General features: G+C 73.1%; 303 protein-coding genes, 2 pseudogenes and 1 riboswitch (1 of these 306 cut by a window edge). Of the genes and pseudogenes, 177 read left to right on the forward strand and 128 right to left on the reverse strand.

All coding sequences use genetic code 11. The annotated features are described in order from the left end of the window. From ACFXMG_RS18615 to ACFXMG_RS18625, 3 genes are all read left to right on the forward strand, one after another. Positions 1 to 1,325: the 3' portion of a type IIA DNA topoisomerase subunit B gene (locus ACFXMG_RS18615; RefSeq protein ID WP_383820229.1), read on the forward strand. The gene continues 793 nt to the left of window position 1, outside the view; 1,325 of the gene's 2,118 nt are visible here — the last part of the coding sequence; its start codon lies beyond the left edge, outside the window; its stop codon occupies positions 1,323 to 1,325. Positions 1,326 to 1,609: 284 nt separating this feature from the next. Continuing rightward, on the forward strand, positions 1,610 to 2,041 hold the full coding sequence (locus tag ACFXMG_RS18620; RefSeq protein ID WP_383820227.1) for a DUF485 domain-containing protein: 432 nt from the start codon (positions 1,610 to 1,612) through the stop codon (positions 2,039 to 2,041). After that, complete coding sequence (locus tag ACFXMG_RS18625; protein WP_383820226.1) at positions 2,038 to 3,630, forward strand: cation acetate symporter; 1,593 nt, start codon at positions 2,038 to 2,040, stop codon at positions 3,628 to 3,630. Before ACFXMG_RS18620 ends, ACFXMG_RS18625 begins: the two co-directional genes overlap by 4 nt. 30 nt (positions 3,631 to 3,660) lie before the next feature. On the opposite strand, the gene ACFXMG_RS18630 is transcribed toward ACFXMG_RS18625, so the two are convergent. Then, entirely contained in the window at positions 3,661 to 4,374 is a 714-nt protein-coding gene (locus tag ACFXMG_RS18630; protein ID WP_383820323.1) for a response regulator, read from the reverse strand. Positions 4,375 to 4,409: 35 nt separating this feature from the next. Then, the gene (locus ACFXMG_RS18635) at positions 4,410 to 6,095 is read right to left on the reverse strand and encodes an ATP-binding protein (protein WP_383820223.1); all 1,686 of its coding nucleotides are present in this window, start codon (positions 6,093 to 6,095) and stop codon (positions 4,410 to 4,412) included. Positions 6,096 to 6,324: 229 nt separating this feature from the next. Between ACFXMG_RS18635 and ACFXMG_RS18640 the strand changes: the two genes are divergently transcribed. Further along, positions 6,325 to 7,395: a CobW family GTP-binding protein gene (locus ACFXMG_RS18640; RefSeq protein WP_383820221.1), complete on the forward strand. Its 1,071-nt coding sequence runs from the start codon at positions 6,325 to 6,327 to the stop codon at positions 7,393 to 7,395. 9 nt (positions 7,396 to 7,404) lie between these two features. Here the strand turns inward: ACFXMG_RS18640 and ACFXMG_RS18645 are convergent, their stop codons facing one another. Beyond that, on the reverse strand, positions 7,405 to 7,668 hold the full coding sequence (locus ACFXMG_RS18645) for a hypothetical protein (protein WP_383820218.1): 264 nt from the start codon (positions 7,666 to 7,668) through the stop codon (positions 7,405 to 7,407). Between the two features lie 85 nt (positions 7,669 to 7,753). Next, positions 7,754 to 10,213: a DNA topoisomerase (ATP-hydrolyzing) subunit A gene (locus tag ACFXMG_RS18650; RefSeq protein ID WP_383820215.1), complete on the reverse strand. Its 2,460-nt coding sequence runs from the start codon at positions 10,211 to 10,213 to the stop codon at positions 7,754 to 7,756. A 182-nt stretch (positions 10,214 to 10,395) separates the two neighbouring features. Here ACFXMG_RS18650 and ACFXMG_RS18655 point away from each other — a divergent pair, with 182 nt between their 5' ends. The 4 genes from ACFXMG_RS18655 (at position 10,396) to ACFXMG_RS18670 (ending at position 15,150) form a co-directional block, all read left to right on the forward strand. After that, on the forward strand, positions 10,396 to 11,742 hold the full coding sequence (locus tag ACFXMG_RS18655; protein WP_383820212.1) for a M16 family metallopeptidase: 1,347 nt from the start codon (positions 10,396 to 10,398) through the stop codon (positions 11,740 to 11,742). Positions 11,743 to 11,768: 26 nt separating this feature from the next. Further along, complete coding sequence (locus ACFXMG_RS18660) at positions 11,769 to 13,133, forward strand: M16 family metallopeptidase (RefSeq protein WP_383820319.1); 1,365 nt, start codon at positions 11,769 to 11,771, stop codon at positions 13,131 to 13,133. 199 nt (positions 13,134 to 13,332) lie between these two features. Then, a riboswitch (cyclic di-AMP (ydaO/yuaA leader) is annotated at positions 13,333 to 13,494 on the forward strand. Positions 13,495 to 13,501: 7 nt separating this feature from the next. After that, a complete protein-coding gene (locus tag ACFXMG_RS18665) occupies positions 13,502 to 14,272 on the forward strand; it encodes a M23 family metallopeptidase (RefSeq protein ID WP_383820210.1) in 771 nt (256 codons plus the stop codon). 194 nt (positions 14,273 to 14,466) lie between these two features. Next, a complete protein-coding gene (locus ACFXMG_RS18670) occupies positions 14,467 to 15,150 on the forward strand; it encodes a GntR family transcriptional regulator (RefSeq protein ID WP_383820208.1) in 684 nt (227 codons plus the stop codon). 177 nt (positions 15,151 to 15,327) lie between these two features. Here the strand turns inward: ACFXMG_RS18670 and ACFXMG_RS18675 are convergent, their stop codons facing one another. After that, positions 15,328 to 15,609 carry an HPr family phosphocarrier protein gene (locus ACFXMG_RS18675; protein ID WP_362185796.1) on the reverse strand — a complete coding sequence of 94 codons (282 nt, stop codon included), beginning with the start codon at positions 15,607 to 15,609 and terminating at the stop codon, positions 15,328 to 15,330. 205 nt (positions 15,610 to 15,814) lie between these two features. Here ACFXMG_RS18675 and ACFXMG_RS18680 point away from each other — a divergent pair, with 205 nt between their 5' ends. The 7 genes from ACFXMG_RS18680 (at position 15,815) to ACFXMG_RS18710 (ending at position 26,588) form a co-directional block, all read left to right on the forward strand. Then, the gene (locus tag ACFXMG_RS18680; protein ID WP_383820205.1) at positions 15,815 to 18,772 is read left to right on the forward strand and encodes a GNAT family N-acetyltransferase; all 2,958 of its coding nucleotides are present in this window, start codon (positions 15,815 to 15,817) and stop codon (positions 18,770 to 18,772) included. A 39-nt stretch (positions 18,773 to 18,811) separates the two neighbouring features. After that, entirely contained in the window at positions 18,812 to 19,411 is a 600-nt protein-coding gene (locus ACFXMG_RS18685) for a DUF5998 family protein (RefSeq protein ID WP_043227249.1), read from the forward strand. Next, entirely contained in the window at positions 19,411 to 20,616 is a 1,206-nt protein-coding gene (locus ACFXMG_RS18690) for an alkaline phosphatase family protein (protein WP_383820202.1), read from the forward strand. Before ACFXMG_RS18685 ends, ACFXMG_RS18690 begins: the two co-directional genes overlap by 1 nt. Positions 20,617 to 20,671: 55 nt before the next feature. Then, positions 20,672 to 21,322, forward strand: a complete 651-nt coding sequence (locus tag ACFXMG_RS18695; protein WP_189851994.1) for a thymidine kinase — start codon at positions 20,672 to 20,674, stop codon at positions 21,320 to 21,322. A gap of 223 nt (positions 21,323 to 21,545) precedes the next feature. Next, complete coding sequence (locus ACFXMG_RS18700) at positions 21,546 to 24,176, forward strand: YfhO family protein (protein ID WP_383820199.1); 2,631 nt, start codon at positions 21,546 to 21,548, stop codon at positions 24,174 to 24,176. 64 nt (positions 24,177 to 24,240) lie between these two features. Next, complete coding sequence (locus ACFXMG_RS18705) at positions 24,241 to 25,206, forward strand: glycosyltransferase family 2 protein (protein ID WP_383820197.1); 966 nt, start codon at positions 24,241 to 24,243, stop codon at positions 25,204 to 25,206. A 2-nt stretch (positions 25,207 to 25,208) separates the two neighbouring features. Then, positions 25,209 to 26,588, forward strand: a complete 1,380-nt coding sequence (locus ACFXMG_RS18710) for a polysialyltransferase family glycosyltransferase (RefSeq protein WP_383820194.1) — start codon at positions 25,209 to 25,211, stop codon at positions 26,586 to 26,588. 16 nt (positions 26,589 to 26,604) lie between these two features. Here the strand turns inward: ACFXMG_RS18710 and ACFXMG_RS18715 are convergent, their stop codons facing one another. Beyond that, positions 26,605 to 27,378 (reverse strand): VOC family protein, encoded by a 774-nt coding sequence (locus ACFXMG_RS18715; RefSeq protein ID WP_383820192.1) that lies wholly within the window; start codon positions 27,376 to 27,378, stop codon positions 26,605 to 26,607. 159 nt (positions 27,379 to 27,537) lie between these two features. Here ACFXMG_RS18715 and ACFXMG_RS18720 point away from each other — a divergent pair, with 159 nt between their 5' ends. Next, positions 27,538 to 28,365 (forward strand): sulfurtransferase, encoded by an 828-nt coding sequence (locus ACFXMG_RS18720; protein ID WP_383820189.1) that lies wholly within the window; start codon positions 27,538 to 27,540, stop codon positions 28,363 to 28,365. Between the two features lie 82 nt (positions 28,366 to 28,447). Here the strand turns inward: ACFXMG_RS18720 and sepH are convergent, their stop codons facing one another. Continuing rightward, positions 28,448 to 29,515 (reverse strand): septation protein SepH, encoded by a 1,068-nt coding sequence (gene sepH / locus ACFXMG_RS18725; protein ID WP_383830789.1) that lies wholly within the window; start codon positions 29,513 to 29,515, stop codon positions 28,448 to 28,450. A 411-nt stretch (positions 29,516 to 29,926) separates the two neighbouring features. On the opposite strand from sepH, the gene ACFXMG_RS18730 reads away from it, so the two are divergent. Beyond that, the gene (locus ACFXMG_RS18730) at positions 29,927 to 30,913 is read left to right on the forward strand and encodes a hypothetical protein (RefSeq protein WP_383830792.1); all 987 of its coding nucleotides are present in this window, start codon (positions 29,927 to 29,929) and stop codon (positions 30,911 to 30,913) included. Positions 30,914 to 30,920: 7 nt separating this feature from the next. Here the strand turns inward: ACFXMG_RS18730 and ACFXMG_RS18735 are convergent, their stop codons facing one another. Beyond that, positions 30,921 to 32,273 (reverse strand): D-arabinono-1,4-lactone oxidase, encoded by a 1,353-nt coding sequence (locus tag ACFXMG_RS18735; protein ID WP_383830795.1) that lies wholly within the window; start codon positions 32,271 to 32,273, stop codon positions 30,921 to 30,923. Then, positions 32,209 to 33,474, reverse strand: a complete 1,266-nt coding sequence (locus ACFXMG_RS18740) for an MFS transporter (RefSeq protein WP_383830798.1) — start codon at positions 33,472 to 33,474, stop codon at positions 32,209 to 32,211. The genes ACFXMG_RS18735 and ACFXMG_RS18740 overlap by 65 nt, the downstream gene beginning before the upstream one ends. 159 nt (positions 33,475 to 33,633) lie before the next feature. Here ACFXMG_RS18740 and ACFXMG_RS18745 point away from each other — a divergent pair, with 159 nt between their 5' ends. Both ACFXMG_RS18745 and ACFXMG_RS18750 read left to right on the forward strand, forming a co-directional pair. Further along, complete coding sequence (locus ACFXMG_RS18745) at positions 33,634 to 34,761, forward strand: ferrochelatase (RefSeq protein WP_383830801.1); 1,128 nt, start codon at positions 33,634 to 33,636, stop codon at positions 34,759 to 34,761. A gap of 11 nt (positions 34,762 to 34,772) precedes the next feature. After that, on the forward strand, positions 34,773 to 35,588 hold the full coding sequence (locus ACFXMG_RS18750; RefSeq protein WP_383830803.1) for an inositol monophosphatase family protein: 816 nt from the start codon (positions 34,773 to 34,775) through the stop codon (positions 35,586 to 35,588). An 82-nt stretch (positions 35,589 to 35,670) separates the two neighbouring features. Here ACFXMG_RS18750 and ACFXMG_RS18755 read toward each other — a convergent pair whose 3' ends face one another. Continuing rightward, on the reverse strand, positions 35,671 to 35,856 hold the full coding sequence (locus ACFXMG_RS18755; RefSeq protein WP_383830823.1) for a hypothetical protein: 186 nt from the start codon (positions 35,854 to 35,856) through the stop codon (positions 35,671 to 35,673). 394 nt (positions 35,857 to 36,250) lie between these two features. Between ACFXMG_RS18755 and ACFXMG_RS18760 the strand changes: the two genes are divergently transcribed. The 4 genes from ACFXMG_RS18760 (at position 36,251) to ACFXMG_RS18775 (ending at position 39,916) form a co-directional block, all read left to right on the forward strand. Continuing rightward, complete coding sequence (locus ACFXMG_RS18760) at positions 36,251 to 36,904, forward strand: response regulator transcription factor (RefSeq protein WP_030753578.1); 654 nt, start codon at positions 36,251 to 36,253, stop codon at positions 36,902 to 36,904. A gap of 4 nt (positions 36,905 to 36,908) precedes the next feature. Further along, positions 36,909 to 38,147: a sensor histidine kinase gene (locus ACFXMG_RS18765; RefSeq protein WP_383830820.1), complete on the forward strand. Its 1,239-nt coding sequence runs from the start codon at positions 36,909 to 36,911 to the stop codon at positions 38,145 to 38,147. Positions 38,148 to 38,544: 397 nt separating this feature from the next. After that, complete coding sequence (locus ACFXMG_RS18770) at positions 38,545 to 38,841, forward strand: DUF4193 domain-containing protein (RefSeq protein WP_003955561.1); 297 nt, start codon at positions 38,545 to 38,547, stop codon at positions 38,839 to 38,841. Between the two features lie 13 nt (positions 38,842 to 38,854). Continuing rightward, positions 38,855 to 39,916 (forward strand): hypothetical protein, encoded by a 1,062-nt coding sequence (locus tag ACFXMG_RS18775; RefSeq protein ID WP_383830816.1) that lies wholly within the window; start codon positions 38,855 to 38,857, stop codon positions 39,914 to 39,916. A 58-nt stretch (positions 39,917 to 39,974) separates the two neighbouring features. On the opposite strand, the gene ACFXMG_RS18780 is transcribed toward ACFXMG_RS18775, so the two are convergent. Next, positions 39,975 to 40,490: a DUF3093 domain-containing protein gene (locus ACFXMG_RS18780; protein WP_383830813.1), complete on the reverse strand. Its 516-nt coding sequence runs from the start codon at positions 40,488 to 40,490 to the stop codon at positions 39,975 to 39,977. Between the two features lie 58 nt (positions 40,491 to 40,548). Between ACFXMG_RS18780 and ACFXMG_RS18785 the strand changes: the two genes are divergently transcribed. The 4 genes from ACFXMG_RS18785 to ACFXMG_RS18800 all read left to right on the forward strand — a co-directional run bounded on the left by ACFXMG_RS18785 (position 40,549) and on the right by ACFXMG_RS18800 (position 43,403). After that, entirely contained in the window at positions 40,549 to 41,133 is a 585-nt protein-coding gene (locus tag ACFXMG_RS18785; protein WP_383830811.1) for a PaaI family thioesterase, read from the forward strand. Further along, the gene (dut, locus tag ACFXMG_RS18790) at positions 41,133 to 41,645 is read left to right on the forward strand and encodes a dUTP diphosphatase (RefSeq protein WP_383830808.1); all 513 of its coding nucleotides are present in this window, start codon (positions 41,133 to 41,135) and stop codon (positions 41,643 to 41,645) included. The genes ACFXMG_RS18785 and dut overlap by 1 nt, the downstream gene beginning before the upstream one ends. Position 41,646: 1 nt before the next feature. Further along, positions 41,647 to 42,414, forward strand: a complete 768-nt coding sequence (locus tag ACFXMG_RS18795; RefSeq protein ID WP_383830805.1) for a DUF3710 domain-containing protein — start codon at positions 41,647 to 41,649, stop codon at positions 42,412 to 42,414. 284 nt (positions 42,415 to 42,698) lie between these two features. Then, positions 42,699 to 43,403 carry an ABC transporter ATP-binding protein gene (locus ACFXMG_RS18800; protein ID WP_383819329.1) on the forward strand — a complete coding sequence of 235 codons (705 nt, stop codon included), beginning with the start codon at positions 42,699 to 42,701 and terminating at the stop codon, positions 43,401 to 43,403. 13 nt (positions 43,404 to 43,416) lie between these two features. Here ACFXMG_RS18800 and ACFXMG_RS18805 read toward each other — a convergent pair whose 3' ends face one another. Further along, positions 43,417 to 43,818, reverse strand: a complete 402-nt coding sequence (locus ACFXMG_RS18805) for a YciI family protein (protein WP_383819243.1) — start codon at positions 43,816 to 43,818, stop codon at positions 43,417 to 43,419. 211 nt (positions 43,819 to 44,029) lie between these two features. Between ACFXMG_RS18805 and ACFXMG_RS18810 the strand changes: the two genes are divergently transcribed. The 4 genes from ACFXMG_RS18810 to ACFXMG_RS18825 all read left to right on the forward strand — a co-directional run bounded on the left by ACFXMG_RS18810 (position 44,030) and on the right by ACFXMG_RS18825 (position 48,618). Beyond that, positions 44,030 to 46,573, forward strand: coding sequence for an ATP-binding protein (locus ACFXMG_RS18810; protein WP_383819244.1), 2,544 nt, complete (start codon positions 44,030 to 44,032; stop codon positions 46,571 to 46,573). A 157-nt stretch (positions 46,574 to 46,730) separates the two neighbouring features. Then, complete coding sequence (locus tag ACFXMG_RS18815) at positions 46,731 to 47,417, forward strand: response regulator (RefSeq protein WP_383819246.1); 687 nt, start codon at positions 46,731 to 46,733, stop codon at positions 47,415 to 47,417. Positions 47,418 to 47,463: 46 nt separating this feature from the next. Then, complete coding sequence (locus ACFXMG_RS18820; RefSeq protein WP_078868359.1) at positions 47,464 to 47,862, forward strand: OB-fold nucleic acid binding domain-containing protein; 399 nt, start codon at positions 47,464 to 47,466, stop codon at positions 47,860 to 47,862. Positions 47,863 to 47,865: 3 nt separating this feature from the next. Beyond that, a complete protein-coding gene (locus tag ACFXMG_RS18825; protein ID WP_383819248.1) occupies positions 47,866 to 48,618 on the forward strand; it encodes a DUF3159 domain-containing protein in 753 nt (250 codons plus the stop codon). Between the two features lie 65 nt (positions 48,619 to 48,683). Here the strand turns inward: ACFXMG_RS18825 and ACFXMG_RS18830 are convergent, their stop codons facing one another. Then, positions 48,684 to 49,358: a TrkA family potassium uptake protein gene (locus ACFXMG_RS18830; protein WP_169094115.1), complete on the reverse strand. Its 675-nt coding sequence runs from the start codon at positions 49,356 to 49,358 to the stop codon at positions 48,684 to 48,686. Further along, positions 49,358 to 50,026 (reverse strand): TrkA family potassium uptake protein, encoded by a 669-nt coding sequence (locus tag ACFXMG_RS18835; RefSeq protein WP_189852669.1) that lies wholly within the window; start codon positions 50,024 to 50,026, stop codon positions 49,358 to 49,360. The genes ACFXMG_RS18830 and ACFXMG_RS18835 overlap by 1 nt, the downstream gene beginning before the upstream one ends. Before the next feature lie 234 nt (positions 50,027 to 50,260). Between ACFXMG_RS18835 and ACFXMG_RS18840 the strand changes: the two genes are divergently transcribed. The 3 genes from ACFXMG_RS18840 (at position 50,261) to ACFXMG_RS18850 (ending at position 56,002) form a co-directional block, all read left to right on the forward strand. Next, positions 50,261 to 52,312, forward strand: coding sequence for an APC family permease (locus ACFXMG_RS18840; protein WP_383819250.1), 2,052 nt, complete (start codon positions 50,261 to 50,263; stop codon positions 52,310 to 52,312). A gap of 67 nt (positions 52,313 to 52,379) precedes the next feature. Next, entirely contained in the window at positions 52,380 to 53,699 is a 1,320-nt protein-coding gene (locus ACFXMG_RS18845; protein WP_383819252.1) for a class I SAM-dependent RNA methyltransferase, read from the forward strand. 245 nt (positions 53,700 to 53,944) lie between these two features. Further along, the gene (locus ACFXMG_RS18850; RefSeq protein ID WP_383819253.1) at positions 53,945 to 56,002 is read left to right on the forward strand and encodes an N-6 DNA methylase; all 2,058 of its coding nucleotides are present in this window, start codon (positions 53,945 to 53,947) and stop codon (positions 56,000 to 56,002) included. Positions 56,003 to 56,083: 81 nt separating this feature from the next. Here ACFXMG_RS18850 and ACFXMG_RS18855 read toward each other — a convergent pair whose 3' ends face one another. Continuing rightward, on the reverse strand, positions 56,084 to 57,595 hold the full coding sequence (locus ACFXMG_RS18855; protein ID WP_383819254.1) for a serine/threonine-protein kinase: 1,512 nt from the start codon (positions 57,593 to 57,595) through the stop codon (positions 56,084 to 56,086). Between the two features lie 177 nt (positions 57,596 to 57,772). Between ACFXMG_RS18855 and ACFXMG_RS18860 the strand changes: the two genes are divergently transcribed. From ACFXMG_RS18860 to ACFXMG_RS18875, 4 genes are read left to right on the forward strand one after another with little or no spacing between them, the layout of a single operon-like run. Further along, on the forward strand, positions 57,773 to 59,542 hold the full coding sequence (locus ACFXMG_RS18860) for a PD-(D/E)XK nuclease family protein (protein WP_383819256.1): 1,770 nt from the start codon (positions 57,773 to 57,775) through the stop codon (positions 59,540 to 59,542). Next, on the forward strand, positions 59,539 to 60,729 hold the full coding sequence (locus ACFXMG_RS18865; protein WP_383819257.1) for a hypothetical protein: 1,191 nt from the start codon (positions 59,539 to 59,541) through the stop codon (positions 60,727 to 60,729). Before ACFXMG_RS18860 ends, ACFXMG_RS18865 begins: the two co-directional genes overlap by 4 nt. Further along, positions 60,722 to 64,423 (forward strand): hypothetical protein, encoded by a 3,702-nt coding sequence (locus ACFXMG_RS18870; RefSeq protein WP_383819259.1) that lies wholly within the window; start codon positions 60,722 to 60,724, stop codon positions 64,421 to 64,423. The genes ACFXMG_RS18865 and ACFXMG_RS18870 overlap by 8 nt, the downstream gene beginning before the upstream one ends. Before the next feature lie 53 nt (positions 64,424 to 64,476). Then, a complete protein-coding gene (locus ACFXMG_RS18875) occupies positions 64,477 to 67,530 on the forward strand; it encodes a pPIWI_RE module domain-containing protein (RefSeq protein WP_383819260.1) in 3,054 nt (1,017 codons plus the stop codon). Between the two features lie 190 nt (positions 67,531 to 67,720). Here ACFXMG_RS18875 and ACFXMG_RS18880 read toward each other — a convergent pair whose 3' ends face one another. Continuing rightward, positions 67,721 to 67,921, reverse strand: a complete 201-nt coding sequence (locus ACFXMG_RS18880) for a hypothetical protein (protein ID WP_383819262.1) — start codon at positions 67,919 to 67,921, stop codon at positions 67,721 to 67,723. Positions 67,922 to 68,322: 401 nt separating this feature from the next. Here ACFXMG_RS18880 and ACFXMG_RS18885 point away from each other — a divergent pair, with 401 nt between their 5' ends. Further along, complete coding sequence (locus ACFXMG_RS18885) at positions 68,323 to 70,902, forward strand: ATP-binding protein (RefSeq protein ID WP_383819330.1); 2,580 nt, start codon at positions 68,323 to 68,325, stop codon at positions 70,900 to 70,902. 712 nt (positions 70,903 to 71,614) lie between these two features. Then, entirely contained in the window at positions 71,615 to 72,184 is a 570-nt protein-coding gene (locus tag ACFXMG_RS18890; protein WP_383819264.1) for a hypothetical protein, read from the forward strand. A gap of 99 nt (positions 72,185 to 72,283) precedes the next feature. On the opposite strand, the gene ACFXMG_RS18895 is transcribed toward ACFXMG_RS18890, so the two are convergent. Then, positions 72,284 to 72,700 (reverse strand): arsenate reductase ArsC, encoded by a 417-nt coding sequence (locus ACFXMG_RS18895; protein WP_383819266.1) that lies wholly within the window; start codon positions 72,698 to 72,700, stop codon positions 72,284 to 72,286. Between the two features lie 74 nt (positions 72,701 to 72,774). Between ACFXMG_RS18895 and ACFXMG_RS18900 the strand changes: the two genes are divergently transcribed. Genes ACFXMG_RS18900 through ACFXMG_RS18910 form a run of 3 tightly spaced genes read left to right on the forward strand, consistent with a single transcriptional unit; the run spans position 72,775 to position 75,265 of the window. Next, positions 72,775 to 73,083 carry an ArsR/SmtB family transcription factor gene (locus ACFXMG_RS18900; protein WP_383819268.1) on the forward strand — a complete coding sequence of 103 codons (309 nt, stop codon included), beginning with the start codon at positions 72,775 to 72,777 and terminating at the stop codon, positions 73,081 to 73,083. Further along, positions 73,080 to 74,162 (forward strand): ACR3 family arsenite efflux transporter, encoded by a 1,083-nt coding sequence (arsB, locus tag ACFXMG_RS18905; protein WP_383819269.1) that lies wholly within the window; start codon positions 73,080 to 73,082, stop codon positions 74,160 to 74,162. The genes ACFXMG_RS18900 and arsB overlap by 4 nt, the downstream gene beginning before the upstream one ends. Continuing rightward, positions 74,159 to 75,265 carry an ArsO family NAD(P)H-dependent flavin-containing monooxygenase gene (locus ACFXMG_RS18910; protein WP_383819271.1) on the forward strand — a complete coding sequence of 369 codons (1,107 nt, stop codon included), beginning with the start codon at positions 74,159 to 74,161 and terminating at the stop codon, positions 75,263 to 75,265. Before arsB ends, ACFXMG_RS18910 begins: the two co-directional genes overlap by 4 nt. Before the next feature lie 33 nt (positions 75,266 to 75,298). Here the strand turns inward: ACFXMG_RS18910 and ACFXMG_RS18915 are convergent, their stop codons facing one another. After that, positions 75,299 to 75,661, reverse strand: coding sequence for an ArsR/SmtB family transcription factor (locus tag ACFXMG_RS18915; protein WP_383819272.1), 363 nt, complete (start codon positions 75,659 to 75,661; stop codon positions 75,299 to 75,301). 130 nt (positions 75,662 to 75,791) lie between these two features. Between ACFXMG_RS18915 and ACFXMG_RS18920 the strand changes: the two genes are divergently transcribed. Then, a complete protein-coding gene (locus tag ACFXMG_RS18920; protein WP_383819273.1) occupies positions 75,792 to 77,246 on the forward strand; it encodes an FAD-dependent oxidoreductase in 1,455 nt (484 codons plus the stop codon). After that, the gene (locus tag ACFXMG_RS18925) at positions 77,243 to 78,559 is read left to right on the forward strand and encodes an MFS transporter (protein WP_383819275.1); all 1,317 of its coding nucleotides are present in this window, start codon (positions 77,243 to 77,245) and stop codon (positions 78,557 to 78,559) included. The genes ACFXMG_RS18920 and ACFXMG_RS18925 overlap by 4 nt, the downstream gene beginning before the upstream one ends. Here ACFXMG_RS18925 and ACFXMG_RS18930 read toward each other — a convergent pair. Then, entirely contained in the window at positions 78,462 to 79,442 is a 981-nt protein-coding gene (locus ACFXMG_RS18930; protein ID WP_383819277.1) for a LysR family transcriptional regulator, read from the reverse strand. The two genes, ACFXMG_RS18925 and ACFXMG_RS18930, sit on opposite strands and share 98 nt — an antisense overlap. 109 nt (positions 79,443 to 79,551) lie before the next feature. Between ACFXMG_RS18930 and ACFXMG_RS18935 the strand changes: the two genes are divergently transcribed. Then, the gene (locus ACFXMG_RS18935) at positions 79,552 to 80,802 is read left to right on the forward strand and encodes a nuclear transport factor 2 family protein (RefSeq protein WP_383819279.1); all 1,251 of its coding nucleotides are present in this window, start codon (positions 79,552 to 79,554) and stop codon (positions 80,800 to 80,802) included. Between the two features lie 32 nt (positions 80,803 to 80,834). Here ACFXMG_RS18935 and ACFXMG_RS18940 read toward each other — a convergent pair whose 3' ends face one another. After that, a complete protein-coding gene (locus tag ACFXMG_RS18940) occupies positions 80,835 to 81,653 on the reverse strand; it encodes a MerR family DNA-binding transcriptional regulator (RefSeq protein ID WP_383819281.1) in 819 nt (272 codons plus the stop codon). A gap of 177 nt (positions 81,654 to 81,830) precedes the next feature. Between ACFXMG_RS18940 and ACFXMG_RS18945 the strand changes: the two genes are divergently transcribed. The 7 genes and pseudogenes from ACFXMG_RS18945 to ACFXMG_RS18975 all read left to right on the forward strand — a co-directional run. Further along, positions 81,831 to 83,099, forward strand: a complete 1,269-nt coding sequence (locus tag ACFXMG_RS18945) for an erythromycin esterase family protein (RefSeq protein ID WP_383819283.1) — start codon at positions 81,831 to 81,833, stop codon at positions 83,097 to 83,099. A 154-nt stretch (positions 83,100 to 83,253) separates the two neighbouring features. After that, positions 83,254 to 84,291: a GHMP kinase gene (locus ACFXMG_RS18950; protein WP_383819285.1), complete on the forward strand. Its 1,038-nt coding sequence runs from the start codon at positions 83,254 to 83,256 to the stop codon at positions 84,289 to 84,291. A gap of 5 nt (positions 84,292 to 84,296) precedes the next feature. Next, the gene (locus ACFXMG_RS18955; RefSeq protein WP_383819286.1) at positions 84,297 to 85,631 is read left to right on the forward strand and encodes a PLP-dependent aminotransferase family protein; all 1,335 of its coding nucleotides are present in this window, start codon (positions 84,297 to 84,299) and stop codon (positions 85,629 to 85,631) included. Positions 85,632 to 85,731: 100 nt separating this feature from the next. Continuing rightward, a complete protein-coding gene (sepF, locus tag ACFXMG_RS18960; RefSeq protein WP_383819287.1) occupies positions 85,732 to 86,175 on the forward strand; it encodes a cell division protein SepF in 444 nt (147 codons plus the stop codon). 502 nt (positions 86,176 to 86,677) lie between these two features. Then, complete coding sequence (locus ACFXMG_RS18965; RefSeq protein WP_383819331.1) at positions 86,678 to 87,826, forward strand: ATP-binding protein; 1,149 nt, start codon at positions 86,678 to 86,680, stop codon at positions 87,824 to 87,826. After that, positions 87,823 to 88,209 carry a nucleotide pyrophosphohydrolase gene (locus tag ACFXMG_RS18970; protein WP_383819288.1) on the forward strand — a complete coding sequence of 129 codons (387 nt, stop codon included), beginning with the start codon at positions 87,823 to 87,825 and terminating at the stop codon, positions 88,207 to 88,209. Before ACFXMG_RS18965 ends, ACFXMG_RS18970 begins: the two co-directional genes overlap by 4 nt. A gap of 126 nt (positions 88,210 to 88,335) precedes the next feature. Next, positions 88,336 to 88,803, forward strand: a pseudogene (locus ACFXMG_RS18975) (DUF6099 family protein); the annotation flags it as partial. A 251-nt stretch (positions 88,804 to 89,054) separates the two neighbouring features. Here ACFXMG_RS18975 and ACFXMG_RS18980 read toward each other — a convergent pair. Further along, positions 89,055 to 89,363, reverse strand: coding sequence for a hypothetical protein (locus ACFXMG_RS18980; RefSeq protein WP_383819290.1), 309 nt, complete (start codon positions 89,361 to 89,363; stop codon positions 89,055 to 89,057). A gap of 251 nt (positions 89,364 to 89,614) precedes the next feature. Between ACFXMG_RS18980 and ACFXMG_RS18985 the strand changes: the two genes are divergently transcribed. The 7 genes from ACFXMG_RS18985 to ACFXMG_RS19015 all read left to right on the forward strand — a co-directional run bounded on the left by ACFXMG_RS18985 (position 89,615) and on the right by ACFXMG_RS19015 (position 100,421). Next, positions 89,615 to 90,538, forward strand: a complete 924-nt coding sequence (locus ACFXMG_RS18985) for an LLM class F420-dependent oxidoreductase (RefSeq protein WP_383819291.1) — start codon at positions 89,615 to 89,617, stop codon at positions 90,536 to 90,538. A 4-nt stretch (positions 90,539 to 90,542) separates the two neighbouring features. Next, positions 90,543 to 91,529: a homocysteine S-methyltransferase gene (mmuM, locus tag ACFXMG_RS18990; protein ID WP_383819293.1), complete on the forward strand. Its 987-nt coding sequence runs from the start codon at positions 90,543 to 90,545 to the stop codon at positions 91,527 to 91,529. A gap of 585 nt (positions 91,530 to 92,114) precedes the next feature. Then, positions 92,115 to 93,602: a 3' terminal RNA ribose 2'-O-methyltransferase Hen1 gene (locus ACFXMG_RS18995; protein WP_383819295.1), complete on the forward strand. Its 1,488-nt coding sequence runs from the start codon at positions 92,115 to 92,117 to the stop codon at positions 93,600 to 93,602. A 26-nt stretch (positions 93,603 to 93,628) separates the two neighbouring features. Beyond that, positions 93,629 to 96,196, forward strand: coding sequence for a polynucleotide kinase-phosphatase (locus ACFXMG_RS19000; RefSeq protein WP_383819333.1), 2,568 nt, complete (start codon positions 93,629 to 93,631; stop codon positions 96,194 to 96,196). Between the two features lie 139 nt (positions 96,197 to 96,335). Beyond that, positions 96,336 to 97,568, forward strand: coding sequence for an arginine deiminase (locus ACFXMG_RS19005; protein WP_383819296.1), 1,233 nt, complete (start codon positions 96,336 to 96,338; stop codon positions 97,566 to 97,568). Between the two features lie 220 nt (positions 97,569 to 97,788). Continuing rightward, entirely contained in the window at positions 97,789 to 98,796 is a 1,008-nt protein-coding gene (gene argF / locus ACFXMG_RS19010; RefSeq protein ID WP_383819298.1) for an ornithine carbamoyltransferase, read from the forward strand. A gap of 191 nt (positions 98,797 to 98,987) precedes the next feature. Continuing rightward, positions 98,988 to 100,421 carry an amino acid permease gene (locus tag ACFXMG_RS19015; protein WP_383819300.1) on the forward strand — a complete coding sequence of 478 codons (1,434 nt, stop codon included), beginning with the start codon at positions 98,988 to 98,990 and terminating at the stop codon, positions 100,419 to 100,421. On the opposite strand, the gene ACFXMG_RS19020 is transcribed toward ACFXMG_RS19015, so the two are convergent. The 3 genes from ACFXMG_RS19020 to ACFXMG_RS19030 form a co-directional block, all read right to left on the reverse strand. Next, the gene (locus ACFXMG_RS19020) at positions 100,375 to 100,896 is read right to left on the reverse strand and encodes an ATP-binding protein (RefSeq protein ID WP_383819302.1); all 522 of its coding nucleotides are present in this window, start codon (positions 100,894 to 100,896) and stop codon (positions 100,375 to 100,377) included. The genes ACFXMG_RS19015 and ACFXMG_RS19020 overlap by 47 nt on opposite strands. 239 nt (positions 100,897 to 101,135) lie before the next feature. Next, positions 101,136 to 101,957, reverse strand: a complete 822-nt coding sequence (locus tag ACFXMG_RS19025) for a PaaX family transcriptional regulator C-terminal domain-containing protein (RefSeq protein WP_383819304.1) — start codon at positions 101,955 to 101,957, stop codon at positions 101,136 to 101,138. Positions 101,958 to 101,966: 9 nt separating this feature from the next. After that, a complete protein-coding gene (locus ACFXMG_RS19030) occupies positions 101,967 to 103,628 on the reverse strand; it encodes an AMP-binding protein (RefSeq protein WP_383819305.1) in 1,662 nt (553 codons plus the stop codon). Positions 103,629 to 104,061: 433 nt separating this feature from the next. Between ACFXMG_RS19030 and ACFXMG_RS19035 the strand changes: the two genes are divergently transcribed. Continuing rightward, positions 104,062 to 105,615, forward strand: coding sequence for an MFS transporter (locus tag ACFXMG_RS19035; protein WP_383819307.1), 1,554 nt, complete (start codon positions 104,062 to 104,064; stop codon positions 105,613 to 105,615). 74 nt (positions 105,616 to 105,689) lie between these two features. Here ACFXMG_RS19035 and ACFXMG_RS19040 read toward each other — a convergent pair whose 3' ends face one another. Together ACFXMG_RS19040 and ACFXMG_RS19045 are read right to left on the reverse strand one after the other, a co-directional pair. Then, positions 105,690 to 107,219 carry a helix-turn-helix domain-containing protein gene (locus ACFXMG_RS19040; protein ID WP_383819309.1) on the reverse strand — a complete coding sequence of 510 codons (1,530 nt, stop codon included), beginning with the start codon at positions 107,217 to 107,219 and terminating at the stop codon, positions 105,690 to 105,692. A gap of 96 nt (positions 107,220 to 107,315) precedes the next feature. Beyond that, positions 107,316 to 107,672 (reverse strand): VOC family protein, encoded by a 357-nt coding sequence (locus tag ACFXMG_RS19045; protein WP_383819311.1) that lies wholly within the window; start codon positions 107,670 to 107,672, stop codon positions 107,316 to 107,318. Between the two features lie 352 nt (positions 107,673 to 108,024). Between ACFXMG_RS19045 and acnA the strand changes: the two genes are divergently transcribed. Next, positions 108,025 to 110,739, forward strand: coding sequence for an aconitate hydratase AcnA (gene acnA, locus ACFXMG_RS19050; RefSeq protein WP_383819313.1), 2,715 nt, complete (start codon positions 108,025 to 108,027; stop codon positions 110,737 to 110,739). Positions 110,740 to 110,820: 81 nt separating this feature from the next. On the opposite strand, the gene ACFXMG_RS19055 is transcribed toward acnA, so the two are convergent. Next, positions 110,821 to 111,768: an FG-GAP repeat domain-containing protein gene (locus ACFXMG_RS19055; RefSeq protein WP_383819315.1), complete on the reverse strand. Its 948-nt coding sequence runs from the start codon at positions 111,766 to 111,768 to the stop codon at positions 110,821 to 110,823. Positions 111,769 to 112,293: 525 nt separating this feature from the next. On the opposite strand from ACFXMG_RS19055, the gene ngcE reads away from it, so the two are divergent. The 10 genes from ngcE to ACFXMG_RS19105 all read left to right on the forward strand — a co-directional run bounded on the left by ngcE (position 112,294) and on the right by ACFXMG_RS19105 (position 125,618). Next, on the forward strand, positions 112,294 to 113,742 hold the full coding sequence (ngcE, locus tag ACFXMG_RS19060; RefSeq protein WP_383819317.1) for an N-acetylglucosamine/diacetylchitobiose ABC transporter substrate-binding protein: 1,449 nt from the start codon (positions 112,294 to 112,296) through the stop codon (positions 113,740 to 113,742). Positions 113,743 to 113,844: 102 nt separating this feature from the next. Continuing rightward, entirely contained in the window at positions 113,845 to 114,774 is a 930-nt protein-coding gene (locus ACFXMG_RS19065) for a carbohydrate ABC transporter permease (RefSeq protein WP_383819318.1), read from the forward strand. Then, on the forward strand, positions 114,774 to 115,709 hold the full coding sequence (locus ACFXMG_RS19070; protein WP_383819319.1) for a carbohydrate ABC transporter permease: 936 nt from the start codon (positions 114,774 to 114,776) through the stop codon (positions 115,707 to 115,709). The genes ACFXMG_RS19065 and ACFXMG_RS19070 overlap by 1 nt, the downstream gene beginning before the upstream one ends. A 148-nt stretch (positions 115,710 to 115,857) precedes the next feature. Further along, the gene (locus tag ACFXMG_RS19075) at positions 115,858 to 117,069 is read left to right on the forward strand and encodes an ROK family protein (RefSeq protein WP_384338862.1); all 1,212 of its coding nucleotides are present in this window, start codon (positions 115,858 to 115,860) and stop codon (positions 117,067 to 117,069) included. A 122-nt stretch (positions 117,070 to 117,191) separates the two neighbouring features. Next, entirely contained in the window at positions 117,192 to 118,256 is a 1,065-nt protein-coding gene (locus ACFXMG_RS19080; RefSeq protein WP_383819321.1) for a sugar ABC transporter substrate-binding protein, read from the forward strand. 238 nt (positions 118,257 to 118,494) lie between these two features. Continuing rightward, complete coding sequence (locus tag ACFXMG_RS19085) at positions 118,495 to 119,274, forward strand: ATP-binding cassette domain-containing protein (protein ID WP_383819323.1); 780 nt, start codon at positions 118,495 to 118,497, stop codon at positions 119,272 to 119,274. Beyond that, on the forward strand, positions 119,271 to 120,581 hold the full coding sequence (locus ACFXMG_RS19090; protein ID WP_383819324.1) for a sugar ABC transporter permease: 1,311 nt from the start codon (positions 119,271 to 119,273) through the stop codon (positions 120,579 to 120,581). The genes ACFXMG_RS19085 and ACFXMG_RS19090 overlap by 4 nt, the downstream gene beginning before the upstream one ends. Positions 120,582 to 120,827: 246 nt before the next feature. After that, positions 120,828 to 122,747 carry a 1-deoxy-D-xylulose-5-phosphate synthase gene (gene dxs / locus ACFXMG_RS19095; protein ID WP_383819325.1) on the forward strand — a complete coding sequence of 640 codons (1,920 nt, stop codon included), beginning with the start codon at positions 120,828 to 120,830 and terminating at the stop codon, positions 122,745 to 122,747. A gap of 177 nt (positions 122,748 to 122,924) precedes the next feature. Then, complete coding sequence (locus ACFXMG_RS19100) at positions 122,925 to 124,439, forward strand: amino acid permease (RefSeq protein ID WP_383819327.1); 1,515 nt, start codon at positions 122,925 to 122,927, stop codon at positions 124,437 to 124,439. Positions 124,440 to 124,532: 93 nt separating this feature from the next. Further along, a complete protein-coding gene (locus tag ACFXMG_RS19105) occupies positions 124,533 to 125,618 on the forward strand; it encodes a hypothetical protein (RefSeq protein ID WP_383819328.1) in 1,086 nt (361 codons plus the stop codon). Positions 125,619 to 125,707: 89 nt separating this feature from the next. Here ACFXMG_RS19105 and ACFXMG_RS19110 read toward each other — a convergent pair whose 3' ends face one another. Continuing rightward, positions 125,708 to 126,790, reverse strand: coding sequence for an LCP family protein (locus tag ACFXMG_RS19110; RefSeq protein ID WP_383830039.1), 1,083 nt, complete (start codon positions 126,788 to 126,790; stop codon positions 125,708 to 125,710). A gap of 452 nt (positions 126,791 to 127,242) precedes the next feature. On the opposite strand from ACFXMG_RS19110, the gene ACFXMG_RS19115 reads away from it, so the two are divergent. Genes ACFXMG_RS19115 through ACFXMG_RS19130 form a run of 4 tightly spaced genes read left to right on the forward strand, consistent with a single transcriptional unit; the run spans position 127,243 to position 134,290 of the window. Continuing rightward, entirely contained in the window at positions 127,243 to 129,051 is a 1,809-nt protein-coding gene (locus ACFXMG_RS19115) for a stealth family protein (protein ID WP_383830036.1), read from the forward strand. Next, a complete protein-coding gene (locus ACFXMG_RS19120) occupies positions 129,051 to 129,998 on the forward strand; it encodes a hypothetical protein (protein WP_383830033.1) in 948 nt (315 codons plus the stop codon). Before ACFXMG_RS19115 ends, ACFXMG_RS19120 begins: the two co-directional genes overlap by 1 nt. 13 nt (positions 129,999 to 130,011) lie before the next feature. Beyond that, complete coding sequence (locus tag ACFXMG_RS19125; RefSeq protein ID WP_384901582.1) at positions 130,012 to 132,885, forward strand: stealth conserved region 3 domain-containing protein; 2,874 nt, start codon at positions 130,012 to 130,014, stop codon at positions 132,883 to 132,885. 13 nt (positions 132,886 to 132,898) lie between these two features. Next, entirely contained in the window at positions 132,899 to 134,290 is a 1,392-nt protein-coding gene (locus ACFXMG_RS19130) for a GDSL-type esterase/lipase family protein (RefSeq protein ID WP_383830027.1), read from the forward strand. Between the two features lie 81 nt (positions 134,291 to 134,371). Here ACFXMG_RS19130 and ACFXMG_RS19135 read toward each other — a convergent pair whose 3' ends face one another. From ACFXMG_RS19135 to ACFXMG_RS19155, 5 genes are all read right to left on the reverse strand, one after another. Beyond that, on the reverse strand, positions 134,372 to 136,510 hold the full coding sequence (locus ACFXMG_RS19135; RefSeq protein WP_383830024.1) for a 3-hydroxyacyl-CoA dehydrogenase NAD-binding domain-containing protein: 2,139 nt from the start codon (positions 136,508 to 136,510) through the stop codon (positions 134,372 to 134,374). Then, entirely contained in the window at positions 136,507 to 137,721 is a 1,215-nt protein-coding gene (locus tag ACFXMG_RS19140) for a thiolase family protein (protein ID WP_383830021.1), read from the reverse strand. Before ACFXMG_RS19140 ends, ACFXMG_RS19135 begins: the two co-directional genes overlap by 4 nt. Before the next feature lie 200 nt (positions 137,722 to 137,921). Then, positions 137,922 to 139,205, reverse strand: coding sequence for an HRDC domain-containing protein (locus ACFXMG_RS19145; RefSeq protein WP_383830018.1), 1,284 nt, complete (start codon positions 139,203 to 139,205; stop codon positions 137,922 to 137,924). Positions 139,206 to 139,286: 81 nt separating this feature from the next. Beyond that, positions 139,287 to 139,952, reverse strand: a complete 666-nt coding sequence (locus ACFXMG_RS19150) for a response regulator transcription factor (protein ID WP_015037008.1) — start codon at positions 139,950 to 139,952, stop codon at positions 139,287 to 139,289. 299 nt (positions 139,953 to 140,251) lie between these two features. Next, positions 140,252 to 140,977: a DUF3000 domain-containing protein gene (locus tag ACFXMG_RS19155; protein ID WP_383830015.1), complete on the reverse strand. Its 726-nt coding sequence runs from the start codon at positions 140,975 to 140,977 to the stop codon at positions 140,252 to 140,254. Positions 140,978 to 141,067: 90 nt separating this feature from the next. Between ACFXMG_RS19155 and hemE the strand changes: the two genes are divergently transcribed. Continuing rightward, complete coding sequence (gene hemE / locus ACFXMG_RS19160) at positions 141,068 to 142,144, forward strand: uroporphyrinogen decarboxylase (protein ID WP_383830012.1); 1,077 nt, start codon at positions 141,068 to 141,070, stop codon at positions 142,142 to 142,144. Between the two features lie 30 nt (positions 142,145 to 142,174). Here hemE and ACFXMG_RS19165 read toward each other — a convergent pair whose 3' ends face one another. Continuing rightward, a complete protein-coding gene (locus ACFXMG_RS19165; RefSeq protein WP_383830917.1) occupies positions 142,175 to 143,548 on the reverse strand; it encodes an FAD-dependent oxidoreductase in 1,374 nt (457 codons plus the stop codon). 9 nt (positions 143,549 to 143,557) lie between these two features. Beyond that, complete coding sequence (locus ACFXMG_RS19170; RefSeq protein ID WP_383830920.1) at positions 143,558 to 144,655, reverse strand: DUF4349 domain-containing protein; 1,098 nt, start codon at positions 144,653 to 144,655, stop codon at positions 143,558 to 143,560. A 141-nt stretch (positions 144,656 to 144,796) separates the two neighbouring features. Here ACFXMG_RS19170 and hemG point away from each other — a divergent pair, with 141 nt between their 5' ends. Then, positions 144,797 to 146,317, forward strand: coding sequence for a protoporphyrinogen oxidase (gene hemG, locus ACFXMG_RS19175; RefSeq protein WP_383830923.1), 1,521 nt, complete (start codon positions 144,797 to 144,799; stop codon positions 146,315 to 146,317). Between the two features lie 17 nt (positions 146,318 to 146,334). Further along, a complete protein-coding gene (gene hemQ, locus ACFXMG_RS19180; protein WP_383830926.1) occupies positions 146,335 to 147,048 on the forward strand; it encodes a hydrogen peroxide-dependent heme synthase in 714 nt (237 codons plus the stop codon). Between the two features lie 162 nt (positions 147,049 to 147,210). Here the strand turns inward: hemQ and ACFXMG_RS19185 are convergent, their stop codons facing one another. From ACFXMG_RS19185 to ACFXMG_RS19200, 4 genes are all read right to left on the reverse strand, one after another. Next, positions 147,211 to 147,966, reverse strand: coding sequence for a TIGR04222 domain-containing membrane protein (locus ACFXMG_RS19185; protein ID WP_384119702.1), 756 nt, complete (start codon positions 147,964 to 147,966; stop codon positions 147,211 to 147,213). A gap of 45 nt (positions 147,967 to 148,011) precedes the next feature. Then, a complete protein-coding gene (locus ACFXMG_RS19190) occupies positions 148,012 to 149,031 on the reverse strand; it encodes a TIGR04222 domain-containing membrane protein (RefSeq protein ID WP_383828804.1) in 1,020 nt (339 codons plus the stop codon). A 5-nt stretch (positions 149,032 to 149,036) separates the two neighbouring features. Further along, a complete protein-coding gene (locus ACFXMG_RS19195) occupies positions 149,037 to 150,521 on the reverse strand; it encodes a DUF692 domain-containing protein (RefSeq protein WP_383828806.1) in 1,485 nt (494 codons plus the stop codon). Positions 150,522 to 150,603: 82 nt separating this feature from the next. Beyond that, on the reverse strand, positions 150,604 to 151,398 hold the full coding sequence (locus ACFXMG_RS19200) for an aminoacyl-tRNA hydrolase (protein ID WP_383828808.1): 795 nt from the start codon (positions 151,396 to 151,398) through the stop codon (positions 150,604 to 150,606). A gap of 63 nt (positions 151,399 to 151,461) precedes the next feature. On the opposite strand from ACFXMG_RS19200, the gene ACFXMG_RS19205 reads away from it, so the two are divergent. The 3 genes from ACFXMG_RS19205 to ACFXMG_RS19215 are packed head-to-tail and all read left to right on the forward strand — an operon-like array spanning position 151,462 to position 153,189. After that, the gene (locus ACFXMG_RS19205; RefSeq protein ID WP_383828810.1) at positions 151,462 to 152,325 is read left to right on the forward strand and encodes an ATP-binding cassette domain-containing protein; all 864 of its coding nucleotides are present in this window, start codon (positions 151,462 to 151,464) and stop codon (positions 152,323 to 152,325) included. Continuing rightward, positions 152,322 to 152,966, forward strand: coding sequence for an ABC transporter (locus ACFXMG_RS19210; protein ID WP_383828812.1), 645 nt, complete (start codon positions 152,322 to 152,324; stop codon positions 152,964 to 152,966). The genes ACFXMG_RS19205 and ACFXMG_RS19210 overlap by 4 nt, the downstream gene beginning before the upstream one ends. Before the next feature lie 37 nt (positions 152,967 to 153,003). Continuing rightward, on the forward strand, positions 153,004 to 153,189 hold the full coding sequence (locus tag ACFXMG_RS19215; RefSeq protein WP_383828814.1) for a hypothetical protein: 186 nt from the start codon (positions 153,004 to 153,006) through the stop codon (positions 153,187 to 153,189). Positions 153,190 to 153,192: 3 nt separating this feature from the next. Here the strand turns inward: ACFXMG_RS19215 and ACFXMG_RS19220 are convergent, their stop codons facing one another. The 5 genes and pseudogenes from ACFXMG_RS19220 to zapE form a co-directional block, all read right to left on the reverse strand. Then, positions 153,193 to 154,071 (reverse strand): polysaccharide deacetylase family protein, encoded by an 879-nt coding sequence (locus ACFXMG_RS19220; protein WP_383828816.1) that lies wholly within the window; start codon positions 154,069 to 154,071, stop codon positions 153,193 to 153,195. Between the two features lie 78 nt (positions 154,072 to 154,149). Beyond that, positions 154,150 to 154,446: pseudogene (locus ACFXMG_RS19225) on the reverse strand (polyphosphate kinase 2 family protein); the annotation flags it as partial. 345 nt (positions 154,447 to 154,791) lie between these two features. Further along, positions 154,792 to 156,165 (reverse strand): alkaline phosphatase PhoX, encoded by a 1,374-nt coding sequence (locus tag ACFXMG_RS19230; RefSeq protein WP_383828818.1) that lies wholly within the window; start codon positions 156,163 to 156,165, stop codon positions 154,792 to 154,794. A 156-nt stretch (positions 156,166 to 156,321) separates the two neighbouring features. Then, positions 156,322 to 156,747: an OsmC family protein gene (locus ACFXMG_RS19235; RefSeq protein ID WP_383828820.1), complete on the reverse strand. Its 426-nt coding sequence runs from the start codon at positions 156,745 to 156,747 to the stop codon at positions 156,322 to 156,324. A gap of 34 nt (positions 156,748 to 156,781) precedes the next feature. Continuing rightward, positions 156,782 to 157,867, reverse strand: a complete 1,086-nt coding sequence (zapE, locus tag ACFXMG_RS19240) for a cell division protein ZapE (RefSeq protein WP_383828822.1) — start codon at positions 157,865 to 157,867, stop codon at positions 156,782 to 156,784. Positions 157,868 to 157,903: 36 nt separating this feature from the next. Between zapE and ACFXMG_RS19245 the strand changes: the two genes are divergently transcribed. The 4 genes from ACFXMG_RS19245 (at position 157,904) to msrB (ending at position 161,256) form a co-directional block, all read left to right on the forward strand. Further along, complete coding sequence (locus tag ACFXMG_RS19245) at positions 157,904 to 158,704, forward strand: pyrimidine reductase family protein (RefSeq protein WP_383828824.1); 801 nt, start codon at positions 157,904 to 157,906, stop codon at positions 158,702 to 158,704. Positions 158,705 to 158,810: 106 nt separating this feature from the next. Next, positions 158,811 to 159,281 carry an indole-3-glycerol phosphate synthase gene (locus tag ACFXMG_RS19250; protein ID WP_383828826.1) on the forward strand — a complete coding sequence of 157 codons (471 nt, stop codon included), beginning with the start codon at positions 158,811 to 158,813 and terminating at the stop codon, positions 159,279 to 159,281. Between the two features lie 154 nt (positions 159,282 to 159,435). Continuing rightward, positions 159,436 to 160,833, forward strand: coding sequence for a UDP-N-acetylmuramate--L-alanine ligase (murC, locus tag ACFXMG_RS19255; RefSeq protein WP_383828828.1), 1,398 nt, complete (start codon positions 159,436 to 159,438; stop codon positions 160,831 to 160,833). A 15-nt stretch (positions 160,834 to 160,848) separates the two neighbouring features. Next, on the forward strand, positions 160,849 to 161,256 hold the full coding sequence (gene msrB / locus ACFXMG_RS19260) for a peptide-methionine (R)-S-oxide reductase MsrB (protein ID WP_383828830.1): 408 nt from the start codon (positions 160,849 to 160,851) through the stop codon (positions 161,254 to 161,256). 46 nt (positions 161,257 to 161,302) lie between these two features. On the opposite strand, the gene ACFXMG_RS19265 is transcribed toward msrB, so the two are convergent. Then, a complete protein-coding gene (locus ACFXMG_RS19265; RefSeq protein ID WP_383828832.1) occupies positions 161,303 to 162,091 on the reverse strand; it encodes an SDR family NAD(P)-dependent oxidoreductase in 789 nt (262 codons plus the stop codon). Between the two features lie 172 nt (positions 162,092 to 162,263). Then, positions 162,264 to 164,261 carry an elongation factor G gene (fusA, locus tag ACFXMG_RS19270; protein ID WP_383828834.1) on the reverse strand — a complete coding sequence of 666 codons (1,998 nt, stop codon included), beginning with the start codon at positions 164,259 to 164,261 and terminating at the stop codon, positions 162,264 to 162,266. 399 nt (positions 164,262 to 164,660) lie between these two features. Between fusA and ACFXMG_RS19275 the strand changes: the two genes are divergently transcribed. Beyond that, positions 164,661 to 165,284, forward strand: a complete 624-nt coding sequence (locus ACFXMG_RS19275; RefSeq protein WP_383828836.1) for a DUF6232 family protein — start codon at positions 164,661 to 164,663, stop codon at positions 165,282 to 165,284. On the opposite strand, the gene ACFXMG_RS19280 is transcribed toward ACFXMG_RS19275, so the two are convergent. Beyond that, positions 165,271 to 165,693, reverse strand: coding sequence for a VOC family protein (locus ACFXMG_RS19280; RefSeq protein ID WP_383828838.1), 423 nt, complete (start codon positions 165,691 to 165,693; stop codon positions 165,271 to 165,273). The genes ACFXMG_RS19275 and ACFXMG_RS19280 overlap by 14 nt on opposite strands. 179 nt (positions 165,694 to 165,872) lie before the next feature. Between ACFXMG_RS19280 and ACFXMG_RS19285 the strand changes: the two genes are divergently transcribed. From ACFXMG_RS19285 to ACFXMG_RS19305, 5 genes are all read left to right on the forward strand, one after another. Then, on the forward strand, positions 165,873 to 166,508 hold the full coding sequence (locus ACFXMG_RS19285) for a nucleoside/nucleotide kinase family protein (RefSeq protein WP_383828840.1): 636 nt from the start codon (positions 165,873 to 165,875) through the stop codon (positions 166,506 to 166,508). Between the two features lie 83 nt (positions 166,509 to 166,591). Continuing rightward, entirely contained in the window at positions 166,592 to 167,674 is a 1,083-nt protein-coding gene (locus ACFXMG_RS19290) for a hypothetical protein (RefSeq protein WP_383828842.1), read from the forward strand. A gap of 97 nt (positions 167,675 to 167,771) precedes the next feature. Further along, positions 167,772 to 168,308, forward strand: a complete 537-nt coding sequence (locus ACFXMG_RS19295; protein ID WP_383828844.1) for a tetratricopeptide repeat protein — start codon at positions 167,772 to 167,774, stop codon at positions 168,306 to 168,308. Between the two features lie 74 nt (positions 168,309 to 168,382). After that, complete coding sequence (locus ACFXMG_RS19300) at positions 168,383 to 169,342, forward strand: hypothetical protein (protein ID WP_383828846.1); 960 nt, start codon at positions 168,383 to 168,385, stop codon at positions 169,340 to 169,342. A gap of 86 nt (positions 169,343 to 169,428) precedes the next feature. Next, positions 169,429 to 170,580 carry an aminopeptidase P family protein gene (locus ACFXMG_RS19305; protein WP_383828848.1) on the forward strand — a complete coding sequence of 384 codons (1,152 nt, stop codon included), beginning with the start codon at positions 169,429 to 169,431 and terminating at the stop codon, positions 170,578 to 170,580. A gap of 19 nt (positions 170,581 to 170,599) precedes the next feature. Here ACFXMG_RS19305 and treZ read toward each other — a convergent pair whose 3' ends face one another. Together treZ and ACFXMG_RS19315 are read right to left on the reverse strand one after the other, a co-directional pair. Beyond that, on the reverse strand, positions 170,600 to 172,351 hold the full coding sequence (gene treZ / locus ACFXMG_RS19310; protein WP_383828850.1) for a malto-oligosyltrehalose trehalohydrolase: 1,752 nt from the start codon (positions 172,349 to 172,351) through the stop codon (positions 170,600 to 170,602). A 71-nt stretch (positions 172,352 to 172,422) separates the two neighbouring features. Then, complete coding sequence (locus tag ACFXMG_RS19315) at positions 172,423 to 173,391, reverse strand: GNAT family N-acetyltransferase (protein ID WP_383828852.1); 969 nt, start codon at positions 173,389 to 173,391, stop codon at positions 172,423 to 172,425. 217 nt (positions 173,392 to 173,608) lie between these two features. Here ACFXMG_RS19315 and ACFXMG_RS19320 point away from each other — a divergent pair, with 217 nt between their 5' ends. The 3 genes from ACFXMG_RS19320 to ACFXMG_RS19330 all read left to right on the forward strand — a co-directional run bounded on the left by ACFXMG_RS19320 (position 173,609) and on the right by ACFXMG_RS19330 (position 176,023). Further along, positions 173,609 to 174,163, forward strand: a complete 555-nt coding sequence (locus ACFXMG_RS19320; RefSeq protein ID WP_383828854.1) for an FHA domain-containing protein — start codon at positions 173,609 to 173,611, stop codon at positions 174,161 to 174,163. Positions 174,164 to 174,356: 193 nt separating this feature from the next. Continuing rightward, positions 174,357 to 175,439, forward strand: coding sequence for a cytochrome P450 (locus ACFXMG_RS19325; protein ID WP_383828856.1), 1,083 nt, complete (start codon positions 174,357 to 174,359; stop codon positions 175,437 to 175,439). A gap of 89 nt (positions 175,440 to 175,528) precedes the next feature. Next, a complete protein-coding gene (locus ACFXMG_RS19330) occupies positions 175,529 to 176,023 on the forward strand; it encodes a hypothetical protein (protein ID WP_383828858.1) in 495 nt (164 codons plus the stop codon). Positions 176,024 to 176,093: 70 nt separating this feature from the next. On the opposite strand, the gene ACFXMG_RS19335 is transcribed toward ACFXMG_RS19330, so the two are convergent. Next, a complete protein-coding gene (locus ACFXMG_RS19335; RefSeq protein ID WP_383821210.1) occupies positions 176,094 to 176,312 on the reverse strand; it encodes a hypothetical protein in 219 nt (72 codons plus the stop codon). 66 nt (positions 176,313 to 176,378) lie between these two features. Further along, complete coding sequence (treY, locus tag ACFXMG_RS19340; RefSeq protein WP_383821213.1) at positions 176,379 to 178,778, reverse strand: malto-oligosyltrehalose synthase; 2,400 nt, start codon at positions 178,776 to 178,778, stop codon at positions 176,379 to 176,381. A 90-nt stretch (positions 178,779 to 178,868) separates the two neighbouring features. Here treY and ACFXMG_RS19345 point away from each other — a divergent pair, with 90 nt between their 5' ends. Continuing rightward, complete coding sequence (locus ACFXMG_RS19345; RefSeq protein ID WP_383821364.1) at positions 178,869 to 180,131, forward strand: MFS transporter; 1,263 nt, start codon at positions 178,869 to 178,871, stop codon at positions 180,129 to 180,131. Here ACFXMG_RS19345 and glgX read toward each other — a convergent pair. Then, entirely contained in the window at positions 180,085 to 182,205 is a 2,121-nt protein-coding gene (glgX, locus tag ACFXMG_RS19350) for a glycogen debranching protein GlgX (RefSeq protein ID WP_383821216.1), read from the reverse strand. The two genes, ACFXMG_RS19345 and glgX, sit on opposite strands and share 47 nt — an antisense overlap. Positions 182,206 to 182,392: 187 nt before the next feature. On the opposite strand from glgX, the gene ACFXMG_RS19355 reads away from it, so the two are divergent. From ACFXMG_RS19355 to ACFXMG_RS19370, 4 genes are all read left to right on the forward strand, one after another. Continuing rightward, complete coding sequence (locus ACFXMG_RS19355; protein ID WP_383821218.1) at positions 182,393 to 183,223, forward strand: Tat pathway signal sequence domain protein; 831 nt, start codon at positions 182,393 to 182,395, stop codon at positions 183,221 to 183,223. 70 nt (positions 183,224 to 183,293) lie between these two features. Beyond that, positions 183,294 to 184,622, forward strand: coding sequence for a copper amine oxidase (locus ACFXMG_RS19360; protein WP_383821221.1), 1,329 nt, complete (start codon positions 183,294 to 183,296; stop codon positions 184,620 to 184,622). A gap of 108 nt (positions 184,623 to 184,730) precedes the next feature. Beyond that, complete coding sequence (locus ACFXMG_RS19365; protein WP_383821224.1) at positions 184,731 to 186,017, forward strand: SAV2148 family HEPN domain-containing protein; 1,287 nt, start codon at positions 184,731 to 184,733, stop codon at positions 186,015 to 186,017. A gap of 87 nt (positions 186,018 to 186,104) precedes the next feature. After that, positions 186,105 to 186,830 (forward strand): 3'-5' exonuclease, encoded by a 726-nt coding sequence (locus tag ACFXMG_RS19370; protein WP_383821227.1) that lies wholly within the window; start codon positions 186,105 to 186,107, stop codon positions 186,828 to 186,830. 12 nt (positions 186,831 to 186,842) lie between these two features. Here ACFXMG_RS19370 and ACFXMG_RS19375 read toward each other — a convergent pair whose 3' ends face one another. Then, the gene (locus tag ACFXMG_RS19375) at positions 186,843 to 187,673 is read right to left on the reverse strand and encodes an alpha/beta fold hydrolase (protein ID WP_383821230.1); all 831 of its coding nucleotides are present in this window, start codon (positions 187,671 to 187,673) and stop codon (positions 186,843 to 186,845) included. Between the two features lie 54 nt (positions 187,674 to 187,727). Beyond that, the gene (locus ACFXMG_RS19380; RefSeq protein WP_383821232.1) at positions 187,728 to 188,585 is read right to left on the reverse strand and encodes a phosphotransferase; all 858 of its coding nucleotides are present in this window, start codon (positions 188,583 to 188,585) and stop codon (positions 187,728 to 187,730) included. Between the two features lie 197 nt (positions 188,586 to 188,782). On the opposite strand from ACFXMG_RS19380, the gene ACFXMG_RS19385 reads away from it, so the two are divergent. After that, complete coding sequence (locus tag ACFXMG_RS19385; protein ID WP_383821235.1) at positions 188,783 to 189,337, forward strand: DUF1697 domain-containing protein; 555 nt, start codon at positions 188,783 to 188,785, stop codon at positions 189,335 to 189,337. Here ACFXMG_RS19385 and ACFXMG_RS19390 read toward each other — a convergent pair. From ACFXMG_RS19390 to ACFXMG_RS19455, 14 genes are all read right to left on the reverse strand, one after another. Continuing rightward, complete coding sequence (locus ACFXMG_RS19390) at positions 189,334 to 190,080, reverse strand: sirohydrochlorin chelatase (RefSeq protein ID WP_383821238.1); 747 nt, start codon at positions 190,078 to 190,080, stop codon at positions 189,334 to 189,336. The two genes, ACFXMG_RS19385 and ACFXMG_RS19390, sit on opposite strands and share 4 nt — an antisense overlap. 10 nt (positions 190,081 to 190,090) lie before the next feature. Then, on the reverse strand, positions 190,091 to 190,978 hold the full coding sequence (locus tag ACFXMG_RS19395) for an ABC transporter permease (RefSeq protein WP_383821240.1): 888 nt from the start codon (positions 190,976 to 190,978) through the stop codon (positions 190,091 to 190,093). After that, positions 190,965 to 191,759, reverse strand: coding sequence for an ABC transporter ATP-binding protein (locus tag ACFXMG_RS19400; RefSeq protein ID WP_383821243.1), 795 nt, complete (start codon positions 191,757 to 191,759; stop codon positions 190,965 to 190,967). Before ACFXMG_RS19400 ends, ACFXMG_RS19395 begins: the two co-directional genes overlap by 14 nt. Before the next feature lie 24 nt (positions 191,760 to 191,783). Continuing rightward, positions 191,784 to 192,905 carry an aliphatic sulfonate ABC transporter substrate-binding protein gene (locus ACFXMG_RS19405; RefSeq protein WP_383821246.1) on the reverse strand — a complete coding sequence of 374 codons (1,122 nt, stop codon included), beginning with the start codon at positions 192,903 to 192,905 and terminating at the stop codon, positions 191,784 to 191,786. Positions 192,906 to 193,111: 206 nt separating this feature from the next. Next, positions 193,112 to 194,455, reverse strand: a complete 1,344-nt coding sequence (locus ACFXMG_RS19410; protein WP_383821248.1) for a sulfate adenylyltransferase subunit 1 — start codon at positions 194,453 to 194,455, stop codon at positions 193,112 to 193,114. A gap of 2 nt (positions 194,456 to 194,457) precedes the next feature. Continuing rightward, positions 194,458 to 195,393 (reverse strand): sulfate adenylyltransferase subunit CysD, encoded by a 936-nt coding sequence (gene cysD / locus ACFXMG_RS19415; RefSeq protein WP_383821250.1) that lies wholly within the window; start codon positions 195,391 to 195,393, stop codon positions 194,458 to 194,460. Beyond that, positions 195,390 to 195,977, reverse strand: a complete 588-nt coding sequence (cysC, locus tag ACFXMG_RS19420) for an adenylyl-sulfate kinase (RefSeq protein WP_383821253.1) — start codon at positions 195,975 to 195,977, stop codon at positions 195,390 to 195,392. Before cysC ends, cysD begins: the two co-directional genes overlap by 4 nt. Further along, complete coding sequence (locus tag ACFXMG_RS19425) at positions 195,959 to 196,675, reverse strand: phosphoadenylyl-sulfate reductase (RefSeq protein ID WP_383821256.1); 717 nt, start codon at positions 196,673 to 196,675, stop codon at positions 195,959 to 195,961. Before ACFXMG_RS19425 ends, cysC begins: the two co-directional genes overlap by 19 nt. Beyond that, positions 196,672 to 196,851: a hypothetical protein gene (locus ACFXMG_RS19430; RefSeq protein ID WP_383821258.1), complete on the reverse strand. Its 180-nt coding sequence runs from the start codon at positions 196,849 to 196,851 to the stop codon at positions 196,672 to 196,674. Before ACFXMG_RS19430 ends, ACFXMG_RS19425 begins: the two co-directional genes overlap by 4 nt. Further along, entirely contained in the window at positions 196,848 to 198,545 is a 1,698-nt protein-coding gene (locus ACFXMG_RS19435) for a nitrite/sulfite reductase (RefSeq protein WP_383821261.1), read from the reverse strand. The genes ACFXMG_RS19430 and ACFXMG_RS19435 overlap by 4 nt, the downstream gene beginning before the upstream one ends. Positions 198,546 to 198,671: 126 nt before the next feature. Beyond that, the gene (locus tag ACFXMG_RS19440) at positions 198,672 to 198,755 is read right to left on the reverse strand and encodes a putative leader peptide (RefSeq protein ID WP_311136957.1); all 84 of its coding nucleotides are present in this window, start codon (positions 198,753 to 198,755) and stop codon (positions 198,672 to 198,674) included. 145 nt (positions 198,756 to 198,900) lie between these two features. Continuing rightward, a complete protein-coding gene (locus ACFXMG_RS19445; protein ID WP_383821264.1) occupies positions 198,901 to 199,470 on the reverse strand; it encodes a GNAT family N-acetyltransferase in 570 nt (189 codons plus the stop codon). A gap of 137 nt (positions 199,471 to 199,607) precedes the next feature. After that, positions 199,608 to 200,900 (reverse strand): GAF domain-containing protein, encoded by a 1,293-nt coding sequence (locus ACFXMG_RS19450; protein ID WP_383821267.1) that lies wholly within the window; start codon positions 200,898 to 200,900, stop codon positions 199,608 to 199,610. A 387-nt stretch (positions 200,901 to 201,287) separates the two neighbouring features. Then, a complete protein-coding gene (locus tag ACFXMG_RS19455) occupies positions 201,288 to 202,925 on the reverse strand; it encodes an acyl-CoA dehydrogenase family protein (protein ID WP_383821269.1) in 1,638 nt (545 codons plus the stop codon). 17 nt (positions 202,926 to 202,942) lie between these two features. On the opposite strand from ACFXMG_RS19455, the gene ACFXMG_RS19460 reads away from it, so the two are divergent. Both ACFXMG_RS19460 and ACFXMG_RS19465 read left to right on the forward strand, forming a co-directional pair. Then, positions 202,943 to 204,067, forward strand: a complete 1,125-nt coding sequence (locus tag ACFXMG_RS19460) for a YihY/virulence factor BrkB family protein (protein WP_383821272.1) — start codon at positions 202,943 to 202,945, stop codon at positions 204,065 to 204,067. Positions 204,068 to 204,103: 36 nt separating this feature from the next. After that, positions 204,104 to 204,826, forward strand: a complete 723-nt coding sequence (locus ACFXMG_RS19465; protein WP_383821274.1) for a helix-turn-helix domain-containing protein — start codon at positions 204,104 to 204,106, stop codon at positions 204,824 to 204,826. Here ACFXMG_RS19465 and ACFXMG_RS19470 read toward each other — a convergent pair. The 16 genes from ACFXMG_RS19470 to ACFXMG_RS19545 form a co-directional block, all read right to left on the reverse strand. Further along, a complete protein-coding gene (locus ACFXMG_RS19470) occupies positions 204,781 to 205,185 on the reverse strand; it encodes a VOC family protein (protein ID WP_383821277.1) in 405 nt (134 codons plus the stop codon). The two genes, ACFXMG_RS19465 and ACFXMG_RS19470, sit on opposite strands and share 46 nt — an antisense overlap. 84 nt (positions 205,186 to 205,269) lie before the next feature. After that, positions 205,270 to 206,553, reverse strand: a complete 1,284-nt coding sequence (locus ACFXMG_RS19475; RefSeq protein ID WP_383821279.1) for an MFS transporter — start codon at positions 206,551 to 206,553, stop codon at positions 205,270 to 205,272. Further along, on the reverse strand, positions 206,550 to 207,860 hold the full coding sequence (locus tag ACFXMG_RS19480; protein ID WP_383821282.1) for a condensation domain-containing protein: 1,311 nt from the start codon (positions 207,858 to 207,860) through the stop codon (positions 206,550 to 206,552). Before ACFXMG_RS19480 ends, ACFXMG_RS19475 begins: the two co-directional genes overlap by 4 nt. Further along, positions 207,850 to 209,652, reverse strand: coding sequence for an amino acid adenylation domain-containing protein (locus ACFXMG_RS19485; RefSeq protein WP_383821285.1), 1,803 nt, complete (start codon positions 209,650 to 209,652; stop codon positions 207,850 to 207,852). The genes ACFXMG_RS19480 and ACFXMG_RS19485 overlap by 11 nt, the downstream gene beginning before the upstream one ends. Further along, positions 209,649 to 210,503 (reverse strand): hypothetical protein, encoded by an 855-nt coding sequence (locus tag ACFXMG_RS19490; protein ID WP_383821288.1) that lies wholly within the window; start codon positions 210,501 to 210,503, stop codon positions 209,649 to 209,651. Before ACFXMG_RS19490 ends, ACFXMG_RS19485 begins: the two co-directional genes overlap by 4 nt. Next, the gene (locus ACFXMG_RS19495; protein ID WP_383821291.1) at positions 210,496 to 211,632 is read right to left on the reverse strand and encodes a MupA/Atu3671 family FMN-dependent luciferase-like monooxygenase; all 1,137 of its coding nucleotides are present in this window, start codon (positions 211,630 to 211,632) and stop codon (positions 210,496 to 210,498) included. Before ACFXMG_RS19495 ends, ACFXMG_RS19490 begins: the two co-directional genes overlap by 8 nt. Beyond that, entirely contained in the window at positions 211,616 to 213,103 is a 1,488-nt protein-coding gene (locus tag ACFXMG_RS19500; RefSeq protein ID WP_383821293.1) for an AMP-binding protein, read from the reverse strand. The genes ACFXMG_RS19495 and ACFXMG_RS19500 overlap by 17 nt, the downstream gene beginning before the upstream one ends. A 77-nt stretch (positions 213,104 to 213,180) precedes the next feature. Beyond that, the gene (locus ACFXMG_RS19505) at positions 213,181 to 213,420 is read right to left on the reverse strand and encodes an acyl carrier protein (RefSeq protein ID WP_383821296.1); all 240 of its coding nucleotides are present in this window, start codon (positions 213,418 to 213,420) and stop codon (positions 213,181 to 213,183) included. After that, a complete protein-coding gene (locus ACFXMG_RS19510; protein ID WP_383821298.1) occupies positions 213,417 to 214,856 on the reverse strand; it encodes a condensation domain-containing protein in 1,440 nt (479 codons plus the stop codon). The genes ACFXMG_RS19505 and ACFXMG_RS19510 overlap by 4 nt, the downstream gene beginning before the upstream one ends. Further along, positions 214,853 to 216,280, reverse strand: a complete 1,428-nt coding sequence (locus ACFXMG_RS19515) for an acyltransferase domain-containing protein (RefSeq protein ID WP_383821301.1) — start codon at positions 216,278 to 216,280, stop codon at positions 214,853 to 214,855. Before ACFXMG_RS19515 ends, ACFXMG_RS19510 begins: the two co-directional genes overlap by 4 nt. Then, the gene (locus ACFXMG_RS19520; RefSeq protein WP_383821303.1) at positions 216,277 to 217,488 is read right to left on the reverse strand and encodes a hypothetical protein; all 1,212 of its coding nucleotides are present in this window, start codon (positions 217,486 to 217,488) and stop codon (positions 216,277 to 216,279) included. Before ACFXMG_RS19520 ends, ACFXMG_RS19515 begins: the two co-directional genes overlap by 4 nt. Then, on the reverse strand, positions 217,485 to 218,693 hold the full coding sequence (locus ACFXMG_RS19525) for an acyl-CoA dehydrogenase family protein (protein ID WP_383821304.1): 1,209 nt from the start codon (positions 218,691 to 218,693) through the stop codon (positions 217,485 to 217,487). Before ACFXMG_RS19525 ends, ACFXMG_RS19520 begins: the two co-directional genes overlap by 4 nt. Beyond that, on the reverse strand, positions 218,690 to 218,959 hold the full coding sequence (locus ACFXMG_RS19530) for a phosphopantetheine-binding protein (RefSeq protein ID WP_383821307.1): 270 nt from the start codon (positions 218,957 to 218,959) through the stop codon (positions 218,690 to 218,692). Before ACFXMG_RS19530 ends, ACFXMG_RS19525 begins: the two co-directional genes overlap by 4 nt. Positions 218,960 to 218,998: 39 nt before the next feature. After that, positions 218,999 to 219,868, reverse strand: coding sequence for a 3-hydroxyacyl-CoA dehydrogenase family protein (locus ACFXMG_RS19535; protein WP_383821309.1), 870 nt, complete (start codon positions 219,866 to 219,868; stop codon positions 218,999 to 219,001). Beyond that, a complete protein-coding gene (locus ACFXMG_RS19540) occupies positions 219,856 to 220,626 on the reverse strand; it encodes a thioesterase II family protein (RefSeq protein WP_383821312.1) in 771 nt (256 codons plus the stop codon). Before ACFXMG_RS19540 ends, ACFXMG_RS19535 begins: the two co-directional genes overlap by 13 nt. Next, on the reverse strand, positions 220,623 to 222,695 hold the full coding sequence (locus tag ACFXMG_RS19545; protein ID WP_383821315.1) for a beta-ketoacyl synthase N-terminal-like domain-containing protein: 2,073 nt from the start codon (positions 222,693 to 222,695) through the stop codon (positions 220,623 to 220,625). The genes ACFXMG_RS19540 and ACFXMG_RS19545 overlap by 4 nt, the downstream gene beginning before the upstream one ends. Before the next feature lie 352 nt (positions 222,696 to 223,047). On the opposite strand from ACFXMG_RS19545, the gene rsgA reads away from it, so the two are divergent. Beyond that, the gene (gene rsgA / locus ACFXMG_RS19550) at positions 223,048 to 224,166 is read left to right on the forward strand and encodes a ribosome small subunit-dependent GTPase A (RefSeq protein ID WP_383821317.1); all 1,119 of its coding nucleotides are present in this window, start codon (positions 223,048 to 223,050) and stop codon (positions 224,164 to 224,166) included. A gap of 79 nt (positions 224,167 to 224,245) precedes the next feature. Then, entirely contained in the window at positions 224,246 to 225,616 is a 1,371-nt protein-coding gene (locus ACFXMG_RS19555; protein WP_383821320.1) for a DNA-3-methyladenine glycosylase 2 family protein, read from the forward strand. Here the strand turns inward: ACFXMG_RS19555 and ACFXMG_RS19560 are convergent. Next, positions 225,603 to 226,085 carry a DUF456 domain-containing protein gene (locus ACFXMG_RS19560; protein ID WP_383821322.1) on the reverse strand — a complete coding sequence of 161 codons (483 nt, stop codon included), beginning with the start codon at positions 226,083 to 226,085 and terminating at the stop codon, positions 225,603 to 225,605. The genes ACFXMG_RS19555 and ACFXMG_RS19560 overlap by 14 nt on opposite strands. 104 nt (positions 226,086 to 226,189) lie before the next feature. Next, positions 226,190 to 227,170 (reverse strand): helix-turn-helix domain-containing protein, encoded by a 981-nt coding sequence (locus tag ACFXMG_RS19565; RefSeq protein WP_383821325.1) that lies wholly within the window; start codon positions 227,168 to 227,170, stop codon positions 226,190 to 226,192. A gap of 232 nt (positions 227,171 to 227,402) precedes the next feature. On the opposite strand from ACFXMG_RS19565, the gene ACFXMG_RS19570 reads away from it, so the two are divergent. The 4 genes from ACFXMG_RS19570 to ACFXMG_RS19585 all read left to right on the forward strand — a co-directional run bounded on the left by ACFXMG_RS19570 (position 227,403) and on the right by ACFXMG_RS19585 (position 235,011). Next, positions 227,403 to 231,170 (forward strand): S8 family serine peptidase, encoded by a 3,768-nt coding sequence (locus ACFXMG_RS19570; protein WP_383821327.1) that lies wholly within the window; start codon positions 227,403 to 227,405, stop codon positions 231,168 to 231,170. Between the two features lie 123 nt (positions 231,171 to 231,293). After that, positions 231,294 to 232,748, forward strand: a complete 1,455-nt coding sequence (locus ACFXMG_RS19575; protein WP_383821330.1) for a protein phosphatase 2C domain-containing protein — start codon at positions 231,294 to 231,296, stop codon at positions 232,746 to 232,748. Positions 232,749 to 232,775: 27 nt separating this feature from the next. Next, positions 232,776 to 234,518: a pyruvate dehydrogenase gene (locus ACFXMG_RS19580; protein WP_383821332.1), complete on the forward strand. Its 1,743-nt coding sequence runs from the start codon at positions 232,776 to 232,778 to the stop codon at positions 234,516 to 234,518. A 154-nt stretch (positions 234,519 to 234,672) separates the two neighbouring features. Further along, a complete protein-coding gene (locus ACFXMG_RS19585; RefSeq protein ID WP_383821335.1) occupies positions 234,673 to 235,011 on the forward strand; it encodes an ATP-binding protein in 339 nt (112 codons plus the stop codon). 36 nt (positions 235,012 to 235,047) lie between these two features. On the opposite strand, the gene ACFXMG_RS19590 is transcribed toward ACFXMG_RS19585, so the two are convergent. Next, a complete protein-coding gene (locus ACFXMG_RS19590) occupies positions 235,048 to 236,139 on the reverse strand; it encodes a DUF2637 domain-containing protein (protein WP_383821337.1) in 1,092 nt (363 codons plus the stop codon). Between the two features lie 215 nt (positions 236,140 to 236,354). Continuing rightward, a complete protein-coding gene (locus tag ACFXMG_RS19595; RefSeq protein ID WP_383821339.1) occupies positions 236,355 to 237,224 on the reverse strand; it encodes a (2Fe-2S)-binding protein in 870 nt (289 codons plus the stop codon). Positions 237,225 to 237,418: 194 nt separating this feature from the next. Here ACFXMG_RS19595 and ACFXMG_RS19600 point away from each other — a divergent pair, with 194 nt between their 5' ends. Together ACFXMG_RS19600 and ACFXMG_RS19605 are read left to right on the forward strand one after the other, a co-directional pair. Further along, positions 237,419 to 238,297, forward strand: coding sequence for a GntR family transcriptional regulator (locus tag ACFXMG_RS19600; RefSeq protein ID WP_383821341.1), 879 nt, complete (start codon positions 237,419 to 237,421; stop codon positions 238,295 to 238,297). A gap of 120 nt (positions 238,298 to 238,417) precedes the next feature. Next, complete coding sequence (locus ACFXMG_RS19605) at positions 238,418 to 240,043, forward strand: WD40 repeat domain-containing protein (RefSeq protein WP_383821343.1); 1,626 nt, start codon at positions 238,418 to 238,420, stop codon at positions 240,041 to 240,043. A gap of 61 nt (positions 240,044 to 240,104) precedes the next feature. Here the strand turns inward: ACFXMG_RS19605 and ACFXMG_RS19610 are convergent, their stop codons facing one another. Both ACFXMG_RS19610 and ACFXMG_RS19615 read right to left on the reverse strand, forming a co-directional pair. Next, positions 240,105 to 240,908 carry a hypothetical protein gene (locus ACFXMG_RS19610; protein ID WP_383821345.1) on the reverse strand — a complete coding sequence of 268 codons (804 nt, stop codon included), beginning with the start codon at positions 240,906 to 240,908 and terminating at the stop codon, positions 240,105 to 240,107. Positions 240,909 to 241,190: 282 nt separating this feature from the next. After that, positions 241,191 to 242,885, reverse strand: coding sequence for a PucR family transcriptional regulator (locus ACFXMG_RS19615; RefSeq protein WP_383821348.1), 1,695 nt, complete (start codon positions 242,883 to 242,885; stop codon positions 241,191 to 241,193). Between the two features lie 317 nt (positions 242,886 to 243,202). Here ACFXMG_RS19615 and ACFXMG_RS19620 point away from each other — a divergent pair, with 317 nt between their 5' ends. The 5 genes from ACFXMG_RS19620 (at position 243,203) to ACFXMG_RS19640 (ending at position 249,999) form a co-directional block, all read left to right on the forward strand. Beyond that, positions 243,203 to 244,093: an FAD binding domain-containing protein gene (locus ACFXMG_RS19620; protein WP_383821351.1), complete on the forward strand. Its 891-nt coding sequence runs from the start codon at positions 243,203 to 243,205 to the stop codon at positions 244,091 to 244,093. A gap of 2 nt (positions 244,094 to 244,095) precedes the next feature. Continuing rightward, entirely contained in the window at positions 244,096 to 244,683 is a 588-nt protein-coding gene (locus ACFXMG_RS19625) for a (2Fe-2S)-binding protein (protein WP_383821353.1), read from the forward strand. Between the two features lie 2 nt (positions 244,684 to 244,685). Further along, on the forward strand, positions 244,686 to 247,073 hold the full coding sequence (gene pucD, locus ACFXMG_RS19630; protein ID WP_383821356.1) for a xanthine dehydrogenase subunit D: 2,388 nt from the start codon (positions 244,686 to 244,688) through the stop codon (positions 247,071 to 247,073). Between the two features lie 275 nt (positions 247,074 to 247,348). After that, entirely contained in the window at positions 247,349 to 248,821 is a 1,473-nt protein-coding gene (locus ACFXMG_RS19635) for an NCS2 family permease (protein WP_383821358.1), read from the forward strand. Positions 248,822 to 248,859: 38 nt separating this feature from the next. Then, positions 248,860 to 249,999, forward strand: a complete 1,140-nt coding sequence (locus tag ACFXMG_RS19640; RefSeq protein WP_383821361.1) for an XdhC family protein — start codon at positions 248,860 to 248,862, stop codon at positions 249,997 to 249,999. Positions 250,000 to 250,825: 826 nt separating this feature from the next. Here ACFXMG_RS19640 and ACFXMG_RS19645 read toward each other — a convergent pair. Beyond that, the gene (locus ACFXMG_RS19645) at positions 250,826 to 252,130 is read right to left on the reverse strand and encodes an ROK family protein (RefSeq protein ID WP_383829113.1); all 1,305 of its coding nucleotides are present in this window, start codon (positions 252,128 to 252,130) and stop codon (positions 250,826 to 250,828) included. A 56-nt stretch (positions 252,131 to 252,186) separates the two neighbouring features. Further along, positions 252,187 to 252,792, reverse strand: coding sequence for a TetR/AcrR family transcriptional regulator (locus tag ACFXMG_RS19650; protein WP_383829115.1), 606 nt, complete (start codon positions 252,790 to 252,792; stop codon positions 252,187 to 252,189). 116 nt (positions 252,793 to 252,908) lie between these two features. On the opposite strand from ACFXMG_RS19650, the gene ACFXMG_RS19655 reads away from it, so the two are divergent. After that, positions 252,909 to 254,063 (forward strand): acyl-CoA dehydrogenase family protein, encoded by a 1,155-nt coding sequence (locus ACFXMG_RS19655; protein ID WP_383829117.1) that lies wholly within the window; start codon positions 252,909 to 252,911, stop codon positions 254,061 to 254,063. 11 nt (positions 254,064 to 254,074) lie between these two features. Here ACFXMG_RS19655 and ACFXMG_RS19660 read toward each other — a convergent pair whose 3' ends face one another. Next, positions 254,075 to 255,556, reverse strand: coding sequence for a serine/threonine-protein kinase (locus ACFXMG_RS19660; RefSeq protein ID WP_383829119.1), 1,482 nt, complete (start codon positions 255,554 to 255,556; stop codon positions 254,075 to 254,077). A 210-nt stretch (positions 255,557 to 255,766) separates the two neighbouring features. Beyond that, positions 255,767 to 256,330, reverse strand: a complete 564-nt coding sequence (locus tag ACFXMG_RS19665; RefSeq protein WP_384119919.1) for a heme-binding protein — start codon at positions 256,328 to 256,330, stop codon at positions 255,767 to 255,769. A 317-nt stretch (positions 256,331 to 256,647) separates the two neighbouring features. On the opposite strand from ACFXMG_RS19665, the gene ACFXMG_RS19670 reads away from it, so the two are divergent. From ACFXMG_RS19670 to ACFXMG_RS19680, 3 genes are all read left to right on the forward strand, one after another. Further along, the gene (locus ACFXMG_RS19670; RefSeq protein ID WP_383829123.1) at positions 256,648 to 257,409 is read left to right on the forward strand and encodes an SDR family NAD(P)-dependent oxidoreductase; all 762 of its coding nucleotides are present in this window, start codon (positions 256,648 to 256,650) and stop codon (positions 257,407 to 257,409) included. Positions 257,410 to 257,509: 100 nt separating this feature from the next. Further along, entirely contained in the window at positions 257,510 to 258,244 is a 735-nt protein-coding gene (locus tag ACFXMG_RS19675; RefSeq protein ID WP_383829125.1) for a TetR/AcrR family transcriptional regulator, read from the forward strand. A gap of 116 nt (positions 258,245 to 258,360) precedes the next feature. Continuing rightward, positions 258,361 to 258,744 (forward strand): Zn-ribbon domain-containing OB-fold protein, encoded by a 384-nt coding sequence (locus ACFXMG_RS19680; RefSeq protein ID WP_383829128.1) that lies wholly within the window; start codon positions 258,361 to 258,363, stop codon positions 258,742 to 258,744. Between the two features lie 84 nt (positions 258,745 to 258,828). On the opposite strand, the gene ACFXMG_RS19685 is transcribed toward ACFXMG_RS19680, so the two are convergent. The 4 genes from ACFXMG_RS19685 to ACFXMG_RS19700 all read right to left on the reverse strand — a co-directional run bounded on the left by ACFXMG_RS19685 (position 258,829) and on the right by ACFXMG_RS19700 (position 262,661). Then, positions 258,829 to 259,785 carry an electron transfer flavoprotein subunit alpha/FixB family protein gene (locus ACFXMG_RS19685; RefSeq protein ID WP_383829131.1) on the reverse strand — a complete coding sequence of 319 codons (957 nt, stop codon included), beginning with the start codon at positions 259,783 to 259,785 and terminating at the stop codon, positions 258,829 to 258,831. A gap of 33 nt (positions 259,786 to 259,818) precedes the next feature. Next, positions 259,819 to 260,607, reverse strand: a complete 789-nt coding sequence (locus ACFXMG_RS19690; protein ID WP_383829133.1) for an electron transfer flavoprotein subunit beta/FixA family protein — start codon at positions 260,605 to 260,607, stop codon at positions 259,819 to 259,821. 28 nt (positions 260,608 to 260,635) lie between these two features. Then, complete coding sequence (locus ACFXMG_RS19695) at positions 260,636 to 261,787, reverse strand: acyl-CoA dehydrogenase family protein (RefSeq protein WP_383829136.1); 1,152 nt, start codon at positions 261,785 to 261,787, stop codon at positions 260,636 to 260,638. A gap of 187 nt (positions 261,788 to 261,974) precedes the next feature. After that, the gene (locus ACFXMG_RS19700; RefSeq protein ID WP_383829139.1) at positions 261,975 to 262,661 is read right to left on the reverse strand and encodes a ScbR family autoregulator-binding transcription factor; all 687 of its coding nucleotides are present in this window, start codon (positions 262,659 to 262,661) and stop codon (positions 261,975 to 261,977) included. A gap of 127 nt (positions 262,662 to 262,788) precedes the next feature. On the opposite strand from ACFXMG_RS19700, the gene ACFXMG_RS19705 reads away from it, so the two are divergent. The 3 genes from ACFXMG_RS19705 (at position 262,789) to ACFXMG_RS19715 (ending at position 265,626) form a co-directional block, all read left to right on the forward strand. Then, positions 262,789 to 263,739 (forward strand): ScbA/BarX family gamma-butyrolactone biosynthesis protein, encoded by a 951-nt coding sequence (locus ACFXMG_RS19705; RefSeq protein WP_383829142.1) that lies wholly within the window; start codon positions 262,789 to 262,791, stop codon positions 263,737 to 263,739. 66 nt (positions 263,740 to 263,805) lie between these two features. Then, positions 263,806 to 264,795: an NAD-dependent epimerase/dehydratase family protein gene (locus ACFXMG_RS19710; RefSeq protein ID WP_383829145.1), complete on the forward strand. Its 990-nt coding sequence runs from the start codon at positions 263,806 to 263,808 to the stop codon at positions 264,793 to 264,795. Positions 264,796 to 264,861: 66 nt separating this feature from the next. Next, complete coding sequence (locus tag ACFXMG_RS19715; protein ID WP_383829148.1) at positions 264,862 to 265,626, forward strand: SDR family NAD(P)-dependent oxidoreductase; 765 nt, start codon at positions 264,862 to 264,864, stop codon at positions 265,624 to 265,626. Between the two features lie 26 nt (positions 265,627 to 265,652). Here the strand turns inward: ACFXMG_RS19715 and ACFXMG_RS19720 are convergent, their stop codons facing one another. The 4 genes from ACFXMG_RS19720 to ACFXMG_RS19735 all read right to left on the reverse strand — a co-directional run bounded on the left by ACFXMG_RS19720 (position 265,653) and on the right by ACFXMG_RS19735 (position 271,574). After that, positions 265,653 to 266,873, reverse strand: a complete 1,221-nt coding sequence (locus ACFXMG_RS19720; protein ID WP_383829151.1) for a sensor histidine kinase — start codon at positions 266,871 to 266,873, stop codon at positions 265,653 to 265,655. An 88-nt stretch (positions 266,874 to 266,961) separates the two neighbouring features. After that, positions 266,962 to 268,917 (reverse strand): amino acid transporter, encoded by a 1,956-nt coding sequence (locus tag ACFXMG_RS19725; RefSeq protein WP_383829154.1) that lies wholly within the window; start codon positions 268,915 to 268,917, stop codon positions 266,962 to 266,964. 177 nt (positions 268,918 to 269,094) lie between these two features. Further along, entirely contained in the window at positions 269,095 to 270,186 is a 1,092-nt protein-coding gene (gene corA, locus ACFXMG_RS19730; RefSeq protein ID WP_383829157.1) for a magnesium/cobalt transporter CorA, read from the reverse strand. A gap of 56 nt (positions 270,187 to 270,242) precedes the next feature. Then, positions 270,243 to 271,574 (reverse strand): D-arabinono-1,4-lactone oxidase, encoded by a 1,332-nt coding sequence (locus ACFXMG_RS19735; protein WP_383829160.1) that lies wholly within the window; start codon positions 271,572 to 271,574, stop codon positions 270,243 to 270,245. A 280-nt stretch (positions 271,575 to 271,854) separates the two neighbouring features. On the opposite strand from ACFXMG_RS19735, the gene ACFXMG_RS19740 reads away from it, so the two are divergent. The 3 genes from ACFXMG_RS19740 (at position 271,855) to ACFXMG_RS19750 (ending at position 275,191) form a co-directional block, all read left to right on the forward strand. Beyond that, positions 271,855 to 273,096, forward strand: a complete 1,242-nt coding sequence (locus tag ACFXMG_RS19740; RefSeq protein WP_383829163.1) for an amino acid deaminase/aldolase — start codon at positions 271,855 to 271,857, stop codon at positions 273,094 to 273,096. A gap of 79 nt (positions 273,097 to 273,175) precedes the next feature. Next, positions 273,176 to 273,793, forward strand: coding sequence for a TetR/AcrR family transcriptional regulator (locus ACFXMG_RS19745; RefSeq protein WP_383829166.1), 618 nt, complete (start codon positions 273,176 to 273,178; stop codon positions 273,791 to 273,793). 96 nt (positions 273,794 to 273,889) lie between these two features. Then, the gene (locus ACFXMG_RS19750) at positions 273,890 to 275,191 is read left to right on the forward strand and encodes a DUF1254 domain-containing protein (protein ID WP_383829169.1); all 1,302 of its coding nucleotides are present in this window, start codon (positions 273,890 to 273,892) and stop codon (positions 275,189 to 275,191) included. Positions 275,192 to 275,214: 23 nt separating this feature from the next. Here the strand turns inward: ACFXMG_RS19750 and ACFXMG_RS19755 are convergent, their stop codons facing one another. Continuing rightward, positions 275,215 to 275,424, reverse strand: coding sequence for a twin-arginine translocase TatA/TatE family subunit (locus tag ACFXMG_RS19755; protein WP_383829172.1), 210 nt, complete (start codon positions 275,422 to 275,424; stop codon positions 275,215 to 275,217). A gap of 149 nt (positions 275,425 to 275,573) precedes the next feature. On the opposite strand from ACFXMG_RS19755, the gene ACFXMG_RS19760 reads away from it, so the two are divergent. From ACFXMG_RS19760 to ACFXMG_RS19785, 6 genes are all read left to right on the forward strand, one after another. Continuing rightward, positions 275,574 to 276,053 carry a BlaI/MecI/CopY family transcriptional regulator gene (locus ACFXMG_RS19760; protein WP_383829174.1) on the forward strand — a complete coding sequence of 160 codons (480 nt, stop codon included), beginning with the start codon at positions 275,574 to 275,576 and terminating at the stop codon, positions 276,051 to 276,053. A gap of 4 nt (positions 276,054 to 276,057) precedes the next feature. After that, a complete protein-coding gene (locus ACFXMG_RS19765; RefSeq protein ID WP_384119922.1) occupies positions 276,058 to 277,005 on the forward strand; it encodes a M48 family metalloprotease in 948 nt (315 codons plus the stop codon). 274 nt (positions 277,006 to 277,279) lie between these two features. Beyond that, positions 277,280 to 278,152 carry an alpha/beta hydrolase gene (locus ACFXMG_RS19770; RefSeq protein ID WP_383821997.1) on the forward strand — a complete coding sequence of 291 codons (873 nt, stop codon included), beginning with the start codon at positions 277,280 to 277,282 and terminating at the stop codon, positions 278,150 to 278,152. A gap of 149 nt (positions 278,153 to 278,301) precedes the next feature. Beyond that, complete coding sequence (locus ACFXMG_RS19775; RefSeq protein WP_383821999.1) at positions 278,302 to 279,093, forward strand: DUF4239 domain-containing protein; 792 nt, start codon at positions 278,302 to 278,304, stop codon at positions 279,091 to 279,093. A gap of 120 nt (positions 279,094 to 279,213) precedes the next feature. Further along, positions 279,214 to 280,080, forward strand: a complete 867-nt coding sequence (locus tag ACFXMG_RS19780; protein WP_383822002.1) for a YhjD/YihY/BrkB family envelope integrity protein — start codon at positions 279,214 to 279,216, stop codon at positions 280,078 to 280,080. Positions 280,081 to 280,169: 89 nt separating this feature from the next. Next, positions 280,170 to 282,362: a choice-of-anchor A family protein gene (locus tag ACFXMG_RS19785; protein WP_383822005.1), complete on the forward strand. Its 2,193-nt coding sequence runs from the start codon at positions 280,170 to 280,172 to the stop codon at positions 282,360 to 282,362. A gap of 59 nt (positions 282,363 to 282,421) precedes the next feature. On the opposite strand, the gene ACFXMG_RS19790 is transcribed toward ACFXMG_RS19785, so the two are convergent. Further along, positions 282,422 to 283,435, reverse strand: coding sequence for a LacI family DNA-binding transcriptional regulator (locus ACFXMG_RS19790; protein ID WP_383822009.1), 1,014 nt, complete (start codon positions 283,433 to 283,435; stop codon positions 282,422 to 282,424). A gap of 231 nt (positions 283,436 to 283,666) precedes the next feature. Here ACFXMG_RS19790 and ACFXMG_RS19795 point away from each other — a divergent pair, with 231 nt between their 5' ends. Further along, on the forward strand, positions 283,667 to 285,919 hold the full coding sequence (locus ACFXMG_RS19795; protein ID WP_383822012.1) for an RICIN domain-containing protein: 2,253 nt from the start codon (positions 283,667 to 283,669) through the stop codon (positions 285,917 to 285,919). A 25-nt stretch (positions 285,920 to 285,944) separates the two neighbouring features. Here ACFXMG_RS19795 and ACFXMG_RS19800 read toward each other — a convergent pair whose 3' ends face one another. The 4 genes from ACFXMG_RS19800 to ACFXMG_RS19815 form a co-directional block, all read right to left on the reverse strand. Next, entirely contained in the window at positions 285,945 to 287,882 is a 1,938-nt protein-coding gene (locus ACFXMG_RS19800) for an ABC transporter permease (RefSeq protein WP_383822015.1), read from the reverse strand. Between the two features lie 68 nt (positions 287,883 to 287,950). Beyond that, the gene (locus ACFXMG_RS19805; protein ID WP_383822017.1) at positions 287,951 to 288,343 is read right to left on the reverse strand and encodes a molybdopterin-binding protein; all 393 of its coding nucleotides are present in this window, start codon (positions 288,341 to 288,343) and stop codon (positions 287,951 to 287,953) included. A 109-nt stretch (positions 288,344 to 288,452) separates the two neighbouring features. Further along, on the reverse strand, positions 288,453 to 288,962 hold the full coding sequence (locus ACFXMG_RS19810; RefSeq protein ID WP_383822019.1) for a molybdopterin-dependent oxidoreductase: 510 nt from the start codon (positions 288,960 to 288,962) through the stop codon (positions 288,453 to 288,455). 184 nt (positions 288,963 to 289,146) lie between these two features. After that, positions 289,147 to 289,545 (reverse strand): molybdopterin-binding protein, encoded by a 399-nt coding sequence (locus tag ACFXMG_RS19815; protein WP_383822022.1) that lies wholly within the window; start codon positions 289,543 to 289,545, stop codon positions 289,147 to 289,149. 214 nt (positions 289,546 to 289,759) lie between these two features. Here ACFXMG_RS19815 and ACFXMG_RS19820 point away from each other — a divergent pair, with 214 nt between their 5' ends. From ACFXMG_RS19820 to ACFXMG_RS19835, 4 genes are read left to right on the forward strand one after another with little or no spacing between them, the layout of a single operon-like run. Further along, positions 289,760 to 291,148 (forward strand): nitrate/nitrite transporter, encoded by a 1,389-nt coding sequence (locus ACFXMG_RS19820; protein WP_383822025.1) that lies wholly within the window; start codon positions 289,760 to 289,762, stop codon positions 291,146 to 291,148. 7 nt (positions 291,149 to 291,155) lie between these two features. Further along, on the forward strand, positions 291,156 to 293,240 hold the full coding sequence (locus tag ACFXMG_RS19825) for a molybdopterin oxidoreductase family protein (protein ID WP_383822028.1): 2,085 nt from the start codon (positions 291,156 to 291,158) through the stop codon (positions 293,238 to 293,240). 2 nt (positions 293,241 to 293,242) lie between these two features. After that, a complete protein-coding gene (locus tag ACFXMG_RS19830) occupies positions 293,243 to 294,799 on the forward strand; it encodes an FAD-dependent oxidoreductase (RefSeq protein WP_383822030.1) in 1,557 nt (518 codons plus the stop codon). Next, positions 294,796 to 296,004, forward strand: a complete 1,209-nt coding sequence (locus ACFXMG_RS19835) for an NAD(P)/FAD-dependent oxidoreductase (protein WP_383822033.1) — start codon at positions 294,796 to 294,798, stop codon at positions 296,002 to 296,004. Before ACFXMG_RS19830 ends, ACFXMG_RS19835 begins: the two co-directional genes overlap by 4 nt. 49 nt (positions 296,005 to 296,053) lie before the next feature. Here the strand turns inward: ACFXMG_RS19835 and ACFXMG_RS19840 are convergent, their stop codons facing one another. Genes ACFXMG_RS19840 through ACFXMG_RS19850 form a run of 3 tightly spaced genes read right to left on the reverse strand, consistent with a single transcriptional unit; the run spans position 296,054 to position 299,748 of the window. Then, complete coding sequence (locus ACFXMG_RS19840) at positions 296,054 to 297,319, reverse strand: ATP-grasp domain-containing protein (RefSeq protein WP_383822036.1); 1,266 nt, start codon at positions 297,317 to 297,319, stop codon at positions 296,054 to 296,056. Between the two features lie 55 nt (positions 297,320 to 297,374). Then, positions 297,375 to 298,706, reverse strand: a complete 1,332-nt coding sequence (locus ACFXMG_RS19845; protein ID WP_383822038.1) for a hypothetical protein — start codon at positions 298,704 to 298,706, stop codon at positions 297,375 to 297,377. A 4-nt stretch (positions 298,707 to 298,710) separates the two neighbouring features. Continuing rightward, positions 298,711 to 299,748: an alpha/beta hydrolase gene (locus ACFXMG_RS19850; protein WP_383822041.1), complete on the reverse strand. Its 1,038-nt coding sequence runs from the start codon at positions 299,746 to 299,748 to the stop codon at positions 298,711 to 298,713. Between the two features lie 338 nt (positions 299,749 to 300,086). Here ACFXMG_RS19850 and ACFXMG_RS19855 point away from each other — a divergent pair, with 338 nt between their 5' ends. The 13 genes from ACFXMG_RS19855 (at position 300,087) to ACFXMG_RS19915 (ending at position 313,934) form a co-directional block, all read left to right on the forward strand. Next, the gene (locus tag ACFXMG_RS19855; protein WP_383822043.1) at positions 300,087 to 301,229 is read left to right on the forward strand and encodes a hypothetical protein; all 1,143 of its coding nucleotides are present in this window, start codon (positions 300,087 to 300,089) and stop codon (positions 301,227 to 301,229) included. 33 nt (positions 301,230 to 301,262) lie between these two features. Beyond that, positions 301,263 to 302,615: a hypothetical protein gene (locus ACFXMG_RS19860; RefSeq protein ID WP_383822045.1), complete on the forward strand. Its 1,353-nt coding sequence runs from the start codon at positions 301,263 to 301,265 to the stop codon at positions 302,613 to 302,615. A 6-nt stretch (positions 302,616 to 302,621) separates the two neighbouring features. Next, on the forward strand, positions 302,622 to 303,365 hold the full coding sequence (locus tag ACFXMG_RS19865; RefSeq protein WP_383822047.1) for an SDR family NAD(P)-dependent oxidoreductase: 744 nt from the start codon (positions 302,622 to 302,624) through the stop codon (positions 303,363 to 303,365). Positions 303,366 to 303,464: 99 nt separating this feature from the next. Then, complete coding sequence (locus tag ACFXMG_RS19870) at positions 303,465 to 304,238, forward strand: hypothetical protein (RefSeq protein WP_383822049.1); 774 nt, start codon at positions 303,465 to 303,467, stop codon at positions 304,236 to 304,238. 79 nt (positions 304,239 to 304,317) lie between these two features. After that, positions 304,318 to 305,142, forward strand: coding sequence for a nitrilase-related carbon-nitrogen hydrolase (locus tag ACFXMG_RS19875; protein ID WP_383822052.1), 825 nt, complete (start codon positions 304,318 to 304,320; stop codon positions 305,140 to 305,142). Between the two features lie 32 nt (positions 305,143 to 305,174). Beyond that, positions 305,175 to 306,149 (forward strand): alpha/beta hydrolase, encoded by a 975-nt coding sequence (locus tag ACFXMG_RS19880; RefSeq protein WP_383822056.1) that lies wholly within the window; start codon positions 305,175 to 305,177, stop codon positions 306,147 to 306,149. Further along, positions 306,146 to 307,273 carry a nitric oxide synthase oxygenase gene (locus tag ACFXMG_RS19885; protein ID WP_383822059.1) on the forward strand — a complete coding sequence of 376 codons (1,128 nt, stop codon included), beginning with the start codon at positions 306,146 to 306,148 and terminating at the stop codon, positions 307,271 to 307,273. Before ACFXMG_RS19880 ends, ACFXMG_RS19885 begins: the two co-directional genes overlap by 4 nt. 33 nt (positions 307,274 to 307,306) lie before the next feature. Further along, on the forward strand, positions 307,307 to 308,602 hold the full coding sequence (locus ACFXMG_RS19890) for an APC family permease (protein WP_383822061.1): 1,296 nt from the start codon (positions 307,307 to 307,309) through the stop codon (positions 308,600 to 308,602). 76 nt (positions 308,603 to 308,678) lie between these two features. Continuing rightward, positions 308,679 to 309,902, forward strand: coding sequence for an ATP-grasp domain-containing protein (locus tag ACFXMG_RS19895; protein ID WP_383822064.1), 1,224 nt, complete (start codon positions 308,679 to 308,681; stop codon positions 309,900 to 309,902). Further along, the gene (locus ACFXMG_RS19900) at positions 309,899 to 311,107 is read left to right on the forward strand and encodes an MFS transporter (RefSeq protein WP_383822067.1); all 1,209 of its coding nucleotides are present in this window, start codon (positions 309,899 to 309,901) and stop codon (positions 311,105 to 311,107) included. Before ACFXMG_RS19895 ends, ACFXMG_RS19900 begins: the two co-directional genes overlap by 4 nt. A gap of 61 nt (positions 311,108 to 311,168) precedes the next feature. Further along, positions 311,169 to 312,818 (forward strand): AMP-binding protein, encoded by a 1,650-nt coding sequence (locus ACFXMG_RS19905; protein ID WP_383822070.1) that lies wholly within the window; start codon positions 311,169 to 311,171, stop codon positions 312,816 to 312,818. Positions 312,819 to 312,850: 32 nt separating this feature from the next. After that, on the forward strand, positions 312,851 to 313,108 hold the full coding sequence (locus tag ACFXMG_RS19910) for a phosphopantetheine-binding protein (protein WP_383822072.1): 258 nt from the start codon (positions 312,851 to 312,853) through the stop codon (positions 313,106 to 313,108). A gap of 58 nt (positions 313,109 to 313,166) precedes the next feature. Then, a complete protein-coding gene (locus ACFXMG_RS19915; RefSeq protein WP_383822074.1) occupies positions 313,167 to 313,934 on the forward strand; it encodes a B3/4 domain-containing protein in 768 nt (255 codons plus the stop codon). A 52-nt stretch (positions 313,935 to 313,986) separates the two neighbouring features. Here ACFXMG_RS19915 and ACFXMG_RS19920 read toward each other — a convergent pair whose 3' ends face one another. Beyond that, positions 313,987 to 315,078 carry an ATP-grasp domain-containing protein gene (locus ACFXMG_RS19920; RefSeq protein WP_383822077.1) on the reverse strand — a complete coding sequence of 364 codons (1,092 nt, stop codon included), beginning with the start codon at positions 315,076 to 315,078 and terminating at the stop codon, positions 313,987 to 313,989. A 434-nt stretch (positions 315,079 to 315,512) separates the two neighbouring features. Between ACFXMG_RS19920 and ACFXMG_RS19925 the strand changes: the two genes are divergently transcribed. The 7 genes from ACFXMG_RS19925 to ACFXMG_RS19955 all read left to right on the forward strand — a co-directional run bounded on the left by ACFXMG_RS19925 (position 315,513) and on the right by ACFXMG_RS19955 (position 322,759). Further along, positions 315,513 to 316,742 carry an MFS transporter gene (locus ACFXMG_RS19925; protein WP_383822080.1) on the forward strand — a complete coding sequence of 410 codons (1,230 nt, stop codon included), beginning with the start codon at positions 315,513 to 315,515 and terminating at the stop codon, positions 316,740 to 316,742. 6 nt (positions 316,743 to 316,748) lie between these two features. Then, positions 316,749 to 317,747, forward strand: coding sequence for a thiamine pyrophosphate-dependent dehydrogenase E1 component subunit alpha (locus tag ACFXMG_RS19930; protein ID WP_383822083.1), 999 nt, complete (start codon positions 316,749 to 316,751; stop codon positions 317,745 to 317,747). Beyond that, positions 317,744 to 318,766: an alpha-ketoacid dehydrogenase subunit beta gene (locus tag ACFXMG_RS19935; protein ID WP_383822086.1), complete on the forward strand. Its 1,023-nt coding sequence runs from the start codon at positions 317,744 to 317,746 to the stop codon at positions 318,764 to 318,766. The genes ACFXMG_RS19930 and ACFXMG_RS19935 overlap by 4 nt, the downstream gene beginning before the upstream one ends. A gap of 2 nt (positions 318,767 to 318,768) precedes the next feature. Next, a complete protein-coding gene (locus tag ACFXMG_RS19940; RefSeq protein ID WP_383822089.1) occupies positions 318,769 to 319,536 on the forward strand; it encodes an SDR family NAD(P)-dependent oxidoreductase in 768 nt (255 codons plus the stop codon). Next, positions 319,533 to 320,960: a PLP-dependent aminotransferase family protein gene (locus tag ACFXMG_RS19945; RefSeq protein ID WP_383822092.1), complete on the forward strand. Its 1,428-nt coding sequence runs from the start codon at positions 319,533 to 319,535 to the stop codon at positions 320,958 to 320,960. Before ACFXMG_RS19940 ends, ACFXMG_RS19945 begins: the two co-directional genes overlap by 4 nt. Positions 320,961 to 321,057: 97 nt before the next feature. Beyond that, a complete protein-coding gene (locus ACFXMG_RS19950) occupies positions 321,058 to 322,167 on the forward strand; it encodes a winged helix DNA-binding domain-containing protein (protein WP_383822093.1) in 1,110 nt (369 codons plus the stop codon). A 13-nt stretch (positions 322,168 to 322,180) separates the two neighbouring features. After that, entirely contained in the window at positions 322,181 to 322,759 is a 579-nt protein-coding gene (locus tag ACFXMG_RS19955; RefSeq protein ID WP_383822095.1) for an SUKH-3 domain-containing protein, read from the forward strand. On the opposite strand, the gene ACFXMG_RS19960 is transcribed toward ACFXMG_RS19955, so the two are convergent. Continuing rightward, positions 322,665 to 323,501, reverse strand: a complete 837-nt coding sequence (locus ACFXMG_RS19960; RefSeq protein WP_383822097.1) for a response regulator transcription factor — start codon at positions 323,499 to 323,501, stop codon at positions 322,665 to 322,667. The two genes, ACFXMG_RS19955 and ACFXMG_RS19960, sit on opposite strands and share 95 nt — an antisense overlap. A 96-nt stretch (positions 323,502 to 323,597) precedes the next feature. On the opposite strand from ACFXMG_RS19960, the gene ACFXMG_RS19965 reads away from it, so the two are divergent. Both ACFXMG_RS19965 and ACFXMG_RS19970 read left to right on the forward strand, forming a co-directional pair. Beyond that, positions 323,598 to 325,280, forward strand: a complete 1,683-nt coding sequence (locus tag ACFXMG_RS19965; RefSeq protein WP_383822098.1) for an AMP-binding protein — start codon at positions 323,598 to 323,600, stop codon at positions 325,278 to 325,280. After that, positions 325,277 to 326,890: an AMP-binding protein gene (locus tag ACFXMG_RS19970; RefSeq protein ID WP_383822100.1), complete on the forward strand. Its 1,614-nt coding sequence runs from the start codon at positions 325,277 to 325,279 to the stop codon at positions 326,888 to 326,890. Before ACFXMG_RS19965 ends, ACFXMG_RS19970 begins: the two co-directional genes overlap by 4 nt. On the opposite strand, the gene ACFXMG_RS19975 is transcribed toward ACFXMG_RS19970, so the two are convergent. From ACFXMG_RS19975 to ACFXMG_RS19985, 3 genes are all read right to left on the reverse strand, one after another. Beyond that, the gene (locus ACFXMG_RS19975; protein ID WP_383822102.1) at positions 326,887 to 327,414 is read right to left on the reverse strand and encodes a GNAT family N-acetyltransferase; all 528 of its coding nucleotides are present in this window, start codon (positions 327,412 to 327,414) and stop codon (positions 326,887 to 326,889) included. The two genes, ACFXMG_RS19970 and ACFXMG_RS19975, sit on opposite strands and share 4 nt — an antisense overlap. 19 nt (positions 327,415 to 327,433) lie before the next feature. After that, positions 327,434 to 328,213, reverse strand: coding sequence for a TIGR04222 domain-containing membrane protein (locus ACFXMG_RS19980; RefSeq protein WP_383822105.1), 780 nt, complete (start codon positions 328,211 to 328,213; stop codon positions 327,434 to 327,436). Between the two features lie 91 nt (positions 328,214 to 328,304). Then, a complete protein-coding gene (locus ACFXMG_RS19985; protein ID WP_383822142.1) occupies positions 328,305 to 328,919 on the reverse strand; it encodes a hypothetical protein in 615 nt (204 codons plus the stop codon). 1,248 nt (positions 328,920 to 330,167) lie between these two features. On the opposite strand from ACFXMG_RS19985, the gene gcl reads away from it, so the two are divergent. Next, complete coding sequence (gene gcl, locus ACFXMG_RS19990) at positions 330,168 to 331,955, forward strand: glyoxylate carboligase (protein ID WP_383822108.1); 1,788 nt, start codon at positions 330,168 to 330,170, stop codon at positions 331,953 to 331,955. 115 nt (positions 331,956 to 332,070) lie between these two features. Beyond that, the gene (locus tag ACFXMG_RS19995; RefSeq protein ID WP_383822111.1) at positions 332,071 to 332,481 is read left to right on the forward strand and encodes a hypothetical protein; all 411 of its coding nucleotides are present in this window, start codon (positions 332,071 to 332,073) and stop codon (positions 332,479 to 332,481) included. 181 nt (positions 332,482 to 332,662) lie between these two features. On the opposite strand, the gene ACFXMG_RS20000 is transcribed toward ACFXMG_RS19995, so the two are convergent. Next, a complete protein-coding gene (locus tag ACFXMG_RS20000; protein WP_383822114.1) occupies positions 332,663 to 333,652 on the reverse strand; it encodes an ArsR family transcriptional regulator in 990 nt (329 codons plus the stop codon). 349 nt (positions 333,653 to 334,001) lie between these two features. On the opposite strand from ACFXMG_RS20000, the gene ACFXMG_RS20005 reads away from it, so the two are divergent. Continuing rightward, positions 334,002 to 335,234, forward strand: coding sequence for an MFS transporter (locus tag ACFXMG_RS20005; protein WP_383822116.1), 1,233 nt, complete (start codon positions 334,002 to 334,004; stop codon positions 335,232 to 335,234). On the opposite strand, the gene ACFXMG_RS20010 is transcribed toward ACFXMG_RS20005, so the two are convergent. The 4 genes from ACFXMG_RS20010 to ACFXMG_RS20025 form a co-directional block, all read right to left on the reverse strand. Further along, the gene (locus ACFXMG_RS20010) at positions 335,173 to 335,835 is read right to left on the reverse strand and encodes an HNH endonuclease (RefSeq protein ID WP_383822119.1); all 663 of its coding nucleotides are present in this window, start codon (positions 335,833 to 335,835) and stop codon (positions 335,173 to 335,175) included. The genes ACFXMG_RS20005 and ACFXMG_RS20010 overlap by 62 nt on opposite strands. 570 nt (positions 335,836 to 336,405) lie before the next feature. Then, positions 336,406 to 337,863, reverse strand: a complete 1,458-nt coding sequence (locus ACFXMG_RS20015; protein WP_383822122.1) for a catalase — start codon at positions 337,861 to 337,863, stop codon at positions 336,406 to 336,408. A gap of 195 nt (positions 337,864 to 338,058) precedes the next feature. Next, positions 338,059 to 338,949, reverse strand: coding sequence for a 2-hydroxy-3-oxopropionate reductase (locus tag ACFXMG_RS20020; RefSeq protein ID WP_383822125.1), 891 nt, complete (start codon positions 338,947 to 338,949; stop codon positions 338,059 to 338,061). A gap of 44 nt (positions 338,950 to 338,993) precedes the next feature. Further along, a complete protein-coding gene (locus ACFXMG_RS20025; RefSeq protein ID WP_383822128.1) occupies positions 338,994 to 339,827 on the reverse strand; it encodes a TIM barrel protein in 834 nt (277 codons plus the stop codon). Between the two features lie 141 nt (positions 339,828 to 339,968). On the opposite strand from ACFXMG_RS20025, the gene ACFXMG_RS20030 reads away from it, so the two are divergent. The 8 genes from ACFXMG_RS20030 (at position 339,969) to ACFXMG_RS20065 (ending at position 347,292) form a co-directional block, all read left to right on the forward strand. After that, positions 339,969 to 340,229: a hypothetical protein gene (locus tag ACFXMG_RS20030; protein WP_383822145.1), complete on the forward strand. Its 261-nt coding sequence runs from the start codon at positions 339,969 to 339,971 to the stop codon at positions 340,227 to 340,229. Between the two features lie 44 nt (positions 340,230 to 340,273). Continuing rightward, positions 340,274 to 340,594 carry a helix-turn-helix domain-containing protein gene (locus tag ACFXMG_RS20035; RefSeq protein ID WP_383822147.1) on the forward strand — a complete coding sequence of 107 codons (321 nt, stop codon included), beginning with the start codon at positions 340,274 to 340,276 and terminating at the stop codon, positions 340,592 to 340,594. 155 nt (positions 340,595 to 340,749) lie between these two features. Further along, positions 340,750 to 341,265, forward strand: coding sequence for a 2-oxo-4-hydroxy-4-carboxy-5-ureidoimidazoline decarboxylase (uraD, locus tag ACFXMG_RS20040; RefSeq protein WP_383822130.1), 516 nt, complete (start codon positions 340,750 to 340,752; stop codon positions 341,263 to 341,265). Next, complete coding sequence (gene uraH / locus ACFXMG_RS20045; RefSeq protein ID WP_383822133.1) at positions 341,262 to 341,669, forward strand: hydroxyisourate hydrolase; 408 nt, start codon at positions 341,262 to 341,264, stop codon at positions 341,667 to 341,669. Before uraD ends, uraH begins: the two co-directional genes overlap by 4 nt. Positions 341,670 to 341,674: 5 nt before the next feature. Continuing rightward, positions 341,675 to 342,598, forward strand: coding sequence for a factor-independent urate hydroxylase (gene pucL, locus ACFXMG_RS20050; RefSeq protein ID WP_383822135.1), 924 nt, complete (start codon positions 341,675 to 341,677; stop codon positions 342,596 to 342,598). 92 nt (positions 342,599 to 342,690) lie between these two features. After that, entirely contained in the window at positions 342,691 to 344,109 is a 1,419-nt protein-coding gene (locus ACFXMG_RS20055; protein WP_383822138.1) for a nucleobase:cation symporter-2 family protein, read from the forward strand. A 48-nt stretch (positions 344,110 to 344,157) separates the two neighbouring features. Continuing rightward, positions 344,158 to 345,546, forward strand: a complete 1,389-nt coding sequence (locus ACFXMG_RS20060) for an 8-oxoguanine deaminase (protein ID WP_383822140.1) — start codon at positions 344,158 to 344,160, stop codon at positions 345,544 to 345,546. A 396-nt stretch (positions 345,547 to 345,942) separates the two neighbouring features. Further along, positions 345,943 to 347,292, forward strand: coding sequence for a nucleobase:cation symporter-2 family protein (locus ACFXMG_RS20065; RefSeq protein ID WP_383831042.1), 1,350 nt, complete (start codon positions 345,943 to 345,945; stop codon positions 347,290 to 347,292). An 89-nt stretch (positions 347,293 to 347,381) separates the two neighbouring features. Here the strand turns inward: ACFXMG_RS20065 and ACFXMG_RS20070 are convergent, their stop codons facing one another. Beyond that, complete coding sequence (locus ACFXMG_RS20070) at positions 347,382 to 348,005, reverse strand: hypothetical protein (RefSeq protein WP_384901678.1); 624 nt, start codon at positions 348,003 to 348,005, stop codon at positions 347,382 to 347,384. Positions 348,006 to 348,137: 132 nt separating this feature from the next. On the opposite strand from ACFXMG_RS20070, the gene ACFXMG_RS20075 reads away from it, so the two are divergent. After that, a complete protein-coding gene (locus tag ACFXMG_RS20075; protein ID WP_383830081.1) occupies positions 348,138 to 349,085 on the forward strand; it encodes a fibronectin type III domain-containing protein in 948 nt (315 codons plus the stop codon). A gap of 79 nt (positions 349,086 to 349,164) precedes the next feature. Next, positions 349,165 to 350,961: a hypothetical protein gene (locus tag ACFXMG_RS20080; protein WP_383830084.1), complete on the forward strand. Its 1,797-nt coding sequence runs from the start codon at positions 349,165 to 349,167 to the stop codon at positions 350,959 to 350,961. Here the strand turns inward: ACFXMG_RS20080 and ACFXMG_RS20085 are convergent. The 3 genes from ACFXMG_RS20085 to ACFXMG_RS20095 all read right to left on the reverse strand — a co-directional run bounded on the left by ACFXMG_RS20085 (position 350,948) and on the right by ACFXMG_RS20095 (position 354,810). Then, complete coding sequence (locus tag ACFXMG_RS20085; RefSeq protein ID WP_383830087.1) at positions 350,948 to 352,102, reverse strand: GDSL-type esterase/lipase family protein; 1,155 nt, start codon at positions 352,100 to 352,102, stop codon at positions 350,948 to 350,950. The two genes, ACFXMG_RS20080 and ACFXMG_RS20085, sit on opposite strands and share 14 nt — an antisense overlap. 200 nt (positions 352,103 to 352,302) lie before the next feature. After that, positions 352,303 to 353,925 (reverse strand): malate synthase A, encoded by a 1,623-nt coding sequence (aceB, locus tag ACFXMG_RS20090; protein ID WP_383830090.1) that lies wholly within the window; start codon positions 353,923 to 353,925, stop codon positions 352,303 to 352,305. Between the two features lie 255 nt (positions 353,926 to 354,180). Further along, positions 354,181 to 354,810: an NTP transferase domain-containing protein gene (locus ACFXMG_RS20095; RefSeq protein WP_383830093.1), complete on the reverse strand. Its 630-nt coding sequence runs from the start codon at positions 354,808 to 354,810 to the stop codon at positions 354,181 to 354,183. Positions 354,811 to 354,967: 157 nt separating this feature from the next. On the opposite strand from ACFXMG_RS20095, the gene ACFXMG_RS20100 reads away from it, so the two are divergent. After that, positions 354,968 to 355,294: a DUF5955 family protein gene (locus ACFXMG_RS20100; protein WP_383830096.1), complete on the forward strand. Its 327-nt coding sequence runs from the start codon at positions 354,968 to 354,970 to the stop codon at positions 355,292 to 355,294. A 39-nt stretch (positions 355,295 to 355,333) separates the two neighbouring features. Here the strand turns inward: ACFXMG_RS20100 and ACFXMG_RS20105 are convergent, their stop codons facing one another. Further along, a complete protein-coding gene (locus ACFXMG_RS20105) occupies positions 355,334 to 355,972 on the reverse strand; it encodes a response regulator (protein ID WP_383830098.1) in 639 nt (212 codons plus the stop codon). Then, positions 355,969 to 357,156, reverse strand: a complete 1,188-nt coding sequence (locus tag ACFXMG_RS20110) for a histidine kinase (protein WP_383830100.1) — start codon at positions 357,154 to 357,156, stop codon at positions 355,969 to 355,971. Before ACFXMG_RS20110 ends, ACFXMG_RS20105 begins: the two co-directional genes overlap by 4 nt. Before the next feature lie 112 nt (positions 357,157 to 357,268). On the opposite strand from ACFXMG_RS20110, the gene ACFXMG_RS20115 reads away from it, so the two are divergent. Together ACFXMG_RS20115 and ACFXMG_RS20120 are read left to right on the forward strand one after the other, a co-directional pair. Next, positions 357,269 to 358,348 carry an ABC transporter permease gene (locus ACFXMG_RS20115; protein WP_383830102.1) on the forward strand — a complete coding sequence of 360 codons (1,080 nt, stop codon included), beginning with the start codon at positions 357,269 to 357,271 and terminating at the stop codon, positions 358,346 to 358,348. Further along, positions 358,345 to 359,016 (forward strand): ABC transporter ATP-binding protein, encoded by a 672-nt coding sequence (locus tag ACFXMG_RS20120; RefSeq protein WP_383830105.1) that lies wholly within the window; start codon positions 358,345 to 358,347, stop codon positions 359,014 to 359,016. The genes ACFXMG_RS20115 and ACFXMG_RS20120 overlap by 4 nt, the downstream gene beginning before the upstream one ends. Positions 359,017 to 359,476: 460 nt before the next feature. On the opposite strand, the gene ACFXMG_RS20125 is transcribed toward ACFXMG_RS20120, so the two are convergent. Continuing rightward, positions 359,477 to 360,283, reverse strand: a complete 807-nt coding sequence (locus ACFXMG_RS20125; protein WP_383830108.1) for an IclR family transcriptional regulator — start codon at positions 360,281 to 360,283, stop codon at positions 359,477 to 359,479. Between the two features lie 327 nt (positions 360,284 to 360,610). Here ACFXMG_RS20125 and allB point away from each other — a divergent pair, with 327 nt between their 5' ends. Together allB and alc are read left to right on the forward strand one after the other, a co-directional pair. Then, positions 360,611 to 361,948 carry an allantoinase AllB gene (allB, locus tag ACFXMG_RS20130; protein ID WP_383830111.1) on the forward strand — a complete coding sequence of 446 codons (1,338 nt, stop codon included), beginning with the start codon at positions 360,611 to 360,613 and terminating at the stop codon, positions 361,946 to 361,948. A gap of 3 nt (positions 361,949 to 361,951) precedes the next feature. Next, positions 361,952 to 363,070, forward strand: coding sequence for an allantoicase (gene alc, locus ACFXMG_RS20135; RefSeq protein ID WP_383830114.1), 1,119 nt, complete (start codon positions 361,952 to 361,954; stop codon positions 363,068 to 363,070). Positions 363,071 to 363,340 lie beyond the last annotated feature (270 nt).

Consider the following 363,340-nt stretch of genomic DNA (forward strand, 5'->3'; position numbering starts at 1 on the left):
ACCTCGCGCAGGACAAGGCCGTCTGCGACGTGCTGCGCCTCACCGGCACCGGCACCTTCAAGGAGACCGTCCCCGTCCTGGACGAGCGCGGCCACATGACCCCCACCGAGGTCACCCGCGAGCTCGGCGTGGACGTCGCCCTGCGCTGGGGCACGGGGTACGACACCACCCTCCGGTCCTTCGTGAACATCATCGCCACCCCCAAGGGCGGCACCCACGTCTCCGGCTTCGAGCAGGCCATCACGAAGACCGTGAACGAGGTGCTCCGCTCGGCCAAGATGCTGCGTGTCGCCGAGGACGACATCGTCAAGGACGACGCCCTGGAGGGCATGACCGCCGTCGTCACCGTCCGGCTCGCCGAGCCGCAGTTCGAGGGCCAGACCAAGGAGGTCCTCGGCACCTCGGCCGCCCGCCGCATCGTGGCCACCGTGGTCGCCCGCGAGCTCAAGGCGTTCCTGACCTCCACCAAGCGGGACGCCAAGGCCCAGGCCAGGGCCGTCCTGGACAAGGCCGTCGCCGCGGCCCGTACCCGGATCGCCGCCCGCCAGCACAAGGACGCGCAGCGCCGGAAGACCGCCCTGGAGTCCTCCTCCCTGCCGGCCAAGCTGGCCGACTGCCGCAGCGACGACGTCGAGCGCAGCGAGCTCTTCATCGTCGAGGGAGACTCCGCGCTCGGCACCGCCAAGCTCGCCCGCAACAGCGAGTTCCAGGCCCTGCTGCCGATCCGCGGCAAGATCCTCAACGTCCAGAAGTCGTCCGTCTCGGACATGCTCAAGAACGCCGAGTGCGGCGCGATCATCCAGGTCATAGGAGCGGGCTCCGGCCGCACCTTCGACATCGACGCGGCCCGCTACGGCAAGGTCATCATGATGACCGACGCCGATGTCGACGGCTCCCACATCCGGACGCTGCTGCTGACCCTCTTCCAGCGCTACATGCGCCCGATGGTCGAGGCCGGCCGGGTCTTCGCCGCCGTGCCGCCGCTGCACCGGGTCGAGCTGATCCAGCCCAAGAAGGGCCAGGACAAGTACGTGTACACGTACTCCGACACCGAGCTGCGGCAGACGCTCCTGGAGTTCCAGCGCAAGGGGGTCCGCTACAAGGACTCCATCCAGCGCTACAAGGGTCTCGGCGAGATGGACGCCGACCAGCTCGCGGAGACCACGATGGACCCGCGCCACCGCACCCTGCGCCGGATCAACATCGGCGACCTGGACGCGGCCGAGCAGGTCTTCGACCTGCTGATGGGCAACGACGTGGCGCCCCGCAAGGAGTTCATCACCAGCTCGGCGGCGACGCTCGACCGCTCGCGCATCGACGCCTGAGCCGCATCGACGCCTGAGCCGCATCGACCTCCGGGCCGCATCGGCATCTGAGCCGTACCGCCGCCTCAGGCGCGCACCGCACAGCACCGCACCGGCCCGGCCCCCGCATCACGGGGGCCGGGCCGTTCGGCATCCGTACGCATATCGGTGCGGTCCGGTCAGTCACCGGGGCGAAAGGTCACCTGATGGGGTGAAGACCGGAGGGAGAAGAGTCCGGGATCTGCCCACTCTGTCCATCCTTGGGCACGCGGCCGAAACGGTTCGCTGACAAGGAGAGTTGACCGGTGGAGCAGCAGGACGAGCAGGAGCGCGCGGGGGCGCGGGACGACGGGGCGGCGGAAGGGGTGCCCCGGCAGCGGTACGACGCCGCCGCGCACCGGGCGCCCGGCGCGGCCGAGATCTACCTGGAGGTCCAGCGCAGCCCCGCCTTCCAGGAGGTACGGCGCCGCTACCGCCGGTTCGCCTTCCCCGCGACCTGCGCCTTCCTCCTCTGGTACCTCGCCTACGTCGTCGCCGCCACCGCCGCCCCCGGCCTGATGGCCCGGCCGGTCGCCGGGGCGGTCAACGTGGCGATGATCGCCGGCCTCGGCCAGTTCCTGACCACCTTCCTCCTCACCTGGGCCTACGCGCGCCACGCGCGGCTGCGCCGGGACCGGGCCGCGCTCGAACTGCGCTGGGACACCCAGGAGATGACGAGAGGGGCCGGACAGTGGTGAACGGAGACCACCAGACACTCGCCCTGCTGCTCTTCAGCGCCTTCGTCGCCGTCACCCTCGGCATCACCACCTGGGTGAGCCGCAACCGGCACGGATCGGCCGAGGAGTTCTACGCCGGCGGCCGGCTCTTCTCGCCGATGGAGAACGGATTCGCCATCGCCGGCGACTACATGTCCGCGGCCTCCTTCCTCGGCATCTCCGGCCTCATCGCGCTCTACGGCTACGACGGCATGCTCTACTCCATCGGCTTCCTGGTCGCCTGGCTGGTCGTGCTGCTCCTCGTCGCCGAACTCGTCCGCAACTGCGGCCGGTTCACCCTCGCCGACGTCGTCGCCGCGCGGATGGCCGAGCGGCCCGTACGGATCGCGGCCGGCACCTCTTCCGTCGCCGTCTCGGTGCTCTACCTGGTGGCCCAGATGGTCGGCGCCGGCAGCCTGGTGGCCCTCCTCCTCGGCGGCACCGGCGAGGCGGCGCGCACCTGGACGGTCATCGGCGTCGGCGCGCTGATGGTGATCTACGTGTCGCTCGGCGGGATGCGCGCCACCACCTGGATCCAGATCGTCAAGGCGGTGCTGCTGATGGCGGGCACTGTCGCGCTCACCGTGCTCGTCCTGGTCCGCTTCCACGGCGACGTGAACAGCCTGCTCAGCACCGCCGCCGAACGCAGCGGCCACGGCAGCGCCTTCCTCGGCCCCGGGCTGCGCTACGGCGGTGACTGGACCGCCCGGCTCGACTTCATCAGCCTCGGCCTCGCGCTCGTCCTCGGCACGGCCGGACTGCCCCACATCCTGTCCCGCTTCTACACCGTGCCCACGGCGCGGGCCGCCCGCCGCTCCGTCGTCTGGGCCATCGGCCTCATCGGCGGCTTCTACCTGATGACGATCGTCCTCGGCTTCGGCGCCGCCGCCCTCATCGGCTCCGCGGAGGTCCGCGCCTCCAACGCCTCGGGGAACACCGCCGTCCCGCTGCTCGCGCTCGACCTCGGCGGGGGAGCGGGTTCCACCGGCGGCGCGGTGCTCTTCGCGGTCGTCGCGGCCGTCGCCTTCGCGACCATCCTCGCCGTCGTCGCCGGGATCACCCTGGCCTCCTCGGCGTCCGTCGCCCACGACCTCTACGCCTCGCTGCGCCGGCCCGGCCGGAAGCAGTACAGCGAGGTCGCGGTGGCGCGGGTGGCCGCCGCCGTCATCGGGGCTGCCGCGATCGGGCTCGGGCTGCTCGCCAGCGACCTCAACGTGGCGTTCCTCGTCGGCCTCGCCTTCGCGGTCGCCGCCTCGGCCAACCTGCCCGTGCTGCTGTACTCGCTCTTCTGGCGCCGGTTCACCACCCGGGGCGCGGTCTGGTCGGTGTACGGCGGGCTCGTCCCGGCGGTGCTCCTGGTGCTGTTCTCGCCGGTCGTCTCCGGCAGCCCGGAGGCGCTCTTCCCCGGCGTCGACTTCCAGGTCTTCCCGTTGCAGAACCCGGGCCTGGTCTCCATCCCGCTCGGCTTCCTCGCCGGCTGGCTCGGCACGGTCACCTCGCCCGAGCCGCCCGACGAGGCGCGGCACGCCGAGACCGAGGTGAGGGCGCTCACCGGTGCCGGGGCGGCCTGACCGGGGCCTTCTCGCCTCGGATACGGGGCGTCAGGGCGAGGAGACCCAGGTGTAGCGGTGCTCGGGGCGGCCGGTCTCGCCGTACCGCAGGGAGAGCCGGACCCGGCCGTTCCGTTCCAGGAGCTTGAGGTAGCGCTGGGCGGTCTGGCGGCTGACGCCGGCCCGTTCGGCCAGCTCCTGGGTGGCGAGCGGGCCGTCGGCGGCCAGCAGGACCTGGCGGACCAGCTCGGCCGTGGTCGGGGAGTGCCCCTTGGGCAGGTCGGGGGCGACGGCGCCCGCCGCGAGGGTGCCGAAGATCCGGTCGACCTCGGCCTGTTCCGCCTCGCCGCCGCCCTCCAGGGTGCGGCGGAGCGTCGCGTACGCCTCCAGCTTGGAGCGCAGCCCGGCGAAGTTGAACGGCTTCACCAGGTACTGGAGGGCGCCGTGCCGCATCGCGGCCTGGACGGTCGCCACGTCCCGGGCCGCGGTCACCATGATCACGTCGCACTCGTGGCCGCGGGCCCGCAGCTCGCGGATGGCGGCGAGGCCGTTCTCGTCGGGGAGGTAGTGGTCGAGGAGGACGAGGTCCACCGGCCGGCCGTCCAGGACGGCCAGCGCCTCCGCCGTCGAGTGGGCGGTGGCCGCGACCCGGAAGCCGGGCAGCTTGGTCACGTACGCGGCGTTCACCCGGGCCACGCGGGCGTCGTCGTCGACGACGAGCACATGGATCGCGTCGGACGCGTCTGTCGCGTTCGTCCCGCCCATCCCGTGCGTCACGTCGGTCGCGTCGGTCACGTCGCTCATCGGGATCGCTCCTCGGCCGTGGGTGTGCCCGCCGATGCGCGCGGGGTGGGTTCTGTCAGGGCGTCCGGAAGGATCACGGTGAACTCCGCGCCGCCGGTCGGGCGGGCCGCCACGCGCGCGGTGCCGCCGCGACGCTCGGCGAGGCGCCGCACCAGCGCGAGGCCGAGGCCGCGCTTGCCGTGGGCGGGCGGTTCCTTGGTCGTCCAGCCCTCGGTGAAGATCAGCTCACGGCGGTCCTCGGGGACACCGGGGCCGCTGTCGGCGACCCGCAGGACCACCGTCCGGCCGTCGGCGCGCAGGGCGACCTCGACCCGGGCGTCCGGGGTGCCGGAGGCGGCGTCCAGGGCGTTGTCGACGAGGTTGCCGACGACGGTGACCAGTTCGCGCGGGTCGACCAGCCGGTCGGGGAGCAGGGAGTCCGGGGCGATCCGGAGCGAGACGCCGCGCTCGGCGGCGACCGTCGCCTTGCCCACCAGCAGGGCCGCGAGCAGCGGGTCGTGGACCTTCTCGGTGACCTGCTCGGCGGTCGCCCGGTGCACCCCGACGACCTCGGTGACGAAGTCGGCCGCCTCGTCGTACAGCTCAAGCTCCAGCAGGCCGAGGAGGGTGTGAAGCCGGTTGGCGTGCTCGTGGTCCTGGGCGCGCAGGGCGTCGATCAGGCCGCGCGTGGAGTCCAGCTCCCGGCCCAGCCGCTCCAGCTCGGTGCGGTCGCGCAGGGTCGCCACGGCGCCGCCGTCGTCCGTCGGCATCCGGTTGGCGATCAGCACCCGGTGGCCCTGGACGGTCACCAGATCGGCGCCGGTCACCCGGCCGGTCAGCACGTCGGCGGTACGGCCGGGGCCGAGGAGCGCGTCGAGCGGCCGCCCGGCGGCCTCGGGGCCGAGGCCGAGCAGGCGCTGGGCCTCGTCGTTGAGGAGCCGGACGGAACCCTTCCGGTCCAGGGCCACCACGCCCTCGCGGATGCCGTGCAGCATCGCCTCGCGCTCGGCGAGCAGCGCCGAGATGTCGGAGAAGGCCAGGTCACGGGTCTGCCGCTGGATCCGCCGGGAGATCAGGTACGCGGCGAGCGCGCCGGCCGCGAGCGCGCCGCCCGCGTAGGCCAGGAGGCCGGGGATCGCGGAGAGGAGCCGGTCGCGGACGCTGTCGTACTCGATGCCGACGGAGACCGCGCCGACGATCCCGCCGTCCGCGTCCAGCAGCGGCGCCTTGCCGCGCGCCGAGCGGCCGAGGGTGCCGCTGTCGATCTCCATGACCTCGCGGCCGGCCAGGACCTCGCTGGGGTCGGTGGAGACGGTCCGGCCGATCTGGCCGGGGTCGGTGTGGGACCAGCGCACGCCGCGGGTGTCCATGACGACCACGTACTCGGCGCCGGTCGCCGCCCGGATCCGTTCCGCCTCGCGCTGCACCGGGCCCGTCGCCGACGGCGGCCCGCCGGCCAGGTCCCCGGCGGTACGGGTGGAGGCCATGGTCTCCGCGATGGCGAGGGCCCGCCGCATGGCCTGGTCGTCGAGCTGGGCGCTCAGCGGGGCCAGGAAGAGCCCGGTGGCCAGCACGGTGACGCCGGTGGCGACCGCCAGCTGCATCAGCAGCACCTGCGAGAACACCCGCCGCGGCCACCCCAGCCGTCGCCGCCGGCGCACGGCGGGCCGGGCGGAGGGGAGGGGGGAAGCGGCGCTGGTCATGCCGAAACGGTACGGGGGCGGCGCGCGCGACCGGAAATGTGGCTGTGGCGGGGGTGGGGCCCGGGTCGGGGGTTCGAGGCCCTGGCGGTGGGCACGCGCGCGTGCGGCACGGGTTCCGCCGCGGCGGGCTGCCTATCCTGGGCCCTGGCCGTTTCTCGTACCCGTCCAGCCCCGTCGTCCGGTCCCCTCCGTGTCCGGACTCGTCCTCGTCCAGCGAAAGGCATGCTTCTTGAGCGCGCAGCAGATCCCCGTCGTCGTCCTCGCCGGGTTTCTCGGGGCCGGGAAGACCACGCTCCTGAACCAGCTGCTGCGCGGTGCCCGGGGGACCCGGATCGGGGTCATGGTCAACGACTTCGGTGACATCGACATCGACGCGATGACCGTCGCCGGGCAGGTGGGGTCCACGGTCTCGCTCGGCAACGGGTGTCTGTGCTGCGCGGTGGACGCGAGCGAGCTGGACGAGTACCTGGAGGTGCTGACCCGGCCCGAACTGCGCCTCGACGTGATCGTGATCGAGGCCAGCGGTCTCGCCGAGCCGCAGGAGCTGGTCCGGATGGTGCTCGCCAGCGAGAACCGGCGGATCGTCTACGGCGGGCTGGTCGAGGTCGTCGACGCCGCCGAGCTCGACGCCACCCGGCAGCGGCATCCCGAGACCGACCGGCACCTCGCCCTCGCCGACCTGGTCGTCGTCAACAAGGCCGACCGGGTGCCCGAGGAGGAGCTGAGGGCCGTCCGGGAGACCGTGGCCGGGCTCGCGGAGCGGGCCGCGGTGATCGAGGCGGCGCACGGCCGGATCGATCCCGAGCTGCTCTTCGACCGGGTCGTCCCCGAGGGCGAGATCGCCGGCCAGATGTCGATCGAGGACATCCTCTACGGCGACGAGGGCGGCCACGCCCACGCGCACGCCGCCTACGACACCGTCTCCCTGGCCACGGCGGTGCCGCTGCACCCGCGGCGGCTGATGGCCTTCCTCGACTCCCGCCCCGAGGGGCTGTACCGCCTCAAGGGCTTCGTGGACTTCGGCGCCGCCGATCCCGACCACCGCTATCTGGTGCACGCGGTCGGCCGCTTCCTGCGCTTCTACCCGGAGCCCTGGCCGGCCGGCGAGGAGCGCCTCTCGCAGCTCGTCCTGATCGGCTCCGGCGTCGACGCGACCGCTCTGCGCAAGGAGCTCGCCGCCTGCGCGCTGGACGGACCCGAGGACGCCCCGGACGAGCACAGCATGTGGGGCGTCCTCCGGTACGTACCGCAGGGCGACGAGCCTCCCGAGGCGGAGTCGGGGACGGAGTCGGAGGCGTAAGGCTGTCTCTCAGGCCGTTACCACCGCCGGCGTGAGGCCGACCGCCGCCAGGTAGGCGTCGAGGCTCGCGTCGGCGTGCTCGCCGGCCCAGCCCACGTACCCGTCCGGGCGGATCAGGAAGACGCCGGTGCCGTACGGCGCGTAGGCGGCGAGCCGGGCCGTGCGCACGGACTCGGGCAGGGCCGCGGGCGGCTCGGCGGTCCCGACCGCGAGCAGGGTGAAGTGCGGGTCCCTGAAGAGGTCCGCCCTGCCCGTCCTGCCGCGTGCGGCCATGACGAAGCCCCCCGCTCCATCCGGAGCGGGGGGCTTCGACGCGTACGCGTGTGCGTGCGCGTACCGGGCCGGGAGGGGCCGGTGGCTAGCTCGTCGGGCCTGCCACCACGTCCACTGTGCCGGGGAGGGGGGTGCCGGAGCCGTCGCGGCGGGGGTCCGGGGCCGGGAGTGCGGCCGGGGTGCCGTTCTTCTGCGCGGCGCGGGCCGGCAGGGCGCCCGCCCAGGCCAGGATCAGGGTGTCCTCGCCCTTCAGGAAGCGCTGGCAGCGCACGCCGCCGGTCGCCCGGCCCTTGCGCGGGTACTGGTCGAACGGGGTCAGCTTCGCCGAGGTCGCCGCGGAGCCGTCCAGGGTGCCGGTCGAGCCCGCCACCGTGAACACGGCCGCGTCCGCCGCCGGATCCACCGCGCCGAAGGACAGCACCTCGGCGCCGGCCGTCAGCTTGATGCCCGCCATGCCGCCCGCCGGGCGGCCCTGGGGCCGCACCTGGGACGCCTGGTAGCGCAGCAGCTGCGCGTCGGAGGTGATGAAGACCAGGTCCTCGTCGCCCGTCCGCAGCTCGGTCGCGCCGACGATCCGGTCGCCGTCCTTGAGGGTGATGACCTCCAGCTCGTCCTTGTTCGCCGGATAGTCCGGCACCACCCGCTTGACCACGCCCTGGAGGGTGCCCAGCGCCAGACCGGGGGAGGACTCGTCCAGGGTGGTCAGGCAGATCACCGTCTCGTCCCCGTCGAGCGACAGGAACTCGCTCAGCGGCGCGCCGCCCGCCAGGTTCGGCGCGGCGGCCGTGTCGGGCAGCTGCGGCAGGTCGATCACGGCGACCCGCAGCAGACGGCCCGTCGAGGTCACCGCGCCCACGTCGCCGCGCTGGGTGGCCGCCACCGCCGAGACGATCACGTCGTGCTTGGTCCGCTTGGCGTCCGGATCGGCCGGCGGCAGCTCCGCCGAGACCGTGCGGGCCAGCAGGCCGGTCGAGGAGAGCAGCACCCGGCACGGGTCGTCGGCGACCTCCAGCGGGACGGCCGTGACCGGCGCGCCCGCCGACTCCAGGAGGACCGTGCGCCGGTCGGTGGCGAACTTCTTCGCGACCGCTGCCAGCTCGGCCGAGACCATCTTGCGCAGCTCGGAGTCGGACTCCAGGATGCCGGTCAGCTCGTCGATCTCGCCGGTCAGCCGGTCGCGCTCGGTCTCCAGCTCCAGGCGGTCGAACTTGGTGAGCCGGCGCAGCGGGGTGTCCAGGATGTACTGGGTCTGGATCTCGCTCAGCGAGAAGCGCTCCATCAGGCGCTCCTTCGCCTGCGCCGAGTTCTCGCTCTCCCGGATGAGCCGGATGACCTCGTCGATGTCGAGGAGGGCGACGAGCAGGCCCTCGACCAGGTGGAGCCGGTCGCGCTTCCTGCCGCGGCGGTACTCGGAGCGGCGGCGGACGACCTCGAAGCGGTGGTCGAGGTAGACCTCCAGGAGCTCCTTGAGGCCGAGGGTGAGCGGCTGGCCGTCCACCAGGGCCACGTTGTTGATGCCGAAGGACTCCTCCATCGGCGTCAGCTTGTAGAGCTGCTCCAGGACGGCCTCGGGCACGAAGCCGTTCTTGATCTCGATGACCAGGCGGAGTCCGTGGGCCCGGTCGGTGAGGTCCTTGACGTCGGCGATGCCCTGGAGCCGCTTCGAGCCGACCAGGTCCTTGATCTTGGAGATGACCTTCTCGGGGCCGACCGTGAAGGGCAGTTCGGTGACGACGATGCCCTTGCGGCGGGCCGTCACGGTCTCCACCGTCGTGGTCGCCCGGATCTTGAAGGTGCCGCGGCCCGACTCGTAGGCGTCCCGGATGCCGGAGAGGCCGACGATCCGGCCGCCGGTCGGCAGGTCGGGGCCGGGGACGAAGCGCATCAGCGCGTCCAGGTCCGCGTTCGGGTAGCGGATCAGGTGGCGCGCGGCCGCGATCACCTCGCCGAGGTTGTGCGGGGGCATGTTGGTCGCCATGCCGACCGCGATGCCCGAGGCGCCGTTCACCAGCAGGTTCGGGTACGCGGCGGGGAGCGCGACCGGCTCCCGCTCCTGCCCGTCGTAGTTGGGCGCGAAGTCGACCGTGTCCTCGTCGATGGACTCGGTCATCAGCAGGGCGGCCGGGGCCATCCGCGACTCGGTGTACCGCATGGCGGCGGGCGGGTCGTCATTGCCCAGCGAACCGAAGTTGCCGTGGCCGTCGACCAGCGGCACGCGCATGGAGAACGGCTGCGCCATGCGCACCATGGCGTCGTAGATCGAGGCGTCGCCGTGCGGGTGCAGCTTGCCCATCACCTCGCCGACCACGCGGGCGCACTTGACGAACCCGCGGTCGGGGCGCAGGCCCATCTCGTTCATCTGGTAGACGATGCGCCGCTGGACCGGCTTCATGCCGTCGCGGGCGTCGGGCAGCGCGCGCGAGTAGATGACCGAGTAGGCGTACTCGAGGAAGGAGCCCTGCATCTCGTCGACGACGTCGATGTCGAGGATCCTCTCCTCGTACGCGTCGTCCGGCGGCGGTGTCTTCGTGCTGCGGCGGGCCATCGCGGCTGCGGCTCCTTATCCGACAAAGCTTGATCTGACGCGGACCATTGTGGACCGTGCCACCGACAACGTGGACCGCGACCCGGACGAGGGACATCCGAGGGGGCCGGGAACTTCGCCAGGTGTCGGCGCGCTTGCATACAGTGGCAGGACTTTTCCAGATCGCGATCGAAGGGACGTACATGCCCATGGGTCACACGGCCACGGCCGAGGCCGGCTCCGGCGGCCTGACAGCGACCGAGCACCGGCTGGCGAACGGCCTGCGGGTGGTCCTCTCCGAGGACCACCTGACCCCGGTCGCCGCGGTATGCCTCTGGTACGACGTCGGCTCGCGCCACGAGGTCGAGGGCCGCACGGGCCTCGCCCACCTCTTCGAGCACCTGATGTTCCAGGGTTCCCAGCAGGTGCACGGCAACGGGCACTTCGAGCTCGTCCAGGGCGCCGGCGGTTCGCTCAACGGCACGACCAGCTTCGAGCGCACCAACTACTTCGAGACCATGCCCACCCACCAGCTGGAGCTCGCGCTCTGGCTGGAGGCCGACCGCATGGGCTCGCTGCTCGCCGCGCTCGACGACGAGTCGATGGAGAACCAGCGCGACGTCGTGAAGAACGAGCGCCGCCAGCGGTACGACAACGTGCCGTACGGCACCGCCTTCGAGAAGCTCACCGCGCTCGCGTACCCCGAGGGCCACCCGTACCACCACACCCCCATCGGCTCGATGGCGGACCTGGACGCGGCCACCCTGGAGGACGCGCGGAGCTTCTTCCGCACCTACTACGCGCCCAACAACGCGGTCCTGTCGGTCGTCGGCGACATCGACCCGGAGCAGACGCTCGCCTGGGTCGAGAAGTACTTCGGCTCCATCCCCGGCCACGACGGCAAGCCCGCCCCGCGCGACGGCGCCCTTCCGGAGGTCATCGGCGGGCAGCTGCGCGAGGTCCTCGTCGAGGACGTCCCGGCCCGCGCCCTGATGGCCGCCTACCGGCTCCCGGAGGACGGCACGCGCGCGTGCGACGCCGCCGACCTCGCCCTCACCGTGCTCGGCGGCGGCGAGTCCTCCCGCCTGCACAACCGGCTGGTCCGCCGCGACCGCACCGCCGTCGCCGCCGGCTTCGGCCTGCTCCGGCTCGCCGGCGCCCCCTCCCTCGGCTGGCTGGACGTCAAGACCTCCGGCGGCGTCGAGGTCCCCGCCATCGAGACGGCCGTCGACGAGGAGCTCGCCCGCTTCGCCGCCGAGGGCCCGACCGCCGAGGAGATGGAGCGCGCCCAGGCCCAGCTGGAGCGCGAATGGCTCGACCGGCTCGGCACGGTGGCCGGCCGCGCCGACGAACTGTGCCGCTTCGCCGTGCTGTTCGGCGACCCCCAGCTGGCGCTGACCGCGGTCGACCGCGTCCTCGCCGTCACCGCCGAGGAGGTGCGCGAGGTGGCCGCGGCCCGACTGCGCCCCGACAACCGCGCGGTGCTGGTCTACGAGCCGGTGGAGACCGAGGACAGCGACAGCGACGAGGAAGAGGGAGCGGACAAGTGACCGATGCCGCCGTGTCTCTGACCAGTATGGATTTCCACCCGCAGCCGCAGGCGGGGGTGGCCAGGCCGTGGGCCTTCCCGGCCCCCGAGCGCGGTGCGCTCGACAACGGGCTGACGGTGCTGCGCTGCCACCGCCCCGGCCAGCAGGTCGTCGCCGTCGAGATCTTCGTGGACGCGCCGCTGGACGCCGAGCCCGAGGGGCTCGACGGCGTCGCCACCATCATGGCGCGCGCCCTCTCCGAGGGGACCACCGAGCGCGGCGCCGAGGAGTTCGCGGCCGAGCTGGAGCGCTGCGGCGCCACGCTCGACGCGCACGCGGACCACCCCGGCGTCCGGGTCTCCCTGGAGGTGCCGGTCTCCCGGCTCCACAAGGCGCTCGGGCTCGTCGCCGAGGCCCTGATCTCCCCGGCCTTCGACCCGGACGAGGTCAAGCGCCTGGTGGACAACCGGCTCGACGAGATCCCGCACGAGGCCGCCAACCCCAGCCGGCGCGCGGCCAAGCAGCTCTACAAGGAGCTGTTCCCGGCCACCGCCCGCATGTCCCGGCCGCGCCAGGGCACCAAGGAGACGGTGGAGGTCATCGACGCCGCCGCCGTCCGCGCCTTCTACGACGGGTACGTGCGGCCCGCCGCCGCCACCGCGGTCGTCGTCGGCGACCTCACCGGCGTCGACCTCGACAAGGTCCTCGCCGAGACCCTCGGCGGCTGGGCGGGCAAGCCGGCCGCGCCGCGCCCGATGCCGCCGATCACCGCCGACGACACCGGACGGGTCGTCATCGTCGACCGCCCCGGGGCCGTCCAGACCCAGCTGCTCATCGGCCGGATCGGTCCGGACCGCCACGACGCCGTCTGGGCCGCGCAGGTCCTCGGCGTCTACTGCCTCGGCGGCACCCTGACGTCTCGTCTGGACGCCGTCCTGCGCGAGGAGAAGGGGTACACGTACGGCGTGCGCTCCTTCGGGCAGGTGCTCCGCTCGGACGGCGAGGGGCACGGCGCCTCGATGCTCGCCATCAGCGGCTCGGTCGACACCCCCAACACCGGTCCGGCCCTCGACGACCTGTGGAAGGTGCTCCGCACCCTCGCCGAGGGCGGTCTCACCGACGCCGAGCGGGACATCGCCGTGCAGAACCTGGTGGGCGTGGCCCCGCTCAAGTACGAGACGGCCGCGTCGGTCGCCGCGACCCTGTCCGACCAGGTCGAGCAGCACCTCCCGGACGACTACCAGGCGCGGTTGTACGCCCGGCTCGCCGAGACCGGCACGGTCGAGGCCACGGCCGCCGTCGTCAGCGCCTTCCCGGTGGACCGGCTCGTCACCGTCCTGGTGGGCGACGCCGCGCAGATCGAGGAGCCCGTCCGGGCCCTCGGCATCGGCGAGGTGACCGTGGTGAGCTGACCCGCCGTCGGCTCCCGGCGGAGGTCTCCGATGCGAAGTTGCGTCGGAGACCTCCGCTTTATCCGTTATGAGACAAGGGTGATCGTATGCCCTGTGGCATGTCTTACAAATGGGCGTGTCTGTTTGGCGATCGACATCCGTCCGGCCTAGCGTCGACCCGGCTGTCCGACCCGACGCACGCGCCGCACCCGCGGCACCCGGACAGCCATCGCCGAGTCCCCGTCAGGCGCGAGCCTGGGGAGCCGGGGACCCACTCAGTCCCTGGGGTGAATCGGACGCCTTCGCCGCGCGGAGGGGTCCGTAGGAGACCTTCCTGCTCCGAACCCGTCAGCTAACCCGGTAGGCGAGAAGGAAGGAAAGGAACCGTCTTGGCGTTCACCCGTGCCACCGGGAAGCACCGTGGTGCGAGCCGACTGGCTCGCCGCAGCGCCGGCTTCGCCGGCGTGGCCGCCCTCGCGACCACCGGCGTCGTCGGCACCCTCGCCTCCCCGGCGCTCGCCGCCGACACGGACAACCGTTCCGCCGAGGACACCGGCCTCACTCAGGTGATCGCCGACGAGTCCATCGCCGACCAGATCAGCGCCCAGGCCGCCGCCCAGGAGCAGGAGGCCGCCGAGGCCGAGGCCCGGGCCAAGGCGCGCGCCGAGGCGAAGCGCAAGGCCGAGGCCCGCGCGCAGGAGATCCGCGAGGAGAAGGAGCGCGCCGCCCGCGAGGCCGAGCGCCGCCGCCTCGCCTCCTTCAACCTCCCGGTCTCCGGCTCGTACGTCTCCACCGGCTACAAGACCGGCGGTTCCCTCTGGTCCTCCGGCAGCCACTCCGGCGTCGACTTCCACGCCGCCTACGGCAGCTCGGTCGTCTCGGTCGGCTCCGGCACCGTCGTCGAGGCCGGCTGGGGCGGCGCGTACGGCAACAACATCGTGATCCGGATGAACGACGGCACGTACACCCAGTACGGCCACCTGTCGTCCATCGGCGTCTACGTCGGGCAGTCCGTCGAGCCCGGCGAGCAGATAGGCATCTCCGGCTCGACCGGCAACTCGACCGGCCCGCACCTCCACTTCGAGGCCCGGACCAGCGCCGACTACGGCTCCGACATCAGCCCCGTCGCGTACCTCCGCGCCCGCGGCGTCAGCCTCTGACCCGTCACCCCACCCCGAAACGGCCCCGGCTCCCACGAGCCGGGGCCTTTTCGTCACCCCCGGGGCAGGTGCTGTCGCTGCCGCGAACCGGACGAATTCCGAGGGGGCATCGGAATTTCCGGCGCACTGCAATAGAGTCGCGGAAACAGCGCCGCTCGAATTCGGTGCGCGCGGAGTGAAAGCGGAGGTCGGACATGCGGGTTCCCGCGCAATCGGTATGCACGGCGATCCGGGACGACATCGTCTCGGGGATCTTCGAGCGTGGCAGCCGGCTGACGGAGGACCAGCTCGCCCGCCGCTACGGCGTCTCCCGCGTCCCGGTCCGCGAGGCGCTGCGCACCCTGGAGTCCGAGGGCTTCGTCGTCAGCCGCCGGCACGCGGGCGCGCAGGTCGCCGAACCCACCGACCAGGAGGCCGCCGACCTCCTCGACGTACGCGCGCTGCTCGAACCGCTCGGCGCCGCCCGGGCCGCCCAGCGGCGCACCGACGCCCACCTCAAGGTGCTGCGCGGCCTGGTCAGGCTGGGGCAGGAGCGGGCCCGCCGGGGGCAGGGCGAGGATCTGCGGGCGCTCGGCGGCTGGTTCCACGAGACGCTCGCGCAGGCGTCGGGGAGCCCGGCGCTCGCCGCCCTCCTCACCCAACTGCGCCACAAGATCGCCTGGATGTACGCGGTCGACCAGCCGGACCGGCCCGTCGACGCCTGGGCGGAGCACGGGGCGATCGTCGACGCCATCGCGCGCGGGGACGCCGAGCGGGCCCGCGCGCTGACCGCCCTGCACGCCGAGCACACGCTTCCGCTGCACCGGCTGAAAAGGCCGGAGCGGGGCCGTGTGAGGGTTTCGCAACATGCCGTCAACACGGCGAGCGTCCGGAATTAACACGGGCGCCGTATACAAAGAATAGCAATTCCGGGGCGTCTTTCGTGCTGCCAGGAAATGGAATTGCCTGGCTCTGGAAATGCCTGGATCCGGAAATGCCGGACGGCCGTGTCCGCCGGGAGTTCCGGGGACACGGCCGTCCGGGAAGAGCGTGGATCGACCCGCTGGGTCAGACCGTCAGACCGTCTCGGGGAGCTCGTCGAGACCCTCGGCGACGAGCTTGGCGAGGCGCTCCAGCGCGGCCTCGGCACCCTCGGCCTCCGAGGCGAGCACGATCTCCTCGCCGCCCTGCGCGCCCAGACCGAGCACCGCGAGCATCGACGCGGCGTTCACCGGGTTGCCGTCGGCCTTGGCGATGGTCACCGGGACACCGGAGGCCGTGGCGGCACGGACGAAGATGGAGGCGGGGCGGGCGTGCAGGCCCTCGGCCCAGCCGACGTTGACGCGGCGCTCAGCCATGGTGTTGCCCTTCAGGTCTTCAGCGGTTGTCTAGACCAGTCTCTCACGGCGTGCGGCGTGCTCCTGCCGACCTTCGTCCCGCATCCGTGCGACGTTCGGCCCCCCTCACCATGCCCGCGGAAGGCGGGCCGCGCGAGCCGTGTACCGCCGACGAGGGGGCGCGCGAACGGTGCCGGTGTCGGACCCCCGCCGTAGGCTTTGCCCCATGCGGAGCGCGTCGGAGCAGGCGGACGAACCGGGCGGACCGGACGGGACGAGCGGTGCGAGCGGGACGGCCGGGACAGGCGGACCGGGCGGGACGGGAGCGGGGGAGCGACCGGCCCCGGAGGAGCACGCCTACCCCGACCACTGGGAGGCCGACGTCGTCCTGCGCGACGGCGGCACCGCGCGCGTCCGGCCCATCACCGCCGACGACGCCGACCGGCTCGTCAGCTTCTACGAGCAGGTCTCGGACGAGTCGAAGTACTACCGCTTCTTCGCCCCCTACCCCCGGCTCTCCGCCAAGGACGTCCACCGCTTCACCCACCACGACTTCGTCGACCGGGTCGGCCTCGCCGCCACCGTCGGCGGCGAGTTCATCGCCACCGTCCGCTACGACCGGATCGACGCCCGCGGCCTGCCCGCGTCCGTCCCCGCCGACGAGGCCGAGGTCGCCTTCCTCGTCCAGGACGCCCACCAGGGCCGAGGCGTCGCCTCCGCTCTCCTCGAACACATCGCGGCCGTCGCCCGCGAGCGCGGCATCCGCCGCTTCGCCGCCGAGGTGCTCCCCGCCAACACCAAGATGATCAAGGTGTTCACGGACGCCGGCTACACCCAGAAGCGCAGCTTCGAGGACGGCTCCGTCCGCCTCCACCTCGACCTGGAACCGACCGACCGCTCCCTCGCCGTCCAGCGGGCCCGCGAACAGCGCGCCGAGGCCCGCTCCGTCCAGCGGCTCCTCGCCCCCGGCTCGGTCGCCGTCGTCGGTGCCGGACGCACCCCCGGAGGCGTCGGCCGCACCGTCCTGCGGAACCTGCTGGAGGCCGACTTCACCGGACAGGTGTACGCGGTCAACCCCGCGCTCGACGCCCCCGGGGCCGAACTCGACGGCGTGCCCGCCTTCCCCTCCGTCGCCGCCATCGGCACCCCCGTCGACCTCGCGATCGTCGCCGTCCCCGCCGAGCGGGTCCCCGAGGTCGTCGCCGACTGCGGCGAACACGGCGTGCGCGGCCTCGTCGTCCTCTCCGCCGGGTACGCCGAGAGCGGCACCGAGGGCGGCCGTGAGCGGCAGCGGGCCCTGGTCCGCCAGGCCCGCTCGTACGGCATGCGGATCATCGGCCCCAACGCCTTCGGCATCATCGACACCGCCGCCGACGTCCGGCTCAACGCCTCGCTCGCCCCCGAGATGCCCGCCGCCGGCCGCATCGGCCTCTTCACCCAGTCCGGCGCCATCGGCGTCGCCCTCCTCGCCGGACTGCACCGGCGCGGCGCCGGCCTCTCCTCCTTCATCTCCGCGGGCAACCGCGCGGACGTCTCCGGCAACGACGTCCTCCAGCACTGGTACGACGACCCCGCGACCGACGTCGTCCTCCTCTACCTGGAGTCGATCGGCAACCCGCGCAAGTTCGCCCGGCTCGCCCGCCGCACCGCCGCCGTCAAACCGGTCGTCGTCGTCAAGGGCGCCCGCCACAGCGGCAGCGCCCCGCCCGGCCACCGCGTCCCCGTCACCCGCATCCCGCACGCCACCGTCTCCGCGCTGCTCCGCCAGGCCGGCGTCATCCGCGTCGACACCGTCACCGAACTCGTCGACGCCGGTGTGCTGCTTGCCGGGCAGCCGCTGCCCGCCGGACCGCGCGTCGCGATCCTCGGCAACTCCGAGTCCCTCGGCCTCCTCACGTACGACGCCTGCCTCACCGAGGGGCTGCGCCCGCAGCGGCCGCTCGACCTGACGACCGCCGCCACCCCCGCCGACTTCCGGGACGCGCTCGCCGCGGCCCTCGCCGACGACGCGTGCGACGCGGTCGTCGTCACCGCGATCCCCTGGGTCGGCATCGAGGGCACCACCGAGGTGCTGGCCGCCTCCCTCCGCGAGGCCGTCGCCGGGAGCGGCGCCGCGGGGGCCGCCAAGCCGGTCGTCGTCGTGCACGTCGAGATGGGCGGCCTCGCCGAGGCCCTGTCCGCCGCCACCAGCACCCGCCCCACGTCCCCGCGCACCCGCCGCCCGATGGCCACCACCGCGGCCGCGCCCGCACCCGCCCCCGTACAGCAAGAGGACCAGGACGCACAGGAGACACCCGCCCCCACCCGGAACATCCCCGCCTACCCCGCCGCCGAGCGGGCCGTGCGGGCGCTCGCCGAGGCCGTGCGGTACGGGCAGTGGCGGCGGCAGGCGGCGGAGCCGGGACGGGTGCCGGAGTACGACGCCATCGACGAGGCCGGAGCCGCCGCGCTCATCGACCGGGTGCTCGGCGAGCGGGGCGCGGGGCAGGAGTCCCGCGGGGTCAGCCTCACCGCCGACGAGGCCGGCGAACTGCTCGGCCGTTACGGCATCGCCGTCCGCCCCACGCTCCCCGCGCCGGGGCCCGGCGAGGCCGTCGCGGCCGCCGCCCGGCTCGGCTACCCGGTCGCGCTCAAGACCACCGCCCCGCACCTGCGCCACCGCCCCGACCTCGGCGGTGTCCGGCTCGACCTGGCGACCGAGGAGCAGTTGCGTACCGCCTACGCCGAGCTGACCGAGGCCCTCGGCAAGCCCGAGGAGCTCCAGCCCGTCGTCCAGGCGATGGCGCCGCGCGGCGTGGACACCGTCGTGCGCGCCGCGATCGACCCCGCCGTCGGCGCCGTGCTCTCCTTCGGCCTCTCCGGCGCCGCCTCCGAACTGCTCGGCGACACCGCCCACCGGCTGGTCCCGGCCACCGACCGGGACGCCGCCGAGCTGGTCCGCTCCATCCGCACCGCCCCGCTGCTCTTCGGCTGGCGCGGCTCGGCCCCCGTCGACACCCCCGCCCTGGAGGAACTGCTGCTCCGGGTCTCCCGGCTGGTCGACGACCATCCGGAGATCGTCTCCGTCGCGCTCGAACCGGCCGTGGTCGCCCCGGGCGGCGTCTCCGTCCTCGGCGCCGCCGTCCGGCTCGCCCCGCCCCCGCCCACCACCGACCTCGGCCCGCGCCGCCTGCCCAGCTACTGAAGGGCCGGAGGGGGCCCCGGGCCCCGTAGGATGGAGTCCATGGTGAAGAGCGGTACGACGACCCAGGGGCTGCGCGCGGCGATCGAGCGCAGCGGCTACTACCCGGCCCTCGTGGCCGAGGCGGTGGAGGCCGCCGTCGGCGGCGAGGACGTCGCGTCGTACGTGGTCCACCAGGAGACCACCTTCGACGCCAACGAGGTCCGGCGCCACGTCACCGTCCTCGTGCTGACCCCGAGCCGCTTCATCGTCAGCCACACCGACGAGCAGGCGGCCGACAACAGCTCCCCGAGCCCGTACGCCACCACGTCCACCGAGTCCGTGAAGCTGGACCGGATCTCGTCGGTCGTGGTCAGCCGCGTCGTCGCCAACCCGGAGTCGTACACCCCGGGCACCGTGCCCCGCGAGGTCGTCCTCACCATCGGCTGGGGCGCGGTCTCCCGGATCGACCTGGAGCCCGCCGCCTGCGGCGACCCGAACTGCGACGCCGACCACGGCTACACCGGCAACGCCACCGCGGACGACCTCAGCCTGCGCGTCAGCGAGGCCGGCGACGGCCCGGACACCGTCCGGCAGACCCTCACCTTCGCCCAGGCGCTCTCCGAGGCCACCGCCGACACCGCCCCCACGGCCGGCCGCTGATGGCCCAGCCGACCTCCGTCGCCCACGGCTGGCCGGACGACCCGGTCCCGCTCGCGCCCGAGTCCGCCCCGGTCCCCGAGTACGGCTCCGGCTCCCTCGGCGACCTGCTGCCCACCCTCGTCGCGGGCCAGGGCGTGCCCGGTTTCGACGCGCGGATCGCCGAGCTGACCCCGGCCGACCGCGTCTGCGTCTTCCTCGTCGACGGACTCGGCTGGGAGCAGATCAAGGCCCACCCGGACGAGGCCCCCTACCTGACCTCGCTGCTCGGCTCCTCGCGCGGCGGCACCGGCCGGCCGATCACCGCCGGCTTCCCCGCCACCACCGCGACCTCGCTGGCCTCCGTCGGCACCGGCCGCGCGCCCGGCGCCCACGGCCTCGGCGGCTACATGGTCCGCAACCCGGAGACCGGCGAGCTGATGAACCAGCTCAAGTGGCGGCCCTGGACCCCGCCGAAGGTCTGGCAGCCGTACCCGACCGTCTTCCAGCAGGCCCACGAGGCCGGGATCCACACCGCGCAGGTGTCCTCCCCGATCTTCGCGCAGACCCCGCTGACCCAGATCGCGCTCAGTGGAGGAACGTTCCACGGGCGCCTCTCCGGCGAGGAGCGGATGGACCTGGCGGCCGAGCAGCTGGCCGGCGGCGACCGCTCGCTGGTCTACACGTACTACAGCGAGCTCGACGGCGCGGGCCACCGCTTCGGCCTCGACTCCGACGCCTGGCGCGGCCAGCTCATGCTCGTCGACCGGCTGGTGCGGCGGCTCGCCGAGCAGCTGCCCGCCCGCTCGGCGCTGTACGTCACCGCCGACCACGGCATGGTCGACGTCCCCTTCGACGAGGAGCACCGGATCGACGTCGACGAGGACTGGGAGCTGCGCGCCGGCGTCGCCCTCCTCGGCGGCGAGGGCCGGGCCCGGCACGTCTACGCCGTCCCCGGAGCCGCGGCCGACGTCCTCACCTGCTGGCGCGAGGTCCTCGGCGAGCAGTTCTGGGTGGCGGGCCGCGACGAGGCCATCGCCCTCGGCTGGTTCGGCGAGACGGTCGACGAGCGGGTGTACGGCCGGATCGGCGACGTCGTCGCCGCCGCCCACGAGGACGTCGCCCTCGTCGCCTCCGTCGGGGAGCCGCTGGAGACCCAGATGGCCGGCATGCACGGGTCGATGACGCCCGCAGAGCAGCTGGTGCCGCTCCTCGAAGTCCGTTCCTGACCTCCCTCGCCCCCTCACCGTCCCGTACCCCGACCCGAAAGGTCCCCGACCCGTCATGCCCGAGCTGGTGTTCTTCTCCGGAACGATGGACTGCGGAAAGAGCACGCTGGCTCTCCAGATCGCGCACAACCGCGACGCGCGCGGACTCCAGGGCGTGATCTTCACCCGGGACGACCGGGCGGGCACCGGGAAGCTGTCCTCGCGGCTCGGCCTGGTGACCGAGGCCGTCGAGGCGCCCGAGGGCATGGACGTGTACGCGTACCTGGTCGACCAGCTCTCCCAGGGCGGCAAGGCCGACTACGTGATCGTCGACGAGGCGCAGTTCCTCGCCCCGGCCCAGATCGACCAGCTCGCGAGGATCGTCGACGACCTCGGGCTCGACGTGTACGCCTTCGGGATCACGACCGATTTCCGCACCAAGCTCTTCCCCGGCTCGCAGCGCCTGATCGAGCTCGCCGACCGGATCGAGCAGCTCCAGGTGGAGGCGCTCTGCTGGTGCGGCGCCCGCGCCACCCACAACGCCCGGACCGTCGGCGGTCACATGGTCGTCGAGGGCGAGCAGGTCGTCGTCGGGGACGTGAACACGGCGGCGGAGGTCGTCGGGTACGAGGTGCTGTGCCGCCGCCACCACCGCCGCCGGATGACGAGCGCGAGCAGCCGCGCGGCGTCGCTGTCGCCGGACGTGCTGCCGGTCACCCCGGCCTGAGACGGTCCCTCAAGGGGCGGCAGGGGCGGTCCCTCCCGGGCGGCCTCCGGCACAGCCCACCGGAACGGCCCCTCCGGACAGTGGCACCGGGTGTTCACCTCCAGGCTGCCGGGACATCGCCGGGTGATCCACTTCGGGTCGCCCGAACCAGGAGTAATGGGTTCGTCCCGCCGTGCGATCGCCGCGGGTGAACGACGAGAGCCCCGTGCTCCCTGGAGGACCCGTGCCACCCGCCGCCACACCCGTGCCCGCACCCGACCGGGACGGGGCACGGGGCGGCCCCCGCCCGACGCGGAACCCGCTGCTGCTCGCCCCCGCCGGCGCAGGACTCCTCACGGCGGCCGTGTTCCTCCTGGCCACCGCGCTCGCCCGCAGCCACCCCCTCGGCCCGTACACCCGGAACGTCGTCGACCTGGGCCAGCAGTACCTGCCGTACCACGCCTACTGGCGCGCCTTCCTGCTCGGCGACACCCACGGCGACGCCTTCCTCAACTGGAACTCCGGCTTCGGCGCGGGCTTCCTCGGCGACATCGGCACCTACCTGAGCAGCCCCTTCTCGCTGCTCGTCGTCCTCTTCCCGGCCGACCGGCCGGAACTCGCGCTGTACGCCATCACCGCGCTCAAGATCGCCGCCGCGGGCGCGGCGATGGCCGCGCTGCTGATCCGGCTGCGCCCGGCGGGGCGGTCGCGCGGTCCCTGGCCGCTCGCCGCCCTCCTCGGCGCCGCGTACGCGCTCTCCGGCTGGACCTTCAACCACGGCGCCTCCGTGCCCATGTGGCTGGACGGGCTGATCGCCTTCCCGCTGCTCTGCCTGGTGGCGGAGTGGGCCCGGACCGGCCGACGGCCGGTGCTCGGCCCGCTCGTCGTCGCCGTCGCCTGGATCGCCAACTTCTACACCGCCTACATGGCGACCCTCGGCGCCGCGCTCTTCCTCGCCGTCCGGCTCCTCACCGCCGACCCGGACGGGCCCCCGCGCCGGTGGCCCGCCGCCCTGCTCCGCGCCGCGTGGACCGTGGGTCTCGGCATCGGGCTCGCCGCCCCGCTCGTCCTCGTCGTCTTCAGCGGGACGAAGTACGCCGACCCGACCCCCGAGACGGTCTTCGCGCCCGCCTCCTGGGCCGAACTGTTCGGCCGCTTCCTGCCCGCCACCGCCAACGTCGACACGCCGGCCCTCTTCATCGGCACGCCCGCCCTCCTCCTCGCCCTCACCCTGCCCTTCAACCGGGCCGTCGCCCCCCGTGTCCGGCTCGGCTGGTCGGTGCTGATCGTCCTGGTGACGCTCTCCCTCCAGTGGGGGCCGACCCACCTGATCTGGCACGCGGGCGCCTCGCCCAACGGCAACCCCTACCGTCAGACCTTCGTTCTGTGCGGCCTGCTCCTCATCGCCGCCTGGCTCTCCGCCGTCCCCGGACCGCCCCGCCCCGCCGCGCTCCTCGGCGCCGCCGCCCTCGTCGGGGCCTTCGCCCTCGCCGCCCGCGGCAGCTCCGACATCGACGCCTGGACCTACCCCGCCACCGGCGCCGCCGTCCTGCTCGCCCTCGCCGCCGCGCTCCTCGCCCTCCGGGCCGCCCGCCCGCCGGCCTCCCGCGTGCTGCCCCTCGCCGCCGCCCTCGTGCTGCTCGCCGCCCAGGCGGGCGAGGCGGCCGTGAGCGGGATGCGCGTCGAGCGGCAGCAGCGCGCCGACGTCGCCTGGGCGCCCCGGATCGGCCCCTGGCAGCGGGCGGTGGGCGCCGAGGTGGCCCGCGCCGACGCCTGGCCCGCGTACCGCACCGACCCCGGCCCGCTGCCCGGCGGCAACGAACCGCTCCTCCTCGGTGGCGAGGGCGCCGACGCGTACTCCAGCCTCACCACCGAGAACACCTCCCGGACCCTGGACTCCCTCGGCTTCGGCCACTACGCCAAGGGCCGCCACCCCGAGACCCTCGACAACCCCGTCACCGACGCGATCTTCTCCATCGGCACCCGGATCCGCTCCGAGGCCACCGAGCCGGTACGCCAGGACGCCGCGCCCCGAGGCAAAGCGACCGCCACCACCACCCCCGTACCGCCGCTCGTCACCGTCCACCCCGCCGGGAACGCCACCGTGGACCCCGCCGACTCCGCCTTCCGCAACCAGGAACTCCTCCTCGGCGCCTCCGTCTACGCGCTGCCCGCCGTCCGCCGCACCGGCACCACGCTCACCGCCCGCTGCCCGGCCGGCACCGAACTCTGGTTCTGGGCGCCCGAGTACAAGGGCACCGCCGCCCTCGCCGGCGCCGCCCCCGCCGACTACGACGGGCGCCCGCCCGCCGTCCGCGCCCCGATGCGCGCCCTCGGCACCGTCCCGGCAAGCGGCGACGTCCGCGTCGACCTCGTCCCCGAACGGGCCCTGACCCTGCCCGAGCAGTCCCTCGGCTGCCTCGACCGCGCCCGGCTCACCGCCGCCGTCACCCGGCTCACCGCCACCGGCGCCACCCGCGTCACCACCACCGGCCACGGCCTCACCGCCGAGCTGCCGCCCGGCAGCACCGGCGTCGCCGTCGTCGCCGTCCCCCGCGCCACCGGCTGGCGTTGCGCGGCCGGCGACGCCGAACCCGTCTCCGCCCGCTCCCACCGGGGCCTGCTCGCCGTCCCCCTCGACGGCCGCGCGACCCGCGTGAGCTGCTCCTTCAGGCCCCCCGGCGTCCTGCTCGGCGCCGCCGCCGGAGCCGCCGCGCTCCTCGCCCTGCTCGCCACCGCGCTCCACGCCCGGCGCCGTACACGGCGGGCGGAGGGCGGTTCGCACCCGGGACGACAAGAGTTCACCGGCCGTCCACACGAGGCTCGTTCGAGCGGTCAGGACGCCGATTACGCTGCCCGCCGTACCGGCGCCTGACAGCCCGAAGACACCCCCGATTCCATCCGTGTCCGCCTCCCGATCCAGTGTGGGGATTCTCCGCGTGCCCAAACTCTCCGTCGTCGTCCCCTTCCACAACGTCGGGCCGTACGCCCCCGACACCGTGCGCAGCCTCGCCCGCAACGCGGACCCGGACTTCGAGTTCCTGCTGATCGACGACTGCTCCACCGACGAGACCCCGGACGTCCTCGACCGCTGGAAGGACCGCATCCCGAACGCCCGGGTCATCCGCCACGAGACCAACCTCGGCGTCGCCCAGGCCCGCAACACCGGCATCGACGCCGCCACCGGCGACTACCTCACCTTCCTCGACGGCGACGACTGGTACGCCCCCGGCCACCTCCGCGCCGCCGTCGACGGCATGGACCGGCTCGGCTGCGACTTCGCCCGCACCGACCACGTCCTCGCCGAGGGCCGCAAGCGGCACGTGAAGTACGCCCCCGCCAAGGTCCGCGACGCCGTCATGGACCCCCGCGACGGCATCGCCCCGGCCAGCATGATCACGATGGTCGACTACCCCTTCGTCCCCTTCGGCGTCTACAGCGGCCGGCTCTTCGAGAACGGCGAGTCCCGCTTCGAGACCAAGCTGCGCACCGCCGAGGACCGGCTCTGGATCTGGCGCCTCCACCTCAAGGCCCGCACCTTCGCCGCCCTCTCCCTGCACGGCGTCTTCTACCGGCGCGGCGTCACCACCTCGCTGACCCAGATCAGCGACAACCGCCAGCTCGACTTCATCCCCTCCTACGACCTCCTCCTGGAGGAGGTCGCCCGGGACCGCGACGCCGACCGCTTCCTGCCCAAGGTCGTCCGCACCTACTGCGCCATGATCGCCTTCCACGTGAACAAGGCCGGGAAGTACGAGCCCGAGGTCGCCCAGCGGCTGCGCGCCGACGTCGCCGACGCCCTGGACCGCATGCCGCAGGATGTCCTCGAAGAGACCCTCGCCACCATGGACACGCCGCGCGCCACCCTCCTGCGGAGCCTGCGCGAGACCGGAAGGACCCTCTGAGCATGACCACCGACACGGCCACCGGCACGCCCGCCGCCCCAGCCACCGACCCGCGGACGGTCCAGATCTTCCAGGTCTCCACCCTCTACGGAGCCGCGACCGTCGCCGCGGCGATCGACGCCGGTCTCTACGGCGCCCCCGGCGACGCCCGCCGCCTCCTGCTGCTCTCGCACAACGCCGAGATCCCGGAGACCGCGCTCCGCCTGGAGACCATGACCGGCTACGCCCGGATCGCCGCCCGCTTCGACGGCGTCCTCGACTGGAACCGGACGATCCACCCGTACCACCCGGCCGCCTGGGCCCCCCGCCCCGAGGAGACCCCCCTCTGGCAGCGCGTGCTGCGCACCGCCTGGGACCTCGGCACCGCCCGCGTCGAGCTGATCGTCGAGTCCATCCAGGTCAACCCGGCCAAGGCGCTCGGCGCCTGCTTCCCGGAGAGCTCCGTCGAGGTGTACGCCGACGGGCTGATGAGCTACGGCCCCACCCGCACGGACGTCGCCCAGTCCCTCGCCTGCCGCATCCGCCGGCTCCTCCACCTCGACCTGGTGCCGGGCCTGACCCCGATGCTCCTCACCGAGTACGGCACCCCGTCCGAGCTGGTCCCCGACGCCGCCTTCCGCGCGGTCCTCGCCGAGATCGCCGCCGACGCCGGGGACGACCCCGCGGTCGCCGAGGCCGTCGCCGCCCGGCCCACCGCGCTCCTCCTCGGCCAGTACCTCGCCGCGCTCGGCCTCCTCACCGTCGAGGAGGAGGAGGAACTGCACGTACGGATGCTCCGCGGCGCCGCCGCCCTCGGCCACACCTCGATCGTCTTCAAGCCGCACCCCACCGCACCCGCCGGCTACTCGACCGCCCTCCAGGAGGCGGCCGAGGAGGCCGGGGTCCGGCTCACCGTCCTCGACGTGCCGCTGCTCGCCGAGACCTTCTACGAGCGCTGCGGGCTGCGGCTCGTCGTCGGCTGCTTCTCCACGGCGATGCTCACCGCCGCCGTCTACTACGGGGTCCCCGTCGCCCGGGTCGGCACCGAGGAACTCCTCGAACGGCTGACCCCCTTCGAGAACAGCAACCGGATCCCGCTCACCGTGGTCGACCACCTCGTCCCCGCCCTGGAGGACGGCGGGACCCCGGCCGTGCCCGGCCCGGCCCCCGCGTCGCTCGCGCCGCTGGTCCGCGCGGTGAGCTACTGCATGCGCCACAAGGCCCACCCGGGCCTGCGGGCCGAGACCGAGCTGTACCTGGCGGGGCACCACGACGACCCGGCGGTCGCCCACCACTTCGGCACCGTCCGGCTCACCCAGCTCGGCCTCCCGGGCGGGGTGCCCGCCGCCGCCCCGGCGGCCCCGGCCCGGCCGCGCAGGGGCCTCGTCCGCTCCCGCCGCTGACGCCGGGGCGGCGCAGTCAACGGTCGCGGGACCTCACGAGGGTGAACACCGCGCCCTCCGGATCCGCGACCAGGGCGAGCCGCCCGGCCGTCCCGTCCCGGGGCGGCCGCAGCACGTGGCCGCCCAGCTCCGCCACCAGCCGGGCCGCCGCGTCCGTGTCGTCGACCTCGAAGTACGTCATCCAGTGCGGGCCCCGGTCCCGCGGCAGCGCGTCGCCCACCCCGTGCAGCGAGGCGACCGGGCGCCCGTCCACGTGCAGCGTGGCGTAGTCGAAGTCGGCCGAGACCACCGGCTCGACCTCGTACCCGAAGACCGTCCGGTAGAACTTGCCGACCGTGGCCGTCTCGTACGTCAGCAGCTCGTTCCACACCGGCGTCCCGGCCGGTCCGGCGAGCGCCGTGCCGTGGTGGGCCTCCGCCTCCCAGACGCCGAAGACGGCCCCCGTGGGGTCGGCGCAGATGACCAGCCGTCCGGCCTCGCCCGCGTCCAGCGGGCCCACCGCGACCGTCCCGCCGCAGCAGCGGATGGACTCGGCGGTCTCGTAGGCGTCGTGGGTGGCCAGGTAGGTGGTCCAGGCCGTGCTCAGGTGCCGGTCGGGGGGCAGCTGCCCGATGCCGGCCACCTCGCGCCCGCCCAGCAGGGCCCGTACGTACGGGCCGAGCTGCTGGGGGCCGGGGACGAACTCCCAGCCGAAGAGTGCCTGGTAGAACTCCTGCGTCGCGTCGATCCCGTGCACCATGAGACTCACCCAGCAGGGGGTCCCCGGGCTGCGCCGAGCCACCTCGGTCATCGTCACTCTCTCCTCGGACCACTTCGTGGCCGTGCCCTGCCGCCGGTGGCTTCGCCGGGCCGCGCACGGCGCGCCCCGGTCGCACCCTTCCTGGTGCGATCCGTCCGGAGGACGCCGGGTCCTTCCCCGTCGCGGGCATGGCTGCGCGAGGATGGCCCCATGAAGCCCATCATCTCCGCAAGCGAACTCGTGAGCGAGTCGGCGGGAGCCCGGCCGCCGGTCCTCCTGGACGTGCGCTGGACCCTCGGGGGCCCGCCCGGACGCCCCGCGTACGAGGCCGGGCACCTGCCCGGCGCCGTCTACGTGGACCTCGACGCCGAACTGGCCGGACCGCCCGGGGAGGGCGGCCGGCATCCGCTGCCCGACCCGGAGGTCTTCGGCGAGGCCATGCGCCGGGCCGGGGTCGGCGCCGACCGCCCGGTGGTCGTGTACGACGGCGGGCTCGGCTGGGGCGCCGCCCGCGCCTGGTGGCTGCTGCGCTGGACGGGCCACCCGGACGTGCGGGTGCTCGACGGGGGCCTGGCGGTCTGGCCGGGGGAGCTGTCGACGGAGGCGCCGGAGCCGGAGGCGGGCGACTTCACGCCGAAGCCGGGCGGGCTGCGGCTGCTCGACGCGGACGAGGCGGCGGCGCTGGCCCGTTCGGGGCTGCTCCTGGACGCCCGGGCCGCCGAGCGGTACCGCGGCGACGTGGAGCCCATCGACCGGGTCGGCGGCCACATCCCCGGCGCCCACTCGGCCCCGACGACCGAGAACGTGGCCGGGGACGGGCTCTTCCTCGCCGCCGACGCGCTCCGTGACCGGTTCGCGGCGCTGGGCGCGACGCAGGCGCCGGAGGTCGGCGTCTACTGCGGTTCGGGCGTCTCCGGCGCCCACGAGGTGCTGGCCCTGGAGCTCGCCGGCATCCCGGCGGCCCTCTACGCCGGCTCCTGGTCGGAGTGGTCCTCGGACCCGTCCCGCCCGGTCGCCACGGGCCCGAACCCGGAGTAGGACGCGCGGAAGCCCGGATGAGGGCACGCGGAAGGGCCCGCACCGATCGGATCGGTGCGGGCCCTTCACCGCGTGGGCGCGGTCAGTCCTGCTGCTTCTTCCTGCGCGTCCCGAAGACGATCTCGTCCCAGCTGGGGACCGCCGCGCGGCGGCCGGGGCGGACGCCGTCGGCCTCCGCCTGCCGGTCGGTGGCGCCGTGCAGCCGGTCGCGGTGGCCGGAGACGGAGCGGGGCATGAGGACGTCGGCGTAGGCCGCGCCCGCCCCCGCGGAGGCGGCGGGAGCGGGCGGCTCCTCCGCCTCGACCTCGTCGGAGGGCTCGGTGTCGGGCTGCTCGGGGACCACCAGGTCGCCGCGGAAGCTCGGTACGGCCTCCAGGAGGCTGGTGAGCGAGTCCCGCTCCTCCTCCGGCTCGGACGCGGACGCCGTCAGCGGGGTCCGGTCGAGCTGCCGGTCGAGGGCGCGGTCCATCGGCCGCTCCATCGGGCGGTCCAGGGTCCGGTCCAGCGGCCGGTCCCGGGGCAGCCGGGCGATGCGCGGTACGAAGGGGAAGCTCGGCTCCGGCGCGGCGGCGAGGGTGTCGTCGGTCTCGCCGATCAGCGCCCGCGCCTCGTCGTCCACGGCCTGGACGAGCCGGCGCGGCGGGTCGTAGGTCCAGCTGGCGGTGTGCACCTCGCCGGCGACCCGGTAGACGAGCAGCACCTCCCAGGTGCCGTCGTCGCGCCGCCAGGAGTCCCACTGCACGGTGTCCTTGTCGGCGCCGCGCAGCAGCAGCCGCTCCTGCACCGCCTCGCCGAGCTGGGGTCCGCTGTTCTCGCCGGGCCTGCGCACCGGGGTCTTGCGGGCGCGCTCGGCCATGAAGGCGCGCTCGGCGAGCACGGGGCCCTCGAAGCGGCGGACGCGGTCGACGGGGATGCCGGCGAGCTGGGCGACCTCCTCCGCGGAGGCACCGGCTCGTATCCGCGCCTGGATGTCACGGGGGCGGAGGTGGCTCTCGACCTCGATCTCGATCTGGCCGAGGCGCGCGCGGTCGTTGCGCACGGCGGCCCGCAGCCGCTCGTCGATCGGAAGCGTGTACTCCGTGCTGTCGGCAGCCTTGAGCACCAGTCGTGTGCCGTCGTTGGAGACGGCCACGACACGCAGTTCGGGCATGGGGACCTCCCGGGTGGTGCCTGCCGACGTCACGTGCGTCGCTGCTTCCGCTAGTCGAGTGTGGCCTGCCCGGGTGCAGCCTGCCACTACCTTGCCGAGTTGCCCGGCGTGTCGGGCGTGGACCCTGGGCCGCCGTTATGGCACGGTTACCTGTTCACTACCCGGAGTGACTGGGCGTCACACTGTGTAGCGGTTCCGTTCCCGGGCGCTCCGGAAGGCGTCCGGACCCAGGGTTCGTCAATGTACTCCATTCGGGCCACTCGGGTGGACCGGCGCGCCGCCCAACTTCTCGGGGTGCGCGGGAGTTGGACCCCCGCCCTCAATCCTCCCGCGTGGCACTCTTCACAGAACCCCCTGAACCGGAACTATTCGCTTCGCTCATGTGTCCCTTCTGGGTGCACGGTGGAACAGATGACCAGGCAGAGGGTGGAGATGCGTCACAGGCAGCCGACCGACACGGACGAGCCGGAGATACGGACGCCGGACCCCGGGAGCGAACCCCCGGAGCCCGGGTCGGAGGCGAAGCGGAAGATCGACCTGAGCGTGCCCCAGGTCGCCGGCAGCGCCCTCGCCGCCGTGATCGCCGCCAAACTCGCCTCCACCCTCGGCGTCTACGGGACGATCCTGGGCGCCGGCGTGATCAGCGTCATCGCCACCTGCGGCGGCCCGCTCTTCCAGCAGCTCTTCAAGCGCACCGGCGAGCAGGTGCGGGACGTGACCGTCGCCGCCAAGCCGAAGGCGCGTCAGGTCCCCGTCACGCCCCCCGCGGGCGACCGCCACACGCTGATGCTGGGCCCCGTTCCCGAGGCCGCGGCCCCGTTCCCGTACGACGAGGAGTTCGGGAGCGCCACCACCCACGGCACCCGCCTGCGCGGCTGGAAGCGCCCGGTGCTGGCCGCCGCGCTCGTCTTCGGCGTCACCATGGGCGGCATCACCACCTACGAGCTGGTCTCCGGCGAGGACTTCAGCGGCACCAAGGGCACCACCACCTTCGGCTCCGTGGTCCGCGGCGGCGACAGCGGCAAGCAGAACACCCCCGAACAGCAGCAGGAGCGGCAGGAGGGGGAGCGCGAGCCGCAGGCCCCCGCGCCGAGCGGCTCCGCAGGACAGGGCGACCAGCGGGACTCCGGGCAGGAGACCGGCCAGGAGCCCGGCACGGACGCGGGCACCCCGTCGACCGGCGCCACCCCCGAGACCGGCGGCGGGACGCCGAGCGGCGACGCCACGACGGCGCCCACCCCGGACCCGACCGGCTCCGCCGACGGCGGCACGGACCCGACCCAGGAGCCCACGGCCCCGACGGCGCCCGAGACGCCGTCCGCGCCCGCCGGGACGCCCGGCACCGGCCCGGCCGCCGGGGAGGCCCCCGCGGCACCCCCCGCCGACCCGGCCGGCTGAGCCCCCGTCAGTCGCCCAGCACCCGGCGCAGGTAGTCGTTGCCGAAGAGCCGGTCCGGGTCGAGCCGGTCGCGCAGCGCCGTGAACTCGGCGAAGCGCGGGTACGCCTCCGCCAGATAGGCGGCGTCCCGGGTGTGGACCTTGCCCCAGTGCGGCCGGCCCCCGTGAGCGGTCATGACGCGCTCCACCGCGGTGAAGTACCCGCGGTGGGGCGTTCCCTTGTAGAGGTGCACGGCGATGTAGGCCGTCTCCCGGCCGGAGGCCGTGGAGAGCGCGATGTCGTCGGCGGGCGCGGTCCGCACCTCCACCGGGAAGCTCACCTTCAGCGGGGAGCCCTCCACCATCGCCTTCAGCTCGCGCAGCGCCGCCGTCGCGGCCTCCCGCGGCAGCGCGTACTCCATCTCCAGGAAGCGGACCCGGCGCGGGGAGGTGAAGACCTTGTACGGGATGTCGGTGTACGTACGGGCGGACAGCGCGCGGCTGGAGATCCGGGCGATCGCCGGGATCGCGGGCGGTACCGCCCGGCCGAGCGAGCAGGCCGCCTGGAAGACGCCGTTGGAGAGGAACTCGTCCTCGAACCAGCCGCCGAGGCGCGGCAGCGGGGCGGCGGGGCCCGCGCTGCGGTTGTTGCGCTTGGTGTTGCAGTTGTCCGTGTGGGGGAACCAGTAGAACTCGAAGTGCTCGTTCTCCGCGTGGAGCTCGTCGAACTCGGCGATCACCCGGTCGAAGCGCATCGGCTCCTCGCGCGCGGTGAGCAGGAAGACCGGCTCCACGGCGAAGGTGATCGCGGTGATCACGCCGAGCGCGCCCAGGCCGATCCGGGCCGCCGCGAAGACCGCGCGCTCCTCGGCGGTCCCCTTCTCGGAACAGGTCATCAGCGTGCCGTCGGCGGTGACCAGCTCCAGGGCGCGGATCTGGGCGGCGAGGGAGGCGGAGTCGCGGCCGGTGCCGTGGGTGCCGGTCGAGGTGGCCCCCGCGACCGTCTGCTCCATGATGTCGCCCATGTTCGTGAGCGACAGGCCCTCCCTGGCCAGCGCCAGGTTGAGCCGCTTGAGCGGGGTGCCCGACTCCACCGTCACGGTCATCGCCTCGCGGTCGATCCGCCGGATCCCGGTGAGCAGACCGGGCCGGATCAGCAGGCCGTCGGTGGCCGCGATCGAGGTGAAGGAGTGGCCGGTGCCGACCGTCTTCACCCGCAGCCCGTCCTCGGCGGCCCGGCGGATCTCGGCGGCCAGCTCCTCGGCCGAGGCCGGGCTCGCCTCCCGCGCGGGGCGGGAGGACACGTTCCCCGCCCAGTTACGCCACGGGCTGCCCGCCCCGGCGCTCGCCCGCCCCGTCGGTCCCGCTGTCCTCGTGCTCATCTCGCCCCTCCCGGTCCGGCGCCGGCGTGCGCAGCCGGCGATGGCCAAGGACGGCCACCACGACCGCGAGCGCACCCGAGACGACGGGCACCACGTACGCGGCCTCCGCCCCCGAGGCGTCGACCACCCAGCCGGCGGCCGAGGAGCCCAGCGCCACACCGATCGCGAGGCCGGTGCCCGTCCAGGTCATGCCCTCGGTCAGCTGCGTGTGCGGTACGTGCTTCTCGACGAGGGCCATCGTGGTCACCATCGTCGGCGCGATGGAGAGGCCCGCGACAAAGAGCGCCACGGCCAGCAACGGCAGGTTCCCGGCCAGTAGGAGGGGGATCATACTCACGGCCATCGCACAGACGCCCAGCAGCCACCGGCGGGACGGCTCGCCCTTGAGGTGCAGCAGTCCGAAGACCGCTCCGGCCAGGCAGGAGCCCAGCGCGTAGACGGCGAGGACCAGGCTGGCGGCGGCCTTCTGGCCGCGCTCCTCCGCGAAGGCGACGGTCACCACGTCCACCGAACCGAAGATCGCGCCGGTCGCCACGAAGGCCATCGCGAGGACCTGGAGACCGGGGGAGCGGAGCGCCGACGGGGCCTTCACCGAGGACTGCGGGTGCGGCTTCGGTTCGGTGTCCCGCTGGGCGGTCAGCCAGAAGACGCCGATCGCGAGGAAGACGCCGGCCAGCAGCGGGCCCGCCTCCGGGAACCAGGTGGTCGACAGGCCGATCGAGATGATCGGGCCGAAGATGAAGCACACCTCGTCGACGATCGACTCCCACGAGTACGCGGTGTGCAGCGAGCGCGCGTCGCCCCGGTAGATGCCCGCCCAGCGGGCCCGGGTCATGGCGCCGACGCTCGGCACGACGCCGATCACGGCGGTGAAGGCGAAGAGCGTCCAGTCCGGCGCCTCCTGCTGCACGCAGAGCAGCAGTCCGGCGGCGGCGACGAGGGAGATCAGCGTGACCGGGCGGAGCACCCGGCGCTGCCCGTACCGGTCGACCATGCGGGAGACCTGCGGGCCGAGCACGGCGGCGGACATCGCCAGCGTCGCCGAGAGGGCGCCGGCGAGGCCGTACCGCCCGGTGACCTGGGAGATCATCGTGACGATGCCGATGCCCATCATGGACAGCGGCATGCGGCCGAGGAAACCGGCGACGGAGAACGAGGTGGTACCGGGCGCCGAGAAGATCGCGCGGTAGGGACTGGGCAAGGGGTTCTCCGGCTCTGCGACGCGGCGTGCCGCCCGCCCGACGCGGTCAACACGTGTAATTAATAGCTAAAGCCTAAGGGTTCGAAGCAGCGGGGTCACCCCCGAATTCCGGACGGGCCGCGCCCCGGGCCGTCGGTGCCGGGTGGCAGGATCGGTGCCATGTCCGATCAGCACGATCCCGCCCCGTACGACGCCCTGCTGCTGCTCTCCTTCGGAGGCCCCGAGGGCCCGGACGACGTCGTCCCGTTCCTGGAGAACGTGACGCGCGGCCGCGGCATCCCCAAGGAGCGGCTCAAGGAAGTGGGGCAGCACTACTTCCTCTTCGGCGGCGTCAGCCCGATCAACGGCCAGAACCGCGCGCTGCTCGACGCGCTGCGGGCCGACCTCGACGGGGCCGGCCTCCGCCTGCCGGTCTACTGGGGGAACCGGAACTGGGCCCCGTACCTCACCGACACCCTCCGCGAGATGGTCCACGACGGGCGCCGCCACATCGCCGTCCTCACCACCAGCGCGTACGCCTCCTACTCGGGCTGCCGCCAGTACCGCGAGAACCTCGCCGACGCGCTCGCCGCCCTGGAGGCCGAGGGCCTGCCGGTGCCCCGCGTCGACAAGCTCCGCCACTACTTCAACCACCCCGGCTTCGTGGAGCCCATGGTGGAGGGGGTCCTCGCCTCCCTCGCCGAGCTCGACGAGTCCGTCCGGCCCGGCGCCCACCTCGCCTTCACCACCCACTCCATCCCGGACTCCGCCGCCGACTCCTCGGGCACCGTCGCCGACCACGGCCCCGGCGGCGCCTACGTGAAGCAGCACCTCGACGTGGCCCGGGTCGTCGTCGACGCGGTCCGCGAGAGGACCGGCGTCGACCACCCCTGGAAGCTCGTCTACCAGTCCCGCAGCGGCGCCCCGCACATCCCGTGGCTGGAACCGGACATCTGCGACCACCTGGAGGAGCTGCACAAGGCGGGCGCCCCCGCCGCCGTCATGGTGCCGATCGGCTTCGTCTCGGACCACATGGAGGTCCTGTACGACCTCGACACCGAGGCCACCGCCAAGGCCGCCGAGCTGGGCCTCCCGGTCCGCCGCTCCGCCACCGTCGGCGCCGACCCCCGCTTCGCCGCCGCCGTCCGCGAGCTGGTCCTGGAGCGCGCCGCCGCCGAGCGCGGCACGCGCGCGGAGCGGTGCGCACTCGGCGCCCTCGGCCCCTCCCACGACCTGTGCCCGATCGGCTGCTGCCCGGCCCGCGCCGAGCGCCCCGCCGCCGCCGGTGCCGACAGCCCCTACGCCTGAGGAGCCACGCCGTGACCCCCGCACCCGCCCCCGCACCGCTCCTCGCCGAGCTGCTCGAACTGGCCCTGGAGGCCGCCCGGCGGGCCGGCGCCCTGCTGCGCGACGGCCGGCCCGAGGACCTGACCGTCGCCGCCACCAAGACCAGCGCCATCGACGTCGTCACCGAGATGGACATCGCCGCCGAGAAGCTGATCACCGGCTTCCTCGGCGAGCACCGCCCGCACGACGGCCTGCTCGGGGAGGAGGGCGCCGCCAGCCCGGGCAGCAGCGGCGTCCGCTGGGTCATCGACCCCCTCGACGGCACCGTGAACTACCTCTACGGCCTGCCGTCCTGGGCGGTCTCCATCGCCGCCGAGCTCGACGGCGAGACCGTCGTCGGCGTCGTCGAGGCCCCGCTGCGCGGCGAGACCTACCGCGCCGTCCTCGGCGGCGGCGCGTACCTGGGCGAGCGCCGGCTCGCGGTCCGCACCGCGCCCCCGTTCGACCAGGCCCTGCTCGGCACCGGCTTCGGCTACGTGCAGGCGCGCCGCGCCCACCAGGCCGAGGTGGTCCGGGAGGTCCTGCCGCTGGTCCGGGACATCCGGCGCGGCGGCTCGGCCGCCATCGACCTCTGCGACGTGGCGGCCGGCAGGCTCGACGCGTACTACGAGCGCGGGCTCAACCCCTGGGACCACGCCGCAGGGGCCCTGATCGCCCGCGAGGCGGGCGCGCGCACCGGCGGGCGTCCGGGACAGCCCGAGTCCGGTGAACTGGCCGTGGCGGCCCCCGAGGGCCTTTTCGAGCCCCTCCAGGAGCTGCTCGACCGGCTGGGCGCCTGGCACGACTGAGAACGGCCCCGGACACGGCGGTGCCCCGGAACCCAGAGGGTTCCGGGGCACCGCCGCGGCACTCCCGGGGGAGCGCCGTCGCTCAGGCGCTCTGCGCGCAGACGGGCACGACGACCTGCACGCCGTGCTCCGCGGCCAGTCGGTGCAGGTCGTCCAGCTCGGCCTGCTCGACGTCCGCGAGGTAGTCGTCGCCGGTCTCGCGGGCACGCGTGAGGTCCGACTGCGTGGTCCTGATGCGGTGCAGCAGCCCTGCGGTGAACGCGTCCATGCGCCCCTCCTCGTGGGTCCGGCGGCACGGGGGTGTGCCGAGGATGGATGGATCACGCTCCGTATCGCTCCCGGGGGACGGAAGAGCCGTGGGCGTGCCACAGACAGGGCGTGATCGCGGGGTGTGCAGACCTCCTCCCCACCCCTCCGCACACGGAAACCTCAACTCACGCCCGAGTCAGGTGAATTCTTCGCGCCGCCCGCCGCGGTCCCTTCCGTGATCCCGTTCGCGCTCCCCTCGGCGCTCCCTTCCGCGCTCCCCGCGCGCGGGGAGGCGGGTACCGCCGTCTTACAGCCGGTTTACGCGCGTACGGGGCAGGATGGACACGCACAGTCAGTGTTCAGAACCGCCCTCCCGTCCCCCGGACCGGAGCGCCGAAGGAAGGAAGAACGACGTGCGCGTACTCGTCGTCGAGGACGAGCAGCTGCTCGCCGATGCGGTGGCCACCGGACTGCGCCGGGAGGCCATGGCCGTCGACGTCGTGTACGACGGCGCCGCCGCCCTGGAGCGCGTCGGCGTCAACGACTACGACGTCGTCGTCCTCGACCGCGACCTGCCCCTGGTCCACGGCGACGACGTCTGCCGCAAGATCGTCGAGCTGGGGATGCCCACCCGCGTCCTGATGCTCACGGCCTCCGGCGACGTCAGCGACCGGGTCGAGGGCCTGGAGCTGGGCGCCGACGACTACCTCCCCAAGCCCTTCGCCTTCACCGAGCTCACCGCGCGCGTACGGGCCCTCGGTCGCCGCACCTCCGTGCCGCTGCCGCCGGTCCTGGAGCGCGCCGGCATCAAGCTCGACCCCAACCGCCGCGAGGTCTTCCGGGACGGCCGGGAGGTCCAGCTCGCGCCAAAGGAGTTCGCCGTCCTGGAGGTGCTGATGCGCTCCGAGGGCGCCGTCGTCTCGGCGGAGCAGCTCCTGGAGAAGGCGTGGGACGAGAACACCGACCCGTTCACCAACGTGGTCCGGGTCACCGTCATGACCCTCCGCCGCAAGCTGGGCGAGCCGCCCGTCATCGTCACCGTCCCCGGCTCCGGATACCGGATCTGACCCGATGGCCGCCACCCCGGCGCCGCACCCGCAGGCGCCACCGAAACCCACCTGGGACCCGCGGGACCCGGTCAGGCCGCTGCTCCGGCCGACCATCCGGATACGGCTCACGCTGCTCTACGGCGGCATGTTCCTGATCGCCGGCATCCTGCTGCTGTCGATCATCTACCTCTTCACCGCGCAGACCCTGAGCGCCAGCGCGGCCGACCTGCCGTTCAAGATCGTCGAGGGCCAGGTCCAGCCCACCACCTCCTGGTGCGTGCTGCCCGACAAGGGCACCGGCGAGCAGTTCAACCACGCCGTCTCCATCTGCCTGAGCCAGCAGTCCGACCGGGCCCTGGAAGACCTCCTGCGCCGCTCGCTCTTCGCCCTCCTCGGGCTGAGCATCATCGCCTTCGCCTTCGGTTACGCCATGGCCGGCCGGGTCCTCTCGCCGCTCGGCCGGATCACCCGGACCGCCCGCCAGGTGGCCGGCTCCGACCTGGCCCGCCGGATCGAGCTGGACGGCCCGGACGACGAGCTGAAGGAGCTCGCGGACACCTTCGACGAGATGCTGGAGCGCCTGGAGCGGGCCTTCACCGCCCAGCAGCGCTTCGTCGCCAACGCCTCGCACGAGCTGCGCACCCCGCTGGCGATCAACCGCACGCTCCTGGAGGTCCACCTCTCCGACCCCGGGGCGCCGGTCGAGCTCCAGCAGCTCGGCAAGACCCTGCTGGCCACCAACGAGCGCAGCGAGCAGCTGGTCGAGGGCCTGCTGCTGCTGGCCCGCAGTGACAACCAGATCGTGGAACGCAAGGCCGTGGACCTTGCCGAGGTCGCCGAGCGGGCCGTGGACCAGGTGCACGAGGAGGCCCAGGCGAGGGGCGTGGAGATGCGCGGCGAGCGCTCCCCGGTCGTCGTCCAGGGCAACGGCGTCCTGCTGGAGCGGATCGCCCTGAACCTGCTCCAGAACGCCGTGCGGTACAACGTTCCGGACGGGGGATGGGTCGAGGTCACCACCGAGGCCCAGCACGGTCAGGCGGTGCTCGTGGTGTCCAACACGGGCCCCGTGGTCCCCGCGTACGAGATCGACAACCTCTTCGAGCCGTTCCGCAGGCTCCGCCAGGAGCGGACGGGCAGCGACAAGGGCGTCGGTCTCGGGCTGTCGATCGCGCGCTCGGTGGCCCGGGCGCATGGTGGACGCATCAGCGCGCAGCCCCGCGAGGGCGGCGGCCTGGTGATGCGTGTCACTCTGCCGATCTGACAGACTGCAAGGGCGAAGCCCGATCTGTTCGCTTTGAGCGGAATTCCGGGACCCCCGTCCTGAGACGGCCGTGTGTGATCGATCACAAGCGCGAGTGCCCGGGGCATCGCGCTCCGTGACCGTGAAATCCGGGGGAAAACCCGGAAAAGTCCGGGTTTCCCGGACGCTGAGCGGCGGAAAGTACACGGGGTGGCGCTCCACGCGAACGCCCCCAGGACCGTGTACGGTCCGCATCGCCACTCGTACCCGCTCACTCGTGAAGTGTCCGGGACGGGTGTCGATTGAGTAACAGACCTTGATGTGAGGCAAAATCTGCGCCTCAGGTCGGGCACAAGTCCGACCTCTCACGCGTTACGTGCGCTGAGACACCCGCAACCACCCAGAGGGGGAGAGCGACATGGCAACGGATTACGACACCCCACGCAAGACCGACGACGACGTCGACTCGGACAGCCTCGAGGAGCTCAAGGCTCGTCGGAACGACAAGTCGACCTCGACCGTCGACGTCGACGAGTTCGAGGCCGCCGAGGGCCTGGAACTCCCGGGCGCCGATCTTTCGAACGAAGAGCTGGCCGTCCGGGTCCTGCCGAAGCAGGCCGACGAGTTCACCTGCATGAGCTGCTTCCTCGTGCACCACCGCAGCCAGCTGGCGCGCGAGAAGAACGGCCAGCCGATCTGCCGCGACTGCGACTGAGTCAGGCGCGGCCGTGACAGGCGACACACCGTCCCGGAAGCGGCGTCTGAGGCTTCCCTCGAAGCCCCGGACGCACAAGGGCGGCACAGGCCCGACGGAGGGCGCCCAGGAGGCTCCCGACGCCGAGCAGGCCGCCCCTCAGCCCTCCCTCGGCGTGGCGGACGACGAGCGGGGCCCCACGGCCTCGCTCGAAGCTGCCGGCACCCGACCGGGCGAGGCACCGCTCCCCGCGGAGCGGGACCCCGAAGGCTCCTCGGACCCCGAGGCGCCCGAGGACCGTGACGACAGCCGTCACGGAAGGCTGGACGCCGTCAGGCGGCTGGCCAACCCGGCGCGCGCCCAGCTCGACCGCATCAGGATCGACGCCGCGCGCATCGACGCCGTCCGCCGGAGCGTGGAGGGCGTCAAGCAGGGCGTGAAGCGGAGCGGCGACGGAGCCAAGGCGGGCATCGGCTATCTGGCCGACCGCCTGATCGACCTGGCCCCGCGCGTCCCCGTCCGCGACCTCGCGACCCTCCGCAAACAGTTTCCCGGGCTCGGCCCCGAGGAACTGGCCGACAAACTCGTCTTCGGCGCGGCCAACGCGAGCTCCACCGTCGGCGCGGGCATCGGCGCCGCCGCCATGCTCCCCGTACCGCCGGCCATGCCGGCCGAGCTGGCAGCGGAGATCACCGGCGTCGCCGCGATCGAGCTCAAGCTCATCGCCGAGCTCCACGAGGTCTACGGACTGAGGCCGCCCGGCACCCTGCCCCAGCGCTCGGCCGCCTACCTGACCTCCTGGGCCGAGGAGCGGGGCATCGACCCCACCAAGCCCACGACGATCAACGCGGCCCTCGGCGGGCAGCTCAAGCGCGAACTGCGCCAGCAGATCATGAAGCGCATGGTCCGCAACCTGCCGAACCTCACCCCGTTCATGGTGGGCGCAGCCGTCGGCGCGGTCATGAACCGACGCGACACCAAGAAGCTCGCCGGGCACATCCGCAAGGACCTCAGAGCCCGCCAGGTCCCCTGGGACCGCCTGCGGGAGCTTCCCCCGCTGGAGCAGCCCGAGAACCCCAAGGAGCTGGGCTTCTAGACCGCCCCGGGCCGCCTGCCGCGGCCCCGGGACGGACCTCCACGGAAATGGGGAGGGCTCAGCCCTCCTCCCGTACCGCCTCCACCGCCGCCGCCAGACCCTCCGGGTCACGGCTCGACAGGTACAGGTACGGCGTCGGGTCGGCCGGGTCCGTGACCTCGATCCGCACCGCCCGCGGCACATAGCTGCGCATCAGCATGAAGGCGCGCGGATCGGCCTTGTACGTGCGCCAGGCGCGCGCCTCCTCCTCGTCCAGCACCTCGACCGCCCCCAGCGCCGACACCGGCACCCGGGCCTCGCCCGCCACCAGCGAACCGGCCACCACGCGGATCCGGGCCGAGCCGTACGAGGACGCCGCCACACCGGCCGCCACGCCCGCCGCGATCACGCCGCCCAGCGTCGGCACCGTCCCCAGCGGGAACATGACCAGACCGCCGGAGAGCCCCAGCAGAACGACGATCACCCACCAGGAACCGGGCACGGTCAGCCGCTCGTCGAAACGCGGCGCCGCCGTGGACGCGGAGGACCCGGGGGAGGAGGCCCCGGACGATGAGGACGGTGCGGAAGGCTGCATGCGTCCAAGCTTGGCACGGCGCGACCGGCGCCCGGCCGCGCGGGTAAGGTCTGCGCCTGTGACTGCAACATCTGCCGCCCTCACCCCGCCGGCCGACGCCGTGGCGCCGACCCGCCACCCGGACGCGCCCGCCCCGGGCGAGCCGCTCGGCTCGCACTACGGCCACTGCTTCGGGTGCGGCGACGGACAGCCCCACGGACTCCACCTGGAGGCCCGCGCGGGCGACGGCGTGACCGTCACCGCCGAGTTCACCGTCACCGCCGACCACCAGGGCGCCCCCGGGCTCGCCCACGGCGGCGTGCTCGCGACCGCGCTCGACGAGACCCTCGGCTCCCTGAACTGGCTGCTGCGCGTCATCGCCGTGACCGGCCGCCTGGAGACCGACTTCCGCCGGCCCGTGCCGGTCGGCACCGTCCTCCACCTCCAGGCCGAGGTCACCGCCGTCCACGGCCGCAAGATCTACTCGACCGCCACCGGCCGGATCGGCGGCCCCGACGGCCTCGTCGCCGTCCGCGCCGACGCCATGTTCGTCGAGGTCAAGGTCGACCACTTCATCGACAACGGCCGCCCGGAGGAGATCCAGGCCGCCATGTCCGACCCCGACCAGGTCCGGCGCGCCCGCGCCTTCGAGGTGAACCCCTGATGCGTACCCCCGTCGACGTCCTGATCCGCCGGATCGACCCGGACGTGCCGATCCCGGCCTACGGCCACCCCGGCGACGCCGGCGCCGACCTCGTCACCACCGAGGCCGCCGTCCTGGCCCCCGGCGAGCGCGCCGTGCTGCCCACCGGCGTCTCGATCGCCCTCCCGGACGGCTACGCCGCCTTCGTCCACCCCCGCTCCGGGCTCGCCGCCCGCTGCGGAGTCGCGCTCGTGAATGCCCCGGGGACGGTGGATGCCGGGTACCGTGGAGAGATCAAGGTGATCGTGGTCAATCTCGACCCGCGCGAGAGCGTCCGGTTCGAGCGCTTCGACCGGATTGCCCAACTGGTCGTCCAGCAGGTCGAGAAGGTGCGCTTCCACGAGGTGGCGGAGCTTCCCGGCTCGGCGCGGGCCGAGGGGGGCTTCGGGTCCACCGGCGGTCATGCCGCCGTGGACGGCACGACGGGTGGGAATCGATACGCTTCGGTCGTATCCGACCGGGAAGGACAGTGACGTGTTCGGACGTCGCAAGAAGAGCGGTGCCGCCGACGAGGCGGGCGAGGTCGAGCAGGTCGTCGACGCCGTGGAGGGTGAGGACGCCGTGGACGCGGCCGACCAGCCGCGCAAGGTGAACCTTCCGCCGGCGCCCCGGCCCGACGGTCCCTGGGACATCTCCGAGGTCGCCAAGCCCGAAGAGGGCCGCGTCGACCTCGGCGGTCTCTACGTGCCCGGTGTCGAGGGCATGGAACTCCGCGTGGAGGTGGCCGGTGACGCGATCGTCGCCGCGACCATCGTGCTGCGCGACAGCGCCGTGCAGCTCCAGGCGTTCGCGGCGCCCAAGAAGGAAGGCATCTGGGGCGAGGTCCGCGAGGAGATCGCCACCGGCATCGTCCAGCAGGGCGGTGCCATCGACGAGGTCGAGGGCCCGCTCGGCTGGGAGCTGCGCGCGCAGGTCCCCGTCCAGCTGCCCGACGGCAACCGCGGCGTGCAGATCGTGCGCTTCGTCGGCGTCGACGGCCCGCGCTGGTTCCTGCGCGGTGTCATCTCCGGCCAGGGCGCGGTCCAGCCCGAGGCGGCCGGTCTGCTGGAGCAGATCGTCCGGGACACCGTGGTCACCCGCGGCGAGGGCCCGATGGCCCCGCGCGACCCGATCGTCCTCAAGCTGCCGAACGACGCGCAGATGGTGCCGGACGGCGTCCAGCAGGAGGAGCAGGCCGGTTCCCGCTTCTCCGGCGGCATGGGCCAGCTCCAGCGCGGACCGGAGATCTCCGAGATCCGCTGACGCGCCCCGGGACACCCCGGCCCACCGGCCTTTTCCGGGGGCGCGCGGTGACCGGCGGCCGAAGGCCCGTACACGCCCCTCAGAGCGCCCCCTACGGGTCCGCGCGTCCGGAGAGCGGGTCCGGCCGTCCGAAGATCGGGGTCGGCTCCGGGTTCCGGACTCTGGTCCGGGCGGCGGCCGCCGCCCATACTGGAGCGCAGGTGTTCGAGGAGGGGGAGCGCAGGGTGAGCGAGAACAGCACGCGGTCCGCGACGGGCGTCGTCGAGGACCCCGCCGGGGGCCCGATGATCCGGGTGGAGGACCTGCGCCGGTCCTTCGGCGAGGGCGAGGCCGCCGTCCACGCCCTCAAGGGCGTCTCCTTCGACATCCCGCGCGGCGAGCTGGTCGCCCTCAAGGGCCGCTCCGGCTCCGGCAAGACCACCCTGCTCAACCTCGTCGGCGGCCTCGACAGCGCCGACGGCGGCCGGATCGTCATCGACGGCACCGACCTCTCCACCCTCGGCGAGGAGGGCCTCCTGGAGCTGCGCCGGGACCGGATCGGCTTCATCTTCCAGTCCTTCGGCCTGCTGCCCATCCTCTCCGCCGCCGAGAACGTCGGCGTCCCCCTGCGGCTGCGCAAGGCGGACCCCGCCGAGCGCGAGGAGCGGGTCGCCCTGCTCCTCGCCCTCGTCGGTCTCGCCGACCACGCCTCCCAGCGCCCCGGCGAGCTCTCCGGCGGCCAGCAGCAGCGGGTCGCCATCGCCCGCGCCCTCGCCAACAAGCCCGCGCTGCTCATAGCCGACGAGCCGACCGGCCAGCTCGACGCGGAGACCGGCCTCGCGGTGATGGAGCTGCTCCGGGCCGTGGTCCGCAGCGAGGGCTGCACCGCCCTCGTCGCCACCCACGACCACCAGCTCCTCGGCCTCGCCGACCGGGTCCTCGAACTGCGCGACGGCGAGATCGTCGAAGCGGGCGTCGAAGCGGCCGCCGAGGCCGTCGCCGGAGTCTGAGTCGGCAGGCCCCTCAGACCTCCGGCGGGCCCGCCGGGATCTCGCGGACCTCGATCGGCATGTTCATCGGCACCCCGCGGGGGCCGGGCGCCGCCGACACCGTGGCGGCGATCTCCAGGGCCCGCTCCTCGGAGCCGACCTCCACGATCCACCAGCCGGCCAGGAACTCCTTGGTCTCCGCGAAGGGGCCGTCGGTCACCACCGGCGGCGCGCCGTCCCCGCCCGCCCGGACGATCCGCGCCGTCTCCGGCATCGCCAGCCCCTCGGCCTGGAGGAGCTCGCCCCCCGCCGTCAGCTTCCCGTTCGTGCTGATCATGAAGTCGATGTGGGCCCGGACGTCCTCCGGCGCCCACTCGGTGATCGAGGGGACGTCGAGGGTCCGCGAGCTGAACTGCATCAGCAGCATGTACTTCATGGGGTGCTCCTCGTGCGTGTCGTGTGCGTGACTCGTTGCTGGTGCGGCGGGCCCCGTGGCCCGCCGTCACCGGGTGGTCGGAGCAGGATCCGCGTTCTCGACACGGCGACCGCCTTCCGGTCCCAGCTTTCGCATCAGAATCATGTCAATACCGCACCGGGGTGTTCCTTCGTGTGCAGAATGTCCGATCAGCCCGACGTATGGTCGGTCCATGGGACGTGGCAAGCTTCGGATCTACCTCGGCGCGGCACCCGGCGTCGGCAAGACCTACGCGATGCTCGCCGAGGCCCACCGCAGGGTCGAGCGCGGTACCGACTGCGTCGTCGGCTTCGTCGAGCACCACGGCCGGCCGCGCACCGAGGTCATGCTGCACGGCCTGGAGCAGCTGCCCCGCCGCGAGATCGAGTACCGCGGCGGCGTCTTCACCGAGATGGACGTCGACGCCGTCCTCGCCCGCCGCCCCGCCGTCGCCCTCGTCGACGAACTCGCCCACACCAACGTCCCCGGCTCCCGCAACCGCAAGCGCTGGCAGGACGTGGCCGAACTCCTCGCGGCCGGCATCGACGTCGTCTCGACCGTCAACATCCAGCACCTGGAGTCGCTCGGCGACGTCGTCGAGGCCATCACCGGCGTCCGCCAGCGCGAGACCGTCCCCGACGAGGTCGTCCGCCGGGCCGACCAGATCGAGCTGGTCGACATGTCGCCGCAGGCGCTGCGCCGCCGCATGGCCCACGGCAACATCTACAAGCCCGACAAGGTCGACGCGGCCCTCTCCAACTACTTCCGCCCCGGCAACCTCACCGCCCTGCGCGAGCTGGCCCTGCTGTGGACCGCCGACCGCGTCGACGAGTACCTGCGGCAGTACCGCGGCGAGCACAACATCCGCACCACCTGGCAGGCCCGCGAGCGGATCGTCGTCGGCCTCACCGGCGGACCCGAGGGCCGCACCCTCATACGCCGCGCCACCCGGCTCGCCGAGAAGGGCGCGGGCGGCGAGGTCCTCGCCGTCTACATCTCCCGCAGCGACGGCCTCACCTCGGCCTCCCCGAAGGAGCTGGCGGTCCAGCGGACCCTCGTCGAGGACCTCGGCGGAACCTTCCACCACGTCGTCGGCGACGACATACCCAACGCCCTCCTGGAGTTCGCGCGCGGGGTGAACGCCACCCAGATCGTCCTCGGCTCCAGCCGCCGCCGCTCCTGGCAGTACGTCCTCGGCCCCGGCGTCGGCCAGACCGTCGCCCGCGAGTCCGGCCCCGACCTCGACGTCCACATCGTCACCCACGGCGAGGTCGCCAAGGGCCGTGGCCTCCCGGTCGCCCGCGGAGCCCGCCTCGGCCGCTCCCGGATCATCGGCGGCTGGCTCGTCGGCGTCGCCGCCCCGATCGCGCTCGCCCTGGTCCTCACCCACACCGACGCGGACCTCGGCCTCGCCAACGACATGCTGCTGTTCCTGGCGCTCACCGTCGCGTCGGCCCTGCTCGGCGGCTTCCTGCCGGCGCTCGCCTCGGCCGCCGTCGGCTCGCTGCTGCTCAACTGGTTCTTCACCCCGCCGATCCACCGGATCACCATCGCCGACCCGATGAACATCGTCGCCATCGCGGTCTTCTTCGGCGTCGCCATGGCCGTCGCCTCCGTCGTCGACCTCGCCGCCCGCCGCACCCACCAGGCCGCCCGGCTGCGCGCCGAGTCCGAGGTGCTCTCCTACCTCGCCGGCAGCGTGCTGCGCGGCGAGACCAGCCTCGACGCCCTCCTCGAACGGGTCCGGGAGACCTTCTCCATGGAGTCCGTCGCCCTGCTGGAGCGGACCGACGGCGCCGAGCCCTGGACCCACGCCGCCACCGTCGGCCCCCACCCGGCCCTGCGGCCCGAGGACGCCGACGTGGACATGCCGGTCGGCGACCACCTCGCCCTCGCGCTGAGCGGGCGCGTGCTGCCCGCCGAGGACCGCCGGGTGCTCGGCGCCTTCGCCGCCCAGGCCGCCGTCGTCCTCGACCGCCAGCGGCTCGTCGGCGAGGCCGAGGAGGCCCGCAAGCTCGCCGAGGGCAACAAGATCCGCACCTCCCTCCTCGCGGCCGTCAGCCACGACCTGAGGACCCCGCTCGCCGGCATCAAGGCGTCCGTCTCCTCGCTCCGCTCCGACGACGTCGAGTGGTCCGAGGAGGACCGGGCCGAACTCCTGGAGGGCATCGAGGCCGGCGCCGACCGCCTCGACCACCTCGTCGGCAACCTCCTCGACATGTCCCGCCTCCAGACCGGCACCGTCACCCCGCTCATCCGCGCCGTCGACCTCGACGAGGTCGTGCCCATGGCCCTCGGCGGAGTCCCCGACGGCAGCGCCGAGGCCGACGTCCCCGAGACCCTGCCCATGGTCGAGGTCGACAAGGGCCTCCTCGAACGGGCCGTCGCCAACATCGTCGAGAACGCCGTCAAGTACAGCCCCGACGGGGTGCCCGTCGCCGTCGCCGCCAGCGCCCTCGGCGACCGCGTCGAGCTCCGGGTGGTCGACCGCGGCCCCGGCGTCCCCGACGAGTCCAAGGACGGCATCTTCGAGCCCTTCCAGCGCTTCGGCGACGCCCCGCGCGGCTCCGGCGTCGGCCTCGGCCTCGCCGTCGCCCGCGGCTTCGTGGAGGCCATGGGCGGCACGATCAGCGCCGAGGACACCCCGGGCGGCGGGCTGACGATGGTCCTCACGCTGCGGGCCGCCGCCGGAGCGCCGCCGCCCCCGGCCGACCTCTCGGCCCACGCGGTGACCTGACCCCGCGCCCCGCACGCCCCCGCGGCCTCGCCCCGCCTCGCAGCCCCGCCCGCTCCCGTACCCTCGCCCCACCTCCGTACTCCACCTCCGTACCCCACTCCCGTACCCCGCTCCGCTCCCGTACCCGTCCCCGTACAGCAGAAGGAAGGCCCCCGACATGACCCGGGTCCTCGTGGTCGACGACGAGCCACAGATCGTCCGCGCCCTGGTGATCAACCTCAAGGCGCGCAAGTACGAGGTCGACTCCGCGCCCGACGGCGCCACCGCCCTCAGGCTCGCCGCCGAGCGCCACCCCGACGTCGTCGTCCTCGACCTCGGACTGCCCGACCTCGACGGCGTCGAGGTCATCAAGGGGCTGCGCGGCTGGACCCGGGTCCCGATCATCGTCCTCTCCGCCCGGCACACCTCCGACGAGAAGGTCGAGGCGCTGGACGCCGGCGCCGACGACTACGTCACCAAGCCCTTCGGCATGGACGAGCTCCTCGCCCGGCTGCGCGCCGCCGTCCGCCGCGCCGAACCCGTCGGCGGCGCCGAGGACGGGGTCGTCGTGGTCGAGACCGAGGGCTTCACCGTCGACCTCGCCGCCAAGAAGGTGCACCGCGAGGGGCGGGACGTCCGCCTCACCCCCACCGAGTGGCACCTCCTGGAGGTCCTGGTCCGCAACGGCGGCCGACTGGTCAGCCAGAAGCAGCTCCTCCAGGAGGTCTGGGGACCCTCGTACGGCACCGAGACCAACTACCTCCGGGTCTACATGGCCCAGCTGCGCCGCAAGCTGGAGACCGATCCCTCGCACCCGCGCCACTTCGTCACCGAGCCGGGCATGGGTTACCGCTTCGAACGTTGATGCGGGGCATCTTCCCGTGTCGGCGGCGGCCGGTACGCTTTTGTGTATGAGTGCTGCACCCCGTACCGACAAGCCGGCAGGCCGGTTCCGCCGGATGCTCGACCGGCTCTCCTCCTCGCCGGAGGACCTGGAGTCGGAGGAGCTCCAGGAGGACACGGCGGCCTCGGGCTGCACGCGGATCTCCGACTGTTCGGACCGACAGATCGTCAAGGTGACTGGTACCTTGCGCACGGTCACGCTCCGCCCCCGGGCCGGCGTCCCGGCCCTGGAGGCCGAACTCTTCGACGGCACCGCGCCGCTCGACGTGGTCTGGCTGGGCCGGCGCTCCATCGTGGGCATCGAGCCGGGCCGCAAGCTGATCGCCTCCGGCCGGATCTCCATGAGCCACGGCCGGCGGGTCCTCTTCAACCCCAAATACGAGCTCCGACCGCTCGGACAGGAGTAGCCGGTGACGTCCGTCGACAAGCCGACCACCGCACCGCCGACCCCGGACCAGGACGCCCGGACCGACAAGGCGGTGACCGAGGCCGCGCTCTTCGAGGCGTTCGGCGGTGTCCGGGGCATGGTCGAGACGGTCCTGCCCGGACTGCTCTTCGTCACGATCTACACGATCAACAAGGACCTCAAGAGCTCGGCCATCGCCGCGCTCGCGGTCTCCCTGCTCCTCGTCGCCGTCCGGCTCATCCGCCGCGACACCGTCAAGCACGCCTTCAGCGGCGTCTTCGGCGTCGGCTTCGGCGTCGTCTTCGCGATGATGACCGGGAACGCCAAGGACTTCTACCTCCCCGGCATGGTGTACACGCTGGGCCTCGGCCTCGCCTACATCATCACCACGCTCGCCGGCGTCCCGCTGATCGGCCTCATCCTCGGCCCGGTCTTCAAGGAGAACCTCTCCTGGCGGACCCGGAACCCGGGACGGAAGAAGGCGTACGCGAAGGCCAGCTGGGCCTGGGGCCTGATCCTGCTTGCCAAGTGCGCGATCCTCTTCCCGCTCTACTGGTGGGCCGACACCACCCAGCTCGGCTGGGTCCTCGTCGCGCTCAAGATCCCGCCCTTCCTGCTCGCGGTCTACCTGACCTGGGTCTTCCTCGCCAAGGCGCCGCCGCCGATCGACGTCTTCGCCGAGATGGAGGCTGAGGAGAAGGCCGAGAAGGAGCGCGAGGCCGCCGCCCGCGCCGCGCGGTCGGGACCGGAGGCGTAACACCTCGTACGGGGAAGGGCCCGGGACCATCACGCGTCCCGGGCCCTTCTCCGTACGTACAGCCTCTACTCCGCCGGCTCCCGGCGGACCTGGAGCAGCTCCTCCAGCTGCTCCTCGCGGGCCTGCGCCGCCACGAACAGCAGCTCGTCACCGGCCTCCAGGGTCTCCTCGGGGCTCGGCGTCAGCACCCGCGAACCGCGGATGATCGTCACCAGCGAGGTGTCCTGCGGCCAGGCGACCTCGCCGACCTGCGTCCCCGCCACCGCCGACTCCGGCGGCAGCGTCAGCTCCACCAGGTTGGCGTCGCCGTGGCTGAAGCGGAGCAGCCGGACCAGGTCGCCGACGCTCACCGCCTCCTCCACCAGGGCCGACATCAGACGCGGGGTGGAGACGGCCACGTCCACGCCCCACGCCTCGTTGAACAGCCACTCGTTCTTCGGGTTGTTCACCCGGGCGACCACCCGCGGCACGCCGTACTCGGTCTTCGCGAGCAGCGAGACGACCAGGTTCACCTTGTCGTCGCCGGTGGCCGCGATGACCACGTTGCAGCGCTGGAGCGCCGCCTCGTCCAGCGAGGTGATCTCACAGGCGTCGGCCAGCAGCCACTCCGCCTGCGGCACCCGCTCCACCGAGATGGCGGTCGGCGCCTTGTCGATGAGCAGGACCTCGTGGCCATTCTCCAGGAGTTCGCCGGCGATGGAACGGCCCACCGCACCCGCGCCCGCAATCGCGACACGCATCAGTGACCGCCCTCCTCGGGACCCTCGGCGAAGGCCGCCTCGACCTTCGCGATCTCGTCCGTCCGCATCATCACGTGCACCAGATCGCCTTCCTGGAGCACCGTCTGCGAGCTGGGGATGACCGCCTCGCCCAGCCGGGTGAGGAAGGCGACCCGCACCCCGGTCTCGTCCTGGAGCCGGCTGATCTTGTGGCCGATCCACGCCGGGGAGGTGTGCACCTCGGCGAGCTGCACGCCACCGCTCGGATCGCTCCACAGCGGCTCCGCGCCCGAGGGCAGCAGCCGGCGCAGCATCTGGTCGGCGGTCCAGCGGACCGTCGCCACCGTCGGGATGCCCAGGCGCTGGTAGACCTCGGCGCGCCGGGGGTCGTAGATCCGCGCCGCCACGTTCTCGATGCCGAACATCTCGCGCGCCACCCGGGCCGCGATGATGTTGGAGTTGTCGCCGCTGCTCACCGCGGCGAAGGCACCGGCCTCCTCGATCCCCGCCTCGCGCAGCGTGTCCTGGTCGAAGCCCACGCCGGTGACGCGCCGACCGCCGAAGCCGGAGCCCAGGCGGCGGAAAGCCGTCGGGTCCTGGTCCACGACGGCGACCGTGTGCCCCTGCTGCTCCAGGGTCTGCGCGAGAGCGGCTCCCACTCGCCCGCAGCCCATGATGACGATGTGCACGTCCCCTTACCCCGCACTCCTGATCGCCCTGCTGACCTGCGAAAACACCCTGCTCACAACTTTCCTCACCCGATCGGCCCGGGCCGTGGCGGACAACACCCTGCCGGGTTGCCCGGTCCGAGCTTAAGCGGCAACGCTGGCCGGGACCGCATCCGAGGTGATACTCAGGGAGATTCGGTGCCGATCGGGGGTGCCGGTGCGCGTGGCTCTTTTCGAACGCTTACGATCCTCTGCGTGTCCAAACTGACCGACGTGCCCAAACGGATCCTGATCGGGCGGGCCCTGCGCAGCGACAAGCTCGGAGAGACCCTTCTCTCCAAGCGGATCGCCCTCCCCGTCTTCGCCTCCGACCCGCTCTCGTCGGTGGCGTACGCACCGGGCGAGGTCCTCCTCGTCCTCTCCGTCGCCGGTCTGTCGGCCTACCACTTCAGCCCGTGGATCGCGCTGGCCGTCGTGGTCCTGATGTTCACGGTCGTCGCCTCCTACCGGCAGAACGTGCACGCGTACCCGAGCGGCGGCGGCGACTACGAGGTCGCCACCACCAACCTCGGGCCGAAGGCCGGACTCACCGTCGCGAGCGCCCTGCTCGTCGACTACGTCCTCACCGTCGCCGTCTCGATCTCCTCCGGCATCGAGAACCTCGGCTCCGCGATCCCCTTCGTCGTCGAGCACAAGGTCGCCTGCGCCGTCGGCGTGATCGTCCTCCTCACCGTGATGAACCTCCGGGGCGTGAAGGAGTCCGGCAGCCTCTTCGCCATCCCGACGTACGTCTTCGTCTTCGGCGTCTTCTGCATGATCGCCTGGGGTGCCTGGCGAGGACTCGTCCTCGACGACACCATGAAGGCGCCCACCGCCGACTTCGAGATCAAGCCCGAGCACCAGGGACTCGCCGGCTTCGCGCTGGTCTTCCTGCTGCTGCGCGCCTTCTCCTCCGGCTGCGCCGCCCTCACCGGCGTCGAGGCCATCTCCAACGGCGTCCCCGCCTTCCGCAAGCCGAAGTCGAAGAACGCCGCCACCACCCTGGCGCTCATGGGCGGCCTCGCCGTCACCATGTTCTGCGGCATCATCTTCCTGGCCATGGCCACCGACGTCCGGATGGCCGAGAAGCCCGCGCAGGACCTGCTCCACAACGGCGTGCCGGTCGGCGAGGGCTACGTCCAGGACCCGGTGATCTCCCAGGTCGCGGCCGCCGTCTTCGGCGACGGAACGTTCTTCTTCGTCCTCCTCGCCGCCGCCACCGCGCTCGTCCTCTTCCTGGCCGCCAACACGGCGTACAACGGCTTCCCGCTCCTCGGCTCGATCCTCGCCCAGGACCGCTACCTGCCGCGCCAGCTGCACACCCGCGGCGACCGGCTCGCCTTCTCCAACGGCATCGTGCTCCTCGCCGGCGCCGCCGCCCTGCTCGTCTGGCTGTACGGCGCGGACTCCACCCGCCTCATCCAGCTGTACATCGTCGGCGTCTTCGTCTCCTTCACGCTCAGCCAGATCGGCATGGTCCGGCACTGGAATCGGCACCTGAGCACCGAGCGCGACCCGGCCAAGCGCCGCCACATGATCCGCTCCCGCGCGATCAACACCTTCGGCGCCTTCTTCACCGGCCTCGTCCTCGTCGTCGTCCTCGCCACCAAGTTCACCCACGGCGCCTGGGTCGCCCTCCTGGGCATGGTGATCTTCTACGTGACGATGACCGCGATCCGCCGCCACTACGACTCGGTCGCCGCCGAGATCGCCGCGGCCGAGGAGCGCCCCGACGAGTACGTACGCCCCTCCCGGGTCCGCTCGATCGTCCTCGTCTCCAAGCTCCACAAGCCGACGCTCCGGGCCCTCGCCTACGCCAAGCTCATGCACGCCGGCGAGCTGGAGGCGCTCACCGTCGACGTCGACCCGGCCGAGACGAAGGCGCTGAGGGAGGAGTGGGAGCGGCGCGGCATCAACGTCCCGCTCAAGATCCTGAACTCGCCCTACCGCGAGATCACCCGCCCGGTCATCGAGTACGTCAAGAACCTGCGGCAGGAGAGCCCGCGCGACGCCGTCTCGGTCTACATCCCCGAGTACGTCGTCGGCCACTGGTACGAGCACCTGCTCCACAACCAGTCCGCGCTCCGCCTCAAGGGCCGGCTCCTCTTCACCCCCGGCGTCATGGTCACCTCCGTCCCGTACCAGCTCCGGTCCTCCGAGGCCGCGAAGAAGCGGGCGAGGAAGCGCCAGGACTGGAACGCGCCGGGCTCGGTCCGACGCGGCCCGGTCGAGAAGGTCCGGAAGGAACCGACGGCCAAGAGCAACTAGACTGGTGGGCTGCTGTGCGAACAGCGGCCCCCTTCTCTTTCCCCCTCTGTCTCTGGAGCCCCCGATCATGCAGAACACCCCTGTGAAGTCCCTGATCGGGGAGGAGTACGAGGTCGAGGTCGGCCCGGTGGCACACGGCGGCCACTGCATCGCGCGTACGGAGGAGGGCCGGGTCCTCTTCGTCCGCCACGCCCTGCCGGGCGAGCGCGTCCGCACCCGCGTCACGGAGGGCGACGAGACCAGCCGCTTCCTGCGCGCCGACGCGGTCGAGATCCTGGAGGCGTCCAAGGACCGCATCGAGGCGCCGTGCCCCTTCGCCGGCCCCGGCAAGTGCGGCGGCTGCGACTGGCAGCACGCCAAGCCGGGCGCCCAGCGCCGCCTCAAGGGCGAGGTGATCGTCGAGCAGCTGAAGCGGCTCGCGGGCCTCACCCCGGAGGAGGCAGGCTGGGACGGCACGGTCGTCCCCGCGGAGGGCGACAAGCTCCCGGCGGGCGAGGTCCCGCAGTGGCGCACCCGCGTCCAGTACGCGATCGACGCCGAGGGCCACGCGGGGCTGCGCAGGCACCGCTCGCACGAGGTCGAGGTCATCGACCACTGCATGATCGCGGCGAAGGGCGTCTCGGAGCTCGGCATCGAGGCCCGCACCTGGGAGGGCATGGCCTCGGTCGAGGCGATCGCCGCCTCCGGCTCGAACGACCGCCAGGTCATCCTGACCCCGCGCCCCGGCGCCCGCCTCCCGCTCGTCGAGCTCGACAAGCCGGTCTCCGTGCTGCGGGTCGACGAGAAGGACGGCGGCGTCCACCGAGTCCACGGCCGCGGCTTCGTCCGCGAGCGCGCCGACGAGCGCACCCACCGCGTCGGCAGCGGCGGCTTCTGGCAGGTCCACCCGAAGGCCGCCGACACCCTCATGAAGGCCGTCATGCAGGGCCTCCTCCCGCGCAAGGGCGACACCGCCCTCGACCTCTACTGCGGCGTCGGCCTCTTCGCCGGCGCCCTCGCGGACCGCGTCGGCGAGGCAGGCGCCGTCCTCGGCATCGAGTCCGGCAAGCGCGCCGTCGAGGACGCCCGCCACAACCTGGCCGACTTCCCGCGCGTCCGCGTAGAACAGGGCAAGGTCGAGTCCGTCCTCCCCCGCACCGGCATCACCGAGGTCGACCTCATCGTCCTCGACCCGCCCCGAGCCGGCGCCGGCAAGCAGACGGTCCACCACCTGGCCGGCCTGGGCGCCCGCCGCATCGCTTATGTGGCTTGCGACCCGGCGGCTTTGGCGAGGGATGTGAGCTACTTTGCGGAACGGGGTTACAGGGTTCGGACGCTGAGGGCGTTCGACCTGTTTCCTATGACGCATCATGTGGAGTGCGTGGCGATTTTGGAGCCGGTGAAGTAGGGGCTCTGAACTGCGATTTCGCCGGTGGGCAAGATGTGCCTCGCGGACGGTGCACCGCCGCTCATCTGCGCCCTGGCGGAGTCACTGAGGTCGGCGCACACACACCCTCATACGCGGTGTAAGCCTGTGAACAAAGTCAATGCGTTAGCCTGGCTCGGGAGTAGGAAGACGCGAGGGGCTGTCTGCTTGAGTGCTCGCGCAAGCCGGCACCCCGGTTCCGCTCGGCCGACGCCTCTGGAGAAGTGATGACCTCGCCCCCCGTCGTACCGGTGACCCTGGCCGAGATCGCCCGGCTCGCGGGAGTGGGGCGCGCCGCCGTGAGTAACTGGCGCCGTCGGCACGACACTTTTCCGCCGCAGATCGGCGGCACTGCCACGAGCCCGCACTTCTCCCTGACGGACATCGAAAAATGGCTCACGGACAAGGGGAAACTGGGCAAGACCACGCGCCGCGAATGGCTCTGGCCGCGGTTCGAGGCATTGGGTGACCGTGACGAGACAGGGCTCGCCATCGCCACCGTGGGACGGCTGCTCGCCCGCGGGGAGAGTGACGGCGGCGGGTCAGAGGGTGCCGGTGCGGGCCCAGTGCGGGCCGCCGTGGAGCTGGGGCGACGCGAGGGTTCGTACGGCATCCTCTTGTTTCTCTTGCGCCGCTGGCTGGATACCCATGTACGCCAGATCACCACCACTCCCGAGCCGCTGGCCGATCTCATGGCCGACCTGGCCCTGCGGACGCGGGGGCCTTTCGTCGGCGAGCACCCTGAGGATCCCATCAGGGTGCTCGACCCCGCGTGCGGAGCGGGCCATCTGCTGGCGGCCGCCGCGAAGGCCGTCTCCACCACACTGAACCGCCCTGCCGCGCTTCTCGGTTGTGACCGAGACCCGGTGCTCACCGCTCTGACCGACGTGCGGCTCGCGCTGCTGCCGAGCCCCGAGACGTCGGGGCCCGCGCCTGTGCCCGTGATCGCGCCGGGGGACTCCCTCCGTGCGGATCCCCTCATCGGCGCACAGGCGGACATGGTGCTCTGCAACCCGCCGGCCAACGAGCGGGACTGGGGGTATGAGGACCTTGCCGCGGATACCCGGTGGGTGTACGGCACCCCGCCTCGTACCGAGCCCGAACTCGCCTGGGTGCAGCACTGCCTGGCTCGGCTCCGCCCAGACGGCAGCGCGGTCCTGCTGTTGCCGCCGACCGTGGCCGCGCGCAAGGCCGGACGGAGAATCCGCAGATCGCTGCTGCGTACCGGGGCCCTGCGGGCCGTGGTGGCTCTTCCGCCCGGATCCGCCGCGCCGCACAGTCTGTCTCTGCATCTGTGGGTGCTGCGGCGGCCTGCTCCGGGGGAGAGTCCGCAGGGTCCGGGGGAGCTCTTGTTCGTCGACGCCGCCGCGCGGTTTCCCCGGTCCACCTCTCGGGGCAGCGGTCCTGAACGGGGCGAACTCGGGGCCTTCATCCGGTCCGTCGTCGGCACGGCCGGCAGGGGAGCCGTGGCCGGGGCATTGTGTGAACAGGCGACCGAGGACTCCGGCGCGACCGCCTGGGCTGCGGCCGTCCCTGTCATCGACCTCCTCGACGATGACGTGGATCTCACTCCTGGCCGCCATGTCACGCCGGCTTCGGGACACGTCGGACCCCGGCTTGCGGACTCCTGGAGCGAGGTCGGCGAGCTGCTCGACGGTCTCCGGGCCGAAAGTGCCTGTCTGGCCGCCCTCGAACTCACCCGCAGTACGGAGGATCAGCCGAGCGCGACCGTCGGCGAACTCGCTCGGGCGGAGGCGCTCACCTTGCGCTCAGGCCGCCTTCCGGCCGAAGCGGCCGTACCGGAGCCCAGGCAGGCGCGAGTCCCGCTGCTCACCATCTCCGATCTGCTGCTGGACGAATCCCCCAGTGGGTGGGTGTATCCGGACGACGCCGTCGTGGTGGAACCCCGGGACGTGGTGGTCGTCGGTGTGTCCAGGGAGTTCTCGGCCTGGGTCCACGAAGGCCCGCCGATGGCAGTGGGCCCGCAGATCCATGCTCTCCGGGTCGACCCGGATGTACTCGACCCCTGGTTCCTGGCGGGTTCACTCAAGTCGCCGGCCAACGCCCGCCACGCTGGCACCCATGCGTCCAGTTCTTCCCGGATCGATGTGCGTCGGCTCCAGGTGCGCCGGATCGATCTGTCGGAGCAGCGGCGGTACAGCGACGCGTTCCGGCACCTGGCCGCCTTCGAGGGACTGGCCGAACGCTTGCGGATCGTCGCCAAGAGGATGGGACGGGATCTCGGAGAAGAACTCGCGGCGGGCCGCCTGGCGCACGGGGAGTAGACCGGGCCCTGGGCGAGCGGAGGTCTGTTGGGGGATGCCGGGCCAGGTCGGGTGGTCCGGATCCGGCCCGGCCCAGTGATGTCATTCCCGCTCGGGCGCCGCGCTGGAGTCTGACCCGCCCTCCCGCTCGGCGAGCAATTCGGAGATGCGGTCCGCCACCTCGCGGCGTTCCGTCTCCAACTGACTGGCGTACGGTTCGGGCAGCGACGCCGCCAGGTAACCGGCCTCGGTGACCACGTCAACGGCCGCTGTGATGTTTCCGTCGGACTCCAGCCGGCACCGGGCGGCGCGCAGACCGAACACCATCCGGTCGGCCCGCTCCTGAGGGCCCTTTCCGGGTAGCAGCTCGTCCGCGATGCTCTGGTACCGCTGCGCGGCGGAATCGAAGTCTCCCACGAGCCAGAGCCCCCCAGCGGTCAGTTCCCAGACCTTCCGGACCAACGGGCGGCGTCCCCACTCCTCGCGCACGCGGTAGGTGAGCCCGGCGAGTTCACCTACCGCGCCCCCGGGCCCTCCCTCCGTCAACTCCCTCTCGGCCGCCGTGCAGAGCAGCGCGATCGCGTCCGGGTCCAGCCATCCCGCCCCTTTGTCTTCCTCGGTGCTCCAGGTGGGATCCTGCTGGGATGACTCGTCCGGGTCCACGGCCGTCGCGGGGCACCGGAAGGGGCGTGTGGGGTCGTGCAGGATCTGTGGCAGGGGCTCGGGGTCGCCGGGCCTGGGGGTGAACTCGACCAGGACGTCAAGGATTTCCCTCATGTTCGGGCGCTGTTCCGGCACTTTGGAGAGCCCTCGGAGTACCAGCTTGTCCAAGGTGTCGGGGATTCCCGCCGTCAGATCGCCCGGGCGCAACGGCATGTTGCGCAGATGCTGGCGCTCCACCGACCCGTCCCGTTCATTGGCTACGAACGGGGGCCTTCCGGTGAGGAGTTCGTAGAAGACACAACAGAACGAGTAGACGTCCCACGCCGCGGTGGCTTCTTCGCCCTGGATCTGCTCCGGCGCCTGATAGCCCCGTGTGCCGAGGGTGGAACCCGGCTGGGTGAGGGTCGACTCGATTCCCAGCTCTTTGCCGATGCCGAAATCGATCAAGACCCCCACGCCCCGATCGGAGATCATCGCGTTGTCCGGCTTCAGATCCCGGTGGAGCACACGGAGCTCATGGGCGTGGACGAATGCGGCGGCGATCTGCGCGGCGGCGGAGGTGGCGACCAGGGGTGCGAGCGGTGAGTACTGGTTCAGGAAGGCGCGCAGATTGATCCCCACCACGTAGGACATGACCAGGTAGGGGACACCGTGGTGTGTTCCGAAGGCGTACTGCTCGGGGATGTTGGGGTGTCGTAGGCGGGCGAGGAGTTGTGCCTCGCGATAGAACCTGAGGCGCCGAAAGTGGAGTTCCTCCTCCCGGTCCCGGGCGTCGAGCTGAAGGAGATCCTCGGAATCCAGCCGCAGAAACTTCACGGCGACCTGTCGGCCGGTCGTCCGGTCGCGGGCCCGCCAGATTTGGGCCATTGCGCCCTTGCCGGCCGGATCGACCAGCTCGTAGCACTCGCCGATCAACTCCCCCGCCCGTACGTCCTCCCAGTCCGCTTCCACTCTCTGCGCCCCTCTGTATACCGAATGCCCTGTCTTAAGGCGCAGCGTACCGTGTATCAGATGTGGTGGATTACATTCGACGACATAGTTCACAAGCTGTGTCACACTATTCGAGCGCTTCGGTGGCCCGTGTTCCTCGGTGTCACCCCGTCCGTGCCGCCCTGAGCAGGGGGAACCATGGAGAATCCGCCCGGAACCACCGGTGAGAGCTGGCTGGTCAAGGTCAGCACCACCCACGCCCGGACCGACCCCCATGCCTGTCCGTCTCAACTGCGCATCGCGGTCCGGCCCCTGCTCGGCGCGGAGGCCCCGGATGCCGCCGGAGCGCCGCTTACACCCCACATGGGGGAAGGGCCCAAGCTTCTGGAGGACTTCGGCGCCGGTCCCCTGTTCGCCGCGCTGGACCTATGGGAGCACGAGCGCTGGCAACCCAGGCGGGTAGTCGACGAATTGCGCCAGACATCTGGCGCGTTCCGTGGGCGCAGGGCACCCGCGCACCCCTCCCTCATCGCATGGACCATCCAGGCATTCGAACGGTATGTCGCCGCCCGTATGCGGGAGCAACACGCCGCGCATGCCGCGGGGTTGCCCCGCACCGTCCCGGTACGGCTGGACTGGACCGTGCGCACCGCGCTTCGGGAGTACCCTGACGGCCGTGGTGCCAGGCAGTACGAGCACAAGACCTGGGGCCGCCAGTACGCTTCTGCGGACGGCACAGTGAGGGATCTGTGGATCCCCTCCTTCGGCCGTGCGAAGCCCGACCGTCCGGCGGCGGAGAAGGCCGCGATCGCCTATGTCGTCGCACAGGGCCTGCCCGCCCGGAGGCGTGCCCGTCAGGCCCGCCCGCCGGAGACCTCTCTGGTGAACCCCACGCCACCGGAGCGGGTGCGGGTCTTCGACTTCGGGTGTGCGGACGGCAGCGTCACCCCCCTGCTCGACTGGGGGCCGGATACCGTGCGCGAGCGGTTCGGGCGGGACGCCGCACCCGCCTTCGTCGCCGCCGCCACCGGCACCGGAGTACGCCCAGGCGCCAGTTGTGTCGACTGCAAGGTCATCGGGCACTGTGCTGAGTTGCCGCGCACTCCGCACCTTTGGGGGCCGTTTCGGGGCGCCGCGCCGTTCCGTGCCAGACGCCGCTCCATCTCCGCCTGGGACCTGCGACTTCATGGAGACTGTCCCGCCCAGTACCACCTCGTGCGCCGGCTGTATCTCAACGACCTGACTCCCGAGAACCCTGGGGCGCGCCGGGGGCGGGTGGTGGACGCCGTACTGAACGCGCAGCATGCGCGGCATCTCCCCGGCGGCTGCCGGGAACTTCCCCAGGCACACGAGGGCATGCTGCCCCCGGGGCACTCGCTGGAGGAACCGCTGGCCCTGAGCACCCTGCGGATGCTGGATGAACACCGGGCGCTTTGTCCGCTGGACGGGCTGACTCAGGACGAGAAGGTGCTGCCGCAGCACCGGGTCACGGCGTACATCCCCGAGCTGGACGTTGTCGTCCTCGCCGTGCCGGACCTGCTCCACACCCGGCGGGGGCGGTGGATCTGGCGGGAGACCAAGACCGCCGCCGCACCCCTGTGGGAAGGTCGCCCGCTGCTGCGGGCGTTCCCTCAACTTGCCTTGGCTGTACTGCTGTTCGACAAGGGTGCCGTGGGCGGAGGGGCGCGCCGCGGCCGTGTCGAGCTGGAGCATTTGCGGGAGGGCGCGGGGGAGAGTCGCCTCGAAGCCATCGATCCCAGCCGCCCCGCGACGGTGGCGGAGGCCCATGAGGTGATCGCGGATCTTGCCGAGCCTCTGCTCAGGGACACCTCGTACGAGCCTCGCACCGGTCGCCACTGTCGCACCTGCCAAGTGCGTACCTGGTGTGCCCCCGGCACCGCGTACGTCTCCGCCTCCCCGCCAGCCTCCGTCCTCGACGCCGCGCCGGGATCGGTCGAGCCTGCGTGAGTGATGATGCCGGGACGATTCCGGACTGGCTGGAGAACCCCGACGTGGTCCTGCTCCGCGACGTCGCCACGGCCGTCGCGCGGCTGTACGAGGTCGGCCGGCTGGACTCCTTCGCCCTTCCGTACCCTCCTGACGCTCAGCGCGCCTTGGACCGACTGGTCCTCACCTGCCTGCGCAGCGGGGCGCAGCCGCCGACGGGGGTGCCGGAGATGATCGGCTGGTGCCGGACCCGCCCCTTGCGGAGCTGGCCCCTCGAGGCGCTGCCTCTGGATCTTTTCAGGGGGGACAACCGGCTCATCGACCCGCACTCCGGGAGGCCGACACAGCTCTGCGGCGAGCTCGAGGTCAAAGGCTTCGGGAACAGTACCGGCCGCCAGTACGCCCAGCTGGTGATCGGCGAAGCCATGAACGCCTGCCGCGCGGCGAACGTGCCCGAGTCGTACACCGCGTTCCGGCGGCTGCTGGTCACCCGGCCCGTGCTGACCGAGGCGGAGTGGCCCGACGTCAGTACGGACCTCTACCTCGAACCGGTCCAGTTCCTTGTCGACGAGGTCTACGCGCCTGTGCCGGCGGGCCATGGCAGGGACGGCGTCGGCCTCGCTTGCGACCGCTGCCTCACGCTGCTCGTCCCCTTGGTCGACGGCGGCTGGTGGTGCGAACGCGAACACTGCCGGCGCCTCGGCCATCCTCCCCCCGGCCGGCGACTGCCCGCCGATGAAGTGGGGGGACTGTGGCAGCTCCGGCGCCCGCTCCGGCAGTTCGTCACCGGGCCAGGACACGCAGAGGTGGAGCTGGAGAGGAAGCTGCGCCGTCTCGGCCTCGCCGTCGAGATGTGGCCCGGCTACGACGCGTACGACCTGAGGATCACCTTTCCCGACGGCAACATCTGGGCAATCGATGTGAAGGACTGGACCCACCCGGGGTTTCTGGGCCGTGCCGCCGGCACCGTACGGCCCGAGCCGCCGTACGACGAGGCGTGCTGGGCCGTGCCGCAATTCCGGGTCCGCGAGCGCGGCGACTACCTGGAGACCTTCGCCCGGGAGCGCCCCGCGCACGCGGCCGGACTGCGCCTGCTCACCGACAACCAAGTAGTCGAGGCCGCCCGGAAGCGCTTGCGCGGCGAACGAGGCCCGGACGCGCGCATTGGAGCGGAGCCGCACAGGAGGAAGGGGACGGATCGTGCGTGACCGCAGCGACTGGTACCGGGGGCTGGCCAAGGACCTGAGGCCCTGGCCCACGGAGTACCGCGGCATCAAACCCGCTCTGCTCTGCCAGGTCGAACTGGGCCTGCGACTGCTGGAGACGCTGGAGCCTGGCCGGGCGGCGGACGGAGTCTGGGTCCTCCTCGGCGGCTACCCCTTCGCCTCCGCCGCCGGACTGGCGAGAACCGCCGAAGCCCAGCTCGCCCTGACGGCGGCCCGCCACCTCCTGTGGCCCATGAGACGACGGCGCTTGTGGCAACAGAGCCTGGAAAGCTACCAGCAGCTTCCCGAGCAGCTGCGCGGTTACCGGGTTCCGGCCGGTGGCGGACCTGCACGCCGGGTGGCGCACCCGGTGGCCGCTCACCGCTTCGATGTCTACGACAACGCGCTCGGACGGGTCCCGGGCTTCGTGACGAACCCGCTTCCGTACGCAGGGGAGGGGGCCCATTGTTTCAAGGAGCAGCGCCGTTATTCCTCCGTCACCATCCCCCCGGAGTTCGTGTTCGATCCCCCGCTGGGGCACGACCTCGTCGCTCACCACCCCGGTCCCGGCGGCCCTATGGAGGTTCCCCTTGCCGAACTTGAGGACACGGCGAGGTGGATGGAGGCGCGGGAGCTCCAGCTCGGGAGGCCGTCCGGCCAATGGTGTGAGCGGCTGGCCAGCCTCGAACTGGACGTCCGTACGGCGGACGGAACGGACTTCGAGAAGGCAGAGGCGCTCACCCTGGACGGGCTGACGCACCTGGTGGGCATGGTCGGCGCCGGGAAGTCGACCCTCATGATCCTGCTCGCGGTCTGGGCGCACCAGCGGAATCTGCGCACCACCCTGGTGGTCGGCGATGTCGCCGAGCAGCTCAGTCAGACCCAGGTTCTCCAGGGGCTCGGTCTGCGGGCGGCGCTCGTCCAGGGCGCCACCACCCGGCCCAAGCACACCCAGCGCATGCACCGGCGGCTCGCCGCACGCGGCAAGTTCTCGCTCCTGGACCACATCGACCCGGCCTTCGCCCACTTGAGCACGGCCTGTCCGCTCGACGCGCTGCGTGCCCTGGAGGCCGACGCGCCACTGCGCTTCGCCGACGCGCCCTGCGGCTCCTTGTATCCGGTGGGCCGTCGTGCGGACGAACCCGACCAGGAGGAGGACGCGCGGTCGCACGCCGCCCGTGTCACCCGGGAACTCCGATACGCCCGGGGCGTGCGCCCGGGCGGCGCCGCCGGCGTCGGCCCCGAGCCCGGCGATGCCGAGGAAATGGAGGACCCGGGGAAGCCGCACGCCTGCTCGCTGTGGAGCGTCTGCCCCCGTCATTCCTCCGCGCGCGACCTCGTGGACGCGCTCATCTGGGTCGCCAACCCAGCGAGCTTGGTCCAGACTTCCGTGCCGCGGCAGCTCAACGCCGAGCGCCTGCGGTATCTGGAACTCGCCTGCCTGCGCAGCGACATCATCGTCGTGGACGAAGCCGACCGCGTTCAGATGCAACTCGATCAGATGTTCGCCCCCACGGCCACGCTGGTCACCACAGGCCCTGAATCGTGGCTCGACCGGCTCCAGACCCATGAGATCGCTGAACTCTCCCGGCAGGGCCGGCTGCAACTCTCCGATCAGGATGTCGAACGTTGGTCGGCCGCCCTAGATGTCGTCGGCTCCGCAGCCGATCGGCTCTACGCCATGCTCATCGACACCCCGGCCCTGCGGAAGTGGGCCCAGATCGACTACTTCAGCCCATGGACCCTTCAGGAACGCCTGCTCAACGCCTGGTATCCGCCGCCCCAACGGGCCGTCGACGATGACGACATGGTGGACGAGGCCGCACTCTACGACGACGAGGAGGCCCTGCACCGTCCGTCTGAGGCCACACCCGTTGTGGAGGACACCCCCTGGGCCGCCCACCGGGACCGGCTCACCAAGGTCTTCGACGTCTTCCGTGATGACCCCCTCGGTGATCGTGGGCCGTACGGCACCTTCGCCGACGACCTGGCGAGGCTGGCCCACGACGTCCTGCACACGCTTCAGGAGAAGCGGACGCGCGGGCGCGTGCGAGCCCTGCTCGACGCCCTGCTCGACGGTGCGCCCAGGCCCTTCGAGCGACCGCCGCTTCCCGGCGAGGTGCCACGGAACGAATCCGAATTCACCGAGGAGTGGCTCGAACTTCAAGCGGAGAGAATGGAGTTCACTTTGGTGCTCGCGGCCCTGCACCAGCGGCTCGACCGGGTGACCTTCCTTTGGCCCCAGGTCGAGGCAGCCCTGCGGCTCGACCCCGGAGAACATGAGCTGACCAGGCGTCCGCCCCTGGACTACGCACCCCTGTTGCCCGAGTCTCCCATGGGCAATGTGCTCGGCTTCCAGTTTCTGCTCGACGAGCGCGACAGTCGGGACGAACGGCGCACGGGTACCCTTCGCTTCTTCCGGTGCGCCGGGGTGGGCCGCGAGCTCCTTCTCTCCCTGCCCCGGCTGGGCACGGACGCCGACCGGGGCACGACGGGCCCGAACGTCCTGCTCATGTCCGGGACCAGCTGGGCGGGAACCTCCACCCGGGCCCACGTGGTTGCACCCGTCCAGGCGGTGCTCAAACCACAGCCGGAGGCACTGCGTTCGATCGGCGAGTCCCTGTTCCGCACCGAGTTCATGTACGACGACGCCGGGCAGCCCATCCGTATCTCCGGGCAGAACCCGGAGACGCGAGAGGAAGTCCTGCGCCTGCTCGTGGAGAAGCTGGCACGCTCCCCTCGGGACCGCACCCGTAGTCCTCTCCAACGCGAACTGGCACAGATTCCCGATCCGCGTCGTCGGCGAGCCCTTCTGCTCGTGGGCAGCTATCGGGAAGCCGCGCTGGTGGCCGCGACGCTCTCGGAGATGTCCGCCTGGCGGGAACGCGTCCGGGTGCTCGCCGCGGACGACGCCGAGCTGGAGGCATCCCTCGCCGCGGAGGCGCGCGCCGCGGGAGCGGCGACGGCGCCCGTCGTGCGTCGGGGCGATCTGGCTGAGTTCGCGGCTGACAAGAGGGCCCAGATCCTGGTCGCGCCCCTGCTCGCGGTCGAACGCGGACACAACATCCTCACCCCTTTCCAGAGCCCCGGAGAGGAGCGGGTGGCCGCGTTCGGCACCGTGTTCTTCCTCGTTCGCCCTCACCCCCGCCCGGATGACCTCTTCCTCTCCGTCTTCGCCGTCAATGACTGGGCGGCGCGGTTCGTTCGCAACCAACCCGGTCTGGCCGAGGGCACCTTCGCCGGACTGGTGGGCGACGGGACGGATCTGGACGGAGCGGGCAGTGCCTTCCGTACGGCCGCGCGCGGGGTGTGGCGCCGCCTGCTCTCCCGCTCCTACATGTACTCCAGGCTGTCCGCCCCCGAGAAGGAGTCGTTCGCCTGGGATCAGATGGTCACCCTCTGGCAGGTGATCGGCCGCCTGGTCCGCGGCGGGGTTCCCGCCAGGGTCGTCTTCGTCGATGCCGCGTTCGCCCCCCAGCTCGCGGCGGCCGGTGGCCGCGCGACCGACCAGCGCCGACCGCGCTGGCAGAACGATCCCGGCCTGCTGGTCCGCCTGCGCGACGTGCTGGCTCCCTACTTCAGCGAGGACCCCGGAGCTTGCGCCGACCCCGCCGATCCATCCCTGGTCAGGCTGCTCTACCGGCCGTTGTACAACGCGCTGTGCGGGATCGACACCTCGCCGCCCAGAGACCGCTGACCCACGCCGGACAGACACCGGCCTCATCACACAGCCCCCGAGGGAGTATCGCCGTGTACCGAGAGATCCGCCGATCCGCCTACCACCTCGCCGACCCCGCCGCACCTTGGACCCAGGACTACCGAGCTCTACGCTTCCCCGAACACTGGCAGAGCCCACTTCTGGCGCTCCACAACCACGGTCGCCCCGAGGCCGAGTGGCAGCGGACCCTGCCCACCAAGAGCCTGGACACCGCGCTGCAGTCACTTGCTCCCGAAGTGATCGTGCGGCCGCGGGCCCGGCCTCCCGTGGGTGAGGGACCTCTGCCACCCGAGGACTTCTGGATGTACGTGCCTGCGGACGCGCCCGACCCTCTCCCCGGCCGGGCGGGCGGTCAGGTATTCAACGCCTGGCTACGCACGCTGCTGCCCCGGCGAACCGAGACCACCCCGGAGCTGCGTGCCCTCCTCCGGCGATGCGGCGACGAGCTGGCGGGCACCCCGTTGAACTGGGAGAGCGTGCCGGGGATGGACCTTCTCGGCGCGCACCTCACCGACGGAGGGACGGCCGCACCGGAGCCCCGGCAGTTCCAACTCGCCGCCGACGCGCTCGCCCGCCGCGTCCGGGCCCTCGACCCCTATCCCTTCGACGGGGGTGAACTGCGCTTCCAGGCGCTGCCCCGAGGCCCCCGGGACCAAGGCGCGGAGCTCATGTCGCAACCTCTGTGCCGCACCATCAAACGCAAGGAGTGGTGGTTCTCGATCACACTCAACATCTCGCTGCACACCACCCCCTTCGACCCGCGGCCGCGGCTGCATCTGCACTGGGGGGTACGCCGCTGGGCCACCCACAAGAGGTCCGACACCGGACGGTTGCCGCTGCCGTACGGACAGTCCACCACGGTGTATCTGCGGCCCAAGATCCCCTGGCTGCCGGGGGTACCCGTGACCAAACGCGGCGCGCTGGCCCGGCTGCGGCGCGATCGTGCCTCCAACGGATTCACCTGGGTCGAGAATGACCCGGCCGGCATCCTGCACCAGCTCAGCGTTGTCGGACAGTTCCCCGCCCCCGACCACCTGCTCGCAAGCCCGGAAGACTGGATCGGCGAAGGCCCTGGCGTCCGGGCCGCCGTCGTCCACAGCAACCACATGGGCGCGCATGAGGTCGGCCCGGGACTCATGCCCCATCAGAGGTCCCAGCTCACGGCTTGGGCGGAGGCGGCGCTGCCGCCGGGCGTGGTCCGGCTGCCCGATCTGGTGCGCGGACGCGGAAAGGGCATCGGAGCCCCGGCCAATCGGCGTGCCAAGCCGTTGGGCGAGCCAGCGAAGAAGGCCGAGGAATCGCGCGCGGCGCTTGCCCGGCGCCGCGCCATCGCGGTGCTCGGGGACCGTGCCGGGCTCACGTCCGATCCGGAAGCCGCGCAGACGTATGTGACGGCCCGGCTGCTCTGGCGGACCGCGGAACTACGCTGCCACGCGGTCCGGGAGTTCGCCAGGACGCTGGGTTTCGACGGCGACGGAGGAGCGCACGACCTGTCGGAACAGGCCTTCGACGACGCCCGTCCAGGTCGGCCCGTGATACTCGAATGGCGGAGCCCGGAACTCGTGGTGCGGTTGCGCTGCCTGCCGCTCACCGACGGGCTCGCGGACGGGCTCGTTTTCGACCCGGCCATCGGGCGCCGGGGAGAGCGAGCGGCCCGTGCTCTGACCGTTCGCCGCCGGGAGCTGAGCGGCTGGCTGCGCGCGGACGGCGCCGACCCGAGCCGTCCCGGCCTCGCCCTGGTCGAGATCGGCCACCGGACGACCTTCCGCGAGGCGGACACCGACCCCAAGTTCGCCCAGCGCCTCGGGTGCGCCGATGCGGGTGTGTTGACCCAGTTCGTCGTCACGCCCTCTGGAGAACGGCGGATCGCCAACGCGGACACAGTCGAACACCGGGCTCACCAAGCCTGGCTGGACGGCTTCCGCCAGCTCGGCGTACGTGTCCTGCCGGAACACACCCTGGGCGGCGACCTGCCGGACGGTGTTCAGTACGCCGCCCTCTGGATGGTCAAGCGGCGTAAGGACGGACCTACCCGGCTGGCCAGGCATCTGCCGGTCGCCGTGCTCGTCACTCCGCTCGCCGAGGGCGGTGGACTCTGCGTCGTCCGTGGATGGGACGACGACACCCGCTCCTGGGTCCCCTATCCGCACTTCCTGCTCGGGCTGGTGAAGAAGGTCGAGATCGACCCGTTCGCTCCGGACAAGCCCGGCGTCGACGGCGCGCCGCGTATCACCGCGAAGGCACGGCGGACCAATCTGTCAGAGCAGCGCAAGGAGACCGCGCGCTTCCTTCAGCGCATGCTGCACTCGCTCCGCCATCACCCGACCGTTCTCATCACTCATGCGCAGAACAGCAGGTCGCACTGGCCCTGGCTGCAGGACGGGCAGATCGAACCCGACGCGATCAGGGTCGGCCACGCTCCACCGGGAGGCATCGACGACGAACTCCGCCTGGTCAGGGTGCGCGGGCGAGTCGGGCATGAGACGGCTCAGTGGTGGGGCCTGGCGGAGCCGGGCAAGGCCCATGGCCAGCCGGCGGGGTTCTGGGCACTACCTCCAAGGGGCGGGGCATGTGGTGACATCGCTGCGCGGGTGTTCTATAGCAGCACGGAACGTCCCGGATCCTTCGCGGTGTCACCGGCACTCGACAGGCTTGCCGCCCGGGTCAACGCCGTGGGAAAGCTCACCTCCCAGGCGGGCACCGGAGCCTGGAACCCGACGCTGGTCGAGATCGCCGTGCTCGGCTGCCATACGGAGCGGGACGTGGAGATGCCGTCATCTTCCGCGCCCGACGAACCCGAGGCCATTGCTCTCGCGACGCACCAACTGCGTATGGCTCCCGATTATCCGGTCGCGCTCTCTCTTCCGCTTCCTCTGCACCTTGCCGGACTGGCTCAGGCGTACGTCCTTCCCACCGTGGCGGCGGAAGAACCGGGAGCGGACGCGACAGACGGGGAGATCGCGCCTGAGCGTTCCGACGAAGGGATCGAGAGCCTTCCCGACGACCGAAACCTGGCCCCGGATGCCGCCGCCGTGCCGATTCCGGCTCCGCGTCGCGAGGCGCCGGACCGGTCGGCTCTCCTCTGATGTGGGGGATTCGGATGGATTCGAGGGAAGGGCTCCAGGAGGACCGCCGCCCGGGTGAGCGGCGGCACCCCGTTGCATCGACCGGAGGCGGGCCGAGGTTCCCTCCCCAGGGCCCGCCTCCAGCGGTGTCGCTCAAGCCCGCCTCCGGCCCGGCTCCGGCGTCACTGCCCCGAGCCTTGGCAGGCCTGTTCTACTCGAATTCGGAGAACAGCGCCGATTCGCAGGCGAGTTCAGCCGCCGGACGGACGGGCTTCCATACGCGGCCGTGCCATGTGGCGGAGGCCGCACCGGAGGTCAGACGGGCGTCGTGCCGCCGGGTGGAGTTCGTCCCGTTGACGCAGCGCCTCGGGTCGGGCCGGTTGGTACGGCGTTCGATGTGGTTTCGGGGCATGAGCTTCTCCTAGCCTTGAGTTCCTTGTTCGACTACTGGGCGGATTCTCCAACAATCGAATATCTATTCGGAATTGTCGAATGGATGACCCAGTGACTCTCGTCCCAACGGACTAGCCGGATCGGGATGCTCGAAGATTGGCAGGCCGATCGCGTCGCGCCAAGTGGCAAGCGTTAGGCGAACGTTAAATGCCGCTCGACGGGATGTGCCATGCTTCTCCTCCGATGCGCGCGGATCAACCGAGAACGGGAAGAAGGTGAGATGTCATGGAGCTCCGGTTACTGGGTCCGGTGACAGTCCTCAGGGCAGGCCGGGTCGTCGAGGTGAGGTCGCGAAAGGCCCTGGAGTTGCTGGTCGTTCTCCTTGTCTCGCCCGGCCTTCGTGCGTCCCACGACGAGATCATGCGTTACCTATGGCCCCAGGAGCCGTTGAGTCCGAATCGAATTCGGCAGACTTTCCACCAGCTTCGGAAGTCTGTGCCAGAAATTTGCCCCGAGAGCAATGAGAGGGGGTTTTGTGGAGTTTATGTCGAGTCGAAAGAGGTTGATTACCTGCGTTTCCGTGGATTACTGCGGACGGCGGACTCCACACGCGAATCCTCGGTGCGTCTCGAATCACTTCGCGACGCCATAGGGGAGTGGCGCGGGATGCTCTTCGATGGGATGCAAGGGGTTGCTTTCGATCGGAGACGGCATGAACTGATGGGGGAGCTCCGGGAGGCCACGACCGCCTGTGTCCAGACGGAACTGGAGTGCGTTCAGCTGCGGGCCGCCCTCGACCGGGTCGACTCTGCCTTGGTGCACTGGCCGACGAGTGACGCATTGCTTGAACTCAAGGTGTGCGCACTGCGTACGCTCGGCAGGGAGGTCGAGATTCCACCGCTTTTGGCAGAGTGGGAGCGGGAATGCGGCCGCTCCACCGCGCACCTCCTGCTCGCGGGCACGACAGGTGAATACGACCAGGGGACTGCCGTCTCCCTCCGCGCCATGACCCCGCCGAGGCCCCGTCAGCTTCCGCTCGTGTCGGTCTCGCTGGTGGGGCGCCGCCGGCAGCGCGACCGGATGACCGAGGTTCTTCTGGGGCGATCCCCGGAGCGGTCCCGGTTGGTCGCCCTGTCGGGACTGCCCGGCGTCGGGAAGTCCGCGCTCGCCGTTGAGGTCGCGGTGGCGCTCGACCAGTACTTCGCCGACGGCATCCTGCACGTTGATCTTGGAGGGGTCGCTCCTGAGGGCCTTCTGAGCCACGAGCACATCATCGCCCGGCTTTTGAACGATCTTGGCGTGCGCCCGGCCACGCCGACGCCGGACGGCATGCTGTCCGCGTACCGCACTGCGCTTGCGGACCGTTCGGTTCTCTTGATCCTGGACAACGCGCGGGACGAGGCGCACGTCCGCCGTCTGCTCCCCCCAGCCGGCGCCAGCGCGACGATCGTCACCGGCCGCCGCCACCTCGACGGGCTGGAGATCCGGGAGCACGCTGAACTCATCCCTCTCGAGCCACTGAATCGTACAGACGCTGCCGCACTCCTTGGCAAGCGGCTCGGCGAGGACCGCATGCGCACAGCCGCTCCCTTCGTGCCCGACATCGTGGAACATTGTTCCGGGCTTCCGCTGGCGCTCGGAATCATGGCCGCGCGCATCAAACGGCGCCCATGGGCATTGCCGGACATTGTGCGCGAACTGCGAGTGGAAAGCACTCGGCTGCGCTCACTCGACCTGGGCTCCGAGGATCTGAGCGTACGTCTGTCGCTCGACGCTTCCCGCCGGCAGCTCTCCGCGCCGGCGGCAAGACTGCTCGAACGGCTGGCGATCCATCCGGGGCCGACGATCAGTTGGGCGGCACTGCGGGCGATCGAGCCCGAGGACAGTCCTCACGTCAGTAATGCGGTCGACGAGCTTCTAGGGATGAGCCTGGCGCTCGAACCCTCGATTGAGCGGTACGCCCTGCATGATCTGGTCCGGGTCTACGCCGAGGCGCTGACCCGCGAGTGGGCCGAAGCCGAGCGTATTCGCGTAGTGAAGCGAGTGCTGCATTACCTGTTGCACCAGGCATGGGCCTGCGACCGGCGGCTGGAGCCCGGGCGGCGGTTGCCGATCGGCCAGCCCGGCACACTCGTAGTCATGGACCCGGCTGACGCGACGGCGGCGATGAGGTGGTTCGAGGCGGAGTACTCGACGCTGACCGCAGCCGTCGGGCTGGCCCAGCGGCACGGACTCGACCGCTTCACATGGTTGTTGTCGATGACCCTGGTCACCTTCCAGTGGCGGTCCGATCGTCATCTGGACGCGCTCGCCGGTCTCCATCGCGCTCTCCCCGCGGCGACACGGGAGTCCGGTCCGGCCGACGTGGCCATGGTGCGCCGGATGCTCGCCGGGACCCATCGAGCCCTGGGCAACGTCGAGGCTGCCGTGCGGGAGCTGAACGGCGCAGTGCGGATCAGTGGCGACGACGGAGACACGCTGGGAGCCGCCCTGGGGCGCCATACCCTTGGGGTTCTGCTCCAGGAGAGTGGTGCTCCCGATGAGGCGCTGGATCACTTCGGTGCGGCCCTGCCCGCCTTCGAAGAACTCCAGGACGTCCTTGGGCAGGCGGCCGTACTGAGCGGCATCGGGAGCGCGCGGTACGACCTCGGGCAGTACGAGGAGGCGGCCGAGTGCTGCTTGCGGGCCCTGTCCCTGCTGACAGACACCGGCGATATCAACGGTCAGGCGCACGCGCACTTCAGTCTGGGCCGCATCCGGATGGCACGGGAAGATCCCGAAGCCGCTGTCGTCGAGTTGGTGCGTGCCCGCGTGTTGTACCGGTCGCTGACCTATGGCAGCAGGGAGGCCCGGACGCTGGTGTGGCTCGCGAAGGCGCTCAACGCTGCGGGAAGGACGGCCGAGTCGGCTGAGGCGATAGGGCAGGCCGCGGCTGTACTGAGGAGGGCGGGGGAGAGGGACCTCGACACGGCCCTCGACCGGCTTGCCCGCCTTCCGTGACAGGTTTGATTGGCATCCGGCATCCGGCATCCGGCAAACGGGCGGAGCCTGAGCCGAGGTAAGAGGGGCCGGCTCGCGCACTCCGGTCACTTGCGCGGTGCGATCGAACCGCACACCGCCTTCATTCGCTCGGCCTCACTCCGGTTGACCCACTCTGCGGTACGGCGCTGCACCACGGGGCCGGAACGCAATATTTCCGGCCCGGACCAGTGCCGGTCCGCCACCTGGCGCCAGTGCCGCCAGCTCATCAAACTGGGTGTTCGCCCCCATTCGCGGCTGGAGGTCGCAGGGCAACCGCTCACGAATCACCCATGTACTCGGTCAAAGTTATCGCGGACGGCGAGAGTGCAGCCCGAGGTCGGTGAGAGGGAAAGCCAGCTTACACTCATCGCTCACATTATTGCCTTGTGCGGCTTCGCTGTGTTGATGCTGGCCCTCTGGTTCGGGGGCGGTACGGCAGACGCCGGTGACGCTTAGTTGACGCTCCAGGCCCATGACGACACGGGTGCAGCGTGCGCGCACCCGTCTGACCTGCGTTTTCTTTGATGGCTTGGAGTCGCACGTGTTTCCGATGACGCATCATGTAGAGTGCGTCCCGATTTTGGAGCCGGTGAAGTAGGGGCGGGGCGCTGAGCGGCTGATTTCCTTTCCGTGGCGCTTGGCGGGGCATCAGGGGGGCGTCCAGGTGTCTGGTGGAGGATGGATTTCGCCGATGAATGAGTTTCCCCTCTCGAAAGACACCTTGGGGAGCTTGACGCTGGGGAGAGTGGTTCCCCATGACCGCTGGGCCCTGTATGCGGCAACCGAGGGTGTTTTCGCCAAAGGCTCCACTCCGCAAGGCGATGTCTTGCTCACTCGCGGGCCTGGAGTCGGTAGGAATATCGAGGAAATCGCGAACGGTGCGGAGCGTTGGTCCATTTCTTTGCGCGGGGAACCGAGGCTTGTCATCAACAAGCTGGGTACCCCGGGGTATTTCGCGCAGAGAAGCCTCTCCCAAGGTGTGGAGGGGCATCTGGACGGCATCCCGTTCCATGCTGCCGCCAGGTCCGCGATGCGCCCATCGCGCCGTTACGTCGCGTTGGAGGGCGACTCGATCGGCGTACGCTTCATCGCTCGCCGGATCAGGCCGAGGCTCATCGAGCGTGGCGAGGAGGCGGGCGTCGTGACGGGGCGGTACTGGGATCTGAGGAGCCCTTCGGAGCAGGCGGTTCTCGCCGCCTGCCTCTTCGAGTGGGCTGGATGGGACCACTTCCTGAGGACGCCGGTGGTCCGGCAGATGTAGATCGGAACGCGTGGCTCACGCCGGTTGCTCTGGGCCGTCCTCCTGTCCCGAACTCCCCGAAGGGTCTCGGGGGCTCGAGAGTCTGATGCTCATTGTCGGTCAGGGCCCGTGCTGGGTGTCGATCTCGGTGATCAGGGTTTCGATGAGGGCCTTGATCTCGTCGCGGATCGGGCGGACCGCTTCTACGCCCTGGCCGGCCGGGTCCTCCAGGGGCCAGTCGAGGTACTTCTTGCCGGGGAAGACGGGGCAGGTGTCGCCGCAGCCCATGGTGATGACGTAGTCCGAGGTCTGGACGGCTTCGGTGGTCAGGGGCTTGGGGTGGTGGGTGGAGATGTCGATGCCGGCTTCGGCCATGGCTTCTACGGCGGCCGGGTTGAGGTGGTCGGCCGGGAGTGAGCCGGCGGAGCGGACCTCGATGCGGTCGCCGGCCAGGTGGTGGAGGAATCCGGCGGCCATCTGGGAGCGGCCCGCGTTGTGGACGCAGACGAAGAGGACGGAGGCGAGCGGGGTGGTCATCGGTTCTTCCTCAGGGGGAGGGGAGGGTCGACTCCGGGTGGTATCAGTGGTGAGTGATGTGACAGTATCAGCGCATGATGACGTCAGTCGACGCTGACCTGATTCGGGTGCTGGCCGACCCCCTCAGGCTTCGGATCGTGACCCTGCTCGCCCGCGAGACGCTCTGCACCACCCACCTCGTGGAGGAGACGGGTGCCAAGCAGACGAATCTCTCGAACCATCTGAGGGTGCTGCGGGAGGCCGGGGTCGTGGAGACCGAGCCTTGTGGGCGGTTCACCTACTACCGGCTCAGGCCGGAGGTCATCGAAGGGCTGGCCGGTCAGTTCGTCGCGCTGGCCGCGACCGCCCGCGCTTCCGCCGACTCCAAGCGGGCCTGCCCGTGACCTCCACCGCCCCCAACGCCCCTGCGGCCGTTGTCGAGGACTCTTCGGTTGTCGCGAGGCTGTCGACGCTCGACCGTTTCCTCGCCGTCTGGATCCTCCTGGCCATGGCACTCGGCCTGGGTCTCGGGCGGCTGATCCCCGGGATGGGGGACGCCCTTGCCCGGGTCGAGATCGGTGGGATCTCCCTGCCGATCGGCGTCGGCCTGCTGATCATGATGTACCCGGTCCTCGCCAAGGTTCGGTACGACCAGCTCGACGCCATCACCGGCGACAAGAAGCTCATGGTGTCGTCGCTCGTCGTGAACTGGGTGCTCGGGCCTGCGGTGATGTTCGCGCTGGCCTGGGTCTTCCTGCCTGACCTGCCCGAGTACCGCACCGGCCTGATCATCGTCGGCCTGGCCCGCTGCATCGCCATGGTCATCATCTGGAACGACCTCGCCTGCGGCGACCGCGAAGCGGCAGCCGTCCTCGTCGCGCTGAACAGCGTCTTCCAGGTCGTCGCCTTCGGCCTGCTCGGCTGGTTCTACCTCGACATCCTCCCCGGCTGGCTCGGACTCGGAGACGGCGAGAGCCTCGACATCTCCATGGGGAAGATCGCGCTCAATGTCGTTATCTTCCTCGGCATCCCGTTGCTCGCCGGCTTCCTGACCCGCCGCGTCGGCGAGAGGAAGCTCGGCCGCGAGACGTACGAGACGAAGTTCCTGCCGAAGATCGGGCCGTGGGCGCTGTACGGCCTGCTCTTCACGATCGTCATCCTCTTCGCCCTCCAGGGGAAGACGATCACCTCGCAGCCCCTGGACGTCGTGCGGATCGCGCTGCCTCTGCTCGTGTACTTCGCGGTGATGTGGTTCGGGACCTTCCTGCTCGGCAAGGCGATCGGCCTGCACTACGACCGCACCGCCACCCTCGCCTTCACCGCCGCCGGCAACAACTTCGAGCTCGCCATCGCGGTTGCCATCGCCACCTTCGGCGTCACCAGCGGGCAGGCGCTCTCGGGTGTCGTCGGGCCTCTCATCGAGGTGCCTGTTTTGGTCGGGCTGGTGTACGTGTCGCTGGCCTGGCGCAAGAAGTTCGCATGACGGGGGCGCTCGATGTCGTCGTCATCGGTGGCGGTCAAGCCGGGCTCAGTGCTGGGTACCACCTGCGCCGCCTCGGCCTCGACTTCGTCGTCCTCGACGCCCAGGCCACCCCGGGCGGTGCCTGGCAGCACGTCTGGGACTCCCTCCGCCTCTTCTCGCCGGCCGCGTACTCCTCCCTGCCCGGCCGGCTCATGCCGCCGCAGCCGGGCGAGACGTACCCGGACGCCGCGCATGTCGTCTCGTACCTCTCAGATTACGAGCAGCGGTACGAGCTTCCCGTCGTCCGGCCCGTGCGCGTCGTGGCCGTTCGTCGGGATGACGAGTTTCTCCGGGTGGAGGCGGATGGGGGTGCCTGGCGGGCGCGGGCGGTGATCAGCGCGACCGGTACCTGGTGGCGGCCGTTCGTTCCCTCGGTTCCCGGGCGTACGGAGTTCCAGGGCGCCCAGCTCCACACGGTGGAGTACCGCGGGCCGGCGGACTTCGCCGGGCGGCGCGTGATCGTCGTCGGCGGCGGCAACTCCGGCGCCCAGATCGCTGCCGACCTCGCGTGCGACACCGAACTGACGCAACTGACGCAGCTGACGGAACTGGCGTGGGTGACCCTGCGGGAACCTCGCTACCTCGCCGACGACATCGACGGCCGGGCCCTCTTCGACCTCGCCACCGCCCGCCGCCGCGCCCTCGACGAGGGCCGTACGGACACGGGAGGCGTCGCGTCGCTCGGTGACATCGTCGCCGTCCCGCCCGTACGCGCCGCCCGCGACGCCGGACTCCTCAAGGCCCAGCCGATGTTCACGCGCCTGACCGCGACCGGGGTGGAGTGGGCCGACGGCACCCGCGCGGCGGCGGACGCGATCGTCTGGTGCACCGGCTTCCGCCCGGCCCTGTCCCATCTCGCGCCGCTCGGGCTGCGCGGTCCGCGCGGCCGTATCGCCATGGCGGCGGGCAGCATCCAAGCCCTCGCCGAACCCCGCCTGCACCTTCTCGGATACGGCGACTGGACCGGCCCCGCGTCCGCCACCCTCATCGGCGTCGGCCGCCCCGCCCGCGACGCCGCCCGCGCGATCGCGGAGCGGTTGAGGCGGCCTGCCGCCGGTTCGTGAGGCGTCGGTCCTTGAGGCGTCGATTTGTGACGGTCAGTCTGTGGCGGCCTTGGTGAGGAGTGCGCCCATGGCGGCTATGACGGCGGGCTCGACCCGGTAGTAGACCCAGGTGCCGCGCCGCTCGGAGGAGAGGAGTCCGGCCTCCTTCAGCTTCTTCAGGTGGTGGGAGACCGTGGGCTGGGAGACGCCGACGTCGGAGATGTCGCACACGCACGCCTCGCCGCCCTCGTGCGAGGCGACCGCCGAGAACAGGCGCAGCCGGACCGGATCGCCCAGCGCCTTGAACATGACGGAGGTCCGTTCGGCCTCCTCGGCCGTCAGCGGGCGCTCCGCGAGGGGCGGGCAGCACGCCTCGACAGGGGGTTCCACGAGCGGCAGCACCTTCGCATTCGACATATGTCTATGTTGACACACGTCGAACTAGGCAGTCTTGGTTAGATGAATGTCTATGTTGACGTTTGTCGATGCAGGGTGTCATGCTGGGGGTGGAGAGATCGACGGATGTCGAAATATGAGGGGAACCGTCATGAATGCCGCCGCCGCCACCGCCACCGGCCCCGATACCGCCACCGCCACTGATGCCGCCTCCGTCGAGCGGCTGCCCGTCGTGGTCATCGGGGCGGGGTCCGTCGGTCTGGCCGCCGCCGCCCACCTCGTCGGCCGAGGGCTGGAGCCGCTGGTCCTGGAGGCCGGGGCGCGGGCGGCCGCGGCGGTACGGGAGTGGGCGCACGTGCGGCTCTTCTCCCCGTGGGGCGAGGTCACCGACCCGGCCGCCGAGAAGCTCCTGGCCCCGAGCGGCTGGGTGCGGCCGGACTCGGGTACGTACCCGACGGGTGGTGAGTGGGTGGACGGCTACCTCCAGCCGCTCGCCGACGTTCTCGGCGACAAGGTGCGCGTGGGTGCCCGGGTCACCGGCGTCTCCCGCGCGGGCCGCGACCGGATCGTCGACGCCGACCGTGAGGGTCGGCCGTTCACTGTCCATGTCACGTACGCCGGTGGCCGCGAGGAGCGGATCCTCGCCCGCGCCGTCATCGACGCCTCCGGTACGTGGTCGAGCCCCGGCCCCGCCGGCGGCGACGGCCTGGCCGCACTCGGCGAGCGCGCGGCGGCCGACCGGATCTCCTACCGCGTCCCCGACCTCAAGGACCCCTCCGTACGGGCCCGTTACGCCGGGAAGCGTACGGCCGTCATCGGCTCCGGTGCCTCCGCCTTCACGGCGCTCGCGGCCCTCGCCGACCTCGCGAGGTCCGAAGCAGGTGAAGACAGCACAAGGGCTGACACGCGCGCCACCTGGATCCTCCGGCGTGGCATCTCCGGCTCCACGTTCGGCGGTGGCGCCGCCGACCAGCTCCCCGCGCGCGGCGCCCTCGGTCTCGCCGCCAAGGCCGCGGTCGACGAGGGGCACGCGGACGCCGTCACCGGCTTCCGTACGGACGCGATCGAGCGCGATGCCGAGGGGTGCCTGGTCCTGATCGCGGAGGACGGCCGCCGCCTCGAACCGGTCGACGAGGTCATCGTCCTGACGGGCTTCCGCCCCGACCTGTCCTTCCTCGACGAGCTCCGCCTCGGCCTGGACGAGCGCCTCCAGGCGCCGGTCGCGCTGGCCCCGCTCATCGACCCCAACCAGCACTCCTGCGGCACCGTCTACCCGCACGGTGTGAAGGAGCTGTCGCACCCGGAGGAGGGTGTCTACCTTGTCGGCATGAAGTCCTACGGCCGCGCGCCGACGTTCCTCGCCCTCACCGGCTACGAGCAGGTTCGCTCCGTCGTCGCCGCGCTCGCCGGGGACCACGAGTCCGCCGAGCGCGTCGAACTCGTCCTCCCGGAGACCGGCGTCTGCGGCGGCGCCGGACTCTTCGACCAGACGGCCACCGCTACCGACGCCAACACCACGGTGGACGGTGGCGGTTGCTGTACAACCGCCACCGCGCTCATCCCGATAGGCACCTCGGCACCGGCCTCCTCCTCCTGCGGCTCGTGACCGACCTCGACACGCGCCTGGGCGGGGCCGCGACCGGAGCGGGGGAGCGGTCGCGGCCCCGGGCCGTCCTGCCCGCGCTGTGCGCGACGCAGATCACGAGCTGGGGCATCGTCTACTACGCCTTCCCCGTCCTGAACCCGCAGATCACCGCCGACACCGGCTGGTCCGCCGGTGTCACGATGGCGGCGTTCTCGCTCGCCCTGGTGGTCTCCGGCATCGTCGGGATCCGCGTCGGCAGGATCATCGACCACCGCGGTCCCCGTGCGGTCATGACCGCCGGCTCGGCCGTCGGCACGGCGAGCCTGGTGATCGTGGCGATGGCCCCGAACCTGCCGGTGTTCTTCGCCGGGTGGCTGCTGGCGGGGTTCGCCATGGCCGCCACCTTCTACCAGCCCGCCTTCGCAGCCCTCACCCGATGGTTCGCCCCCGACCACGTCCGCGCCCTCACCATCGTCACGCTCGCCGGTGGCCTCGCCTCCACGGTCTTCGCCCCGCTCACCGCCGCCCTCGCCGACCACCTGACCTGGCGCGCCACCTACCTCGTGCTCGCCGGGATCCTCGCCGCCGTCACGATCCCCGCCCACGCCCTCGCGCTGCGGGCCCCCTGGCCCCCGGCTCCGCCCACGCCCGCCGACACGGACGCGACGCCCCACGAGGTCGTCCGCAGCAGGCCGTTCGTGCTTCTCGCGGTCGCGTTCACGCTCTCGGCGTTCGCGATGTACGCCGTCGTCGTCACCCTCGTCCCGCTCCTCGTCGAACGCGGCTACAGCACGTCCCAGGCGGCCTGGGCCCTCGGCCTCGGCGGCGCCGGCCAGACCCTCGGCCGTACTCTCTACGCCCCGCTCGCCCGGCACACCGGCACCACCACCCGCACGGTGGTCCTCGTCGCGCTCGGCGGGCTGACCACGGCCGCCCTCGCCCTCACCCCCGGCCCGTACGGTCTGCTGATCGCCGTCTCGGTCGTGGCCGGCATGGTGCGGGGCAACCTCACCCTCCTCCAGGCCACCGCCATCACCGACCGCTGGGGCTCCCGGCACTACGGCAAGCTCTCGGGGATCCTCAGCGCTCCCGCCATGACCGCATCCGCCCTCGCACCCTTCGCCGCCGCCCTCCTCGCCCCGCCGCTGGGCGGCTACCCAGGGCTCTTCGCCGTACTGGCAGCCCTCGGCGGAGCCGCGGCGCTCGTCGCCCTCGGCTCGTCCGTCAGTCGGTCAGTCAGTCAGACAGTCGGTTCGGATGGAGCGCGGCGCAGGCCGTGGCGAGGTGGTCGAGCAGGGGAGCGGTGGAGGGGTGGGGGTCGCGGCGAGGCGTGATCGCGTAGATGCCCCGGGTCGGGGGATCCACGAGGCCCACCGTGGTCACATCGGGCCGCAGGGCGCGGACCAGGACCCCGGGGATCAGCGCGATGGCGTGACCGGTCGCGACCAGGGCCAGCTTGCCGGGTAGATCGGCCGCGGTGAGGTCGATACGCGCGGTGAGCCCGGCCCGGGCGGCGTGCCGGCGCAGGAGGGCCGCCGAGCCGTCGTCGTCCTCGGCCCAGGACTGGTCGGCCAGGGCCCGCATGGGCACGGGGCCGTGCCCGGCCTGCGGATGGCCGACGGGCAGGGCGACGACCATCTCGTCGAGCCCGAGGAAGCGGCGTTCGACGCGTGGCTCCTGGGGCAGGCCGGGCGGCGCGTCGGTGACGACCGCGATGTCGAGATCGCCGGAGGCCACCCGGTGATGCAGGGGCGCGCTCAGACCGGGAAGCAGGCTCCATCGGAGGGATCCTGGCTGGGGCTGGGGCTGGGGCTGGGGCTGGGGCTGGGGCTGGGGGTGGGGGTGTGTCGGGGGTTGAGCCTGTAGCTGTGTCAGGAGAGCGCGGATCGCTTCGGGGACGATTCCTGCGGCCAGGGAGGGTGTGGCGCCGACGGCCAGCGGTCGGTCGAACGCCCCGTCGCGGACTGCCTGTACGGCGCGGATCGCGCGGTCGGCCTCGTCGAGGGTGGCCAGGGCGTGGCGCCGGAACACCTCGCCGGCGGGCGTGGGACGGACGCCGCGCGCGTGGCGCTCCATCAGTGGCACGCCGAGCTGCCGCTCCAGTCCGGCGATCTGTCGGGAGACGGCCGACTGCGTGTGATGGAGCTCGGCGGCCGCCGCCGACAGCGAACCGAGCCGGCACACGGTCACGAAGGTCCGCCACACCGTCAGTTCCATCGCGCCAGTATGCCTAGCGGGAGGGAGGCATGAGGTATGCGGTGTGCGCAGAGCTGCCCTGCGAGATCTGCGCTTGTCGCAGGTTTCGTGGTGCACCACCGTTGTGCGTATGACCGCAACCACAACCACAACCACAACCCGCAGGATCGCCGTCCTCGGCCTGGGACGTATGGGCGACGCGATAGCGGCACGCCTCGCCGCGCAGAATCCGGGCCAGGGCCAGAGCCAGGGGCAGGGTGGGAAGGAGGGTTGGGATGTCGTCGGTTGGACACGCTCCGGGCGTGCGTCTCGCGCCGTCAAGACGGTCGGCGACCCGAAGGAGGCGGTGGCGGGGGCCGATGTCGTGGTGCTGGCGTTGTTCGACGGTCCGGCCTGCCGGCAGGTGCTGGACGCCGTCCGTGACGCGCTGCGGCCGGACGCGGTGGTGCTGAACACCGGCACGATCGCCCCCGCCGAGGCGTCCGAGCTGGCCCGGCGCCTGGGCTCGTCCTACGTCCACGCGCCCGTACTGGGCTCCGTGGCCGCCGTCGCCGCAGGTGCCCTGAAGATTCTGGCTGCCGCCGCCGAACCGGACACGCTCGACCGGGTCCGGCCGGTGCTGGACGCGCTGGGCACCGTACGCCCGGTGTCCGATGCCTCCACCGCCGCCGCACTCAAACTCCTCGCCAACAACAGCCTCGCCGGCGCCGTCCTCGCCCTGCGCGACGCCCTGCAACAGGGCGACGCCCTCGGCCTGCCCCGTAACCAGGTCCTGGCCATCCTCGAACTCGGCCAGCTCGGCGCGCTCGTGTCCCGTAAACGGCCCTTCCTTGCCCACGACCGGCGGCGACCGAACGCCGACCCCGCCACAGCCACTCCCGCCGCCGAGTTCACGATCGGCGCGCTGGCCAAGGACATGGCGCTGCTCGCCGACGCCTCGGACATCCCCGTACGCAACGCCGTCGGTCTGATCAGTACTCCCGCCGGCCCGGAGGCGGACATCGCCGTCGCCGCAACCGTCCCCGCCGTGGACGACGCCGTCCTCGCACCGCTCCGGGCGTACGTCCGTGGGCATGCCACCGGCGACCCCGTCCACTTCCGCGACGCCTTCCTCCCGACCGCCCACATCGAAGGGGTGCGGGACTCCGCCTTCGTGTCCTGGCCCCTGGACGAGTACTGCGCCCTCTTCCCCGGCCGACCGGCCCCCGACGAACCGGCCCGGTCCCGTCGCATCGACTCCGTGGACGTCCACGGCACCGTGGCGACCGCCACCATGACGCTCGTCCACGGCCCGGACACCTTCACCGACGTCTTCCTGCTCGTCCGAGGCACCGACGACACCTGGCGCATCGCGAACAAGGCGTACCACCGCCATTCTTGAGGGAGGGGGAGGGGTTTTTCCGTCCGCTCCTCTCAGGGGCTGGGGCTGGGGCTGGGGCTGGGGTTGGGGCCTTGTCTTTCGTCGAGCGCCAGGTAGTCGGCGAGCAGGGCGGCTGCCTTGAGCATGGCCAGGCCCCGAGTGGAGACTCGGCCGCGCCAGTCGGCGAGGGCCGCTTCCAGGGCGCGGGTGTCGCCCGCCGCCCGGACCTGCTGGACGACGGTGGCGATGAGGTCGAGGGGGTAGCGGCCCCGGCGGAGGAAGTGGGCCAGTTCGGCGTCGCGGACGGTGTCGGCGTCGTAGGTGCGGTGGTTGGTGTCGGGGTCGCGGTCCGGGAGGAGGACGCCCGCCTTCTCCCAGGCGCGGATGGTTGCCACGCTGACGCCCAGGCGGTGGGCGAGTTCGCCGATGGTGAAGGGCTGGGTGGTTCTCGGAGCGGCGCGCCAGGAAGCGCCGGTGGAGGTGCCGGTGGAAGTGTCGGTGGAAGTGTCGGTGGAGGTGCCGGTGGGAATGCCGGTCGAGTCCTTGGTGAGGTGGGCCAGGGCCTCGCCCACCGCGTCCAGGGTGCCCCGGTCGCGGAGGAGTTCGGCGTGGCTGCGGTCGACGGCGGCCAGGGCGTCCTCCAGACGCCCGTCTACGACCGACCGCATGATCGTGCCGCCCTCCGTGTAGCCATGCGCCAGGACGAGGGCGCGGTAGGCCCGGAGGGCCGCGGCGTGGCGTTCGGTGTAGCGGCGGTGACCGGAGTCGGTGCGGTCGGCGGGAGGGAGGAAGCCGTCGCGTTCGTAGTTGCGGACGGTCTGCGGAGAGATGCCGTGTTCCTGGGCGAGATCGGCGGGTCGGAAATAAGCCACGTTTGAAACTGTACGGCGCAAGAGCTTGCTTCTAGCGGGACAAAGTTCAACTGGATGTTCAGGTGTAGCTTCCAGCCTCAGGTGCTGCGGGGGCTCCCTTCGGGGCGACCGCGCGCCTGCCTTCCTTCATCTGATCCCGGAAGAGGAAGAGGAAGAGGAAGAGATGAGGTTGAGATCATGACTCCTGCCGACAACGCCGCCATCAAGGACGTCCTTGGGGACGCCGCTCACGTCGTCGACGCGGCGAACCTCCTGGGGATGCTCGGAAGACGGCCACGCCTGCTCGCGCTGGGGGAGCCGACCCATGGCGAGGACGTCCTCCTCCATGTACGGAACGACCTCTTCCGGCAGTTGGTCGAGGAGGAGGGGCGCCGGGTCATCGCGATCGAGAGCGACTGCATGGCGGGTCTGATCGTCGACGAGTACGTCACCGGCTCCGTGGCCGGTACCGACTCCGCCTCCGACGACCTCGACGACGTCATGGAGCGCGGATTCAGCCACGGCTTCGGCGGCTCCCCGGCCAACCGCGAACTCGTCCGCTGGATGCGCGCGTACAACGACGGCCGGCCCGCAGAAGAACAGGTGCGGTTCGCCGGGTTCGACGGCCCGCTGGAGACGAGCGGCGGGGCGAGCCCCCGGCAGGCGCTCACCGCCCTCCACGCCCACCTCGCCGCCCGGTACGACGCCACGATGCTGCCCTGCGCCGCCGAGACCCTCGACGGGCTCCTCGGCGACGACCGCCGCTGGACCGAACCGGCGGCGATGCGGGACCCCTCCCGGTCCGTGGGGCGGACGCCCGAGGCCGAACGGCTGCGGCTGATCGCCGACGACCTGACGGCCCTGCTCGACGCGCTGACCCCGGACCTGGGCGAGCCGGCGGAACGCGAGCGCTGGGAGCGGGCCCGGCTCTGCGCCCGCACCGCCACCGGACTCCTGCGCTACCACTCCGCCATGGCCGACACCTCGCCCGCCCGCCTCGGCCGCCTGCTGACCCTCCGCGACGCCCTCATGGCCGCCAACCTGCTTGCTCTCGCCGAGCGCGGCCCCGTCTTCGCCCACGGCCACAACGCGCACCTCCAGCGCGACCGCAGCAGCATGCGGATGGGGGAGTGGCGCCCGGAGTGGTGGAGTGCCGGCGCGATCGCCGCCTCCCGGCTCGGCGAGGAGTACGCCTTCGTCGCCACCGCCCTCGGCACCATCCGCCACCGTGGCGTGCAGGACCCGCCCCCGGACACCGTCGAGGGCCTCCTGTACGCACTCCCCGAGGACCGGATCCTCCTCGACCCGCACCGGCTGTCCGCCGCGCTCGGGGACGCAACGCCCACCCCTCGCGAGTCGCCCTGGCACGGCTACGCACCCCTCGACCCGACCCAGCTGACGACCAAGGACGCCCTCGTCTTCGTGAAGGAAGCCCCCGAGGGCCCCCAGTGGTGGCCGACGGGCTGAGCCGCGCAGCCCCGACTCCCGCCCGGGCCGGGGTACGGCTGCGGGGTGGACGCCCTGCCCCCCACCTTCACCACCGAGCGCGCCGCCTGCACCGGCATCCTCAGCCCCCACCCCGCCGCCCCCACCCCCCAACCCCGCAGGTCACACTCTCCAGGTGACCACCAGCACCTCCGCCGCCGCCCCAGCCCCCGCCCCCGTCCAACCCACCCCCACCCCCGGCACCGGTCACGCCCCCTCCCACCACGGCGAGCTCCTCCAAGGCGTCTTCCTCGACGCCGACGGCCGCCCGCGCGCCGGCCTGGTCACGCTCCCCATGGCCGCCCCCGGCACCCGCGCCGACTTCACCCCGCGCCCCGGCACCCCGCCCGACGCCGTGACCGTCGTCCCCGGAGGACGTACCAAAGCGGCCCGTGCCGCCCGGCTCGCCGTCACCGTCTGCGCGGCCCGCACCGGACGACCCGCCCACGGCGGCACGCTGCGGCTCACCGGCAGCGTCCCGCTCGGGCTCGGCATGGGCAGTTCCACCAGTGACGTCCTCGCGACCGTGCGGGCCGTCGCCGACGCGTACGGGATCCGTCTCGACGCCGGTACGACCGCCCGCCTCGCCGTCCGGGCCGAACGCGCCAGCGATCCCCTCATGCTCGACGCCCGGCCGGTTCTCTTCGCCCAGCGGGAGGGCCGCGTCCTCGAAGTCCTGGGGCCCGCGCTGCCGCCGCTCCTCGTCGTCGGCTGCCTCCTCGGCGGCGGCGCGCCCGTCGACACCCTGGCCCTGCCCGCCCCGGCCGCCACGCCGACCCCTGCCGAGCTCCGCGCGTACGCCCGGCTCCGCGACCGGCTCCGCCGCGCCCTCGCCGAGGGTGACACCGCGCTGCTCGGGCGGGTCGCGACCGCAAGCGCCCGACGCGCCCAACGGGTGCTGCGACAGCCGGAGTTCGACGCGCTCGTCGCCCTGGCCCGGCGTACCGGAGCGGTCGGCGTGCAGATCGCGCACAGCGGTTGCGTCGCCGGGGTCCTCCACGACCCGACCGTCCCTGGCGCCGAGGCCCGCGCCGACGCCACCCGTCGCGCGCTGGACGCCCACCGCATCACGTACACCCGGACGTTCACCGTCGGCGGCGCCAACTCCCTCCCGACTCCGCCCAGTCGGGAAAGCGCCGACTCCTGGACACCCAAACGCTGCTCTATACACTGAGCCGCATGCCTTCTGCCGCCCTGGTGCCCCAGCCCGGCGCCGCCTCGCCCGCCGCCGCCGTCTCGCCGGATGCCGCCACGCCGGTCGCCGCCTCGCCGGTCACTGACTCACCGGCTGCCGCCCCGACGGCCGGCGTCTCACCGGCAGCCGTCCCGCAGGCCGCCGCCCCCACGCCCCCGGTCACCTCCCGGCTGGGGAACGTCGCCTCCTCTCCCGTACGGGAGATCCTGGCGCTCACGGCACGCCCCGACGTCATCTCGTTCGCCGGCGGCCTGCCCGCCCCCGAACTCTTCGACACCGCGGGCATCAAGGCCGCCTACCAGGCCGTCCTCACGGACATCCCGCACTCGGCCCTCCAGTACTCCACCACCGAGGGCGACCCGGGCCTCCGCGAGGGCGTCGCCGCCCGCCTCACCGCCCGAGGGCTGCCCACCGGCGCCGACGACCTGCTCGTCACCACCGGCTCCCAGCAGGCGCTCACGCTGCTGACCATCGCGCTGCTCGAACCCGGCAGCGTCGTCCTCGTCGAGGACCCCTGCTACCTCGCCGCCCTCCAGAGCTTCGGCTTCGCCGGCGCCCGCGTCGTCCCCGTCCCGACCGACGAGGACGGCATCATCCCCGAGGCCCTCGACGAGATCGCCGCCCGCGAGAAGCCCACCCTGCTCTACATCATTCCGACCTTCCAGAACCCCACCGGCCGCACCCTGCCCCTCGCGCGCCGCACCGCCGTCGCCGAGGCCGCCGCCCGTCACGGCTTCTGGATCGCCGAGGACGACCCGTACGGCGAACTCCGCTTCGAGGGCGAGCACGTGCCCCACATCGCCGGCCTCCCCGCCGCCGCCGACCGCGCGGTCCTCCTCGGCTCCTTCTCCAAGGTCATGGCCCCCGGCCTGCGCCTCGGATACCTGCGCGCCCCCGCCGCGCTCCGGCGCGCCTGCGTCATCGCCAAGCAGGCCGCCGACCTGCACACTTCCACCGTCGACCAGGCCGCCGCCGCCCGCTACCTCCGCGACAGCGACCTCGACGCCCACGTCGCCGGCATGCGCGCCGCCTACCGGGCCCGCCGCGACGCCATGCTCGACGGCCTGGCCGCCGCCCTCCCCGAGGGCAGCCGCTGGAACCGGCCCGAGGGCGGCATGTTCGTCTGGGCCACCCTCCCCGAGGGCCGCGATGCCACCGCCCTCCTCCCGGCCGCCGTCGGCCACAACGTCGCCTACGTCCCCGGCGCCCCCTTCTTCTCCGGCACCCCCGACCCGGCCTCCCTCCGGCTCTCCTTCACCACCCACTCGCCCGACGAGATCGCCGAGGGCCTGCGCCGCCTGGCCAAGACCTTCGCCTGACCTCGGCCGGGCTTCCTCCTGACCTCCGACCGACCCGCCCTTCACCCCTTCACCCGTGTCGTTGTTGGGCCGAACGGGTGAGGAGCGGGAGGATGGGGCCATGAGTAGGTACGAGAGGTACGACGTCACCGACGAGCAGTGGGAGGGCCTGGCCCAGGTCCTGCCGCTGCGCGGCCGTGACGGATGGCCGTCCAGGGTCGACCACCGCACGATCCCCGAGCAGTACGAGTCCGTCGAACAGCGCCGCATGGTCGTGCTGCGGGTCCAGGTCTTCGCCGACGCCCGCGAGGTCGCCGAGTACCTCATCGCCCAGATCCCGGTCCTGCTCGACCTCACCAGCGCCGACCCCGAAGTCGCCAAGCGCGTCCTCGACTTCAGCAGCGGCGTCGTCTTCGGCATCGGCAGCGGCATGCACCGCGTCGACCGCAACGTCTTCCTGCTGGCCCCTCCCGGGACCCAGGTCGAGAGCACCGGCGACGGCCCGGCCGGCGACGAGGACGACGAGCCCGTCGGCGCCCCGCGCGCGAGCGTCCCCCGATCGTAGGAAGGTCATCCCGGCGTAACGGTTCGTCAGCGGCGCCCCTGCGTACGGTCCGATCATGGACCTCACCGCCGGCCCCGCCCTCGCCCGCACCCCGGGCCCCCGCACCCCCGCCACCCGCACACCTGACACTCGTACCCCCGAAACCGGCAGCCCTGAAACCCGTTCCGCCGACCCCCGATCCTCCGACCCCCGTTCCTCCGGCGCCCGTACCTCCGACTCGCGCAACCCGCGCCCGGACACCGTCCCGAACCCCCGCTCCACCCCACCGCCCGTGGCCCCGGCCCCGGCCCCGGGGCGAGGTGGGGGCGGGGGTGGAGGTGGCCGTACGGGATCGCGTACGGGATCGAGTACGGGTACGGGATCGGGTACGGGCACGAGCGCCGGTCAGGGATCCCGCAAGGGCGGTGGTACGGGAGCAGGCACCGGCACCGGCACGCCACCCCGCACCCGTTCACGTACCGACAGCGGTGCACGTCCCGGCACCGAAGCCGGCGCGCGGGGGATCCCGGCGGACCGGGGCGAGCCGTCGGCCGTCGCGAGGCCCGTCGTGACCGAGTTGCGGCTCTCCGCCTTCGCGGGGCGGCGGCGGGCCACGTACGCCCTCGGGCCGGTCACGCTCTTCAGTGGTCCCAGCGGCAGCGGGAAGTCCACCGTCCTCGGCGCGTACGAGGCGCTGGCCCGGCTCGGCGCGGGGGATCCGCTCACGGAGGTGTTCCCGGATCCCGCCGCCCGCGTCCCGGAGAGCGCGCGGCCGGACTCGCAGGGCCGCCGCGGCTTCCGGATCGGCTGCACGGTTGACGGCCCCGTCGGGCCGGTGCGGCTCGACCTGGCCGTCCAGGCGGACCCCGACCTCCGCATCGTCGGCGAACGCCTCACCCGCCACGGCCGCACCCTCCTCACCACCGCCCTCAGGGACCCCGGCCGCACCACCGTGCAGGCCGCCTGGCTCACCGCGGGCGCCACCCCCGTCACCCGCGCCCCGCTCCCCGACGACCTGCTCGGGACCGCCCTCCTGCCGCTGCGGGTCGCGGGCGCGACCGAAGGGCAGCGCGAAGTGCTGGCCGCGGCCGAACAGACCGTGGTCGGCCTCCGCTCGCTGTTCCCCTGCGCGCCCGAGCCGGCCAGGATGCGCGCCCCCGTCCTCCCCGGCGAGGGCAGGCTCCTGCGCGACTGCGCCAACCTCGCAGAGGTCCTGCACCGCACCCACAACGCCTGCCCCCGCCGTCACCAGCGGCTCGCCGCCGTCGCGGGCGCGGGCTGCGCCGGGCCCGTCACCGGCATCGGCGTGCAGGAACTCCGCGACGGCACCGTCGGCGCCCTCCTCGCCCGGGGCGCCCGTCCCGCCACCCCGCTCGGCCGGCTCGGCGACGGCGAACTCCGCTACCTCGCCCTCGCGCTGACCCTCCTCACCGGCCCCGGCGTGCTCGCCATGGACCGGATCGCCGAGGTCCCGGACGCCATGCAGTGCCTCACACTCCTGACCGACGACCTCGACCGGGGCCTTGACGCCCGCCAGGCGGCCGCCCTCCTCGACCTGGCCGCCGCCATCGCCGCCGACGGCCACATCCGGCTCGCGGGCTCGGTCGGCGAGGGCACCGCGGCGGAAGCCCGGCGAACCCCCGGGGTGACGGTGGTAGACCTGACCCCGTGACGGACACCGAACACGACGTGGCGGGGCTCCAGCGCCGCCTCGCCGCCTTCGCGGCGGCGCGCGACTGGCAGCCCTACCACACGCCCAAGAACCTGGCGGCGGCGCTCAGCGTCGAGGCGGCCGAACTCCTGGAGATCTTCCAGTGGTTGACGCCCGAGCAGGCGGACAAGGTGATGGAGGACCCGGACTCCGCCCACCGGGTCGCCGACGAGGTGGCCGACGTCCTCGCCTACCTCCTCCAGTTCTGCCAGGTGCTGGGGGTCGACCCCCTCGCCGCCCTCGCCGCCAAGATCGACCGGAACGAACTCCGCTTCCCACCCCGCAGACGGGACGGAACGGACGAGTCGGACGCCGCTGTGGATGATCGTCACTCTTCGGAGTGATCGCTTCTTCCCTGTCGAGATGCCTGTCCACAGATTTCCGAATTCCTCTGGTGCCGGGGCTCAGGCGGCCTCACTCTGGGTAGTGGATTGAGGGAACGGCAAGTCGTACGAACGGGGGCGGAGTTGATGGAAGCGGAGCGGCTCGTCCAGGCCGGCCTGCGCGCGCTGGCGGAGAGTGGGACGGCACACGACATCGTGGCGGAAGCCTGGCAGGCCCGGGCCCTCGCCCAGGCCATAGGGAGTCACCTCGCGCTCTGCGGACCGCTGGAGCTGCGCGGTGAGGCACGGGGGCTCAGCGAGGCGGGGGAGTACCCGACGTGGGGAGCGGCCGGACCGCGCGCCGCACGGCTCTCCGAGGTAGGCGACCCGCGCTCGGCGCTCACCGCCCTCGGTGAGCTCCTCGGGGAGGTCGGCATCGCCCTCGTCGGCGTGGCCTCGGTCACCGACGACGAGGGCCTGTACTGGCAGTGCATGGAGGCCATCGACGCCGCCGACGAGGCCGGCGACCGCGTCCGGGGCATGCTGCGCCGCCTCGACGTCCGCGAACAGGGCCGGGCCCGCCCTCCCGACCCGCCCCGGGGCCGAGCGGGCCCCCTGCCCACCACCCCGCACCCCAGGCCCCCCACCCCCCGCCCGGCCCCCGAGCCCGGCCGGGAAACGGGCAGGGAAACGGGCAGGGAAACGGGCAGGGAAACGGGCAGGGAGGAAGAACGCAACGGGGTGCGCGAAGGGGAGAACAACGGAGCGCGCGACGGGGAACGGGGGCGGGAGCGCGACCGGGCCCGGGACCGGTGACGGTCCCAGGCCCGGACGGGGACGGGGGAGGAAGGCGCTCGGTCGGCGCGTCAGCGCACTCCGGGACCGCCGTCGTGCCGGCCGTCGTGAAGACCGGCGTGGGGGTCGACGTGGGGGCCTGCGTCGGGGCCGTCGTGGAGACCGGCGTGCCCGTCCTCGTCGGCGGCCTCCGGCTCCAGGCGCTCCGCCGTGGACTGGAGGTCGGCGTCCAGCTGGGAGAGGTCGGCGGAGAGCGCCGCCATCAGCTCCTCCATCTGCTGGAGCAGACCCTTCGGGGCTCCCGGAGCCTGCTGCTCGGGCACGGACTGCGGCACGTGCTGCTCGGGCAGCGCCTGTTCCGACGCGGCTTCCTGGGACATCGCGGCCTCCTCGCCCCGGACCCCGGCCGGTTCGGACGGGACCACGGGAGAAGAACGACGCACCGGCTGCGGCCGCCGGCACGCGGGCCGGGCGGTCCGGCTCCGCCCGAGCCAACGACGGCGCCCGGTCACGGTCACTGTCCAGCGGTGACGCGTCCCGCCAGAGGGGACGGATATTCACCCGACCGGGCCGGACGGCGCCGCGCGCTGACGCACGGCTTGACACGCACCCGACGGTGCAGGATGGAGGCATGGATCTTCGCATCTTCACGGAACCCCAGCAGGGCGCCGACTACGACACCCTCCTCAAGGTGGCCCGCGCCACCGAGGACCTCGGCTTCGACGCCTTCTTCCGCTCCGACCACTATCTGCGCATGGGCTCGGCCGACGGACTGCCCGGACCCACCGACGCCTGGATCACCCTCGCGGGCCTCGCCCGGGAGACCCGGCGGATCCGTCTCGGCACCCTGATGACCGCCGCGACCTTCCGGCTGCCGGGCGTCCTCGCCATCCAAGTGGCGCAGGTCGACCAGATGTCCGGCGGCCGGGTCGAACTCGGCCTCGGCGCGGGCTGGTTCGCGGAGGAGCACACCGCGTACGGCATCCCGTTCCCGAAGGAGAAGTTCGGCCGGCTGGAGGAGCAGCTGGCGATCGTCACGGGCCTGTGGGAGACCGAGGTCGGCAAGACGTTCTCGTACGAAGGGGAGCACTACCGTCTCACCGACTCGCCCGCACTGCCCAAGCCCGCCCAGCGGAAGATCCCGGTCCTGATCGGCGGCCACGGGGCGAGCCGTACGCCCCGGCTGGCGGCGAGGTACGCGGACGAGTTCAACATCCCGTTCGCGTCCCTGGAGGACACCGAGCGGCAGTTCGGCCGCGTCCGTGCCGCGGCCGAGGCGGCCGGACGTCCCGCCGGCGACCTCGTGTACTCCAACGCGCTGGTCGTCTGCGTCGGCAAGGACGACGCGGAGGTGGCGCGCCGGGCGGCGGCCATCGGCCGGGACGTGGACGAACTGAAGGCCAACGGTCTCGCGGGCTCGCCCGCCGAGGTCGCCGACAAGCTCGGCCGCTACGCGGCGATCGGCTCCTCCCGGGTCTACCTCCAGGTCCTTGACCTGGACGACCTGGACCACCTGGAGCTGATCTCCGCGCAGGTCGCGCCGCAGCTGGGCTGAGCCGATGGCACCGGACCGGACGTTCGCCCAGGCCCTCGCCGACGGCGTGCTCGTCCTCGACGGCGGGCTCTCCAACCAACTGGAGGCCCAGGGCTGCGACCTGCCGGACGCGCTCTGGTCGGCGCGACTGCTCGCCGACGCGCCCGAGCAGATCGAGGCGGCCCACACGGCCTACGTCCGGGCCGGTGCCCAGGTGCTGATCACCGCCAGCTACCAGGCCACGTACGAGGGCTTCGCCCGGCACGGGCTGGACCGCAGGGCGACCGCGGGCCTCCTGGCCCGCAGCGTCGCCCTGGCCCGGGCGGCGGCGGAACCGGGGGAGGGGGGAGTGGGGGAGGGAGGGGTGGGGGTGGGGGAGGGGCCCCCGGAGAGGGCGGCACGGCGGAAGGTGTGGGTGGCGGCCTCCGTAGGGCCCTACGGAGCGATGCTCGCCGACGGGAGCGAGTACCAGGGGCGGTACGGGCTGTCGGTGCGGGAGTTGGTGGCGTTCCACCGGCCGCGGGTGGAGGCGCTCGCGGCGGCCGCGCCGGACGTGCTGGTGCTGGAGACGGTGCCGGACGCCGTGGAGGCGGAGGCGCTGCTGCGGGCGGTCGAGGGGTGCGGGGTGCCGGTCTGGCTGTCGTACACGGTCACGGGCGGCCGGACCCGGGCCGGGCAGGGACTGGCGGAGGCGTTCGCGGTCGCGGCGGGGAACGAGCAGGTCGTGGCCGTCGGGGTGAACTGCTGCGACCCGGCCGAGGCCGCCGACGCGGTCGCCGCGGCCGTCGCCACGACCGGCAGACCGGCCGTCGTCTACCCGAACAGCGGCGAACGGTGGGACGCCGACGCCCGAGGCTGGCGCGGTCCGTCCGCGTACGGCCCCGCCGCCGCCCCGGACCTCGCCGCCACCTGGGCCGCCGCCGGCGCCCGCCTGATCGGTGGCTGCTGCCGGGTGGGCCCGAAGACCGTCGCAGCCCTCGCCGGACGCGAGCGGCGGCGGCCCACGCTCTAGGTGGTGGCGGGGTGGGCCCGGTGGATCGGGGGCGGGCTGGCGGGCGGCCGTCCCACCCTCCTCCCCTCCCGCCGGTGCCGCGGCAAGCGCCGCGGCCGGTGCTCCGATCGGCGCCCCAGCTGGTGTGGCTTGCGCCCCTGCCGGTGCTCGGACCGGTGTTGCAGCCCGCGCCTCGGCCGGCACCGCGAGCGGCGCCTCCGCCCGCGCCCCGGCCAGGCCAGGCCGGCAACCCGGGCCAGCGCGCCCGCGACCCCCCGACCACCGCCCCTCCGGCGCGCCCGCCTCGCCAACGACCAGCGCCCCGCCCGCTGTCCCCGGCCGACACCCGGGCCACCGCGCCCACTCCCGCCCCGCGCCCCCATCACCGCGCCCACCCCCGTCCCGCGCCCCCACCGGCGCGTCCGCCATGCCGCCACCCGCGCCCGGCCGCCACCCGCATCCGGCCGCCACCCGCGCCCGGCCGCCACCCGCATCCGGCCGCCACCCGCGCCCGGCCGCCACCCCGTCACCAGCTCCCCCACCCACCTCGCCGCGCGCGCCGAAATTGCCTGGTAGAGGTCTGGGTGGGGCGCTCATACTCGGGTTGTGTTCTTGACGATCAGTACTACCGGCAGCCCGGAGATTCCTGCTACCGATCTTGGTTTTCTGCTGCATAAGCATCCTGGGCGGGCGCAGGCGTTCTCGACCTCTTGTGGGGTTGCGCATGTGCTTTATCCGGAGGCTTCGGCGGAGCGTTGTACTGCGGCGCTTCTGCTGGAGGTGGATCCTGTGGCGTTGGTGCGCCGGGGGAAGGGGAAGGGGCGGGGTGGGGCGCCGGATGCCGCGCTTGCGCAGTATGTGAACGACCGGCCCTATGCCGCTTCGTCGTTGCTCGCCGTCGCGATGGCGCAGGTGTTCAAGACGGCGTTGCACGGGGTGTGCCGGGCGTTGCCCGGGCGGGCGGCGGAGCCGTTGCCGTTGCGGATCGAGGTGCCGGTGCTGCCGGCGCGGGGCGGGGCGGAGCTCGTACGGGAATTGTTCGGGCCGTTGGGGTGGGCGGCGGTGGAGGTCGAGCCGATCGCGCTGGACGCGGAGTTCCCCGAGTGGGGGGACTCGCGGTATGTGCGGCTGGTGCTGGAGGGTGACGGGCTGCGGCTGGCGGATGCGCTGAACCAGCTTTATGTGCTGCTGCCTGTGCTTGACGACGCCAAGCATTACTGGGTGTCGCCCGACGAGGTGGAGAAGTTGCTGCGGGCCGGTGAGGGCTGGCTGGCGGCGCATCCTCGGCGTGAGCTGATCACCACGCGCTATCTGTCGCGTCGGCGGAGCCTCGCCCGGGAGGCGTCGGAGCGGCTGGAGTTGGTCCGGCTGGCCGAGGCCGAGGGGCTCGACGTCGAGGACGTCGACAACGCCGTGGACGAGGCGAGCGACACGGAGGAGCGGCCGGTGCCGCTCGCCGAGCACCGGAGGGCGGCGATCCTGGCCGCCCTGCGGGCCGCCGGTGCCTCCCGGGTCCTCGATCTGGGCTGCGGTCAGGGTCAGTTGGTGCAGGAGTTGCTGAAGGACGTCCGGTTCACGGAGATCGTGGGCGTGGACGTGTCGGTACGGGCGCTGACCGTCGCCGCGCGCCGGCTGCGGCTGGACCGGATGGGTGAGCGGCAGGCCGCCCGGGTGAAGCTGGTGCAGGGCTCGCTCGCGTACACCGACCGGCGGCTCGCGGGCTATGACGCGGCCGTGCTGAGCGAGGTGATCGAGCACCTGGACCTGCCGAGGCTGCCGGCCCTGGAGTACGCGGTGTTCGGCGCGGCCAGGCCCCGTACGGTCGTCGTGACCACGCCGAACGTCGAGTACAACGTGCGCTGGGAGTCGCTGCCCGCCGGGCACGTCCGGCACGGCGACCATCGCTTCGAGTGGACCCGGGCGGAGTTCCGGGAGTGGGCCGCGGGTGTGGCCGGACGGTACGGGTACGGCGTGGCGTTCGCGCCCGTCGGGGCGGACGACCCCGAGGTGGGCGCGCCGACGCAGATGGCCGTGTTCACGCGCACGGCGACGGATGACGATGGGACGAAGAGGGAGAAGGGGGACCGGGCATGAGCGCCGATACAACCGATACGACCGATATGAACGACACCATCGATACGGCGGCCGACCCCGACGGGAAGCGGCGGGTGCTGCCCGTCACCGATCTGTCCCTCGTCGTGCTCGTGGGGGCGACCGGGTCCGGGAAGTCGTCCTTCGCGCGGCGGCACTTCAAGCCGACCGAGGTGGTGTCCTCGGACTTCTGCCGGGGGCTCGTCGCGGACGACGAGAACGACCAGTCGGCGTCCCGGGACGCCTTCGACGTGCTGCACTACATCGTCGGCAAGCGGCTCGCCGCCGGCCGGCTGACCGTCGTCGACGCGACGAACGTGCAGCGTGAGGCGCGTCGGCAGCTCGTGCAGCTGGCGCGGGAGCACGACGTGCTGCCGATCGCGATCGTGCTCGACCTGCCGGAGTCGGTGTGCCGGGAGCGGAACGCGCTGCGGGCCGACCGGGCCGGCATGCCGGATCATGTGATTCCCCGTCACCGGCGCGAACTGCACCGGGGGTTGAAGGGTCTGGAGCGGGAGGGCTTCCGCAAGGTCCACGTCCTGAAGTCGGCCGCCGAGGTGGACGCGGCGGAGGTGCGGCTGGAGCGGCGGTTCAACGATCTGCGCCACCTGACCGGCCCGTTCGACATCATCGGTGACATCCACGGGTGCCGGAGCGAGCTGGAGACGCTGCTCGGGCGGCTCGGCTATGTGGACGGCAAGCACCCGGAGGGGCGTACGGCGGTCTTCGTCGGCGACCTCGTCGACCGGGGGCCGGACTCGCCGGGCGTGCTGCGCCGGGTGATGGGCATGGTGGCGGCCGGGAACGCGCTCTGCGTGCCGGGCAACCACGAGAACAAGCTGGGGCGCTGGCTGAAGGGCCGGAAGGTCCAGCAGACGCACGGGCTCGCCGAGACGGTCGAGCAGCTGGAGCGCGAGCCGGCCGAGTTCCGCGAGGAGGTCGGGCGGTTCATCGACGGGCTGGTCAGCCACTACGTCCTGGACGACGGGAAGCTGGTGGTGTGCCACGCCGGTCTGCCGGAGAAGTACCACGGCCGTACGTCGGGCCGGGTGCGGTCGCACGCGCTGTACGGGGACACCACCGGCGAGACCGACGAGTTCGGGCTGCCGGTGCGCTACCCGTGGGCGGAGGACTACCGGGGCCGGGCGACGGTCGTGTACGGGCACACGCCGGTGCCGACGACGTCCTGGATCAACAACACCATCTGTCTCGACACCGGCGCGGTGTTCGGCGGGCGGATGACCGCGCTGCGCTGGCCGGAGCGCGAGCTCGTCGACGTACCGGCCGAACGGGTCTGGTACGAGCCGGTCCGGCCGCTGGCGTCCGAGGCGCCCGGCGGGCACGAGGGCCGGCCGCTGGACCTCGCCGACGTGCACGGGCGGCGGACGGTGGAGACCCAGCACCTGGGCAACGTGGCGGTGCGGGAGGAGAACGCGGCGGCGGCCCTGGAGGTCATGAGCCGGTTCGCGGTCGACCCCCGGCTGCTCGCGTACCTGCCGCCGACGATGGCGCCGACGCCGACCGCGCGGGCCGAGGGCTATCTGGAGCACCCGGCGGAGGCGTTCGCGCAGTACCGGGCGGACGGGGTCGGGCGGGTCGTGTGCGAGGAGAAGCACATGGGCTCGCGGGCGGTGGCGCTGGTCTGCCGGGACGCGGACGCGGCCCGGGAGCGGTTCGGCGTGGACGGGCCGACGGGCGCGCTGCACACCCGGACCGGCCGGCCGTTCTTCGACGACGACACCGCCACCGAGCAGGTCCTGGCGCGGCTGCGGACGGCGATCGGGGCGGCCGGGCTCTGGGACGAGCTCGACACGGACTGGCTGCTGCTCGACGGCGAGCTGATGCCGTGGTCGCTGAAGTCGGGCGGGCTGCTGCGCCACCAGTACGCGGCGGTCGGCGCGGCGTCGGCCGCCGTGCTCCCGGAGGCCGTACGGGCGCTGGAGTCGGCGGTCGCGCGCGGGGTCGAGGGGCTCGACGGGCTGCTCGCGGCGCAGCGGGAGCGGGCGGCGGACGCGGGCGCGTTCACGGAGGCGTACCGGCGGTACTGCTGGCCGACGGAGGGGCTCGAAGGGGTACGGTTCGCGCCGTTCCAGCTGCTCGCGGTGCGCGGGCGGTCGCTCGCGGACGTCCCGCACGACACGCAGTTGGGGTGGCTGGACCGGCTCGTCGAGCACGATCCGACGGGGCTGCTCCAGGTGACGCGGCGGATCGTCGTCGACACCGGCGACGAGGAGTCCGTCCGCGCGGGCACCGACTGGTGGCTGGACATGACCGGCGCGGGCGGCGAGGGCATGGTCGTGAAGCCGCTCGCCGCGCTGGTCAGGGACGGCTCCGGCCGGCCGGTGCAGCCGGGCGTGAAGGTGAGGGGCCGGGAGTACCTGCGGATCGTGTACGGCCCCGAGTACACCCGTCCGGAGAACCTGGAGCGGCTGCGGCAGCGCCACCTCGGGCACAAGCGTTCGCTCGCCCTGCGCGAGTACGCCCTCGGCCTGGAGGCGCTGGAACGGCTGGCGGCGGGCGAGCCGCTGTGGCGCGTGCACGAGGCGGTCTTCGCGGTGCTGGCGCTGGAGTCGGAGCCGGTGGATCCGAGGCTGTAGGAGCCGGTGGATCCGAGGTTGTAGGTGCGGGGGAGGGGGGACCGGCGGCGGGCGAGCCGCTCCTCCGCCCTTGCTGCGGCGCGGAATTCGGCCGTGCGCTTCCGACGCGCGCGGCCGTTCGCTCCGTCAGGATGGGCGCATGGGATTCCATGTCGACTCAGAGACCGGCCGGCTCCGCCGCGTGATCCTCCATCGCCCCGATCTGGAGCTGAAGCGGCTGACCCCGACCAACAAGGACGCTCTGCTCTTCGACGACGTGCTGTGGGTGCGGCGGGCCCGTCAGGAGCACGACGGTTTCGCGGACGTGCTGCGGGACCGGGGCGTCGAGGTGCATCTCTTCGGCGATCTCCTGGGGGAGGCGCTGGAGGTGCCGGCGGCGCGGGCGCTGGTCCTGGACCGGGTCTTCGACGAGAAGGAGTACGGGCCGCTCGCCGCCGACCATCTGCGGGCCGCGTTCGATTCGCTGGACACGGGCGCGCTGGTGGAGGCGCTGGTGGGCGGGATGACGAAGCGGGAGTTCCTGGCGGCGCACCGGGAGCCGACGTCGGTCCGCTTCCACGCTCTTGAGCTGGACGACTTCGTGCTGGGTCCGCTGCCGAACCACCTCTTTACCCGCGACACCTCGGCGTGGATCTACGACGGGGTGTCGATCAACGCGATGAAGTGGCCGGCGCGGCAGCGCGAGACGGTGCACTTCGAGGCGATCTACAAGCACCATCCGCTCTTCACGGGCCCGGAGGCGGGCCCGTTCCACCACTGGTCGGAGGGGCAGGCGGACTATCCGTCGACGATCGAGGGCGGCGACGTGCTCGTCATCGGCAACGGCGCCGTACTGATCGGGATGAGCGAGCGGACGACCCCGCAGGCGGTGGAGATGCTGGCCCGGGGGCTGTTCGCGGCGGGTTCGGCGCGGACGATCGTGGCGCTGGACATGCCGAAGCGGCGGGCGTTCATGCACCTGGACACGGTGATGACGATGGTGGACGGGGACACCTTCACCCAGTACGCGGGCCTCGGGATGCTGCGCTCGTACACGATCGAGCCGGGCGACGAGGGGCAGGCGCTGCGGGTGACGGACCATCCGCCGGAGCAGATGCACAGCGCGATCGCGGCGGCGCTGGGGCTCCAGGACGTGCGGGTGCTGACGGCCACGCAGGACGTGCACGCGGCGGAGCGGGAGCAGTGGGACGACGGCTGCAACGTGCTGGCGGTGGAGCCGGGCGTGGTGGTGGCGTACGAGCGGAACGTGACGACCAACACGCATCTGCGGAAGCGGGGCATCGAGGTGATCGAGATCCCGGGGAGCGAGCTGGGGCGGGGGCGGGGCGGCCCGCGCTGCATGAGCTGCCCCGTGGTGCGGGACGCGGTGTGAGCGGGCGGGGTACGAGGGGCCGTGTGGGCCGGGGGCGTACGGCCGGGGCCGTACAGCCGGGGCCGTACGAGACATCATGGCCAGGGGCCGGGGCCGGGGCCGTACGGGCAGGGCTGTTTGGACAGGTCCTGGGGGCTGTATAAGCATGCTGGGCTATGTATAGACTTCCAGTGTCCCGTCGTACCCGTCCCGACCCCACGTACCCCCAGGAGCGCCCGCCATGGCCCTTGACCTCTCCGGCCGCCACTTCCTCAAGGAGCTGGACTTCACCGCCGAGGAGTTCCGCGGTCTGGTCGACCTCGCCGCCGAGCTGAAGGCGGCCAAGAAGGCGGGCAGCGAGGTGCAGCGGCTGCGCGGCCGGAACATCGCCCTGATCTTCGAGAAGACCTCCACCCGCACCCGCTGCGCCTTCGAGGTCGCCGCCGCCGACCAGGGCGCCTCCACCACCTACCTCGACCCCTCCGGCTCGCAGATGGGGCACAAGGAGTCGGTGAAGGACACCGCCCGCGTCCTCGGCCGGATGTTCGACGGCATCGAGTACCGGGGCGACAGTCAGGCCACCGTGGACGAGCTCGCCGCCTTCGCGGGCGTCCCCGTCTTCAACGGTCTGACCGACGACTGGCACCCCACCCAGATGCTCGCCGACGTGCTCACCATGACCGAGCACAGCGACAAGCCGCTGGAGGGCATCACCTTCGCGTACCTCGGCGACGCCCGCTTCAACATGGGTAACTCCTACCTCGTGACCGGCGCGCTGCTCGGCATGGACGTGCGGATCGTCGCGCCCGAGGCGTACTGGCCGTCGAACGAGGTCGTCGCCGCCGCCCGCGAACTGGCCGAGGCGAGCGGCGCCACCCTCACCCTCACCGAGTCGGTCGCCGACGGGGTCCGGGGCGCCGACTTCGTCGTCACCGACGTGTGGGTCTCGATGGGCGAGCCCAAGGAGGTGTGGGACGAGCGGATCGCCGCGCTCTCCCCGTACGCCGTCACCATGGACGTCCTGCGCGCCACCGGGAACCCGGGCGTGAAGTTCCTGCACTGCCTGCCCGCCTACCACGACCTGGGCACGGCGGTCGCGCGCGAGGTCCACAACCGGCACGGTCTGACCGAGCTGGAGGTCTCCGACGAGGTCTTCGAGTCGGAGCACTCGGTCGTCTTCGACGAGGCCGAGAACCGGCTCCACACCATCAAGGCGGTCCTCGTCGCCACGCTGGCCGACCGGGGATAGATCTCGTCTCAGGCTCAGGCTCAGGCTCAGGCTCAGTCTCGGCATAGCTTTGCGCCCGATTGGGTGAATATGCGGGGCGCGGTCTAAAGTCGGGGATCGCATCGTTCAGGGGGGTTCGGGCATACATGCCCGAACCCCCCTGACGCATGCTGCACGACCGGACATGCAAGACCAGAGATGAGAAGCGCCGCATGTTTTCGCGGATCAAGTCCCCCCAGCAGCTGATCGCCGAATCCGGCGCCGACCTTGAGGGCCACAGCCTCAAACGCACCATGGGCCTCTTCCAGCTCGTGTGTTTCGGCGTCGGGGCGATCGTCGGCACCGGCATCTTCGTCGGCCTCGCCGACAGCGTCGCCGAGGCGGGTCCCGCGGTCGTCGTCTCCTTCGTCCTCGCCGCCATCACCTGCGTCTTCACCGCCTTCTCCTTCGCGGAGCTCGGCGGCGCGATCCCGGTCTCCGGGTCGTCGTACTCCTTCGCGTACGCGAGCCTCGGCGAACGGGCCGCCTTCCTCGTCGGCTGGTGCCTGCTCCTGGAGTACGGCGTCTCCGTCTCCGCGGTCGCCGTCGGGTGGAGCCAGTACCTCGACGAACTCCTCCACAGCGTCACCGGCCTGCGGCTGCCCGAGGCGCTCGCCGCGGGCCCGGCCGAGGGCGGCGTGATCAACCTCCCCGCCGTGATCGTCATCCTGATGGCCGCGACGCTGCTGGTCCGCGGCGTCCGCGAGAGCGCCCGCGCCACCGCCGCCATGTCGATCCTGAAGATCGGCATCCTGATCGTCTTCTGCGCGATCGGCTTCTCCGCCTTCGAGGCCGGGCACCTCTCGCCGTTCGCCACGGAGGGCATGGGCGGCATCACGGCCGGCGCCTCGGTCGCCTTCTTCTCGTACATCGGCTTCGACGCGATCACCACCGCCGGCGAGGAGGTGAGGAACCCGCGCCGGAACATCCCGCTCGCGATCCTCATCTGCATCGGCATCGTCACCGTGCTCTACTGCGCGGTCGCCCTCGCCGCGATCGGCGCCCTCGGCGCCGACGAGGTCGCCGGCAAGCCCGCCGCGCTCTCCCTCATCGTCGACCAGGTCACCGGCTCCAGCGTCGGCGGCGGCGTCATCGCCTTCGGCGCGGTCGTCGCCATCGCCTCCGTCGTCCTCGCGGTGATGTACGGCCAGACCCGCATCCTGATGGCGATGTCCCGCGACGGCCTCATGCCCCGGGTCCTCGAACGGGTCTCGCCGAAGACCGCCACGCCGGTCGCCAACACCTGGATCGTCGCCGCCGTCTTCGCCGTCCCGGCCGCCTTCGCCCCGCTCGACGTCGTCGTCGGACTCACCACCATCGGCACCCTGGCGATCATGGTCGTGGTCAACCTCGCGGTCCTGGTGCTGCGCCGCCGCGAACCCGGCCTCGCGCGCTCCTTCAAGGTGCCCCTCTACCCGCTGAGCCCGCTCCTCGGCATCGGCTTCTGCCTCTACCTCATCTGGGGCACCGGCTGGCGGACCTGGCTGGTTTTCGCCTGCTTCCTCGTCGCCGGGTCCGTGCTGTACGCGGTCTACGGGCGCCGCAACTCCCGCCTCGCGCTCACGCCCGCCGCGGACCCCGCTGGGAGGGAACCCGGGGGAGCGTGAACCAGACCGCCTTGCCGTGCGCGGTCGGGCGGTGGCCGCAGTCGCTGCTGAGCGCCCGGATCAACAGCAGCCCGCGGCCGTGCTCCTGCCAGGGGTCGACCGCGGCGTCCGGGTCCGGACAGACCAGCTCGCCCGGGCCGGCCGGATCGGGGTCGTGCACCTCGATCTGACAGCCGCCCGGCGCCGCCAGCAGCTCCACGACCAGCTCGATCGCCCCCTCGCCCGAGGTGTGCTCGACCGCGTTGGCCACCAGCTCGGCGGTGAGCAGCTCCGCCGTGTCGCGGTCGGGCCGGCCGGGCGTGAAGGGCGCGGAGGACGACTCGAACAGTTCGGGTTCGGGCGCGGCGGGGGCGATCTCGCCGAGTGCGGTACGGACCAGGGCGCGGGCGATGGGGACGGCGGCGGTCGTACGGGGCAGCTGGATGCGCCAGCAGGCCCCGGGCGCGGCGGGTGCTGGACCGGTGACGTCGGGCATGGGGGCGGGCTCCCTTAGCCGGGGGTGATGGGGCGGGCGCGGGGGACGGGGGACGACCCGAGACATCCTGTTTTCAACCATATAGGGGGGCGATTCTCGGCCACAGAGCCCCCCTCCCCGTCCCGGCGGGACCCAGGTCCCCACCCGGGCGGGACCTTGGACGAGCCGCCGCGCTGCGCCGCCGAGCCTCCGCGCCGACGACCCGACAAGTCGACAGGCCGACGACCCGCCGAGTCGCCCTACAGGTCCTTCTCCACCGTCCGTACGTACTCCGCTCCCCGCTCCCACAACAATGCGTGCAGCGCGGCGAAGACCTCCGCCGAGCGCTGTCCCGGCCAGTCCGCCGGGAGGAGCTCGGGCGGCAGGACCGGGTCCGCGTACGGCAGCCGGCGCCAGGCATCGAGGGTGAGGAGGTAGTCGCGGTAGGCGTCCTCCACCGTGCCGGGGGCCGCGCGCCAGGCCGCGAGGACCGGCTCGTGGCCGGCCAGGAACTCCTCGTGCAGCCGCGCGATGGCCGGCAGGTCCCACCAGCGGGACACCGCTTCCGCCGTCGCCGTGTAGCCGAGGTGGTCGCCGCGGAAGAAGTCCACGTACGAGGAGAGGTCGAGCCGCTCCAGGGCGTTGCGGGTCTCCTCGTACAGCCGGGCCGGGGCGATCCACACGCCCGGCGCCGCCGTCCCGAAGCCCAGCCGGCCGAGGCGGGAGCGCAGCAGGTGCCGCTTGTGCCGCTCCTGCTCGGGGACGGAGAAGACGGCGAGGACCCAGCCGTCCGCCAGGGACGGCTCCGTACGGGCGTAGATCCGCCGGTCGCCGTCCTCCAGGAGCCGCCGGGCGTCGTCGGAGAGCGCGTATCCGGCCGAGCCGTCGGGGGTCCGGCGCGACAGCAGCAGGCCGCGCCGCTTGAGCCGGGAGACGGAGGAGCGCACCGAGGGGGCGTCCACGCCGACCGCCGCGAGCAGCCGGATGAGCGCGGCCACCGGCATCGGCGTCTCCTCCGACGGTCGGCCGTAGGCGCCGTAGAGCGAGACGATCAGGGAACGGGGGGTGTGCTGCTCGGCCACGTGATCATTTTAGGCCGTGCCGCGCGGGCCCGGCGGGTCCGCCCCCGGCCGGGGGGTGCGCAGCCGGTGGCGCTGGAGCTTGCCCGTGGCGGTGCGGGGGAGCACGTCGAGGAAGACGACCGCGCGGGGCGACTTGTACGGGGCGAGGCGGGCGCGGACGAAGGAGCGCAGCGCCGCCGCGGTGGCCGCGTCGCGCGGCACCCCGTCCCGTACCACCGCGTAGGCGACGACGATCTGGCCGCGCAGGGGGTCGGGGTGGCCCACGACCGCCGTCTCGACGACATCCGGATGGCCGAGGAGCACCTCCTCCACCTGGGGGCCGGCGATCGTGTACCCGGCCGAGATGATCATGTCGTCGGCGCGGGAGACGTAGCGGAAGCGGCCGTCGGGCTCGCGGACGTACCGGTCGCCGGTGAGGTTCCAGCCGTCGCGTACGTACTCCGTCTGGCGGGGGTCAGCCAGATAGCGGCAGCCGACCGGGCCGCGGACGGCGAGCAGCCCCTCCCGGCCGTCGGGCACGGGCAGGCCGTCCGGGCCGAGGACGGCGGCGCGCCAGCCCGGCACCGGGCGGCCGGTGGTGCCGGGGCGGCTGTCGGCGTCGGCGGCGGCGACGAAGATGTGGAGGAGTTCGGTGGTGCCGATGCCGTTGATGAGCCGGAGTCCGGTCCGGGCGTACCAGGCGGTCCAGACGGCGTCGGGCAGGTTCTCGCCGGCCGAGACGCAGCGGCGCAGCGAGGACAGGTCGGCGGCGGAGCCGGCGCCGAGGAGGCCCAGCATCGCCCGGTAGGCGGTGGGCGCGGTGAAGAGCACCGAGACCCGGTGCCGGCCGATCGCCGCGAGCAGTTGCTGGGGCCCGGCCCGGTCCAGGAGTACGGCGCTGGCGCCGGCGCGCAGCGGGAAGACCAGCAGCCCGCCGAGGCCGAAGGTGAAGGCGAGCTGCGGGGAGCCGGCGAAGACGTCGTCCGGGTGGGGCCGCAGGACGCGCGCGGAGAAGGTGTCGGCGGCGGCCAGGACGTCGCGGTGGAAGTGGACGCAGCCCTTGGGGCGGCCGGTGGTGCCGGAGGTGAAGGCGATCAGCGCCACGTCGTCGGCGGCCGTGGCCGCCGCCGGGTAGGGGCGGGCGGGCAGGCGCCCGGCGCGGGCGAGGAGGTCGTCGGGCCCGTCGCCGCCGTACGGGACGACCGCCAGGCCCGGGACGCGGGCGGCCACCAGCTCGTCGAGCGCGCCCGCGTCGCACAGCGCGAGGGAGCAGGCGGCGGTCTCGGCGACGAAGGCGAGCTCGGCGGCCCGCTGCTGCGCCGGTACGGCGACGGCGATCCCGCCGGCCTTCACGACGGCGAGCCAGCAGGCGGCGAGCCAGGGCGTGGTGGGCCCGCGCAGCAGCACCCGGTTGCCGGGCCGCAGCCCCAGCCCGCCGGTGAGCGCGTGGGCGATCCGGTCCACGTGCCCGCGCAGCTCCCCGTAGCTCCAGGTGCCGCCGTCCCCGTCGTGGAAGGCGGGCCGTCCGGCGCCGAACCGTTCCGCCGTGGTGTCGAGGAGTTCGGCGGCGCAGTTGAGCCGTTCGGGGTAGGCGAGCTCCGGCAGCTCGAAGACGAGCCGCGGCCACTGCGCGGCGGGCGGCAGCCGGTCGCGCGCGAAGCCGTCGACGTGGCCGGAGGGGGTCAGTTCCACGCTGCGGCTCCCTTGCGGGGGCGTATCGTGTGAGTGACGGACGTCACGGATCCGGGACAGGTCGACGGCATCGCACTGCCTGGTCCGGACGGGCGACGGCGGCGGTGACGGTGACCGGGACGCCCGAGGGCGTCGGAGAGGGCCCACATGTCCGCATTCTCACCCGATTCGACGCGGGCGACCTGGCGTGAGGCGGGGGTAGGCGAGGCGGGGGGTAAGCGTGGGGTCAGGCTCAGACGAACTGAGCCGGATCGGGAGCGGGATCGGGCGCGGGATCGGGAGGCGCGCGGCGAACTCGGCGCCGGTGCCGTGCCGGAGGGATGGGCCGCCGCTTGATCGACTGGTCGCGTCCGGGGGCCGGGCTTAGGGTCGAAAGGTGGACCGACCGGCCCACGGCTCCTGTGGTGAAGGCGCGACGCGCCATGAACGAATCATGAGCAATACACCTAAGCCGACGACTCCGGCGGTGGACCCGACTTCCACCCGCAAAGGCGACGGCAAGGGCATCGCCCTCTTCGTCATCGCCTCGTGCCAGCTGATGGTCGTCCTCGACATCACGATCGTCAACATCGCGCTTCCGGACATCCAGCGCTCGTTGGACTTCTCGACCACGAGTCTGGCCTGGGTGGTCAACGCCTACACGCTGACCTTCGGCGGTCTCCTGCTGCTGGGCGGCCGTGCCGGCGACATCCTCGGCAGGCGCAGGGTCTTCATCTTCGGCGTCCTGCTCTTCGGACTCGCCTCCCTGCTCTGCGGTCTGGCACAGAGCGAGTGGCAACTCCTCGCCGCCCGGGCCCTCCAGGGCGTCGGAGGCGCCATCTCCTCGCCGACCTCCCTGGCCCTCATCACCTCGAACTTCGACGAAGGCCCCGAGCGCAACCGCGCGTTCGGGGTCTTCGCGGGCGTCTCGGCGGGCGGCGGCGCGATCGGACTGGTTGCCGGCGGCATGCTGGTGGAGTGGCTCGACTGGCGCTGGATCTTCTTCGTCAACGTGCCCATTGCCCTGGTCATCGCGCTGCTGACGCCTCGTCATGTCAAGGAGTCCGAGCGCCATCCCGGGCACTTCGACCTCTCCGGCGCGCTGACGGCCACCCTCGGCATGGTCGCCCTCGTGTACGGCTTCATCCGCGCCGCCCAGGAGGGCTGGCGCGATGTGCTCACGATCGGCTCGTTCGTCGCGGCGGTGGTGCTGCTCACGGCGTTCATCCTGATCGAGCGCCGCTCGCAACAGCCCATCACACCCCTGCACATGTTCGCCGACCGCAACCGCTCGGGCACCTACGCGATCATGCTCTGCCTCGCGGCGGCGATCTTCGGGATGTTCTTCTTCCTGACCCTGTTCGTCCAACAGGTGCTGGACTTCAGTCCGTTGCGCACGGGCCTCGCCTTCCTGCCGGTCAGCGCGATCATCGCGGTGGGTGCCGGCCTGACCTCCAGCCTGCTGCCCCGCTACGGGCCGAAACCCTTCATGGTGACGGGTTCACTGCTCGCGGCGGCGGGACTCTCCTGGCTGACCCTCACCGATGTGCACTCGACCTACGGCGGCAGCATCCTCGGACCGATCCTGGTCTTCGGCCTCGGCATGGGCCTGATGTTCGTCTCGCTGACCATCATGGCGCTGTCCAACGTCGAGCAGCGCGAGGCCGGCGCCGCCTCCGGCCTCCTCAACGCGACCCAGCAGGTCGGAGGTTCGCTCGGACTGTCGATCCTGGTCACCGTCTTCGGCACGTACAGCCGCAACGAGGCCGACAAACAGGTCCCCGCCTTCCTCTCCCAGGCGGGCCCCCTGGAGAAGGCCGAGTTCGCCCGCACCGGCGAACTCCCACCGCCCTACGCCGACCAGATCCTCACCTCCGGCGTCTCGGCAGGCTTCGTCACAGCCGCGATCTTCGCCGTACTCGCCGCCCTGATAGCCCTCTTCGTCATCGAAACCCGAGCCTCCGACCTCGAACGGTTGAAGGGCGGGGGAGTGATGCCGGGCGGGTGACGAGTCCCCCTGCGCGCGCGAAGGCCCCGCCGGGACGGCGGGGCCTTCTGCGTGAACCATCGGTGGAGGTGGGCTCAGATGTCCCGGAAGATCTCGATCTGGGCGCCCACCGAGTTGAGGCGTTCCGCCAGGTCTTCGTAGCCGCGGTTGATGACGTAGACGTTGCGGAGGACGGAGGTGCCTTCGGCGGCCATCATGGCCAGGAGGACTACTACCGCGGGGCGGAGGGCCGGGGGGCACATCATTTCGGCGGCTCGCCAGCGGGTGGGGCCTTCCACCAGGACGCGGTGGGGGTCGAGGAGCTGGAGGCGGCCGCCCAGGCGGTTGAGGTCCGTCAGGTAGATGGCGCGGTTGTCGTAGACCCAGTCGTGGATGAGGGTCTGGCCCTGGGCGGTGGCCGCGATGGCCGCGAAGAAGGGGACGTTGTCGATGTTGAGGCCCGGGAAGGGCATCGGGTGGATCTTGTCGATCGGCGCCTCCAGCTTGGAGGGGCGGACCGTCAGGTCGACGAGGCGGGTGCGGCCGTTGTCGGCGGCGTACTCGGCGGAGCGGTCGTGGTCGAGGCCCATCTCCTCCAGGACCGCCAGCTCGATCTCCAGGAACTCGATCGGGACGCGGCGGATCGTGAGCTCGGACTCGGTGACGACGGCCGCGGCGAGGAGGCTCATCGCCTCGACCGGGTCCTCGGAGGGGGAGTAGTCGACGTCGACGTCGATCTCCGGGACGCCGTGCACGGTCAGCGTGGTGGTGCCGACGCCGTCGACCCGTACGCCGAGCGCCTCCAGGAAGAAGCACAGGTCCTGGACCATGTAGTTGGAGGAGGCGTTGCGGATGACCGTCACGCCGTCGTGGCGGGCGGCCGCGAGCAGCGCGTTCTCGGTCACCGTGTCGCCGCGCTCGGTCAGGACGATCGGGCGGTCCGGGGCCACGGCCTTCTCCACCTGTGCGTGGTAGAGGCCCTCGGTGGCGGTGATGTCCAGGCCGAAGCGGCGCAGCGCGATCATGTGCGGCTCGATCGTGCGCGTACCGAGGTCGCAGCCGCCGGCGTACGGCAGCTTGAAGCGGTCCAGGCGGTGCAGCAGCGGGCCGAGGAACATGATGATGGAGCGGGTGCGGATGGCGGCCTCGGCGTCGATGGACTCCATGTCCAGCTCGGCCGGCGGCACGATCTCCAGGTCCACGCCGTCGTTGATCCAGCGGGTGCGGACGCCGATGGAGTTCAGCACCTCCAGGAGGCGGAAGACCTCCTCGATCCTCGCGACCCGGCGCAGCACCGTGCGGCCCTTGTTGAGGAGGGTGGCGCAGAGCAGCGCGACGCAGGCGTTCTTGCTGGTCTTGACGTCGATCGAGCCGGAGAGCCGGCGGCGGCCGACGACGCGGAGGTGCATCGGGCCGGCGTAGCCCAGGGACACGATCTCGCTGTCGAGGGCCTCGCCGATGCGGGCGATCATCTCAAGGCTGATGTTCTGGTTGCCGCGCTCGATCCGGTTGACCGCGCTCTGGCTGGTGGCCAGGGCCTCGGCGAGCTGCGTCTGGGTCCAGCCCCGGTGCTGCCGTGCGTCACGGATGAGCTTGCCGATGCGTACGAGGTAGTCGTCTGCCATGCCGTCACGTTATCTCAGATATGAGATGCGACGATCATTGGGGTGAGGCATCCGAGTGACGTGTCGTTACGGATGAGGTTATATGACCGGTTTGGGCTACGTGAGGAGGTCGAGCGCCGTGGGGTGTCGCGGCTCGTACAGCGGCAGCTCCGTACCGCTCGGCAGCCGTACCGCCGCGAGCAGTCCCCACCCCTGGTCGGTGATGGCCCGTGAGATCTCCGCGCCCTTGTCCTCCAGGGCGGTGAGGGTACGCGTGAGGTCCTCGCACATCAGATAGACCTCGTGCTTCGGCTCGCCCTCCGTCGGATGGACCGCGACCTCGGCGGGCGGCAGCCGGAAGACCAGCCACCCCTGCCCCGCGTCCACGTACGGGAAGCCGACGATGTCCCGGAGGAAGGCCCGGTCGGCCTCCGCGTCCCGGGTATAGAGGATGACGTGCGCGCCGCTGAACATGCCTCGATCGTCAGCCCGCCCCCACCGCCCGGCAACGCGTGCGCGGCCGGACGGGTGGGGAGTGGGGCGGTCGGGGTTCGGTGCGGGCCGCGGTCGCCCGCGCCGCCCACCCCCCGATCGCGCGGTGATCGCCATCGTCCCCGGCAACGCCACGTGAGATCGGAGGGTGGCCGGGCATGACCGACGGCCGGGGATGCACTAGAGTTATCTCGACATCGAGATAACTGCTGACGGCGCACTGCGGCCGCCTCCCCGGTAAGGGTTACCTAACTTAGCCTTGCCTTAGCGGATCGGCGAGAAGCCGTGGCGGCAGCATGACGGTAGTACGCGCACATTGATGAAGGAGACTGTCGTGTCGGCGAACAGCTTCGACGCCCGCAGCACGCTGCGCGTGGGCGACGAGTCGTACGAGATCTTCAAGCTGGACAAGGTCGAGGGCTCCGCGCGCCTCCCTTACAGCCTGAAGGTCCTCCTGGAGAACCTGCTCCGCACCGAGGACGGCGCGAACATCACCGCCGACCACATCCGGGCGCTCGGCGACTGGGACTCCCAGGCCCAGCCGAGCCAGGAGATCCAGTTCACGCCGGCGCGCGTGATCATGCAGGACTTCACCGGTGTCCCCTGCGTCGTCGACCTCGCCACCATGCGCGAGGCCGTCGCCGCGCTCGGCGGCGACCCGGCGAAGATCAACCCGCTCTCCCCGGCCGAGATGGTCATCGACCACTCCGTCATCGCCGACAAGTTCGGCACCAACGACGCCTTCGCGCAGAACGTCGAGCTGGAGTACGGCCGCAACAAGGAGCGCTACCAGTTCCTGCGCTGGGGCCAGACCGCCTTCGACGACTTCAAGGTCGTCCCCCCGGGCACCGGCATCGTCCACCAGGTGAACATCGAGCACCTGGCCCGCACCGTCATGGTCCGCAACGGCCAGGCGTACCCCGACACCCTCGTCGGCACCGACTCCCACACCACCATGGTCAACGGCCTCGGTGTGCTCGGCTGGGGCGTCGGCGGCATCGAGGCCGAGGCCGCCATGCTCGGCCAGCCGGTCTCCATGCTGATCCCGCGCGTCGTCGGCTTCAAGCTCACCGGCGAGCTGCCCACCGGCACCACCGCCACCGACCTGGTGCTCACCATCACCGAGATGCTGCGCAAGCACGGCGTCGTCGGCAAGTTCGTCGAGTTCTACGGTGAGGGCGTCGCCGCCACCTCGCTCGCGAACCGCGCCACCATCGGCAACATGTCGCCGGAGTTCGGTTCCACCGCCGCGGTCTTCCCGATCGACGGCGAGACCCTGAACTACCTCAAGCTCACCGGCCGCTCCGCGCAGCAGGTCGCGCTCGTCGAGGCGTACGCCAAGGAGCAGGGCCTCTGGCTGGACCCGAAGGCCGAGCCCGACTTCTCCGAGAAGCTGGAGCTCGACCTCTCCACGGTCGTCCCGTCGATCGCCGGCCCGAAGCGCCCGCAGGACCGCATCATCCTCGCGAACGCCGCCGTGCAGTTCGCCCAGGACGTGCGCAACTACGTCTCCACCGCCGACGAGGCGGGCCAGGAGTCCTTCCCGGCCTCCGACTCCCCGGCCGTCTCCAACGGCGTCCCGTCGAACCCGGTCGAGGTCACCGCCCCCGACGGCTCGACCTACACCCTCGACCACGGTGCGGTGACGGTCGCGGCCATCACCTCCTGCACCAACACGTCGAACCCGTACGTCATGGTCGCCGCCGCGCTCGTCGCGAAGAAGGCCGTGGAGAAGGGCCTGACCCGCAAGCCGTGGGTCAAGACCACCCTCGCCCCGGGCTCGAAGGTCGTCACCGACTACTTCGACAAGGCGGGTCTCACCCCGTACCTCGACAAGGTCGGCTTCAACCTCGTCGGCTACGGCTGCACCACCTGCATCGGCAACTCCGGCCCGCTGCCGGAGGAGGTCTCCAAGGCGGTCAACGACCACGACCTGGCCGTGACCTCGGTGCTCTCGGGCAACCGTAACTTCGAGGGCCGCATCAACCCCGACGTCAAGATGAACTACCTGGCCTCCCCGCCGCTGGTCGTCGCGTACGCCATCGCGGGCTCCATGAAGGTGGACATCACCAAGGACGCGCTGGGTGTCGACACCGAGGGCAACCCGGTCTTCCTCAAGGACATCTGGCCCTCCGAGGCCGAGGTGAACGACGTCGTCGCCAACGCGATCGGCGAGGACATGTTCGCCAAGTCCTACCAGGACGTCTTCGCCGGCGACGCCCAGTGGCAGGCGCTGTCGATCCCGACCGGCAACACCTTCGAGTGGGACGCCGAGTCGACCTACGTCCGCAAGCCCCCGTACTTCGAGGGCATGACGATGGAGACCACCCCGGTCACCGACATCACGGGCGCCCGCGTGCTCGCGAAGCTCGGCGACTCGGTCACCACCGACCACATCTCCCCGGCCGGCGCGATCAAGGCCGACACCCCGGCGGGCAAGTACCTCACCGAGCACGGTGTGGAGCGTCGTGACTTCAACTCCTACGGCTCGCGCCGAGGCAACCACGAGGTCATGATCCGCGGCACCTTCGCCAACATCCGCCTGCGCAACCAGATCGCGCCGGGCACCGAGGGCGGCTTCACCCGCGACTTCACCCAGGCGGACGGTCCGGTGTCGTTCATCTACGACGCCTCGCAGAACTACCAGGCCGCCGGTACGCCGCTGGTCATCCTGGGCGGCAAGGAGTACGGCTCCGGCTCGTCCCGCGACTGGGCGGCCAAGGGCACGGCGCTCCTGGGCGTCAAGGCCGTCATCACCGAGTCGTACGAGCGCATCCACCGCTCGAACCTCATCGGCATGGGCGTCCTCCCGCTCCAGTTCCCGGCCGGCCAGTCGGCCGACTCGCTGGGCCTGACCGGCGAGGAGACCTTCTCCATCGCCGGCATCACCGAGCTGAACGAGGGCACCACCCCGAGCACGGTGAAGGTCACCACCGACACGGGCGTCGAGTTCGACGCGGTCGTCCGCATCGACACCCCCGGCGAGGCGGACTACTACCGCAACGGCGGCATCATGCAGTACGTGCTCCGCAACCTGATCCGCGGCTGACGCCCCTGATCCGGTAGCAAGCGGGAAGGGCCCCGCTCCTCTTCACGAGGAGCGGGGCCCTTCCGTCTGTGCGGGGGTGGATCAGAACATCGCGCGGAAGCCGTTCCAGCCCGACGTGCCGATCTTCATGGGGGCGGTGTACGGCGAGGACGCGCTGCCCTTGCCCTTGTACAGGAACAGCGCGCCGGCGCCGTTGCGGGCGACGAGGTCCGCGCGGCCGTCACCGGTCAGGTCACCGGGGGAGAACAGGTAGTTGTACGTGTTCCAGCCGCCGCCGACGCGGACGCGGGGGGCGAAGGGCGCGCGGTAGTTGCCCGTGCCCTTGTGCAGCCACAGGACCCCGCTGCCGTCACGGCCCACGACGTCGGCGCGGCCGTCGCCGGTCACGTCGCCCTTGCCCGCGATCTGGTTGTAGGCGTTCCAGCCGGGGCCGACGCGGTAGCGCTGGGTCAGGCCGGCGTTGCCGGTGCCCAGGTAGTGCCAGAGCACACCGGCGCCGTCACGGGCCAGGACGTCGTCCGGGGCGCCGCCGCCGGTGTTGCCGGCCGAGACGACCTTGTTGTACATGTTCCAGCCGCCGCCGAGGTCACGGACCGGGCCGCCGCCGGCGAAGTGGAGCCGGCCCGCGCTGTTGACCGCGTACCAGCCGTCGGCGTGGTACCAGCCCTCGCTCGAGATCCGGGCGTCGGTGTCCGCCTGGGTGAAGTTCTTGTAGCCCACCCAGCCCCAGCCCTGGCGGCCGGCCATCTTCTGGATGGTGCCGCCGCCGACGGGGGTGTAGCCGATGACGTCGCCGTTGGTGTGCCAGCCGTAGAGGTTGTTGAGCGCGGCCCCGGAGGCGGCGGCGGTCGCGGAGGCCGCGGAGGCGGACGCGCGGTCCGACTGCGCTGCCGCCGGAGGGGTGGACGCCGAGCCGCCCGGCTCCGCCGCCACCGCGGCCGTCGTGGTGCCCACCAGGGCGGCGGTCAGCGCGGCGACGGTGACACGGGCGAGTACGCCCGTGCGGTTCAGGCCAGAAGTCTTGGCCACGTGATCTCCAGATCAGATTCGATGACAGGAAGGGACGGAACACCACCGAACTCGGCCCGGTTCGGCGGGTTTTCCCCCGTTTCCGCCCGCCCGGCAGTGACTCCGTACATGACAGGAAGACGGTCCCTACGCCCGCGCGGTTCCGGCCATGCGCCAACTTCCTTGAGGGGCCGCCCGTTTCGCCGGTTTGCGAATGGACCATTCATCTAGTGAAGGCATGGCGGAGGGATGTGTTCCGAGAGTGCCGGGCAGGCTTCCGGCGGAGGTGCCGGGGAAATCCCCGAGGTCTCAACTCGGGAAAGATGCCTGAGGAATGCTGCTTTCGATCTTGCTCCCGCCGAGGGAAGTGGACTATACCTGTCGGCGTCCAGCCCGTCGGATCCTTCCGGCGTCGGCCCGACGCCTGCACGACCCAGCTGCACCTGCTGCAAATGACCGCGGTGGCGGGGCCCTTCGCCGGTGGCGAGACGAAGTACGGGCGACCGGTACACCGCCTGAGTCCTGAATGAAGGCGAGGACTTGAGCATGGGATCCACCTCCGCCCACTCGAACGAGGGCGGCCTCGGCCGTCGTGATCTGATCAAGCGTTCCGCCGCTGTCGGTCTGATCTCCGTCCCGGCCATGGGCTTTCTCTCCGCCTGCGCCAGCGGTGGCGGCAAGACCAACGACAAGGTCGAGAAGGGCGTCAAGTCCGACAAGAACCCCCTCGGGGTCAATGAGTCGGCCGAGCTCGATTTCTACCTCTTCGACGGCGGTTTCGGGCAGCAGTACGCCAAGGACGCGATCAAGCTCTACGAGCAGGCCCACCCGAAGGCCAAGGTCAAGTTCACCCCGACGCAGAAGATCACCACCGAGCTCCAGCCGCGGTTCAACGGCGGCAACCCGCCGGACCTCATCGACAACTCCGGTGCCGAGCAGATGGACATGGGCGTCCTCGTCGGCCAGAAGCAGCTGACCGACCTGACCCCCCTCCTGGACGCGCCCTCCGTCGACGACCCGAGCAAGAAGGTCCGCGACACCCTGCGCCCCGGCATCATCGAGATGGGCCAGTTCGACGGCGAGCCCTGCTGGATGCTCAACTACGCCTACACCGTCTACGGCGTGTGGTACTCGCAGAAGGCGCTCGACTCGCTCGACGCCGAGTACCCCGAGACCTGGGACCAGATGCTGGCCGTCTGCGAGAAGGCCAAGAAGAAGAACATCGCGCCCTGGACGTACGCGGGCAAGCACCCGTACTACCTCCCCTTCTCGCTCTACCCGATGATCGGCAAGGTCGGCGGCCGCGAGGTCCTCGACGCCATCGACAACCTGGAGCCGAAGGCCTGGGAGCACCCCGCGGTCAAGGCGTGTTTCGAGGCGTACTACGAGCTCTTCAAGAAGGGCTACATCCTCCAGGGCACCCCCGGCCTCGACCACATCCAGTCGCAGACCGCCTGGACCGAGGGCAAGGCCCTCTTCCTCCCCAACGGCTCCTGGGTCGAGAACGAGGCCGCGAAGACCATGCCGGCCGACTTCGGCCTCGCCGTCTCCGCCCCGACCGGCCTCGACTCCTCCGACAAGATGCCGTTCGGCACCATCTGGGCGGCCGGCGGCGAGCCCTTCATCGTCCCGGCGAAGGCGAAGAACCCCGAGGGCGCCATGGAGCAGCTGCGCATCATGCTCAGCGAGGCGTCCTCCAAGAGCTTCACCCAGTCCGTGAAGTCGCTCAGCGCGCTCAACGGCGGCACCGACGGCATCGAGCTCTCCCCGGGCCTCAAGTCCGGCGTCGCGGCCCTGGAGAAGGCCGGCACCAACGTGGTCAACCCCCGCCTCCAGGACTGGTACGTGGCGCTCCAGAAGGAGAAGATCGGCGTCGCCTGCATCGGCGAGATGATGGCCGGCCGCGCCACCCCGGCCGAGACGATCAAGAAGATCCAGAAGTTCGCCGACGAGGCGGCCGCGGACCCGAACATCAAGCACTACAAGCACCAGTGAGCAGTGCCGGGGCCCCTTCCCGCCGACCGGGAGCGGGCCCCGGCCCCTCGGCGCGCGGCGCCGCGGCGCGCGTCCTTCGCCGGAGATCGGGGTCGGTTCGGAATGCAGCACGGCAAGTACCGTTTCATCGTGGGGTTCCTGGCCGCACCCCTGGCGCTGTACGCGCTCTTCGTCATCTGGCCGTTCATCCAGTCCATCTACTACTCGCTCACGGACTGGACGGGACTGAGTCCCGAATTCGGGTTCGTCGGGCTCGCCAACTACACCAGGCTGTTCGAGGACGAGATCTTCTGGAAGTCGCTCCAGCACAGCCTGACCTTCGCCGTCGTGCTTCCGCTGGTGACGGTCGGATTCGCCCTCTTCCTGGCGTTCATGCTGAATGTGGGCGGTAAACGGCGGAAGGGAGCGGCGATCGCGGGCGTCCGCGGCTCCTCGTTCTACAAGATCGTTTATTTCTTCCCGCAGGTGCTGTCGATCGTGATCGTGGCGCTGCTCTTCCAGTTCGCGTACAACCCGAACAGCGGGGCGATCAATTCGTTCCTCAAGGTGATCGGACTGGGCAGCATCCAGCCGGACTGGCTCGGTGATCCGAAGCTCGCCCTCATCTGCGTGATGGTGGTTCTCGTCTGGTCCACGGTCGGGTTCTTCGTGGTGCTGTTCTCGGCGGGCATGGCGTCCATTCCGCGCGATTTCTACGAGGCCGCGCTGCTCGACGGCGCCAACCGTTTCACCACGTTCTTCAAGATCACCCTGCCGCTGCTCTGGGACACCGTGCAGTCCGGGTGGATCTACATGGGCATCCTCGCGCTCGGCGCGGAGTCCTTCGCGGTGGTGCAGATCATGACCGTCGGCCCCAGCGGCGGCGGGCCGGACTACTCGACCATCGTCATGCCGCTGTACGTGTACCAGAAGGCGTTCCGGGACGGTCAGGCCGCCTACGCCACGACCATCGGTGTCGCGCTCCTCCTCGTCACGCTCGCGTTCGCCGCGGTCGTGATGAAGCTGGGCCGGCGCGAGCGGCTGGAGTTCTGATGAAGACCACCGACACCCCGCCGACCGGCGGCGCGCAGATCCCCGCCCCCCGTGCCGGCCAGGCCCTGGAGGTCCGGAAGGCCGCGGCCCCCGTGAAGGAGAAGCGCGGCGAGGGCGGCGTCCTCAACGTCTTCTCGCACGGCGTCCTGATCGTCTGGGCGATCATGGTGGTGATGCCGCTGCTCTGGGCGGTGATGACCTCCTTCAAGACCGACCGGGCGATCTTCACCTCCCCGTGGTCGCTGCCGGACGCGCTCCACTTCGAGAACTGGTCGCGCGCCTGGACCCAGGCGCACATGAGCGAGTACTTCCTGAACACGATCGTGGTGGTCGGCGGCTCGCTCGTCGGCACCCTGCTGTTCGGCTCGATGGCGGCGTACGTGCTGGCCCGCTTCGAGTTCCCCGGGAACCGCTTCCTCTACTTCCTCTTCATCGGAGGGATGAGCTTCCCGATCATCCTGGCGCTGGTGCCGCTCTTCTACGTCATGCAGAACATGGCCCTGCTGAACACCCTGCACGGCCTGATCCTGGTCTACATCGCGTACTCGCTGCCCTTCACCGTCTTCTTCCTGACCGCCTTCTTCCGGACGCTGCCGACCTCGGTGGCGGAGGCGGCGTTCATCGACGGGGCCTCGCACACCCGTACGTTCTTCCAGGTGATGCTGCCGATGGCCCGGCCCGGCCTGATCAGCGTCGGCATCTTCAACTTCCTGGGGCAGTGGAACCAGTACCTGCTGCCGACCGTGCTCAACAGCGATCCCGACGACAAGGTCCTCTCGCAGGGCCTGGTGCAGCTCGCGGTCAGCCAGGGCTACAAGGGCGACTGGTCCGGGCTCTTCGCCGGACTGGTGATGGCGATGCTGCCGGTGCTCGCCGCGTACATCCTCTTCCAGCGGCAGGTGGTGGCCGGTCTCACCGCCGGCGCCGTGAAGTAGCGCGCCCCCGCTTCCGTACCGCTCCGAAGGCCCCCGCACGCTCCCGCGTGCGGGGGCCTTCGCGTGTTCCGGGTCTTGACGGGAGTGAAGGCGAAAGCGTCCCCTTAGAGTTCACATGTTGGAGAAAACGGTGGGAGTGAGAGAGTCGATGGAGACTCCGGGGTCGCAGACGTCTCTGCACAGGGCCAATCTCGAGCGGGTCGTCCGGGCGGTCCGGATGGCCGGTTCGCTGACCCAGGCGGAGATCGCGCGGGCGACGGGACTGTCCGCCGCGACGGTCTCCAACATCGTGCGGGAGCTCAAGGACGGCGGCACGGTCGAGGTGACCCCCACCTCGGCGGGCGGCCGGCGGGCCCGCAGCGTCTCGCTCTCCGGCGACGCCGGCATCGTCATCGGCGTCGACTTCGGCCACACCCACCTGCGGGTCGCGGTCGGCAACCTCGCCCACCAGGTGCTCGCGGAGGAGGCCGAGCCGCTCGACGTGGACGCCTCCGCCGCGGAGGGCTTCGACCGGGCGGAACAGCTGGTCAACCGCCTGATCGAGGCCACCGGCATCGGCCGGGACAAGGTGATCGGCGTCGGCCTCGGCGTCCCCGGCCCCATCGACGTCTCCTCCGGGACGCTCGGCTCGACCTCGATCCTGCCGGGCTGGAGCGGGATCAACCCCGCCGAGGAGCTGTCCGGCCGGCTCGGCGTCCCCGTCCACGTCGACAACGACGCCAATCTCGGCGCCCTCGGCGAGCTGGTGTGGGGGAGCGGCCGGGGCGTCAAGGACCTGGCGTACATCAAGGTGGCGAGCGGTGTCGGCGCCGGTCTGGTGATCGACGGGCGGGTCTACCGGGGTCCGGGCGGCACGGCCGGCGAGATCGGCCACATCACGCTCGACGAGTCGGGCCCGGTCTGCCGCTGCGGCAACCGCGGCTGCCTGGAGACCTTCACCGCCGCCCGGTACGTGCTGCCGCTGCTCCAGCCGAGCCATGGGCCCGACCTCACGATGGAGCGGGTGGTGCAGCTGGCCCGCGAGGGCGACCCGGGCTGCCGGCGGGTCATCGCGGACGTGGGCCGCCACATCGGCAGCGGTATCGCCAACCTTTGCAATCTCTTGAACCCGAGCCGGGTCGTGCTCGGCGGCGATCTCGCGGAGGCGGGGGAGCTGGTGCTCGCCCCGATCCGGGATTCGGTCGGCCGGTACGCCATCCCGAGCGCCGCTCGCCAGCTCTCCCTTGTGCAGGGGGCGCTTGGGGGCCGGGCCGAGGTGCTGGGCGCGCTGGCCCTGGTGCTGAGCGAGATGGGCGATTCGACCCTGTTGGAGAGTTCGCTGCCGACGGCCGCTCCGGCCTCCGTGCCCGCCTTCACTTAGAAAACAATAACCACCGTTGTCATCTCGTTAAGTTTTCACTTCTTGACGACGGTGTTGCGGCCGAGTTGACTTCGTGGCACCTCGGCCGCAGCGCTGCGGCCTCGTCAGGGAGGCAACCCCACATGAACGCAATGACCCGTCGCGTCGTCATAGGCACGGCCGCGGTCTCCATGGCCCTCGCCCTCTCCGCGTGCGGCCAGGCCGGCGGCGGCGACAGCGAGGACAAGGGCAGCTCGACGAAGATCGGTCTGCTCCTGCCGGAGAACAAGACCGCCCGGTACGAGGCGCTGGACAAGCCGCAGTTCGAGAAGGCCGTCAAGGACGCCTGCGGCGACTGCGAGGTCGTCTACAACAACGCCGTCTCCGACGTCGTGAAGCAGAAGCAGCAGTTCGACCAGCTGATCGCCGACGGCGTGAAGGTCATCGCGCTCGGCTCGGTCGACGCCGCCAAGGCCGCCGGCTGGGTCAAGGAGGCGCAGGGCAAGGGCGTCAAGGTCGTCGCGTACGACCGCGCGATCGAGGGCGCGGACGCCTACGTCAGCCACGACAACAACAAGGTCGGCGAGCTCCAGGGCCAGGCCCTGCTCGCCGACCTCGGCGCCAAGGCCGCCACCGCCCAGATCGTCATGATCAACGGCGACGAGAAGGACCCGAACGCCGGTCTGTTCAAGAAGGGCGCCCACACCGCCCTCGACGGCAAGGTCGGCAAGATCGCCTACGAGGCGTCCGGCGAGTGGGACCCGAAGATCGCGGGCGAGAAGATGGCCGCCGCCATCTCCTCCGTCGGCAAGGACAAGATCGGCGCCGTCTACTCCGCCAACGACGGCATGGCGGGCGGCATCGTCACCTCCCTGGAGAACGCCGGCATCAAGGGCATCCCGGTCGGCGGCCAGGACGCCGAGGTCGCGGGCATCCAGCGGATCGTCGCCGGCACCCAGACCTTCACCATCTACAAGTCGCCGCTCCAGCTGGCCCCCGAGGCCGCCAAGTTCGCGGTCAACCTGCTCAAGGGCAAGGAGCTCGGCGCTCAGGGCGAGACCGACGGCGTGAAGTCCACCCTCTTCGCCCCGGTGGTCGTCGACAAGACCAACATCCAGTCCACGGTCGTCAAGGACGGCATCTACGCCGCCGCCGACATCTGCTCCGCGGACCTCGCCGCCCAGTGCGCCGAGCTGGGCATCAAGTAAGCCCCAGGGGCCGGTTCCACCGGCCCCGCCCCCTCCCGCCGGAGCGTCAGATCCGGCCGGACGCGGAACGCGCCCACCCCCGTGACGCGGCTCCGCCCCCTCTACGCCGTCCGGCCCCGGCCGACCCAGACCCCGCTGTCGGTCCGGGGCCGGACGAGCACAGCCCCCCTCGAACTCGGCGCCGTACGGCGCGACATGCCGCCGCTCCCGTCCACGGGCGGCGAAGGAGTTGGTTCACGTGTCCCAGACGCCTGTCCTGGCGTTGCGCGGGATCTTCAAGCGATTCGGAGCGGTCCAGGTCCTCTCCGGTGTCGACCTCGAAGTCCACGCGGGCGAAGTCGTCGCCCTGGTCGGCGACAACGGCGCCGGAAAGTCCACCCTGGTCAAGACGATCGCCGGTGTTCACCCGATCGACGAGGGCGCCATCGAGTGGGAGGGCCGCCCGGTCGAGATCTCCCGCCCGCAGGACTCCCAGAGCCTCGGCGTGGCCACCGTCTACCAGGACCTCGCCCTCTGCGACAACCTCGACGTCGTCGCCAACCTCTTCCTCGGCCGCGAGCTCAAGAAGGGCGGCGTCCTCGACGAGGTCGCCATGGAGAAGCGCGCCAAGGACCTCCTCTCGACGCTGTCCATCCGCATCCCCAGCGTCCGCATCCCCGTCGCCGCCCTCTCCGGCGGCCAGCGGCAGGTCGTCGCGATCGCCCGCGCCCTGGTCGGCGACCCCAAGATCGTGATCCTGGACGAGCCCACCGCCGCCCTCGGCGTCGAGCAGACCGCCCAGGTCCTCGACCTCGTCGAGCGGCTGCGCGAGCAGGGCCTCGGCGTCATCCTCATCAGCCACAACATGGCCGACGTGAAGGCCGTCGCCGACACCGTCGCCGTCCTCCGGCTCGGCCGCAACAACGGCACCTTCCCGGTCGCCACCACCACGCACGAAGAGATCATCGCCGCGATCACCGGCGCCACGGACAACGCCGTGACCCGCCGGCAGGCCCGCACCGCGGAGGTAGCCCAGTGAGCACGACCCCGAAGGCGACCGACGAGGCGCCCGTGCCCGAGCCCCGTACCTCCGAGGACGCCGCCGCCGAGACCCCGGCCGCCGCCGCCGTCCCCGCCGTCGACCCCCGCCTCCTCGTCCGCGAGCAGGGCTTCAAGGGCTACGCCGACGAGTTCCGGCGCAAGATCCGCTCCGGCGAGATCGGCTCCCTCCCGGTCGTCGTCGGCCTCATCGTCATCGGCATCGTCTTCCAGGCGCTGACCGGCAACTTCATCACCTCGTACAACCTCGACCAGATCACCCTGTACGCGGCCGGCCCCGGCATCATGGCCGTCGGCATCGTCTTCGTGCTGCTGCTCGGCGAGATCGACCTCGCCGTCGGCTCCGTCGCCGGCCTCGCGGGCTCCGTCTGGGGCGTCCTCGCCACCGACATGCCGGACTCCCTCGCGATCCTCCTCGGCATCCTCTCCGGCACCCTCCTCGGCGCCTTCCACGGCCTGGTCTTCGCCAAGATCGGCGTCCCCGCCTTCGTCGTCACCCTCGCCGGCTTCCTCGGCTGGGCCGGCCTCCAGACCTGGGTGATGGGCGAGCGCTCCACCATCCCCACCCCGATCGGCAGCTTCGTCGGCGACCTCACCAAGTTCTACTTCGCCGACGTCGCCGCCGCCTACGGCCTCGCCGCGGTCGTGATCGCCGCCTTCTACCTCGCCCAGCTGCGCGACTCCCGCCGCCGCAAGGCCGCCGAGCTGCCCAGCCGCCCGCACAGCGAGATCCTGCTGCGCACCGGCGTCCTCGCGGTCCTCGTCCTCGTCGCGGCGTACGGCTTCAACCAGGAGAAGGGCCTGCCCCTCTCCCTGGTGATCTTCCTGGTGATCCTGCTGGTCACCGACTTCGTGCTGCGCCGCACCACCTACGGCCGGCAGGTCTTCGCGGTCGGCGGCGGCATCGAGGCGGCCCGCCGGGCCGGCATCAACGTCGCCTGGATCCGCACCTCCGTCTTCATGATCTCCGGCACCCTGGGCGCCGTCGGCGGCCTCTTCCTGGCCTCCGCCACCGGCGGCGCCGACCGCTCCCTCGGCGGCGGCAACCAGCTCATGATGTGCATCGCCGCCGCGGTCATCGGCGGCACGTCCCTCTTCGGTGGGCGCGGCAAGGTCTGGTCGGCGCTTCTGGGCATCCTGGTGCTCCAGTCGATCGTCCAGGGCCTCAACCAGCTCAACCTGGAGTCCAACGCCATCCAGTACATGATCACCGGCTCGGTGCTCCTCATCGCCGTGATCATCGACTCCGTCTCCCGCAAGACCCAGAAGTCCGCGGGACGGGCGTGACGCGGGTGACGCGTGTGACACGCCGTGGGCAGCGCCGCGGCTGAGGCCGCGGGCAGCGGCCGCGAGTAAGACGCGCCACATGGCCCGGCACCGGTGAACCGGTGCCGGGCACCGTCGCGTCCGGAGCAGTACGTCCCCCATGAGGGTGATGCCGCTCCGGCTGGCCCGATGCCCACGATCCAAGACGGAACATTAGACTCGGCAAAATCGGCAAGCTCGACCAGCTCAGAACGCAAGGAGGCACGGGTGGCCCTGCTGACCCGTATCAGGACACCGCGCGACCTGGACCGGCTCTCCCCGGAACAGCTGGACCAGCTGGCCGCGGAGGTCAGGACCTTCCTCGTCGACGCCGTCTCCAAGACCGGCGGACACCTCGGCCCCAACCTCGGCGTCGTCGAACTGACCATCGCCCTGCACCGCGTCTTCGACTCCCCGAAGGACAAGGTCCTCTGGGACACCGGCCACCAGAGCTACGTGCACAAGCTCCTCACCGGCCGCCAGGACTTCTCCAAGCTCAAGATGAAGGGCGGCCTCTCCGGCTACCCCTCGCAGGCGGAGTCCGAGCACGACGTGATCGAGAACTCGCACGCCTCGACCGTCCTCGGCTGGGCCGACGGCCTCGCCAAGGCCAACCAGATCCTGAGGAAGGACGACCACGTCGTCGCCGTCATCGGCGACGGGGCCCTCACCGGCGGCATGGCCTGGGAGGCGCTCAACAACATCGCCGCCGCCAAGGACCGCCCGCTCGTCATCGTCGTCAACGACAACGAGCGCTCGTACGCGCCCACCATCGGCGGCCTCGCGGACCACCTGGCCACCCTGCGCACCACGGACGGCTACGAGCGCTTCCTCGCCCGCGGCAAGGACATCCTGGAGCGCACCCCGGTCGTCGGGAAGCCGCTCTACGAGACCCTGCACGGCGCCAAGAAGGGCCTCAAGGACTTCATCGCCCCCCAGGGCATGTTCGAGGACCTGGGCCTCAAGTACGTCGGCCCCATCGACGGGCACGACATCGAGGCCCTGGAGTCCGCCCTCACCCGCGCCAAGCGCTTCGGCGGCCCGGTGATCGTCCACTGCCTCACCGAGAAGGGCCGCGGCTACCAGCCCGCCCTCCAGGACGAGGCCGACCGCTTCCACGCCGTCGGCAAGATCCACCCCGACACCGGTCTCCCGATCGCCACCTCCGGCGCCGACTGGACCAGCGTCTTCGGCGAGGAGATGGTCGCGCTCGGCAAGGAGCGCGAGGACCTCGTGGCGATCACCGCCGCGATGCTCCAGCCCGTCGGCCTCGACCGCTTCGCCAAGGAGTTCCCGGAGCGCGTCTTCGACGTCGGCATCGCCGAGCAGCACGCCGCCGTCTCCGCGGCCGGCCTCGCCACCGGTGGCCTCCACCCGGTCTTCGCGGTCTACGCGACCTTCCTCAACCGCGCCTTCGACCAGGTCCTGATGGACGTGGCCCTGCACAAGTGCGGCGTCACCTTCGTCTTGGACCGGGCCGGCGTCACCGGCACCGACGGCGCCTCCCACAACGGCATGTGGGACATGTCGATCCTCCAGGTCGTGCCCGGTCTGCGGCTCGCCGCCCCGCGCGACGCCGACCAGGTCCGCGCGCAGCTCCGCGAGGCCGTCGAGGTCACCGACGCCCCCACCGTGGTCCGCTTCTCCAAGGGCGCGGTCGGCCCCGCCGTCCCCGCCGTGGGCCGGGTCGGCGGCATGGACGTGCTCCGCGAGGCCGGCAGCGACCGGCCCGACGTCCTCCTGGTCTCGGTCGGCGCGCTCGCCCCGATGTGCCTGGACATCGCCGACCTCCTCGACAAGCAGGGCATCTCCACCACCGTGGTCGACCCCCGCTGGGTCAAGCCGGTCGACGAGGCCCTCGCCCCGCTCGCCGCCGACCACCGGGTCGTCGTCACCGTCGAGGACAACAGCCGCGTCGGCGGCGTCGGCTCGGCCGTCGCCCAGGCGCTGCGCGACGCCGGCGTCGACGTACCGCTGCGCGACTTCGGCATCCCGCCGGTCTTCCTCGACCACGCCTCCCGCGGCGAGGTCATGGCCGAGATCGGGCTCACCGCCCCCGACATCGCGCGCCAGGTCACCGGCCTGGTCTCGCGTCTCGACGGACGGTACGAGACCGCGCGGCAGGCCGTGGAGCCCGCCCGCGACTGATCCGCCCCACTCTCACGAGGCGATCACTCAGCGTCACCATTGGGCCGGTCGGTTCACCCTCCCGGGTGCCGACCGGCCCTTTCGCGTGCATTCTGGCCTCACTGCGGGCAGCGTCCTCTCGACCCCCGTCCACGGGGTCCCGGGACCCGACGTCACGGACGACGCGGAGGTACGACGGTGAGCACGGACCAGCGCCCCCCACGGGCTTCCGGAGTCTTCCGGACCAAGTCGGTCGAGCAGTCGATCAGGGACACCGAGGAACCGGAGCACGCGCTCCGCAAATCCCTCTCCGCCTGGGACCTCACGGTCTTCGGCGTCGGTGTCATCATCGGCACCGGCATCTTCGTCCTGACCGGCAAGGTCGCGAAGGAGAACGCGGGCCCGGCCACGGCCCTCGCCTTCGTCGCGGCCGGCATCGTCTGCGCCCTGGCCGCCCTCTGCTACGCCGAGTTCGCCTCGACGGTGCCGGTGGCGGGATCGGCGTACACCTTCGCCTACGCCTCCATCGGCGAGCTGCCGGCCTGGATCATCGGCTGGGACCTGGTCCTGGAGTTCGCGCTGGGCACGGCGGTGGTGGCGGTCGGCTGGTCCGGGTACGTGCGCTCGCTGATGGACAACATCGGCTGGCACCTACCCGCGTCCCTCGAAGGACCTGACGCGCCGGGCGGCACCTTCGACATCCTGGCCTTCCTACTGGTCCTGGTGCTGACCGTGATCCTCGTCCTCGGCATGAAGCTCTCCGCCCGGATCACCGCCCTGGTGGTGGCGATCAAGGTCACCGTCGTCATGATCGTGATCGTCGCGGGCCTGTTCTTCATCGTCGGCGACAACTACGACCCGTTCATCCCGCCCGCCGTCACCCCCGAGGGCGGCGGCGACAACTGGACGGCGCCGCTCGTCCAGCTCCTCTTCGGGTACGAGCCCACCAACTTCGGCGTCATGGGCATCTTCACCGCCGCCTCCATCGTCTTCTTCGCCTTCATCGGCTTCGACGTGGTCGCCACCGCCGCCGAGGAGACCAAGCTGCCGCAGCGGGACATGCCCCGCGGCATCCTCGGCTCGCTGCTCATCTGCACGGTGCTGTACGTGGCGGTCGCCCTGGTCGTCACCGGCATGCAGCACTACACCGAGCTGTCCGTGAGCGCCCCGCTCGCCGACGCGTTCAAAGCCGCCGGCCATCCCTTCTACGCGGGCGTGATCAGCTTCGGCGCGGCCGTCGGCCTCACCACGGTCTGTCTGATCCTGCTGCTCGGTCAGACCCGCGTCTTCTTCGCGATGAGCCGCGACGGACTGCTGCCCCGCTTCTTCTCGAAGACGCACCCCAAGTTCAGGACGCCGTACCGGCCGACCATCCTGCTCGGCGTGGTCATCGCCGTCGTGGCCGGTTTCACCAGCATCAACGAGCTGGCGACGCTGGTGAACATCGGCACCCTCTTCGCCTTCGTGATGGTGGCCGCCGGGGTCATCGTGCTCCGCCGCACCCGCCCCGACCTGCACCGCGCCTTCCGGACCCCGTGGGTGCCGGCGCTGCCGATCATCTCGATCGCCGCCTCGCTGTGGCTGATGCTCAACCTGCCGGGCGAGACCTGGTTCCGCTTCGCGGTCTGGATGGCGATCGGCGTCGTCGTGTACTTCGCGTACGGGCGCGGACACAGCCGGTTGGGCCGGGAGGGCGAGAGCCTGCGCTCCTGACCGGAACCCATGGGCGCGGGGTGGGCGGCCGGGTCGGGCGGATACAGTCGGTGCGAACCGACCCCCACTCGACCCGGAGCGCTGGATCCCCCCATGGTGAACCCATCCCAGGCCCCCGCAGACCCCACCCACGCCTCCCCGAGCGCCCCCGGCATGCACGGCGGCTGGCTGGCCCGGGGCGCCGAGGGACGCTTCAGCGTGTACGTCCCCCGGGACGGCGAGGTGTTCCGCTGGACCGAGGGTCCCGACCGGCGGTTCACCGGTCCCGACAAGCTCGGCGGCGGCGGTCTGCTGCCCTTCCTGGCGGCCGCGCAGGGCCCCGACCGCTATGTGCACCTGGTGGGCTTCCGGGCCACCGACACGGGCGCGGAGGCGGGGGAGCGCCATGTCGAGCTGGTGCACAGCGTCCAGTTCCAGACAGGCCGGCCCAACGTCGAGTGGAAGACCATCGGCAACGCCAACGGGCGGGCGGAGTGGCACGGCAACCCGGCCCTCGCCGTCGACGGCAAGGGCCGCGCCCACGTCTTCGTCCGCAACCGCGGCGGCGGCGTCAGCGCCCGGGTCCAGAAGGACGCCGGCGGCTGGCACCCCTGGTGGGACCTGAAGGGCGGCCGCACGGACCGGAACCCGGTGGCGGCGGTGAACGGCGACGGCCTGGTCGAGCTGTACACGGCCAACGACCGGGGGCTGCTGCGGTACACGCAGAAGGAGCCGGGCGCCCGCCCGGTCGTCGAGCCGGTGGTGGACGCCACCGTCGTCCCGGGCACGCTCACCGCGGTGACCGGCCCCTCCGGGCACGTCACGGCGTACTACGCGGACGGCTCCGGGCAGCTCTGCGCCTGGTCCCCGGCCCGCGGTCTGGACCCCACGCCGTTCGCCTCCGCCGTGGGCGGCGGGCCCCTCACCGCCGCGCTCTGCCGGATCGACGGCTACGACTGCACCCTGCTCGCCCAGTGCGACGACCAGGGCGGCGCCGCCCTGGCGGCCTACCTCACCGAGCGCGAGGACACCGGCCTCCACTGGACCCCCTCCGGCCCCCCCGTCCTCGGCCCCCCGACCCTCACCGCCGACACCGACGGCGCCGCGGCGGTGGCCGCCCTCGCCGCCGACGGCGGAGTGGTCGTCACCCGCCAGAAGGAGGAGCCGGGCCTGGCCCTGGCCCCCTGGACGCGTCTGTGATCCGGCCGCCCGCCGGTCCCTGACGGTACGAAAGTGCCCCGGCCCCCCTCATGGGGGCCGGGGCACTTTCGTACCGTGGGCGGTGGCGGTCAGCCGCCGGTCGCGGGGGACTTCTTCGCGGACTCCGGGATCTCGGCGTCCTCGCGGATCGCCTTCCACAGCCGGGAGGCGTTCGGTTCGGCGGCGACCACCCGGTTCGGGTCCTGCTTGTCGTACGCGACCGGCAGCATGATCGTCTCCATGTTCTGCGGGTCGACGCCGTTGAGGCTGCGGCCGAACTCGCTGAGCGCGGTGAGCGAGGCCAGCGCGGAGTCCGTGGTGAGCGCCTTGGTCGCCGAGTCGGCGATCTTGTAGCTCTTGGCGGGGCTGCTCAGCAGGTCCTGGTTCTTGACCTCGGTGAGCAGCGCGGTGAGGAACTGCTGCTGGAGGGAGATGCGGCCCAGGTCGGAGCCGTCGCCGACGCCGTGGCGGGTCCGGACGAAGGCGAGCGACTGGGTGCCGTCGAGCTTCTGCGGGCCGGCGGCGAGGTGGAGTCCGCTGTGGGAGTCCTCGATCGGCTCCTTCACGTCGACGGTGACGCCGCCGATGGTGTCGACCAGGTCCTTGAAGCCGGCGAAGTCGATCTCCACGAAGTGGTCGAGGCGGACGCCGGACATCGACTCCACGGTCTTGACCACGCAGGCGGGGCCGTACTGCGCGTACACGGAGTTGAACATCACGCGGCGCTCGGAACCGGCGGTGGAGCCGTCGCGGCGGGCGCACTCGGGCCGGGTGACCAGGGTGTCGCGGGGGATGCTGACGGCGACGGCCTGGGTGCGGCCCTCGGGGATGTGGACGACGAGCGTGGTGTCCGCGCGCCCGCCGCCGACGGCGCCGCCGACCAGGTCGCCGTTGTCGCCGGAGCGCGAGTCGGAGCCGAGGATGAGCAGGTTCTGGCCGCTGGTGGGCAGCTTCTCGGGCCGGTCGTCACCCAGCGCCTTCTCGATGTCGACGCCCTTGATGTTGCCGTCGAGGCTGCTGTACGCCCAGTACAGCGCGCCACCCGCGGCGAGGAGCAGGACGAGCAGCGTCACCAGGACGATCCGGCCGGTCCTGAGGCGCTTGCGGGGCGGCCGGGAGCCGGCGTCGCGGGGTCCGCCGACGGCCTCGGGCGTGCGTATGTCCTGGCTCATCGTGCGCGACGTCCTCGCAATTCTGGTGACCCGCCCGGGGTGCTCGGTGGCATCCGCGTCTCCGGGCGCGGGCACGGCGGCCCGCTGATTGAGCGTGGAGTATAGGCAGAAGGTCGGACGGGTGTACGACTCGGGGTGACCGCCTCAGGCGCCGCGCGGGACCTTCGGTGACCAACCGGACATAGGGGCACCGTTCACATCTCAGCTGCGTAACAGCAGGTCGAATAAGCCCGCCATAAGTTGTACGACACCTGTCTCCGATGTGAAGATCCGGTGCGAACGGCCTCCGTGTGGCGACACCACGGGGCCGTCGCCTTCCGGACCCCAGTCGGTCCGGACACTTCGGGGGGCCGGAGTTCAACGACGAGTCCGGGTATTCGGAACCGGGCACATACGTGCTCACGGGCGCGTGTGCCGCACGCGTGTGGTGTGGAAATGGTGGGTTGAACACGGTGGCGACCTCCCGCAACCCCGAATCCAGCGCGCTCGTCTCCGCGTACCGGAACCTCGTCCCGGTACGCGCCCGGCGCCGCATCGTGGCCGGCATCCCGCAGCCCTTCCGCCAGTCGGTGGCGCGCACCCTGGCCGGCGTCGACTCCGCCCGCTCCGCGATGATCACCCGGGCCCTCGGTGGCCGCAGGGGCGGAACCGACGGCGAGCGCGGCGTCGTCAGGGTCGTCCAGGACGGCGGCCGGCACCTGCGCGCCCTGGAGATCCCCGGCATCACCGAGTGGGCGGCCCGGGCCCGCAACCTGCACCTCCTCGTCGGCCTCCTGGAGGACGCCGGCATCGACTACTTCTGCGTCCGCGGCACCCCCAAGGGCCTGCCCGCCGTCGCCGTCCCCGCCCGGCTCCGCGCCGAGGTCGAGGACCTCCTCGCGCACGCCTGCGGCCAGGAGCCCTGCTACGCGGGGACCCCCGCCGCCGGCGCCGTCCTGCGCCCGGGCGCCCACCCGGCCACCTGGCGCCGGCTGCGCTCCGCGCCGGTCGTGCGGATCACCTGGGTCGTGTGCGACCCGACCGGCCGGCTGGTCTTCGGCGCCGGAGCCGGCTGCGACCTGGAGTTCTGGGACGAGACGGACGGCGAGCTGATCGCCCCCCGCCCCAACCGCGTGGTGACCGAGGCGCCCGCGGAGCCGCGCACGGTCGAGGCGCCGCAGACCCTCTTCAGCCGGGTCCCGCCGCAGTACACCACCGGCCGGGCCCGCACCCTGCCCGAGTTCACCGCCCAGCTGCCCGAGGACCACGGCTTCCCGGTGGACGTCGTCTACACCTGGGTCGACTCCGACGACCCCGTGTGGCGCGGCACCAAGGAGTCCACCCGCCGCCTCCTCGGCCTCGAAACGGCCGGCGGCCCCGCCCTGCACGAGCAGGCCGCCAACGACGCCCGCTTCACCAGTCGCGACGAGCTGCGCTACTCACTGCGCTCGATCCACCAGTACGCGCCCTGGGTGCGGAACGTCTTCCTGGTCACGGCCGGCCAGGTGCCCGGCTGGCTCGACCAGGACCACCCCGGCCTCCGGGTCGTCGACCACCGCGAGATCTTCTCCGACCCGGCCGCGCTGCCGACCTTCAACTCGCACGCGATCGAGAGCCAGCTGCACCACATCCCCGACCTGTCGGAGCACTTCCTCTACCTCAACGACGACGTGTTCTTCGGCCGCCCGACCACGCTCGGCAGCTTCTTCCACGCCAACGGACTCAGCAAGTTCTTCATGTCCAAGGCGCTCATCCCGACCGGCCGCGCCCTCCCCGACGACCTCCCGGTCAACGCCGCCGGCAAGAACAGCCGCGGCCTGATCGCCCAGCAGTTCGGCACCTTCGTCTCGCAGAAGATGAAGCACACCCCGCACGCCCTGCGCCGCAGCGTCCTCGCCGAGATCGAGCACACCTACGCCCGCGCCCACCACACCACCCAGCACGCCCGCTTCCGCTCGCCGCAGGACGTGCCGATCGCCTCCTCGCTGCACCACTACTTCGCCTACCACTCGGCCCGCGCCACCGTCGGCGACCTCCGGTACGTGTACGTCGACATCGGCGACCGGGCGGCCCAGCAGCGCCTCGACCGGCTCGGCGCCCGCCGCGACTTCGACACCTTCTGCATCAACGACACCGTCGTGCCCGAGGACCGCGACGCGCAGGAGCGGATGGTGCGGCGCTTCCTCGACGACTACTTCCCGGTGCCGAGCCCGTACGAGCGCACGGACGCCGTGGGGCTCCCGACCCGCCGACTGACCGACGACCTGGGATGTGCCGACTGATGGGCTCCATACGAAGGCGCCTCGGCCGGGCGCGCCGCGCCGCCGTGCGCCGGATCGCCGCGCCGCTGCGCACCCGGCTGATGCGCGGTGTCTTCCTGCCGCTGCGCGGCCGCCGCTCCGCCCGGGTGCTGTACGCCGCCGTGCTCGACGGCCAGACCATGAACCTGCACGTGGAACTGCCCCCGGCGGCCCGCGCGGCGGACAGCGCCGAACTGCTCCTCGGCTCCGGCCGGTCGCCGCACCGCGCGCCCGCCCGGGTCCACACCGACCGCGCCGGCCGGGTCCTCGTCGACGCGGCCGTCCTGCTCGGCACCGAGACCGGCGGGGTGCCGGTGCCGACCGGGGCCACCCGGCTGCGGCTCGGCGTCCGCACCGGCCGCAGGTCGCGCTCCTACCCGCTGCTGATGGTCGAGGCCCCGCACACGTACCGGGGCACCACCCGGCCCATGGGGGCGTCTCCGATCAGCGGCGACCGCTACCGGGTGGGCCGCACGCTCACCGGCAGCGCCCGGCTGCGGCGGGCCCCGGCCCGCCCCGGCGCCGAGGTGGTGGACGTCCACATCGAGCACGCCCGGATCGACGTGCGGCTGCGGTTGGTCGGGCTGCCCGCCGAGGACCCGTGGTGCGAGTTCGTCGCCTCCGGGCGCCGGATCCGCTGCGCGCTCACCGAGACGGAGCCGGGCCTGTGGCAGGCCGAGGCGCCGCTGGCCGGCATGTACCCGCGGTCCGGCCGGCGCGAGCACTGGGACGTCCTGGTGCACTCGGGGGAGCGGAGCCCGTACCGGGTCGCCCGGCTGCTGCACGACCTCAGCGACCCCCAGCGGGTGCTCGCCATGCGCGCGGTCGTGGTGGCCGCGCGGAAGGACTCCCTGATGGCGGTCGAGCCCCGCTACACCCCCGCCGGGAACCTCCGGTTCACCTGCCGTCGCGTCGAAGAGACGGCCTGAGGAAGCGCACATCGTGAAAGTAACGTTCCTGCTCCATGCCGCCGACGTCCTCGGGGACGCCGAGCGCGCGGTGTTCCACCAGGCGTCCGAACTCGCCGCCCGGCACGAGGTCGCCGTCCTCAGCCTCTTCAAGGCCCGCCGCCGCCGGTTCACCCCGGACGACCCTCGGGTCCCCGTCACCTTCCTCGTCGAGGCCGCCGGACCCCGGCAGCGGGCCGTCCGCCCGGACGGCCCCGACGAGACCCTCGCCGCCGCGCTCGCCGCCCGCCCCAGCGACCTCGTCGAACGCCGCTGGGACGAGACCCACAACCGGCTCACCGACATCGAGGCCGAGTACGCGCTCCGCACCCTCGCCGCCGACGTCCTCGTCACCACCACCCCCGGCCTCATGGCGCTCGCCGCCCGCTGCGCCCCCGCCGACACCCTCCTCGTCCACCTCGAACAGCGCGTCTCCCGGGTCGCCGAGGCCACCGCCAACGAACCGCTGCTGCGCCACACCGCGGCCTTCGACGCCGTCGTCCTGGCCGGCCCCCGCTCCCACGAGTGGTACGCGGAGACCTTCGGCGCCGCCGCCCCGCGCCTGCACCACGTCCCGGCCTCCCTGCCGGAGGGCTTCCGCCCCCGCTCCACCCTCCAGACCCGCATCGTCACCCTCGCCGCCCGCCTGGAGGAGAACTCCGGCGTCGAAGCCGCCCTCGCCGCCTGGGCCCGGGTCTCCCCGCTCCACCCCACCTGGACCCTGCGCGTCCTCGGCGACGGACCCCTCGGCGGCGCCCTGCGCCGCCGCCGCGACCAGCTCGGACTCCACGGCACCGTCCAGCTCGTCGGCGAGGCCACCCACCCCGCCGAGGAATGGGCCAAGGCATCCCTCGCCCTCAGCACCAGCCGCTCCGACGCGGTCGGCTTCTCGCTCATGGAGGCCCAGGCCGCCGGCGTCCCGGTCGTCGGCTTCGACAGCCCCGGCATCACCCGCGAACTCGTCGCCGACGGGCGCACGGGCCTCCTCGTCCCCGCCGACGACACCGGACTCCTCGCCGAGCGGCTCCTCCGGCTCATCGAGGACGCGCCGTTCCGCACCGACCTCGGCACCGCCGCCGCCGAGCGCGCCGTCGGCTTCGGCCCCGCCCACGCCACCGCCCGCTGGGAGGAACTGCTCACCGCCCTCGCCGCCGAACGGGCCGCCGGCGGGCGCGCCCGCGCCAGGGCCGCCCGCACCGCCGCCCAGGCCCTCCTCGGCGGCGACGGCGCGGCCCGCGCCGCCAGCGCCGTCCCCCAGGGCACCGCCCGCGACCGCGCCTTCAAGGAGGCCGAGGAGCGGCTGCTGAAGCGCGACCGCGCCCTCGTCCGGGACGGCGGCCAGGTCTGCCGCGTCATCGACGCCGAGACGCCCTTCGACATCGCCCAGGCCAACCTGGCGCTCACCGCCGACGCCCTGGAGGCCGCCGGCGTCCCCTACTTCCTCGTCCGGGACACCAAGATCCGGCACAGCGTGGCCGTGCACGCCGACTACCGGGGCGCCGTCCTCAAGGCCCTCGCCGACCGCTTCCCCGACGGCCCCGTCTACCTGGGCCTCCTCAACGACGCCGACACCACGATGGTCACCACCCTGGCCCAGCAGGCCGCCGACCACGTGAACACCGAGTGCTCCGGCGTCCGGGTCTACACCCCGGTCGTCTCCGCCACCGGCACCCTCCGCCTCGGCGCCACCTACGGCTGCCTCGTCTCCTTCTGGTACCACGACGAGGAGGAACCGCACTTCTTCCTCTCGCCCCGCCGCACCCTCGTCGGACAGCGGGTGCCCCGCGCCTCCATGCGCCGGATGCCGGCCGTCCTCGGCGGACGCGCGTACCCCACCGTCGAGCCGTACACCCACACCCTCCACCACGACGTGCCCTTCCCGATCGACGCCGTCTACACCTGGGTCGACGGCTCCGACGTGGAGTGGCTGGAGCGCAAGAACGCGGTCCTCGCCTCCATGGGCATCGTCACCGAGGACGCCGCCACCAGCGCCGCCCGCTTCCGCAACCGCGACGAACTGCGCTACTCGCTGCGCTCCCTCGACCTGTACGCCCCCTGGATCCGGAACGTCTACCTGGTCACCGACCGGCAGGTGCCGCCGTGGCTGGACACCTCGCACCCCCGCGTCCGGGTCGTCGACCACACCGAGATCTTCGGCGACGAGGGCGCCCTCCCGACGTACAACTCGCACGCCATCGAGAGCCGGCTGCACCACATCGACGGCCTCGCCGAGCACTTCCTCTACTTCAACGACGACGTGTTCGCCGCCCGCCCGATCCAGCCCTCGCTCTTCTTCCTCGGCAACGGCGCCGCCAAGCACTTCATGTCGTCGAACGCCATCCCCATGGGACCCGCCCTGGACGGCGACGAGTTCAGCCGGATCGCCGCCAAGAACAACCGCGACCTCATCGCCGGCATGTTCGGCCAGACCCTGGTGAACTCCTTCATCCACGCCCCGCACCCGCTGCGCCGCAGCGTGATGACGGACCTGGAGACCCACTTCCCCGACGCCCTCGGCCGCACCGCCCGCAACCGGCTGCGCGACCCCTCGGACGTCTCCGTGGCCTCCTCGCTCCACCACTACTTCGCGTACCACACGGGCCGGAGCGTGCCCGGCCGGATCTCCTCCGGCTTCGTCAACGTCGGCCTGAGCGAGCAGGTCAAGAAGCTCAACGGCCTTCTCGCCTCCCGCCCCCACGACGTCTTCTGCCTCAACGACTTCCACGACGGGGACGTCTCGGAGGACGAGCAGGACGCCACCCTCGCCGCCTTCCTGCCCAGCTACTTCCCCATCGCCAGCCAGTTCGAGACCGGTTCGCCGCGCAACGAACGCTTCCACGCCGGGCGCCTCGCCGCCTGGCCCCTGTGAACCGGAGGCCCCCATGCCCAAGCTCTGCATCCTCGGCGCGTCCGTCGCCAAATCCCGCAAGACCGCCGAAGGCCCGATCGCCGGCTGGGGCCAGTACATGTCCGAATTCCTCGCCCCCGGCTGGGAGGTGCGGAACTTCGCCCGCGACGCGATGACCGCCCGCACCTACTACACGGACCGCTTCGCCACCCTGCTCAACCTCCTCGAACCCGGCGACATCGTCGCCCTCGACTTCGGCGGCGTCGAGCAGCGCATCAACGTCCCCCTCCGCTACCACGGCAAGCGGGAGTTCAAGGAGTTCCTCAAGCTGTACGTGGAGGGCATCCGCGCCCAGGGGGCGGTCCCCGTGCTCCTCACCCCGTGCGCCCGCTGCGCCTTCGACACGCAGGGCCAGGTCTCCGACACCCGCGACGGCTACCCCGAGGTCACCCGGGAGGCCGCCGCCGAGACCGGCGCCGTCTTCGTCGACATGAACGCCCACACCGGCCGGCTGCTCCAGGAACTGGGCCCCGCCCGCGCCAAGCAGTACTACCGCTGGACCGACGCCGGCGAGCACCCGCTCCACCCCGACGGCATGATCGACTCCACCCACTTCAACCACGCGGGCGCCCGCGAGGTGGCCCGGATCCTCGCCTCCGCCCTGGAGCGCAGCCCCGAGATCCCGGCCGGCACCGTCGACCCCGCGACCCTCGCCCCCGGCGAGTACCCGCCGCCCGCGCCCGAGTTCACCGTGGTCAGCCCGGAGAGCGCGCTGTACGCCACCGAACGGGTCGGCACCGCACCGGACTTCACCTCCCCGGCCCCCGACCGCGCCGTCAGCGGGCTCCAGAAGTTCGCCGGCACCGCCGGCCCCGACACCGGCTACCTGCTCTTCTTCGCCCAGGGCACGTACCTCGGCGGCACCGCCGTCAACGAGCAGGGCCGCTTCCTGTGGCGCCGCACCATGGTCTGGCCGGCCGGCGAGCACACCGTGCAGGCCGTCGGCATCGCCCGGACGGGCGGGGTCACCCCGATCGCCTCGCTCCGCTTCGAGGTCCGCGACCACGTCGCCCCGCCGGCCGTCACCGCCCCGAAGAGCGGCGCCTGGGTCAACCCGCGCCCCCGCTTCACCGGCACCGCGGCCCCCGGCGTCACCAAGGTGATGGCCCTGGAGGGCGAGCGGCTGATCGGCGAGGCCACCGTGGCCGAGGACGGCACCTGGAGCTTGCGCCACCCGCACAGCTGGAGGCCCGGCACCTACCGCGTCGAGTTCGTGTCGATCTTCAGCGCCCTGCACTCCACCGCCACCCCGGTCGACATCAAGGTGCTCGGCGTCCCGGAGGACAGCTTCCTGCGCACCTCCGCCGACGCCCGCGAGCGCTGTGCCGAGACCTGCGACCACTACCCCTTCGACGGGCGCTGGTAGTCCGCTTCGCGCCCGGCGACCGGGAAAGGCGGAGGGGCCGGTGGCTGACAGCCGCCGGCCCCTCCTCATGTGTGCGGTCCGTTACGCCGGGACGCTCGCGAGGCCCTGGGCCAGGAAACGCTTGCCGTTGACGCGCTCGGAGACGCCTTCGCGGTCCAGGTACGGGGTGATGCCGCCCAGGTGGAAGGGCCAGCCGGCGCCGGTGATCAGGCAGAGGTCGATGTCCTGCGCCTCGGCGACGACACCCTCCTCCAGCATGAGGCCGATCTCCTGCGCCACCGCGTCGAGGACGCGGTCGCGGACCTGCTGCTCGGTGAGGACGGTGTCGCCCTGCTTGAGCAGCGCGGCGACCTCGGGGTCGAGCTCCGGCTTGAAGCCGTTCTCGGGCTTGTAGACGTAGAAGCCGCGCTTGCCGGCCTCGACGACGGCCTTCAGGTTGGGGGAGACGGTGAAGCGCTCCGGGAATGCGCGGTTCAGGGTCTCGGAGACGTGCAGGCCGATGGCCGGGCCCACGAGCTCCAGGAGGACCAGCGGGGACATCGGCAGGCCCAGCGGCTCGACGGCCTTCTCCGCCGTCTCCACCGAGGTGCCCTCGTCGATGACGTTCTGGATCTCGCCCATGAAGCGGGTCAGGATGCGGTTCACGACGAACGCCGGGGCGTCCTTCGTCAGGACCGCGGTCTTCTTCAGCTTCTTCGCCACGCCGAAGGCGGTGGCGAGGGAGGCGTCGTCGGTCTGCTCGCCCTTGACGATCTCCAGGAGCGGCAGGACGGCGACCGGGTTGAAGAAGTGGAAGCCGACCACGCGCTCCGGGTGCTGGAGCTTGGACGCCATCTCGGAGACCGACAGCGAGGAGGTGTTCGTGGCGAGGATCGCGTGCGCCGGGGCGACCGCCTCGACCTCCGCGAACACCTTCTGCTTGACGGACATCTCCTCGAACACGGCCTCGATGATGAAGTCCGCGTCCGCGAAGCCCTCGGCCTTGTCGAGGACACCGGAGACCAGGCCCTTGAGACGGTTGGCCTTGTCCTGGTTGATGCGGCCCTTGCCGAGCAGCTTCTCGATCTCGCCGTGGACGTAGCCGACGCCCTTGTCCACGCGCTCCTGGTCGATGTCGGTCAGGACGACCGGCACCTCCAGGCGGCGCAGGAAGAGCAGCGCGAGCTGGGAGGCCATCAGGCCGGCGCCGACGACGCCGACCTTGGTGACCGGGCGCGCGAGGGACTTGTCCGGGGCGCCGGCGGGGCGCTTGCCGCGCTTCTGCACCAGGTTGAAGGCGTAGATGCCGGAGCGGAGCTCGCCGCCCATGATCAGGTCCGCGAGGGCCTGGTCCTCGGCGTCGAAGCCCTTCTGGAGGTCGCCGTCCTTGGCGGCCTCGATGATCGCGAGGGCGCGGTAGGCGGCCGGGGCGGCGCCGTGCACCTTGGAGTCGGCGATGGCGCGGCCCTTGGCGACGGCCGCGTCCCAGCCCTCGCCGCGGTCGATCTCCGGGCGCTCGACGGCGACGGAGCCGTTCAGCACGCCGGCGGTCCAGATGAGCGACTGCTCCAGGAAGTCGGCGCCCTCGAAGAGCGCGTCGGCGATGCCGAGCTCGAAGACCTGCTTGCCCTTGAGCTGACGGTTCTGGTTCAGCGAGTTCTCGATGATGACCTGGACGGCCTTCTCGGCGCCGATCAGGTTCGGGAGGATCGCGCAGCCGCCCCAGCCGGGCACCAGGCCGAGGAAGACCTCGGGGAGCGAGAAGGCCGGGAGGGCCTTCGACACGGTGCGGTAGGTGCAGTGCAGACCGACCTCGACGCCGCCGCCCATGGCCGCGCCGTTGTAGTACGCGAAGGTCGGCACGGCGAGCGCGGACAGACGCTTGAAGACGTCGTGGCCACCCTTGCCGATGGCGAGCGCCTCGTCGTGCTTCTTCAGCAGCTCGACGCCCTTGAGGTCGGCGCCGACGGCGAAGATGAACGGCTTGCCGGTGATGCCGGCGGCGACGATCTCACCGTTGGCGGCCTCGGCCTCGACCTGGTCGATCGCCGTGTTCAGGTTGGCGAGGGACTGCGGGCCGAAGGTGGTCGGCTTGGTGTGGTCGAAGCCGTTGTCCAGCGTGATCAGCGCGAACCGGCCCGCACCCGCGGGCAGTTCGAAGTGACGGACGTGGGCCGAGGTCACGACCTCGTCCGGGAAGAGCTCGGCGGCGCCCTTCAGAAGCTCGGCGGTGGTGCTCACTTGCCCTCCCAGTGGGGGTTTTCCCAGATGACCGTCGCGCCCATGCCGAAGCCGACGCACATCGTGTTGAGGCCGTAGCGGACCTCAGGGTGCTCCTCGAACTGGCGGGCCAGCTGCGTCATCAGACGGACGCCGGAGGAGGCGAGCGGGTGACCGTAGGCGATCGCGCCGCCGTACTGGTTCACGCGGGCGTCGTCGTCGGCGATGCCGTAGTGCTCCAGGAAGGCGAGCACCTGGACCGCGAACGCCTCGTTGATCTCGAAGAGGCCGATGTCCTCGATGGACAGGCCGGCCTGGGCGAGGGCCTTCTCGGTCGCCGGGATCGGGCCGTAGCCCATGACCTCCGGCTCGACGCCGGCGAAGGCGTACGAGACGAGGCGCATCTTGACCGGGAGGTTGTTCTCCCGGGCGAAGTCCTCGGAGGCGATGATCGAGGCGGTGGCGCCGTCGTTGAGACCGGCCGCGTTGCCCGCGGTGACGTTGCCGTGGACGCGGAACGGCGTCTTCAGGCCGGCCAACGACTCCAGGGTGGTGCCCGGGCGCATCGGCTCGTCGGCGGTGACCAGGCCCCAGCCGGTCTCCCCGCCCGCCGGGTCGGTGCGGCGCACCGAGATCGGCACCAGGTCCTGCTGGATCTTGCCGTCGGCGTACGCCTTGGCGGCCTTCTCCTGCGAGCGCACGGCGTACTCGTCGGCGCGCAGCTTGGTGATGCTCGGGTAGCGGTCGTGCAGGTTCTCGGCGGTCATGCCCATGAAGAGGGCGGACTCGTCGACCAGCTTCTCGCTGACGAAGCGCGGGTTGGGGTCCACGCCCTCGCCCATGGGGTGGCGGCCCATGTGCTCGACACCGCCGGCGATGACGGCGTCGTAGGCGCCGAAGGCGATGGAGCCGGCGACGCTCGTCACGGCCGTGAGCGCACCGGCGCACATGCGGTCGATGGAGTAGCCGGGCACGGACTGCGGCAGACCGGCCAGGATGCCGGCGGTACGGCCGAGGGTGAGGCCCTGGTCGCCGATCTGGGTCGTCGCGGCGATCGCGACCTCGTCGATCTTCGCCGGGTCGAGGGCCGGGTTGCGGCGCAGCAGCTCCCGGATGGCCTTCACGACGAGGTCGTCGGCGCGGGTCTCGTGGTAGATGCCCTTCGGGCCCGCCTTGCCGAACGGGGTGCGGACGCCGTCGACGAAGACGACGTCCCTGACGGTACGAGGCACGATGGCTCTCCTCCAGGTGCGGGACGGCACTGCTGCGGCGCACACCACTAAGCGTGCGCTTGCTTCCTCCATGCTACTTGTGGGTAACCAGGCTGCCCACCCCTTGGGGGCCAAGCGGTGAAGGTCACATCCGCGCGCAGCCCGAAGCCCCCGACACCGATGGGGTGCCGAGGGCTTCTCGTACGCGGCGGGACACGGGCTCAGCCCTGCGCGCCCATCGCCTCCACCAGCAGCGGAGTCACCAGCCCGACCTGCCAGCGGCGGGCGCCGTGGGCGGTGAGGGCGGCGGCGACGGCGTCCGGGCTCGCGGGGCCGGGCGGCTCCCAGCAGATCCGGCGGACCGTGTCCGGGGTGATCAGGTTCTCCTGCGGCAGGTTCAGCTCCTCGGCGAGCGCCGAGACGCCGGTGCGGGCCGCGGCGAGGCGCGCGGCGGCCGCCGGGTCCTTGTCCGCCCAGGCGCGCGGCGGGGGAGGGCCGGCCGGCTGCTGGCCCGGCTGCGGCAGCTCGTTCTCGGGCAGCGCCCGGGCCCGGTCGATCGCCGCCTGCCACTGCTCCAGCTGGCGCCGGCCCATCCGGTGCCCGAAGCCGGGCAGGGCGGTGAGCGCGGCGAGGTTCACGGGCACGGCGAGCGACGCCTCGACGATCGCCGCGTCGCTCAGCACCTTGCCGGGGGAGACGTCACGCCGCTGGGCGACCCGGTCGCGGGCCGTCCACAGCTCCCGTACGACCGCCATCTGACGGCGGCGGCGCACCTTGTGCATGCCGGAGGTGCGGCGCCAGGGGTCCTTGCGCGGCGGGGCGGGCGGGGCGGTGGCGATGGCCTCGAACTCCTCGTGGGCCCACTCCAGCTTCCCCTGCCGCTCCAGCTCCTTCTCCAGCGCGTCGCGCAGGTCGACGAGGAGCTCGACGTCGAGGGCGGCGTAGCGCAGCCAGGGCTCGGGGAGCGGGCGGGTCGACCAGTCGACGGCCGAGTGGCCCTTCTCCAGGGCGTAGCCGAGGACGGACTCGACCATCGCGCCGAGGCCGACCCGGGGGAAGCCGGCGAGCCGGCCGGCGAGCTCGGTGTCGAAGAGGGAGGAGGGGCGCATGCCTATGTCGCGCAGGCACGGGAGGTCCTGGGTCGCGGCGTGCAGGATCCACTCGGTGCCGTCGAGGGCCTCGCCGAGTCCGGAGAGGTCGGGGCAGCCGACGGGGTCGATCAGGGCGCTGCCCGCGCCTTCGCGGCGGAGCTGGACGAGATAGGCGCGCTGGCCGTAGCGGTAGCCGGACGCGCGCTCGGCGTCGACGGCGACGGGCCCGCGCCCGGCGGCGAAGGCGGCGATCACCTCGGCGAGGGCCGCGTCGTCCTCGACGACCGGCGGGATGCCCTCCCGGGGCTCCAGCAACGGGGTGGGAAGCCCATTCGCAGGGACGTCGTCGTCCGGGGGGCCGCCCCCGGTGGTGCGCAGTGTGGTGTCTGCTGCGGTCTCTTGGGCGTCGGTCACCTGTCAAGGGTATCCGCCGACGGCAAGCGCCTGCCGACGGAACGTTCCGTCGACAGGCGCCGCGTTTCCGTCAGTCCGGTGTCAGTGGATGATCCCGGTCCGCAGGGCGACGGCGACCATGCCGGCCCGGTCGCCGGTGCCCAGCTTGCGGGCGATCCGGGCGAGGTGGCTCTTCACGGTGAGCGCCGAGAGCCCCATGGAGACGCCGATGGCCTTGTTGGACTGGCCCTCGGCGACCAGGCGGAGCACCTCGACCTCACGGCCGGAGAGCTCGCGGTAGCCGCCCGGGTGGCTCGGGGCACCCGGGGGGCGGCGGTGGCCGAGCCGGGCGGCCGCGGCGCCGATGGGCGCGGCGCCGGGGCGCGTCGGGTGGCCGATATTGGTCCTCGTGCCGGTGACGACGTAGCCCTTCACGCCGCCGGCGAGGGCGTTGCGCACCGCGCCGATGTCGTCGGCGGCGGAGAGGGCGAGGCCGTTGGGCCAGCCCGCGGCGCGGGTCTCGGACAGCAGGGTGAGGCCGCTGCCGTCGGGAAGGTGGACGTCGGCCACGCAGATGTCGCGCGGGTTGCCGACGCGGGGACGGGCCTCCGCGATGGACGACGCCTCGATCACGTCCCGTACGCCGAGCGCCCACAGGTGGCGGGTGACGGTGGAGCGGACGCGCGGGTCGGCCACGACGACCATGGCCGTCGGCTTGTTCGGGCGGTAGGCGACCAGGCTAGCGGGCTGCTCGAGCAGAACGGACACTCGGCCTCCTGGGGGGAAGGTGCGGGACGGAGCCGGCTCGGGGAGTAAGCCGGGGGCGAACCCGTGCTCTGAAGGGGTCATTGACTCCTTCGGCAGCAGGGCCGCCCGCCTTTAGGGAAAGATCACGATTTAGTGAGTAACAATTGGGGCAATTCGGACGGGCGATCGATCATCCTACGAGCGGCCCCCGCTCCCTCACCCCCACGGGGGACCCCTGTACGAACGCGAGAAGGGGCCCCGGAGGGCCCCTCACGCACACCGGTCCGGGCCACCCGCCGACGCGGTGCCCGGCGCGTCGCTCAGGCCCCCTGCGGGCCCCGGCGCTGGGGCAGCGAGACGATCCCCGCGCCCGACACCGTCCCCGTCGGACCGGGCGGCCCCGTGGGGCCCGTCGGGCCCGGGGGGTCGGCCGGAGCCGGCGGGAGGCCCGCGATCTGGCACAGCAGATCCGACCACGCCGCCAGGTGCGCCGCCGTGTCCGGCACCCCGCCGAGGCCCTCCCGGGGCGTCCAGGACGCCCGGATCTCGATCTGGGTGGCCGGCCGGCGCTCCGCCAGCCCCCCGAAGTAGTGCGAGCCCGCCATCGTCACCGTCCCGCTGGCCTCCCCGTACGCGAGCCCCCGCGCGTCGAGCGCGCCGGTCAGCCACGACCAGCACACCTCCGGCAGCAGCGGGTCCGCCGCCATCTCCGGCTCCAGCTCCGCCCGCACCAGCGTCACCAGCCGGAAGGTGCCCTTCCACGCCTCGTGCCCCGCCGGGTCGTGCAGCAGCACGAGCCGCCCGTCCGCGAGGGCGTCCTCGCCGTCGACGACCGCCGCCTCCACCGCGTACGCGAACGGCGCGAGCCGCTGCGGCGGCCGGGTCGGCTCGACCTCCATCTCGGACCGCAGCCGTGCCGTCCGCAGGGCGTCCACCGCCCGCCGGAACGCCGTCGGCACCGGGGTCCCCGCCGTACTGTCCGCCTTGTCGCCCGTCCCTCGAATGCCGTCGGAATGATCGGAAAAATGTCCCTGAGCCGCAGCCATGCGGGGAAGAGTAGGCGGAACGGGGCCGCCATGCGGGGAGGGACACCCGCCCGGCACGAGCCGCTTCCGGCCACATGCGAAGATTTGGGCGTGAGTGCCATGGACAGCCCGACGGGCCAGCAGACGAAGCAGCAGTCGCGGACGTACGACTCCGCGTTCCTCAAGGCGTGCCGGCGCGAGCCCGTGCCCCACACCCCGGTCTGGTTCATGCGGCAGGCGGGGCGCTCCCTCCCCGAGTATCTGAAGGTCCGCGAGGGCATCCCCATGCTGGAGTCCTGCATGCGGCCCGAGCTGGTCAAGGAGATCACCCTCCAGCCCGTCCGCCGCCACAAGGTCGACGCCGCGATCTACTTCAGCGACATCGTCGTCCCGCTCAAGGCCATCGGCCTCGACCTCGACATCAAGCCCGGCGTGGGCCCCGTCGTCGCCGACCCGATCCGCACCCGCGCCGACCTCGACCGGCTGCGCGACCTCACCCCGGACGACGTCCACTACGTCACCGAGGCCATCGGCATGCTCACCGAGGAGCTCGGCGACACCCCGCTCATCGGCTTCGCCGGCGCGCCCTTCACCCTCGCCAGCTACCTCGTCGAGGGCGGCCCCTCGCGCAGCCACGAGCGCACCAAGGCGATGATGTACGGCGACCCGCAGCTCTGGGCCGACCTGCTCGACCGCCTCGCCGAGATCACCTCCGCCTTCCTCAAGGTGCAGATCGAGGCCGGCGCCTCCGCGATCCAGCTCTTCGACTCCTGGGTCGGCGCCCTCGCCCCCGCCGACTACCGCCGCTCGGTCCTGCCCGCCTCCGCCAAGGTCTTCGACGCGGTCGCCGGCTACGGCGTCCCGCGCATCCACTTCGGCGTCGGCACCGGCGAGCTCCTCGGCCTCATGGGCGAGGCGGGCGCCGACGTCGTCGGCGTCGACTGGCGCGTCCCGCTCGACGAGGCCGCCCGCCGCGTCGGCCCCGGCAAGGCCCTCCAGGGCAACCTCGACCCCGCCGTCCTCTTCGCCTCGACCGAGGTCGTCCAGGCCAAGACCGACGAGGTCCTGGCCGCCGCGAAGGACCTGGAGGGACACGTCTTCAACCTGGGCCACGGCGTCATGCCGTCCATGGACCCCGACGCCCTCACCCGCCTCGTCGCCCACGTCCACGAGCGCACGGCCGTCTGACGCCACGGGGCCGGCGGTACGGCGGCGGGGTCAGCCCGCCGCCCGTACCGCCGCCACCGCCTTCCGCGCCGCGACCAGCACCGGATCCCACACGGGCGAGAACGGCGGCGCGTACCCCAGGTCCAGCGCCGTCATCTGCTCCACCGTCATCCGGGCCGTCAGCGCCACCGCCGCGACGTCCACCCGCTTCGCCGCGCCCTCCCGGCCGACGATCTGCACCCCCAGCAGCCGGCCGGTCCGCCGCTCGGCCAGCATCTTCACCGTCATCGGCGCCGCCCCCGGGTAGTAGCCCGCCCGGCTCGTCGACTCCACGGTCACGGTCACGAACCGCAGCCCGACCGCCCGGGCGTCCTTCTCCCGCAGCCCGGTCCTGGCGATCTCCAGGTCGCAGACCTTCGACACCGCCGTCCCCACCACCCCGGGGAAGGTCGCGTAGTCGCCGCCCACGTTCGAGCCGATGACCTGACCCTGCTTGTTGGCGTGCGTCCCCAGCGGCACGTGCCGCTCCCGGCCCGACACCAGGTCCAGGACCTCCACGCAGTCCCCGCCCGCCCACACGTTCTCCTGCCCCCGCACCCGCATCGCCAGGTCCGTCAGCAGCCCGCCGTGCGTCCCGAGCGGCAGCCCCGCCGCCTCCGCCAGCGAGGTCTCCGGCACCACACCCGTCCCGAGCACCACGACATCCGCCGGATACTCGTCCGCGTCCGTCGCCACCGCCCGGACCCGGCCGTCGTCGCCCGTGAGGATCTTCGTCACCGGCGCCGAGCCGACCGTACGGATCCCCAGCCCGTCCATCGCCACGTGCACCAGGCGGCCCATGTCCGGGTCGAGCGTGGACATCGGCTGCTCGCCCCGGTTGAGGACCGTCACCTCGTAGCCCCGGTTCAGCAGCGCCTCGGCCATCTCCACGCCGATGTACCCGGCGCCGACGACCACCGCCCGCCGCCCCGCCGTCCCGGCCAGCGAGTCGAGCAGCGCCTGCCCGTCCTCAAGGGTCTGCACCCCGTGCACCCCGGCCGCGTCGATCCCCGGCAGCGGCGGACGGGCCGGGCGCGCCCCGGTCGCGATCACCAGCTTGTCGAACCCCGTCCACGTCTCCGTACCGGCCGCCAGGTCCCTCGCGAGAACCCTCTGCCCGGCCAGATCGATCTCCGTCACCTCGGTCCGGGTCCGCAGGCCGATCCCGCGCGCCCGGTGCTCCTCGGGGGAGCGGGCGATCAGCTCGTCCCGCCCGCCCACGTCGCCGCCGACCCAGTACGGGATGCCGCAGGCCGAGTACGAGGAGAACCGGCCCCGCTCGAAGGCCGTGATCTCCAGCTCCCCGGGCCCCTTGAGCCTGCGCGCCTGCGACGCGGCGGACATGCCCGCCGCGTCGCCGCCGATGACCACCAGTCGTTCGCTCATGCGGCCACGCTACGGGGCCGGGGCCTCCTCGTCCGGCTCCTCGTCGGGCAGCGGCGGCCCGGCCGCGTTCGCGCGGGCCCGCTGCCCCGGTACGCCGGCGGGGACGGGCGCGGGCCGGGGCGCCGGGACGGGCGCGCGGAGCCGGCGGCGCGGGCGCACGACCCACCGCCACACCGCGTACGCCGCCAGCGCCACCACCAGCCACGGCGCGAGCGCCGCGAGGACCACCAGGGTCCAGGCGACCACCGCGACCAGCGCGTTCCAGCCGCCCGAGAGGGCGTCGCCGACCGCCGGACGGCTGTCGTCGGTCACCTCGTCCTCGACGGTGACCCGCTCCTTCTCCTTGAGGTTGAGCGTGATCGTCGCCAGCGAGGTCCGGTCCTTCAGGGACGACTGCTGGGCCAGCAGAGCCTCCAGGTCCGCCTGCCGCCGGCTCAGCTCGCCCTCCAGCGTGACCACGTCGGCCAGTTGCTCCGCCCGGTCCATCAGCGCCCGGACCCGGGCCACGCTCGCCCGCTGGGTGGCGATCCGGCTCTCCACGTCCACGACCTGGTCGGTGACGTCCTCGGCCTGCGCCTCGCGGGCCAGCACCTTCCCGGTGCCGGCCAGCGCGGAGAGGACCTGGTCGTAGCGGTCCTGCGGCACCCGCAGGACTATGTTCGCGTTGTCGTACCGGTCGTCCACGCGCTGGGTCGTCTCCGACTCCACCCGGCCGCCCGCGGCCGCCACCGCCGCCCGCACCCGGTCGGCGGCCGGCGCCACGTGGTCGACCTCCATCGTCAGCGAGGCCGTACGGATCACGTGCTGGACGGCCGGCGCCCTCGACGAGCCCGGCTTCGCGGACGCCGCCGCCGCGTCCCCCTTCGCACCGGCGGAGCCGCCCGAGCCGCCGGTGCCGCCGGTGCCGCCGGTGCTGCCCTCCTGGCGTGCCGCGTCCGGCGCGGCCTCGTCCGCCGCCACCTTGGTCTTGCCGCCGGCCGAGTCCGAGCCCCCGCCCGCGCAGCCCGCCGTCAGCGCCAGCGAGGCGGCGAGCAGCAGCGCCGCCCCCGCTCTCCGCCCGCCCGCCGTGCCGACCGTTCTGGCTGTTCTGACCGTTCTGTTCGACATGCGTACCGAACCCCCCAGGGTCGCCGGAAGTGATGTCCTTATGACGTACGGGACCGGCCCCGGGTTTGCGTCGCGGGGTAGCGATGCGGTCACGTTCCGGCCTCGGAACGGACGGCGGGGGCGATTTGAGAGAGTGGTCCCATGAACGCGGACACCACGGGACCCCACGCCGACCCTCACGCCGTATCTCATGCCGGACCCCACGCCGTATCCCCTGCCGGACCCCACGCCGTCGTCGTCGGCGGTGGCATCACCGGCCTCGCCGCCGCCCTCCGGCTGCTCGCCGCCGGTGCGCGCGTGACCCTCCTGGAGGCCGGCGGCCGGCTCGGCGGCAAGCTGTTCGCCGGGGAGATCGCCGGCGCACCCGTGGACCTCGGCGCCGAGTCCCTGCTCGCCCGCCGCCCCGAGGCCGTCGCCCTCGCCGAGGCCGTCGGCCTCGGCGACCGGCTCCAGCCCCCCGGCACCACCACCGCCTCCGTCTGGTCCCGGGGCCGCCTCGTCCCCATGCCCAAGGGCCACGTCATGGGCGTCCCCGGCGACGCCGGGGCCGTCGCCGGACTCCTCTCCGAGGAGGGCCTGCGCCGGATCGGCCAGGACCTGGAGCTCCCGCCGACCGACATCGGCGACGACACGGCCATCGGCGCGTACGTCGCCGCCCGCATGGGCCGCGAGGTCGTCGACCGGCTCGTCGAACCCCTCCTCGGCGGCGTCTACGCGGGCGACGCGTACAGCATCTCGATGAAGGCGGCCGTCCCCGCGCTCCTGGAGGCCGCCCGCCGCCACCCCACGCTCACCGCCGCCGTCCGCGCCGTGCAGGCGTCCGGCAGCGCCGTGCCCATGGACGTCGCGGGAGCCGCCACCGGCCTCGGCGGAGCCGCCTTCGCGGGCCTCGACGGCGGGATCGGCACCCTCCCCGGCGCCGTCGCCGACGCCGTCCGCGCCGCCGGGGGCACGATCCTCACCGGCACCCCGGCGACCGCCCTGCTCCGCGCCGGGACCGGCTGGCGGGTGGTCACCCCGGAGCGGACCCTCGACGCGGACGCCGTCGTCCTCGCCGCCCCCGCCCCCGTCGCCGCCGGACTCCTCCGCGGCCACGCCCCCGAGGCCGCCGCGCTCCTCGGCGGGATCGACTACGCCTCCATGGCCCTGGTCACGCTCGCCTTCCGCCGCGCGGACCTGCCGGAACTGCCCGGCTCCGGCTTCCTCGTGCCGCCCGTCGACGGACACACCATCAAGGCGTCCACCTTCTCCAGCCAGAAGTGGCGCTGGGTCGGCGAGGCCGCCCCCGAGCTCTTCGTGCTCCGCACCTCCGTCGGCAGGCACGGCGAGGAGACCTGGCTCCACCGCGACGACGAGGACCTCGTCGCCGCCTCCCTCAAGGACCTCGGCGCCGCCGCCGGCCTCGCCGCCAAGCCGGTCGCCACCACCGTCACCCGGTGGAACGGCGGCCTGCCGCAGTACCCCGTCGGGCACCTGGAGCGGGTCGCCCGGGTCCGGGCCGCCCTCGCCGGACTGCCCGGACTGCGCCTCGCCGGGGCCGCGTACGACGGCGTCGGCGTCCCCGCCTGCGTCGCCTCGGCCCACCGCGCGGCGGACGCCGTCGCCGACGAGATCATCGCCACGTCGGAAACGGGGCACCCCGGTGCGGGGCACTCCTCGTGACGGGCGAGAATAGGCGTATGAGTGCGCCCGAAAAGATCCCGAACGCCGGTAAGAAGGCGAAGGACCTCAACGAGGTCATCCGCTACACCCTGTGGTCCGTGTTCAAGCTGCGCGACGTCCTGCCCGCCGACCGAGCCGGTTACGCCGACGAGGTCCAGGAGCTCTTCGACAAGCTGGCGGCGGAGGACGTCACCGTCCGCGGCACGTACGACCTCTCCGGTCTGCGCGCCGACGCCGACGTCATGATCTGGTGGCACGCCGAGACGAGCGACGAGCTCCAGGCGGCGTACAACCTCTTCCGCCGTACGAAGCTGGGCCGCGCCCTGGAGCCGGTCTGGTCGAACATGGCGCTGCACCGCCCCGCCGAGTTCAACAAGTCGCACATCCCGGCGTTCCTCGCCGACGAGACCCCCCGCGACTACGTCTCGGTCTACCCCTTCGTCCGCTCCTACGACTGGTACCTGCTGCCGGACGAGGACCGCCGCCGGATGCTCGCCGACCACGGCAAGATGGCCCGCGGCTACCCGGACGTCCGCGCCAACACCGTCGCCTCCTTCTCGCTCGGCGACTACGAGTGGCTCCTCGCCTTCGAGGCGGACGAGCTGCACCGCATCGTCGACCTCATGCGGCACCTGCGCGCCTCCGAGGCCCGCATGCACGTCCGCGAGGAGGTCCCCTTCTACACCGGCCGCCGCAAGAGCGTCGCGGACCTGGTGGCGGGCCTGGCCTGACGGCCCGTCCCACGACCTGGTGGCGCCCCGGCATCCCGCCGGGGCGTCCGCCCCTCGACCCGGAAGATCAGACGGCGGCCACGCCATGGCCCGCCGCTCCAGCGACACCGGGTCCGGCACCGGGTGCGGCGCGCGCGAGCGCGCCGCACCGGCGTCCCTCCCTCAGCCCGTCCCCTCAGTTCGCTCCGGGGGCCGGCCCAGCGCGGCCCGCAGCTCCGGCTCCAGGACCACCGGTCCCCGGGTGGCCAGCGCGGTGAGCGGGTCCTCCGCCGACAGCCCCGCGAGGAGCCGCTGACCGGCGTGCGAGGCCCACGGGCTGCGCGGATACGAATCCGCCGCCCGCCCGAGCAGCAGACAGAGCCCCGAGGCCGTCAGCGGCAGCACGAACCCGGCGACGACCCGCGCCCGCTCCGCGTCCGGCGCCAGCGGCACCGAGACCGCCCCCAGCGCCAGCGCCAGCAGGAACGCCCCCCGTACCGCCCGCGTCCCGGCCGCGACCTCCCGCCGGCCCGGCGCCGGCACCGCGAGCCCCCGCTCCACCAGACCCTCCTCGATCCGGCGTACGCACGCGGCGGCGGCGACCATCGGACGCAGCCGCGGCACCGGAGCCTGGCCGCCGGGCCCGATCGCGCCGAGCACCGCGCGCTCCAGCTCGTCCCCGTGGCCGGAGCCGTCCACGACCGTGGCCCAGCCGGTGTGCGCGAGCAGCAGCCGCCGGGCCCGGTGCATCGAGACCAGCGTCAGCTCGGTCACCCGCCCCGGCCCGCCGGCGAGGAACGCGGCCTCGTCCAGGGTGAGTTCGGCGTCCCCGGCCGCCCCGCCGCCGTGCCCGCCGGCGGTGATCGCGGCCCGGCAGAGCCGGGCGCAGGCGACGGCGGTCACGGCGCACGCGACGAGGAGGAGGGGGATCCAGACCATGATCGAGTTGTACGACAGGACCGGCCGCCCCGCCACTCGAACGGCTCAGCCGCTGGACCCGCAGGACGAGGACGACGACGAACCGCACGAGGAGGAGGACGAGGAGCCGCACGAGGAGGACGGGGACGAGGAGGAGCAGGACGATCCGCCCGAGCCGCAGCCGGCCCCCGATCCGCAGCTCGATCCCGAGCCCGACCCGGAACCGGAGTCCGAACCCCAGCCGTCCCCGCCGCCCGTCGCCGCGCCCGCGCACCACAGCACGACGGCCGCGGCGGCGGTCGTGTCGGAGGGGTGCGGGGAGGTACGGCCCCGGCCCGTCGGCGCGTACGGCTGGGGCGGCCGCGCCGCGTCCCGCAGCCGCTCCCACAGCTCGCGGTCGGACAGCGCCCGGATCCCGCCGAGGGCCACGGTGTTGACGCCCCCGTAGCCGTACGCCCTCCGGTACGCGGCCAGCGCCTCGACCCCCGCCGGGCTCACCCGGCGGGTGGAGGTGGTGCCGCAGATCAGCGCCGTCACGAAGCAGACGAGGAACAGCGGCAGCACCTTCACGAAGAACGGCACCCCGAAGTCGTAGGGCGACGACGAGAACTCGAAGGCGGTGAGCACCGCCGACACCGGCATCAGCAGGAACGCCGACACGGCGACGCCGACGCACCAGCGGCGCAGGACGCGGCGCGGGCCCGGCACGGTCACGAGGCCGCGCGCGGCGAGACCGTCGCCGATCTCCTGCACCGCCGGGTGCGTCATCACACCGAAGCGCAGGTGGTGCAGGGCGCCGCTCGGGGCGGCCGCGTGGGTGTCGAGCACCGCCCGCTCCACCGGGTCGTGGGCGACCCGGTGGACGACGGCGACGACGCCGGGCCCGCCGATGCGCAGCCGGCCGTCCAGGTGCATCGCGGCGAGCGCCGTGTCGGCGACCCTGCCGGGTCCGCCGCCGAGGAACGCGGCCTCGTAGACGTCCTGGAGCGGGCCGCCGGACCCGCCGCGGCCGCGGCGGGCCAGCACGATGAGCCAGGTGACGGCGGCGGCGCCGGCGAGGTAGAAGACCACAAGGAGGAGGTCCATGCCGTTCACCGCCCCCCGAAGACGAGCCGGGCGGCGCGCGCGACACGCTCCGCGAGACCGGGCGGACGGCTCTCCGACCGCTCCCGCCACCAGCGGGTCAGCTCCCGCCGCTCGGGCCGCTGCCCGTCCAGCAGCAGCCCCTCGACGAAGTCGAGCGCGTCCCGCCGGTAGCTCCCCGGCATGGGCCGGGTCCGGGCGTACGCCAGGAACGCGGGCCGGAACTCCGCGCCCAGGATCTCCGGCAGCTCCGGCGCGATCCGCGCCACCACGGACGCCCGCTTCGCCGCGAGCGCCCGGCTCTGCACCCGGACCCGCCGCACGTCGAACCCCTCAGGCACCGGAGTCCCCGCCACCAACGCCGACAACAACGCCACCTGCCCCACCCCCACCCTCTGCCGCACCTCGTCCCGGGCGACCCCGGGTTCACTGTTCTTCGACGGAGCGGGTGCGGGAGCCGGGTCGGCTCCCGAAGGCCCCCCGGCCGCGACACCGGCACGCGCCGTGGCACCCGCCGTCGCGCCCGCCGGCATCAATCCGCCGGAGACGCGGGCGCCCGCTCCGATGAGGAGGGGGGTGGTGCCGGTGAGGGTGCGGCCGGCTCGGAGAGCGGCGGCGGTGGTGCCGTGGCGGGAGCCGGGGCGGTCGGTGGGGGGCTTCGCGCGGTGGCGGGCTGCCTTCAGCGTCGCGCGGATCGCCGTCAGTTCGGCGGCCAGCTCCGGTGCGGGCGGGAAGTTGTCGTCGCGCTCCAGGAGGACGCCCGGCGGGGCGACCCGGCCCGCGAGGTCCGCGAGGATGTCGAGGACCTGCGGCGGGACCGGGTGCGCGTGGGTGTCGTGCCAGACGCCGTCCCGTTCGAGACCGCCCGCCACGTGCACGTACGCGATGGCCTCCACCGGCAGTTCGGCGAGCGCCCGCGCCGGGTCCTCGCCGCGGTTGCGGTGGTTGGTGTGCAGGTTGGCGACGTCGATGAGGAGCCGTACCCCCGTACGCTCCACCAGCTCCGCCAGGAACCGGCCCTCCGTCATCTCCTCGCCCGGCCAGGAGAAGAGCGCCGCGATGTTCTCCAGTGCCAGCGGCACTGGCAGCGACTCCTGCGCGATCCGTACGTTCTCGCAGAGCACGTCCAGCGCGTCCCGGGTGCGGGGGACCGGCAGCAGGTGCCCGGCCTCCAGGCGCGGGGACGCGGTCAGCGGCCCCCCGGCCCGGACGAACGCGATGTGCTCCGTGACGAGCGGCGCCCCCAGCGCCTCCGCCTTCGCCGCGAGCGCGGCCAGCCGCTCTGGGTCCGGCCGGTCCGCCCCGCCGAGCCCCAGCGACACCCCGTGCGGCACGACCGTGACGCCCCGCGCGCGCAGCCGGGCCAGCGACTCGGGCAGGTGGCCGGCGCACACGTTCTCCGCGACGACCTCCACCCAGTCGACCCCGGACAGCCCCTCCACCGCGTCCGCGATCTCGGGACGCCAGCCGATGCCGATGCCGAGTTCCGTCATGTCCCCCTCCTTCGGTCCTCAGTCATCCACGTGATGACCCCGGCGATGCCGGTCGAACCCCAGGGGGAAGAGGTTCAGAGCTTCATTTGAGGTTCCCGGCCACGGGCTCCACCGGGTCCACCGGCTCCACGGGCTCCACCGGCGCCCCCTGAGCCTCCGGCGCCTCCAGGACCCCCGGGAACGCCGACACCACCGTCGCGCTGCCCGGCGCGATCTCCGTGAAGCCCGCGTCCCGGACGACCGGCAGGCCGCTCGCCGCGAGGGCGGGCCAGTCCGCCTCCGGCGCCGTGCGGACGGCGAGCGGGAACCCGGCCTCCCGCCAGGCCGCGCGGGCGGGCGCGTCCAGGGCCCACCACAGCAGCTGCGCGCCGTGCCCGGCCTGGGCCATCGCCTTGCCCGCGGACATGGCGAGACCGGGGTTCATCCAGAGCACCGCCGCGCCCTCCGGGACGGGTCCGGGCTCCGCCGGGTCGTCGAGGTCGGTGCCCGAGACCTGGAGCTTGGCCAGGTCCTTGGGCCAGCCGTCCAGCGGCACCGGCGGGAAGACCCGTACCTCCGCCTCCCCGCCGGTCACGGTGATGCCGGGCAGACCGCCCGCGCGCCGCCACTCCGCACCGCGCGCCCGCCGGACGACCTTGCGGATCCGGGCGTCCTCCCAGTCGGCCACGGCCCGCGCCCACGCGCCCTCGCCGTGCGCGCGCTCGTCGGTCAGGAGCCGGAGCACGGCCCGGGCCGCCGTCTCCAGGGCGTCGGTACGGGCCGGCGGCGCGTCCCGCTCGATGCGCACCACCAGCGGCAGGACGAACTGCGGCTTCCCGTCGCGCGGATCGGCGTCGCGCTGAGGCTGTGGCTGGGGATCGGTGTCGTTGCTGCTCACCCGGCAAGTCTGCCACCGCCCCGGATCTTGTGGCCGGGGCGGCGGCCGGGCGAGGATCCCGTCATGAGCACGTTGGTCGGAGAGCGGGAGCCGGTACGGCTAGCGGGCGTCGGGCGCCGGTACGGGCCGCGCGGCCCGTGGATCCTGCGCGGCGTCGACCTGGACCTGCGCCCGGGCCGCCTGGTCCGGGCCGTCGGCGCGAACGGCGCGGGCAAGTCGACGCTGCTGCGGCTGGTCGCGGGCGTCGACGCCCCCGCCGAGGGCCGGATCACCGGCCGCCCGCCCCGCACCGCGTACGTCCCCGAACGCTTCCCACCCGCCCTGCCCTTCACCTCCCTCGCCTACCTCGTCCACCTGGGCCGCCTCCAGGGCCTCCGCACCGGCCCGGCCCGCGCCCGCGCGGAGGAGTGGCTCGACCGCTTCGGAGCGACGGCGTACGCGGCCACGCCCCTGGCCGCCCTCTCCAAGGGCACCGCCCAGAAGGTGGCCGTGGCCCAGGCCCTGCTGGCCGCCCCCGACCTCCTCGTCCTGGACGAGGCGTGGACGGGCCTGGACACCGCGGCCCGCGCCACCCTCGACGAGGCGGTACGCGCCCGCGTGGCGGCCGGCGCCACGGTCCTCTTCGTGGACCACGCCCCCCAGCGCCTGGCGGCCGAACCCCACACCACCCTCCACGTGCACTCCGGCGGCATCCACCCCGACCCACCCGCGAGCGCCTCCGCCCTGGTCCGCGTCGTCGCCTCCGGTACGCGGCCCCTGCCCGATCCCCTCCCCGGTGCCGCCACTTCGGCGCCTGCCGGCGGGAGCGGCGGGGAAACGGTCTTCCGTGTCGACGCCGACGCCTCCGACGCGCTGCTGCGGGTGCTGCTGGACGCCTCCTGGCATGTGCGGCGGGTGGAGCCCGTGCGGGCGGGGGAGTTCGCGTGACGGCGCTTCTGCGGTACCACTCCGCCTTGCTCTTCCGCTCCCAGCGGTGGCTCGCGCCGCTCGTCGTGTACGTGGCGCTGGTCGTCGTCGGTGTCCGGCCGGGGGATCCGGTGGCCGGGTCGCTCGGGATCGCGGCGGCGGGGCTCGTACCGGTCTCGGCGTGGGTGGTGCGTGTCTGTCTGACACAGGAGGCGGGGGCCGCTCGGGCCGTGGTCGCCGCGGCGGGCGGGCGGACACGGGCGCATCTGGCGGCCCTGCTCGTCGGCGCCGGGTGGCCCGCCCTCATGGGCGCCGTCGCGGCGGTCGGGGTGACCGCCACCGGCGACCTCGCCGGGACGGGCGGACCGGGCGCCCTCCTCGCCGGGCTTCCGGCCACCACCGCCTGCGCCCTCACCGGCGCGGCCGTCGGCGCGCTGGCCTCCCGCCCGTTCGTCCAGGCGCCGGGCTGGTCGCTGGTCCTGCTGCTCCTGGGCTCGCTCTTCGCCCTGGTGACCACCGGCTCGCCCGCGAAGTACGCGGTCACCGCCCTGGTGGCCGCCGAGGGCGCCGCGCACCCGCCCTGGGGCGCCTGCGCCGCCGCCGTCCTGCTCGCCGCCGCCGCGGCCGCCGTCGCCTCCCGGGCCACCGGCCGCCTGGAATGACGCCCGGCCCGGAGTCCACGGGAGTAGCCTCGCTGACATGCCCACGGAACCGGAGTCCTGTGCCCCCGCACCCGCCCCCCGCCCCCCGAAGGCGGCCGAAGGGCCGTACGCGCGCTGCGTCCTGTGCCTGGAGCCCACCGAGTACGCGGAGACGGCGAAGGGCGTCGTCCTGTGCCCCGTCTGCGAATGGCAGGAGGCCCAGCGCCACGCCTGCTCCGGCTGAGCCTCAGCTCTTCGCGCGCATCAGCTCGCTGACCTTCACGAAGCGGTAGCCGCGGGCCCGGAGTTCGGGGACGACGCGGCGGATGGCCCGCTCGGTGGCCGGGGCGGCGCTGCGGGTGCAGTGGAGGACGACGAGGGAGCCGGGGCGGACCCCGGAGAGGACCTGTTCCGCCACCGCGTCGGGGTCCTCGGCGAACGCGTCGCCGCCGACCACGTCCCATTGGACCGCCGTCACGCGCGCGGGGGCGAGGGCGTGCAGGGCGGCGTCGTCGTAGCAGCCGCCGGGGAAGCGGAAGTACGGGACCACGTTGACGGCGCCCGCGTCGCGGAAGGACTCGAAGGCGCGGCGCACGTCGGCCGCCATGTCCGGTGCGGCGACCGTCGGCAGGCCGTAGCAGGGCTTGGCGAAGGCGTAGTGGCTGTACGAGTGGTTGGCGATCTCGAAGCGGGGGTCGGTGCCGATCGCACGCGCCTGGTCGGGGTACTCCTCCGCCCAGCGGCCCGTCATGAAGATCGTCGCGTCCACCTTCAGCCGCCGCAGCGTGGCGATGAGCTCCGGGTTGTCGAAGCGCTCGCCGCGCGCCGCCCGGGGGCCCTGGTCCGCGGTCATGTCGGCGTCGAAGGTGAGGGCGACGACCTTCTCCGTACTCGATCCCGTCCGTCGTTCGTAGACGGGGGTACGGCCCTGGGGCCCGGCCGCCATCGTGGGCGGCGCGGCGGGCGCGGCGGGCTGGCGCTCAGCGCCCGGGGCGGCGGTCGGCTTCACCGCGCTCTTCGGGAGCGTGGGCGCCGGGGTCATAGGGGTGTCGGCGCCCCCGCCGCAGCCGACCAGAACGGCGCCCAGAAGACCGAGGGTCGCCACTTTACGTACAGAAATGGTCACGAACGGAAGTTATCCGATGGGACTCGAAGCCCCGCCGCCGCACCCGGAGGCGCGGCGGGCCGCGTCACCCGTCAGGGCTCAGGTCGCGAGCAGCCTGCGCCGGCACTCCGCCACGTCGAAGCCGGCGGGCGGGTAGCGCGGGTCCAGCGCCTCCAGGTGCTCCAGGAGGAGTCGGCTGACGGCCCAGTTCCGGTACCACTTGCGGTCCGCCGGGACCAGGTACCAGGGCGTCTCGGGCGTCGAGCAGCGCTCCAGGGCCACCTCGTACGCCCTCCGGTAGTCGGGCCGGCGGGTCCGCTCCTCGATGTCGCCGGGGTCGAACTTCCCGTGCTTGTCCGGGTTGTCCGGGTTGTCCAGGCGCTCCAGGAGGCGGCGCGCGGCGAGGCGCGGCCCGAGGAGCGCGGCGGCGGCGACCCCGGCCGCCTTGTCACCCGGACCGTCCGGACCGCCGGGCATGTCCCGGGGGTCGTACGCGGAGAGGTCGACGCCCGCGCCGGGCGTCAGCCGCAACGCCTCCCGGAGCGACGCGCCCCGCCCGCCGTCGACGTCCCGCCTGCCGTGACCGTCCCGCCCGCCGCCACCGTGCTCCCCGTCGAGCCGCTTCCACTTCGCCACCGCGCGCGCCCCTTCCGCCCGTCCGCCCTGCCGCTCGCCTTCCGACGATCCTGCGCCGGATCGGGGCGGGCCGCGAGCGCAGCGCATTCACGACGGGGCCGGGCGTCAGCGCCAGGGGCCGCTGACCGCGAACGTCGTGCCGGGGGTGTAGCAGTTCACGTACATCGTGCCGCCGTCGGGGGAGAAGGTGACGCCCGCGAACTCGCCCCACTCGGGGTCCTCGGGGGTGCCGACGTCCTGGGCGTTCCGGGCGACCGGGTAGACCTCGCCGTGGCGGGTCACGCCGTAGACGTGCTGGGCGCCGGCGCCGTCCTCGCAGACCATGAGGCCGCCGGTGGGGGCGAGGCAGATGTTGTCGGGGGACTCGCCGGGGAGCCGGATGTCGCTGTCGGGGCCGAAGACGACGGCGAGGGTGAGGCGCCGGCCGCGCGGTTCGTACTTCCACACCTGCCCGTAGTGGGTGGCGCCGGAGCCGTCGGAGGCGCGGGCGAAGGAGGAGACGAAGTAGACGCCGCCACCGCCCCAGTAGCAGCCCTCCAGCTTCTGCGCGTGGGTGATCCCGCCGGGCCCGAAGTCCTGGTGGCGGATGGGCGTTTCGCGCGCCTGCGGGTCCGGCACCAGCACCCACTCGACGCGCTCGAAGACCGTCCCGGGCTCCTGCACCACCGACAGGTCGGGGACGCCGGGCACCCGCAGCGCCTGGAGGATGCCGCCCGCGCGCAGCGTGCCGGTGCCGCCCATGGGCCGCTGGGGCAGGAAGCGGTAGAAGAGGCCGAAGGGGTGCTCGAAGGCGTCCTCCGTCTCGTAGACGATCCCGCTGTACGGGTCGAGGGCGACGGCCTCGTGCGCGAAGCGGCCGAGCGCGGTGAGCGGGACGGCCCCGGTGCGCCGGGGATCGGCCGGGTCGACCTCGAAGACGAAGCCGTGGTCCTTCTCGTATCCCTTCGTCCCCGCCGTGTCCTCGGTCTCCTCGCAGGTCAGCCACGTGCCCCAGGGGGTGGGCCCGCCCGCGCAGTTGACGGCGGTGCCCGCGATGCCGACGCGCTCCCCGTCGGCGCCGTCGAGGACCTCGCCGCCGGGGCCGATGCCGAGGACGGTGCAGCCGCCCTTGCCGCCCCGGTCGTAGACCAGGCCGGGCACGTGCGGGACGGCGCGGCGGGCGTCGGTGCGGTTCTCGTGGTTGCGGACGAGGCGGACGCCGCCGTACGGGCCGGCGAAGGCGCTCATGCCGTCGCAGCGGCCGGGGACGGGCCCCTCGCCGGAGCGGAGCGGTTCGCCCTCGCGGGAGAGGACCCGGTAGGAGAAGCCGGCGGGGAGGTCGAGCAGGCCGGCCGGGTCGGGGAGGAGGGGGCCGTAGCCCCCGCGCGGCTCGGCGACGGCCGGGGAGCCGGCGAAGAGATCACCGAGCGCGCCGGTGAAGGCGATCCCGGCGACGGTCGCGCCGCCGCGGGCCAGGATCTGACGTCGTGTCACGGACATGGGACGGCCTTCCCGCCGGAGACAGGTGTGGACCCGCTGTGTGTACCACGCACGGGTGTGCGTGATGCCCCTGCGCGGGTCCACGACGCCTCGAACGGCGTAATCCGGCCCTGTCCTGACGAGGCGTCGGGAGACGTCCCGTCACATGACGGAACGTCAGACCAGCTCGGCCGTCAGCGTGATCGTCGTGCCGGTGAGCGCCTGGCTGACCGGGCAGTTCTTCTTGGCGCCCTCGGCGGCCTCCTGGAACTGGCCGGCGTCGAGACCGGGGACCTCGCCGCGCACGGTGAGGTGGATGCCGGTGATGCCCTCGCCCGGCTGGAAAGTGACGTCCGCCTTGGTCTCCAGGCGGGTGGGCGGGTTGCCCGCGCCGGCCAGGGCGTGCGAGAGGGCCATCGAGAAGCAGGAGGAGTGCGCGGCGGCGATGAGCTCCTCGGGGCTGGTCTTGCCGTTGGGCTCCTCGGAGCGGGCCGGCCAGGAGACGTCGTAGGAGCCGAGACCGGAGGAGTCGAGGGAGACGACGCCGGAGCCCTTGAGGAGGTCGCCCTGCCAGACGGTGTGGGCGTGACGGGTGGTGGCCATGGTGGATCCCTTTCGATCGGGTATGGCCCCCAACCTACTGCGCCACGAGCCCCTTTGCGTCCCGCGCCAGGGCGGTGAGCCGGGAGATGGCCCGGAAGTACTTCTTGCGGTAGCCGCCGTTCAGCATCTCGTCGCTGAACAGTCTGTCGAACGGGAGTCCGGAGGCGAGCACCGGTATCTCGCGGTCGTAGAGGCGGTCGGCGAGGACGACGAGCCGCAGCGCGGTCGACTGGTCCGGGACCGGGCCCACGTCGGTGAGGCAGACGGCCGTCAGGTCGTCGGTGAGGGCGCCGTACCGGCTCGGGTGAACCTTGGCCAGGTGTTCGAGCAGGTGCGGGAAGTCGTCCAGGGAGGCGCCGGGGACGCGGTACGCGGTCTCCGTGACGACCTGGTCGGAGTGGGGCGCGGGGGCCTCGGGCAGACCCCGGTGGCGGTAGTCCTCGCCGTCGATCCGCAGCGGGCGGAAGTGCGCGGAGAGGCCCTGGATCTCGCGGAGGAAGTCGGCGGCGGCGAAGCGGCCCTCGCCGAGCTTGCCCGGCAGCGTGTTGGAGGTGGCGGCGAGCGCCACGCCCGCCTCGACCAGCTTGCCGAGCAGGCTGGAGACGAGGACGGTGTCGCCCGGGTCGTCCAGCTCGAACTCGTCGATGCACAGCAGGCGGTGCTCGCTCAGCGTCCGCACGGTCTGCTGGAAGCCGAGCGCGCCGACCAGGTTGGTCAGCTCCACGAAGGTGCCGAACGCCTTCAGGGCGGGTTCGGCGGGCGTGGCGTGCCAGAGCGAGGCCAGGAGGTGGGTCTTGCCGACGCCGTAGCCGCCGTCGAGGTAGACGCCGCGCGGGCCGGCCGGGGCGGCGGGCTTGCGGGCGAACCAGCGGCGCTTGCCCACGCCGGTCGCGTGCGCCCCGCCCAGGGTCTCGGCGAAGCCGGAGAGCGCCTTGACGGCCTCGCACTGGCTGGGCTGGTTCGGGTCGGGGAGGTACGTGTCGAAGCGCACCGAGTCGAAGCGCGGCGGCGGGACCATCTCCGCGACCAGCCGGTCGGCGGGGACGTGGGGCTCGCGCGAGCACAGCGAGAGCGGGGCCGCCGCTGCGGAGGCGGCTTCATTCAGGGCACGGGTCGACACAGTTCCCCACTGTAAGCGCCGTGTCAGACTGCGAGGATGCGACAGCTCTTCCCTGTGACGGACATGACAGCTCCGAAGGCCCAGGCCGACGACGCCCAGGCCGGAGGCACCGGCACCGACCGGGAGTGGTCCCTCGACGAGCTGGCCGACGCCTACGCGTACCCGGAGGGGGAGGAGCGCTGGCTGCGGGCGAACATGGTCTCGTCGCTGGACGGCGCCGGGCAGCACGAGGGCCGCTCGCAGCCGCTCTCCTCCGACACCGACATGCGGATCTTCGGCACCCTGCGGGGGCTCGCGGACGTCGTGGTCGTCGGTGCGGAAACGGTACGCCTGGAGGGGTACCGGCCCGCCCGGGCCCGGGACGCCTTCGCGGAGCGCCGGGCCGCCGCCGGCCAGGGCCCCGCCCCCGCCATCGCGATCGTCACCGCCTCCCTCGACCTGGACCTCGCCCTCCCGCTCTTCACCTCCCCGCTGGTCCCGACCCTCATCGTGACCGGCGCCGGAGCCCCCGCCGAGCGGCTCGCCGCCGCGCGGGACGCCGGTGTCGAGGTGCTCCTCGCAGGGGAGGGGGCCGCCGTCGACCCGGCCCGCGCGGTCGCCCTGCTCGCCGAGCGCGGGCTGCGCCGGCAGCTCACCGAGGGCGGGCCCCGGCTGCTCGGCCACTTCACCGCCGCGGGCGTCCTGGACGAGCTGTGCCTGACGGTCTCCCCGACGATGACAGCGGGTGATGCCCAGCGGATCGCCCACGGACCTTCGCTCACGCTTCCGACACGCTTTGGGCTGGCTTCTCTGCTGGAGCAGGACGGCTTCCTCTTCAGCCGCTACCGTCGGATCTGACAATCGGCGGAATTTGTCGTTCCGCTTAGCGTCGGCTGGGCACAATCACAGTCGCAGTCCCCGTGCGGGCACGGGGAAGGATGGTTTCCGCAGAAGGGCTCCTGAGGTGTTCACAAGCGTTCTGATGATCGAGAAGCCCCTGACGTCCGTGGACGTGGAATTCGTCACCACCCTGCACGGCGACGAGGGCGTGTCCTTCATCGTGCTGATGCAGCCGCGCGGTGATCAGGCCGATGTACTGCTGCGCGCCATCGACGACGTCGCCCTGGGCGAACTCAAGGAAGCGGCGCGCGAGGGCGACGAACCGGAGGGCAAGGCGGCGCGCGAGCCGGCCGAGCTCGCCCTGGAGCACTCGCTCCGGGCCCTGAGAGAGGCGGGCTGCGAAGCGGTCGGACAGGTGGTCGAGGACCACCCCCTCGACAAGATGAAGGCGGTCGTCGACGAGGCGGAGGCGGACGAGGTGATCGTCCTCACGGCCCCGCACTACGTGGAGGAGTTCTTCCACCGCGACTGGGCCTCCCGCGCCCGCCACAAGGTGGGCGTACCCGTCCTGAAGCTCTTCGCCCACAGCGAGTAGCGGCGGGCCGACCCCGCGCGGCCGGGGGCACGGGGGAACCCGGGCCCCCGGACCCGGGCCCCGGACCGTGTCCCCGGCCGCCTTCCCGGGCCGCCCGGCCGCAGCCACTACGCTGGGGAGGTCAGTGAACACGCACACCCGGGGAGAGAACCGCATGGCACCCGCCATCCCTGCCGCCATGGAACGGCCGCACTTCATCGGCATCGGCGGTGCCGGAATGTCGGGCATCGCGAAGATCCTCGCCCAGCGGGGCGCCAAGGTCGCCGGCAGCGACGCCAAGGACTCCCCGACCGCCGAGGCGCTGCGCGCCCACGGCGTCACCGTGCACCTCGGCCACGCGACCGAGCACCTCGCCGACGACGCCTCCGCCGTCGTCGTCTCCAGCGCCATCCGCGCCGACAACCCCGAGCTGGCCCGCGCCGCCGAGCTCGGCATCCCCGTCGTGCACCGCTCCGACGCGCTCGCCTCCCTCATGGACGGGCTGAACGCGATCGCCGTCGCCGGCACCCACGGCAAGACGACCACCACCTCCATGCTGGCCGTCGCCCTCACGGAGCTGGGCGCCGACCCCTCGTACGCCATCGGCGGCGACCTCGCGGGCCCCGGCACCAACGCCCGGCACGGCGCCGGCGAGGTGTTCGTCGCCGAGGCCGACGAGAGCGACCGCAGCTTCCAGAAGTACGACCCCCAGGTCGCGATCGTCCTCAACGTCGAGCTGGACCACCACGCGAACTACGCCTCGATGGACGAGATCTACGAGTCCTTCGAGAAGTTCGCCGCGAAGCTCCGCCCCGGCGGCACCCTCGTCGTCGGCGAGCACTCCGGCGCCCGCGAGCTGGCCCGCCGCGTCGCCGCCACCGGCCGCGAGGACCTGGAGATCGTCACGGTCGGCGAGGGCGAGGGCTCCGACGCCCACATCCTCAAGATCGTCCCGAACGGGATGAAGAGCGAGGTCACCGTCGCCCTCGACGGCACCGAGCACACCTTCACCGTCTCCGTCCCCGGCCGCCACTACGCGCACAACGCCGCCGCGGCCCTCGCCGCCGGCGCCCGCGCCGGTCTCGACCCCGCCGCCCTCGCGCAGGCGCTCACCGCCTACACCGGCGTCGGCCGCCGCCTCCAGCTCAAGGGCGAGGCCGCGGGCGTCCAGGTCATCGACTCGTACGCGCACCACCCGACCGAGATGACCGCCGACCTGGAGGCCATGCGCGGCGCCGCCGGGGGCTCCCGCCTCCTCGTCGTCTTCCAGCCGCACCTCTTCTCCCGCACCCAGGAACTGGGCAAGGAGATGGGCGACGCCCTCGCCCTCGCGGACGCCTCCGCCGTCCTCGACATCTACCCGGCCCGCGAGGACCCGATCCCCGGCATCACCAGCGAGCTGATCCTCGACGCGGCCCGCGCCGCCGGAGCCGACGTCACCGCCGTCCACGACAAGGCGACCGTTCCCGACGTCGTCGCGGGAATGGCCCGCCCCGGCGACTTCGTTCTGACCATGGGCGCGGGCGACGTCACGGACCTCGGTCCGCTGATCCTGGCCCGCCTGGCGAACTGAGGGAGTGGACGCACGATGGCGTACGAGGTCGAGAAGCCGGACGAGGAGTGGCAGGCGCAGCTGACCCCGTCGGAGTACCAGGTGCTCCGGCTGGCCGGCACGGAGCCCGCCTTCCGCGGCGAGTACACGGACACCAAGACCAAGGGTGTCTACTCCTGCCGCGCCTGCGGCGGGGAGCTCTTCACGTCGAACGAGAAGTTCGAGTCGCACTGCGGCTGGCCGTCCTTCTACGACCCGAAGGACAGCGAGGCCGTCGAACTGGTCGCGGACACCTCCCACGGCATGATCCGCACCGAGGTCCGCTGCGCCCGCTGCGGCTCCCACCTGGGCCACGTCTTCGAGGGCGAGGGCTACCCCACCCCCACGGACCAGCGCTACTGCATCAACTCGATCTCCCTCCGCCTGGAGCCGGACGAGAACTGACGCGGACCGGCGGATCCACTAGCCCCCGCGCCTTCGGGCGCCGGGCCTAGTGGACCGAGAAGCCGCCGTCCACGAAGAGGGAGTGGCCCGTCACGTACGCGGAGGCGGGGCTCGCCAGGAAGACGGCGGCGGCGGTGAAGTCCTCGGGCAGGCCGTTGCGGCCGGTCAGCGTGCGGGCGGCGAGCGCCTCGACCTTCGCCGGGTCGGAGGAGAGGCGCTGGTTCAGGGGAGTCATCACGAAGCCCGGGACCAGGGTGTTCGCGGTGACGCCGTACGGGGACCACGCCTCCGCCTGCGAGCGGGCCAGCGACTCAAGGGCGCCCTTGGAGACCCCGTACGCCCCGCTCTGCACGAACGCGCGGTGCGCCTGCTGGGACGTGACGTGGATGATCCGGCCGAAGCCGCGCTCCGCCATCCCCGGGCCGAACCGCTGCCCCAGCAGGAACGGCGCCTCCAGGTTCACCGTCATCGTCGTGTCCCAGACCTCCTCGCCCAGCTCCCCGAAGGGCGGACGGAGATTGATCCCGGCGGAGTTCACCAGGATGTCCGGCTCCCCGAACACCCCGGCCGCCGCCTCCGCGCCCGCCTTGATGCCGTCGCGCGTGCTCAGGTCCGCGCTCACCCACTCCGCCCGGCAGCCGTCGGCCGTCAGCTCGTCCACCGTCGCGACGAGCTCCGCCTCCTTGCGCGCCAGCACGACCACGCGCGCCCCGGCGCGGGCCAGCGCCCCCGCGATGGCCCTGCCGATGCCCGAGCTGCCGCCCGTCACGAGGGCGGTCCGCCCTTCCAGGGAGAACAGGCCGGAGAGGTAGTCGGCGGGGGTACTGCTGCTCATGCGTTCGCTCCTCAGGACGTGCGGGTACCGGCCCGCCCACGTGCGGTAGGGGGCCGATACACGCATCCTGGCACAGCCGCCTCTCAGGCGAGCCGGGCGAGGAACTCCGTCCCTGCGGCTTCGGGCCGAGCCGGACCTCAGGGCGTGAGGTCAGGCTCGGCCCGGGGTGGGCTCAGCCCTTCAGGGGCTCGTACCCGGACGGGCGGGTGGTGAAGGTGCCGCGGCCCTGGGTGCGGCCGCGGAGGCGGGTCGCGTAGCCGAAGAGCTCGGCCAGCGGCACCGTCGCCGTCACCACCGACGTACCGCCCCTGACCTGCGAGTCCGTGACCCGGCCGCGGCGGGCCGCGAGGTCGCCGAGGACGGAGCCGACCGACTCGGCGGGGACGGTGACCGTCACCTCCGCGACCGGTTCGAGCAGCGTCATGGCGCTCGCCCGGAGCGCTTCGCGCAGGGCGAAGCGGCCGGCCGTGCGGAACGCCATCTCCGAGGAGTCCTTCGGGTGGGTCGCCCCGTCCGTGAGCGTGACGCGGACGCCCGTCACCGGGTGCCCGCCGAGCGGCCCCTCGGCGAGCGCGTCCCGGCAGCCGGCCTCGACCGCGCGGACGTACTCCTGCGGCACCCGGCCGCCGGTGACCGTGGACGTGAACACGAACTCCTCCTCCGCCGGTCCGATGTCGAGGACGACATGGGCGAACTGGCCCGCGCCGCCGTCCTGTTTGACGTGCCGGTACAGCACGCCGGTGACGCCCTTCACCACCGTCTCGCGGTACGCGACCTGCGGGCGCCCGACCGTGACCTCCAGGTCCCGGTCGCGCCGCAGCCTCTCCACCGCGACCTCCAGGTGCAGCTCGCCCATCCCCGACAGCACGGTCTGGCCCGTCTCCGGGTCGGTCCGCACCACCAGCGACGGGTCCTCCTCGGCGAGCCGGGCGAGCCCGGTCGCCAGCCGGCCGGTGTCCGTGCTCCGGCGCGCCTCCACGGCCACCGAGACGACCGGGGCGGCGGCCACCGCGGGTTCGAGGACGACCGGCACCGCCGGAGCGCACAGGGTGGCTCCGGCGCGGACGGCCTTCGGCCCGACGACGGCGACGATCTGCCCGGCGAGACCGGCGGGCAGATCGGCCGTCCGGTCGGCCTGCACCGACAGGACGCGGGCGACGCGCTCCGTCCGCCCGGTGGCGGTGTCGAGCACGGTGTCCCCCTTCCCGAGCGTGCCCGCGTAGACGCGGACGTACGTCATGCGGCCGGTCGGCGTCGCGCTCACCTTGAAGGCGAGTGCGACGAGCGGCGCGTACGGGTCGGCCGCCCGCTCGCCGCCGCCGACCGGAGGCCGGTCGAGCGGGGAGGGCAGATAGGCGACGATCGCGTCCAGGAGCGGTTCCACCCCCCGGTCGCGGTACGCCGAACCGCACAGCACGACGACGGCCGAGCCGGCGAGGGTGAGCTCCCGCAGGGCCTGCGCGAGCGTCGCGTCGGAGAGCGCGTCCGCCGCGCAGAACTCCTCCAGGGCGCCCGGGTGCAGCTCGGCCACCGCCTCCTCCAGGGCGCGTCGGCGGCGTACCGCCTCCTCGCGGAGCCGGGCGGGCACGTCGGTCTCGGTGCGGCCGTCGTCGTCCCACACGTACGCCCGCGTCGTGACCAGGTCCACGACGCCCCGGAAGCCGTCCTCCCGCCCGATGGGCAGCTGGACGGGGAGCGGGACCGCGCCCAGGCGGGCGCGGATCGACGCGACGGCGGCGTCGAGGTCGGCGCCCGCCCGGTCCATCTTGTTGACGAAGGCGATCCGGGGCACGCCGTGCCGGTCCGCCTGCCGCCACACCGTCTCGCTCTGCGGCTCGACGCCCGCGACCGCGTCGAAGACGGCCACGGCCCCGTCGAGGACGCGGAGCGAGCGCTCGACCTCGTCGGAGAAGTCGACGTGGCCGGGCGTGTCGATGAGGGTGATCCGGTGGTCCGCCCACGCGCAGGTGACGGCGGCGGCGGAGATGGTGATCCCCCGCTCCCGCTCCTGCGGGTCGAAGTCGGTGACGGTGGTGCCGTCGTGGACCTCGCCCTGCTTGTGGACGGCACCGGTGAGGAAGAGGATCCGCTCGGTGACAGTGGTCTTGCCCGCGTCGACGTGGGCGAGGATGCCGAGGTTGCGGACACGGGGGTTCTGGGAGACGCGCACGGTGTCGTGCCTTTCGCTGCTGTGTGGAGACGAGCGTGGAGAAGAGCTCGGAAACGCTCAGGGCAGCGCGATTCCCGGACGCGGGAGGGCGTCAGCGGGCCTGCGATGACGGGCGCGCAGCCGTCACCGGCAGGCGGGAGAGGCGAGGATCACGTCGTACCGGCGGGCGCGGGGGAAGACGGCGACGGCGGCGTACTGGTGACGCATGGTCGGCTCCCCTCGATCTCGTGCGGACGGTCCTTCGGACGGACTGGTTGGAGTGTAGGGAGTGGCCGCCCGCACGCGACAGCGCTTTTTTCAGGGGGTGTTGGGCGGGGAGTGGCTGTATCTGGTCTGTGCCGGAGGGGGTGAGGGGTGCTTAATGGGGCTGCTACGGCGACACGAGGACACGGGGGAGACATGGACTCGACGAACGGCCCTGGCATACCGCCCAACGACCCGCCGCCCGTTCCGCCTACTGCTCCGCCGCCTGTTGATCCGCCGACGCGGCGGCCTCTGCTCGAACCGGGCCGGGCTCCGGCGGTGCGCGGTTCGCGCGCGATCGACCTGCGGGTGAAGAACCGGGTCCTGTGGATCGGCTCGGCGGCGCTTCCGCTGCCGAACGTCACCTCGGTGGAGGTGGTGCGCGTCAAGCCCGACTCGGTGCTGAGGGTGTTTCTCTGCCTCGTGCTGGTTATCGCCGGGCTCGCGTTCACGCGCGGTGGCGGCGCGCTGTTCGCGGGCGACTTTCCCGTGATCGTCGCCTTCGTGGTCGGCGTCGGATTCTTCGTCCTGAAGGACGCGTTCGCACCGGCCAGGCCCGTACTGGTCGTCCAGACGGCCGCGGGTTCCACGGCCGTCGTGACCCTGCCGGACCCCGAGCAGCTGCGGCACATCGCCGGCCTGATCGTGTGGGCGATCGACGACCCGTCGGTGGAGATCGCCGTGGAGGTCAAGCTTTTTGGAGCCCGCTCGCGCGCGAGTGACCACGGCCCCGTCGTCCACATGCGGGGCAGGGCCAACCTGGGGATCAGCTACCGGTAGGGGCGTTCGCCGGCTGGAGGAGGTCCCAGCGGTTGCCGTACAGGTCCTCGAAGACGGCGACGGAGCCGTACGGCTCGTGACGGGGCTCCTCCAGGAACTTCACGCCCGCGGCGGTCATCCGCGCGTGGTCGCGGGCGAAGTCGTCGGTGTGCAGGAAGAAGGCGACGCGGCCGCCGGTCTGGTTGCCGACGGCGGCCTCCTCCTCGTCGTTCTTGGGGCGGGCGAGGAGCAGCCCGGCGTTCCCGATCCCGCCGACGCCGCCGGAGCCGTGCGGCCGGACGACGACCCAGCGGGTGCCGTTGCCCCGGTCGGTGTCCTCGACGAGGTCGAAGCCGAGGGCGCCGGTGTAGAAGGTGATGGCCTCGTCGTAATCACGGACGACGAGAGTGACGAGTGCGATGGACGGCATTACCCCAACGTAATACGCGCAAAGTGCAGGAACCCACCCGCGCGGACCCGCGTCGGACCCCACCCGACCCTAGACCCGGCGAGGGTCGGTACGAGGGTCGGGGGAGGGGTGCCGTGAGGGGCGGGACGGGAGCGGGCGGGGGTTTCGGGGGCGGTTTTCGTGGTGGGGGCGGTGGGAGGATGCCCACCATGGACGCGGAGGGGTTCGAGGAGTTGGTCGGGCGGGCGCGGGGGCTTGCGCGGGGCGCGGGACGGCGGGTTCTGGGCATCGCCGGGCCGCCGGGGGCCGGGAAGTCCACGCTTGCGTCGCGTCTCGTCGAGCGGCTCGACGGCCTGGCCGTGCTCGTGCCGATGGACGGGTTCCATCTGGCCGGTGCCGAGCTGGCCCGGCTCGGGCGCGCGGCGCGCAAGGGCGCGCCCGACACCTTCGACGCCGCCGGGTACGCCGCGCTGCTCGCCCGGCTCCGTACCCCGCAGCCTGGCACCGTCGTCTACGCCCCCGCCTTCGACCGGGCCCTGGAGGAACCGGTCGCCGGCTCGATCCCCGTACCGCCGGAGACGCCGCTCGTCGTCACCGAGGGCAACTACCTCCTCCATGACGTCGGCGCCTGGGCGGCGGTCCGCCCCCTCCTCGACGAGGTCTGGTACCTCGATCTCCCCGACCCCGTACGCGTCCCCCGCCTCGTCGCCCGGCACGTCCGCTTCGGCAAGGAGCGGGCGGAGGCGGAGGCGTGGGTGGCGCGGTCGGACGAGGCCAACGCGCGTCTCGTCGCGGCGGGCCGCAGCCGCGCCGACCTCGTGGTGACGATGAGCTGAGCCGACCGGGGCCGGGGTAGGGGGCCCTACCGCGGGCCCGCACCCGTCCGTCACCATGTCACTGACTACCGACAGGGGGAAGAGTGACGGAGATCCTTTACGGCGAGCGGTCGAGGAACCCGCTGGCCAGGACGGTCGAGCTGACCGAGAACGGCCTACGGAAGGGCGTCCGGTTCACGCCGCTGGGCGAGCTGAACCTGGCCGCGATGGCGGAGGCGTACCAGCGAGGGCGGTGGGTCGGCGGCGGCGGGTTCGAGCGCCCGCTGGCGGGGCTGGAGGAAGGGCCGGGCATCGTGCCGGTCGTCCGCGCCTCCGGTACGAGCGTGCCGCTCAAGGTGCGCCGGGCGGCGGAGTTCGCGCGGGAGCTGGGGCGGCTGGCGGTGCGGCTCAGCGGCGGGCCGGAGTGGGTCGCGGAGCTGGGCCGGCGGGCCGCGGCCGAGGGCGTGCCGCTGTGGCTGGCCCGGCGGACCGCGCCCGGACCGGCCGGGGACGTCACCGTCGCCGTGGACCGGCGGCTGGTGCGGGTGGACGTGTGGGGCCCGCACGCGCCCGTCGTACGCCTCCGGGCGCCGTACGGGTTCCACGCCGACGAGCCGCACCCGTCCCGCGGCCTCACCCTCACGGTCGGCGACACACCCGCGGTGCTGAGCCTGACGCACCGGAAGCTGCGCCGGTCCAAGAGCGCGGTGGAGGCGGAACTCGGCGGGCAGCGCTGGGAGCTGAAGCGCCAGACGGCGACCAGCTCATGGCTGCTCCGCGACGACCGCCGGATCGCCCTGCTCGCGAAGCCCTCGCGCCGCCGCCCGACCGCGCGTCCCGACGAGCTCCTGCTCCCGCTCGGACCGGTGGGCCTGGAGACCTTCGACCCCCTGGACGCGGTCATGGCGCACGCCTTCGCCACCGCCTTCGGCCTCGGCGACACCACCGGCCTGGCCCGCTTCCCCTCCCAGTGGCGGCCCAGTGAAGGCTACGAACCCGCCGCCACGGAAACCGACTGGTCCCGCCCCTGGTACACCAACCTGGGCACCCGACGCGACGACAACGAACCCGGCAGCGGCGACGGCTGGGGCTCCGACGGCGGCGACGCGGGTGACTCCGGCGGCGACGGAGGCGGCAGCGACGGCGGAGGCGGCGACGGCGGTGGCGGCGGTGGCGGCGGCGACTGAGCCCGCCGCCCACCCGGGCGCGCTCGTCCGCGCGCCCGGCCCGCACCGCCGTCCCGCGTCCCCCGGCGCCTCACCGGGGCCCGAGTAGGCTGGCGGTATGAGTGACGAGCGGGTCGGAAGTGAGGCGTGGGAGGAGCGGGTCGCCGCTCTCTGGGCGGAGATCGACGCGGTAGAGGGCGGGGAGTTCCGGGCTCGGATGGAGGAGCTCGTCGCCGAGCGCGGGGACGGGGACGCCGTCGCCGTCTTCGAGCTCGGGGCCGCTTGCGACTCGACCGGGGTGCCCGCCGAGGCCGTGCGGCATTACCGGCGGGCGCTTGAGCTCGGGTTGAGTGGGGTGCGGCGCCGGCGGGCCGTGATTCAGCTGGCCAGCAGTCTGCGGAATCTGGGGCGCCCCGACCGGAGCGTGGAGCTGCTTCTCGTCGAGCGGGACCTGCCCGACACGCGGCTCGACGCGGACGAGCGGGCGCTCGCGCCGGCCGTCGACGCGTTCCTCGCGCTCGCGCTCGCCGACACCGGGCGCGACCGGGAGGCCGCCTCGCTCGCCCTCGGCGCCCTCGCGCCCCTGCTGCCCCGCTACAACCGTTCCCTCGCGCACTACGCCCGCGCTCTCCTCACCGCCCCCGACGGGTCCTGACTTCGCCGGGCGGCCGGTGCTCGCACCACCCCACTCGCTAGGCTGAACGCAACGGCGACGGAAGGCGGGCTCACGTGGGGTGGCTGCGCAGAAGACCCAAGCGGGACGGCGAGGAAGCGCCGCGCGATCCGGAGTTCGCGTACTTCTCCGTGCGCGAGGCGGCCCTCTTCCGGGCCACCGTCCGCGAGGCGTTCGCCGAACTCGGCCTGGAGGTCACCGTCTACGCGACCTCCGTCCAGGACGACAGACAGCGCCGCTTCGGCCTCGGCAACCTCGCCGCCGTCTGCCACCGGGACCGGCGCGGACCCCGCGTCTGGCCCGACCTGATCCGCCGTCACGTCACCCTCGTGGTACGCACCTTGGACGGACCCTCCGCCCTCGACACGCTGCCGCCGGAGCAGATCCGCGCCCAGCTCTACCCGCGCGTCGTCAACGGCGAGGGCATCGACCCCGGCGCCTTCGGCTACGCCCGGACGCTCGCCCCGGGACTGTACGAGGTCCTCGCGCTCGACCTGCCGGAGAGCGTCATGATGCTCACCGACGACGCCCTCGACCGCCTCGGCGACCCCGCGCAGTTGCGCGCCCGCGCGCTGAAGAACCTGCGCGGGCTCCCCGTCGAGGACCACGAGACCGTCCGGGACGCCGACGGCATGTCCTTCGAGGTCGTCGCCGGGGACTCCTTCTACACGGCCAGCCGCGTCCTCGACCTCGACGCCCTCGCCCAGCGGGTCACCGGGCTGCCGCTCGGCGAGCACGGCGCCCTGGTCGCGCTGCCCTTCCGGCACCAGATCGCCTTCCACCCCATCCGGGACACCTCGATCATCCCGGCGCTCGGCGCGATGGCCTCCTTCGCCGCCTCCGAGTACGAGGACACTCCGGGTGCCATCAGCCCGTACGTCTTCTGGTGGCGCGCCGGCACCCTCACCCAGCTCAGCGACCACGACGAGGAGGGCGGCGAGCTGCGCATCGTCGTCGGCGACGACTTCCAGGACCTGCTCGAACGGCTCATCGCCCAGGGGCCCGGCCCGCGCTGACCCGGCGCCGCGCGGTCGCGGCGGCCGGGCCCGGCGGGGAGGATGCTGGAGGACGACCGCCCGCGCCACCGCGAAGGAGAGCCCCCATGCCGACCGCCCCCGCCGATGCCGCCGGTGACGCGCCCACGCCCTTCACCGCCGACGACTACCGGGCCCGGATGGACCGGGCGGCGGCCTCCGCCGCCGAGGCCGGGCTCGCCGGAGTGCTCGTCGCCCCGGGCCCCGACCTCGTCCATCTCACCGGCTACCAGCCGACCGCGATCACCGAGCGGCTGACCGTTCTCGTCATCGCCCCCGGCCAGGACCCGGTCCTCGTCGTCCCCACCCTGGAGGCCCCCGACGCGCAGAAGGCCGTCGGCGCGCCCGCGCTCACCCTCCGCGACTGGACCGACGGCAAGGACCCGTACGCCGTCACCGCACCGCTGCTCGATGTCGACGGGAGGTTCGGCGTCAGCGACAACGCCTGGGCGATGCACCTCCTCGGGCTCCAGCAGGCCCTCCCCTCCACCTCGTACGTCTCCCTCACCGAGGCCCTGCCGATGCTGCGGGCCGTGAAGGACGCCCACGAGCTGGACCGGATCGCGGCCGCCGGGGCCGCCGCCGACCGGGCGTACGGGGAGATCCTGAAGGTGCGGTTCGCCGGGCGCCGCGAGACCGAGGTCGCCGCCGACCTCGCCGCCCTCCTGATCCGCTTCGGGCACTCGCAGGTCGACTTCACCGTCGTCGGCTCGGGACCCAACGGCGCCAACCCGCACCACGAGGCGGGCGAGCGGGTCATCGAGCGCGGCGACATGGTCGTCCTCGACTTCGGCGGGCTCAAGCACGGCTACGGCTCCGACACCACCCGTACCGTGCACGTCGGCGAACCGACCGACGAGGAGCGCCGGGTCCACGACCTCGTCCGCGAGGCCCAGCAGGCCGGCTTCGAGGCGGTGAAGGCGGGCATCGCCTGCCAGGACGTCGACCGCGCGGCCCGCAAGGTCATCACCGACGCGGGCTACGGCGAGTACTTCATCCACCGCACCGGCCACGGCATCGGCGTCACCACCCACGAACCGCCCTACATGATCGAGGGCGAGGAGAAGCCCGTCGTCCCCGGCATGTGCTTCTCCATCGAACCGGGCGTGTACCTCCCCGGCCGCTTCGGCGTCCGCATCGAGGACATCGTGACGATGACGGAGGACGGCACCGGCCGCCGCTTCAACGCCACCCCGCACGAGATGGCGATCGTCGAGTAGTCCTTCAGGGAGCCGGCCGTCAGCCGTCCGAGAGGATCACCGCCGACTCGGGGGCCAGGCGCAGGAGGCCGTCTCTGGCGGGGGCCTCGGCCGGCTCCCACGCGGCGAGGACCCGGTCGCGGCCGTTGGAGCCCAGGGGGATCGCCGCCGGGGTCGCGGCCAGGTTGACCGCCACGCGGACGTCGCCGCGGCGGAAGACCAGCCAGCGGGCCTCCTCGTCGAAGGCCACCTTCACGCCGCCCAGGTCCGGGTCGGTCAGGTCCGGCAGGGTGCGGCGCAGGGCGATCAGTTCGCGGTGCCAGGCGAGGAGGCGGCGGTGCGGGTCGCGCTCGCGCTCCGTACGGTCGAGGACCGAGCGGTCGCGGGTCGCCGGGTCCTGGGGGTCGGGCACCTCGTCCTCGGCCCAGCCGTGCGCCGCGAACTCCCGCCGCCTGCCCCGCCGTACGGCCTCCGCGAGCTCGGGGTCGGTGTGGTCGGTGAAGTACTGCCAGGGGGTGCGGGCACCCCACTCCTCGCCCATGAAGAGCATCGGCACCGACGGGCCGGTGAGGACGAGCGCCGCCGCGCAGGCCAGCAGGCCGGGGGAGAGGGAGGCCGAAAGGCGGTCCCCCAGCGCCCTGTTGCCGATCTGGTCATGGGTCTGGGCGTAGCCCAGGAAGCGGTGGGCGGGGGTGCGCTCCCGGTCGACCGGGCGGCCGTGGTGCCGGCCCCGGAAGGACGACCAGGTGCCGTCGTGGAAGAAGACCCGGGTGAGGGTCTTGGCGAGCGCCGCCATCGGGGCGCGCGCGAAGTCCTCGTAGTAGCCCTGGGATTCACCGGTGAGCGCGGTGTGCAGGGCGTGGTGGAAGTCGTCGTTCCACTGCGCGTGCAGCCCGAGGCCGCCGAGCGCGCGCGGTGTGGTCGAGCGCGGGTCGGCCAGGTCGGACTCGGCGATCAGGAAGTGCTGCCGGCCCTGCTCCTTCGCCAACTCGTCTACGGCCGCCGACAGTTCCTCCAGGAAGGTCAGCGCCCGGTCGTCCGCGAGCGCGTGCACCGCGTCGAGCCGCAGCCCGTCGATCCGGTAGTCCCGCAGCCAGGAGAGCGCGCTGCCGAGGAAGTACGCCCGCACCTCGTCCGAACCGGACGCGTCCAGGTTCACCGCCGCGCCCCACGGCGTGTGGTGGGTGTCGGTGAAGTACGGCCCGTAGGGCGGGAGATGGTTGCCGGAGGGGCCCAGGTGGTTGTGGACCACGTCGAGCACCACGCCCATGCCGAGACCGTGTGCGGCGTCCGTGAAGCGCTTGAGCGCCTCCGGCCCGCCGTACGGTTCGTGCACCGCCCACGGCGCCACCCCGTCGTACCCCCAGCCGCGCACCCCGGGGAACGGACAGAGCGGCATCAGCTCCACATGGGTGATGCCGAGCCCGGCGAGCTCCCCGAGCCGGGCGGCGGCCGCGTCGAGGGTGCCCTCCGGGGTGAAGGTGCCGACGTGGAGCTCGTAGAGCACCGCGCCGCGCAGCCGCAGCCGGGGCGGCTCGTGGCGCCACGCGTAGGCCGCGTGGTCGACGACGGCGCTGAGCCCGTCCGGCCCGTCCGGCAGCCTGCGGCCGCGCGGATCGGGCAGGACGGGTCCGTCGCCGAGGCGGAAGCCGTACCGGTCGCCGTCGACGGCCGGGACGGTGCCGGTCCACCAGCCGTCCCTCAGGGGGTCCCGGTCGAGAGGGTGCCCGGTGCCGTTCAGCTCCAGGGTCACCCGGTCGCGGGCGTGCGGCGCCCAGACCTCGAAGAGCACGGCGGTTCTCCTCGCAGACGTCGGTACGGTCGGCTACGTCGTTCCCATCCTGATCGTTCCCATCCTGGCAGTCAGGGCCGCGACGCGCCCGGCGCGTCCCACACGTAGTCGACCTGCCGCTGGAAGTTCACGTACCCGGCGCGGGCGAAGGCGGCGGCCATCGGCACGTTCCCCAGGTCGGTCGCGGCCCGGACGCGCGGCATGCCCGCGTCGGCCAGGATCCGGGTGCCCTCGGCGAGGATGTCGTCGATGTACCCGTGGCCCCGGTGGGCGGGGAGCACACCGATGTAGGCGATGATCGGGTTGTAGTTGTTGCGGGCGGGGACCACGAAGCCGACGGCCTCGCCGGTGCCCGGGAGTTCCGCCACCCGCCACCACGCGCGCGGCGAGCTGTAGTGCGGGAACTCCTCGTCGTAGTGCCGCTCGGCGGCCTCCCGCAGGGACAGCCCCTCCGCGAGGTCGGCCTGCCCGTGCGCGTCGAGCGTGCCCTCCATCACCGGCGTCATCAGGGTCAGCAGGTCCTCGCGGTCCCGCACCGGGCGGAACGACAGCCGGCCGGTGGGCGCCGCCACCGGAGTCCCCGGCAGCCACTCCAGGCGCAGCCGCTCGACCAGCGGCCGGGCGCCCGTCTCCGCGAGCAGGGAGAGCACCAGCTCCACCCGGTCGCGGGTCTCCGGGACCTCGCGCCAGTCGGCGGGCAGGTAGCGGTTGTACTCCGGCGGCACGGTGCCCGCCGGCAGGACGACGGCGATGGCGGTGCGAAGGAGACGCCGGCCCACCTCCGCCGCCTCCGCGGCCGGAAGGTCAGGGGCGAGGTCGAAGAAGTCGAGGGCGAGCGGCTCGCCCCCGTCCTTGTTGGTCCACCAGGCGAGCCGGCCGAGCAGCCGGCCGCCGCGGAGGGCCACCCACAGCCACTCGGGGCGGCGGCGGCCGGTGCCGAGGTCGTCGGCGAGTTCGTGGTCGAGCGTGTAACTGAGGCCGAGGAACAGGTCAAGCTCCTCGGGCCCGGCGAGCGGGCGGACGACGAGGTCGTCGGTCATACGGTGGTTCCCCCAGGGGTACGGTGGAGCGAGCTCGCAGACCGTAGCAGTGATCTTGACGGGCGGGTACGGGAATTCGTGCCGGAGCCGGTACGGCCCTGGTGCGTGCCCGGCACGTGCCCGCTACGGACCCGGTACGGACCCGGTACGTCTCCGGTACGTCCCCGGGACGGGAGGCTTCTGGACAGCCCGGCCCGGGCACCCGGACAATCACGGTGTGACGACCCCGACCCCGTACGAGCCCCCGGCGCACTCCCCCCGGCTGACCGACGCCGAGCGGGACCGTGCGCTTGGCCTGCTCCGGGAGGGCGCGGCCCAGGGCCGTCTCTCGCACGACACCTTCCTCTTCCGGATGGAGCGGGTCTTCCAGGCCCGCCGCCCCGACGAACTCGCCGTGCTCACCGCGGACCTGCGCAGCGAGGGCACCTGGACCCGGCGGGTGGTCGGCGCCGTCGAGCAGATGTCGGCCTTCACCGCCCGCATACGCCGGGCCTGGCACTCCGAGCGGCTCCCGAAGCTGCTGCTGCCGCGGCCGGGGCCGCACCCGCTGCGGATCGGCCGCGACCCGGTGAACGGGCTGCGGCTCAGCCACGAGACGGCCTCCCGGCTGCACGCCGAACTCTCCCTCCAGGGCGGCCTCTGGGTGCTCCGCGACCTCGGCTCCACCAACGGCACGACCGTCAACGGGCGGCGGGTCGTCGGCGCCGTCGTGGTCCGGGCCGGTGACGTCGTCGGCTTCGGCGAGATGAGCTTCCGCCTCTCCCTGGACTGACGGCCGCCGCCCGGGGGCTTCGTCGCGGCCGGGGTTCTTCGAGGTCAGGGCCGTGCCTCCTCACCCGTTCGGCGGTACGCGGCGGGCGGGGCCGGGCCGTGGATGGTGGGCTGGGGGGACGCGCGCCACGATCCCGGCCGCGGCAACCACCGCCGGTGAGCGAGGCGGACCCGGCCGAACGACAGGGGGCGCGATGCGCGACGAGCCGAACCGCGAGACGGGACCCGACGAGGGCCCGGGCGCGGACGACCCCTGGCGGCGACTGCCCGCCATGGCCCCCGCGGGGCGCGCCGCCGCCGCCGCGCCCGGACAGGTGCGGACCCTCGCCGACCCGGCCGCGGGGCCGCCCGCGCCGCAAGGCGGGCGGACCGTCGCCCCCAGCCCCCTGGACCCGGGCGCCGCCGCCGACCCGCACCCCGTGCACCGCCGGCTGCGCGAGGAGTTCCCGCTCACGTACGACCCGCTGCTGCGCGCCTGGGTGCTCAGCCGGTACGCGGACGTGGCCACCGCCCTCACCGACCCCCGCTTCACCCACGGCCACCGGCCCGGCGACCCGGCGTGCGCCCGCGCCCACGCCGACGTGGACCACGCGGAGCTGCGGTCCGTCGCGGAGCGCACCGCCTACGTCCTGGCCCGCCGGATCGCCGCCCGCCAACAGGCCGACCTGGTCGCCGACTTCTGCCACTGGCTGCCCGCCGGGACGGTCGCCGCCGCCTTCGGCGTGCCCTACCGGGACATGATGCGGCTGGTCCGGGGCCGGGCGGCGGCGGCCCTCGCCGGGGAGTGCGGCGGCCAGATCGCCGTACGCGAGAAGGCGCTGGCCTCCTTCCTCGGCAACGTCCTCTCGAACCCCGACCAGGTCGCCGCCCTGCGCGACGCCCCGGCGGGTCTGGTGGCCCGCGCGTGGACGGAGTCGCTGCGCCGCGACCCGCCGGTGCAGATCGCCGTCCGGCGGACCCGGGCCGACGTGCGGGTGAGCGGCGGGATCCTGCCGGGCGGCTCGTCGGTCGCCCTGCTCGTCGGCGCGGCGGGGCGGGACCCGGAGCGGTTCCGCGAGCCGGACCGCTTCGACCCGCTCCGTGACGACGCGGACCAGCTCACGTACGGCTCCGGCTCCTGCCCCGCGGTGGTCCTGGCCGGTCTGGAGGCGGAGTACGCGCTCCGCGCGCTCTTCGAGGCGATGCCCCGGCTGCGGCTGGCCGACGGCTTCCGCCCGGTGTCGACCGGGCTGATCACCAGGGCCCCGCGCACCCTGATCGTCCGGCCGAACGGCTGATTCCCGGCGCCGCCACCGTCGCTGTTAGGGTGACGTGTGCTCGTCAAGCGAGCCGTTCTGATGGTCAATCTTCAACGGGGAATGAACAAGTGAAGCTTCGTCATGTCCGCGCGGTCGCCGTCTTCGGCATCGCCGTCTTCGCCCTCACCGGCGCCCGTGGCTCCGGCGGCGGTGGCTGCGACAACAGCAGCGGCTCCGGATCCAGCTCCTCCAGCTCCGGCGGCAGCGGCAGCCACAGCGACGACGACGACAACGGCTCCAGCGGTTCCGTGTCCGGCGGGGGCGGCAGCGCCGACAAGGCCGCCCGCGACGTCACCATCGACACCTGCGCCTACGACCCGGCGACGAAGAAGCTCGCCGCCCGGATCACGGTCAAGAACGACGGCGTGCTCGACTACGACTACAGCGTCACCATGAAGTTCACCGGCGCCGGGAGCGGCGTGGTCGCCGCGACCGCGGCGAAGACCGGCATCGCGGTCGCCGCCGGCGCCTCCGCGAAGGCCGAACTGACCGCGCCGTACCCGGGCTCCGGCGACGGCTCCGAGTACACCCGGTGCGAGGTCACGCGCGTCAGCCGCCTCTGACCGACCGGTGGGGGGAGCGGGCGGCGGGTCCTCACGGGGCCGCGCCGCCCGCTCCCCACCGCCGTCGTCGTCAGCGGCGCCTCTGGTAGGTGTCGCTCTGGTTCGCCGGTGCGTTGTGCATCGACCAGGAGTTGTACGAGACCCGGTCCTGGGCCGCCTGGACGCGCGCCTGCTCCTCGATGCGCAGGCCCTCCGCGTGCTCGGTGCCGGACCGGCCCCGGCGCAGCAGCACCACCGACAGCAGGACGACGAGGCCCCCCAGGACCCCGAAGAACACCCACAGCGTCATGACATCCCCCTCTTCCCCGCCTTCCGCCGGGCGCGGGACGCCGGGCGTGTACCGCCCAGTATGCGGTCAGTCCGTGATCCTGGCGAGGAGCGCGATCGGCCGGTCCGCCAGCAGCTCCGCCAGCTTGACCTCGCTCGCTGCGCCGCCCGGGAACTCCCGTACCCCGTCCAGGACATCCGCCCACCGCCCCTCCGGCAGCACCAGTTCGGTGTCCCGCCAGCCGCCCGCCTCCGCGAGCCGCAGCGACAGCCGGGTCACCACGGTGACCACCTCGCCCGAGCGCGCGAAGGCGAGGCAGTGCGCGGCGGCCGGACCCTCGGCGGCCAGCGGCACATGGGTGCCCCCGGGGCCGAAGACCGCCGGGCGCTCGCGGCGCAGCCGCAGCGCGGCCCGGACCAGCGCGGTCCGCCCGTCGTCCTGTCCGGGCGCGAACGGCGCCCGGTTGTCGGGGTCGACCAGCGCCCGGTACTCCCGCTCGGTGTTCTGGTACAGCTCCGGCACGCCCGGCATGGTCAGCTGGATCAGCGCCGCGCCGTCCGCGTGGGCCCGGACGTGCGGCTCCAGGGCGAACGCCGCCTCGGACGCCGTCCGCAGCGGTACCCGGCCGGGCCCGGCGGCGACGAACTCCGCCACCGCCCGCTCGTACGCCGGGTCCTGCTCGGTCCAGGAGGTCCGCAGCCCCTCCTCCCGTACGGCCTTGAGCACGGCGGGACCGATCCGCTCCGGGTCCGGCGCGCCGAAGCCGAAGGCGGTCTGCCAGGCCGTCCAGGCGAGGTGCGGGTCCGGCGCCGGCACCGTGGACACCTCGGACAGCAGCCCGGCCCACACGCCGGGGCACTGGGCGAGGACCGCGATCGCCGCCCGCACGTCCGCGCTGCGCTTGGTGTCATGGGTGGTGAGGACCGTGCCGGTGGCCGGCCGGTCGCGGGCGAGCCGGGCGCAGGCGGCGTGGAACTCCGCGACGCCGACGGCGGGCCTGCCCGGGTCGCCGCCCACCTCGTTGGCCGAGAGCAGGGGCGCGTACCGGTAGAAGGCGGTGTCCTCGGTGGACTTGGCCCGCAGCGCCGAGGAGGTCTGCGCGAACCGGGCCCGGAAGGCGCGGTGCGCGGAGGAGTCGCCGAGGGTGCCGAGGACGAGGCCCCGTACGGCGTCCACGGCGGCGGCCTCCTCCGGGACGGCGAAGGCGGCGCGCGCGCCCCGGGCGAGCTCGGGGGTGAGGATCTGTTCGGCGCCGGTCCGGTAGGGCCGGTAGACCGGCATGCGGACGAGCAGTTCCTCGATCGCGGTCCGCAGCGCCCAGGGCGCGTGGTCCTGGTGGGCGGGGTGGGCGGCGCAGAGGCGCGCCGCCTCCCGGGTCAGGCGGCCGGTCTCGGCCGCGAGGTCGTGCCGCACCACCTCGTACGCGGCGCGCCGGGCGGTCGCCTCCCACGCGCCGCCCCGGTCCCCGGCACGGCCGGTGAACTCCCGGTAGAGAGTGGTGAGTTCGGCGGCTCCCTCGGGGTCGGTGAGGACGCCGTCGATCAGGCGGAGGGAGTCGTAGCCGGTGGTGCCGGCCACCGGCCAGTCGGCCGGCAGGGTCTCGCCGTCGGCGAGGATCTTCTCGACCACCGTCCAGCACCGTCCCCGGGTCTCCCGCTCCAGGAGGGCCAGATAGCCCTGGGGGTCGGCGAGTCCGTCGGGGTGGTCGATGCGGAGGCCCTCGATCACGCCGTCGTGGACGAGCTCCAGGATCTTCGCGTGGGTCTCCGCGAACACCTCGGGGTCCTCCAGGCGTACCCCGATGAGGTCGGAGACGGTGAAGAAGCGGCGGTAGTTGAGCTCGGTGCGGGCCAGCCGCCACCAGCCGAGCCGGTACCACTGCCGGTCGAGGAGCCGCTCGACCGGCAGTTCCTCGGTGCCGGGACGGAGCGGGAACTCCTGCTGGTCCAGGCGGAGTACGCCGTCCTCGACGCGCAGCCGGTCCCGCACCTCGGAGAGCCGGGCGGGCAGCACCGGCAGCAGGATCCTGCCCCGCCCCGCCGTCCAGTCGACGTCGAACCAGCGGGCGTACGGGGAGTCGGGGCCGTGCCGCAGCACCTCCCGCAGCGCGTGGTTGTGCCGGGGCGAGGCCGCCATGTGGTTGGGCACCAGGTCCACCACCAGGCCGAGGCCGTGCGCGCGGGCGGTCGCGGCGAGCCGCCGCAGCCCCGCCTCGCCGCCGAGCTCCGCCCGGACCGCGCGGTGGTCGGTGACGTCGTACCCGTGGGTGGAACCGGGCACCGCCTCCAGGACGGGGGAGAGGTGCAGGTGCGAGACGCCGAGCCCGGCGAGGTGCGGCACGGCCCGCTCGGCGGCGGCGAAGGGGAACGCGGGCTGGAGCTGGAGCCGGTAGGTGGCGGTGGGCACGACGGCGGGGGCGTGGGCGGCGGGAGGGGCGGGGGCGGAGGAGGCCGGGGCGGGGGAGGGGGTGGCCGGGTTGGGCGTCATGCGAACGTACGTACCCCGTACGGAAGCTTCCGTGTCATCGCCCGATGCACCCGTTAGGGTGTATCGCGTTATTTTCGGCCGATGCTCCGGATGTACCGCGACACCCTCACGCTGCTCGGCCCCGCCCTGCCGGTCCTCTCCTTCCTCGGCCGGCTGCCCACCGCGATGTGCCAGCTCGGCAGCGTGCTGCTGGTCGCGGAGACCAGCGGCTCCCTCGCCACGGCGGGGCTCGCCGGAGGCGCGCTGGCCGCCGGGCAGACCGTCGCGGGCCCGCTCCTCGGGCGGCTCGCGGACCGGCGCGGCCAGCGCGGTCCCGTCCTCGCCGCCTCCCTCGCCAACGCGGTGGCCGTCGCGGTCCTGGTCCTCGCCGCCGTCGCCCGCGCCCCCCTCGGCGTGCTGGTCCCGCTGGCACTCCTCGCCGGGGCGACCGTCCCGCAGATCGGGCCGCTCGCCCGGACCCGCTCGGTGGCGCTCGCCCGCCGGGCCGGCGCCGACGACCGGACGGTCGGCGCCGTCCTCTCCTTCGAGGGCACCCTCGACGAGGTGTCCTTCGTCCTCGGCCCGGCGCTCGTCGGCCTCGCCGCCGCCCTCGCCCACCCGGGCGCCGCCCTGCTCGGCGCGTCCCTGCTGCTCGCCGTCTGCGGCGCGGGCTTCGCGCTCCACCCGACCGCCCGCGCCGCCGCCACCGGCCCCGCCGCCGCCACCGGACCCGGCGCGGGCACCACCCGCAAGGGCGCCGCCGAACGGACGCGGCTGCCCGGTTCCGCGTACGCCCTCCGGGTGACGATGGTCCTCCAGGGCGCCATGTTCGGCGCCTCCCAGGCGGGGATCACCGCCCTCACCGACCGCCTCGGCGAGCCCGCCCAGGCGGGGCTCGTCTACGCGGCGATGGGCGTCATGAGCGCCGCCGTCGGCCTCTCGATGGCCGCGCTGCCCGCCCGGATCGGCCTCACCCTCCGCTGGCGGACCGCGACCGCCGGGCTCGTCCTGCTCTCCCTGCCGCTGCTCGCGGTCGACTCCCTCGTCGGCCTGTACGTGGTGGTGACCGTCCTCGGCGCGGCCTACGCCCCGCACCTCATCACCGTCTTCGGGCTGACCGAGCGGGCCGTCCCGGCGAGCCGGCTCGCCGAGTCCATGGCCTTCCTCACCAGCGGCATCGTCGGCGGCCAGGCCCTCGCCCTGGCGCTCTCCGGCCGGCTCGCCGAACAGCACGGCGCCCCCGCCGCCTTCGCGGTGGCGGTGGGGGCGGCCGTGGCCTGCGCGGCGCTGTCCTGGACCGTACGGACCGGGGCGCCGCGCGGACTGCTCACGCCGGACGGCGCAGCACCGTCAGGCTCAGCGGCGCGAGGGTGACGCGCTCGCCCGCCACGATCTCCGGCCCCGACAGCGGCGGCATGCCCTCCGGCTCCGAGGTGTCCACCACCGTCCGCCAGCACCGTCCGTGGCTGTCCGGCACGGCGAACTCCAGCTCCTGCGAAGAGGCGTTGAACATGAGCAGGAAGGAGTCGTCGGCGATCCGCTCGCCCTGCGTGCCCGGTTCTGAGATCGCGTTGCCGTTGAGGAAGACGGTCAGCGCCCGGGCGTGCGCCGCCTGCCAGTCGCGGGCCGTCATCTCCTCGCCCTCCGGGGTGAACCAGGCGATGTCGGTGAGCTCGTCGTGGGTGCCCTCGACCGGCCGGCCGTGGAAGAAGCGGCGCCGCCGGAAGACCGGGTGCTCGCGGCGCAGCCGCACCATCGCCCGGGTGAAGCGCAGCAGGGTCGCCTCGGCCTCGCTGTTCTCCTTCGGCCACCGCACCCACGACACCTCGCCGTCCTGGCAGTAGGCGTTGTTGTTGCCGCCCTGGGTCCGCCCGAACTCGTCGCCGTGGCTGAGCATCGGCACGCCCTGCGACAGCATCAGCGTGGCGAGGAAGTTGCGCGTCTGGCGGGCGCGCAGCTCGTTGATCCCGACGTCGTCGGTCTCGCCCTCCTGCCCGCAGTTCCACGACCGGTTGTGGCTCTCGCCGTCCCGATTGCCCTCCCCGTTGGCCTCGTTGTGCTTCTCGTTGTACGAGACGAGGTCGCGCAGCGTGAAACCGTCGTGGCAGGTCACGAAGTTGACCGAGGCGAGCGGGCGCCGCCCGTCGTCCTGGTACAGGTCGGAGGAGCCGGTGAGCCGGGAGGCGAACTCGGCCAGCGTGCGCGGCTCGCCGCGCCACAGGTCCCGTACGCAGTCCCGGTACTTGCCGTTCCACTCGGTCCACAACGGCGGGAAGTTGCCCACCTGGTAGCCGCCCTCGCCGACGTCCCACGGCTCCGCGATCAGCTTCACCTGGCTCACCACCGGGTCCTGCTGCACCAGGTCGAAGAAGGACGAGAGCCGGTCCACCTCGTGGAACTGGCGGGCCAGGGTGGCCGCCAGGTCGAAGCGGAAGCCGTCCACGTGCATCTCGGTCACCCAGTACCGCAGGCTGTCCATGATCAGCTGGAGCACGTGCGGGGACCGCATGAGCAGCGAGTTCCCGGTGCCGGTGGTGTCCGTGTAGTAGCGCGGGTCGTCGCCCAGCCGGTAGTACGAGGGGTTGTCCAGGCCCCGGAAGGAGAGCGTGGGGCCCAGGTGGTTGCCCTCCGCCGTGTGGTTGTAGACGACGTCGAGGATGACCTCGATGCCCGCCTGGTGCAGCGCTCGTACCGCCGACTTGAACTCCAGGACCTGCTGGCCCCGGTCGCCCCACGAGGCGTAGGCGTTGTGCGGGGCGAAGAAGCCGATCGTGTTGTAGCCCCAGTAGTTCGAGAGCCCCGCGTCCACCAGCCGGTGGTCGTTCACGAACTGGTGCACCGGCATCAGTTCCAGCGCGGTGACGCCCAGTTCCTTCAGGTGCCCGATCACCGACGGGTGCGCGAGACCCGCGTAGGTGCCGCGCAGCTCCTCCGGGAGGTCCGGGTGGAGCATCGTCAGGCCCTTCACATGGGCCTCGTAGATGACCGTGTGGTGGTACTCGGTGCGGGGCCTGCGGTCGTCGCCCCAGTCGAAGTACGGGTTCACCACCACCGAGGTCATCGTGTGCGGGGCCGAGTCGGCGTCGTTGCGCGCGTCCGGCCGCCCGAAGGGATAGCCGTACACCGCCTCGCCCCAGGCGATCGACCCCGACATCGCCCGCGCGTACGGGTCGAGGAGGAGTTTCGCCGGATTGCAGCGCAGACCGCGCTCCGGCGCGTACGGCCCGTGCACACGGAAGCCGTACCGCTGCCCGGGCATCACGCCCGGCAGGTACGCGTGGCGGACGAAGGCGTCCGTCTCGCGCAGTTCGACGGACGTCTCCGTGCCGTCGTCGTCGATGAGACACAGTTCGATGCGGTGCGCCGCCTCCGAGAAGACCGCGAAGTTGGTGCCCGCTCCGTCATAGGTGGCGCCCAAGGGGTACGCCTGTCCCGGCCAGACCTGCATGGATGGAATCTTCCTCTTCTGTCCGGGTTCGGGGGTGCTCTTCGGCCAGATCCTGCCCGAAAGAGGCGCAACCACCCAGGAACGCGCCCCGTCCTACTGGGTGACCGCAGACCAAGCGGGGGATAGAGGGGGAAATGTGTACGAAATAGTGCGCCGCCACCTGGGGAAGGTGGTGGCAGGAGCGGCGATGGCGGTCACGGGAACCGCCGCCGCGGTCGCGATCAGCCTGCCGGGCACGGCCGGAGCGGAGGACACCCCCGCCGGCCGCGCCGCCGCGACCGGCGAGACCCCCGGCGCGTCCCGTACCGCCGTCGCACCGGACGGCACCCGGGGAACGGACGCCACGCAGGGGGCAGGCGGCGCGGAGGGAACGGGCGGCCGGGGGGCCGCCGCGCTCGCTCCCGCCACCGTCGCCCCGGCCGCCGCCGAGGGCCCCAAGGGCACCGGCACCGACCCGCTCACCGACGCCGAACTGGACCGGGCCCGAGCCCTCGCGCTCGCCCCGGCCGACACCGCCGCCCGCCAGGACGTCGACGGCGACCGCGGCCGGCCGCAGCACCTCGGCACCGAACTCGCCGACCCGGTCCCCGGACAGGACGGCGTCCGCCGCGCGCAGGTCCGCCTCTACGACTACGCCCGCGACGAACTCGTCACCCGGACCGTCGACCTGACCACCGGAAAGGTCGAGACGACCGCGACCCGGCGCGGGGTGCAGCCCTCCGCCCACCCCGAGGAACTGCGCGCCGCCCTGGACCTCATCCTCGCGAGCCCCCTCGGCAAGGGCGTGAAGGAGGACTACCGGGACGCCACCGGCACCGAACTGAAGAGCGCCGACCAGCTCTGGTTCAACGGCGACGTCTACCGCACCTACCGGGAGCGGAACGTCCCCGAGGCGCTCTCCCGCTGCGGCGAGCACCGCTGTGTCCGGCTCGTCACCAAGGTCCGCAACGGCGCCTGGATCGACACCCGGAACCTGATCGTCGACCTCTCCGCGAAGCGCGTCGTCCGCGTCGGCTGACCACCGGCGCCCGCCGTCCGCTCCGTCACCCGCCCCCGCCCGCGGGGCCCGCACGAAGGAGTACGTCCGCATGACCATCCGGCACCACCGGCGTGCCAGGGGGATCCTCGCCGCGACCGCGGCCACCACCCTGCTCGGCGCCGCCACCGCGGCCGCCGCCCCGGCCACCGGCGCACCCGCCTTCCCGAACCCGCCCGGCCCCGCCGCCACCGCCGCGCCCCGCCCGCCCGTCACACCCGCCTGCTCGGCCGCGTACCGCGTCACCAGGAAGCTCGACGGCGGCGCCTCCTGGGACATGTGCTGGCGCTACAGCACCGACGCCGGCCTGATCCTCGACGGCGTCACCTACCAGCCGCCCGGCGGCGCCCCCGTCCGCGTCCTCACCAGCGCCCGCCTCGCCCAGATCCACGTGCCCTACGACGACGGCGGCGCCGAGTACGACGACCTCACCGGCGCCGGCTTCGGCTGGGGCCTCCAGGACCTCAAGCCCGCCGAGTGCCCCGGCGGCACCCTTGCCACCGTCAAGGTCCCCGAGGTCGGCACCGTCAAGGGCGTGTGCACCACCACCCGGGCCCGCGGCCACGCCTACCGCATGGCCAGCGACAGCGGCTCCGGCGTCTACCAGGCCCAGGCCAAGGACCTGCTTGTCTACACCGTCAACAAGGTCGGCTGGTACGAGTACATCTCCGAATGGCGCTTCTCCTCCGACGGCACCATCGGTGCCAACGTCGGCGCCACCGGCAGCCTCTCGCCCGTCGACTACAACGCCACCGACGGACGCGGCTGGCCCATCGGCAAGGGCGCCCGCGGCTACGCCACCAGCCACGCCCACAACGTCTTCTGGAAGCTCGACTTCGGCCTCGACGGCGGCAAGGACCGCATCGAGCAGTACGACTCCACCGTCACCCCGCCCGCCGGCGACGGCAGCCCCACCGTGAAGACCCGGCGCACCGCCGTCACCAAGGAGCTCGCCGGCGACGCGAAGAACATGCGCTGGTGGCGGGTGGTCAGCGGCACCGGCAAGAACGCCGACGGGCACGCCCGCAGCTACGAGATCGTCCCCGGCCACACCGACACCCACGCCGGCCGCGGCTTCACCCGGCACGACGTCTACTTCACCCAGGCCCGCGCCTGCGAGCAGTACGCCAGCAACAACATCGGCAACTGCCCCGCCAATGCCGGTGACAGCGTGGACAAATGGGTCAACGGGGAGACTCTGGCCAAACCGACCGTCTGGGTCAACATCGGGTTCCACCACATCGCCCGGGACGAGGACCAGCAGCCCATGCCCGTCCACTGGCAGGGCTTCCAGCTCGCCCCCAGGGACGTAACCGCTATGAATCCCCTCACTCCGTCCGATCTCGCCTCGCAGAACGGGCAGCCGGACACCCGGAGTTGAGCAAGCGGCCGACCGATCCTGCTGCACCGCCTCCCGCTCGCGGAGTACCCTTCCTTGATCTTGTCGGAAGAATCGGGACGGGCGTCCAGAGCAGAAGGCGGTGCGCGGGTGAGCTCGGGAGGTCTTGAGCTGCCCCCAGGTGACGCGGGTCACGAGGGGGGACCGGCCGACCCCGGGGAGGCGCCGCCCACGGTGATCCTCCCCCCGGGCACGGCCACACCCCCCGGCACCGTCTCCGTGGTCCGCCCCGTGGAGATCGGCGCCGAGCTCGACTGGGGCGCCGAGGCGTGGAGCGAGGTCCGCACCCGCGCCCAGCGCGCCGGCCGCGCCTACATTTGGCTCAATCTCGTCGAACAGCGGATGCGGGCGGTCGTCGCCGCCGTCCTCAGACCGGTCTACGAACCCGTCCACGGCGACGAGTGGGTCGTCGCCGCCGCCGGCCCGGCGGGCCAGGAATGGGTCCGCCGGGCCGTCGCCGTCCGCGAGGTCTCCCGCCGCAAGGGCTACCTCCTCGACCCCGCCGACGACAACGTCCTCTCCTTCCTCACCCTGCCCCAGCTCCGCGAGCTGATGGTGCAGCACTGGCCCTGCTTCGAGCCCTACTTCGACGACCGGCGCGAGGTCGAGCTCGCCCTCGACGAGCTGGAGGTGACCCGCAACGTCGTCTCCCGCAACCGGGCCCTCTCGCCCACCGTCCTCGCCCAGGCGGAACGGGCCTCCGCCCGCATCCTGGAGATCCTCGGCAGCGGCGCCGGCGCCCCCTCCGCCGACCGGCTCCCCGTCGACGCCGTCGAGGACCTCGTCGGCGACCGGTACGCCGACGTCGTCTCCGTCCACCCCGACCGCGTCCGGCTCCAGCGCCAGCTCCCCGCCGAGGACCTCTTCGGCGGCGCCCGGCGCCTCGACGCCACCGGCATAGGTCTGAACCTCCTCGTGCAGAACTTCTCCGGCCGCCGCATGGTCCGCCTCGCCGAGTCCGGCTGCCGGATACGGCTCCTCTTCCTCAACCCCGCCAGCAGCGCCGTCAAGCGCCGCGAGCGGGAGCTCGGCATCAGGAAGGGCGAGCTCAGCCGCTCCGTCGAGATGAACATCCTCCACATGCGCCGGGTCCGCTCCAAGCTCCGCGACCCCGACGCCTTCCAGATCCACGTCTTCGACGAGACCCCCCGCTTCACCGCCTACCTCGTCGACGGCGACGGACCCGACGGCGTCGGCGTCGTCCAGTCCTACCTCCGCAGGGCCCGCGGCATGGAGGCACCCGTCCTCGTGCTCCGCGGCGGCGGCCGGACCGTCGTCCGCCACGACGCCCCCGGACGTGACGCGGACCACGGACTCTTCGAGACCTACCGGGAGGAGTTCGAGTCCGTCTGGCTCGACTCCCGCCCCGTTTCCTGAGCCCGCCCCCGCACCCCCCGGCCGCGTTGTCAGTGGCGCGTGCGAGGGTGTCAGCACCAACGGGGGAGATCACGTAAGGAGGACCCGATGGCCTGGCATGGGGAACCACTGGTCGGCTTCGACCTGGAGACGACGGGGACGGACCCGCTCGAATCCCGCATCGTCACCGCGTCGATCGTCGGCGTCCACCGCGGCGCGGTGGTCCGGCAGCGGGACTGGCTCGCCGATCCCGGAGTCCGCATCCCCGAACAGGCGTCGGCCATCCACGGCATCAGCAGCGAGCGCGCCGCCGCCGAGGGCCGCCCGGTCCGCGAGGTCGCCGACGAGGTCGCCGAGACCCTCACCGGCTACTGGACCCAGGGCGTCCCCGTCGTCGCCTACAACGCCTCCTTCGACCTCACCCTGCTCTCCGCCGAGCTGCGCCGGCATGGGCTGCCCTCGCTCGCCGAGCGGATGGGCGGCACCGGCATCGGGCCCGTCCTCGACCCGTACACCATCGACCGGGCCGTCGACCGCTACCGGCGCGGCAAGCGCACCCTGGAAGCGGTCTGCGGCGAGTACGGCGTCGAGCTCACCCGCGCCCACCAGGCGTCCGCCGACGCCCTCGCCGCCGTCCGGGTCGCCCTCGCGATAGCCGAGCGCCACCCGCAGGTGGCCGCCCTCGACCCCGCCGAACTGCACGAGCGGCAGATCGGCTGGTACCGCGCCTGGGCCGAGAACTTCCAGGACTTCCTGCGCCGCAAGGGCGACGAGGAGGCCGTCGTCGACCCGGTGTGGCCGCTGCGCGGCGAGCCGGCGGCCGTCACCCCCTGACGGGGAGCCCGGTCAGACCCGCTCCTTGAGGAAGGACAGCAGCAGGTCGTTCACGGCCTCCGGCCGGTCCAGCTGGAGCCAGTGCCCCGCCCCCTCGACCCGCTCGTACCGCCAGGGGCCGAGGGCCCGCTCGCCCGTCCGCTCCATCGAGCGCTCGGTGAGGAAGCGGTCGCCGGTGGACCAGACGCCCATCACCGGGACCCCGGCCGGCAGCGGCGGCACCGGAAGGTCAGGACCGAACTGGACCTCCGCCGGGAGCCCCGAGCGGTAGATGTTCAGTGCCGCCGTCAGCGCCCCCGGCGCGCGCAGCGGCTCGATCACGGCCTCCGCGTCCGGGTGCTCGCCCAGCATCTCGCGCAGCCGCGCGAAGTCGTCCCGCGCCAGCCACTCCTCCGCGAGCCCGGCGAGCTGGAAGAGCAGCATGTACCAGGAGCGCTGCTTCTGCTCCCAGCCCGCGTCCAGGATCGCCCCGATGTGCCCCACCGAGAGCAGGCTCAGGCTCCGCACCCGCTCCGGCGCCACCGACGCCAGCCCCTGGGCGACGCCCGAGCCCCAGTCGTGCCCGACCAGGTGGAAACGGTCCACCTCCAGCCCGGCGAGCAGTTCCAGCAGGTCACCGACGTGCTTGCCCGGGTGGTACGCCTCCGGGCCGCCCTCCGGACGGTCCGAGCCGCCGAAGCCGCGCAGGGTCGGGGCGACCGTCCGGAAACCGGCCGCGTTCAGCGCCGGGACCTGATGGCGCCAGAGCGTGTGGCTGTCGGGGAAGCCATGCAGCAGCAGGACCACCGGCCCCTCGCCGCTCACCTCGACGTCCAGGCTCAGCTCGGACAGCCGTACGCGCATCACAACACCCCGTTCCCGCGGGCCGGTTCGACGGGCCTTATGATGGCAGTCCGGTCAGAACGGATACCAGCGGACCTCGGGGTCGCCGTCCCGCAGCGAGGCCACCCGCCGCTCGAACTCGGCCAGCGCCTTCGGGTTGTGCGGCGCGTGCTGCGCCACCCAGGCGCAGCTCGCGGTCTCCCGCGCCCCGCGCAGCACCGCGCACCCCTCCCACTCCCGCACGTCCCAGCCGTACGCCTCCGTGAAGGCGTCGTAGGCCGCCGGGTCCAGGCCGTACCGGTCGCGGGAGAGCGCCAGGACCACCAGGTCGTGCTCGCGCAGGTCGGAGGAGAAGGTCTCCAGGTCCATCAGGACCGGCCCGTCCGGACCCACCTGCACATTGCGCAACAGGGCGTCGCCGTGGATCGGGCCCGGGGCCAGGCGCGGGGTGAGCGCGGCCGCCGACGGGGCGAAGGCGTCCCGCCGCTCCCGCAGGAAGGCCGCGTCCGCCGGGTCGATCGCGTCCCCGGCCAGCCGCAGCCAGCGCTCCACCCCGCCCAGCAGCTCACGCCGGGGCAGGACGAGGCCCGCCGGCTCGGGCAGCGCGTGCACCTTCCGCAGCAGCGGCGCCAGGTCGCGCGGCTCGGCCGGGCGGACGGCCTCCGGCAGCGGATGCCAGAAGGTGAGCGGATGCCCCTCGACCAGCCGCGGCTCCTTCTCCGCCGCCCGCACCGTCGGCACGCCCGCCTCCGCGAGCCAGCCGGCCAGCGCCACCTCCCGCCCGGCCCGCTCGAACAGCTCGGCGGACCGGCCCACCTTGACGACCACGCCGTCCACGGCGAAGACCGCGTTCTCGCCCATCGCGAGGAGCCGCGCCCCGCCGGCCGCGAGCCCCGCCGCGGCCAGGATCTCCCGCGCCCTCGCCTCGTCCATCACTCTCTCCCTACCCGGTGGTACGTGTGCGCGAGCAGTCTCCCATCCCTGGCAGCACCCCCCGGCATTAAGAAACCTTGTTCAATAAGTCACAGATGGGTGAAGGGTCTTCCGTTCGCCACCGTCCATCGGAGAGGGTTCCAACCAGCCACCGCGCCACCCCCCACGAGGCGCGGTGGCCTCTTAGGCTGGGCCGCATGACGACGACGTACGCGCTCCTCCTCCGCGGCATCAACGTGAGCGGCCACCGCACACTCCCCATGGCCGAGCTGCGCGCGCTCCTCGAAGGACTCGGCCACGGCGACGTGCGCACCTACCTCCAGAGCGGCAACGCCGTCTTCACCACCACCGGCTCCGCCTCCGCCGCCACCCTCGCCGCGGGCATCGAGGACGCGATCGAGGAGCGGTTCGGCTTCCGCTGCGACTGCCTCGTCCGCGACGGCGCCTACCTGGCCGCCGTCGCCGAGGCGTGTCCCTTCCCCGCCGCGGAACTGGAGGGGAAGCAGCTGCACGCCGTGTACTACTCCGAGCCGGTCACCGCCGAGCGCTTCGCCGCGGTCGACGCCGAGGCCCACCGCCCCGAGTCCTTCGCGCTCGGCGACCGCGTCATGTACCTGTACACGCCGGACGGCCTCGGCCGCTCCAAGCTCGCCGAGGCCGTGATGCGTCCGTCCCTCACCAAGGGCCTGGTGGCCACCGCCCGCAACTGGAACACGGTGCGCAAGCTGGTCGAGATGACCGCCGCGTCCTAGCCGGCGGCGACCGCCAGGCGCTCCGGGGCGCGGACCGCCTCCGCGTACCGCTCCACGAGGAGGCGGGCCAGTTCGGGGGAGGCGCCGAGGACGCCGGCCAGGACGTCCGCCCCGGCCGCGCCGGCCGCGATCCGGTCCGGCAGGCGGCCCGGGGCGATCACGTACGGGGCGACCGCCACCCGCCGGACGCCGGGCTCGGCGCGCAGCGCCCGTACCGCCTCGTCCGTGCGGGGAAGAGATGCGGAGGCGAACGCGGGTCGCACGGAGCACCAACCGGTGCGCCGCAGCTCCCGCGCCGTTTCTGCGATCGCCGCGATCGCCTCCGGGTCGGTGGAGCCCGCCGAGGCCAGGACGACCCCGGTGGTGCTCTTGTCGCCGGGCGTGAGCCCGGCCTCGTACAGCCGGCTCTCCACCGTCGCGAGGAGCAGCGGGGAGGGGCCGAGGACCTCCGCCTGGCGGATCCGCAGGGAGGCGGGGGCCTGGCGCAGCACGGCGGGGATGTCGGCCTTCGCGTGGAAGGCCCGGGTCAGCAGCAGCGGCAGCGCCACCACGTCCCGTACCCCCTCGGCGGCGAGCCGGTCCAGGACGCCCGCCACCGAGGGCAGGTTGAAGTCCAGGAACGCGGTCTCGACGCGCAGCCCCGGCCGCAGCGCGCCGGCCCGGCGCACCAGCGCCTGGACGGTCGCCGCGTGCCGCGGATCGCGGCTGCCGTGGGCGATGACGAGGAGGACGGGGCGGTTCATGGTCGGTCGCTCACTTCACCAGCAGGCCGCGGCTGCGGAGGACCCAGCGCTCCAGCGGGCTGAAGATCAGCAGGTCGATGGCGATGCCGACGACCAGGATCAGCAGGATCGCGAGGAAGACGCCGGGCAGGTCGATGTTGTTGCGGCCGTTCTCCAGGAGCTGGCCGAGGCCGAGGCCCAGGTCGGGGGAGGAGGCGATGATCTCGGCCGCCATCAGCGAGCGCCAGGAGAAGGCCCAGCCCTGCTTCAGGCCGGCCAGGTAGCCCGGCAGCGCGGCGGGGAGCACCACGTGCCAGGTGCCCTTGAGGCCGGTGGCGCCCATGGTGCGGCCGGCCCGCAGGAAGAGCGGCGGCACCTGGTCCACGCCGGAGACCAGGCCGTTGGCGATGGAGGGGACGGCGCCGAGCAGGATGACGGTGTACATCATCGCGTCGTTCAGGCCGAACCAGAGCACGGCCGGCGGCACCCACGCCACCGAGGGCAGCGACTGGAGGCCGGACAGGATCGGGCCGATCGCGGCGCGCACGAACTTCACCCGGGCCACGAGGAGACCGAGCGGGGTGCCGATGGCGAGGGCCAGCAGGAAGCCGGCCAGGCCACGGGAGACGCTGGTCCAGATGACCTCCAGGAGGGTGCCCTGGAGCCACATGTCGGCCAGGCCGTCCCACACCGCGGACGGCGCGGGGAGCTTGGTCTCCTCGGTGATCTTCGCGGAGACCAGGACCTGCCAGACGATCAGGACGAGGGCGACGGCGAGGGTGGGCGGGAGGACCTTCTTGAGGAGGACCTCGCGGACCGGCGTGCGGCGGACCTCGACCGCGTCCAGCGCGTCGAGCCCGGCCTCCAGGCCGGCGAGGTCGTCGGGCTTGACCTTCGCTGCGGTGTCAGTGCTGGCCATGGCGGCGGATCTCCCCACGCAGGTGTTCAGTGATCTCGACGGACAGCTCCGCCACGTCCGCGTCCTCGATGCGGCGCGGCTGCGGGATGCCCACGGTCCACTCCTTGGCCACCCGGCCGGGCCGGGAGGAGAGCAGGACCACGCGCTGGGCGAGGCGGACGGCCTCGCGCACGTTGTGCGTGACGAAGAGGACGGAGAGGTTCGTCTCCTCCCAGATGCGGGTCAGCTCGCCGTGCAGCACATCGCGGGTGATGGCGTCGAGCGCCGCGAACGGCTCGTCCATCAGCAGCAGCTGGCTGTCCTGGGCGAGCGCCCGGGCGAGCGCCACGCGCTGCCGCATGCCGCCGGACAGCTCGTGGACCCGCTTGCCGTACGCGCCGCCCAGCCGGACCAGTTCGAGCAGCCGCTCGGCCTCCGGCTTGCGCGCGGCCCGGGGCAACCCGCGCAGCCGCAGGGCGAGTTCGATGTTCTTGCCCGCGGTCAGCCACGGGAAGAGGGCGTGCTCCTGGAACATCAGGGCCGGCCGGCCGCCCGGGGTCGCGATGGACCCCTGGGTCGGCCGGTCCAGTCCCGCGACCAGGTTGAGCAGGGTGGACTTGCCGCACCCCGAGGCCCCCAGGATGGTGACGAACTCTCCGGGCGCGACGTCGAGACTGACGTCGTCCAGGACGAGCTGGGTACCGGCCGGGCCGGAGAAGGACTTCGAGACGTGCTCGATCCGGGCGGCGTGCGTCTGCTCCGCTACGGTGCCCTCGGCAGCCTTGGCGAACGTCGTGGCCATGGTCGTCACCTCCTGTGGGTTCCGTTACTTGACGCCGAGACCGGCGTCGGAGACCTCGGGCTGTCCGGCGGCCTTCAGCACCTTGTTGAGGAGCTTCAGGTCGTAGATGCCGGCCAGGTCGGGCTGGTCGATGAGCTTGGCCTTGACCGCCCACTCGGACTGCGTCTTCAGCGTCGCCGCCAGCGGGTCGTTGGTGATCGCGATGCTCGGCCACGCCGGGCCGATGATCTTGGCGTCCAGGGCCTTGCCGCTGAGCGACTCCAACGCGGCGTTGGCGGACTCCTTCGCCTTCTCCGGGTTGGCGTTGATCCACGCGTTGGTCTCGACCGTGCCCTTGAGGACCGCCTCGACCACGTCCGGGTGCTCCGAGAGGAACGTCTGCGACACGATGATGTTCGTGATCACGAACTTCTTGTCGGGCCACAGGGAGGTCTCGTCGAGGAGCACCGAACCACCCTGGGAGACCAGCTTGGAGGCGGTCGGCTCGGGCACCCAGGCGCCGTCGATGGAGCCGGACTTGAACGCGTCCGGGGTCACCTTGTTGTCCGTGCGGACGACGGAGACGTCACCCTTGCCGGACTCCGCGTCGACCGTCCAGCCCTTCTCCGCGATCCAGTTGAGGAGCGCGACGTCCTGCGTGTTGCCCTTCTGCGGGGTGGCGATCTTCTTGCCCTTGAGGTCGTCCAGGGTCTTGATCTTGTCCGGGTTCACGACCAGCTTCACGCCGCCGGAGGCGGAGCCGGAGATGATCCGCAGGTTCTTGCCCTTGGACTTGACGTAGGCGTTGATCGACGGCGAGGGGCCGATGAAGCCGATGTCGAGAGAGCCGCCGTTGAGCGCCTCGATCTCGGACGGGCCGGCGTTGAAGGTCTGGGGCTTGAGCTCCGTACCGCCCAGCGCCTTCTGGATCAGGCCGTTCTTGACGCCGATCAGCGCGGTGGCGTGCGTCAGGTTCGGGAAGTAGCCGATCCGGACCTCGGGGGCGGAGAGCTTCTTCGCGTCGGCCGCGATCGGGGCCTTCTCCGCGGAGTCGTCCTTCTTGGCGGTGGAGCCGTAGCCGCACGAGGCGAGCGCGCCGATCAGCAGAGGCAGGGTGGCGGCGGTGACCAGGCCGCGGCGCAGGGTGGTGCGGGTGGTGGCAGGCACGGGAGGTTTTCCCCTCGATTCAGCGTCTTCGAAGTCTGTGTTTGTGACGTGCGGGGTGGAGCGGGTGGAGCCGTGTCGCACCGCTCGCGCGGTGCTTCGAGGTCAGCACGCACATCGCGCGACACCTCCTCTGCCCGCGCCGAGGGCGCCGGAGCCGACCCGGCCGCCTTCCTTCGCGAAGGTCCCGTAGAAGTCCTGACTCGCCATCAGAAGTCCCAGCCTTCCTCGTCGTCGGTGCTGACGACGGCCTTGGTCGTGGCGAAGGACTCGCCCGCCATGCCCGCCGCGAGCGTAGTGCCGTCGGCCGGGTCGATCAGCAGGAACGAACCGGTACGGCGGGAATCCGCGTACGCGTCGAGCGCCAGCGGCTCCGCGGTGCGGACCTTCACCCGGCCGATGTCGTTGGCGACCAGCCGCCCGGGCTCCGGGTGCTGGGAGAGGTCGTCCAGCGTGAGCCGGGACGGGATCTCCTTGACGATCGCCTTGACCGTGCGGGTGGTGTGCTTGAGCAGCACGCGCTGGCCGACGGTGAGCGGCTGGTCCGCCACGTGGCAGACCGTCGCCTCGACGTCCTGGCTGGTCGCCGGGGCGTCGGCGCTCGGCGCGAGCAGGTCGCCGCGCGAGATGTCGATGTCGTCCGCGAGCCGGATGGTGACCGACTGCGGCGCCCAGGCGATGTCCACCGGCTCGCCCAGCGCGTCGATCGCGGTGATCGTGGAGGTCTTCCCGGAGGGGAGCACGGTGATCTGCTCGCCGACCCGGAAGGCGCCGGCCGCGATCTGGCCCGCGTAACCCCGGTAGTCGGGGTGCTCGGCGGTCTGCGGGCGGATCACGTACTGCACCGGGAAGCGGGCGTGGCAGGCCGTCAGGTCGTGGCTGACCGGCACGGTCTCCAGGTGCTCCAGGACGGTCGGGCCGCCGTACCAGTCCATGTGCGCGGAGGGCTCCACCACGTTGTCACCGGCGAGCGCCGAGATCGGGATCGCGGTGATCTCCGGGACGCCGAGCTCGGAGGCGTACGTGGTGAACTCCTCGGCGATCGCGGCGAAGACGGGCTCGGCGTAGTCGACGAGGTCCATCTTGTTCACGGCCAGGACCACGTGCGGGACGCGGAGCAGGGCGGCGACGGCGGCGTGCCGGCGGGTCTGCTCGACGACGCCGTTGCGGGCGTCGACGAGGACCACGGCCAGCTCGGCCGTCGAGGCGCCCGTCACCATGTTCCGGGTGTACTGCACGTGCCCCGGGGTGTCGGCGAGGATGAAGCGCCGGCGCGGGGTCGCGAAGTAGCGGTACGCGACGTCGATCGTGATGCCCTGCTCCCGCTCGGCCCGCAGGCCGTCGGTGAGCAGCGCCAGGTCGGGGGCCTCCTGGCCGCGCTTGATGGACGCGGCCTCGACGGCCTCCAGCTGGTCGGCGAGGACCGACTTGGAGTCGTGCAGGAGCCGGCCGACCAGGGTGGACTTGCCGTCGTCGACGGAGCCGGCGGTCGCGAAGCGCAGCAGGGTGGTGGCGGCCAGCTCGGCGGCCGGCTGCTCGGTGGACGTGCTCATGGTTAGAAGTACCCTTCGCGCTTGCGGTCTTCCATCGCGGCCTCGGACAGCTTGTCGTCGGCCCGGGTGGCGCCCCGCTCGGTGAGCCGGGAGGCGGCGATCTCGGCGATGACGGCGTCCAGCGTGGTGGCGTCGGAGTCGACGGCGCCGGTGCAGGACATGTCGCCGACCGTGCGGTAGCGGATCAGCCGCGTCTCGACCTGCTCGGTCTCCTTCGGGCCGCCCCACTCGCCGGCCGTCAGCCACATGCCGCTGCGGGCGAAGACCTCGCGCTCGTGGGCGAAGTAGATCTCCGGGAGCTCGATCTTCTCGCGCTGGATGTACTGCCAGACGTCCAGCTCGGTCCAGTTGGAGAGCGGGAAGACCCGGACGTGCTCGCCGGGGGCGTGCCGGCCGTTGTAGAGCTGCCAGAGCTCGGGGCGCTGGCGGCGCGGGTCCCACTGGGAGAACTCGTCGCGGAGGCTGAACACCCGCTCCTTGGCGCGGGCCTTCTCCTCGTCGCGCCGGCCGCCGCCGAAGACGGCGTCGAAGCGGTGCTGCTGGATCGCCTCGGTCAGCGGCACCGTCTGGAGCGGGTTGCGGGTGCCGTCCGGGCGCTCCTTGAGGGCGCCGCGGTCGATGTAGTCCTGCACGGAGGCGACGTGGAGCCGCAGCCCGTGCTCGGCGACCACGCGGTCGCGGTACTCGATGACCTCGGGGAAGTTGTGGCCCGTGTCGACGTGCAGCAGCGTGAAGGGCACCGGCGCGGGCGCGAACGCCTTCAGCGCCAGGTGCAGCATGACGATGGAGTCCTTGCCGCCGGAGAAGAGGATCACCGGCCGCTCGAACTCGCCCGCCACCTCACGGAAGATGTGGACGCCCTCGGACTCCAGCGAGTCGAGGTGCGACAGCGCGAACGGACTGTCCGTCGTGTCGTGCGTATGGGCAACGGTGGTCACAGCAGACCCCTCTCGGTGAGCAGCGCGTGGAGCCGCGCCGCGGACTCCTGCACGGTCTGGTCCTGGGACTCGATCCGGAGATCGGGGGTCTCGGGGGCCTCGTACGGGTCGTCGACGCCGGTCAGGCCGGAGATCTGGCCGGCGGCCTGCTTGGCGTACAGGCCCTTGACGTCGCGGACCGAGCAGACCTCGACCGGGGTGGCCACGTGGACCTCGACGAAGGCCGTGCCCTCGGCCTGGTGCCGCTTGCGGACGGCCTCGCGGCTGTCGGCGTACGGGGCGATGACCGGGACGAGGACGGTCACGCCGTGCGAGGCGAGCAGCTCGGCGACGAAGCCGATCCGCTGCACGTTGGTGAACCGGTCCTCGCGGGAGAAGCCGAGGCCCGCGGAGAGGAACTCGCGGATCTCGTCGCCGTCGAGGATCTCGACGCGGTGGCCCTCCTCGCGCAGCCGGCCGGCCAGCTCGTAGGCGATCGTGGTCTTGCCGGCGCTCGGCAGGCCGGTGAGCCAGACGGTGGCACCGGTCACGTGGGTCTCCAGGGGGGTGGTGTCGGGGGTGGTCATCAGCCGTGCAGCCCGCATTCGGTCTTGGCGCGGCCGGCCCAGCGGCCGGCCCGGGCGTCCTCGCCGGCCTCGACCCGGCGGGTGCAGGGGGCGCAGCCGACGGAGGCGTAACCGTCCATGAGGAGCGGGTTGGTGAGGACCCCGTGCTCCGTCACGTAGGCGTCGACGTCGTCCTGGGTCCAGCGGGCGATGGGGGAGACCTTGACCTTCCGCCGCTTCTCGTCCCAGCCGACGACCGGGGTGTTCGCCCGGGTCGGGGACTCGTCGCGGCGCAGGCCGGTCGCCCACGCGGAGTAGGCGGTGAGCCCGTCCTGGAGCGGCTGGAGCTTGCGGAGCGCGCAGCACAGGTCGGGGTCGCGGTCGTGCAGTCGCGGTCCGTGCTCGGCGTCCTGCTCGGCCACCGTCTGACGCGGGGTCAGGGTGATGACGTTGACGTCCATGACGGCCTCGACGGCGTCACGGGTGCCGATCGTCTCCTCGAAGTGGTAGCCGGTGTCGAGGAAGACGACGTCCACGCCGGGCATGGCGCGGGAGGCGAGGTGGGCGACGACCGCGTCCTCCATGGAGGAGGTGACGCAGAACCGCGGGCCGAAGGTGGCGGCGGCCCACTGGAGGATCTCCAGCGCGGAGGCGTCCTCCAGGTCGCGGCCGGCCTGCTCGGCGAGCGCCTTGAGCTCGGCGTCGGTGGTCGGCCCGTTGAGCTGATTGACCGTCATATCCCGTCCCCTCCAGATGAGTTGTTCGAAGTCGCCGGGGCCAGGAGCCCCAGGAACTTCAGCTGGAAGGCTCGGCTGCACGCGGCGCATTCCCAGGCCCCGTGGCCCTGCTCGTTCGGGCGCAGGTCCTCGTCCCCGCAGTAGGGGCAGAAGAAGGGCGCGGCGCGCTCGCTCATGACAGGGCCTCCTCGGAGGCGCGGGCGGCCCAGGTCGCGAAGCGCTCGCCGTCGGCGCGCTCCGCCTGGTAGCGGGTGAGGACGCGCTCCACGTAGTCGGGGAGCTCGGCCGAGGTGACCTTGAGGCCGCGGACCTTGCGGCCGAAGCCGGCCTCCAGGCCGAGGGCACCGCCCAGGTGGACCTGGTAGCCCTCGACGCGGTTGCCCTCGTCGTCCAGGACCAGCTGGCCCTTGAGACCGATGTCCGCGACCTGGATGCGGGCGCAGGCGTTGGGGCAGCCGTTGATGTTGATCGTCAGCGGCTCGTCGAACTCCGGCAGGCGGCGCTCCAGCTCGTCGATGAGCGCGGAGCCGCGGCCCTTGGTCTCGACGATGGCGAGCTTGCAGAACTCGATGCCGGTGCAGGCCATCGTGCCGCGCCGGAAGGGCGAGGGCGTGACCCGCAGGTCCAGCGCCTCCAGGGCGGCGACGAGCGAGTCGACCTGCGCCTCCTCGACGTCGAGGACGAGCATCTTCTGCTCGGCGGTGGTGCGGACCCGGCCGGAGCCGTGCGCCTCGGCGACGGCGGCGATCTTGGTCAGGGTGGGGCCGTCGACGCGGCCGACGCGCGGGGCGAAGCCGACGTAGAAGTTGCCGTCCTTCTGGCGGTGCACGCCGACGTGGTCGCGCCAGCGGCCGGCGGGCTGCGCGGGCGCCGGGCCGTCGGTCAGCTTCCGCTTCAGGTACTCGTCCTCCAGGACCTGGCGGAACTTCTCCGGGCCCCAGTCGGCGACGAGGAACTTCAGGCGGGCGCGGTTGCGGAGCCGGCGGTAGCCGTAGTCGCGGAAGATCGAGATGACGCCCTCGTAGACGTCGGGGACCTCGTCCAGGGAGACCCAGGTGCCCAGGCGGACGCCGAGCTTGGGGTTGGTGGAGAGACCGCCGCCGACCCAGACGTCGAAGCCGGGGCCGTGCTCGGGGTGGACGACGCCGACGAAGGAGATGTCGTTGATCTCGTGCGCCACGTCGAGCAGCGGCGAGCCCGAGACGGCGGACTTGAACTTGCGGGGCAGGTTGGAGAACTCCGGGTTGCCGATGATCCGCCGCTGGATCTCGTCGATGGCGGAGGTGCCGTCGATGATCTCCTCGGCGGCGATGCCGGCCACCGGCGAGCCCAGGATGACGCGGGGGGTGTCGCCGCACGCCTCGGTGGTGGAGAGGCCGACCGCCTCCAGGCGGTTCCAGATCTCCGGGACGTCCTCGATGCGGATCCAGTGGTACTGGACGTTCTGCCGGTCCGTGATGTCGGCGGTGCCGCGGGCGAACTCCTCCGAGATCTCGCCGATCACCCGGAGCTGCTGAGTGGTCAGCCGGCCGCCGTCGATGCGGACGCGGAGCATGAAGTACTCGTCGTCCAGCTCCTCCGGCTCCAGGACGCCGGTCTTGGTGCCGTCCAGGCCCTGCTTGCGCTGGGTGTACAGGCCCCACCAGCGCATGCGGCCGCGCAGGTCGTTGGGGTCGATCGAGTCGAATCCACGCTTCGAGTAGATCGTCTCAATACGTGTCCGCACATTGAGACCGTCGTCGTCCTTCTTGAACTGCTCATTGCCGTTCAGCGGGGTGAAGTGCCCCACGGCCCACTGACCCTCGCCACGGTGGCGCCCGGTCTTGCGGCGGGCGGCGGCGGGAGTGGGGTTTTCCGGGGTGGCGGCCATGGCGTCTTGTCCTTCGGGACTGCGGGAGGGCGGCTCTGACCTGCACACTCGCGCGCAGAACAGAGAGTGGCGCGGCGGTGCGCAGCAGGGTCGGGCAAAAAGGGGGATGCGGCGGTGCTGGCTTGCTCAGCGCGCCGGACAGATGGCGCTGGACATGCGGCCGAGGTCGACGTGCCGCCGACTCACCAAGGCAGTTCCAGTTCCAGGCATGGCGGAAGCCTGTCACGGGACTTTGGACCCAGTCCAGCATCGTCCGATATGTGGACGCCAGAGTCTCGATGAGTGAGACGGTGTGGTCTGGGTCACGCGAAAGGGGCCCTGATCAGGGCCCCTTTCGCGGCGAACCGGCGGTGGCTCAGGCGTGCGCGCCGGGCCACGGGCCGGGCGTCTCGCTCTCCTCGGCGGTCTCGGTCCGCGTGTCGAAGAGGCGGAAACCGCGGCGCTCGTAGTTGGCCATCGCGTGCGGTCCGTCCAGCGAGCAGGTGTGCAGCCACACGCGCTTCGTCGGCTCGCGGTCCGGCCAGCGCTCGGCCAGGTCCCAGGCGCGCCGGATGCCCTCGGAGAGCAGGTGGCCGCCGATGCCGCGGCCCCGGAAGGCGGCGATCAGGCCGAAGTAGATGATCTCGACGACCCCGTCGTCCTGCGGGTCGAACTCCACGTATCCGGCCGGCGTCCCCCGGTCGTACGCCACCCAGACCTCGGCGCCCGGCTTCTCCGCGATCTCCTTCCACTGCGCGTACGTCAGCGGCAGCCGGTCGGCCCAGTGGATGTCGCCGCCGACCGCGGTATAGAGGAAGCGGCTGAACTCGGGGGAGGGGACCTCGGCCCGGCGGACGGTGATCTCGTCGCCCTCGGGCACCCGCGACGGACGCAGGTCGTCCGGCGAGGTCTGTTCCAGGGACCACGTGGTGAGAGTGATGCTCATACCCCCTATCGCATCATGCGGAGCGCCGGATTCCCAGGTCGGCGGGGGGTGGGCCCCGTCTCCTCGAAGGGGGGTCGGGCGCGGCGGACGGGGCGTCCGGCATGTGGACACCCCGGGCTGTGGGGTGGGCCGGCGCCTCAGACGTGGCTGCCCGCGCGGATCGTCGGGGACGTCGCGTGGGGGAGGAGGTCGGAGGGGGACTGGGGGCGGTGGATCTCGACCTCGATCTCCTCGCGGAAGCGGTACGGGCGGTGGGCCAGGACTCCGGCGAGGGTGCGGCGGACGCGGGACATCTCAGCGCGGATCGTCACCGTCCTCGTGCGGTCCCCGAACACGTCCTCCGCCAGGTCGGCCGCCGTCCGGCCGTCGGGGTGCAGGGCGAGGAGGTACAGCAGCTCCGCGTGGCGCGGGCTCAGCTCCTGCTGCCAGCTGCCCGCCGCCCCGGAGACCGCCACCGTCCAGCGGCGCGGCCGGCTCAGGTCCAGTACGACCCGGGTCGCCGCCCCCGACTCCGTACCGGCGGGCGCGGTGTCCTCCTCCACGCGCAGCAGCCAGCCGCCGGGCAGCGGCTCCACCGCGCACAGGCCCAGCGAGGGCAGCCAGACCCGGCCGGCGCCCAGCGTCTTCGGCAGCGCGACCCGGTCCACCGGGGCGAGCCCGGTCACCGCGGCCGTCCAGCCGTGGGTGTCCACCGCGACGGCCCGCCCGCCCACCCGGCACAGGATCGGCGCGGCCACCGCCCGCAGCCGCTCGACCGTGCCGCGGTGCCGCTCGCGCATCTCGGCCTCGGCGAGCCGGGCGACGGAGCCGACCAGGGCCAGCATCGAGGGGTGGAAGGTGGAAGCGGGTCCGCTGACGTCGAGGACGCCGAGCAGCCGCTGGTCGCGCGGGTCGTGGACGGGCGCGGCGGCGCAGGTCCAGTTGTGCAGCGCGTGCACGTAGTGCTCCGCCGAGTGGACCTGCACCGCGCGCCGGGTGGCGAGCGCGGTGCCGACCGCGTTGGTGCCCGTGGAGCGCTCCGTCCAGGCCGCCCCCTCCTCCAGGCAGATGCCGTTCGCCTGCCGGATCACCGAGCGGTGGCCCTCGCGCCACAGCACCCGGCCCTGCTCGTCGGTGACCACCATGATCTGGAGGGAGGCGTCGGCGATCCCGGCCAGCCCGGAGCTCAGCGTCTGCATCACCTCGGCGAGCAGCGTGCTCCGCCGCCGGTGCTCCAGCTCGTCGCGCTGGAGCAGGACGCTGCTGGTGCCCTGGTCGGGGTCGAGGCCGAGGCGGGCCATCCGCTGCCAGGAGGCGTCGATCTCCGCGCGCGGAGCGATCGGCGGCGTCCGTCCGGCCAGGGTCTCCTCGCGGACGCGGTGCAGCAGCCGGGCCGCCTGGGCGGCGTCCATGGTCGCCAGCCGCTTCATGTCGAGCCGCGTGTTGTTCATCGGTCCCTCCCCGCCACCCGGTGTGCTGTATCGGTTCTGCAAGTGTCCGGGCGGATGACCGGAGCGTCGTGAGCGCCCTGCGGCCCCGTCCGAACGGTCGTCCCGGGCCGTGACTCGCAGTGTCGCGGGTCCATCGTGCCGTCCGGAAGCCCTCCAGGGAGCCCGGTTCGGGTAATCCTGCAACCCTTTGCAACTCTGGCCCCGCCCCGCCCCCGTGCGTGAGGGTGGTGACGGCGGGTGGTGGTGCCGTGTCGGCGCAGCACCACCCCCGCCTTCCGCGCGTGCCGACCCCGCGCCCTGTCCCACAGGCCGCCGGGTCCACCCCTGGTACGCGCGGCCAGACCTCCCGCACGCGCGGCCGGAGCCCGTACGTCCGTACACTTCCCGTCACTCCACCGGCCGGGCCCGCTCCACCACCGCGCGCAGGTCCAGCGTGTGGGGGAGCGTGCCGAAGGCCGAGCCCGCGTCGCCGCCCAGCCGGCCCGCGCAGAAGGCGTCCGCCACCTCCGGCGGGGCCCAGCGCACGAGCAGCGCGCCCTGGAGCACCAGCGCCATCCGCTCCGCCAGCCGCCGGGCCCGCGCCTCGACGCCCTCCAGGTCGGCCAGTTCGGTGAGCAGCCCGCGGATCGCCCGGTCGAGCCGCGGGTCCGCGCCCCGCGCCTCCCCGACCTCCCGCAGATACGCGTCCAGCGCCGCCGGCTCCGTCCGCAGCGCCCGCAGCACGTCCAGCGCCTGGATGTTCCCCGCGCCCTCCCACACCGAGTTCAGCGGCGACTCCCGCAGCAGCCGCGGCAGCCCGGACTCCTCCACGTACCCGTTCCCGCCCAGGCACTCCAGCGCCTCGGCCACCACCGGCACGCACCGCTTCGTCACCCAGTACTTCGCCGCCGGCACCGCGATCCGCAGCAGCGCCTGGTCCCGCTCCGTACCGGAGTCGTACGCCGCCGCCAGCCGCATCCCGAGGACGGTCGCCGCCTCCGACTCCACCGCCAGGTCCGCCAGCACGTTCCGCATCAGCGGCTTGTCGACGAGCAGACCGCCGAAGGCCGAGCGGTACGAGGCGTGGTGGACGGCCTGCGCCACCGCCTGCCGCATCAGCGCCGCCGACCCCAGCACGCAGTCCAGCCGGGTCGCCGCCACCATCCCCATCACGGTCCGAAGGCCGCGCCCCTCCTCGCCGACCCGCCGCGCCCACGTCGTCCCGTCGAACTCGACCTCCGCCGAGGCGTTCGACCGGTTGCCCAGCTTGTCCTTGAGCCGCTGGAGCGCGAACGCGTTCCGCGAACCGTCCTCCAGCACCCGCGGCACCAGGAAGCAGGTCAGCCCGCCGGGCGCCCGCGCGAGGACCAGGAACGCGTCCGACATCGGCGCCGAACAGAACCACTTGTGCCCCGTCAGGACGTACTCCCCGTCGGCGGCCAGCGGCAGCGCCGACGTCGTGTTCGCCCGTACGTCGCTGCCGCCCTGCTTCTCCGTCAGCCCCATCCCCAGCAGCGCCCCCGCCTTCGACGCGACCGGCGCGAGCTCCCGCTCGTACACCCGCGAGGCGGCCAGGGGCTCCCAGACCGCCGCCAGCTCCGGCTCGGCCCGCAGCGCGGGCACCGCCGCGTGCGTCATCGACAGCGGACAGCCGTGCCCCGCCTCCGCCTGCGTCGCCACCAGGAACCCGGCGGCCCGCCGCACATGCCCGCCCGGCCGCCCCCACGCGTCCGTCAGCCCCGCCGCCACCGCCTTGCCGAGCAGCCGGTGCCAGGCCGGATGGAACTCCACCTCGTCGATCCGGTGCCCGTACCGGTCGTGCGTCCGCAGCCTCGGCGGGAACGCGTTCGCCAGCTCGCCCCACTCCCTGACCTGCTCCGAACCGGAGGCCCGGCCCAGCGCGCGCAGCTCCTCCCGGGCCCCGTCCAGGAGCTCCGCGGGCAGGTGCCGGCCGACCGCCTCCGACAGCGCCCGGTCGCACGTGTAGACGTCGTACCCCACCAGGGGCGGAGCCTGGTTGGTCACTGTGTGGGAGCGTGCTTCCATGCCGATACGGTAAGCAGGTGCAGGCAGCAAGCGAAACACCCGAACGGCCGGAGCGGCGACCCTGGAGCAGACTCCACCGGGCCCGTGTCCTCTACCGCAACGTCTCCAAGCGGAAGATGGTCTGGCTGCTCCTCAAGGACACGGTCAACTCGTGCATCGAGTACCGGATCCTCGGCCTCGCCGCCGAGGCCGCGTTCTTCACCCTGCTGTCCCTGCCACCCCTGCTGCTCGGCCTCATCGCCCTGCTCGGCTACGCCGACGACTGGACCAACACCGACACCGTCGCCAGCATCGAGGAGAACATCCTCCGCGCCGCCGGCACCGTCCTCTCCGACCGCGGCGTCCACGAGATCGCGCAGCCCATCCTCGACGACATCACCCAGGCGAAACGTCCCGAGCTGGTCTCCATCGGCTTCGCCATCGCCCTGTGGTCCGGCTCCCGCGCGGTGAACGTCTTCATCGACACCATCACCGTCATGTACGGCCTCGACGGGCACCGGGGCATCGTGAAGACCCGGCTGCTCGCCTTCCTGCTCTACATCGTGGCGCTGCTCATCGGGGCGGTGGTGCTGCCCCTCGCGGTCGTCGGCCCCGACCGGGTCGTCGAACTCGTCACCTGGGGCACGAACGTCGTCGCCGTCCTCTACTGGCCGGCCGTCATCCTGCTCTCCATCGCCTTCCTCACCACGCTCTACCACGTCTCCGTCCCCGTCAGATCGCCGTGGATCGAGGACATCCCGGGCGCGCTCGTCGCCCTCGCGATGTGGGCCTTCGGCAGCTTCCTGCTCCGGATCTACCTGACGAGCCAGGTCGAGGGCCCCACCATCTACGGCTCCCTCGCCGCCCCCATCGCCATCCTCCTCTGGATCGGCGTCTCCGCCTTCGCGGTCCTCGTCGGCGCCGCCGTGAACGCGGCCATCGACCGCGTCTGGCCGTCCGTCGCCACCGCCGCCGCCCGCGAGGCCAACGAACGCGCCCGCGCCGTCCAGGCCGCCGAGCTCGTCGCCCGCATCCGCGCCGAGGCGGAGGACGTCGACGAGGACGACCCCGACATGCCCTCCGAGTTCCCCGAACGCTGGTCCCGGTTCCTCCCCCCGGACGACGTGAAGTCCCGCCTCCACACCGGCTGGGAGAAGGACTGACCGACCGGCGGGACGGGAAGCGGCGAGACTGGGAGCATGGTGTACGAGGAGCGCCCCGCCCGCCTCGACGGAGCCGTCCTGTGGACCCGGGCCGCCCCGGCCCCGGTCGTCTCCACGGCCCTCGTCGTCCCCGACGGCTGCATGGACCTGATCCGGGCCGACGGCCGGCTGCTCGTCGCGGGCCCCGACACGCGCGCGTACCGCTCGACGGAGGCCGTCGCCCACTACACCGGGCTGCGCTTCGCGCCCGGTGACGCCCCGCGGATCCTCGGCGTCCCGGCCGGCGAGCTGCGCGACCGCCGGGTGGACCTGGCCGACCTGTGGGGCGCCGCCCCGGCCCGCCGCCTCGCCGAGCGGATCGCCGCCGCCCCCGACCCGGCGGCCGCCCTGGAGGCGTACGCGCTCCGCCTGGCCGCCCGCGCCGGACCGGCCGACCCGCTCACCCGGGCGGTCGCCGCCCGGCTCGGCGCGGGCCGCCCCGTCGGCGAGACCGCCGACGCCCTCGGCCTCGGCGCCCGACGCCTCCACCGGCTCTCCCTGGACGCCTTCGGCTACGGCCCCAAGACACTCGCCCGGATCCTGCGGCTCCAGCGCGCGCTGGAGCTCGTACGGACCGGCCTCCCGCTCGCCGAGGTCGCCGCCCGCGCCGGGTACACGGACCAGGCCCACCTGACCCGCGACACCCGCGCCCTCGCGGGGACGACGCCGGGCGCCTACGCGCGCGCGGCGGGAGCGTCGGCGAACAGCGAGATCCCGTAGCCGTCCGGGTCGAGCACGACCGCGTACCGCTGCCCCCAGAAGGCGTCCCACGGCTTCAGGTGACCCTCGTACCCGGCCTCCGTCAGCTCCGCGTACGCCGCGTCCACCTCCTCCGCCGCGTCGCACCGGAACGCCAGCTCGCCCCGGCTCCCCTCGGTGGGCCGGAACGACGGATCGAAGGACCGGACGGACTCCTCCGTGTCCCACGCGAGCCGCAGCCCGCCGGGCAGCACCACCTCCACATGGGGCGCCTCCTCCGCGCCCTCCGGGAAGTCGAACCCCAGACGCCGGTAGAAGGCGAGCGAGGCGGCCATGTCGGCGACCACCAGTCCGATGAGATCGAGTCGAGGTGTCTTCATGCCCCCGACGCTAGGCGCACCCGGCCCCGGCGTCTTGTACGGATCGGACACGGGGGGCGGGCACGGTGGTGGGGACGGTGGCGGTCAGGCGGGTTCGGGCGCGGCCGGGGCGGGCTCCACGTCGCGCAGGTGCCGCAGCGGGGAGAAGTACACCCAGAGGCCGCCGAGGCTCGCCCCGACGAGGCCGATCCACAGGGTGGGCCGCAGCCCGAACCAGGTCGCGAACGCGCCGCCCAGGAGCGCGCCCAGCGGGATCGTGCCCCAGACGATCCAGCGCACCGCCGCGTTCATGCGGCCGAACAGCTCCGGCGGGCAGATCTGCTGCCGGTAGGTGACCTGCGCGGTGTTGTAGACGACGGCGCCGAAGGTGAACGTGAACCAGCCGATGCCGTACAGCACCACCCGCCAGCCCGGGTACGCGAGCGGGGCGAGGTACGAGGGCAGGCCGAGGGCGAGCGGGGCGAGCCAGATGATCCGCGCGGAGCCGACCGCGCGGGCGATCCGGCTCGCCAGCAGCCCGCCCAGGACGCCGCCGACGGGCCCGAGGGCGAGCAGCAGACCGGCCCGGCCGGGGGAGAGGCCCAGCTCCCGGACGAGGAACGGCATCTCCATCGCCAGCGCCATGTGCGCGAACAGGTTCACCGTCCCCGTGCAGGCGACGATCCGGCGCAGCACCGGATGGCGGACGACGAAGCCGAGACCCTCGCCCATCTCCTTCCGGAAGGCCGGGCGCGGCCCGTCCGGGCGGACCGGCTTCGGCTCCGGGGTCCGGATCAGGAACAGCGACAGGGCGCTGGCGAGGAACGACACCGCGTCGGCGACCAGGGCCCGGGCGCCGCCGATCGTCGCGACCAGCAGGCCCGCCGCCGTCGGGCCGAGCGTCGCCGCGGCCGAACTGGTCGTGCCCAGCTTGCCGTTGGCGTCGATCAGCCTGTCCTTGTCGACGAGGACGGGCAGATAGCTCTGGTACGCCACGTCGAAGAACACCGTCAGCGAGCCCGTGACGAGCGCCACCACGCACAGGTGGGTCAGCGTCAGCGTGTCCAGGTACCAGGCCACCGGCACCGTCGCCACCACCGCCGCGCGCAGCACGTCGCACCACATCATCAGCCGGTGCCGGGCCACCCGGTCCACCACCACACCGGCCGGCAGCGCGACGAGCAGGAAGGCCAGCGAACCGAGCGCGGTGAGCAGACCCACCTGGAAGTTCGAGGCGTCCAGGGCGGTCACGGCGAGGAACGGCAGGGCGAACGGGGTGATCATCGAGCCGACTTCGCTGATCGTCTGGCCGCTCCACAGCAGCATGAAGTCGCGGTGGCGCAGCAGGGACGGGCGTCCGGCGTCGGCGGCGGATCGGGTCTCGGTCACGGTATCGGTCCGATGGGTCGCAGGGGCAGGGCGGTGGCGCTGGCGAGCAGGGCCGCGTACCGCGCGGCGAGCCGCCGCGCGGTGGTGTCCTCGAAGAGGTCCTCGCTGTACTCCAGGCGTCCGGCGCAGCCCGCGCCGTCCCGGGTGAGCGAGAGGGACAGGTCGACCTTCGCGGTCCGGGTGTCCCCGAAGCCCCCGGCCACACGGCAGCCTCCGAGCCGCAGACCGGACGCCTGCGCGGGCCGGTGGCTGAACATCAGCTGGAACAGCGGGTTGGCGCCCGGGTCCCGCGCCGGGTTCAGCTCCTCCACCACGAGCTCGAACGGCAGCTCCTGATGGGCCAGGGCGTCCCGGCTCGCGTCGCGCGCCCGCAGCACCAGGTCGCGGAAGCTCGTCCCGTCCGGCACGTCGAGCCGCTGCACGACCGTGTTGCCGAACATGCCGATCATCGCGAAGTGACTCTCGCGCTCCCGCAGGGCCACGGGCGTGCCGATCACGACGTCCGGGCCGCCGCCCTCCTCGCGGACCAGCGCGGCGAACGCCGCCAGCGTCACGGCGTACGGGGTGGTGCCGCAGGCGCGGGCGAGGAGGTCGACCCGCGCGACGACCTCCGGTGCGAGGGTGAACGGCACATGGGAACCGGCGAAGCTCCACACCGCCGGGCGCGGGCGGTCGGCGGGGATGCCGGTCAACGCCGGTACGCCCGACAGGCGTTCGCGCCAGTGGTCGCGGGAGCGGTCCAGGGCGGTGCCCGCGACGCGCTCGGTCTGCGAGCGGGCGAAGTCGGCGTACTGCTCGGTGAGCGGGGGGAGTCCGGGCGGGCGACCGGCGGCGAACGCCTCGTACAGGGTGGAGAGTTCGTGCTCCAGGACGGCGAGCGACCAGCCGTCGCACACGATGTGATGAAGGGTCAGGCAGAGCGTGTGACGGTCGGGCGCCGTCGTGAGGAGCAGGGGGCGCAGGACCGTGCCGCCGGTCAGGTCGAACGGCCGCCGTGCCTCGGCGGCGGCGAGCCGGTCCGCCTCGGCCTCCGGGTCCTCGTGCCCGGAGAGGTCCACGCGCGGCACCCGCACCGGCTCCGCGGGCCGGACGACCTGGCGCAGGACGCCCTTGGCCGTCCGGTAGCCGGTCCGCAGCACCTCGTGCCGCAGGACCAGCTCGGTCAGCGCACGCTCCAGGGCCCCGACGTGCGGCTCGCCGTCGATGCGGTAGACGAGCGGGACGGCGTACGCGGGGCAGTCCGGGTGGAGCCGGTCGAGGATCCACAGCCGCTTCTGCGCGCAGGAGACCGGATGGTCACCGGTCACGGGACACCCCGTCCGGCGCCAGGGCGGAGACCTCGTGGGCGGACAGACCGGCAGCCACCTCCGTCGCCAGGCGCTCGACCGTCGGGTCGTAGAGGAAGTCGCCGAGGTTCACCCGCACCCCGAACGTGCCGGCGACCCGGGACAGCAGCCGCATCGCGAGCAGCGAGTGGCCGCCGAGCGCGAAGAAGTCGTCGGTGACGCCGACCGGGGCCAGGCCGAGCAACTCGCCCGCGAGCGCCGCAACCTCCCGCTCCAGGTCGTTGCGGGGCGCCACCGCGGCCGTGTCCCCGTCGCCCGCCGGGACCGGCGGCAGCGCCGCCCGGTCCAGCTTGCCGCTCGTCGTCAGCGGCAGCGCCGGCAGCACCACGAACGCCGAGGGGACCATCCACTCCGGCAGCAGCCCGGTCAGGAACTCCCGGAGCCCGGTGGGCGCCTCGCCGGGGACGGCCGGGGCCAGGTGCGCCACGAGCCGCCGCTCGCCCGACGGGCCGTCGGCGCCCACCGCCACGTCGCGGACCCCCGGGTGCAGGCGCAGCGCCGCCTCCACCTCGCCCGGCTCGACCCGGTGGCCGCGGATCTTCACCTGGTCGTCGGCCCGCCCGAGGAAGTCGAGCCGCCCGTCCTCCAGCACCCTGACCAGGTCCCCGGTCCGGTACATCCGGGCCCCGGGCTCGGCCGCGTACCGATCCGGGAGGAAGCGCTCGCCGGTCGCCTCCGGCTGTCCCGCGTACCCCCGCGCCACGCCCGGCCCGCCGATGAACAGCTCGCCGGGCTGCCCGTCCGCGACCGGCTCCAGGTCCTCGCCGAGCACGTAGCAGTCGGTGTTCGCGATGGGCCGGCCGATCGGCACCGAGCGGGCGTCGGCCGCGAGCGCGGTCACCTCGCCGCAGACGGCGAAGGTGGTGGCCTCGGTCGGGCCGTAGCCGTTCACCAGACGGGCCGGGCGGGCGGACGGATCCAGATCGAGCAGGCGTCGTACGGCCGCGACGTTCAGCACGTCGCCGCCGACCAGCAGGGTCCGCAGCCCGGCGAAGGTGTCGGGCCGGTCGGCCATCACCGTCGTGAAGAGCGCGGAGGTCAGGAACAGGGTGGTGATCCGGTGCTCCGCGAGCGCCGTGGCCAGCGCGCCCGGGGTGAGGACGGTCGCGGTCGGGAGCACGACGACCGTGCCGCCGTTCAGGAGCGCGCCCCAGACCTCGAAGGTGAACGCGTCGAAGGAGGAGTCGGCCACCTGCGCGATGCGCAGGCCCCGGCCGAGGTCCACGTAGTCGGCGCCGCGGACGAGCCGCAGCACCGAGCGGTGCTCGACGACGACACCCTTGGGACGGCCGGTGGAGCCCGACGTGAACAGGACGTACGCGGGGATGCGCGAGCCCGTCGGGAGGCGCGGCGGCCCGGCGGTCTCCGGCGCCTTCTCGGCCAGGCGCAGCTCTTCGGGGGTGACCGTCACGGCCGCCTCGGCGACGGCCAGCATGTGCTCACGGCGCTCCCTCGGGTACGCCGGATCGATCGGTACGTACGCGCCTCCGGCCTTGAGGATCGCGAGGAGCGCCGTGATCTGGTGGTGGCCGCGCTCCAGGAGCACGCCGACCCGGGCGCCGTCGGTCACGCCCCGGTCGCGCAGCAGGCGGGCGAGGCGGTCGGAGCGGGCGTCGAGCTCGGCGTACGTGAGGGTGTGCCCGCCGTCGACGACGGCGGGCGCGTCCGGCCGGGCCCGCACCTGGGCGGCGAAGACCTCGGGGAGGGAGGCGTCGGCCGGGTAGGGGGTCACGGCCCCGCGCAGGATGCTCACCTGTCGTTCTCCTGTTCGCTGTCGAGGGTCCCGGCGTGGGCCGTGGCGTGTGCGCGCAGCTCGCCGTCGTACCGGATCCGGCCGCCCGGACCGGCGAGCCGGGGTGGGGCGACGGCGGTCCGGCGGATCAGGGTGACGCTGTTCTGGCGGAGCTTGTGCGGCTCCAGGAGGTTCAGGACCTCCAGCTCGCCCGGCCTCGCCCGCTGGAGTCCGGCCAGATAGCGGAGGATCGCCTCGCCCTCCGGGTACGTCATCAGGTAGTGGAGGACGACGACGCCGCCGGCCGGGTCGATCCGGTCGAGGAAGTGGTCCAGGAAGTACAGGCAGTCCCACGCGTCGACCCAGGCGAAGTCGATCGGCTCGAAGCCGTCCGGCAGCAGGCCCGCGGCCTCGCGCAGCGGCGCGTCCACGACGGTGACCTGCCCGCCCAGCCCCAGCTCGGCGAGCACGTCCTCGACGCGCCCGGCCGAGGACTCGGGGATCGACCGGTCGTCGACGGCCACGAACCGGGGCCGGTACGGCTCCAGGTACGAGGCGGGGGCGGCGAGCGCCGGTGCGGCGCGCAGCCAGTCGTCGTCCAGCGGGGCCCCGGAGCCCAGGTACGGACGGGTCTTGGCGGCGAGCAGTCGGGACTCCTCGTCGGCCTGCTCCCGGACCTCGGCCAGGGCGGCCGCCAGGAACGGGGTGGTGTACCCCATGCCGACCTCCAGGACCCGGCGGGGCCTGGTCATCCGGATCAGCCCGGCCAGGAGCGGGGCGACCGCCTCGGTGCCCATGCCGGGCACCCGCAGCCGGGCGACCGCCCGCGCGAACGCCGGGCCGCCCGTGGTCGGTCCCGAGCGGTCAACCATGAATGCGCTCCCGGGCGTTGAGGTCGGCGATCCGTTCCAGGCCCCGCAGGACGGTCTCGTCCGGCAGCCCGAAGTCGATCAGGCAGGCGATCTCGTCCACGCCGATCCCGCGCAGCCGCTCCACCGCGCGCGCCGCCGTCGCCGGGGAGCCGAGCAGCCCGCAGTCGTCGACGTACCGGTCGAAGGAGCGGCGTACGAGGAACTCCAGGTCGTCCGGGTGCAGTTTCGCCGGGTCGATCCGACGCCTGCTATCGAGGCCCGATCCGAGCAGCAGCCCGAGCGAGCCGCGCAGGTAGCGCAGCAGCGGTTCCCGCACCAGCGCGCGGACCCGGTCCTCGTCGTCGTCGAGATAGGTGTGCGCCATGAGGACCACGTGCCGGCCGCCCGCCGCGCGGTACTCGCCTATCTTGTACGCGAGTTCGTCCAGGCTCTGGCCGAGCAGATGGGTGAGGACGCCCGCCCCCATGGCACCGGCGGCCCGGAAGGTCTCCACGCCGCCCGCGCTGGTGATCCAGGTCGGAAGCTCCGGCTGCACCGGCCGGGGGTGGACGGTCACCTTCCGCTCGGTGCCGGTTCCGTCCGGGAAGGCGAGCGCCTCGCCCCGCCACAGGTCCCGCACCTGCCGCACCTGGTCCGTCATCAGCCGGCGCCGGTCGGCGTACGCCTCCGGGCGCAGCGCGAAGTCGGCCGCGTGCCAGCCGGACGCGAAGGAGACGCCGACGCGCCCGCCGGAGAGGTTGTCCACGACGGACCACTCCTCGGCGATGCGCAGCGGGTGGTGCAGGGGCGCCACGACGCTGCCCGCCCGGATCGCCACCCGCTCGGTGACGGCGGCGACCGCGGCGCCGGTGACGGCCGGGTTCGGGTACAGCCCGCCGAAGGGGTGGAAGTGCCGTTCCGGCGTCCACACGGCGGCCAGGCCGTGGGCGTCGGCGAACCGGGCCCCTTCGAGGAGGAGGCGGTAGCGGGAGCTGGTGAGGTTCTTGTTGTTGTCGCTCTTGTTTATGTCGCTGTTGTGGTCGCTCCTGCTGTCGCTGTCGCTGTCGCTGTCGCTCGCGAAGTAGAAGAGGCTGAAGTCCATGGCGCGGTGGGGTGCGGCCGTGGCCGGGGGTTCAGACGAGGGCGGCATCGTCCACCTCGCTGATCGTCCGGCGGAGCGCGCTCCGGTCCACCTTGCCGTTGGCGTTGCGGGGGAGGGCGGCGAGGTGCTCGAAGCGGCGGGGGACCAGGTGGATCGGCAGCGTTCCGCGCAGCGCGCGGATCAGCTCCGTCCGGCCGGTCGCGCGCCCGGTGTAGCAGGCCACCAGATCGGTGACCCCGTCCCGGGCGACGCCGAGGACCACCGCCTCCGTGACCGCGTCCAGGCCGCGCAGCGCCGCCTCCACCTCGCTCGGCTCGACCCGGTGGCCGCGGATCTTCACTTGGTCGTCGAGCCGGCCCCGGTGGACGAGCTGCCCGTCCTCGACCCGGACCCGGTCCCCGGTGCGGAAGTACCCGTCCTCCGTGAACCGGCCCTCGTCGTCGCGCGGGTCCAGATAGCCGTCGAAGCGCTGCGGTCCGCGCACCCACAGCTCGCCCGTCCCCTCGTCCACCCGGTGCTCCAGACCCTCGTAGACCCGCCCGATCGGGACGGTGCCGTTGGAGGTCACCGGCCACTGGGCGGGATCCTCCGGGAGCCGGAACTCGGCGCAGGCGATGGTCAGTTCGGTGGGGCCGTAGAGGTTGTCGAGCGTCGCCGCCGGGGCCACGGCGTGCCACGCGCGCGCCTGGTCCAGGGTGAACTGCTCGCCGCAGAAGACGCTGTGGCGCAGGGCCGACGGGCGGCCGGTGGGGAGCTGTCCGAAGCCGCCGCTCACCGAGACGGCCGAGGGCACCGAGAACCAGTGGGTCAGCCCCCGGCCGGCCAGGTAGTCGACCGGGGAGAACAGCTCGGTCCTGGACGGCACGACCAGGGTCGCCCCGCCGCCCCAGGTGACGAACAGGTCGTACACCGACAGGTCGAAGGTCAGCTCGAAGGTGTGCGACATGCGACAGCCCGGGCCGACCCCGAAGCGCGCGATGTTGTGCGCCAGGAACGGCAGCACGTGGCGGTGCCGGATCGGGATGCCCTTCGGGCGTCCGGTCGTGCCCGAGGTGAAGAGCAGATAGGCCGGCCGGTCCGGATCCGCCGCGTACGGCGCGAGCCGTCCTGTCGGCGCCGCTGCCCGGACCTCCTCGGCGTCGAGCCGCAGCACGGGACGGCCGCCGCCGCCGGGCGACTCGGTTTCGCGGTGCGTGCCAGGGGCCGTCCCGGAGGTCGTATCGGCCACGATGACGCCGACGTCGGCCGTCTCGCAGACGTCGCGGATCCGTGCCGCCGGATGGTCGGGGCTCAGGGGCACGACCGCGGCGCCGAGCCGCAGGGCCGCGAGATAGCCCGTGTACGCGACGAGGCCGCGGGTGGCGAGCAGGCCGACCCGCTCGACCCGGCCGTGCTCGGCCGCGATCCGCTCCGCGACCGCCTCCGCGCCCCGTCGCAGCGCGCGGTAGGTCACCGCGCCGCCGTCCGGGAACTCGACGGCGGGGGCGTCCGGGTACAGCTCCGCCGAGGCCGCGAACACCTCGTACAGGCTCCGGCTCGGACTCGGACTCGGACTCGGACTCGGGCTCGTGCTCGTGCTCCGGCTCATGCTCCGGCTCATGCGTCGCTCCCCAGGAACGCCGCCTGCCCCCGTACGGTCGGATGCTGGAACAGATCGGTGGCGCGCAGCTCGCGCGGCGTCAGCTCGTTCAACTGCTCCCAAAGGAGGAGGAGCAGCAGCGAGTTGCCGCCGGCGTCGAAGAAGCCGACGTCCAGGGGTATCTCGGCCTCGTCGTGGCCCAGGGTGTCGGCCCAGGCCGCCCGCACCGGGCCGATCAGCCCGTCCGCGTCGCTCACGTCTCGTCCTCCTGTCGCCGGTCTTGCAGACGATGCGCACCCTGACGGCCGTCGCCGATCAGTGCGGAGATCCTGGTCTCCGGAGCCGCGGTCACCGCGGCGAGCAGCCTCTCGTACCGCCGGGCGGCCCGTGCGACGGTCGCGCCGTCGAAGAGGTCGCGGTCGTACTCCCAGATGAACTCGACCGCCTGCGTCACCGCCCCGCCCCGCTGCCCGATCGTCTGCTCGGCCCGGGGGATCGCGATGACGTTGAGGTCGAACTTGGCGCTGCCGTTGCTGACGCCGGGCGTGACCTCGACCTCCAGGCCGGGGATCCGCACGGCGCGCGACGGCGAGTCGTGGAACGCGAACAGCACCTCGCACAGCGGCTGTCGGCCCCGCACCCGGGGCGGCCGCAGCGCCGCCACCACCCGGTCGAAGGGCAGCTCCTGGTGCTCCAGGGCGCCGAAGGACGTCCTCCGCACCCGGCCGAGCAGCTCGCGGAACGACGGGTCGCCGCGCAGATCGGCCCGCAGGGCGACGGTGTTGACGAGCATGCCGAACATGCCGTCGACCTCGGGCCGGGTGCGGGCCGCCATCCCCGTGGCGACGCAGAAGTCGTCCTGCCCCGACCAACCGGCGAGCAGCACCTCGAACGCGGCGAGCATCACCGAGAACAGCGGCACGCGCTCGCGTGCGGCGAGCGCCCGCACCGCGTCCGCCAGTTCGGCGGGCACCGTGAAGCGCGGCGCGTCACCGGTGAAGCGGCGCGCGGGTGTTCTGGGACGGTCGGTGGCCAGATCGAGGAAGTACGGTACGCCGTCGAGCTGGTCGCGCCAGTACGTGAGTTGGGCGTCGGCGTCCGGGCCGTCCAGCCAGGAGCGCTGCCAGACCGCGAAGTCGGCGAACTGGACGGCCGGTTCGGGAAGCGGAGACGGCTCGCCCACCGCGTACGCCCGGTACAGCTCGCACAGTTCGTCGACGAAGAGGTTGAATGCCCAGCCGTCGTGGACGAGATGGTGTTCCAGATGCAGCAGGACGTGCCGGTCGTCGGCGGTCCGCAGTAGACGCCAGTGCACCAGCGGCAGCCGGTCCACCGGGATCTCCGCGGCCACCGCCCGCCGGACGACCTCCGCCTCCGTGGGCGCTCCGGCCCCGCGCAGGTCCTCCACCGGCAGCTCGACCCGGTACGGCGGGTGCACCACCTGGACCGGGCCGTCCGGCCCGTCGGCGAAGGTCGTGCGGTAGACCTCGTGCCGCCGCACGACCTCGGTGAGGGCGGCGGCCAGCGGCCCGGCGTCGAGCGCGCCGGTGAACTCGATCTTCGCCTGGAACTGGTAGGCGAGCATGCCCGGGTGCAACTGCTGCATGAACCAGAGCCGTTCCTGCGCGCTCGACAGCGGCAGGGGCACGCTTCCGTCGCGCGGCACCGGACGGATCGCCGCGGCGTCGTTCATCCTCGCTCCTCGGTGGGGGCGGACGGTTCGTGGGTCAGAGCCGTCCAGTCGACGTCCGCGCCCGCCGCCCACAGGCGTCCGGTCGCGGTGAGCAGCAGTTCCCACTCGGTACGGGTCTCCAGGCGGCCCGGCAGGGTCGGGACGACCGACGCGAGCGCGTCGGCGGGGCGGTCCGGGTGGCCGAGGGCGAGGCGGCCGAGCGCCTGACCGGGGCCGAGCTCGACGAGCAGCGGGCGGGGGAGCCGCCAGATCTCGGCCAGCTCGTCCGAGAAGCGGAGCGTGCGGGACAGCTGGCGGGCCCAGTGGGCCGGGCTCGTCGCCTCCTCGTCGCGCAGCCAGGTCCCGGTCACGTTCGACAGCAGCGGGATCGCGGGCGGGGCGAGCGGCACACCGGCGAGCAGCTCCTCCAGCGGGCCGGTCAGCGGCTCCGTCATGGTCGAGTGGTACGCGTGCGCCGTCGCGAGCCCCCGGCAGGCCAGCCCCGCCCCGGTCAGCCGCCGCTCGGCCTCCTCGACCGCCTCGACCGGGCCCGAAAGCACCGTCTGCTCGGGGCCGTTGAGCGCGGCCAGCGACAGTGGGCCGGGAAGCAGCCCGTCCAGCGGGCCGTCCATCGGGCCCTCCATCAGCCCGTCCAGCGGGCCGTGCAGCGCCTCCGGTCCGGCCGCGACCGCGAGCATCGCGCCGGGCGGCAGCCCGTCCACGAGCCGCGCCCGGCCGGTGACGAGCCGCAGGGCGTCCTCGACCGGGAACACCCCGGCGACGCACGCGGCCGTGTACTCGCCGACGCTGTACCCCGCGAGCGCGGCCGGGGCGGCGCCGAGCGCCGTCAGGGCGCGGGCCAGGGAGTACTGGAGCGCGAACAGCAGCGGCTGCGCCACCACCGTGCGGTGGATCTCCTCGGGCGCCATGGGCCGGTCGAAGACCTCCTCCCGGCGGCCGGTGCCCTCGGGGCCGCCGGGCGGGAAGAGGACGCCGCGCAGGTCCACGCCGTGCTCCTCCGCCAGCAGCCGGAAGCAGCGGTCGAGCTCCTCCCGGAATGCCGGCAGACACCGGTACAGACCGGCGCCGAGCCCCGGGTACTGGTCGCCGACCCCGGAGAACAGGAACACCCGGGAGGCGCTGTCGCTGGAGCCGCCGGTGAATACCCGTCGGGCATCCCGTCTCCTCAGCCAACGCGCCGCCCTCTCCGCCGAGTGCGCCACGACGGCCCGTCTCGCCGCCCCTGGCTCCGCCGGGGAGACGGGCGGGGCGGGCAGCGCCGGCAACCGCGCGAAGCCCTCCTCGCCGAGCGCTTCGAGGTGGCGGACGAGGTCGTCCGTGGCCCGTTCGAGCAGTTCCACGGTCGGCGCCGACAGGGTCAGGAGGCGCGGAGGCGCGGCCTCGGATTTCGGTACGAGGACGGGTGCGGGCTCGCGTACGGTCACGGCGCCACCGCCGCCCGTACGCTGTCCGGCCAGTTCCGCGGGTCCAGGCCGTGCCGGCACAGGAACGCGTAGGCGAAGCGTTCGAGACCGAACCCGGCGCACCCGGTGAAGACCGGCTCGCCGCCCTCGCCGTCGATCCCGAAGGACCGGCCGAAGAACTGCTCGTGATAGTTGAACGAGCCGACGGCGACGTCGCGTTCGGCGTCCAGCGGCAGCCGGAGCTCGTACTTCAGCTCAAGGAGCCGCTGCGACCAGGCGCGCGCCGCGGTCGTGTCGTTGAGGAAGAACGGATCGCCCGCCACCTCGCACCGCCCGCCCAGACCGAGCGCCTCCACCAGCTCGTACGCCCGCTCCATGAGCCGTCGCCGCGCGCCGAGCACGAAGTCCGGGGTCCCGAGGAAGACGGTCTCGCGGATCGTGAAGTCCCACAGGCGCTCCAGGGACCGCCGGTAGCGGGACTCGTTGCGGAAGGACTTGCCCCGCGCGGTCACCACCAGCGAGGTCTCCGGCAGCGGGGCGTCGGCGAACTGGTGGTAGGTGTGGAAGCACATGGTGGGCGGCAGGCAGTGGTCGAAGCCGCCGCTGTGCGCGGTGAGCGCCGTCCGCAGGTCGCCGCCGCCCGCGAGGTCGTCGAGGAAGCCGCGGTAGCTGTCGACGTCGCCGTGCAGCCGCGAGACGGACATCACCATCTGCGGGAAGGACTCGAAGTAGCCGGTACGGCGCAGCGCGTCGGCGGTGATCAGCGTCGGATAGCGGAACTCGCGGGCGTCGAACTCCTCGACCACCAGCGCCCGCAGGAGCGAGTCCAGGTGGTCCATCAGCGACAGCACGGGCTCACCGACGCCGATCTGCCCCTCCCCGGCCTCCACGGCGGCACCCCGGGCGACCAGCTCGTCGTACACGTCCGCCACCGGCCCGGTCCCGGCGGCGCGCCACACCGCCCTGGGCTCCACGACCCGCTGGTCGAGCAGGTCGTTCGCCGCCATGAGGTTGAGCTTGCGGGAGAGCGCAGCCGCCATGTCCTCGTCGGTATCGACATCGACGTTCACGTCGACGTCCACGCCCGTGATCTTGTCGTCCGTGAGGACGAGCGAGAAGCACGTGATCGCGTCCGAGACGAAGTACACCCGCTGGGCCAGCTCCTGGGCGAGTTCGGCGGGCAGCGCCGGTTCCAGCGGAAGCCTCAGCCTCGTGCTCCGTGAGGTCACCGCGTCTCACCTCCCGGCGTCGGCGTGCTCGACAACGCCCCGTGCACGCCGGTGAGTTCGGCGAGGATGCCGCGCTGCACCGAGTTCGCTCCGGCGTAGATCAGGCCGCCGAGCGCGTCGCGCAGCTCGCGCTCGATCCCGTACTCCTCCAAGTAGCCGCGGGCGCCGTGCAGTTCGATGGCGGCCCTGGCCGTGTCGACGAGTCCCTCGCTGATGAAGATCTTCGCCATGGTGGCCTCCTGGAGGGCGAGCCGCCCCTCCCGCTTCAGCCAGCCCACGCGGTAGAGCAGCATCTTCGCCAGTTCGAGCCGGATCTTCATGTCGGCGATCGGCTGCGACACCGCCTGGAGGGAGCCGAGCGTCCGGCCGAACTGGCGGCGGGTGTTGGCGTGCCGGACGGACGCCTCCAGGAGCCGTTCCATGGCGCCCACCTTGGAGGCGAACATGAAGGACCGCTCCCACTCGATGGTGGAGGTGAAGAGCGGGTAGCCGGCGCCCTCGCGGCCGAGGAGGTTCGCCGCGGGCACCGGCGTACCGTCGAACTCGACGACGCCCATCGGGGTCGTCCGCAGCCCCATCTTCGGCAGCTCGCGCTTCTTGATCACACCAGGCATGTCGGCGGTCACCAGGAACGCCGACAACTGCCCCTGTCTGCCTGCCGCGTCCGCCCCCGCACCCGTCCGGGCGAGCGTGACGAAGACGTCCGCCACCGGCCCGTTGCTGATGAAGCACTTCGTACCGCTCAGCCGATACCCGTCACCGTCACCGTCACGTACCGCCGTGGTGGTCATGCCGAGGATGTCGGAGCCCGCCTCCGGCTCCGACAGCGCGTGCGCGCCGACCAGAGAGCCGTCACACAGGCCGGGCAGGAAGCGCCGCTTCTGCTCCTCCGTGCCGTGCAGCAGCAGGTAGATCACGCAGCCCCAGAGGTGGTTGTCGACCGCGAACACCAGGCCGTTGTCGGGGCAGGCGTACCCCAGCGCCTCCAGGGCCATGACGGTGGTCAGCGGGTCGAGACCGCGTCCGCCGTACTCCTCCGGCACCGGCCACCCCAGCACGCCGAACTCGGCGCAGCGCCGCCAGTCCTCGCGCGGGAAGCGGGCGCCGCGGTCGGCCTCGGCGGCGTCACGGCCGAGCTCCGCCCGGGCGAACGCGATGACCTCCCGGCGCAGCGCGAGCTGCTCGGGGGTGGGTTCGACGATCACGCACCGCCTCCGACGGGGGCCGTCTTGCGCTCCACGAACGCGGCGATGGCGTCGATCGACCGGAAGTTGGTGAAGGCGAGGTCCTCGCCCGCGACCTGGAGGCCGTAGGTCCGCTCGACCCACATCACCACCTGCACGGCGAAGAGCGAGTTCACCAGCCCGGCGGCGAACACGTCCTCGTCGTCCTCCACCTCCACGCCGTGCAGGTGCCCGCCGAGGAACTCCCGGATCAGCACCTTGTTCTCGTCGGCCACAGCGTCAGCCACCGCGTCACTCTCCCGGTTCGTCAGGACTGGTAGGACTGGTCAGGACTCGTAGGACTGGTAGGACTCGTACGCATGGAAGCCCCGTCCCGTCTTGCGCCCGTGCAGACCGGCGTCGACCAGCCGGGTCAGGAGGGGGCAGGGGCGGTACTTGGGGTCGCCGAACTCGGCGTACAGCACCTTCAGGGACAGCAGGACGGTGTCCAGGCCGATGAGGTCCGCGGTCTCCAGCGGTCCCATCGGGTGCCCGAAGCACTCCTTGAAGAGGCGGTCGACGTCCGCCGCGGTGGAGACGCCCTCGTGGAGCAGGAAGACCGCCTCGTTGAGGGTGAGCATCGCGACGCGGTTGGTCACGAAGCCCGAGGAGTCCTCCACCAGGACGTGCCCCTTGCCGACGCCGTCGAGCAGGGCGCGGGTGCGGGCGATGGTCTCGTCCGAGGTGTGGTGGCCGCGGATCAGCTCGACGGTCGGTTTGAGGTGCGCCGGGTTCATGAAGTGCGTGCCGATGACGCGCGCCGGCCGGCCGGTGAGGGACGCGACCCGGGTGATCGGGATCGCGGACGTGTTCACGCCGAAGGGGACCTCGGGGCGGCAGACGGCGTCCAGCTCGGCGTACAGCGGCCGCTTGACCTCCCAGTCCTCGGTGACGTTCTCGACGAGGAAGTCCACCCGGTGCAGCCGCTTGGGGTCCAGGGTGAACTCGATCCGCCCGGTCACCTCCTCCGGATCCCGGACGGGCGCCCCCGGGCGGACCAGCGGGGCGAGGCGTACGTTCCCGGCGATCTCGTTCCGCGCGGACGCCAGGGCGCGCTCCTCCACGTCCACCAGCACGACCTCGTGCCCGTGCTCCGCGAACAGTTGCGCCACCCCGCGCCCCATGGTTCCGGCACCCACCACGCCTATGCGGTCCACCCGCGGTCTCCCTTCTTCTTCGTCGTCGTCGGTACGGATTCCCGCAGGGTGTCCAGGAGTGCGTCCCGCCCCTCGCGTGAGCGGAAGGGGAAGTGGCCCCCGGGCAGGAGCCGCAGGTCCGTCCCCGCGCGCGTGTGCGCCGCCCAGCCGTCCCGCCACGGCGCCCACGGTTCCTCGCTCCCGGCGAGGACGGTGACCGGGCAGTCCAGCGGCTCGGCCTCCCGGGGGCGGTAGCGGTCGAGCAGGGCGTAGTCGGCCCGGAAGGCCACGAGCGCGTGCTCCCGCAGGTCGGCGTCCTCCCGCAGATGGGCCAGGGGCTCGCCGGTGCCCCGCTCGATCGCGTCGAGCAGCTCGCCGTCCGACAGCCCGTGCACCGGCCGCGCGGCGGCGGGCAGGGGCGGCGCCGGGCAGGAGGACACGAACAGCCGCCCCGGCGTCTCCCGTCCCCTGGCGCGCAGCTCCCTCGCCGCCTCGAAGGCCACCAGGGCGCCGAGGCTGTGCCCGAAGAACGCGAACGGCCGGTCCCGCCCGAAGTCGACGGCGGACACCAGGGCGTCCACCAGCTCCTCCATCCGCGTGTACGGGGGCTCCGCCCGGCGCGTGGTCCGGCCGGGCAGGTGCACGCCCCAGACCTGGATCCCGGGCAGGCCGTCGGACCAGCGGACGTACTCGCCGGGCAGCCCGCCCGCGTGCGGGAAGCAGTAGAGGGACGCGACGGCGTCCGGCCGGCGGTGCCGCCGGACCGTCCACCCCGTCATGGCGTACGGCCCTGAGCCAGCCGCGCGTCGATCAGCGCGGCGAACTCCTGGGCGGTCGGCGCCGCGAGCAGCTCCTTGGGAGCGAGCTCCACCGGCCACGTCTCGCGCACCCTGGCCACGAGCCGGGTCGCGATGAGGGAGTCCCCGCCGAGGTCGAAGAAGCTCTCGTCCGGCTCGACCTCGGGCAGATCGAGGATCTCGGCGAAGAGCTTCGCGATCAGGTCGTAGGTGGGAGTGCCGAGGGGGGTGGCGACGGGCGTCGGGGCCGGGGAAGGGGAAGGGGTGGTCGTAGGGGTGGGCGGCGCCACGGTGAAGAGCCGCCGCTCGAAGGGGTACGTGGGCAGCGCCACGCGCCGAGGCCGCCGCCCCGCCCCCCGGTGCAGCGCCTCCCAGTCGACGGCGGCGCCGTCCAGCCAGAGCCGGCCCGCCTCGGCGGGATCGTCCTGCGGCGCCGGCCCGGGGGCCCGGAGGGACGGCTGCACCGCACCGGGCGCGGTGAGCAGCCGGTCCGGCTCCTCCCCGTTCAGGACCCGTACGGCGTCCGCGGCGTCCGTCACGAGCGCGACCCGCCGGTACGGATGCTCCCGCCGCCCGGTCTGGAGCGTCCAGGCCACATCGGCGAGCGGCGCCCCCGGCTCCCGCCCCAGCCGCTCCGCGAGCCGCGCGGTGACGGCCTCCAGGGCGTCCGGAGTCCTGGCCGACAGCGGCAGCACGTACGACCCGCCGACGAAGCTCGGCGGGGACCCCGGCTCGCCCTCCTCCTTCTCCTCCTCCGGCGGCTGTTCGAGCACGACGTGCGCGTTGGTCCCGCCGACGCTGAAGGAACTCACCCCGGCGCGACGCGGCATGCCGTCCGGCCGCCACTCCTCCGCGCGCGTGACCACCCGGAACGGGCCCGCCTCGAAGTCGATCTCCGGATTGGGCCGCGTGAAGTGCAGGCTGGGCGGGATGACGCCGTGCTTCAGCGCCAGGACGGTCTTGATCAGACCGGCCACACCGGCCGCCGCGTCCGTGTGCCCGATGTTGGTCTTCACCGAGCCGATCCCGCACCGGTGACCGGGGTCGGGGTCGGGGTCGGGGTCGAGGTCGGGGCCGGGGTCGGGGTCGTACGGGTCCCGGCGGAACGCCTCGCCGAGCGCGGCGATCTCGACCGGGTCGCCGAGGCGGGTGCCGGTGCCGTGGGTCTCCACGTACGTGCAGGTCCGCGCCGCCACGCCCGCCACGCGCTGCGCCCGCTCGATGACGGCGGCCTGGCCCGCGATGCCCGGGGCGGTGAAGCCCATGCGCTGGGAGCCGTCGTTGTTGACGGCGGACCCGAGGATCACGGCGTCGATGCGGTCGCCGTCCGCGACCGCCTCCGCGAAACGTTTCAGCACCACGATGCCGACGCCGTCGCCGCCGACCAGGCCGCGGGCCTCGGCGTCGAAGGCCCGCAGCACGCCGTCGGGTGCCTGGATCCCCACCTCGTCGGGTCCGCCCGGCCCGGTGGGGAACCGCACGGTGACGCCGCCGGCCAGGGCGAGGTCACAGTCGCCGGTCAGCAGCCCCTGGACCGCGAGGTGCACGGCGAGGAGCGAGGTGGCGCAGGCGGCCTGGACCGTCACCGTCGGCCCGCGCAGGCCGAGCCGGTGGGCGACCCGGGCGCACAGGAAGTCGGCGCCGTTCGCGACCCGCACCTCCCAGTCGGACACCGAGGGCAGCGACGCGCGGTTCGCCCGGAGGGCCTGGGCGTACGCGTTCTCTCCGCTGCCCGCGTACACGCCGACGGCTCCGGTCTGCCGCTGCGGGTCAAGGCCGGCGTCCTCGAACGCGGCCACGGCGCACTCCAGGAACACCCGGTGCTGGGGGTTGATCAGTACGGCCTCGCGCGGCGAGATCCCGAAGTACCCCGCGTCGAACTCCTCGGGCGCGTCCAGCAGCCCCCGCGCGGCGACCCCGTCGGGACCGGTGACGCGGGTGATCGAGTCCGTCCCGTCGAGCAGGTTCCGCCAGAACGCGTCGGGGCCGTCCGCACCGGGAAATCGGCAGCTCAATCCCACGACGGCGACACGCCTGTCCACCGCTGCCACGACGCCCCCCGTTTCCGTTCCGTGATCAACGGGCGGTCACGCTACTCCCACCCGCAGGAGGAAGAGAAGAGAGCGTGTTTTCCCCACCACGGCCGGATCTTTTCCCCTCGTTTAATCGGTGGTGCCGGGGGTCGGGGAGGGCTATGGTTCTGGTCGTCCGCTCTTCAGGGAGCGGTGTGCGTCGGTACGTCGAGAAGAAGCAGGAGGTGAGGACATTGATGACTGTCACGGTGACGGGCTCTGCCCGCATTCAGGAGTTCATCGTTCCCACCCCTGTGGTCTCCGGCTGACACACACTCGACTTCCGCGCGCTCGGAGCGCGCCGCCGGGGCCACCCTTCGAAGGGTCCCCCTTGTCTTTCCCGCGTTCTTCCTTCTCTTCCTCCATCTCCACCTCCCTCGACGCCCACGGCTGGGACTCCGGCTGGGCCGAGAGCTTCGCTCCGTACGCCGCTCAGGGGCTCGTCCCTGGGCGGGTGATCCGTGTCGACCGCGGGCAGTGTGACGTCGCCACCGCTGACGGGGTCGTACGGGCCGACACCGCGTTCGTGACCCCCCACGACCCGCTGCGGGTCGTCTGCACCGGTGACTGGGCCGCCGTCGACCCGGAGGGCGCCGCCGATCCCCGGTACGTACGGGCCTGCCTGCCGCGGCGGACCGCGTTCGCACGGTCGACCTCGTCCAAGCGGTCCGAGGGGCAGATCCTCGCGGCCAACGTCGACCACGCCGTCATCACCGTCTCGCTCGCCGTCGAGCTGGACCTCGGGCGCATCGAGCGCTTCCTCGCCCTCGCGTGGGAGTCCGGCGCGCAGCCGACCGTCGTCCTGTCCAAAGCCGACCTGGTCGGCGACCCGGTCGTCCTCTCGCACCTCGTCGAGGACGTGCGGGGCGTGGCGCCCGGCGTCGAGGTGCTGCCGCTCAGCTCGGCGACGCGGGAGGGGATCGACGTCCTCGCCGCGCTCGTCTCCGGCGGCACCACCGTCCTGCTCGGCGTCTCCGGCGCCGGCAAGTCCACCCTCGCCAACGCCCTCGTCGGCGAGGACGTCATGAGCGTGCAGGCGGCCCGTGACGTCGACGGCAAGGGCCGGCACACCACGACCACCCGCAACCTCTTCGTGCTGCCCGGCGGCGGAGTCCTCATCGACACCCCCGGCCTGCGCGGCGTCGGACTGTGGGACGCGGAGGCCGGCGTCGGCCAGACCTTCGCGGAGATCGAGGAACTGGCCGCAGACTGCCGCTTCCAGGACTGCTCCCACGAGTCCGAGCCCGGCTGCGCGGTGGCGGCCGCCCTCGACGAGGGCACCCTCTCGGTCCGCCGCCTGGAGAGCTACCGCAAGCTCCTCCGCGAGAACCAGCGCCTCGTAGCCAAGACCGACGCCCGCCTCCGCAACGAGATCCGCAAAGACTGGAAGCGCAAAGGCGCCGAAGGCCGCGCCGCGATGACCTTCAAACGCGAGGGCCGGCTGAGGTAGCGACAACCCGGCAGTGCCCGGCCACCGCCCTGTCCGAATCCCGCGAGTGTGCGGCGGCACACCGTCGCACACTGGAGGCATGACGGACGACGAGGGGGACACCCTCTATCAGGCGGTGAGCAGTAGGGACGCGCGGTTTGACGGGGAGTTCTTCTTTGCCGTGCGGACGACCGGGATCTACTGCCGGCCCAGCTGCCCCGCCGTCACGCCCAAGCGGCGCAACGTGGCCTTCTTTCCGACGGCCGCCGCCGCTCAGGGGCACGGGTTCCGGGCCTGTCGGCGGTGCCGGCCGGACGCGGTGCCGGGGTCTGCCGAGTGGAACGTTCGGGCGGATGTCGTCGGGCGGGCCGTGCGGATGATCGGCGATGGTGTCGTGGACCGCGAGGGTGTCCCCGGGCTCGCCGTGCGCCTCGGTTACAGCACGCGCCAGGTCCAGCGCCAGCTCACCGCCGAGCTGGGCGCGGGGCCGGTGGCGCTCGCCCGCGCCCAGCGGGCCCACACCGCTCGCGTGCTGCTCCAGACCACCGCGCTGCCGGTCACGGAGATCGCCTTCGCGGCCGGTTTCAGCAGTGTCCGCCAGTTCAACGACACCATCCGGGCCGTCTACGCCCGCACCCCGACCGAGCTGCGTGCCGAGACCACCGGCGCGCCCGCCCCCACCCCCGCCCCCGGCGTGCCGCTGCGGCTCGCGTACCGGGGGCCGTACGCCGCCGCCGAGGTGTTCGACCTGCTGGCCGCCGAGGCGCTGCCGGGGGTCGAGGAGGTCACCGGGCCGCCCGGTACCCGCACCTACCGGCGCGCGCTGCGGCTGCCGTACGGACCCGGGGTCGTCGCCGTCGACGAACGGGCGCCCGGACGGTGGCTGGAGGCCCGGCTGCACCTCGCCGAGCTGCGCGACCTCACCACCGCCGTGCACCGGCTGCGCCGGCTCCTGGACCTCGACGCCGACCCGTACGCGGTCGCCGAGCGCCTCGGCGCCGATCCCCGGCTCGCCGCCTCCGTCGCCGCCCGGCCGGGCCTGCGCTCGCCGGGCGCCGCCGACCCGGAGGAGTACGCCCTTCGGACCGTCCTCGGGCCCGGGGAGTCCGCCCGCGTCCTCGCCGAGCTCGGCACGCCCCTGGACATCCCGGACGGCACCCTCCGCGCGCTCTTCCCCACCGCCGGGCAGCTCACCGGGCACCCCGTCGCCGGGCCGCTCGCCCGCGCCCTCGCCGACGGCGCCCTCCGCCTCGACCCGGGCGCCGACCGCGAGGAGGCGGCCCGCGCCCTCGGAGCCGTACCCGGGATCGGCGCGCCGGCCGCCGCCCTGATCCGGATCCGCTCCCTCGCCGACCCGGACGTGCCGTCCCCGGACGGCCCGGACGTGCCGGAGTGGGCGCCCTGGAGGTCGTACGCCCAGCGCCACCAGGAGAGGGCCGAAAGCGCCGCGGGCGGCCTCATCCCAGGATGACCGCGCCCGCCCACGCCCCCACGATCAGCAGACAGGCGAAGAGCTCGACCAGCACGCTCGTCCCGGCCGCCCGCATGATCGCGCGGGTGGCGGCGCGCGCCTGCCCGTGGCCGCCGAGGCGGCGCCGCTCGGAGAGGTAGATTCCGCCGACGAAACCGGGGACCGCGCCCAGCACCGGGACGAGGACGAAGCCGAGGAGGGCGCCGGCGCCCGCCCAGCCGATCGTCCGGCGGGTCAGACCCACGCCACGGAACCGGCGCGGCGGCAGCTGCCACACCACCACCTGGGTGAGCAGCAGCAGGGCGGTCGAGGAGACCAGCAGGATCCACGCGAGGCCGCTCTGCTCGTGCAGCGACCACCAGAGCACGGCGGCCCACACCAGCCAACTGCCCGGTACGCCGGGTGCCAGGACCCCGAACAGCCCGAGCAGCATGACCGCCGCCACCATCAGGAGCTGCCACACACCCACCCGCCCAGCGTCCCCCAGGCGCGGCGTTCCCGCAGGTCGCGGAAGCCGTTCGAGCGGACGCCCAGCCCCCCGGCCCAGCCCCCCGGCCCAGCCCCCCGACCCCCCTACCGGGCCACCCACCCCTTCTCGTACGCGTGCCACCCCAGCTGGAGTCTCGTCGTCACCGCCGCCAGCTCCATCAGGCCCTTCACCCGGCGCTGGACGGTGCGCAGCCCCAGGTCGAGCTGCTTGGCGACGCTCGCGTCGGTCATGCCGGCGAGGAGGAGGGAGAGGATCTCCAGGTCGGTGGTGTCGGGGCCGGGGGCCTCCTCCTCGCTGATCTGGGCGCCCGCGCCGAGCCGCAGCGGCAGCGCCTCCCGCCACACCGCCTCGAAGAGGCCCATCAGGGACTCCAGGAGGCCGCTCGCGTGGACGACGAGCGCGGCGGGCTCGGCGCCCCGGCCGGTGAGCGGGACCATCGCGAGGCTGCGGTCGGCGATCACCAGCTTGGTCGGCACCCGGTCGACGACCCGGATCTGCTCCTCGCGGCCCAGCGCCGCCGACAGTTCGAGCAGCCCGGAGGGGAGGGTGAGGACCTCGCGCTCGACGACCACGCGGTAGCCGACGCCCCGCCCGGCGGCCAGCTCCTCCGCGTCGTTCTCCAGGCCGGAGACGGCGATCGGCTTGCCGGTGACCAGCGCGCAGACCTCCTCGGCCGCGCCGAGCTGGAGCTGGAGGAAGCGGTGGGTGACGGCACTCGCGCCGGTGACGACCTCGACCAGGTCGTGGACGGCCGGCTCGGTGGCCTCCGCCCGGTACTCCTCCGCGAGCAGCGCCGCCGCCAGCTCCGCCTGCTCCAGCTCGTGCCGCTGCTGGGTGAGCAGCGCGCCGAGCGCGACCGCGGGCGGCGCCGCCACCCAGCGGCCGGTGCGCGCCGAGGACTGGGCGGCGAGGCCCTGCGCCTCCAGGCGGCGCAGCGCCCGTTCGGTGTCCCGCTCGGGCAGCGTGAGCCGGTGCGCCAGGTCGGTGACCTCCGCCGCGCCGAGCGCGATCAGCGCCCGGTACGCGGACTCCTGCCGCTCGTCCAGTCCTATCGCACCCAGCATCGGTTCCCGCCCCTCGCCCTGTCCCCGGCGGACCGCGCGGGATGTTCCGCGCATGTTCTCCGGAGGCATTCGTTCCGTTGGTGACCTGGCGGGAATCGGCCACGGCGTATTCCCGCCGCGCCCATCATCCCTGTGCCGCCCTCACCTCTGCCAATGTGGCGCCACCGCAGCACCAACCGCCTCCGGATACAGGTGACTTGCGCCTGTTGTCCGGAATCTGATGGGGAGAGCGATGCGCCCGATTTCGCGTACGGCCCTGGGGGCGGCGACCGCCGCCGTCCTGGCCGTCACCGCGGCCCTGCCGTCCGTCGCGGCCCAGCCGCCGGCCGGCGGCTCCGCCGAACGCCCGCCGGTCGGCAGCGAGGCCCAGGCCCGCGCCGGGGAGCAGCCCGCCACGGTGACCCTGGTCACCGGCGATCGCGTTCTGGTCAGCAGGGACGAGCGGGGCAACCCCGCCGCGACCGTGCTGCCGCGCGAGGACGGCACCGTACCGCTGGTCCAGACCCGCCGCTCCGGCCAGGACCTGTACGTGTACCCCGAGGGCGCCACCGCCGCGCTCGCCGCCGACCTGGTCGACGAGGAGCTGTTCAACGTCACAGGGCTGGTCCGCCAGGGCTACGACGACGCCTCCACCAGCACCCTGCCGCTGATCGCCGTCTACGGCTCCGAGCTCGGCCGCTCGGCCTCCGCCGCCCCGCGCGGCGCCCGCCGCGGCCAGGTCCTCAAGACCATCGGCGGCGTCGCCCTCGCGGCCGACAAGAAGCAGGCCGCCACCTTCTGGGCCGAGGTCTCCGCCCCCACCGCCCGCGCCTTCTCCGCCGGGCTCGACAAGCTGTGGCTGGACCGCAAGGTCGAGGCCACCCTGGAGCGGTCGACCCGGCAGGTGCGCGCCCCCGAGGCGTGGGCCGCCGGCTACGACGGCACCGGCACCAAGGTCGCCGTCCTCGACACCGGCGCCGACGCCGAACACCCCGACCTCAAGGGCCGGATCGTCGCCTCGGAGAACTTCACCGACTCCGACAGCGCCGGCGACCGCCAGGGACACGGCACCCACGTCCTCTCCACCGTCGGCGGCTCCGGCGCCGCGGACGCCGGCAAGAAGAAGGGCGTCGCCCCCGGCGCCCAGCTGCTCAACGGCAAGGTCCTCAACGACTCCGGCTCCGGCGCCACTTCGTGGATCATCGCGGGCATGGAGTGGGCCGTCGCCCAGGGCGCCGACGTCGTCTCCATGAGCCTCGGCAACCCCGCCGAGACCGACTGCGACGACCCGATGAGCGCCGCCGCCGAGCAACTCGCCCAGAACGAGGGCACGCTGTTCGTCGTCGCCGCGGGCAACGCCGGGCCGACGCTCAACTCCGTCTCCTCGCCCGGCTGCGCGCCCAGCGTCCTCACCGTCGGCGCCACCGACCGCGACGACTCCACCGCGTGGTTCTCCAGCCGCAGCCCCGTCGCCAACGAGGCGCACACCCTCAAGCCGGAGATCGCGGCCCCCGGCGTCGGCATCTCCGCGGCCGCCGCGGGCGGCCGGGGCGTCTACGCCTACCGGGCGATGTCCGGTACGTCGATGGCCACCCCGCACGTCGCGGGCGCCGCCGCGATCCTGAAGCAGCGTCATCCCGACTGGACCGCCCAGCAGTTGAAGGCGGCCCTCGTCTCCTCCGCCGAGACCGACATCCCCGGCGACGTCCGGGAGACCGGCGGCGGCCGGCTCGACGTCAAGGCCGCCATCGACCAGACGGTCCTCTCGGCCCCGGCCGTCCAGGGCGGCACCTTCCACTGGCCGCAGGACAAGAGCGACCGCACCACGGTCACCGTCCCGTACACCAACACCTCCGGCACCCCGGTCACCCTCGACCTCGCCGTCGAGAAGGTCACCGGCAACGACGGCTCCAAGGTCCGCTCCTCCGTCGCCCGCCTCGGCCAACGCAAGGTCACCGTCCCCGCCGGCGCGACCGTCGAGGTCCCGCTCGGCATCGACCCCACCGCCCGCCTGGAGCGCGCGCAGTACGGCGACGTCACGGGCAGGGTCGTCGCCACCACGCGCGGCGGCGTCCACGTCTCCACCCCCTTCTCGCTCTACGTCGAGCCCGAGACGGTCACCCTCCGCGTCAAGCTGATCGACCGCCAGGGCGCCCCGGCCGGCGGCCCGTCCTCGCTCGACGTCATCGGCACCGACACCTCCACCGGCGAGCGCCGCTTCAACGAGGGCGCCACCGACCAGGTCTTCCGGGTGCGCCCCGGCAGCTACTTCCTCACCTCCTTCATCACCACCCCCGACGCCGGTGAGGGCGCCACGCTGAACGACTCGCTCAGCTACCTGGCCCGCCCGCAGCTGGAGGTCCGCAAGGACACCACCGTCGTCCTCGACGCCCGCCGGGCCCACAAGCTGTCGGTCCGCACCGACCAGCCCTCCGAGGTCCGCGGCGCCACCCTCGCCTTCTCCCGCTCCTGGGACGAGGTCTGGACCCACGGCGGCACCGCGACCGGCCCCCGCACCCTGCGCGGCTACTACGCCTCCGTCGACGGCGGCGCCCGGGACGGCGACTTCGAATTCGGCTCCTACTGGCGCGCCGCCGCCCCGCAGATCACCTCGCTGCGGACGACCGACGGCCTGACCCTGCACCCGGTCACCGGATCCACGGCCTCCGACAACCTCGACGGCACCGGCTCCGCCCGCCTCGTCGACGCCGGAACCGGCACCCCGGCGGAGCTGACGGCGGCGGGCGTCCAGGGCCGCCTCGCCCTGGTCCGCCTCCCCGACACCTCGGCCAACGTGGCCACCCTGACCCGCAACGCCAAGGCCGCCGGCGCCCTCGGCGTCGTCACGTACCGCAACGCCCCGGGCCGCTGGTACCCGACCGGCGCCTTCACCGGATTCGGCCTGCCGGCCCTCGGCATCCCGACGGACGAGGCCACCGCGCTCCTCGGCAGGCTCGCCGCCGGCGAGGTGACCCTCTCCTGGAAGGCCACCGCCCGGTCCCCGTACGTCTACAACCTCGGCTTCCCCGAGTCCGGCGAGGTCGACGACGACCGGACCTACCGGGTCCGCGACGCCCGCCTCGCCCGCACCGAGTCGCGCTACGGCTCCGCCGGCATCGCCGCCGACTTCATCGACTTCTCGGTGGCCCACCGCCCGGACGGCAGCACGATCTCCTTCAGCGGCCTGGAGACCGTCCCGGCCCCCGGCACCCGCACCGAGTTCCACACCCCCGGCGACACCGCCTGGCAGCAGTACGTCGGCAGCGGCTTCCCCTTCGGCGAGCTGATGATCGGCGACCGGCACACCCCGACCGCCGGCGAGAAGCGCACCGAGAACTGGTACGAGGGCGTGCTCGCCCCGACCGCCCCGCGCGACGCCACCGGAGCGCCGGGCCTCGTCGCCGAGCGCCAGGGCAACCTGATCGGCTTCGCCGCCGCCATGTGGGGCGACGGCCGCCACCACGCCGAGCCCGGCTCCTTCGGTGACATCGGCAGCCTGAGCCTGAGCCGCGACGGCGAGCTCCTCGCCCGCACCGGCTGGCCCTACGGAGTCTTCGAGGTGCCCGCCGAGGCAGGCACGTACGAGCTCGAACAGAACACCCGGAAGATCGGCAGCAAGGTGTGGGCGCGCTCCACCGCCGTCACCTCGGTGTGGAAATTCACCTCCCGGCTCGACGAGACGGTCTATTCTCAGGGCATCCCGATTCTCTTCCCCCGGTACGACCTGCCGGCGGACGGACTCAAGACCCTCGCCGCCACCGACGGCCAGCGGATCCGCCTCGGGGTGACCGGGCACGCGGGCTATCAGGCCGGCGCTCTCACCTCGGCCAAGCTCTCGTACTCCTACGACGGGGGCACCACCTGGACCCCGGCGCAGGTCGCCGAGGCGGGCGGCGAGTGGGTCGCGACCGTGAACCACGCGGGCGCGACGGGTAAGCCGGTCACCCTGAAGACCGAACTGACGGACGCCCACGGCGCCTCCGTCACCCAGACCGTGGTCCGCGCTTACGACGTGCGCTGACCACGCCGGTCCGCCGGACGTCCTTCCCGTGGGGGGTGGGGCCGTCCGGCGGACCACCCATTCGCAGCAACGGTTTTTCTCGTGTCCCGTTTTCCCGGGCCGCCCGCGGTGGACAATAAGGGCATGACTCAGCAGGGGGACAACTGGTGGGACGCGCTCTACGACGAAGCGGCGGAGGACATCGCCCCGACGTCCTCGGGTGACACCCTCGACGCCCGCTTCGACTCCGCCACCCGCGCCACCGCACCCGGGACGCCGGCACCCGGGACCACCGCACCCGGGACCATCGCCCCGCCGCCGGAACCCCCGGCGCGCCCCGTGGCCCCGCCCCCTCCGGCCCGCCCCGCCGCCCCGCCCGTCCCGTCCGCGCCTCCCGCCCCTCCCGCGCCCGCGGTACTGGGCCCCGCCCCGTGGGAAGCGCCCGTCAGCGGCCCCCGCACCTTCCCGGCACCGCCTCCGCCCGTCGCGCCGCCCGAGCCGGAACCCGTACCGGAACCGGAACCCGAACCCGCACCGGAGCCGAGGCCCATGCCCGGGGGGCACGAGCCGACGCTCCAGGTGCCGATGCCCACGCCCGTGCCCCGGCCCCGCACCGGCTTCCTCGGCAGCCGGCCGCCGACGTACGAGGCCGAGCCCACCGCCCTGCCCACCGCCCGGCCCGGCGAACTCGGCGACCTGGTCGCCGACACCGTCCTCGACGGCGCCCGCTACGGCACCGCCACCCTGCGCGCCGCCTCCGTGCGCGGCGACTCCGCCCGCTACCGGGGCGAACCCCGCAGGGACGCCCTCCTCACCGCCCGCTTCGGGCACGACGAGACCGCCCTCGTCCTGGTCGCCGTCGCGGCCGGCTCCCGCGCCGCCGACGACGCCCACCTCGCCGCCTCCGACGTCTGCCGCTGGATCGGCGAGGCCGTCGGCCGCAGCCACGCCCGGCTCTCCGAGGACATCCGCTCCGGCCGCCGAGGCGACCTCAAGTCGGGTCTCCAGCGGCTCACCGACCGCACCTACGGGCGGCTCAGGGCCCGCGCCACCGAGCGGGGCGCCGCGCCCGACGCGTACACCGCGACCCTGCGCTGCCTGCTCATCCCCGCCGACCCCGACTGCCGCACCCGGGTCTTCTTCGGCATCGGCGGCGGCGGGCTCTTCCGGCTCCGCGACGGCGCCTGGCAGGACATCGAGCCGCTGCTGCCCGACCCCGCGTCGGTCACCGGCGCGCCCGTCGTCGGCTTCGGCTCGACACCGCCGGGCGGGATTCCGGAGGTCACCGAGGAGGGCGACCGGTTCACCATGGACCTCGGCATCACCACCGCCCCCGGTCCGCTCATCGAGGAGCCCGTCCCGCCGCCCGCCGAACCCTTCCGCTTCCGCGCCTCGGTGGCCCGGCCCGGCGACACCCTCCTCCTCGCCTCGCCCGGCCTCGCCGAGCCGATGCGCGGCGAGCCCGCCCTCGCCCGCGAACTGGCCGCCCGCTGGGGCGGCGCCGAACCGCCCGGCCTCGCCGCCTTCCTCGCCGACACCCAGCTGAGGGTGACCGGGTACGCCGATGACCGTACGGGCGCGGCCGTCTGGGAGGCGTGAGCGGCCGGGCCGTGTGTTGATGGACCCATGGCCAAACAGAACGTAGCCGAACAGTTCGTCGACATCCTCGTCCGCGCCGGCGTGCGGCGCCTGTACGGCGTGGTCGGCGACAGCCTGAACCCGGTCGTCGACGCCATCCGGCGCAACCCCGCCATCGACTGGATCCAGGTGCGCCACGAGGAGACCGCCGCCTTCGCCGCGGGCGCCGAGGCCCAGATCACCGGCAGCCTCGCCGCCTGCGCCGGCTCCTGCGGGCCCGGCAACCTCCACCTCATCAACGGCCTGTACGACGCCCACCGCTCGATGGCCCCCGTCCTCGCCCTCGCCTCCCACATCCCGTCCAGCGAGATCGGGCTCGGCTACTTCCAGGAGACCCACCCCGACCAGCTGTTCCGCGAGTGCAGCCACTACAGCGAGATGATCTCCAACCCGAAGCAGATGCCCCGGCTGCTGCACACCGCCGTCCAGCACGCCGTCGGCCGCCGCGGCGTCTCGGTGGTCGCGCTCCCCGGCGACATCGCCGACCAGCCCGCCCCCGAGAAGGCCGCCGGCAGCGCGCTCGTCACCGAGCGCCCCACCGTCCGCCCCGGCGACACCGAGATCGACGCCCTGGTCCGGATGATCGACGCCGCCGAACGGGTGACGCTCTTCTGCGGCAGCGGCACCGCGGGCGCCCACCCCGAGGTGATGCAGTTCGCCGAGCGCCTCAAGGCCCCCGTCGGACACGCCCTGCGGGGCAAGGAGTGGATCCAGTACGACAACCCCTTCGACGTCGGCATGAGCGGACTGCTCGGCTACGGCGCCGCCTACGAGGCCACCCACGAGTGCGATCTGCTGATCCTGCTCGGCACCGACTTCCCGTACAACGCCTTCCTCCCCGACGACGTCCGGATCGTGCAGGTCGACGTCCGCCCCGAACACCTCGGCCGCCGCTCCCGGCTCGACCTCGCCGTCTGGGGCGACGTCCGCGAGACCCTGCGCTGCGTCACGCCCCGGATCCGGGCCCGCACCGACCGCCGCTTCCTCGACAAGATGCTGAAGAAGCACGCCGACGCCCTGGAGGGCGTGGTCAAGGCGTACACCCGCAAGGTCGAGAAGCACACTCCGATCCACCCCGAGTACGTCGCCTCCGTCCTCGACGAACTCGCCGACGACGACGCCGTGTTCACCGTCGACACCGGCATGTGCAACGTCTGGGCGGCCCGCTACCTCACCCCCAACGGGCGCCGCAGGATCATCGGCTCCTTCAGCCACGGCTCCATGGCCAACGCCCTGCCGCAGGCCATCGGCGCCCAGTTCACCGACCGCGGCCGGCAGGTCGTCTCGCTCTCCGGCGACGGCGGCTTCACCATGCTCATGGGCGACTTCCTCACCCTCGTCCAGTACGAACTCCCGGTGAAGATCGTGCTGTTCAACAACTCCTCGCTCGGCATGGTCGAACTGGAGATGCTGGTCGCCGGGCTTCCCTCGTACGGCACGGCCAACCGGAACCCCGACTTCGCGGCCGTCGCCCGTGCCGCCGGCGCCTACGGGGTCCGCGTCGAGAAGCCCAAACACCTGGCCGGCGCCCTCAAGGACGCCTTCCGGCACAAGGGCCCCGCCCTCGTCGACATCGTCACCGACCCCAACGCCCTCTCCATCCCCCCGAAGATCAGCGCCGAGATGGTCACCGGCTTCGCGCTCTCCGCGAGCAAGATCGTCCTGGACGGGGGAGTGGGCCGGATGCTCCAGATGGCCCGATCCAACCTGCGCAACGTCCCGCGCCCCTGAGGACCCCGGGGGCGGCGCATGCGGACCGGCTCGCGGGGCAGGCTTTCCCGTGAGCCTGTTCGATGCGACGACCGTGTGGGTGGGGGCTATGGCCGGGAAGGCACGACAGCCGACTCAACTGCTCAGAAAGGTGGGGGGAGAGGACCTGACCGCGGTGCCCGAGGTGCGCCACGCGTTACGCGAACTCCTCGGCGCCTGGGGCGAACCGGGCGCCGGTGACGTCGCCGAACTGCTCACCAGCGAACTGGTCACCAACGCGCTGGTCCACACCGGGCACGGCGCGGTCGTCACCGCCACCGTCGACCCCGCGCAACTCCGGGTCGAGGTCCGCGACTTCGAATCCGGCCTCACCGGTCCGCTCGTACCGCCCGCCGACGACGGTACGAGCGGCCGGGGGCTCTTCCTGGTGAGGGAACTCGCGGACTCCTGGGGCGTCGAGGAGCGCGCCACGGGCAAGGTCGTCTGGTTCGAACTGAACGGCGGGGCCGCCTGAGGGGCGGCCCCGCCGTGGGGTGGTGACGCGGTCCCGCTAGCCGAGCATCCGCTCCATCTCGGAGAGCTTCGCCTCCAGGGAGTCGAGCCGGGGCAGTGCCTGGGTGTCGTCCTCGGCGATGAGGTCCACCGTCCGCGACTCACTGCCCCTGACGGCTTGCAGGGAGGGCCGGGGCCTGAGCGGCAGTTGTCCCGGGTCCGCTATGGCGGGTTCCGCGACGGCGGCGGAGACCGCCGGTGTCGCGGAACCCGGCCCGGACCCGGGGGCCTGGCCCCCGCCGGTCCCGGGGGCGGCGGTCAGCGCCGCCACCTCCACCTGACGCCCGCCGCCCCGGCCGAAGGCCCGGTGCTGACGGTTGAGCGCCTTGATCTGAGCCCGGTCGAGCTTGGCCTGCTCGCGCCGGCGGATCCGGTTCTGCTCCTTCTCGCGCCGGTCCTCCCGCACCTCGTCCACGGCCTCGTCCAGGGTCCGTACGCCTTCCAGGAGCATCAGCGACCAGGCGGCGAAGGTCTCCCGCGGAGCCCGTATCCAGCGCACGATCCGGATCTGCGGCAGCGGCCGGGGGACGAGCCCCTGCTCCCGCAGCGCGGCCCGGCGGGTCTGCTTCAGCGCCCGGTCGAAGAGGACCGCCGCCGACAGGGACATCCCCGCGAAGAACTGCGGGGCCCCGTCGTGGCCCAGGCCGCGCGGCGCGTGCACCCAGTTGAACCAGGCCGCCGCACCCGCGAAGAGCCAGACCAGGAGGCGGGAGCCGAGGGCCGCGTCGCCGTGGCTGGCCTCGCGGACGGCGAGCACCGAGCAGAACATGGCGGCGCCGTCGAGGCCGAACGGGACCAGGTACTCCCAGCCGCCGGTCAGATTGAGGTTCTGCCGGCCGAAGCCGACGAGCCCGTGGAAGGAGAGCGCCGCCGCGACAGCGGCGCAGCAGAACAGCAGTCCGTACGAGGCGAATCCGTAGATGGCCTCCTTGCGTCTGCGACGCTCCTCGCTGCGTTCCCAGGAGTCCTCGGCCGCGGCCTGGTCACCGGCGCGCTTCCCGCGCGCGAGCACCGCCACCGCCGTCACGACCCCGGCCACCATCACGCCGCCCGGAAGCAGCCAGTCCAGCGATATGTCGGTCAGTCTCATGCGGTGTCCCTCGCATCGCAGTAGGGCGTTTGGCCGCCCATACTGTCCGACCGACCGGCGGGCACAGGGGGGTTTCGGGGCAAGAGCACGCCAACGGGGGCTCAGGGCATACGAATAGGTACCTTCTGCTCGAACGACCGGCCGTGGAGCCGGAGTTGCGTTCGATTCACGTCACTCGTGAGGGGGGTGTGAGTCGCCTGGGACGCCGGGGGGGCTCAGGCGGTCGCGGCGAGCCGCCGGACCCGCTCGGCGTCACAGGTGCGCGGGCAGGTGATGCAGGTGTCCTCGGGGCGCAGGGTGTAGAAGAAGCAGCAGGTGGCCCGGTCCCGGGTGGCGGTCGGGGTGCCGTCCGCCGCCTCGGCCCCGGGCAGCGGGCGGAAGCCGGCCCCGCCCGCGTACGGCTTCTCCGGCCTGCCGGTGCTCCCCGGCAGCAGCGACTCCAGCTCGGCCATGGCCCGCGGCTCCTCGCCGAGCAGGGCGCCGATGTACCAGAGGCTCTCGACGATCTCGTCCGTCACCATGCCCCACAGGGCCCGCCGGCCCCGCCGCATCCGCGGGCCGAAGCCCTCCAGGAGGGCCTCGAAGTGCTCGGCGAGCGAGGCGCGGACCTCCGCGCGCAGGGCGTCCTCGTCGGCGACCACCCGGGCGCCGGGCAGCGAGGCGGCGGGGTCGTCCGGCAGGCAGGCGAACTCCTCGACGCTGACCGCCATGCGGCCCAGGGCCCGCTGGAAGGAGACGGCCCCGACGGGGAGGCGGGGGACCCGGCGGTGCAGGAACCAGGGGACGGTGACCAGGAGGCAGGCGGGCCAGCCGTAGCGGTGCAGCCCGAAGCTGGCGACGACGTCGGGGCGGGCCTGCTGCCCGTAGTCGCGGAGCACCTGCGCGTTGTCCCAGGCGAGGAAGGCGTCCAGGGCGGCGCCGCCGGCCGCGAGCTCCTCGGCGCGGACCCAGCCGGCGTCGCGGGGCAGCCGTTCGTCCCCGGCCGTCTCCTCTATCCGCAGGCCGGAGAAGACCTCGGCGAGCCGGGCGTACGAGGCCGCGACGGGCGAGGCGAGGGGGGAGGGCAGCACAGCGTGGACGGTCATGCGGACCACCGAATCGCGATCGTTAGCAGGTTAGCCTTACCTTACCCGAAACGGCATCGCGTCTCACCACCGACCGGCCCGCTCCCGCCCGCGCCTCGTGGGCGCGGTCCCGCGGAACGGTCCGTTCGCCTATCGTGCACAGGGGACCCCGGTATCGCGAGCCGGGCCCGGCACGAGGCCGCAGGAGGACCCGGGTGGAGCAGGGCGCAGCGCGCGAGCGGGCGACGGAGGGACCGTCCGTGCGATTCGGCGACCCCGGCGGAGCGCGTACGGACACCGCGTACGGAGCCGTACCGGACGCGGACGGAACCGCGGCCGGCGCGTGCGAGGCCACCGTCGGCGCGTACGGGTCCCTTCCCGGCGAGGCCGTGCGCGTGCCCGAGCAGGCGCGGGGTGAGCACACCCACGGCGAGGCGCCTCTCCCCTCCTTTCCCGGCGACGGGCCGCGCGCCGTGCGGCGCCACTCCGTCCGGGGGCAGATCCTCGACGCGCTGCGCACCGCCCTCGTCGCCGGGGAGCTGCGGCCCGGCGAGGTGTACTCCGCCCCCGTCCTCGGCGAGCGCTTCGGCGTCTCCGCGACCCCGGTCCGCGAGGCCATGCAGCGCCTCGCCGTCGAGGGCGCCGTCGAGGTCGTCCCCAACCGGGGCTTCCGCGTCGTCGTCCGCACCGCCCGGGAGCTGGCCGAGCTGGCCGAGGTACGCGCCCTGATCGAGGTCCCGGTCATGCTGCGGCTCGCCCGCACCGTCCCGGCCGCCCGCTGGGCCGAGCTCCGCCCGCTCGCCGAGGCCAGCGGCGCCGCCGCCGCCCGGGGCGACCGCGCGCACTACTGGGAGACCGACCGCGCCTTCCACCGCGCGGTCCTCGCCCTCGCGGGCAACGAGCAGCTCCTCGTCATCGCCGACGACCTCCACCGCCGCTCCCAGTGGCCCCTCCTCAGCGCCCCGGTCCCGCGCCACGCGGACCTCGTCGCCGACGCCGCCGAGCACAGCGCCCTCCTCGACGCCCTGACCGCCCACGACCTCCCGGTCGTCGAGTCCCTGGTCCGCGAGCACTTCACCGGCGCCGACGGCTGAGCCGGCCCCGGCCCCGCCGGTCCCGGAAGCCGGCCCTCCCGAGGGGGCGGTCAGCGCGGCCTTCGCCTACTAAGGTCGGGGGCGACAGCCGTTCGTACCGCGTCGCCCGTGAGGTGCCCCATGCCGTCCGCGACCCCGTCCCCGGCGGACGGACGCCGACCATCCTCCAAGCCCTCGGCCTCGTACGAGCGAGGGGGCACCCCCGCCGGTACCGACCCCGGGGCCGCCGCGCTCCTCGGGTGGCTCACCGACCCCGACGCGCCCCGGCTTTGCCTGGTCACCGGCGCCCCCGGCAGCGGCAAGACCGCCCTCCTCGGCTGGCTCGCGGCCCACGCCACCCGGGCCAGGCGCGGCCGCGCCAGGACCGACCGGATCCTCGTCCCGCTCGCCGGGCAGAGCGCGCTCGGCGTGGCCTGGACGCTCGCGAACCGCCTCGGCGTGGTGGCCCGCACCCCCGCCGACCTCGGCCAGGCGCTCGCCACCAGCGAGGCCCGCCGCACCGGGCGGACCGTGCTCCTCCTCACCGACCTGCACGCCGCCGCCGAACCGGACGCCGTCGCCGACCTGCTCGCCGGGCTCGCCGAGATCGGACGGATCCGCCTCGTCGTGGAGGCCCGCACCGGCACCCGGACCCCCCGGGCCGCCCGCACCACCGTGGTCGACCTCGAAGGGGACGAGGGCCCCGGGCACCCGCCGCCCGCCCCGGCCCTCCCCGACCTCTCCGACCCGGTCGCCGTCTGCGCCGCCGACCCGCTCCTCGTCACCACCGGCTACACCACCCACTCCGCCGACGACCACGGCGGGCTCCGCGACGCGTGGCTGCGGGCCGGGCAGGCGCTGTGCGCGGCGGACGGACCCGCCGGCCGGGCGCTGGTGCTGCTCACCGCGCTCGGCGACGGCGCCGACCCCCGGCTGCGGCCCGCGCTCGCCGCGCAGGCGGCCCCGGCGCCGTGGCGGGTGCGCTGGGCCCGGCACCGGGGGGACGTCTCCCCGCCGTGGCCCGGCCCGGTCGCGGTGCTCGGCGCGACCGCCGGCGGGCCCTCGGCCGATCTCGTCCTGGTCGGCGACCGCACGGGCACCGTCCGGCTGCTGCGGGAGACCGACGCCTCCGGCGAGGGGCGGCTCGCCCACCGGGTCCAGGGCCGGATCACCGCCCTCGCGCCCACCGCCGACGGCACGGTCCTGCTGCTCGACGAGCGCGGCCGGCTGCACACCGTACGGGGCACGGCGCCCCGTCCCCCTTATCTGGAGCGGCTCACCGAGGCCGTCTCCACCACCCTGTCCCGCCACCCGGGCACGGCGCTCGCCGCCATCGCGGGCTCGGTGGTGGTGGGGGACCGGCTCGGCTCGGTCCACGCCTTCGGGGTCAACGGCCTCCACCAGGCCGCCTCGCACAGCGGCCGGGTCACCGCCGTGACCGCCGTCGAGTCCGCGACCCCCTTCGTCTGCTCGGGCGGCGCCGACGGCACCGTACGGCTCTGGACCCCCGGCCGCGCCCCGGTGCCCGAACCGCTCGCGGAGCGCCGGGCGCCGGTCGTCGCCCTGCACGCGGCGCCCGCTCCCGGCGGCCCGCTCGTCGCGGTCGCCTGGGCCGACGGCCGGGTCGAGCTGATCGCGCCGGAGGGCGGCGGACGCCGGGCCTTCCGCCCGGGGCCCGCCGTCCGCGCCGTCGCCGTCACCGCCACCGGAGCGCTCCTCGTCGGTACCGACGAGAGCCTCATCTGCCTGGAACCGCAGGGGGGATGACGGACCGTCCTGGAGGAAAACCCGGCGATTTCAGGTCACCGGAACCCGCCTACGGACGCCGTCACATGGCCGTCCGGGGCGTCAACTGCCCCGCCAGCCACGTCGGTACGCCCCCGAGGAGGCGGAACAGGCGGCGGGCCTCGGCGCGCAGCCGGCCCGCCTCCGGCTCCGTCTCCGTGTCCGCCAGCGCGGTGAGCGCCGGAGCCGTACCGACCAGATAGCCCAACTCCTCCCGGATGCGCAGCGATTCGGCGAAGCCGTGCCGGGCCTCCGCCAGTTCGCCCTCGCGCAGCGCGAGACCGGCGAGATGGCGCCAGGTGGAGGAGAGCAGCAGCGAGTCGCCCTGCGCGGTGGCTCCGGCGTGCGCGCGGCGGTACGCGGCGCGGGCGGCCTGCGGGGAGTCGCCCAGGTTCTGGGCGATCAGCCCGCGCCGGTAGTCGAGCAGCGGGCGGCCCGCCTCGGAGGGGGCGATCAGGGCGGCGGCCCGCCCCAGTGCCATCCGGGCCTCGTCGGCGCGGTCCCGGACGCCGAGGAGGGTGGAGGCGTAGGCGAGGTAGCCGCGTTCGCAGGCCGCCGCCCCGCGTTCCTCGTCGCTGCTCGCGACCGCCTCGGCGGCGCGCAGCGCCTCCTCGGCCTCGGCCCAGCCCTGTTCGGTGTAGAGGCAGCGCTCGATCAGCAGCGCGGCCCGTTCGAGCGCGGCGGCCGGTTCGTGGGCGCGGGGGGCGAGCAGCGCCGCCGCGTCGGACCAGCAGCCGCGGGAGCGGAGCCGCCATATGGCGGTCTCCACCGGAGTCTCCTTGCCGTAGGCGGGGGACGGACTTCCACCGCCCCCTGATTCGGAACCAGACATGGCGGTGTCCGCCACATTGCCCTCCCCGAGCGCGCCATCGAGCTGTTGAGTAGGACGGCATCTCAGCACGAACGGCCGCACGCGGCCAAGGGGTCGGGTGAAAAATTTCACAAAGCCGCGTGACGCGTGTGACGCCCCGCCGGGACCGGGTCCGACGGGGCGTCAGGGGGCGTTGGGGCCCGTGATCACGGCGGTGATCAGGGAGGGCGGTGGTGCGGCGGGCCGCGCCGGAGGGGCCGCGCGAGGCCCGGTCCTCACTCCTCCGGACTCAACCGAAGGAGTGAATTCCGGAACCGGTCAGCTCATCCGCAGGGCCAGGAAGAAGTCGAGCTTGTCCTCCAGGCGGGACAGGTCCCGGCCGGTGAGCTGCTCGATGCGGCCGACCCGGTAGCGCAGCGTGTTCACGTGCAGGTGCAGCCGGGTCGCGCAGCGCGTCCAGGAGCCGTCGCAGTCCAGGAACGCCTCCAGGGTCGGGATCAGCTCGGCGCGGTGGCGCCGGTCGTAGTCCCGCAGCGGGTCCAGGAGACGGGCCGTGAAGGCGCGCCGCACGTCGTCCGGGACGAAGGGCAGCAGCAGGACGTGCGAGGCCAGCTCGTGGTGGCCGGCGGCGCAGACCCGGCCGGGGCGGGCGGCGGCCACCCGGCGGGCGTGCCGGGCCTCCTCCAGGGCGCCGCGCAGGCCCTCCGCCGAGTGCACGGCGGCGCTGACGCCCAGGGTGAGCCGCCCGTCGTCGGCGAGGCCGGACGAGAGCGGAGCCCGTACCGCCGCCAGCAGGGCGTCGGCGTGCAGGCCCAGGGAGGGCGCCGGGCCGTCGTCCTCGCTCTCCGGCAGGGGTCCGGCGGCCAGCGGCACCAGCGCGATGGCCTCGTCGCCGGTGTGGGCGACCGCTATCCGGTCGGCGGACTCGGCGCCGACGGTCGCCGGGTCGACCAGGATCTCCTCCAGGAGCGCCTGGGTGACCGGGCCGGCCTCCACCGGGGCCTGCCCGCCCTCCTGGTCCCACTCGACGCGGGCCACGACGACCTGCCAGTGCGGGGCCGCGCCGAGGCCGGGCAGCAGCACCGGGGCGGCGACCCGCAGCCGGGCCGCGATCTCGGCGGGCGCGGCGCCCGTCTGCACCAGTTCGAGGACCTCCTGGGCGAGCCGGCGGCGCACCGTGCGGGCCGCGTCGCGCCGGTCGCGCTCGACGGAGATCAGCTGGGTGACGCCCTGGAGCAGGTCGAGCCGGGCGGCCGGCCAGTCCCCGGCGTCCGCCTCGACGGCCAGCAGCCAGTCGGACAGGACGGTCTCGCGGACGTCGCGGGAGGCGGGCGCGGCGGCCCGGCCGGTGTTCCGGATCGGGAAGAGCGAGTACGCGGTGCCGTGCACGTGCAGCCGGTGCGGGCCGCGCCGGCCGGTCCGGGTGGCGGCCAGGTGCTCGCCCGCCAGACCGGCCGCGAGGGCCGGGTCCAGGGGCTCCCCGGCGCCCGCGATCTGCCGTCCGGTGGGGGAGAGGACCCAGGCCCGCAGGTCCAGGTCGGAGCCGAGGAGGTCGAGTACGGCCTCCGGGCCGCCACCGGCCGGGCCGGAGGTCATCAGCCGCCGGTGCCGGTCCACGACGGCCGCCAGGTCGCCCGCCCGCTCACCGGAGACCTGTCGAACGACATGCTCGGTGATCGTCGCGAACGCAACGGATTCGTTGACCGCGAAGAGCGGCAGGCGGTGGCGCGAACACGCCTCCACGAGATCGTCGGGGATGGCGCCCAGCTCGGCCTCGCCGGCCGCGAGCGCGGCGACCCCCGCCGAGGCGAGGATCCGGGCGAAGGGCTCGGCGTCGGCCGGCTCCCGCAGCCAGGCCAGGCCGGTGAGGACCAGCTCGCCGCCGGAGAGGTACCGGCTGGGATCCTTGAGGTCCGTGGTCATCACGCCGCGGACCGAGCGGTCCAGCTCGTCCTCGCCGCCCAGCAGGCGCAGCCCGAGCGCGTCGTTCTCCAGCAGTGCGCGCAGCCGCATCGTGTGTCGCCGCCGTTCCTTCGAGTGGGTGGTGAGGTTGTCGGGTATTCGACGGTAGGGGTCGGTCAGGTGGTGCAGCCGTTTCCAGGGGGAAACGGCGAGGTGACCGTTCCCCGTCTTTCGTTCGAATCTACAAGACGTGCCGGGGCACCGGCCAACTCCTTCATGTTTTCGGTTACTGCACACGGGCCCGGCTGGCTTGTGTACTAGGCCACACACCGCGTGAACAGGACATGAACACCGAAGTCGAGGGCCGAACGTCCCCCAGGGCCCAGTCGTCCGACCCCGATCACCAGAATCACTAGAAGAGAGCCACCATGGACTTCCTTCGCCCCGCCAGCTGGGAGGAGGCGCTCGCCGCCAAGGCCGAGCACCCCACGGCCGTGCCCATCGCCGGCGGTACCGACGTCATGGTCGAGATCAACTTCGACCACCGGCGCCCCGAGTACCTGCTGGACCTGAACCGCATCGAGCTGCTGCGCGAGTGGGAGGTCGGCGAGGAGAACGTCCGACTCGGCGCTTCCGTTCCGTACACGCAGATCATGGAGAACCTGCGGACCGAGCTGCCCGGCCTGGCGCTCGCGTCCCACACGGTCGCCTCCCCCCAGATCCGCAACCGCGGCGGAGTCGGCGGCAACCTCGGCACCGCCTCGCCGGCCGGTGACGCCCACCCCGCCCTCCTCGCCGCCGGCGCCGAGGTCGAGGTCGAGTCGGTACGAGGCAGCCGCTTCATCCCGATCGACGAGTTCTACACCGGCGTGAAGCGCAACGCGCTCCAGCCCGACGAGCTCATCAAGACCGTCCACGTCAAGAAGGCGGACGGCCCCCAGCAGTACTCCAAGGTCGGCACCCGCAACGCGATGGTCATCGCCGTCTGCGCCTTCGGCCTGGCACTGCACCCGGAGACCCGGACCGTCCGCACCGGCATCGGTTCGGCCGCGCCGACCCCGATCCGCGCCAAGGAGGCCGAGAACTTCCTGAACGCGGCTCTGGAGGAGGGCGGCTTCTGGGACAACGGCAAGATCATCACCCCGTCGATCGCGAAGCAGTTCGCCGACCTCTGCTCGGGCGCCGCCAACCCGATCGACGACGTCCGTGGCACCGCCAAGTACCGCCGCCACGCCGTCGGAATCATGGCCCGCCGCCAGCTCGGCTGGACCTGGGAGCAGTACCGCGGCGCCGGCCGCACGCTTGAGGGAGCTGCATAACCATGCGCGTCAATTTCACGGTCAACGGTCGTCCGCAGGAAGCCGACGACGTCTGGGAGGGCGAGTCCCTTCTCTACGTGCTCCGCGAGCGTCTGGGCCTGCCCGGCTCCAAGAACGCGTGCGAGCAGGGTGAGTGCGGCTCCTGCACGGTCCGCCTCGACGGCGTGCCGGTCTGTTCCTGTCTGGTCGCCGCCGGCCAGGCCGAGGGCCGCGAGGTCGTCACGGTCGAGGGCCTCGCCGACTTCGCCAAGGAGCGCGCGGAGCACGCCGGCTGCGGAACCGGCGCCTGCGGCACCTCCATCGACGCCGCCAAGCGCTGGGAGGCCAAGCCCGGTCAGGACTCCCAGACCGGCGAGGGCATCGAACTCTCCCCGATCCAGCAGGCGTTCATCGACGCCGGCGCCGTGCAGTGCGGCTTCTGCACCCCCGGTCTGCTGGTCGCCGCCGACGAGATGCTGGAGCGCAACCCGTCCCCGACGGACGCGGACATCCGCGAGGCGCTCTCCGGCAACCTCTGCCGCTGCACCGGTTACGAGAAGATCCTCGACGCGGTCCGCCTGGCGGCCGCCCGTCAGGGAGAGGCGGTCTGATCATGGCTGGTACCACCACGGGCATCCCCCGCGACGTCACCCAGAACCACGTCAAGGGCGGCATCGGCGAGTCCACGCTGCGCCCCGACGGCACCCTCAAGGTCACCGGTGAGTTCGCCTACTCCTCGGACATGTGGCACGAGGACATGCTGTGGGGCCAGATCCTGCGCTCCACCGTCGCGCACGCCGAGATCGTGTCCATCGACACCTCCGAGGCCCTCGTGATGGACGGCGTCTACGCCGTCCTGACCCACGAGGACCTGCCGGCCGCGAAGAACTACGGCATGGAGTTCCAGGACACCCCGGTCCTCGCCTACGGCAAGGTCCGTCACCACGGTGAGCCGGTCGCCCTCGTGGCCGCCGACCACCCGGAGACCGCCCGCCGCGCCGCTGCCAAGATCAAGATCGAGTACCGGGAGCTCCCGGTCATCACGGACGAGGCGTCCGCCCTCGCCCCGGACGCGATCCTGGTCCACGAGAACCGCGACGACCACCACTCCGGTCACGTCCCGCACCCCAACATCGTGCACCGCCAGCCGATCATCCGCGGCAACGCCGACGAGGCCGCCCAGCGCGCCGACGTCATCGTCAAGGGCGAGTACACCTTCGGCATGCAGGACCAGGCGTTCCTCGGCCCCGAGTCCGGCCTCGCCGTACCGGCCGAGGACGGCGGCGTCGACCTGTACGTCGCCACCCAGTGGCTGCACTCGGACCTCAAGCAGATCGCCCCCTGCCTCGGCCTGCCCGAGGAGAAGGTCCGCATGACCATGGCGGGCGTCGGCGGCGCGTTCGGCGGCCGCGAGGACATCTCCATGCAGATCCTCGCGTCCATCCTCGCCCTGCGCACCGGCAAGCCGGTCAAGATGGTCTACAACCGGTACGAGTCCTTCTTCGGGCACGTCCACCGGCACCCGGCGAAGCTCTACTACGAGCACGGCGCCACCAAGGACGGCAAGCTCACGCACATGAAGTGCAAGATCGTCCTCGACGGCGGCGCCTACGCGTCGTCCACGGCGTCGGTCGTCGGCAACGCCTCCTCCCTCTCGGTCGGCCCGTACGTCATCGACGACGTCGAGATCGAGGCGATCGGCCTCTACACCAACAACCCGCCCTGCGGCGCCATGCGCGGCTTCGGCGCGGTCCAGGCGTGCTTCGCCTACGAGGCGCAGATGGACAAGCTCGCGGCCAAGCTGGGCATGGACCCGGTGGAGCTGCGCCAGCTCAACGCCATGGAGCAGGGCACGATCATGCCGACCGGCCAGGTCGTCGACTCGCCGGCCCCGGTCGCCGAGCTGCTGCGCATGGTCAAGGCCCGCCCGATGCCGCCGGAGCGCCAGTGGGAGACCGCCGGCGAGGGCGCGGACGTCCGCGCGCTGCCGGGCGGCCTGTCCAACACCTCGCACGGCGAGGGCGTCGTGCGCGGCGTCGGCTACGCGGTCGGCATCAAGAACGTCGGCTTCTCCGAGGGCTTCGACGACTACTCGACCGCCAAGATCCGTCTTGAGGTCATCAACGGCGAGCCGGTCGCGCTGGTCCACACCGCCATGGCGGAGGTCGGCCAGGGCGGCGTGACGATCCACGCGCAGATCGCCCGTACCGAGCTCGGTGTCCAGCAGGTCACCATCCACCCCGCCGACACGCAGGTGGGCTCGGCCGGTTCGACCTCCGCGGGCCGCCAGACGTACATGACCGGCGGCGCCATCAAGAACTCCTGCGCACTCGTCCGCGAGCGCGTGCTGGAGATCGGCCGGCGCAAGTTCGGCTCGTACCACCCGGCGTGGGCCAACGCCGAACTCCTCCTGGAGGGCGGCAAGGTCGTCACGGACAACGGCGAGGCTCTCGCGAGCATCGCGGACGTCCTGGAGGACCAGGCCGTGGAGATCGAGGAGGAGTGGCGGCACCGCCCCACCCAGGCGTTCGACCTCGTCACCGGCCAGGGCGACGGGCACGTCCAGTACGCCTTCGCCGCCCACCGCGCGGTGGTGGAGGTCGACACCGAGCTCGGCCTGGTCAAGGTCATCGAACTGGCCTGCGCCCAGGACGTCGGCAAGGCGCTCAACCCGCTCTCCGTGATCGGCCAGATCCAGGGTGGCACCACCCAGGGCCTGGGCGTCGCGGTGATGGAGGAGATCATCGTCGACCCGAAGACCGCGAAGGTGCGCAACCCCTCCTTCACGGACTACCTGATCCCGACCATCCTCGACACGCCGACCATCCCGGTCGACTACCTCGAGCTGGCCGACCCCAACGCGCCGTACGGCGTCCGGGGCATCGGAGAGGCCCCGACCCTGTCGTCCACCCCGGCCGTCCTCGCGGCGATCCGGGCGGCGACGGGCCTGGAGCTCAACAAGACGCCGGTCCGCCCCGAAGCGCTCACCGGCACCCTGTAGGACCCTCCGGGCGGTGCGTGCCTCCCAGGGAGCGTCACACCTTCCCAGCCCGCACCGCCCGGAGCAGTACACCCCAGCAGTGCCCCGCAGTAACCGCAGTGCCCAGAAGTACCCGCAGGACCAGCAGTAACCGCAGTACCCCGTTCGTCTCGGGCCGTCCCCCGGGTCGTGCAGCCAACGAAATATCCCAAATCCCGCAGCTTCACGTCAGCTTCCCAGTCAATGAGCTCCGAAGTCTGATGCGGGTGCCCCTTTGAACCTTGGGAGTAGGCCCCATGACCCAGTCGTCTGTGGAGCCCAAGACCGCCTCGGAAGACGCGGGCTCCGGCTCGCGCAACCCCGCCGGACGCTCTTGGCTCGACCGGTACTTTCACATCTCGGAGAGAGGATCCTCCGTCGGCACGGAGATCCGCGGTGGCGTCACCACCTTCATGGCGATGGCGTACATCCTCCTGCTCAACCCGATCCTCCTCGGAGGCCCGGACGTCGAGAAGAACGTCCTGTCCTCCTCCGCCGTCATCACGGCGACCGCCCTCGCGGCGGCGGTGACCACCCTGCTGATGGGCTTCGTCGGCAAGGTGCCGCTGGTCCTCGCGGCCGGCCTCAGCGTCTCCGGTGTGCTCGCCACCCAGGTGGTGCCCCAGATGACCTGGGCACAGGCCATGGGCATGTGCGTCGTCTACGGTCTGGTGATCTGCCTCCTGGTGGTCACCGGTCTCCGCGAGATGATCATGAACGCCATCCCGCTGCCGCTCAAGCACGGCATCACCATCGGCATCGGCCTCTTCATCGCGCTGATCGGCTTCAACAAGGCCGGCTTCGTCGGCGCCGGCCCGCAGTTCGGCCCGCCGGTCACCCTCGGCGCGGGCGGTGAGCTGGTCGGCTGGCCCGTCCTGATCTTCGCCGTCACCCTGCTCGCGATCTTCGCCCTCCAGGCCCGCAAGGTCCCGGGCGCGATCCTCATCGGCATCGTCGCCGGCACGATCATCTCGCTGATCGTCAACGCGGTCGCCGACATCCCGGCCAAGGGCGCGGGCGCCTGGGCCAACGGCTCCCCGGAGCTCAAGGGCAGCGCGGTCTCCACCCCGGACTTCTCGCTCTTCGGTGACGTCTCCTTCGGTGGCTGGGGCGACGTCGGCTACATCACGGTCGGCGTGATCGTCTTCACCCTGGTGCTCGCCGGCTTCTTCGACGCGATGGCCACCATCATCGGCGTCGGCACCGAGGCCAACCTCGCCGACGACAAGGGCCGCATGCCGGGCCTGTCCAAGGCGCTGTTCATCGACGGCGCGGGCGGCGCGATCGGCGGCGTCTCCGGCGCCTCCGGCCAGACCGTCTTCGTGGAGTCCGCCACCGGCGTCGGCGAGGGTGCCCGTACCGGCTTCTCCTCGGTCATCACCGGCCTGTTCTTCGCGGCCTGTCTCTTCTTCACCCCGATCACCCAGATCGTGCCCCGTGAGGTCGGCTCCGCCGCCCTCGTCGTCATCGGCGCGATGATGATGATGAACGCCAAGCACGTGAACTGGGGCGACAGCTCCGTCGCCATCCCGGTCTTCCTGACCGTCGTGCTGATGCCGTTCACCTACAGCATCACCCCGGGCGTCGCGGCCGGCGTCATCGCCTACGCCGTCATCAAGGTGGCGCAGGGCAAGGCCCGCGAGGTTGGCGCGTTCATGTGGTGCCTGACCGCGATCTTCATCGTGTTCTTCGCCCTTCACCCGATCGAGAGCTGGATGGGCGTCAGCTGACGCCCGACCGCCCCTCCCACACCGCCAAGGAGACCGACATGCTGGACATCGCCGAAGAGCTGCACCGGTGGGTCGAGCAGGGACGCGACTTCGCCGTGGCCACCGTGGTGGCCGTCGGCGGCAGCGCGCCCCGGCAGCCCGGCGCCGCACTCGCCGTCGACAGCGAGGGCACGGCGATCGGCTCGGTCTCCGGCGGGTGTGTGGAGGGCGCGGTGTACGAGCTGTGCCAGGCGGCCCTCGAGGACGGCAGGACCGTCGTCGAACGCTTCGGCTACAGCGACGAGGACGCCTTCGCGGTCGGCCTGACCTGCGGCGGCATCATCGACATCCTCGTCACCCCGGTCCGCGGCGGGGTCTTCCCCGCCGCGCTGGCCGCCGCCGTCTCGGGGGAGGCGGCGGCCCTCGCCCGGATCGCCTCCGGCCCCGAGGACCTGATGGGCCGGGCGCTCCTGGTCCGGCCGGACGGCTCGTACGAGGGGCGGCTCGGCGGCCACCCCGAGCTGGACCGCACCGCCGCGGCCGAGGCTCGGGCGCTGCTCGACGCGGGCCGCACGGGCACGGTGGAGATCGGTGAGGACGGGAGCAGGTGCGGGCAGCCGCTGACGCTGCTCGTGGAGTCCTCCGTGCCGGCTCCCCGCATGATCGTCTTCGGTGCCATCGACTTCGCGTCCGCGCTGGTGCGGGTCGGCAAGTTCCTCGGGTACCACGTCACCGTCTGCGACGCGCGGCCGGTGTTCGCGACCGCGCTGCGCTTTCCCGAGGCCGACGAGATCGTCGTCGCATGGCCCCATCGCTACCTGGAGTCGACGGAGGTCGACGGCCGGACCGTGCTGTGCGTGCTGACGCACGACGCGAAGTTCGACGTCCCCCTCCTCCAGGCGGCGCTCAAGCTTCCCGTCGCCTATGTCGGCGCGATGGGCTCTCGCCGGACGCACGAGGATCGCAACAAGCGGCTGCGCGAGGTCGGCGTCACGGAACTCGAGCTGGCGCGTCTGCGCTCGCCGATCGGCCTCGACCTGGGTGCCCGCACCCCGGAGGAGACGGCCCTCTCGATCGGCGCGGAGATCGTGGCCAACCGTCGAGGCGGTACCGGCGCGTCCCTCACCGGCGCCCACACCCCCATCCACCACGACGGCCCGAACCCCCCAGTAGCCGGCCACATAGGCTCAGTAGCCTGACCCGCCACTGCCGGCCGGCGCCCCCCGCGACCCCTCGGTGCGGCCCCGCGCCCGCAGGACGGCGCCCTCCGCCGCACCTGCCCGTGCGGGCCCGCGCCCGCGGGACGGCGTCCTGAGGTCGCACCCCTGGTGTGTGCCCGCGCCCACGGGCCGGCGCCCTTCGCCGCACCCCGCGTGTGCCCGCGCCGCGCTGGACGGCGCCCTTTGCCGCACCTCCGTGTGGGCATGCGTCCCGCTAGGGGCGGGACGGGTGGGCACACGGGACGGCGCCCCTTGCCGGGCCTAGGCTTCCCGCGCCTGAACCCGCACCGGATGTACGGAGCGGTACTGGTGCGGGTCCAGGCACCGGTGCGGAGGCACCCGCGAAGGGTGCCGTTCCGTTGTGCCCACCCGTTCCGCCCCAGCGGAACGATTGCCCACAACGAAACGGCGGCGGCTCGGCGCCCGCACGGGCGCGGGGGTGGGCACCGCCCTAGCGGGACGCGTGCCCACAACGAAACGGCGGCGGCCCGGCGCCCGCGCGGGCCCGGGCGCGGGGTGGGCACAGCCCTAGCGGGACGTGTGCCCACAACGCAACGGCGGCGGCCCCGCGCCCGCACGGGCGCGGGGGTGGGCACCGCCCCAGCGGAATGTATGCCCACAACGAAACGGCGGCCTGGCGCCCGCGCGGGCCCGGGCGCGGGGTGGGCACAGCCCTAGCGGAACGTATGCCCACAACGGAGCGGCGGCGGCACCCGCGCAGCGCCGGGCGCCGGGGTGGGTACCGCCCTGGCGGAACGTGTGCCGGGTAGGCCCAGGCGCGGGGGTGACTGCTACGGAGTGGTGGTCAGGGGGTTGTTCGGGGGTGGAGGGTTGCTGTCCAGGGTGGGGGGGCTTCTGGAGGGGTGGGAGGGGTTCTGCGGCCGCCTCGGGCGAAGAAGTCGGCCAGGGGGAGGCTCGCCGCGCCTACCGTCACCGCGTCCGGGCCCAACGTGCCCATCGCCAGGGTGACCCTCGCCGCGGGGTACGTCAGGGCGTACGCGCGCGCGTGCTCCTCCACCGTCGCCAGGAAGCGCGGACCCAGCAGCAGGCCCGCCCAGCCCCCGACGAGGATCCGCTCCGGCTGGAAGAGGTTGATCAGGTCGGCGAAACCGGCGCCCAGGTACTCGGCGGTCTCCTCCAGGACGGCGACCGCCGAAGGATCGGGCGCGCCCCCGTCCTCGGGCCGCGCCGCCGCCGCCATCGCCGCGAGCGCCGTCTCCTCGTCCGCGCCGGCCGGCGGGTGCCCACCCGCCTCCCGCCACCGTTCGAGCAGCGCCGAGGCCCCCGCGTACGCCTCCAGGCAGCCCTCGGCCCCGCACCGGCAGCGCCGCCCGCGGACCCGTACCTTCAGGTGGCCCCACTCCAGCGCCCGGCCGGGGCTCAGCGGATCGGTGGTCACGCAGGCGCCGACGCCGGAGCCGAAGAGGACGACGACCGCGCTGCTCGCCCCCCGCCCCGCGCCGAACCACATCTCGGCCTGACCGAGCGTCTTCGCGCCGTTGTCGATCCGGTACGGCACCTCCGCCGGCAGGTCGACCGCCTCGCGCAGCAGCCGCTCCAGCGGCACCGCGTCCCAGCCGATGGTCTGCCCGTGCACCAGGGCGCCCCCCTCGGCGGGGTGCTCCACGATGCCGGGGACGCCGATGCCGACGCCCAGCAGCTCCTCGGCGGGGACCTCCGCCGTGCGCAGCACCTCGGCGATGCCCTCGCGGATGTGCTCGACGACGACCCCGACCTCGTACCGCTCGCTCCCCTCGACCGAGGGGGACAACGGGCGTTCGGCGCGGGCGAGTTCGGTGAGCGTGAGGTCGAAGAGCTCGACCCGGACCCGGGTCTCGCCCACGTCCACGCCGATCATGCGCCCGCTGGCGGGCGCGACGCGCAGCAGGATCCGGGGGCGGCCGCCGGCCGAGTCGACGCTGCCGGCCTCCTCGACGAGCCCCTCGGCGACCAGCTCCGCGACCACGTTGCTGACCGAGCCGGAGCTGAGCCCGGTGGCGGGGCCGAGCGAGAAGCGGCTCATGGGACCGTCGAAGTAGAGCCGCCGGAGGACCGCGGTGCGGTTCTCGCGCCGCAGGTCCCGCACGGTCCGGCCGTTCGGTCTGGTCACTGGGGCCCCTCGCGGTAGTGGTCCAACGGACGGAGGTGGGTCATTCCGGGGCCGCCTCAGGCCCGGCGCAGTCCGCTGAGCAGCAGCTCGGCCAGCTGGTCGTACGCCTCGGCGTCCGCGAGGCCGGTGGCGGCGGCCACCTGGCGGCGCTGGATGCGGACCATCACGGAGGCGATGACGTCGGCGGCGAAGGCCACGTGGACCTCCCGGAAGACGCCGGCGGTGACGCCCTCCTCGATGAGCTGCTGCACCCGGCCGGCGGCGGCGCGGGTGTTCCGCTCGTACACCTCTGCGGCCGGTTCGAAGGCGGCGACGTCGTCGAAGAACTGCGGGGAGACCGGCGCCAGCTCGGCGGAGACGGCCCGCAGATAGGCGGCGAGCCGTTCGGCGGGCCCGCTCGCGGCGGCCAGGACGGCCTCGACGCGTGCCGTGGCGCGCCGGAAGAAGTGCACGACGGCCGCTCTGACCAGCTGCTCCTTGCTGCCGGCCAGGCCGTACAGGGTGCGCTTGGAGCAGTGCAGCCGGGCGGCGAGGTCGTCGAGGGTCAGCCGGGCGAAGCCCTCGCCGACGAGCAGGGCGACCAGTTCCTCGAAGAGCGCGGAGCGGCGTGCCGCTCCGCGGCCCGTGAGCTTCGGGGCGTCGGCGGCGGAGGTCTCGATCACCCGAACAGTATGCCGGGCCGTGAGGTCGGAGGGGTGGCGTCCGACGACACGTGCGCTATTTTTAGCGGTACTGGAGTACCAGCCCGAGTACCACTTTGCGCGCCGATGGAGTCGCCATGGATGTCGACCGCCTGCTTCCCACCCCCGAGGCGGCGGACCTCATCGCCCTCACCCGCGAGATCGCCGACAACGAGCTCTCTCCGCGGGTGGACGCACACGAGGCCGCCGAGACCTATCCCGAGGGTCTCTTCGCCACGCTCGGCCGGGCCGGCCTGCTCGGCCTCGCCTACCCCGAGGAGTACGGCGGCGGAGGCCAGCCGTACGAGGTCTACCTCCAGGTCCTGGAGGAGCTGGCCGCCCGCTGGGCCGCCGTCGCGGTCGCCACCAGCGTCCACACGCTGGCCTGCCACCCGCTGTACGCCTTCGGCACCGAGGCGCAGAAGGAGCGCTGGCTCCCCGCGATGCTGGAGGGCCGCCTCGTCGGCGGCTACAGCCTCTCCGAGCCGCAGGCCGGCTCGGACGCCGCCGCCCTCTCCTGCAAGGCGGAGCGCCAGGAGGACGGCAGCGGCTACCGGATCACCGGCACCAAGGCGTGGATCACCCACGGCGGCAAGGCCGGCTTCTACTCGCTCTTCGCCCGCACCGCCCCCGGCGGCCACGGCGTCTCCTGCTTCCTCGCCCCCGGCACCGCCGACGGCCTCTCCTTCGGCGCCCCCGAGCGCAAGATGGGCCTCCAGGCGGTCCCCACCACCTCCGCCTACTGGGACGGCGCCCTCATCGAGGAGGACCGGCTCATCGGCACCGAGGGCCAGGGCCTCCAGATCGCCTTCAGCGCCCTCGACAACGGCCGCCTCGGCATCGCCGCCTGCGCCACCGGTCTCGCCCAGGCCGCCCTGGACGCCGCCGTCGACTACGCCAACGAGCGCACCACCTTCGGCCGCCGGATCGTCGACCACCAGGGCCTCGGCTTCCTCCTCGCCGACATGGCCGCCGCCGTCGACGCCGCCCGCGCCACCTACCTCGACGCCGCCCGCCGCCGCGACCTCGGCCGCCCCTTCAGCCGCCAGGCCAGCGCGGCGAAGCTCATCGCCACGGACACGGCCATGAAGGTCACCACCGACGCCGTCCAGGTCCTCGGCGGCTACGGCTACACCCGCGACTTCCCGGTCGAGCGCTACATGCGCGAAGCGAAGATCATGCAGATCTTCGAAGGCACGAACCAGATCCAGCGCCTGGTCATCAGCCGGGGGCTGGCGCGCCCGGAGAAGTAGGGGTCGGTCGGTCAGGGGCGGTCGAGGTAGGCGGTGAGGGCCGGGTCGGGGGAGTAGCGCGTCCCGGCGAAGCGGTGCAGGGTCTCGTCGAGGCGGCGGAGGGCCGGGCGGGGGTCCTCCGACGCGTCGAAATCGAGCCCCATGGCGCCCTGCCGCTCGCCCTTCCGGGCGAAGCCGGCGGGGGCGGTCATGCCCTCTTGGAGGGTGGCGACCAGCTGCCAGTGGCGCTCGCCCCGGGCGCCCTCCCTCGTGGGCCGGACGGTGACGTGGGCGACGTCCGGCCACGGCGAGGACCAGCGCCGGTCCTGGAACCGGCAGTGGAGGTGGAGGGCGGTCAGCTGGACGGTCCGCCGGACGGGCGGCGCACCGTTGGTGACGACGACCCCGAGCACGAAGGCGAGCAGGCCGATCGCCGCGGTGACGGCGGTGGCGGGCCAGGGCGCGAAGAAGGCGAGGACGATCGCGCCGGGCACGAGGGCGAGCCCGCCGAAGATCCCGAGGCAGCCCCCGCTCTCCGTCCGCCGGCTCGGCGCGTCCAGCAGACCCGCGCTCACCTCCACCGTCTCCCAGAGCCCCTCCGTCCTCGGGGCCTGCGCCGTCGCCGGGAACCGGGCCGTCTCTGGGACCGCGCGGTCGGCGGTACGGGGCCGGGCCTCGGGTGCCGGGGCGGGTGCCGGGGCGGGCGCCGGGGTGTCCGGGCTCAGCAGGTCCAGGACGCGGGAGGCGGACGGGCGCCTCTGCGGGGTCTTCTCCAGGCACGCGGCGATCAGGGGGCGCAGGCTCGGGGGCACCCGGTCCAGGTCCGGGGCGTCGTGGACGACGCGGTAGAGGAGCGCGGGGGCGGGGCCCTCGCCGAAGGGGGCGCGGGCGGTGGCGGCGTACGTCAGGACCGCGCCCAGGGCGAAGACGTCGGTCGGCGGGCCCACGGGTTCGCCCGTGGCCTGCTCCGGGCTCATGTAGCCGGGGGTGCCGACGACCAGGCCGGTGTCCGTGAGGGCCGTGGCGCCCTCGGCTGCCTTCGAGATGCCGAAGTCGATGACGCGCGGGCCCGTCCCGGTGACCAGGATGTTCGAGGGCTTCAGGTCGCGGTGGACCAGGCCGGCCCGGTGGACCGCCTCCAGGGCCTCGGCGAGACCGGCCGCCAGGGAGCGCAGCTCCGGCTCGGGGAGCGGGCCCCGGTCGCGTACGAGCACCGCCAGATCGGGCGCGTCGATGTAGTCGCTCGCCACCCAGGGGACGAGCCCCTCCGGGTCGGCGTCCACGATCGGCGCCGTCCAGAAGCCCCCGACCGTCCTGGCCGCCGCCACCTCGCGGCGGAACCGCTCCCGGAAGCCCGGGTCGGCGGCGATCTGGGGGCGGATCACCTTCACGGCGAGCCGCCGGCCGCTGCGGGACTCGGCGAGGAAGACCTGCCCCATCCCGCCCTCGCCGAGCCGCGCCGAGAGGCGGTACGGGCCGATCGACGCGGGATCGTCCGGCTGCAACTCCTGCACGGTGCCCCCGAATTCGTGTGCCTGGAGGGGTGATCCTTTCAGAGGGGAGCGGGCTCGGGCCAGTCCTGGACGGACCGCCGGGGGCGTGCCAGGAGTGACGGTTCCGTGGTGATTTCGTATTGAACAAGTTGGGGCGTATGCTCGGGGCAGCCACCCCGGTTCGCCTGTGTTCCCCCGTTTCAGGCGGACCGGGGTCCGGCATGTCCGGGCCTACTTCTCCAGGGCCGCGACGCCCGCCCGCGCGAACTTCTCGTCGAGGTCGCCCGAGGGCGCGCCCGCCACGCCGATGCCCGCGATCGGGGCGCCCTTCGCGGTGACCGGGGCGCCGCCGCCGAGGAAGAGCGTGCCGGGGATGTCCTTCAGGTTCGGCGCCTGGGCCAGACGGCCCGCGAGGACCGAGGTCGGGGCGTTCCAGGAGACGGCCGTGTACGCCTTCCGCTCCGCCGACTCGTAGGACTGCGGGCCCGCTCCGTCGCCGCGCAGGGTGACGACCGTGTTGCCGTTCCGGTCGACGACGGCGACGGTGATCCGCTGGTTCTCCGCCTCCGCAGCGTCGAGCGCCGCCCTGGCCGCCTTCGTCGCCGCCGCGACCGTCAGGTGGGTGGTGGAGGTCGTGTTCTTCTTCTCGGCCTCGGTGACGGTCGCCGCCGCGGGGGCGGCGGCCTTGTCACCGCTCGCGCTCGCGGAGTAGGCGCCGACACCGGCCAGGCCGAGGGCGACGATCGCGCCACCGGTCATCAGGCGGTTCCGGTGGGCCTTCTTCACGTGCTTCATAGGGCTTCCGCTCCACAGGTCGGGGGTGTCGGGGGGTGGGGTGTCGAGAGGGGGTGCCGGGTCGAAGACCGGCCGACGCCTCATCCTCCGGCCGGTCCCGGGCCGTGACGGTCGGCGCACCGGCTGCGGGGCGCGGGCGGATCGGTGGACGCCGGGGTCCACCGATCGGATGACCCCGGCGCCCCGTCCCGCGCGAACGGGGTTCTATGGTGGCGGCGCAGATCGCGCAGACCGCGCGGTCCCCCGCGGGGACGCGCCCCCGGCCCGGCGGCCAACCCGCCGGCAGGGTCACCCGCACGACTCGAACGAGGAGTTCCATGGACATCGCCGGCTCCGCCGCTCTCGTCACCGGCGCCGCTTCCGGCCTCGGCGCCGCCACCGCCGCCGCGCTCGCCGCCCGCGGCGCCACGGTCTACGGGCTCGACCTGGACAAGGCCGTCGCCGCCGCCGGGGAACTGCCCGAGGGCGTCCGCCTGATCGCCGCCGACGTCACCGACGAGGACCAGGTCCGCGCCGCGCTCGCGGAGATCGACGCCGACGGGGCCGAGCTGCGCCTCGCCGTCAACTGCGCCGGGATCGCGCCCTCCGCCCGCGTCCTGGGCCGCAAGGGCCCGCACGACCTCGACCTGTTCCGTGCCGTCGTGAACGTCAACCTGATCGGTACGTTCAACGTGATGCGGCTCGCCGCCGAGGCCATCGCCCGGCACGAGCCCGACGCGCACGGGCAGCGCGGACTCGTCGTCAACACCGCCTCCATCGCCGCCTTCGAGGGCCAGGTCGGGCAGATCGCCTACGCCGCCTCCAAGGCGGGCGTCGCCGGGATGACCATCACCGCCGCCCGCGACCTCGCCCAGTACGGCATCCGGGTCGTCACCGTCGCCCCCGGCATCGTCGACACACCGATGATGGCCGGCTTCAGCGAGGAGATCCGGGCCGGGCTCGCCGCCGGCGTGACCTTCCCGCAGCGCCTCGCCCAGCCGGAGGAGTACGCCCGCCTGGTCACCATGATCGCCGAGCACGACTACCTCAACGGCGAGACGATCCGGATGGACGGCGCCCTGCGGATGACCGCCCGCTGAGCCGGGCCCGTTGACGCGGGTCCCGCAGAAGAGCACTCGGTGCCGGAATTTTCCGGCACCGAGTGCCGCGCGCGGGCGTTCCGGATGTTAGGTTCGTGCCATGGCAGCAGCGGCGACGAACCACGCGAACCCCCCGAAGCCCGCGATGCGGGACTCCCTCATCGCCGCGGCCTTCCAGCTCTTCCTGGAGCGGGGCTACGAGCAGACCACCGTCGACGACATCGTCACCCTCGCCGGCGTCGGACGCCGCTCCTTCTTCCGCTACTTCCCGTCGAAGGAGGACGTGGTCTTCCCCGACCACGAGCAGTGCCTCGACGACATGACCCGCTTCCTCGCCGCCAGCGCCGACACCGACGACCCCATGGTCCGGGTCTGCGACGCCGCCCGCCTGGTCCTGCGGATGTACGCCGAGAACCCCACCTTCTCCGTCCAGCGCTACCGGCTCACCCGGGAGGTCGCCGGGCTGCGCACGTACGAGCTCTCCGTCGTCTGGCGGTACGAGAAGACCCTCGGCGACTACCTGAGGGCGCGCTGGTCCGACCGCAGGGACGGCACCCTGCGCGCCAACGTGGCCGCCGCGGCCGTCGTCGCCGCCCACAACCACGCCCTGCGGCACTGGCTGCGCTCGGGCGGCGAGGGCGATCCGCTGGACGAGGTCGACCGCGCCCTGGAGTTCGTCCGCGCCACCTGGAGCCCGGACGCGGCCGCGGGCACCGGCGGCGACGCCTCCGCCTCCGCCGAGGGGGCCGACGACGTGGTCGTCGTCATCACCAAGCGGTCCACGCCCATGTGGCGCGTGGTGCGCGAGGTCGAGTCGAGCCTCGGCGAGGGCTGAGGGGCCTCAGTATCTCAAATTGAGGGAACTCAGGTCTTTCTTTGCTGGCACTGAGTGCCATATCTTGGGGCTCCATGCATGCACGGTCGAGCCGCCGAGTGCGAGGAGAAGGCATCGTGTTCCACACGGGACTGAGGAACCCCGGCGCCGTCCGGACCGAGGAATCGGACGCCGGCACCGATCTCTACTTCCAGCGCTGCGCCTGGTGCCACACCACCACCTTCCAGCGCCTGCTCTGTCCGACCTGCGGGTCGACCGACCTGGCGCCGCAGCTCAGCGACGGCGAGGGCGTCATCACCGTGCGCCGCGCCCACACCGCCGCGGAGGCGGACCTCTGGCCGGTCCACATGGCCGAGGGCTTCGTGGTCCGCTGCCGGGTCGACGGGCCGCCGCACGCCGTGCGCCCGGGCGTCCGGGTCAAGCTCGCGAGCGCCGCGGACACCGGGCGCAGGCCGGTCGTCCGGCTCTGCGAGGAGGTCCCGCTGGACGGCTGGATCTGAGCCCGCGCGGACGAGGGCAGCACTGAAGGAGGGGGTGGCACTCTGTGCCACCCCCTCCTTCCGTGTCTTTCGGGTCATACGGTGTCAGCGCGCGCCGATCTCGTCGGTGAGCTGCGGCAGCACCTCGAAGAGGTCGCCGACCACGCCGTAGTCGACCAGGTCGAAGATCGGGGCCTCGGGGTCCTTGTTGACCGCGACGATCGTCTTCGACGTCTGCATGCCGGCCCGGTGCTGGATCGCGCCGGAGATGCCCGCCGCGACGTACAGCTGCGGCGAGACCTGCTTGCCGGTCTGGCCGACCTGGTTGGCGTGCGGGTACCAGCCGGCGTCCACGGCGGCGCGGGAGGCGCCGACGGCCGCGCCGAGCGAGTCGGCCAGCTTCTCCACGACGCCGAAGCCCTCGGCGGCGCCGACCCCGCGCCCGCCGGAGACGACGATGGCGGACTCGGTGAGCTCCGGGCGGCCGGTGGAGACGCGCGCGGTGCGGGAGACGACCTTCGCCGCGTTGCCGGTGAAGGCGACGGTGACGTCCTCGACCGTGCCGGCGGCCGGGGCGGCCTCCGGGGCGGCGGAGTTCGGCTTGACGGTGATGACCGGAACGCCGTGCGAGACGCGGGACTTCACCTGGTACGAGGCGGCGAAGACCGACTGCGTGGCGACCGGGCCCTCGTCGCCGGCCTCCAGCTCGACGGCGTCGGTGATGAGGCCGGAGCCGAGGCGGAGCGCGACGCGGGCCGCGATCTCCTTGCCCTCGCCGGAGGAGGTCACCAGGACGGCGGCCACCTCCTTCGCCTTCGCGATCTGGGTGAGCGCGTCGACCTTGGGCACGACGAGCCGGTCGGCGAACTCGGCGCCGTCCGCGACGTAGACGGTGGCCGCGCCGTACTCGGCGGCGGTGGCCGCGACGGACGCGGCGGCCTCGCCCGCGCCGAGCACGACGGCGGACGGCTCGCCCAGCCGGCGGGCCAGGGTGAGCAGTTCGAGGGCCGGCTTGCGGACCGCACCGTCGGCGTGGTCCACGAGAACCAGGATCTCAGCCATGATTCCTTGCTCCTGAGGTGGGGTGACGGACGGTCAGATGAACTTCTGGGAGGCGAGGAAGGCGGCCAGCTGCTTGCCGCCGTCACCGTCCTCGTTCGTGACGATCGTGCCCTGGGTGCGGGCCGGGCGGGCGTCCGCCGACTCGACCAGGGTCCAGGAGCCGGCCAGGCCGACCTCGTCCTCGTCGATGTCCAGGTCGTCGAGCTCCAGCTCCTCGACCGGCTTCTTCTTGGCGGCCATGATCCCCTTGAAGGAGGGGTAACGGGCCTCGCCGGACTGGTCGGTGACCGAGACGACGGCGGGCAGCGGGGCCTCGACGAGCTCGGTGGCGGCGTCGCCGTCCCGGCGGCCCTTCACGACGTCGCCCTCCACCGAGACCTCGGAGAGGAGCGTCGCCTGCGGCAGGTTCAGCCGCTCGGCGAGGAGGGCGGGCAGCACGCCCATGGTGCCGTCGGTCGAGGCCATGCCGCAGACGACCAGGTCGAAGCCGGTCTTCTCCAGCGCCTTGGCGAGGACGGCCGAGGTGGCGATGACGTCGGAGCCGTGGATGGCCTCGTCGTTGACGTGGACGGCCTTGTCGGCGCCCATCGACAGCGCCTTGCGGAGGGCGTCCTTGGCGTCGTCCGGGCCGACGGTGACGACGGTCACCTCGGCGTCGTCGGCGTTCTCGGAGATCCGCAGGGCCTGCTCGACCGCGTACTCGTCGAGCTCCGACAGCAGACCGTCGACCTCGTCGCGGTCCACGGTCAGGTCGTCGGCGAAACCGCGGTCGCCGGTCGCGTCGGGCACGTACTTCACACAGACAGCGATCCTCAGGGTCACGGCCTGTCTCCTTTCGACGAGGGGTGGGTTACGGGAGGTTGCGGGCCATGACGATGCGCTGGATCTGGTTGGTGCCTTCGTAGATCTGGGTGATCTTGGCGTCGCGCATCATGCGCTCGACGGGGTAGTCGCGGGTGTAGCCGTAGCCGCCGAGGAGCTGGACGGCGTCGATGGTGACCTCCATGGCGACGTCGGAGGCGTAGCACTTGGCGGCGGCGCCGAAGAAGGTGAGGTCGCTGTCGACGCGCTCGGACTTGGCGGCGGCGGCGTAGGTGAGCTGGCGGGCGGCCTCCAGCTTCATGGCCATGTCGGCGAGCATGAACTGCACGCCCTGGAAGTCGGCGATGGGCTTGCCGAACTGCTTGCGTTCCTTGACATAGCCCTTGGCGTAGTCGAGGGCGCCCTGGGCGATGCCGATGGCCTGGGCGGCGATGGTGACGCGGGTGTGGTCGAGGGTCTTCATGGCGGTGGCGAAGCCGGTGCCCTCGGCGCCGATCATGCGGTCGGCGGGGATGCGGACGTTGTCGAGGTAGACCTCGCGGGTCGGGGAGCCCTTGATGCCGAGCTTCTTCTCCGGGGCGCCGAAGGAGACGCCCTCGTCGGACTTCTCCACGACGAACGCGGAGATGCCCTTGGAGCGCTTGTCGGGGTCGGTGACGGCCATCACCGTGTAGTACTCGGAGACGCCGGCGTTGGTGATCCACCGCTTCACACCGTTGAGGATCCAGAAGTCGCCGTCGCGGACCGCGCGGGTCTTCATCCCGGCCGCGTCCGAACCGGCGTCCGGCTCGGACAGCGCGTAGGAGAACATCGCGTCACCGGCGGCGAGCGGCGCGAGGTACTTCGCCTTCAGCTCCTCGGAGCCGGACAGGATCACCGGGAGCGAGCCCAGCTTGTTCACCGCCGGGATCAGCGAGGACGAACCGCAGACGCGGGCGACCTCCTCGATCACGATCACCGTCGCCAGCGCGTCCGCGCCCGCGCCGCCGTAGGTCTCCGGGACGTGCACCGCGTGCAGGTCGTTCGCGACCAGCGCGTCCAGGGCCTCCTGCGGGAAACGCCCCTCCTCGTCCACCGCCGCCGCGAACGGAGCGATCTTCGCCTCCGCCAGCGCACGCACCGACTCCCGGAGCATCTCGTGCTCCTCGGAGGTCCGGTACAGGTCGAAGTCCTTGCCCATGGTCTTGAGCTCCCTGGAAATGCTGGTGGCACCGGAGGTCCCGGGCGCCGGGCTTGTGGCACCCGGAACCGTCTACGGCACCGCGTATGGCACTGAGTACCCTCAGCAAAACACACTCAGTGCCATGACGCCAGAGCGCCCCGACGGCGGACTGCCGTCGGGGCGCTCAATAAAACCAAGCGGTCGGTTATTCCTCACTCTCCGTATCCGCCGAGTCAGCCTCCTCGTGGCGCCTCCGGGACTCCTCGTACTCGGCCGCCAGCCGCTTCGCGCGCTCCTGGGACATGTCGAGTCCGGTCAGCACCGCCGGGGTGCTGATGCTGGGCAGCACGTGCTGGAGCAGCACGACCACGCGGTGTGTCAGATCGTTGCGATCGCAAACCACCTGGGACATGGTCTGGATCCCCGCGAACGCGCCGGAGAAGAGCTCCGCCGTGTCCAGCACGTTGACGTGGGGCAGGATCTCGCCCCGCGCCTTGGCGACCGTGAGGGCCTCCGCGACCTGGTCCACCCACGCCTGGAAGGGTGCCGTCCGGTCCACGCCGGAGGCACCGCTGTCCAGGGCGAGTGCCACGCTCGCCTGGACCAGCGAGTCGCTCTGGAGCCGGTGGGCGAGGAGGAAGCCCTGGTCCACCAGCTCCTGGAGCTTCACGTCCTGCGGGGTCAGGGGCTCGTCGAGCAGCTGGGCGCTCAGCACGCCGAGGGCGAGTTCTTCCTTGGAAGCAAAGTGGAAATACAGTGCCCCCTTGGTCACCCCGGCGCGCGCCAGGATCTCCCCGATCGTCGCCCGCTCGTAACCGCGCTCCGCGAAGACCGCCGCCGCCGAATCGAGGATGATCCGCCGGGTCCTGATCGCACGCGCTTGCTGCGCCAAAGCGCCTCCTGCTGTCTCGCTGTCCGTGCTCACCCTGTGACGTGAGGCATTGAAAAGAAAACCGGATTGTACGTATTCTACGCGCGGCCTAGCTTGGTGAAGCTCGATGGGTGATGCAAGGGGAGTCATGAACCGGAACCTTCAAGGACTGTCAACTCCCGTCCCCGGAGAGTTCGTTCACCGTGCCGATCCCGCCGACATCCTTCCCACCGGTTGGACCCGCGTCGCGGAGAACCGATTCTCCGTGACGGCGAGCTGGCCCGCCGACCACCCCTACTTCGTACCTCAGAAGGGCGACCTGCACGACCCGCTGCTCGTCGCCGAGACCATGCGTCAGGCGACCATGCTGGTCTGCCACGCGGAATTCGGGGTACCCGCCGACGATCAGTTCGTCATGTGGGACCTCTCGTACGGCGCCGAGGCGGGGGAACTGGCCCGCGACGGAAGACCGGCGGAGATCACCGTCGACCTCCTCTGCTCGGACATACGTACCCGGGGGCGCGGACTGCGCGAGATGCGCACCGCCCTCGTCCTGCAACGCGACGGCCGCCGGATCGCCTCCGGCGGCGGCGGCATCAACTGCACCTCCGCCCCCGCCTACCGCAGGATGCGCGGCGCCAGGCTCGCCGCTGCGGACACCCCCGTCCCGCTGCTGCCCGCCCTGCCCCCGGGCACCGTCGGCCGCGACCGGGAGAAGGACGTCGTCCTCGCCCCCGGCGACACCCCGGACCGCTGGCTGCTGCGGGTGGACACCACCCACCCCACCCTCTTCCGCCGCGCCAACGACCACGTCCCCGGCATGCTCCTGCTGGAGGCCGCCCGTCAGGCCGCCGTGGCCGCCACCGGCGACCCCGGGCTGCTGCCCGTCGGACTCGACGCCCGCTTCCACCGCTACGTGGAGCTGGACGAGCCCTGCTGGATCGAGGCCGAGGTCCTCACCGGCCTCGGGCGGAACGCCGTCACCGTCCAGGTCCTGGCCCACCAGGGCGGCGCCGCCGTCCTCGACTGCACCCTCACCTCGCCGGTGCGCGTCCCCGTCGCGGCCCCGCCCACCGCCGCCGTCCTCGGCGCCGGCTGACCGCCCGCCCGCCGCCGTACCACCCCCACCCGTACCACCCCGCACCCGCACCGACCGGAAGAACCCATGGGAACCCGCCTCCTCGTCACCGGCGCCACCGGCTTCATCGGCGGCCGGGTCGCCGCCGCGGCCGCCGCGCACCCCGACCTCGACCATGTGCGCCTGCTCGTCCGGCGCCCGGACGCGGCCGACGCCGCCTACGCGGCGTACGCCGACGGGGGACACGCGGGACGGGTCGCCGGACCCGTCGTCGAGACCGTCCGCGGCGACCTCCGCGACGCCGGGGCCCTGCGCCGGGCCTGCGACGGCATCGACGCCGTCGTGCACTGCGCGTCCGCGATCGGCGGCGAGGAGGAGCTGCTGCGCTCCGTCAACGACCACGGCACCCGGGACCTCGTCGAGGCCGCCACGGCCGCCGGAGTCGGGCGGATCGTCGCCCTGAGCACCGCCTCCGTGCACGGTCGGGGCCCCTTCCGGGCCGCCGCCCCCGACAGCCTCCCGCTCGCCCCCGGGTCGGTGACCAGCCGCACCCGGGCCGCCGGGGAGCGGTACGTCCTGGACGCGGGCGGCACCGTCCTGCGGCCGCACCTGGTCTACGGGACGGGGGACCGGCAGGTCGTCCCCGGGCTCCTGAAGCTGCTCGCCGCGCTGCCGGGGCCCCTCGCCGACAACGGCTCGCTCCACTCCCTCGTCGAGGTGGAGAGCCTGGCGGGCGCCCTGCTGGGCGCCGCGCTCTCCCCGGCCACCCGGCCCGGCGCGTACTGCCTGGCCCATCCCGACCCGGTCTCCGACGCCGAACTGCTCGCCGCCGTCGCCCCGCTGCTGCCCGAGCCGGTGCGGGCCGCCCGGGGCCCCGCGGTAGAGCTCGCCGAGGCCCGCGCGCTGCTCGCCGGGAACCCGGTCGCCGCCCACCACCTGGAAATCTTCGGCGTCGACCACTGGTTCGCCGACGAGCGCCCCTGGACGGACTTCGGACGCGGCCCCGGCCCCGCCTTCACCGCCGCCTTCCCCCGCCACCTGCCCTGGTACCGGCAGCTGCTCGCCCCCCGCGACTGAGCTCCCCCGAGGCCCGCTCCGTACCACCCCGCACACATCCCCACCGCACGAGGCAGGACGCACCCCATGGCCCGACTGGCAGGCAGGACCGCGATCGTCACCGGAGCGAGCCGGGGCATCGGGCGGGGGATCGCCGAGCGGCTCGGCCGCGACGGCGCCCTCGTCGCCGTCCACTACGGCAGCGACACGGCCGCCGCCGCCGCGACCGTGGCGGCCGTCGAGGAGGAGGGCGGCCGGGCCTTCGCCTTCCGCGCCGAGCTGGACCGCCCCGACGCCGTCGACACCTTCTACGCCGCCCTGGACGCGGGGCTCGCCGGGGCCGGCGCAGGACCGGAGATCGACATCCTGGTCAACAACGCGGGCGCCAGCGGCTCCGGCCGGCTCCACCAGCTCACCCCCGAGGTCTTCGACCGGCTCTTCGCGGTCAACGTGAAGGCGCCGCTCTTCCTCGTCCAGCGCGGCGCCGACCGCTTCCGCGAGGGCGGCCGGATCGTCAACATCTCCTCGCTGACCTCCCGGAACGCCTACCCGGAGTCCGTCACCTACGCCATGACCAAGGGCGCCGTCGACACCATGACCCTGGCCCTGGCCAAGGAGCTGGGCCCGCGCGGGATCACCGTCAACACGGTCGCCCCCGGCTTCGTCGCCACCGACATGAACGCCCGTCACCGGGCCACCCCCGAGGCCGCCGCGGCCCTCGCCGCGCGCGCGGCCCTCGGCCGGATCGGGACCCCGGAGGACATCGCGGACGTCGTCGCCTTCCTCGCCTCCGACGACGCCCGCTGGATCACCGGCCAGTACCTGGAGGCCGGCGGCGGAACCGGGCTGTGAGACACGGCGGGTCGCCCCCGGCCTGATCAGGCCGCCCCGTCGAGCGGTACGGCGGCCGACAGGACGGTGCCCTCGCCGGGGGCCGACTCGACGGTGAGGGTGCCGCCGAGCTGACGGGCCCGGGTGCGGATGGCCGGAAGGCCGTGCCCGCGCACGCCGCCGTCCTCGCGGACGGCCGCCGGGTCGAAGCCCCGGCCGTCGTCGGCGACGTCGAGGACGACCTGGTCGTCGAGGTAGGTGAGGGTGAGCGCGGCGGTACGGGCGTCCGCGTGCTCCCGTACGTTCGCCAGCGCGCCCTGCGCGATCCGCAGCAGCGCCGACTGGACCCGGTCGGGCAGCCGGCGGGCCGGGACGCCCTCGATGTGGCAGCGGACGGTGAGCCCGTCCGTGGACTCCCGGCGGGCCAGGGTGCGCAGGGCCTCGCCCAGACCGCCGCCCCCGGCGAGGTCGGCGGGGGCGAGGTCGTGGACGAAGCGGCGGGCCTCGGTGAGGTTGTGCTCGGCGATCGCCCCGGCGGCGCGCACGTGCCGGTGGGCCGTCTCCGGGTCCGACCGCCAGGTGCGGTCGGCGGCCTGGAGCAGCATCCGCTGGCTCGAAAGCCCCTGGGCGAGGGAGTCGTGGATCTCCATGGAGAGCCGCTGCCGCTCGGCGAGGGTGCCCTCGCGCCGCTCCGTCGCGGCCAGTTCGCGCCGGGTGCGGACGAGGTCCGCGATGAGCTCGCGCTGCCGCTCGGACTGCCGGTCCATGCGGACGAAGACGGCGACGCAGATCGCGGCGATGGCGGGCGGGGCGAGCAGGATGTCGAACTCGAAGCGGCCCGCCAGCCGCAGCTGCGCGGTCACCGAGACCACCGTGAGCAGACCGATGTAGCCGGCGGCGACCGGCGGGCGCAGATTGCGCAGCCCGAGGTAGAAGAGCGGGATCGAGCACCAGGCGAAGCTCGGGGCCAGGAAGACGAGCGCGATCCAGGCGACCGAGCAGGCGCCGAGCCAGAGGTGGCGGCGGGCCCGGTCGGTGGCGAGCGCGGGCTCGGCCACGTAAAGGACCGCGAGGACGGCGGCGAGGGAGACCACCCAGGGGGCGATCCCCTCGCCGGTGTGCCGCATCAGGAAGCGGGTCAGCGAGGAGCCGAGCAGCAGGAAGAAGCCCACGTGGAGCAGGACCCGGAACCAGCGGGCCTCGTCGTCCGCCGCCCGCGCGGCCCCCTCGGGGCCCGCCCCCGCCTCCGTACCGTCCCACCGCGCCATGCCGTGCCGTCCCTCTCCGCCCGCTGATCGGATGAACGGAGCAAACCTCTCATATCGGCGACATCGGGTGTGCCTGGGGGAGAGGGTCCTAGCCGACGTGGACGTGCGGACGGCGGTCCCGGTCGGGCTCCGCCTCGCGCAGCACCTCGCGGGTGACGGGGGCTATCTCGCCCTCGCCGAGGAGGAAGAAGCGGAGGAAGTTGGCGAAGGGGTTGCCCTCGGTCCACTCGAAGTAGATGTGCGGGCGGGTGCCGGTGAGGTCGCGGGAGTGCAGCAGGAGCGCGGCGAGGGCGTTGGGGACGGAGGACGACTCGACCGTGAGGACCCGGTAGCGGTCGTGCAGGACCTCGCCCCTCACCGTCAGCCCGGCCTCGAACTCGGACGGGTCGGTGATGGTCACCTCCACGAAGACGAAGTCGTCGGTGGTCGGGAGGTCGTTGTCGGCGCGTATCTGCTCGATCTTGTCCCGGTACTCCGCCCGGTCCCGCCGGTCCGGCTCGTTGGCGATGAACCGGGGCGTGCGGTGCGCGATGTCCCGGACGAAGAGCGCGGCCGTCTGGTCCAGCTCGACATGGGTGACGCGCAGCTCGAAGGCGCGGCCGAGGCGGGAGAGGAAGGAGATGAGGATGATGCCGGCGATGAAGCAGGCGCCGATCTTCACACCGTCCGGGCGCTCGATGACGTTGAGCACGGTGGTGTAGAGGAAGACGGCGGAGATGACGCCGAAGCCGATCGTCCAACCGCGCTGGCGGGCCTTGCGCGCCGCGATGGTCACGGCGATGGACGCCGAGCAGATCAGGACGAGGACACCCGTCGCGTACGCCCCGCCCTGCGCGTCCACGTCCGCGTCGAAGATCCAGGTGACGAGGAACGCGACCAGGGTGAAGACGATCACCATGGGGCGGACGGCGCGCGCCCAGTGCGGTGCCATGCCGTACTTGGGCAGGTAGCGGGGCATCAGGTTGAGCAGACCGGCCATCGCGGAGGCGCCCGCGAACCAGAGGATCGCGATCGTCGACACGTCGTAGACGGTGCCGAAGGTGTTGCCCAGGTACTCGTGGGCGAGATACGCGAGGGCGCGCCCGTTCGCCTTGCCGCCGGACTCGAACTCCTCGTGCGGGATGAGCACGGTCGTGATGAAGCTGGTGCAGATGAGGAAGACGCTCATGATCAGCGCGGCGGTCGTCAGGAGCTTCTTGGTGTCGCGGATCCGGCCGGCGGGCTTCTCCTCGGTGTCGCCGGGGTCGCCCTTGACGTGCGGCATGACGGCGACGCCCGTCTCGAAGCCGGAGAGGCCCAGCGCGAGCTTCGGGAAGACGAGGAGGGCGACGCCGATCATCGCGAAGACGTTGCCGTGCTCCTGGGTCAGGGCGGCGGACCAGTCGGTCACCACGTGCCCCTCGGTGAGCACCTTCCACAGACCGGTGACCACGACGACGGCGTTGAGCGCCAGATAGGCGCCGACGAGGGCGACGGCGACGCCGATCGCCTCCAGGAAGCCCTTCAGGAAGACCGCGCCGAGCAGCGCGATCATGATCATGGTGATGAGGACCTGCTTGTCGTGGAGCGCCGACTCCAGGTGCGGGTTCTCCACGAGGTGGGTGGAGGCGTCGGCCGCCGACAGCGTGATGGTGATGAGGAAGTCGGTCGCCGCGAAGCCCAGCAGGGTCAGGACGAACAGCTTGCCCTTCCAGAACGAAAGCAGCCGCGACAGCATCGCGATCGAGCCCTCGCCGTGCGGCGACTCCTCCGCCACGCGCCGGTAGACCGGCAGCGCGCCCGCCAGCGTCACGAGGACGAGGACGATGGTCGCGATGGGGGAGAGGAGCCCGGCGGCGAGCGCGGCGATGCCGGGCTGGTAGCCGAGGGTCGAGAAGTAGTCGACGCCGGTCAGGCACATCACCCGGTACCAGGGCTGCCCCCGGTGCCCGGCGTCCGGCGCCGGTGCCTTCGGCCGGGAGGGTTTGCCCTTGCCCATGTCGGACAGGCCCTCCAGCATCCACGCGCGCAGCCTGCTCGTGCGCGTGTCGTTCGCGGTGGACATGGGTGCTCCCGGGCTGCCTGATGAGGGGTGGGTTCCGGCCCGCCGACCGACGGGCCGGGTCAGCCTAAGCAGCACGTGGAGCGCCGATCCCCGCCAGAGCGTCAGGGAACCGTCAAGATCCCTGATGGGGGCGTCGTGTCGGTCACACCAGGGTCGGACCCGACCCCTGCCCCTCCGCTACAGCCAGCCGTTGCGGCGGAAGCCCCGGTGGATGACGAAGCAGGCCACCGCGATCACTCCGATCACCGTCGGATAGCCGTAGGTCCAGCGCAGCTCCGGCATGTGGTCGAAGTTCATGCCGTACATCCCGCACACCATCGTCGGCACCGCGACGATCGCCGCCCAGGCGGTGATCTTCCGCATGTCCTCGTTCTGCGCGACGGTCACCTGTGCCAGGTGCGCCTGGAGCACCGAGTCGAGCAGGGCGTCGTACGAGGCGATCTGCTCGGTGACGCGGGCGAGGTGGTCGCTGACGTCCCGGAAGTACGCCCGGATGTCCGGGTCGATCAGCGGCATCGGCCGGGTGGCCAGCGCCGTCAGCGGGCGGGAGAGCGGGGCGACGGCCCGGCGCAGTTCGAGCAGCTCCCGCTTGAGCTGGTAGATCCGCCCCGCGTCGAGGCGGCCCGCCTGGTCGGAGAAGACCGCGTTCTCGATCGCGTCGAGGTCGGTCTGCACGGCGTCCGCGACGGCGAGGTAGTCGTCCACCACGTGGTCCGCCATGGCGTGCAGGACGGCGGAGGGGCCCTTGGCCAGCTGCTCGGGCAGCGCCTCCAGGGCCTCGCGCAGCGGCCCGAGGGAGCCGTGCCCGCCGTGCCGGATGGTGATGACGAAGTCGGGCCCGATGAAGGCCATCAGCTCGCCGGTGTCCACCACCTCGCTGGTGGCGGTCAGCTCCTCGTGCTCGACGTACCGGACGGTCTTCAGGACGGCGAACAGCACGCCGTCGTACTCCTCGACCTTGGGCCGCTGATGGGCGTGGACGGCGTCCTCGACGGCCAGCGGGTGCAGTCCGAAGAGCTCGGCCAGCACCGTCAGCTCCTTCTCCGCCGGCTCGTGCAGGCCGATCCACACGAAGCCGTCGCCGCCCCGGCGGACGTGCCGCAGCGCGTCCTCGGTGCTCGCCCCCCGCACCGTCCGGCGCACCCCGTCGACGTACACGACGCAGTTCACGACCGCGCTGCCGAGCGGCGAGCGGGCCGGGTGGCTCAGGTCCACCGTCCGCCGGTAGGTCCGGCGGACGGCGGTGCGCAGGCGCTGGATGACGGACACGGCGGGTACTCCTTCGGCAGACCGGGGGCCAGTGTGCCATCGCCCGGGGTGCCTGATCAGCCCCCCGCCGGGGGAGTGCCGAGGACGCGGTCGAGGTACGGGTTGGTCAGCACGCCGGTCGGGTCCAGGGCGTCCCGGAGGGCCACGAAGTCGTCGAACCGCCCGTAGCGCGGGCCCAGCTCCTCCGCGCCGAGGTCGTGCATCTTGCCCCAGTGCGGCCGGCCGCCGTAGGCGCCGAGGATCGCCTGGCAGGCGTCGAAGTACCGGCGGTACGGCATCCGGTGGTACTGGTGGAAGGCGATGTAGCAGCTCTCCCGGCCCTCGGCGGTGGAGAGCCAGATGTCGTCGGCGGCCGTGAAGCGGACCTCCAGCGGGAACGACACCGGCTCCCCGTGCGTGTCCACCCACGTACGGAGCTCCCGCAGCGCCTCGGCCGCGTGCGCGCGCGGGATCGCGAACTCACCCTCGTGGAACCGGACATCGCGCACTGAGGCGAAGATCCGGTACGCGTGGTCGGTCCAGCTCCGGGAGGACATCGCGCGCGCGGCGAAGCGGGTGATCGGCGGCACCAGGCGCGGCACGCGGGTGCCGAGCCGGTTCAGGGCCTCGAAGCCGGGGCCGCTCACGGCCTCGTCCAGCCGCCGGGAGAACGCGCCGATGGGGGAGAGGGGCGTGTCGCCGGGGAGCCGGCGGAAGCGGCGGGTGAGCGTGGTCTCGCTGTGCGGGAACCAGAAGAACTCGAAGTGGTCGTTCTCCTCGACCAGTTCGTCGATCCGGCCGAGGGTCTCCGCCACCGGCATCGACGCGTCCCGGGCGTGCAGGGCGTACAGCGGGACGGTCTGGAGGGTGACCTTGGTGATGATCCCGAGCGCGCCGAGGCCGACCCGGGCCGCCGCGAAGAGCTCCGGCCGCTCGGTCGCCGAACAGACCGTCACCGAGCCGTCGGCCAGGACGAGTTCGAGCGCGCGGACCTGCGTGGCGATGCCGCCGAAGCGGATGCCCGAGCCGTGGGTGCCGGTGGAGATCGCGCCGGAGACCGTCTGCCGGTCGATGTCGCCCATGTTCTCCAGGGCGAGGCCGTGCGAGGCGAGCAGCGGGTTCAGCTTCCACAGCGGCATGCCCGCGCCGACGGTGACGAGCCCGGTCCGCGCGTCCACCCCGTCCACCGCGTCGAGCCGGTCGAGGCGGAGCTGCACGTCGGGGGCGACGGCGACGCCGCTGAAGGAGTGCCCCGAGCCGACCGCCTTGACCCGCAGCCCGTCCCGTACCGCGTCCCGCACGGCGGCGGCGACCTCCTCGGTGCTCGCCGGGCGCACCACCCGCCGGGGGCGGGCCTCCTCGTTCCCGGCCCAGTTGCGCCAGACGTCGTCGTTCTCGCTGCCGCTCATGCCGGGCGTTCCCTTCGGGCCGGAGGGCCGGGCCGGGGGTCCGGCCGGACGGTGGCGGGTTACCGCCGGTTCTCGTTGTCCGGAAGGGTGGACTTGGTCAACCGTCCAAGTCAAGGGTCCCGGAGCCTTGACTTGGACGGACGACCAAGAGACGGTGACGGCGTCGCCACCCGGTCCGTCGCCATCCGGTCCGTCGCCCCCCGGTCCGTCGGCCGCCGGTCCGTCGGCCGCCCGCTCCGCCGTCACCCGGTCCCCGTAGAGGTCACGAAAGGCCGCCGCCATGGCAAGTGCCCGCACCGACTCCGAAGCCGCCGTGTCCGCCCCGCGCCCCGCGGGCTTCGCCGACCTGGAGAAGGCGACCGCCGGGCTCCAGCCGCCCTTCGCCGTCGTCGACCTCGGCGCGCTGCGCGCCAACGCGGCGCAGATGGCCCGCCGCGCCGGCGGCAAACCGATCCGCCTCGCCAGCAAGTCGCTCCGCTGCCGCGCCCTCATCGGCGAGGCCCTGGCCCACCCCGGCTTCTCCGGGATCCTCGCCTTCACCCTCCCCGAGGCCCTCTGGCTCGCCTCCCACGACCCCGCAGCGGACGTCCTCGTCGGCTACCCCACCGCCGACACCGACGCGCTCCGCCGCCTCGCCGCCGACGAGGACGCCGCCGCCCGGGTCACCGTCATGGTCGACTCGCCCGAGCAGCTCGACCTCCTCGCCGCCGCGATCGGCCCCTCCGGCCCGCCGGTGCGGGTCTGCCTCGACCTCGACGCCTCCCTCCGCCTGCTCGGCGGCCGGGTCCACCTCGGCATGCGCCGCTCGCCGCTCCACGCGCCGGGACAGGCCGCGGCGCTGGCCCGCGCCGTCGTGGCCCGCCCGCGCCTGCGGCTGGTCGGCGTGATGGCGTACGAGGGGCAGATCGCCGGCGTCGGCGACGACCAGCCGACCCAGGGCCGCCCGATGCGCGCCGCCGTCCGCGTGGTCCAGCGGCTCTCCGCCCGCGAGCTGCGCGCCCGCCGCGCCGCCGTCGTCCGCGCGGTACGGGACGTGGCCCCGCTGGAGTTCGTCAACGGCGGCGGGACCGGCAGCCTGGAGGCCACCTCCGCCGAGCCCGCCGTCACCGAGCTCGGCGCCGGCTCCGGGCTCTACGCCCCCGCCCTCTTCGACCACTACCGGGGCTTCAGCCCGCTCCCCGCCGCGTACTTCGCGCTCGCCGTCGTCCGCCGCCCCGCCCCCGGCCACGTCACCGTCCTCGGCGGCGGCTGGACCGCCTCCGGCGCCGCCGGCCCCGACCGGCTGCCCGTCCCCGTCCACCCGGCGGGCCTGGCCATGCTCGGCTCCGAGGGCGCGGGCGAGGTGCAGACCCCGCTGACCGGACCCGCCGCCGACACCCTCCGCCTCGGCGACCGCGTCTGGTTCCGGCACGCCAAGGCGGGCGAGCTGTGCGAACGCGTCGACACCCTCCACCTCGTCGAGCACGACCGGATCGTCGACGCCGTTCCCACCTACCGGGGCGAGGGCATGGCCTTCCTGTAAGCGATGCCCCCCGCGCCCCCTGCGGTACGTTGTCCCGCCCCGCCCCGCCCCGCCCCGTCCCTTCCGAGGAGCCCGCCCCATGCCCCGACTCTCCGCCGCCGAGCGCCGCGAGCAGCTGGCGGAGGCGGCGATCCGGGTCATGATCCGCGAGGGGGTCGCCGACACCACCACCCGGGCCGTGGTCGCCGAGGCGGGGGTACCGCTCGGCGCCTTCCACTACTGCTTCCGCTCCAAGGAGGAGCTGTTCCAGACCGTCATCGAGCGGATCATGGAGCGGAACCTCCCCCCGGCCGACCTCGCGCACCCCGAGGGCGCCACGCCCTTCGAGAAGGTCCGCGCGATCCTCCACGCCTACTGGGAGCAGGTCCTGGCCCGCCCGGCCGAGCACCTGGTCACGTACGAGGTCACCCAGTACGCGCTCCGCCGCCCCGGCCTCGCCGACCTGGCCCGCCGCCAGTACCGGCACTACCTGGACGTGAACCGCGCCCACCTGGAGTCGATGGCGCGGGCGGCCGGCCTCGCCTGGACCGTGGACCTGGCGGTCCTCGCCCGCCACGGCCTCGGCGTCCTCGACGGCCTCACCCTCACCTGGCTCGTCGACCGCGACGACGCGCAGGCGCTGGCCGCGCTGGACGAGTACGCCCGCTACCTCGCCTCGGTCGCCGAGCCGCTTCCCCCTGGGGGAGCCGAGGCGTAACGCCGCTCCCAGCCGCTCCCTCCACGTGCGAGCCCTCCCGAACCGTGGCAGTTTGTCCGGTAATTCCGGTCATGCGGCGCGGCGAGGAGGGCGGACATGGGCGAGCGCTCGGTGCCGACGGCGGAGGAGGCGCGGCGGACCGCCGCCGAGGCGTGGATCTGGGGATACCCGCTCCTGGCCGCCTACCGCACCCTGTACGCCCACGCGATCGACCCGTACGACCCCCGCTCCGTCGGCGGCTTCGGCCGCTTCCGGCACGACGCGGAGCCGTCCGGCCCGGCCGTATCGGACGCCGCCCCGCCCGACCACGACACCGCCCGCTCCTGGGCCTGGCTCGACCTGCGGGCCGAACCCTGGGTGCTGTCCGTCCCCGCCACCGACCGCTACTTCGTCCTGCCGGTGCAGGACCTCGACACCGTCCACGCCGGTTTCGTCGGGGCGCGCGCCACCGGCCCGGAGGCGGGGGACTTCCTGATTGCCGGTCCCGGCTGGACGGGCACCGTCCCGGACGGTGTCGCCGGTGTCCTCCACACTGCCACCCACCTCGTCGGCATCCCCGGCCGCACCTACCTCGCCGGACCCGACGACGTCCCGGCCCTGCGCGCGGTCCAGCAGCGGTACCGGCTGCGCCCGCTCTCCGCGTACACCGACACCGCCGCCCCGCACCCGGCGGAGGAGCCGCTCTGGCCGGTCCTGCGGGAGGAGGAGACCGACACCGTCGAGTTCTTCACCCTCCTCGACTTCCTCCTCGGCTTCTTCCCCGCCCTCGACACCGACCGCGACCTGCGTGGGTGGCTCGCCGCCCTCGGCGTCGACGGAGGCGGCGCGTTCGAACCCGCCGCGCTCGCCCCCGGGCTCCGCGCCGCCCTCGAAGCGGGCATCGCCGACGGGCGCGCCCGGCTCACCGAGGCGGTCGCCGCCCGCACCCACGCAGCCCCGCTCCACGGCACCCGCGCCGAGCTCGGCACGGAGCCGTTGCGCCGCGCGATCGGCGCCCACGAGGGCCTCTACGGACTTCCCGCGGCGGAGATGTGGTGCGGCGACGTGCGGTTCGACCCGGCCGGTGACGGCCTGCCGGACGGCTCCCGGCACGCGTACGCGCTCCGCTTCGGCCCCGGACAGCTCCCGCCCGCCCGCTTCTTCTGGTCGGCCTCCCTGTACGGGTACGGGAACGCGATCGGCGACCGCACGCCGGGGGTCCTCTACGACGACGACGGCGGACTCACCCTGTACGTCGCCCACCGGCGCCCCGCCGACCCGAAGCGCGCGGCCAACTGGCTGCCCGCCCCGGCCGGTCCGTTCGCCGTCGTGGTCAGGCTCTACGGCCCCGACCCCTCGGTCCTCGACGGGCGCTGGACGCTGCCCCCGCTCACGGTCGACGACGGGACGGACGTCTGACGCGCCCCGGCGAAGGGGCGGGGTCAGCGGTCTCCGGCCGGGGCCGGCGTCTCCTTGACCGTGTAGGTGGCCGCCGGCTCGCGGCGGGCGTCGTCGGCCTTCATCTCCCGTGCCTCGGCCTTGAGGATCCGGGACGCCTTGCCGGCGTTGCGGGCCAGCTCCGGCAGCTTCCGCGCGCCGACCACGAGGGCGACGACGACCAGCAGGATCGCGATCTCGCTCAGACCGAACATGGGGTGACTCTCCTGGCGGGGACGGGACGGGGCTCCGACCCGCGTCAATCTACAGGGACGTAGAAGGACCGGGTAGGGTCGCCCCCCGAACGATGAACGGCACCCGGGTGGACCGGACGAGCGGCCGGGAACCGGAAGGTGGACGACGGATGAAGAAGCGGGACGCCGAGGGGGCGGAGCCCGCCGGGGCCGCCGGAGCCGCGCGCCGGCGCGGCCAGGGCGAGCTGGAGGTCCAGGTTCTCGCGGCGGTCCGCGCCGCCGGACGGCCGGTCACCGCGGGGCTTGTACGGGAGAGCCTCGGCGGCGGACTCGCGTACACCACCGTCATCACCATCCTCACCCGCCTCCACGCCAAGGGGGCCGTGGCCCGCGAACGCGCCGGGCGCTCCTTCGAGTGGACCGCCGTCGCCGACGAGGCCGGGCTCGCCGCCCTCCGCATGCGCAGGCTCCTCGACGGCGAGGGCGACCGCGAGGCCGTCCTCACCCGCTTCGTCACCACCCTCCCCGCCTCCGACGAACAGCTCCTGAGGGAACTCCTGGCCCGCGCCGAAGCGGAGGACGCAGCGGAGGACGAGCCGGGGGACACAGCGGAGGACGAGCCGCACCGTGGGCCGGGGGAGGCGGGCTGACGCCGTGGGAGTCTTCGTCTTCCTGCCGCTCGTGCTGCCGCTGACCGCGTGGCCCGTCGCGCGCCTGGCCGAGCACCACCTCCACCCGCGCACGGCGACCCGGCTGCTCACCGCAGTCGCCGCCGTCCTCGCCGTGTGCAGCACGCTCTGCCTCGCGCTCCTCATGGTCGTCGGCACCGCCCAGCTCCCCGGCAACCCGCTCCCGGACGCCTGGTCGGACCCGGAGGTGCGCGCCGCGCTGCCGTACGACGAGATCGCGGGCCGGGCGGCGATCCCCGCCCTCCTCGCGCTGGTCGCGGTCTGCGGCCGGGTGCTGCTGCGCCACCGCCGCGTCCGCCGGCGGGCCGCCCGCGCGCTCGCCGGGCTGCCGGACACCCCGGTCGCGGTGCTGCCGGACCCGGCGCCGTACGCGTACGCCCTCCCGGCCGCGGCGCGCGGCTCCCGGGGGCGGGTCGTGGTCAGCCGGGGCATGCTCGCCCGGCTGGGCCCCGCCGAGCGGCGGGCCCTCTTCGCCCACGAGCGGGCCCATCTGACGGGCCGGCACGACCGGCTGCTGCTCGTCGCCCGGCTGGCCGCGGCGGCCAACCCGTTCCTGCGCCCGCTGCGTACGGCCGTCGTCTACTCCGCCGAGCGCTGGGCGGACGAGGAGGCGGCGGTACGGGTCGGCAGCCGGCGCGTGGTGGCGCGGGCCATCGGGCGCGCGGCCCTCGCCTCCGGCGGCGCGGGCGGCCCCGCGACCCTGCCGGCCTTCGCCGTCGCCGGGCCGGTGCCCCGGCGGGTCGCCGCCCTCCTCGCGCCGCCGCCCCCGGCCCCGCGCGCCTGGCCGCCGGTCTTCACGGCCGTCGGCCTCGCCCTCTGGGGCGCGGTCGTCGGCGTCGCCGTCTCGGCCCTCTCCTCGGCCAACTCCGCGGTGACCCTCTACGCGATCCTCAAGGCCGCGACGCCTCTGTAGGAAGCGGGCACCCCGAACCGGGTCCGGGCGGCGGGAAAACCAGTGGGGGGAGCGCGAGGCGGCTGTTAGGGTCGGCCGCATGTGCTCCGTCATCCAGAACTTCCGGGCGATCCGGCTCCGTTCCGCGCGCTGACCGCGGTTCCGGCCCTTCCCGCACGCGCACGCGCCCCTTCCGGGTCCGTGCCCGTGCCGCTCACCCGTGCGCTGTCGCGCCCGCCGGTCCCGAGGTCCACGCGTCCACCGTTACGCCCTCAGGATGACGAGGATCCTTCCCATGCGCATCGACGCGCTTCCCACGTTCGTGTTCGTGCACGGCGGCTCCAGCAACGCCCGTGCCTGGACCCCCCTCCGCAACGAGCTGGCCCTGCGCGGCCACCGCTCGTACGCGGTCGACCTGCCCGGCCACGGCGACTCGGCCACCGGGCCCGCCGCCTTCCACCGGCCGACCCAGGACCGTACGGCCCTGACCCGCGAGGACTCCCCGATGCACGGGGTCACCCTCGCCGACAACGTCGAGCACGTCGTCGGCGTGGTGCGGCGGCTCGCGGACCACGGCCCGGTCGTCCTCGCCGCCAACAGCCTCGGCGGCCTCACCCTCACCGGCGTCGTCAACGCCGTCCCCGAACTCGTCGACCGGGCGGTCTACCTGTCGGCGCTCTGCCTCGCCGACCCCGCGATGGTCTCCGAGCCGTGGGACGTCGTCGACGAGAACCTGCTCGACGCGGCCGCGGCCCTCATCGCCGTCCCGTACGACGCGCCCGGCCGCGACCCCGGCGTCGCCCGTCTCGACTGGCGCCGCGCCCACACCGACCCGGAGGTCTTCGCCGCGCTGAAGGCCGCCATCATGGCCGACGCGTCCGACGCCCTCTTCCGGCACTTCCTCGACTCCATGGACGCGGACGAGAACTACGCCGTCCTCGAAGCGGGCGCGGTGATCCGGCCCGAGGCGTGGCGCCAGGTGCCCCACACCTACGTCCGCCTCTCCGCCGACCAGGGCCTCACCCCGGCCGTGCAGGACCACATGATCCGCAAGGCGGACGCACTCACCCCCGACCACCCCTTCGACGTGCACACCCTGCCCACCTCGCACGTCGGGTACGTGAGCCGGCCCGAGCTCTTCGCCGATCTCCTGGCCCGTCTGGCCTGATACGGCCCCCGGTGGCCGCCGTACCCCCACGGCGGTCACCGGGGCGCTCGGCGGGGTCACCCGTTGGTGTGCACTCTGGCCACGCGCCGGGGGCGTACGCCTCCTGTGTGGTCCGGAGCGGGCGCGCCGGGTACCTAGACTCCGCGCCCATGTCGCTCTGGCTGCTCAACCACTTCAGCTCCTTCACCCTGGCCGTGATCCTCGTCGGCGGGACCGTCGCGTTCGCCGTCGCGGGCAGCGTGCTGCTCCGCCGCCGCCATCCCTCGCTCGCCGACGGGGAACACAACGACATGGTCGGCGTGACCCTCGGCATGTTCGGCGCGATCTACGGGATCATCCTCGCCTTCGTCATCGTCACCCTCTGGACCCAGTTGGAGAGCACCCAGACGATCGTCGCCGCCGAGGCCACCGACGTCGCCCTCATCGCCCGGGACGCCGCCGCCTTCCCGCCGCCCGTCCGCGCCGGCCTCGACGCGGCCCTGAGCGACTACGTCCACGCCGTCGTGGAGCACCAGTGGCCCCTGATGCGGGAGGGGCGGCCGCAGTACGGCGCCACCGAGCGCAGCCTCGTCGCCGCCTTCGACGTGCTCCAGGCGTACGACCCGAAGACCGCGCGCGAGGAGGTCTTCTACGAGGAGGCCGTCGCGCACCTCAACGACGTGGCCGCGCAGCGCCGCGCCCGGATCACCATGGCGGAGCAGGAACTGCCGCCGCTGCTCCAGGTCCTGGCCTTCGGCGGCGCGCTCGTCCTCGTCCCGCTGACCTTCCTGTACGGGATGCGGCGGCTGCGGATCCAGGTGCTGTTCGTCGCCTCGGTCGCCGCGCTGATCGGCTTCAGCCTGCTGCTGGTGCTCGTCCTCGACCGGCCCTTCGCCGGCGAGCTGAGCGTCAGCCCCGCCCCCTACCAGGAGGGCGCGCTCGCCCGCTACTGGACCGAGTGAGCCGCCCGCGCCGGGCCGGTGCCACGCCGGGCCGCCCCGTCCGGGTGCCGCCGAGTGGCCGGGGGGCCGTCCGTGCCGTCTCATGGCGGGGAGACCGGCGAGGCAGGGGCGGGGGACGGGATGGAGTGGAAGACCCGGGCGCGGGACCTCCGGGACGGCGCCGAGCGGCGCTTCCCGGTCCTGACCGAGCTGACCGAACGGGTCATGGACAGCCGCCTCCTCGACGCCGGCACCCGCCTCGCCGCGCAGGCGTTCCTCGCCGCCGTCCCGCTCCTCTTCGCCCTCGCCGCCTTCGCGCCCGCGTCCGTGCGCGACCAGCTCCGCGAGTCCCTGCGCGTCATGTTCGGCCTCACCGGCCCCTCCGACCAGGAGCTCCAGCAGGTCTTCGACCGGACCACCGCCGACGGGCTGCGGGAGACCACCGGGGTCGTCGGCGCCCTGATCGCCCTGATCTCCGCCACGAGCTTCAGCCGCGCCATGGCCCGCGTCTGCGAACGCGCCTGGGGCCTGCCGAAGGCGGGCACCCGGATCGCCGCCTGGCGGTGGGCGGTCTGGCTGCTCGCCCTGCTCCTCGTCGTCCTCCTCCAGGCGCCGATCCGCGACGGCTTCGGCGCCGGCGGCTGGCTCGGCCTCCCCCTCTTCTTCCTCCTCGCCACCGGCGTCTGGCTCTGGACCCAGCACCTCCTGCTCGCCAAGCGGGTCCCCTGGCTGCCGCTGCTGCCCGGCGCCCTCCTCGGCGCCACCGCCTCCACCGCCCTCGGCGTCACCGCCCGCTTCTACATGCCCGGCGCCCTCAACCGCGCCCTCGCCGAGTACGGCTCCCTCGGCCTGGTCCTCACCCTCCTGTCCTGGCTCATCGTCGTCTGCGCCGCCCTGACCTTCGCCTTCACCATCGGAGCCGTACTCGCCCGCGAACCCACCCTCAGCCGCAAGCTGGGCACCGACCGCATCCTCCCGGCGAACGCCGTCCCCGACACCGGCCCCTGACCCACCCGACGGGTGAGCGCGCGCCCTGACCGGCCCAACCCGGGGCCGCGCGAGTGGTGGGCCGTCCGCCGCGCTCCGAGACTCCCCGCATGACACGACAGCACACGACGCGCGCCCCGGCGCGCCCCCGGCGGCGGGCCGGAGCGACGGGCCTGGCCTGCGCCCTGGCGCTCGCCACCGTCCCCGTCCTGGTGCTCGGCCCGGCCGCCGCCCCCGCGGCCGCCGCCCCGCTCCCGGGCGGCCTCGGCCCCTGCGTCGCGGGTGACCCTCCCGGCTGCCCGAGCCCCTTCCCCGAGATCGACAACGATCCGATCAAGGGACGCGACGACGCGATCAACATCTACGTCGGCGAGGACTACCTGGTCCGCGGCCGGGCGGCCGAGGCGGAGGGCCGGATCGTCGTCCTCGACGCCTTCGACATGAACAAGGCCGAGGCCGGGGCCTACAACGTCGGAGAGGCGGGCGTCGGCTCCAAGGTGCCCCCGTCCGAGGGCGCCGACTGGCTCACCACCGGCGGGGACATCACCGTCGCCGCGGACCAGCGGCTGCTGGCCGAGGCCGGGGTCGTACGCCACGCGGGCACCGTCACCGGCGACGTCGAGTCCACCCTCGAACAGGACGACGACGCCACCGCCCCGTACACCGCCCTCCGCGACCAGCTGACCGCCGCGAGCCAGTGCTACGCGCGCGTGGACGGCGTCCCGCGCACCCCCACCGGCACCGCGGAGAACCAGGGCGGCCGGACCCTCTTCACCGGCGACGGCAGCTCCCCGCTCCAGGTCTTCAACGTCGACTTCGACATGGAGGCCCCGAACGACGGACAGCAGGGCATCGTCTTCGAGGAGATCCCCGACGGCGCGACGATCCTCGTCAACGTCCTCGGCGCCGACCGCACCCTGCGCACCTACAGCGGCGGCATCGCGGACGCCACCGACCCGCTCAACGCCTACCGCGAGCGGCTGCTGTGGAACTTCCCCGACGCGACCACGGTCGAGCTCGCCGGCACCGGCCAGTTCCAGGGCAGCTTCCTCATGGGCGACCAGGCGTCCACCACGACCGTCACCCTCCCCGGCATCAACGGCCGCTTCTTCACCACCGGCTCCCTCACCCACACCAGCCCCGACGGGGGCGGCGGCGGCCAGGAGTTCCACGCCTACCCCTTCACCGGCGACCTCCCGGACTGCGACACCCCGAACACCGTCACCGGCGAGGTGCGGGTCCTCAAGACGGACGCCGAGACCGGCGACCCTCTCCCCGGCGCCACCTTCCAGCTGTGGGAGGAGACCAACGGCACGGCCGGCCTCCAGACCATGGGCGTCGACCCGGACACCGCTGTCGCCGCGCCCTGTGTGACCGCCGCCGAAGGCGTCTGCGCCCGGACGGTGGAGACGGGCACGTACTACTGGCAGGAGACGGCGGCGCCCGCCGGGTACGACCTGCCGGACGACCCGGTCTTCGGCCCGCTGGTCCTGACCGGGGAGAACGCGGAGGCGGGGGTCGGCGTCGAGGCGTCCAACGAGGCCACGCCCGTCCCGCCGGTCACCGGCGAGGTGCGGGTGGTCAAGACGGACGAGGAGAGCGGCGACCCGCTGCCGGGCGCGAGCTTCCGGCTGTGGGAGGAGACGAACGGCGTCCCCGGGCTCCAGACCGGCGGCGCCGACCCGGACACCCCGCTCGGCGCGGTGTGCGTGACCGGAGCGGACGGCGTCTGTACGCGGACGGTGGAGACGGGGACGTACTACTGGCAGGAGACGCGGGCGCCCGACGGGTACGACCTGCCCGGCGATCCGGTGTTCGGGCCGCTGGTGCTGACCGCGGAGAACGCGCAGGCGGGCGTCAGCGCCGAGGCGGAGAACTCCCGTACGCCGATTCCGCCGGGGACCGGGTCGGTGCGGCTGTTCAAGACCGACGCGGACAGCGGGATGCCGCTGCGCGGGGCCACCTTCGAGCTGTGGGAGGAGACGAACGGCGTCGCCGGGCTCCAGACCACGGGCGCCGCACCCGACACCCGGGTCGGCGCGCCCTGCACCACCGGCTTCGCCGGCATGTGCGGCTTCGGCGACCTCGACCACGGCACGTACTACCTGCGGGAGACCGCCGCCCCCGGCGGGTACCCGCTGCCGGCCGACCCGGTCAGCGGGCCGTACGTGGTGAGCGCCGAGCAGGAGGTCGTCGTCGTCACCCTGGACAACGAGCGGGGCGACGACCCGGGCCCCGGCCCTGACCCCTGTGAGCCGAAGGGCTACGGCGACGAGGGCTACGGCGACGAGTGCTCGGCGTGAGCCGAACGACGCGGCCGAGGGGCGGGCGGTGGGTGACCACCGTCCGCCCCTCGGGCGTGTCAGGAGGCGTTCGGGCGCGGTGCGTGGGTGGTGCTGTCGCCGGGGGTCAGGGTGGGGAGGAGGAGGCGGGGGCGGGGGGTCGGCGGGGTGGTGGTGGTCGCGGCGTCCAGGGCGAGGTCCACGGCCTGGCGGGCCATGTCCCGTTTGGGGAGGACGACGCTGGTGAGGGCGGTGCCGGAGAGGAGGCCGGCGGGGGTGTCGTCGTGGGCGACCACGGACAGGTCGTGGGGGACGGTGCGGCCGAGGGAGCGGGCGGCCTCCATGGCGGCGACCGCGAGGACGTCGTGGGTGGCGAAGAGGGCCGTGGCCTCCGGGTGCGCCCGGAGGGCGTCGAGCGCGGCCGCGAGGCCGCCCCGGAAGGTGGGTTCGGCGGCCGTGCGCACGGCGTCCTCCGGCAGCTCGATCCCGTCCTCGCGGAAGGCGCGCCGGAAGCCGGCCGTGCGGACGGTGTGCGCGGGGCTCGCGAGGACGAGGGCCCGCTCGTGCCCGAGCGCGCGCAGGTGCCGCCCGGCGAGGTGGCCGCCGTGCTCGTAGTCGGCCGTGACGACCGGGAAGCCGGCCGGCAGCGCGGCCTCCCAGGCGCACAGCACCACGGGGAAGCGGGCGTCCGCGAGCAGCGGCAGATGGCCGGTCAGGCCCTGGTCGCCGGCGATCAGGAGGGCGTCCACGGAGCGGCTGGCCAGCGCGGCCAGATGGCGCCGGGCCCGCTCCCCGTCGAGCCGCGTGGTGCACAGCAGCAGCCGGTACCCCCGCTCCTCCAGCGCGTCCTCGACCTCCTCGACCATGTCCGCGTAGAACGGCGCGGAGACGGTCGGCACGAAGAGGCCGACGGTGCGGCTGCTGCCGGTGGCGAGGGAACGGGCCACCAGATTGGGTACGTAACCGAGTTCGGCGATCGCGGCGCGGACGCGCGCCTCCGTGGCGGGGCGCACCGCCACCCGTCCCGTGACGACGTTGGAGACGGTCTGCTTGGTGACCCCCGCCCGCTCCGCCACGTCCTGCATGGTGACCATGACGCCCCCGTCGTACCCGCCCCGCCCGCCGCACCCGCCCGGCTCGCAACGTAACCGGGCCCCCACCTGCGGTCAAGGCGTCCACGGAGGCTTCCCGGGGGTGGTGTGCGGGCCCAACTCCCTTGACCCGAAAGGAATCCGGCGGAGTCGGGGCTCTTGTTTTACCGGTCAAATGCGCTCTAGGGTCCGTGCCACCAGCGGCCCGACTCCTCCACCCCACAGGGAGTGTTCGTGCACCTCTCGCGCAGCAGACTCATGAGCTCGCTCGTCGCGGCGGCCCTCGTCGTGACCGGTGGCGCCGCCCTCGCGGCCGCCCCGCCGGCCACCGCCGAAGCCGCCCCCGCCGCCCCCGCCGCCCCCGCCACGTCCGCCGGCGCCACCGCCACCTACACCGTCACCGTCGGTGCCAAGGGCTCGTGGAACCGCCCCGACGACACCCCCGCCAGTCCGTACATCGACAAGGACGGCACCTTCTACTACCAGCAGGCCCACGCGCTGTACGGGGCGAACGACCCCCGCAAGTGGACCTTCTACACCGGCACCGACTTCGACTCCGCCAACCGCTCCGCCGCGATCAGCGACGCCGTGAACCCGGCGAACTCCGCCGACCGCAACAACGACACCACCTGGCGCTGCAACAACAGCCCCACCGGCGTGAAGTCCACCGCCGCGCCCTCCGGCAGCGGCTACGCGCACCGCAACTACTGCGACCTGACCGGGATGTGGGTCGATCCGGACACCGGTGACTGGTACGGCCTCGTCCACAACGAGTTCACCCCGCAGCCCTTCGCCGACGGCGTCCACTACGACGGCATCGACTACGCGGTCTCCACCGACCAGGGCCGTACCTGGAAGGTCAAGGACCACGTCATCACCTCGCCGTACAGCACGGACCGGGGCGACACCGCCGCCTTCCCGCGGCAGACGTACCACTACGGCACCGGCGACCCCCGGCTCTTCGTGGACACCGCCTCCGGCTACTTCTACGCCTTCTACGGCTCCCGGATCGTCAACAAGGGCGGCGGCTGGGCCGCGTTCTACGGGCACGTCGCCCGCGCCCCCATCTCCGGGAAGATGGCGCCCGGTTCGTGGCGCAAGTGGTACGACGGCGCCTGGACGCAGCCCGGCGTCGGCGGCCGCGAGTCGACGATGGTCCCGGTCGGCGCGGGCAGCACCACCGGCTACGTGCCGAAGGCGAAGGAGTACGACCCCGCCAACGCCGGCTCCGTGAGCCAGCAGGTCGCGGCCGGACTCACCCCCGCCACCTCCCCGCTCTTCGTCATGGACATCACCTACAACGCCTACCTCGGCCTCTACATCGGCGAACCGCAGGCCGTCGACCAGAGCGGCAACGCCCCGCAGGAGATCTACGCCACCACCGACCTGACCACCCAGAAGTGGTTCCGGCTCGGCGACACCGGCAGCTACCGGACCGCCTCCTGGTACCGCTGGTTCCTCGACGCGGGCAACCGCACCGGCTCCGGCATCGTCGGCAAGGACTTCCGCGCCTACTGCTCCTTCGGCTGCTCGGGCGGCACGAGCGCCGAGTACGTGAACCTGAGCATCGGTACGGACCAGCCCGCGGCGCCGATAGAGAGCGGCAGGACCTATCGCGTCGCCGCCTCCGACGGCCGGGTCCTGGCCCAGGTCTCCGGCTCCTCCGCCACCACGTCGACGGCCGCCTCCACCGGCTCGGCGCTGGAGCACTGGACCTTCACCGCGAAGGGCGACGGCTCCTACCGCGTCGCCAACGCCTCCACCGGCGGTCTGCTCGGCGTCGCCTCCACCGCCCCCGCCACGCGCGCGTGGGGCACGAAGCCGACGGTCACGGCGGCGGCCTCCGGCACCGGCCAGGACTGGTTCGTGATCCGCGGCGCCTCCGCCGCCGACAACGCCCCCACGGGCACCGTCAAGCTGGTCAACCGCTACAGCGGCCTCGTCCTCGGACTCTCCGCCGCCACCGCCAGGACCGCCGAGACCACGCCCGCCCGCAGCTGGACGGACACCACCGGCTCCCCGGTCGGCGCGGGCCGCACGGCCGCCGAACAGACCCTCACCCTCACCCCGGTCGGCGACGCCCCCCGGCCCGTCACCCTCACCACCGGAGGCAAGGCCCTCGACAACCCGGACAGCAGCTCCGCCGACGGCACCGGGCTCGTCCTCTGGAGCCCGAACAGCGGCGCCAACCAGAAGTGGACCCTGACCCCGCACGCCGACGGCGGCCACGAGCTGCGCAACAACTCCTCCGGGAAGTGCGCCGACATCGAGAGCGGCTCCACCACCGCCGGCGCCCGCGTCATCCAGTGGACCTGCCACGGCGGCGCCAACCAGCGCTGGACGATCACCCGCCTCCCCGACGGCACCTCCACCGTCACCTCCGTGCGCAGCGGCCTCCTCCTGACCGCCGCGTCCACGGCGAACGGGGCGGGGATCACCCAGCAGGCGGACACCGGGAGCGCGCTCCAGCGCTGGACGATCGGCTGACGGAGTCCGGGTTCTTTCGACCGGGTCAGAGGGTGACGACCGTGGTCTCCGTCGCCTTCACGCTCGTCCAGACGGTCACCCCGTCGGCCAGGCCGAGTTCGGCCGCGGCCTGCGGGGTGATCTCGGCCACCAGGTCGGGCGCCTCGGTGGAGCCGACCAGCACGCGGAGCCGGCTGCCGCTGCTGGTGATCTCGCGTACGGTGCCGGGCCAGACGTTACGGGGGCTGCCCGCGGGCTTCTCGCGGTGCAGCGACACCGCCTCGGGCGCGACGATCGCGAGCGCCGGGGTGCCGGGCGGCGGGGGTTCGGCGGCGACGAGGGTGCCGCCGCCTTCGAGGGCGAGGCCGTCGGGGGTGGCGGTGCCGGGCCAGGCGTTGCGGCCGAGCATCCGGGCCACCCAGGGGGAGCGGGGGTGGCGGGTGACGTCGGTGGGGGTGGCGTCCTGGAGGGCGCGCCCCGCGTCGAGGACGAGGACGCGGTCGGCCAGGGAGACCGCCTCGACGGGGTCGTGGGTGACGATGAGGCAGACGCCGCCGAAGCCCGCGAGGTGGGTGCGCAGGGTGTGGCGGACGTGGGCGCGGGTCGTCTGGTCGAGGGCGGCGAGCGGTTCGTCGAGGACGAGGAGCCGGGGGCGGGCGGCCAGCGCGCGGGCGAGGGCGACGCGCTGGGCCTGGCCGCCGGAGAGTTGCGCGGGCTTGCGGTGGCCGAGTTGGCCGACGCCGAGGCGGTCGAGCCAGGCTTGCGCGTGGCGGCGGGCCTCGGCGCGGGGGACGTGCTGGGCGCGGAGGCCGTAGGCGGTGTTGGCGAGGGCGGTGAGGTGGGGGAAGAGGGCGCCGTCCTGGGGGACCCAGGCGACGCGGCGGCGGTGCGGGGGGAGGGTGGTGACGTCCGTGCCGCCGAGGGTGAGCGCGGCGTGGGCGCGGGGGGTGAGGCCGAGGAGGGCGCGCAGGAGGGTGGTCTTTCCGGCGCCGTTGGGGCCGACGACGGCGATGGTGGTGCCGGGGTCCGCGTCGAGGGTGAGCGTGGTGAAGCCGGTGACGTCGGCGTGCAGCGCCCAGCGGTCGGTCGGGGAGGACGGTATCGGCGGGGTGGTGGTGTGCGGCGGCTCTGCGGTGACCGGTTCCTCGGTGGGCGCGGGGCCGCGGCGCTTCCGGTCGGCGGGGGTGCCGGTCCAGCGGCCGCGCAGGGCGATGAGGACGCCCATGGCGATGGCGAGGAGCAGGAGGGAGACGGAGGTGGCGGCCTCGGGCTCCTCCTGGAGGAGGAGGTAGACCTGGAGGGGGAGGGTCTGGGTGGTGCCGGGCAGGTTCCCGGCGAAGGTGATCGTGGCGCCGAACTCGCCCAGCGCCCGCGCCCAGGTGAGGGCCGCGCCCGCGAGGACGCCGGGCGCCACCATCGGCAGGGTGACGGTGAAGAAGACCCGGACCGGTGAGGCGCCGAGGGAGGCCGCGGTCTCCTCGTACCGGGGCCGGAGTCCGCCGAGGGCGCCTTCCAGGCTGATGACGAGGAAGGGCATGGCGACGAACGTCGCGGCGAGGACGGCGCCGGAGGTGTGGAAGGGGAGGGTGATGCCGAAGGTGGACTCCAGCCAGGGGCCGAGGAGTCCGCGCCGCCCGAAGGCGAGCAGCAGGGCCACACCGCCGACGGTCGGCGGCAGGACCATGGGCAGCAGGACGAGCGAGCGGACGAACGCCTTGCCGGGGAACGGCACCCGGGCCAGCAGCCACGCCAGCGGCACCCCGAGGAGCAGGGAGAGCCCGAGCGCCCAGAAGGACACCACCAGCGACAGCTTGAGCGCCTCGACCGTGCCCGGCGAGGTCAGGTGGGCGCCCAGCTCGCCCCATTCGGTCCGGACGAGGATGCCGGCCAGGGGGAGGGCCAGGAAGGCCACGCCGAGCAGCGCGGGCAGAGCCAGCGTGAGGGGCGGTCGGGCGCCGGAGGTGCGTACGCCTGCTCGTTTCATCGAAGGATCCTGAAGACGTGAGGAGAGAGAGGGGGCCGAGGTCGGCCTTGCCGGCGGCGCTCGCGGGCTCAGGTGCGGTCGATGTGCACGCTGGTCGACTTCACGCGGGCGGTGGCCTGCATGCCGACTTCCAGTCCCAGCTCCTCCACGGCCTCCCGGGTGAGGAGGGAGACCAGGCGGTGCGGCCCGGCCTGGATGGTGACCTGGGCCGCGATGTCGCCGAGCTTGATCGCGGTGACGATGCCCGGGAAGGCGTTGCGGGCCGAGGTGTACGAGGCGTCCTCCTCGGCGTCGCTCTGCGCGAGCTCCGCGGAGAAGGCGGCGAGCGATCTGCCGTCGATGACGCGCCGGCCGCTCTCGTCGCGGTGGGTCTCGACCCGGCCCGCGTCCGCCCAGCGCCGTGCCGTGTCGGGGCTGACGCCCAGCAGACGGGCGGCCTGCCCGATGGTGTAGGACTGCATATGCGACACGTTAGGACGGCCACCCTCTCACCTACAACAAGGCTGTGGGACTCTCCATGGTGGATGAGAGGGGACTGGAGGAAGGGACCAGAGTCGCCCGCCCCCGGTCTCACCCCTCGGACGGGCCGTCTCCCGGGACCCGGCAGGCGCCGATCCAGATGCCGGTGACGGCGCTGACGTACCGGGCCCCGCAGCGGTCGGACGGCACCACGAGCTGGGGTCCGGCCGCGTCCAGCTCCGCGCCGTCCATCCGGGTCGCGAGCAGCACGGGCGCGCCGCCGAAGTCGGCGTCGATCTCCGCCCACGACAGGACGGTGTGGTGCCCGTCGCCGCCCTGAACGGCCAGCAGGAAGCGCGAGCGCTCCTTGCGCCGCGCGGGATCGAAGACGGGCCGGGCCCGCTCGATCACCTCCCGCAGCAGCGGCCCGGCGAAGGTGTGGTGCTGCGGCCCGGCCGTGGCGCAGTCGAAGACGACCTCGGCCCGGTGCTCCTCCCACCCCCGGCGCAGCTCGGCCACGGTGAGCAGGCCCGGCTCGGCGACGTCCCCCCGCAGCGAGAAGGAGACGGCAGGCGCGGGCGCGGACGCGGGTGCGGGTGCGGTGCTGATCGGTCGGCTCATGATCGGCCCCCTCGGGCGGTCGGTGCGGCGGCTGCGCGCAGTGATACCCGACGCCTGGAGCGGGGAACCCTGTCTGCCATGCGAATACGACGATCGGCCCGGCATTCGTGAGCTTCCTACGAATCACGCCCTGGCAAAGTCCCGGCGGAACCCCCCACCCGGCCGACGCCCCGAGGTGCGCCGGTCAGGGGAGGTCGATGTGGACGCTGGTGGACTTCACGCGGGCGGTCACCGTGACGCCGACGTCCAGGCCCAGTTCCTCGGCCGCCTCGCGGGTGACCAGGGAGACGAGGCGGTGCGGGCCAGCCTGGACCTCCACCTGGGCGGCCACCTCGTCGTAGCGGACGGCGGTCACGATGCCCACGAAGGCGTTGCGGACCGAGGTGGGGACGGCGTCCTCCGGGACGGCGTGGAGGCCCGCGCCGCGTTCCTGGGCGAAGCGGGCCAGGGCGGTTCCCTCGATCACCCGCCTGCCGGAGCCGTCCCGCTCCATGCCGAGCCTGCCGCCGTCCGCCCAGCGGCGAACGGTCTCCGAACTCACTCCGAGCAGCCGTGCGGCCTGCCCAATGCTGTACGACGGCACCCCCGCACTCTATGCCGAACCCGCCCGCGCGAGCGCCCCGACCCTTGACGGCGCGATCATGCCCCGGGCAGCGGTGCCGGCCGCACCGATTCCGCCTCGTTCGGGCACCCGTTCTCAAGTGGTCCATTCGAGCGATCGGCAACTGGACCATTTCCGTCGCCCGATCTCACTTATGGTGATCTTGAAATCACGTGACGCACGGAGGCGGAGGGACATGTCCAGCAGCCGAACAGCGCCCGCTCGCGGGCCCCGGTCCCGTCCGCCGGCCCCGGAACCCGGCCCGCGCGGGCGCCGGCTGACCGGATGGGACCCGGAGGACGAGGTCGCCTGGGAGGCCGGCGGGAAGCGGGTGGCGCGCCGCAACCTGATCATGTCGGTGCTCTCCGAGCACGTGGGCTTCTCCGTGTGGAGCATGTGGTCGGTCCTGGTCCTCTTCATGTCCCCGCGGATCGGGCACGACTTCGACGCCGGCGAGAAGTTCCTCCTCGTGGTCGTCCCGACGCTGGTCGGCGCCGTGCTGCGGCTGCCGTACAGCTACGCGGTGACCCGGTTCGGCGGCCGGAACTGGACCGTGTTCGCCTCGGCCATCCTCCTGGTGCCCACGACGCTGGCCCTGTACTTCGTGCACCGGCCCGGCACCCCCCTGTGGGTCTTCCTGCTGGTCGGCGCCACCGCGGGCGTCGGCGGCGGGAACTTCGCCTCCTCCATGACCAACATCACCGCCTTCTACCCGCGGCGCCACCAGGGCTGGGTGCTCGGGCTCAACGCCGGCGGCGGCAACCTCGGCGTCGCGGTGATCCAGCTCGTCGGCCTCCTCGTGCTCTCCACCGCGGGCGACACCCACCCCTCGTACGTGGCCGCCGCCTACCTGCCGGTCATCGTCCTGTGCGCCGTGCTGTCCGCTCTGTTCATGGACAACATCGACGCCGTACGGACCCACCCCGGCGCCCTGCGGGAGGCGGCCAGGGACCGCGACACCTGGTGGATCTCCCTCCTCTACATCGGCACCTTCGGCTCGTTCATCGGATACGGCTTCGCCTTCGGCATCGTCCTCCAGAGCCAGTTCGGCTCCACTCCGCTCGAAGCCGCCCAACTCACCTTCCTCGGGCCGCTCCTGGGCTCGGTGAGCCGCCCGCTCGGCGGCTGGCTGGCCGACCGGTGGGGCGGCCCGCGGGTCACCCTCGCCAGCTACATCGGCCTGGCCGCGGGCACGGGCCTGCTGCTCTTCGCCTCCTCCCGCCACTCCCTCGGGCTGTTCCTCACCGGCTTCACCCTCCTCTTCGTGCTCAGCGGACTCGGCAACGGCTCCACCTACAAGATGATCCCGGCCGTCTTCGCCCGGAAGGCGGAACGGGACGTCACCGAAGGCGCCGACGCCGCACGGGCGTTCACCCAGGCCCGCCGGCTCTCCGGCGCGGCCATCGCCATCGCCGGGGCGATCGGCGCCCTCGGCGGCGCCGCCATCAACGTGACCTTCCGCTACGCCTACTTCACCTCCGGCACCGGCGAGGCGGCCTTCTGGACCTTCCTCGGCTTCTACGCGCTCTGCGTCTGCGTCGTCCGGGCCGTCTACATGCGTTCCGACCGCACCAGCAGGAGTTGAGCCCTCGATGACGGCAGACCAGGTGGGCACGCACTGCCCGTACTGCGCCCTCCAGTGCGGCACCACGCTCAGCCGGAAGGACGGTTCGGTCCGCGTCGAGCCGTCCGACTTCCCCGTCAACCGCGGCGGGCTGTGCCTCAAGGGCTGGACGGCACCCGCCGTCCTCGACGCCAAGGACCGGCTGTACCGGCCGCTCGTCCGGGGCCGTACCGGAGAACACTCCCCGGTCGCCTGGGACACCGCCCTCGACCTGACGGCCGACCGGCTCCGCGCCCTGCGCGAGGAGCACGGACCCGACGCGGTCGCCGTGTTCGGCGGCGGCGGGCTCACCAACGAAAAGGCTTACCTGCTCGGCAAGTTCGCCCGGCTCGCGCTCGGCACCAGCCAGATCGACTACAACGGGCGCTTCTGCATGTCGTCGGCCGCCGCCGCGGGCAACCACGCCTTCGGCCTCGACCGGGGCCTGCCCTTCCCGGTCACCGACCTCGCGGAGGCCGACACGGTGCTGCTCGCCGGCGCCAACGTCGCCGAGACGATGCCCCCGCTGCTGCGCCACCTGGAGCGGCCCTCCCTCGTAGTCATCGACCCGCGCCGGACCAGGACCGCCGAGCTGGCCGCCCTGCACCTCCAGCCCGCGCCCGGCACCGATCTCGCCCTCGCCCAGGGTCTGTTGCACATCGCCGTCACCGAGGGCTGGTGCGACCGGCGCTACCTCGACGAGCGCACCAGCGGCTTCGACGACGCCTGGCGGCAGGCCCTCACCTGGTGGCCCGAGCGCGTCGAACAGGTCACCGGCGTCCCCGCCGAGGACCAGCGGGCCGCCGTCCGCATGCTCGCCGAGGCGCGCGGCGCGTACGTCCTCACCGGGCGCGGCGTCGAGCAGCACAGCAAGGGCGCCGACACCGCCGCCGCCTTCATCAACCTCGCGCTCGCCCTCGGCCTGCCCGGCCGCCCCGGCAGCGGCTACGGCTGCCTCACCGGCCAGGGCAACGGCCAGGGCGGCCGCGAACACGGCCAGAAGGCCGACCAGTTGCCCGGCTACCGGTCCATCACCGACCCCGCCGCGCGCGACCACGTCGCCCGCGTCTGGGGCGTGGAACCGGCCGACCTCCCCGGCCCCGGGCGCAGCGCCTACCAACTGCTCGACGCCCTCGGCCGTCCCGGCGGGCCCAAGGCCCTGCTGGTCTTCGGCTCCAACCCCGTCGTCTCCGCCCCCGACGCGGGCCGGATCCGCGAACGCCTGGCCTCGCTCGACCTCCTCGTGGTCGCCGACTTCGTGCCGTCCGAGACCGCCGCGCTGGCCGACGTCGTCCTGCCGGTCACCCAGTGGGCGGAGGAGGAGGGCACCCTGACCAACCTGGAGGGCCGGATCCTGCGCCGCCGGCGCCTCCTCGACCCGCCCGCCGAGGTCCGCTCGGACCTCGACGTCCTCCACGGCCTCGCGACCCGCCTCGGCCAGCCCGCCGAACGGTTCCCGGCCGCGCCGCGCGAGGTCTTCGACGAACTGCGACGCGCCTCCCAGGGCGGCCGCGCCGACTACTCCGGCATCAGCTACGACCGGCTGGACGCGGGCGAGGCCCTCTACTGGCCCTGCCCGCAGGGCCCCGAGGACCAGGAGCCGCACCCCGGGACCGCGCGCATGTTCCTCGACCGCTTCGCCCACCCCGACGGGCGCGCCCGCTTCGCCGCCGTCGACCACCGCGACGCCGCCGAACCGGCCTGCGACCAGTACCCGCTGACCGCCACCACCGGGCGGCTCCTCGCCCACTACCAGTCCGGGGCCCAGACCCGCCGGGTCGCCGAACTCGGCGCGGCGGAACCGGAGATGTTCGTGGAGATGCACCCGGACACGGCCACCGCCGCGGGCCTGAAGGACGGAATGGCCGCCGCCGTGGAGTCGCGGCGCGGCCGGGTCACCGCCCAGGTCAAGGTGGTGCACACCATGCGCCCGGACACCGTCTTCCTGCCGTTCCACTTCCCGGGCGCGGGCCGGGCCAACCTGATCACCAACCCCGCTCTCGACCCCCGCAGCGAGATGCCGGAATTCAAGGTATGCGCCGTCCGCCTCGGGCCGGCCGAATCGGAGGGGTGAGCATGCGACTCGTCATCGTGGGCCACGGACCGGCCGCGCACCGGCTGGTCCAGGGGCTGCGCCGGCACGGATACGCCGGCGAGCTCACCGTCCTGGGCGCCGAGCGGCACCCCGCCTACCACCGCCCCCTGCTGGGCTCGGTCCTCGCGGGCGGACTGCCGCCCGAGGCCCTCACCCTGCCCGCCGTGGACGCCGACGTCCGCGCCGGACGCGCCGTCACCGCCGTCGACCGCCCGCGCCGCCTGGTCCACACCGACGACGGGACGGCGTACCCCTACGACACCCTCGTCCTGGCCACCGGCGCCCGGCCCGTCCGCCCCGCGTGGAGCGGCCCCGCGGCCGACGGCACGCCGGCCGGGGTCTCCACGCTGCGCACCCTGGACGACTGCCGCGCACTCCTCGCGGCCCTCGCCCCGGCACCCCGCGCCGTCCCCGCGCCCCGCCGCGCCCTCGCCCCAGCCCCCCGCTCCGTCGCCGTGGTCGGCGCCGGGCCGCTCGGGGTCGAGACGGCCGGGCTCCTGCGCGAGGCCGGACACCACGTCACCCTCGTGGACCCGGCGCCGCACCCGCTCGCCTCGCGCGTGGACGCGACCGCCGGCGGCATCCTCGCCGAGCGGCTCGAACGGCACGGCGTCCGGCCGCTGTTCGGCCGGACCGCGATCGGCCACGCACCCGGGGCCCTCCTCCTCGACGACGGCGAGCGGCTGTCCGTCGACCACGTCGTCCTGTGCGCCGGCGTGGTCCCCGAGACCGACGCGGCCCGGCGGGCCGGGCTCCTTGTCCGTACGGGCATCGTCGTGGACGAGCGGCTGCGGACCAGCGATCCGCGCATCCACGCGATCGGGGACTGCGCGGAACAGGAGGGAGTCCTGCCCGGCACCGTCTCGGTGGCGTGGGAGCAGGCCGACACCCTGGCCGGGCTGCTCACCGGCGCCCACCCCGAGCCGCCCTCCCGCCCGGCCCGCGGCGTCCTCCGGCTGCGCACCCGCGTCGCCGAACTGGCGGTCTTCGGACCCCCGGAGGAGCCCGCCGCGTCCGACCGTGACCGCGACCAGGAAGCCGAGGACCCGGGCACCGGGACCGTCACCTTCCACGACCGCTCCGGCGGGCGGTACGCGCGGCTCGTCCTGGACGGTGAGGGGCGCGTGCGCTCGGGCGTCCTGCTGGGGCTGCCCCGGGCCGCCGCCGCCCTGGCCCAGCTCTACGAGCGGGACCTCCGCCTGCCCACGGACCGGCTCTCGTTCCTGCTCGGCGACCCGCCCGTGACCGGCGACCGGACCGCCGTGCCGGACGACGCCGTCGTCTGCGACTGCAACAACGTCAGCCGGGCCGCGCTGCGCACCGCGTGGCAGGAGGGGGCCCGCGACCTGTACGCGATCGTGGCGGCCACCCGGGCCACGACCGGCTGCGGCGGCTGCGCCGACGCCGTCCGCGCGTGGTGCGCCCAGGCGGGCGCGGCCTCCCCGGCCCGGCCCGGCCAGGCCGGAGGGCCCGCCCGGCCCGGCCAGGCCGCCCTCTGCGCACCCGTCGCCCGGAACAGCACCGGAGGAAGCAAGTGAGCCGCACGCTCGTCGTCGTCGGACACGGCATGGTCGCCCACCGGCTGGTGGAGCGGGTCCTGGCGGGCGACACGCACCGCCGGTGGCGGGTCGTCGTCATCGGCGAGGAGCCGTGGCCCGCGTACGACCGGATCCGGCTGTCCGGATACCTGGAGGGCACCAGCGCCGCCGACCTGCTGCTGCCGACCCCGCCCCCGCTCGCCGACGGGCGGGTGGAGACCTGGACCGGCACCCGGGTCGTGGAGGTGGACCGGGAGCGCCGCACGGTGCGGACCGGACACGGCGAACGGCACACGTACGACGCCCTGGTCCTGGCCACCGGGTCGCGGCCCTTCGTGCCCCCCGTGCCCGGGCGCGAGCTGCCGGGCTGCTTCACCTACCGCACGCTCGACGACGTCCAGGCCATCCAGGCCGCCGCGACGCCCGGCGCGGCCGGCGTCGTCGTCGGCGGGGGCCTGCTCGGCCTGGAGGCCGCCAACGGGCTGCGGGCCCTGGGCCTGCGCACCCATGTGGTGGAGATGGCGCCGCGGCTGATGCCCGTGCAGCTCGACGGGCCCGGCGGGTCCCTGCTGGCCGACATCGTGCGCGGACGCGGCATGGACATCCGGTGCGGGGTGTCCATGGAGCGGGTGGCCCCGGGGGCGGACGGGCGCGTCGCCTCGGTGGCGCTGACCGACGGCACGGTGCTGGACGCGTCGATGGTGGTCTTCGCCGCCGGTGTCCGGCCCGGCGACGGACTCGCCGCCGGGGCCGGGCTCCCGACCGGTCCGCGCGGCGGGTTCCTGGTGGACGAGTGGTGCCGCACCCCCGACCCGCGCGTCTGGGCCGTCGGCGAGTGCGCGGCCGTCGCCGGGCGGTGCCACGGGCTGGTCGCGCCCGGATACCGCACGGCCGAGATCGTGGCCGCGCAACTGCTGCGGGAGACCCCCGCGCCGTTCCGCGACCCCGACCTGTCGACCCGGCTGAAGCTGCTCGGGGTCCAGGTCGCCAGCTTCGGCGACGCGCAGGCGGACACCGACGGGGCGATGGAGTACGCCGTCGGGGCACCGCGCGGCGGGCGCTACGCCAAGCTCGTGCTGAGCGGCGACGGACGCGTCCTGCTGGGCGGCGTGCTGGTCGGCGACACCGAGCCGTACCCGCGCCTGAAGGCCCTGGTCGGGCACCGGCTGCCCGCGTCCGCCGACGACCTGCTGCGCCACGGCTGAGCGGTACGGAGCCGTGGCCCGCCCCTCCTCCGTGGCGCCGCCGCCGGGTTCACGGCCGGACGCCCTCCCCGGGGTGCGGTCCGCCGGCGGTCGTCTCGACGCGCAGCTCCGCCAGCGCCTCGCGGGCGCGGGCGTGGGCCTCCCGGCCGGTGGGCCCGACGGCGATGGCATGGGCGTGACGGGCGGTGTTGTTCAACTGCGGCCGGCTGTGGTGGCCCGGCTCCACGTACAGGCTGACGTCGGTGACGCCCTCGGTCAGCCGGGCGCGGTCGGCGCCGTGGACGGCCCGGACCACGCCCGGACCGGCCGGCAGGAACGCGATGGCGGCGGCCTGCCGGAGGGTGACCGGGGGAGGCGTCCACGGCTCGACGTGCATGCGGACGAGCTCGTCGCAGAGGTCCACTCCCGTGGCCAGGGTGACGAGGCGCGTGATGCGGTCGCCCGCCGGGCGGCAGTTGATCTCGATCAGGTACGGGCCGTCGGCGGCGAGCCGCAGTTCGACGTGGGCCACGCCCAGGTCGAACCCCACGGCGCGCACCGCGTCGGTGGCGACGCGGGCGCAGCGCTCGGCCCGCTCGGCGTCCAGGCCGGCGGGCACATGGTGGCCGGTCTCGATGAAGTGCGGTGGGCTGCTCAGTTCCTTCCAGGTCAGCGCCACGACGGTGGGCGTGCCCTCGTACACCAGGATCTCGACGCTGACCTCGGGGCCGTCGACGTACGTCTCCACCAGGGCGGCCGGGATCTTGCGCTGGCCGCGCTCGTTGTGGGTGTCGGCGAGGATCGCGCGCACGTGGTCCGCCGACTCCTCGGGCGTCGTACACAGGCGTACGCCGTTGCTGCCCGCGTCGTCGAGCGGCTTGACGACGCAGGGGTGCGGCAGGCCCGTGCCGTACGCCTCCTCCGGCGTGGTGACGCGGGCGAAGCCGGGGACCGGCACCCCGGCCTCGGCGCACAGCCGCCGGGTGAGGGACTTGTCGCGGGCGGCCCGCACCCCGTCCGGGGAGGGGCCGGGCAGGCCCAGGGCCCGGGCGGCCTCGGCGGCGCAGATCATGTGCCATTCGCCGACGGCGAGGAGGGCGTCGACGGGCCGGTCGAGGTTCTCCACCGCCGCGACGACGCTCTCCGGGTCGTTGGTGTCGCAGGTCACGACGGCGTCCAGCCAGCCGGGGTCGAGCTTCTCGTGGCCGGGTGCCGTGTAGAGGCCGAGGTCGCTGGTGAGGAAGGTGACGTGGTGGCCCGCGGCGCGGGCGGCGGCCATCGCCTCGTACCCGCTGCCGGTCAGATTGCTTTCCAGGAAGGCGATGTGCTTCTGCATGGCTCGTGATCAGCCTGTCGTTCGGGGCCGGGGGGTGGTCGGGAGGGGACGGCGGTCAGCCGAAGGTCCAGACGAACTCGACCGGCGGGCGCGGGTCCTGGGTCACCGTCCGGGCCTGGTGGCGCACTCCGGCGGCGAACGTCGCGCGCACCTCGGCGAGGGCGAACGTGTCGGTCTCCCACAGGGCCGCGTGGAGGGAGCGGACGAGGGCGTCGAGGCTCGGGCGGACGGCGGCGACGGCGTCCAGGTCGAGCGGGCGGTCCCAGGCGGAACTGCCCTGCCGGAGCCGGCCGATGACGAGCAGGGCGGCGGCCGTGTCGGCGGCGTCCTGGCGGGGCAGCCCGGCGTAGGGGGCCAGCTCCTCGACGGTCTCCCGCAGCGGCTCGGACGCCCCGGTGGCCGCGTGCGCCGCGAGCGCGGGGAGCAGCGCCGCGTACGCCTCCTCGAAGGCGAGCCGCTCGAAGCTCTGGAGGCCGGGGGCGGGCTCCCCGGTGCCCTGCGCGGACGCCCGGCGCCAGTGGTGGGCCGCGACGTGCCCGACGGAGCGCCGTACGGACCGGGCGAGGGACGCCTCGACGGCGTCGGCGGAACGTTCCGCCGCCCCGGCGGGGGCGAGGTCCAGCCGGTGGCGCCGGGTGTTCACGAAGACGGTCGTCGCCGGGTAGGGCGAGGCCAGCGGCGTCAGGTCCCAGTGGCCGGAAAGCGTCACCCCGCCGGCCAGCAGCAGGTCGGCGGCGGCGACGCGGGGCGGCGGGTCCTCCTGGCCGGCGACGTCGCCGCCCAGGACCTCTCCCGCCGCGCGGCGCAGCCCGTCCAGACCGGCGGAGGCGTCCTCGGCCTCGGCCTGGAGGGCGTCATGGGGGGCGGCGACGATCAGGCAGAGCGGGACGCGCTCGTGGCGCGCGGAGAGCTCGGCGTCCGTCGTGCCGGAGGCGGCGGGATCGGGACCGACGTAGACCCAGGGCCGTCCGGTGTCGAGGCCGGACGGCGTGGTCACCGGCTGCCAGCGGCCCGAACCCGCGTACTCCGAGAGCCAGGTGGAGGCCAGGCGCGCGGAGGGGACGTCGTCCTCGTCCGCGCAGCGGTCCAGCTCCCGCGCCGCGGCGCGCAGGAGCGGCGCGAGCTGCTCGAAGTGCTCCCGGTCGGGTACGAGGGTGGGCGGCAGGTCGAGCACGGTCGCGGCGTCCAGCAGCGCCCGTACCCGGATCAGCCGCTGCCAGGACTTCGGGAAGCGGCCCCGCAGCAGGGCGTGCGCGGGGTCGAGGCGGGTGGGGCGGAGCTGGGGCTCGTCGTGCTGCCAGAACAGGAGCTGCCGGTGGGACTGCCGGACGGGTGCCTCCCGGCTGATGGCGTGGGCGCGGGCGGCGGGGGACATGACCGGGTTCATGGGTTCATCCTTCGGCGCGGGCGGGATGGGGCAGGCCGGGTCGGGCGAAGGCGGCCTTGAGCGCGGCGGTCTGGTCGGCGAGGGCCCGCCGGGTGAGCGCCGCCTGCGGGGCGGCGAGGTCGAATCCGTGGAAGGCCCCGGCGAAGCAGTGGAGTTCGACGGGGACGCCGTCGCGCATCATGCGGCAGGCGTAGTCGATGCCCTCGTCGCGCAGCGCGTCCACCTCGGCGACGAGGACGTAGGCGGGCGCGAGGCCGTGGAAGTCGTCGCAGCGGGCGGGGGCCGCGTACACGTGGGTCTCGGGCGCGTCCCCGAGGTAGTGGCGCCACATCAGCGGGCTGTCCTCGACGTCCCAGCCGGAGGCGCGGACGAAGCGCTGGAAGGACTTCGAGGTCAGGCGGTCGTCCAGGGCGGGGTAGAGCAGGAGCTGGAGCGTGATGGCCGGGCCCGAGCGGTCGCGGGCCATGAGGGCCAGTCCTGCGGCGAGGTTGCCTCCCGCGCTGCTGCCGCCGACGGCGACGCGCGTGCCGTCCCAGCCGCGCCTTTCGGCCAGTTCGGCGACGTGGAGCAGGACCGCGTAGCAGTCCTCCAGAGGTGCCGGAAAGGGGTGTTCCGGAGGGCGCCGGTAGTCGATGGAAACCACCGCGCAGCCCACGGCACGGGAGAAACGGAGGCAGCGGTCGTGTTCGGTGTCGAGATCTCCCGCGACGAAGGCTCCGCCGTGCATGTAGAGCAGCACAGGAGGTGGATTTCGGAATTCCGATTCCGTTGTCCCGCCCCCCGCGGGTATGTAGATTCTTACGGGAATTTTTCGGCCATCGTCGAATATGTCAAGTTCGGTGTCCTCGACCGTGACGTCCCCCTCGTCGGGGGCCGGCCCGCGGAGGCCCCGGGAGAGCGAGGTCGCCCTCCTGAAGTTGCGACGCGCTCTCAGCGGGTCGGCGAAGGAGACGAAGGGCTGACGGCGCTCGGACTCGATCAACTCCTGGTCAAGGAGCCCTGAAACCTCTTGTGTTGCGGTCACGCCGCGGACTGTACACATGATCGCCGCGCGGGCCGCAAGGGTGACCCGGCGCGCCGGACCGCGCCGGCGCGGCTTCGGGGACGCTTGGTCCGGCTTCCCGGTCTTCGTGGTGTGTTCGGCGTGTTTCAGCCGATCGCGAGGATCAATTCACGCTCCATTGGCCTAGACCCGTTGACGGCCTGATCATGGGACCGTTAATTTTTGCGCCAACGAGCACCGTGAGGGCTTGTCGTATACGACCATCATCTGTACCAACGCACAGTTTTCGCGAACCGCGAGCTGTGCGTTTCCTGTGTCGCCTGCTTCGCCGTCGCAGCAGGGCGTCGATCTCAATAGCCTCAGGGGGTGGATGATTCATGGAGTCATCCGTAATGCTGCTCATCGATGCACTACTGGTCGTCGGATTCGGAGTCCAGCACTCCGTTCTCGCGACACTCCGCGTGAAACGCGTGGTCAAGGCCAAGACGGGCATGGAGTCCCTGGCCTGGAGATCGGTCGAATCGCTGGCCAACGTCGTCTACATCCTGGCCGCCGCCGCGCTCTGGCAGCACACCGGCGACGTCGTCTGGGAGCTGTCCGGCGCGGCCATGGTCTCCATGTACGCCCTCGCCGTGGCCTCCTGGCTCTGGTACTGGCAGCTGCACCTCTTCGAGTACGACTGCGGCCTCGCCTTCGGCTCCACCACCCTGGTCGCCCAGACCGCCCGGGCCGAGGGCCCCAAGCTCATCAGCTGGAAGGTCGGCAGCCGCCGCTGGATCCGCTTCCCGGTCCACACCGCCTTCTTCGGCATGTTCTTCTGCCTGCCCGTCATGACCACGGACCTGCTGGTCCTGGCCGTGGTCGTGAACGTCTACAACGTGATCGGCAGCATCCTCTACGACAAGCGGCTCATCACCCTCGCCGGTGACGCCTACCGTCCGTACCTCGACCTCACCGGCCTGATCTTCCCGCCCGTCTACCGCAACCCCAAGGGCGCCCGCGACCTTGAGATGGCCGCTCCGCAGCACTGGCGCAAGCCGGCCATGCACCTGCCCGGTCTCGTGGTGGGCCTGGGCCTCGGCGTCATGTACCGCTTCCTCATCGGACCCGCCGCCCTCACCCCGATGGACATGCTGAAGGTCGGCGGCGCCGGTCTGCTCGGCGCCGTCCTCACCGGACTGCTGCTCGGCTCGATCCTCAAGCCGAAGGCCGACGACTGGGGCCAGCAGCAGACGGACCTGTCGACCACCGTCGCCCTCAACGCGGCGACCGGCGTGGTCACCTGGGCCACCATCGGTTGGGTCGAGACCGGCCAGGCCCCGTCCTTCGCGGCCTTCCTGCCGCTGTGGTTCACCGTCCAGTACCTCGGACACGTCTTCGCCTTCCTCGCCAACCGCAAGAAGTGGTCCGTCTCGCTCGTCCCGGTCCAGCGCACGGAGTCCCAGCCGTCCGCGCAGCCGGCCGGCCGCCCCGCTCCGGCGGTGACCACGGCGGCCATGGGACAGGCAAGCGCCAACTGAAGACGACCACTCGCGCACAAGGGGGACCCGCACGTGCCTAGCGCCAGCCTCGACATACCGCTCCGCCAGCCCATCCACCACTTCCCCTTCTGGCACCGCGAGGAGCCCGTCCTCGCCACCGTCCGGATCGACCCCGGATTCTCCGAACTGCGCCGGCGGTTCCCGGAGGGCTGGAAACACCTCGTACGGGCGAAGCTGATCCTCGACAGCGCCACCGCCCTGGACGTCCCCTCCGTGACCGGCGGGGACGAGCGGCACCCGGAGCGGGTGTCCGGACTGCTCACCGCGGCGGCGGAGGCGCTGACCCGCTTCGCCGACGAGGAGAAGGCCGCCGAGAACCGCACGGTGGCCGAACACGCGCGGCAGGCGGCCGAGCGGCTCGCCGTCTACGCCGACAGCCGCGAGTGGAAGCAGGCGACGCTGCGGGAGCCCCAGCAGGGCGAAGCCTGGCTCTACTGCGGCCCCATCGCCACCTGGGCGATGCGGGACGTCGACTCGCCCATCGGCCTGCTGGTCGCCGCCCCCCGCCCCGAGCTCCAGACCGAGATCGACGCGGTCGACGAGCGGATCGGGGAGGTCCGGGAGGCGGCGGCCGGGGTCCTCGGCGAGGACGTGAAGTCCATCCAGGACGTCCACCCGACCATGTACGTCATGGAACTCCTGCTCGCCGGCGGGGAGTCGGTCGCGGGGCACAAGAACTTCGCCCACTTCTTCCCGCTCGAAGCGGCCGAATCCACCGTGCTGGGACCCGAGTTCACCGTCGTCTTCGCCAACGTGCACCGGGAGCGGCTGCGCCGCTGCTCGCTGCCGCTGCTGGCGGACGTGCGGGGCGGCGGGGACACGGACGTGCTCGACTCGGACGTGCTCGACGAGGCGCTGCGCATGTCGCTGCGCTGGTTCCGCTGCCACGACCTCGGACACTTCTGGCGCCGCGCCTCCGTGGACGGTGCGGGGCAAGCCCCCGCCGGGATCGGCTACTTCGAACGCATGGCCCTGGAAGAGGCGTACGCCGACGTCCTCGGCCTGCTGACGGCCGGCGCGGTCGGACCCCACGGCAGGCTCGGCACGGCGTTCACCGCCGAGCTGATCCGCTATCTTTCCCGTCGCTACGACCACTTCGCGGACAGCGCCGCGGCCGTCCTCACCCTGGGCTGGATCCAGGAACACGCAAGGGAGTCCGACTTCCCGCTGACGGACCGCTTCATCGACACCTCGCGCGAGGTCCTGACGGATCTGGCGAAGGCTCTGCACAGCGTGCTGTGGGACGCCGACGCCACCGAGATCACCCGCCTGCGCACGGCGCTCGACCGGGGCCGCGGCTACCGCGACTCGCTCGCCGCGCACTACGACCGCCTGCCGACCGACCTCACCTACACCTTCGGTTAAGGAACCATGAACGCTCGCACCGTCGTCATCTCCGGAGCCTCCTCCGGCATCGGTCTGGCCACCGCCCGGCGCTTCGCCGCCCACGGCGACCGCGTCGTCAACCTCGATCTCGGCAAGCCCGCCGACGAGGACGCCGTGGGCCGCTGGATCGAGACCGACGTCACCGACTGGGACGCCGTCCGCACCGTCGTGGACGGCGTGGCCGAGGAGTACGGCTCCATCGACGTCGTCGTCGCCAACGCGGGCATCAGCCTGCGTCGGCTCTTCGTCGACATGACGGAGAAGGACATCAGGCAGCTGATGGACATCAACGTCATGGGGGTCATGGCGCTGTGGCAGGCCGCGGCGCGCCACATGATCGAGGCGCGCAGCGGTGTCCTGCTGGCCACCGCCTCCACCAACGGCTCGGCCGGCTACCCGTACTACGCCGACTACAACGCCTCGAAGGCGGCCGTCCTGGCCCTGTGCCGCAGCCTGGCCCTGGAGCTCGCGCCGCACGTGCGGACCGCCTGCGTCAGCCCCGGCTACGTCATGACGCCGATGCAGCGGGCCGAGTACACCGACGAGATGTTCGCCGAGGTCAACGCGAAGATCCCGGCGAACCGGCACGCGGACCCGTCGGAGATCGCGTCGACGTTCTTCTTCCTCGCCTCCGACGAGGCCCGGTTCATCACCGGCCAGCAGCTGATCGTCGACGGCGGCGAACTGGCGGGCGGGACCGCCTCGGCCCACGGCACCGTCTTCGCCTGACCGGCCGCCGGGCTCGACCGGCCCGGCCGGCCCGGCCGGTCCGACCGGCCTGATCCACCCGATCCACCCGATCCACCTGACAGAGAAATGGGAAGCAAGATGACCGTCACCTCAGAGGCCGTGAAGCTGCCGCTGATCACCGACGTGCTGGGGGACGCAGTCCGGGACTGCGTGAGCATCGAACTCGGGGGCGGCCTCACCGCCTATGCGGTGCAGTCCCCGGGCGAGGCGCTCACCGTGTCCACGCACTACCGCGTCTACGACGCGCTGGTGCCCGTCACGACGCAGTCGTTCGGCGCGGACATGACGCCGTACTGGGCGCAGCGCAGCAAGGAGGGCTACCTGGAGCGGCTCGCCGAGTTCGTGCTGATCGGCGACGAGGACGGGGCCTTCGTCGGCTGGACCGGGCACCACCGGCTCCGGTTCGACGAGCAGGTGATCATCTACCTGGACTCCACCGGCATGGTCCCGCAGCGGCAGTCCAAGGGCACCATGCGCAAGCTGATGCGGCAGCGGATCGTCGACACCGTCCTCCCGCAGTGCCCCGAGGGCATGCCGGTCTACCTGACGGCGCGGACCGAGAGCCCGATCTTCTACCGGCTCATGGTCGGCCTGACCGAGGGCGGCACGGTGTACCCGGCTCCCGGCGCCGCGCTGCCCCCGGGCATCGAGCGGTGCGGTGTCGACCTGGCGACCTGGCTCGGTCAGCGCGCCATCCTCGAACCGGGGACGCTGACGCTGCGCAACGCCTACGACACCCTCGACGAGCTGTACGGGGAACTGCCGACGGCGGGCAGCCCGGAACTGGACACCATGTTCCGCGGCACGCTGGGCCCGCTGGACGCGTTCCTCGTCACCGCCCGCATCCGCTGACCACGGGCGGGAAGAGGAACACGGGCGAGAGAAACCCGGCGAGAGAGACCCGGGCGAGAGAAACACGGGGGAGAAGTACATGCGAGCTGTTCTGATCCAGGCCGACGTCGACCACCGTCGGCCCCTTCCGGAGCGCGTGGCCGAGGTGTGCGACCGCGTGGTCGCCCACCGGGCCGCGGACCTCGTCGTCCTGCCGGAGCTGTGGGCGACCGGCTACTTCGCGTTCGACGACTACGAGCGGACCGCCGAGCCGCTCGACGGTCCGACCGCGCGGAGCCTGGGCGAGGCGGCGCGGGAGGCCGGCGTGCACCTGCACGCCGGAAGCATCGTCGAGCGCGGCGCGGACGGCGGGCTGTACAACACCAGCCTGCTCTTCGGCCCGGACGGGACGCTGCTGCACCACTACCGCAAGTTCCACCTCTTCGGCCACGACTCGCGCGAGACGGCCCTGCTGTCCCGCGGCGACGAACTGCGGGCCCACGGCACGGCGGTGGGCCGGCTCGGCCTGGCGGCCTGTTACGACCTGCGGTTCCCGGAGCTCTTCCGGGTGCTGGCCGACGACGGCGCCGAGGTGTTCGTCGTCGCCGCCGCCTGGCCGGCCGCCCGGATCGCGCACTGGCGGCTGCTGCTCCAGTCCCGCGCCCTGGAGAACCAGGCATGGGTACTGGCCTGCAACGCGGCCGGCCGGCAGGGGGAGACCGAACTCGGGGGCCACAGCGTGGTCATCGACCCGAGGGGGCTCGTCGTCGCCGAGGCGGGCGCCGCGGACACCACCGTGGAAGCCGAGTTCGACCCGGCCGACACGGCACGCGCGCGTGCCGAGTTCCCCGCCTTCACCGACCGGCGCATCACGACGGGCGGCACCGGCGGTGACCGCCCGGATCCGTCCCCGCACCGCCCCTGAACCGCACCCGTCCGTCGCCGCTGAGGAACACCATGCCCATCATCGTCCCCGAGGGTCTCGACCCCGAACTCGTGCGCGCCGCCGAGCTGCAACCCGATCTCGACTACGGCCGCCCCCAGGAATCCCGCGACGCGCTGCGCCGCGCGTACCGCATCTCCCGCGCCCTGCGCGGCCGCGGCGCGCCGGACGACGGAGTCGAGGTGACGGACCGCGCGATCCCGGCGCGCGCCGGAGCGCCGGACGTCCCGGTGCGGATCTACACCCGTCCCGGCGGCGAACAGCCCGCCCCCTGCCTGCTGTTCTTCCACGGCGGCGGTTTCGTCACCGGCAACCTCGACACCGAGGACGCGCGCTGCCGCGAGTACGCGCGGCGCACCGGCATCACCGTCGTCTCCGTCGACTACCGGCTCGCTCCCGAGCACCCGTTCCCCTGCGCGTACGAGGACTGCTACGACGCCCTCGTGTGGGCCGCGGCCCACGCCGGGGAGCTGGGCATCGACCCCGACCGGATCGTCGTCGGCGGGACCAGCGCGGGCGGCGCCCTCACCGTGGCCGTCACCCTGGCCTCCCGCGACCTCGGCGGCCCGGCCGTGCTCCACCAGCTGATCCTGTACCCGGTGATCGACCACGCGATGGACACCCGGTCGATGAAGGAGTTCGGCGACACCCCGGGCTGGCACGCCCGGAACAACGTCCACATGTGGCGGCACTACCTCGGCACCGACGCGCCGGAGAGCGTGTCGCCGTACGCCGCCCCGGTGGAGGCGGAGGACCTGTCGGGACTGCCCCCGGCGTACCTGATGACCATCGAGTTCGACCCGCTGCGCGACGAGGGCCTAGCCTTCGGACGCCGGCTGCTGGACGCGGGGGTCTCCGTGCACCTCCACAACATTCCCGGGGCGTTCCACGGCTTCGACGCCGCCGCCCCGCAGGCCGCCGTCGCCCGCCGGGCCCTCGACGAGCAGTGCGCCGTCCTGGCCCACGCCACGGGGGTGACCCTCGGATGACCGAGACCGTCGACTCCCTGGACCCGCGCGTCACGCCGGACGTACGCCGCCAGGCCGAGGAGTTCTTCGCGCTGCCCGAGCTGCGGGGCACCGACCCCGCGCGGCTGGAGGAGGTGCGCGCCGCCATCGAGGCGACGGGCACCTACACGCACACCCCCGAGGAGCTGCTCAGCGGCGTCAAACTGGCCTGGCGCAACCACGCGCGCTGCGTGGGCCGCAAGCACTGGCGCGGCCTCCAGCTGCTGGACTTCCGGCACTGCACCACGGCCGAGGAGGTCGCCGAGGCGTGCTGGGAGCACCTGCGGTACTCCACCAACGAGGGCCATCTGCGCGCGGTGATCTCGGTGTTCCCGCAGGCGGTCGACGGGGAGGGCATCCGGATCCTCAACCCGCAGCTGATCCGGTACGCCGGCTACCGCCAGGACGACGGCTCGGTGGTGGGCGATCCGCTCCACTGCGACCTGACGGACCTGGCCATGGCCCTGGGCTGGAAGGGCGCCGGCACCCGCTTCGACGTGCTGCCGCTGATCGTGCGGATGCCGGGCGGGCCGCCGCGCTGGTTCGAGGTCCCGGAGTCGGCGGTGCTGCGCGTCCCGCTCACGCACCCGCGCCTCGACTGGTTCGCCGAGCTGGGCCTCGAATGGCACGCGAACCCGGCGATCTCCAACCTGAACCTGGAGATCGGCGGCATCACCTACACGGCCGCCCCGTTCAGCGGCTGGTACGTCGCCTCGGAGATCGGCGCCCGCAACCTCAGCGACGACTACCGCTACGACATGCTGCCCGAGATCGCGCGGCGCATGGGCCTGGACACCTCCCACGACCGCTCGCTGTGGAAGGACCGCGCCCTGGTCGAGATCACCCAGGCCGTCCTGCACAGCTACCGTGTGGCCGGCGTCCACGTCCTCGACCACCACACGGCGGCCCGCCAGTTCGTGGACCACATCGAGCGGGAGGAGGCCGCGGGGCGCAAGGTGTCCGCCGACTGGTCCTGGGTCAACCCGCCGCTCTCCAGCAGCGCCACGGTCACCTTCCACCGGGAGTACGACGCGCCGGACTTCGAGCTGCGGCCGAACTTCACCACCCGGGACAACGGGCTGCCCGGCTGCCCGATGGCGGGCTGATCGCGTGCACGTCTCCACGCCGGCGGGCGGCGCATGACCGAGCCGACGACCACCCGCCCGACCGGTCTCGGCCTGATCGGTGCCACCAGCCTGGCCATCACCATCGTCGTGGGCAGCGGCGCGCTGATCCTGCCCGGCATCGCCTACCGGGACGTCGGCCGTGACGCGCTGTGGGCCTGGGTCCTGGCCGCCGCCCTCGCCCTGCCGCTGCTCGTCGTGCTCGGCAGGCTCGGCCGGGCCCTGCCGGACGCGGCCGGTGTCACCGGGTACCTGCGCGCCGCCCTCGGCGCGCGCGCCGCGGCCGGCGCGGAGCTGCTGCTCATGGGCACCTTCATGTTCGGCATCCCCGGCATCGCGCTCGCCGGGGGCCACTACCTGGCCGCGGCGGCCGGGCTTCCGGCGTCCCTCGGGGCGGCCGGGGCGCTGGTCCTCATGGCCCTGGCCGCCGTGCTGAACTGCCTGGGCACGCGGCTGTCCGGCGCGGTCCAGTCGGTGCTGTGCGTCGTGCTGGTCGCGGCGCTGCTGTTCATCGCCCTGTGCGGGACCTTCCTCGGCGAGGTCTCCGACCCGCTGCCCGACGTGTCGGCGCAGGCGCTGCACCTGGGACTGTCCGGGGTCGGCACGGTCTTCTTCGCGTTCACCGGCTGGGAGCTGGTCTCCTTCACCACCCGCGAGTACGCCCGGCCGAAGCGGGACTTCCCCCTGGTCCTGGCGCTGAGCTACCTGGTGGTCGTCGCCCTGTACTGCCTGATCGCCATCGCCGTGCAGTCCACGCTGCCCGCCGACACCGCCCATGTCGACCTGCGCCCCATGGAACTGGTGGTGGACACGCTCTTCGGGGCGACCGCGGCCCAGTCCATGGCGATGGTCAGCACGGTCCTGCTGCTGGCGAGCGTGCTGGGCAACTTCTGGGCCGCCTCCCGGCTGGTGGCGTCCAGCGCCGAGGAGGGGCTGCTGCCCGCGCGGCTCGCCGCCGTCAACCGGTTCGGCGTGCCGCACCGCGCGATCGTCCTCTGCGCCCTGGCCTTCGGCGCGGTGATCGTGGCCAACGGGACCGGTCACGTCTCCATCGCCGGAGCCCTCGAACTGGCGGGAAAGAATTTCCTCCTGCTCTACCTCCTGTGCTGCGTCGCGCATATCCGGCTCTTCCCCGGAGTGCTCGACCGGACGCTCGGCTTAGGCAGTGCCGCGCTGCTGGCGATCCCCTTGTTGACCTTCGAACCGATTTCTCTTCTGTGGGCGGCGTTTCTGCTCACCGCGGGATTCTTCCTGGGGGGCCGCGCGCGCGTATCCGAAAAGAGTCCCGTCAAGGACAGGATGCTGCGCTAGCCAGGGCGTTCACGCCCAAAGTCCGCTGCGTGCGGGCAGGTTGACAGTCATTTATGGCACATGGTGAGGTGAGGACATGAACAGAAAGAAGCTGTTGCTCATAGGGAGTGGCGGCCAGCCATTTCGGGAGTACGCCCTCAAGGCGATCAGCGAGCGCGTCGACGTCATTCTCGTCGAGGGCCGCGACATCACCTGGCAGACGCCTTATGTCAAAGGATTCCACCGAATAGACCCGAACGATTCGGTGAAATTGCTCGAAATGGCGCGGGAAGAGGCGCCCGACGGCGTTCTCACCTATGACGAGGCGCTCGTCGAGCCCACCGCGGAGCTCGGCCGGACGCTGGGCGTCCCGCACACCGACCCCGAGGCCGTCCGGCGGTGCAAGGACAAGAGCGCGCTGCGCGCCTGCCTCGCCGATGCCGGCATCGGCCCGGTGGCCTTCGCCGTCGCCCACGACGTCGAGGCCGCCCGTACCGCCGCCGCCGGGATCGGGTACCCGGTCGTGCTCAAGCCGCGCGCGCTGGGCGGCAGCATCGGCGTCGTCCGGGTGGACGACGACGAGCAGCTCGTCGAGGCGTTCGGCGTCGCCGCCGAGGCCAGCGCCTCCGACGGCACCACCTCCCGGATCGCGGGCGTCCTGATCGAGGAGTACCTGGACGGGCCCGAGTTCAGCGTCGACAGCGCCGTCTGGCAGGGCGTGACCACCCCCCTCGTGGTGGCCGAGAAGGCCGTCGGGTTCGCCCCGTACTTCGAGGAACTGGGCCACATCGTGCCCCCGGCCCCGCGTCCAGGGCTGGACGAGGCGCTCACCCTCGTCGCCGACGCGCACAAGGCCGCCGGGCTCGACAACCTGGTGACCCACACCGAGTTCCGCCTCACCGGCCGCGGCCCGCGGATCATCGAGATCAACGTCCGCCTCGGCGGCGACCTCATCCCGCACCTGGGCGCGCTCGCCCACGGCACCGACGTCGCGGGAGCCGCCGCCGACATCGCCGTGGGGCAGGAGCCGAGGCTGACCGGCGACCGCACGGACGTGGCGAGCATCGCCATGCTCTACCCCAAGGAGGACATGCGGGTCGACCGGGTCCGGCTGCGCCAGGACGCGGACGCCTACCCGGGCCTCGACCGCTTCGTCACCTTCCTGCCGGCCGGCACGGAGGTGCGGCTGCCGCCGAACGGCTTCCTGTCCCGGGTCGGTTTCGCCGTGGTGAGCGGCGCGGACCGCGAGGAGTGCCTGGAGCGCCGCGCCGCCGTCGAGGCCGACGTGGTCATCGAGGGCGAGTCGCTGGGCGCCGTATGAGTACGGACCAAGAGGCCGGCGCCCGCCCGGCGGACGAGAAGCCCCCGTCGATCCTCACGATCGTCCGGCACGCGCCGCGACCGGTCTGGGTGCTCGTCTCGGGCGTCTTCCTCAACCGGGCCGGTTCCTTCTTCGCCGCCTTCCTTGTGCTGTTCCTCCAGCAACTCGGCTTCAGCACCAAGGAGATGCCGGCGATCCTGCTGGCCGTCGGCGTGGCCACCCCGCTGGGCTCCCTGCTCGGCGGCTGGGCCTCCGACCGGCTGTCCAGGAAGACCTCGCTCGTCGGGTCGACGCTGCTGGCCTCCTGCGGACTGGGCGTCATCGGACTGGCACCCAACAAGACGGTCGCGCTGATCGGCGTGTTCGGCGCGGCGCTCTTCGCGCAGGCGTACCTGCCCGCCGCCTCCGCGCTCATCGTCGACCACACCGAGGAACACGAACGCGTCCCCGTCTTCGCGCTCTTCCGGCTGGCCCTGAACCTGGGCACCAGCGTCGGACCGCTGATCGCCGCCGTGGTCGCCAAGGACAGCCTGCGCCCGCTGTTCCTCATCAGCTGCTGCACGTACGCCGCGTTCAGCCTCCTGCTGGCCGTCGGACTCCCGTCCGTACGCGCCGACGCGAGCCCCCGCGTGAAGACCGAGGACGGCGCCGGCGGAGGGATCCCGCTGCGCCTGGTCGCCTTCTACCTCTCGGTCGTCGCCATCACCGTCGTGTACGTGCAGTACAGCTCGTCGGTCGCGCTCGCGGTGTCCGCGGACCACGGCGCCTCCGCCTACGCCTATCTGCTCACGCTCAACGGGGTCCTCGTGATCCTCTTCGAGATGCCGCTGAGCGGACTGACGCGCAGGGTCGCGTGGTGGATCCCGGCGGCCGGCGGAACGGTCCTGATGACGATCGGCATCGTCGTGTCGGGCGCCGCCCCGTCCTACGTCGCCATCGCCATCGGCGTCCTGATCTGGACCGTCGGGGAGATGCTCTTCTCGCCCGTCGTCAGCAGCGCGACGGCCACCCTGTCGCCCCCCGACCGCGTGGGGCGCTACCAGGGCTACCTCGCCACGGCCCAGGCGGTGGCCTTCGGCCTCGGCCCGGCCGCCGGCACCTTCCTGTACGGCACCGACACCGGGACGCTGTGGCTGAGCTGCGTGGCCCTGGGGGTGCTGGCGACCGTGGGATTCGCCGCGATCGGCCGGCGGCGTACCGGCTGAACCGATCCCGCACGGCACCACCGCACCGTAACGATCATCCTGGTTGGAGCACTGACAGCTGATGGACACACAACTCGCCGGGGTCGGGCAGCCGGCCCCGACCCGGCGCGGGCCCGGCGTCGTCATCGAGTGGCTGGGCCGCGCCCGCACGGGCGGGGTCCACGTCTTCCACCGGGGCACGGCGCGGTTCGTCAGCTGGTCCGACGTGCTCGGAGACGTCACCGAACTGACCCGGCGGCTCGACGACCGCGGCGTCCGCGCCGGGACCCGGATCGGCATCCGGGGACACAACTCGTACGAGTGGCTGGTCCTCGACCTGGCGCTGCTCAACCTCGGGGCCGTACCGGTCGCCCTGCCCGTCCCCGACTTCAAGGGACGCGACAACGCCGACATCGCCCGCCAGTACGGGCTGTCCGCGGTCTTCGCCGGCAGGGAGGGGCGCGGCGCCGCCGACCCCGCCTCCGTCGGCAGGCTGGAAACGGTCCTGAGCGAGCCGCTCACCGTCGAGCCGCTGGAGCACGCCCCCGAGCCGCAGGGCGAGCGGCTCCCGCCCGGCGACGCCGAGGAGTTCACCCTCGCGTTCTCCTCCGGCACCGCGGGCCGGGTCAAGTGCCTGTTGCTCGCCTGGAAGGGCGTCGAGGCGCTGATCGAGGCGCACACGGACGCGTACCCGCTCCGGGACGACGACCGGATCATGATCGCCCTGCCGCTCTCCACCTTCCAGCAGCGGTACCTGTGCTACCTGGCGATCCGCAACGACTGCGGCATCGTCCTCACCACCGTCGGGCACTTCGTCGACGCCCTCCCGGCGACCCGGCCGACCATCCTGCTCGGCCCCCCGAACTTCTACGAGTTCGTCGAGAACCGGTACCGCGCCATGGAGCCCCGGCGCCGCGCCCGGCTGGAGGCCGTCGCCTCCCTGGCCTCGCTGCTGCCGAGCGAGCGGATGCGGAGGCACTGGCGGCGCGGGGTGTACCGCGAACTCCACGACATGTACGGGGGAGCGATGCGGCTGATGCTCGTCGGCTCCGCGCCCGTGCGCGACGGGATGCTCGACTTCTTCGCCGAGACCGGGTTCGAGCTCTACCAGATCTACGGCATGACGGAGATCGGCTTCCTCACCTGGAACCGCCCGGGCGCCCACACCCGGGGCTCGGTCGGCCGCGAGGTCTACCCCGGGACCGTCTCCCTCACCGAGGACGGCGAGGTCGTCGTCCGGCACGACCGGCACCTGTGCGTCGGCTACGAGGGCGAGCCGGCCGAGGGCGTCACCCCGGTCTTCCGGGGAGAGGACGCCATCGCCACCGGAGACCTGGGAGAGTTCGACGAGAACGGCTTCCTCTTCCTCCGCGGCCGGAGGAAGAACCTGATCATCACCACCGGCGGCCAGAAGGTGCAGCTGGAGGACCTGGAGGAGGAACTGGTGAACGCCCGCGGCGTGACCCAGACCTGCCTCTACCCGCTCCCGGACGGCGGCATGGCCGCGGTCGCCTGGTTCCAGGGCGACCGGGAAACCGCCGAGAAGTCGCTGCGGACCCGGATCGACCAGCTCAACACGAAACTCGGACGGACCCAGGACGTACGCCGCCTGGCCCTGCTGGACGGCCCGCTCGCCTCCGACAGCCCGCTCCTCAACCGCAATCTGAAAGTCAACCGGGACGCGGTGCGCGAGGCCACCGCGGACCTGCTCACCCCCCTCACCCGACCGTGATTCCCCACGACCCGTGCGACAGGCAGGACGACATGACCGAGAACCAGACCCCGGACACCAGCGACATCGCCTCCGGCGTGGCCAAGCTCTGGGCGGACCTCCTCAAGCGTGACGACGTGCCGCACGACGTCACCTTCCCCGAACTGGGCGGCGACTCCCTGCTTCTGATCGCCCTCCTCACCCGGATCGAGGAGTCCTTCGACGTGTACCTGGAGGCGGAGGACATCCTCGACGACCTCACCGTCACCGGAATGGCGCGCGCGATCGCCCAGGCGCCCGCCGCGTCCTAGGCGCACCGAGCGCCGACCCCCACCCGTACATCCCGGCAGCCCCTTCAGGAACAGCCCCATGAATCACACACAGGACACCGGCAGCACCGGTGACCGGACCCGTCGCCTCACCGTCGGCATGTCGCCGCGGATCGCGGCGAGCTACCCCGAATGCCGCACCGTCTTCCTCCTCGTCCAGGGCGTCAAGAACAACGAGCCCTGGCCCGAGACCGAGGAGGCGCTGTCCGCCCTCGAAGCCGACGTGCGCGAAGGGCGCCGGCAGCTGCCCACCCAGGACGAGCCCGCCATCTCCGCCTGGCACGACCTGCTGCGCAGCTTCGGTACGAACCCCCGCAGGGCCCGCCCCAGCATCGACGCGCTCAGCCGCAGGCTCACCCGGTCCGGCCGGCTGCCCAGGGTCTCCTCGGTCGTGGACACCTGCAACCTCGTGTCCATGACGTACATGCTGCCCACCGGCGGATTCGACCTCGCGGCCTTCACCACCGGCATCGAGCTGCGCCACGCCCGGCCCGACGACGTGTACGTGCCCCTCGGGGAGCCGGACGTGACCGAGACACCGCTGGACGGCGAGGTGATCTACGCCGACGGCTCGCAGGTGATGACCCGGCACTGGAACCACCGCGACTCCGACGTCACGAAGGTCACCGAGGGCACCCGGGACGCGGTCCTGCTCCTGGAGGGCGTCGCCTCGGTCATCTCCGAGGAGACGCTGCTCCGGGCGCGGGACGAGCTGGCCGAGCGGGTCGCCCCGCACGCCGACCGCGTCAGCCCGTACGAGATCGACCCGGCCCGGCCGCTGGACCTCGTCTGGGAGGCGACGTCCTGACACCGGCTCCGTCGCCCGTCCCGGCCCCCGGCCGCGACGGGCGACGCCCCGGTCAGGCCCCGGCGCCGGCCTCCAGCTCGTAGAAGCCGCGGCCGTCGAGGAAGCGGACGGTGCCGAGGTCGCGGAGCAGGACCTCGTCCACGTCGTGCGCCAGCGAGAGCGTCATCGGGTACGTGGAGTCGTCCACCGTCGGGCTGACGAGCTCCCCGGGCGCGACCAGGGGGGTGACGCTCTCCACGCTCTCCAGCGCGGTGAGTTCGTCGAGTCCCCGGTACGCGCGCAGCCGGCCGCGCACCGGCGAGACCATCCCGGCCCAGGCGACGCTGCGGTGCACCGTGTACTCCTCGCCGCAGCGCTCGTGGAAGCGCTCGGGGTCGCCGAAGGCGTCGACGCTCCAGCCGATCTGCGAGTCACCGGTGGCCCGCTGGGTGAAGCCGGGCAGATCGAGCCCGGAGATCCGGGCCCCCACCTCGACCAGACAAGGACCGTCCGGTGTCATCTTCACCTCGATGTGCGCGGGACCGTGCAGGATGCCGAGGGCGTCCAGCACCTCCAGCCCGTAGCCCACGACCTGGTCCTGCACCTCTCCCCGGCGGGGCAGCAGATGGCAGGCCACCGCCAGGTCGGTCACGCCGTTGGCGCTGATCCGGTGGGTCTTCCACACGTCGGTCACCTGGTGGCGGCCGTCCCTGCTGACCGTGTTGATCAGGTACTCGGCGCCCACCAGGTACTCCTGGGCGACGACGCCGTCGTCCGGCTCGGAGAAGATGTTGCGCCGCCCGGTCAGGGCGCGGAAGGCGCGCACCGCGTCGTCGGGGGTGTCGCACCAGGTCACGCCGTCGTTGGCGGCGCTGCGCAGCGGCTTGAGGATCGCCTTGCGGCCCAGCGCGCGGTGCCACTCGAAGAGCTGCTCCTCGTCCCGCACCCGGATCTGCTCGGCGCCGCGCAGACCTCGGGACTTGACGCGCTCGATCATCTCGAACTTGTCGCGCCGCATCCGGCTCAGGGCCGTGCCGTTGGTCGGTATGCCGAACCGCGCGGCGAGGACCTCGCTGAGGGCGTCCGCCAGCTCCACGCCGAGTTCGCCGCCGGCCATCACCGCGACGGGCTTGAATTCGGCGATGCGGTCCGCCGTCTCCGTCACGTCGCCGTGATGCGCGAGATCGACGGTGTAAGGAAATGGATCGGGCTTCCCGGCATACAGTGCGGGAACTTCCGGGGTGCTCTGCACTCTGATGGGAGTGAAACCGGAGGCCGAGAAGGCGGCGGCCAATCGCCAGGACAGGGCATAGGTGTCAACGAGGATGATATGGCGGTTTGTCACGTCTCTCGGAACCTTTCGGTGAGGTATTCCGACGTCGATTCCAGTTGCTCGCCCTGGGGCTGTCAAGTCGCCTGTATTCAAGGGTTGTTGCCTATTCATCCAAGGCGAGTGACGTACCTTACAGATCGCTAATCGATCATGGACCCACCGGGTTCGATCTTGTATGTTCCTAGCGAGGCGGCAATTCGTTGCGTGCTGCATCCGGATTTTCACCGAATGGGTCGGGGGACTCGTGAAGCCCAGGTTGGATCTCGATGTCTAAAGTGTTCTCGATCGGCCGCCTGCAAGGGCTCCCGAGGAGCTTCTGGGTCGTTTTCGCGGGACAGTTCGTCAATCGCGTCGGCAATATGGTCGTCCCCTTCCTGGTGCTCTATCTGGGGCAGCACGGCATGTCGGCGAAGGACGCCGGGCTCGTGCTCGGCGCGGTCGGCGTGGGCGGACTCGTGTCCCAGCCGCTGGGCGGTCTGCTCACCGACCGCTGGGGCTCGCGGCTCACCCTGATCGGCGGACTCCTGGGCAGCTCGGTCGCCGTGGCGGCGCTCGGCGCGGCCCGCGGACTCCCCGCGATCCTCGCCGCCGCCTTCCTGACCGGCGCCGTGGCCGACGTCTACCGTCCGGCCGTCGCCACGGTGGTCGCCGACGTGGTCCCGGCGGCCGACCGCCCGCGGGCCTACAGCCTCGTCTACTGGGCCGTGAACCTCGGCGTGGCGCTCGGCGGACTGATCGCCGGACTGCTGACGAGCCACGGCTACTGGACCCTGTTCGTGGTGCAGTCGCTCACCACGGCGGCGTTCGCGGGCGTGGTCGCCCTGCTGCTGCCGGCGGACCGCCGCCGGGCACGACCGCGCCGGGGGCCCGAGGACGCCCCCGCCGGTGTCCGGGTCACCCGGGACCGGCTGATCCTCGCGCTGACCGGGCTCAACCTGCTCAGCAGCGTGGTCGCCGCGCAGATCACCGTGGGCCTCCCCCTGGCGATCAAGGACGACGGCCTCGGAGCCGGGTTCTACGGCGCGGTGTTCCTCGTCAGCGGCATCATCATCGGCGTCACCCAGCCGATGCTCTCCGCCTGGCTGGAGCGGTACGACAGGCTGACCGTCCTCAGCGTGTCGTGGCTCGTCTTCGGCCTCGGCCTCGCCGCCACCGCCCTGGCGGACACGAGGACCGAATACCTCGTCACGGTCCTCGTCTGGACCGTCGGCGAGATCGGCGCGGCGAGCTTCGTCGGCTCGCTCGTCGCCGACCTGGCCCCGGAGCACGCCCAGGGCCGCTACCAGGCCACGTTCGGCTGGTCGTACGCGGCCGGCTCGTTCATCGGCCTCCCGGCCGGCGCCTGGGTGTACGGCTCCCTGGGCCCCGGCGCGCTCTGGACCACCTGCGCCGCGCTCGGGGTCGTCGGACTGGCCGGCGGCCTCGCCCTGGTCGCCCCGTCGCGCCGCCGACTGCGGCCCGTTCCCCAGCCCATCCCGCTCGAGAAGGTTGGCTGATCCGCAATGCCCCACACCCCACACGCCCCCGCACCGGCACGCCCCGCCGTCACCCCGCTGGAACTGTTCCGGCGCATGACGCTCGCCAGACGCCTCGACACCCGCATCACCGAACTGACGGAGGCGGGCCTCATCCGAGGGCCCATGCACCTGAGCATCGGCCAGGAGGCGGTCGGCATCGGCGCCACCGCCCCGCTGGAGCGGGGCGACACCGTCACCGCCACCCACCGCCCCCACACCCTGTACGTCGGGTGCGGGCTGCCGCTCGGCGCCACCCTCGCCGAGATGATGGGGCGGGCCGACGGGCAGGGCAAGGGACGCGGCGGGCACATGCTCGTCGGCGACCGCGAGCACGGCCTCCTCGGCCCCTCGGGCATCGTCGGCCACTCCCTGCTGCTCTCCGTCGGCCACGGCATGGCCCACCAGCGCGCCGGCGAGGGCCGCGTCACGCTGTGCGTCACCGGCGACGGATCCGTCAACTCCGGCGCGTTCAACGAGTCGTTGAACATGATCGCGCTCTGGCGCCTGCCGGTCGTCGTCCTGGTCGAGAACAACGGCTACGGGCTCAGCGTCCGCCTCGACCGCCACGTCCACGAGACGGAGCTGCACCGCCGCGGCACCGCCTACGGGATCCCGTCCACCCGGGTCGACGGCAGCGACGTGGAGGCCGTACGCGACACCGTCGCCGAGGCGTTCACCCGCGCCAGGACCGGCGGCGGCCCGACCCTCGTCGAGGCCGTGACCTTCCGGGACTGCGCCTTCTCCGGCTCCGACCGCGGCGGCTACCGCGGGCCCGACGAGTGGGAGGGCTACGCCGACCCGCTCGCACTCACCGCCACGCGCCTGCGGGAGTCCGGCGTCCCGGAACCGGACCTCGCCCGTATCGCCCGCGAGGTGGACGAGGAGATCGACGTGGCCGTCGCCTTCGCCGCCGCCAGCCCCTGGCCGGACGCGGCCGACCTGTTCGAGTACGCCGCCCGATGGGACGGAGGGGACCCCCAATGAAGGCCACCCACGCCACGCACGCCCCGAACGCCACGCCCGCCACGCACTCCATGACGTACAGCGAAGCCCTGAACGCCGCCCTGCGCGAGGAGATGCGCAGGGACGACCGCGTCGTCCTCCTCGGCCAGGACGTCGGCGTCTACGGTGGGGTCTTCTCGGTCTCCCGGGGACTCCTGGACGAGTTCGGACCCGAACGCGTCGTGGACACCCCCATCTCCGAGAACGGCATGGTCGGCGCCGCCATCGGCATGGCCATGAACGGCCTGCGCCCCGTCGTGGAGATGATGTACACCGACTTCATGACGCTCGCCCTCGACAGCATCGCCAACGGCGCCGCCGTCCTCCCCTTCGCGTACGGCGACCAGGTCAAGGTCCCGATCGTCATCCGCACCCAGGGCGGCGCCGGCGCCAACGCGGGACCCCAGCACTCCAAGTCGCTGGAGGCGTGGACCGCGCACCTGCCCGGCATCCACACCGTGCTCCCCAGCAGCGCGGCCGACGCCAAGGGGCTGCTGACCTCCGCCCTGCGCAGCGACGACCCCGTGGTCCTCGTGGAGCACAAACTGCTCTACAAGGAGAGCGGCCCCGTACCCGACGGCGAGCACCTCGTCCCGCTCGGCACCGCCCAGGTCGTCCGCCCGGGCACCGACGTCAGCATCCTCGCCCTGTCCCGGATGGTCGGCGAGTCCCTCACCGCCGCCGAACGCCTCGCCGCCGAGGGAGTCGACGCCGAGGTCGTGGACATCCGCTCGCTGCGCCCGCTGGACGTCGCCACCCTCGCCCGGTCGGCGCGCAAGACCGGCCGGGTCGTCGTCGCCACCGAGTCGTGGGTCCGCTACGGTCCCTCCGCGGAGATCGCCGCCGCCGTCACGGAGGCCGCCTTCGCCGAACTGCGCGCCCCCGTCGTCCGGTTGGGCTCCCTCGGGGTGCCCTACCCGGCGAGCCCCGCGCTGGAGCCGGCCGTCGTGCCGCACGCCGCGGGCATCCAGCAGTCCGTCGAGACCCTCATGAAGGAGTAGACATGCCGGACAAGCGTTTCGACGGCAAGGTCGCCCTGGTCACCGGAGGCGGCACCGGCATCGGCCGGTCGATCGCCCTCGCCTTCGCCCGCCAGGGCGCCGCCGTCGCCGTCACCGGGCGGCGTACCGAGGAACTGAAGGCGACCGTCGCCGCGATCCAGGAGGAGGGCGGCACCGCCCTCGCCTGCCCGGCGGACGTCACCGACGACGCCCAGGTCGCCGGGATGATGGACGCCGTGCTGGCCGAGTACGGCGCGCTGCACATCGCCTGCAACAACGCGGGCGCGCCCGGATCGGGCCGCAGGCTCCACGAGTTCGAGGTCGGGGACTGGCGCCACATCGTCGACACCAACCTCCACGGGGTGTGGCTGTCGATGCGCCACCAGATCCCCGCGATGCTCCGCCAGGGAGGCGGCAGCATCGTCAACGTCTCCTCCATCGCCGGAGTCGTCGGCTACCTGAACGCGGCCCCCTACACCGCAGCCAAGCACGGCGTCGTCGGGCTCACCCGGACCACCGCCATCGACTACGGCCCCGAGGGCATCCGCGTCAACGCCGTCTGCCCCGGCCCGACCCTCACCCCGATGCTGGAGGAGGCACGCCGCAACCGCGGCCCCTCGGCGGACGACTTCTACCTCCGCAACATCCCGCTCGGACGGCTCGCCCGCCCCGAGGAGGTCGCCAACGCCGTCCTCTGGCTGGCCTCCGACGAAGCCTCCTACGTGACCGGCCAGGCCCTGGCCGTCGACGGGGGGTGGACCGCGCAGTGAGTGCGCGGCAGCGCACCGCCACCCTGGATCTGCACCTGGACGTGGACCTGGGCCTCCGGCGGGGCCGCGGCGAGCAGCTCGTGGCGGCCCTGCGGCGGGCGATCGAGACCGGCAGACTCCTGCCCGGGACCCGGCTGCCCTCCACCCGCAGCGCCGCCCTCGACCTGGGCGTCGCCCGCGGCACCGTCGTCAGCGCCTACCGCCACCTCACGGCCGAGGGACACCTCGAATCCCTCCCGGGCTCCGGAACCAGGGTGGCCCGGCCGGTCCGCGAGCCCGACCCCGCGCCCGGCCCCGGCACGGGCACCGGCGCCGGCCCCGGCACGCCGTGGCGGCACAACCTCAAGCCCGGCATGCCGGACGTGACGCTGTTCCCGCGCGCCGCCTGGGTCAAGGCGACGCAGCGGGTGCTCAACACCGCCCCCGCCGAGGCCCTCGACTACGGCGACCCCCGGGGCCGCCCGGAACTGCGCCGCGCCCTCGCCGACTACCTCGGGCGCAGCCGCGGGGTGGTGACGCGTCCCGACCGGATCGTCATCTGCCACGGCTTCACCCAGGCGCTTGGCCTGATCGCGACCGTGCTCGCGGAGCAGGGCGTCGGCACGGTCTCCGTCGAGAACCCGAGCTACCTCCACTTCCGGGACGTCCTCCAGCGCGCCGGGCTCCACACCCACCCCGTCGGCGTCGACGGCGACGGGCTGCTCCCCGGCGAACTGCGCGGCCGGGCCGCCTTCGTCACCCCGATCCACCAGTACCCGCGGGGCGTCGCGCTGTCCGCCGAACGCCGCAGGGCGCTGGTCTCCTGGGCGGAGGCGGTCGACGCCGTCGTCGTGGAGGACGACTACGACGGCGAGTTCCAGTACGGCCGGCACCGGGTCGGCGCGCTCCAGGCCATGGCCCCGCACCGGGTGATCTACGCCGGGACCACCAGCAAGACGCTCGCCCCGGGACTCCGGCTGGCCTGGCTCGTCGTGCCGGGGGAGTGGGTCGAGCGGATCACCGCCGCCAAGCGCATGGCCGACCAGCACTCCGCCGCGCTGACCCAGATGATCGTGGCGGACCTGCTGCTCTCCGGGGCCTACGACCGGCACATCCGGCAGTGCCGGGACCACTACCGCACCCGCCGGGACCAGCTCAGCGCGGGCCTCGCCGCCCACGTGCCGGGCGCCCGCCTGGTCGGCGCCAACGCCGGACTGCACGCCCTGATCCGCTGGTCGCCGGAGGGCCCCACCGAACGCGAGGTGCTCCGCGCCGCCCGCACCCAGTCCCTCGCCCTCTCCGGGCTCGGCGGCTACTGGGCCACCCCGGGCCCCCACCCGCCCGGCCTGGTCGTCGGCTACGCCACCCCGCCCCGGCACGCGTACGCGGCGGCCCTGGAGACGCTCCTCTCGGTCCTCACCCGCTGCTTCACACCCACGGCGTGAAGCAGAACGGCGTGAAGCGTGAAGGGCGTGAAGCGTGAGCGGCATGCCTCACGAATGAGGTCAGGAATCGTCCTCGATGCCTTGTAGCGTCCCCCGCATGGACTCCCTCCCCCCGGTCTCGCGCCGCGCCCTCGGCCGTGCCACCCTCGCCCGCCAACTGCTGCTCCAGCCCTCGCCGCTCGGGACCGAGGAGGCCGTGCACCACCTGGTCGGGCTCCAGGCGCAGAACACCAAGCCGCCGTACTACGCCCTCGCCGCCCGCCTCGAAGGGTTCCGGCCGGAGGAGCTGTCCGCCCTCATGGAGTCCCGGGCCGTCGCCCGGATCGTCACCCTCCGCTCCACCGTCCACACCCACACCGCCCGCGACGCCGTCGCCCTGCGCGCCTTCGCCCAGCCGGGCGCCATCGACCGCGAGCTCGGCATCTTCCGCAAGCGGCTCGGCGGCGTCGACCTCGACCGGCTCGCCGCCCTCGCCCGCGCGCTCGTCGAGGCGGAGCCCCGTACCCCCAAGCAGCTCCGCGAACACCTCCTCCAGGAGTGGCCGCAGGCCGATCCCCTCGCCCTGAGCGTCGCCGCCCGCTGTCTGCTGCCGCTCGTCCAGGTCACCCCGCGCGGCCTGTGGGGGCGCGGCGGACAGGTCGCGCTCACGACCACCGACGTCTGGTTCGGCGACGAGGCGGCGCGCGAACCCGCCGACCTGGACGAGACCGTGCTGCGCTACCTCGGCGCCTTCGGACCCGCCTCCGTGAAGGACATGCAGACCTGGTGCGGGCTCACCCGGCTGCGGCCCGCCTTCGAGCGGCTGCGGCCCCGGCTCGTCGTCCTGCGCGACGAGGAGGGGACCGAGCTCTTCGACCTGCCCGACGCGCCCCGCCCGGACGAGTCCACCCCCGCCCCGCCCCGCTTCCTGCCCGAGTTCGACAACCTGCTGCTCTCGCACGCCGACCGGCGCCGGATCGTCCCCGACGAGCACCGCGGCCGCACCTGGACGAGCAACCGGTCCCACCGCGTCTTCCTCCTCGACGGGACCCTCGCCGGGCTCTGGCACCTGGCCGAGGACAAGGGCCGCGTCATCCTCACCGTCGAGCCCTTCGTCCGGCTCACCCGCGCCGACCGGGCCGCGCTCACCGCCGAGGCCGAACGCACCCTCCGCCTCACCCTGCCCGCCGGCGGCGCCTACGACCTGGCCTTCCGTGCCGGCGCGTGACCGCGAGCCCCGGATGAGCCGGGACGAGACCGAGGCGGTGCTCGTCGCGATGGGGCGGCGGCCCGGCCGGGACATCGGCGACACGCGGCTCGACGCGCTGCTGCGGACGGTGACCGGACGGTTCGCCGAGGAAGGACACCCCGTCGAGGCGTTCCCCGCCGCCCGCGCCTTCGTCCGCGCGTACGGCGGGCTCCGGTGGGAGATCCCCGGTACGCCCCCGGACGCCTTCGCCTTCACCCCGCACTGGATCTACGAGGAGAGCGCCGAGGACGTCGCCGAACTCGCCGCCCTCCTCCGCACCCGCCTCTTCCCCGTCGGATACACCACCTTCGACGCGGCCATGCTGCTCCTCGACGAGACCGGACGCTTCTTCCTCCTCCACCACACCGGCCCCTACCACCTCGGGGACGACGTCCACGAGGCCGTCAGCCGCCTCCTGCGCGGACCCCAGGTCGAGGCCCGCACGCTCTTCCCTACGGAGGCCCCCACGGAGGCTCCTACGGCAGCGCCCCCGCCCGCCGCGCCGCCACCACCGCCTCCAGACGGGTGTGCGCCCCCAGCTTCCGCATCGCCGAGCGCAGATAGCCCTTGACCGTCTCCGGGCGCAGCCCGAGCCGCTGGGCCGCCACCGCGTTCGTCGCCCCGGAGGCGACCGCCGCCAGGACGTCCGTCTCGCGCGGGGTCAGCGTCACCCCGGAGACCGGCACGGGGGCGCCGGCCGCCGACTCCAGCCGGCCGCAGACCGCGAGCAGCCGGTCCCGCAGCTCCGCGTCCACGACCCGCGGGGCGAGCGCGCGCAGCTCCGCGTGGGCCTGCCGCACCTCCTCCCACGACGGGCCGGGACCCTCGGCGGCGGCCGGGTCCGCCGACTCCACCAGCCGGCTCATCTCGTCCCGCACCGCCAGCGCCTGCTCCACGTCCCGGGCCGCCGCCACCGCCGCGTCGAAGACCCGCTCCCCGAGCGGCAGCGCGTCCCGCAGCGCCCCGTACAGCACCCCGCGCACCTGCCGCCGGACGACGACCGGCACCGCGATCACCGACCGCAGGCCCTCCGCCGACACCGGCAGGTCGTACTCGTGGGTGATGTGCCGGGCCACCGGGTAGTCGGTGACGGCGCAGGGGCGGGCGAGCGCCAGGCACTTCCCGCCCAGGCCGTTGCCGGGGGAGATCGCCAGACCCTGGAGCGCCGGGGTCAGCGCCCCGTGCAGCTCCGCGATCCGCAGCGGCCGGCCGCCGTCCTGCATCAGGCCGCCGAAGACCACGGGCAGCCCGCTGCCCCGCCGCAGCCGCACCAGCGCGGCCCGCAGCTCCACCGCCTCGATCCGCTCGGACACGGGAGAACACCACTCCTTCACCCCCGAACGGGGGTAGTGAGACCTGGGCCACCGATTACACGATGGGCGGGACCGGTCCCGCAACGAGGAGGACACATGACGGCTACCAGCGCGACCGAGGAGTTCCGGTCCGCCCGGGACTTCCTGCTCGGACACCGGGAGGACTACACGGCGGCCTACGGCGGCTTCGCCTGGCCCCGCCCCGAGCGGTTCAACTGGGCGCTGGAGTGGTTCGACGTCATCGCCGAGGGCAACGACCGCACCGCCCTGCACATCGTCGAGGAGGACGGCTCCGAGACGAAGGTGAGCTTCGCGGAGATGTCCGCCCGCTCGAACCGGGTCGCGAACTGGCTGCGCGCCCAGGGCGTCCGCGCCGGGGACCGGATCATCGTGATGCTGGGCAACCAGACCGAGCTGTGGGAGACGATGCTCGCCGCGATGAAGCTGCGCGCCGTCGTCATCCCCGCCACCCCGCTCCTCGGCCCCGCCGACCTCCGCGACCGGGTCGAACGCGGCCGCGCCCGGCACGTGATCGTCCGCGCCGAGGACACCGCCAAGTTCGACGACGTGCCCGGCGACTACACCCGCATCGCGATCGGCGGCGACGGGGTGACCTGGCTGGGGTACGAGCACTCCGCCCGCGAGCCGGAGGTCTTCGAGCCCGACGGTGTCACCCTCGCCCACGACACCCTGATGCTGTACTTCACCTCCGGCACCACCGCCCGCCCCAAGCTCGTCGAGCACACCCACGTCTCCTACCCGGTGGGGCACCTGGCGACGATGTACTGGATCGGGCTGAAGCCCGGCGACGTGCACCTCAACATCTCCTCCCCGGGCTGGGCCAAGCACGCCTGGTCCAACCTCTTCGCCCCCTGGAACGCCGAGGCGACCGTCTTCATCCACAACTACACGCGCTTCGACGCGGGCCGGCTGATGGCCGAGATGGACCACCACGGCGTCACGTCCTTCTGCGCCCCGCCGACCGTGTGGCGGATGCTCATCCAGTCCGACCTGAGCCGGCTCGCCACCCCGCCGCGCGAGGTCGTCGCCGCGGGCGAGCCGCTGAACCCCGAGGTCATCGAGGCGGTGCGGCGCGCCTGGGGCGTCACCATCCGCGACGGCTTCGGGCAGACCGAGACCGCCGTCCAGGTCTCCAACAGCCCCGGCCAGCGGCTCAAGGAGGGCTCGATGGGCCGCCCGAGCCCCGGTTACGCGGTCACCCTCGTCGACCCCGTCACCGGCCGCGCGGACGTGGAGGAGGGCGAGATCTGCCTCGACCTGTCCGCCCACCCCGTGGGCCTGATGACCGGCTACCACGGCGACCCGGAGAAGACGGCCGAGGCGATGGCGGGCGGCTACTACCGCACCGGCGACATCGGCAGCGTCGACGAGGACGGCTACATCCACTACGTGGGCCGCGCCGACGACGTCTTCAAGGCCAGCGACTACAAGATCAGCCCGTTCGAGCTGGAGAGCGCGCTCCTGGAGCACGAGGCCGTCGCCGAGGCCGCCGTCGTCCCTGCGCCCGACCCCCTCCGGCTCGCCGTCCCCAAGGCGTACGTCGTCCTCGCCGAGGGCGTCAAGCCGGACGCGGACACCGCCCGGGCCCTCTTCGCGCACTCGCGGGCCGTGCTGGCCCCGTACAAGCGGGTCCGCCGCATCGAGTTCGCCGAGCTGCCGAAGACCGTCTCGGGCAAGATCCGCCGGGTCGAGCTGCGCCGCCTCACCGCCGAAGGCGCCTCCACGGGGCCGGAGTTCACCGAAGGAGACCTGACATGAGCGGCACGACCAGGACGACGGAAGCGGAACTCTCGTACGCGCACGGGGTGGCGGACACCCCGCTCCTCGGCGACACCATCGGCGCCAATCTCGACCGGGCCGTCGCCGCCTGGCCCGACCGCGAGGCCCTGGTCGACGTGGCCGCCGGACGCCGCTGGACCTACGCCGAGTTCGGCGCCGACGTCGACCGGATCGCGGGCGCGCTGCTCGGCAGCGGGGTCCGCAAGGGCGACCGGGTCGGCATCTGGGCGGTGAACCGCGCCGAGTGGGTGCTCGTCCAGTACGCCACCGCCCGCGTCGGCGCCGTCATGGTCACCATCAACCCGGCCTACCGCGCCCACGAACTCGCCTTCGTGTTGCGCCAGTCGGGGATCTCCATGCTCTTCGCCTCGCTCGCGCACAAGACCAGCGACTACCGGGCGATGGTGGAGGAAGTCCGGCTCGAATGCCCGGAGTTGAGGGAGGCGGTGTACTTCGGCGACGCGAGCTGGGAGGAGTTCGCGGCCCGCCCGTCCGGCGGGCTCCTCCCCGAGCCGCTCTCCGCCGACGAGCCGGTCAACATCCAGTACACCTCGGGCACCACCGGCTTCCCGAAGGGGGCCACGCTCTCCCACCACAACATCCTCAACAACGGTTACTACGTGGGCGAGATGATCGCCTACACCGAGCGGGACCGGATCTGTGTGCCGGTGCCCTTCTACCACTGCTTCGGCATGGTCATGGGCAATCTGGCGGCCACCTCGCACGGCGCGTGCATCGTGATCCCGGCCCCGTCCTTCGACCCGGCCGCGACGCTCCGCGCAGTCCAGGAGGAGCGCTGCACCTCCCTCTACGGCGTGCCGACGATGTTCATCGCGGAGCTGAACCTCCCCGACTTCGCCGCGTACGACCTCTCCTCGCTGCGCACCGGCATCATGGCGGGCTCGCCGTGCCCGGTGGAGGTGATGAAGCGGGTGGTCGCCGAGATGAACATGGCGGAGGTGTCGATCTGCTACGGCATGACGGAGACCTCGCCGGTCTCCGCCCAGACCCGCCGCGACGACGACCTGGAGCGGCGCACCGGCACCGTCGGCCGGGCTCTGCCGCACATCGAGCTGAAGGTCGTCGACCCGGCCACCGGCCTCACCGTGCCGCGCGGCACCGCGGGCGAACTGTGCACCCGCGGCTACAGCGTGATGCTCGGCTACTGGGACGAGCCGGCGAAGACCGCCGAGGTCGTCGACGCGGGCCGCTGGATGCACACCGGCGACCTCGCCGTGCTGCGCGAGGACGGCTACGTCCAGATCGTCGGCCGCATCAAGGACATGATCATCCGCGGTGGCGAGAACGTCTATCCGCGCGAGATCGAGGAGTTCCTGTACGGGCACCCCAAGATCGCCGACGTGCAGGTCGTCGGGGTCCCCGACGAGCGGTACGGCGAGGAGATCCTGGCCTGCGTCATCCCCCGCGACCCGGCCGACCCGCCCACCCTCGGCGAACTCTCCGCCTTCTGCCGCGACCGCCTCGCCCACTACAAGGTCCCGCGCCGCGTCGAGATCCTCACCGAGTTCCCGATGACGGTCAGCGGCAAGGTCCGCAAGGTGGAGCTGAGGGAGCGGTACGGCTCCTAGACGGGCGCCTTCGCCAGCTCGCGGCGCATGCAGACGCGGGGCCAGGTGGCCAGACCGTGGGTGGCCTCCGCGTGGCTGATGGCGCGCAGGCCGTCGGTCAGGTCCGGGTCGGTGTCGGCCAGTTGGCGGAAGCCGAGGCGGGTGTAGTAGGGGGCGTTCCACGGCACTTCGGTGAAGGTCGTCAGGGTGAGGGCCGTCAGGCCCTCCCGCCGGGCGGCCTCCGCCAGGTGCTCGATCAGGGCCCGGCCGACGCCCCGGCGGGCCGCGTCCGGGTGGACGGAGACCTGCTCGATGTGGGCGGCGCCGTCGACGGTGTCGGCGAGCAGGTACGCGACGGGGCGGTCGGCCCCGTCGACCGCCACCCACGCCCGGCCCGCCGCGCGGTACCCCTCCAGCACGTCCAGCGGCAGGGGTTCGTCGTCGGCGATCGCGGTCATCCCGAGGGTGCGGAAGGGTTCGCCCGCGGCGCGCTCGATGGACTGGAGCAGCGGGAGTTCGGCCGGTGCGGCCGCTCGGATGCGCATACGACAGTATGGCCCCGGCTCACCGCCGGTCGGGGGCCCGGCGGCCGAGCAGCCCCCCGTCGCGGGAGAAGTGCGGCAGGAACAGGGCGAGCGCGGGGTCGCCGTACAGCGCCACGTACAGCTGGACCAGGCGGCCGTCCGTCACCTCGCGCCGGTGCGCGGGCAGCGGGTGCCGCTCGCGCAGCTCGGCCAGCAGCCGCCGGGCGGCCCGCGTCGCGGGCGGCAGCCGCAGCAGCGCGAGGGCGGCCAGGAGGGCCGGCGCCCCCGTCGCCAGGACGAGCGCGAGCCCCGGCCCGTCCCCGGCGCCCGCGCCCGCGCCCGCGAGCAGTCCGGTGGCGAGGGTGACCGGTGCCGCGGCCAGCAGCAGCCGGGCCGTGCGGTGGCGCCCCGGCGGGCGCAGCAGTCCCGCGCGCCCCAGCTCGGCGCGCAGGCCGTCCACCGCGCGGCGCGCCTCGGGGCGCAGGGCGAGGGCGCGCAGGGCCAGGGCGTTGCGCAGCGAGCGGTGGACGCCGAGCTGGACGGGGTTCCTGGTCCTGCCCGGTCCGCCGTTGGCCCGAATCGTGTGTCTGCGTCCCGCCGCGACCGCCCCGCGCTGGTGCAGCGCGACGAGCGCGACCGTCACCGCGGCCCGCCGCCCGCCCCGCAGCAGGGCCAGCGCCTCCGGCCCGGGCACCGCGCCCGCGGAGCCCGTACCGCCGCCGGTACCGCCGCCGCGTGGGCTCAGCAGCACCGCCGCGACCAGCAGTTCGGCCCAGGCGGCGCAGGCCGCCGCCACGAACCACCACGTCCCCGTCCCCATCCCGTCCACCCCCAGGGTGTTTCTGCCCGGGGAAGCGTGATCATCACGCGTGGATGGCCGGATCCGTTCGCCCCGGGCGCCGCGGAGGGCGTCAGATGGCGCCGCCGGAGGTCAGTTCGTCGGCCGCGTTGTTCACCGGCTGCGGGGTGCCGGTGAGGTCCAGGACGAAGAGCGGCAGCCCTATCTCGGCGGCGCGGGACCGGGCCTCGGGCGTGTACCCGGCGAGCGAGAAGAAGATGCTCACGGCGGAGGCGCTGAGCCCGTTCAGCCACAGGCACTCCACGGCCCGCAGCCCCGCCGGGCGGGTGCTGGGGTCGACCTGCGCGACGAGCCCGGAGCCGCGCAGGTCCACCCCGGCGGAGTGCCGGTCCTCGGGCTGCACGATCTCCCGGAAGCCGAGCCAGTGCAGATACGTGGCCGCCGCGGCGACCGCGTCCCGCGCCGTCCTGATCGTCACCGGCCGGAACGCACCCCGCGCCGGAGCGGGCCGAGGCGCGGTAGGCGGCAGCGGAATATGCACGGGATACCGCTCCGCGAACGCCCGAGGCGCCACCCCGAACCAGTCCGAAACAGGCGAGCCCGCGTCCCGCCCGCCGCCGCCGGGTCCCACCCCGTCGCGGAACCCGTCCCCGAGACCGTCGCGAAGGCCGTCGCGGGGCCCGTCGCGAAGGCCGTCGCGCGGCCCGTCGCGAAGGCCGTCGCGCAGGCCGCCTCCGTCCCCGCCGCGGAGCCCGTCACGCAGGTCGTCGCCGTGATCGTCGTACCGGTCGTCGTAGCGGTCCTCGCGCAGGTCGGCGCGGTAGTCGTCAGCGTGGTCCTCGCCCAGGTCGTCGTACCGGTAGTCACCGAGATCGCCGACCTGGTCGTCGCCGTGCTCGTCGAGCGGGTCGTCGCCGTGGTCGTCACGCGGGCCGTCGAGCTGGCCTTCGCCGAGGCCGTCGAGCCGGGCGTTGAGCGGGTCGTCGTCGGGGTCGTCGAGCGGGCCGTCGAGCCGGGCATCGCCTAGGCCGTCGAGCTGGCCGTCGCCGAGGCCGTCGAGCGGGTCGACGCCGTGGTCGTCATGCGGGCCGTCGCCGTGCTCGTCACGCGGGCGGTCGAGCTGGCCTTCGCCGAGGCCGTCGAGCCGGGCGTTGAGCGGGTCGTCGTCGGGGTCGTCGTCGGGGTCGTCGAGCGGGCCGTCGAGCCGGGCATCGCCTAGGCCATCGAGCCGGCCGTCGCCAAGGCCGTTGAGCTGGTCGTCGCCGTAGCCCTTAAGCGGGTCATCGAGCCCGGCGCCACCACGGCGCTCTTCCCCTGCCTCGGCGGCCTGGGCGGTGTGAGGGGCTGTCGGGTCGTCCGGGTGCCCGGGGCCGGCGGAGGCGGGGGGTGTCGCGTGGGGCGTGGGGGTGACCGGCGCGGAGTCGTACCCCTTCTCGGGGGTGGTCACGGTGCCCGCACCCATCTGGTGCGTGACGGGGGCGACCGGGATCCGGAGGACCGTCCCGCAGGCGCAGCCCAGCTCCGGGTGGGGCCACTCGTCCTCGCGGCCGCAGGCACCGCAGCGGACGGTGACCCACTCGTTCAGCCAGGTCCGGTGGCGGATGGGTTCGGCGGTCGCGCCGGGGATCACCGGCGCGGCGACGGGGCTCCCACAGGGGCAGGGGTAGACCGGCGCCGCGTACGGATGGCTCCGCAGGCATTCCGGGCAGTGCACCGACACCGACTCGCTCACACCGAACCCCCTCTTCCCGTCCGCTCATCGTCCACCAATCCGGCCGCGCGGGGGAGCGACTTCGGCCATCGCGAGGGCCTCCCGGTGTCCGTCCGGTGCCCGTCTGGTGGGCCTCCCTTGACGGCTTCCTCGGCGCCGACCTACATTGCTTCCGTATAGCAGAACAGTTATTCCGCATTACGGAAACAGGATCGGGCAGCCCGCCCGGTCTCTGCGACCGACCGGCCGAGCAGGAGCACTCCTATGCCTCGTATGACCGCCGCCGCAGCGGCCGTTGAGATCCTCAAGCGCGAAGGCGTCACCAACGCGTTCGGCGTGCCCGGCGCGGCGATCAACCCCTTCTACCGCGAGCTCAAGAACGTCGGCGGCATCAGCCACACGCTGGCCCGCCACGTCGAGGGCGCCTCCCACATGGCCGAGGGCTACACCCGCGCCAAGGCCGGCAACATCGGTGTCTGCATCGGTACCTCCGGCCCCGCCGGCACCGACATGATCACCGGCCTGTACTCGGCGATCGCCGACTCCATCCCGATCCTGTGCATCACCGGCCAGGCCCCGGTCTCGAAGCTCCACAAGGAGGACTTCCAGGCCGTCGACATCGCCTCGATCGCCAAGCCCGTCACCAAGGCCGCGACGACCGTCCTGGAGGCCGCGCAGGTCCCCGGCGTCTTCCAGCAGGCGTTCCACCTGATGCGCTCCGGCCGTCCCGGCCCGGTCCTCATCGACCTGCCGATCGACGTCCAGCTCACCGAGATCGAGTTCGACCCGGAGACGTACGAGCCGCTGCCGGTCTACAAGCCGCAGGCCACCCGCGCCCAGGCCGAGAAGGCGCTGAGCTTCCTCCTGGAGGCCGAGCGCCCGCTGATCGTCGCCGGCGGCGGCATCATCAACGCCGACGCCACCGACCTCCTCGTCGAGTTCGCCGAGCTGACCAGCATCCCGGTCATCTCCACCCTCATGGGCTGGGGCACCATCCCGGACGACCACGAGCTCGCCGCCGGCATGGTCGGCGTCCAGACCGCGCACCGCTACGGCAACGCGACCTTCCTGGAGTCCGACACCGTCATCGGCATCGGCAACCGCTGGGCAAACCGCCACACCGGCTACAACATGGACGCCTACACGGCGGGCCGGAAGTTCGTCCACGTCGACATCGAGCCCACCCAGCTCGGCAAGATCTTCGCCCCGGACTACGGCGTCGCCTCCGACGCCAAGGCCGCGCTGGAGCTCTTCGTCGCCATCGCCAAGGAGTGGAAGGCGGAGGGCAAGCTCCCCGACTTCACCGCCTGGGCCGCGTCCGCGCAGGAGCGCAAGGCCACGCTCCAGCGCCGCACGCACTTCGACAACGTGCCGATCAAGCCGCAGCGCGTCTACGAGGAGATGAACAAGGCGTTCGGCCCGGAGACCCGGTACGTCACCACCATCGGCCTCTCCCAGATCGCCGCCGCGCAGTTCCTGCACGTCTACAAGCCGCGCCACTGGATCAACTGCGGCCAGGCCGGCCCGCTCGGCTGGACCATCCCCGCCGCCATCGGTGCCGCCACCGCCGACCCGGAGACCCCGGTCGTCGCGCTCTCCGGCGACTACGACTTCCAGTTCATGATCGAGGAGCTGGCGGTCGCCGCCCAGCACAAGGTCCCCTACGTCCACGTCCTCGTGAACAACGCCTACCTGGGTCTGATCCGTCAGGCGCAGGGCGGTCTGGGGATCAACTTCGAGGTCAACCTCGAGTTCGAGAACATCAACACCCCGGAGATCGGCGTCTACGGCGTCGACCACGTCAAGGTCGCCGAGGGCCTCGGCGTCAAGGCGATCCGCGTCGAGGACCCGGCGAAGCTGGGCGAGGCGCTGGAGCAGGCCAAGAAGATGGCCGTCGAGTTCCAGGTCCCGGTCGTCGTCGAGGCGATCCTGGAGCGCATCACCAACATCGCGATGAGCAAGACGGTCGACATGAGCGACGTCACCGAGTTCGAGGACCTGGCCACCGAGCCGGGCCACGCCCCGACCGCGATCAAGCCGCTCGCGGTCTGATCCTCCCCTCCGGGGCGACCGCCCCCGGAACCACGTGCCCGGCCGGCTCCATCCGGCCGGGCACGTCGGCGTGTCGGCCCCTACGCTGGCACGAGCCGAGGATGAGGACTCCGCCATGACCGCCATGCCCGCCGTGCCCGCCGTGACCCGTCTGGTCACCCACGTCGAACTGGACGAGGACGAGACCTCGGCCGCCCAGTTCTCGGCCTCGGCCCGCCTGGAGGCCGAACTCTCCGACGGCCGCGCCCTCGTCCTCCTCGACGACCGAGGCTGGAGCGAGAGCGGCCCCGAGGACATCCGCGCCTACCTCACGCGCGCGTCGGTGGAGGACACCGCCCGGACGGTGGTGGGCCCCGACGAACCCTTCGCCGACGAGACACCCGAACAGGCCGCCACAGCCCACTGGACGTCCCTCGCGGACAGCCTGGCCGGCGAGGGGGTAGTGGTCGACGCGGCGGTACTCGCGAACGCTCCCCACGACGTCGTCCTGAGCGAACGCCTCCGCACCTGGGCCGCCTTCGACTGACCCCGCTCAGCCCCCGCCTGTACGCGCACGACACCCGCCCCGCATCGGACCGGCACCGGCCCTGATCTTTCAGTCCCGCGCCCCTGCCTGAACGAGTACGACGCCCACCCGCCCGGATGGCACGGCACCGCCCGGCGGGCCCGCCGGCGCCGCACGAGACCGCGTGGCCCTGCCCCCCCGCTCAGCCCCGCGCCCCCGCCCGGACGAGCACGGCACCCGCCTCCGTCCAGTCGTACAGCACGGACCGGCCCGCCCGTCTTCGCCGCACCAGGCCGGCGTCGTGCAGGACCTTGAGGTGGCGTCCCACCGAGCCGAGGCCCTGGCCGGTCAGGGCCACCAACTGGCTGGTAGAGAGCGGGGATTCGAGGCGGAGCAGGACGCCCGCGCGGGCCGGGCCGAGGAGGGCGCCGAGTGCCTCCGGGACCACCGGGCCCGCGCCGTCGGCGAGAACTCCCGCGCAGGCGTAGACGATCGCGCACCGCTCGACGGTGTCGCCGGGAGCCTCCCAGGACACCCAGCCCGCCGTCGGCGTCACCGGCACCAGCAGCAGCCGTCCGCCGGTGACCGAACGCGGCGGGTAGTCACGGGGGTTGACCTGGAGCCTGCCGTCCCCGAGCCACCGCATCCGCCCCGGACACAGCTCGTCCAGCGCCGCCGCCCAGCCGTCCCGCGCCAGCCGCGCGGTCCTGGCCGCCACATCGGCCTCCAGCACCCGGCGCCGCCGCGGCCACTCCGGCAGCACCGTCTCCCGCCACACCCACTCCAGCAGCACCGCCAGCCGCTCCGGCAGATCGCGCGCCGAGCGCAGCGGCTCGGGCACGGGACCGCCCACCGACACGGCCAGATCGGCGAGAGCCGCCTCCGGCGTGGTCGCCCGCACCGCCTCGACCTCCTCCTCGAAGCACCGCTCGCCCTCGCCGTACGGGGTCGGCGTGAGAAAGTCCGCGTTCCAGGTGGGGCTGATCGCCGCCCGCACGAGCAGCGCGTCCAACGGCTCGGCGGCCAGCCGCGCCCGATACGCGGGCAACCACTCCCCGAGCCACCGCCGCTCACCCGGATGCCCAGCCCGCCCCGTATGCAGCGTGTGCAACGAAGCGACGGCCTCAGCAAGCGGCGAGATCACAAACCTCCCTCCCGCCAACACATCAGCCCCCAACCGCCACCACCCCATACCCACTCCTTCCCCTCACCACCGAACAGCCACATGCCGCCGAACGCTCCCGCGCCGCCGGACGGCTGCCGCCGCCGGAGGCCGTCTGCCCTCAGACGGCCTGTGGCCGCCGGAGGCCGCGCTGGCATCCGGACGGCCCGTGGCCGTCGTACAGCCCCGCGCCGCCGGACGGCCGCCTGCCGCCAGACCGCCCTCCACCGCCAGACGGCCGCTCCCGCGGGGCCCCGCCCCACCCGCGGTCGTCCGTGTCCGTGGCCCAGCGTGCCCGCACGCCCCGCCCGCCGCACAGTGTTTCGCGGTGGCGCGAAACACTACCGGGGGCCGTCCCGGCCTCCTCAGAATCGCCGGCATGTCCCTTCCCGTTTCTGAGGTGTCTTCGCCGTCGCGGTATCGCGATCTCTTCCGTACGCCCGAGTTCTCGCCGCTCTTTCTCGCCGGGGCCGCGCAGGTCGCCGCGCAGACCGTCGGGGGGCTGGGGTTGGCCACGCTCGTGTTTCGGGGGACCGGGTCGGCGTTGCTCAGTGCGCTGGCGATGTTCGGGCCTTCCCTGGCGCAGTTGCTCGGGGCCACTACGTTGCTGTCGGCCGCTGATCGGCTGCCGCCGCGTGGCGCGCTTGCCGTCGTCGGTGTGGTCTTCGCGGTGGGGACGGGGGCTCAGGCCCTGCCGGGGATGCCGCTCGGGGGCGCGTTCGGGCTCCTTGCCGTGCTCGGGGTCGTGGGGTCGCTCGGTGGGGGCGTGCGGTACGGGTTGCTCGGGGAGGTCCTGCCGCGCGAGCGGTATCTGCTCGGGCGGGCGGTGATGAACATGGCCGTCGGCGTCTGCCAGATCGCCGGGTTCGCCGTCGGCGGGGTGCTCCTGACGGTGCTCTCCCCGCGCGGCACCCTCCTCACCGGCGCCGCCCTCTACCTGCTCGCCGCGCTCCTCTACCGCTTCGGCCTCACCGCCCGCCCGCCCCGCGCCACCGGCCGCCCCTCCGCCGCCGAGACCTGGCGGACCAACGCGCGGCTGCTCGCCGACCGCCCGCGCCGGCTGCTCTACCTCGCGCTGTGGGTGCCCAACGGGCTGATCGTCGGCTGCGAGGCGCTCTTCGTGGCGTACGCCCCCGACCGCGCCGGCCTGCTCTTCGCCTGCGCCGCCGTCGGCATGCTGGCGGGGGACACCGTCATCGGGCGCTTCCTGCCGGAGCGGCTGCGGGGGCGGCTCGCCGCACCCCTCCAGGCCCTGCTGGCGGCCCCGTACCTCCTCTTCGTCCTCGGTACGGGGCTGCCGATGGCGGCGGCGGGCGCGGCCGTGGCCGTCTCCGCGATCGGCTACGGGGCGAGCCTGCTCTACCAGGAGCGGCTGCTGGCCCTCGTTCCGGAGGAGTCCAGCGGGCACGCGCTCGGCCTGCACGGCTCCGGGATGCTCGCCTGCCAGGGCCTCGCCGCGGCCCTGGCGGGCGGTCTCGCGCAGCTCACCTCGCCGGCGACGGCGATGGCCCTCCTCGCGGTGGCCTCGCTCGCCGTCACCGGAGTCCTCACTACGGCGCTGTCGAGCGCTGCACCACGGTCTCCTCGCACGGCCCGTCGCCGAACAGCTTGAGCGCCTCCATCTCGTCCTTGTCGACCGAGAGCCCCCAGCGCAGCTTGGTGCCGACCCACTCGCCGACGTAGCGGCAGTACGCGGCGTTCCCGTCGGGCACCCACTCGGCCGGGTCCTGGTCGCCCTTCGCCTTCTGGGCGCGGGCGGTGACGGCGACCAGGGTGGCCGCGGCCCCCTGGTCGTTGGCGTACGCCGCCCGCCGCGCGTCCGTCCAGCCGGACGCGCCCGAGGCCCACGCCTCCGCCAGCGGCACGAGGTGGTCGACGCGGAGCAGCGCCGGGTCGGTGACGGTCTGCCCGTCGTAGTACGAGGTCCACTTGCCGCCGGTCAGCGCGCAGGCGGTGCCGGTGGCGGGCACCTCGACGGCCTCCGCGAGCAGCACCTCGGCGCGGGTGTCGCAGTCGTCGGCGGAGTCGAGTCCCTTGTCCCAGTGCGGGAAGGCCGTCTCCGCGTACCCCTGCGCGTCCTCGGTGGCCTCGGTCAGTTCGGCGAGCGCGTCGGGGAAGAGCTGGATGCCGGCGGAGGCGGCGGGGGCGGGGGCGGCGAGCGGGGACAGGACGAGGGCGAGCGGGACGAGCCCGCGCATCAGGTTCTTGATCACGTACTGGTGGATAGCGCCGGAACCGGGGCGCACGGGAGGCGCATCGCGGTGCGCTCCCCCGTGCGGGTGCGGATCTTCACCGCAGAAACGATGCGCTCCGTCCCCGTACCGGCGCATGGAAACCGCCACATGGAAACCGGCGCAGGCGCATGGAAACCGCCGCATGGAAACCGCCGCATGGAAACCGGCGCAGGCGCATGCAACCGGCGCATGGAAAAGAGCGCGGAACCAGGGACCGTAAACCTGGTTCCGCGCTCTCGTCTGGTGACCGCCCGACGGCACGAGGCTGGCGCGACAGGACGTTCGCACCGCCGGGCGGAGTCTGTGGTGCTCCCCGGGGTGGGGGAGGGGCGTGGGGACCGCGGCGGCTCCGACGGACGCTTCGGCCGGTCCCTTCCTTCAGGTCTGGAAGGGGGGCCTGGTGTCCTGGCCACCGCACTGGCTCGCAGCCGCCGCGGTCTCACGCTGTCCGTTGAACACCGACCACCCCTCATCCGGGCCGGTGTTCCGGACGGCGTACGGCATTGACCTCCCGTCAGATGCCGTACGCGGTCTGGGAATCCGAGAAGATCAGTCCTCGCGCAGGGCGCGGACGGCCTCCTCGACGCGCTTGCCGTAGTCGGCGTCGGCGGCGGCGAAGTGGGCGAGGTTCTTCTCGATGACGTCCTCGCGGGACACCTGGGACAGACCGCCGGCGATGTTGGCGATCAGACGGGTCTTCTCCTCCTCCGACATCAGGCGGTAGAGCTCGCCGGCCTGGAAGAAGTCGTCGTCCTTGGTGTGCTGCGGGGCCGCGTGCGTGCCGGTCCAGCCGTGGATCGCGAGCGGCGCGGAGAGCGGCGCGTCGGTCTGGGCCGGGCCCTGGTACGAGTTGGGCTCGTAGTTCTTGTCGTACCGCGAGCCGTTACGGGTCGCCATGGCGCCGTCCCGGCCGTAGTTCTCGGCGACGGTCGCCTTGGGGGCGTTCACCGGGAGCTGGGTGTGGTTGACGCCGAGGCGGTAGCGGTGGGCGTCCGCGTAGGCGAAGAGACGGCCCTGGAGCATCTTGTCCGGCGAGGGACCGATGCCCGGGACGAAGTTGTTCGGCGAGAACGCCGACTGCTCGACCTCGGCGAAGACGTTGTCCGGGTTGCGGTCGAGGACCATGCGGCCCACGCGCTGGAGCGGGTAGTCGCTGTGCGGCCACACCTTGGTGAGGTCGAACGGGTTGAAGCGGTAGTCCGCGGCCTCGGCGGCCGGCATGACCTGCACGTACAGGGTCCAGGAGGGGCTCACGCCGCGCTCGATGGCCTGGAGCAGGTCGGTCTGGTGCGAGTTCGCGTCCTTGCCGACGGTCTCGGCGGCCTGGTCGGCGGAGAGGGAGCGGATGCCCTGGTTCGTCTTGAAGTGGTACTTGACGAAGAACGCCTCGCCCGCCTCGTTGGTCCACTGGTACGTGTGCGAGCCGTAGCCGTTCATGTGACGGTACGAGGCCGGGATGCCGCGGTCGCCCATGAGCCAGGTGATCTGGTGGGTGGCCTCGGGGGCGTGCGCCCAGAAGTCCCAGACGTTGTCCGCCTCCTGCTTGCCCGTGAAGGGGTCGCGCTTCTGGGAGTGGATGAAGTCGGGGAACTTGATCGGGTCCTTGATGAAGAACACCGGGGTGTTGTTGCCGACGAGGTCGTAGTTGCCGTCCTCGGTGTAGAACTTCACCGCGAAGCCGCGCGGGTCGCGGACGGCGTCGGCGCCGCCGAGCGAGTCGGCCACGGTCGAGAAGCGGATGAAGAGCTCCGTCTTCTTGCCGACCTCGGAGAGGAAGTCCGCCTTGGTGAAGCCGGTGACGTCGTCGGTCACCTCGAAGTAGCCGTACGCGCCGGAGCCGCGGGCGTGCACCACGCGCTCCGGGATCCGCTCACGGTTGAAGCGCGCGAGCTTCTCCAGCAGGTGCTGGTCCTGGAGGAGGATGGGGCCACCGACGCCGGCGGTGGCGGAGTTCTGGTTGTCGGCGACGGGGGCGCCGGACTCGGTCGTAAGCACGCGCTGCGTCATTTGTCGGGGCGGCCTTTCCGTACGGATGCTGCTGACTGACGTGGAGCGTAGGTTCGCTCAGAACAGGGCGTCAACAGTTTGTTGAAAATGAAGTGTGGGTGTTCCGGTCGGCGGCGGCGCCTGGGCGCGACAGGACAGGTGTCAGCACCGCCGCCGACCGGAAATCTGGGGGCCCCGCCGAGGCGGGGCGTCGGATCAGACCTGGGCGCCGGAGAGGCGCTCGACGGCGCGGAGCAGGGCCGAGTGGTCCAGGCCGCCGTCACCCTGCGCGCGCAGCGAGGCGACGAGCTGGGCGACCACGGCGCCGACCGGGAGGGCCGCGCCGACGTTGCGGGCGGCGTCGGTCACGATGCCCATGTCCTTGTGGTGCAGGTCGATCCGGAAGCCGGGCTTGAAGTCCCGGTTCAGGAAGTTGTCCTTCTTGCGGGTCAGCACGGTCGAGCCGGCCAGACCGCCGTTGAGGACGTCGAGGGCGGCCTGGAGGTTCACACCGGACTTCTCCAGGAAGACCACGGCCTCGGCGCACGCCTGGATGTTCACGGCGACGATGAGCTGGTTGGCCGCCTTGACCGTCTGGCCGGAGCCGTGCGGGCCGCAGAGGACGATGACCTTGCCGAGGGCCTCCAGGATCGGGAGGGCCTCGTCGAAGTCGGCCTGCTCGCCGCCGACCATGATCGAGAGCACGGCCTCGATGGCGCCGGCCTCGCCGCCGGAGACGGGCGCGTCGATGACGCGGATGCCCTTCTCCTTGGCGTTCTTCGCCAGGTCGACCGAGGTCTGCGGGGTGATCGACGACATGTCGATGATCAGCGCGCCCTGCTTGGCGTTCTCCAGGATGCCCTCGGGGCCGTAGGAGATGGCCTCGACCTGCGGGGAGGCGGGCACCATCGTGATGATCACGTCGGCGTCCTTGACGGCCTCGGCGATCGAGCCCGCCGCGGAGCCGCCGGCCTTGGCCAGACGCTCCAGCTTGTCCTGCTCCAGGGTGAAGCCGGTGACGGAGTAGCCGGCCTTGATCAGGTTCTCGGACATGGGGGAGCCCATGATGCCGAGGCCGATCCACGCGATCTTGGGAAGGTTGCTCATGAGGGTGCCTCTCAAAACAAGGTCGTACGGGGAGGGGGCCTGCGTCAGCGGGCCGGACGGGCCTCTGCCGGGAGCCATTCGAAGGACGCGGCGGCGTCGGCGGCCTTGTACTCCAGGCCCACCCAGCCGTCGTAACCGGCCTTCTTCAGCTCGTCGAGCAGCTGCTCCAGCGGCAGTTCGCCGGTGCCCGGGGCGCCGCGGCCCGGCATGTCCGCGATCTGGACGTGGCCGGTCTTGTCCGCGTACCGCGCGATGACGGCGCTGACGTCCTCGCCGTTCATGGCCAGGTGGTAGATGTCGAGGAGGAACTTGGCGTTGCCGAGCCCGGTGGCCTCGTTCACCTTGTCGACGACCTCGATCGCGGAGGGGGCGCTCACCAGCGGGTAGAGCGGCGACTCCGGCTTGTTCAGGGTCTCGACCAGCAGGATCGCGCCGACGCGGTCGGCGGCACGGGCCGCCAGGACCAGGTTCTCCAGGGCGAGGGCGTCCTGGACCTCCGGGTCGACGCCCTCGACGCGGTTGCCGTAGAGCGCGTTGAGCGCCTTGCAACCGACCGAGGCGGCGAAGTCCGCGGCGATGTCGATGTTGGCCCGGAAGCGGTCGGACTCCTCGCCCGGGACCGAGACCGCGCCGCGGTCCGGGCCGGGGAGCTGTCCGGCGTAGAAGTTCAGGCCCACCAGCTGGGTGCCGGCGTCCTCAAGGGCTTTCTTGAGGGCGTCGAGCTCGCTCTGCTCGGGGGTGGCGGTGTCGATCCAGGGCCACCACAGCTCGACCGCGGTGAAGCCCGCCGCGGCGGCGGCCGCGGGGCGCTCCAGGAGCGGGAGTTCCGTGAAGAGGATCGACAGGTTCACATCGAAGCGCTGGTCGGTGTATCCCATGAGGGGCAGGCGCTCCTTCCGTATTGCGGAAGTAATTTTCTGTCTGACGGAATGTTGCAAGCCTGTGGCGGTGCTTGTCAAGGGCGCCCCTCGCGTTCGGGACTCCCCAGCCGGTCGAACGGCCCGTAGCGTGGGGGCATGGTGCGTTTGAGAGTGGAGTTCACGACCGAGCCGTTCGACCTCGACGAGGCGCCGGCCCACGCGGTCGTGGCCCGTGAGGTCATCCAGTCGGCCGAACTGGACGCCGTCGATGTCGGCCCCTTCGGCAACACCGCGGAAGGCGGCTCCGACGCCGTCCTCACCGCCGTCGACGAGCTGCTGCGCAAGGCGCTCGCCGCCGGTGCCACCCGGGTCTCGCTCCAGCTGAACGTGATCGGTGAGGGCGGGGAGGACGCGAAGTGACCGAGCACCCCTTGGCGGCGGCGGTGAAGCCGCTGGTCGACGCGATGGGCGCGGAAGTGCTGGAGCCCGCGCAGGCGGCGGTGGACGATGTCGTCCTCTCCTGGGAGGGAGAGGACGTCCTCGCCGTACGGCTGCCGCAGCTGTCGGACTCCCTGGACCACATCCTCGCGGCGATGGAACGGCGGCACGGGATGCCACTGGCCGCCCTCGACCGCAAGGCCAAGCAGGAGGTGGTCCGGCTCCTGGAGGCGCGGGGCGCCTTCTCCGTACGGCACGGCGTGGAGACGGTGGCGGGTGCACTGGGTGTCAGCCGCTTCACCGTCTACAACTACCTGAACAGGGAAAACGCCTCCAAGAACGCCTAGTTGATCAAGAATTGCCACAAGCCGTCGTCCGGATGTCGGGACGACGGCTTTTGTGTCACCGAGTTTTCAACAAAGTGTTGACGTCGTGTTGCCGAGGGCGTTAGCTATCCGCAGCCCGTCCGACGCACAGCGAAAAACAGCCACGGAGGCTTCCCGTGACTTCAGGTACGACACCGGGCCTCACCCGGTTCAACACCTCGGCGGACAGCGAGGCTCTCGCCGCGCTCCACGAGGTGTGCTCCAGTTCGGCGTGGGGGAGCAAGCTCCTCTCCCAGCGCCCGTACACCACCGCCGAAGCCCTCTTCCTCGCCAGCGACGCCGCCATGGCCGAGCTGACCGCCGAGGACCTGGCCGACGCGATGGCGGGCCACCCGCCGATCGGTCGTCCGAAGGAAGGGGATGCCACCTCCACCCGCGAGCAGAGCGGGATGGCCGGCTCCTCCGCCGAACTCAAGGCCGAGATGCTCGAACTGAACCTGGCCTACCAGGAGAAGTTCGGCCACGTGTTCCTCATCTGCGCCACCGGCAGGACCGGCGAGCAGATGCGGGACGCGGTCAAGGACCGGATCGGCAACGCGCCCGAGCAGGAGCGCGAGATCGTCCGGACCGAACTGGGCAAGATCAACCGCATCCGGCTCACCCGTCTCGTAGAGGAAGAGAGCGCCGCATGAGCACCGACACCACGGCCTCGGTGTCCACCCACATCCTGGACACCAGCATCGGACGCCCCGCGGAGGGCGTGGCGATCAGCCTCGCCGCCCGCGCCGGCTCCGACGCCGCCTGGGTCGCGCTCGGCGGCTCCGCCACCGATGCCGACGGACGGTGCAAGGACCTGCCGGCCCTGCCGGTCGGCACCACCCACGTACGTCTCGACTTCGAGACCGAGACGTACTTCCTGAGCAAGCAGAACCAGCAAGCCGAGGCGCAGCAGGACGCCCCCGCGAATCGGGACAGCGGTCCGGAGGGTGCTTTCTTCCCGGAGGTGGCGATCACGTTCGCCGTCAAGCCGGGCGAGCACTACCACGTACCGCTGCTGCTCAACCCGTTCGGCTACTCCGTTTACCGAGGGAGCTAGCAGACATGCCCACGATTCTCGGCCAGAACCAGTACGGCAAAGCAGAGAACCGCGTCGTCAAGATCACGCGGGACGGCGCGACCCACCACATCAAGGACCTGAACGTCTCGGTCGCCCTCTCCGGCGACCTCAGCGACGTGCACCTCACCGGCTCCAACGCCAACTGCCTCCCCACCGACACGACGAAGAACACCGTCTTCGCGTTCGCCAAGGAGTACGGCATCGAGTCCGCCGAGCAGTTCGGCATCCACCTCGCCCGTCACTTCGTGACGAGCCAGGAGCCGATCAAGCAGGCCCGGATCCGGATCGAGGAGTACTCCTGGGAGCGCATCGCCTCCTCGGACGCCAACTCCAAGTTCATCGGCTCCGACGAGGTCAACCACTCCTTCGCCCGCAAGGGCCAGGAGACCCGGGTCACCCAGATCACCTACGACGGCGAGAAGTGGGAGGTCATCTCCGGCCTCAAGGACCTCGTCGTCATGAACTCCACCAACTCGGAGTTCTGGGGCTACATCAAGGACCAGTACACCACCCTCCAGGAGGCGTACGACCGCATCCTGGCCACCCAGGTGTCCGGCCGCTGGCGGTTCAACTGGACCGACGACGAGCAGCGCATGCCCAACTGGGAGCGGTCCTACGAGCAGACCAAGCGCCACATGCTCGAGGCGTTCTCGGAGACCTACTCGTACTCCCTCCAGCAGACGCTGTACCAGATGGCCACGCGGATCATCAACCACCGTTCGGAGATCGACGAGGTCCGCTTCTCGCTCCCGAACAAGCACCACTTCCTGGTGGACCTCGAGCCCTTCGGGCTGAAGAACGACAACGAGGTCTACTACGCCGCGGACCGCATGTACGGCCTCATCGAGGCCACGGTCCTGCGTGACGGCGCCGAGGCGCTGATCCCGGTCGACATGACCAATCTCTGAGCGGCACCACATCTCTGAGCGGCACTGAGTGACCCGGTCCCCGCCCGCCCGCAGTCGGGCGGGGACCGGCACCAGACCGGAGGGAACCCAGCATGGCACTGCCCGCAAAGGGGCCGGCGTCCGCCGAAGGCCCGTGTTCCACCCCGTCGACCACCGAGGCTCCTGCCCAGGCCGCCTGTCATCCGGTCGACGAGAAGCTCCCCGCCTCGCGGCTCGTCCCCGCGGCACTCCAGCACATCGCCGCCATGTACGCCGGCGTCGTCACCCCTCCGCTCATCATCGGCCAGGCCGTCGGCCTGGACGCCGCCGGGATGACCCGGCTCATCGCCGCCAGTCTCCTGATCGCCGGCTGCGCCACGATCCTTCAGACCCTCGGCGTCCGCAACTTCGCCGGAAACCGGCTCCCGTTCGTCAACGCCGCCTCCTCCGCGGGCATCGCCCCCATGCTGGCCATCGCCGAGACGAGCGCCCCCGGGCACCAGCTCCCCGCCATCTACGGCGCGGTCATGGTCGCCGGTGTCTTCTGCCTCGCCGTCGGCCCCTTCTTCGGCCGGCTCCTGCGCTTCTTCCCGCCGCTCGTCACCGGCGTCGTCATCACCCTGATCGGCGTCACCCTGATGCCGGTGCCCGTCAGCTGGGCCCAGGGCGGGGACAAGACCGCCGCCGACTTCGGCGCCATGAAGTACCTGGCCCTCGCCGGCTTCACCCTGGTCGTCGTCCTGCTGTTCCAGCGCTTCGGCCGCGGCTTCCTCAAGCAGATCGCCCTCCTTCTCGGCCTGCTCATCGGAACCCTCGCCGCGATCCCCTTCGGGATGGCCGACTTCACGGCCCTGCGCGAGGCTCCCGTCGCCGCGCTCCCCACCCCCTTCGCCTTCGGCGCCCCCGAGTTCCAGCCCGCCGCGATCCTCTCCCTGTGCATCGTGATGCTGGTCCTCATGACCGAGTCCAGCGCCGGCATGCTCGCCCTCGGCGAGATCTGCGAGCGCCCCAGCGACGGGAAGACCATCACCCGGGGCCTGCGCACCGACGGCATCGCCACCCTGGTCGGCCCCGTCTTCGGCGGCTTCCCGACCTCCGCCTTCGCGCAGAACGTCGGCGTCGTCTCGCTCACCCGGGTCCGCTCCCGCTACGTGGTCGCCGTCGCCGGCGGCGCCCTCCTGGTGCTCGGCGCCTTCCCGGTCCTCGGCGCGGTCGTCTCCATGGTCCCGATGCCCGTCCTCGGCGGCGCCGGCATCGTCCTCTTCGGCTCCATCGCGGTCAGCGGCATCCGGACCCTCTCCGAGGCCGGACTCGACGACAGCTCCAACATCATCCTGGTGGCCGTCGCGCTCGGCGCGGGAATCATCCCGCTCGCCGCTCCCACCTTCTACGCCGGATTCCCCGCCTGGGCGCAGACCGTGCTCGGTTCCGGCATCAGCGCGGGCGCGCTCGTCGCCGTCCTGCTGAACCTTTTCTTCCATCATCTCGGCACCCGGAGCCGTCAGACGGCCCCGGCACTCAAATCCTCCTAGGGTCCTGCCGTGCCCACCCCACCCATGAGGAATGAAGGAAGCACCGCCATGGCAGCACCTTCGGCAGACCAGCGGATCGTCATCGAGAACGCGGCGATCGCCACCGTCGACGCGCACGACACCGAGTACGCCTCCGGCTACCTCGTCGTCGCCGGCAACAGGATCGAGTCCCTCGGAGCCGGCAAGGCCCCCGAGAACCTGGAGAACGTGGTCCGGCGGATCGACGCCACCGGCCACCTGATCACGCCGGGCCTGATCAACACCCACCACCACTTCTACCAGTGGATCACCCGTGGTCTCGCCACCGACCACAACCTCTTCAACTGGCTGGTCGCGCTCTACCCGACCTGGGCCCGCATCGACGAGCAGATGGTGCGCGTCGCCGCCCAGGGTTCGCTGGCCATGATGGCCCGCGGTGGTGTCACCACCGCCATGGACCACCACTACGTCTTCCCGCAGGGCTCCGGCGACCTCTCCGGCGCCATCATCGGCGCCGCCTCCGAGATGGGCGTCCGCTTCACCCTGGCCCGCGGCTCCATGGACCGCAGCGAGAAGGACGGCGGCCTGCCGCCGGACTTCGCGGTCGAGACCACCGAGGGCGCGCTCGCCGCGACCGAGGAGACGGTCAAGAAGCACCACGACGCCTCCTTCGACTCGATGACGCAGGTCGCCGTCGCCCCCTGCTCGCCCTTCTCGATCTCCACCGAGCTGCTGCGCGAGGGCGCCGCCCTCGGCCGCCGCCTGGGCGTGCGCATGCACACCCACGGCTCGGAGACCGTGGAGGAGGAGAAGTTCTGCCACGAGCTCTTCGGCATGGGCCCGACCGACTACTTCGAGTCGACCGGCTTCCTCGGCGAGGACGTGTGGATGGCGCACTGCGTCCACATGAACGACTCCGACATCGCCGCCTTCGCCCGCACCAAGACCGGTGTCGCGCACTGCCCGTCGTCGAACGCGCGCCTCGCCGCCGGCATCGCCCGCGTCCCCGACATGCTGAAGGCGGGCGTCCCCGTCGGCCTCGGCGTCGACGGCACCGCCTCCAACGAGTCCGGTGAGCTCCACACCGAGCTGCGCAACGCGCTGCTCATCAACCGCCTCGGCGCCCACCGCGAGGCCGCGCTCAACGCCCGCCAGGCCCTGCGCCTCGGCACCTACGGCGGCGCGCAGGTCCTCGGCCGCGCCGACAACATCGGCTCCCTGGAGGCGGGCAAGCTCGCCGACTTCGTCCTCTGGAAGATCGACGGCCTCGGCCACTCCTCGATCGCCGACCCGGTCACCGCCATCGTCTTCGGCGCCGCGGCACCGGTCACCGCCTCCTTCGTCAACGGCAAGCAGATCGTCGAGAACAACCGACTGCTCACCGTCGACGAGGACACCATCGCGCGCGACGCGCGCACGGAGTCCCAGCGCCTGGCCCGCATCGCGGCCAAGAGCTGACGCTCCCCCCGGAGTCCGGTCGAGGGGGACGGCCCTCGACCGGTCGCCGCGGACCCGAGCGGGGTCCGCGGCAGCCCGACCGGGGGGCGCCGTACGCAGAAGACGTACGACGCCCCCCGGGACGGTGAACCCCGCCCCCACCCCCCTCGGGCCTCCCGCCCCCGCGCCGTACCCCCTCCTCAGGCGCGTCGCTCCACCCCGTACCGAGCAGCCGCACCTCCTGCACTTCGCACCGCATCGCACCACCTCCCTGACACCCGTGTCACCGCCGACGCGTACCCGACCGGAGGAACCGCCGTGGCCGATGAGCCCCAGGTTCGCAATGCACAAGACGCAGGCACCGCCCCGGAAGACCGGACCAAGCATCCGGTCGACGAGACCCTGCCCCCACTGAAGATGTTCACCAGCGGCCTCCAGCACGTGGCCGCGATGTACGCGGGCGTGGTGGCCCCGCCCCTGATCGTCGGAGCGGCCGTCGGTCTCTCCGGGACCGAACTCACCTTCCTGACCGGCGCCAGCCTCTTCACCGCCGGCCTCGCGACCTTCCTCCAGACCCTCGGCGTCTGGAAGATCGGCGCCAAGCTGCCCTTCGTCAACGGCGTCACCTTCGCCGGCGTCGCGCCGATGCTGGCCATCGTCGACACGACGGAGGACAAGGCCGACGCGCTGCCGATCATCTTCGGCGCGATCATCGTCGCCGGTCTCCTCGGCTTCCTCGCCGCTCCCTGGTTCTCCCGGCTGGTGCGGTTCTTCCCGCCGGTCGTCACCGGCACCGTCATCACCCTCATCGGCGTCTCGCTGCTGCCGGTCGCCTTCGGCTGGGCCCAGGGGCCCAACCCCGCGGCAGAGAACTACGGTTCGGTGAAGTTCCTCGCCCTGGCCGGCATCACGCTCGTCGTGGTCCTGCTGCTGCGCCGCTTCACCCGCGGCTTCCTCAAGCAGATCGCCGTCCTCGTCGGCCTGGTCCTGGGCACGCTGATCGCCATACCCTTCGGCGTCACCGACTTCAGCGCGGTGGCGGAGGCGGACATCGTCGGCTTCCCGACGCCGTTCCACTTCGGCGCCCCGCAGTTCGCCCTCGCCGCGATCATCTCGATGTGCGTGGTCATGCTGGTCTCGATGACCGAGTCCACCGCCGACATGCTGGCGCTGGGCGAGATCGTCGAGCGGCCCGCCGACGAGAAGACCATCGCCGCCGGTCTGCGCGCCGACACCCTCGGCTCGGCACTCAGCCCGCTCTTCAACGGCTTCATGTGCAGCGCCTTCGCCCAGAACGTCGGCCTGGTCGCCATGACCCGGATCCGCAGCCGCTTCGTCGTCGCCTGCGGCGGCGGTCTGCTGGTCCTGATGGGCCTCTCGCCCGTCATGGCCTCGCTGATCTCGGTCGTGCCCCGCCCGGTCCTCGGCGGCGCGGGCGTCGTCCTCTTCGGCTCGGTCGCGGCCAGCGGCATCCAGACCCTGGTCAGGGCCGGCCTGGAGAAGGACAACAACGTCCTCATCGTGGCCGTCTCGCTGGCCGTCGGCATCATCCCGATCACGGCGCCGGAGTTCTACCACGCCTTCCCGGAGACCGCGAAGATCATCCTGGACTCGGGCATCTCCACCGGCTGTGTCGCCGCCGTCCTGCTCAACGTGGTCTTCAACCACTTCGGAGCGCGCACGGAGGACGACGAGGTCACCGCGCCGATGGAGCCGGGCGACGACATCTCGGAGGCACGCGGCGCCAAGGCGGCCCACGTCCACTAGGCCCCGCCACACCCCTGTCGCCCGCCCCGGCCCCCGCGCACCCCGCGGGGCCCGGGGCGGCGTCGTGCCCGCCGCCGTGCCCGCCGCCCTCACGCCGACTCCCGCGCGATCCGCCGGGCGCACTCCCGGGCCAGCGCCGGGTAGGCGGCCGCGATCGCCTCGTACAGCCTGCGCCGCAGCAGCCGCTCGGCCTCGCGCCGGCCGGTGTCGCCGTACAGCCCGTCGAGCAGCGCCTCGTACCGGCCCAGCACCTGGCGCAGATAGCCCACCTGCCATCGCGTGAGGGAACCGGACGGCGCCCGGACGCCCCGGCCGCCCGCGCCGCCGCCCGGCGGGCCGCCCGGCGCGCGGGCGGTCAGCAGGTGCCGGTGGCGGGCGGCCCGCCGCTCCAGCTCGGCCGCCGGCAGCCGCGGCACCAGGATCGGCTCGGCCCGGATCGCCGCGAGCACGGCGGCCCGCCGCCCCTCCGCGAGCACCCCGACGGCGGCGCTCCGCCGCACCTCGGCGACGGCCGTGGAGGCCGCCGCGAACTCCGGCGTCCGCTCCACCGCCTCCACCCGCGCCAGCAGGTACAGCCGCACCGGCGCGGGCGTGTGCCGGCGCGGATCGCGCCCCTGGACGTCCGGCAGCCCCAGCAGCTCCCGCATCATCGCGTCGCTCCAGCCGCGCCGCCGCACCCCGGCCGGCGACACGTACAGCGAACGGTCCGTCATGATCCCCCCAAGAATCGACTACGGAGAGTAACGGTTCCAGTGAAGCGCGCCCCACTGACAACGCCCTCTTGCGAACCCCTCCCTCCGCATGCGATATAGGTCTGGACCTTTCTGACGGACGGAGGCCGGCCCGTGCAACGCCCGCTCGCCGCAAGCCTGTTGATCGCCCTCACCGCTCTCGCGGGCTGCTCCGCCGCCGACCCCCCCGACACCAGCCCGCCCACCGTCCCCACCGGCCTCACCGCCGACTCCGGCAGCGCCACCACCGTGCACGTCATGTGGGAGGCCGCCACCGACGACCGGGCCGTCACCGGCTACCAGGTCCTCCAGGACGGCCGCCAGGTCAGGGAACTCCCCGCCACCACCCTCATGACCGACGTCACCGGCCTCACCCCCGGCACCCGCCACAGCTTCGCCGTCCGCGCCCTCGACGCCGCCGGCAACATCTCGCCCGCCACCCCCGCCGTCCCCGCGACCACCCTGCGCGCCACCGCCGAGGACCGCGAACCCCCCACCGCCCCCCGCGCCCTGCGCGCCACCCCCGACGGCCCCGACGCCGCCGCCCTCACCTGGACCGCCGCCCGCGACGACACCCGTGTCACCGCCTACGACGTCTACCAGGCCGGTGTCCGCATCCACACCGCCCCCGGCACCGCCACCACCGCCCGCCTCACCGGTCTGCGCCCCGGCACCGCCTACTCCCTCACCCTCCGCGCCCGCGACGCCGCCGAGAACTCCTCCCCGGACAGCGCCCCCGCCGACGTCACCACCGCCTCCGCCCCCGGCGCGCCCCCCAACACCTCCCCCCTCGCCCTCGCGGCCGCCTCCGCGAACGGCGAGATCACCCTCACCTGGACCCCGCCGAAGACCGGAGGCCCCGTCACCCACCACGAACTCCACATCGACGGGCGCTTCGCCACCACCGTCGTCTGGGGCGCGGACCCGCCCCCCGGCCGCGCCACCTACACCTTCCCCGCGCAGACCGCACCCGGCACCACCCTCACCCTCACCCTCCGCGCCCGCCTCCCCGACGGCACCTGGGGCGACTTCTCCGCCCCCCGGACGGTCGTCGTGCGCTGAGCCCTCCCGGGGGCCGCCCGGGGGCCGCCCGGGGGTGTCCCTCAGGCCGTTCCCGGCACCCCCGAACTACCCTGGAACCGTGGCCGAGACCGTTCTCACCAATACCGGGCTGGACAGGTTCCTCGCGCGCCTCGACGGCGGGGCCGAGGCGCGGGACCCCGCCTTCCGGCGGGCCGCCGAGGTGGTGCTGGGGCTGCTGGCCCTGCGCGGCGCCGACCGGGCGAGCGGCATCCCCGAGCCCGGCCCCGGACTCGTACGGCGCCTGCTCGTGGAGGACCTGCCGGCCTTCGTGTACGTGCCGCCCGGCGAGCTGGCCGCCTACCCCGCCGCCGTGGGAGCCCTCGCCGGCTGCTTCGACGGAGGGCTCCGCGAGCGCGTCGCCGCCGTCGTCGACGAGAGCGCCGGCGACTTCGAACGCGCCATGGACGACCCCGGCAACCTCACCTGGTACCGCTGGTACGCCTCGCTGCTCCGCTCCATGGGGACCGACCTCGGCGACCCCGCCGACGTCCGGCGGCGCATCGGCGCCCTCGACGGCGCGCCCCTGCCCGACGGGGTGCTCCGCACCGACCTCATGGGACGGACCGCGCTCGCCGACACCGTGCTCGCCGAGGCCCTCGCCCGCGCCTACGTCCGGGACGCCGAGAGCCCGCCCGCCGCAGGGCCGCTCCTCACCGACCACACCGTCGCCGCCGGCGTCGGACGCGTCGCCGCCGCCCTCCTCGACCGCTGGACCGCCGCCGGACTCGCCGAACAGCTCACCGGCGACTACGCCCACTTCGCGCCCGGCCCCGAGGACTTCCCCCACCTCGTCCTCGCCGACGCCCTCCTCGACGAACACATGGACTACCACGGCGACACCGGCATCGCCGTCCCCCCGCCGCACACCGTCGAGGACGGGAACGCCGAGCGGGACGCCGACGCCCTGCTCGCCGCCGTCGAGGAACTGGCCGAGGAGGAGTACGAGCCCTACGGCGGCGAGGCCCCGCACCTGCTCTACGCCCTCTACCAGCGCGGCTGCGCCGCCGACTCGATCGCCCGCCGCGCCGCCGAGTACGAGGACTGGACCGTCGACCCGGCCCTGGAGGACGTACCGGTGGCCGTACCGGAGGGCGTCACCGGCGCCTACGCCGTCCCGCCCGTGCCCGAACTCGTCCGGCTGCTCGGCGCCGCCGGCCTCGGCGAGGACGACCGGGTCCGGCTGGAGGGCCCGGCCCGCGAACTCGCCGCCGTCGCCGACCGGCTCGCCGCCACCGGCCTCGTCCTGCGCGCCGGCGACGCCTTCGGGCTGACCCCGCGCGGCGCCGCCACCGTCCGCTACCTCCTCCGGGTGCGCCGGATCGCCGCGCCCACCACCGCCGAGGCGACCGCCTGGCCCGCGCGGGAGCTGGTGACCGCCGCCGCGCAGTGGCCGCACGCGCCCGCCGCGCGCGTGCTCGCCGCATGGCTGCACGCGCGCGGGGACACCGCCGAAGCCTGGTCCGAGCTGCTGGCCGCCTTCGCCACCGCCCACGCCCACGCCGCCGAAGGGGCCGACGTACGGGCCCTGTTCGGGCTCCTCGACACCGCGACCGCCCCACCCGGCGCCCTGCGCGGGGTCCTGCGCGACCCGGTGATCGGCGCCCAAGCCCTGCACGCGCTCCAGGCGCGCGGCGAGGAGGCCGACGCGATCCAGGTGCCGGTCTCGGCCCGCGCCCTGCTCGTCCTCGACCGGCTGCCCGGCAAGAAGGGGCCGCTGGAGTCCCGGCGGGCCGCCTTCGACGCCGCCGCCGCCGACTGGCCGGGCGGCTCGGCCGCCCTGGTGAAGGCGATGGCCGAGGCCGACCGGCACGGCGCCGGACGGGTCCTCGGCCCGCTCGGCATCAGCCTGCCGTGAGGTACATCCCCGAGGGGCCGGAGCCCGCCGCGTTCCGGCAGGACCGGTGGCCCGACGGCACGGCCTCGATCAGCGCGAGACAGCGTCCGAGCGCCTGCTGCCCGTAGGCGTTCGGGTGCATGGACTCCTGCACGAGCCCCTGGGTGCTCCGGCTGTCGATCCACCGCGCCCACTCGCTCGCCGCCCCCGACGGGGGCACCGAGGCCGTCGCCTGACGGCTCGCCTTCGCGCACACCTCACGCCCCTGGAGCGCGTCCCGCAGGTCCAGGAACTGCGCGCCCTTCGCCACGGCGACCTGCCGCAGCCGGCCCGAGAGCTGCGGGACGAGGGAGTCCCGCGCCCAGTCGGAGTCCTTGTTCCAGAACGGGCAGCCGCCCGTGTTCATCCGCGACCAGCCGCTCTCGGAGTAGCGGTTCTCGGCCGCGCGGGGGATCGGCGACGGGTAGGACTGGAGCACGATCCGGTAGTCCGAGGCCGCGTAGCCCGCCCCGCTCATCACCGCCCGGATCTCGTCTACGGCCTTGCCGACGGAGGCCATCGCGGCGTCCATCCGGGCGTCGACCTCGGCCTGCTGGTCGTCGTGGCAGTAGGAGTACCAGACGAGGTAGTCGGTGGCGCAGGAGGTGATGATGTCGGCGAAGCCGAGGTCGTTGCCGCCGACGGAGAGGGCGATCAGCTCCACGTCGTGCGAGGCGGCGACGGCGGCCAGCTGGTCGGCCTGCGGGGCCTCGCCCCGGTACGCCCGGCCGCCCTTCGCGGCGCGGAAGACGTTCTCGGTGGTCGCCCCGGAGCAGGCGAGGTTGATCAGGGAGCTGGCGATCGGGCCCGCGCTGCGCACCTCGGAGGTGTCGGAGCGGTGGCAGCCGCCGGCGGTGGGGCCGTACACCCGGGAGGGGTCGTAGCCGCTCCCGGTCCAGGCGCGGTCCGTGCCGTCGCGGCCGCCGGAGTTGCTGAGGCCGTTGCCGAGCCAGCGGCCGGCCTCGCCGGAGATGTAGCTGTCGCCCATCGCGACGACGGCGGTGGGGCCGGTGCCGGGGGCGGCGGGCGCGGCCGAGGCGGCCGGGGCGGAGACGGACGCGAGCCCGGCGGCGGTACACAGTGCCAGGAGTGCGCGCAGCGCACGGTGGGGGGTGGAGGGCATGGCTGTGCTCCTGCGGTACGCAGTGATGTGGGGGACAGCCGCCGGCCGGTGGCATGGCGGAATCTCGCACGCGCTGACTTATTACCGCTAGGTAGCTGCATATCTCGGTTGCGTCACGTCCCCTGTGACACGACAGGGCCTGGGCCCCGGAGCTGTGCGTTCGCCGGGGGCCGGGCCCTGTTCGTGGGTGCCGGGGGGTGTCAGCCGATCAGCTGCTCGTACGCGGGGAGGGTGAGGAAGTCCGCGTAGTCCGCGTCGAGGGAGACGTGGAGGAGGAGGTCGTGGGCCTGCTGCCACTTGCCCGCCGCGAAGGCGTCCTCGCCGATCTCGGCGCGGATGGCGGCCAGCTCCTCGGCGGCGACCTCGCGGGCCAGCTCCGGGGTGGCCTTCTGGCCGTTCTCGAAGACGACGCCGGCGTTGATCCACTGCCAGATCTGCGAGCGGGAGATCTCGGCGGTGGCCGCGTCCTCCATCAGGTTGAAGATGGCGACGGCGCCGAGGCCGCGCAGCCACGCCTCGATGTAGCGGGTGCCGACCTGCACGGCGCTGACCAGGCCCGCGTAGGTGGGCTTGGCGTCGAGCGAGTCGATGGCGATGAGGTCGCCGGGCGCCACGGAGACGTCCTCGCGCAGCCGGTCCTTCTGGTTGGGCTTGTCGCCGAGGACGGCGTCGAAGGAGGCCATGGCGATCGGGACCAGGTCGGGGTGGGCGACCCAGGAGCCGTCGAAGCCGTCGCCGGCCTCGCGGTCCTTGTCGGCCTTGACCTTCTCGAACGCGACCTTGTTGACCTCGGCGTCCTTGCGGGACGGGATGAAGGCCGCCATGCCGCCGATCGCGTGCGCGCCGCGCTTGTGGCAGGTGCGGACGAGGAGTTCGGTGTACGCGCGCATGAACGGGGCCGTCATCGTGACCGCGTTGCGGTCCGGGAGGACGAACTTGGCGCCGCCGTCACGGAAGTTCTTGACGATGGAGAAGAGGTAGTCCCAGCGGCCCGCGTTGAGGCCGGCGGCGTGCTCGCGGAGCTCGTAGAGGATCTCCTCCATCTCGTACGCGGCCGTGATGGTCTCGATGAGGACCGTGGCGCGGACGGTGCCCCGCGGGATGCCGACGTAGTCCTGGGCGAAGACGAAGATGTCGTTCCAGAGGCGGGCCTCCAGGTGCGACTCGGTCTTCGGCAGGTAGAAGTACGGGCCCTTGCCGAGGTCGATGAGGCGCTGCGCGTTGTGGAAGAAGTACAGGCCGAAGTCGACCAGCGCGCCGGGGACCGGGCGGCCCTCGAAGGCGAGGTGGCGCTCCTCCAGGTGCCAGCCGCGCGGGCGCATGACGACCGTGGCGAGCTCCTCGGCGGGCTTGAGGGCGTACGACTTGCCCGAGCGCGCGTCCGTGAAGTCGATGTTCCGGGTGTAGGCGTCGATCAGGTTGACCTGGCCGAGGACCACGTTCTCCCAGGTGGGGGCCGAGGCGTCCTCGAAGTCCGCGAGCCACACCTTCGCGCCGGAGTTGAGCGCGTTGATCGTCATCTTGCGGTCGGTCGGGCCGGTGATCTCCACGCGGCGGTCGTTCAGGGCCGCCGGGGCCGGCGCGACCTTCCAGGAGTCGTCGGCGCGGATCGCCGCGGTCTCCGGCAGGAAGTCGAGCGTGGAGGTGCGGGCGATCTCGGCGCGGCGCTCGGCGCGGCGGGCGAGCAGCTCGTCGCGGCGCGGAGTGAACCGGCGGTGGAGCTCGGCGACGAAGGCGAGGGCCGCCTCCGTCAGCACCTCCTCCTGGCGCGGCAGGGGCTCGGCGTCGACGACGACCAGGGGGGACGGCGCTGGTGCGGACATGAACTGTCACTTCCTTCAGCGGACTACGCGTGCGGTACCAGGCGGCCGCCGGGCGTCACGGACGGCACGGGGTGCCGCGGGTGCCGAGATACGGCCGCGAGCGCCGTTGCAGGGGCTCGGGCGCTTCTATGCAGTGGATATTAGTTTCCTCATGGTGGAAGTTCAATCGTTTGTTGATGTCGAGATTCTTCGGGTCGACAGAACGTGGCTCCGGGTGCCAGCGCCTTCACTCCTGGTGCCCGCACCCGGACCCCCTCACCCCTCCAGCCGGTACAGGTCCGCCTCGGTGTCGATGTCGAAGGGCTCGGCCACATCCGAACAGTCCACCAGCGTGATCGCATCCCGGTGCGCCGCCAGATAGTCCCGCGCCCCCCGGTCGCCCTCCGCGCCCTCGGCGATCCCCGCCCACCGGTCCGCCCCGAACAGCACCGGATGCCCCCGCTTCCCGTCGTACGAGGCCGCCGCCAGCGCGCCCCGCGCCCCGTACGCCCCCCGCACCCGGGCCACCGCCGCCGCCCCGATGCCGGGCTGGTCCACCAGCGACACCAGCGCCGCGTCCACCCCGCGCGGATCCGCGGCCAGCGAGGCCAGCCCCACCCGCAGCGAGGAACCCATCCCGTCCGCCCACCCCGGGTTCTCCACCAGCACGCACTCCGGGAGCTCGGCCCGTTCCCGTACGAGCTCCGCCGAGGCGCCCAGCACCACGTGCACCACCGCGCAGCCGCCCTCGCGCAGCACCCGCACCGCGTGCTCGACCAGCGGCCGGCCCCGGTACGGCAGGAGGGCCTTCGGGCGCCCGCCGAGCCGGCGTCCGCCGCCCGCGGCGAGCAGCAGCCCGGCGACGAGGGGAGGGGTGGAAGGGGAGGGAGAGGCTGTGTTCGTCATGGGGACTGCATACCTCATGACACGGAATGACACGGTCGCATGAATGCGTCGCACGGCCTCTTCCCCGCCGGGCGGCCGGGGTGTTGACTGACCCCCACTCAGGGCGCCCGACCACCGCCCCGGGGGGACCAGGACGGACGGCTCGGAGTGGGGGACCGTGTTGCGGAGCGTGGGGCAGAGGCGAGTGACCGGCGAGGCAGTGGACCCGAGGGTGAGCGGACTGCGGTCCGCGGTGGCCCGGCTCCGGCGGGAACTGGCCGGACACCGGGTGGACCTCGCCGACCGTGAGATCGCCGAGGACGAACTCGCCGCGCTGGACGCGATGGCGGTGAGCGGCGCCCCCGAGGTGTGGCGGCTGCGCCGCAGCCTCCTCCTCGTCGCCGGCTCGCTCGGCTCCGTCAGCGCCCTCGCGGAAGGGCTCGCGGGCGTCCGGCACGCCGTCGAACTCTTCGGCCCGTCCGTACCGCCACAGCCGCCCGCCTGAGCGACAAGGCTTGAGAGTCAGAGAGTCAGCGTCCGAGCGTCAGCGTCTGATGAGGCGTCGCTCGCGGGCCGCGGCCACCGCCGCCGTCCGCGAGTCCACGCCCAGCTTGGCGAAGACGTGCACCAGATGGGACTTCACGGTCGCCTGGCTGAGGAAGAGCACCTTGCTGATCTGCTGGTTCGACAGGCCCTCGCCGACCAGTTGGAGCACCTCCAGCTCCCGCTTCGTCAGCGCCTCCGCCGGGGTCCGCATCCGGTCCATCAGCCGGTGCGCCACCGCCGGGGCCAGCGCCGACTGCCCGGCCGCCGCCGTCCGCACCGCCGCCGCCAGTTCCTCCGGCGGCGCGTCCTTCAGCAGATAGCCCGAGGCGCCGGCCTCCACCGCCGCGAGGATGTCCGCGTCCGTGTCGTACGTCGTCAGGACCAGCACCCGCGGCCCGCCCGGTACCGCCGTGATCGCCGCCGTCGCCTCCGAACCGTGCATCCCGGCGCCGAACTGGAGGTCCATCAGGACCACGTCCACGCCCCCGGCGGCCGCCAGCTCCACCGCGCGCTCCGCCGTCGCCGCTTCGCCGACCACGGTGAAGCCCGGCTCGGTGTCCAGCACCGCGCGCAGCCCCGCCCGTACCACCGGATGGTCGTCGGCGAGCAGCAGCCGGACCGTCTCGGGAGCCGTCACCGGGCACCTCCGGCGGGCAGCGGGAGGGTGACGGCGACGGCCGTGCCCTGCCCGGGCGCCGACTCGACCGTGAACGTGCCGCCCAGCGACTCGGCCCGCGAGCGCATCGCCGGCAGCCCGAAGCCGCCGCCGTCGCCGGACGGCCGTACCCCCTCGGGGTCGAAGCCCTTCCCGTCGTCCACCACGTCCAGCGCCACCACGTCCTCCATGAACGACAGTGTGATCTCCGCCCGCTCCGCGCCCGCGTGCCGCACCGTGTTCCCGACCGCCGACTGCGCGATCCGCAGCAGCGCCACCTCGTACGGGGTCGGCAGCTCCACCGGCGTGCCGCTCACCGAGAACCGCACCCGCGGCCCCGCGCCCGGCTCGCACAGGCGCTCCAGGGCGGCCGCCAGCGAACCGTGCTCCAGGTCCGGCGGCGCCAGCGCCCGCACGAAGCGGCGCGCCTCCGCCAGGTTGTCCTGCGCCGCCTGCCGCGCCCGGTCGATGTGCCCGGCCGCCGGCGAACCCTCCGGCAGCGCCCGCTCGGCCGCCCGCAGCAGCAGCTGGATCGACGAGAGCCCCTGCGCGAGCGTGTCGTGGATCTCCCGGGCCAGCCGCTCCCGCTCGGCCAGCGTCCCCGCGTGCCGCTCGGCCGCCGCCAGCTCGGCCCGGGTGGTGATCAGCTCCTCGATCAGCCGCTGCCGCCGCTCGCTCTCCCGGTACAGCGCCTGGTAGCCGAGGACGGTCGCCACGGCCACGGCGCCGCCGAGCAGCGGCCCGATGAAGACCCCCGGGTTCAGGGCGGCGCCATGCCCCACGTACGAGAGGATCGCCGCGCCCGCCGTCAGCGCGACCGCCGGCAGCGACCAGCGGGCCGGCAGCAGGTGCAGCTGGAGGAAGTACAGCGGGAACGCCAGCCACAGGGCCTCCGGCGTCGCCCACAGCAGCGCCAGCCAGCACAGCACCAGCACCGCCAGCCACCCGGCCGCGGCCCGCTGCGACTCCCGTACGGAGGGGAGCCAGGCCCCGGCCGCGTAGACCGCGCCGGTGAGCGCCGCGAGGACGGTGCCGGTGGGGGAGTGGGCGCGGACCGCCGCGAGGACGAGCAGCCCCGCCATGAGGAGGTGGAGGCAGGCGCGGAGGGCGCGGAGGGCGGGGGTGAGGGACCGCCGGGAGGGAGGGTGGGAGATGGGGGGTTCCATGACCCCACCAGCGTAGACAGGGGGAGGCGGGGTCGGGTCAATCGAAAGTTTGAATACGGAGCCATCCGTGGCGCGATGTCCGGAGGGGGTCGGGAACAGCAGGCTTGGGCCCATGTTCGTGGCATGGAGAGACCTGAGATTCGCCAAGGGGCGGTTCGCCCTCATGGGCACGGTGATCGTGCTGATCACCCTGCTCGTGGGGCTCCTTTCCGGGCTGACGGCCGGACTCGCGCGGGAGAACATCTCCGCGATCACCGGCCTGCCCGCCGACCGGATCGCCTTCGCCGCCCCGCCGGCCGGGCAGTCGGTCTCGTTCACCAACTCGACGGTGACCGAGAAGCAGTGGACCGCGTGGGCGGAGCGGCCCGGGGTGACCGGGGCGGCGCCGCTCGGCATCCGTACCCTCAACGCGGTCTCCGGCGAGCGGACCGCCGCCGTCTCCGCCTTCGGTACGGAGCCGGGCGACGGGCTCGCGCCCGGGGCCGTGGCGCCGGGGAAGGCGGTCCTGTCCGAGTCGGCGGCGGAGGAGCTGGACGCGCGCGCCGGGGACGCGGTCCGGCTCGGCCCGCTGGAGGTCACCGTCGCGGCGGTCGCCGGGGACGCCTCGTACAGCCACACGCCCGTCGTGTGGACCTCGCTCGACGACTGGCAGCGGCTGGGGCACAGCGGGACGACGACCGAGGAGCAGGCGACGGTGATCGCCCTGCGCGGCGGCGATGGCGCCGACTGGGCGGCGGGTGACGCGGCGGTCGGGACGGAGGCGCGGACGGTGGACGGGGCGCTGACCGCCATAGGGTCCTACCAGGCCGAGAACGGCTCCCTCCAGCTCATGCGGGGCTTCCTCTTCGTGATCTCCGCGCTCGTCATAGGGGCGTTCTTCACCGTCTGGACCATCCAGCGGAGCGGCGACGTCGCCGTCCTCAAGGCGCTCGGCGCCTCCACGTCCTATCTGCTGCGCGACGCGCTCGGGCAGGCGGTCCTGATGCTGGTGGCGGGGACGCTGCTCGGTACCGGGCTCGCGCTCGGCATCGGGGCGCTCGTCAGCGGCGGCGACGTGCCGTTCGTCCTCTCGCCGCTGACCGTGCTCGGTCCGGCCGGCGTGATCATCGTGCTCGGCGCCGTCGGCTCCGCGCTGTCCATCCGGCGGATCACCGCCGTCGACCCCCTCACCGCGCTCGGGAGCGTCCGATGAGCCTCGCACTCGATGCCGTGACCCTGACGTACCCGGACGGCGACGGGCGGCTGACCGCGCTCGACGCGGTCTCCCTCACCGTGCCGGCGGGCCGTATGACCGCCGTCGTCGGGCCCTCCGGCTCCGGCAAGTCCAGCCTGCTCGCCGTCGCGGCGACCCTCGTCACGCCTGATCGGGGGCGGGTCGTCGTCGCCGGGACGGACACGGCGGGGCTCGACGCGGCGGGGCGGGCGGAGCTGCGGCGGACGTCGATCGGGATCGTCTTCCAGCAGCCGAACCTGCTGCCCTCGCTGACGGCGGTCGAACAGCTCCAGGTCATGGCGCACCTGTCCGGGCGTCCGCCGAAGTCGGTACGCGAACGGGCCATGGAACTCCTCGACGCGGTGGGTCTCGCGGACCGGGCCGCGCGCCGCCCGCACCAGCTCTCGGGTGGGCAGCGGCAGCGCGTCAACATCGCGCGGGCGCTGATGAACGAGCCGTCGGTCCTGCTGGTCGACGAGCCGACCAGTGCGCTGGATCATGAGCGGGGGGCGGGGGTGGTGGCGCTGCTCGCCGATCTCACGCGGGCGCGGGGCACGGCGACGATCCTGGTCACGCACGACCACACGCACCTGGCGGCAGCCGACGAAACGAACCAGGTCATAGACGGCCACCTATCCCGAGCCTGACCCCAGCAACGGCGCCCTCCGAAGCACCCCCGTGCGGGGCGCGCCCCGCTGGACGGCGCCCTCCGCTGCACCCACCCCCGTGTGGGCAGGCGTCCCGCAGGGCGGGACGGGTGGGCACACGGGACGGCGCCCCCTGCCGGGCCTAGGCTTTCCGCGCCTGAACCCGCACCCGTAGCGCGGTGCACTAGTGGTGCGGGTCCAGGCAACGGAAGCGGAGGCACCCGCAGAGGGTGCCGTTCCGTTGTGCCCACCCGTTCCGCCCCAGCGGAACGATTGCCCACAACGAAACGGCGCGGCGGGGTGGGCACCGCCCCAGCGGAACGATTGCCCACAACGAAACGGCGCGGCGGCGCGGCCCGGCCGCCCACAACGGAGCGGCGGCGGCTCGGCGCCCGCGCAGCCCCGGCGCGGGGGTGGGCGCCGCCCCAGGGGAAGGACTGCCTGCAACCGGGCGGTGCTGTTACGGGTGGTTGTTGGGGGTGGTGTTGGCTAGGGCTGTGGAGAGTTCTTGGGCTACCTGCTGGAGGATGGGGACGATTTTCTCCGTCGCCGCTTCCGTCACCCGGCCCGCCGGGCCCGAGATGGAGATGGCCGCCGCCGTGGGGGAGTCGGGGACCGACACCGCGAGGCAGCGCACCCCTATCTCCTGCTCGTTGTCGTCGACGGCATACCCCGTCTCCCGCACCGCCGCCAACGCCGCCAGAAACCCGTCCGCCGTGGTGATGGTCTTCTCCGTCGCGGCCGGCATCCCGGTACGCGACAGCAGCGCCCGTACCTCCTCGTCCGGCGTGTACGCGAGCAGCGCCTTGCCGACGCCGGTCGAGTGCGGCAGCACCCGTCGCCCGACCTCGGTGAACATCCGCATGGAGTGCTTGGACGGCACCTGCGCGACGTACACGATCTCGTCGCCGTCGAGCAGCGCCATGTTCGCCGTCTCGCCGGTCTCCTCGACGAGCCGCGCGAGGTAGGGGCGGGCCCAGGTGCCGAGCAGGCGGGAGGCGGACTCGCCGAGCCGGATGAGGCGCGGGCCGAGCGCGTACCGCCGGTTCGGCTGCTGGCGGACGTAGCCGCAGGCGACCAGCGTGCGCATCAGGCGGTGGATCGTGGGCAGCGGCAGTCCGCTGCTGGCGGAGAGTTCGCTGAGCCCGACCTCGCCCCCCGCGTCCGCCATCCGTTCCAGAAGGTCGAAGGCGCGCTCGAGGGACTGGACGCCACCGCTCGCGGCGGGCTTGGCGGCGTCGGTGGTGCTGGCGCTGGACGTCGGCACGTCAACGGTCCTTTCGGGGCAGGCGGGCAAGGCAGCAGCCTACCGGGCCGCCGGGCCGGGCACAGTGTGCGGGGCGCGGCGTCCCGGCCGGTCAGCGGGGTGTTTGTCCGTTGTCGGCGGCTGCACGGCGGGGGTCGGGTCCGCCCCGCCTGTGCGGAGCTACCTTCTACTGTACGAAATCCATATTCCACTTTGTGGAAACGTCTAAGTGGGGTGGCTCGCGTACCGCCGACCGGGGTCCGGTCTTGACGGCTCGTTCCTCCCGGCCGCAGACTCCTTCAACAGTTCGTTGAAATTCTGCTTCGTGGAAGCGGAACGGGAAGGGGCATGGTGGACGTCAACCTGGTACTGCGCTCGACACGGGTCATCACCCCGGAGGGCACGCGCCCGGCGGCCATCGCCGTCTCGGGCGGGATGATCGCTGCGGTGCTGCCGTACGACGCCGAGGTACCCGCCGGAGCCGTCCTGGAGGACGTCGGCGACGACGTCGTCCTCCCCGGCCTCGTCGACTCCCACGTCCACGTGAACGACCCCGGCCGCACCGAGTGGGAAGGCTTCTGGACCGCCACCCGCGCGGCCGCCGCCGGCGGCATCACCACGATCGTCGACATGCCGCTCAACTCGCTCCCGCCGACCACCACCGTGGAGAACCTGCGCGTCAAGCAGGAGGTCGCCCGCAGCAAGGCGCACGTCGACGTCGGCTTCTGGGGCGGCGCCCTCCCCGACAACGTCAAGGAGCTGCGCCCCCTGCACGACGCCGGCGTCTACGGCTTCAAGTGCTTCCTCTCGCCCTCCGGCGTCGACGAGTTCCCCGAGCTCGACCAGGAGCAGCTCGCCCGCTCCCTCGCCGAGATCGCCGGCTTCGACGGGCTGATGATCGTCCACGCCGAGGACCCCCACCACCTCGCCGCCGCCCCGCAGAAGTCCTCCTCCGAGTACGCCGACTTCCTCGCCTCGCGGCCCCGCGACGCCGAGAACACCGCCATCGAGAACCTGATCAACCAGGCCCGGCGGCTCGACGCCCGCGTCCACGTCCTCCACCTCTCCTCCTCCGACGCGCTGCCGCTCATCGCCGCCGCCAAGGCCGAGGGCGTCAAGGTCACCGTCGAGTCCTGTCCGCACTTCCTCACCCTCACCGCCGAGGAGATCCCGGACGGGGCCACCGAGTTCAAGTGCTGCCCGCCCATCCGCGAGGCCGTCAACCAGGACGCGCTCTGGCAGGGACTCGCCGACGGCGTCATCGACTGCATCGTCTCCGACCACTCGCCGTCGACCGCCGACCTCAAGACCCCCGACTTCTCCTCCGCGTGGGGCGGGATCTCCTCCCTCCAGCTCGGCCTCCCCGCCATCTGGACCGAGGCCCGCCGCCGCGGCTTCGACCTCACCGACGTCGTCCGGTGGATGTCCGAAGGCCCCGCCCGCCTCGCCGGACTCGACCGCAAGGGCGCCATCGAGGCCGGACGCGACGCCGACTTCGCCGTCATCGACCCCGACGCCACCTTCACCGTCGACCCGGTCGAACTCCAGCACCGCAACCGCATCACCGCCTACGCGGGCAAGACCCTCCACGGCGTCGTCACCTCCACGTGGCTGCGCGGCGAGCGCATCAACGACCGCGGCACCCTGGCCGAGCCCGCCGGCCGCCTCCTCGAAAGGAACAACTGACCCGTGAGCACCGGCATACCCTCCTTCACCGGCGACGCCAGCCCCTACGGCGGCGGCGACCCGTACGCCGACTACCGCACGGCCGAGTTCCCCTTCACCCAGTACGCCGACCTCGCCGACCGCCGCCTCGGCGCGGGCGTCATCGCCGCCAACGACGAGTTCTTCGCCGAGCGCGAGAACCTCCTCAAGCCCGAGGCCGCCGAGTTCGACCCCGAGCACTTCGGCCACAAGGGCAAGATCATGGACGGCTGGGAGACCCGCCGCCGGCGCGGCGTCTCCGCCGCCGAACCGCACCCCACCGCCGAGGACCACGACTGGGCCCTCGTCCGGCTCGGCGCCCCCGGCGTCATCCGCGGCATCGTCGTCGACACCGCCCACTTCCGCGGCAACTACCCGCAGGCCGTCTCCGTCGAGGCCGCCTCCGTCGCCGGCTCGCCCTCGCCCGAGGAGCTCCTCGCCGACGACGTGAAGTGGACGACGCTCGTCCCGCGCACCGCCATCGGCGGCCACGCCGCCAACGGCTTCGCCGTCGACGTCGAGCAGCGCTTCACCCACCTCCGCGTCAACCAGCACCCCGACGGCGGCATCGCCCGCCTCCGCGTGTACGGCGAAGTCGCCCCCGACCCGGCGTGGCTGAACGTCCTCGGCACCTTCGACCTCGCCGCCCTGGAGAACGGCGGCCAGGTCGAGGACGCCTCCGACCGCTTCTACTCCCCGGCCACCAACACCATCCAGCCCGGCCGCTCCCGCAAGATGGACGACGGCTGGGAGACCCGCCGCCGCCGCGACAAGGGCAACGACTGGATCCGCTACTCCCTCGTCGCCGAGTCCGCCATCCGCGCCGTCGAGATCGACACCGCGTACCTCAAGGGCAACAGCGCCGGCTGGGCCGCGCTCTCCGTCGCCGCCGAAGGCTCCGACGACTGGACCGAGATCCTTCCCCGGACCCGGCTCCAGCCCGACACCAACCACCGCTTCGTGCTCGACACGCCGGCCATCGGCTCCCGCGTACGGATCGACATCTACCCGGACGGCGGCATCTCCCGCCTCCGCCTCTTCGGCTCCCTCACCGAGACCGGCACCGCCCGTCTCACCGCCCGCCACCAGGAACTCGGCGGCTGACCGGAGCCCGTACGACCCCGGGGCCCGGCCGGCCGACACCGACCGGCCCCCGGCAACGACTGGGCGGGCACGACACCCCGCCCGGCCCGCGAGGGCGCACCGCCCGACAGCAACGGTGCGCCCTCGCGTAACAGGGCCCCCTTTTTTTGGGCTCGGTTCTCCTCCGGGGCGCTTTGTGCCGGGCTCACGGGTCCGGCCGTGCTCGGCCCGCTCGTTCCTCCCGGGCCTGCGCGCGGCCGGACCCGTTCCCCCGGCGCGCCCCTTCGGCTC

Source organism: Streptomyces sp. NPDC059201 (assembly GCF_042754585.1).
In the GTDB taxonomy this organism is placed as follows: domain Bacteria; phylum Actinomycetota; class Actinomycetes; order Streptomycetales; family Streptomycetaceae; genus Streptomyces.

Bases quoted from the DNA above. Each gene is read 5' to 3' on its own strand.
- ACFXMG_RS18680 (WP_383820205.1), top strand. From the start codon at position 15,815: ATGCGGAGCGCGTCGGAGCAGGCGGACGAACCGGGCGGACCGGACGGG.
- ACFXMG_RS20120 (WP_383830105.1), top strand. From the start codon at position 358,345: ATGAGCCTCGCACTCGATGCCGTGACCCTGACGTACCCGGACGGCGAC.
- ACFXMG_RS19980 (WP_383822105.1), bottom strand. From the start codon at position 328,213: ATGGGGACGGGGACGTGGTGGTTCGTGGCGGCGGCCTGCGCCGCCTGG.
- ACFXMG_RS19495 (WP_383821291.1), bottom strand. From the start codon at position 211,632: ATGCCGCCCTCGTCTGAACCCCCGGCCACGGCCGCACCCCACCGCGCC.
- ACFXMG_RS19470 (WP_383821277.1), bottom strand. From the start codon at position 205,185: ATGAAGACACCTCGACTCGATCTCATCGGACTGGTGGTCGCCGACATG.
- ACFXMG_RS19370 (WP_383821227.1), top strand. From the start codon at position 186,105: ATGGCCTGGCATGGGGAACCACTGGTCGGCTTCGACCTGGAGACGACG.
- ACFXMG_RS18715 (WP_383820192.1), bottom strand. From the start codon at position 27,378: ATGACCGAGGTGGCTCGGCGCAGCCCGGGGACCCCCTGCTGGGTGAGT.
- cysC (WP_383821253.1), bottom strand. From the start codon at position 195,977: ATGCGGGCTGCACGGCTGATGACCACCCCCGACACCACCCCCCTGGAG.
- ACFXMG_RS19355 (WP_383821218.1), top strand. From the start codon at position 182,393: ATGGCGGTCACGGGAACCGCCGCCGCGGTCGCGATCAGCCTGCCGGGC.
- hemQ (WP_383830926.1), top strand. From the start codon at position 146,335: ATGAGTGCGCCCGAAAAGATCCCGAACGCCGGTAAGAAGGCGAAGGAC.
- ACFXMG_RS19130 (WP_383830027.1), top strand. From the start codon at position 132,899: ATGCCCAAGCTCTGCATCCTCGGCGCGTCCGTCGCCAAATCCCGCAAG.
- ACFXMG_RS19930 (WP_383822083.1), top strand. From the start codon at position 316,749: ATGCCCCACACCCCACACGCCCCCGCACCGGCACGCCCCGCCGTCACC.
- ACFXMG_RS19165 (WP_383830917.1), bottom strand. From the start codon at position 143,548: ATGAGCGAACGACTGGTGGTCATCGGCGGCGACGCGGCGGGCATGTCC.
- ACFXMG_RS19925 (WP_383822080.1), top strand. From the start codon at position 315,513: ATGTCTAAAGTGTTCTCGATCGGCCGCCTGCAAGGGCTCCCGAGGAGC.
- allB (WP_383830111.1), top strand. From the start codon at position 360,611: ATGGTGGACGTCAACCTGGTACTGCGCTCGACACGGGTCATCACCCCG.
- ACFXMG_RS19045 (WP_383819311.1), bottom strand. From the start codon at position 107,672: ATGTTCAGCGGCGCGCACGTCATCCTCTATACCCGGGACGCGGAGGCC.
- ACFXMG_RS19020 (WP_383819302.1), bottom strand. From the start codon at position 100,896: ATGCCCGACGTCACCGGTCCAGCACCCGCCGCGCCCGGGGCCTGCTGG.
- ACFXMG_RS19450 (WP_383821267.1), bottom strand. From the start codon at position 200,900: ATGAACAACACGCGGCTCGACATGAAGCGGCTGGCGACCATGGACGCC.
- ACFXMG_RS19400 (WP_383821243.1), bottom strand. From the start codon at position 191,759: ATGGCCACGACGTTCGCCAAGGCTGCCGAGGGCACCGTAGCGGAGCAG.
- ACFXMG_RS19205 (WP_383828810.1), top strand. From the start codon at position 151,462: ATGAGCACGTTGGTCGGAGAGCGGGAGCCGGTACGGCTAGCGGGCGTC.
- ACFXMG_RS19375 (WP_383821230.1), bottom strand. From the start codon at position 187,673: ATGCGCGTACGGCTGTCCGAGCTGAGCCTGGACGTCGAGGTGAGCGGC.
- ACFXMG_RS19195 (WP_383828806.1), bottom strand. From the start codon at position 150,521: ATGACGGAACTCGGCATCGGCATCGGCTGGCGTCCCGAGATCGCGGAC.
- treY (WP_383821213.1), bottom strand. From the start codon at position 178,778: ATGACGCCCAACCCGGCCACCCCCTCCCCCGCCCCGGCCTCCTCCGCC.
- ACFXMG_RS19540 (WP_383821312.1), bottom strand. From the start codon at position 220,626: ATGACGGGGTGGACGGTCCGGCGGCACCGCCGGCCGGACGCCGTCGCG.
- ACFXMG_RS19035 (WP_383819307.1), top strand. From the start codon at position 104,062: ATGAGCAATACACCTAAGCCGACGACTCCGGCGGTGGACCCGACTTCC.
- ACFXMG_RS19590 (WP_383821337.1), bottom strand. From the start codon at position 236,139: ATGAGACTGACCGACATATCGCTGGACTGGCTGCTTCCGGGCGGCGTG.
- ACFXMG_RS19935 (WP_383822086.1), top strand. From the start codon at position 317,744: ATGAAGGCCACCCACGCCACGCACGCCCCGAACGCCACGCCCGCCACG.
- ACFXMG_RS19620 (WP_383821351.1), top strand. From the start codon at position 243,203: ATGGACTTCCTTCGCCCCGCCAGCTGGGAGGAGGCGCTCGCCGCCAAG.
- ACFXMG_RS19065 (WP_383819318.1), top strand. From the start codon at position 113,845: ATGCAGCACGGCAAGTACCGTTTCATCGTGGGGTTCCTGGCCGCACCC.
- ACFXMG_RS19430 (WP_383821258.1), bottom strand. From the start codon at position 196,851: ATGAGCGAGCGCGCCGCGCCCTTCTTCTGCCCCTACTGCGGGGACGAG.
- ACFXMG_RS18895 (WP_383819266.1), bottom strand. From the start codon at position 72,700: ATGACCACCCCGCTCGCCTCCGTCCTCTTCGTCTGCGTCCACAACGCG.
- ACFXMG_RS18645 (WP_383820218.1), bottom strand. From the start codon at position 7,668: ATGGCCGCACGCGGCAGGACGGGCAGGGCGGACCTCTTCAGGGACCCG.
- ACFXMG_RS20015 (WP_383822122.1), bottom strand. From the start codon at position 337,863: ATGACGCAGCGCGTGCTTACGACCGAGTCCGGCGCCCCCGTCGCCGAC.
- ACFXMG_RS18910 (WP_383819271.1), top strand. From the start codon at position 74,159: ATGACGGGGGCGCTCGATGTCGTCGTCATCGGTGGCGGTCAAGCCGGG.
- ACFXMG_RS19805 (WP_383822017.1), bottom strand. From the start codon at position 288,343: ATGCAGTCCTACACCATCGGGCAGGCCGCCCGTCTGCTGGGCGTCAGC.
- ACFXMG_RS20020 (WP_383822125.1), bottom strand. From the start codon at position 338,949: ATGAGCAACCTTCCCAAGATCGCGTGGATCGGCCTCGGCATCATGGGC.
- ACFXMG_RS19720 (WP_383829151.1), bottom strand. From the start codon at position 266,873: ATGGCGCGGTGGGACGGTACGGAGGCGGGGGCGGGCCCCGAGGGGGCC.
- ACFXMG_RS19735 (WP_383829160.1), bottom strand. From the start codon at position 271,574: ATGAGCGGCAGCGAGAACGACGACGTCTGGCGCAACTGGGCCGGGAAC.
- ACFXMG_RS19850 (WP_383822041.1), bottom strand. From the start codon at position 299,748: ATGTGTACAGTCCGCGGCGTGACCGCAACACAAGAGGTTTCAGGGCTC.
- ACFXMG_RS19640 (WP_383821361.1), top strand. From the start codon at position 248,860: ATGCTGGACATCGCCGAAGAGCTGCACCGGTGGGTCGAGCAGGGACGC.
- ACFXMG_RS19790 (WP_383822009.1), bottom strand. From the start codon at position 283,435: ATGGTCACCATGCAGGACGTGGCGGAGCGGGCGGGGGTCACCAAGCAG.
- ACFXMG_RS18635 (WP_383820223.1), bottom strand. From the start codon at position 6,095: ATGACCAGCGCCGCTTCCCCCCTCCCCTCCGCCCGGCCCGCCGTGCGC.
- ACFXMG_RS19775 (WP_383821999.1), top strand. From the start codon at position 278,302: ATGTCGCTCTGGCTGCTCAACCACTTCAGCTCCTTCACCCTGGCCGTG.
- ACFXMG_RS19810 (WP_383822019.1), bottom strand. From the start codon at position 288,962: ATGAGCCGACCGATCAGCACCGCACCCGCACCCGCGTCCGCGCCCGCG.
- ACFXMG_RS20000 (WP_383822114.1), bottom strand. From the start codon at position 333,652: ATGGGGTGGTGGCGGTTGGGGGCTGATGTGTTGGCGGGAGGGAGGTTT.
- uraH (WP_383822133.1), top strand. From the start codon at position 341,262: ATGAGCACCGACACCACGGCCTCGGTGTCCACCCACATCCTGGACACC.
- ACFXMG_RS19080 (WP_383819321.1), top strand. From the start codon at position 117,192: ATGAACGCAATGACCCGTCGCGTCGTCATAGGCACGGCCGCGGTCTCC.
- ACFXMG_RS19580 (WP_383821332.1), top strand. From the start codon at position 232,776: ATGGCCAAACAGAACGTAGCCGAACAGTTCGTCGACATCCTCGTCCGC.
- ACFXMG_RS20035 (WP_383822147.1), top strand. From the start codon at position 340,274: ATGGGCGCGGAAGTGCTGGAGCCCGCGCAGGCGGCGGTGGACGATGTC.
- ACFXMG_RS19280 (WP_383828838.1), bottom strand. From the start codon at position 165,693: ATGCCGTCCATCGCACTCGTCACTCTCGTCGTCCGTGATTACGACGAG.
- ACFXMG_RS18920 (WP_383819273.1), top strand. From the start codon at position 75,792: ATGAATGCCGCCGCCGCCACCGCCACCGGCCCCGATACCGCCACCGCC.
- ACFXMG_RS19855 (WP_383822043.1), top strand. From the start codon at position 300,087: ATGGAGTCATCCGTAATGCTGCTCATCGATGCACTACTGGTCGTCGGA.
- ACFXMG_RS19510 (WP_383821298.1), bottom strand. From the start codon at position 214,856: ATGAACGACGCCGCGGCGATCCGTCCGGTGCCGCGCGACGGAAGCGTG.
- ACFXMG_RS19910 (WP_383822072.1), top strand. From the start codon at position 312,851: ATGACCGAGAACCAGACCCCGGACACCAGCGACATCGCCTCCGGCGTG.
- ACFXMG_RS19390 (WP_383821238.1), bottom strand. From the start codon at position 190,080: ATGAACCGCCCCGTCCTCCTCGTCATCGCCCACGGCAGCCGCGATCCG.
- ACFXMG_RS18800 (WP_383819329.1), top strand. From the start codon at position 42,699: ATGATCCGGGTGGAGGACCTGCGCCGGTCCTTCGGCGAGGGCGAGGCC.
- ACFXMG_RS18810 (WP_383819244.1), top strand. From the start codon at position 44,030: ATGGGACGTGGCAAGCTTCGGATCTACCTCGGCGCGGCACCCGGCGTC.
- ACFXMG_RS19190 (WP_383828804.1), bottom strand. From the start codon at position 149,031: ATGGACCTCCTCCTTGTGGTCTTCTACCTCGCCGGCGCCGCCGCCGTC.
- ngcE (WP_383819317.1), top strand. From the start codon at position 112,294: ATGGGATCCACCTCCGCCCACTCGAACGAGGGCGGCCTCGGCCGTCGT.
- ACFXMG_RS19900 (WP_383822067.1), top strand. From the start codon at position 309,899: ATGAGTACGGACCAAGAGGCCGGCGCCCGCCCGGCGGACGAGAAGCCC.
- ACFXMG_RS18745 (WP_383830801.1), top strand. From the start codon at position 33,634: ATGTCCGATCAGCACGATCCCGCCCCGTACGACGCCCTGCTGCTGCTC.
- ACFXMG_RS18735 (WP_383830795.1), bottom strand. From the start codon at position 32,273: ATGAGCACGAGGACAGCGGGACCGACGGGGCGGGCGAGCGCCGGGGCG.
- ACFXMG_RS19170 (WP_383830920.1), bottom strand. From the start codon at position 144,655: ATGTCGAACAGAACGGTCAGAACAGCCAGAACGGTCGGCACGGCGGGC.
- ACFXMG_RS18805 (WP_383819243.1), bottom strand. From the start codon at position 43,818: ATGAAGTACATGCTGCTGATGCAGTTCAGCTCGCGGACCCTCGACGTC.
- ACFXMG_RS19465 (WP_383821274.1), top strand. From the start codon at position 204,104: ATGGTGTACGAGGAGCGCCCCGCCCGCCTCGACGGAGCCGTCCTGTGG.
- ACFXMG_RS19670 (WP_383829123.1), top strand. From the start codon at position 256,648: ATGGACATCGCCGGCTCCGCCGCTCTCGTCACCGGCGCCGCTTCCGGC.
- ACFXMG_RS19940 (WP_383822089.1), top strand. From the start codon at position 318,769: ATGCCGGACAAGCGTTTCGACGGCAAGGTCGCCCTGGTCACCGGAGGC.
- ACFXMG_RS19800 (WP_383822015.1), bottom strand. From the start codon at position 287,882: ATGAAACGAGCAGGCGTACGCACCTCCGGCGCCCGACCGCCCCTCACG.
- ACFXMG_RS19820 (WP_383822025.1), top strand. From the start codon at position 289,760: ATGTCCAGCAGCCGAACAGCGCCCGCTCGCGGGCCCCGGTCCCGTCCG.
- ACFXMG_RS20115 (WP_383830102.1), top strand. From the start codon at position 357,269: ATGTTCGTGGCATGGAGAGACCTGAGATTCGCCAAGGGGCGGTTCGCC.
- ACFXMG_RS18845 (WP_383819252.1), top strand. From the start codon at position 52,380: ATGCAGAACACCCCTGTGAAGTCCCTGATCGGGGAGGAGTACGAGGTC.
- ACFXMG_RS19230 (WP_383828818.1), bottom strand. From the start codon at position 156,165: ATGTCCGTGACACGACGTCAGATCCTGGCCCGCGGCGGCGCGACCGTC.
- ACFXMG_RS19740 (WP_383829163.1), top strand. From the start codon at position 271,855: ATGGCAAGTGCCCGCACCGACTCCGAAGCCGCCGTGTCCGCCCCGCGC.
- ACFXMG_RS19335 (WP_383821210.1), bottom strand. From the start codon at position 176,312: ATGACGCTGTGGGTGTTCTTCGGGGTCCTGGGGGGCCTCGTCGTCCTG.
- ACFXMG_RS18780 (WP_383830813.1), bottom strand. From the start codon at position 40,490: ATGCAGCCTTCCGCACCGTCCTCATCGTCCGGGGCCTCCTCCCCCGGG.
- ACFXMG_RS19105 (WP_383819328.1), top strand. From the start codon at position 124,533: ATGGTGAACCCATCCCAGGCCCCCGCAGACCCCACCCACGCCTCCCCG.
- ACFXMG_RS19780 (WP_383822002.1), top strand. From the start codon at position 279,214: ATGGAGTGGAAGACCCGGGCGCGGGACCTCCGGGACGGCGCCGAGCGG.
- ACFXMG_RS19380 (WP_383821232.1), bottom strand. From the start codon at position 188,585: ATGGACGAGGCGAGGGCGCGGGAGATCCTGGCCGCGGCGGGGCTCGCG.
- ACFXMG_RS18880 (WP_383819262.1), bottom strand. From the start codon at position 67,921: ATGCCCCGAAACCACATCGAACGCCGTACCAACCGGCCCGACCCGAGG.
- ACFXMG_RS19155 (WP_383830015.1), bottom strand. From the start codon at position 140,977: ATGGCTGCGGCTCAGGGACATTTTTCCGATCATTCCGACGGCATTCGA.
- pucL (WP_383822135.1), top strand. From the start codon at position 341,675: ATGCCCACGATTCTCGGCCAGAACCAGTACGGCAAAGCAGAGAACCGC.
- aceB (WP_383830090.1), bottom strand. From the start codon at position 353,925: ATGTCCGCACCAGCGCCGTCCCCCCTGGTCGTCGTCGACGCCGAGCCC.
- ACFXMG_RS19870 (WP_383822049.1), top strand. From the start codon at position 303,465: ATGACCGTCACCTCAGAGGCCGTGAAGCTGCCGCTGATCACCGACGTG.
- ACFXMG_RS18755 (WP_383830823.1), bottom strand. From the start codon at position 35,856: ATGGACGCGTTCACCGCAGGGCTGCTGCACCGCATCAGGACCACGCAG.
- ACFXMG_RS19595 (WP_383821339.1), bottom strand. From the start codon at position 237,224: ATGACCGTCCACGCTGTGCTGCCCTCCCCCCTCGCCTCGCCCGTCGCG.
- ACFXMG_RS18690 (WP_383820202.1), top strand. From the start codon at position 19,411: ATGGCCCAGCCGACCTCCGTCGCCCACGGCTGGCCGGACGACCCGGTC.
- ACFXMG_RS19755 (WP_383829172.1), bottom strand. From the start codon at position 275,424: ATGTTCGGTCTGAGCGAGATCGCGATCCTGCTGGTCGTCGTCGCCCTC.
- ACFXMG_RS18860 (WP_383819256.1), top strand. From the start codon at position 57,773: ATGGAGAATCCGCCCGGAACCACCGGTGAGAGCTGGCTGGTCAAGGTC.
- mmuM (WP_383819293.1), top strand. From the start codon at position 90,543: ATGGCACCGGACCGGACGTTCGCCCAGGCCCTCGCCGACGGCGTGCTC.
- ACFXMG_RS19575 (WP_383821330.1), top strand. From the start codon at position 231,294: ATGACTCAGCAGGGGGACAACTGGTGGGACGCGCTCTACGACGAAGCG.
- ACFXMG_RS20095 (WP_383830093.1), bottom strand. From the start codon at position 354,810: ATGACGAACACAGCCTCTCCCTCCCCTTCCACCCCTCCCCTCGTCGCC.
- ACFXMG_RS20065 (WP_383831042.1), top strand. From the start codon at position 345,943: ATGTTCACCAGCGGCCTCCAGCACGTGGCCGCGATGTACGCGGGCGTG.
- ACFXMG_RS18945 (WP_383819283.1), top strand. From the start codon at position 81,831: ATGACTCCTGCCGACAACGCCGCCATCAAGGACGTCCTTGGGGACGCC.
- ACFXMG_RS19875 (WP_383822052.1), top strand. From the start codon at position 304,318: ATGCGAGCTGTTCTGATCCAGGCCGACGTCGACCACCGTCGGCCCCTT.
- ACFXMG_RS19725 (WP_383829154.1), bottom strand. From the start codon at position 268,917: ATGTCCACCGCGAACGACACGCGCACGAGCAGGCTGCGCGCGTGGATG.
- ACFXMG_RS18885 (WP_383819330.1), top strand. From the start codon at position 68,323: ATGCGTTACCTATGGCCCCAGGAGCCGTTGAGTCCGAATCGAATTCGG.
- ACFXMG_RS19995 (WP_383822111.1), top strand. From the start codon at position 332,071: ATGACCGCCATGCCCGCCGTGCCCGCCGTGACCCGTCTGGTCACCCAC.
- ACFXMG_RS18685 (WP_043227249.1), top strand. From the start codon at position 18,812: ATGGTGAAGAGCGGTACGACGACCCAGGGGCTGCGCGCGGCGATCGAG.
- ACFXMG_RS19950 (WP_383822093.1), top strand. From the start codon at position 321,058: ATGGACTCCCTCCCCCCGGTCTCGCGCCGCGCCCTCGGCCGTGCCACC.
- ACFXMG_RS19565 (WP_383821325.1), bottom strand. From the start codon at position 227,170: ATGCTGGGTGCGATAGGACTGGACGAGCGGCAGGAGTCCGCGTACCGG.
- ACFXMG_RS19905 (WP_383822070.1), top strand. From the start codon at position 311,169: ATGGACACACAACTCGCCGGGGTCGGGCAGCCGGCCCCGACCCGGCGC.
- ACFXMG_RS19070 (WP_383819319.1), top strand. From the start codon at position 114,774: ATGAAGACCACCGACACCCCGCCGACCGGCGGCGCGCAGATCCCCGCC.
- glgX (WP_383821216.1), bottom strand. From the start codon at position 182,205: ATGCAGGTCTGGCCGGGACAGGCGTACCCCTTGGGCGCCACCTATGAC.
- ACFXMG_RS18710 (WP_383820194.1), top strand. From the start codon at position 25,209: ATGACCACCGACACGGCCACCGGCACGCCCGCCGCCCCAGCCACCGAC.
- ACFXMG_RS19285 (WP_383828840.1), top strand. From the start codon at position 165,873: ATGCCCACCATGGACGCGGAGGGGTTCGAGGAGTTGGTCGGGCGGGCG.
- ACFXMG_RS19275 (WP_383828836.1), top strand. From the start codon at position 164,661: ATGGACTCGACGAACGGCCCTGGCATACCGCCCAACGACCCGCCGCCC.
- ACFXMG_RS19110 (WP_383830039.1), bottom strand. From the start codon at position 126,790: ATGAGCCAGGACATACGCACGCCCGAGGCCGTCGGCGGACCCCGCGAC.
- ACFXMG_RS19705 (WP_383829142.1), top strand. From the start codon at position 262,789: ATGAACCGGAACCTTCAAGGACTGTCAACTCCCGTCCCCGGAGAGTTC.
- ACFXMG_RS19040 (WP_383819309.1), bottom strand. From the start codon at position 107,219: ATGGCAGACGACTACCTCGTACGCATCGGCAAGCTCATCCGTGACGCA.
- sepH (WP_383830789.1), bottom strand. From the start codon at position 29,515: ATGCCCGAACTGCGTGTCGTGGCCGTCTCCAACGACGGCACACGACTG.
- ACFXMG_RS18930 (WP_383819277.1), bottom strand. From the start codon at position 79,442: ATGGAACTGACGGTGTGGCGGACCTTCGTGACCGTGTGCCGGCTCGGT.
- ACFXMG_RS19235 (WP_383828820.1), bottom strand. From the start codon at position 156,747: ATGGCCACCACCCGTCACGCCCACACCGTCTGGCAGGGCGACCTCCTC.
- ACFXMG_RS19715 (WP_383829148.1), top strand. From the start codon at position 264,862: ATGGCCCGACTGGCAGGCAGGACCGCGATCGTCACCGGAGCGAGCCGG.
- murC (WP_383828828.1), top strand. From the start codon at position 159,436: ATGGCACCCGCCATCCCTGCCGCCATGGAACGGCCGCACTTCATCGGC.
- ACFXMG_RS19395 (WP_383821240.1), bottom strand. From the start codon at position 190,978: ATGGCCAGCACTGACACCGCAGCGAAGGTCAAGCCCGACGACCTCGCC.
- ACFXMG_RS19895 (WP_383822064.1), top strand. From the start codon at position 308,679: ATGAACAGAAAGAAGCTGTTGCTCATAGGGAGTGGCGGCCAGCCATTT.
- ACFXMG_RS19655 (WP_383829117.1), top strand. From the start codon at position 252,909: ATGGATGTCGACCGCCTGCTTCCCACCCCCGAGGCGGCGGACCTCATC.
- ACFXMG_RS18655 (WP_383820212.1), top strand. From the start codon at position 10,396: ATGCCCATGGGTCACACGGCCACGGCCGAGGCCGGCTCCGGCGGCCTG.
- ACFXMG_RS18765 (WP_383830820.1), top strand. From the start codon at position 36,909: ATGGCCGCCACCCCGGCGCCGCACCCGCAGGCGCCACCGAAACCCACC.
- ACFXMG_RS19325 (WP_383828856.1), top strand. From the start codon at position 174,357: ATGCGCGACGAGCCGAACCGCGAGACGGGACCCGACGAGGGCCCGGGC.
- ACFXMG_RS19265 (WP_383828832.1), bottom strand. From the start codon at position 162,091: ATGAGCAGCAGTACCCCCGCCGACTACCTCTCCGGCCTGTTCTCCCTG.
- ACFXMG_RS19455 (WP_383821269.1), bottom strand. From the start codon at position 202,925: ATGGAAGCACGCTCCCACACAGTGACCAACCAGGCTCCGCCCCTGGTG.
- ACFXMG_RS19695 (WP_383829136.1), bottom strand. From the start codon at position 261,787: ATGGGCAAGGACTTCGACCTGTACCGGACCTCCGAGGAGCACGAGATG.
- ACFXMG_RS19490 (WP_383821288.1), bottom strand. From the start codon at position 210,503: ATGGTTGACCGCTCGGGACCGACCACGGGCGGCCCGGCGTTCGCGCGG.
- ACFXMG_RS18815 (WP_383819246.1), top strand. From the start codon at position 46,731: ATGACCCGGGTCCTCGTGGTCGACGACGAGCCACAGATCGTCCGCGCC.
- ACFXMG_RS19120 (WP_383830033.1), top strand. From the start codon at position 129,051: ATGGGCTCCATACGAAGGCGCCTCGGCCGGGCGCGCCGCGCCGCCGTG.
- ACFXMG_RS18630 (WP_383820323.1), bottom strand. From the start codon at position 4,374: ATGGGCGGGACGAACGCGACAGACGCGTCCGACGCGATCCATGTGCTC.
- ACFXMG_RS19615 (WP_383821348.1), bottom strand. From the start codon at position 242,885: ATGCGGCTGCGCGCACTGCTGGAGAACGACGCGCTCGGGCTGCGCCTG.
- ACFXMG_RS19675 (WP_383829125.1), top strand. From the start codon at position 257,510: ATGGCAGCAGCGGCGACGAACCACGCGAACCCCCCGAAGCCCGCGATG.
- ACFXMG_RS19075 (WP_384338862.1), top strand. From the start codon at position 115,858: ATGGAGACTCCGGGGTCGCAGACGTCTCTGCACAGGGCCAATCTCGAG.
- ACFXMG_RS20085 (WP_383830087.1), bottom strand. From the start codon at position 352,102: ATGCCCTCCACCCCCCACCGTGCGCTGCGCGCACTCCTGGCACTGTGT.
- ACFXMG_RS19625 (WP_383821353.1), top strand. From the start codon at position 244,096: ATGCGCGTCAATTTCACGGTCAACGGTCGTCCGCAGGAAGCCGACGAC.
- ACFXMG_RS19750 (WP_383829169.1), top strand. From the start codon at position 273,890: ATGGGCGAGCGCTCGGTGCCGACGGCGGAGGAGGCGCGGCGGACCGCC.
- ACFXMG_RS19555 (WP_383821320.1), top strand. From the start codon at position 224,246: ATGACGGACGACGAGGGGGACACCCTCTATCAGGCGGTGAGCAGTAGG.
- hemG (WP_383830923.1), top strand. From the start codon at position 144,797: ATGAACGCGGACACCACGGGACCCCACGCCGACCCTCACGCCGTATCT.
- ACFXMG_RS19435 (WP_383821261.1), bottom strand. From the start codon at position 198,545: ATGGCCGCCACCCCGGAAAACCCCACTCCCGCCGCCGCCCGCCGCAAG.
- argF (WP_383819298.1), top strand. From the start codon at position 97,789: ATGGCCCTTGACCTCTCCGGCCGCCACTTCCTCAAGGAGCTGGACTTC.
- ACFXMG_RS20055 (WP_383822138.1), top strand. From the start codon at position 342,691: ATGGCACTGCCCGCAAAGGGGCCGGCGTCCGCCGAAGGCCCGTGTTCC.
- ACFXMG_RS19305 (WP_383828848.1), top strand. From the start codon at position 169,429: ATGCCGACCGCCCCCGCCGATGCCGCCGGTGACGCGCCCACGCCCTTC.
- ACFXMG_RS19785 (WP_383822005.1), top strand. From the start codon at position 280,170: ATGACACGACAGCACACGACGCGCGCCCCGGCGCGCCCCCGGCGGCGG.
- ACFXMG_RS18675 (WP_362185796.1), bottom strand. From the start codon at position 15,609: ATGGCTGAGCGCCGCGTCAACGTCGGCTGGGCCGAGGGCCTGCACGCC.
- ACFXMG_RS19295 (WP_383828844.1), top strand. From the start codon at position 167,772: ATGAGTGACGAGCGGGTCGGAAGTGAGGCGTGGGAGGAGCGGGTCGCC.
- ACFXMG_RS19635 (WP_383821358.1), top strand. From the start codon at position 247,349: ATGACCCAGTCGTCTGTGGAGCCCAAGACCGCCTCGGAAGACGCGGGC.
- ACFXMG_RS19770 (WP_383821997.1), top strand. From the start codon at position 277,280: ATGCGCATCGACGCGCTTCCCACGTTCGTGTTCGTGCACGGCGGCTCC.
- ACFXMG_RS19185 (WP_384119702.1), bottom strand. From the start codon at position 147,966: ATGGTCTGGATCCCCCTCCTCCTCGTCGCGTGCGCCGTGACCGCCGTC.
- ACFXMG_RS19915 (WP_383822074.1), top strand. From the start codon at position 313,167: ATGAATCACACACAGGACACCGGCAGCACCGGTGACCGGACCCGTCGC.
- ACFXMG_RS19830 (WP_383822030.1), top strand. From the start codon at position 293,243: ATGCGACTCGTCATCGTGGGCCACGGACCGGCCGCGCACCGGCTGGTC.
- ACFXMG_RS19880 (WP_383822056.1), top strand. From the start codon at position 305,175: ATGCCCATCATCGTCCCCGAGGGTCTCGACCCCGAACTCGTGCGCGCC.
- ACFXMG_RS19410 (WP_383821248.1), bottom strand. From the start codon at position 194,455: ATGAGCACGTCCACCGAGCAGCCGGCCGCCGAGCTGGCCGCCACCACC.
- ACFXMG_RS20110 (WP_383830100.1), bottom strand. From the start codon at position 357,156: ATGGAACCCCCCATCTCCCACCCTCCCTCCCGGCGGTCCCTCACCCCC.
- ACFXMG_RS18670 (WP_383820208.1), top strand. From the start codon at position 14,467: ATGCGGGTTCCCGCGCAATCGGTATGCACGGCGATCCGGGACGACATC.
- ACFXMG_RS19315 (WP_383828852.1), bottom strand. From the start codon at position 173,391: ATGACCGACGACCTCGTCGTCCGCCCGCTCGCCGGGCCCGAGGAGCTT.
- ACFXMG_RS19005 (WP_383819296.1), top strand. From the start codon at position 96,336: ATGGGATTCCATGTCGACTCAGAGACCGGCCGGCTCCGCCGCGTGATC.
- ACFXMG_RS20060 (WP_383822140.1), top strand. From the start codon at position 344,158: ATGGCAGCACCTTCGGCAGACCAGCGGATCGTCATCGAGAACGCGGCG.
- ACFXMG_RS19965 (WP_383822098.1), top strand. From the start codon at position 323,598: ATGACGGCTACCAGCGCGACCGAGGAGTTCCGGTCCGCCCGGGACTTC.
- ACFXMG_RS19665 (WP_384119919.1), bottom strand. From the start codon at position 256,330: ATGAAGCACGTGAAGAAGGCCCACCGGAACCGCCTGATGACCGGTGGC.
- ACFXMG_RS19015 (WP_383819300.1), top strand. From the start codon at position 98,988: ATGTTTTCGCGGATCAAGTCCCCCCAGCAGCTGATCGCCGAATCCGGC.
- gcl (WP_383822108.1), top strand. From the start codon at position 330,168: ATGCCTCGTATGACCGCCGCCGCAGCGGCCGTTGAGATCCTCAAGCGC.
- sepF (WP_383819287.1), top strand. From the start codon at position 85,732: ATGAGTAGGTACGAGAGGTACGACGTCACCGACGAGCAGTGGGAGGGC.
- ACFXMG_RS18770 (WP_003955561.1), top strand. From the start codon at position 38,545: ATGGCAACGGATTACGACACCCCACGCAAGACCGACGACGACGTCGAC.
- ACFXMG_RS19215 (WP_383828814.1), top strand. From the start codon at position 153,004: ATGCCCACGGAACCGGAGTCCTGTGCCCCCGCACCCGCCCCCCGCCCC.
- ACFXMG_RS18900 (WP_383819268.1), top strand. From the start codon at position 72,775: ATGATGACGTCAGTCGACGCTGACCTGATTCGGGTGCTGGCCGACCCC.
- ACFXMG_RS19245 (WP_383828824.1), top strand. From the start codon at position 157,904: ATGCGACAGCTCTTCCCTGTGACGGACATGACAGCTCCGAAGGCCCAG.
- ACFXMG_RS19975 (WP_383822102.1), bottom strand. From the start codon at position 327,414: ATGCGCATCCGAGCGGCCGCACCGGCCGAACTCCCGCTGCTCCAGTCC.
- ACFXMG_RS20070 (WP_384901678.1), bottom strand. From the start codon at position 348,005: ATGACGGACCGTTCGCTGTACGTGTCGCCGGCCGGGGTGCGGCGGCGC.
- ACFXMG_RS19825 (WP_383822028.1), top strand. From the start codon at position 291,156: ATGACGGCAGACCAGGTGGGCACGCACTGCCCGTACTGCGCCCTCCAG.
- ACFXMG_RS18890 (WP_383819264.1), top strand. From the start codon at position 71,615: ATGAATGAGTTTCCCCTCTCGAAAGACACCTTGGGGAGCTTGACGCTG.
- ACFXMG_RS19685 (WP_383829131.1), bottom strand. From the start codon at position 259,785: ATGGCTGAGATCCTGGTTCTCGTGGACCACGCCGACGGTGCGGTCCGC.
- ACFXMG_RS19605 (WP_383821343.1), top strand. From the start codon at position 238,418: ATGCCGTCCGCGACCCCGTCCCCGGCGGACGGACGCCGACCATCCTCC.
- ACFXMG_RS18850 (WP_383819253.1), top strand. From the start codon at position 53,945: ATGACCTCGCCCCCCGTCGTACCGGTGACCCTGGCCGAGATCGCCCGG.
- ACFXMG_RS18720 (WP_383820189.1), top strand. From the start codon at position 27,538: ATGAAGCCCATCATCTCCGCAAGCGAACTCGTGAGCGAGTCGGCGGGA.
- ACFXMG_RS18820 (WP_078868359.1), top strand. From the start codon at position 47,464: ATGAGTGCTGCACCCCGTACCGACAAGCCGGCAGGCCGGTTCCGCCGG.
- ACFXMG_RS19885 (WP_383822059.1), top strand. From the start codon at position 306,146: ATGACCGAGACCGTCGACTCCCTGGACCCGCGCGTCACGCCGGACGTA.
- ACFXMG_RS20005 (WP_383822116.1), top strand. From the start codon at position 334,002: ATGTCCCTTCCCGTTTCTGAGGTGTCTTCGCCGTCGCGGTATCGCGAT.
- ACFXMG_RS20025 (WP_383822128.1), bottom strand. From the start codon at position 339,827: ATGGGATACACCGACCAGCGCTTCGATGTGAACCTGTCGATCCTCTTC.
- ACFXMG_RS19385 (WP_383821235.1), top strand. From the start codon at position 188,783: ATGACGACGACGTACGCGCTCCTCCTCCGCGGCATCAACGTGAGCGGC.
- ACFXMG_RS19970 (WP_383822100.1), top strand. From the start codon at position 325,277: ATGAGCGGCACGACCAGGACGACGGAAGCGGAACTCTCGTACGCGCAC.
- dut (WP_383830808.1), top strand. From the start codon at position 41,133: ATGCGTACCCCCGTCGACGTCCTGATCCGCCGGATCGACCCGGACGTG.
- ACFXMG_RS18660 (WP_383820319.1), top strand. From the start codon at position 11,769: ATGGATTTCCACCCGCAGCCGCAGGCGGGGGTGGCCAGGCCGTGGGCC.
- ACFXMG_RS19445 (WP_383821264.1), bottom strand. From the start codon at position 199,470: ATGAGCATCACTCTCACCACGTGGTCCCTGGAACAGACCTCGCCGGAC.
- ACFXMG_RS19425 (WP_383821256.1), bottom strand. From the start codon at position 196,675: ATGACGGTCAATCAGCTCAACGGGCCGACCACCGACGCCGAGCTCAAG.
- ACFXMG_RS18695 (WP_189851994.1), top strand. From the start codon at position 20,672: ATGCCCGAGCTGGTGTTCTTCTCCGGAACGATGGACTGCGGAAAGAGC.
- ACFXMG_RS18915 (WP_383819272.1), bottom strand. From the start codon at position 75,661: ATGTCGAATGCGAAGGTGCTGCCGCTCGTGGAACCCCCTGTCGAGGCG.
- ACFXMG_RS19865 (WP_383822047.1), top strand. From the start codon at position 302,622: ATGAACGCTCGCACCGTCGTCATCTCCGGAGCCTCCTCCGGCATCGGT.
- ACFXMG_RS19000 (WP_383819333.1), top strand. From the start codon at position 93,629: ATGAACGACACCATCGATACGGCGGCCGACCCCGACGGGAAGCGGCGG.
- pucD (WP_383821356.1), top strand. From the start codon at position 244,686: ATGGCTGGTACCACCACGGGCATCCCCCGCGACGTCACCCAGAACCAC.
- msrB (WP_383828830.1), top strand. From the start codon at position 160,849: ATGGCGTACGAGGTCGAGAAGCCGGACGAGGAGTGGCAGGCGCAGCTG.
- ACFXMG_RS19840 (WP_383822036.1), bottom strand. From the start codon at position 297,319: ATGCAGAAGCACATCGCCTTCCTGGAAAGCAATCTGACCGGCAGCGGG.
- ACFXMG_RS18730 (WP_383830792.1), top strand. From the start codon at position 29,927: ATGACCAGGCAGAGGGTGGAGATGCGTCACAGGCAGCCGACCGACACG.
- ACFXMG_RS19360 (WP_383821221.1), top strand. From the start codon at position 183,294: ATGACCATCCGGCACCACCGGCGTGCCAGGGGGATCCTCGCCGCGACC.
- ACFXMG_RS19570 (WP_383821327.1), top strand. From the start codon at position 227,403: ATGCGCCCGATTTCGCGTACGGCCCTGGGGGCGGCGACCGCCGCCGTC.
- ACFXMG_RS19955 (WP_383822095.1), top strand. From the start codon at position 322,181: ATGAGCCGGGACGAGACCGAGGCGGTGCTCGTCGCGATGGGGCGGCGG.
- ACFXMG_RS18650 (WP_383820215.1), bottom strand. From the start codon at position 10,213: ATGGCCCGCCGCAGCACGAAGACACCGCCGCCGGACGACGCGTACGAG.
- ACFXMG_RS18935 (WP_383819279.1), top strand. From the start codon at position 79,552: ATGACCGCAACCACAACCACAACCACAACCCGCAGGATCGCCGTCCTC.
- ACFXMG_RS19890 (WP_383822061.1), top strand. From the start codon at position 307,307: ATGACCGAGCCGACGACCACCCGCCCGACCGGTCTCGGCCTGATCGGT.
- ACFXMG_RS19440 (WP_311136957.1), bottom strand. From the start codon at position 198,755: ATGCCTGGAACTGGAACTGCCTTGGTGAGTCGGCGGCACGTCGACCTC.
- ACFXMG_RS19845 (WP_383822038.1), bottom strand. From the start codon at position 298,706: ATGAACCCGGTCATGTCCCCCGCCGCCCGCGCCCACGCCATCAGCCGG.
- ACFXMG_RS19345 (WP_383821364.1), top strand. From the start codon at position 178,869: ATGTACCGCGACACCCTCACGCTGCTCGGCCCCGCCCTGCCGGTCCTC.
- ACFXMG_RS18985 (WP_383819291.1), top strand. From the start codon at position 89,615: ATGGATCTTCGCATCTTCACGGAACCCCAGCAGGGCGCCGACTACGAC.
- ACFXMG_RS19760 (WP_383829174.1), top strand. From the start codon at position 275,574: ATGAAGAAGCGGGACGCCGAGGGGGCGGAGCCCGCCGGGGCCGCCGGA.
- ACFXMG_RS18830 (WP_169094115.1), bottom strand. From the start codon at position 49,358: ATGCGTGTCGCGATTGCGGGCGCGGGTGCGGTGGGCCGTTCCATCGCC.
- ACFXMG_RS18955 (WP_383819286.1), top strand. From the start codon at position 84,297: ATGCCTTCTGCCGCCCTGGTGCCCCAGCCCGGCGCCGCCTCGCCCGCC.
- ACFXMG_RS18980 (WP_383819290.1), bottom strand. From the start codon at position 89,363: ATGTCCCAGGAAGCCGCGTCGGAACAGGCGCTGCCCGAGCAGCACGTG.
- ACFXMG_RS19745 (WP_383829166.1), top strand. From the start codon at position 273,176: ATGCCCCGACTCTCCGCCGCCGAGCGCCGCGAGCAGCTGGCGGAGGCG.
- ACFXMG_RS19710 (WP_383829145.1), top strand. From the start codon at position 263,806: ATGGGAACCCGCCTCCTCGTCACCGGCGCCACCGGCTTCATCGGCGGC.